The sequence below is a fragment of the Elizabethkingia bruuniana genome, from assembly GCF_002024805.1.
In the GTDB taxonomy this organism is placed as follows: Bacteria; Bacteroidota; Bacteroidia; order Flavobacteriales; family Weeksellaceae; genus Elizabethkingia; species Elizabethkingia bruuniana.
Genome location: NZ_CP014337.1, coordinates 1441788 through 1903160, shown reverse-complemented (window position 1 = coordinate 1903160; position 461373 = coordinate 1441788). Strand labels below are relative to the sequence as shown.

General features: G+C 35.6%; 430 protein-coding genes, 3 tRNA genes, 1 pseudogene and 1 riboswitch (2 of these 435 running past the window's edge). Of the genes and pseudogenes, 264 read left to right on the top strand and 170 right to left on the bottom strand.

Translation table 11 applies throughout. The features are described from left to right. Together AYC65_RS08900 and AYC65_RS08895 are read right to left on the bottom strand one after the other, a co-directional pair. Nucleotides 1-88, bottom strand: partial view of a PepSY-associated TM helix domain-containing protein gene (locus AYC65_RS08900; protein ID WP_034867488.1) — the 5' end (the start) only. The gene continues 1082 nt to the left of window position 1, outside the view; 88 of the gene's 1170 nt are visible here — the first part of the coding sequence; the start codon lies at nucleotides 86-88; the stop codon falls past the left edge of the window. Between the two features lie 5 nt (nucleotides 89-93). Beyond that, nucleotides 94-2478 (bottom strand): TonB-dependent receptor, encoded by a 2385-nt coding sequence (locus AYC65_RS08895; protein WP_034867487.1) that lies wholly within the window; start codon nucleotides 2476-2478, stop codon nucleotides 94-96. A gap of 97 nt (nucleotides 2479-2575) precedes the next feature. Here AYC65_RS08895 and AYC65_RS08890 point away from each other — a divergent pair, with 97 nt between their 5' ends. Continuing rightward, a complete protein-coding gene (locus tag AYC65_RS08890) occupies nucleotides 2576-3562 on the top strand; it encodes a helix-turn-helix domain-containing protein (RefSeq protein ID WP_034867485.1) in 987 nt (328 codons plus the stop codon). Nucleotides 3563-3580: 18 nt separating this feature from the next. On the opposite strand, the gene AYC65_RS08885 is transcribed toward AYC65_RS08890, so the two are convergent. Then, nucleotides 3581-4558, bottom strand: coding sequence for a helix-turn-helix transcriptional regulator (locus AYC65_RS08885; RefSeq protein ID WP_034867483.1), 978 nt, complete (start codon nucleotides 4556-4558; stop codon nucleotides 3581-3583). Between the two features lie 407 nt (nucleotides 4559-4965). On the opposite strand from AYC65_RS08885, the gene AYC65_RS08880 reads away from it, so the two are divergent. The 12 genes from AYC65_RS08880 to AYC65_RS08825 all read left to right on the top strand — a co-directional run bounded on the left by AYC65_RS08880 (nucleotide 4966) and on the right by AYC65_RS08825 (nucleotide 16447). Then, nucleotides 4966-5787, top strand: a complete 822-nt coding sequence (locus tag AYC65_RS08880; RefSeq protein WP_052114616.1) for a siderophore-interacting protein — start codon at nucleotides 4966-4968, stop codon at nucleotides 5785-5787. Between the two features lie 6 nt (nucleotides 5788-5793). Then, nucleotides 5794-7146 carry an MATE family efflux transporter gene (locus AYC65_RS08875; protein ID WP_034867481.1) on the top strand — a complete coding sequence of 451 codons (1353 nt, stop codon included), beginning with the start codon at nucleotides 5794-5796 and terminating at the stop codon, nucleotides 7144-7146. Nucleotides 7147-7198: 52 nt separating this feature from the next. After that, complete coding sequence (locus AYC65_RS08870; protein WP_034867479.1) at nucleotides 7199-9319, top strand: TonB-dependent siderophore receptor; 2121 nt, start codon at nucleotides 7199-7201, stop codon at nucleotides 9317-9319. A gap of 55 nt (nucleotides 9320-9374) precedes the next feature. Further along, nucleotides 9375-10565: a PepSY-associated TM helix domain-containing protein gene (locus tag AYC65_RS08865; protein ID WP_034867572.1), complete on the top strand. Its 1191-nt coding sequence runs from the start codon at nucleotides 9375-9377 to the stop codon at nucleotides 10563-10565. 108 nt (nucleotides 10566-10673) lie between these two features. After that, complete coding sequence (locus AYC65_RS08860) at nucleotides 10674-11519, top strand: helix-turn-helix domain-containing protein (RefSeq protein WP_034867477.1); 846 nt, start codon at nucleotides 10674-10676, stop codon at nucleotides 11517-11519. A gap of 16 nt (nucleotides 11520-11535) precedes the next feature. Further along, nucleotides 11536-12129, top strand: coding sequence for an LOG family protein (locus AYC65_RS08855; protein ID WP_034867475.1), 594 nt, complete (start codon nucleotides 11536-11538; stop codon nucleotides 12127-12129). A 102-nt stretch (nucleotides 12130-12231) separates the two neighbouring features. Beyond that, the gene (locus AYC65_RS08850; RefSeq protein ID WP_034867474.1) at nucleotides 12232-13098 is read left to right on the top strand and encodes a helix-turn-helix domain-containing protein; all 867 of its coding nucleotides are present in this window, start codon (nucleotides 12232-12234) and stop codon (nucleotides 13096-13098) included. Nucleotides 13099-13170: 72 nt separating this feature from the next. Next, entirely contained in the window at nucleotides 13171-13659 is a 489-nt protein-coding gene (locus AYC65_RS08845; RefSeq protein WP_034867473.1) for a GNAT family N-acetyltransferase, read from the top strand. Nucleotides 13660-13662: 3 nt separating this feature from the next. Further along, nucleotides 13663-14142, top strand: a complete 480-nt coding sequence (locus AYC65_RS08840; protein WP_021346797.1) for a MarR family winged helix-turn-helix transcriptional regulator — start codon at nucleotides 13663-13665, stop codon at nucleotides 14140-14142. A gap of 380 nt (nucleotides 14143-14522) precedes the next feature. Further along, nucleotides 14523-15089 carry a DUF4256 domain-containing protein gene (locus AYC65_RS08835; RefSeq protein ID WP_034867472.1) on the top strand — a complete coding sequence of 189 codons (567 nt, stop codon included), beginning with the start codon at nucleotides 14523-14525 and terminating at the stop codon, nucleotides 15087-15089. A gap of 113 nt (nucleotides 15090-15202) precedes the next feature. Further along, nucleotides 15203-15649, top strand: coding sequence for a GNAT family N-acetyltransferase (locus AYC65_RS08830; RefSeq protein WP_021346799.1), 447 nt, complete (start codon nucleotides 15203-15205; stop codon nucleotides 15647-15649). Nucleotides 15650-15712: 63 nt separating this feature from the next. Next, a complete protein-coding gene (locus tag AYC65_RS08825; RefSeq protein WP_034867471.1) occupies nucleotides 15713-16447 on the top strand; it encodes a YggS family pyridoxal phosphate-dependent enzyme in 735 nt (244 codons plus the stop codon). Nucleotides 16448-16537: 90 nt separating this feature from the next. Here AYC65_RS08825 and AYC65_RS08820 read toward each other — a convergent pair whose 3' ends face one another. The 3 genes from AYC65_RS08820 to AYC65_RS08810 form a co-directional block, all read right to left on the bottom strand. Next, nucleotides 16538-17548 (bottom strand): NAD-dependent epimerase/dehydratase family protein, encoded by a 1011-nt coding sequence (locus tag AYC65_RS08820; RefSeq protein WP_034867470.1) that lies wholly within the window; start codon nucleotides 17546-17548, stop codon nucleotides 16538-16540. Between the two features lie 65 nt (nucleotides 17549-17613). Next, nucleotides 17614-18189: a Crp/Fnr family transcriptional regulator gene (locus AYC65_RS08815; protein WP_034867468.1), complete on the bottom strand. Its 576-nt coding sequence runs from the start codon at nucleotides 18187-18189 to the stop codon at nucleotides 17614-17616. Nucleotides 18190-18309: 120 nt separating this feature from the next. Further along, entirely contained in the window at nucleotides 18310-19071 is a 762-nt protein-coding gene (locus tag AYC65_RS08810) for an MBL fold metallo-hydrolase (RefSeq protein ID WP_034867466.1), read from the bottom strand. A gap of 142 nt (nucleotides 19072-19213) precedes the next feature. Here AYC65_RS08810 and AYC65_RS08805 point away from each other — a divergent pair, with 142 nt between their 5' ends. Continuing rightward, complete coding sequence (locus AYC65_RS08805; RefSeq protein ID WP_234300273.1) at nucleotides 19214-19492, top strand: winged helix-turn-helix transcriptional regulator; 279 nt, start codon at nucleotides 19214-19216, stop codon at nucleotides 19490-19492. 29 nt (nucleotides 19493-19521) lie between these two features. Beyond that, complete coding sequence (locus AYC65_RS08800; RefSeq protein ID WP_234300271.1) at nucleotides 19522-21090, top strand: hypothetical protein; 1569 nt, start codon at nucleotides 19522-19524, stop codon at nucleotides 21088-21090. Between the two features lie 165 nt (nucleotides 21091-21255). Here the strand turns inward: AYC65_RS08800 and AYC65_RS08795 are convergent, their stop codons facing one another. Then, nucleotides 21256-21948, bottom strand: a complete 693-nt coding sequence (locus tag AYC65_RS08795) for an HAD family hydrolase (RefSeq protein WP_034867462.1) — start codon at nucleotides 21946-21948, stop codon at nucleotides 21256-21258. Nucleotides 21949-22023: 75 nt separating this feature from the next. Here AYC65_RS08795 and AYC65_RS08790 point away from each other — a divergent pair, with 75 nt between their 5' ends. Then, a complete protein-coding gene (locus AYC65_RS08790; RefSeq protein ID WP_034867460.1) occupies nucleotides 22024-22599 on the top strand; it encodes a Crp/Fnr family transcriptional regulator in 576 nt (191 codons plus the stop codon). Nucleotides 22600-22603: 4 nt separating this feature from the next. Here AYC65_RS08790 and AYC65_RS08785 read toward each other — a convergent pair whose 3' ends face one another. Then, the gene (locus tag AYC65_RS08785) at nucleotides 22604-23575 is read right to left on the bottom strand and encodes a DUF6624 domain-containing protein (protein ID WP_034867458.1); all 972 of its coding nucleotides are present in this window, start codon (nucleotides 23573-23575) and stop codon (nucleotides 22604-22606) included. A gap of 282 nt (nucleotides 23576-23857) precedes the next feature. On the opposite strand from AYC65_RS08785, the gene AYC65_RS08780 reads away from it, so the two are divergent. The 7 genes from AYC65_RS08780 to AYC65_RS08750 all read left to right on the top strand — a co-directional run bounded on the left by AYC65_RS08780 (nucleotide 23858) and on the right by AYC65_RS08750 (nucleotide 28495). After that, complete coding sequence (locus AYC65_RS08780; protein ID WP_034867457.1) at nucleotides 23858-24775, top strand: alpha/beta hydrolase; 918 nt, start codon at nucleotides 23858-23860, stop codon at nucleotides 24773-24775. A 74-nt stretch (nucleotides 24776-24849) separates the two neighbouring features. Next, a complete protein-coding gene (locus AYC65_RS08775; protein ID WP_034867455.1) occupies nucleotides 24850-25776 on the top strand; it encodes an alpha/beta hydrolase in 927 nt (308 codons plus the stop codon). 1 nt (nucleotide 25777) lies between these two features. Further along, entirely contained in the window at nucleotides 25778-26188 is a 411-nt protein-coding gene (locus AYC65_RS08770; protein WP_052114615.1) for a cupin domain-containing protein, read from the top strand. A gap of 68 nt (nucleotides 26189-26256) precedes the next feature. Then, nucleotides 26257-26883 carry an NAD(P)H-binding protein gene (locus AYC65_RS08765; RefSeq protein WP_034867454.1) on the top strand — a complete coding sequence of 209 codons (627 nt, stop codon included), beginning with the start codon at nucleotides 26257-26259 and terminating at the stop codon, nucleotides 26881-26883. A gap of 87 nt (nucleotides 26884-26970) precedes the next feature. Continuing rightward, a complete protein-coding gene (locus AYC65_RS08760; protein WP_034867452.1) occupies nucleotides 26971-27447 on the top strand; it encodes a hypothetical protein in 477 nt (158 codons plus the stop codon). Between the two features lie 26 nt (nucleotides 27448-27473). Continuing rightward, the gene (locus AYC65_RS08755) at nucleotides 27474-27983 is read left to right on the top strand and encodes a ClbS/DfsB family four-helix bundle protein (protein ID WP_034867450.1); all 510 of its coding nucleotides are present in this window, start codon (nucleotides 27474-27476) and stop codon (nucleotides 27981-27983) included. After that, nucleotides 27980-28495, top strand: a complete 516-nt coding sequence (locus tag AYC65_RS08750; RefSeq protein WP_034867566.1) for a GNAT family N-acetyltransferase — start codon at nucleotides 27980-27982, stop codon at nucleotides 28493-28495. Before AYC65_RS08755 ends, AYC65_RS08750 begins: the two co-directional genes overlap by 4 nt. Before the next feature lie 156 nt (nucleotides 28496-28651). On the opposite strand, the gene AYC65_RS08745 is transcribed toward AYC65_RS08750, so the two are convergent. The 3 genes from AYC65_RS08745 to AYC65_RS08735 are packed head-to-tail and all read right to left on the bottom strand — an operon-like array spanning nucleotide 28652 to nucleotide 29891. Then, nucleotides 28652-29020 carry a DUF1304 domain-containing protein gene (locus AYC65_RS08745; protein ID WP_034867448.1) on the bottom strand — a complete coding sequence of 123 codons (369 nt, stop codon included), beginning with the start codon at nucleotides 29018-29020 and terminating at the stop codon, nucleotides 28652-28654. 10 nt (nucleotides 29021-29030) lie between these two features. Continuing rightward, nucleotides 29031-29453, bottom strand: coding sequence for an organic hydroperoxide resistance protein (locus tag AYC65_RS08740; RefSeq protein WP_009084380.1), 423 nt, complete (start codon nucleotides 29451-29453; stop codon nucleotides 29031-29033). Nucleotides 29454-29456: 3 nt separating this feature from the next. Beyond that, nucleotides 29457-29891 carry a MarR family winged helix-turn-helix transcriptional regulator gene (locus tag AYC65_RS08735; protein WP_034867447.1) on the bottom strand — a complete coding sequence of 145 codons (435 nt, stop codon included), beginning with the start codon at nucleotides 29889-29891 and terminating at the stop codon, nucleotides 29457-29459. A 288-nt stretch (nucleotides 29892-30179) separates the two neighbouring features. On the opposite strand from AYC65_RS08735, the gene AYC65_RS08730 reads away from it, so the two are divergent. The 5 genes from AYC65_RS08730 (at nucleotide 30180) to AYC65_RS08710 (ending at nucleotide 35682) form a co-directional block, all read left to right on the top strand. Then, nucleotides 30180-30842 (top strand): NAD-dependent epimerase/dehydratase family protein, encoded by a 663-nt coding sequence (locus AYC65_RS08730; protein WP_034867446.1) that lies wholly within the window; start codon nucleotides 30180-30182, stop codon nucleotides 30840-30842. Between the two features lie 27 nt (nucleotides 30843-30869). Next, complete coding sequence (locus AYC65_RS08725) at nucleotides 30870-31820, top strand: hypothetical protein (RefSeq protein ID WP_034867444.1); 951 nt, start codon at nucleotides 30870-30872, stop codon at nucleotides 31818-31820. A gap of 62 nt (nucleotides 31821-31882) precedes the next feature. Next, nucleotides 31883-32890, top strand: a complete 1008-nt coding sequence (locus AYC65_RS08720) for a bestrophin family protein (protein ID WP_034867442.1) — start codon at nucleotides 31883-31885, stop codon at nucleotides 32888-32890. A 31-nt stretch (nucleotides 32891-32921) separates the two neighbouring features. After that, the gene (locus AYC65_RS08715) at nucleotides 32922-34505 is read left to right on the top strand and encodes a Na+/H+ antiporter (protein WP_034867440.1); all 1584 of its coding nucleotides are present in this window, start codon (nucleotides 32922-32924) and stop codon (nucleotides 34503-34505) included. A gap of 130 nt (nucleotides 34506-34635) precedes the next feature. Continuing rightward, a complete protein-coding gene (locus AYC65_RS08710) occupies nucleotides 34636-35682 on the top strand; it encodes an MBL fold metallo-hydrolase (protein WP_034867439.1) in 1047 nt (348 codons plus the stop codon). 91 nt (nucleotides 35683-35773) lie between these two features. On the opposite strand, the gene AYC65_RS08705 is transcribed toward AYC65_RS08710, so the two are convergent. Next, complete coding sequence (locus AYC65_RS08705) at nucleotides 35774-36217, bottom strand: carboxymuconolactone decarboxylase family protein (RefSeq protein WP_034867437.1); 444 nt, start codon at nucleotides 36215-36217, stop codon at nucleotides 35774-35776. Nucleotides 36218-36286: 69 nt separating this feature from the next. After that, the gene (locus tag AYC65_RS08700) at nucleotides 36287-36862 is read right to left on the bottom strand and encodes a Crp/Fnr family transcriptional regulator (protein ID WP_034867436.1); all 576 of its coding nucleotides are present in this window, start codon (nucleotides 36860-36862) and stop codon (nucleotides 36287-36289) included. A 216-nt stretch (nucleotides 36863-37078) separates the two neighbouring features. On the opposite strand from AYC65_RS08700, the gene AYC65_RS08695 reads away from it, so the two are divergent. Further along, nucleotides 37079-38110 (top strand): L,D-transpeptidase, encoded by a 1032-nt coding sequence (locus AYC65_RS08695; RefSeq protein ID WP_034867434.1) that lies wholly within the window; start codon nucleotides 37079-37081, stop codon nucleotides 38108-38110. 339 nt (nucleotides 38111-38449) lie between these two features. On the opposite strand, the gene AYC65_RS08690 is transcribed toward AYC65_RS08695, so the two are convergent. The 4 genes from AYC65_RS08690 to ahcY form a co-directional block, all read right to left on the bottom strand. Then, nucleotides 38450-38980 (bottom strand): hypothetical protein, encoded by a 531-nt coding sequence (locus tag AYC65_RS08690; protein ID WP_034867433.1) that lies wholly within the window; start codon nucleotides 38978-38980, stop codon nucleotides 38450-38452. A gap of 4 nt (nucleotides 38981-38984) precedes the next feature. Further along, nucleotides 38985-40319 carry a PDZ domain-containing protein gene (locus AYC65_RS08685; protein WP_034867432.1) on the bottom strand — a complete coding sequence of 445 codons (1335 nt, stop codon included), beginning with the start codon at nucleotides 40317-40319 and terminating at the stop codon, nucleotides 38985-38987. A gap of 56 nt (nucleotides 40320-40375) precedes the next feature. After that, entirely contained in the window at nucleotides 40376-40960 is a 585-nt protein-coding gene (locus AYC65_RS08680; protein WP_034867431.1) for a TMEM175 family protein, read from the bottom strand. 112 nt (nucleotides 40961-41072) lie between these two features. After that, nucleotides 41073-42386 (bottom strand): adenosylhomocysteinase, encoded by a 1314-nt coding sequence (ahcY, locus tag AYC65_RS08675; RefSeq protein WP_009084409.1) that lies wholly within the window; start codon nucleotides 42384-42386, stop codon nucleotides 41073-41075. A gap of 56 nt (nucleotides 42387-42442) precedes the next feature. On the opposite strand from ahcY, the gene AYC65_RS08670 reads away from it, so the two are divergent. Beyond that, nucleotides 42443-43060 (top strand): 4'-phosphopantetheinyl transferase family protein, encoded by a 618-nt coding sequence (locus tag AYC65_RS08670; protein ID WP_034867430.1) that lies wholly within the window; start codon nucleotides 42443-42445, stop codon nucleotides 43058-43060. On the opposite strand, the gene AYC65_RS08665 is transcribed toward AYC65_RS08670, so the two are convergent. Then, entirely contained in the window at nucleotides 42997-45306 is a 2310-nt protein-coding gene (locus AYC65_RS08665; RefSeq protein ID WP_034867429.1) for an FUSC family protein, read from the bottom strand. The genes AYC65_RS08670 and AYC65_RS08665 overlap by 64 nt on opposite strands. Nucleotides 45307-45387: 81 nt before the next feature. Next, nucleotides 45388-45759, bottom strand: coding sequence for a winged helix-turn-helix transcriptional regulator (locus AYC65_RS08660; RefSeq protein ID WP_034867428.1), 372 nt, complete (start codon nucleotides 45757-45759; stop codon nucleotides 45388-45390). A gap of 95 nt (nucleotides 45760-45854) precedes the next feature. Here AYC65_RS08660 and AYC65_RS08655 point away from each other — a divergent pair, with 95 nt between their 5' ends. Continuing rightward, entirely contained in the window at nucleotides 45855-46397 is a 543-nt protein-coding gene (locus AYC65_RS08655) for an NAD(P)H-dependent oxidoreductase (protein WP_059333757.1), read from the top strand. Nucleotides 46398-46464: 67 nt separating this feature from the next. Continuing rightward, entirely contained in the window at nucleotides 46465-47736 is a 1272-nt protein-coding gene (locus AYC65_RS08650; RefSeq protein ID WP_034867565.1) for a UDP-N-acetylmuramoyl-tripeptide--D-alanyl-D-alanine ligase, read from the top strand. Nucleotides 47737-47801: 65 nt separating this feature from the next. Here the strand turns inward: AYC65_RS08650 and AYC65_RS08645 are convergent, their stop codons facing one another. Further along, on the bottom strand, nucleotides 47802-48407 hold the full coding sequence (locus AYC65_RS08645; RefSeq protein WP_034867427.1) for an NUDIX hydrolase: 606 nt from the start codon (nucleotides 48405-48407) through the stop codon (nucleotides 47802-47804). 39 nt (nucleotides 48408-48446) lie between these two features. Here AYC65_RS08645 and AYC65_RS08640 point away from each other — a divergent pair, with 39 nt between their 5' ends. Further along, entirely contained in the window at nucleotides 48447-48833 is a 387-nt protein-coding gene (locus tag AYC65_RS08640) for an SRPBCC family protein (RefSeq protein WP_034867564.1), read from the top strand. 198 nt (nucleotides 48834-49031) lie between these two features. On the opposite strand, the gene AYC65_RS08635 is transcribed toward AYC65_RS08640, so the two are convergent. Genes AYC65_RS08635 through AYC65_RS08625 form a run of 3 tightly spaced genes read right to left on the bottom strand, consistent with a single transcriptional unit; the run spans nucleotide 49032 to nucleotide 51942 of the window. Beyond that, complete coding sequence (locus AYC65_RS08635; protein ID WP_034867426.1) at nucleotides 49032-50078, bottom strand: anhydro-N-acetylmuramic acid kinase; 1047 nt, start codon at nucleotides 50076-50078, stop codon at nucleotides 49032-49034. Beyond that, nucleotides 50079-50669: an LPS export ABC transporter periplasmic protein LptC gene (lptC, locus tag AYC65_RS08630; protein ID WP_034867562.1), complete on the bottom strand. Its 591-nt coding sequence runs from the start codon at nucleotides 50667-50669 to the stop codon at nucleotides 50079-50081. It lies immediately after the preceding gene. Between the two features lies 1 nt (nucleotide 50670). After that, nucleotides 50671-51942: a membrane protein gene (locus AYC65_RS08625; protein WP_034867425.1), complete on the bottom strand. Its 1272-nt coding sequence runs from the start codon at nucleotides 51940-51942 to the stop codon at nucleotides 50671-50673. A 217-nt stretch (nucleotides 51943-52159) separates the two neighbouring features. Between AYC65_RS08625 and AYC65_RS08620 the strand changes: the two genes are divergently transcribed. Next, nucleotides 52160-53281: a DNA polymerase III subunit gene (locus AYC65_RS08620; RefSeq protein ID WP_034867423.1), complete on the top strand. Its 1122-nt coding sequence runs from the start codon at nucleotides 52160-52162 to the stop codon at nucleotides 53279-53281. 191 nt (nucleotides 53282-53472) lie between these two features. Here the strand turns inward: AYC65_RS08620 and AYC65_RS08615 are convergent, their stop codons facing one another. Next, entirely contained in the window at nucleotides 53473-54378 is a 906-nt protein-coding gene (locus tag AYC65_RS08615; protein ID WP_034867421.1) for a magnesium transporter CorA family protein, read from the bottom strand. Nucleotides 54379-54600: 222 nt separating this feature from the next. Here AYC65_RS08615 and AYC65_RS08610 point away from each other — a divergent pair, with 222 nt between their 5' ends. The 3 genes from AYC65_RS08610 (at nucleotide 54601) to AYC65_RS08600 (ending at nucleotide 58851) form a co-directional block, all read left to right on the top strand. Beyond that, nucleotides 54601-55623, top strand: a complete 1023-nt coding sequence (locus AYC65_RS08610; protein WP_034867420.1) for a 3-oxoacyl-ACP synthase III family protein — start codon at nucleotides 54601-54603, stop codon at nucleotides 55621-55623. Between the two features lie 358 nt (nucleotides 55624-55981). Continuing rightward, on the top strand, nucleotides 55982-56524 hold the full coding sequence (locus tag AYC65_RS08605; protein WP_234300270.1) for a GLPGLI family protein: 543 nt from the start codon (nucleotides 55982-55984) through the stop codon (nucleotides 56522-56524). 89 nt (nucleotides 56525-56613) lie between these two features. Beyond that, nucleotides 56614-58851 (top strand): GH92 family glycosyl hydrolase, encoded by a 2238-nt coding sequence (locus AYC65_RS08600; RefSeq protein ID WP_034867418.1) that lies wholly within the window; start codon nucleotides 56614-56616, stop codon nucleotides 58849-58851. Nucleotides 58852-58927: 76 nt separating this feature from the next. On the opposite strand, the gene AYC65_RS08595 is transcribed toward AYC65_RS08600, so the two are convergent. Continuing rightward, complete coding sequence (locus tag AYC65_RS08595; RefSeq protein WP_034867416.1) at nucleotides 58928-59845, bottom strand: LysR family transcriptional regulator; 918 nt, start codon at nucleotides 59843-59845, stop codon at nucleotides 58928-58930. 97 nt (nucleotides 59846-59942) lie between these two features. Here AYC65_RS08595 and AYC65_RS08590 point away from each other — a divergent pair, with 97 nt between their 5' ends. From AYC65_RS08590 to AYC65_RS08575, 4 genes are all read left to right on the top strand, one after another. Beyond that, a complete protein-coding gene (locus AYC65_RS08590; protein ID WP_034867414.1) occupies nucleotides 59943-61133 on the top strand; it encodes an MFS transporter in 1191 nt (396 codons plus the stop codon). An 85-nt stretch (nucleotides 61134-61218) separates the two neighbouring features. Continuing rightward, a complete protein-coding gene (locus AYC65_RS08585) occupies nucleotides 61219-62202 on the top strand; it encodes an aldo/keto reductase (protein WP_034867412.1) in 984 nt (327 codons plus the stop codon). An 87-nt stretch (nucleotides 62203-62289) separates the two neighbouring features. After that, complete coding sequence (locus tag AYC65_RS08580) at nucleotides 62290-63264, top strand: cyclase family protein (protein WP_034867411.1); 975 nt, start codon at nucleotides 62290-62292, stop codon at nucleotides 63262-63264. A 65-nt stretch (nucleotides 63265-63329) separates the two neighbouring features. Next, on the top strand, nucleotides 63330-63818 hold the full coding sequence (locus AYC65_RS08575; RefSeq protein ID WP_034867410.1) for a VOC family protein: 489 nt from the start codon (nucleotides 63330-63332) through the stop codon (nucleotides 63816-63818). Nucleotides 63819-63884: 66 nt separating this feature from the next. Here AYC65_RS08575 and AYC65_RS08570 read toward each other — a convergent pair whose 3' ends face one another. The 5 genes from AYC65_RS08570 to AYC65_RS08550 form a co-directional block, all read right to left on the bottom strand. Continuing rightward, on the bottom strand, nucleotides 63885-64352 hold the full coding sequence (locus AYC65_RS08570; RefSeq protein ID WP_034867408.1) for a hypothetical protein: 468 nt from the start codon (nucleotides 64350-64352) through the stop codon (nucleotides 63885-63887). Then, nucleotides 64352-64897: a hypothetical protein gene (locus AYC65_RS08565; RefSeq protein ID WP_078677856.1), complete on the bottom strand. Its 546-nt coding sequence runs from the start codon at nucleotides 64895-64897 to the stop codon at nucleotides 64352-64354. The genes AYC65_RS08570 and AYC65_RS08565 overlap by 1 nt, the downstream gene beginning before the upstream one ends. A gap of 48 nt (nucleotides 64898-64945) precedes the next feature. Continuing rightward, nucleotides 64946-65902, bottom strand: a complete 957-nt coding sequence (locus AYC65_RS08560; protein WP_034867404.1) for a nitrilase family protein — start codon at nucleotides 65900-65902, stop codon at nucleotides 64946-64948. A 67-nt stretch (nucleotides 65903-65969) separates the two neighbouring features. Next, a complete protein-coding gene (locus AYC65_RS08555) occupies nucleotides 65970-66776 on the bottom strand; it encodes a helix-turn-helix transcriptional regulator (RefSeq protein WP_034867402.1) in 807 nt (268 codons plus the stop codon). A gap of 56 nt (nucleotides 66777-66832) precedes the next feature. Further along, on the bottom strand, nucleotides 66833-68254 hold the full coding sequence (locus tag AYC65_RS08550; RefSeq protein ID WP_034867400.1) for a glycoside hydrolase family 125 protein: 1422 nt from the start codon (nucleotides 68252-68254) through the stop codon (nucleotides 66833-66835). A 262-nt stretch (nucleotides 68255-68516) separates the two neighbouring features. Between AYC65_RS08550 and glgB the strand changes: the two genes are divergently transcribed. The 7 genes from glgB (at nucleotide 68517) to apaG (ending at nucleotide 78929) form a co-directional block, all read left to right on the top strand. After that, the gene (gene glgB / locus AYC65_RS08545) at nucleotides 68517-70421 is read left to right on the top strand and encodes a 1,4-alpha-glucan branching protein GlgB (RefSeq protein WP_034867398.1); all 1905 of its coding nucleotides are present in this window, start codon (nucleotides 68517-68519) and stop codon (nucleotides 70419-70421) included. An 8-nt stretch (nucleotides 70422-70429) separates the two neighbouring features. Continuing rightward, nucleotides 70430-71851 (top strand): glycogen synthase, encoded by a 1422-nt coding sequence (locus tag AYC65_RS08540; RefSeq protein ID WP_034867559.1) that lies wholly within the window; start codon nucleotides 70430-70432, stop codon nucleotides 71849-71851. 48 nt (nucleotides 71852-71899) lie between these two features. Next, nucleotides 71900-73153, top strand: a complete 1254-nt coding sequence (locus AYC65_RS08535) for a glucose-1-phosphate adenylyltransferase (RefSeq protein WP_034867396.1) — start codon at nucleotides 71900-71902, stop codon at nucleotides 73151-73153. A 45-nt stretch (nucleotides 73154-73198) separates the two neighbouring features. Continuing rightward, a complete protein-coding gene (locus tag AYC65_RS08530) occupies nucleotides 73199-74239 on the top strand; it encodes an SRPBCC family protein (RefSeq protein WP_034867395.1) in 1041 nt (346 codons plus the stop codon). Nucleotides 74240-74351: 112 nt separating this feature from the next. Next, on the top strand, nucleotides 74352-77159 hold the full coding sequence (locus AYC65_RS08525; RefSeq protein WP_034867394.1) for a 2-oxoglutarate dehydrogenase E1 component: 2808 nt from the start codon (nucleotides 74352-74354) through the stop codon (nucleotides 77157-77159). A 58-nt stretch (nucleotides 77160-77217) separates the two neighbouring features. After that, nucleotides 77218-78456 carry a 2-oxoglutarate dehydrogenase complex dihydrolipoyllysine-residue succinyltransferase gene (gene odhB / locus AYC65_RS08520; RefSeq protein ID WP_034867392.1) on the top strand — a complete coding sequence of 413 codons (1239 nt, stop codon included), beginning with the start codon at nucleotides 77218-77220 and terminating at the stop codon, nucleotides 78454-78456. Between the two features lie 86 nt (nucleotides 78457-78542). Continuing rightward, a complete protein-coding gene (apaG, locus tag AYC65_RS08515) occupies nucleotides 78543-78929 on the top strand; it encodes a Co2+/Mg2+ efflux protein ApaG (protein WP_009084476.1) in 387 nt (128 codons plus the stop codon). Between the two features lie 59 nt (nucleotides 78930-78988). Here apaG and AYC65_RS08510 read toward each other — a convergent pair whose 3' ends face one another. The 5 genes from AYC65_RS08510 to AYC65_RS08490 all read right to left on the bottom strand — a co-directional run bounded on the left by AYC65_RS08510 (nucleotide 78989) and on the right by AYC65_RS08490 (nucleotide 83111). Further along, complete coding sequence (locus AYC65_RS08510) at nucleotides 78989-79990, bottom strand: EamA family transporter (protein ID WP_034867390.1); 1002 nt, start codon at nucleotides 79988-79990, stop codon at nucleotides 78989-78991. Nucleotides 79991-80006: 16 nt separating this feature from the next. After that, nucleotides 80007-80468 carry an Lrp/AsnC family transcriptional regulator gene (locus AYC65_RS08505; protein WP_034867389.1) on the bottom strand — a complete coding sequence of 154 codons (462 nt, stop codon included), beginning with the start codon at nucleotides 80466-80468 and terminating at the stop codon, nucleotides 80007-80009. 124 nt (nucleotides 80469-80592) lie between these two features. Further along, a complete protein-coding gene (locus AYC65_RS08500; RefSeq protein ID WP_034867387.1) occupies nucleotides 80593-81147 on the bottom strand; it encodes a 3'-5' exonuclease in 555 nt (184 codons plus the stop codon). A gap of 111 nt (nucleotides 81148-81258) precedes the next feature. Beyond that, complete coding sequence (locus tag AYC65_RS08495) at nucleotides 81259-82230, bottom strand: glycosyltransferase family 2 protein (RefSeq protein ID WP_034867557.1); 972 nt, start codon at nucleotides 82228-82230, stop codon at nucleotides 81259-81261. Continuing rightward, a complete protein-coding gene (locus AYC65_RS08490; RefSeq protein ID WP_034867384.1) occupies nucleotides 82227-83111 on the bottom strand; it encodes a lysophospholipid acyltransferase family protein in 885 nt (294 codons plus the stop codon). Before AYC65_RS08490 ends, AYC65_RS08495 begins: the two co-directional genes overlap by 4 nt. Nucleotides 83112-83201: 90 nt before the next feature. On the opposite strand from AYC65_RS08490, the gene AYC65_RS08485 reads away from it, so the two are divergent. The 13 genes from AYC65_RS08485 (at nucleotide 83202) to AYC65_RS08425 (ending at nucleotide 104228) form a co-directional block, all read left to right on the top strand. After that, nucleotides 83202-83786 carry a thioredoxin family protein gene (locus AYC65_RS08485; protein ID WP_034867382.1) on the top strand — a complete coding sequence of 195 codons (585 nt, stop codon included), beginning with the start codon at nucleotides 83202-83204 and terminating at the stop codon, nucleotides 83784-83786. A gap of 94 nt (nucleotides 83787-83880) precedes the next feature. Beyond that, a complete protein-coding gene (locus AYC65_RS08480) occupies nucleotides 83881-84285 on the top strand; it encodes a hypothetical protein (RefSeq protein WP_034867380.1) in 405 nt (134 codons plus the stop codon). An 85-nt stretch (nucleotides 84286-84370) separates the two neighbouring features. Beyond that, nucleotides 84371-85576 (top strand): PQQ-dependent sugar dehydrogenase, encoded by a 1206-nt coding sequence (locus AYC65_RS08475; protein ID WP_034867378.1) that lies wholly within the window; start codon nucleotides 84371-84373, stop codon nucleotides 85574-85576. Between the two features lie 67 nt (nucleotides 85577-85643). Beyond that, nucleotides 85644-87071, top strand: a complete 1428-nt coding sequence (gene purB, locus AYC65_RS08470) for an adenylosuccinate lyase (RefSeq protein WP_034867376.1) — start codon at nucleotides 85644-85646, stop codon at nucleotides 87069-87071. 116 nt (nucleotides 87072-87187) lie between these two features. Then, nucleotides 87188-90880 (top strand): phosphoribosylformylglycinamidine synthase, encoded by a 3693-nt coding sequence (locus AYC65_RS08465; protein ID WP_034867375.1) that lies wholly within the window; start codon nucleotides 87188-87190, stop codon nucleotides 90878-90880. A gap of 85 nt (nucleotides 90881-90965) precedes the next feature. Next, nucleotides 90966-91940, top strand: coding sequence for a phosphatase PAP2 family protein (locus AYC65_RS08460; protein WP_234300269.1), 975 nt, complete (start codon nucleotides 90966-90968; stop codon nucleotides 91938-91940). Between the two features lie 70 nt (nucleotides 91941-92010). Continuing rightward, complete coding sequence (gene purC, locus AYC65_RS08455; RefSeq protein ID WP_021346863.1) at nucleotides 92011-92733, top strand: phosphoribosylaminoimidazolesuccinocarboxamide synthase; 723 nt, start codon at nucleotides 92011-92013, stop codon at nucleotides 92731-92733. Nucleotides 92734-92772: 39 nt separating this feature from the next. Then, nucleotides 92773-94269, top strand: a complete 1497-nt coding sequence (gene purF, locus AYC65_RS08450; protein WP_034867373.1) for an amidophosphoribosyltransferase — start codon at nucleotides 92773-92775, stop codon at nucleotides 94267-94269. A gap of 319 nt (nucleotides 94270-94588) precedes the next feature. Next, a complete protein-coding gene (locus AYC65_RS08445; RefSeq protein ID WP_034867372.1) occupies nucleotides 94589-97333 on the top strand; it encodes a SusC/RagA family TonB-linked outer membrane protein in 2745 nt (914 codons plus the stop codon). A 10-nt stretch (nucleotides 97334-97343) separates the two neighbouring features. After that, nucleotides 97344-98945 carry a RagB/SusD family nutrient uptake outer membrane protein gene (locus AYC65_RS08440; protein ID WP_078674541.1) on the top strand — a complete coding sequence of 534 codons (1602 nt, stop codon included), beginning with the start codon at nucleotides 97344-97346 and terminating at the stop codon, nucleotides 98943-98945. 16 nt (nucleotides 98946-98961) lie between these two features. Continuing rightward, on the top strand, nucleotides 98962-99975 hold the full coding sequence (locus tag AYC65_RS08435) for a SusE domain-containing protein (protein ID WP_034867371.1): 1014 nt from the start codon (nucleotides 98962-98964) through the stop codon (nucleotides 99973-99975). Between the two features lie 85 nt (nucleotides 99976-100060). After that, complete coding sequence (locus AYC65_RS08430) at nucleotides 100061-102007, top strand: MGH1-like glycoside hydrolase domain-containing protein (RefSeq protein WP_034867369.1); 1947 nt, start codon at nucleotides 100061-100063, stop codon at nucleotides 102005-102007. A 58-nt stretch (nucleotides 102008-102065) separates the two neighbouring features. Continuing rightward, entirely contained in the window at nucleotides 102066-104228 is a 2163-nt protein-coding gene (locus tag AYC65_RS08425) for a glycoside hydrolase family 97 protein (RefSeq protein WP_108721282.1), read from the top strand. A 164-nt stretch (nucleotides 104229-104392) separates the two neighbouring features. On the opposite strand, the gene AYC65_RS08420 is transcribed toward AYC65_RS08425, so the two are convergent. Next, entirely contained in the window at nucleotides 104393-105196 is an 804-nt protein-coding gene (locus AYC65_RS08420) for a DUF3667 domain-containing protein (RefSeq protein ID WP_034867367.1), read from the bottom strand. 222 nt (nucleotides 105197-105418) lie between these two features. Between AYC65_RS08420 and AYC65_RS08415 the strand changes: the two genes are divergently transcribed. From AYC65_RS08415 to guaA, 8 genes are all read left to right on the top strand, one after another. Continuing rightward, complete coding sequence (locus AYC65_RS08415) at nucleotides 105419-106147, top strand: pirin family protein (protein ID WP_034867366.1); 729 nt, start codon at nucleotides 105419-105421, stop codon at nucleotides 106145-106147. A 107-nt stretch (nucleotides 106148-106254) separates the two neighbouring features. Next, nucleotides 106255-106806, top strand: coding sequence for an NADPH-dependent FMN reductase (locus tag AYC65_RS08410; protein WP_034867365.1), 552 nt, complete (start codon nucleotides 106255-106257; stop codon nucleotides 106804-106806). 275 nt (nucleotides 106807-107081) lie between these two features. Beyond that, complete coding sequence (gene purM, locus AYC65_RS08405) at nucleotides 107082-108068, top strand: phosphoribosylformylglycinamidine cyclo-ligase (RefSeq protein ID WP_034867363.1); 987 nt, start codon at nucleotides 107082-107084, stop codon at nucleotides 108066-108068. A gap of 78 nt (nucleotides 108069-108146) precedes the next feature. Then, nucleotides 108147-108710: a phosphoribosylglycinamide formyltransferase gene (gene purN, locus AYC65_RS08400; protein WP_034867361.1), complete on the top strand. Its 564-nt coding sequence runs from the start codon at nucleotides 108147-108149 to the stop codon at nucleotides 108708-108710. A 10-nt stretch (nucleotides 108711-108720) separates the two neighbouring features. Further along, a complete protein-coding gene (locus AYC65_RS08395; RefSeq protein ID WP_034867359.1) occupies nucleotides 108721-109608 on the top strand; it encodes a tetratricopeptide repeat protein in 888 nt (295 codons plus the stop codon). Between the two features lie 200 nt (nucleotides 109609-109808). Continuing rightward, the gene (purH, locus tag AYC65_RS08390; RefSeq protein ID WP_034867358.1) at nucleotides 109809-111323 is read left to right on the top strand and encodes a bifunctional phosphoribosylaminoimidazolecarboxamide formyltransferase/IMP cyclohydrolase; all 1515 of its coding nucleotides are present in this window, start codon (nucleotides 109809-109811) and stop codon (nucleotides 111321-111323) included. Nucleotides 111324-111447: 124 nt separating this feature from the next. Continuing rightward, the gene (purD, locus tag AYC65_RS08385) at nucleotides 111448-112695 is read left to right on the top strand and encodes a phosphoribosylamine--glycine ligase (RefSeq protein WP_034867356.1); all 1248 of its coding nucleotides are present in this window, start codon (nucleotides 111448-111450) and stop codon (nucleotides 112693-112695) included. A 127-nt stretch (nucleotides 112696-112822) separates the two neighbouring features. Beyond that, nucleotides 112823-114352, top strand: a complete 1530-nt coding sequence (gene guaA, locus AYC65_RS08380) for a glutamine-hydrolyzing GMP synthase (RefSeq protein ID WP_034867354.1) — start codon at nucleotides 112823-112825, stop codon at nucleotides 114350-114352. A gap of 19 nt (nucleotides 114353-114371) precedes the next feature. Here the strand turns inward: guaA and AYC65_RS08375 are convergent, their stop codons facing one another. Further along, nucleotides 114372-115802, bottom strand: a complete 1431-nt coding sequence (locus AYC65_RS08375) for an MFS transporter (protein ID WP_234300268.1) — start codon at nucleotides 115800-115802, stop codon at nucleotides 114372-114374. Between the two features lie 84 nt (nucleotides 115803-115886). Beyond that, complete coding sequence (locus AYC65_RS08370; RefSeq protein WP_172953179.1) at nucleotides 115887-116696, bottom strand: helix-turn-helix domain-containing protein; 810 nt, start codon at nucleotides 116694-116696, stop codon at nucleotides 115887-115889. A gap of 154 nt (nucleotides 116697-116850) precedes the next feature. Between AYC65_RS08370 and AYC65_RS08365 the strand changes: the two genes are divergently transcribed. The 3 genes from AYC65_RS08365 to AYC65_RS08355 all read left to right on the top strand — a co-directional run bounded on the left by AYC65_RS08365 (nucleotide 116851) and on the right by AYC65_RS08355 (nucleotide 122256). After that, the gene (locus AYC65_RS08365) at nucleotides 116851-118497 is read left to right on the top strand and encodes an ABC1 kinase family protein (protein ID WP_034867351.1); all 1647 of its coding nucleotides are present in this window, start codon (nucleotides 116851-116853) and stop codon (nucleotides 118495-118497) included. 159 nt (nucleotides 118498-118656) lie between these two features. Next, nucleotides 118657-120798: a TonB-dependent receptor gene (locus AYC65_RS08360; protein WP_034867350.1), complete on the top strand. Its 2142-nt coding sequence runs from the start codon at nucleotides 118657-118659 to the stop codon at nucleotides 120796-120798. Between the two features lie 111 nt (nucleotides 120799-120909). Next, nucleotides 120910-122256, top strand: a complete 1347-nt coding sequence (locus AYC65_RS08355) for a DEAD/DEAH box helicase (RefSeq protein ID WP_034867348.1) — start codon at nucleotides 120910-120912, stop codon at nucleotides 122254-122256. Nucleotides 122257-122348: 92 nt separating this feature from the next. On the opposite strand, the gene AYC65_RS08350 is transcribed toward AYC65_RS08355, so the two are convergent. The 6 genes from AYC65_RS08350 to AYC65_RS08325 all read right to left on the bottom strand — a co-directional run bounded on the left by AYC65_RS08350 (nucleotide 122349) and on the right by AYC65_RS08325 (nucleotide 127184). After that, the gene (locus AYC65_RS08350) at nucleotides 122349-123155 is read right to left on the bottom strand and encodes a patatin-like phospholipase family protein (protein WP_034867346.1); all 807 of its coding nucleotides are present in this window, start codon (nucleotides 123153-123155) and stop codon (nucleotides 122349-122351) included. A 41-nt stretch (nucleotides 123156-123196) separates the two neighbouring features. Continuing rightward, nucleotides 123197-124045, bottom strand: coding sequence for a hypothetical protein (locus AYC65_RS08345; protein WP_034867345.1), 849 nt, complete (start codon nucleotides 124043-124045; stop codon nucleotides 123197-123199). Nucleotides 124046-124099: 54 nt separating this feature from the next. Continuing rightward, complete coding sequence (locus tag AYC65_RS08340) at nucleotides 124100-124759, bottom strand: GDSL-type esterase/lipase family protein (protein ID WP_034867343.1); 660 nt, start codon at nucleotides 124757-124759, stop codon at nucleotides 124100-124102. Between the two features lie 5 nt (nucleotides 124760-124764). Further along, complete coding sequence (locus tag AYC65_RS08335) at nucleotides 124765-125928, bottom strand: iron-containing alcohol dehydrogenase (RefSeq protein ID WP_034867342.1); 1164 nt, start codon at nucleotides 125926-125928, stop codon at nucleotides 124765-124767. 180 nt (nucleotides 125929-126108) lie between these two features. Beyond that, on the bottom strand, nucleotides 126109-126546 hold the full coding sequence (locus AYC65_RS08330) for a DUF6326 family protein (protein WP_034867340.1): 438 nt from the start codon (nucleotides 126544-126546) through the stop codon (nucleotides 126109-126111). A gap of 104 nt (nucleotides 126547-126650) precedes the next feature. Continuing rightward, entirely contained in the window at nucleotides 126651-127184 is a 534-nt protein-coding gene (locus AYC65_RS08325; protein WP_034867338.1) for a GNAT family N-acetyltransferase, read from the bottom strand. A 371-nt stretch (nucleotides 127185-127555) separates the two neighbouring features. Here AYC65_RS08325 and AYC65_RS08320 point away from each other — a divergent pair, with 371 nt between their 5' ends. Both AYC65_RS08320 and AYC65_RS08315 read left to right on the top strand, forming a co-directional pair. Next, nucleotides 127556-130093: a phosphoenolpyruvate carboxylase gene (locus tag AYC65_RS08320; RefSeq protein WP_034867337.1), complete on the top strand. Its 2538-nt coding sequence runs from the start codon at nucleotides 127556-127558 to the stop codon at nucleotides 130091-130093. A 263-nt stretch (nucleotides 130094-130356) separates the two neighbouring features. Beyond that, complete coding sequence (locus AYC65_RS08315) at nucleotides 130357-131181, top strand: YXWGXW repeat-containing protein (protein WP_052114613.1); 825 nt, start codon at nucleotides 130357-130359, stop codon at nucleotides 131179-131181. 95 nt (nucleotides 131182-131276) lie between these two features. Here the strand turns inward: AYC65_RS08315 and AYC65_RS08310 are convergent, their stop codons facing one another. Together AYC65_RS08310 and AYC65_RS08305 are read right to left on the bottom strand one after the other, a co-directional pair. Continuing rightward, complete coding sequence (locus AYC65_RS08310) at nucleotides 131277-131969, bottom strand: hypothetical protein (protein ID WP_034867335.1); 693 nt, start codon at nucleotides 131967-131969, stop codon at nucleotides 131277-131279. 23 nt (nucleotides 131970-131992) lie between these two features. Next, nucleotides 131993-134077, bottom strand: a complete 2085-nt coding sequence (locus AYC65_RS08305; protein ID WP_034867333.1) for a TonB-dependent receptor domain-containing protein — start codon at nucleotides 134075-134077, stop codon at nucleotides 131993-131995. A 374-nt stretch (nucleotides 134078-134451) separates the two neighbouring features. Between AYC65_RS08305 and AYC65_RS08300 the strand changes: the two genes are divergently transcribed. The 17 genes from AYC65_RS08300 to rsgA all read left to right on the top strand — a co-directional run bounded on the left by AYC65_RS08300 (nucleotide 134452) and on the right by rsgA (nucleotide 155153). Then, on the top strand, nucleotides 134452-135576 hold the full coding sequence (locus tag AYC65_RS08300) for a DegT/DnrJ/EryC1/StrS family aminotransferase (RefSeq protein WP_034867332.1): 1125 nt from the start codon (nucleotides 134452-134454) through the stop codon (nucleotides 135574-135576). 17 nt (nucleotides 135577-135593) lie between these two features. Continuing rightward, on the top strand, nucleotides 135594-136610 hold the full coding sequence (gene galE, locus AYC65_RS08295; protein ID WP_034867331.1) for a UDP-glucose 4-epimerase GalE: 1017 nt from the start codon (nucleotides 135594-135596) through the stop codon (nucleotides 136608-136610). A gap of 160 nt (nucleotides 136611-136770) precedes the next feature. Further along, nucleotides 136771-137772, top strand: coding sequence for a pyruvate dehydrogenase (acetyl-transferring) E1 component subunit alpha (pdhA, locus tag AYC65_RS08290; RefSeq protein ID WP_034867329.1), 1002 nt, complete (start codon nucleotides 136771-136773; stop codon nucleotides 137770-137772). Nucleotides 137773-137853: 81 nt separating this feature from the next. Then, nucleotides 137854-139437: a 2-oxo acid dehydrogenase subunit E2 gene (locus AYC65_RS08285; RefSeq protein ID WP_034867328.1), complete on the top strand. Its 1584-nt coding sequence runs from the start codon at nucleotides 137854-137856 to the stop codon at nucleotides 139435-139437. 153 nt (nucleotides 139438-139590) lie between these two features. Continuing rightward, nucleotides 139591-143454 (top strand): TIM-barrel domain-containing protein, encoded by a 3864-nt coding sequence (locus tag AYC65_RS08280; RefSeq protein ID WP_034867326.1) that lies wholly within the window; start codon nucleotides 139591-139593, stop codon nucleotides 143452-143454. 271 nt (nucleotides 143455-143725) lie between these two features. After that, nucleotides 143726-144400, top strand: coding sequence for an ABC transporter ATP-binding protein (locus AYC65_RS08275; RefSeq protein ID WP_034867548.1), 675 nt, complete (start codon nucleotides 143726-143728; stop codon nucleotides 144398-144400). A gap of 2 nt (nucleotides 144401-144402) precedes the next feature. Then, nucleotides 144403-144996 (top strand): murein L,D-transpeptidase catalytic domain-containing protein, encoded by a 594-nt coding sequence (locus AYC65_RS08270; RefSeq protein WP_034867325.1) that lies wholly within the window; start codon nucleotides 144403-144405, stop codon nucleotides 144994-144996. Nucleotides 144997-145000: 4 nt separating this feature from the next. Next, a complete protein-coding gene (locus AYC65_RS08265; protein WP_034867323.1) occupies nucleotides 145001-145528 on the top strand; it encodes a DoxX family protein in 528 nt (175 codons plus the stop codon). A gap of 33 nt (nucleotides 145529-145561) precedes the next feature. Next, nucleotides 145562-146401, top strand: a complete 840-nt coding sequence (locus AYC65_RS08260; RefSeq protein WP_034867321.1) for a helix-turn-helix domain-containing protein — start codon at nucleotides 145562-145564, stop codon at nucleotides 146399-146401. A 69-nt stretch (nucleotides 146402-146470) separates the two neighbouring features. Further along, on the top strand, nucleotides 146471-147898 hold the full coding sequence (locus AYC65_RS21055) for a S41 family peptidase (RefSeq protein WP_234300267.1): 1428 nt from the start codon (nucleotides 146471-146473) through the stop codon (nucleotides 147896-147898). 113 nt (nucleotides 147899-148011) lie between these two features. After that, complete coding sequence (radC, locus tag AYC65_RS08250) at nucleotides 148012-148689, top strand: RadC family protein (RefSeq protein WP_034867319.1); 678 nt, start codon at nucleotides 148012-148014, stop codon at nucleotides 148687-148689. A 90-nt stretch (nucleotides 148690-148779) separates the two neighbouring features. Further along, the gene (locus AYC65_RS08245) at nucleotides 148780-150522 is read left to right on the top strand and encodes an amidohydrolase family protein (protein WP_034867317.1); all 1743 of its coding nucleotides are present in this window, start codon (nucleotides 148780-148782) and stop codon (nucleotides 150520-150522) included. A 156-nt stretch (nucleotides 150523-150678) separates the two neighbouring features. Then, nucleotides 150679-151290 carry an inorganic pyrophosphatase gene (locus tag AYC65_RS08240; RefSeq protein ID WP_009084574.1) on the top strand — a complete coding sequence of 204 codons (612 nt, stop codon included), beginning with the start codon at nucleotides 150679-150681 and terminating at the stop codon, nucleotides 151288-151290. A 153-nt stretch (nucleotides 151291-151443) separates the two neighbouring features. Further along, on the top strand, nucleotides 151444-152532 hold the full coding sequence (gene dnaX / locus AYC65_RS08235; protein ID WP_034867315.1) for a DNA polymerase III subunit gamma/tau: 1089 nt from the start codon (nucleotides 151444-151446) through the stop codon (nucleotides 152530-152532). A gap of 257 nt (nucleotides 152533-152789) precedes the next feature. After that, nucleotides 152790-153125 (top strand): hypothetical protein, encoded by a 336-nt coding sequence (locus AYC65_RS08230; RefSeq protein ID WP_034867313.1) that lies wholly within the window; start codon nucleotides 152790-152792, stop codon nucleotides 153123-153125. A gap of 15 nt (nucleotides 153126-153140) precedes the next feature. Next, complete coding sequence (locus AYC65_RS08225) at nucleotides 153141-154220, top strand: chorismate mutase (RefSeq protein WP_034867312.1); 1080 nt, start codon at nucleotides 153141-153143, stop codon at nucleotides 154218-154220. Nucleotides 154221-154229: 9 nt separating this feature from the next. After that, nucleotides 154230-155153, top strand: a complete 924-nt coding sequence (gene rsgA / locus AYC65_RS08220; RefSeq protein WP_034867311.1) for a ribosome small subunit-dependent GTPase A — start codon at nucleotides 154230-154232, stop codon at nucleotides 155151-155153. A gap of 8 nt (nucleotides 155154-155161) precedes the next feature. On the opposite strand, the gene AYC65_RS08215 is transcribed toward rsgA, so the two are convergent. Continuing rightward, nucleotides 155162-155797, bottom strand: coding sequence for an ATP-binding cassette domain-containing protein (locus AYC65_RS08215; protein ID WP_034867309.1), 636 nt, complete (start codon nucleotides 155795-155797; stop codon nucleotides 155162-155164). Next, complete coding sequence (locus tag AYC65_RS08210; RefSeq protein WP_034867307.1) at nucleotides 155784-156695, bottom strand: hypothetical protein; 912 nt, start codon at nucleotides 156693-156695, stop codon at nucleotides 155784-155786. Before AYC65_RS08210 ends, AYC65_RS08215 begins: the two co-directional genes overlap by 14 nt. 324 nt (nucleotides 156696-157019) lie before the next feature. Here AYC65_RS08210 and AYC65_RS08205 point away from each other — a divergent pair, with 324 nt between their 5' ends. From AYC65_RS08205 to AYC65_RS08190, 4 genes are all read left to right on the top strand, one after another. Beyond that, nucleotides 157020-157952, top strand: coding sequence for a mevalonate kinase family protein (locus tag AYC65_RS08205; protein WP_034867305.1), 933 nt, complete (start codon nucleotides 157020-157022; stop codon nucleotides 157950-157952). 27 nt (nucleotides 157953-157979) lie between these two features. Continuing rightward, entirely contained in the window at nucleotides 157980-158876 is an 897-nt protein-coding gene (locus tag AYC65_RS08200) for a UbiA family prenyltransferase (RefSeq protein ID WP_052114612.1), read from the top strand. 42 nt (nucleotides 158877-158918) lie between these two features. Beyond that, a complete protein-coding gene (locus AYC65_RS08195) occupies nucleotides 158919-159905 on the top strand; it encodes a pseudouridine synthase (RefSeq protein WP_034867303.1) in 987 nt (328 codons plus the stop codon). A gap of 117 nt (nucleotides 159906-160022) precedes the next feature. Beyond that, nucleotides 160023-161264 carry a DUF3472 domain-containing protein gene (locus AYC65_RS08190; RefSeq protein ID WP_034867301.1) on the top strand — a complete coding sequence of 414 codons (1242 nt, stop codon included), beginning with the start codon at nucleotides 160023-160025 and terminating at the stop codon, nucleotides 161262-161264. Between the two features lie 97 nt (nucleotides 161265-161361). Here AYC65_RS08190 and AYC65_RS08185 read toward each other — a convergent pair whose 3' ends face one another. Next, nucleotides 161362-161919, bottom strand: a complete 558-nt coding sequence (locus AYC65_RS08185; RefSeq protein ID WP_034867299.1) for a hypothetical protein — start codon at nucleotides 161917-161919, stop codon at nucleotides 161362-161364. A 107-nt stretch (nucleotides 161920-162026) separates the two neighbouring features. Beyond that, nucleotides 162027-162632, bottom strand: coding sequence for a bifunctional nicotinamidase/pyrazinamidase (gene pncA / locus AYC65_RS08180; protein WP_034867298.1), 606 nt, complete (start codon nucleotides 162630-162632; stop codon nucleotides 162027-162029). Between the two features lie 53 nt (nucleotides 162633-162685). Between pncA and AYC65_RS08175 the strand changes: the two genes are divergently transcribed. From AYC65_RS08175 to AYC65_RS08150, 6 genes are read left to right on the top strand one after another with little or no spacing between them, the layout of a single operon-like run. Next, a complete protein-coding gene (locus tag AYC65_RS08175) occupies nucleotides 162686-163210 on the top strand; it encodes a YfiT family bacillithiol transferase (RefSeq protein ID WP_034867296.1) in 525 nt (174 codons plus the stop codon). Nucleotide 163211: 1 nt separating this feature from the next. Further along, the gene (gene ytxJ / locus AYC65_RS08170) at nucleotides 163212-163583 is read left to right on the top strand and encodes a bacillithiol system redox-active protein YtxJ (protein WP_034867295.1); all 372 of its coding nucleotides are present in this window, start codon (nucleotides 163212-163214) and stop codon (nucleotides 163581-163583) included. Nucleotides 163584-163587: 4 nt separating this feature from the next. Next, nucleotides 163588-164184, top strand: a complete 597-nt coding sequence (locus tag AYC65_RS08165; protein WP_034867293.1) for a Crp/Fnr family transcriptional regulator — start codon at nucleotides 163588-163590, stop codon at nucleotides 164182-164184. A gap of 35 nt (nucleotides 164185-164219) precedes the next feature. Then, on the top strand, nucleotides 164220-164837 hold the full coding sequence (locus AYC65_RS08160) for a peptide deformylase (protein WP_052114611.1): 618 nt from the start codon (nucleotides 164220-164222) through the stop codon (nucleotides 164835-164837). A 22-nt stretch (nucleotides 164838-164859) separates the two neighbouring features. After that, the gene (locus AYC65_RS08155; RefSeq protein ID WP_034867291.1) at nucleotides 164860-165141 is read left to right on the top strand and encodes a GNAT family N-acetyltransferase; all 282 of its coding nucleotides are present in this window, start codon (nucleotides 164860-164862) and stop codon (nucleotides 165139-165141) included. Between the two features lie 5 nt (nucleotides 165142-165146). Continuing rightward, complete coding sequence (locus tag AYC65_RS08150; protein WP_034867289.1) at nucleotides 165147-166004, top strand: hypothetical protein; 858 nt, start codon at nucleotides 165147-165149, stop codon at nucleotides 166002-166004. A 12-nt stretch (nucleotides 166005-166016) separates the two neighbouring features. Here AYC65_RS08150 and AYC65_RS08145 read toward each other — a convergent pair whose 3' ends face one another. From AYC65_RS08145 to AYC65_RS08135, 3 genes are all read right to left on the bottom strand, one after another. Further along, on the bottom strand, nucleotides 166017-166673 hold the full coding sequence (locus AYC65_RS08145; protein ID WP_034867287.1) for a CoA transferase subunit B: 657 nt from the start codon (nucleotides 166671-166673) through the stop codon (nucleotides 166017-166019). A 72-nt stretch (nucleotides 166674-166745) separates the two neighbouring features. After that, complete coding sequence (locus tag AYC65_RS08140; protein WP_034867286.1) at nucleotides 166746-167444, bottom strand: CoA transferase subunit A; 699 nt, start codon at nucleotides 167442-167444, stop codon at nucleotides 166746-166748. Nucleotides 167445-167469: 25 nt separating this feature from the next. Further along, a complete protein-coding gene (locus AYC65_RS08135) occupies nucleotides 167470-168543 on the bottom strand; it encodes a M28 family peptidase (protein WP_034867283.1) in 1074 nt (357 codons plus the stop codon). 44 nt (nucleotides 168544-168587) lie between these two features. Here AYC65_RS08135 and AYC65_RS08130 point away from each other — a divergent pair, with 44 nt between their 5' ends. Together AYC65_RS08130 and AYC65_RS08125 are read left to right on the top strand one after the other, a co-directional pair. Continuing rightward, nucleotides 168588-169310 carry a DUF4294 domain-containing protein gene (locus AYC65_RS08130; RefSeq protein ID WP_034867279.1) on the top strand — a complete coding sequence of 241 codons (723 nt, stop codon included), beginning with the start codon at nucleotides 168588-168590 and terminating at the stop codon, nucleotides 169308-169310. Between the two features lie 75 nt (nucleotides 169311-169385). Further along, nucleotides 169386-170177 carry a S1/P1 nuclease gene (locus AYC65_RS08125; protein ID WP_009084621.1) on the top strand — a complete coding sequence of 264 codons (792 nt, stop codon included), beginning with the start codon at nucleotides 169386-169388 and terminating at the stop codon, nucleotides 170175-170177. Here AYC65_RS08125 and AYC65_RS08120 read toward each other — a convergent pair. Further along, nucleotides 170169-170591, bottom strand: a complete 423-nt coding sequence (locus AYC65_RS08120) for an NUDIX domain-containing protein (RefSeq protein WP_034867275.1) — start codon at nucleotides 170589-170591, stop codon at nucleotides 170169-170171. The two genes, AYC65_RS08125 and AYC65_RS08120, sit on opposite strands and share 9 nt — an antisense overlap. Further along, nucleotides 170579-171253, bottom strand: a complete 675-nt coding sequence (mnmC2, locus tag AYC65_RS08115; RefSeq protein ID WP_045179618.1) for a tRNA (5-methylaminomethyl-2-thiouridine)(34)-methyltransferase MnmC2 — start codon at nucleotides 171251-171253, stop codon at nucleotides 170579-170581. The genes AYC65_RS08120 and mnmC2 overlap by 13 nt, the downstream gene beginning before the upstream one ends. An 84-nt stretch (nucleotides 171254-171337) precedes the next feature. On the opposite strand from mnmC2, the gene AYC65_RS08110 reads away from it, so the two are divergent. Then, nucleotides 171338-172411 carry a branched-chain amino acid aminotransferase gene (locus AYC65_RS08110; RefSeq protein ID WP_034867271.1) on the top strand — a complete coding sequence of 358 codons (1074 nt, stop codon included), beginning with the start codon at nucleotides 171338-171340 and terminating at the stop codon, nucleotides 172409-172411. Between the two features lie 73 nt (nucleotides 172412-172484). Here the strand turns inward: AYC65_RS08110 and AYC65_RS08105 are convergent, their stop codons facing one another. Then, complete coding sequence (locus tag AYC65_RS08105; RefSeq protein WP_059333759.1) at nucleotides 172485-172907, bottom strand: DoxX family protein; 423 nt, start codon at nucleotides 172905-172907, stop codon at nucleotides 172485-172487. A gap of 281 nt (nucleotides 172908-173188) precedes the next feature. On the opposite strand from AYC65_RS08105, the gene AYC65_RS08100 reads away from it, so the two are divergent. Both AYC65_RS08100 and AYC65_RS08095 read left to right on the top strand, forming a co-directional pair. Continuing rightward, nucleotides 173189-174214 carry a hypothetical protein gene (locus AYC65_RS08100; RefSeq protein WP_034867541.1) on the top strand — a complete coding sequence of 342 codons (1026 nt, stop codon included), beginning with the start codon at nucleotides 173189-173191 and terminating at the stop codon, nucleotides 174212-174214. Nucleotides 174215-174416: 202 nt separating this feature from the next. Beyond that, on the top strand, nucleotides 174417-175031 hold the full coding sequence (locus AYC65_RS08095; RefSeq protein ID WP_034867270.1) for a hypothetical protein: 615 nt from the start codon (nucleotides 174417-174419) through the stop codon (nucleotides 175029-175031). Between the two features lie 82 nt (nucleotides 175032-175113). Here AYC65_RS08095 and prmC read toward each other — a convergent pair whose 3' ends face one another. The 3 genes from prmC to AYC65_RS08080 are packed head-to-tail and all read right to left on the bottom strand — an operon-like array spanning nucleotide 175114 to nucleotide 177341. Continuing rightward, entirely contained in the window at nucleotides 175114-175953 is an 840-nt protein-coding gene (prmC, locus tag AYC65_RS08090; RefSeq protein ID WP_034867268.1) for a peptide chain release factor N(5)-glutamine methyltransferase, read from the bottom strand. A 3-nt stretch (nucleotides 175954-175956) separates the two neighbouring features. Then, a complete protein-coding gene (yaaA, locus tag AYC65_RS08085) occupies nucleotides 175957-176715 on the bottom strand; it encodes a peroxide stress protein YaaA (protein WP_034867267.1) in 759 nt (252 codons plus the stop codon). 8 nt (nucleotides 176716-176723) lie between these two features. Next, a complete protein-coding gene (locus AYC65_RS08080; protein ID WP_034867265.1) occupies nucleotides 176724-177341 on the bottom strand; it encodes an L-threonylcarbamoyladenylate synthase in 618 nt (205 codons plus the stop codon). Between the two features lie 149 nt (nucleotides 177342-177490). Here AYC65_RS08080 and AYC65_RS08075 point away from each other — a divergent pair, with 149 nt between their 5' ends. The 3 genes from AYC65_RS08075 (at nucleotide 177491) to AYC65_RS08065 (ending at nucleotide 181573) form a co-directional block, all read left to right on the top strand. Next, the gene (locus AYC65_RS08075; RefSeq protein ID WP_034867263.1) at nucleotides 177491-180364 is read left to right on the top strand and encodes an alpha/beta hydrolase family protein; all 2874 of its coding nucleotides are present in this window, start codon (nucleotides 177491-177493) and stop codon (nucleotides 180362-180364) included. Between the two features lie 140 nt (nucleotides 180365-180504). After that, nucleotides 180505-180684, top strand: a complete 180-nt coding sequence (locus AYC65_RS08070; protein WP_034867262.1) for a hypothetical protein — start codon at nucleotides 180505-180507, stop codon at nucleotides 180682-180684. A gap of 70 nt (nucleotides 180685-180754) precedes the next feature. Beyond that, entirely contained in the window at nucleotides 180755-181573 is an 819-nt protein-coding gene (locus AYC65_RS08065; RefSeq protein WP_059333760.1) for a GLPGLI family protein, read from the top strand. A 77-nt stretch (nucleotides 181574-181650) separates the two neighbouring features. On the opposite strand, the gene AYC65_RS08060 is transcribed toward AYC65_RS08065, so the two are convergent. Both AYC65_RS08060 and AYC65_RS08055 read right to left on the bottom strand, forming a co-directional pair. Beyond that, nucleotides 181651-181723, bottom strand: a tRNA-Met gene (locus tag AYC65_RS08060). Between the two features lie 57 nt (nucleotides 181724-181780). Then, entirely contained in the window at nucleotides 181781-182248 is a 468-nt protein-coding gene (locus AYC65_RS08055; protein WP_021346919.1) for an acyl-CoA thioesterase, read from the bottom strand. A gap of 136 nt (nucleotides 182249-182384) precedes the next feature. Here AYC65_RS08055 and AYC65_RS08050 point away from each other — a divergent pair, with 136 nt between their 5' ends. Further along, nucleotides 182385-183386, top strand: a complete 1002-nt coding sequence (locus tag AYC65_RS08050; RefSeq protein ID WP_034867258.1) for a S41 family peptidase — start codon at nucleotides 182385-182387, stop codon at nucleotides 183384-183386. Nucleotides 183387-183464: 78 nt separating this feature from the next. Continuing rightward, complete coding sequence (locus AYC65_RS08045) at nucleotides 183465-183815, top strand: arsenate reductase family protein (RefSeq protein ID WP_034867256.1); 351 nt, start codon at nucleotides 183465-183467, stop codon at nucleotides 183813-183815. Nucleotides 183816-183912: 97 nt separating this feature from the next. Here the strand turns inward: AYC65_RS08045 and AYC65_RS08040 are convergent, their stop codons facing one another. Both AYC65_RS08040 and AYC65_RS08035 read right to left on the bottom strand, forming a co-directional pair. Next, nucleotides 183913-185664 carry a PL29 family lyase N-terminal domain-containing protein gene (locus AYC65_RS08040; protein ID WP_034867255.1) on the bottom strand — a complete coding sequence of 584 codons (1752 nt, stop codon included), beginning with the start codon at nucleotides 185662-185664 and terminating at the stop codon, nucleotides 183913-183915. A gap of 11 nt (nucleotides 185665-185675) precedes the next feature. Continuing rightward, on the bottom strand, nucleotides 185676-186419 hold the full coding sequence (locus tag AYC65_RS08035; RefSeq protein WP_034867252.1) for a porin family protein: 744 nt from the start codon (nucleotides 186417-186419) through the stop codon (nucleotides 185676-185678). A gap of 174 nt (nucleotides 186420-186593) precedes the next feature. Between AYC65_RS08035 and AYC65_RS08030 the strand changes: the two genes are divergently transcribed. Continuing rightward, entirely contained in the window at nucleotides 186594-188498 is a 1905-nt protein-coding gene (locus AYC65_RS08030) for a sensor histidine kinase (protein ID WP_234300266.1), read from the top strand. After that, nucleotides 188498-189136, top strand: a complete 639-nt coding sequence (locus AYC65_RS08025) for a response regulator transcription factor (protein ID WP_234300265.1) — start codon at nucleotides 188498-188500, stop codon at nucleotides 189134-189136. The genes AYC65_RS08030 and AYC65_RS08025 overlap by 1 nt, the downstream gene beginning before the upstream one ends. A 73-nt stretch (nucleotides 189137-189209) precedes the next feature. Here AYC65_RS08025 and gcvT read toward each other — a convergent pair whose 3' ends face one another. Both gcvT and idi read right to left on the bottom strand, forming a co-directional pair. Continuing rightward, complete coding sequence (gcvT, locus tag AYC65_RS08020) at nucleotides 189210-190286, bottom strand: glycine cleavage system aminomethyltransferase GcvT (protein WP_034867248.1); 1077 nt, start codon at nucleotides 190284-190286, stop codon at nucleotides 189210-189212. A 42-nt stretch (nucleotides 190287-190328) separates the two neighbouring features. Further along, complete coding sequence (idi, locus tag AYC65_RS08015) at nucleotides 190329-190838, bottom strand: isopentenyl-diphosphate Delta-isomerase (protein ID WP_034867245.1); 510 nt, start codon at nucleotides 190836-190838, stop codon at nucleotides 190329-190331. Nucleotides 190839-190952: 114 nt separating this feature from the next. Between idi and AYC65_RS08010 the strand changes: the two genes are divergently transcribed. Genes AYC65_RS08010 through AYC65_RS07990 form a run of 5 tightly spaced genes read left to right on the top strand, consistent with a single transcriptional unit; the run spans nucleotide 190953 to nucleotide 198117 of the window. Beyond that, a complete protein-coding gene (locus tag AYC65_RS08010) occupies nucleotides 190953-192125 on the top strand; it encodes an efflux RND transporter periplasmic adaptor subunit (protein WP_034867244.1) in 1173 nt (390 codons plus the stop codon). Nucleotides 192126-192167: 42 nt separating this feature from the next. Further along, nucleotides 192168-195320, top strand: coding sequence for an efflux RND transporter permease subunit (locus tag AYC65_RS08005; protein WP_034867242.1), 3153 nt, complete (start codon nucleotides 192168-192170; stop codon nucleotides 195318-195320). Nucleotides 195321-195323: 3 nt separating this feature from the next. Next, entirely contained in the window at nucleotides 195324-196733 is a 1410-nt protein-coding gene (locus AYC65_RS08000; RefSeq protein WP_034867240.1) for a TolC family protein, read from the top strand. A 27-nt stretch (nucleotides 196734-196760) separates the two neighbouring features. Beyond that, nucleotides 196761-197162: an LNS2 domain-containing protein gene (locus tag AYC65_RS07995; protein ID WP_034867239.1), complete on the top strand. Its 402-nt coding sequence runs from the start codon at nucleotides 196761-196763 to the stop codon at nucleotides 197160-197162. A gap of 1 nt (nucleotide 197163) precedes the next feature. Beyond that, the gene (locus AYC65_RS07990) at nucleotides 197164-198117 is read left to right on the top strand and encodes a D-2-hydroxyacid dehydrogenase (RefSeq protein ID WP_034867238.1); all 954 of its coding nucleotides are present in this window, start codon (nucleotides 197164-197166) and stop codon (nucleotides 198115-198117) included. 164 nt (nucleotides 198118-198281) lie between these two features. Here the strand turns inward: AYC65_RS07990 and mscL are convergent, their stop codons facing one another. The 3 genes from mscL to yidD form a co-directional block, all read right to left on the bottom strand. After that, complete coding sequence (gene mscL / locus AYC65_RS07985; protein ID WP_034868209.1) at nucleotides 198282-198719, bottom strand: large conductance mechanosensitive channel protein MscL; 438 nt, start codon at nucleotides 198717-198719, stop codon at nucleotides 198282-198284. Nucleotides 198720-198760: 41 nt separating this feature from the next. Next, a complete protein-coding gene (gene lgt / locus AYC65_RS07980; protein WP_034868492.1) occupies nucleotides 198761-199606 on the bottom strand; it encodes a prolipoprotein diacylglyceryl transferase in 846 nt (281 codons plus the stop codon). A 407-nt stretch (nucleotides 199607-200013) separates the two neighbouring features. Beyond that, entirely contained in the window at nucleotides 200014-200253 is a 240-nt protein-coding gene (yidD, locus tag AYC65_RS07975) for a membrane protein insertion efficiency factor YidD (protein WP_034868211.1), read from the bottom strand. Nucleotides 200254-200342: 89 nt separating this feature from the next. Here yidD and AYC65_RS07970 point away from each other — a divergent pair, with 89 nt between their 5' ends. Further along, nucleotides 200343-201623 (top strand): replication-associated recombination protein A, encoded by a 1281-nt coding sequence (locus AYC65_RS07970; protein ID WP_034868213.1) that lies wholly within the window; start codon nucleotides 200343-200345, stop codon nucleotides 201621-201623. An 86-nt stretch (nucleotides 201624-201709) separates the two neighbouring features. Here AYC65_RS07970 and pheA read toward each other — a convergent pair whose 3' ends face one another. From pheA to acs, 5 genes are all read right to left on the bottom strand, one after another. Beyond that, complete coding sequence (pheA, locus tag AYC65_RS07965) at nucleotides 201710-202558, bottom strand: prephenate dehydratase (protein ID WP_034868215.1); 849 nt, start codon at nucleotides 202556-202558, stop codon at nucleotides 201710-201712. 91 nt (nucleotides 202559-202649) lie between these two features. Then, nucleotides 202650-203720 (bottom strand): endonuclease/exonuclease/phosphatase family protein, encoded by a 1071-nt coding sequence (locus tag AYC65_RS07960; RefSeq protein ID WP_059333761.1) that lies wholly within the window; start codon nucleotides 203718-203720, stop codon nucleotides 202650-202652. Nucleotides 203721-203723: 3 nt separating this feature from the next. Beyond that, nucleotides 203724-205481, bottom strand: coding sequence for a discoidin domain-containing protein (locus tag AYC65_RS07955; RefSeq protein WP_034868219.1), 1758 nt, complete (start codon nucleotides 205479-205481; stop codon nucleotides 203724-203726). Between the two features lie 154 nt (nucleotides 205482-205635). Then, nucleotides 205636-206001 carry a hypothetical protein gene (locus tag AYC65_RS07950; RefSeq protein ID WP_034868220.1) on the bottom strand — a complete coding sequence of 122 codons (366 nt, stop codon included), beginning with the start codon at nucleotides 205999-206001 and terminating at the stop codon, nucleotides 205636-205638. Nucleotides 206002-206064: 63 nt separating this feature from the next. Beyond that, nucleotides 206065-207981: an acetate--CoA ligase gene (gene acs / locus AYC65_RS07945; protein ID WP_034868222.1), complete on the bottom strand. Its 1917-nt coding sequence runs from the start codon at nucleotides 207979-207981 to the stop codon at nucleotides 206065-206067. Nucleotides 207982-208307: 326 nt separating this feature from the next. Between acs and AYC65_RS07940 the strand changes: the two genes are divergently transcribed. From AYC65_RS07940 to carB, 4 genes are all read left to right on the top strand, one after another. Then, nucleotides 208308-209204: an aspartate carbamoyltransferase catalytic subunit gene (locus tag AYC65_RS07940; RefSeq protein WP_034868224.1), complete on the top strand. Its 897-nt coding sequence runs from the start codon at nucleotides 208308-208310 to the stop codon at nucleotides 209202-209204. Nucleotides 209205-209283: 79 nt separating this feature from the next. Continuing rightward, nucleotides 209284-210366: a carbamoyl phosphate synthase small subunit gene (locus AYC65_RS07935; protein ID WP_034868226.1), complete on the top strand. Its 1083-nt coding sequence runs from the start codon at nucleotides 209284-209286 to the stop codon at nucleotides 210364-210366. 11 nt (nucleotides 210367-210377) lie between these two features. Further along, nucleotides 210378-210740, top strand: coding sequence for a four helix bundle protein (locus AYC65_RS07930; protein WP_034868228.1), 363 nt, complete (start codon nucleotides 210378-210380; stop codon nucleotides 210738-210740). A 45-nt stretch (nucleotides 210741-210785) separates the two neighbouring features. Then, complete coding sequence (gene carB / locus AYC65_RS07925) at nucleotides 210786-213968, top strand: carbamoyl-phosphate synthase large subunit (RefSeq protein ID WP_034868230.1); 3183 nt, start codon at nucleotides 210786-210788, stop codon at nucleotides 213966-213968. Nucleotides 213969-214017: 49 nt separating this feature from the next. On the opposite strand, the gene AYC65_RS07920 is transcribed toward carB, so the two are convergent. The 3 genes from AYC65_RS07920 to AYC65_RS07910 form a co-directional block, all read right to left on the bottom strand. Continuing rightward, a complete protein-coding gene (locus AYC65_RS07920) occupies nucleotides 214018-214818 on the bottom strand; it encodes a GLPGLI family protein (RefSeq protein WP_034868232.1) in 801 nt (266 codons plus the stop codon). A gap of 51 nt (nucleotides 214819-214869) precedes the next feature. After that, nucleotides 214870-215100: a hypothetical protein gene (locus AYC65_RS07915; protein WP_034868234.1), complete on the bottom strand. Its 231-nt coding sequence runs from the start codon at nucleotides 215098-215100 to the stop codon at nucleotides 214870-214872. Nucleotides 215101-215285: 185 nt separating this feature from the next. After that, complete coding sequence (locus tag AYC65_RS07910) at nucleotides 215286-215807, bottom strand: GNAT family N-acetyltransferase (RefSeq protein WP_034868236.1); 522 nt, start codon at nucleotides 215805-215807, stop codon at nucleotides 215286-215288. 175 nt (nucleotides 215808-215982) lie between these two features. Here AYC65_RS07910 and AYC65_RS07905 point away from each other — a divergent pair, with 175 nt between their 5' ends. From AYC65_RS07905 to AYC65_RS07890, 4 genes are all read left to right on the top strand, one after another. Continuing rightward, nucleotides 215983-216591 carry a DUF2911 domain-containing protein gene (locus AYC65_RS07905; RefSeq protein ID WP_034868238.1) on the top strand — a complete coding sequence of 203 codons (609 nt, stop codon included), beginning with the start codon at nucleotides 215983-215985 and terminating at the stop codon, nucleotides 216589-216591. Nucleotides 216592-216633: 42 nt separating this feature from the next. Further along, entirely contained in the window at nucleotides 216634-217179 is a 546-nt protein-coding gene (locus AYC65_RS07900; protein WP_052114642.1) for a GNAT family N-acetyltransferase, read from the top strand. A gap of 31 nt (nucleotides 217180-217210) precedes the next feature. Next, on the top strand, nucleotides 217211-218104 hold the full coding sequence (locus tag AYC65_RS07895) for a LysR family transcriptional regulator (RefSeq protein ID WP_034868240.1): 894 nt from the start codon (nucleotides 217211-217213) through the stop codon (nucleotides 218102-218104). A gap of 68 nt (nucleotides 218105-218172) precedes the next feature. Then, entirely contained in the window at nucleotides 218173-219105 is a 933-nt protein-coding gene (locus tag AYC65_RS07890) for a YeiH family protein (RefSeq protein ID WP_034868495.1), read from the top strand. A 13-nt stretch (nucleotides 219106-219118) separates the two neighbouring features. Here AYC65_RS07890 and AYC65_RS20930 read toward each other — a convergent pair whose 3' ends face one another. Further along, nucleotides 219119-219271, bottom strand: coding sequence for a hypothetical protein (locus AYC65_RS20930; protein ID WP_009084707.1), 153 nt, complete (start codon nucleotides 219269-219271; stop codon nucleotides 219119-219121). 206 nt (nucleotides 219272-219477) lie between these two features. Here AYC65_RS20930 and AYC65_RS07885 point away from each other — a divergent pair, with 206 nt between their 5' ends. From AYC65_RS07885 to AYC65_RS07820, 13 genes are all read left to right on the top strand, one after another. Further along, nucleotides 219478-220959 carry a hypothetical protein gene (locus AYC65_RS07885; RefSeq protein ID WP_034868242.1) on the top strand — a complete coding sequence of 494 codons (1482 nt, stop codon included), beginning with the start codon at nucleotides 219478-219480 and terminating at the stop codon, nucleotides 220957-220959. Between the two features lie 33 nt (nucleotides 220960-220992). Further along, nucleotides 220993-221208, top strand: a complete 216-nt coding sequence (locus AYC65_RS07880) for a hypothetical protein (protein WP_034868244.1) — start codon at nucleotides 220993-220995, stop codon at nucleotides 221206-221208. A gap of 113 nt (nucleotides 221209-221321) precedes the next feature. Next, nucleotides 221322-221951, top strand: a complete 630-nt coding sequence (locus AYC65_RS07875; protein WP_034868245.1) for a hypothetical protein — start codon at nucleotides 221322-221324, stop codon at nucleotides 221949-221951. Nucleotides 221952-222055: 104 nt separating this feature from the next. Then, the gene (locus AYC65_RS07870; RefSeq protein ID WP_234300264.1) at nucleotides 222056-222586 is read left to right on the top strand and encodes a hypothetical protein; all 531 of its coding nucleotides are present in this window, start codon (nucleotides 222056-222058) and stop codon (nucleotides 222584-222586) included. A 316-nt stretch (nucleotides 222587-222902) separates the two neighbouring features. Then, the gene (locus AYC65_RS07865) at nucleotides 222903-223160 is read left to right on the top strand and encodes a DUF7660 family protein (protein WP_034868249.1); all 258 of its coding nucleotides are present in this window, start codon (nucleotides 222903-222905) and stop codon (nucleotides 223158-223160) included. A gap of 107 nt (nucleotides 223161-223267) precedes the next feature. Further along, nucleotides 223268-223972, top strand: coding sequence for an SMI1/KNR4 family protein (locus tag AYC65_RS07860; RefSeq protein ID WP_034868496.1), 705 nt, complete (start codon nucleotides 223268-223270; stop codon nucleotides 223970-223972). A 34-nt stretch (nucleotides 223973-224006) separates the two neighbouring features. Further along, a complete protein-coding gene (locus AYC65_RS07855; protein ID WP_234300263.1) occupies nucleotides 224007-224459 on the top strand; it encodes an SPRY domain-containing protein in 453 nt (150 codons plus the stop codon). A gap of 1 nt (nucleotide 224460) precedes the next feature. Beyond that, nucleotides 224461-225225: a hypothetical protein gene (locus tag AYC65_RS07850; RefSeq protein ID WP_034868252.1), complete on the top strand. Its 765-nt coding sequence runs from the start codon at nucleotides 224461-224463 to the stop codon at nucleotides 225223-225225. 46 nt (nucleotides 225226-225271) lie between these two features. After that, nucleotides 225272-226489 carry a hypothetical protein gene (locus tag AYC65_RS07845; protein ID WP_034868255.1) on the top strand — a complete coding sequence of 406 codons (1218 nt, stop codon included), beginning with the start codon at nucleotides 225272-225274 and terminating at the stop codon, nucleotides 226487-226489. Between the two features lie 381 nt (nucleotides 226490-226870). After that, nucleotides 226871-227035, top strand: coding sequence for a hypothetical protein (locus tag AYC65_RS21050; protein ID WP_234300262.1), 165 nt, complete (start codon nucleotides 226871-226873; stop codon nucleotides 227033-227035). Nucleotides 227036-227242: 207 nt separating this feature from the next. Next, a complete protein-coding gene (locus tag AYC65_RS07830) occupies nucleotides 227243-229708 on the top strand; it encodes a tetratricopeptide repeat protein (protein WP_034868257.1) in 2466 nt (821 codons plus the stop codon). Between the two features lie 62 nt (nucleotides 229709-229770). Next, complete coding sequence (locus AYC65_RS07825; protein ID WP_052114643.1) at nucleotides 229771-231978, top strand: tetratricopeptide repeat-containing sensor histidine kinase; 2208 nt, start codon at nucleotides 229771-229773, stop codon at nucleotides 231976-231978. A 4-nt stretch (nucleotides 231979-231982) separates the two neighbouring features. Then, nucleotides 231983-232612, top strand: a complete 630-nt coding sequence (locus tag AYC65_RS07820; protein WP_034868262.1) for a response regulator — start codon at nucleotides 231983-231985, stop codon at nucleotides 232610-232612. 81 nt (nucleotides 232613-232693) lie between these two features. Here AYC65_RS07820 and AYC65_RS07815 read toward each other — a convergent pair whose 3' ends face one another. Further along, a complete protein-coding gene (locus AYC65_RS07815) occupies nucleotides 232694-233260 on the bottom strand; it encodes a hypothetical protein (RefSeq protein WP_034868265.1) in 567 nt (188 codons plus the stop codon). Between the two features lie 319 nt (nucleotides 233261-233579). Then, nucleotides 233580-234656: a hypothetical protein gene (locus AYC65_RS07810; RefSeq protein ID WP_034868268.1), complete on the bottom strand. Its 1077-nt coding sequence runs from the start codon at nucleotides 234654-234656 to the stop codon at nucleotides 233580-233582. A gap of 332 nt (nucleotides 234657-234988) precedes the next feature. Here AYC65_RS07810 and amaB point away from each other — a divergent pair, with 332 nt between their 5' ends. The 6 genes from amaB (at nucleotide 234989) to AYC65_RS07780 (ending at nucleotide 241384) form a co-directional block, all read left to right on the top strand. Continuing rightward, complete coding sequence (gene amaB, locus AYC65_RS07805; RefSeq protein WP_034868271.1) at nucleotides 234989-236539, top strand: L-piperidine-6-carboxylate dehydrogenase; 1551 nt, start codon at nucleotides 234989-234991, stop codon at nucleotides 236537-236539. Nucleotides 236540-236614: 75 nt separating this feature from the next. Further along, nucleotides 236615-237937 (top strand): L-lysine 6-transaminase, encoded by a 1323-nt coding sequence (gene lat / locus AYC65_RS07800; RefSeq protein WP_034868273.1) that lies wholly within the window; start codon nucleotides 236615-236617, stop codon nucleotides 237935-237937. A 77-nt stretch (nucleotides 237938-238014) separates the two neighbouring features. Then, nucleotides 238015-238245 carry a putative signal transducing protein gene (locus AYC65_RS07795; RefSeq protein WP_034868501.1) on the top strand — a complete coding sequence of 77 codons (231 nt, stop codon included), beginning with the start codon at nucleotides 238015-238017 and terminating at the stop codon, nucleotides 238243-238245. A gap of 166 nt (nucleotides 238246-238411) precedes the next feature. Further along, a complete protein-coding gene (locus AYC65_RS07790; RefSeq protein WP_034868276.1) occupies nucleotides 238412-238618 on the top strand; it encodes a bacteriocin-like protein in 207 nt (68 codons plus the stop codon). Between the two features lie 688 nt (nucleotides 238619-239306). Then, nucleotides 239307-240797: a serine hydrolase gene (locus AYC65_RS07785; RefSeq protein WP_034868279.1), complete on the top strand. Its 1491-nt coding sequence runs from the start codon at nucleotides 239307-239309 to the stop codon at nucleotides 240795-240797. A 401-nt stretch (nucleotides 240798-241198) separates the two neighbouring features. Next, nucleotides 241199-241384, top strand: a complete 186-nt coding sequence (locus AYC65_RS07780) for a hypothetical protein (RefSeq protein WP_034868281.1) — start codon at nucleotides 241199-241201, stop codon at nucleotides 241382-241384. Between the two features lie 127 nt (nucleotides 241385-241511). Here the strand turns inward: AYC65_RS07780 and AYC65_RS20745 are convergent, their stop codons facing one another. Continuing rightward, nucleotides 241512-241673: a hypothetical protein gene (locus AYC65_RS20745; protein ID WP_157757787.1), complete on the bottom strand. Its 162-nt coding sequence runs from the start codon at nucleotides 241671-241673 to the stop codon at nucleotides 241512-241514. A gap of 232 nt (nucleotides 241674-241905) precedes the next feature. On the opposite strand from AYC65_RS20745, the gene AYC65_RS07775 reads away from it, so the two are divergent. The 4 genes from AYC65_RS07775 to AYC65_RS07760 all read left to right on the top strand — a co-directional run bounded on the left by AYC65_RS07775 (nucleotide 241906) and on the right by AYC65_RS07760 (nucleotide 244845). Then, on the top strand, nucleotides 241906-242499 hold the full coding sequence (locus tag AYC65_RS07775; RefSeq protein WP_034868284.1) for a DUF4840 domain-containing protein: 594 nt from the start codon (nucleotides 241906-241908) through the stop codon (nucleotides 242497-242499). A 119-nt stretch (nucleotides 242500-242618) separates the two neighbouring features. After that, nucleotides 242619-243155, top strand: coding sequence for an RNA polymerase sigma factor (locus AYC65_RS07770; protein WP_234300261.1), 537 nt, complete (start codon nucleotides 242619-242621; stop codon nucleotides 243153-243155). Beyond that, a complete protein-coding gene (locus tag AYC65_RS07765; RefSeq protein WP_034868290.1) occupies nucleotides 243152-244465 on the top strand; it encodes an outer membrane beta-barrel protein in 1314 nt (437 codons plus the stop codon). Before AYC65_RS07770 ends, AYC65_RS07765 begins: the two co-directional genes overlap by 4 nt. 149 nt (nucleotides 244466-244614) lie before the next feature. Beyond that, nucleotides 244615-244845 carry a hypothetical protein gene (locus tag AYC65_RS07760; RefSeq protein ID WP_034868293.1) on the top strand — a complete coding sequence of 77 codons (231 nt, stop codon included), beginning with the start codon at nucleotides 244615-244617 and terminating at the stop codon, nucleotides 244843-244845. Nucleotides 244846-245293: 448 nt separating this feature from the next. Here the strand turns inward: AYC65_RS07760 and AYC65_RS20740 are convergent, their stop codons facing one another. The 4 genes from AYC65_RS20740 to AYC65_RS07750 form a co-directional block, all read right to left on the bottom strand. Then, a complete protein-coding gene (locus tag AYC65_RS20740) occupies nucleotides 245294-245464 on the bottom strand; it encodes a hypothetical protein (protein WP_157893260.1) in 171 nt (56 codons plus the stop codon). A gap of 224 nt (nucleotides 245465-245688) precedes the next feature. Then, nucleotides 245689-245877 carry a hypothetical protein gene (locus AYC65_RS07755; protein ID WP_034868294.1) on the bottom strand — a complete coding sequence of 63 codons (189 nt, stop codon included), beginning with the start codon at nucleotides 245875-245877 and terminating at the stop codon, nucleotides 245689-245691. A 368-nt stretch (nucleotides 245878-246245) separates the two neighbouring features. Further along, a complete protein-coding gene (locus AYC65_RS20735) occupies nucleotides 246246-246392 on the bottom strand; it encodes a bacteriocin-like protein (protein ID WP_157877507.1) in 147 nt (48 codons plus the stop codon). A gap of 78 nt (nucleotides 246393-246470) precedes the next feature. Next, nucleotides 246471-247283, bottom strand: coding sequence for a helix-turn-helix domain-containing protein (locus AYC65_RS07750; RefSeq protein WP_059333762.1), 813 nt, complete (start codon nucleotides 247281-247283; stop codon nucleotides 246471-246473). Nucleotides 247284-247547: 264 nt separating this feature from the next. On the opposite strand from AYC65_RS07750, the gene AYC65_RS07745 reads away from it, so the two are divergent. Beyond that, the gene (locus tag AYC65_RS07745) at nucleotides 247548-247778 is read left to right on the top strand and encodes a hypothetical protein (protein WP_133147564.1); all 231 of its coding nucleotides are present in this window, start codon (nucleotides 247548-247550) and stop codon (nucleotides 247776-247778) included. Nucleotides 247779-248047: 269 nt separating this feature from the next. Here AYC65_RS07745 and AYC65_RS07740 read toward each other — a convergent pair. Continuing rightward, nucleotides 248048-248121: transfer RNA gene (locus AYC65_RS07740), tRNA-Ala, on the bottom strand. A gap of 104 nt (nucleotides 248122-248225) precedes the next feature. Here AYC65_RS07740 and AYC65_RS07735 point away from each other — a divergent pair. Genes AYC65_RS07735 through AYC65_RS07710 form a run of 6 tightly spaced genes read left to right on the top strand, consistent with a single transcriptional unit; the run spans nucleotide 248226 to nucleotide 253627 of the window. After that, entirely contained in the window at nucleotides 248226-248762 is a 537-nt protein-coding gene (locus tag AYC65_RS07735; protein ID WP_034868297.1) for a C40 family peptidase, read from the top strand. 48 nt (nucleotides 248763-248810) lie between these two features. After that, the gene (locus AYC65_RS07730) at nucleotides 248811-249623 is read left to right on the top strand and encodes a 2,3,4,5-tetrahydropyridine-2,6-dicarboxylate N-succinyltransferase (protein WP_034868298.1); all 813 of its coding nucleotides are present in this window, start codon (nucleotides 248811-248813) and stop codon (nucleotides 249621-249623) included. Nucleotides 249624-249634: 11 nt separating this feature from the next. Further along, on the top strand, nucleotides 249635-250828 hold the full coding sequence (locus AYC65_RS07725; protein WP_034868299.1) for a glycosyltransferase family 87 protein: 1194 nt from the start codon (nucleotides 249635-249637) through the stop codon (nucleotides 250826-250828). 1 nt (nucleotide 250829) lies between these two features. Beyond that, nucleotides 250830-251756 (top strand): glycosyltransferase family 2 protein, encoded by a 927-nt coding sequence (locus tag AYC65_RS07720; protein ID WP_034868300.1) that lies wholly within the window; start codon nucleotides 250830-250832, stop codon nucleotides 251754-251756. Further along, complete coding sequence (locus AYC65_RS07715; RefSeq protein ID WP_034868301.1) at nucleotides 251757-252530, top strand: polysaccharide deacetylase family protein; 774 nt, start codon at nucleotides 251757-251759, stop codon at nucleotides 252528-252530. Beyond that, complete coding sequence (locus AYC65_RS07710; RefSeq protein WP_034868302.1) at nucleotides 252527-253627, top strand: glycosyltransferase family 4 protein; 1101 nt, start codon at nucleotides 252527-252529, stop codon at nucleotides 253625-253627. The genes AYC65_RS07715 and AYC65_RS07710 overlap by 4 nt, the downstream gene beginning before the upstream one ends. 12 nt (nucleotides 253628-253639) lie before the next feature. Here the strand turns inward: AYC65_RS07710 and AYC65_RS07705 are convergent, their stop codons facing one another. From AYC65_RS07705 to AYC65_RS07650, 12 genes are all read right to left on the bottom strand, one after another. After that, entirely contained in the window at nucleotides 253640-253951 is a 312-nt protein-coding gene (locus tag AYC65_RS07705; protein WP_034868303.1) for an Mpo1-like protein, read from the bottom strand. Nucleotides 253952-254072: 121 nt separating this feature from the next. After that, nucleotides 254073-254801 (bottom strand): tryptophan synthase subunit alpha, encoded by a 729-nt coding sequence (gene trpA / locus AYC65_RS07700; RefSeq protein ID WP_059333763.1) that lies wholly within the window; start codon nucleotides 254799-254801, stop codon nucleotides 254073-254075. 17 nt (nucleotides 254802-254818) lie between these two features. Then, nucleotides 254819-256000 carry a tryptophan synthase subunit beta gene (gene trpB, locus AYC65_RS07695; protein ID WP_034868305.1) on the bottom strand — a complete coding sequence of 394 codons (1182 nt, stop codon included), beginning with the start codon at nucleotides 255998-256000 and terminating at the stop codon, nucleotides 254819-254821. 9 nt (nucleotides 256001-256009) lie between these two features. Then, on the bottom strand, nucleotides 256010-256669 hold the full coding sequence (locus AYC65_RS07690) for a phosphoribosylanthranilate isomerase (protein ID WP_034868307.1): 660 nt from the start codon (nucleotides 256667-256669) through the stop codon (nucleotides 256010-256012). 15 nt (nucleotides 256670-256684) lie between these two features. Next, nucleotides 256685-257467: an indole-3-glycerol phosphate synthase TrpC gene (trpC, locus tag AYC65_RS07685; RefSeq protein WP_034868309.1), complete on the bottom strand. Its 783-nt coding sequence runs from the start codon at nucleotides 257465-257467 to the stop codon at nucleotides 256685-256687. Between the two features lie 207 nt (nucleotides 257468-257674). Beyond that, nucleotides 257675-258664, bottom strand: coding sequence for an anthranilate phosphoribosyltransferase (trpD, locus tag AYC65_RS07680; RefSeq protein ID WP_034868310.1), 990 nt, complete (start codon nucleotides 258662-258664; stop codon nucleotides 257675-257677). Nucleotides 258665-258670: 6 nt separating this feature from the next. Next, entirely contained in the window at nucleotides 258671-259240 is a 570-nt protein-coding gene (locus AYC65_RS07675; RefSeq protein WP_034868311.1) for an anthranilate synthase component II, read from the bottom strand. 19 nt (nucleotides 259241-259259) lie between these two features. Next, nucleotides 259260-259628 (bottom strand): four helix bundle protein, encoded by a 369-nt coding sequence (locus AYC65_RS07670; protein WP_034868313.1) that lies wholly within the window; start codon nucleotides 259626-259628, stop codon nucleotides 259260-259262. Between the two features lie 6 nt (nucleotides 259629-259634). Continuing rightward, nucleotides 259635-261062, bottom strand: a complete 1428-nt coding sequence (locus tag AYC65_RS07665) for an anthranilate synthase component I family protein (RefSeq protein ID WP_034868314.1) — start codon at nucleotides 261060-261062, stop codon at nucleotides 259635-259637. 253 nt (nucleotides 261063-261315) lie between these two features. Further along, nucleotides 261316-261726: a DUF695 domain-containing protein gene (locus AYC65_RS07660; RefSeq protein ID WP_034868316.1), complete on the bottom strand. Its 411-nt coding sequence runs from the start codon at nucleotides 261724-261726 to the stop codon at nucleotides 261316-261318. Continuing rightward, a complete protein-coding gene (locus tag AYC65_RS07655) occupies nucleotides 261710-263389 on the bottom strand; it encodes an amino acid permease (protein WP_034868318.1) in 1680 nt (559 codons plus the stop codon). The genes AYC65_RS07660 and AYC65_RS07655 overlap by 17 nt, the downstream gene beginning before the upstream one ends. A 162-nt stretch (nucleotides 263390-263551) precedes the next feature. Then, nucleotides 263552-264022, bottom strand: a complete 471-nt coding sequence (locus AYC65_RS07650; RefSeq protein ID WP_034868320.1) for a DinB family protein — start codon at nucleotides 264020-264022, stop codon at nucleotides 263552-263554. Between the two features lie 215 nt (nucleotides 264023-264237). Here AYC65_RS07650 and AYC65_RS07645 point away from each other — a divergent pair, with 215 nt between their 5' ends. The 3 genes from AYC65_RS07645 to AYC65_RS07635 all read left to right on the top strand — a co-directional run bounded on the left by AYC65_RS07645 (nucleotide 264238) and on the right by AYC65_RS07635 (nucleotide 269166). Then, nucleotides 264238-267207: a tetratricopeptide repeat protein gene (locus tag AYC65_RS07645; protein ID WP_034868322.1), complete on the top strand. Its 2970-nt coding sequence runs from the start codon at nucleotides 264238-264240 to the stop codon at nucleotides 267205-267207. Nucleotides 267208-267262: 55 nt separating this feature from the next. Next, entirely contained in the window at nucleotides 267263-269038 is a 1776-nt protein-coding gene (locus AYC65_RS07640) for a porin family protein (protein ID WP_034868324.1), read from the top strand. 56 nt (nucleotides 269039-269094) lie between these two features. Continuing rightward, nucleotides 269095-269166, top strand: a tRNA-Arg gene (locus AYC65_RS07635). A gap of 264 nt (nucleotides 269167-269430) precedes the next feature. On the opposite strand, the gene AYC65_RS07630 is transcribed toward AYC65_RS07635, so the two are convergent. Together AYC65_RS07630 and AYC65_RS07625 are read right to left on the bottom strand one after the other, a co-directional pair. Next, nucleotides 269431-269757 carry a hypothetical protein gene (locus AYC65_RS07630; RefSeq protein WP_234300260.1) on the bottom strand — a complete coding sequence of 109 codons (327 nt, stop codon included), beginning with the start codon at nucleotides 269755-269757 and terminating at the stop codon, nucleotides 269431-269433. Between the two features lie 101 nt (nucleotides 269758-269858). Next, nucleotides 269859-271295: a hypothetical protein gene (locus AYC65_RS07625; protein ID WP_034868327.1), complete on the bottom strand. Its 1437-nt coding sequence runs from the start codon at nucleotides 271293-271295 to the stop codon at nucleotides 269859-269861. A 280-nt stretch (nucleotides 271296-271575) separates the two neighbouring features. Between AYC65_RS07625 and AYC65_RS07615 the strand changes: the two genes are divergently transcribed. Beyond that, nucleotides 271576-272664, top strand: a complete 1089-nt coding sequence (locus tag AYC65_RS07615) for an alpha/beta fold hydrolase (protein WP_034868328.1) — start codon at nucleotides 271576-271578, stop codon at nucleotides 272662-272664. Continuing rightward, nucleotides 272661-274082, top strand: a complete 1422-nt coding sequence (locus tag AYC65_RS07610) for a S41 family peptidase (protein ID WP_234300259.1) — start codon at nucleotides 272661-272663, stop codon at nucleotides 274080-274082. Before AYC65_RS07615 ends, AYC65_RS07610 begins: the two co-directional genes overlap by 4 nt. Nucleotides 274083-274189: 107 nt before the next feature. On the opposite strand, the gene AYC65_RS07605 is transcribed toward AYC65_RS07610, so the two are convergent. Next, nucleotides 274190-274699, bottom strand: coding sequence for a hypothetical protein (locus tag AYC65_RS07605; protein ID WP_059333764.1), 510 nt, complete (start codon nucleotides 274697-274699; stop codon nucleotides 274190-274192). A gap of 190 nt (nucleotides 274700-274889) precedes the next feature. On the opposite strand from AYC65_RS07605, the gene AYC65_RS07600 reads away from it, so the two are divergent. From AYC65_RS07600 to AYC65_RS07550, 12 genes and pseudogenes are all read left to right on the top strand, one after another. Then, nucleotides 274890-275918: a S41 family peptidase gene (locus AYC65_RS07600; protein WP_034868332.1), complete on the top strand. Its 1029-nt coding sequence runs from the start codon at nucleotides 274890-274892 to the stop codon at nucleotides 275916-275918. 311 nt (nucleotides 275919-276229) lie between these two features. Beyond that, complete coding sequence (locus AYC65_RS07595) at nucleotides 276230-277126, top strand: hypothetical protein (protein ID WP_034868335.1); 897 nt, start codon at nucleotides 276230-276232, stop codon at nucleotides 277124-277126. 256 nt (nucleotides 277127-277382) lie between these two features. Next, a complete protein-coding gene (locus AYC65_RS07590) occupies nucleotides 277383-278132 on the top strand; it encodes a sulfite exporter TauE/SafE family protein (protein ID WP_034868337.1) in 750 nt (249 codons plus the stop codon). 1 nt (nucleotide 278133) lies between these two features. Next, nucleotides 278134-278376: a MoaD/ThiS family protein gene (locus AYC65_RS07585; RefSeq protein ID WP_034868340.1), complete on the top strand. Its 243-nt coding sequence runs from the start codon at nucleotides 278134-278136 to the stop codon at nucleotides 278374-278376. Between the two features lie 5 nt (nucleotides 278377-278381). Continuing rightward, on the top strand, nucleotides 278382-278798 hold the full coding sequence (locus AYC65_RS07580; RefSeq protein ID WP_034868342.1) for a molybdenum cofactor biosynthesis protein MoaE: 417 nt from the start codon (nucleotides 278382-278384) through the stop codon (nucleotides 278796-278798). Between the two features lie 50 nt (nucleotides 278799-278848). Then, nucleotides 278849-279724, top strand: a complete 876-nt coding sequence (fdhD, locus tag AYC65_RS07575) for a formate dehydrogenase accessory sulfurtransferase FdhD (RefSeq protein ID WP_034868344.1) — start codon at nucleotides 278849-278851, stop codon at nucleotides 279722-279724. Next, on the top strand, nucleotides 279721-280071 hold the full coding sequence (locus tag AYC65_RS07570) for a DUF7009 family protein (RefSeq protein ID WP_034868346.1): 351 nt from the start codon (nucleotides 279721-279723) through the stop codon (nucleotides 280069-280071). The genes fdhD and AYC65_RS07570 overlap by 4 nt, the downstream gene beginning before the upstream one ends. Nucleotides 280072-280092: 21 nt before the next feature. Next, nucleotides 280093-280323, top strand: a complete 231-nt coding sequence (locus AYC65_RS21045) for a hypothetical protein (protein ID WP_236887509.1) — start codon at nucleotides 280093-280095, stop codon at nucleotides 280321-280323. 12 nt (nucleotides 280324-280335) lie between these two features. Then, a pseudogene (locus AYC65_RS07565) lies at nucleotides 280336-282486 on the top strand (FdhF/YdeP family oxidoreductase); the annotation flags it as partial. A gap of 25 nt (nucleotides 282487-282511) precedes the next feature. Then, entirely contained in the window at nucleotides 282512-282997 is a 486-nt protein-coding gene (locus AYC65_RS07560) for a molybdopterin-dependent oxidoreductase (protein WP_034868350.1), read from the top strand. A gap of 18 nt (nucleotides 282998-283015) precedes the next feature. Next, nucleotides 283016-283927, top strand: a complete 912-nt coding sequence (locus tag AYC65_RS07555; RefSeq protein ID WP_034868353.1) for a bestrophin family protein — start codon at nucleotides 283016-283018, stop codon at nucleotides 283925-283927. Between the two features lie 600 nt (nucleotides 283928-284527). Then, a complete protein-coding gene (locus AYC65_RS07550) occupies nucleotides 284528-284935 on the top strand; it encodes a VOC family protein (RefSeq protein WP_034868355.1) in 408 nt (135 codons plus the stop codon). 10 nt (nucleotides 284936-284945) lie between these two features. On the opposite strand, the gene AYC65_RS07545 is transcribed toward AYC65_RS07550, so the two are convergent. From AYC65_RS07545 to moaA, 6 genes are read right to left on the bottom strand one after another with little or no spacing between them, the layout of a single operon-like run. Then, nucleotides 284946-285989 carry a HesA/MoeB/ThiF family protein gene (locus tag AYC65_RS07545; RefSeq protein ID WP_034868358.1) on the bottom strand — a complete coding sequence of 348 codons (1044 nt, stop codon included), beginning with the start codon at nucleotides 285987-285989 and terminating at the stop codon, nucleotides 284946-284948. Nucleotide 285990: 1 nt separating this feature from the next. Next, nucleotides 285991-286605 (bottom strand): NTP transferase domain-containing protein, encoded by a 615-nt coding sequence (locus tag AYC65_RS07540; RefSeq protein ID WP_034868360.1) that lies wholly within the window; start codon nucleotides 286603-286605, stop codon nucleotides 285991-285993. Then, nucleotides 286583-287062, bottom strand: coding sequence for a cyclic pyranopterin monophosphate synthase MoaC (moaC, locus tag AYC65_RS07535; RefSeq protein WP_034868363.1), 480 nt, complete (start codon nucleotides 287060-287062; stop codon nucleotides 286583-286585). Before moaC ends, AYC65_RS07540 begins: the two co-directional genes overlap by 23 nt. A gap of 11 nt (nucleotides 287063-287073) precedes the next feature. Next, a complete protein-coding gene (locus tag AYC65_RS07530; protein WP_034868365.1) occupies nucleotides 287074-288093 on the bottom strand; it encodes a PDDEXK nuclease domain-containing protein in 1020 nt (339 codons plus the stop codon). 41 nt (nucleotides 288094-288134) lie between these two features. Then, a complete protein-coding gene (locus tag AYC65_RS07525) occupies nucleotides 288135-289346 on the bottom strand; it encodes a molybdopterin molybdotransferase MoeA (protein ID WP_052114645.1) in 1212 nt (403 codons plus the stop codon). A gap of 2 nt (nucleotides 289347-289348) precedes the next feature. After that, a complete protein-coding gene (gene moaA / locus AYC65_RS07520) occupies nucleotides 289349-290335 on the bottom strand; it encodes a GTP 3',8-cyclase MoaA (protein WP_034868370.1) in 987 nt (328 codons plus the stop codon). A gap of 211 nt (nucleotides 290336-290546) precedes the next feature. On the opposite strand from moaA, the gene AYC65_RS07515 reads away from it, so the two are divergent. Together AYC65_RS07515 and AYC65_RS07510 are read left to right on the top strand one after the other, a co-directional pair. Then, nucleotides 290547-291428: a helix-turn-helix domain-containing protein gene (locus AYC65_RS07515; protein WP_034868372.1), complete on the top strand. Its 882-nt coding sequence runs from the start codon at nucleotides 290547-290549 to the stop codon at nucleotides 291426-291428. Between the two features lie 82 nt (nucleotides 291429-291510). Beyond that, complete coding sequence (locus AYC65_RS07510) at nucleotides 291511-291690, top strand: hypothetical protein (protein WP_034868377.1); 180 nt, start codon at nucleotides 291511-291513, stop codon at nucleotides 291688-291690. Nucleotides 291691-291731: 41 nt separating this feature from the next. Here AYC65_RS07510 and AYC65_RS07505 read toward each other — a convergent pair whose 3' ends face one another. The 6 genes from AYC65_RS07505 to AYC65_RS07480 all read right to left on the bottom strand — a co-directional run bounded on the left by AYC65_RS07505 (nucleotide 291732) and on the right by AYC65_RS07480 (nucleotide 296358). Next, nucleotides 291732-292601: a helix-turn-helix domain-containing protein gene (locus tag AYC65_RS07505; RefSeq protein ID WP_034868380.1), complete on the bottom strand. Its 870-nt coding sequence runs from the start codon at nucleotides 292599-292601 to the stop codon at nucleotides 291732-291734. Nucleotides 292602-292963: 362 nt separating this feature from the next. Beyond that, a complete protein-coding gene (locus AYC65_RS07500) occupies nucleotides 292964-293461 on the bottom strand; it encodes a GNAT family N-acetyltransferase (RefSeq protein ID WP_034868384.1) in 498 nt (165 codons plus the stop codon). A 97-nt stretch (nucleotides 293462-293558) separates the two neighbouring features. Continuing rightward, nucleotides 293559-294539: an alpha/beta hydrolase gene (locus AYC65_RS07495; protein WP_034868388.1), complete on the bottom strand. Its 981-nt coding sequence runs from the start codon at nucleotides 294537-294539 to the stop codon at nucleotides 293559-293561. A 31-nt stretch (nucleotides 294540-294570) separates the two neighbouring features. Then, a complete protein-coding gene (locus AYC65_RS07490; RefSeq protein ID WP_034868392.1) occupies nucleotides 294571-295257 on the bottom strand; it encodes a type 1 glutamine amidotransferase domain-containing protein in 687 nt (228 codons plus the stop codon). 173 nt (nucleotides 295258-295430) lie between these two features. Then, nucleotides 295431-295790: a DUF7716 domain-containing protein gene (locus AYC65_RS07485; RefSeq protein WP_034868506.1), complete on the bottom strand. Its 360-nt coding sequence runs from the start codon at nucleotides 295788-295790 to the stop codon at nucleotides 295431-295433. A gap of 250 nt (nucleotides 295791-296040) precedes the next feature. Continuing rightward, on the bottom strand, nucleotides 296041-296358 hold the full coding sequence (locus AYC65_RS07480; protein ID WP_034868396.1) for a hypothetical protein: 318 nt from the start codon (nucleotides 296356-296358) through the stop codon (nucleotides 296041-296043). Nucleotides 296359-296590: 232 nt separating this feature from the next. Between AYC65_RS07480 and AYC65_RS07475 the strand changes: the two genes are divergently transcribed. Further along, nucleotides 296591-297061, top strand: a complete 471-nt coding sequence (locus AYC65_RS07475; RefSeq protein WP_034868398.1) for a GNAT family N-acetyltransferase — start codon at nucleotides 296591-296593, stop codon at nucleotides 297059-297061. Between the two features lie 220 nt (nucleotides 297062-297281). Here AYC65_RS07475 and AYC65_RS07470 read toward each other — a convergent pair whose 3' ends face one another. Next, nucleotides 297282-298376, bottom strand: coding sequence for a hypothetical protein (locus AYC65_RS07470; RefSeq protein WP_034868399.1), 1095 nt, complete (start codon nucleotides 298374-298376; stop codon nucleotides 297282-297284). A 155-nt stretch (nucleotides 298377-298531) separates the two neighbouring features. Between AYC65_RS07470 and AYC65_RS07465 the strand changes: the two genes are divergently transcribed. The 8 genes from AYC65_RS07465 (at nucleotide 298532) to AYC65_RS07430 (ending at nucleotide 307571) form a co-directional block, all read left to right on the top strand. Then, the gene (locus tag AYC65_RS07465) at nucleotides 298532-300373 is read left to right on the top strand and encodes an alpha-L-fucosidase (RefSeq protein ID WP_034868401.1); all 1842 of its coding nucleotides are present in this window, start codon (nucleotides 298532-298534) and stop codon (nucleotides 300371-300373) included. A 127-nt stretch (nucleotides 300374-300500) separates the two neighbouring features. After that, nucleotides 300501-300752, top strand: coding sequence for a hypothetical protein (locus AYC65_RS07460; RefSeq protein ID WP_034868405.1), 252 nt, complete (start codon nucleotides 300501-300503; stop codon nucleotides 300750-300752). A gap of 258 nt (nucleotides 300753-301010) precedes the next feature. After that, a complete protein-coding gene (gene typA, locus AYC65_RS07455) occupies nucleotides 301011-302816 on the top strand; it encodes a translational GTPase TypA (protein WP_034868407.1) in 1806 nt (601 codons plus the stop codon). A 227-nt stretch (nucleotides 302817-303043) separates the two neighbouring features. Continuing rightward, on the top strand, nucleotides 303044-303484 hold the full coding sequence (locus AYC65_RS07450; protein ID WP_034868410.1) for a PepSY-like domain-containing protein: 441 nt from the start codon (nucleotides 303044-303046) through the stop codon (nucleotides 303482-303484). A 116-nt stretch (nucleotides 303485-303600) separates the two neighbouring features. Continuing rightward, nucleotides 303601-304977, top strand: coding sequence for an APC family permease (locus AYC65_RS07445; protein WP_034868413.1), 1377 nt, complete (start codon nucleotides 303601-303603; stop codon nucleotides 304975-304977). Between the two features lie 147 nt (nucleotides 304978-305124). Next, nucleotides 305125-305346 carry a putative signal transducing protein gene (locus AYC65_RS07440; protein ID WP_034868416.1) on the top strand — a complete coding sequence of 74 codons (222 nt, stop codon included), beginning with the start codon at nucleotides 305125-305127 and terminating at the stop codon, nucleotides 305344-305346. A 56-nt stretch (nucleotides 305347-305402) separates the two neighbouring features. Continuing rightward, complete coding sequence (hemN, locus tag AYC65_RS07435; RefSeq protein ID WP_034868419.1) at nucleotides 305403-306761, top strand: oxygen-independent coproporphyrinogen III oxidase; 1359 nt, start codon at nucleotides 305403-305405, stop codon at nucleotides 306759-306761. A 75-nt stretch (nucleotides 306762-306836) separates the two neighbouring features. Next, entirely contained in the window at nucleotides 306837-307571 is a 735-nt protein-coding gene (locus AYC65_RS07430) for a DUF3667 domain-containing protein (RefSeq protein ID WP_034868422.1), read from the top strand. Between the two features lie 38 nt (nucleotides 307572-307609). On the opposite strand, the gene AYC65_RS07425 is transcribed toward AYC65_RS07430, so the two are convergent. Beyond that, a complete protein-coding gene (locus AYC65_RS07425; RefSeq protein ID WP_234300258.1) occupies nucleotides 307610-308242 on the bottom strand; it encodes a murein L,D-transpeptidase catalytic domain-containing protein in 633 nt (210 codons plus the stop codon). A 232-nt stretch (nucleotides 308243-308474) separates the two neighbouring features. On the opposite strand from AYC65_RS07425, the gene AYC65_RS07420 reads away from it, so the two are divergent. The 4 genes from AYC65_RS07420 (at nucleotide 308475) to AYC65_RS07405 (ending at nucleotide 313722) form a co-directional block, all read left to right on the top strand. Continuing rightward, nucleotides 308475-311369, top strand: a complete 2895-nt coding sequence (locus AYC65_RS07420) for a protein translocase subunit SecDF (protein WP_034868427.1) — start codon at nucleotides 308475-308477, stop codon at nucleotides 311367-311369. A 97-nt stretch (nucleotides 311370-311466) separates the two neighbouring features. Further along, entirely contained in the window at nucleotides 311467-312678 is a 1212-nt protein-coding gene (locus AYC65_RS07415; protein WP_034868430.1) for a TCR/Tet family MFS transporter, read from the top strand. A gap of 60 nt (nucleotides 312679-312738) precedes the next feature. Next, on the top strand, nucleotides 312739-313164 hold the full coding sequence (tatA, locus tag AYC65_RS07410; protein WP_034868432.1) for a Sec-independent protein translocase subunit TatA/TatB: 426 nt from the start codon (nucleotides 312739-312741) through the stop codon (nucleotides 313162-313164). A 3-nt stretch (nucleotides 313165-313167) separates the two neighbouring features. Beyond that, nucleotides 313168-313722: a phosphatase PAP2 family protein gene (locus AYC65_RS07405; RefSeq protein WP_034868434.1), complete on the top strand. Its 555-nt coding sequence runs from the start codon at nucleotides 313168-313170 to the stop codon at nucleotides 313720-313722. A 57-nt stretch (nucleotides 313723-313779) separates the two neighbouring features. Here the strand turns inward: AYC65_RS07405 and rlmH are convergent, their stop codons facing one another. Next, nucleotides 313780-314253, bottom strand: a complete 474-nt coding sequence (rlmH, locus tag AYC65_RS07400) for a 23S rRNA (pseudouridine(1915)-N(3))-methyltransferase RlmH (protein ID WP_034868437.1) — start codon at nucleotides 314251-314253, stop codon at nucleotides 313780-313782. 32 nt (nucleotides 314254-314285) lie between these two features. Here rlmH and AYC65_RS07395 point away from each other — a divergent pair, with 32 nt between their 5' ends. Further along, nucleotides 314286-315281, top strand: coding sequence for a YihY/virulence factor BrkB family protein (locus AYC65_RS07395; RefSeq protein WP_034868439.1), 996 nt, complete (start codon nucleotides 314286-314288; stop codon nucleotides 315279-315281). 59 nt (nucleotides 315282-315340) lie between these two features. On the opposite strand, the gene AYC65_RS07390 is transcribed toward AYC65_RS07395, so the two are convergent. Beyond that, nucleotides 315341-317251 carry a TonB-dependent receptor plug domain-containing protein gene (locus AYC65_RS07390; RefSeq protein ID WP_078674543.1) on the bottom strand — a complete coding sequence of 637 codons (1911 nt, stop codon included), beginning with the start codon at nucleotides 317249-317251 and terminating at the stop codon, nucleotides 315341-315343. 102 nt (nucleotides 317252-317353) lie between these two features. Beyond that, nucleotides 317354-317527, bottom strand: a riboswitch (cobalamin riboswitch). 7 nt (nucleotides 317528-317534) lie between these two features. Further along, nucleotides 317535-318020, bottom strand: coding sequence for a cytidine deaminase (cdd, locus tag AYC65_RS07385; RefSeq protein WP_034868445.1), 486 nt, complete (start codon nucleotides 318018-318020; stop codon nucleotides 317535-317537). 331 nt (nucleotides 318021-318351) lie between these two features. On the opposite strand from cdd, the gene AYC65_RS07380 reads away from it, so the two are divergent. The 8 genes from AYC65_RS07380 to AYC65_RS07340 all read left to right on the top strand — a co-directional run bounded on the left by AYC65_RS07380 (nucleotide 318352) and on the right by AYC65_RS07340 (nucleotide 329538). After that, on the top strand, nucleotides 318352-321327 hold the full coding sequence (locus AYC65_RS07380; RefSeq protein WP_034868448.1) for a SusC/RagA family TonB-linked outer membrane protein: 2976 nt from the start codon (nucleotides 318352-318354) through the stop codon (nucleotides 321325-321327). 6 nt (nucleotides 321328-321333) lie between these two features. Next, on the top strand, nucleotides 321334-322815 hold the full coding sequence (locus AYC65_RS07375) for a SusD/RagB family nutrient-binding outer membrane lipoprotein (RefSeq protein ID WP_034868451.1): 1482 nt from the start codon (nucleotides 321334-321336) through the stop codon (nucleotides 322813-322815). 595 nt (nucleotides 322816-323410) lie between these two features. Then, nucleotides 323411-323776: a BlaI/MecI/CopY family transcriptional regulator gene (locus tag AYC65_RS07365; protein ID WP_034868453.1), complete on the top strand. Its 366-nt coding sequence runs from the start codon at nucleotides 323411-323413 to the stop codon at nucleotides 323774-323776. Further along, nucleotides 323776-326040, top strand: a complete 2265-nt coding sequence (locus tag AYC65_RS07360) for a M56 family metallopeptidase (protein ID WP_034868456.1) — start codon at nucleotides 323776-323778, stop codon at nucleotides 326038-326040. The genes AYC65_RS07365 and AYC65_RS07360 overlap by 1 nt, the downstream gene beginning before the upstream one ends. 40 nt (nucleotides 326041-326080) lie before the next feature. After that, the gene (locus AYC65_RS07355) at nucleotides 326081-326902 is read left to right on the top strand and encodes a GLPGLI family protein (RefSeq protein ID WP_034868459.1); all 822 of its coding nucleotides are present in this window, start codon (nucleotides 326081-326083) and stop codon (nucleotides 326900-326902) included. Between the two features lies 1 nt (nucleotide 326903). Further along, on the top strand, nucleotides 326904-327752 hold the full coding sequence (locus tag AYC65_RS07350) for a GLPGLI family protein (protein WP_034868463.1): 849 nt from the start codon (nucleotides 326904-326906) through the stop codon (nucleotides 327750-327752). Between the two features lie 2 nt (nucleotides 327753-327754). Next, nucleotides 327755-328642: a GLPGLI family protein gene (locus tag AYC65_RS07345; RefSeq protein WP_034868465.1), complete on the top strand. Its 888-nt coding sequence runs from the start codon at nucleotides 327755-327757 to the stop codon at nucleotides 328640-328642. An 11-nt stretch (nucleotides 328643-328653) separates the two neighbouring features. Continuing rightward, entirely contained in the window at nucleotides 328654-329538 is an 885-nt protein-coding gene (locus tag AYC65_RS07340) for a GLPGLI family protein (RefSeq protein ID WP_034868468.1), read from the top strand. Between the two features lie 121 nt (nucleotides 329539-329659). On the opposite strand, the gene AYC65_RS07335 is transcribed toward AYC65_RS07340, so the two are convergent. From AYC65_RS07335 to AYC65_RS07310, 6 genes are all read right to left on the bottom strand, one after another. Further along, nucleotides 329660-330658 carry a CE1 family esterase gene (locus tag AYC65_RS07335; RefSeq protein WP_059333766.1) on the bottom strand — a complete coding sequence of 333 codons (999 nt, stop codon included), beginning with the start codon at nucleotides 330656-330658 and terminating at the stop codon, nucleotides 329660-329662. Between the two features lie 31 nt (nucleotides 330659-330689). Further along, nucleotides 330690-331955 (bottom strand): NAD(P)/FAD-dependent oxidoreductase, encoded by a 1266-nt coding sequence (locus AYC65_RS07330; protein WP_034868474.1) that lies wholly within the window; start codon nucleotides 331953-331955, stop codon nucleotides 330690-330692. Nucleotides 331956-331963: 8 nt separating this feature from the next. Beyond that, nucleotides 331964-332962: a 4-hydroxyproline epimerase gene (locus AYC65_RS07325; protein ID WP_034868477.1), complete on the bottom strand. Its 999-nt coding sequence runs from the start codon at nucleotides 332960-332962 to the stop codon at nucleotides 331964-331966. Between the two features lie 4 nt (nucleotides 332963-332966). Next, a complete protein-coding gene (locus AYC65_RS07320; RefSeq protein WP_034868479.1) occupies nucleotides 332967-334448 on the bottom strand; it encodes an aldehyde dehydrogenase (NADP(+)) in 1482 nt (493 codons plus the stop codon). A 16-nt stretch (nucleotides 334449-334464) separates the two neighbouring features. Beyond that, a complete protein-coding gene (locus AYC65_RS07315; protein ID WP_034868482.1) occupies nucleotides 334465-335370 on the bottom strand; it encodes a dihydrodipicolinate synthase family protein in 906 nt (301 codons plus the stop codon). Between the two features lie 95 nt (nucleotides 335371-335465). Continuing rightward, complete coding sequence (locus AYC65_RS07310) at nucleotides 335466-336344, bottom strand: AraC family transcriptional regulator (RefSeq protein WP_034868484.1); 879 nt, start codon at nucleotides 336342-336344, stop codon at nucleotides 335466-335468. Nucleotides 336345-336520: 176 nt separating this feature from the next. Here AYC65_RS07310 and AYC65_RS07305 point away from each other — a divergent pair, with 176 nt between their 5' ends. Both AYC65_RS07305 and AYC65_RS07300 read left to right on the top strand, forming a co-directional pair. Further along, nucleotides 336521-337915, top strand: a complete 1395-nt coding sequence (locus tag AYC65_RS07305) for an aminopeptidase P family protein (RefSeq protein ID WP_034868487.1) — start codon at nucleotides 336521-336523, stop codon at nucleotides 337913-337915. Between the two features lie 13 nt (nucleotides 337916-337928). Continuing rightward, entirely contained in the window at nucleotides 337929-340100 is a 2172-nt protein-coding gene (locus AYC65_RS07300) for a S9 family peptidase (protein ID WP_052114646.1), read from the top strand. A 245-nt stretch (nucleotides 340101-340345) separates the two neighbouring features. Here the strand turns inward: AYC65_RS07300 and AYC65_RS07295 are convergent, their stop codons facing one another. From AYC65_RS07295 to fsa, 5 genes are all read right to left on the bottom strand, one after another. After that, nucleotides 340346-341095: a GLPGLI family protein gene (locus AYC65_RS07295; RefSeq protein WP_034868489.1), complete on the bottom strand. Its 750-nt coding sequence runs from the start codon at nucleotides 341093-341095 to the stop codon at nucleotides 340346-340348. A 28-nt stretch (nucleotides 341096-341123) separates the two neighbouring features. Further along, nucleotides 341124-341420 (bottom strand): hypothetical protein, encoded by a 297-nt coding sequence (locus AYC65_RS20925; RefSeq protein ID WP_059333767.1) that lies wholly within the window; start codon nucleotides 341418-341420, stop codon nucleotides 341124-341126. 303 nt (nucleotides 341421-341723) lie between these two features. After that, on the bottom strand, nucleotides 341724-341915 hold the full coding sequence (locus AYC65_RS07285; RefSeq protein WP_059333768.1) for a hypothetical protein: 192 nt from the start codon (nucleotides 341913-341915) through the stop codon (nucleotides 341724-341726). A gap of 917 nt (nucleotides 341916-342832) precedes the next feature. Beyond that, nucleotides 342833-343132 (bottom strand): hypothetical protein, encoded by a 300-nt coding sequence (locus AYC65_RS07280; RefSeq protein ID WP_034866914.1) that lies wholly within the window; start codon nucleotides 343130-343132, stop codon nucleotides 342833-342835. A gap of 313 nt (nucleotides 343133-343445) precedes the next feature. After that, nucleotides 343446-344099 carry a fructose-6-phosphate aldolase gene (fsa, locus tag AYC65_RS07275; protein ID WP_034866916.1) on the bottom strand — a complete coding sequence of 218 codons (654 nt, stop codon included), beginning with the start codon at nucleotides 344097-344099 and terminating at the stop codon, nucleotides 343446-343448. Between the two features lie 127 nt (nucleotides 344100-344226). Between fsa and pepE the strand changes: the two genes are divergently transcribed. Then, entirely contained in the window at nucleotides 344227-344925 is a 699-nt protein-coding gene (gene pepE / locus AYC65_RS07270) for a dipeptidase PepE (RefSeq protein ID WP_034866918.1), read from the top strand. Nucleotides 344926-345079: 154 nt separating this feature from the next. Here the strand turns inward: pepE and AYC65_RS07265 are convergent, their stop codons facing one another. Continuing rightward, complete coding sequence (locus tag AYC65_RS07265; RefSeq protein WP_034866919.1) at nucleotides 345080-345484, bottom strand: acyl-CoA thioesterase; 405 nt, start codon at nucleotides 345482-345484, stop codon at nucleotides 345080-345082. A 128-nt stretch (nucleotides 345485-345612) separates the two neighbouring features. On the opposite strand from AYC65_RS07265, the gene dnaA reads away from it, so the two are divergent. The 6 genes from dnaA to AYC65_RS07235 all read left to right on the top strand — a co-directional run bounded on the left by dnaA (nucleotide 345613) and on the right by AYC65_RS07235 (nucleotide 350756). Next, a complete protein-coding gene (dnaA, locus tag AYC65_RS07260; RefSeq protein WP_034866921.1) occupies nucleotides 345613-347067 on the top strand; it encodes a chromosomal replication initiator protein DnaA in 1455 nt (484 codons plus the stop codon). A 65-nt stretch (nucleotides 347068-347132) separates the two neighbouring features. Then, nucleotides 347133-347582 carry a low molecular weight protein-tyrosine-phosphatase gene (locus AYC65_RS07255; RefSeq protein ID WP_034866923.1) on the top strand — a complete coding sequence of 150 codons (450 nt, stop codon included), beginning with the start codon at nucleotides 347133-347135 and terminating at the stop codon, nucleotides 347580-347582. A gap of 11 nt (nucleotides 347583-347593) precedes the next feature. Continuing rightward, nucleotides 347594-348292, top strand: a complete 699-nt coding sequence (locus AYC65_RS07250; protein WP_034866924.1) for an SAM-dependent methyltransferase — start codon at nucleotides 347594-347596, stop codon at nucleotides 348290-348292. Nucleotides 348293-348339: 47 nt separating this feature from the next. Next, the gene (locus AYC65_RS07245) at nucleotides 348340-349464 is read left to right on the top strand and encodes an AI-2E family transporter (protein WP_034866925.1); all 1125 of its coding nucleotides are present in this window, start codon (nucleotides 348340-348342) and stop codon (nucleotides 349462-349464) included. A gap of 11 nt (nucleotides 349465-349475) precedes the next feature. Continuing rightward, nucleotides 349476-350048 carry a hypothetical protein gene (locus tag AYC65_RS07240; RefSeq protein WP_034866927.1) on the top strand — a complete coding sequence of 191 codons (573 nt, stop codon included), beginning with the start codon at nucleotides 349476-349478 and terminating at the stop codon, nucleotides 350046-350048. Nucleotides 350049-350375: 327 nt separating this feature from the next. Continuing rightward, the gene (locus tag AYC65_RS07235) at nucleotides 350376-350756 is read left to right on the top strand and encodes a GreA/GreB family elongation factor (RefSeq protein ID WP_034866928.1); all 381 of its coding nucleotides are present in this window, start codon (nucleotides 350376-350378) and stop codon (nucleotides 350754-350756) included. Nucleotides 350757-350791: 35 nt separating this feature from the next. Here the strand turns inward: AYC65_RS07235 and AYC65_RS07230 are convergent, their stop codons facing one another. Next, nucleotides 350792-352390 carry a peptide chain release factor 3 gene (locus tag AYC65_RS07230; protein ID WP_034866929.1) on the bottom strand — a complete coding sequence of 533 codons (1599 nt, stop codon included), beginning with the start codon at nucleotides 352388-352390 and terminating at the stop codon, nucleotides 350792-350794. A gap of 223 nt (nucleotides 352391-352613) precedes the next feature. Between AYC65_RS07230 and AYC65_RS07225 the strand changes: the two genes are divergently transcribed. The 4 genes from AYC65_RS07225 to AYC65_RS07210 are packed head-to-tail and all read left to right on the top strand — an operon-like array spanning nucleotide 352614 to nucleotide 355733. After that, nucleotides 352614-353444 carry a CPBP family intramembrane glutamic endopeptidase gene (locus AYC65_RS07225; RefSeq protein WP_034866931.1) on the top strand — a complete coding sequence of 277 codons (831 nt, stop codon included), beginning with the start codon at nucleotides 352614-352616 and terminating at the stop codon, nucleotides 353442-353444. Between the two features lie 5 nt (nucleotides 353445-353449). Continuing rightward, nucleotides 353450-354016: an RdgB/HAM1 family non-canonical purine NTP pyrophosphatase gene (gene rdgB, locus AYC65_RS07220; protein ID WP_034866932.1), complete on the top strand. Its 567-nt coding sequence runs from the start codon at nucleotides 353450-353452 to the stop codon at nucleotides 354014-354016. 33 nt (nucleotides 354017-354049) lie between these two features. Further along, nucleotides 354050-354964 carry a ribonuclease Z gene (locus tag AYC65_RS07215; protein WP_059333769.1) on the top strand — a complete coding sequence of 305 codons (915 nt, stop codon included), beginning with the start codon at nucleotides 354050-354052 and terminating at the stop codon, nucleotides 354962-354964. Nucleotide 354965: 1 nt separating this feature from the next. Further along, on the top strand, nucleotides 354966-355733 hold the full coding sequence (locus AYC65_RS07210; protein WP_034866937.1) for a TIGR02757 family protein: 768 nt from the start codon (nucleotides 354966-354968) through the stop codon (nucleotides 355731-355733). Between the two features lie 138 nt (nucleotides 355734-355871). Here the strand turns inward: AYC65_RS07210 and cuyB are convergent, their stop codons facing one another. From cuyB to AYC65_RS07190, 4 genes are all read right to left on the bottom strand, one after another. After that, nucleotides 355872-357302, bottom strand: a complete 1431-nt coding sequence (gene cuyB / locus AYC65_RS07205; protein ID WP_052114602.1) for a cysteate racemase — start codon at nucleotides 357300-357302, stop codon at nucleotides 355872-355874. 123 nt (nucleotides 357303-357425) lie between these two features. Then, nucleotides 357426-359078 carry a SusD/RagB family nutrient-binding outer membrane lipoprotein gene (locus AYC65_RS07200; protein WP_034866945.1) on the bottom strand — a complete coding sequence of 551 codons (1653 nt, stop codon included), beginning with the start codon at nucleotides 359076-359078 and terminating at the stop codon, nucleotides 357426-357428. 11 nt (nucleotides 359079-359089) lie between these two features. Beyond that, nucleotides 359090-362056 carry a SusC/RagA family TonB-linked outer membrane protein gene (locus AYC65_RS07195; RefSeq protein ID WP_034866948.1) on the bottom strand — a complete coding sequence of 989 codons (2967 nt, stop codon included), beginning with the start codon at nucleotides 362054-362056 and terminating at the stop codon, nucleotides 359090-359092. 425 nt (nucleotides 362057-362481) lie between these two features. Then, nucleotides 362482-363207, bottom strand: a complete 726-nt coding sequence (locus tag AYC65_RS07190; RefSeq protein ID WP_034866953.1) for a Bax inhibitor-1/YccA family protein — start codon at nucleotides 363205-363207, stop codon at nucleotides 362482-362484. A 235-nt stretch (nucleotides 363208-363442) separates the two neighbouring features. On the opposite strand from AYC65_RS07190, the gene AYC65_RS07185 reads away from it, so the two are divergent. Continuing rightward, on the top strand, nucleotides 363443-365335 hold the full coding sequence (locus AYC65_RS07185; protein ID WP_034866958.1) for a DUF3857 domain-containing protein: 1893 nt from the start codon (nucleotides 363443-363445) through the stop codon (nucleotides 365333-365335). A 6-nt stretch (nucleotides 365336-365341) separates the two neighbouring features. Beyond that, on the top strand, nucleotides 365342-367279 hold the full coding sequence (locus AYC65_RS07180) for a DUF3857 domain-containing protein (protein WP_034866962.1): 1938 nt from the start codon (nucleotides 365342-365344) through the stop codon (nucleotides 367277-367279). A gap of 85 nt (nucleotides 367280-367364) precedes the next feature. Here the strand turns inward: AYC65_RS07180 and AYC65_RS07175 are convergent, their stop codons facing one another. The 3 genes from AYC65_RS07175 to rsmA all read right to left on the bottom strand — a co-directional run bounded on the left by AYC65_RS07175 (nucleotide 367365) and on the right by rsmA (nucleotide 370553). Continuing rightward, entirely contained in the window at nucleotides 367365-368333 is a 969-nt protein-coding gene (locus AYC65_RS07175; RefSeq protein ID WP_034866967.1) for a glycoside hydrolase family 130 protein, read from the bottom strand. 15 nt (nucleotides 368334-368348) lie between these two features. Further along, nucleotides 368349-369641, bottom strand: coding sequence for an MFS transporter (locus AYC65_RS07170; RefSeq protein ID WP_034866971.1), 1293 nt, complete (start codon nucleotides 369639-369641; stop codon nucleotides 368349-368351). A gap of 144 nt (nucleotides 369642-369785) precedes the next feature. Further along, the gene (gene rsmA, locus AYC65_RS07165; protein WP_034866973.1) at nucleotides 369786-370553 is read right to left on the bottom strand and encodes a 16S rRNA (adenine(1518)-N(6)/adenine(1519)-N(6))-dimethyltransferase RsmA; all 768 of its coding nucleotides are present in this window, start codon (nucleotides 370551-370553) and stop codon (nucleotides 369786-369788) included. A 92-nt stretch (nucleotides 370554-370645) separates the two neighbouring features. Here rsmA and AYC65_RS07160 point away from each other — a divergent pair, with 92 nt between their 5' ends. The 4 genes from AYC65_RS07160 (at nucleotide 370646) to truB (ending at nucleotide 373434) form a co-directional block, all read left to right on the top strand. Beyond that, complete coding sequence (locus AYC65_RS07160) at nucleotides 370646-371545, top strand: cell division protein FtsX (RefSeq protein WP_034866975.1); 900 nt, start codon at nucleotides 370646-370648, stop codon at nucleotides 371543-371545. A gap of 2 nt (nucleotides 371546-371547) precedes the next feature. Next, on the top strand, nucleotides 371548-371835 hold the full coding sequence (locus AYC65_RS07155; protein ID WP_034866977.1) for a DUF3098 domain-containing protein: 288 nt from the start codon (nucleotides 371548-371550) through the stop codon (nucleotides 371833-371835). After that, nucleotides 371835-372653 carry an undecaprenyl-diphosphate phosphatase gene (locus tag AYC65_RS07150; RefSeq protein WP_034866979.1) on the top strand — a complete coding sequence of 273 codons (819 nt, stop codon included), beginning with the start codon at nucleotides 371835-371837 and terminating at the stop codon, nucleotides 372651-372653. Before AYC65_RS07155 ends, AYC65_RS07150 begins: the two co-directional genes overlap by 1 nt. Nucleotides 372654-372726: 73 nt before the next feature. Continuing rightward, nucleotides 372727-373434 (top strand): tRNA pseudouridine(55) synthase TruB, encoded by a 708-nt coding sequence (gene truB, locus AYC65_RS07145; RefSeq protein WP_034866981.1) that lies wholly within the window; start codon nucleotides 372727-372729, stop codon nucleotides 373432-373434. Nucleotides 373435-373561: 127 nt separating this feature from the next. On the opposite strand, the gene AYC65_RS07140 is transcribed toward truB, so the two are convergent. The 14 genes from AYC65_RS07140 to AYC65_RS07075 all read right to left on the bottom strand — a co-directional run bounded on the left by AYC65_RS07140 (nucleotide 373562) and on the right by AYC65_RS07075 (nucleotide 388668). Continuing rightward, on the bottom strand, nucleotides 373562-375607 hold the full coding sequence (locus AYC65_RS07140; RefSeq protein WP_034866984.1) for a M48 family metallopeptidase: 2046 nt from the start codon (nucleotides 375605-375607) through the stop codon (nucleotides 373562-373564). 224 nt (nucleotides 375608-375831) lie between these two features. After that, the gene (locus tag AYC65_RS07135) at nucleotides 375832-376794 is read right to left on the bottom strand and encodes a bifunctional helix-turn-helix transcriptional regulator/GNAT family N-acetyltransferase (protein WP_034866986.1); all 963 of its coding nucleotides are present in this window, start codon (nucleotides 376792-376794) and stop codon (nucleotides 375832-375834) included. A 231-nt stretch (nucleotides 376795-377025) separates the two neighbouring features. Next, a complete protein-coding gene (locus tag AYC65_RS07130; protein ID WP_034866989.1) occupies nucleotides 377026-377466 on the bottom strand; it encodes an HD domain-containing protein in 441 nt (146 codons plus the stop codon). Nucleotides 377467-377527: 61 nt separating this feature from the next. Then, nucleotides 377528-377821: a hypothetical protein gene (locus AYC65_RS07125; RefSeq protein ID WP_034867217.1), complete on the bottom strand. Its 294-nt coding sequence runs from the start codon at nucleotides 377819-377821 to the stop codon at nucleotides 377528-377530. Between the two features lie 76 nt (nucleotides 377822-377897). After that, complete coding sequence (locus tag AYC65_RS07120; RefSeq protein WP_052114603.1) at nucleotides 377898-379133, bottom strand: YdcF family protein; 1236 nt, start codon at nucleotides 379131-379133, stop codon at nucleotides 377898-377900. A gap of 197 nt (nucleotides 379134-379330) precedes the next feature. After that, nucleotides 379331-381106 carry an acyl-CoA dehydrogenase family protein gene (locus tag AYC65_RS07115; RefSeq protein ID WP_034866990.1) on the bottom strand — a complete coding sequence of 592 codons (1776 nt, stop codon included), beginning with the start codon at nucleotides 381104-381106 and terminating at the stop codon, nucleotides 379331-379333. 51 nt (nucleotides 381107-381157) lie between these two features. Continuing rightward, nucleotides 381158-381514 (bottom strand): four helix bundle protein, encoded by a 357-nt coding sequence (locus tag AYC65_RS07110; protein ID WP_034866993.1) that lies wholly within the window; start codon nucleotides 381512-381514, stop codon nucleotides 381158-381160. Nucleotides 381515-381548: 34 nt separating this feature from the next. Continuing rightward, complete coding sequence (locus AYC65_RS07105) at nucleotides 381549-382727, bottom strand: acetyl-CoA C-acyltransferase (RefSeq protein ID WP_034866994.1); 1179 nt, start codon at nucleotides 382725-382727, stop codon at nucleotides 381549-381551. Between the two features lie 36 nt (nucleotides 382728-382763). Continuing rightward, nucleotides 382764-383126, bottom strand: coding sequence for a four helix bundle protein (locus tag AYC65_RS07100; protein ID WP_034866997.1), 363 nt, complete (start codon nucleotides 383124-383126; stop codon nucleotides 382764-382766). Between the two features lie 28 nt (nucleotides 383127-383154). Beyond that, on the bottom strand, nucleotides 383155-385557 hold the full coding sequence (locus AYC65_RS07095; RefSeq protein WP_034866999.1) for a 3-hydroxyacyl-CoA dehydrogenase/enoyl-CoA hydratase family protein: 2403 nt from the start codon (nucleotides 385555-385557) through the stop codon (nucleotides 383155-383157). Between the two features lie 14 nt (nucleotides 385558-385571). Further along, complete coding sequence (locus AYC65_RS07090; RefSeq protein WP_009093306.1) at nucleotides 385572-386021, bottom strand: MarR family winged helix-turn-helix transcriptional regulator; 450 nt, start codon at nucleotides 386019-386021, stop codon at nucleotides 385572-385574. Between the two features lie 169 nt (nucleotides 386022-386190). Continuing rightward, the gene (locus AYC65_RS07085; protein WP_034867001.1) at nucleotides 386191-387123 is read right to left on the bottom strand and encodes an ABC transporter ATP-binding protein; all 933 of its coding nucleotides are present in this window, start codon (nucleotides 387121-387123) and stop codon (nucleotides 386191-386193) included. After that, nucleotides 387113-388093, bottom strand: a complete 981-nt coding sequence (locus AYC65_RS07080) for a FecCD family ABC transporter permease (protein ID WP_034867004.1) — start codon at nucleotides 388091-388093, stop codon at nucleotides 387113-387115. The genes AYC65_RS07085 and AYC65_RS07080 overlap by 11 nt, the downstream gene beginning before the upstream one ends. 8 nt (nucleotides 388094-388101) lie before the next feature. After that, nucleotides 388102-388668: a TlpA family protein disulfide reductase gene (locus AYC65_RS07075; protein ID WP_034867005.1), complete on the bottom strand. Its 567-nt coding sequence runs from the start codon at nucleotides 388666-388668 to the stop codon at nucleotides 388102-388104. Between the two features lie 93 nt (nucleotides 388669-388761). On the opposite strand from AYC65_RS07075, the gene AYC65_RS07070 reads away from it, so the two are divergent. Further along, a complete protein-coding gene (locus tag AYC65_RS07070) occupies nucleotides 388762-389805 on the top strand; it encodes a 2Fe-2S iron-sulfur cluster-binding protein (RefSeq protein ID WP_078674570.1) in 1044 nt (347 codons plus the stop codon). 62 nt (nucleotides 389806-389867) lie between these two features. Further along, nucleotides 389868-390449 (top strand): SanA/YdcF family protein, encoded by a 582-nt coding sequence (locus tag AYC65_RS07065; RefSeq protein WP_034867009.1) that lies wholly within the window; start codon nucleotides 389868-389870, stop codon nucleotides 390447-390449. 12 nt (nucleotides 390450-390461) lie between these two features. Here AYC65_RS07065 and AYC65_RS07060 read toward each other — a convergent pair whose 3' ends face one another. After that, the gene (locus AYC65_RS07060; protein WP_034867011.1) at nucleotides 390462-390776 is read right to left on the bottom strand and encodes a helix-turn-helix domain-containing protein; all 315 of its coding nucleotides are present in this window, start codon (nucleotides 390774-390776) and stop codon (nucleotides 390462-390464) included. Between the two features lie 173 nt (nucleotides 390777-390949). Between AYC65_RS07060 and AYC65_RS20730 the strand changes: the two genes are divergently transcribed. From AYC65_RS20730 to AYC65_RS06950, 24 genes are all read left to right on the top strand, one after another. Then, a complete protein-coding gene (locus AYC65_RS20730) occupies nucleotides 390950-391126 on the top strand; it encodes a bacteriocin-like protein (RefSeq protein WP_157877508.1) in 177 nt (58 codons plus the stop codon). A 66-nt stretch (nucleotides 391127-391192) separates the two neighbouring features. Next, on the top strand, nucleotides 391193-392017 hold the full coding sequence (locus AYC65_RS07055; RefSeq protein ID WP_034867014.1) for a GLPGLI family protein: 825 nt from the start codon (nucleotides 391193-391195) through the stop codon (nucleotides 392015-392017). A gap of 210 nt (nucleotides 392018-392227) precedes the next feature. Beyond that, nucleotides 392228-392404, top strand: a complete 177-nt coding sequence (locus AYC65_RS20725; RefSeq protein ID WP_157877509.1) for a bacteriocin-like protein — start codon at nucleotides 392228-392230, stop codon at nucleotides 392402-392404. A 64-nt stretch (nucleotides 392405-392468) separates the two neighbouring features. Continuing rightward, nucleotides 392469-393302, top strand: coding sequence for a GLPGLI family protein (locus AYC65_RS07050; protein WP_059333770.1), 834 nt, complete (start codon nucleotides 392469-392471; stop codon nucleotides 393300-393302). A 43-nt stretch (nucleotides 393303-393345) separates the two neighbouring features. Further along, on the top strand, nucleotides 393346-394185 hold the full coding sequence (locus AYC65_RS07045; protein WP_078674545.1) for a GLPGLI family protein: 840 nt from the start codon (nucleotides 393346-393348) through the stop codon (nucleotides 394183-394185). Between the two features lie 62 nt (nucleotides 394186-394247). Further along, complete coding sequence (gene udk / locus AYC65_RS07040; protein WP_009088536.1) at nucleotides 394248-394868, top strand: uridine kinase; 621 nt, start codon at nucleotides 394248-394250, stop codon at nucleotides 394866-394868. 2 nt (nucleotides 394869-394870) lie between these two features. Next, a complete protein-coding gene (locus tag AYC65_RS07035) occupies nucleotides 394871-395221 on the top strand; it encodes an FtsB family cell division protein (protein ID WP_034867016.1) in 351 nt (116 codons plus the stop codon). Between the two features lie 3 nt (nucleotides 395222-395224). Then, a complete protein-coding gene (locus tag AYC65_RS07030) occupies nucleotides 395225-396400 on the top strand; it encodes a methylmalonyl-CoA mutase family protein (RefSeq protein WP_034867017.1) in 1176 nt (391 codons plus the stop codon). Further along, nucleotides 396390-397544 (top strand): class I SAM-dependent methyltransferase, encoded by a 1155-nt coding sequence (locus tag AYC65_RS07025; RefSeq protein WP_034867018.1) that lies wholly within the window; start codon nucleotides 396390-396392, stop codon nucleotides 397542-397544. The genes AYC65_RS07030 and AYC65_RS07025 overlap by 11 nt, the downstream gene beginning before the upstream one ends. 118 nt (nucleotides 397545-397662) lie before the next feature. Next, nucleotides 397663-397932, top strand: a complete 270-nt coding sequence (locus tag AYC65_RS07020) for a hypothetical protein (RefSeq protein WP_034867020.1) — start codon at nucleotides 397663-397665, stop codon at nucleotides 397930-397932. A 77-nt stretch (nucleotides 397933-398009) separates the two neighbouring features. Then, on the top strand, nucleotides 398010-399398 hold the full coding sequence (locus AYC65_RS07015; RefSeq protein WP_034867022.1) for a dipeptidase: 1389 nt from the start codon (nucleotides 398010-398012) through the stop codon (nucleotides 399396-399398). Nucleotides 399399-399406: 8 nt separating this feature from the next. Then, nucleotides 399407-400111, top strand: a complete 705-nt coding sequence (locus AYC65_RS07010; protein ID WP_034867024.1) for an SDR family oxidoreductase — start codon at nucleotides 399407-399409, stop codon at nucleotides 400109-400111. Between the two features lie 201 nt (nucleotides 400112-400312). Further along, nucleotides 400313-401059, top strand: a complete 747-nt coding sequence (locus AYC65_RS07005; RefSeq protein WP_034867026.1) for an electron transfer flavoprotein subunit beta/FixA family protein — start codon at nucleotides 400313-400315, stop codon at nucleotides 401057-401059. 35 nt (nucleotides 401060-401094) lie between these two features. Beyond that, entirely contained in the window at nucleotides 401095-402042 is a 948-nt protein-coding gene (locus AYC65_RS07000; RefSeq protein ID WP_034867029.1) for an electron transfer flavoprotein subunit alpha/FixB family protein, read from the top strand. Nucleotides 402043-402117: 75 nt separating this feature from the next. Beyond that, a complete protein-coding gene (locus tag AYC65_RS06995; protein WP_034867031.1) occupies nucleotides 402118-402723 on the top strand; it encodes a bifunctional nuclease family protein in 606 nt (201 codons plus the stop codon). A 29-nt stretch (nucleotides 402724-402752) separates the two neighbouring features. Beyond that, nucleotides 402753-404033, top strand: coding sequence for an MFS transporter (locus AYC65_RS06990; protein ID WP_034867034.1), 1281 nt, complete (start codon nucleotides 402753-402755; stop codon nucleotides 404031-404033). Nucleotides 404034-404431: 398 nt separating this feature from the next. Then, nucleotides 404432-406882 (top strand): bifunctional aspartate kinase/homoserine dehydrogenase I, encoded by a 2451-nt coding sequence (thrA, locus tag AYC65_RS06985; protein ID WP_034867037.1) that lies wholly within the window; start codon nucleotides 404432-404434, stop codon nucleotides 406880-406882. Nucleotides 406883-407033: 151 nt separating this feature from the next. Then, nucleotides 407034-407960 (top strand): homoserine kinase, encoded by a 927-nt coding sequence (locus AYC65_RS06980; protein ID WP_034867040.1) that lies wholly within the window; start codon nucleotides 407034-407036, stop codon nucleotides 407958-407960. 18 nt (nucleotides 407961-407978) lie between these two features. Next, nucleotides 407979-409268 (top strand): threonine synthase, encoded by a 1290-nt coding sequence (gene thrC, locus AYC65_RS06975; RefSeq protein WP_034867042.1) that lies wholly within the window; start codon nucleotides 407979-407981, stop codon nucleotides 409266-409268. Between the two features lie 265 nt (nucleotides 409269-409533). Next, nucleotides 409534-409932, top strand: a complete 399-nt coding sequence (locus tag AYC65_RS06970) for a hypothetical protein (protein WP_034867222.1) — start codon at nucleotides 409534-409536, stop codon at nucleotides 409930-409932. A gap of 20 nt (nucleotides 409933-409952) precedes the next feature. Beyond that, nucleotides 409953-411131, top strand: coding sequence for an acetyl-CoA C-acyltransferase (locus AYC65_RS06965; RefSeq protein WP_034867043.1), 1179 nt, complete (start codon nucleotides 409953-409955; stop codon nucleotides 411129-411131). Nucleotides 411132-411155: 24 nt separating this feature from the next. Continuing rightward, nucleotides 411156-412613, top strand: coding sequence for an MFS transporter (locus tag AYC65_RS06960; protein WP_034867047.1), 1458 nt, complete (start codon nucleotides 411156-411158; stop codon nucleotides 412611-412613). A gap of 268 nt (nucleotides 412614-412881) precedes the next feature. Continuing rightward, nucleotides 412882-413301 carry a nucleoside-diphosphate kinase gene (locus AYC65_RS06955; protein ID WP_034867050.1) on the top strand — a complete coding sequence of 140 codons (420 nt, stop codon included), beginning with the start codon at nucleotides 412882-412884 and terminating at the stop codon, nucleotides 413299-413301. A 162-nt stretch (nucleotides 413302-413463) separates the two neighbouring features. Beyond that, complete coding sequence (locus AYC65_RS06950; protein ID WP_034867052.1) at nucleotides 413464-413928, top strand: PepSY-like domain-containing protein; 465 nt, start codon at nucleotides 413464-413466, stop codon at nucleotides 413926-413928. Between the two features lie 82 nt (nucleotides 413929-414010). Here AYC65_RS06950 and rpe read toward each other — a convergent pair whose 3' ends face one another. Together rpe and AYC65_RS06940 are read right to left on the bottom strand one after the other, a co-directional pair. Beyond that, nucleotides 414011-414661: a ribulose-phosphate 3-epimerase gene (rpe, locus tag AYC65_RS06945; RefSeq protein ID WP_034867054.1), complete on the bottom strand. Its 651-nt coding sequence runs from the start codon at nucleotides 414659-414661 to the stop codon at nucleotides 414011-414013. A 105-nt stretch (nucleotides 414662-414766) separates the two neighbouring features. Next, entirely contained in the window at nucleotides 414767-415633 is an 867-nt protein-coding gene (locus AYC65_RS06940) for a sigma-70 family RNA polymerase sigma factor (RefSeq protein ID WP_009088483.1), read from the bottom strand. 163 nt (nucleotides 415634-415796) lie between these two features. Between AYC65_RS06940 and AYC65_RS06935 the strand changes: the two genes are divergently transcribed. The 5 genes from AYC65_RS06935 to AYC65_RS06915 all read left to right on the top strand — a co-directional run bounded on the left by AYC65_RS06935 (nucleotide 415797) and on the right by AYC65_RS06915 (nucleotide 421162). Continuing rightward, nucleotides 415797-416726 carry a DUF6845 domain-containing protein gene (locus tag AYC65_RS06935; RefSeq protein WP_034867057.1) on the top strand — a complete coding sequence of 310 codons (930 nt, stop codon included), beginning with the start codon at nucleotides 415797-415799 and terminating at the stop codon, nucleotides 416724-416726. Nucleotides 416727-416833: 107 nt separating this feature from the next. Next, nucleotides 416834-419659: an excinuclease ABC subunit UvrA gene (uvrA, locus tag AYC65_RS06930; protein WP_034867059.1), complete on the top strand. Its 2826-nt coding sequence runs from the start codon at nucleotides 416834-416836 to the stop codon at nucleotides 419657-419659. An 8-nt stretch (nucleotides 419660-419667) separates the two neighbouring features. Further along, the gene (locus AYC65_RS06925) at nucleotides 419668-420162 is read left to right on the top strand and encodes a GNAT family N-acetyltransferase (protein ID WP_034867060.1); all 495 of its coding nucleotides are present in this window, start codon (nucleotides 419668-419670) and stop codon (nucleotides 420160-420162) included. Nucleotides 420163-420257: 95 nt separating this feature from the next. After that, nucleotides 420258-420584 carry a LytR/AlgR family response regulator transcription factor gene (locus AYC65_RS06920; protein WP_034867061.1) on the top strand — a complete coding sequence of 109 codons (327 nt, stop codon included), beginning with the start codon at nucleotides 420258-420260 and terminating at the stop codon, nucleotides 420582-420584. 101 nt (nucleotides 420585-420685) lie between these two features. Beyond that, complete coding sequence (locus tag AYC65_RS06915) at nucleotides 420686-421162, top strand: hypothetical protein (protein ID WP_034867063.1); 477 nt, start codon at nucleotides 420686-420688, stop codon at nucleotides 421160-421162. A gap of 29 nt (nucleotides 421163-421191) precedes the next feature. Here AYC65_RS06915 and AYC65_RS06910 read toward each other — a convergent pair whose 3' ends face one another. The 6 genes from AYC65_RS06910 to AYC65_RS06885 all read right to left on the bottom strand — a co-directional run bounded on the left by AYC65_RS06910 (nucleotide 421192) and on the right by AYC65_RS06885 (nucleotide 427383). Beyond that, nucleotides 421192-421653 (bottom strand): methylglyoxal synthase, encoded by a 462-nt coding sequence (locus AYC65_RS06910; RefSeq protein ID WP_034867066.1) that lies wholly within the window; start codon nucleotides 421651-421653, stop codon nucleotides 421192-421194. A gap of 153 nt (nucleotides 421654-421806) precedes the next feature. After that, nucleotides 421807-422055, bottom strand: a complete 249-nt coding sequence (locus tag AYC65_RS06905; protein WP_034867068.1) for a DUF6952 family protein — start codon at nucleotides 422053-422055, stop codon at nucleotides 421807-421809. 2 nt (nucleotides 422056-422057) lie between these two features. Further along, nucleotides 422058-422369 (bottom strand): thioredoxin family protein, encoded by a 312-nt coding sequence (locus AYC65_RS06900; RefSeq protein WP_034867070.1) that lies wholly within the window; start codon nucleotides 422367-422369, stop codon nucleotides 422058-422060. A 95-nt stretch (nucleotides 422370-422464) separates the two neighbouring features. After that, a complete protein-coding gene (locus AYC65_RS06895) occupies nucleotides 422465-423100 on the bottom strand; it encodes a peroxiredoxin (RefSeq protein ID WP_034867072.1) in 636 nt (211 codons plus the stop codon). 146 nt (nucleotides 423101-423246) lie between these two features. Continuing rightward, a complete protein-coding gene (locus AYC65_RS06890; protein ID WP_034867074.1) occupies nucleotides 423247-426189 on the bottom strand; it encodes a M16 family metallopeptidase in 2943 nt (980 codons plus the stop codon). Nucleotides 426190-426192: 3 nt separating this feature from the next. Further along, nucleotides 426193-427383 (bottom strand): pyridoxal phosphate-dependent aminotransferase, encoded by a 1191-nt coding sequence (locus AYC65_RS06885; RefSeq protein WP_034867076.1) that lies wholly within the window; start codon nucleotides 427381-427383, stop codon nucleotides 426193-426195. A gap of 89 nt (nucleotides 427384-427472) precedes the next feature. Here AYC65_RS06885 and rsmG point away from each other — a divergent pair, with 89 nt between their 5' ends. Then, complete coding sequence (rsmG, locus tag AYC65_RS06880) at nucleotides 427473-428102, top strand: 16S rRNA (guanine(527)-N(7))-methyltransferase RsmG (RefSeq protein WP_034867087.1); 630 nt, start codon at nucleotides 427473-427475, stop codon at nucleotides 428100-428102. Nucleotides 428103-428146: 44 nt separating this feature from the next. Here the strand turns inward: rsmG and AYC65_RS06875 are convergent, their stop codons facing one another. Next, nucleotides 428147-428641 (bottom strand): DoxX family protein, encoded by a 495-nt coding sequence (locus AYC65_RS06875; protein WP_034867090.1) that lies wholly within the window; start codon nucleotides 428639-428641, stop codon nucleotides 428147-428149. A gap of 206 nt (nucleotides 428642-428847) precedes the next feature. On the opposite strand from AYC65_RS06875, the gene AYC65_RS06870 reads away from it, so the two are divergent. The 3 genes from AYC65_RS06870 to ychF all read left to right on the top strand — a co-directional run bounded on the left by AYC65_RS06870 (nucleotide 428848) and on the right by ychF (nucleotide 431113). Next, the gene (locus AYC65_RS06870) at nucleotides 428848-429525 is read left to right on the top strand and encodes a DUF4197 family protein (protein WP_034867093.1); all 678 of its coding nucleotides are present in this window, start codon (nucleotides 428848-428850) and stop codon (nucleotides 429523-429525) included. Between the two features lie 63 nt (nucleotides 429526-429588). Continuing rightward, nucleotides 429589-429897, top strand: a complete 309-nt coding sequence (locus tag AYC65_RS06865) for a YbeD family protein (protein ID WP_034867096.1) — start codon at nucleotides 429589-429591, stop codon at nucleotides 429895-429897. A gap of 34 nt (nucleotides 429898-429931) precedes the next feature. Next, complete coding sequence (gene ychF, locus AYC65_RS06860; protein ID WP_375600824.1) at nucleotides 429932-431113, top strand: redox-regulated ATPase YchF; 1182 nt, start codon at nucleotides 429932-429934, stop codon at nucleotides 431111-431113. A gap of 106 nt (nucleotides 431114-431219) precedes the next feature. Here the strand turns inward: ychF and AYC65_RS06855 are convergent, their stop codons facing one another. Beyond that, nucleotides 431220-432380, bottom strand: coding sequence for a methionine aminotransferase (locus AYC65_RS06855; RefSeq protein WP_034867098.1), 1161 nt, complete (start codon nucleotides 432378-432380; stop codon nucleotides 431220-431222). A gap of 99 nt (nucleotides 432381-432479) precedes the next feature. Here AYC65_RS06855 and AYC65_RS06850 point away from each other — a divergent pair, with 99 nt between their 5' ends. The 6 genes from AYC65_RS06850 (at nucleotide 432480) to AYC65_RS06825 (ending at nucleotide 443279) form a co-directional block, all read left to right on the top strand. Next, nucleotides 432480-434375, top strand: coding sequence for a DNA topoisomerase IV subunit B (locus AYC65_RS06850; RefSeq protein WP_034867100.1), 1896 nt, complete (start codon nucleotides 432480-432482; stop codon nucleotides 434373-434375). Between the two features lie 122 nt (nucleotides 434376-434497). Beyond that, nucleotides 434498-437074, top strand: coding sequence for a DNA gyrase/topoisomerase IV subunit A (locus AYC65_RS06845; RefSeq protein WP_034867102.1), 2577 nt, complete (start codon nucleotides 434498-434500; stop codon nucleotides 437072-437074). Between the two features lie 128 nt (nucleotides 437075-437202). Beyond that, the gene (locus AYC65_RS06840) at nucleotides 437203-437634 is read left to right on the top strand and encodes a DUF4268 domain-containing protein (RefSeq protein ID WP_009088440.1); all 432 of its coding nucleotides are present in this window, start codon (nucleotides 437203-437205) and stop codon (nucleotides 437632-437634) included. After that, complete coding sequence (locus tag AYC65_RS06835) at nucleotides 437627-440362, top strand: PD-(D/E)XK nuclease family protein (protein ID WP_034867105.1); 2736 nt, start codon at nucleotides 437627-437629, stop codon at nucleotides 440360-440362. The genes AYC65_RS06840 and AYC65_RS06835 overlap by 8 nt, the downstream gene beginning before the upstream one ends. Before the next feature lie 26 nt (nucleotides 440363-440388). Next, entirely contained in the window at nucleotides 440389-441024 is a 636-nt protein-coding gene (locus AYC65_RS06830) for a LysE family translocator (protein WP_034867107.1), read from the top strand. A 113-nt stretch (nucleotides 441025-441137) separates the two neighbouring features. Next, complete coding sequence (locus AYC65_RS06825) at nucleotides 441138-443279, top strand: outer membrane beta-barrel family protein (protein ID WP_034867108.1); 2142 nt, start codon at nucleotides 441138-441140, stop codon at nucleotides 443277-443279. A 113-nt stretch (nucleotides 443280-443392) separates the two neighbouring features. Here AYC65_RS06825 and AYC65_RS06820 read toward each other — a convergent pair whose 3' ends face one another. Continuing rightward, nucleotides 443393-443770, bottom strand: a complete 378-nt coding sequence (locus tag AYC65_RS06820; protein WP_034867110.1) for a YchJ family protein — start codon at nucleotides 443768-443770, stop codon at nucleotides 443393-443395. 102 nt (nucleotides 443771-443872) lie between these two features. Beyond that, on the bottom strand, nucleotides 443873-444676 hold the full coding sequence (locus AYC65_RS06815; RefSeq protein WP_052114604.1) for a hypothetical protein: 804 nt from the start codon (nucleotides 444674-444676) through the stop codon (nucleotides 443873-443875). Nucleotides 444677-444854: 178 nt separating this feature from the next. Between AYC65_RS06815 and AYC65_RS06810 the strand changes: the two genes are divergently transcribed. Both AYC65_RS06810 and AYC65_RS06805 read left to right on the top strand, forming a co-directional pair. Continuing rightward, complete coding sequence (locus AYC65_RS06810) at nucleotides 444855-446753, top strand: sensor histidine kinase (protein WP_034867112.1); 1899 nt, start codon at nucleotides 444855-444857, stop codon at nucleotides 446751-446753. After that, a complete protein-coding gene (locus AYC65_RS06805; RefSeq protein WP_034867114.1) occupies nucleotides 446722-447348 on the top strand; it encodes a response regulator transcription factor in 627 nt (208 codons plus the stop codon). Before AYC65_RS06810 ends, AYC65_RS06805 begins: the two co-directional genes overlap by 32 nt. A 52-nt stretch (nucleotides 447349-447400) precedes the next feature. On the opposite strand, the gene AYC65_RS06800 is transcribed toward AYC65_RS06805, so the two are convergent. The 6 genes from AYC65_RS06800 to AYC65_RS06775 form a co-directional block, all read right to left on the bottom strand. After that, nucleotides 447401-449776 carry an outer membrane beta-barrel family protein gene (locus AYC65_RS06800; protein WP_034867117.1) on the bottom strand — a complete coding sequence of 792 codons (2376 nt, stop codon included), beginning with the start codon at nucleotides 449774-449776 and terminating at the stop codon, nucleotides 447401-447403. A gap of 248 nt (nucleotides 449777-450024) precedes the next feature. Beyond that, nucleotides 450025-450768, bottom strand: a complete 744-nt coding sequence (locus AYC65_RS06795) for a hypothetical protein (RefSeq protein WP_034867120.1) — start codon at nucleotides 450766-450768, stop codon at nucleotides 450025-450027. Then, the gene (locus AYC65_RS06790) at nucleotides 450758-451048 is read right to left on the bottom strand and encodes a hypothetical protein (RefSeq protein ID WP_034867123.1); all 291 of its coding nucleotides are present in this window, start codon (nucleotides 451046-451048) and stop codon (nucleotides 450758-450760) included. The genes AYC65_RS06795 and AYC65_RS06790 overlap by 11 nt, the downstream gene beginning before the upstream one ends. 3 nt (nucleotides 451049-451051) lie before the next feature. After that, a complete protein-coding gene (locus tag AYC65_RS06785) occupies nucleotides 451052-452230 on the bottom strand; it encodes an acyl-CoA dehydrogenase family protein (protein WP_034867125.1) in 1179 nt (392 codons plus the stop codon). Nucleotides 452231-452283: 53 nt separating this feature from the next. Continuing rightward, on the bottom strand, nucleotides 452284-454539 hold the full coding sequence (locus tag AYC65_RS06780) for a tetratricopeptide repeat protein (RefSeq protein ID WP_034867127.1): 2256 nt from the start codon (nucleotides 454537-454539) through the stop codon (nucleotides 452284-452286). A 117-nt stretch (nucleotides 454540-454656) separates the two neighbouring features. Next, nucleotides 454657-455553: a helix-turn-helix transcriptional regulator gene (locus AYC65_RS06775; RefSeq protein WP_200289556.1), complete on the bottom strand. Its 897-nt coding sequence runs from the start codon at nucleotides 455551-455553 to the stop codon at nucleotides 454657-454659. A 195-nt stretch (nucleotides 455554-455748) separates the two neighbouring features. Here AYC65_RS06775 and AYC65_RS06770 point away from each other — a divergent pair, with 195 nt between their 5' ends. From AYC65_RS06770 to AYC65_RS06755, 4 genes are all read left to right on the top strand, one after another. Continuing rightward, nucleotides 455749-457128 carry an MFS transporter gene (locus tag AYC65_RS06770; protein WP_034867128.1) on the top strand — a complete coding sequence of 460 codons (1380 nt, stop codon included), beginning with the start codon at nucleotides 455749-455751 and terminating at the stop codon, nucleotides 457126-457128. A 25-nt stretch (nucleotides 457129-457153) separates the two neighbouring features. Beyond that, nucleotides 457154-458335 (top strand): glycoside hydrolase family 130 protein, encoded by a 1182-nt coding sequence (locus AYC65_RS06765; RefSeq protein ID WP_034867130.1) that lies wholly within the window; start codon nucleotides 457154-457156, stop codon nucleotides 458333-458335. Between the two features lie 192 nt (nucleotides 458336-458527). Continuing rightward, nucleotides 458528-460060, top strand: a complete 1533-nt coding sequence (locus AYC65_RS06760) for a pyridoxal phosphate-dependent decarboxylase family protein (protein WP_034867131.1) — start codon at nucleotides 458528-458530, stop codon at nucleotides 460058-460060. Between the two features lie 14 nt (nucleotides 460061-460074). Continuing rightward, nucleotides 460075-461373, top strand: the 5' portion of a protein-coding gene (locus AYC65_RS06755) for a lysine N(6)-hydroxylase/L-ornithine N(5)-oxygenase family protein (RefSeq protein WP_034867133.1). Its footprint extends 36 nt past the window's final position; only the first 1299 of its 1335 coding nucleotides appear in the window; it begins with the start codon at nucleotides 460075-460077; the stop codon falls past the right edge of the window.

The following is a 461373-nucleotide window of genomic DNA, read 5'->3' as shown; positions in this document are numbered from 1 at the left end:
GGCCCAGCCACAAATGTAGCCAGGCCGAAATTCTGTAGAATAAGCTTCTGTTATGTTTCTTTTTGGGCTTAGTCTTTCCTGTATTCATTCAGATTAGAAATTATAAGAAAGATTCAGTCTGAAATTTATAGGATTAGTTGCTCTCCATCCGTAATGCGTATAACCCCATGCTCCCGGAAAGAACCCTACATAATTGTAGCGGTCTGTAATGTTATTAACAAGGAAAGAAAGCTGGTAGTTATCTCTTTTATAGGATACACCAAGGTCTAAAGTAAAATAATCATCTGGAAGGTAAGGTTTGCCTAATACAACCGGCCATGCTGCTCTTTTTGCCTGATATTCATAACCAAATGAGAAACCTAATCCCTGCAGATCTCCTTCAGCAATAGTATATTTTATCCATGCATTGGTAATATGTTTTGCAGTTCCGTATAACATGCTGCCAATTTTTTTGGCATCATTATCTTCAGTTATCTTAGCATCTGTATAAGCATAGTTGAATAAGATACTCCAGTTTTTTCCAATATTTCCGTTTAAATCAAACTCAATACCTTTTGATGTGGCTTTTCCGGTTTGTTCGGAAAGTCCCGGAAACTGTATACCTGCAGCAGTTAATATATTGGTTTTTGTCAGGTGATAGAAGGTAAGGTTGGTCATTAACTGTCCGCCAAACCAGGTCTTTTTCAAGCCAATCTCTTTGTTTTTTCCATAAGAAGGATCTGCGGAACCTCCGTTTACGAGTTTTCCGGTCTGTTCCTGGAAATTCTCATCATACAAAGCATATACAGTGAAAGTAGGCGTTAAAAGGCCTGTTACACTGAAACGTGGTGTAACCGCTGAATTCTTAACCTCAGCTCCTTTTTCTGCAGCACTCGTTTTTACGGTAGAAGTATAACGGAAACCGGCAGCAACCCGGAGTTTGTTTTCTAAAAATCGGGCTTCATCCTGAAGGTGGAAGGAGGTATAAGAGTAATCATTCAGATAATTGGCGCCACGTTCACGAAGTGATTTGGAGCGGTCGTAAACCGGAAGATCAGATTTCTTCAGATTACCATAAACCGGATTGTAGATATTGAATACCGGACCTACATTTTGTGGTAATACAGACCAGTCGGCTACATAAAACTTTTTACCCATATCAATCCCTGCCAGTATGTTGTGGTTGATATTTCCGGTATCGAATTTACCTCTTGTAAATACCTGGCCTATAGTTGAGGTATTCAGGGCGTCATTGATACTGATTCCGCGGTTTGTATCTCCTTTTTTTCTTCCGGTTTTAGGATCATCCGCCAGTGTGATGTCATTGTAATTCGCATACAGCGATTCACCTTGCATCTGGGAACGGATATACCCAAACTGACCGGTAATAAGCCAGTTATCGTTAAAGTTGTGATTAATGGTTCCATAGATATTATGTTCCCATGCACGGGTAGGATCAATAATAGGATCCGAGAATGTGAATGATCTCTTCACATCTTTAAATCCGTCTATGCCGTATGCATATTTTGCAAAACCACCCTGGAAGTTATTCTGGGAAAGAATATATTCAAATGTGACGTTGGTGTTGTCTGAAATGAGATATTTAAAGGACGGATTAATGACATATTGTTCATGTTCCACATATTGCTGGAACGATCCGTTCTTAGATCCCATCAGGTTTAGTCTTCCCCAGAACCTTCCGTCTTTGCTTAGTTTTTTTTCTATATCTGCTGCTGCTCTGTAAAGATTAAAGCTTCCTAAAGTCAGCTGAACATTTCCTTTCTCACGGCCAACAGGCTTTTTGGTTACAATATTGTAAAAGCCGCCAGGCTGTGTATTACCCATCATAAATCCTGCAGGACCTTTTACAAATTCTACACGGTCTACAAAAGACATATCTTCTCTTAGCGGGCCAAAGCTTCCGCTTACATCCATACCGTTACGCAGGTTAGAGGCAGAGAAACCACGCACAGCAATACCTACGCTGCCTTCCTCCTGGTGGGTAATGGTACGCACGCCACTTACATTACGGCTTAATCCTTCGGCGGTAGTTAATATCTGCTGATCGTTGAGTAGTCGCTGGTCTATGACCTGTATATTCTGTGGAGTTACCAGAAGGTTTTCTCCCAGTCTTAATGTAGACGAAGGTATTGTTTTGCGGTTGGCCACTACATTTACAGTCTGGATCTGGTATGCACTGCTGGTTTGTACAAAGTTATAAGTCAATTGCTCATTTTCCTTCAGTGTAAATGAATACGTTTTTGTTACTTCCGGATCATCTACTTTCAGCGTATAATTGCCGGCAGGTATATTATTAAAATGATAAATACCATTTTCATCAGTAACGGTTTCGGCTTCACCATTATTCAAAATCACTTTCAGGGACGGTACCGGTTTCTTATCCGAATTAACCACTTTCCCTGTAATCTGTGCACTATTTTGCGCCCATATAATGGCTGGGAAAAACAGTGCGGATAAAAGGATCTTCTTCTTATGCATAGTTGTTATTTAGAATTAGTTTAATTAAATTTACAGCGGCAAAATTAGTTGTTGATACTCTGAAAAACTTTTGAGTATAGGATAAATACATTTTATTTTGGGAGAAGGAGAACAGGAAGATATAATAGCAAGGCAGATTTTGGATTTCTTCGCAGAAGATAATGCAGGGCACAGGCATGAAGTTTTCATAAATGATATTGGAAATTTTGAATCACTTACTTTATATAACGGAGACGAATTTTTGATAAAAGAATATGTTTCTTCCTACAACACCGACTATACAATGAAATTCCGTATAGAAAAAGCGAAGTACATAGAACTGGCTTTTTTCTTAGAAGGTGCAGAGATGATAAAAGATAAAGTAAACGGAAATCCAGGAACTTATAAATTACTGCATCATTACATTTACTTTACACCGGGGTATGCTGATATCGAGATTTATTTTAAAAAAGATATCTGTTACAAACATTTGGATATTTATGTATCACGGGATTATTTTCATAAACTGGCAGAAAGTAACAATGTCCTCCAAAAGTTTATAGAGAAAATAGATATGGAAGTATCTGCAAGCCTCTTTCCGGAAGGGCTTCCTATTACACCACAAATGATGAGCATTTTATTGGAAATAAAAAGATGTGATCTGGAAGGATTTTACAGAGATTATTACATAAAAAGCAGAATCCTGAGTCTGCTGCTTCTTATTTTCGAATTTGCTAAAAATCAGCCGGAGGAAGATACCGGGAACAATAAATATAATATTAGTCAAAGTGAGACCCAGAAGTTATTAGAAATAAAAGCATTTATAGAAGATAATCTGAAATCATTTTATACCATCGAACAACTTTCCCTAAGATTTGGTATTAATGAGTTTAAGTTAAAGAATGGTTTTAAAGAGCTATTCGGGGATGGTGTTTTTCATTATGCCTCTAAACTCAGAATGAAGGAAGCACTGCATTTACTTAAAAATTCAGAATTGTCAATCAAAGAAATTGCCTACCATTTAGGATACGGATCACCGTCTTCTTTTAGTGTAGCTTTTAAAAATGAAGTGGGAGTAGGGCCTAGTTATTACCGAAGGAACTAATTTACTTCAGAAGCAGCCTTATCTTTTCATAAAGTTTTTCAGTTCGGTAGGTGTCTGGCCAAAGTGTTTTTTGAAAGCTGTAGAAAAATGCCTTGGGTTTTTGTAGCCTACAGTCATTGCTATTTCGTTTATATGGAGAGATTCTTCCAGAATCAGTTTTTTTGCATTCTGCATTTTAAGACTGCTCCAATAGTTGAAAACAGTAGTGTTAAAAACTTCTTTGAATCCTTTCTTTAGTGCATATTCATTTGTCCCAAATCTGTGGGCAAGGTCTATAAGTGAATGAGTTTCCGCAATATGCTGCTCGATAAAATCCCGTATAGCATACATTTTTTCACAATCAGATTTAGAAAGGCTAATCTGGTCATCCGGTGTATTGATCTGTTCCAGCTGTAAAAGCAAAAGCTCAATAGTTCTGGCTTCCAGAAACATTTTTTTATAAATTCCTGTGCGTTTGCAACTTAATATTTCCCGAATGGTATAATGCATTTCCGGGGTTATCATAAAATGCTGTGGCAGCATAAGCTGCATATTTCCTTTATCCATCATTGCTCTGAAACGTTCAAATAATGTTGAATCGTCCGGAAGATATTTCTTGAAGAATGAGGGTAAAAAGTTTATTTCAAAGATCTGAATATTGCCCTTATCCCATAAGAAATGCCCTTTCATCTGATTGGCATACATAATATTATGATGATAAGGTGCAAAGCTGATGTCTTCACTCTCTCCTTTTATAGATGCTGTACTATTTCCCTGCAGTGCAAAATGAAGCTCTACGCTTTCCGTCTCCGCTTCAAAGCGTATAAGAGCTGGCCGTCCCAGTTGAAGATCTCCATATCCAATATGTATTCCGTCAAAGGAAATTTCTCGATATGATCCGCGGATAAAAGAATGGTTTATATAGCTGATGTTTTCACTCAGTGTTGTTCCTGTGGAATTAAACTCCTTTTTTATGGAAAGATCTGGTAAGTCCCTATGGTGAAGTAGTGTTCTCATATTATCTGCAATTCTGGTGTAAAACTCCTTTTTGCGGAGTTTTTACTCCGTTATTGAAACATCCTGCGAAAAGGAAAGCTTTAGTTTTGCAAAGTTATTTATAATTAATCTAAATAAAAACAGAAAAGGAAAGATTATTATCATAAACTCAGTTCGGTATAGATAAGTTCTTCATATCAGATTGTCAGTCTGGGTGATTTTGGAGACAAAATCGTACCGAAAACTAAGCTATGAAATAAAATTGACAATGTTTCAACTTTTTTCTTTCGGAAAAGCTCAGCATGACATCAATTTTATTATTCAAAACTTAGGAATAGCTGAAAAATAAAACTTGTGTTTTCTGTAACAAAGTCAATAAAAAACAGAATATATAGCTCCGATTTTTTAACACAATTAAAAAATGTACAATGAAGAAACAAGAGTTCAAAACGATTAGAGAACAACTAAGGGTAAGCAGAAAGGAGTATATCACACCGCACTACATAAGAGTATATCTTACGGGTGATAATATAAACGCATTTACAAATACCACTATTGGTGTCAACAACAAAATTCTTATTCCACCTGCAGGGCTTCGGGAAATTCACTTTCCGGAATATGACTATGAAGCCATGAAATGGAAGCCTCAGCCAGATGATATACGTCCTTTTATCCGCACTTATACCCACAGAGGGATTGATACACAAAACCAGGAAATCTGGATAGATTTTGTGGCGCATGGTGACGAAGGTCCGGCATCTGCATGGGCAGCAAAAGCGGAAAAAGGAGATGTATTAGGGGTACTGATGCATGATGGAAAAACAGAGCTGTATGTGCAGGCCGACTGGTACCTTTTGGCTGGAGATGCAACAGCAATACCAGTACTGAGTACTATTCTGGAAGATTTGCCTGAAAGTGCTAAAGGTGTTTGTATTATTGAAGTTCACGGAAAGGAAGATGAGCATAAAATAGATACTCGTGCAGATATAGAATTTATCTGGATATATAACAAAAATCCACAGAAAGGCAGTTTACTGCCGGAAGTTGTAAAACAACAGGATTTTCAGGAAGGTCAGCATTTCGGATATGTAGCTGCTGAATTCAGCTCAGTAAAAGAAATACGAACCTATCTTAGAAAAGAAAGGCAATGGAAACAACAGCAGCTTTATGCCTATTCCTACTGGAAATCGGGTGTAGCTGAAGACAAAAGCGCTATAGAGAGACATAAGGAGAAAGATTCAATACAATAAATTACAATGAATCAGCAAAGGTCTATCATATTGCATTCCAAGCTGCCCTCTGTAATGTGGCAGATGTCATGGCCGGCAGTAATCGCTATGGTATTGTATGGGCTCAATAATTTTCTGGACGGAATTTTTGTAGGACATCTTATCAGCAATACTGCATTAGCTGCTGTTGGGATTGCTTATCCACTTTCACAGTTTGCACAGGGATTCGGAACTCTTATTGGTACGGGAATAGGATCTGCGATTAGTATTTGGATAGGAGCCGGAGATCAGGATAGGCTGAATAAATCCTTAGGGACTGTTAATTTTCTGGCTATTTTATTCTCTGTATTGGTAACAATTCCCTGTTATATTTTCGCTAAAGATCTGGTGTATATGATGGGCGGCAGAGGCGAGATAGGAGTCCTGGCAGCAGAATATTTTAGGGCGACTATTCTGGGAACTTTTTTCTGGATTTACGGATTAGCTCTAAATATGATTATTCGTGCCGAAGGCCGTATGAAAACCGCTGCTTGGATGATTGCCGTTGGTCTGGTGGTAGACGTTATACTGAAACCTGTTTTTATAGATACATTGGGGTGGGGTGTAGCTGGTGCAGCATGGGCAACTAATATATCCATGATTATCTATTCCGTTCTAGGAGTCTGGTATTATGCCGGAAATAAAGCCTCTTTCAGTTCCAGATTCTGGTCGTGGACACCGGACAAAGCGATTATTAAAGAAACAATGTCCCTGGGAATGCCTGGCTTTATTATGATGGTGATGATTGTGGTTCAGAATATTGTCATCTTCAATGTATTTGCAAAATACGGCACAGACGAAGACATCACCTTCTTTACAGCCGTCAACAGATTTTATATACTGCTTAATACTCCGTTATGGGGACTTATGCGGGCATTGCAGCCCGTTGCGGGGATGAATTACGGAGCCGGTAAATACAAACGTACAATTTCCTCTTACCGTTTGTTTTCAGTCACGGGATTATGTATTCTGATTCCGTTCTGGCTTTTTATTATGTTTTTCCCGGCAGATGTACTATCAGTAATGCTCCCTTCGATGAAGCTTACTGCTGTACAGCTTACAGATTTCAGAATTTATATGAGCGTCCTTCTTGTATTGCCATTTACTTTTATGGCGCTTGTATGGTTTCCTTCAATAGAAAATGCAAAACCAGCCACGCAGATCAGCATATTGCGTCAGCTTGTCTTTTATATCCCGGTTTTACTTATTGTTCCGCGTTTCTTCGGGGTCAGAAGCATCTATGTTGCTTGTGCAGGAATCGACTGGCTGGTATTTTTTATGATTCTTTTTGCTGTTTATAAAAGTTCAAAAAGATTGAAAATGAATTTAAGAGCAGCCTGACCACAGGTCTCATAACACTACAACTATTATTTTTTAAAGAAACAGATATATTATGATTAAGAGAATTACCCATTTGTCGGTGTTGGTAGCGCCATTGTTCTTCTATGCCCAGCATACGAAAACCGATACGACAAGTGTAGGAACGATTCAGGAAGTGAGTCTTCAGGGAACAAAAAGCTTTAGAACCAAAAAATCCGAAACTGTTGCAAGGCTCCCTTTGGAGAACCTGGAGAACCCAACGGTTTATAGTGTGGTACCGAAGGAACTGATTAGTGAGACTACAGCAATAGACTTCAATACCGCAGTAGCGACTGTTCCGGGAGTGGTAGTTAATAACGGAGTTAATGATAGCGGAAACGATATTTTCCTAAGAGGATTTACAAGTAATGCCAGTTTTAGGAATGGTCTTGCCATAAACCCAAGAACACAAACAGAAATTAGCAATATTGAAAGAATAGAAGTGGTAAAAGGACCTTCCGGAACTTTGTTCGGAGGAACCATGGCCAAGTATGGCGGGGTAGTAAATATCATTACCAAAAAGCCACAGGAAAGATTCGGAGGATTGATAACCTATACCACAGGTAGCTGGGGAATGAACAGGGTGACTGCTGATGTAAATACTCCTCTGAATAAAGAAAAAACAGCTTTGGCCAGATTTAACTTTGCAACCTTCTCTCAGGATTCTTTTCAGGATGCAGGATTTAGCAAAGGAACCTTCTTTGCAGGAAGCGTTGTATATAAAGTATCAGATCGTTTGAAGATAAGCTTTGATGCCGATTATTACGCTCCTTATAAAACGATGAATGCATTTGTAAGAAACTCCGGCGTTCTTACTATAAAATCGCTTAAAGATCTTACCAGTGTACATGACCGCTCGTTTACAAGTAACGATATCGGATCCCGGAGAAATGTCTTCAATACCATGGCAGAGGTCGAATATAAGATCAATGATCAATGGACTTCCAGAACTTCATTCCAAAGGGGAGAATCTGTAGAAAATGAATCTATTTTCCTGGTATTGACTTATCTGGATAATAATACGGTAAGAAGAGGGATCAGACCCTTCGATATGTATAAAATTACTACCAATAATATCCAGCAGAACTTTGTTGGTGATTTCAAGATCGGAAAGCTAAGAAACAGAATGGTTGTCGGAATTGACTATTTTCTACAGGATTCCAAAAATCAATACCCGATGTTCAAGAATAACGTATTCGCGGTTTATGATCAGGTAAAATTAGACGATACAACTGCATGGCAGGGAATTTCCAGAAGTGGAGTCAATAAACTAGAGAGAACAGCTACTAATAACCAAACTGATACTTTTAGTACGATTAGTGGATATGTATCCGATGTACTGGATGTTACTCCAAACTTACATGTAATGGGAAGTTTGAGATGGGATTATTATAATAGTGATCCAAGCCTGGAAAATGGAGTGAAGAATACCAAAACCGAATTTTCAAAATCAGCATTTTCTCCAAAGTTTGGTGTGGTGTATGAAGTCGTTAAAGATAAAATTTCAGCATTTGCCAACTATGTAAACGGATTCACTTACAATGCACCTTCACTAAACCAGAATGGTGTCATGGAAAAGTGGGCTCCTGAAAAGGGGAACCAGTTTGAGTTCGGGGCTAAATTCGATGTACTAAATAAAAAGCTTTTGGCAACAATCAGTTACTATGATCTTAGAGTTACGAACAGGCTTATTGCTACTCCGGATGGTATCGGAAGTTATCAGGACGGAAAAACCATGAGCCGTGGTATAGATGCTGAGGTAATTGTGAATCCTGTTGCCGGGCTTAATATTATTGCCGGATATGGTTACAATGATAACAAATTACAGGACAGAAGTGCAAATGATGGTAAAAGACTAATATGGACCCCTAAGCATGTCGGAAACCTTTGGGCAAGTTATAAGTTCCAGAGTGGTGCTGTGGAAGGTTTAGGATTGGGTATAGGTGCCAATTTTGTAGATAAAACCAAATTGGATTATGTATCGGGATATTTAGTTCCTTCCTATGTTAATCTAGGAGCTACAATATTCTATGACAGGTCCAGATACAGAGTTGGGTTGAAGCTGAATAATGTAAGCAATACCACCTATTGGAATTTCTATGGACAACCCCAGAAGCCAAGGGAGATACTGGCTAACTTTTCTTTTAAATTTTAAATTTTACTTTTCCGAAGCCTGTTGATTGCCAATAGGTTTCGGTTTTTATTTCAGTATGGACAAAGACTTACATAAACTACAAACGAAACATCACAAAAAAAGAGGAAAAACATTAGTAAAAAAAATTACAGGATGGCTGCATTTATGGCTGGGGCTGATATCCGGTTTAATTGTTTTTGTTGTTGTACTCTCAGGAACTTTATTTGTTTTCTGTGACGAGATTATCGATCTGGTTGCTGGCAGCGATAAATATATAGAGTACAGAGAAGGGCAGCAGAAAATAGATGCCGATGTATTAATCGCACAGTTTAATACAAGACATAAAGAAGAAGGAAGAAAAGCTTTCTATATTGATGAATATAAGGACCCTGAAAGAAGTTTCCGGATTGCTTCCGGAATTAAAAGAGGCGGATTTTCCTATACTTATGTTAATCCTTATAACGGAAAGGAAATAGGAAGTACGACGGCATACCGTTTCTTTTATGTTGTCGCTCATATCCATAGCCAATTGCTGCTGGGTGGATTTGGAAAAACAGTAGTAGGAATCGCTTCTATTATATTTTTTATTCAGCTTGTAGGCGGTCTTATTCTTTGGTGGCCACAGAAATGGACTAAAGCAACAAGAACTTCATCATTCAAATTTAAAAGAGGTGTAAAGTGGAAGCGACGCAATTACGATTTACATAATGTGCTAGGCTTCTATGTTGTTATTCCGGCCATATTTGTTACCATTACGGGACTTATTATGGCTTACGAAGTATTGGAAAGCTTTACACAGAAAACCTTTGGTGGTGTACCTGCCGTTGAAGCCCGAAAGCTGTCTAAAAAATATGAACCTGCCTTTGTGGAAGGAAAAGATTTTATAACAATGCAGGACGCTATAGATATTACAAGGGTAAGGCATCCGGAAAACAACCAGGTAAGGGTGAGTTTCTTCGGTGGTGATGATTCTACAACTTATTCTATTTTGGTCGGAAAGTTTATAGGGCTGAAAAGTGCAGTTGACGCACATGATATTAATCTGAACAGGTATACCGGAAATGAAATAGAAATGCCTGAAATATTAGAAAACCATGAAAAAATAGAACATACCAATTTCGACCTGCATGTAGGGTATTGGGGTGGTTATATCGGGAAGACAATAACTTTTATTGTAGGAATTATCTGTTCCAGCTTACCTATTACAGGTGTTCTTATATGGTGGGGGAGACGGAATAAGAAAAAGCCCGTTGCTGTTGTTAAATAATTGATCAGTTTTTCAGAATTAAATGCCATATTAAAACCACTTAATACAGTTCTGGCCGGGAGAAATTTCTCCCGGCTTTTTTGTAAATTGCAAAGAAGATATTTATAAATGAGCATCAAGTATAATATTCCTGCATTCTTACAATACATCAATCTGGAGAAACCTAAAAATGATAAGGTTCATGTTGCCAGTTATGTACATGGAAATCAAGTCTTGCGCAAGTCAAATCCGATAGAAGTAGATTTTTATATGCTGGCAATTAAGATAAATCCAAATGATGTTCAGCCGGAAGAAATGTCGGATGCGTTTGCTTATTTTGACCGCCCTGATAATGCGTTGGAGTGGGACTTCGAAATTTCTTTTACAGGATATGGAATCTTTGTATGCAAAGAGCTTTTGGACAAATATGCAAAGGAATATAACTTTATGAATTATAATAATCATGAGGCTTTATTTCTGACATGGGAAGAGAAACAGATTCTTATGGATCTATTTGAAAAAGCATATCAGGAATATGAAAAAGAAAATTATGCCCAGGGAATCATTGTTTCTTATGCCTCACTTGTACTTTCTTATGTGGAAAGCTTTTATAAAAGGCAATTTGAATCCCGCAAAACAGCTTATAATAAAGTAGTTGATGATTTTTATTTACGCCTGAATGCCTACTTTAATGAGAATCAGGATACAATTACATTACCGTCTGTTACCTATTTTGCTGAAAAAGCGAATTTATCAGCTAATTATTTCGGAGATGTCATCAAGCATTTTACCGGAATTTCTCCTCAGGATCATATCCGGGACAATATTATACAGACTGCAAAAAATAAATTAAGCCAAACCAGCCTTTCGGTGAGCGAAATTGCCTATAGTTTGGGTTTTGATTATCCGACTTATTTTACCCGTTTTTTCAGAAAGGAAACAGGGTTTACCCCTTCAGTATACAGAAACCAATAATTACACAAACGATATAATGAATAAAGAAATAAAAAGAATAACAGTGTTTTGTGGCTCAAGCTTCGGAACAGAATCGGTATATGAAGAGCAGGCTTATGAGCTTGGAAAAATATTGGCACAGAATACTATATGCTTAGTATATGGTGGCGCTAATGTAGGATTGATGGGAGCTGTAGCCAATGGTGTTATCGAAAATGGAGGAGAAGCAATAGGAGTTCTTCCGCATTTTTTGAAGGGAAAAGAAATTGCTCATGAAAACCTTACTGAGTTGATTTTGGTTGATACAATGCATGAGCGTAAAACTAAAATGAATGAATTATCCGATGGAGTAATCACTCTTCCCGGAGGCTATGGAACTTTAGAAGAGTTCTTCGAGATGCTTACATGGGCACAATTGGGATTACATCAGAAGCCGATAGGAATACTAAATATCAATGGATTTTATGATGAACTGCTGGCATTTGTCCAAACAATGGTAAATAAAGGTTTTCTTAAATCTGTCAATCAGGACATGCTATTAGTAGATGACTCTATAGCAGGGCTGATCAATAAGATGAGAAATTATAAAGCACCGGAAGTAAGCAAATGGATTAAGAAAGAAGAATTATAAAGTTTAAACATTAATATTTATCTGTAATTAGTTTCAGTATTTCGGGAGTTTGTTTCATTATCAGGGTAAAGCATTAATCTAATTTTGTATGCATAATAGCATATGAAATTGAAAAATCTTTTTAATATTCCAGAATTTGCCCGATACATCAATATACACGGGCTAAAAAATGATACACTTCATATTTGTAAATACAATGAAGAAAGTAAGCTGCGCAACCAGTCACCTCCGGTAGGAATAGATTTTTATTTTCTTTCCATAAAATCCACAAAAGACATCATCATAGAGAATCCTGTAAAGGGAGAATTTACTTCAGATTCATATCTTTATCTGGATTGCCCGTATAATACAATGGAGTGGAATCTTACACCACCTGTCTCAGGATACAGTATCATGGTCAGCACAGATTATTTGACTAAACATGTGAAAGATTATAATTTTATGCATTATAATAACCATGAAGCTCTTTTTCTGACTAGGGAAGAAGAAGTACTCTTATGGGATTTATTTGATAAGGCTTACCACGAATTCTGTAAAGAAGATTTTCAAAGGAACATTCTTATCTCTTATATTGTTCTTATCCTTACTTATACTCAGCATTTTTATAATCGGCAGTTTGATTCCAGAAGCCGTATTTATCACAAAGTAGTCAACAGATTTCAAAAAGACCTGGAAGCTTATTTCAATAACAGGGAAGGAATATCGGGTTTGCCTTCTGTGGCATATTTTGCTCAGAAAACACATTTGTCAGCAAATTATTTTGGTGATCTTATCAAGCATTTTACCGGGAAATCACCATTAGATCATATTCATTATTACATTACTGAAAGAGCAAAACAAATGCTGAAAACCTCAGAAATGACGGTTAACGAGATTTCTTATCAATTGGGTTTTGATTATCCTACGTACTTTACCAGATTTTTCAGAAAGAGAACAGGCATGGCCCCAAAGGTTTTTCGGGAGCTGTAATATTCCCGGATTAAATTTTATTTGCATATATGTATTTAACTACGTAGTTTTGTACTTTAAAAATAAATTACGATGAAATCAGATATCCGTTCCATAGGAAATTCTTATTCTGAACCGCTTATTAACCTTATTCTGACCATTCAGCAGAAAGAGTTTAATATACCTGTCGGCATAGAAGATCAACCGGATCTTATTGAAATAGAAAACTTTTACCAGGCTTCTGGAGGAAATTTCTGGGGTGCATTTATTGATGGAGAATTGGTGGGGTCTATTGCTGTGGTAAAGTTTGACGAAGGAGCAGGAGCGGTACGGAAGATGTTTGTAAAAAAAGAATTCAGAGGCAGAGAGTATAATATTGCTCAGAATTTACTTAAGACTTTAATATCATATTGCAAGGTGAATGAAATCGATGATATATATTTGGGGACAGTATCAGTACTAAAAGCAGCACAGCGCTTCTATGAACGAAATCATTTTGCAAAAACCCAAAAAGAGAAACTTCCGGTACATTTTCCGTTAATGAGTGCGGATGATGTTTTCTATCATTTAAAAATCAACTAAAGTATGAATGTAATCAATGAAGCAGGAATTCTTGCAATATCCACGAGACTCCACCGCCTGAGTGAACAGCTCAGAAAAGATGGTGCCATGATTTATCAGACTTTCGGAATAGACTTCGAGCTCAAATGGTTTCCGGTTATTTTTACCATTTACAAAAAGGAAGTAGCTGGTGTTGTGGAGATTGCTAACGAAATAGGTTATACCCACCCTTCTACAATAAACCTGCTAAAGGAGCTTGAAAAGAAAAAGCTTATACAATGGGAAAAGGATAAACAGGATGAACGCAAAAGATTATTTATGCTTACCTCTGAAGGTAAAGAGCTTATTGAGAAAATGCAGCCGGTATGGGAGCTTATGTCAAAAATTCTGGGTGATATTGCAGATAATGAAAACAACCTGCTGAAAGCCATTGACGAAGCTGAAGAGAAAATTGCAAACCAGTCTTTCTATCAGCGGGCATTGCAGCTTAAAAATTCAAAATAAAAAATACAATACGTGGCTTTAAATTGAAAGTCACCAGTAAGTTTGATCAAAGTGCATAGTGTGAAATATTTACAACAATATTTTGCATTGAAAAAATCAGTTTTTTTTTAGAGCCCTGTCATAGTATAAAGCTATGGCGGGGTTTTTATATCAAAAATAGATAGTGCAGAATTACTTTGGACGAGATAACCTTGATATGGTTTAGCAAAGATGATTAAACACTTTGATACCTAAATGCTGAAAATAATTTTATCGTAAGATTAAATCTTTGTGCTCTGAAAAACAGTACAATACTAACATAACTTTTGTGGCTTTTATGGTTATAAGCTTTCCAAATAATTATATTTGTATTATTGTAACCATCACAAAATAAAACTTATATGAGCACCCGTAAAAATGTATTATCAGCAGAGCAAAAAGAAGCATTATTAAAAAATCTTAAAACCCGTTTCGAGAAAAATACTTCACGCCATAAAGGTCTGGACTGGAATAAAGTTCAGGAAAGATTGGAAGCTAACCCTGCTAAACTTTGGTCGTTGAATGAAATGGAAAGAACAGAAGGAGAACCTGATGTTGTAGATTACAATGCTAAGACAGGCGAATACATTTTTTATGATTGCTCGGCAGAAAGCCCTAAAGGCCGAAGAAGTCTTTGCTATGACCGTGAAGCATGGGAAGCCAGAAAACAATACAAACCAGAGAATACAGCTATAGACATTGCTCAGGAAATGGGTGTTGAATTATTAACTGAAGAAGAGTACAGATCATTACAGGAATTGGGAAAGTTTGATCTGAAGACTTCAAGCTGGATAAAAACACCTGCCAGTATTCGTGAACTTGGTGGAGCTGTTTTTTGTGATCGCCGCTACAATACAGTGTTTCTTTACCATAACGGAGCCGATTCCTATTATGCTGCCCGAGGATTTCGCGGGGTATTAAAAGTGTAATTTTCGGCGGATAAATAATTTGTGAATTTACTGGATCAGATATTATATTAATTCTGGACCAGTTTGGTAGTCCTGTTAACTGATATTTTTGCATCAGAATAAAATATTTAACTATGGATTACAAAATTACAAAAGCGAGTCTTGAGGACTTAAATGAAACAGCTGAATTATTTAATCTTTACCGAGTTTTCTACAGACAGGAGTCTGATGTAGAGAAAGGAAAAGCTTTTCTGAAAGAAAGATTCCTGAACAGCGAATCCGATATCTTTTTAGCGATAGTAGATGGTAAAGCAGTTGGATTTGTTCAGCTTTACAAGCTTTTTCACTATACAAAACTGCAAAAGCAATGGTTACTAAGCGATTTGTTTGTTCACCCGGATTACAGAGGTAAAGGACTTTCGGTTGCATTAATAGACCGAAGCAAGCAATGGTGTGAAGAAACCGGGGCTTGTGGACTGATGCTGGAAACAGAGAAAACAAATGATATAGGCAATACACTATATCCACGATGTGGTTTTGAATATGACGGATTACACAACTATTATCACTGGTGGAAATAAAAAGTAAATGGCGGATTGTTAAAGTCCGCCATATTTTGTTTAAACTAAAATACTTAATATAAAATGCAGGATCAGATCATTAGTAATTTGCAAAACATTCTTCAGCGGATAGAAGCAGCCTGTATCTGTAGTAACAGGAGTCCGGATGAAGTACGGTTATTACTGGCAACAAAAACAGTTCCTGCAAATCGTATCAAGCAGGCACTTGAAGCAGGCAGTACACTCATTGCTGAAAATAAAGTTCAGGAACTAAAAGAGAAATATGATGATTTAAAAGAAATATCCCATACCAATCATTTTATAGGACACCTGCAAACCAATAAAATAAAAGATATCCTGAAGTATGATGTAAGCTGTATCCAGTCACTTGATCGCATTGATCTGGCAGAAAAGCTGCAGCAGCGGTTAGAGGCTGAAGGTCGGACAATTGAAGTATTCATTCAGGTAAATACGTCCGGTGAAGAAAGTAAATTTGGTGTTCACCCTGAAAAGGTATTAGAATTGATTAAACGGGTTTCAGAATTAAATGCTTTAAAAATAAAAGGATTGATGACTATAGGCTTGTTTAGTGCAGAAACAGAGAAAGTGAGAACATGTTTTCGTTTGTTAAAAGAGCTGCAACAACAGATTATATCTCATAATATTCCGAGAGTAGAAATGAATGAACTGTCTATGGGTATGAGCGGAGATCTGGAAACAGCAGTAGAGGAGGGCGCAACTATAGTGAGGGTAGGTACTGCCATTTTTGGTCAGCGTATTTATCCTGATAGTTATTACTGGAACGAAGATAAGGTTTGACAGGAAATTTAATGTAAATAAAAAAATAATAAAATCATCAGTCAGAATAGATAACTCTTATCTGACTGACGCATCGTATATAGTCTGTGTTTATAAAAGCTCTTTATGCTCCATCAGGTAAGCAAATGACTCTTTCAGAATTTGTTCTGGTTTTTTAGGATTAAAGCCCAATTCGTTTCTGGCTTTGGAAATATCAAAATTCTGCTGCAAACCAGAGAACATTGCAATATCTTTTATAGTAAGGAGAGGAGGTTTGCTATTAAGTTTTGCCGAGAATTGCATAATCCCTGCAAGAGTGTATAACATAAATTTTGGAACGGCAGCAGGCTTCTTTAACTGAAGTTCCGGATATAGTTTACCCGCCAGTACAGTGGTATCCGTAATAGTCATACACTGTTCATTTGCCAGGATATAGCGCTCCCCCGAGCGTCCCTTTTCAGATGCCTGAAAACAACCCTCAGCTACATCTTTTACATCCACCCAGTTTAATGTAATCCTTGTATCCATAGGGATTTCTTTATTCAATATAAGTTTTAGTATACCGTATGAAACATTTAGCGGAAAAAATGCTTCACTGCCAATCATTGCTCCTGGCATTACCGAGACTAATTCTATTCCCAGCTCCTTGGCCATCTTAAAAGCCAGTTTTTCACCATCATTTTTAGAATTGTAATACATATCCCGTCTGTCAGGATTATAACCATTGCTTTCTTTGGTTGGGAGTTTTGTATAATCCAATGCAGCAATAGAACTTACATATACAATACGTTTTACACCTGCCTCTGCAGCCGCTTCTATAGTATTACGGGTTCCTTCTATGTTTACATCATAGATTTCTTTTTCGGGATTTTTAGCCCATAATTTGAAAGATGCTCCGACAGCATAGAAAGTTTCAACGCCCTGTAAGGCTTTTACGAAAGATGCTTTATCTGTAATATCGGCCTGAACGACTTCACAGTTCAGCCCTTCAAAAGGTTCTTTATTTTTAATATTTCGGACTGAGGCGCGTACCGGAATACCTTTCTTTAGTAATAAACGCACCAGATTATTTCCCAAATGTCCGTTGGCACCGGAAACCAGTGCCAGATTATGATTACTCATGTGTAGCTGATTTTAATTGATACTGCAAAGTTCTGCGCTGCAGATTCAAAATCACTTCACAAATGTTACCTAATCACCTGCTTGCGGATTCGGCTTAAGCTCTTTGGGTTCATCCCCAGAAATGAAGCTATATATTGTAACGGGACATTCTGGAGAATATACGGATATTCTTTTATCAGTTTCAGATAACGTTGTTCTGCGGTAAGTGTTGCGAGCTCTCTGGAACGATTTTCATTGTATGAAATGGATTCCTGGAATACCGAAATACTGAAATCTTTAAAAGCAGCACTTTTGTCAATTAACTCTTCAAGGTTGGTTTTGGTAATTCTTAGCAGTTGGCAATCTGTTATAGATTCCAGATTTTCATCTGAAGGAACCTGATTGATATAATTGAAATAAGAAGTGATAAAGCCCGGCGGACAATTGATATGTGTTGTTATTTCTTCACCTTTTTCATTAAGGTGAAAAATCCGGAGATAGCCGGAAACAATAAAATAGAGGTACTCGGGAACTTTTCCTGCTTTTTCTATTATTGTGTTTTTTGTAATACTTACAGGCTCGAAACTGGCAGCACACCATTCTCTTTCCTGTGTGGAAAGGTTTACCCGTTGTGTAATAAGATGGATGAGCTGAATATGCATGATTGATGCAAAAATAGGATTTAATAAGTAAAGACTAATCTGATAATTTATTTAATTTTTAATGAAAATATATTATAAACTTCAGTATAAAAGCCGACTAATACTGGTCGGCTTTTATAATTAATTAAATATTACAGCTCCGTCATCAGGTACAATAATATTCTGAGTAACCTCATGCAGGCTGAAAAACTTCTTTAAATATTTTCTGTCTTCTCTGGCCGGACTTACAGCATCCAGATGTACAACTGCTATATAAGCTGAGCCTGTATATGCAGACATGGTTTTTATATCCTCACCATTCATGGTAACATGTTCACCAATATTAAACCGGGCACCGCCACCATTTGCAATAATATATTCCGGATTGTGTGTATTCAGAGCATTAGAGACATCTTCGCACCAGATTGTATCGCCAGTAATATAGATGCTTTCATTTTTTGTTTTCAGGATATAACCGGATACTTCACCCATAAGTTCACCTATCTTACCCACGCCATGTTTTCCTCCGGTTCTTATAATTGAGACATCTTTATAAGTGATTTCGTTTGTAACCGGAATCACACGGGTAAATCCGGAAGTTCTGACCAGTTCCTCATCCATAGGCTGACAATAGATAAGCATATCCTTGGGTAATAGTTTTTGGGCAGCCTCATCCCAATGATCCGGATGCAGATGTGTGAGTAGTACGAAATCTGTATTCTGAATAATCTTCGACAATTCTTCAGAATCAAATGGGAGATCGCTTAGAGGATTGGCACGATTATCCTCTGTCCATGGGAATGGCCCAAGGCTGCCCTTTTGCCCAAGCATAGGATCAACGAGTACCTTAATCCCTTTAATTTCTATCCATAATGTAGCGTTTCTGATGAGTCTTGCTTTCATAATATTTTCTTTAAGTTTGTATTGGGCAAAGATCATCCGATTGTTTCGGCTTTTCAAGAAATGAACTTTCAGGTAAACTGTTCACAATTTTGTAACCACTATGAATTATAAGGAATTTGAAAACTGTGCTTTTAACAGATTTATGAAATTATTTTCCGGAAAATGGAAACCTCTGATTCTATTTCATTTTTTTGAATCTGGTGATATACGGTTTACCGATTTATGGCGTATTATGCCTGTTGTTTCTAAAAAAGTATTGCTGGAACAGCTAAAAGAACTTGAAGAGGATGGTATTGTCCATAGAAAGCAGATAAACACATTTCCGCCGGAAGTTTATTATGGACTTACAGATAAAGGGCGTAGCTTAGCTCCTTTGATGCAGGAAATAGAACAATGGACAATGTCTTTGCAAAATAATTGAAACACCAATAAATAATTATAAGTCAGGCTATGATGAAGCTAGTAAAATATCAGGATATCAGACATCTTCTTCCGGAGGATACCCATTATAAAAATGAGAGGTATTACGACCCTCAGGAAGCATACGTTTTACATTATCAGGGAGATCTGGAATTGGACAGACCGTTGGATCTCGATAATCCTCATTCTTATTTTTTCGATGGAGAAGAACCTGAAGATACCAGTTATTTTATTTTCGTAGAAGGAAATGTGAAAGCGGGTAATATTTATAATAACGAAACCGACGGATCTACAGGACTTGTGGTGATAGGAAATCTTACGGCTGATAATATAGTTGTCGGTGGTCAGGAAATTTTTGTTGGTGGCAATCTGACTGTAAATGAACTTTTCTGGGGTGACTATAATCACGGTGATCTACAGGTAAAAGGTTCTATTCAGGCAAAGGTTTTTATTAATACAGATTATGGAGTAGACTATAAACGTTTTGAAGAGCGCAGAAATATTTTTATAGATCACTTACTATGGGATGATGTTGAAGATGATTATGAAGACGATGAACATATCCGCCAGTTATTACGTCCCGAGTATATGCTGCCTGTAGAAGACTTAATAGAAGAAGAAATTTATTCATGGAAAGACTGGTTGTTTGTTTCTGGGTTAATGAAGGCTATGGAACAAAATCTTCCTGTTTTGCAGGACAATATAAAACCATATAAAAGACCGGAAGAAGATTTTACTTTCTTTTTTGCAGATAATATCCCCAGTGAACAAAATCTGAAACGTTTTCTGGATAGTGATATCCTTGTAGGGAAAGCACCTGTAGAGGGGAATAGCTTTGCTTTGGAATATTGGGATGGACCTGTATTCCGCAGGGTTTATACAATTATTGGCACCCCCGAAACAACCGCTGTATACTTTCAGTATGAAGAAAAGTTTGCCTGTATGGTTTATTTTACAGAACACCAGAACATGCTGGGTAAATTAACCGGAAGAAAAGAATACCGTGTGGAACAGGCTTATAAGGTTTTCCCTGAAGACAAATGGCTGGTTCTGGATAAAAATGCGCCCCAGGAGCTTCAGGATTTTATGAACACCCAGTGGAATGTATTTTTATGGCAGTATTCAGAAATGGTACATCTGAAAAATTTGTTCCGGGAGACTGTTACCCGCGAAAAAATAGAAAGAATACTCAACCTGCCATTGGTACAGGAAAAGAGTAAGCAATATTATACCGATGATGCTTCACTGGATTTAGGCTCTCTGCATTTACAATTCCGACAAAGGAATTCTGAAGAAGATTATTGCAGCCGTATAAGTGTAATCCGTCAGGAATATAGTGAAGGTGATGAAGAGATTTTTGATTTCTGGCATTTTGATCTTGTTGAAACTGTAGATGGAAGAATAGCTCCGGTATTATTTAGTCAGGAAGGCAACGATTACGAATCCAGGCTTTATGAGGTATCTGTTACAGCTGTAGATAAGTATAAGAATGCAATCCGCTACTGGAACAGACTGGAACGGAATATTGACAGTCTGAATGAAGCTTATCTCCGTGGAGAATTAAGCCTTGTAAGTGACGAAGAATCAGAAGAATCTTAAAAATATAGCCCTGTCAGAATCCTCTACAGGGCTTTTTAGTATTCATGCACAAGATTTTATCATTTAGGTATTAAGATAATTATACAAGAGAGACCTTAATAATCCTAATTTCTTAATATTTTACATTGCAGTATAGTTGGGGGGAAAGCTTATGCTCTTTAAATGTTAATCCAAATACTCCAATACCTGATCTATTCTTTCCAATTCCATGAAATTTTTGTGCTGCAGAGTAGATTCGTGCTGTTCATGTGTCCATGTAATATGATATGGAATATGTGCTGCATAGCCACCCAAATCCAGTACAGGCAATATATCCGATTTTATGGAATTCCCCAGCATCAGAAAATTTTCCGGCTGGCAGTCTAGGTGTTTCAGTAGTTTTGTATAATCACTGATCTGCTTATCACTCATAATTTCTATATGATGAAAATAATCCTGTAATCCCGAATTTTTAAGCTTGCGTTCCTGATCCAGAAGATCTCCCTTTGTTGCCACTACCAACCTGTATTTACCATTAAGACTTTCCAGGGTATGCTGTACACCTTCCAGTAACTGAATAGGCTTTTGTAATAATTCCTGTCCCAGTTCAATGGTTTTATTTACAAGGCTTATTGGAGCTTTATTTCCGGATATTCTGCCGATGGTTTCTATCATACACAACATAAATCCTTTTACACCATAACCATATAAGTGGAGGTTTTTCATTTCCGTTTTGAACAATTCCTGGGATACAGTATGATGTGGCAAATAATCCTGAAGCATATCACAAAACTGTTTTTCAGCTTCCTGAAAGTAAGGTTCGTTTATCCAAAGTGTATCATCGGCATCAAAGGCAATGGTTTTTATCTTATTTTTCATTTTAATTCGTAATTTTCAGGTTCAAAATTCGGAAACAAAATCCATACAGAAAAGGACATTTGTCCTGACAAAAATATGTTACGTACCCATCAGTCATTTTTAGCTTATATGGCACAGCTTTACGAAGAACAGCAGCGTAAAGAAGACATTATTGTAAAAACATTTAAAAAAGGAAGTAAACTACTGGAACAGGGGAGTAGTATTACCAAAGTAATGCTGATAAAAGAAGGGATTACCAAATGTTTTGTAAAGGAAGAAAATGACAAAGATTTTATTCTGGAATTCCTTGGGAAAGGAGAAATTATTGGAGAGATAGAGCTGTTGCAGCATATTCCGTGTTTGTGTAATATCGAGGCAATGACGGACGTTACTGTTTATGCACTTTCAGTTCCATATTTCAGAAGTTTACTCACCAAAGACCTTGGATTCAATAATCTATTACTCGAAGTCTTTTCAAAACGTATTGTCAATACTTCCAGCAGAGCTTCTTATCAGCAGTTATACACAACAGAACACAGCCTGTCCCGTTTGCTTACGCTGCAAGATCAATTGGGGACACCAATGAGCAAAGAAGATATGGCTGCCTATTTAGGGATTACTATAAGAAGTCTGAACAGGGCTCTAAAGCAATTGGAAGATCTTAAGAAATAAACAATTAGCCTTTATTAATCAGGAGTTTTTCAACCCTTTCTTTATAGAGCTTTTCTATTCTGGGTAAATCTTTTTTATAATCTTCAAGATTCCAGGAAAGTCCATCTTCCTGCAGATCATCATTTAATGGATCCAGACCAATTTCTTTTCTTAGTTCATCCACTTTTTCAGGATTTTCCAAAGGAATGATATAGGAAGTTTCAGGTTTTTTCGTGATAATTTTCTGTGTTCCGTAAATCTGCTTTTTACCCTGATTCATTAAAACTCGGTCTGTTAAAAATGCCAAATGCCATGGCTCAGCATTTCCTTTTTTTACAGCATCTTTAATAGCCGGCAGATATTTGGATTGAACAACCAAATCGTCTATATGTTGTATTCCCAGAAACAGAGTTTCATTAGCTTCTTTTCCGATCTTATCTTTTCCAAGCCAACCATATTTGTCAATTATTTTTGCAACAATATCCACACTTTCAAGATCAATTTTTTTCATTTTTTCACTTGCAGATTTTACCAGATCACTATCGTCTGTATAAGTTTTTTTCAATTCCTGATAAATCAATCTGATACTTTGATCTTTGCTCTGTACATCAAGTAATTTTAAACGGACATCGTTATTGTATTTTGATTTTTTAGCTTTAATCTGATTGGTGAATTTTTTCCAGCCTTCCATATGATGTAATGCCGAGAAATTTTTATCAGCCAGAATCGTATCGATAAAATAGTCTTCGGAAATTATACTGTCAAGATTTTTGAATACATCCGGATACTGCTTTTTCTTTATATTTTCAATGGCGTTATTATAAGATGGTATATTTTCTTTCAGAAAGGCAGCCCATACTTTGTCTCTGGTCTGATCAAATTTTAAATTATCTTTATTCTTTAGATAAACAATTGATTGATCTATTAATTGTTTTGAATTTTGGCCATAAATAAGGCTGGAAAGAAGGAATGAAATAATTAAAATCCAGATTTTCATTTAATGTTATTAGAATTACAAATATAGAGTTTATATCTTAATTCTCTTTGATGTGATTTTTTATTTGTGAATATTTATAGCGATAATCAGGCTCTACAAAAGAAACTTGGCTCTTTCATTTTGCTATAAGACTTTATTGAAAGGTATTTTAAACAGTCACAGTAATTTGTTTCATCATTCCCGTAATTTGTTTTCATTCTTCCTTCCATAGCTGATATAACTTTGCTTCAGAAATTAGAAACAGATAATTCATTAAAAGTTTAATATTAAAAAACAGAAGTCATGTCACAAGAAAAAATCAACATTGAAAACAAAAATGGACAGGGAATTACCTTATCAGCAATTATCAATTTCCCTGAAGGATTCGACAAAAATAAAAAATATCCTGCAGTAGTTGTCTCTCATCCTGGTGGTGGAGTCAAGGAACAAACAGCTGGTTTGTATGCCCGTAAATTAGCCGAAAACGGATTTGTTACTATAGCCTATGATGCTTCTTATCAGGGTGAAAGTACCGGAGAACCACGCCAGCTCGAAAATCCATATATTCGGACAGAAGATGTAAGTGCAGTGATTGATTATTTAACAACACTTCCTTATATAGATACAGAAAAAATCGGTGCTATGGGAATCTGTGCCGGAGCAGGTTATACTGCTAATGCCGCGATTAATGATCATCGTATTAAAGCTGTAGGAATGGTAAGTGCTGTAAATATTGGTTCTATGTTCCGCAACGGATGGGAAAATAATGTAAAAGATGCCGATGCACTTCCTTATTTAATCGCAGGATCCAATGCAAGAACTGCAGATGCAAAAGAAGGAATTCAGACGCTTCCTTTAGCACCAATGCGTGAAGAAGATGCACCAAATGAAGAATTAAGAGAAGCATGGGAGTATTACCATACCGATCGTTGCCAGTATCCAACAGCGCCAGGTTTTGCCACGGCAAGGAGCTTAACTCAAATTATTTCTTACGATGCATATAACAAAGCTGAAGCTTTCTTTACCCAGCCATTATTAGCTGTAGTAGGTAGTGTAGCCGGAAGTGCATGGATGAGTGATGACTTGCTGAATATTGCAGCATCCACTGATAAAAGAAAATATATTGTAGAGGGAGCCAATCATATGTCATTATATGACAGAGAAAACTATGTAAATGAAGCGGTTGGGCAATTGGCACCATTCTTTGCAGAAAAACTTTAATCCAGTAAAGCCATGTCAGAGTTTCAGGCCTCGGCATGGCTTTATATAAAATAATATTCTTAAGAATAGATGTAATGAATACACAAGCAATAACATTCAGTAATATAGCATGGGAAAATGCAGGAACTCTTTATTTTCCTGAAAATTTTGACCAGAACAAAAAATACCCAACAATTGTTACAATGCACCCAATTGGCAGCTGCAAAGAGCAGACAGCGGGAAATGTATACGGAAAAGCTTTAGGAGAAGCAGGATTTGTAGTACTGGCATTCGATGCTTCTTTTCAGGGGGAAAGCGGTGGTGTGCCAAGGTATATTGAAAATCCATATCAGCGTACAGATGATGTCCGTTATGCTGTCGATTATTTGATCAACCTTCCTTATGTCGATGAAGAGAGAATAGGGATTTTAGGTGTTTGTGGAGGTGGAGCTTATGCATTGAACATTGCCATGACTGAGAGACGCATTAAAGCTGTAGTATCTATTACAGGCGTTAATTTTGGACGCCTACTGCGTGATGGTTTTGCAGGAGGCAGCCCTATGGAGGTGCTTAACAATGTAGCACAGCAGCGGTCAAATGAAGCTAAAGGCGGAGATCTATTAACGATCAATATGTTACCAGATTCTGTTGAAGCAGGAAAACAATCCGGAATTGAAGATATCGATGTATTGGAGGCTACAGATTATTATAAAACATCCAGAGGACAGACTCCGGGAGGAGCAACCAGTGCCGTGTATTCCAGAATGGATATTGGAATGGGCTGGGATGCTTTCCACCTGTGTGAAACTTTGCTGACACAGCCTATATTGGTTGTTGTCGGAGATAAGCCGGGTGGTTTTGGAGCATACAGAGACGGCTTTGAAGTTGTTCGCCGTGCAGCGTCTGAGAAGAAAGAACTTTTAATTGTGAAGGGATATTCCCATTATGATCTTTATGATCAGCCTGAACCAGTAAGGCAGGCGTTGGAAAGAGCGATACCTTTCTTTAAAGAAAATTTGTAAAATGAAAAAGTATACAGAACAGGAAATAAAAGACATGGGCTTTGTTCCGGCACAGCAGGAATACTTTACCGGAAGGGCATGGTTAAAAACATACGTTTTTCCTGATGATACAACAGATGCTTATGTTGGTGAAGTGCTATTTGAGCCGGGTACCAGAAATAACTGGCATAAACATGGCAGCAATCAGATTTTACTGATCCGTGAAGGAGTGTGTTTCTATCAGGAAGAAGGCCAGCCTGTACAGAAAATTTCAGCCGGAGGTTATGTGAATATTATGCCTGGTATCAGACATTGGCATGGTGCTTCTCCCGACGGTGTTATGATTCATACTGCTATTGGTATCAATGCAGAAAAAGGGCTGGTTAATTGGGAAGAGCCTGTAGCCGACGAAGATTATAACAGTGCCGGTTAGATTGAGAGATTAAGGAATATAATTCACGTCTGTGAATGATTGAGAATATTTACTCAAAACCAAACATTATGAAGACTAAAGTATTAATATTGGGTGCCAATGGCGCCATCGCACAACATGTTGTCAGTTTTCTTAAGGACAACAGCAATATAGAATTAACATTATTTGCCAGAAATACTAACGGATTAAATGAAGATGCACAAATAATAAAAGGTGATGTATTAAATCCCGCTGATCTGGAGGAAGCCATAAAAGGTCAGGATATTGTATACGCCAATCTTTCCGGACCCATGAATCACTTTGCTCAGGCAATTGTAAAAACAATGGATAATGAAGCTGTAAAGCGTCTGATCTTTGTAACCTCTCTGGGAATTTATAAAGAAATACCCGGGAAATTCGGAGAATGGAATGAAGCCATTATCGGAGCCGATCTTGTCCGTTACCGTCAGGCAGCAGACATTATAGAAAACTCGGATCTCGATTATACGATAGTACGTCCATCGTGGCTAACGGATAAAGAAGAAACGGACTATGAAACAACACAAAAGGGTGAAGACTTCACCGGAACTGAAGTTTCCAGAAAAGCTGTAGCCAGCTACATTACAAACATTATTCTGAATCCTGAAAAGGATATGAAAGCCAGTGTAGGTGTTCAGAAACCAGGCTCTGAAGGTGATAAACCTGCTTTTATGTAAACAATTTTAACCTTAAATATCTTCTGAACAAGTCTCTCTACAGGGACTTGTTTTTGTTTGTTAATATTATGAATATCTTTGAGGGTAATGAAATTGCACCAAAAGAAATTTAATTTAATCAAGAACCTTCTGATCTCAAAGCTTGGAGAGCGGGTAAATTTTTCTGAAGAATATGATAATAAAACTCTGGAAATAGAAGATTCAGAATTTTGGCTTACAGCAAACAAAACGGAACTGATTGTTGGATATGGAATAAATCATAGCCATTATAGTGAGGATTATGATAATCTGGATTCGGGTATTGAGGAAGTTTTTAATTTGCTCACTTGTAAAATACGGATTACCAGAGAAATCAGAGGAAGTTATATGACGAAAATAACTGTAGATATGGAACTCCCTGATGGTACTTTTAGTCCACTGAGTAGCTCACGACCACTATTATATCCTTTCTGGAAAAAGCCAACCACAGAAATTACTTTTATTGAAAAAATAATTAACAGAGAAGAGATTGAGGAAGATGTATTTGACGAAATTTGTAAATCTGAGAAAACTTCCATTATCTAATTCTTACATCTAAAACTTATTATATAATGCCTGTTCCTGCAAATAAAGAAGAATTGTTAAAAGCTATAGAAACAAATTACAGCAAACTAAAAAAAGAGCTGGAAACTATTTCTGTTGAGGAAACGGCAGTAAAAGAATTAGATGGTCATGCTAAAGGTACATTGATGAGCATTGATAATCTTTTGGCTTACCTTGTTGGATGGGGTGAACTAGTGTTAAAATGGAATAAAAGCAGGGCTGAAAATAAGCCTGTAGATTTTCCGGAAACGGGTTATAAATGGAATGAGCTGGGTAAACTGGCACAAAAGTTTTATGCAGATTATCAGAACGATGACTTTAATACGCTGATTCGAAAGCTTGATGATACGGTGAAGAAAATTACGGCTCTTATTGAAAGTAAAACCAATGATGAATTATATGGAGTTGGATGGTATGAGAAATGGACTTTGGGCAGAATGATACAGTTTAACACAGCTTCACCTTATAACAATGCCCGAGGAAGAATCAGAAAATGGAAGAAAGAAAAGAACTTATGAAACCAATATTAGAAACAGAAAGACTGTTGCTCAGAGAACTCAATCCTGATGATGCTAGGAATTTTTTTAATCTGAATGAAAATCCAAATGTTATAAAATATACCGGAGATAAAGCGTTTCAGAATATCGAAGAAGCCAGAAAATTTCTGGAAAATTACCAGGATTATAGACTCAGTGGATATGGACGTTGGGCTGTAATGAGTAAAGAAAATAATGAATTTCTGGGCTGGTGCGGATTAAAATATAACAGCAGTAAAGATGAAACAGATGTTGGATTTCGTTTTTTTGAACATTACTGGAATAAAGGTTTTGCAACTGAAAGTGCCAGAGCATGTATAGATTACGGCTTTAAAAAACTTAACCTGAATACTGTTGTAGGAAGAGCAATGCAGGATAATACAGCTTCTGTAAAGGTTCTGGAAAAATTGGGAATGAATTATTTAAGAGATTTTGACTTTGATGGGTATAAAGGAGTGATTTATAAAATAGAGAATAGAAACCTTCAGTACTAGAAATTCTTGATAGAGAACCCTATTTTATTTTATCATTTAATTCTTTAGAGAATTAAGTAAACAACACAAAGAGTGACCTAATAATTGAAAATACCATAAGAAAAGCCTTGTCAAAGTTTCAAACTTTGACAAGGCTAAATAGTATAATGAACAATTTTATCTCGAAAGCAGAACAAATGCAAGCGCCAGTATTGCCGGCAATGCCTGTACAAAAAAGATCTTTTTACTGGCTGTTATTGCACCAAATATTCCGGCAACAACAACGCATCCAAGAAAGAATATACGTACATTAATGCTCCATTCCGGATTTTCAATTAAAAATGACCAGACTAAACCCGCAGCCAAAAAGCCATTGTAAAGCCCCTGATTAGCTGCCAACCCTTTGGTAGGCTTAAATAAGTCATGAGGCAAAGCCCGTCCAAATGCTTTTTTACCAGCAGTTTCCCATGCAAACATTTCCATCCACAGAATATATAAATGTTCTATTGCTACAATAGTTGTCAGGATAATAGCGATGATCTGCATTACTTTGGTATTAATTGTTAGATACTGTAAGTTTTACCTCAATATTTCCTCTTGTGGCATTTGAGTAAGGACATACCTGATGTGCTTTTTCAATCAGATCCTGAGCCTCTTCTATTGTAACTCCGGGAATATTGGCATGAAGTTCAACTTCTAAACCGAATCCACCGTTTTCAATCTGTCCAATTCCGACTTTAGCTGTAACCGTTGTTTCACCGGTTTGAATTTTAGCAGATTTAATAACTAAATTCAAAGCGCTGTCAAAACATGCAGAATAACCGGCCGCAAATAACATTTCAGGGTTTGCATAGTCATCATTAGCGCCGCCTAATCCTTTTGGATAGCGTACTTCAAGTTCCAAAACGCCATTATCACTTTTTACATGTCCGTTTCTTCCGCCGGTAGCTGTAGCACCTATGGTATACAATGTTTTCATTTTTTACTGATTTAAAGTTGTTAATATTTTTTCTATTGTTGTTTTCAGTTGTTTAAGCTCTTCTTCAGGTACTTTCATATCTTCAAAAAGCTGTTTCGGAATACTAGCTGCTTTTTTCTGCAGGCTTTGGCCTTCAGACGTTAGCTTTATTTTCACGATTCGCTCATCTTCTTTACTTCTGGATCGGGTAACCATTTTTTTTTGTTCCAGACGTTTTAGTAGCGGTGTAAGGGTACCGCTGTCTAAATATAATTTTTCTCCAAGCTGAGAAACAGACTGTTCCTGATGTTCCCAAAGAATAAGCAAAACAAGATACTGGGGATAGGTAATATCCAATTGATCGAGAAGCGGGCGATAGCGGCTCACAATTTCTCTGGATAATGCATACACCGGAAAGCATATCTGATTCTCTAGTTTTAGCTGCTGCAGGTTTTTCATTTCTTAATTTCTTATACAAATTTATCAAAATTAAATTGTGCACAATTTAATTTTGATAAATTAATATTATTTTCCCGATTGATATTCTGTATATACTTTGTAAAGCCCTACCATCAGAGGGTAGAACCAGCTGTAAAAAGTTTCAGCTTTCAGGTAATCTGTTTCTGAAATAAAAACAATGATTGATTTATTTTTGCTGTTATTTAATAAAGTATACTGCTATTTATATAATAGATACGGAAAATTAGATGAGAATAATTAAATTTGATTAAATAACAAAAATACGATATGAAACTAAAGGTTATTATAACCGGAGCCACTGGTATGGTAGGTGAGGGTGTACTGCAGGAAAGCATCAGTAATCCGAATGTAGAGAAAATTCTTTTAATAAACCGAAAGCCCAGCGGTTATACCCATCCTAAAATCGAAGAAATACTGCATAGCGATTTCAGTAATATATCGGCACTCACCAGTCAGGTCACAGGATATGATGCTTGCTTTTTCTGTCTTGGCGTATCTTCTATAGGGATGAATGAAGAGCAATATACCAAAGTTACTTATGATCTGACACTAGGGTTTGCCAAAACCCTGGCAGAAGTAAATCCACAAATGACTTTCTGTTATGTTTCCGGAGCCAGTACCGACAGTACTGAAAAGGGAAAACAAATGTGGGCACGGGTAAAAGGAAAAACAGAAAATGACCTGATGAAGCTTTCTTTCAAAGGAGTTTACAATTTCCGTCCCGGCTTTATGAAACCTACGAAAGGGGCTAAAAATATAAAAGGTTTCTTCAAATTTATTAATGCGATTTACCCACTTTTAAGAGCTATAAATTCCACCTATTTCCTTACGCTGGAAGAAGTTGGAAAGGCCATGATTAATGCGACATTACATGGCTACCCAAAACATGTACTGGAAATAGGAGATATCAAGAAACTCTCAATCGGATAATTTTATAGTATAGTTTACCAAATAAGTATGAGGAAAATATATTTATGGAGTATTAGCTTATTCACTGCTTTTGTCAGTGCACAGGAACGCTATGAAGCTTTTGGAGTTAATAATAAATATGGTATTGTAGATATACAGAATCAAAAAGAATATATAGCACCGGATTACAGCGATATCAATTTATCTGTTACAGATTACCTGGCACTCCAAAATGGGAATCAGGTAAGCTTTTATTCCAAAGAAAGTGGAGAAAAAATAGTGCTGGACAGGGTAAAATGGCAGAATGTTTATTTGAATGATAAGAAATATGAACATTTTCAGGATGCCAATAATAGTTACCTGATTGCTGACCGATTTAAAGAAAAAATAATCTTACCCCGTAAATATTCGGCTGTGGGCAATCAGTTTTTTAAAGAAGGACGAAAATATTTTGTCGGCGTACACGACCATAAACTGGATATTTATAAGAGCTCTGATATAACAAAACCTTTGATAAAGGATATGCAAGCGTCTGAATATTTCACAGATTTTTATACAAAGACCGGAACTACTGAAGTAAATCAACTGCATATATTTTACGGTGAAGGAATGGTAAATGTATATAATGATCATCTAAAACTGATTAAAAGCTACAAAGGAAATGCTTCCGGATTGGGAGATCTTAACGATATAATGGCAAAGGATTACAAACAGGTATTGCGACCTCCAAGTGTCAGCAATGTTTTTGCGGGCGAGTTTTGGTGGAAAGGAAAATCCACAGGTGGAAAAACAAAGATTTGGAACCGAAAAAACCTTAGTAAAAGCTTTGTAATAAATGGTGATTATGGCATCTGGGATGTAAAGTATAATAATCAGTGGATAGATCTTAGAAATGAAGACAGAACAAAACTATATAAATTTCGGGTAGATATGGAGAACAAAAAAATAATTCTTCCTCAAAAGTATCAGGAAGAACTGTCACCTGTATTTTCAGATTAAATATGATGAGAAACAATTAATAGAAATAAACTAAAAACACTAACAAAAAACAAAAACACACGATGCACACCGGAAAACGTTACACCCCTTTTGAATTTGCAAAATGGACAAAGAGAGATACTTTATTAATGCTGCTTATTGCCACTATTCCGACTGTTTTATACGTTATAGGCTGGAAATTTATAGGATTGCCCTGGCAGCCTGTCGCCATTGTCGGAACAGCAGTAGCTTTTATAGTTGGGTTTAAAAATAATGCCAGCTACAACAGGATTTGGGAAGCCCGGCAGATTTACGGAGCTATTATTAATGATAGCCGAAGTTTTGCTTATTCTGTAAGAGATGCGCTGGGCGGAAAAGAATCAACAACCGTAAAACGAATATTCTACCGTCATTTTGCCTGGCTTACAGCACTCAGATTTCAATTGCGGGAACCTCGTACATGGGAAAATATGAGTCAGAAAAGTAATTCTGTTTACCGTAACAGCAGATATAAAATTCCGGAACTCAATTCCAATCTGGAAGAAGAACTAAAATCTTATCTTTCTGGTGAAGAATTACAATATATTCTTTCTAAAAAAAATAAGGCAACACAGCTTACAGCATTACAATCAGAAGAATTGATCCAATTAAAAAAGGCCGGAGAAATCAACGATTTTGAATGGACATTGCTCCAGCAATCTATTATAAAGTTTACCGATGATCAGGGAAAAGCAGAGCGTATCAAAAACTTTCCTTACCCTCGGAATTTTGCTTCTATTGCCACCTATCTGCTTTTTATTTTTGTAATACTGGCGCCTTTCGGTTTGGTAAAAGAGATGGATAAACTGGGTGAAGGAACCTTTCTGCAAGGCTATACGGTATGGTTCAATATTCCTTTTTCTGCAATTATTGCCTGGGCTTTCCATACACTGGATACGGTGGGAGAAAGTTCTGTAAATCCTTTTGAAGGAAGTGCCAATGATGTTCCGATAACCCAGATTAGCCGGACTATAGAAATTGATATGCGGGATATGCTGGATGAAACCAATCTTCCACAGCCTATAGCTCCAAAGAATAATATTGTATTATAATCAAATCACTTTAAATATTTTATAAATCCATATGGTTGAAAATTTTGTATTTTATCTGGGACTGGTAATGGTTATCCTGTTAGCGATTATGCTGGCAAATAAATTAAGAATTGCCTATCCTATACTTTTAGTTGTTGCCGGACTGGCAATTAGCTTTATTCCCGGTATTCCCAAAATAAAAATAGATCCTGAATTAATCTTTATAATTTTCCTGCCTCCGTTGCTTTATGAAGCTGCCTTTTCCGTTTCGTGGAAAGAAATATGGCGTATGAGGCGTATTATTACCAGCTTTGCCTTCATCGTGGTTTTCCTTACCGCTTTGTCAGTGGCTTTTGTAGCCAACTCTTATATCCCCGGATTTTCACTGGCCTTAGGCTTTGTACTGGGAGGGATTGTCTCACCTCCGGATGCTGTGAGTGCCGGTGCTATTCTGAAGTTTGTGAAAGTACCCAAAAACTTCTCTACAGTACTGGAAGGTGAAAGCTTATTTAATGATGCTTCCTCACTTATTATCTTCCGTTTTGCAATGGTAGCCGTAGCTACAGGGCAATTGATCTGGCAGGATGCCGCCACAAGCTTTGGCTGGATGATTATTGGTGGAATTGGAATAGGAGTTTTACTCGCTTTTATCTTTTTAAAAGTTCATAAAATATTTCCCTCCGATGTCAATATGGATACTATTCTAAGTCTTGTAACTCCTTACGTAATGTATATTGCGGCTGAAGAGGTTCATTCTTCCGGTGTACTGGCAGTAGTAAGCGGTGGTCTGTATCTTTCTGTGAGAAGGCATGAATTCCTTCGTACCTCCGAATCGCGCCTCAGAGGACTGAATGTATGGGAGAGTTTTGCTTTTCTCATCAATGGTATTGTGTTCCTAATTATTGGATTGGATTTGCCGGAAATACAGGAGGGATTACACAATGAAGGAGTAGGGCTTTCTGAAGCTGTAGGTTATGGCTTACTGATTACGTTGACTCTTATTATTGTACGCTTCATTGCGGCTTTTGGTGCAGTTATTGTAACCCTTATTGCGCGTAATTTTATTAATGTAGCTGACAGAAATCCGGGATTTAAAGCTCCAATACTTTTTGGGTGGACTGGTATGCGCGGAGTGGTTTCGCTTGCAGCAGCATTATCTATTCCTGTGCAAATGGATAATGGTGAATTGTTTCCGCACCGGAATCTGATACTTTTTATTACGTTTATTGTAATTCTGGTGACGTTGATTTTGCAGGGATTAACCTTACCGGGACTGATTAATGTTTTAAATATTACAGAAAGAGAAGGTGATTATTTATCAAAAGATGAGACAGAGGAATTCTTAAGAAGAGGAATGAGACATGCAGCTTTTACTTATCTGAATGAAAATTACAGTCATAGGAAAAGCGATAATGCATATTTCCGCAAAATGATGGATCAGTGGGAAAAAGAAGACAAAGAAGAAGCTTCCCATAAAATTTCAGATGAGACGAGAGAAATGTATTTAAATGCTCTGGAAGAGCAGCGGATGTGGCTAAGAGCAGAGAATAGAAATAATCCAAAAATCGATGAAGAGTTTGTAAGACATTACCTTATAAAGCTTGATTTGGAAGAAGAAAGATTAAAAATAGGGTAAATTTAAGCAGGCACTTAAAGTATTTTAAAAGTTTAATCGTCTTACTATAATATAAGGCTATTCACAGTCTGTATTAAAATATAGAATATAAATTTCAAAGGCTGCACTATAAGCAGTTTAAAATGACAAAATGAGTTTGATAAAACAAATGGGGCAATTCCCTGATAATGAGCGTAGAATGTTCTTTGAGACATTACCTAACTATAAAAACGGGCAGTTTCATAACCTGGTTCCCACTCCGGCGCTGGCTGAAGGTGAGAAAATGGGTAAAGTATTATGGACTTTTCTGAAAACAAAATACCCGGATACAAGACCTAGAAAGGCTATTCCGTATGTGGATACAGACTTGAAGAATCTTAGTCCGGAAGAAAATGTTATGGTATGGTTTGGGCACAGCTCTTATTTTATTCAGTTAGATGGGAAAAGATTCTTAGTGGATCCTGTATTCAGCGGCAACGCTTCGCCTGTACCAGGCTCTGTAAAAGCATTTGAAGGATCCAATCATTATCAGCCGGAAGATATGCCAGTGATAGATGTTTTATTAATCTCCCATGACCATTGGGATCATTTAGATTATAAAACAGTACAGGCTTTAAAATCTAAAGTTAAAACGGTAATCTGCGGACTTGGAGTAGCTCAGCATTTTGAATACTGGGGCTGGGACAGAAACAGAATTATTGAAAAGAACTGGTATGACAGTATAGATCTTGGAGATGGTTTCAATGTGACCCTGACACCAGCAAGACACTTCTCCGGAAGACTGACTAAACGTAATATTTCTTTATGGACTTCTTTTGTATTACAGACTCCTGCAATGAAATTATTTTTGGGAGGCGACAGTGGCTATGGACCACATTTTAAAGATATTGGTGAGAAATTCGGACCTTTTGATCTTGCTATACTGGAATGTGGACAATACGGAGATAAATGGCCATATATTCATACACTTATGGATGAGATGATGACCGAAGTAAAAGAACTGAAAGCAAAAAGCTTTATTCCGGTACACAATTCCAAGTTTAAACTGGCACAGCACCCATGGTATGAACCACTGGAAAAGGTAACTGCTGCTGCAGAAGCTGAAAGTATTCCAGTGGCAACTCCCAGAATAGGAGAGAAGCTGAACCTGAATGAGCTCAATAAAAAATGGGATAAATGGTGGCAGGAGATTATGTAACCAGCAGCTTTATAAATATAATCACGAAGGCACAAGTATCATACTTGTGCCTTCGTGATTTCTAAATCTTACTGAGCTTGTTTACAATAGGTTATTCGCCAATATGTAAATGAGTACTGACAGCTATTCTGTTCCATGCGTTGATAGTAATAATTGCCATAATAATTTGTGCTACTTCATTTTTAGTAAAATGTTTTAATGCTTTTTGATAAGTATCTTCGGATACTCCGGTGTTGCTTATTAATGTAACTTCTTCAGTCATAGCCAGTACAGCCTGTTCTTCTTCTGTAAACAGGTATGTAGCTTCCCGCCATGCACTTAGTACAAATATGCGTTGTTGGGTTTCACCATTTTTGATAGCATCTTTAGTATGCATATCCAGGCAATATGCACAATTATTAATTTGTGAGGCGCGGATTTTTATTAACTCTTTTAAAGTTTTTGATAATTCCGTTTTGGCAGTCGCTGCTTCCAGACCGTACATAGCTTTGTACAATTGTGGCTCTGTCTGAGCAATGTTGATGCGTTTTTCCATTGTTTCCAAGTATTTTGATATTGATGTTACAAAGTTGAAAAATCTGCATCTGAAAAAACTTAAGCTGGTTTAAGAAATCTTTTTAGCCCTTATTTCACTTAAGTATTCAGGTGTAAGCCCCAGAAAAGAGGCGATCAGATATTGTGGTATCCGCTGTACAAACTGAGGTTGCTGCTCCAGAAAATGAAGATACATTTCCTCTTTGGAAAATGTATAGATATATCTTACCCGCATTTGCGCAGCTGCATAAGAACGCTGATAAACATATCTGAAATAACGCTCCATTACAGGATGTTCTCTTAACAGGCGTTCTTGATCCTGATATTCAATCACCAAAACCTCTGAATTTTCAACCGCCTGAATACTGAAATCAGTCCTTAACTGATGCTCATAGGCCATATTATCAGTAATCCACCAGGTTTCAATGGCAAATTCTGTGGTCTGTTCAGAACCCTTCGAGGTAATGTAAAACTTTCTGAGACATCCTTCCAGAACAAAAAAATGATATCTGCAGATTTCACCTGCAGTAATCAGGTCTTCCTTTTTTCGGAATTTTTTAATCCGGAAAAAAGAAGTCACTTTCTCAAACTCCTCACCGTCTATTTCAATAAATTTGTCCACATGGGCTCTGAAGATCTGAAACATTTTCCGAATAGATTATAAATGAAAATTCATATTAATGGAACTAAGATACTAAAAAGCAAAGATATCTGAAGTTGATTACAAAATGATTTTTGTCGGTTTTATAATATAAATTTTACATATTTTATCACTTTATAGGGAATTAATATTTTATTTTTTCGTAATTTTTACATCTTGGTATCATTATTGTTTTAACAAAACTTTAACAACTATCAGTTCATGAAAAAAAGTTTTAAACTTGCTGGTTTAGTGATGATAAGTGCTATCGTATTGCAGTGTAAAAAGCAAAACGAAACAGTTTCATCTACACCCGATCACACCGACACTACATCTACAGTAGTAGAAGATCCTAAACAGGAAAAAGATTCTGTAGAGGTTCCGAAAAAAGACACAATTGTAAAAGTTGAAAGACCTACAGTTAGCATTAAAAGCAATTCTGATTATAGTGCGTGGCCTATGAAAGGAAATGATTCGCTGAGAAAAGTCTTTCTGAACAGCTATAAAGGAGAAGATCTTCACAATATCCTGGCGCTGAACCGCCTGGATAGAAAAAATATGGGACAGGCAGATACGCTTATTGTACCGAATAAACTGGAATCTAATTTCCTGGCTTATTCTCCATTCCCGGAATATGTTGAGGCCATGGCTTCAATACCAAAAATTGCTTTCTTCTCTTACCCTATCCAGGCTTATGCTTTATACGAAAACGGAAAACTGGTGAAGTGGGGACCTACAAGTATGGGATCCAAAGCTCATCAAACAACCAGAGGACTGCATTTTACTAACTGGAAAGGTAAAGAGGTTATTAGTACTGTAAGCGATGAATGGAAGCTGAAATGGAACTTTAATATTGCTAATCAGGAAGGTATAGGTTGGCACCAGTATTCAATGCCTGGCTATCCGGCATCGCATTCGTGTCTGAGACTTCTGGAAGAAGATGCTAAATGGATGTATGACTGGGGCGATCAATGGGTTCTGAATAAAGGCGGAGCAACAGTACGTGCAAAAGGAAATCCGGTTATTGTATATGGTGATTATCCGTGGGGGCAAAGAAGACCATGGAAAAAACTAATGGACGATCCTAAAGCCAATGATATTTCTGAAGAACAATTGACAGAAATAGTAACACCATTTCTTGCAGAAATAAAAAAACAGCAGGACAATAGGGTAAAAGTTCTTGAAGAAGTTAAAAAAGAAAAGGAACAAGCAAAACAACAGCAGGACACTGCAAAGCCTAAAGCTACAATATAACTAGAAAAACCGGAGTTTACTCCGGTTTTTTTTATGTTCAATAGAATAGTTAGAGCCTGTTTAAATTTTGATTAAAAAAATATTAGACTTCGACAGGCTCAGCCTGACACTCCTAAAAGGAAGATATATTGGACGAGCAATGTCACTCTGAGCCTGTCGAAGAGTATTAACAATAAAATTTAAAAAGGCTCTTAATATTTGGGAAGATGGTATATGATATCATCATTTGTAAAACTTTTGTTTCTTTTATACTGAATAAGCAAATGGGTACTAATTGCTGAACTTCCTGCTTCGAAACTCTAACTCCTAACTTCGTACTTCTAACTTCGTACTTAGACCTTATTCCTCCTTTTTAACTTCTATACTGTCCGAAGTTTCTTCAGCAAACTTTCTCAGAATTTCCATTTCTTTTTTTGCCAGCTTTTGCCCGAATTGTGAAGCCATCCAGGTTAACAGGATTAGTACAATACAGGCTATACTGGCATGAATAGCCCATGGGTAGTTTTCGGTTTTAATCTGAATCTCAACATAGTATAGTGAAATAAAGACCATAAAGAATATCCCGAAAAGAAAATATAAAAACATAAAGAATGTCCACACAGCAGAACTAGGACCAAATATACCTCTTATCTCAGTATGGTCCTCCTGTTCACTGCTTTTCTCTATTCTAATGGCTAAATAAGGCTTCCAGTAATTATCGATGTTATTATTCACCCATATACTGGCAACCTCTCTGTTTATTTTCCCATGAATAAGAGGATTTGCCCGTATCATTTCCAGTAGATGCTGCTCATATTCAACCGGAGAGAGTTTTGTACTGAATTTGAACCGGGGTCTGTTTCGTATGCTATTGAGTGTTGCTTCTTCCATAATTCTAATTTTCCTGATAGGGTATCGGATCTTCCAATGCAAAACTGAAATTAAAGGTCTCACTGTTTCTGGTAACTGTTATTTTAATAACCTTAAATTCTTCAGATTTGAATAACTCGTTGAGTTGTTCCAGTGTATAACTGCCGGCAGGCTTCCCGTTTACTGTTACTAATTTATCATTTTTTCTTAATCCGGCCTTATAAGCAGGGGAATCTTCTCTGCATCCGGCAATAGAATAAGATGGTTTGAGCACAAATTTGTATTGAAAGCTATCACCAAGGTTAACTTCCACTCCTTCTCGTGGAGATTCTTTACTTTTAGTGGTAGGTATAGAAACCAGATCTTTATCCCATATCATACCGTCATGACGAAGATCCAGACCACTCATATTAAAATGAAACGGATCGTTATAATTTCTGTTTTTCTTTAGGTATATTTTAGAATTGGGATAGTCGAAGAAAACAGTAAACCTTCTTAGTATCTCTCCGCCTATGGAACCTTTTCTATCCGGAACAAGTTTCAGATGCTGAATTGAAAATTCGTCCGGCATAGCAGTTAAAGGCTTTTCAAAACTAAATTCGCCTATAGAAAATCTTCTGATTCGGCTTCTTTTTCCAAAAATGTCACCATTAAAACCTCGGCCTAAATAGTCATCGATGTTAGGTCGATTGTAAACAAAGTTTTTAATCAGACTCGGAAATATCCATACAGGATCACCATTTCCCAGATCAATGAGAAGTTTGGAAGGTTTAGGTGCTGTAGTCATCTGGATATCGGCCATTATATAAGGTTTATCACCTTCCAGAGTAATGCCGAACGGAGCAGCTTTTCTTACAGCTCTTTCAAATTCTTTCTGATTGGAGTAAATAGTAATTTTCTTTTTGACATAATCAATTTTAACAGGGTAGTCTTTAAAAAATTCATATCCGATAATACCATTAACCGGGATCCCTATATGAGAAGAAAAATTAAATTCTTCATTGAGAATCAGGTATATTGTGTGTTCTTTGTCTATGAGGTCTTTTCCGAAACTAAGAATGTTTTTCTGGGAAAGAACTCCCTCTATTTCCGCAGAGCCACCCAATCCCGTAAATTTCATTTTTGAAACATCATTAAGGCTAAGATCTTTATCCTGGGTGCTGAATATAATAGTATTGCCAACACCTGAATCGAGAAGGAAAGTGAGGCTAACACCATTAAGCTGTACAGGGATAAAAATAAGGCTATTGATTAACTGAAACGGTATAACAGCTTTTGTTCCTTTTTCTAATTCCATTTTATTCTGGCCTTTGAAAAAAGTTGTTATGGTAATTAGTAATATAATAATAAAGCGTTTCATGTTATGTGAAGTTAATAAAAAAATGCTTTGCTTGTGCAAAACATTTTTCTGTTACTTTACAAATCTTTGTGATTTACATTTTTCTCTAATCTGCGGTCTGGTATTATCCATATAATGGCGACAACATAAAAGAAGAAAAGCGCCAGATATGACTGATAAAACGAGCTGGCAATTCCTAAAATATATAATATTATGGATGCTTTTTCTTTATAACTGCTACCAATGGCTTTGGCATACGGAGAGTCTTTTCCTTCCTGATTCAGTATTTGATAGGAGAGTATGGTATAGCCTATAGCCACAAATATCAGGAGTATACCATAGGTAATGGTTGTATTTTTATCAAAGTGATGTTCCCCCATCCAGGCTGTAGCAAATGGCATCAGAGAAAGCCAGAATAAGAAAAACAGGTTACTCCACATAATTCTGCCATTAACACTGGTGCAGTAATGCAGCATATGGTGGTGATTGTTCCAGTAGATACCAACATAAATAAAGCTGAGGATATAACAAATAAATTTAGGCAACAAACTGTACAAAGCAGACCAGCTAGTGGTATCAGGAACTTTTAGCTCCAATACCATAATCGTTATAATAATGGCAATAACGCCGTCACTAAACGCTTCTAAACGAGATGTTTTCATAATCCTGATTATAGTTTTTATATATTATTATTTTTTTCAGAACAGAATAATAAAAGTAAAAAACTCCCGGAATATTCCGGGAGTTTTTTTATAAGTTTTAGTATACTATATCTTAGTATCTGTAGTAGTCTGGTTTGAAAGGACCATCTACAGTTACACCGATATATTTAGCCTGCTCTTCAGAAAGTGTTTCAAGCTCTACACCTAATTTCTTAAGGTGAAGTGCAGCTACCTTTTCATCTAAGTGCTTAGGTAAAGTATATACTTTGTTTTCATATTTGTCAGAATGTACCCAAAGTTCAATCTGAGCTAATGTCTGGTTGGAGAAAGAGTTAGACATTACAAATGAAGGGTGGCCAGTAGCACAACCAAGGTTTACCAAACGTCCTTCAGCAAGGATAATGATATCATTGCCATTAACGTTGTATTTATCAACCTGAGGTTTGATTTCTACTTTAGTAGCACCATGGTTTTTGTTTAACCATGCCATATCGATTTCGTTATCGAAGTGACCGATGTTACATACGATAGTCTTGTCTTTCATTTTTTCGAAATGCTCACCTCTTACAATACCGAAGTTACCAGTAGTTGTAATAATGATATCTGCGTTGTCTACAACTGTATCCAGTTGTTTTACTTCATAACCTTCCATTGCAGCCTGTAATGCACAGATTGGATCAATTTCAGTTACAGTAACGATAGAACCTGCTCCTCTGAAAGAAGCTGCAGTACCTTTACCTACATCTCCAAAACCACAAACTACAACACGCTTACCAGCAAGCATAACGTCTGTAGCCCTTCTGATAGCATCTACTGCAGACTCACGACACCCATATTTGTTGTCGAATTTAGACTTAGTAACTGAATCGTTTACGTTGATTGCAGGCATTACTAATGTACCATTCTGCATTCTTTCGTATAATCTGTGAACTCCTGTAGTTGTTTCTTCAGAAAGACCTTTGATATCTTTTGTTAATTCAGGGTATTTGTCGAAAACCATATTGGTAAGGTCACCACCATCATCAAGGATCATGTTTAGTGGCTGTCTGTCTTCTCCGAAGAAAAGTGTCTGCTCGATACACCAGTCAAATTCCTCCTCGTTCATACCTTTCCATGCATACACAGGAATTCCGGCAGCAGCAATAGCAGCAGCGGCATGATCCTGAGTAGAGAAGATGTTACAAGAAGACCATGTAACGTCAGCTCCAAGAGCAACTAAAGTTTCGATAAGAACAGCTGTCTGGATTGTCATGTGAAGACATCCTGCGATGCGTGCTCCTTTCAACGGTTGTTGTGGACCGTACTCCTCACGGATAGCCATAAGACCAGGCATCTCAGCCTCAGCCAGTTCTATCTCTTTTCTTCCCCATTCAGCCAGAGAAATATCCTTAACTTTGTAAGGAACGTATTGTGTTTTAGTTTCCATTAATTTGAATTAATATATTTTTGCAAATTTACAATCTATAATCCTATTAGCAAAATATGCCGTTATACCAGAATTTCTCCGATAATAAAGCCGTTGTATGGGTATGGAAGTATGATGAGAGTGAAGAACTGAACCCACAAGAACTTCTGGAACCTGAAAATTATGAAAAGGTTACCCATTATCATCCCAAAAAACTATCAGAAGTATTGATGGTTCGCAAAATGCTGAAACAGCTTTTGCCGGAGCATAAAATACTGTATAAAGAAAACGGAGAGCCTTATCTGATGCCTGCGGATAAAGAAATCTCAATAAGCCATTCTTTTCCTCTTGCAGCTATCGCTATTTCTGATAAAAAAGTAGGTATAGACCTGGAAATGGTAAAGGATAAAATTGTAAAAATAAAACACAAATTTACCCTTAAGGAGTCTTCATTTATAGTACCCGAAGAAGAAAAGGAATACCTTACAGCTATATGGTGTGTAAAGGAATCTCTTTACAAACTGCATCATTCCAAATTCTGGTCACTGAAAAAGAATTACGAAGTTGAAGCTTTTCAGTTACACCATCTGGATAATGTAAGATGCAAGGTATATGATGATACTTTTTCCGATTATTTCTGGGCCCAGCTAAAGAGATTTGATGATTTCTTTTTCTCCATAGTTGTAGAATCCTGATTTCTGAGGAATCTTTCAATTACTTTCACCTGTTCTTCGGTTACGTTATTGATAAGAGCGAGAAGTTCGTTCATGCTTTTTAGCTCCGTCAGCCTGCTGATTTTTTCCGGATTGGAAATAAAAGGTACTTCTTTTTCCATAATCTCACGGCGGCGTTTTTCCAGTAAGGTTTCTATTTTGTCAGAAGGCTCCTGATAGTCTTCGAATTCTTTCAGGCTTTCCTCAGTAATACCTTCTACACCTAGTAAAAGCTGCATTTTGGTAAACTCCAGCATAATCTTTTTTCTCCAGTTTTTTAAATCTACTTCAGAGAAAGTATCATTTTTCTGAGCATACATAGAAAGCGAGGCGATATAAGCGGTAAGAAGATGACTGGTATTGACAAACTGGTGAATACGTTTAATTCTTAAATGCTGTTGGAATTTAGGGTCAGATAACATCCTCTGGAAGTTATCCGAGAGATTAGCCAATGCAATAATGGCATCTTTTCTGGTCTCTTTGAAATCCTGAGTGATGTTTACATCTTTCTCTGTAATCATTTCACAGACAATCTTAAAGTAGGCTTTGTTACCATTAATGGCGTCAATAACGTAGGATTTATTCTGTGTCCTTTCCCATACCGGAAATACAAAATAAGAAACCAAAAAGCTGATAGCACCACCGATAAGCGTATCAATAATACGGTCTGCAAAGATTACCTGAAAGTTTCCTGGTGAAAGGAAATTAAAGGACATAAATACATAGATTGTCATAAAGAAAATAGCAGTCATGTATTTCTTTTTAAGGAAAGTATAGCACAATACCATACTAACCAAAAGGATAATAAAGAGTACAGTTGTATTACTGATATAGTATAAAATAGCAAAGCTGAGCGTGGCACCTGCCAGTGTTCCGCCAAGTCTTAGGAGATTTCTGGATTTGGTAATGCTAAATGCTGGTTTCTGTATTGCCAGTATCGTGATCAGAATCCAGTAAGAATGTCCAATTTGTACGAATGTGACCAACGAAACAATATAACCGATGAGCAATGCAATGGTTATACGCAAGGCGTGTCTGAAGTGGGCTGATTTTAAAGACAAGTTAAATTTCAGCAGTTTCAGATTGATTTTTTCAGTTTTTGGAGCGAATTTTTCAAAGTCCAGACCGAAAGATAAACTTTTGGCAAGCTTCTCATCGTAACCAGATGCACGATAAACAGTTTTTACTTTTTTGGTAATTTCACTAAGGTTCATCAGGATCTGACGAAGCATCATAAAGTCCTGGAAGTTCTCATGATTCATTTCTGTATTACGAAGGTCATAATACAGCTGATAACATTTCATCAGTTCCTTGTCGAGATTGGCAATTGGAAAAGCTTTCTGATTGGCTTGTACTGCTATACCAATATTGATAAGTTCAGATGAAATAATCTCAATATAACGATGAATAGAAGGGAGAATATTTTTATCGTCAAATTTCTCATGCATGGTTTTATAATCCTGCTGAGAAGTAAGAATTTGTTCGAAAAGATCTATACTCTCCAGAAACATCAGCATAATAATACGGCTGGTAGTAGTAGATTCATTAACGTACGTCCGGGTAGTAAAAAGTATTTCACGCAGATCTTCATGATGCTCCTTCAGCTTAATCTGTGAAGACATCATCTCATGAAAAAGTGCATCAAAATCAGGTTTGGTTCTGTAAAATTTAGATTTTATCCGGATAAAGTTTCCAAGCTCTATAAAGTTTTCTCCCAGAATCTGTTTTACCAGTATGTAGGGCTGAATCTTAGACAATATAAAAAACAGAAGAAAAGCCCATAAACCGCCTAAAGTAAGTGTAACAGAGGTCTGGATAACTTTTCCGCCACCAAAGTGCCCATCGATAAGAATAGCAAATACAACAAGGGTTAATGATCCCATTGCAGAAAGTCGGGTACCATAAATACCGATAAGAGAAAAGAACATTCCGAACAGAATAATCTCTGCTGCAACAATAATGGGGTATTGGTAGGTAAGTCCAATGGCCAGAGATACAATGAAAAAGCAGATAATTCCAATGATAAAAGTATTCCGGCGTCTTATGAAGGGGCCGGGTTGGTCCATATTCGTCATAAGCATGGTACCAAGAGGAAAAGCAAAGTATTCAGCCAGAACACCATAATAGGCCATAATAATGCAGGGGACTACTACTGCAAAGGTCATTCTGAGGCCATAATAAATATATTGGCTGGTCATGAATTTCTTCAATTCGGCGATTCGGTTCATTTTGCAAATTTAGCAAAGCTAATATAAGAATGAAAGCCTTTATAACTGGGAAATATGATTTTTTTGTTAAATCAATATTAATTAAGCTTCCTGTTTTTTGGTTAATTCTTTATGCTCATTACCCCATTTTCCCAATTCAGTTATTATGTTATGAAGTTTATAACCTATTGAAGTCAGTTCGTATTCTACACGGGCAGGCACTTCTGCATATACAAACTTTTGAATTATTTTATACTCAACCAGCTTTTTCAATTCCAGTGCCAGCATTCTTTCTGTAATATTGGGAAGGCATTGTTTTAGCTCACTAAAACGTAATTTTCCGTTTATGAGATAACAGCAAATGGCGAGTGTCCACTGTCCGCCAATAATATTAACTGCGTATACTTCCTGACATTCTTCAGTCAGGGCTTTTTTATTGGCAAAATTTGTTGAAGTGTCTTTAATTTTTGTCATCACTTACATTTTTTATAGGAGCTTACAATGGGTGTACAATATAGTGAATTAAGGGTTTTGTAAATAATTTTGTCCAATATAATTCTAGTTTGAATATGAAAAAAGAAGAAAAAATATTAGTCATTCTGGTTCATCCTGATATCGAAAAATCAGTAATTAATAAGCGCTGGATAGAAGAGCTGCAAAAATATCCGGACCAATATTATATACATAACTTATATAAAGCTTATCCGGAAGAGAAGTTAAATATTGAAAAAGAACAAATGCTTATAGAAGCCTATGATAAAATTGTTTTTCAATTTCCATTTTACTGGTTCAGTGCTCCGCCTTTACTAAAAAAATGGCTGGACGAGGTACTGGTATACGGTTGGGCATACGGCAGTAAAAGTGGATATAAATTTGCAGAGAAGAAGGTTGCCTTGGTAATCAGTGTAGGAATTGATGAAGAAGAATACTCTAAAGAGGGTGTCTACAATTATACGCTTAAGGAACTGACAACACCTTTTGAACTCACTTTTAAATATATTAAAGCCGATTATAAACCTTTATATGCATATTTTGGGATTGAGCGGAATGCTTCATCGGAATGGATTGAAAAAAGTATTCCGGCTTATATTGAATTTTTAGAAAAAATGTAGACTTTTACAAGCAATACTTTTGCTTTGGTTGTACAATATTTTATTTCTTTTTTATAATTTTGAAGCCATGAATATTGAACAGTTATACGCTATTTATAAAACCTGCAATAAGGTCGTAATAGATTCCAGAAAGATTGAAAAAGGAGATTTGTTTTTTGCTTTTTCGGGTGAAAGTTTTGATGCGGCAACACAGGCTGAGGAGGCTATAAATAAAGGTGCTATAGCTGTAGTAATTGAGAATCCTGATTTTAATAATCCGGAAAATAATATTTTCTGCTTTCCATCCACACTTCAGACATTACAAGATCTGGCAAAAGAGCACCGTAAAAATCTAAATATTCCAATTATAGGATTAACGGGGAGTAACGGTAAGACAACAACAAAAGAGCTTATTCACGCTGTTTTGATTCAGAAATACAATGTTCAGTATACACAGGGAAATCTTAATAATCATATTGGAGTTCCTTTAACGCTTTTATCTATCCAGCCAGGACATGAAATGGCTGTAGTAGAAATGGGAGCCAATCATCAAAAAGAAATTGAACTGCTTTGCAGTATTGCTCAACCTGATTATGGTTATATCACCAACTTTGGTAAAGCGCATTTAGAAGGTTTTGGAGGTTTTGAAGGCGTAATTAAAGGGAAATCGGAGTTATACGATTATCTAAAAGCCAATGATAAAAATATTCTGGTTAATCAGGCAGATGCTATACAAGAAGAAAAAACAGCTGCTTACAGTAAAAAAATAACTTTTGGTACTTCTGCTTCCGATTATCAGTATGGAATGTTTACTGAAAATAACAGAATCGGGATTCTGTTTAACGATCAGAAGGCACTTTCTCAATTAACAGGAGAGTATAACTTCAATAATATCTGCGCAGCAATTTCTTTAGGCAAATATTTCGGAGTAGAAGAGACAGCTATAAAAACAGCCATAGAGACTTATACACCGACGAATATGCGTTCCCAGATCGTAGAAAGAGAAGGGAAAACATTGGTATTAGATACTTATAATGCCAACCCGAGTAGTATGGAAGTTTCTCTCAAAAATTTCAGCCAGTATAAAGGATCCAAAACTATTATTATAGGAGATATGCTGGAGCTTGGCGATGAAAGCAGGGGAGAACACAAAAGAATTCTGGCGCTGGCGGAAAGTTTAAATTTTGACAGTATTATCACCGTTGGTCCCAAGTTTAAAGAAGTCAATGCTTCCGAGCTGGCTTTTGAAAGTACAGCTCTTACCGGCGATTATCTGAAACAAAAACCTGTTCTTACTCAGAATATATTGCTTAAAGGTTCCCGCGGGATAGCTTTGGAAAAATTAATTGAGCTTCTGTAAAAAGGAGTTATAGATAATAAATAAAGGGCAATGAATATTCATTGCCCTTTATTTATTACTTATTGTTATTCCAAATCCAGTGCTTCATTCAATATCAAACGAATATTTTGGAAGGTATTTGGGAAAACTTCTGTTTTAATATCACTTTGTGGTTTCCATTCTGCTTTGGTAATACCTTCTATTTCCTGTGGTAATGGCTGCTGATTGCCATGGTGACGCATTTTGTACCAGTGTGTGATCTTTAAAATCTTGCTGCCATCTCTTTCCGTATACATATGATAGGTAGAACTTAGGAATTCTTCCAGAGAAAGATCCGTGATAGAACATTCCTCTTCAACCTCACGCAGAGCTGTTAAATCTTTAGATTCTCCTTTTTCCATTTTTCCTTTCGGAAGATCCCATCTGGACATACGGTAGATAAAAAGAACTTCATCATTTGTATTCAGTACAACACCGCCGGCAGCTTCAATATTTCTGAATGAGGCAGAAAAAGTATTCCATACCTCTTCTACATTTTCGGCATAAATATTAACAGACGGCGTTGAAGTGTTCTCTAACAGGTCTATAGCAATACTAAATGTATTGACATCCACAAATTCTAAATTTTTATCAATTTGCTGAATAGCATTTGTGAAGGATAATTTTCGCTCATTGATAAAAACTTTATACATTTGTTAGGGTTTATAATTAAGTACAAAAATATAAAAATAATGAATTTAGAAGGTAGAAAAGTTGTCGTAAATAAATCGGTTGCTGAATTAAAAGAAATGTTGCAAAAGCCGGAGGACTATAAAGCACTAATGCCGGACAGCCTTAAGACTTTTGAAGTAAAGGAAGGTGGTTTTAACTTTGAATTAAGCGGTCTTCCTAAGATTGGTCTTAAAATTCAGGAGGTTACAGACCAGGGAGTGGTATTAGCTTCAGCAAGTTCTTCTTTGGATTTTGCACTAAGAGGGGTTATGAATCCGGTAAGTGATACCCAAACTGAAGTTCAATTATTATTCGAAGGGAAATTCAATCCGTTTCTTAAAATGATGGTTGAAAAACCGCTTCAGAACTTCATCAACTCATTAACCGACAAGATCGAAAGCTTATAAATATAGATGATGTAGCGGATTTGTAATCCATTATAATCATGAAATAAAGACTGGAAGAGCAATTCTCCGGTCTTTTTATTATTTAATATCTGGCCTTGCCAAGGTTTCAAACCTTGGCAAGGCTATTTAATCCAAAAAAAAGATGTTTCGGATTACAAGTCCAAAGCTAAATTTGGGATTTAAAAATAAAAGAAAGTACTAAGCAATAATTCCGCTGGAATGGTCCTTTGCTGCTCCTGTCGCAGATGCAAGAACATTGTTTTCTCCCAATATCCTTAAAAGCCCCATAAAAGCAAATATAAGCGCTTCTTTGAATTCTATGGTCTGTTGGTCCGGAATGATTAATTGAGTTGAAGTTAAAGCTTGTAAAGACTCTATAAAGAAACGATTGTAAACACCACCACCTGTGACCAAAATGTTTTTGAACTGTTTTTGGTTTAATACAGCTGCTACTTGTTCCGCAGAATGATGGGTTAATGTGGCCAGAGCAGTTTCAACAGATACATTTTGCAGCAAAGGTGTAATTTCAGCATTTACCCATTCTATGCCTAGTGATTTTGGTGCAGGCTGTTTATAAAATGATAAGGCATTAAGCTTTTGAAGAAGAATATTATCAATAGCTGTGTTTCTGGCGATATCTCCGTTCTGATCATATTCCTGTCCCAGTTTATTGCACAACGTATTTAAAACAATGTTAAGCGGAGAAATATCAAACGCTATTCTCTTACCTGCTTCATCGTAAGAAATATTGGTGAACCCACCTAGATTCAGACATGCAGAATACTTTGAAAATAATAAATGATCACCAATCGGAACTAATGGAGCGCCATTTCCACCCATCATTACATCCTGAGAACGAAAATCGTATACCGTAGTTTTATTGGTGTTGTATTTTATAGCTCTTGCATCGCCAATCTGAAGCGTGAAATGCCGATGTGGTTGATGGAAAATTGTATGCCCGTGGGAAGCAATTACATCCAGCTTCTCTATTTTATGTTCCCGGATAAAGTTTTGTGTACATTCGGCTAAATAAAAGCCATATTCAGAATGCAGCGCCAGAAGATCTTCTGATGATAAATCTACAGCAGATCTTAGCTTTTCTTTCCACTTAGAAGAGTAGGGTAATGTATAGCTTTTAAGTATTTTGAAGTCCCACTGTGGGCCTTTAGTAAACTGAACATAACAGATGTCCAGTCCGTCCAGACTGGTCCCGGACATAAGACCTATGCAGTGGTAATCCCTCATTTATTTTTTCATATCCGGCATAGTTTCGGAGTTTGCTTCTCCGAAGCTGCTGTATAAGCTGTATTGACTAAAGTCGTCTTTAGCCTTCATACCGTGAGAACCAATCAGTATGTTTCCTTCTTTATCGGTAATGAATACAGTATCTTTAGTATACATTTTTTTATTTTTCTTATCCCAGTAGATACTCTGCATTTTGAAAGTCTGACCCTCCGGATTGATGATTTTTACATCACCTTTTGCAAGATAAAAATCCTTTTTCTCTATCATTTTGGCATATTTCGCCCATAGCTTGCCAGGTGTTTTAGGATTCTTCTGATCTACAAACTCTATATAAAGACCTTTTCGGGTTTCTACATACGGCGTATCAAGATATTCATACTTTTCGATAAGTGGAGCGTTAAACCTCATAGAAATACGACCGGAATCACGCTGAATGATTTTGGCGTTGTAAAAAACCTGCGAAGGGAAATTAGTTTTCTTTTTTCCGCCGGCTTTACTCTGGTCTTCCTCACAAGATACAAGCAGAAAAAAAATAGCCAAAGGAAATACTCCGGCTAATTTTTTAGAAAATATCTTATGTAAGATGTTCATCTTAGTTGTATAAGTTTTTAATGAACCAACGGTCTGCAAAATTAAATCCAATTTTGAAGTTGATAAATCCTTGCTGTACAAGATTATTTTGAACAGTTCCTTTCTTACCAAATTCTACAGCAAAATCAATGCTGCTGAATGAATTAATAGAAGGTTTGATAGGGAAATTAGCTCCAAGGCTTAATCCGTAACCATTGATATCTTTACCATTGATGTTAAGTCCTCCTTTTTCATAGAACGCTCCATATCTGTAAATCACACGAGAGAAATAACTTCTGAAGTCATTTGCGTTCGGGATAAACCATCCACCGGCAGACACTTTATAACCATCTTTGTATTCGAATGGATTTCCAAGGAAATTAATGGTTCTTCCTTTTGTGTAATCTACCTGAGCAGAAGCAAACCATCTTGCATCTCTACCATAACCGATACCAGCTGTAAATATCTGAGGAATTAGGTTTTTAGACTTACTTACGTTCTGGTCTATAACATTTACATTCTGTCTGTTTTCACCAGTGTAGAAATAAGTACTGTTGGTATATGTAGATTCCATTGTACCTCCGTTACCGAACTGATAAGTCGCACCGGCTGTAATTTTATGGTCTGTACTTGTTTTATGCTGATAAGCGGCACCTAAAGTGAAGTTGAAACTTTTTACTTTATTGGTGGTCTGATAACCATTAATAAGTTCGGCATTTTTAAAAGTAACTTCTTCGATATCGGATACCTTACCGAAATAGAAGTTAGTTCTTAAACCTAAACCTAAACCAGGTATAACCTGATAAGATAAAGCCGCCTCTACTGTACTGATTGTTCCTTCACCTTTAAAGAAATTAGCCTGCTGATTACCTTCATCTCCTATATTTTTAGTTGTTAAGATATTGTAGGTTTTGGAGCTGTATGGCTGATATCCTAAACCAAATTTAACTTTGGAAGATAACGGAACTGCTATCGATATATTAGAAAGATAGTTAGAATGTTTAGTCTTACTATAATTATTATAATCGGATTTATAGAAACTGTTCTCATTAGTAACCTGACCTCTTAAAGAAGTAAGCTCTAAATTGAAGTTGGCTGCCGGGTTGCCGAAGTTAAATGAATTGGTGAAATCTGAGATATATGCTGCAGAAATACCACCCATAGCAGATATATTGAGGTCATTATTGTATTTAACATCTCCAAGCCCAAATACTGCATACGGAGAATTTCCGATAGACTGAGCACTAAGAGTTGTTCCTAATGCGACTAAAGCGAAAACAAAGATTTTGTTCATGTACGATTTGCTTAACAAAGCGCAAATATCATAATAAATAATGAAAGCTAAAAATTATTTACCCCTTAAAATAAGTTAAATAATGTGAAAGAGCTAAAGACTTATGCTTGTTTCTACTTCAATTTATTGCTTTTACAATGTAATTTAATACTCCGTTTGTTGCTTTTGCTTTTCATTTAGGTTTGTGTTTTGTTATTACGGTGCTTATCTTTGTGCTATGCACTGGAATGAAATTGTCGGGCAGAATGCCATAAAGAAAATGCTTCAGGATTCGGTAACAGAAGGCCGTATCAGTCATGCCCAATTATTTGTCGGGAAAGAAGGGTACGGAGGATTGCCACTGGTTTTAGCTTATGTTAAAGAGATTCTTGCCAAAGAGAATTCATCTGCCAGGCATAAGGTTGAAAACCTTAACCATATCGATCTTCATTTTAGTTTTCCAAGTTATACAGAAGGTGGAAAGGCTCTTAGTAAGAATTTTCTGCAGGAATGGAGAAATATGATTTTGGAAAATCCTTATTCAAGTGACGATGACTGGATCATGCGCTTAGATTCCGAAAAAAAGCAAATGATCATTTCAGTTCATGAAGTTGAAGAAATTATAGATAAGTTCAAACTTAAAAGTTTTGAAGGCGGCTATAAAGTCTTAGTCATGACCAAGATTGAAAAAATGAATGATCAGGCAGCCAACAAGTTTCTGAAATTTTTGGAAGAACCACCTGAGAAAACTATTATTCTGCTTTTGGCAGAAAGTATAGATTTCGTTTTGCCTACAATCTTATCACGTTGCCAGTTGGTGAATATTCCCAAACTACCACCTGCTGATTTAGAAAATGCTTTGACAGAGCAGTTTAATATTTCTGTAGATAATGCCCGAGCTTTGGCTTTTCAGGCACAGGGAGACTGGAATCTCGCTATGAAATTAATGTCTGATAATGCTGCAAATGAAGAATTTGAGGCGCTTTTTATCCAATGGGTTCGAAATGCTTTTCAGGCTAAAACAAAACCAGGTGTTATAAAAGATCTTATTTTATGGGCCCGTGAGATTTCTTCATGGAGCAGAGAGAAACAGAAAAAGTTCCTGGACTATTGTGCAGAGATTTTCCGTTTGGCACTATTACATAACTATGCGGCCGATGATCTGGTATACAAATCATTAAACAAAAATGGTTTTAAATGGGAAGGTTTTTCCCGCTTTATCCATGGTGCTAACATTGAATCTATTCTGGAAGAATTATCCGAAGCAAATCTTCACCTGTACCGAAACGGAAATGCCAAAATTATATGGACCGATATGGGAATCAAACTGACCCGTTATATCCATAGATCGGCAAATTAACTGTTATATAAGACCGATTAGCCTGTTTAAGTTTTAAATAGAAAATACTTCGGGTACTGGAGATTATTAATCTAAAGTGTTCTCACGTGAGCTATTATAATGTCTTACTGAGCTGGATTTATAATGAGCCTGACGAAGTCTAATATTATTTTGAATTAAAATTTAAGCAGGCTCTAAGAAATACAGATGTATTACATCCTTTTTCTTCTCATATAAATAAAGGTAATAATAACAACCATTGCCATAACACCCAGTGTTACATAATAGCCGCTTTTATGGTGAAGCTCTGGCATAACGTCGAAGTTCATTCCGTATACGCCGGCAATAAAAGTAATGGGTAAGAAATAGATAGAGTACATAGACAATATCTTCATGGCTTCATTGTTTTTCTGATCACTGATCGCCAGGAACATACCAATAAGATTGGTTACCTGTTGATTCAGATGTTCAAAGTCGGCAATAGCATCCTTCTGTTTGTCTACAAGGTCCATTACTTCTACATGTTCCAGCGGAAGTTTATTGAAATTCTGAACCCAGTCAGATGAGATATTCAGAATACGAAGGTTTAGTCCTGTTTTACGCTTTAGTTTATACAGACGCTTAATCTGATTGGTGTGAGATGTTTTCTTTAAAAATATTTCAGACTCAATTTTGTCAAGCAATTCCAGAAGATTTTCACTTTCTGCATCAAAAGTTTTAATGACCTTATGAGCCAGCCTTAGCGCAATTCTTTCTACAGTAATAAGATCCGGAGTTTTACTGTTGTCCAGTTCATTTTTAGTTTTTATTACACTACTGGTACCAAGTCTGTGGACTGTAATGATGGTCTGGCCTATAATAAATATTCCCAGTTTGGTACTCACATCACTAATGGAATTTAGATTTATCCGCTCCAGTTCTGTATTCTCCCTTGTCAGAAAGAATTTAACGTTATCCGCCTCTTCATATTTAGGAAGGTGATTCGGATCTACAGTATCCTGGAGTAAAAGTTTATTAATTTCATACCTGTTTTGCAGGAAGTCCAGGTCTTCCTCCGTAGGTGCTTCAACATCTATCCATTCGCAGTTATGATTGTGAAATAAAGTTTTGATAGGCATGAGGCAAATGTAATATAAAATTTCTTTCGATGTACTACTATCAGTGATTTTATGTATGAAATTTACCATCGTAACGAGCATGTCTACAGATATTTAAAACTAAATATTACTATGTAAAGAATAAAGTGCTATTTTTGCCGAACTTTTTAAGTGAATGCAATTTTTTAGACAGGATATTTGTCTTGTAATTGTATAAAACTCTGTTAAAATAAAAAAAGAAACATGAAGAAAAGTGTCATAAAAGGCTTTGGTTATTATGTGCCGGAAAAAGTTGTGACAAACGACGATCTGGCCAAATTAATGAGCACAAACGACGAGTGGATTACCGAAAGAACTGGTATCAAACAACGTCATTACCGTAAAAATATAAACGATGCTGAAGAGACTACAGCCTATTTAGGTTTGCAGGCTTCAAAAAAAGCAATCGAAAGTGCAGGCCTCACGGCAAAAGATATTGATTACATCGTATTTGCAACCCTTTCTCCGGATTATTATTTTCCGGGATGCGGAGTTCTGTTACAGGATATGCTGGGATGTGATACAATAGGTGCATTAGATGTCAGGAATCAATGTTCTGGTTTTGTATATGCAATGAGTGTTGCCGATGCTTTCATCAAGGTAGGTCAGTATAAAAATATTCTGGTTGTAGGTGCAGAAATTCATTCATTTGGATTAGATTTTACCGACCGTGGAAGAGGCGTATCTGTAATCTTTGGTGATGGAGCAGGTGCTATTGTACTATCTGCATCTGATGATGATAATGTACAAGGGATTCTTGCAACGAATATGCACTCAGAAGGACAATATGCTGATGAACTTTGTACAAAATTCCCCGGAACAAAATACGGGAGGAGTGTACGTTTGAAAAACGAACCTGATGCTATTCCGGATGAAGAAATTTACCCGCACATGAACGGTAATTTTGTATTTAAGCATGCTGTTACACGTTTCCCGGAAACTATTCATGAAGCACTAGAGAAAGCTGGTAAAAAAGTAGAAGACCTTGATCTTCTTATCCCACACCAAGCGAATAAACGTATTGCACAATATGTACAGCAGCAGCTTGGATTACCGGATGAAAAAGTAATGGTGAATATCGAGAAATACGGAAACACAACTGCAGCTTCTATTCCTATCGCATTAAGTGAAGCCATTGAAGAAGGAAGAATGAAAAGAGGTGACCTTGTATGTCTTTCCGCTTTTGGTAGTGGGTTTACATGGGGTAGTGTTTTATTCGAATACTAAGCTTACAGAAAATATAAAGTATATAAGAACTCTGCCATTAAAAATGTCAGAGTTTTTTATATTCTGAAAATCTGTTATTTTCGTTTCAGAAACTAATGACATATGACTAAAACTATTACTCACTTTTTTCTTGTAATTCTATCTTTATCGGGATTAAGTTTACAAGCTCAGAAAAGAATATTATACAATCTTCAGGTAACTTATCCCGATGGCTTAAAAAAAGAACTCCACTGTATACCTGGATATTAATAATGATAAAGTTAATTTTTATGAGGCCAAGTTTATAACACCAGGACAAAAGCCTTCTGGTCTGGTACAGGCTATAGAAAGAAAAAGTGGTACATCTGAAAACACAATTTTGGTACAGGATTTTAAACTTAATAACTTCAAAATCAAAACAACCGATATTTTGGATTGGAAACTGATGAATGATTATAAAACTGTTGAGAAATACAAATTACAGAAAGCAACGGCGTCATTCGGAGGGAGAAATTGGGAGGTTTGGTTTTGCAATGAAATTCCGCTTGCAGAAGGACCTTATAAATTTAACGGATTACCAGGGTTGGTTTTCGAAGCAGAAGATACGAACGGAGTATTTAAATATTCATTGATGAAAATTGAAAATCTATCCAAATCCTCGGTACAACCGGCATTAAATGTTAAAAATGCCGTTAGTATTACCTGGGAAAAGTATAATAAATTATTATCTGACTTCTATGAAAATCCTTACCAAAAAGAAAGGGAATCTACTCAAAAAGGTAATGAGATCGTTTATGAAGATAAAGAAATGAAAGTACAGGATTTTACTAAAATGACCAAAGATTTTCAGGCAATGATCCGAAAGAACCTGCCACCTTATGTTGAAGCCGATAAAAATTTTCTGCTTAATAAAACTAATTAAGGCCGAAAAGCTTAAAAAGCTTATCATTTTTAGATACAGAGTTTTTTTTCATTTAAAAATCCAGTATTTTAGTCGTTTAAAATCTGAGAATGAAAAGTAAAACTAAGAAACCGATACTCATTTTATTAACGTCGTTAGCCATTGCTAACTTTTCTGCACAGGAAAAATTAACCCAATATATTGATCCATTGATAGGAACTGGAGGGCACGGTCATACGTATCCGGGAGCATCACTTCCTTTTTCCATGGTACAGCTAAGTCCTGATAACGGGCGTGGTGATTGGGATTGGGTGAGTGGTTATCATTACACATCCGATTATATTGCAGGGTTCAGTCATATGCATCTTTCCGGAACCGGAATTGGTGACTGGCTGGATATAGCTGTAATGCCTTTATTAAAACCTGTAGAGCAGTCGGTAGTAGATACACGTACATTTTATTCACATAAAAACGAAAAAGCTGCAGCCGGATTATATCAGGTAAAGCTGGATAACGGAATAACAGCAAAACTGACATCTACAGAAAGAGTAGGGTATCACCAATATACTTTCCCGGCAGGGACAACCGAACCAACTATCCGCCTGGATCTGCACCATGCATTTAACTGGGATAAACCAACAGATACTAAGTTAACTATTGTCGATAATAATACCATTATTGGACAACGATTCTCTAAAGGCTGGGCACAAAACCAGAGAGTATTTTTTGCTTTAAAAACTTCTAAACCGATCAAAGAAATTTTGCTAAACGGTAAGAAATCCAAAGACAAAGAAATTTCATCTAAGGAAACTGGTGTAAATGCACAATTGGTTTTTAATCCTTCGGATGCAGTAGAAATAAAAGTTGCTCTTTCTACAACCAGTGCTGATAAAGCTTTGGCTGCATTAGGTGAAATTCCGAACTGGAATTTTGACCAGGTAGCTGCTAATGCAGATAAAGTATGGGAAAATGAAGTTTCCAAAATTAAAATCGAAGCTAAAAGCAAATCTCTGAAACGTATTTTCTATTCAGCTTTGTATCATACTGCTCTGACGCCGACTTTGTATTCGGATAAGGATGGAGAATATGGCAATTACAAAAATGAAATAAAGAAAATGCCGAACGGTGAACAGCGCTATACATTGTACTCTTTATGGGATACTTTCCGTGCTGAACATCCTTTGTTAACTATTACACAACCAGAAAAATATACCTCTCTTATCAATAGCATGCTTGCTTTCTATGATGAATATGGTCTGCTTCCGGTGTGGGATCTTAGTACAAACGAAACCAATACAATGACGGGATATCACGCTATTCCTGTATTGGCAGATGCGATACTGAAAGACATTCCGGGGATTGATAAAGAAAAAGCATACAAAGCAATGCTGGCGAGTGCGTTTCAGAAAGTAAGAGAAGTGCCAGCATATAATGAATATGGTTATGTTCCTCAGGATATAGGAGGTGGTAGCGTAACTAAAACATTGGAATATACCTTCGATGATTATGCAATTTCTTTGGTAGCCAAGAAATTAGGTAAAACAAAAGACTTTGAAACTTTTAGTAAAAGAGCAAAAAATTACCAGAAGCTTTTCGATCCTAAAACCGGATTTATGAGAGCAAGATACAAGGATGGTAAGTTTGTAGAGCCTTTTGATCCTTTTTATTCCGAACACGAATTCGATAAGAGCCAATATATTGAAGGTACTGCATGGCAGCATTCCTTCTTTGTGCCTCATGATGTAAGAGGGCTTGCAAAGTTATTCCCGGCTAAAAACGGACTGAGCAAAATGCTGGATGCTCTTTTTGTAGCACCTTCTGTAATGCATGGAGATTTTACCTCTCCGGATGCCAGTGGATTTATCGGGCAATATGCCCATGGTAACGAACCAAGCCACCACATAGCTTATATGTACAGCTATATTGGTGAAGCATGGAAAACACAGGAACGTATCCGACAGATTATAGATACCATGTACAGTGATAAACCGGATGGATATGCAGGTAACGAAGATGCAGGACAAATGAGTGCCTGGGCAGTATGGTCTATTATGGGATTGTATCCTGCAAATCCGGTAACCGGGGAATATGTTTTTGGAAGTCCTTCGTTAGATAAAGCTGAAATCAAAATGCCTAACGGTAAAGCCTTTACAATTGAAGCTAAAAATAATTCGCAGACAAATATCTATATCCAGTCGGTAACCTTAAATGGTAAACCATACGATAAAGTATACATTACTCATGACGAAATGCTGAAAGGAGGTAACCTAACCTTTAATATGGGAGCAACACCTAATAAGAACTTTGGAAAGGATCCTAAGAGCTGGCCGAAGTCTATGGAAAACTAGAAGACAAGAACTTGCATAATAAAGAATGCAGCCCTAAAGGGCTGCATTCTTTATTTATAATGGACAGAAATTAATTTTACAGAATCTCTTCAATCATTTCCCATTTTTCCTTTAATAGCTTTTCAAGCTGATTAATTTCCTCCTGATACATTGTTTTTTTTCTGGTACCGAAGTACAAAGTATTTTCTACAGGATGCGTTCCTTCCCAGACCATTTTTATTTTTCCGGAATTAAGAACATCAGCACAAAGAAAATCCGGCACTACAGAAAAACCCTTACTATCACTAAGACAGCGGATAATTGAGCTTATATTCGGAACAATATAGTTAGGACTAAAATCCGGATGTTCGCCAAAATGCTTCAACCAGAAATTTTTCAGATGTTCCATATCAGCAGCGGTACTATACCATAATTGTTGCTTTAGTAAATTGGCTGCATCTTTGATTTTTCCCTCATGCAATAATTCTTCCAAGCCAGTTGTATCCGTTTCGTTCCCGGCAATCAGAACAATTCTTTCTTTAGAAAAAGGTTGGTACTGAAGATTGGGCTGAGATCCTTTTTGTGGAGTAATGATCAGGTCCAGCATACCACTATCCAGATCATGCTGCATTTGTGGATACTCCCCAAATTTAATAATCAGATTAAAAGGAAGTTCGGAGATGTGCTCCTCCAGTGTATATTGAAAGGTTTCAAAACACATTCCTACACTAATTGTAGGCCGTTCATTTTGTGTGCGTTTATGAAAATGCTGTTCTCCTTCCTCCAGCTTTTTCATGGAATCCAATATATAATTATAGAGGATCTTTCCTTTTTCTGTAGGGACCATCTTTCGTGCAAGCCGGTCAAATAATTTGTTTCCGGTAAATGCTTCCAGAGAGTTAAGGTGCAGACTAACTCCTGGCTGTGATATAAATAACTCCTGAGCAGCTGCAGACAGGGTTCCTGTTTCGTATATAGCTTTGAAAGTACGAAGCCATTCCAAATTCCAACGCATAACTATAATTTTTATGATACAAATGTACAATTTAAATTATTTGCATTATAATAATTTCTGATAGAAATTTGCACTATCAATTATTAAAATTATATAAATGAAAAAGAGTCTGCTGTCTCTCGCATTAGGAGGACTTGGAATCGGGATTACAGAATTTACCATTATGGGAATGTTACCCGACGTAGCAAGAGACCTTAGTATTTCTATACCACAGGCAGGTTATCTTATAACAGCCTATGCACTTGGAGTAGTAGTAGGAGCCCCACTTTTGGTGGTAGGAATGAATAAGTTTTCTCCTACCAAAACTTTGATTCTGTTAATGATTTTATTTACGGTATTTAATGGTTTATCTATCATAGCACCGGATTATGAACTTTTAATGGTATCAAGATTTATTTCAGGATTACCACATGGAGCATTTTTCGGAGTAGGATCTGTTGTTGCCAGCCGTTTGGCTGATAAAGGAAAAGAAGCACAGGCTGTAGCTACAATGTTTTCCGGATTAACAGTGGCTAATCTTTTAGGAGTTCCACTGGGAACTTATATAGGACATCATTTTTCATGGCGTTATACTTTCCTGCTTATTGCGATTATAGGATTACTCACAATACTGGCTCTAAAGTTATGGATGCCAAAAACAGAAGCAAGAGAAAGCAAACAAAGTCCATGGAAAGACTTCTCCATTTTCCGCAGCAGTAATGTATGGTTTATGGTACTTATATTTTCCGTTGCTCCGGGAGCACTTTTTGCTTGGATAAGCTATATAGCTCCATTAATGAGCGATGTTTCCGGAATTGCAGAGAAACATCTTCCATATATTATGGTCTTGGCCGGACTTGGAATGTTTGTAGGCAACCTTATAGGCGGAAAACTGACAGATGCCTTTTCACCTTCAGTTATTGTTATTGCAGTGCTTGTATTTCAGATTGTGTGTATGATGACTATTTATTACACAGCCGCCAAAGTCTGGGCATCACTTGTAATGACTTTCCTTACCGGAGTTACCACTTTTGCACTTGTACCTTCACTTACATTATTATTACTGAACTCAGTAAAAAGCGATGCAGAAATGCTGGTAGCATCCCTGGGACCAGCCTGTTTCAATATAGCAAATGCCTTAGGTGCTTTTCTTGGAGGCATTCCTATTGAAAAAGGTTATGGATACACTTCTCCTGTATTAGTGGGAGCAACGATGGCAGCAGCCGGAATTGTAATATCTCTGCTATATCTAAGGAAAAATAGAAAACAAAAATATGTGGCTGAATCTTGTCAGCTATCCAATTACTAATTGTCTCAAATATTTAGACTGTATACAGTATCTAAAGAAAATGAATCAGAATCAAAATAATAATTATATACTTAAAATATAAAAAATGGAATACAGAAAATTAGGAAATACAGATTTAGAATTATCAGCAATTACTTATGGAGCATTCGCTATTGGTGGTAACATGTGGGGAGGTAACGAAAAAAAAGACTCAATAGCATCTGTAAGAGCATCAATTGACAATGGTGTAACAACTTTAGATACAGCTCCTTTTTATGGTTTTGGACTTAGTGAAGAAATGATAGGTGAAGCTATTAAAGGTTATGACAGAAGCAAAATTCAGTTATTGACTAAATTCGGATTGGTATGGGATGGCAGCAATCAGGGAAAAGGAGAGTTCTTCTTCGATGCTGAAGAAGCGGGAAAAACAATTCCTGTATACAAATATGCTTCTAAAGCTAGTGTAATTAAAGAAGTAGAGGATAGTTTAAAGCGCCTGCAGACCGATTATATCGATTTGTTACAGATTCACTGGCCAGATGCTACAACTCCGATCTCAGAAACAATGGAAGCTTTAGAAATCTTATTACAACAAGGTAAAATACGTGCTGCCGGAGTCAGTAACTATAGTGTAGAACAGGTTGCAGAAGCTCGTAAAAGTCTGAATATTGCCAGCAACCAGATTGGTTACAGTATGCTGAATCGTGGTGTTGAAAATGACCTGGTACCATATACATTGGAAAATGACCTTGGAATTATTGTTTACAGTCCAATGGAAAGAGGATTGTTGACAGGGAAGTATTTTAAAGATGGTAAACTAAAAGATAATGACCACAGAAACGGTTACTTCCAACAGTTTGATCTTGAAAAAGTGAAAACATTCCTGGAAACTATTACCCCGATTGCTGAAGATAAAAATGCAACACTTTCTCAGCTGGTATTGCGTTGGACAAGTCTACAACCTGCAATTACAGTAGTCCTGGCAGGAGCAAGAAATGCTGAGCAAGCTGCAGCAAATGCTAAAGCAATGGATATTAATCTTACTGCTGAAGAATTAGCATTTATAAATACTGAACTTTCTAAAATCTAAAAAAGATGGACATAGCATATACGCTAGAACTCCGATAAAGAGAAGTATATGCTAAGTTCCTTTTATTAGAAACATAAAAATATACAAATGAAAAAAAATATAATTAGCAAATTATTGCTATCCGGAATGCTTGTATCAGGAGTTTCCGGTATATATGCTCAGAACAAAACATTAATAGATCCTAAAGATACCAGTTGGTATACTTCGCCTTATGGAAAAGGAGATGAAATAGGAGCCGCTAATCTGATGACGCCAGAATTGGTTTTACAATCAGTAAAGCTGGTGAAGAAAGGTAAAACACTTTCTTTAGCAGTTCCGGTTGACAAACATTTACCAGCTTTCCGCCACCGTAGTTTTAATCTTTATAATATTCAGCCCGGAGAGCAGGGAGGGAAGACATTGGGTACAAATAAGTTTAGCTTTAATGATGAACTTGTAAATGCCTGGACTGGTGTTGGGACACAGCTAAATGGTATTGGCCATATTGGTATTGATAACGTCTATTACAACGGAAACAAAGCGACAGACTTTGTAACCGTAGAAGGTGTTAGAAAATTGGGTGTAGAAAAAGTTCCACCAATGGTTACCCGTGCTTTAGTACTGGACATGACGGCATATTATGGAAAAGAAATTGTTCCGGGTGGGACTGAATTTACGGTAGCTGATATTCAGAATGTTCTTAAAAAAGAAGGATTAAGCCTTAGAAAAGGAGATGTTGTGTTATTTAACACCGGATGGTTGGAGCTGATCGGAAAAGATAACAATCAATTTCTGGAAACAGAACCCGGGATAGGAATGGAGGCTGCACAATGGCTGGCTGACCAAGGAATTATTGCCTTTGGAGGTGATACATGGGCATCCGAAGTTTATCCAAATCCCAAGAGTAAAGAAGAGTTTCCTATTAACCAGTTTATGCTGGCTAAAAGAGGAATTTATAATCTTGAACTAATAGATACAAGACCTTTGGTTAAGGAAAGAGTATGGGAATTTTTGTTTGTATTAGGACAACCTTTATATGTGGGGTCTACCCAGGTAAATGTTAATCCGGTTGCTATTTACTAATGAAAACTTTCTTAAATTAGGAATATAATCAAACAAATTACAGAATCACTAAAAAACAAAAACAAATGTCAAACAAACTAACAGGATTTTCACGCGCTAATCACGTTGGAATCACAGTAAGTAATCTGGAAAAATCTATTGCTTTTTATGAAGCATTAACAGGGATCAAAGTCTCCAATATCGATGAAATTGGAGGTGAAAGAATGGCTAAAACTCAAGGGTTGGAAGATACCCGGATTAAATATGCCAATCTGCATCTGGATAACCTGAACATTGATATTTTGGAGTATGTGTTGCCCGCTCCTGAAAAAACATCTTATCAGAACAATCAGATTAGTGCAATGCACTTATGTTTTGAAGTAGATGATATTGATGCTGCTATGGAACGTTTGAAAGAGATTGGTATAGAACCGGAAGGTGAACCTATAGTATTTCAGGAAGAAGATGGATTGAAATCCGGATTTGGTACTGCTGTAGCTTATTTTCGTGATCCGGACGGAACAAATTTAGAGATTATTGCTCCTCAGGGGCCGTTTAAACGTAAAAGTAACTAAAAGAACAAATCCCTCACTGAAAAGTGAGGGATTTGTTTATCTATGGAGGTTTACCAGTAAAATTTGTTATTTGAAAGCCTCTTTTAATTTTCTATGTCTGTTTCTTTTCATCGCTTCTACTTTTACATGCCTAAAAGGTTTGATGACTTTCTTTGTTGCTTTTAATGAGCGAAGGTATATACTTATTAATAATGAAATACATGCTGCTGTACCTAGTGCTCCACCAAAGCCGTTGAACTCTTTACTGATGTTGTAATAAATAATAGTGAAGACGATTGGAGCAATAAACAGATTGAAATTTTTATAGTGTTTTCTGGAAGTAATCATTCCAATGAAAGTAGATCCTATTACCAGAAAAGGAATATCCCGTGGTAAGTCATAATGCAAGAAACTTTCATTAATCTGATATATTCCGCCAATAATAAGAGCTAAAAGACTGGAAGATTTTACAGCCCCGAGTTTCAGATAGCGATTCAGATAAAAGGTAAGCCAGCTGCCTGATATAACGATAAGGATATGAAGAATAAGCAGCATTACATGAAAAATTTAAAAATAATATAAGAGTACATTACACCCATAAAAGCCAGAGTGCCCAACTTTCCGCCAATTCCATGAAAGAGGTGCTGTGTGAATGCGTAAAAAACAGCCGTGAAGAAAGTAGCGGTAAACAAGTAATAATAACCAAATTCCAGTTTACTCATTCCGACGAATGCACCACAATAAATAGCGATGGGCCAGTTTTTAGAAGATCTGAATTTCTTGATTTTCGGAAGCATACTTCCGGTAAAACCCACAAGTCCGGCTGAAAATACGGTGTTGAATCCGATATTATGCTGAAGAAAGTAAGTGGTAAAGCTGCCAGCTAAAAAGAAAAGAAAAAGCTCATAATGGAGCTCTTTCTCATGTTCTATATGTAGTCGCTGTGGCTTTCGGTATGCGAAAAACAAAATCACAGCCATCAGGATAAATACCACTACAAACCATGTATTAATATTCTTTTCTTTTACAATAGCAATGACAAAATATAATTGCGCCAGAATGAAAAGGAATAGTAAAATACGGGGTATAAGTTTGTACAAATCTTTTTTTTGCAAAATTACCACGCAAAAAACAAAAATAAAAATTTGTTACTCAGAATCTTTATGAAGCCAGATAACTTTCTGCTCCGGCTGGTGTGTCTGCCCGATAATATCGCGGTACAGACCCGGTCTCCTTGCTTTCCGGTAACGATAACCACCTGCCAATTGCAGCTTTTCTCTTGTGAGCACTGAAGAGACAAAGCTGTCTTCAAAATTTTGACATTCATTCAAAATATCGCCAAAAGGGTCAATAATCATGGAGCAGCCATTTTTAAGCTGGTCATCGTCCATGCCGATAGGATTAGAGAAAACGACATAAATTCCATTATCATAAGCACGTGCTGGAAGCCATTTCATTAACCAGTCTCTTCCTTTCATTCCGTTAAATTCTAGTCGGAGTGATGTTGGATCGCTCTCCCTGTTTTTCCATAGTTCGGGATCAACAAAACCAGCGCCTGGTCGGGATGACGGTGTACACATGGTTACATGTGGCATAAAGATAATTTCAGCACCCAGCAGGGCAGTAGCCCTTACATTTTCAATAATATTATTATCATAACAAATCAGTATGCCGCATTTCCATCCTTTTATTTCAAAAATGCAATATTCATTTCCCGGAGTCAGATAAGGATTGATAAACGGATGTAGTTTTCTGTACTTCGCTACGAGGCCGTTTTTGTCTACACATATATAAGCCTTGTGAAGATTGTCATGCTCATCTTTTTCAAAAAGGCCCGCCAGGATTACGATATTATTTTCTGCTGCTATCTGTTGTAATTTATGTATACTTTCTCCCTGAGGAATTCTTTCTGCAAGTTCCAGCATTTGTTCTTTAGTGAGCTTTCGGGCAAAGGTATAACCCGTAATAGAGCATTCGTGAAATGCAATGATATCTGATCCTTCCTTAGCCGCTTCTTTGGCTAGTTTTTCAATAACCGAAAGGTTGTACTCTTTATCACCACTTTTATGTTCAAACTGAGCTGTAGATACTTTTATTTTGTCCATTTTATCTTTGATTTAACGGGAACAAAATTATAAGCTTCTGAAATTCAGAAATTGTATAAAACCGACATTAAGGTTTATTGATATTCAGAAAATTGGTGGCTAGTTTCTGTGTTTTATCCATATATTGTTTAGGAGTGATTCCGGTATACTTTTTAAATTCACGGATCAGATGCGACTGATCGAAATAATTGGCAGTATATCCCAGGGAAGTCATGGAATCTGACTCATTTGGATGGCTTAGAAGTCTTAAAAAGCGGTGTAATCGTATAATACTAGAAAAAGCTTTTGGAGAAATACCGATATGCTCTTTGAATATTCTTTCAATATGTCGCTCCGAATAACCGGAGCGCTTTACAAGATTGCTAATAGTTCCGGAGTCTTTGTCTTTGTACAGAATATCCATAAGACTTATAGGCGTGCTAATATCTTTTGCTCTGCCGGCGGTATATGTTTTTAAAAAAAATAAATTCAGAAGTTGTATTTGCTTCTCGTAATTATTAGATTCAAATAACTCTTCGGTAAGAAAGCTAATATTCGGAAACAGATGATTTGCATCAGTAATCTGATTTTTCATTTCATATGCCGGAATACCTGTCAGCTGTTTCATGCCTAAAGGACTAAATACAACAATAATAAAAGAAAATCCGGAGTTGGTGTACAGATCCCGGAAATCACTAATCTGACCGTATAAAAAAGATCCTGGAAGCTGAGTTTTATGACTGAGATCAGTCGCCAGACTTCCCTGAAGTGAAAATACAACTCCTGTACTGCCGTCGGTAAACAAACGCAGTATTCCCGTTAACTGTTGAGTACTCTCCAGAAATAGATAGTGTCGGATAAAAGGTTGCAGGTATTGATCCGGAAGGAATTGCATAATACAAATTTAAAAAAGGAGGTATAAAAACCTCCTTTTATTATATTAATCAGACTTTAGCTTAACAAATGAGGTTTCTCATTATAGGTCTTCCAGATGAACTCACCAAATAATGTATTTGCCCAGGCAAACCATTTACGGGTAAAGTTCGTAGGATCATCTTTATGGAAAGATTCATGCATGAATCCTGTTCCACCATGTGTTTTTACGAGCATCTGAACGCATTCTCTAATCTCAGCATCGTTATTGGAAGTTAACCCTCTCATAGTAATAGCAATTGGCCAGATATAGTCGCGTCCAATGTGTGGACCGCCAATACCTTCTCCGGCTTTACCTTTGAAGAAGAATGGGTTGTCTGAGGAAAGAATATACTTTCTTGTTCTTTGGTAGACTTCATCATTTACATCTACAGCTTCAAGATACGGAAGAGCAAGTAAGCTTGGTACATTAGCATCATCCATCATCAAATAACTTCCGAAACCATCTACTTCATAAGCATATACTTTACCAAACTTAGGGTGATTTACAATTCCATGTTCTTTAACAGCTTGCTCCACTTCATCAGCTAAAGCTAAAAATTTCTGAGCCAGGTCATTTTCTTTTTTTACCTCTCTCAGTATTTCTGCAGAGTGTCTAAGGCTTACTACAGCAAAAAGGTTTGCAGGAATAAGGAATGAGAAAATAGTGGAGTCATCAGAAGGACGGAAGCTTGAACAGATAAGTCCTACCGGCTTTACTGGGTAACCGTAACCGTCAACTTGCAAAGTATCGGATCCTCTCGGCGTGGTTCTCATAAATTTATATGGACCAAGATCGTTTTTACGTTGTTGCTCAGTAAATGTTTTATAAATATTTTTTTGCGCCTGTACCCATTCATCATTAAACGGAGTAGTATCACCAGATATTTTCCAATAGTGATAGGAAAGTCTTATAGGATAACAAAGAGAATCTATTTCCCATTTACGCTCGTGGATGCCGGGCTTCATATCAGTATGATCGCTAAACCATTCTCCCTTTTTAGTTGGATCATTATAGAAGGCATTAGCATATGGATCTATATTAATACATTTACTTTGTTTACGGATAAGTCCCTGTATCAGTTCCTGAAGTTTTTTATCACCTTTCATCAGTTTCAGATATGGCCATACCTGTGCGCTACTGTCACGAAGCCACATAGCGTCGATATCTCCGGTAATAACATAAGTAAGGTTTTGCCCGTTTTCCTGATAAGGGAATACTGTTGTGTCTAATGTATTAGGGAAACAGTTATTGAACATCCATGCCAATTCCTTATTCTTCACCTTTTTACCAAAAGTATCAATAGCCTTCTCAATCGCAGGGCTTGTAAATTTTCTGCTGGCTTGTGGAGTTCTCACTACAGGGAAATCATAAAAAAAGTCAGCTGCAAGCACTGTTTTAGGTGTTAATAAACCGATACCAGCCAATGATGCATTTTTAATAAAATCTCTTCTATCCATTTAGTATTTAGTTTTTTTTATTCTGAATAACTCCAAATATACTGATTTTATTAAGAATAATTCTCTTTTAATATAATGCAGTTGTACCAATAGTAGTATAAAAATAAAACCCTCTCAAAAAGGGAACTTTATAAGTATTATAGATTTATAGGTTTACATTTTATCAGGAGTGTTAAATAAAGAAAATTCTTCGTTATTATTTATTAAAATTATATTCCATATCAAAGAAAGATTGTAAATTGGAAGAATAAAACACCGTATGATGTCTACACCTCCTACATTGTCGTTTTCTTTGCTTACAGATTATGATATTGATCTGTTCAGAAAAGGAAAACACTACCGTCTTTATGAAAAGATGGGAGCACATCTGGTGGAAGTTAACGGCTACAAAGGCGTTTATTTTGCTGTATGGGCCCCAAATGCAAAACAGGTTTCGGTTGTTGGTGATTTTAATAACTGGAAAGGAGTTATTCACGAACTGAAATACAGATGGGATGATTCCGGAATATGGGAAGGCTTTATTCCAAATATAGGCTTGGGCAATATCTATAAATATGAAATAGAAACCCATACTGGTGATGTCTTTTTGAAAGCAGACCCCTTTGGTAATATTGCCGAAATACCACCACAGACAGCATCTATAGTTTCTACTACCTGGTACGAGTGGAAAGATACAATGTGGATGGAGGAACAGCACCACAAAAATTCTTTTCAGGTTCCAATATCTATTTATGAAATTCATCTGCCTTCATGGAAGAAAGATAAAAACGGAAATGTAAATTTCAGGAGTATAGCACCAGACTTGGTTGCGTATATAAAAGAAACAGGATTTACACATGTAGAATTTATGCCGGTTACATCATATCCTTATGAACCTTCGTGGGGATATCAGGTTACAGGATATTATGCTGTAGACAGCAGGCTGGGAAGTCCACAGGATCTGATGTTTCTTATTGAGGAATTCCATCGGAATGATATAGGTGTTATTATGGACTGGGTTCCGGCTCATTTTCCTTCAGATGCTCATGGTTTATATCGTTTTGATGGTAGCTTTTTATACGAACATGAAGATGAGAGACAGGGATATCATCCGGAGTGGAATACCCGAATTTTTAATTACGGCAGAAACGAGGTAAAGTCTTTTTTGATCAGTAACGCTTTCTTCTGGTTGGAGCGTTTTCATATAGACGCCTTGCGGGTAGATGCAGTTACTTCTATGCTGTATCTGGATTATGCAAGAAAAGATGGTGAATGGATTGCCAATAAAGATGGTGGTAACATCAATCTGGAAGCATTGGAATTTCTGAAAGAATTTAATACAGCTGTAAATAAGCATTATCCGAATGTAAAAACTATTGCAGAAGAATCGACTTCCTATCCAAAACTTACACATGCTGTAAAAGATGGTGGAGTAGGTTTCGGAATGAAATGGATGATGGGCTGGATGCACGATACAATTCGATATTTTAAAAAAGATTTTTTAGTAAGACATAGTTCACATCACGATATTACTTTTAGTATATCCTATGCTTTTGATGAAAAATATGTGCTTCCTCTTTCGCATGATGAGGTTGTACATGGTAAATCTCCTATGCTTTATAAAATGTTTGGAGATGAATGGCAAAAGCATGCTAACCTAAGAGCTTTATATCTATGGATGTATACACATCCCGGAGCAAAATTACTTTTTATGGGAGACGAATTTGCACAGACTTTGGAATGGGACTTTAGTGCGTCTCTGAACTGGCATTTGCTGGAATATGAAGCTCATCATAAAATGAAAGATTTTGTAACCAGACTCAATAAAGTTTACAGAGAAGAAAAAGCATTATATGAACTAAATTATGAAAGTGCCGGTATGGAGTGGCTTCATGCAGATGATAGCAGAAACTCGGTATATGTGTATCTTAGAAAAGGTAAAAGCAGAGAAGATCAGTTATTAGTCATTTTAAATTTGTCCTCGGTTCCATATAAAAATTTCAGGATAGCTTTACCGGATATGTCAGGTTGGGAGCCTGTTGTTAATTCGGATGATAAAGAATATTGGGGGAGTGGAAAAACTATAAAGAGCTTTAAAACTAAAAATGTACCGCATTATGGAAAAGAATATTCGGCAGATATAGATTTGCCGCCATTATGCGGAATAATATTCAGAAGAAAAAAATAATAATCATTATGTACGATCAGTTAGATATCTATCACATCAGTATGGAGTGCTATCCGGTAGCCAAAGTTGGCGGACTGGCAGATGTTGTTGGTGCTTTGCCTAAGTATCAAAATATGATGGGGGCGAAGGCTAAAGTTGTGATGCCATGGTACAACAAACCATTTGTACATCAGAATAAATTTGAGATTATTTTTGAGAATACTGTGTATCTTGACGGAAATCCTTTTTATTTTGAAATACTACAAGAAGAAAGTGATATTTTGGGATTTGAACTTTATCTTGTAAAAATACATGGGCTTACGGATCGGGATGAAGTATATGGCTACAGAGATGAAAGTATGCAGTTTATTGCCTTTCAGCGGGCTGTGCTGCAATGGTTATGCTGGGAACAACGAAGACCAGATATCTTGCATTGCCATGACTATCATGCCGGGCTTATTCCCTTTTTTACAGAATACTGTCATGAATATTCATTCCTTAAGGGAGTGAAAACTATTGGAACTATACACAACGGACAATACCAGGGACATATGTCCTGGGAAATGGCTCGTTTCTTTCCGGAGTTCGACCAATGGAAATGGGGGCTTCTGGATTGGGATAAATGTATCAATCCACTTGCAGTAATGATTAAGAATACGCATGCTTTTAACGCTGTTTCCGAAGGTTATCTGGAAGAATTACTTGCAGAAGCCAACGGCCTGGATGAATTAATCCGGCAGGAAAGGGCTAAAGCGTATGGAATTATCAATGGAATTGACACTGAAGTCTGGGATCCGAAATCAGATCCGATGATGGATAATAATTATACCTTAAAAACTTTTGCAAGGAAAAGAGAGTTGAATAAGGCCAAGTTGTGTGAGACTTATGAACTGAATCCTGAGCTTCCGCTTTATGCATTCATCGGAAGGTTTGCAAAAGAAAAAGGTGCAGATGTACTTCCTGATTTAATCAGCAGATGTATATGGGAGAATGAGGGGAAACTTAATTTTATTGTTTTAGGTTCCGGAGATAAAGGGCTGGAAGACAGATTCAGATACCTGAAAAATGTGTTTTATGTAAATCTTGCAGTAGATTTAGGATATAAAGAACAATTGTCGCACCAGATTTATTCTTCTGCAGATTTTCTGTTAATGCCTTCCAGAGTAGAACCTTGCGGGCTCAATCAGATGTACTCCATGCGATATGGAACAATGCCTATCGTAAGATTAACAGGTGGATTAAAAGATACCGTAAAAGATATTGGAGATGATGGTTATGGGATAACTTTCCGTAATTTCAATATGGAAGACATGCTTCATGCCGTTAATAGATCGCTATATTTATACTATAACCTGCCTTCTGACATGAAGGATTACCAGAAGAAAATGATGAAGATTGATTTTTCATGGGAAAAATCAGCAGAAAAATATTTAAATTTATATACGGTATAATAAAAAATATACCTATTTTAAACACACTAAATAAATAAAATATTAACCATGGGAAAAAAAGTAATCTCAATTGTTTTAGGAGGGGGAAGAGGCTCCAGATTATTTCCTTTAACAGATCAAAGGTCTAAACCGGCTGTGCCGATTGCGGGAAAATACAGACTGGTTGATATTCCAATCTCCAACTGTGTAAACTCCGGATTTAATCAGATCATGGTTTTAACTCAGTTTAATTCAGCGTCTCTTAATCAGCATATAAAGAATACGTACAACTTTGATGTTTTTAGCCGAGGCTTTGTGGATATCATTGCTGCAGAGCAAAGTGTAGATAACGATAAATGGTTTCAGGGAACAGCAGATGCTGTAAGGCAGTCTATGCCGCATTTACGCAAGTATGATTACGATTACATACTGATTCTTTCCGGAGACCAGTTATACCAAATGGATTTCAGGGAAATGCTGAATTTCCATATCGAAAACGAAGGTGATATTACAATTGCAACAATACCGGTTAATGAAAAAGATGCTCCCGGATTTGGGATTTTGAAATCTGATGAACAGAATAATATTACCGCTTTTATTGAGAAGCCCGGAAAAGATATACTGCCACAATGGAGTTCGGATGTTGATGAGGTAAGTAAAGCGCAAGGGAAGAATTATCTTGCTTCCATGGGTATATACATTTTTACAAAAAGCATTTTAACCAAGATATTTGATGAAAACAAAGGGGACGACTTTGGTAAGGAAGTAATCCCGGCATCAATTGGCAATTACAATACATTAAGCTATCAATACAATGGTTATTGGACAGACATCGGGACTATAGAATCCTTCTTTGAAGCCAATATGGATCTTACACAGGATTTACCTCAGTTCAACATGTTCAGTTCTTCACCAATCTTTACAAGATCCAGAATGCTGCCGCCAACTAAGATCAACGGAAGCTATATGGAAAAAGTAGTAGTAGGGGACGGTGCTATTATTATGGGGGATCGCCTGGAAAAATGTGTCATCGGTAACCGTGCAAGAATTGGCAGAGGAAGTGTTGTTAAAAACACCTATATGATGGGAGCAGATTTCTATCAAAATGATGAAATTAATGATTTAGTACCTCTTTTCGGTGTTGGAGAAAATTGTTATATCGAAAATGCTATTATAGACAAGAACTGTATGATCGGGAATAATGTCCGGATTATCGGTGGAAAACATATGCCGGATGCCGACTATGAATCTTATTCTGTACGCGATGGTATTATTGTGATAAAAAAAGAAGCTATAATTCCTAACGGAACTATAATACAATAGGCCAGTATGAGGAAGAGTATTATCTTTGTTGCTTAATTTCAGTGAATGAAGTGGGTTAAGTTAATTATTACTTTTCTGGTACTAATATTTGGTATTTATGCGGTTTCCATGATTTTCGTGGAGAAGACAAAGAGTTTTTCTGTAAAAAAGGAAATCAATTTTCCGTTGGAAAAAGTTTTTCCTCAGTTTAACAATCTGTACAATTTCTCGCAATGGAATGAATTTATACAGGAGAATGATCATCTAGGTTTCTCTTATTATACGCCATATGACGGAGTTGGAAGCTCCATGCATTTTGTAAATAAAAGAGATTCTGCCGAAAATGGAGATGTGTTTATCCGTTATGTTATACCAAACAGAGGGATTAAATATCAGTTGTTCAAAAATAGTGACAGCAATCCTTATCTCATAGATGTTAGTTTCAAAAAGCTTGGTGCGGAAAAAACCGAAGTTACCTGGTATGTACGGACACCAGCCAGACCTTTTTTAAAACGCTCCCTTAATTTAATCTATGAAGAGAATTTCGTTTCGGGTATAGATAAGAGTATTATAGCATTGGCTAATCATCTGGGTAATAAAGTAGATCGTGAAGCTAAGCTTAATACCATAAAGTATGATACTATTGTAGAGGAAAACCACGAAGAAGCCATTCTTTTAGGGCTAAATGTAAGTGCATCTAACCGTAAAAAGGGGGATTTCTTCAATTCTGTGGTGATGAACTATAATAAACTCTACAGTTTTATGACGAAGGATCTTGGAAAGAAAAACGACGAATTTGGAGAACCACAGCTGGTAATGCGCTCCAATAATGTCAACGATAAAGAGATTTCGTACTTCTATGGAGCTACGGTTAGTAAGAAATTTGATGTCACCGATAATAATTTTAACTTCCGTGACGTTAAAGCTTCAAAGACTCTCGTTGCCTATTATAAGGGGAATTATGAGGGTAGAAAGAAGGCAATAGCCAATTTAGTTGCAGAGGCCAAGAGAAGAGAAATGTCTGTAGGTGAGCTCACTGAGGTATTTGTGGAGCCTCCTATAGAAAATCAGGACGTAATCCTGAAAATTGCTCTTCAGATTTATTAAATTGACGGATATACAAAATCAATCGGTTATATTTTATCAAATCCTTGGGCAGATTGGCTATTATTTGTAATTTTGTTGAATTATATAAAATTTTAATAGATAGAAGGTAATAATGGACAGATTTTCATTCTTAAATGCGGTACATTCTCAGTTTATAGAGGACATGTACCAGCAGTATTTGAAATATCCTGACAGTCTCGAACCATCATGGAAAGCTTTTTTTCAGGGGTTTGATTTCGCTTTGGAAAACTACAGTGATGAAGAAGCAGTACAAGAAATTAAATCTTTTGCATCACAGGCAGAGAACAGCAATGTCAATATTTCAGAAATTTCAGAAGACATTCGCAGAGAATTCAAAGTAATTAATCTTATCGAGGCATACCGTGTTCGTGGTCACCTTTTCACTAAAACCAATCCGGTTAGAGAGAGAAGACACTTCGAGCCAACCTTGGATATTGAAAATTTTGGACTTACTTCTGCTGATTTAAATAGAAAATTCAACAGCGCTACAGAAACCGGAATGCCAGGGCCTGCAACGCTTAGTGAAATCATAAGACATCTTCAGAATATCTACTGCGATTCTATCGGAGTAGAATATATGTACATTAAAAATGTTGAAGAAAGAGATTTCATTCGTCAGTGGCTTCAGGCAAATGAAAACCACGCAAAACTTTCTCCTGAAGAGAAAAAGCATGTTTTACAAAGACTTAATCAGGCAGTGGCTTTCGAGAACTACCTGCATACAAAATTCGTAGGACAGAAGCGTTTCTCATTAGAAGGTCTGGAATCTTTAATCCCTGCGTTGGATCAGGTTATTACTAAGTCTTCACAATTAGGTGTAGATGAAGTAGTATTAGGTATGGCGCACAGAGGAAGACTGAATGTATTAACAAATATTTTCCAAAAGCCTTATAAGCAAATTTTCAGTGAATTCGAAGGTAAAGAATTTGAAGAAGATGTATTCTCAGGTGATGTTAAATATCACTTAGGAGCATCTAAAGTTATTCAGACAACTGCCGGAGAAACGGTGAAAATTAATCTTACACCGAATCCTTCTCACCTGGAAACAGTTGCTTCATTAGTAGAAGGTATCAGCCGTGCTAAAGTAGACAACAGCTACAACGGAGATTATAATAAGATTTTACCAATCGTTATTCATGGTGATGCTGCAATTGCCGGACAGGGAATTGTATACGAAATTGCACAAATGATGACGCTGGACGGATACAAAACAGGAGGTACAATCCACATCGTTACCAATAACCAGGTAGGATTTACAACCAATTATTTAGATGCACGTTCATCTACTTACTGTACAGATGTAGCGAAAGTAACTGATTCTCCGGTAATGCATATTAATGCAGACGATGTAGAAGCAGTTGTTCATGCAATGCATTTTGCTGCAGATTTCCGTAACAGATTTGGTAAAGATGTTTACATCGACCTTTTAGGATACAGAAAATATGGCCACAACGAAGGTGATGAACCTAAGTTTACACAGCCTAAATTATACAACATCATTGCAAAACACCCTAACCCAAGAGAGATTTATAAAGATAAATTGATCAAGGAAGGTATTGTTTCTGACGAAGTGATGAAGCAAATGGAAGTTGAGTTCAAAAAATTATTGGATGAAAACTTCGACGAATCTAAAGAGATTAAAAAAAATACAATGGACATCTTTATGGCAGACGACTGGAAGAAATTCCCTTTCGGTTCCAGAGGATCAGTTCTTAATCCAGTAGATACTAAATTCCCGTTAGATAAACTAAAAGATTTAGCAAGACAGATTTCTACACTGCCTACAGACAAGAAATTTATCAAAAAAATCACAAGATTATTCGAGCAGAGACTTAATATGGTTGAGAACGATAATCTTGACTGGGCAATGGGAGAGCTTTTAGCTTATGCTACATTGCTAAGTGAAGAATTTGGTATCAGAATTTCTGGTGAAGATGTAGAAAGAGGTACTTTCTCTCACCGTCATGCAGTTGTAAAAACTGAAGATACGGAAGAAGAATATGTACCATTAAAATCTGTTACTACTAAAGATAATCAGTTCCAGATCTATAACTCATTACTTTCTGAGTATGCGGTTTTAGGATTCGATTACGGATATGCAATGGTGTCTCCGGATACCCTTACAATCTGGGAAGCTCAGTTTGGTGATTTCGCTAACGGAGCGCAGATTATTATCGACCAATATCTTGTAGCTGCTGAAGAAAAATGGAAACTGCAAAACGGATTGGTAATGTTATTGCCTCATGGATCTGAAGGACAGGGTGCTGAACACTCTTCTGCAAGATTAGAGCGTTTCCTTACACTTTGCGCAAACCAGAATATTATTGTGGCTAATGTTACTACACCAGCTAACTACTTCCACTTGTTGAGAAGACAAATGAAAGCTGATTTCAGAAAGCCATTAGTAGTAATGACTCCAAAATCATTATTGCGTCATCCAAGAGCTGTTTCTAAAGTTGAGGAATTGGCAAACGGAGCATTCCAGCCAATAATTGATGATGCTACTGCTAAAGCGGATAAAGTAGAAAGATTAGTATTATGTTCTGGTAAATTGTATTATGAACTATTAGCTAAAAAAGAAGAACTGAATGATGAGAAAGTTGCTTTGGTAAGACTAGAGCAGTTATATCCTCTTCAAATGGATCAGTTGGATGCTATATTCGAAAAGTATTCTAATGCTAAAGAATTCATCTGGGCACAGGAAGAGCCTGAAAACATGGGCGCATGGAGCTATATACTGAGAAACTTAAGAGACAGAAATCCTCAAGTAATTTCTCCGGTAGCAAGTGGAGCACCTGCACCAGGATCTCATAAAAAATTCGAGATCAACCAGAATGCAATTATCAATCAGGTATTCCAATGTGAAGGAACTCCTGCAAAAAGACCAGTAACAGCTTAATAATAAACTAACTACAAAAGCAGTATAGAAGAACTGCACAACAAAAAAAATTATTCCTATGTCAATATTAGAAATGAAAGTCCCTTCGCCAGGGGAATCTATAACCGAAGTAGAAATCGCAACGTGGTTGGTAAAGGATGGTGACTACGTAGAAAAAGATCAGGCTATTGCCGAAGTTGATTCAGATAAAGCAACTCTTGAATTACCGGCAGAAGCAAGTGGTATCATCACATTAAAAGCTGAAGAAGGAGATACTGTACAAGTAGGACAGGTAGTCGTATTAATCGATACTACTGCTGCAAAACCAGAAGGTGCTGCACCTGCTAAAGAAGAAGTTAAAGCTGAGGCTCCTAAAGAAGAACCAAAGAAAGAAGTAGTTGCTGAAGCTCCTAAAGCTGCACCTGCTACTTATGCTACAAATACACCATCACCTGCTGCTAAAAAAATCCTTGATGAGAAAGGTATTGAACCTGCTCAGGTAAACGGTACAGGAGTTGGAGGAAGAATTACAAAAGAAGATGCTGTTCAGGCTAAAGGAGCACCTGCATTAGGTGGTTCTAACGAAAGCGGATCCAGAGCTATGAAGATTACTAAACTGAGTATGCTTCGTAGAAAGATTGCTGCAAGATTAGTTTCTGTAAAGAATGAAACAGCAATGCTTACTACTTTCAATGAAGTGGATATGTCAGAAATTTTCAGAATCCGTAAGCAATACAAAGAAGAATTTGCTGCTAAACACGGAATCGGTTTAGGATTTATGTCTTTCTTTACTAAGGCAGTTGTAAGAGCACTTCAGATGTATCCGGATGTTAACGCATCTATCGATGGTGATCAGAAGATCAGCTACGATTTCTGTGATATTTCTATCGCTGTATCAGGACCAAAAGGTCTAATGGTACCAGTTCTTCGTAACGCAGAAAATATGTCTTTCAGAAATGTTGAAGCTGGAATTAAAGATTTAGCTATTAAAGTAAGAGACGGTAAAATTACTGTTGATGAAATGACTGGAGGTACATTTACTATTACTAATGGTGGCACTTTTGGTTCTATGCTTTCTACGCCAATTATTAACCCGCCACAAAGTGCAATCTTAGGTATGCATAATATCATCGAGCGCCCTGTAGCAGTTAACAAACAAGTAGAGATCAGACCAATGATGTATGTGGCAATGTCTTATGACCACAGAATTATTGATGGTAAAGAGTCTGTAGGCTTCTTAGTAGCGGTAAAAGAAGCGATCGACAACCCTGTAGAATTCCTAATGGGTGGAGACGAAAGAAGAGCTTTAGAGCTTTAAAATATTAAATAATTATTAAAAATATTCCCGCTTAATCAATTTAGGCGGGATTTTTGTTATATTAACTACAAGAAAAACCAAAAGTGATGTACTCAGCAATTACCCACAGTATTCAGATTATTGTTGAACCATTTTATGATGTTAAAAACAGTTCACCAATACAGGAACGTTATATCTTCACGTACCATATCACTATTAAGAACAACGGAAGTGTCCCAATAAAACTCCTGAAAAGGAAATGGCAGATTTATGATGTTGGTTTTGGGGTAAGAGAAGTTTCCGGAGATGGTGTAATCGGTATGACACCGGAAATCTATCCGGGAGAAGAATTTAACTACTTTTCCAATGTGTCTCTTCGTTCCGGAGTCGGTGCGATGCAGGGAAACTATTTGTTGATGAATCTCGATTCGAAAGACACTTTTGAAGTAGAAATACCCAAGTTTTCTCTCATTACAGAAGTCGTATATAACTAAATAAAAACGGAGACTAAATTTAGCCTCCGTTTTCTTTTTCTCATCATTTGTTATTTGGGTTATGCTGCAATTTGTCTTCTGCGCCACATGTAGTACCACCTGATCTGTGCTACTCTGAAGAATTTAGCATTCTTATAAAGATCCCAGTTCATTAACAGGACACTTATCAGAATAACAACTAAACCTCCTATTTGTAAGCTTGTAATAATATCATCTGTAAAGAAATAACTTAAGGCTACAGCTACAACAGGATTTACATAGGCATAAGTGCTTACCTCTGTTGTAGGACGTGACTGTATAAGCCATATATAAGCTCCAAATGCCATTATGGATCCGAAGAAAATCAAATAGCCAATAGAAATCCAGCCAGATGTGGAGATTTCTTGAGGATGGAAAGCACTGTATTCTCCATTGAATATTGCAACGAGTGTAAACATTACACCTGCAGTAATCATCTGCCATGAAGTTTTTACCATTACATGAAGATCTTCACCATTTTCCTGTTCTATATTTTTGCTGTTGGCATATTTAGAATATAATGAACCTGCAGTCCATGCAATAGCACCGAGGATTAAAAGAACCATACAAACGAGATTCAAAAGTCGTTGAGATGAATCTCCGGCAATATTAATTTGCTCAGCAAACAGCATAACAACACCGATGAAACCGGCAATTAATCCCAAAATAATATTTTTGTTGGAGAAGTTATTCTTCCATTCTTTTTTATCCAGAATAATAAACCATAGGGCTGCTGCTGCTGCCATAATCGCTGCAATTCCGCTGGATACATGCTGTTCTGCCCATATCAAAGCTCCCATATCCAGGAATAGTAAAAGGAAACCTACAACAGCGGCCTGCTTTACAACCTGAAAATTGAACAATTTATAGCCTTTGATCTTACAATAGGTAAGTAGTAAAAGGCTGGCTGTAAGGAACCTGAGCGATCCCAGAACAAATGGACTGAAATCACTTAATGCTTTATGTATAAAAAAGAATGTAGAGCCCCATACAAAGTATACGATAATATAGGCTGTAATAACCGTTGCTTTTGACTGCTTCATAATTTTGCCTCTTTTTTTATGTTATAATAAGTTGATTGTCTTCTTTAACCGTTTGTAATACAATGATAGTTCGGGTTGATATAATACCGGGAATGGAAGATAATGATCTCTTCATAAGATTCATCAGCGTTATAGTATCGGAAGTTCTTACTTTTATAATATAACCATCGTCTCCGGCGATATCATGTACTTCCAGTACTTCAGGAATCTGAGCAAGTAATTTACCTGTCTCTTCATCACCTATAATTTCATTCGCTTTGATGAAGATGAATGATAGAAGATTCTGATTAACAGCACTTGGGTTTACTTTAGCATGATAAGAAATTAAAACTTCTTTTTGTTCCAGCTTTTTTACTCTTTCCAATACAGCAGAAGGAGCCATACCTAATATACGTGCTAACTCAGCATTGTTGATTCTTGCATTTTCCTGCATGAGTCTGACAATCTTTAAATCTATTTCATCCAGCTTATATTCCATGAACTATTTTTTCGGCGTGCAAATATACGAATAGTCAGAATATAATTCAAGTAAGTCTTATATTAAATGTTGTTAATTCTGAATTTTTAGTATCATCAGAATTTTAGTCGGTGATGTTTTTGTTTTACAGAATTTTTATGTTTTTAAAGAAGACTTGTTCTAATTCTGTATTCTCAGTAAGGAATAATCTTTCGAATGCAAGAAGGGATAATTGTGCACAAACTGCGGCATCATCACCGGCACGGTGGTGGTTGAATTCAAGATGATGCTGGTTTCCAAGGTTCTTTAATCCATAGCTCTTCAGACCCGGCCATGCTTTTTTAGAGAGTTGTATGCTGCACAAGTAATTGGCTTTAGGTTTGAATATTCCGTAATAATCGAGACAGCCACGAAGTACGCCGGCATCAAAAGAAGCATTATGGGCGATAATAAGATTATGGTAAAGAAGTTCTTCAACCTCATGCCATATTTCTTCAAAAGTAGGAGCGTCGGCTACATCTTTAGGATGTATGCCGTGGACAGCAATATTATGCTTATTAAAATATGGGAAGCTTGGCGGTTTGATGAGCCATGTTTTTGTAGACTGAATTTTACTGTTTTCTACAATACATATTCCCAGCTCACAAGCTGAATTCCGTTCATGAGTAGCCGTTTCAAAGTCCAGTGCTATAAAGTCCATCTTTTAAAATATGAATTATGAAGTTAGAAATAAATAGGATATTGGTTACCGGTTGTCAGTTATCAGTTATTGGTTGTCAGTTGTCAGTTGTCAGTTGTCAACCATCAACCATCAACTATTTCCCTTTAGAAAATGATTAAAAATTAGCCATTTAGACTGATAATAATCTTTAATTTGATTTTGTTGTCTTAGCTTTAGAGTCCCTGGAAGTTGAGCATAAAAGCCAAAGTGAGCTTTTATAACGGCCCATGTATGGGAAAAGCCATGCTTAAACATAAAATAAATTCCGGCTACACCATCCAAACACAATCTTATAAATATAAGGTATAGTTTATCTGATGGTAGATTTTTTAGCATCATGCTCAGGTTATTTCTAATGTTTAGATAGGTCTTCCGTGGATTTTGTTTTTGAAGAGTTCCGCCACCTACATGGTATATCGTAGATTTTCCGGTGTAATAAATCTTTCTTCCGGAGTTTTTAAGTCTCCAGCAAAGATCTATTTCCTCTTGGTGTGCAAAAAAGCGTGCATCAAAACCATTTTGTTTCCAAAAATCTTCAGAGCGGATAAACAAACAGCAACCGGAAGCCCAGAAAATTTCCGTTTCGTCATTATATTGCCCCTTATCCTCTTCAACGTTTTCGAAAACACGGCCACGGCAATAAGGGTAGCCTAAATTATCGATAAGTCCACCGCCGGCACCAGCAAATTCAAAGAAGTTCTTTCTGTTGTAATCCAATACTTTAGGCTGAATAGCTGCTATATCCGGATTCTTTTCAAAAAGAGCGGCCACAGGAACCAGCCATTCCTGTGTAACCTCTACATCGGAGTTAAGTAAACAATATATATCGGCATGTATTTGCTTTAAGCCCTCGTTGTAACCACCTGCAAAACCATGGTTCTGCTGATTGATAACAATTTTCACAGACGGAAAATGAGTGGAGATATAAGCAACGGAATCATCTGTTGAAGCATTATCTATTACATATACTTCTGCAGACTGAGAATTTGCAATAACATTGGGTAAGAATTTTTCTAACCAAGATTTTCCGTTCCAGTTCAGTATAGCTATAGCAATCTTCATTTCAGTGCATCTTTGTATTTCCATCTTCTATGCGACCAAAGCCAGTTATCAGGCCTTTTTCTTATCGTGTTTTCCAGTAGTTTATGAAACTTATTTACAACTTCATATTGTACAAACTTTTCACCATCCGGATATATTCTGTAGTAGTTAACCTGATAAAATCCTCTTTTTACCTTTTTCATATCACAGTAGATAAAAGCAAGGTCTTTTTTGGTAGACAGCTTATCATATCCTATGAAGGCAGGTGTTTTCTGATTCAAAAATTCAAGACCGTAATGTATTTCTTTAACATGAGGTGTTTGATCGGCAACAAACATATAGGCCGAATTTCCGTTGTCCTTATCCTGTAAGATGCTTCGTATAACTTCTTTGGTTTCCAAAGCTTTATTTCCGAAACGGTTTCTTACAAATTTTATCTTTTCTTCCCAAAATGTACTTTGTACTTTCCTGTATACAGGGTGGCATGACTTCTGAGGGATAACCGTAGCCAGTGCATTGATCCATTCCCAGTTGAATACATGGCCGGCAAGAAATATAATATCTTTCTTTTCGTCGTAACATTCCTGAAATACATCCAGATTAAGGTGCTGCATTCTTACCCTCAATTCTGTCTCACTAATGGTAAAAGCTTTTAGCATTTCGAATATATAATCGAAAAAATTACGGAAGAACTGTCTCCGAATCTGCGCAATTTCCTTATCGCTTTTCTCAGGGAAAGAGTTCTTTAGATTTTCAGTAACGACGTTTCTTCTATAGCCTACTACATAACGGTTGGCATAATATAGTATATCCGAAAGACCATATAAAAACCACAGTGGTAATCGGGAAAATAATAAGATAATCTGAAATAAGAGTTTGTTCAAAAAAATAGAATTAAACAACAAATTTAAGCATTACCAACGTTATGGAACGATTTTTCCTTTTAGGAATCTTCGGAAAAGTATAATTTTGTATAATAACAAATTAGGAATATGAATAAAATGATAAGAACATTAGGGGTTTCTTTAGTGCTGGTTTCGATTGTAGCCTGCGGACAAAAGAGTAAAGAAACAAAGATTTCTGAAGTAAAAAATACACAAACAGCAGTTGTTGATAGTGCGAAGATAAAGGAAGAAGCTAAAAAAGCAGCAATAGCTGAAAAGAATGCTTTGCCAAAACCTTATCATCCTGAAGAAAATGCAGAGGCTAAAATTGCAGAACTGACAGCGCAGGCTAAAAAAGAGAATAAAAATATAATGATACAAGCTGGTGGTAACTGGTGTATATGGTGTCTGCGTTTTAACAATTATGTACAGACAACACCTGAATTAAAGAAATTGGTAGATGATAATTATATCTATTATCACTTGAACTATTCTCCGGATAATAAAAATGAAAAGGTCTTTGCTAAATATGGTAATCCCGGAGATAAATACGGGTACCCGGTATTCATTGTTCTAGACAAAGACGGAAAACAAATTCATACTCAGGACAGTTCTGTTTTGGAAGAAGGCAAGGGATATAGTTTGGATAAAGTGAAGAAATTTTTTGAAGACTGGAAGCCTAAGGCAATGTAATTTTATTATTTTAAAGAAAGTTTAGAGATAATAGTTTATTGAATGTGATTTTGGCACGATAATTATTATACAAGAAATACTAAAACTTTAAAAAATGAAAAAAACAATTTTATTCTGTGGCGCCCTGTTAATGGGAGGTCTAGCGTTTGGTCAAAAAACAGATGCTACTCCTGTCTTAGGAGGTGATAAAGATGCACATGGCTGTAAAGCTTCTGCAGGTTATACCTTTTCTTACATCAAAAATGACTGCGTAAGAACATTCGAACAAAAGTTGCAATTAAAAGAACAAAATCCTAAGGGGTCTTATACAACTAATGCTGCTGTTATCTTCAGTAAGGATATGAAGAAAGCAGAAATTTTTGTTCCGGAAAGCGCTTCAGGAGTTATTCTGAACAAAGTTGGAAAGAAATCTGTTTGGAAAAGAGGAGATTATGAATTGACTCAAAACCAGAAAGTATACAGTTTGAAAAAAGGAAATGTTGTCGCTTACAAGCAATAATTAACAACAAAGATATTTTTTAAGAACCGCCATTTGGCGGTTTTTTTATTTTGTATCTTTATGGAATCCAAACCTATATATTATTATGAAAGCAATAATTTTAGCATCAGTATTGTCCGTTACGGCAGGATGCCAGGAAAAGCTACACGATACGGTGGCTCCTGGTAAAAGTGTGGAGACTGAAGCTCCCAATACAAATTATAAACCTGCCTTTGAAGGGCAAACAAGAATTCAGGGAATAACAACCTCCACACCTATTAATGTTGAAGAAATTGCAAAAGGTTTGTCAAAGCCTTGGGGTATAATTGTGCTAAAAGACGGCAGATTATTAATTACAGAAAAGACTGGAACATTACGAATTATTGACCGCGATAATAAATTGAGCCAGCCAATTACCGGCCTTCCGGAGGTTAACTCCAACGGCCAGGGAGGTTTGCTCGATATTGTAGCTGACCCTGAATTTGAGCAAAACAGAATGCTGTATTGGGTGTTTTCTGAGAGAAAAGACGGGAAAAATGCTACAGTTGTAGCTAAGGGAAGACTCGCCAATGATGAGAAAACAGTTGAAAATGCACAGGTCATTTACAGGGCAGAACCAGCTTATGATGGTATATTACATTATGGCGGCAGAATCATATTTGATAAAGACGGAAATTTATTTGTAAGTACCGGAGAACGTTCGGATATGGTAACACGCCCACAGGCTCAGCAGCTGAATTCAGCTTTAGGGAAAGTACTTAAAATCACCAAAGACGGGAAGCCTGCTCCCGGGAATCCATACCTGGGTCAGCAGAATGTGCGTCCCGAAATATATTCCTACGGGCACAGAAATGTACAGGGATTGGCCTTGCACCCGGAGACAGGAGATCTGTGGGAAGGAGAGTTTGGTCCGCGTGGAGGAGATGAGATTAATCTGATCAAACCTGCTAAAAATTATGGCTGGCCGATTATTACTTACGGAATAGAATATGACGGAAAAACCATAGGAGAAGGAATTACTCAAAAAGAAGGAATGGAACAACCTGTGTATTATTGGGATCCTGTAGTGTCACCAAGTGGAATGATTTTCTATTCCGGAAATGTTATTCCTGAGTGGAAAAATAACCTTTTAATTGGGTGTCTTAGCGGACAACATATTGTAAGATTAGATATAAAAAATAATAAAGTGGTTGGCGAGGAGCGACTTTTGGGAGGTAAAAATGAGCGTTTCAGAGACCTGGCACAAGGATTAAATGGTGAAATTTATGCTGTAACCGACTCTGGTAAGGTTTTCCGGATTTCGAAAAAATAAACGCCTGTAGCTCTTTTAGATTGCGAAAGATATTCGTATTTTTGTTGCTCTAATTTAAAAGTAAAGAATGAATACCTACAAGAACCCGCTGGAAGAACGTTATTCTAGTGCGGAAATGCTCTTTAATTTTTCCCATGATAACAAATTTCAGAACTGGAGAAAGCTTTGGATAGCCCTTGCAGAAATTGAAAAAAATCTTGGTCTGGAAATTACCGATGAGCAGATCGCAGAGCTAAAAGCAAATGAAACCAATATCGATTACACCAAAGCAGCAGAGTACGAAAAGAAATTTCGTCATGATGTAATGGCCCACGTTCATGCATATGGAGATGTGGCGCCTTCTGCAAAAGGTATTATTCATTTAGGAGCAACTTCAGCGTTTGTAGGAGATAATACCGATCTTATTCAGATGCGTGATGGTTTAATCATCCTTCGTCAGAAATTGGTAAACGTAGTAAAAGGACTTTCGGACTTTGCTATCAAATACAAAGATGTACCAACTTTAGGATTTACACATTTCCAGCCTGCACAGTTAACAACAGTAGGGAAGAGAGCTACACTTTGGCTTCAGAGTTTAATTCTTGATTTTGAAGAATTAGAATTCTTTTTAGAAACACTTCGTTTCCGTGGTGTAAAAGGAACAACAGGTACAGCGGCAAGCTTCCTGGAACTTTTCAACGGAGATTATGAAAAAGTAAAAACGCTGGATAAAGAATTGTCCAAACGTTTTGGTTTTGACAAAGTTTTCGGAGTTTCCGGACAAACATATGACAGAAAAATAGATGCTAAAGTAGTTTCTCTATTATCTAACATTGCTCAGTCAGCACATAAATTTACAAACGACCTTAGATTATTGCAGAACCTTAAAGAGGTAGAGGAACCATTTGAAAAAGATCAGATTGGCTCTTCAGCGATGGCTTACAAGAGAAATCCAATGCGTTCTGAAAGAATCGGAGCACTGGCGAAGTATGTAATGTCATTAAGCAGCAGCTCTGCGATGGTTGCAGCAACTCAATGGTTTGAAAGAACATTGGATGACTCTGCAAATAAGAGATTAACAATTCCACAGGCGTTTTTAGCTATTGATGCGATTTTGCTTATCTGGAATAATATTCTTAATGGTATGGTAGTATACGAAAACCGTATCAACAAACATATTATGGAAGAACTTCCTTTCATGGCTACTGAATACATTATTATGGAAGAAGTAAAAGCCGGAGGAGACAGACAGGAAATCCATGAGATTATCCGTCAGCATTCCATGGAAGCTTCCAAGAAAGTGAAGATGGAAGGTAAGGAAAATGATCTGATTGAACGGATTATGAATGACGACAGGCTAAGGCTTGATAAGTCAAAACTGGCAGAAGTGTTAGATCCGAAGAACTTCATCGGATTCGCTCCGATCCAGACTTCTGAATTCATCCAGAACGAAGCACAGCCTATCCTGGATAAATACTCCGACCTTATCGGTTTAGAAGCTGAACTTAAAGTTTAAATAAAATTGCGGCACTGTGCTGCAATTTTTTGTTTATATAATATTAAAAAGTGACAAGCTCTCAAAAGAGCAATTTAATTATAACACGGAGTAAGATCCGTGAAAAATGAACAACTATGAATTACAGAATTTTTGTTGAGAAAAAAGGAATCTTTGATGTTGAAAGTCCTAAAATCTTTGACGAAATAAAAGAGATACTTCCACAGATAGCATCTGTAAAAGTCTACAATGTTTATGACATCTTCGGACTGGAAGAAAAAGACCTGAATAAAGTTGCCAATAGTACGTTTGTAGATCCGGTAACCGATATTCTTCATTTAGAAAATCCGGTACAGAATATTTTTCTGGCTACCGAATTTTTGCCTGGCCAGTATGATCAGAGAGCTGACTCAGCGGAGCAGTGTATCTCTATCCTTACAGATGCAGAAAATGCAACTGTAAGAAGTGGTAAAATTATTGAAATGGAAGGTGTTACTGAAGCAGATCTGCCTAAGATTAAAGACCTTTTAATTAATAAAGTAGAATCCAGAGAAAAAGATCTCTCTAAATTGGAAATTCCTACACAGGCTGAGCCTAAAGCGGTTCCTGTTTATAATGGATTCATCAGCTTTGATGCTGAGCAGTTAGCAGTTTTCTATAAAGAACATGGGTTTGCTTTTGGCCTGGATGATCTGGAATTTATTCAGAACTACTTCAAAACAGAACAAAGAGATCCAACTGAAACGGAGCTTAAAGTTCTGGATACTTACTGGAGTGACCACTGTCGTCATACAACTTTCGAAACAGCACTCACAGATATTAAATTCGAAGATGAGTTTAAAGAAACATTAGAGAGTATTTTCAATGATTACTTAGCAAAAAGGAAAGAACTAAACCGCGAACATAAACCAATCTCTTTAATGGATTTAGGTACGGTTTGCGCTAAATATTTCAAGAAGACAGGGAATCTTGAAAATCTGGTTATTTCTGATGAGATCAATGCCTGTACAATAGAAATTGAAGCAGAATTTGATGGCAAAAAAGAACCATGGTATTTATTATTCAAAAACGAAACACATAATCACCCGACAGAGATCGAACCATTTGGTGGGGCATCTACTTGTTTAGGAGGTGCTATACGCGACCCTTTATCCGGACGTTCATTTGTTTACCAGGCAATGCGTCTTTCAGGTGCAGCCGATGTTTTGGAACCTGTAGAGAAAACTCTTCCAGGGAAACTTCCTCAAAAGACTATTTCTAAGCAGGCAGCAAATGGATACTCTTCTTATGGTAACCAGATTGGTTTAGCAACCACTATGGTTAACGAGATATATGATGAAGGCTATAAAGCCAAGAGAATGGAAGTTGGTTTTGTGGTTGGAGCGGTTCCTACAGATTGGGTACGCCGTGAGAAACCTCAGAACGGAGATTTCGTTATTATTTTAGGCGGAGCAACGGGACGTGATGGTGTTGGTGGAGCAACAGGTTCTTCTAAAGAACAAGATGAAACCAGTATCCACACCCTAAGTACTGAAGTACAGAAAGGTAACGCCGTAGAGGAGCGTAAAATTCAAAGATTGTTCAGAAAACCAGAAGTTACAAAACTGATTAAAAAGTCAAATGACTTTGGAGCAGGTGGTGTTTCTGTAGCAATTGGAGAGATTGCAGATTCATTAGAAGTTAATCTGGATGTTTTACCATTGAAATATGATGGTCTTAACGGGACTGAGTTAGCAATCTCCGAATCTCAGGAGAGAATGGCCGTTGTTATCTCACCAGAAGATAAAGATAAATTTATTGGACTTTGTGAAGCAGAGAACATAAAAGCTGTACACGTTGCTACTGTAACAGATAGTGGCAGAATGCAGATTTTCTGGAAAGGAGACAAGATTGTAGACCTTAGCAGAGAGTTTTTAGATACCAATGGCTGTGCAAAGTCTCAGAATATTGTGGTTAACCACCTGAGAAAAGTTGAAAACAAAGTACAGGCGTTTAATGAAGAAAACTTCCTAGCAGCTTTAAAAGATAAAAATGTAGCTTCACAAAAAGGATTATTGGAAATGTTTGATTCTTCGGTAGGTGGTACTACTGTAGCTATGCCATTGGGAGGTAAGCATCAGTTAACTCCAATGGAAGGTAGTGTACAGACATTACCAATTGAGGAAGCAAGGGATGTGGAAACGGTATCTTTAGCTTCATGGGGCTTTGATGCTGAAACCTCAGTACAGAATTCCCTGATCGGAGCAGCTTATGCTGTTGTAGAATCTGTAGGGAAGATTGTAGCAATGGGAGGTGATTATAAAAATATCAGATTAAGCTTCCAGGAATACTTCGAAAAACTAGGAGATAAAGCAGACAAATGGGGAAAACCATTTGCTTCACTTTTAGGAGCTTACAATGCTCAGATCAATTTAGGTTTGGCAGCTATCGGAGGTAAAGACAGTATGTCCGGAACTTATCTGGATCTGAATGTTCCGCCAACTCTTATTTCTTTTGCTTGTGCAAACGGAAATAAGAAAGACATTATTTCTCCTGAATTTAAGAAAGCCGGAAATAAGCTTTATTTCTACGAGCATAAGCCATTAGAAAATGGTCTGCCAAACTATGAAGAATTAAAGAATATTTACGACTTCATTTATGCAGAGATTAAGAAAGGAAACATCGTTTCTGTTAAGACAGTTAAAGACGGAGGTCTGGCAGTTGCTTTAGCAAAAATGAGTTTTGGTAACCATTTAGGTGCTGAAATTTCTGCAGATGATAAAGTTCTTTTAGAGAAAAATCTGGCAAGCCTTGTTATAGAGTCTACAGGGAATATAGAAAATATATTGATTAAAGAAATTGGAGCGGTTAATTCTTCGAACACTTTAAATATAAATGGTTTAGAGTATTCTATTGATAGTTTACTTGAAGTATGGACAGGGACTTTCAAAAAACTTTTCCCTACTGAAGAAAGAAAGGCTGAAGTTGTTACTTTCGATGAAAGTCTGAACGGAACTAATAAATCTTCAATTGAAATTATTTCTCATAAAATAGCAAAGCCAAAAGTGTTTATTCCACTATTCCCAGGAACAAACTGTGAATATGAAACACTGAATGCTTTCAGAAAAGAAGGAGCAGATGTAAACAGTATTCCGCTGATTAATCTGAATAATGATAAACTGAATGAAAGTCTTGATGCATGGGTTAACGAAATTGACTCTGCTCAGATCTTAACCTTCGCCGGAGGTTTCAGTGCTGGTGATGAGCCGGACGGTTCTGCGAAGTTTATTGTAAACGTTCTGAAAAATGAAAAAATAAGGTCTGCAGTACACAGATTGTTGGAAAGAGATGGTCTTGTATTGGGAATCTGTAATGGCTTCCAGGCTTTAGTAAAATCAGGACTTCTGCCTTATGGTGAGATCAGAGATTTGGATGAAACGTCTCCAACATTAACTTTCAATGCTATCGGAAGACACATTTCTCAGATGGTTAATGTAAAAGTACTGAATGATGATAGTCCTTGGCTAAAAGGAATGAAAGGTCAAACCTTTACTGTTCCGATTTCGCATGGTGAGGGAAGATTTTATGCATCTGAAGAAGAGCTAGAAAATCTATATAAAAACGGTCAGATCGCAACACAATATGTAGATCTGGATGGAAATATTGCTTATGGAATGCCGCATAATCCAAATGCTTCACTTTTCGGTATAGAAGGTATTACGAGTAAGTCCGGAAAAATATATGGTAGAATGGGACATACAGAGCGTTTTGCAAACGGTCTTATGAAGAACATCCCGGATGCTAATTACCATAACATATTTAAAAACGGAGTTGATTATTTTAAAAATTAAATATTAAAAGTCCCCTGAAATAGTGGTAACTTTATTTCAGGGAGCTTTTTAAAACTATAAAAAGTTATTGTTGCTGTAGAATTATATGAGAATAAAATTATTGGGGGTTTGTACGTTGATGTCTTTAGGAGTTCAGTGTTATGGACAAGAGCAGGATAGTATAAAGAAAGAGGAGCCGGCAGTTAAAGTACAGCAGGTAATCCTTAAAAATGGTGAGGTTAGAGAATATCCAAGACCTAAATGGCATGAGCCAATTACAAATCTTCCAAAAGATTTTATGACCACTAATCGTAGTTTTATTGAGAATGGAAATGCATGGTATCTGGGAGGTGCAGTAGCCGCTACAGCATTACTGGTTCCGTTCGATCAGCAGATTGTAGATGGCAGCCGAAAACTGGCAGATAATCTGGGAATGAGTCCGGAAAACAAATATGCTAAGTTCGGGCCTATTCCGAAAAGTGTAGGAGCAGGGCTTTACATGATTGGTAACGGGACAACGGTATTATTACTGGGAGCAGGTTTCCTTACCTATGGACTAATGAAGAATGATTATCGTGCTTATGCCACTGCTAGTGGATTATTGGAAAGCTTGGCATTAAGCGGAATTTATGTTCAGGTGCTGAAGAGGTCTACAGGTAGAGAAAGCCCGTTTATCGCAAGAGAAAACGGAAATTCCGGAGGTGCATGGAATCCTTTCCCTAGTTTTAGTGCTTATGGAAAGAATACCCCTCATTACGATGCAATGCCCTCAGGACATTTAGCTACGATTATGGCAGGTTTTACAGTCATTACAACAAACTATCCGGATGTTAAATGGTTAAAACCGGTAGGGTATACTCTAATAGGAGGTCTTTGTTTTCAGATGATGCAGAGTGAAGTACATTGGGCTTCAGATTACCCGCTGGCACTTTTAATCGGATACTTTTCCGGAAGGTCCATTGCCCGCAGACACTTTAAGAAAGTAAAAAGTGGCGAAGATGGGAAACCTCAGTATTCTCTTGATGTTATCGGAGGGAATGCATATGGAATTAACACTATTGGTGTTAAAATGAGTTTTTAAAAAATAAAGTTTAATAAGAAGTTAAAAATGGGAACCGCGTTATTCGGATTCCTTAAAAAAGAAAAAAACTATGAGTCAGAAGAAAGAAATGCTTTATGAAGGAAAAGCAAAGCAGGTTTTTGCAACTGAAAACCCTGCAGAAGTTGTAGTACGTTACAAAGACGATGCAACTGCTTTTAATAACCAGAAAAAAGGTCAGGTGGATAAGAAAGGAGAGTTGAATAACGAGATTTCGACTCTTATCTTCGAATATTTAAATGATAAAGGTATTCCAACCCATTTCATAAGCAAACTTAACGACCGTGAGCAGCTGGTTAAGAAAGTAGATATTATTCCGTTAGAAGTAATCGTAAGAAACTATGTTGCTGGTAGTATGGCACAGCGTTTAGGATTAGAAGAAGGAATGAAATCTCCGGTAACAATCTTCGATATCTGCTATAAGAAAGACGAATTAGGAGATCCGTTAATCAATGATCACCATGCTGTTTGCTTAGGTGCTGCTACTTATGACGAGCTGAAAGAAATGTATGCTCTTACAGGACAGATTAACGAACTTCTTGGAGAATTGTTTGACAAAATGAATATTATCCTTGTTGACTTTAAAATTGAGTTAGGTAAAACAATGGATGGTAAGATTGTCTTGGCAGACGAAATAAGCCCGGATACTTGCAGACTTTGGGATAAAGATACTATGAAAAAACTGGATAAAGACCGTTTCAGAAGAGACTTGGGTGAAGTTACCGAAGCTTACGAAGAAATCTACAACCGTCTGAAAACAGCTTTGAATAAATAATTAAATATCTCTGATTGATCAGTAAATGATCTGCTAAAAATGAAAGATTTAGAACTTCAAAAACAAAATTATTTAAGCCAATTTAAAAAGAGAGCTTATCAGAGAAATATCTGGAAAAAATCCGATGATTCTATGCTTGATGAGCCTACAGAAGAATGTGGTATTATGGGGATGTATTCCTATCATGATATAGATACTTTTTCTCTTTCTCAGTTTGGTTTATTTGCACTGCAGCACAGAGGTCAGGAGGCTTGTGGTATTTCGGTGCTAAAGGATGGTAGAATACATTCTTATAAGGATGAAGGTTTGGTACTGGATGTCTTTAAGAGTATTGAAAATCCGGAAACTTATATGGGGAATTCCGTTATTGGGCATACCCGTTATACAACTGCCGGCGATAAAAAGAAATATAACTATCAGCCATTCTTTGCAAAGAATGAATATGATCAGATTATTTTGTCTATTGCACACAACGGTAACCTGACCAACGCCAGAATACTGAAAAAAGAACTGGAAGAAGAAGGTGTTGTTTTCAAAGCAACCTCTGATTCTGAAGTTATTCTTCGTCTTATTCAAAAGAACCTGGATCTTGGGCTTCGTGGCGCTATAAAAGCAACAATGGAGCGTATTGAAGGTGCTTATTCCGTAGTAGGAATGACCCGTAACAAATTCTTTGCTTTCAGAGATTTCAACGGTATCAGACCTTTGGTATTAGGTGCTATTGATGAGCAGACTTATGTAGCAGCATCAGAAACCTGTGCATTAGATGCAATGGGGGCACAGTATGTAAGAGACATCCTGCCTGGTGAAGTTGTTTTCACTACGGAAAATGACGGATTACAGTCTTACATGGTAAAAGATGATTGCGTAAACAAAATCTGTGCATTCGAATATATTTACTTTGCACGTCCTGATACTACTCTGGAAAACATTAATGTTCACGAAATTCGTGAAAGATCCGGAGAGAAGATATGGGAGCAAGCTCCTGTAGAAGCAGATTTGGTAATCGGAGTTCCAGATTCTGGTGTTCCTGCAGCAATTGGATTTTCTAAGGCGTCAGGCATTCCTTTCAGACCGGTTTTGATTAAAAACCGTTACATCGGAAGGTCATTCATTATTCCGACACAGGAAATGCGTGAGAGAATTGTGAATCTAAAACTAAACCCTATTATTTCTGAGATTAAAGGAAAGAGGGTAGTGATTATAGACGATTCTATTGTAAGAGGAACAACTTCCAAGCGTCTGGTAAAGATCCTTAAAGATGCCGGAGTAAAAGAAATTCATTTCAGAAGTGTTTCTCCGCCAATTGTTGCTCCATGTTTCCTTGGGATTGATACACCTGTAAAAGATGATCTTATTTCAGCTAATATGTCTAAAGACGAGTTGAGAGATTATCTGGGAGTAGATTCTTTAGAATTCCTTAGTATGGATAATCTGAAAGATATCTTAGGAAGTTCAGACCATTGCTTTGGTTGCTTCACAGAGAAATATCCTGTAGAAAATACAGATGGTCTTCAGGATTATGTAGATCAATAAAAAGTCTTAATCAAGATAATTTAAAGCACCTCATTTGAGGTGCTTTTTTTATGAAATATTGCGAAATCTGTTTTTCGCAAACGTTTTCGGGAGCATAATAATTACTAAAACATAGAACTGTATAGTGAATTATTACGAAAAACTACACAGTTTTCGTAAATTATAATATTGATAACCATACTGTTATATTGCTTTATGTGCTTATGTTAAGTAAATGTTAAATTTATATTAAAAAATAATAATATTTTAAAAGGCTTAATTGAAGCGAAAGTAAAGTTGAAATTTAAAAACATAATTTGTGAAAAGTAATCTTGTATTTATGAAGGTTGCACCTGCATTCTTATTGGCCGGTGCAATGTTGAATGCACAACAGAAAGATTCAACAAAAACGAAAGAAATAGAGCAGGTTGTACTGATCGGTTACGGAAAGCAAAAAAAATCAGACCTTACAGGATCTGTAACAGCGCTTACCGCAAAGGATTTCAATCAGGGTGCAATAGGCTCCCCTGAGCAGTTAATTCAGGGTAAAGCTGCCGGTGTACAAATTGTAACTGCGGGCGGAGCACCAGGATCCGGATCTACGATCAGAATCCGTGGGGGAGCTTCTCTTAATGCGAGTAATGACCCATTATTGGTTATAGACGGAGTTCCTGTGGATAATAGTACTATCAATGGAGCTTCTAATGGATTGGCATTGATTGACCCGAATGATATTGAAAGTTTCAGTATCCTGAAAGATGCATCTGCTACAGCAATTTATGGTTCCAGAGCATCCAATGGTGTCATAATTATTACAACTAAAAAAGGAACTTCCGGTAAACTAAAAGTAAGTTACAACAGTAATACTTCTATTTATACCAAAATGGGAACTATTGGTGTGCTTAACGGAGATCAGTTCCGTTCTGTAGTAAACCAGTATGCAACTGATGAATATAAAAAGCTTTTGGGCAATAGTAATACAGATTGGCAAAAGCAAATTTATCAGACTGCTTTAGGGTTTGATAATAGTGTGGCTATTTCCGGAGGAATTAAAGGACTGCCTTACCGTTTATCATTAGGCTACCTTAAACAGGATGGTATTCTTAAAACCAGCAATTTTGAGCGTTCCAATGTCGGAATCAATCTAAGCCCTAAATTTTTTGATAAACATTTATCTGTAGATATTAACTACAAAGGTATTTACTCCGAAAACAGATTTGCAGATGTAGGTGCTATAGGAGCCGCTGCGGCTTTCGATCCGACACAATCTGTTTATAATCCTGCAAATACAGCTTTAGGAGGTTACTGGGAATGGCTGAATGCTACAACAGGTTTACCTAATACGAATGCTACAAAGAATCCGCTTTCTATGCTGAATCAGAAGATAGATGTATCGTATGTCACCAGAAGTTTGGGGAATATTCAGTTAGATTATAAATTCCATTTCCTTCCGGAGTTGCGGGTAAATGTTAATGCTGGTATAGATTATACGGATTCCAAAGGGAATACCAGAGTATTGCCTACTTCAGCTTCAGCTTTTTATAGTAGTGGAACTTACAAAAGATATACCCAGAGCAGAAAAAATAAACTATTTGATGTTTATCTAAACTATAACAAAAAAGTAGAATCACTGAACTCTACATTCGATGTTACAGCAGGTTATTCTTATCAGGATTTTTACAGAAGCGAGCCTTTAGCTATGACCATTAAAGGAGATCCGGCTTTACAACCTGACATTGTTAATGCTTTTGAAACAGAGTCTACTATTCTCTCTTACTTTGGGCGTTTTAACTATAATTTCGGTGATAAATATTTATTGACAGCCACAGTGCGTAATGACCGTTCATCACGTTTTAGTAAGGAGAACAGAAGTAGTATTTTTCCGGCAGTAGGTTTAGCATGGAGAATAGATAAAGAAAACTTCATGAAAAACCAAAATGTAGTATCCTCTTTAAAGCTGAGAGCAGGTTGGGGAGAAACAGGACAGCAAGGAGTCATTGGGAATGATTATCCATTCCTTGCAAGATATGTGATTAGTGATAACGGAACAAAGTATCAGATAGGTGACCAATTCTATAATACACTTCGGGCACAGGGATATGATAAAAACCTGAAATGGGAAACTACGATTACCAAAAACATAGGTTTGGATTTTGGATTTCTGAATGACAGAATTACCGGATCCGTAGAAGTATATGAGAAAAAAACTAAAGATCTTTTGAGTATTGTACCAGTACCGGCAGGTGCTAACCTGACCAATCTCTTACTGATAAATGTAGGGGATATGCAGAATAAAGGTATAGAAGCCAATATCAATGTAAAAGCAATTCAGAAAGAAAATTTCAGCTGGGAATTTAGTGCTAATGCAACACATTACACCTCCAAGGTTACAAAACTATCTGCACAAAATAACCCTAATGAGAAAGTATTAATAGGTGGTATAGAAGGAGGAACAGGGACAACAGTCCAAGTACATCAGGTAGGCTATACGCCATTCTCATTCTATGTTTATCAGCAGGTATACGGACAGGACGGAAAACCGCTTGAAGGAGTTTATGTTGACCGTAATGGTGATGGTGTGATTAACGAGCAGGACTTATACCAGTACAAATCGCCGATTCCTGATGTTTTACTAGGTTTCTCTTCAAGGTTTACGTATAAGAACTGGGATCTGGGCTTTTCTTTAAGAGCTAGTATCGGAAACTATGTGTACAACAATATGGCATCTAAAGCCGGATCATTGCAAAATATCTCTAATAATGATTATTTATCCAATATCTCAACTAGCTATCTGGATACAGGTTTTAAAAGAGCACAATATCTTTCCGACTATTATGTAGAGAATGGTTCATTCCTAAGAATGGATAATCTTAATATAGGCTATAATTTCCCACATTTTATCAATGATAAGTATAAACTAAGAGTTTCTCTATCAGCTCAGAATGTATTTTTAATTACAAAATACAGCGGACTGGATCCTGAATTGTTGACGACAGAACTTAACGGAACAACAAAATCAGGAATTGATAATAATGCTTACCAGCGACCAAGAATTTATTCTCTAGGTTTTAACTTCCAATTCTAAAAACACAGCAATGAAATTTTTTAATTCTATAAATCGTAAACTTTTAGTTGCAGGAGTAGTAATGTTATTCGGTGTAACTTCTTGTGAAAAAGATCTTGACAGATTACCTATAACAGATATTAGTTCCGCATCGGTTTATGCAGATTTTTCCAATTACAAAGGTGTATTGGCTAAATGTTATGCCGGGCTTGCACTTACGGGGCAAAAAAGCGGAGATAGTACCGATGGTGCCGATATAGGTGGTATAGATACGGGAACTTCAAGTTATCTGAGACAATATTTCCAGTTACAGGAGCTTCCGACAGATGAGGCTGTAGTAGCATGGAATGATGCTTTTCTTCCGGATCTTCATAATATGAACTGGGGATCTACAAATAGCTTTATTACAGCATTGTACTATCGTATTTTCTATCAGGTAGCACTATGTAATGAGTTTATCCGTGAAACGACAGATGAAAAACTGGCATCCCGAAATATTACCGGAGCACAGGCTGAAGAAGCGAGATTATACAGAAATGAAGCGCGTTTCCTTAGAGCTTTAAGCTACTATCATGCTATTGATATGTTTGGGAATGTACCGTTTGTGACTGAGAAAGATGAAGTAGGTGTAAAGCCTCCAAAGAGAATTACACGTGAAGAGCTTTTTGCTTATGTAGAAAGTGAGCTGAAAGATCTTGAAGGACTACTAAAAGATCCACGTACTAATGAATACGGACGTGCAGATAAAGCGGCTGTATGGATGGTAATGGCTAAATTATACCTGAATGCTGAAGTGTATACCGGAACTAAAAAATATACTGAGGCCAGAACATATGCAGAAAAAGTAATTAATGGAGGTTACAGCCTTAAGCCTAAATATGCAGATCTTTTCCTTGCCGATAATAATGTTGCTAATAACGAGGTTATTTTCTCTATCAACTACGATGGACTTAATACCAAAACTTACGGTGGTACTACTTATTTGATCCATGCAGCAGTGGGTGGAAGTATGAAACCTTCAGATTTTGGAATTAATAGTGGTTGGGGAGGACTTAGAACAACCAAAAGTTTGGTTCAGTTATTCCCGGATGCAAATGGCTCCCGTGATAAAAGAGGAGTATTCTATACCAATGGCCAAAATCTTGAAATAGATAATGTAACGACATTTACAGATGGTTACCCACTAGTAAAATTCAAGAATATTACATCTGCTGGCAAGCAAGGATCTGATGCCTCTGGAGATTTTGTGGATACCGACTTCCCAATGTTCCGTTTAGCAGATGCCTATCTGATGTATGCTGAAGCAGTACTAAGAGGTGGTGGTGGCAGCAATGCCCAGGCACTTACTTATGTGAACCAGCTTAGAACAAGAGCCTATGGTGATAATTCTGGTAATGTGAATTCTCTGAGCTTAGATTTTATTCTTGATGAAAGAGCACGAGAGTTATCCTGGGAAGCGACAAGAAGAACGGACCTGATCCGTTTTGGAAAGTTTACAGGAAGCAGCTATTTATGGCCATGGAAAGGAGGTGTGAAGGATGGAAGAGGTGTAGAAGACTTCAGAACCCTTTATCCGATTCCTTCCAGCGATTTGATTGCCAATCCAAACCTTAAACAAAATACGGGTTACTAATTTTTGAATTTGTATTATGAAAAATATATTTAAAATAGTATTTGCAGCTATTGTTGGTTTTTTATTGATCTCCTGTGAAAAGGATGAAGATAGAGCTGTGTTAGGGAATCCTTCTCCGTCAGCTTTAACAGCTTCGGCAACTACTTTTGTCTTATTAAAAGATGACGCTGCTAAAGATGCTGTAAGGTTCTCATGGCAGGCACCTTCTTTTGGAAACAATATTGTAATTAATAATGTATTACAGTTTGCTGTAAAGGGAACTAATTTTGCAAAACCTAAAGAAGTAATTTTAGGTGCAGGAACAACTTCTGTTAGTTTCAAAGTTCAGGATTTTAATGGAATATTACTGGGTGCAGGTGCTCCCATTGGGAGTCAGTCTCAGGTTGAAGTAAGACTGAAATCTACTACAGAAAGTTCTGCTGTAGCACCAGTTTACTCTTCAGTAATACCATTAACTGTAACACCATATGCACTTATTTCATATGTATATGCACCGGGTGCTTATCAGGGATGGAATCCAGCAACAGCTACAGCATTAGTATCCGAGAATAGTAATGGAATCTACACAGGATATATTAATTTCCCTACCGATGGCTTGGAATTTAAGATAACACCAAACCGTAGTTGGGATGGTGCTTATGGATCAGATAACGGAACTACATTGAGTACAAGTGCCGGAAATATTAAAGCTCCTGGTGTTGGTTCTTATAAGTTGGTTGTAGATTTGAATAAATCTATCATTGCAATGACACCATTTAGGTTTGGAATAGTTGGTTCAGCAACTCCTAATGGATGGGCAACACCAGATACCAAAATGACATTAAATAATGCTACCGGAATTTGGGAAGCTACCTTAGCCTTAATTGCCGGAGAAATGAAGTTTAGAGCAAATGATGCCTGGGATATTAATTATGGAGGTTCAGGAGGAAATGCAGTAGCGGGTGGTGATAATATTCAGATATCAGCTGCTGGAATTTATAATGTTACACTGGATACTAACAATATGAAGTATACTTTGGTAAAGCAATAACTTATTAAAATAAGTGTAGTAAAAAAGTGTTGTTTTACAGCAACACTTTTTTATTTAAGAATAAAAGATAAATTGAACAATAACCATGAAAAAAACAATTTCGGTATTATTCTTAATTCTGTTTTCGGCATCCAATGCTCAACAATTGCACCGTGAAAACTATGCTGATGTTCTCGATCTGAAAACAGTGGTATCAAATTCTAAAAATATTACAACCAATCTTTTTAGCGATATGGGAGCGTGGCATGCCTATGCTTTACCGGAAAAGACAGAAGATTACGGATCTTTTATCGGTCCTGTTATTATGGATCTCGATGGACAATGGCTGGCAAATACGATTTCCAAAATCAGAATTAATGAAAACGGGACAGCTCTGGATTTGCAAAAATCAAAAGCTATTCAGCATTATTATCCGGGATTATTAAAGCAGAATTTTATAATTGATAATCTGGAGATTGAGCAGCAATTAATTTTTATATCAGGGCGTGAAGCGAAAATAAAAACAAGTATTTACAATCGGTCAAAAACTCAGCGTGAACTCGCCGTATCTTTTGAAGGAAAACTTCTGTCTGATGTACTTCTTACAAAAGATAATAGAGAGATAAGGGCTCAGTTAAAGGCTAAAGAAAATACATTTAAGTTAGTTTTCGATCAACCTGTAAACATTGATATCACTACAGATTCTTATACAGCATCAGTAGGAAAGATAAAAATACCAGCAGGTGGTAAAGCCGATTTTACACAGTCCCAGTATTATTTTCTTCAGTCAAAAGAAGATAGAGTTAAAAAGTCCACTTCAGATTTTGCAGTTCAGTTAAAGCTAAATGAAAAACGCTGGAATAATTATTTACAACAATATTTTTCTCACACATCCAGGCTGGATGAAAAGAAGCAGAGACTTGCTGTAAAAGCTATTGTTACTTTAATGACGAACTGGAGAACTGCGGCCAAAGACCTGTTACATGATGGCGTTTTCCCATCGGTTTCTTACCAGGGATTTTATGGTTTCTGGAGCTGGGACAGTTGGAAGCAAGCGGTGGGATTAAGTTACTTTAATACTTCGCTGGCTAAAGATAATATCCGCAGCATGTTCGATTATATGGACGAGTATGGAATGGTTGCAGACTGTGTATATATCGATAAAAAAGAGAATAATTGGCGTGATACCAAGCCACCTTTGGCTGCCTGGGCGGTTTGGAAAGTTTATGAGCAGACTAAAGATGCAGCATTTGTAAAAGAGATGTATCCGAAGTTGGTGAAATACCATCAGTGGTGGTATGAAAACAGAGACCATGACAAGAACAGGTTGTGTGAATATGGTTCTACAGACGGGACAAGAATTGCTGCGGCATGGGAAAGCGGGATGGATAATGCGGTACGTTTTGATGAAGCAGTCTTAATGAAAAATAATGATAAGGCCTGGTCGCTTAATCAGGAAAGTGTAGACCTGAATGCTTATCTGTATGCAGAAAAAAAATATTTATCTCAGCTGGCTTCGGTAGTAGGAAATAAGAAAGAAGCTTTAGATTGGAATAACTCTGTTAGCGGATTAGCAGATAAAATCAATCAGAGGTTTTATGACAATACTAAAGGTTATTATTATGATAAACTTTTAGGTAAACAAGAACCTATTGCAGTAGAAGGACCAGAGGGATGGATTCCGTTGTGGGCGGGTATTGCAACACAAGAGCAGGCAAGTGCTGTAACAAAGATTATGATGAATGTACACAAATTCAATACGAAAGTACCTTTACCTACGCTTACAGCTGACCATCCGAAATTTGACCCGTTAAAAGGTTACTGGAGAGGACCAGTATGGATAGATCAATTCTATTTCGGGGTTACCGGATTAAAAAAATATGGTTATCAGCAAGAGGCTGATGAACTGATTAATAAATTTATGAATAATGCCGAAGGTCTTCTAGAAGATAAACCCATTCATGAAACCTATCATCCTGTAACAGGAAAAGGTTTGAATGCAATTAATTTTAGCTGGTCTTCTGCACATGTTTTAATGCTTTTAGCAAAATAAATGATTGTGAGATCGTCTCACTTTTATAACTTTAGATATTACAAATAAAATAACAATTATGAACTTGAAGAAAGTAAGTTTGGCAGTTGCATTTTTTGGTTTGACATTAGGAGGTTTGTACGGACAAACCCTGAAATCTCCTGATGGAAAGTTTCAGATGGATTTCAGTCTGAAAAACGGAACACCATATTATCAGCTGAAGTACAATGGAAAAGTTGTGGTGGAGGAATCTAAACTGGGACTTCGTTTATTTAAAGATAACAATATACAGTTTGCTTCCGAGATTAATAAGACAGAAGGAAACGAAAATGATCTGAACCAGGGATTCTCCAAGGTATCTGAAAAAAGAGATACTAAAAATGAAAGCTGGCAGCCGGTAATGGGAGAGAAGAAAAGCTATATTAACAATTATAATGAGCTTACCGTAAATCTTCATCAGGACAAACAGGATCGTACAATAGCAATAAAGTTTAGATTATTCAATGATGGTTTAGGTTTCCGTTACGAGTTTCCGCAACAGAAAAACCTTAACTATTTTGTAATTAAAGAAGAGGATTCAGAAATAGATCTTCCATCTGATATGAAAGCCTGGTGGATTGTAGGAGACTACGACACACAAGAATATCAGTACCAAACTTCTAAAATTTCAGAGATTGCTGCAAAATGGGCTGGAGCTGTAGAACAAAATGCATCGCAGTTTCCAATTAAAAATACAGTACAAACGCCTTTAATTCTTAAAAAAGAAGGTAAAGAACCATTATATGTAGATTTAGGTGAAGCAGCACTGATTAATTACCCTGCATCACATCTTGAAGTAGACAGTCAGAATTATAAATTCAAAACACACCTTACCCCAGATGCACAAGGAGCAAAAGGTTATATTCAGACACCTTTTAATACACCATGGAGAACAATTATTGTATCGCCTACAGCTGCAGGAATCCTGGATTCTAAAATGATATTCAATCTGAATGAACCTACAGAATATAAAGATACTTCCTGGATAAAACCAACCAAATATATGGGTGTATGGTGGGAAATGATTATTGGAAAATCTCAGTGGGCTTATTCTACAGAAGATAATGTACATTTAGGAAAAACAGATTTTAGCAAGCTTACACCTAATGGAAAGCATGCAGCCAATAATACCAAGGTAAGAGAATACATAGACTTCGCAGCCAAAAATGGTTTCGACGGACTCCTTATTGAAGGCTGGAATGTAGGTTGGGAAGATTGGTTCGGACATTCTAAAGAAGATGTCTTCGATTTTGTAACGCCATATCCGGATTTCGATATTGCAGCGCTTAATGACTATGCACATAGTAAAGGTATTAAACTGATTATGCACCATGAGACATCGGGATCAACAGTTAACTATGAAAGATGGCTGGATCCTGCTTTCAAACTGATGAATAAGTATGGTTATGATGCTGTAAAAACTGGTTATGTAGGAAATATTATTCCACGTGGTGAGCATCACTATAGTCAATGGACTAATAACCATTACCTGCATGTTGCTAAAAAAGCGGCAGACTATAAGATTATGGTAAATTCTCATGAATCTGTACGTCCTACAGGACTTAACCGTACTTATCCAAACTGGATTGCTGCAGAAGCTGCACGGGGTACGGAGTACGATGCTTTTGGCGGAAACAATGCAGATCATACAACGATTCTTCCGTTTACCAGACAAATGGGCGGTCCAATGGATTATACACCAGGTATTTTCCAGACTAAGATGGATTACTACTTCCCCGGAGACAAGCGTATGGTAAAGACTACATTAGCAAAACAGTTAGCATTATATGTAACCATGTATTCACCATTACAAATGGCAGCAGATTTACCGGAGAACTATGCTAAGCACATGGATGCATTCCAGTTTATCAAAGATGTAGCTGTGGATTGGGATGATACCAAAATCCTGGATGCTGAGCCTGGAGATTATCTGCATATTGCCAGAAAAGCAAAAGGTAAAGATGAATGGTATGTAGGTGGTATTACTGATGAAAACAAAAGAGAGTTTACAGTAGATTTATCATTCTTAGATAAAGGTAAAAAGTATGAAGCTGTTATCTATGAAGATGGTAAAGATGCAGATTATGATACCAACCCGCAAAGCTATCATATCTATAAGAAAACTGTCACCAGTGCTACCAAGATTCCTGTGAAACTGGCAAGAAGTGGTGGATATGCTATTTCTCTGAAAGCTGTAAAATAAATTAGCCTGAGTCTTCGATACGATTTTTGAAACAAAAATCACTCAGACTGACGAGGTGGAATATATAAATTACTTTACTTCGGTCTCAGATTAAAATAAAAGACCTATGATATTTCAAATATCATAGGTCTTTATTTTATTGGGTGTTTAGAAGTAATAGAACTCTATTTCTTTATCATTCCCTGTATCAATTCAGGGTTAAATTTACCAATAAGGAAACCTATTAAAAGCAATCCGATAAAGATGACAATTATAGCTGCAATCTGTAGCAGGTAAAAAATAAATAAACGGCCAATAATACTTTTTGTACTTTTCTCTGAATAAAAGCCCTTATAGAACCAAAAAAGTAATATTGGAACAATTAAATACGATAAAGTAGAGATTTTACTAATTGTTATCGGGTCATTCTGTAAGAAATAAAAAATAGGATCAAAAATAATAATGAGCGCAATGGTATAAAAACACTGGAAATAGGCATTCATGACCAGGTGCTCGTAATAATTTTGTCCCCATTTTCTAAACGCTATCCTGGTAAGAAGAGAAAAGAATGGTATTAAAGCCAGCATAATAAAGGAGAAATAGGAGAGGAACCCGGTGGAATATGCATCAACAAATCTATCGGATACATTTTGATTAGAAGCCTTTATTGCATTCTCCATGATGTCCTTTATATTAAGGAAGCTGGATAATAATATCGAAATACCACTGAGTACCATGGTAAGAGCGAAAGGTTTGTAATGGTGTATTCTGTCGCCCTCCAGAAATTTTCTGGCCGTCTTTCCGGGGTTTAATATGATATTTTTAACGGAATAGAAAAATCCTTTTTCGGTATAGTAGGCAAAACTTTTAACTTCATCAAACACATAAGTGTGGTCAATTCTTTTGAATTTTTTCTGTCCACATTCAGTACAATAGTTTCCGTTAACAGCTGTACCGCAACTGCTGCAGTTTTCTAGAATACTCTCCATCTTTTACTGAATTTTTTGTTTATATCTGCCGAAACATTTTGATTTCACAGTAAAAGATGTAATTAATAGAGGTTTTATCATATTATTATTCGATTTAGTTATATAATCCTAATTTCTCACGAATATATGAAATATATTGATTCGCTTATTTACTTATCTTACATCAATTCATTCATCTTGGTAGTAGCGTAAATTTGCATAAGAAAAAATAAACATAAACATATGAAAACAGTATATCACAGTGCAAACAGCAGAGGATTCGCAGATCACGGTTGGTTAAAAAGTGCACACAGTTTTAGTTTTGCAGGTTACTTTAACCCTGAAAGAGTAAATTTTGGAACGCTGAGAGTTTTAAACGATGACTATGTGGAAGGTGGTATGGGCTTTGGTAAGCACCCGCATAACAATATGGAGATTATTTCTATTCCGTTAGAAGGAGACTTGAAGCATGGAGATAATATGGGAAGTGCAGGAATCATAAAAAAAGGAGATATTCAGGTAATGTCTGCCGGTACTGGTGTAATGCATAGTGAAATGAATGCTAACGCAGATAAAGCAGTAAAATTTCTGCAGATATGGATTTTTCCTAACAAAGAAAATGTAACACCACGTTATGATCAGGTTGATGTTTCCGAAGGTTATAAGAAAAATGATTTTCAACAGATTTTGTCCCCTAACGCAGATGACGAAGGTGTATGGATTCATCAGGATGCATGGTTCAATTTAGCAAACTTTGACAAAGGATTCAGTAAAGAATATCCTATCCACAGAGAAGGAAATGGTGCTTATGTGTTTGTATTAAACGGTCAGGTGAAAATTGGAGATCAGGTATTGAACACCCGTGATGCATTTGGAATTTGGGATACAGATAAATTCAATATAGAAGCAACAGAAAATTCTGAACTTTTGATTATAGATGTTCCTATGAATTTGCCTAATTTTGCACATTAATTTAAACTCAATAAAGATAAGATATAAATGAGCCGGAAATCATATTGCTATAAAAGAAGTGACCATGGCTCGTTTTCAACAACAACTAAAAATAATATTAGAAATAAATGAAAATAGTAGCTTTTGCAGGAACCAATTCTCCGGCATCAATTAATAAGGTATTGGTAGAGTACGTTACAAAACAATTTGATAGTAATGACGTAGAGCTTTTAGATCTTAATGATTATGAAATGCCTATCTATGGAGTTCATAGAGAACAACAATCCGGAGTTCCTCAGGAAGCAAAGAATTTTGCTGAGAAAATTGATAGCGCAGATTTAGTAATCATGTCTTTGGCAGAGCATAACAGCAGCTATTCTGTAGCTTTCAAGAATGTTTTCGACTGGGTATCCCGTATTCCGGGAAGACCACACTGGGGAGATAAAGATGTCTTCTTAATGGCTACAGCACCTGGACCTAAAGGTGGTGCGAACGTATTGGCTGCAGCAACTGCGCGTTTTCCGCATAGTGGAGCAAACATTGTAGAGACTTTCTCATTGCCTAAATTCAAAGATAATTTCGATGCTGAGAAAGGTATTCTGGATGCTGAAAAAGCTAAGGAATTAGAGCATAAGATTGCTAAAATAAAAGAGGAATTCGCTGCAAAAGTAAATGCATAAATTCTAATAGGATTTTAAAGTAAATTTTATTAAATTTGCAAATCAAAATTCAGAAGTGAAGATCATAAAGCAATTTAAAGAAAAGCATCAGTCATCCCGGACAATAGGAAAAGACAACTCGGTGTGCCCTTTAAATTTGAGATAAATAATGGCCGACAGACTCCAAAAGTTTGTCGGCTTTTTTATTTACGTTTTTTGATAAAACAAATTGAGAATCAAAACTTCAGATCAATTTTAAAATTGTAATTTTATTCACTAAATAATAAAAACTAAAAATGAATACCTACAAATCCGCAGGAGTTGACAAAGAAGAAGGGTACAAAACGGTGGACAAGATAAAAAAGGCCGTTAGTGAAACACATAACCCGAACGTGCTGAACAATCTTGGAAGCTTTGGTGCTTTTTATGAAATTGGTGGTTACAAAAACCCGGTACTGGTAAGTGGTACAGATGGAGTTGGTACCAAACTGAAAATAGCATTGGATACCAAACAATACGGTTCTATAGGAATCGATTGTTTCGCGATGTGTGCTAATGATATAGTATGCCACGGTGCAAAACCTTTATTCTTCTTAGACTACTTAGCTTGTGGAAAATTAGATGCCGATGTAGCAGCTGAAATCGTACTGGGAATGGTGGAAGCTTGTAAAGACAATCAATGTGCCCTTATTGGTGGTGAAACTGCTGAAATGCCGGGAATGTATAATCCTGGAGATTATGATGTAGCAGGTTTCTGTGTAGGTATTGTAGAGAAAGATCAGGTTATTGACGGTTCTAAAATCAAAGCCGGAGACAAAATTATTGCTTTACCAAGTTCAGGATTCCACTCTAATGGTTTCTCTCTGGTAAGAAAAGTATTCCCTGACTTCAATGAAGATTTCGAAGGAAAGCCTATTCACGAAACATTATTGGTACCTACAAGATTATATTACCAAAGCATTCAGAAACTGATGAATGAAATGGAGATCCATGGTATTGCTCACATTACTGGTGGAGGATTGTACGAAAATATTCCAAGAATTATTCCTGAAGGACTTTGTGCAAGTGTTGAAACAAAAGAAATCAGAATTCCGTCTATTATGTTGGAACTTGAAAAAAGAGGAAACATAGCACGTGAAGAAATGTATGGAACATTCAACATGGGAGTAGGTATGGTGGTTGTCCTTACAGAAGCTGATGCACAGAAAGCTTTAGCGCTTTTACCTGATGCTTACCTTGTAGGTGAAATTACAGAGAACGCTGAGAAAATCCAATTAATCTAAAAATAATTTACCAATATAATAATGTGACAATATACCAATAAAGGACATTGTTGCATTACTACATTGCTACATTTGAAAATGAAAAAAATAGTAATACTGGTATCAGGCTCAGGAACTAATTTGCAAAGGATTATAAAAGCTATTGCTGATAAAGAAATCCAGAATGCAGAAATAAGCCTTGTAGTAGCTGACCGTGATTGTTACGGACTAAAAAGAGCTGAAGATGCCGGAATCCCTTTTCAATTAATTAAAAGAGGAAAGGATTTTTGCCAGAAACTAGATACTGTAATTCCTGAAGATACATCACTTATTGTACTGGCTGGATTTTTATCCGTTCTTACACAGGAGTTTTGTGAAAAGTGGGAAGGCAAAATGATTAATGTTCACCCATCTTTGCTTCCAAAATTCGGAGGAAAAGGAATGTGGGGTATGCATGTGCACAATGCTGTTAAAGAAGCAGGAGAAACAGAATCCGGAGCTACTGTACATTTTGTAACCACAGGAGTAGATGAAGGAGAAGTTATTCTGCAGGGAAAGATTACTGTTGAAGAAAATGATACGCCGGAAGATATCGCTGGTAAAGTTCACCAGATAGAATATGATATTTTTCCTTTAGCTATTGAGAAAGTATTGAATAAATAAATCTATTCATATGATTAAGAATATTATCTTTTTCGCCACTCTTATAGGAGTAAGTCTTACTGGGCAGATAAAGCTACCCGAAGATATTATCTTTAATAAAAATGCCGTTGATGCAGAAAATCATTGGGTTATAATAAAACCTAAAGATACAGATAAAGATAAACCTTTTACATTAGGATTTGTTTACTATGATGAAAGTGGAGGAGGATATTCTTTTAGATATGGAGGAGAGTTAAGTTATTCAAATAATGAATTTCAATTATCATCTCTTGATAATAAAGGATCTATGATGATAACAAGGATTGGAAATTTTTCACCTTTTTTAGCTATACTGTCTGATAAGAGATTGAATGATTTAAAAATAGATGTTGTACCATCCTGGCTGAAAGGTTATTCTATGAATCTTTCTGAAAATGAAGCAAAATTGCGAAGAGCAAGTAGTCTGAATGGGGCTAATAGACCAGATATGGCGCTAGAAATTTTACAAAAATTATACAATAATAACTATCGTACAAAAGATGTTTATTTTGAATTAATGTTCTCCTATAATGCATTAAAACAATATCCTGATGCGGCTAGAATTGGAAAAGAGGCTATAGCTAAAGGATTTGATACTAATGAATTAATAGTTAAAGAAGCTGCTTATACAGCAGTTCATACAGAGGATTGGAAAACGGCAGAAGAACTTGCCAAACTAGCATTTGATTTTAAAAATCAAAAAAATAAAAACGAAATTCTTTACAATCTTGTATATATGTATTTCTCCAAAGGGAAATATGACGAAGCAAGTAAATGGATCGAAATTTCTAAAAATAAAATGGGGGGAGATACAGAGAAAGCCTTCCGTAATTTAGATGCTATCCAGGCTGAAATAATAAAGAAAAAGGAAAGTAAATAAAATCCGGAACTGAAAGACCCGGTAAATGCAGTTGTGAAATAGCTGTAAAAAGTAAAATGAATGGAGGCATAGCTTCAAATTAAAAGTTAAAAAATGAAAACGGGAACGTTTGTAACAATTATTTGGGAAAGGAAATAATTGTTGCAGATTTTCCAAATGCTAATCCTTAAGTAAGATTAGTACAAAAAGTAAAGAAAGAAATGAAAAAAAGAGCATTAATTAGTGTTTCTGACAAAAGCGGTCTAATCGATTTTGCCAGGTTTTTGGAAAAAAACAATTATGAGCTGATCTCAACAGGAGGAACCTTTAAGCATCTGAAAGATGCAGGACTTAGCCCTGTTCAGATTGATGAAGTAACTAACTTTCCGGAGATGCTGGACGGAAGAGTAAAAACGCTGCACCCAAAAGTACACGGAGGTATTTTAGCAATTCGTTCTAACGAAGAGCACATGAAAACTGTTCAGGAGCACGGAATTGGCTTAATCGATATGGTAATTGTTAACCTATATCCGTTTTTTGAAAATGCTGATAAAGAAATTTCTTTAGAAGAAAAAGTAGAATTTATCGATATAGGCGGACCCTCTATGTTGCGTTCTGCAGCTAAAGGATTCTTTGATGTTACTGTAATTACCGATGCCGGTGATTATTCAAAAATTCAGGAAGAAATTGAAACTTCCGGAAATACTCAACTGGAAACGCGTAAGATGTTAGCAGGGAAGGTATTCAACCTTACTGCGGCGTATGATGCAGCAATTTCCAAAATGCTTTTGGATGAAGAATATCCTAACTATCTGAATGCTTCATTCAAAAAAGTAGCGAACCTTCGTTACGGTGAAAATCCACATCAATCTGCGGCCTACTATGTTTCTACAGTAGAGAAAGGAGCGATGAAAGATTTCGAACAGTTAGGCGGAAAAGAGCTTTCTTTCAATAACCTGAGAGATATGGATCTTTGCTGGAAAGTGGTAAATGAATTCAAAGAAGAAATGGCTTGTTGCGCTGTGAAGCATTCTACACCTTGTGGAGTAGCTGTAGGCACAACACCAGAAGAAACATACAGAAAAACATTTGAGTGTGATCCTGTTTCCATTTTTGGTGGAATCGTAGGGATGAACTTTAAAGTAGATGCTGCTACAGCGACTGCATTAAACGAAACTTTCTTAGAGATTGTTATGGCACCGGATTTTGATGCTGATGCTTTAGAAATCCTTAACAAAAAGAAAAATCTTCGTGTTATCAAAATCAAACATCCGGTTTCTGATAAGCAGGTTTGGGTGAAAATTGATGGTGGTATGCTGGTACAGAATGCTGATGATGAGTTTTCTGAAGACATCAATGTTGTAACTGAAAAACAACCTACAGATGAGCAGAGAAAAGCATTGATCTTCTCACAGAGAGTTGTGAAATATGTAAAATCTAACGCAATAGTTGTTTCCAATGGTCAGCAGGCTTTAGGAATTGGTGGCGGACAGGTTAACCGTATCTGGGCTACACAACATGCAGTAGAAAGAGCAAAAGCAAAATTCGGTGGCGAATTGGTGTTGGCTTCAGATGCTTTCTTCCCGTTCAGAGACGTTGTAGATTTCTGTGCTGCAGAGGGGATCAAAGCTATCATTCAGCCAGGTGGATCTATGCGTGATGAAGAAAGTATTCAGGCTGCAAATGAGCATGAAATCCCAATGTTATTTACCGGGATGCGTCACTTTTTCCATTAATTCAATTAACAGGAATTAACTTTCTATTTTTTTGAAAAAAATAGTTTTTATGCTATCTTTGACACTTGCTACAAAGTAAAGCACAAATTTTTAAGATTTAAATAAAAAAACATATAGCTAAAATATGCGAGTATTAGTCGTTGGTACCGGAGGTCGTGAGGCTGCAATTGGATGGAAACTTAAACAAGATCCGAAAGTTAAAAAAATATTCTTTGCAAGAGGAAACGCTTCAACCGAAGAATATGGTGAGAATATATATGAAGATTCTATCCCGGAACTGGTAGAATTTGCAACAAGAGAAAAAGTTGATTTAACAATTGTTGGTCCTGAAGCACCTTTAGTGGAAGGAATCGTAGATGAGTTTAAAGCAGCAGGTCTTAAAATTTTTGGACCAAATGCTAAAGCGGCTTCATTAGAAGGTTCTAAAGCTTTCTCTAAGAGATTTATGCAGGATCATGGTATTAAAACTGCAAAGGCTCAGGTTTTTGAAGTATACCAGGATGCTTTAGATTATGTTAAAGATCACAAATTTCCGTTAGTAATAAAGGCTAGCGGTTTAGCAGGTGGTAAAGGAGTAGTAATCTGTGAAACTCTTGAAGAAGCAGATGCTGTTATTCATGATTTCATGATCAGAAGAATTCACGGTGATGCCGGGATTAAGCTGGTTATTGAAGAATTTTTACAAGGATTTGAAGCTTCTATTATCTGTTTCTCTAACGGTGAAGAGTTATTCCCTTGTATTCCTGTAAAAGATTACAAGAAAGTAGGAGAAGGTGATGAAGGTATGAATACCGGTGGTATGGGTACTGTAGCACCAAGTCCTGAATTCAACGGGATGCACTATGCAGATTTCGAAAGAAATATTATGCTGCCAACGCTGAAAGGTCTTAAGCAGGAGAACCTTAGTTTCAAAGGATTTATTTTCTTCGGATTAATGGTTACTGCAGAAGGAAGTTACCTTTTGGAATACAACATGCGTTTAGGAGATCCTGAAACTCAGGTTATTTTGCCTCTAATGGAAAACAGCCTTGTGGATGTTATCAATGACTGTATGGAAGGAAAACCGGTAGAACTAAAATTTGCTGATAAAAAAGCGGTATGTGTGGTAATGGTTTCCGGAGGATATCCAAGAAATATCGAAACTGGTCTTGAAATAAAAGGAACTGATAAAGTTGATACACTTTGTCTTCTTGCAGGTGCCAGAAAAGGCGGAAACAGCTATTATACAACAGGCGGCAGAGTTGTAAATGTTGTAGGATTTGGAGAAACTTATGATGATGCCAGAAAGCAGGCTTATGACAACATTAAAAAGGTTTCTTTCGACTACGGCTTCTACAGACACGATATAGGCTTGTTCGAGCAAAAGAAATAAAACAAACATAACCCCTGAGCGAAAGTTTAGGGGCTTTTAATAAATATCAACGAATTTATCAATGTACCAGTTTACCAATAATTGATTGTTATATGATGTACATTGCTAAATTGTTACCTTAATTTTTATGGAAAGAGGAATTATTATTTTAGACTTCGGTTCACAATACAACCAGTTAATCGGAAGAAGAGTAAGAGAGATGGGAGTGTATTCTGAAATCATCCCTTACTACACGCCATTGGAAGAAATTAAAGAAAGAAATCCTTTCGGTATTATTCTTTCAGGAGGACCTTCTTCTGTAAATGCAGAAGATGCACATTTGGTTTCAAAAGAAATTTTCGAATTAGGAATTCCTGTTTTAGGGATTTGCTATGGAATGCAGTTAACAGCTCACCTTTTAGGAGGTAAAGTTGCTAAAGGTGTAAAAGGAGAATATGGAAAAGCTGAATTGGAGATTGTAAAAGCATGTTCTTTATTCGACGGAGTAAAAGAAAGATCTATAGCATGGATGAGCCATTTTGACGAAGTAGAAACTGCTCCTCAAGGATTCGATATCGTTGCTAAATCCGGTGTTATTGCCGGAATGGCAAATGAAGATAAAAAAATCTTTACTGTTCAGTTCCACCCTGAAGTTTCTCACACAGAGGAAGGAAGCAAGATGCTGGAGAACTTTGTTCTGAACATCTGCCAATCTGAAAGAAGCTGGAAACTGACTAATTATATTGAAAGAACAGTTGCTGAGATTAAAGAAAAAGTAGGCAGCCAGAAAGTAATCCTTGGACTTTCAGGAGGTGTAGATTCTTCTGTAGCAGCAGTACTTATCCATAAAGCTATCGGGGATCAGTTGACTTGTATTTTTGTAGATACAGGGCTTCTGAGAAAAGATGAGGCGAAGAAAGTAATGGAAAACTACGGACAGCATTTCCACATGAACATTAAACTGGTAGATGCTGCAGACAGATTCTTGTCTAAGCTGGCTGGTGTTGATGATCCTGAACAAAAAAGAAAGATTATCGGAAACGAGTTTATCGCTGTTTTCGATGAAGAATCTCATAAAATTGAAGGTGCAAAATTCTTAGCACAGGGAACTATCTATCCTGATGTTATCGAATCTCAGTCTGTAAAAGGACCTTCTGCAGTAATCAAGTCTCACCACAATGTTGGTGGTCTTCCAGAGGAAATGGATTTCGAATTACTAGAACCGCTAAGAGAGCTATTCAAAGACGAAGTAAGAAGAGTAGGAGAGGAACTAGGTATTCCTCACCACTTGGTATACAGACACCCGTTTCCAGGTCCTGGATTAGGTATCCGTGTTCTTGGAGCAGTAGATGTAGAGAAAGTAAGAATCCTTCAGGAAGCTGATGATATCTTCATCGAGGAATTGTACAAAAATGATCTGTACGAAAAAGTATCTCAGGCTTTCGTAGTATTACTTCCTGTAAAATCTGTAGGAGTAATGGGTGATGAGAGAACTTATGAATATACAGCTGTTGTACGTTCTGCTAATACAATAGACTTTATGACGGCTACATGGAGCAAGCTTCCTTATGAATTCCTGGAAACTGTTTCCAACAGAATTATCAATGAGGTAAGAGGCATTAACCGTGTTGCTTACGATATTTCAAGCAAACCACCTGCAACAATCGAGTGGGAATAATATAAAGAAAAGGACAGGTTTAGAATCTGTCCTTTTCTTTTTTTGAAAAATAAAGTATAAAGAGCGCTATCAATGGCGTTATGGAAAAGAATCCATAAAGATAAATAGATGCACTCTCTGCTCCGATAATACCTCCAGGACTTGAGATTCCTCCGATATTGGTTACCAACCCTGCCAGTGCAGCTCCAAATGTTGTAGCCATTAACTGTACTGTTGTTACAGATGCTGATGTAAGATCCTCTTCACCAACCGGAGATAAAGAGAATACACCAGTTAACAGATGTGGCCATCCCATTCCTATACCCATTCCGATGGCTAATAAAAAGATACAGTTAAGACTTATATTTATAACAGGTGATAGGGCACTGTTTAATGAGTTGTAGCAAAGGCCAAATAGGCCGATAAACATTATAAAGGAGCCTGTATATATAAGTCTGTTAACAGAATGTCCTTTGTATCCGGAGAATATTATTGATGATAAAGTCCATCCAGCAGCGACTAAGACAGTTAGGTATCCAGATTCTAAAGGTGTAAATTTGTATATAATTTGTGCAAAATAAGGTACATAAATCTCAATAGCAGTTGCAATAGTTAAAAGAGCCATGATAGCGTATTTTGAACCGAGAGGAAAAGATATTTTATATCCTCCGGAGGGAAGCAAGCGTGTCTTTTGCTTGCTTTCTGCTATAACGAGTAAGATTAGAAATAATACAGAAATCGTGACACCAGCAATATTTGCATAGACATTTTTAGGAACACTTCCTATAGATACAGCTAATGCAGCCAAACAAAGCAATAGTAATTTGGTATAAGGAACCAGTGGAATATTTTTAGCATTCTTTTCTTTCGGCAAAACAATACTTGCAACGATGAATATGAAAAGACAAATAATTAATAAAGAACCAAAAGCCCATCTCCAACTTTTATATTCGGCAAAGATACCTCCAAGAAAAGGTCCTGAAAAAGCAGCAACACCCCACATTCCTGAAACAAGAGCCATAGCACGAGGCCACAGATTTTTATTGAATATGAGTCTAATCATGGCATAAGACAGAGCGAATAGCAAACCTCCACCAAGGCCTTGCACAAATCTGCCAAATATAAGAATATGCATTGCGGGTGCCAGAGAACAAATTAAGGTTCCGATAGAAAAAATAATAATACCCGTCTGATAGGCTTTTAGTGGTCCTAACTTTGCAATTTTATTTGCCGAAATAACAGAACCAATAACAGATGCAACAACGAATATAGTAGTATTCCAAGCGTAATATTCTAATCCTCCAATTTCTTTTATAATAGAGGGCATAATCGTAGTTGCTAAATAAACATTTGTAGCATGAAGCATTACACCTAATGCCAGAACAGTTGCTTTTAATCCGTTTCCGTTAGAAAAGAGAGCTCCCCAACCAGCATTTTGAATGTCCATATTTTCGTTGTTTGAATTATTCATTTCGATCTTGTTAAATTTATTATGCAAAGATGAAAATGAATGAAAAGGACATCAATATCAAAATCTCGGTAAAAAGTTCAAATTTTACGGACTATGTCTGTAATCAGCAGGTGAGCACATCATATGATTTTTGAAAAAACGAGAAAAATAAGATGCAGTATCGAATCCCAGAATATAGGCGCATTCTTTTATGGAGAGGGTGGTATGTTTCAAAAGATATTGACTTTCCAGTAAAAGCCTTTCATGAATAATTTGCAGAGCTGTATTTCCAGTTTCTTCTTTTATGACTTCACTGAGATGTTTAGCTGAAATTCCTATGTGTGAAGCATAGGCACTGACTGAGTTCCATTGAGTGAAATGCTCATCAACCAGTTTTTTAAATTCATAAGTTAGCTGGTAGTTTCTATTCATATTTTTCTCAAATCCTAAAAGACAATATTCACAGGCTCTGTTATATTCATACAATATTTCTGTAAGAATAAGTCTGACCATATCCTGGTGATATGCATGCTTAGACTCCAACTCATTTTTTATTTGCGTAAATTTTGTAGCTACCGATTCAGAATGATCATTTAAATCATATACTGGTGGGTATTTTGGGTTTAAAGAAAGGAGTTCATTGATGATATCTTCTTTAAAAAACATTTTCTGAAGAAAGTTTTTCTTGAAAAATATTTGCTGAACCTTTAGATCAGCGGATAGATTCTGTATTGAGAATATCAGATCTGGTTCCAAAATTGCAATAGCGCCTGGATTTAATTCAAATTCATGATACCCAATTTGTACATGTGCAAAGCCTTTGCAACAGATAAGTATAGTGTAATAATTATTTTTTACAGGTGAAGCGGTTCGTAAATTATCATTTTCCTCTGAATATTTTATCTCGCAATCCATAATTTCAACTTCAGCTATTTGCTTTTAGTAAGACACAGCAAACTTACAAAATATACAGAATGTAATATGATGTTTTAGAATTTCCAGACTGTATTTATTTTATATGAGAGTTGAAGAGGAATAATTTTTGATTAACTAGAACAAAATTATTGTAATGCTAAACAAACAACAGAGAAAGCTAAAACGCACAAGCCGCCTTATCTCGGTTCTTGCTAAATACGGTTTTAAAGATATTGTGTCCAGAATTGGAGGGCAGAATGATCAGAAAACAAATTTCTCTGATGAGTCGAATACACAGAATACTGTATACGAACGTATTCGTATGGCATTAGAAGAATTAGGCCCCTCCTTTGTTAAAATAGGTCAGGCTTTCAGTAACCGGGAAGATATGCTTCCTAAAGAAATGATTGCTGAACTACAAAACCTACAAGACAGGGTAGAAGTACAGGATCTTGATCTTGATTCCGTACTGGAAGAACAGCTGAGTATTAATATTTTAGATATATTCCAGTCTTTAGACAGGAAACCTATTGCTTCTGCTTCAATTGCGCAGGTTTATAAAGGTATATTGAAAGATGGAAGTCCTGTAGTATTAAAAGTAAAGAGACAGGGAATTCAGGAAGTTATTGAAGATGATTTATTACTCATGAAAGATCTGGCAAAAATTCTCAATACTTATTTTGAATTTGCTCAGCATCTGGATCTGAATAAAGCAATTGCTACGTTTGAAAAATCATTGCTTACTGAACTTTCCTTGGTACAGGAAAAAGAGAATATCCAGAAGTTTGCTTTTAACTTTAAAAATAATAAGAACACTTATGTTCCCAAAGTTTATGAAGAACTGAGTAATAACGAGGTACTTTGTATGGAATTCATAGACGGGGTAAAAGTTACAGATCTGGAAGGATTAAAGAGCTATGAGCTGAACCCTGAGATTATTGCTGACAGAGGGCTTCAGTTATTTCTTGCTCAAATTCTGGATTATGGCTTCTTTCATGCAGATCCGCATGCTGGGAATATTTTAGTAAAGCCGGATGGGAGAGTTGTTTTTATAGATCTTGGAGCAACAGGAACTATTTTTCCTCAGGATAAGGAATTATTAGAAAATTTTATCATCAATTTCATTTCGAAAAGACCTAGAAAACTTATTGAAGTCATAAAAAAAATGGCTGTTGAAATAGATATTAAAGATGAACGTAAGCTGGAAAATGATCTTCAGGAGGTATTAGATTTTGTACATAGTGCATCTCTGGAAAATATTGATGCAGGCTTTATTCTGAATAAGCTGCGCGCTATTCTGATGGAAAACAAAGTCAATATGCCCGAATATTTTTATCTTCTGGTACGTGGGATAAGTCTTATAGAAAGTGTAGGGCGAAAAATAAATCCCAATATGGATTTAGTAAAAAGTATAGAGCCTTATGTAAAGAAGATTATGTTGAAGCGCATCAGCCCTGGCTATCTTTATAACAAGGGAATAAAAAGAGTAGAAGAGATTACTGAGCATATTGACGTATTACCCCGCGAAATTAGTAGTGTTTTATTGAAAGCGAATGAAGGAAGCCTTATCTTAAATACAGAAGTTAAAAACCTTCCTAAGACCAATAATATTATACAAAGAGGGTTTCAAGATCTTATTCTTGCACTTATCCTTTGTGCCAATATGGTTGCTACAGCTATTTTGTGGGTAGGGAAGGCAGAGCCATTGGTTGGTAATATTTCAGTATTGGGTATTATTGGTATTGTGATTAATATCATTATCATTTTTATTCTGGTCCTAAGAATATTAAGAAAAAGATAATTACAGAAGGTTAATTTCTGTTATATTTTATTTTATTCTGAATTTTTTCAATACTCTTTATTATAGAAAATCTTCTGTTGATGCTTCCAAAGCAGGGTTTTATTTGAAAAGTGTTAAATTTGTTTATTCTAAATAAAAATAATTACACACTACTACTAAATGAAAAAAACACTACTATGCTTAGGGAGTGTATTCCTTGTATCGGGAATTGTAAAAGCTCAGAAAAATGTTATTAAAGTAAATGATTCTGTTAAACAAGGAAGGCTTGATGAAGTCATTATAACAGCAACCAGAACACCAGAGATAATAAAAAAAACAGCATCAACAGTACACATTATCAACCGTAAAGAAATTGAAGAACAAGCTGCAATTTCTCCGGACCTTAGTAATATCCTTGCTTATCAGGTTCCCGGATTAGCATTTGGAAATAATCTGGTCGGAAACAGAGGACAAACATTGCGGGGGAGAAATGTATTGATAATGATAGACGGAATTCCACAATCCAGCCCACTCCGGAATAACGACAGAGAGATCAGAAGTATAGATCCTTCTGTACTTGAGAGAATTGAAGTTGTTAAAGGAGCTACATCTATTTATGGAAATGGTGCAGAAGGAGGGATTATTAATTATATAACTCAAAAAGATAATTCAAAAAAGCCAATATCTGGAAAAACTGTCTTGGGATTTACGGGGCATGAATTATTCAATAACAAGATGTTTAAATCCGAAGGAGGAGCTGGATATAGAGTGTCACAGAGTTTTTATGGAAAGCTGGGCAAATTTGATTATCTGGTAAATGGAACTTTCACAGAGAATGGCGTTAAGATAGATGGAGAAGGTTTAGTCCAAAACCCCAGATATGGACTTGGTGAAACAAAAGTGAATAACGCCTTTGCAAAATTGGGTTATTCCTTCAATGATAAAAGCAGAATAGAATTGATGTATAACTACTATTCCAGTTTGCAGGATTCCAAATATATCCTGGACAAAGGAAAGTATGGTGAAAGACCATCAACGGGTAAAATAGGAGAGGGTCTTGGTGTAAAAGAAGGAACTAAATATAATCATAACGCTTATTTGAAATATACCAATACTTCTATATTTCGTAATACATCATTCAATGCATCCGTTTATTTTCAAGACTTTTATACAATTTACGACTACAGAGAAGCACCTCGTTGGAAAACAGGTGGCCAATCTGCAATTCTGGAAAAGAAATATGGCTTTCGTACCGACTTTAATACAGAATTCAGAAAAGACGGTATATTAAAAGCTTCTCTTACTTATGGTATTGATTTACTGAATGAACATACTACACAGCCATTAGTAGATGGCAGAGTATGGGTTCCTGAGTTGAATATGATGGCGTTTGCACCTTTTATACAAAGTAAACTATATCTTACAGAAGATTTAACAGTAAAAATGGGAAGCCGCTGGGATTTAATGAATATAAAAGTTCCGGATTATACAACGCTTCCTTCCGGAAAAGACAGTGCTTTTAATGTACAGGGAGGAAGTCTGAAGTATAAAAATTTCTCATACAATGCCGGACTTAGTTATACTGCCTTTAGCTATTTCCAGCCTTTCACTTCTTATTCCAGAGGATTTAATATTTATGATCTTGGGCGTGTATTAAGAGATGCTAAAAGCAATGTGCTAAACGAAATTAATACAGAACCCGTTGAAGTAGACAGCTATGAAATAGGTTTCAATAGTAAAATAGGGAAAATTATAGACTTTTCTGCAAGTTATTTTTATAATTACTCTAAGCTTGGAGCTGATTTAGTTTCTGTGAATGGTTTTTGGACACCATTGCGGGCACCACAATATATTAGCGGAGTAGATCTTGTCATGAATATTTATCCGACAAAAGGATTGAATATAGGGGTGAATTATACTTATCAGGAAGGTAAAGTAGATGTAAATAATGATAATACCTATCAAAAGTATCTGAGTGGATTAAGGATTGCTCCGCCAAGACTAAATTCTTATGTTAAATGGATATCAGATGATAAAAAATTGAATTTGGGTGTATATCATATGCACTCATTCAAAAGGGATCGGTTTTCTCCAGATAAATCCGGGAAATATGAAGAAGGTGAAGGACCTGTGGAATCTTTCAATCTGTTCAATTTTCAGGGAAGTTATAAATTTAATCAGTTTATAATGTTAGGGTTGGGAGTAGAAAACCTGTTTGATAAAACTTATTTTACCCCTACATCCATGTACACTGCAAGAGATGCTGAATATGTCAGAGGTAACGGAAGATATTATACATTGACACTGAGTTTCAGATATTAAATTGATTAATAAAAGCTGATATTGCAATCAGTATATGGGCGTAGAAATAGTGAAACGAGAAACTTAGTGCTAAAATTTCGGTTTTCATATACTGATTCATATCTTTGCAGGATGATAACATTTGAGGATTTCGAATTACCGAAAAATCTTTTTTCGGCATTAGAGCAAAACGGAATAACTGTACCAACTCCTATTCAGCTGAAGAGCTTTAAACCTATTTTGTCGGGACGCGACGTTATGGGGATTGCACAAACTGGTACAGGTAAAACCCTGGCTTATTTGTTACCAGTTCTCAAAATGTGGAAATATTCCAAAGCCGACAACCCGACAGTATTGGTTTTAGTACCTACTCGTGAGCTTGTTGTACAGGTTACGGAAATACTTGAAAACTTAACCGAAAACATGACAGCTCGTGTTATAGGTATTTATGGTGGTAAAAATATCAATACACAGAAATTATTGTTTGATAATGGCTGTGATATTTTGGTAGGAACACCAGGCCGGGTATTGGATTTAGCAATAGATAATGCAATAAGCCTAAAAGATGTACGCCATCTTGTTATTGATGAGTTCGATGAAATGCTGAACTTAGGATTCCGCCCACAGTTAACTCATATCTTTGAAGTTATGCGTCAGAAGAGACAAAATATACTATTCTCTGCAACGATGACGGAAGCTGTTGATACGATGCTGGATGAATATTTTAATGGTCCTGAAGAAATAAGCTTAGCAAAATCCGGGACTCCGCTAGAAAAAATTACTCAGCAGGGATATAAGGTCGAAAACTTCAATACTAAAATCAACTTGTTAAAGCATCTTTTGGAAAGTGATGAAAGCATGTCTAAAGTTTTGGTTTTTGCTAATAATAAGAAGCATGCAGATTATCTTTTCAATACATTAGACGAGTTGTATCCGGATCAGTTTGATGTAATCCACTCTAATAAATCTCAAAACTACAGGCTAAGAGCCATGCGTAAATTTGAAGATGCCGAAGTGCGAGGTCTTATTACAACAGACGTAATGGCACGTGGTCTAGATATTTCAGATATTACCCATGTATTCAATTTCGAAGTTCCAGAGGTTCCGGAACAATATATTCACCGTATAGGTCGTACAGGTCGTGCTGATAAGGATGGTACAGCAATTTCCTTCATTACTAAAAAAGAAGAAGCTTTGCTATTGGAGATCGAAGTTTTAATGAACAAAGAGCTTCAATTTATCGATTTCCCTGAGGAAGTAACGATTAATCCTAAAAAGATCGAATCTGAGAAGGAAGAGGTCAAAATGAAGAACCCTACAAAGGCACCGGATATTACGCAGGGTGGTGGAGCTTTTCATGAGAAGAAGGATAAGAATAAAAAGATTAACCTTGGTGGACCTACTAAAAGAAAACCACCTAAAACAAAGCCTGCTAACAGAAATCAGCAGAAACAAAAAGCCAAAAGAAATAAGAGATAATAACAGCTCAAATAAAAACCGTGTAAGAAATTTACACGGTTTTTATATTTGGAGATTCGGGAATATATTAACTGAAAATCTCTGATGTTTCTTTAGTGCTGCGAAAAATAATTTTTCAGCTGCTCCCGAGCACATTTTCTGCCATATTCAATTTGGCTCTGAGCCTTATAGAATTCATATAATTCGCAGGAATAACGGGAAATATTAATCATAAAATCAGGAGCATGTTCTTTAAGATTAAAGTTACCAATGGTTTCAATCATTAAAGATATAGTCCGGTTCGTCAGTCTCAGCATTCCCAGCTTAGATGACGGCGTAGGAAGTGCTTTTCCTTCAAAAGGAATTCTGGCATTAACGTTTACCGCAAGAATTTTATCTTCCGGATTCGTTTTTATTGCATAATCAATCGGAATATTATTCAGAACACCACCGTCTACCAAAACCATATTATCTCTTATAACCGGCGTAAAAACAGAGGGTATAGCTATAGAAGCCCTTATAGCATCATAGATATTACCTGAATTAATATAAACAGGTTGATGTGCCTGTATGTCTGTCGCTAGACATGCAAACGGAATTTTAAGGTCTTCAATATTTTCTCCGGGTATGGCTAGACTTAGGATATTTAAGATTTTTTCACCTTTAATAAAGCCTCCGTTCTTGAATGAAAAATCTATAAGTCTCAGAAAGCTATAGCGGTTAAGCTTTACTATCCATTCTTTAAACTCCTGAAGTTTGCCCATGGCATATATTCCTCCAACTAAAGCTCCCATAGAAGTACCAACAATACTGTTTATTTTAAAGTTTTGTCTCTCCAGTTCTTCGATAACACCTATATGGGCTAGGCCTCTGGCGCCACCACCGGAAAGGACTAAAGATATATTTTTGTTGACTTCCATAACTTTGATTTTATAATGCTTCTGTATATTGCATTAAAATATTATTCCAGAATTAAATTGCCACTAGAATCATAAGGGTAATTCCATGTGTTTTCTGATCCTTTATATGGGTTGCCCTCTATATTATAACTGATTTCTGTTCTTGATCTGAAATTGTTTTTAGACAAACTCCTTTCAAAATAGTCATTGAGAATACCCAGCTTTGTAAATGGGTTTTTACTGGTATCATAATTCCCAAAAGTTATTTCTTTAATCTTATCTACTGAATTTATGCTTCCGGTTTTGTGGCTGGTTGTTACTATTTTCTGAAGATTACTGTTTGAATCATATATATAATCTTCAACAATAGTTTCAATGTATTCCCAAGGTTCCAAAGTATTAAATAATTTGTTAGGGTATGTTGTTTCTCTTTTTATTAGAGTTTTATTATTATAAAAATACTTTATTCTTTTATCATATTTGGAATTATGATTCAGACTGGGAATATTTTTTTCTATAATCTGGTTATTATTGTTAAATAGAATATTTTCTTCAATATCAATTATAGTAGAATTAGGATCTTTTATATCAATTTTTTTTATAGAGGCAGATGAGTTATTGTATTTTATAATTATAGCTATCCTATCGGTAAACACATAACTGTATGTAGATAGCTGTAAAACTGACCCAATTCTTTTTGTTATTCTGTTCTTTGAGTCATATTCAAATTCAAAATAACTGTTTACTCCCGGACCGGAGGCTGATATATTATATCCCTCAGGGGAAAATATCGGATTAAGTCTCTTAACAAGGAATTCCTGCTCATTCTTAATATCAGATTCATTGTCACTGTTACGGCAGGAAAATAATAAGATGAAAATTGGAATAAGATAAAATAGATTTTTAGTCATATAAATTTTTCGCAAAAATATAAATAAAAATGCTCCTGACAGGAGCATTTGTAATTATTTTAAGTAGGGCGCTATCGCTTTTTCCCATATAGCATAACCCGAAGGTTTCATATGGAGCATGTCATCCAGAAATATATCCTTTCTAATAACACCATTTTTATCATTCATTACTTTGGTAATATCAATGTATGATGTGTTTTTCTGACTTTTTAAGAAAGCTTTTATTTCCTTATTAGCCTGCTGCATTTGTGGCCAGTAGTCTTCTCTGGAAGGCGAGTGCTTAATGGAAATGTAAGACACATTAATTTTAGGATAATACTGTCTTATTTTACCGTAGAAAGTTTTAAATCTTGCAACCACTATATCTACAGAAGGCTTGTCCTCCGATACGAAATCATTATCTCCACAATAAACAACAATTTGCTTAGGGTGATATGGCTTCAGAAGATCATCTGCAAAGTAATTCAGATCAGAAAGTCTTGAACCTCCAAAACCTCTGTTAATAATGGTCTTCTGAGGGAAGTATTTAGCAATATCTGTCCACTTGGTGAAAGTAGAGCTTCCGATAAATAATATAGCATTTTGAGGAATTCCGTTTACGCTATCCCTTTTTTTGAATTCCTGAATGTCGTGCCAGAACATTCTTTTTTCCTGTGCTTGTAGTGTTATTGATAGTAGTACTACAAACGCAAATATCATTCTTAATTTCTTCATATTTCCTAATAGCTCATTTCAACAATTTTCTTAGCATCGGAAGGTGTTAATTTTTTGTGTTCTCCGATACCATTTAGGTTTCTGCTGATAAATGCGCTTTCAACTTTTTCTGCAGTTCCATTATATACCTCTGTATATTCTGAAAGTTTGGTTAATATTCCCAAGGAGTGGAAGAATTCCTCCATTCTTTCAATAGCTTTTAATGCTTTCTCTTCCGTTGTTCCCTCCGTGATATTCCATACTCTTTCTCCGTATTGAGCTAACTTTTCTTTTTTAGACTCCAGATTATAACGGTAATGGCTAGGTGCAATAATAGCTAATGTACGTGCATGATCTATACCGTAGTATGCTGTAAGTTCGTGTCCCATAGCGTGTACAGCCCAATCTGAAGGAACACCTTGCTGGATCAGCCCATTAAGTGCCATAGTACAGCTCCACATAAAATCACCTGCAGCTGTATAATCAAATTCTTCCTGCATAACCTTAGGCGCAATTTCTTGTAAAGACTGCAAAATACTTTCTGCAAATCTATCCTGTAATGTAGCCCCAATAGGGTAGGTCATGTATTGTTCCATTACATGAGTGTATGCATCGGTAATACCATTGGCAATCTGATTTTTCGGAATAGAGCGAATAACCTCAGGGTCAAGAACAGAAACCTGCGGGAATAATCCTGGTCCACCAGAAGATAATTTTTCCTGAGTAGCTCTTCTTGAAATAACATAGCCGGAATTCATTTCCGAACCTGTAGCAGGTAAAGTTAATACCGTAGCGAAAGGTAAAGCCTGTCCTTCCATAGTTCTTACCGAATTTCTAAGAATATCCCAAGGCTCTCCATTGTATTTTGCAGCAGCAGCAAGATATTTGGTTCCGTCAATAACAGATCCGCCACCAACAGCAAGAAGGTAAGTAATATTCTTTTCTTTAATAACTTGCAAAGCTTCCATCAGTACCTCATATTCCGGATTAGCAGGAATACCTCCGAATTCTTCTACCTGATGATTTACCAGAGTATCTTTTACCTGTTGATATACGCCATTCTTTTTAATACTGCCACCTCCGTATAACAGAAGAATTTTAGCATCTGAAGGAATCTCTTTTCCAAGTGAAGCGATTTCACCCTTTCCAAAAATAATTTTGGTTGGATTTTTATATTTAAAATTTAGCATAGGATTGATTTTACCTAACAAATGTAGGGCTTTATTTTAACGCAGTAAATCAGATTATGTTGAATTTTGCGAATATTCAGACTTATAAAATCTATATAAATAATGAAAAAAGGAGGAGTTCTAAAAATAGAATATTCCATAAATTTATATTCGTTATACTAAATAAATTGTTCTCCTTGCTTAACTTAATTTCTGCTTAGGCCATTTCCATGCATATAAAACAATCAGAATCGTAATAGCGCTTTCTGTTAATGCCAGAAATACATAAAACATTCTCCATGAATCCAAAGAAGTAATGGCAATAAGCAGCATAATCAAGGTGAAAAGTGTTCCGAAAATAAGATTAAATAATCTGTTGAGTTTTGGTTTCAAAATAACAGATAATCCGACCATAACAGCCGGAATAGCTAATAATAGACTAGCTCCGAATAATTTCTGAGGATCATTGAGAAGATTGTGCCCATCAATAAGTTCTTTAACTTTTCCGGGAATGTAGAGTTCAAAGTAATCTCCATATAAATAACATAATGTAACAGAAGTCCATAATGCAGCCAGTTTAATCTTTACATCAATCTTTGAATCTTCCAAATTGGTTTTGCGAGGTGTGTGAGTATTCATACTAAGCTTTTTAGTAAGACAGCTATTGGTTTATTTGGTTACAGTTGCATCATAAAAAAAGCCAATGCAAAAGCACTGGCAGTATCATAAATTAAGATGTTTTATTATTCGAAAAAAGCCTTAGGATAAACAACTGTTCCTTCAACTCCCTCTAAAGAGCCTTTTATAAGCTCTATAGCCATACAGTTTTCATCAGGTACATCAAAAGGTAATTTAATTCCATATTTTTTTGCCATCTCATAACCGAATCGGGGATAGTAATTCTCATGACCTAATAAAATTACAGATCCGAAACCTAACTCCTTAGCTTTTTTATGGGCGGTTTCTATTAGCTTTCCGCCAATACCTTTACCCTGATATTCTGGTAGTACCGAGACTGGAGCTAATGCCAGGGACTCAGATTGCTTGTTTTCGTTATTTACGACTTTAATCCGGGTGAGTAAGATATGTCCTATAATATTTTGATTTATCTCCGCAACAATAGAAAGTTCCGGAATAAAAGCCTCGGAATTTCTTAGTCTTTCTACTAAGTATTGCTCGCTGTGATCACTCATTTCTTCTTTTTCAAATGCTCTTTGAATCACATGAAATACAGCTGTATAGTCGTCTTTATTTTCTTGTCTAAAAAGGATATTCATTTTGATTTTTAAAATTTTAAAATCATTTACCAGTCAATTAAAAGTTAACAGGTTAAATGTTTGTTAAGATATAATAATTAGAAATCTTCAGACTGGGAAGTCTGAAAAACAGAAATTGCCATAACCCCGACAGAAATGTCAGAAGTTATGTATTATGCGGATATCTTCTTAGCGCTAGACATGCTACAAAGGTAATTATTTTCTTTGTAAAGAATTAAATGTTGCCTAAATTTGGTAGGCTTAAATATTTTGCCAGGAATTATATAATTCTATTTTTTGGATAAATAAATTTATAATAAGAAGATTTAGCAAATATTTAAACTATAAAATCTAATAAAAGCCTTAACTTTTAACCAAAATTAATAACGTTAATGAAGACCAATGAACAAGTAGAAAAATTCAGACAAATTGTAAAAAACAAATTTCAGATCTATAATAGCCTTTTCATGAGCCTTCCATACGATAAAATGACCAATATCGGAATGCTCTTGCCTTTTCTCCATGAAGAGAGTAAAGAAGGCTATGAAAACGGAAAATCTCCAATGGAGGTAATGAAACATTTCTTCGACAGTCATACAGACCTGAAAACTGAAGAGGAACGAATAGATCTTCTGTTCCGTATTATCCAGTATGTAGAAAGACAGGTAGTATTATTTGACAGTATTGAAGATTCGGCATTTTCTACACTAAATGCCAATACTGATCCCGGAACTGTCCGTAATTTGTACGAAGTTGCATCCCAGCAAGGAAAACTGAATATTATTAAAGAGAAAATGGAGCAGTTTGGTGTTAAAGTTGTGTTTACAGCACACCCGACACAATTTTATTCTAATTCCGTACAATCCATTCTCCATGATCTGAATCAGGCTATAAAAACAGATTCGGTTACCAATATCGATATGCTCCTGCAGCAGTTGGGAATGACGTCATTTATCAATCAGGAAAAGCCAACACCTTATGACGAGGCTCAGAGTATTATCTATTATCTGCGCTATGTTTATTATGATACTCTGGGAGAGTTGTACCGGGATACCAAACGGATTTTTGACGATGCACACATAAATCCGCATTTATTCCAGTTAGGCTTTTGGCCGGGAGGGGACAGAGACGGGAATCCTTTTGTAACCGCAGAAATTACTCAACGTGTATCTTCAGAATTAAGGCTTGCTATTCTTAAATGTTATTATGAACATCTGAAGAAACTCCGCAAGAGAATTACTTTCCCGAAAGTTACCGAAATGCTGAGACAGATTAGTGAAAGGGTATATCAGAATATTTTCGAAAACAAATACGACCTTACTGCCGGAGAATTCAAAAAAGCTTTACAGGATATAAGACATGAAGTAAAAGAAAATAATAACGGATTGTTTATTGATAAAATTGATGATCTGATAGGACGTATAGATTTATTTGGGATCTATTTCGCTTCGCTGGACATTCGCCAGAACAGTAAAATCCATTACAAAGCGCTGGAACAGATTTTTGAAAAAGAGTTTGGTAAAGATTACCATGCATTGAATGAAGACGAAAAATTGAATCTGCTTCTCAACACTACTTTACAGGTTAATCCTGAAAATTATAGTGATGATATAGTAAAGGATACATTGAAAAACATCTATCAGGTAAAAGATATTCAGGAGCTAAATGGAGAGAAAAGTATTCACCGTTATATTATTTCGGACAGTTCTTCTATTTATGATGTTCTGAATGTTTATGCCTTATTTAAATATTGTGGTTATGCCGATAAGGATATAAAAATAGATATTGTTCCGTTGTTCGAAACCATAGAAGGCTTTGAAAATGCAGAGGCAACAATGAACAGGCTTTATAACCTTGCTCAATATAAAGAACATCTGAATCGCCGTAATGGCAGACAATTTATTATGCTTGGATTTTCAGACGGAACAAAAGATGCCGGGTATATAAAAGCAAACTGGGATATTTATACAACCAAAGAAGTACTGTCAAAGGTTTCGGATGAAAACGATATCAAAGTTATATTCTTTGATGGTAGAGGCGGGCCTCCTGCACGTGGTGGTGGGAAAACACACCAGTTTTATGCGGCGCAGGGGAAAAGTATTGCCAACCACCAGATAGAATTAACAATTCAGGGGCAAACAATTACCAGCGTTTTTGGAACGAAAGATCAGGCAACTTTCAACTTTGAGCAGTTGCTTACAGCAGGATTAGAAAATGAAATTTTTCCTCAGGACAAAATAAATCTGAAAGATTGGGAAAGAGCTTTGCTAAATGAGCTTGCCGGAATTAGCTACCAGAAATATAAAGCACTGAAAGATCATCCTCTTTTTGTGCCTTATCTGGAAGAGGTTAGTACACTGAAATATTATGGACGTACCAATATCGGAAGCCGTCCGAGTAAGAGAAATGACGGTCAGCTGGTATTCGAAGATCTGAGAGCAATCCCGTTTGTAGGATCATGGAGTTTGCTAAAACAAAATGTACCCGGATACTTCGGAGTGGGTACGGCTTTACAAAGATTAAAAGAAGAGGGAAGACTGGAAGATTTGAAAAAACTATACAGAGAATCTATGTTCTTCAAGACCCTTATTCAGAATAGTATGATGTCTATGAGCAAGACTTACTTTCCACTGACCTATTATCTGCGTAATGACAAAGTATTTGGTGAATTTTGGCAGATCCTGCACAATGAATACCTGCTGACTCATGAAATGTTATTGGAAATAGCCAATTACAAATCTCTGATGGAGGAAGAACCATTGTCTAAGAGTTCTATTAAAATGAGAGAAAATATTGTGCTGCCGTTGCTAACGATTCAGCAATATGCTTTACAAAAGATTAAAGAAGAGAATCCGCATAAAGAAACCTATGAAAAAATTGTCACAAGGGCATTATTCGGAAATATTAATGCGAGTCGTAATTCAGCATAGATATTGATATAATAACAAAAGATAAGCTTACTTCGGTAGGCTTATTTTTTTATAAGCAGGTTTCAGTATTAAAAACGAAGTTTTTTATGTCGTTAAAGATAAAGAAATAAGTGTAAAATGTTATTGACAAAAGGTTTTAACATAATTTTTAAGAACTTAAAAATGAAGAGAATCCATTAATATGTGTTAAATGCATTTAAAGTTAACATAACTGATTATCATGGTACTTTATTTGAAAAATATGAGATATAAAATTCAGTATCATGAAAGCAAAACGTTTAGCCTATATATTGTCAATCGTATCATTATTGACACTAGGCACACAAGCAAAAGCACAGCTTTCCGTTAGTATAAACATTGCACCTCCGCCAATACCTGTATACACACAACCAATGCCTCCGGCAGACGGTTATATATGGATTCCCGGTTATTGGGCATACGATCAGTATTCAGGATATTACTGGGTACCTGGTTACTGGACTTTACCTCCTTCTATAGGAATGCTTTGGACTCCGGGCTACTGGGGATTTAATAACGGTATGTATGCGTGGCATCGCGGCTATTGGGGACCTCGTGTAGGTTTCTATGGCGGAATTAATTACGGCTTCGGTTATTTCGGAACAGGTTTCTCAGGTGGTATGTGGCGTGGTAATACTTATATATATAATACAGCAGTTACACGGGTAAATACAAACATACATAATACATATATAGACAACCATTACGTAAATAACGCTAACCGGATAAGCTATAACGGAAGAGGCGGAGTAAATATGACTCCTGATCATAATGATCGGCAGTATATGAGAGAACAACGTAACAATTCTGTTCCTACAGATGATCAACGAAACCATAATCAGGCAGCCAGAAATAATCCGGACATGCGTTTTGAGAGAAATAATGGAGCAATTAATCAGGATATGCTCAACAGACATAATGATCAGATGAAAGATTTCAGAAATCAGCAAAATCATAACATGCAAATGCCACGAGCTGACAGAAATAACTTCAGAGGACCCGGTATGGGAGGAGGAATGCATCAGCCTCACATGCAGAGAGATGGTGGAGAAGGTGGTAGAAGAAGATAATTTTTTTCATAAATTATATTTTAGGTTATTAAATGGAGATACCCCTCATTATGAGGGGTATCTTACTAAAGAATTAGTATGAATTGAATGTAAGTTTAAAATGTAGTAAGGTCGAATTGTGCTTCCTTGCCGCCAAGACGGCTAAGGTTTTTAATATTGCTTCGTTTAAGGGTGTTGTTCAGACCTTCGATAGGTTGGATAGCATCATTAACCATAATGTACTTGTCCTTAGATCCCAGTTTAAAATAATTGAAATTGGTTACCAGATATTTCTCACCGTTGATGGTTAAAATAAGATTATCATTACCTTTTTTAGCAGAGTTAACAATCCCATCTGCTTTCCGGTTTTCTTTTATATGCTCCACGCTAGCTTTTGCGTAGGTATAAGTCAAATTTCTACCCAGGATTTTAGAGAATGCTTCACCTTCTTCATTGTTTTTTTTCATTCCAAAGCAAAAGCTCCCTGAAGGATTGTCGTAGTTTCCCCAATGGTCATTCTGGATAAAGCTTTCGTAACCTTTTTTCTCAAGTTTTATTTTAAAAAGAACCTCTCCGGTTTTATTCACGGGAAATTTTATTCTGAAATATCCGTTAGCATTGGTTTCTCCGATTTTTTTATTGTTGTTGTCCAGGATTGAAACTTTTTCTATTGGAGACAAACTGTGAGAGTCAACAACAACTCCGGCAAGCTCCATATCTCTATACTGAACAGTTTTTTCGGCTGCATAAATTTTAAAAGCAAATAATGTTGCCAAAATACTAATGAGAATGTAGATTAATTTGTTCATAGCAGAATGTATTTAAGTTAGTTTTAGAATGTAGCAGGCGGTGCCGTATCGTTATTTAGTTTTTTCTGAATTTCATTTTTTCTTCCCTTTGCAAAGTCATAACCAATACCCAGAATAAACATGGATTTGTTATTGAAAATTTGTGTGTGCCCGGTATAGCTTACAAGGCTCTCTGGTAAAGTTTTAGATTTGTATTCCGAAGGCATTCCCCACCAATACATTCCGGTACTGAAGCTCCAGTTATTATGTTTATAATTAACAAAAATATGGTTAGCATTCTCATTGGTACTCAAAAACGCACCGTTCAGTGTGTAATATGGAATCGTATATTGATACTGAATATTGAAAGACTTATATTCTGAAGAAATTACAAAAGAGTTTCCTATGTAATTATTTTTAAGAACGGCTCCGGAACCGGTCTTGAATAGTTCAGATGCCGGAGCAAAAACAACTTTTACTACAAATAGATTATTTCCAAAAGGCTTTACCGAACCAGTTAATTGCATTCCATATTGTTGAGAATATTGTGCATTTTCATAGGTTAGCATATAGCCTCCAAAGGTTGGATCTGCAACATACATCTGGTTAATGGCACGATCTCTGTGCCAAAAAAACAAATTAGCATTAATATCGAAATACTTATTGTTCATAGAATATATAAGATTATTACCCCATGAACGTTGCGTTTTCAGATAAGGATTTCCGCTTCTTATAATGTTTGGAACCACCTGTACCACATTGCTGCTTAAAGCAGAACTCGAAGGGCTTCTAGGAACGTAGCTACTTGTAAATCTTAAGCTCTGATTTTTTGTTAACTGATAACCCAGAATTAATTTCGGAGTAATGGTCCACTCGTTATTCGTTATTTCAGCACTCTGGTTATGAATATTAGTTAAACCCAGGCCTACTCTGTACATTAATTTGTTTTTCTTCCCCGAGAATTCCGTATAGAAATATTGTTCCAGGTAATTCACTTCATAATAAGAGTTACCTTGCAAATTTTGTAGATTATTGGATATTGCATTATTGGAAATCCTGTAACCAGAACTTAGTTTCCCAATACTAAAATCATGTGTGTGTGCTATTTCTCCAACAAGGCTTGTTTGCTTTGCTTTAAGGTTCATATCATTGTCAAATACACTCTGATTATTGGCTAGAATCCATTCTTTTGATAATTCAGCAGAATTAGTGGTGTATTTAGAGCCAACGAGATTAATGCTTAACTCATCTTTTTTACCCAGATTCTTAGAGAAATATAAGTCTATAGTTGGTTTGTTATAGTCTGAAGAGGTATTTCTTAAAGTTCCATGTTGTTCAGTTGATGTATCTTTTGTAAAAGCATTAAGTCCGTTAGCTTTTGAGAAGCTTGTTGAAAGATCAAGATTTAGTTTTGCCTGAAAAGCATAATTTCCAGTTAAAACGTTGTTATAGCGTAGGGTAATTCCCTGAGAGGTATAACCAAAATGATCCTTTCTGTTTTCTTCTGAGCTATAATGGCTACCGTTTAACATATAATCATATGTATTTCTAAACTGTCGGTTATCATAATCTCTTAGGTTAATGGTATAATCCATTCCCAGGTTATTTCGCCCTTTGGTATAATTGGCATAAGCCGATCCGTTTACAAATCCTGTGTTGAGAGCTGAACTTGCTTCTAATCCAAATACATAACCTGTTTCCGGATTTCTTGTAAGGATATTGACAACTGTGTCAGCACGCGTAGCCCATCGGGTTGGTGGATTGTCGTAATATTCTACTTTAATTACATCTTCAGGCTTTACGGTACGCACTTGCATCTCGGTAGCCTCAACGCCATTAATCAATAATAGTATTTTACCTCCTTTTATACTTGCAACCGAATTAGAAATAGGATCGTACTGGAGTTCGGGTAAGGTTTTCAGGAGATCGTTTGCATAACGGGCTCTTTTTAAAGCTTCTTCACTGAATGTATATACTGCTTTGTCTACAAATTGTTTTTTGCGTTGTGATTTAAGGATTACTTCCTGTATTTCTTTGCTCTGTTGTAGCGTGTCTTTTGTGGTTTTCGTCTCCTGCGCCGTAATCAGTAATCCGGTTAATGCTGCAGCTAGCGTTATTAGTTTTTTCATATCAGTTATTTACCTAATGTTTTAGGTATACAATTTTATAACTAAAATTTTAGTTATGCAAATTTTCCAATTAAATTTTTAAAAATGTAAAACCCAATGTTTGGTAATTATTTTTTCTTATCCGTATTAATGTTAAAAGAATACCAAAAAATAAATGATATTGTTATTTGCTGTAAATCAGTAAATTGTATTTTTAGGAGAAAGTCGATAGTGTTCATTTTCGTACACTGGTTGTCCATTTTTGAACATATTTACTGAAGAGGTAAATGTCTGTAAAGCTTTTCTGGTAATAGTTGTGGTTAATGAATGATATAACTCATTTTTATAACAGGTTCTGAAAATAAAATAATAAATTTGTACGATAATAGTCTTACATGAAAAAAATACAGATGGTTGACCTGCAAGGTCAATATCAAAAAATAAAAAACGAAGCAGATGCAGCAGTGTTAAAGGTAATGGAATCAGCAGCCTTTATCAACGGACCAGAAGTAAAAGAATTCACGACAGAACTACAAAACTACCTTGACGTAAAACACGTTATTCCTTGTGCCAACGGTACCGATGCTTTACAGATTGCATTAATGGCATTAGACCTTCAGGAAGGAGACGAAGTAATAACAGCAGATTTCACCTTTGCCGCTACGGTAGAGGTGATTCATTTATTAAAGCTAAAGTCAGTTTTGGTAGATGTAGATTATAATACCTTTACAATAGATATTGAAAAGCTGAAAGCTGCAATCACGCCAAAAACTAAAGCTATTATTCCTGTTCATTTATTCGGACAATGTTCCAATATGGAAGAAATACTAAAAGTAGCTAAAGAACATAATCTCTATGTAATAGAAGACAATGCGCAAGCTATTGGTGCCGATTATACATTCTCCGACGGAACTAAAAAGAAATCCGGAACGATGGGTACTTTAGGTACTACATCTTTCTTCCCATCTAAAAACCTTGGATGCTACGGAGACGGTGGTGCTATATTTACTAATGATGATGAGTTGGAATACAAAATCCGCGGTATTGTAAACCATGGGATGTACCGTAGATATTATCATGATGAGGTAGGCGTTAATTCCCGTTTAGATAGTGTGCAGGCAGCCGTTCTTAGAATAAAACTAAGACTTCTTGATGAATATGCAAAAGCAAGAAACGAAGCTGCAGCTTATTATGATAATGCATTTGCAAATCACCCGGACATCTTAGTCCCAGAGAGAGCAACAGATTCTACACACGTTTTCCACCAGTATACATTAAGAATCCTAAATGGTAAGAGAAATGAACTTCAGGAGTTTTTAACTTCTAAAGAAATCCCTGCCATGATCTATTATCCGGTAGCTTTAAGAAAGCAGAAGGCTTACTTCCAGGATGGCAATGACGCAGACTTTGTAAACACGGATAAGTTATTAGATCAGGTAATCTCTTTGCCGATGCATACCGAATTAGATGAAGAGCAGTTGAAGTATATTACCGATGCTGTTTTAGAGTTCATGAAATAAAAACCAAAACTATAACTATGGCAATATTAGTAACAGGAGGACTGGGATATATAGGTTCGCATACAGTAGTAGAGCTTATCCAGAACAACTTTGATGTTGTGATTATCGATGATCTTTCCAATACCGAGAAAAGAGTTCTGGACGGTATTGAGAAAATTACAGGGGTAAGACCAACATTCTATCCTTTTGATTTAAAAAGAAGAGAGCTATTAACTCAGGTTTTAGAAGCTCATAAAATTGAAGGCTGTATTCATTTTGCAGCTTATAAAGCAGTAGGAGAAAGTCAGGAAAAGCCAGTTGATTACTATGAAAATAATCTTTTTTCTCTGATTAATATTCTTCAGGAATTTAAAGAGAAAAATATTTCTAACTTTATTTTCAGCTCATCATGCACCGTATACGGACAAGCAGATGAAATGCCTATTAATGAAGAAACAGAACTGAAATTACCTGAATCTTCTTATGGGAAAACCAAGCAGATGGGAGAGGAGATCATCAAAGATTTCGCTATTGCCCATCATAAGAAAGTAAGTTTACTAAGATATTTCAATCCTATTGGTGCTCATCCAAGTGCTTTAATCGGAGAGTTGCCTCTTGGTATTCCAAACAATCTTATTCCTTATGTTAGCCAGACAGCGGCAGGTGTCCGCGAGTATTTAAGCATTTTCGGCAACGATTATCCGACACCAGACGGAACAGCTGTTCGTGATTATATCTATGTAGTCGACTTAGCAAAAGCACACGTTGCTTCTCTTAAAAAACTAATCGCTGCAGATACTGATACCGTTGTAGATATTTATAACCTTGGAACAGGTAAAGGATCATCTGTATTGGAAGTTGTTAAAAGCTTTGAAACGGCTAATGATGTAGAAGTAAAATATGAGTTTAAACCACGTCGTGACGGCGATATTACAATAGCTTATGCAAATGCATCAAAAGCAGAGGCAGAGCTAGGCTGGAAGGCTGATACAAGTCTTACTGAAGCCCTGAAAACAACATGGCAGTGGCAAAAACATTTGGAAAGCAGAGATTAATAATAAAACAATTTTAGAATCTGTTCACAGAAATATAATCAGACTTCATAATCTTATGCAGAAAATAAAGAAGTTTTTTAGTATTTTTGTGCTCTCGATTCAATAATCATAAAACCTTAATGGTTATTTGTGATTATTAAATAAATAACAATAGTTACACATGAAAGAATTTTCTAAAGAAGTCTACCTGAAATGGTACGAGGATATGACGATGTGGAGACGCTTCGAAGATAAGTGTCGTTCTCTTTATTTGAAGCAGAAAATCAGAGGTTTCTTACACCTTTACAACGGTCAGGAGGCAATCCCTGCAGGTTTTACACATGCAATGGATTTAACCAAAGACAGTATGATTACTGCTTACAGATGTCATATCCATCCAATGGCAATGGGGGTTGATCCTAAAAGAATTATGGCGGAATTATGTGGTAAAGTTACCGGTACTTCACATGGTATGGGTGGTTCTATGCACATTTTTAGCAAAGAACACCGTTTTTACGGAGGTCACGGCATTGTAGGTGGCCAGATTCCATTAGGAGCAGGTATCGCTTTTGGAGATAAATATTTCAAAACTGGTGGTGTAAACATCTGTTTCTTCGGAGATGGTGCTGCACGTCAGGGATCTCTTCACGAGACTTTCAACATGGCAATGAACTGGAAACTTCCGGTAGTATTTGTTGTGGAGAACAACCAGTATGCAATGGGTACTTCTGTAAAAAGAACTTCAAACCACGAAGATATCTACAAATTAGGTTTAGGATATGAAATGCCTTGTATGCCTGTAGATGCAATGGATCCTGAAAAAGTTGCTGAGGCTGCTTTCGAAGCTATCGAAAGAGCAAGACGAGGAGAAGGACCAACATTCTTAGAAGCTAGAACTTACCGTTACAGAGGTCACTCTATGTCTGATGCTGAGCCATACAGAACTAAAGAAGAAGTAGGGATGATGAAGAATGAAGATCCTATCGAGTTAGTGAAGAGCAGAATTCTTGAAAACAACTGGGCTACTGAATCTGAATTAGAAGCTATCGACGAAAAGTCTAAAGAATTTGTTGAAGAGTGTGTAGAATTCATGGAAAACTCTGCATATCCAGATTTATCTCAGGTTTATGACTTTGTATACTCAGAGCCAGACTATCCATTCATTGATAAACTAGAAAACTAATAACGATATTAATTTAGAATTTGAGTATAAAGTATTTTTAATCTCAATTCTCAAATTTCAAATTTTTAAATAAAGAAAATTATGGCAGAAGTAATCACAATGCCGCGTCTTTCGGATACTATGACGGAAGGTAAGGTTTCAAAATGGCATAAAAATGTAGGTGATACGGTTAAAGAAGGAGATCTTCTTGCTGAAATCGAAACTGATAAAGCGGTACAGGACTTTGAATCTGAAATCAACGGAACATTACTTTATCAGGGTGTTGCTGAAGGTGGTCAAGCTCCTGTAGATACTGTTTTATGTATTATTGGTAAAGAAGGCGAAGATATTTCAGCATTAATCGGTGGCGCACCTGCAAAAGAAGAAGCTCCTGCACAGGCAGCAGCAGAGCCTGCAGCAGCTGAATCTACTGCTTCAGCAGAAGTACCTGCTGGTGTAGAAATTATCACAATGCCTCGTCTTTCTGATACAATGACAGAAGGGAAAGTTGCTAAATGGCACAAGAATGTTGGTGATGCAGTAAAAGAAGGAGATATTCTAGCAGAAATTGAAACCGACAAAGCGGTACAGGATTTCGAATCTGAATTCAACGGAACATTACTTTATCAAGGGGTAGCTGAATCTGGTGCAGCATTAGTTGACACGGTTTTAGCAATTATTGGCCCTGCAGGAACAGATGTTTCCGGATTAACTTCAGGAAAACCTGCAGCTAAATCTGATGCAGCTCCGGCGGTATCTGAAAAGCCAGTTGCAACTCAGCCAAAAGAAGAAGTTGTTGCAGCTTCATCTACAGGTGACAGAGTAGCAATTTCTCCTTTAGCACGTAAAATTGCTTCAGATAAAGGAATCGACATTTCAGCTGTAAAAGGTTCTGGTGATGGTGGTAGAATTGTAAAGAAGGATGTTGAAAATTATCAGCCTTCTGCACAGGCTGCTACAGCTGTAACAGCAGCTCCAGCTAAAGCTGTAGTTAACTTTGTAGCTGGTGAAGATACTGAAACTCCAAACTCTCAGGTTCGTAATGTGATCGCGAAAAGACTTTCTGAAAGTAAATTCACGGCACCTCACTACTACCTGATGGTGGAAATCAATATGGATAAAGCTATTGCAGCAAGAAAAGAGATCAACAGCTTGCCAGATACTAAAGTATCTTTCAACGATATGATCATTAAAGCTACTGCAATTGCTTTAAGAAAACATCCACAAGTAAACAGCTCATGGGCAGGAGATAAGATCATCCACCGTGGAAACATTAATATTGGTGTAGCTGTAGCGATTCCAGACGGATTAGTAGTTCCTGTATTGAAGAATACAGACCATATGTCTTACTCTGAAATTTCGGCTTCAGTAAAAGATATGGCTGCAAGAGCTAAAAACAAAGGTCTTAAAGCTAACGAAATGGAAGGAAGTACTTTCTCTATTTCTAACCTTGGAATGTTCGGTATCGAAACATTTACAAGTATTATCAACCAGCCAAATGCTGCTATTCTTTCAGTAGGTGCTATCATCGAGAAGCCTGTTGTTAAAGATGGTCAGATTGTAGTTGGTAATACGATGAAGCTTTCATTAGCTTGTGACCACAGAGTGGTTGATGGTGCTACAGGGGCTCAGTTCTTACAAACTTTAAGAACTTACCTTGAAAATCCATTGAGCTTATTGATATAAAAGTTCAACAAAATAATAGAAAAAAGCCTTCTTCTTCATTGAGGAGGGCTTTTTTCGTATACATTGGTAATATTTTTATACATATAATGCCTTAAATACAATTATGCTTGTTACATTTGTAAGATTCTTATTAACCAGGAAAATTTAAATATTATGAAGAGAAAATTCTGGGGTATTAAACCTACTGCCGGAGTATTATTTGCATTTGCTTCCTCAACATTTCTAACAAACTATGTACAGGCACAACAAACTGTTGCTGCTAAAGTAGAGAATGTTACTCAGCAACAACTGAAAATAACAGATGCAAAAAAAATTAATGCTACAACCATCGAGATTACATTCTCGAACCAACAAAAAGCTTTACTGGATTTCTACGGAGACAATATCTTCAGATTATTCCAGGATAACAGTGGAAAAGGAATGCGTGATCCAGAGGCAAAGCCTGAGGCTAAAATATTAGTCAGCAATCCAAGAAAAGCTGTAACCAAGCTTAATATTGCTCAGGATAATAACCAACTGAGTATTACAACAGATAAGGTGCAGGTAGTTTTTGATAAAAACACCTCTCTTTTTAAACTTATCAATCTGCAGACAAAAGCTGTAGTTGTTGAAGAAGTAGAACCATTAAGTTTTGAAAAAAATAAAACAAGTCTTACACTAAAGGAAAACCCACAAGAATATTTCTATGGCGGCGGCGTTCAGAACGGACGTTTTTCTCATAAAGGAAAGGCTATCGCTATTGAAAACCAGAACAGCTGGACAGATGGTGGAGTAGCTTCTCCAACACCTTTCTATTGGTCTTCTAAAGGCTATGGAATGATGTGGTATACCTTCAAGAAAGGGAAATACGATTTCGGGGCAAAGGAGAAGGGTAAAGTTTCTCTGTCTCATGATGATAACTATCTGGATTTATTCTTTATGGTAAACGATGGTCCGGTTGCTTTGCTTAACGATTTCTATCAGCTTACTGGTAATCCGGTTTTATTACCAAAGTTTGGGTTCTATGAAGGGCACCTTAATGCTTATAACAGAGATTACTGGAAAGAGGATGAAAAAGGAATTCTTTTTGAAGACGGAAAACGTTATAAAGAAAGCCAGAAAGAAAATGGCGGTATTAAAGAATCCTTGAATGGTGAAAAAAACAATTATCAGTTCTCAGCACGTGCTGTTGTAGACCGCTACAAGAATAATGATATGCCATTAGGATGGGTGCTGCCTAATGATGGCTACGGTGCCGGCTATGGACAAACAGAAACTCTGGATGGTAACATTAAGAACCTGAAGGATTTTGGAGATTACGCTCGTAAAAATGGTGTTGAAATAGGTCTGTGGACGCAATCCGATCTTCACCCTAAAGAAGGAATAAGTGCATTATTACAAAGGGATATCATTAAAGAGGTAAGAGATGCCGGAGTACGTGTTCTGAAGACGGACGTAGCATGGGTCGGAGATGGTTACTCGTTTGGACTGAATGGTGTTTCAGACGTGGGTAATATTATGCCTAAATATGGTAATGATGCCAGACCATTTATTATATCATTAGATGGTTGGGCAGGAACCCAGCGTTATGCAGGAATCTGGTCCGGAGATCAGACCGGTGGTGTTTGGGAATATATACGTTTTCATATTCCGACTTATATCGGATCCGGATTATCCGGACAGCCGAATATTACGTCTGATATGGATGGTATTTTCGGAGGAAAGAAGCCTATTATTAATACCAGAGATTTCCAGTGGAAAGCATTCACTCCAATGCAGCTGAATATGGATGGCTGGGGTTCTAATGAGAAATATCCGCATGCTTTAGGAGAAACAGCAACTTCCATTAACCGTAATTATCTGAAATTAAAGTCAGAGCTTCTTCCATATTCTTACAGTATTGCAAAAGAAGCTGTAAATGGTTTACCTATGATCAGAGCAATGTTCCTGGAAGAACAAAATGCATATACTCAGGGAAAGATGACACAGTACCAGTTTATGTACGGACCAAATTTCCTTGTAGCCCCTATTTACCAAGAAACCAAAACCGACGATAAAGGCAATGATATACGTAACGGAATTTACCTTCCAAAAGGACAATGGGTAGATTACCTTACCGGAGAGCAATATGACGGTGGAGAGATCATTAATAGCATCGATAGTCCGATTTGGAAGCTTCCGGTATTTGTAAAACGTGGAGCAATCATTCCGTTGGCTAATCCGAATAATAATGTATCAGAGATCAATAAAAATCTTCGTATTTATGAAGTATATCCTTTGGGTAAAACTTCATTTACAGAATATGATGACGATGGAGTATCCGAACAGTATAAAGCTGGTAAAGGAGCGTCAACAATTATTGAATCTAATCTGGTTAAAGATAAAGCTGTTGTAACTGTATTTCCTGCAAAAGGAAATTTTGACGGACAAACAAAAGATAAAGCGACTGAATTTAGAATCAGCGTTACTGCAAAGCCTGGAAATATTATAGCTAAAGTTGGAAATAAAAAGGCGAAACTTAAAGAAGTTACTTCATTAGCAGAGTTTGAAGCACAGGAAAATGTATACTATTACAACGAAAAGCCTAATTTCAATAGATTCTCAACCAAAGGGACTGAGTTCGAAAAGATTCAGATTGTAAAAAATCCACAGGTTTGGGTAAAAACGGCTAAAGCAGATATCACAAGTCAAAAAGTATCTTTAGAACTTGAAGGTTACAAATTCGAGCCTAAAAATCATCTGAAAATAACATCTGGAGCACTTACAGCTCCGAAAAACGTACAGATTACTGACAAAAACCTGGAAGCTTATACCGTAAAGCCTACTTGGGATAAAGTTCCGAATGCAGATTACTACGAAATAGACTTCAATGGATTGAAATATTCTACAATAAAAGATACAGAACTTCTGTTTGAAGGTCTGACTGCCGAAACAAATTATACATTCAAAGTAAGAGCGGTAAATAAAGACGGAGCTTCTGACTGGACTTCGTTTGCTGCCAAAACAAAATCTAATCCTTTAGAATTTGCTATTAAAGGAATATCCGGAACGACATCTGTAGATGCACAGGAAGGCTTTGAAGTTTATAAGTTATTCGATGAGGAAGAAGGTAATATGTGGCATACTAAATATAGAGTTAAAGCTGTTCCTTTCGATCTTGTTGTAGATCTTAAATCGATTAATCAGTTAGATAAATTCCAGTTATTGCCACGTAACGATGGACGAAACGGGCTGATTAAGAAAGGTAAAGTTTCTTACAGTATGGATAAACAAACCTGGACAGATGCCGGAACATTTGAATGGAAAGATGATTTCGATCCTAAAGAGTTTAGCTTTACATCTCATCCGACAGCAAGATATGTGAAGATTTCTGTGGAACAAGCTGTAGGCGATTATGGAACGGGCCGTGAGTTATATGTATTCAAAGTACCTGGAACAGAAAGCTATTTGCCAGGAGATATCAATAACGATAAGCTAATTGACCGAAATGACCTTACTTCTTACACCAACTATACGGGATTAAGAAAAGGAGATGCAGACTTCGAAGGTTATGTAAGTAATGGTGATGTCAATAAGAATAACCTTATCGATGCTTACGATATTTCTGTTGTTGCAACTCAATTAGATGGTGGTGTAGATGAAGCAAAGATTGAAAAGGTAGCCGGGAAATTGGAAATAACAACACCTAAGCAGAATTATAACAAAGACGAAATCATTGAAGTGACTGTAAAAGGAACTAATCTGAAATCTGTAAATGCACTAAGTTTTGCATTGCCTTATAATGCTCAGGATTATGAATTCGTTGGAATCCAGACGCTAGATACCAAGAAAATGGAGAACCTTACAAATGACAGGTTGCACTCCAACAGAGAGAAGGTATTGTATCCTACCTTTGTTAATCTAGGAAAGCAAGAAGCTCTTAATGGTAGCAATAATTTGTTCATCATTAAGTTCAAAGCGAAAAAGAACCTGAAGTTTAATCTAAAACCACAACAGGGAATCCTTGTAGATAAAGATCTGAATTCAGTAAACTTTTAAAGATCACTGATAAATATCTAAATAAATGGCCGGAAGAAATTCTGGCCATTTTTTTGGACAAGCAATATCACTCTGAGTCCAAACTGTAGAGAGCCAGTTTATAGAGGGATTGACGAACGAGAGTATAACAATGAAATTTCAGCAGGTTTTAAGCTTAAATAAAATGTGATTAAAGAGTTCTTTGTAATCTTTGAAATCATTTTAAAAATTATATACAACTATACAAATTCATACTTTATAAATCATAACTAATTAGTATTTTTGACGAATGATGATTAAAGCGAAAAATATATATAAATCTTACGGTTCATTAGATGTATTAAAAGGAGTGAATATCGAAATTCCGGATGCAGAAATTGTCTCTATTGTAGGGGAATCTGGTGCAGGTAAATCTACTTTGTTACAAATTCTGGGGACATTGGATTCTCCATCTAATACATCTGTTAATGATACTGAGATATTACTGAATGGCAAATCTTTTCTGGAAATGTCAGATAAAGAATTATCCAGATTCCGTAACAGAAATATAGGTTTTGTATTCCAGTTTCATCAACTTCTGCCCGAATTTACAGCATTGGAAAATGTACTTTTGCCGGTAAGAATTTCGGACAAACCCAATCCGAATGCTTTAGAAAAGGCACATGAGCTTTTTGATGAGCTGAAAATTGCGCATAGAATTCATCATAAACCAAAAGAACTTTCCGGAGGAGAAGCACAACGTGTTGCTGTAGCAAGAGCGCTAATTAATGATCCGAAAATTATCTTTGCAGATGAACCTACAGGAAATCTGGATTCTAAAAATGCAGACAGCCTTCATCAGTTATTCTTTGATCTTAGAGATAAATACAATCAGACCTTCGTTATTGTAACCCACAACCAAGGACTTGCAGAAAGTACTGACCGTAAATTAGTGATGAAAGACGGCCAGATTGTGGACGGTTTCTAAGAATGAAGAAATATATATTTCTTTCTCTTTTGGGCATTTTTGCTATCGTGCTGGCATCGAATATCAGCTTTAGTAATTCCACAGTCAGGAGCAATAACCTGAACGATAGAACAGAAGAGATAAGAAAATTTGCTTCAGAAAACGGCTACAGTGAAAAGTTAGCTTTCTTCATTGATTTCTCTATCTCTTCCAATAAGTACAGATTTTTTGTGATTGATTTAAAATCAGGAAAAATTCTGGAAAAAGCTATGGTCGCACATGGCTCCGGATCTGAAAAAGGAAAAATTAACGGAAAGCTTAAGTTTAGTAATACCGATGGTTCATACTGCTCTTCTATAGGGAAATATGTTGTAAAGAATAGCTATAACGGAGATTTTGGCAAAGCATACAGGCTTATTGGTCTGGACAATACAAACAGTAATGCATTTAGCCGTGCTATTGTACTGCATAAATATTCAAAAGTTCCCGATAATGAAACCACCAATCCTATTGTGCTTAGTTTGGGATGTCCGATGGTATCACCTGCTTTTTTTAGTACTTTAGAGAAATATATAGATTCTTCAGAAAAGAATATAGTTTTGTATATATACGACTAAGCCTATGAATAAAAAAATACTGATTAAGGCTACAGAATGGGGCCTTGTAATATTTGTTTCGTTTTATATGGCAACATATGGTGCTTCGAAATATGTTCAGTTTGATACTATAGAACATTATAACGGAAAAGTTTCCGAAATGTCCGGGCACCAGATTATGTGGGCTTTTTATGGTTATACAGTAGCCTATCCTTTAATTATTGGTTTTTTCGAAATATTAGGAGCTGCTTGTTTATTGTTTTACAGGACAAGAATCTTTGGAGCAATTCTTTTATCAATTCTCCTTTTTAATATTATCCTTCAGGATTATTTCTATGGGATAGTAGCATTAGGTACTGCTATATTTCTTCAGCTTATTATTTTTATTATTCTTTATATAAATAAACAGCGCGTACTTACTATGGTTAAAAATATGTTCTCTGGTATTCAGGATAAGACAGAATATTCTAAAAGAGATAAAATTAGCATATTAGCAGGTATTGTTGTTATAGCTGGTCTGCTTTTCTTTATGAAGACATTGCTTCATGTATAATCAAAGATTCGGCGATTTAATAACTAGAATATCATGAAGACCAGCATCCTAAAAGCCATACATCCTAAATTAGAAGATGTTATACAGTATTTTATTTTCTTTAGATCTGAAGGTAAAGAGATGGTTAATTATACAACCTTCCCTAATACAAATCTTTGCTTATCCATCTACAAAAAGAATAAGGTAATTGTTGAGCAGAGGAGTAATGCAAAGTATATATCTACATTAGAGGGTGATGAAACGTATGTAAGCTTTCTTTCCGGATTTCACGAATCAAGCCTGCATGTAGATATTAATGCTAAACTTGATGAAATTTGTATTATTTTCCATCCGGCAGCACTCCGTAAGTTTACAAAAGTCTCTTATAATGAGCTGTTGAGTAGTAATAAAGTATTTGAATTGCTATTTCAAAATTGTGATCCCTGTTTTTTGGAAAAGCTGTTTGAAAATGAAGACAATTACGCGAGACAATATATGCTCGAGAGCTTGTTGCTGAAGAGTATACGTGATATTTCTAAAACCAATCGGATGGAAGAAGCATTATTTCATATAAATAACAATGAAGAGATTAGAATAAGAGAGCTCTCTAAAAAGTTATTTGTAAATGAATCTACTTTGTATCGTTTATTCATAGACCAGGTAGGACAAAGTCCTAAAACATTTTTAAGAACCATGAGATTTAGAAATGTACTGGATAAACTGCTTGACTACAATTGTAATAAATTTTCTGAGCTTGCATACAATTATAATTATGCAGATCAATCACATTTTATAAAAGATTTTAAAGACATTACCGGTGAAACCCCGGGGCAGTTGAAGAAGAAAACTAAACTTCAACAGGAAGAATTAGCCTGGATTTATACTGAAGGCTAAATTGCACGATTTTTACAATTTTAAAGCTATAGTTTTAATTTTATTTGTTGTGTGAAATAACCATACAAAATGAAACTGAAAATTATTCTCGCAGTTACTGCTTTCCTTATTGCAAACCTCTTTTATGCTCAAAATAATTGCCACTGCAGTGACGCCCTGGATAAATTAATCACCAAGATTGAGAATGAATATCCGGGCTTTGAGCAAAAAACAAAAGATAAAGTCCTCTATGATGGTTTCAAAAAGCAACTATTTGATAATGCAAACAATACTACATCTGAAAACTGCATAGAAATTCTAAGAAAATATACTTCTTTTTTTAGAGACGGACATATTTGGATAAACTCTTCAATTGGTAAGAAAGAACAACAAATTAACGGATCAGATTTTGTAAAAATTGATATTTCTAAATTTCAGAAATCAATAAAGCCAACAACTAAAGGTCTTGAAGGAATATGGAAAAGTAAGTTCGTCGAGACAGGAGGTCTTATTTATGATATAGGAATCACTAAGAAAAATAGTACTGAGTATACAGGATTTATTACTGCCTCAAGCTCTAAGTTTTGGAAACCTAAAGAAGTTAAATTCAGATTATTTCCTGACGGCAAATATGAATATTACGCTTTGGATAAAAGTCTGAAAACCGGGAATTATGATGTTTACAACAATAGCATTATATACTTCAGAGAAATGAGAGCTTTTTTTGTAAAAGAGACTCCGAAAGCCGAATTGTCGGAAGAGCAATTGAAAATGAAAGTGGGCGAGCTTCGCGGCTTTGGTATAAAACAGCTTACAGATAAAACAGCTATCATAAAACTGCCTTCTTTTGATTACCCCTATGTTGAAATGATAGAAGATCTTATTAATAAGAACCGTTCATTACTTGAGAATAGTAAAAATCTTATTGTTGATTTAAGAGGGAATTCAGGAGGAACCGATACTGCTTATTATACATTGTTACCCTATATTATGACCGGGTCAACCAGAAGTTTGGGAGTTGAATATTTATCGACAAAGACATTAATAGACGGATTATCCAAATATATAGAATCTGTGAAAAACAGAGAGGATAAAAAAGAGGAAATTGAGATGTTGAATAAGGATATTGCTCTTCTTAAAAATAATATGGGAAAATTTGTTAATCTTAGTGGTAAGCCTTTTTCCATAAATAAGGTTGATATTTCTAATAAAGGTCCTGAACATATAGCTGTTTTAGTAGATAAAAGGGTAGGAAGTGCTGCCGAAAACTTTGTAATGGCTACCAGACAAAGTAAGAAAGTGAAGATAATTGGTACAGTGTCTTCCGGTGGATTAGATTATGCTGCAGCCCGTTTTTTCGATTTTGGCTGTCCGGAGTATCAGTTACAACTGCCAACTTTCAGATCTTTAAGGTTACCAGATTATCCTGTCGATAATATTGGACTTCAGCCGGATCTTTATCTGGATAAAAATGTTGAAGATTGGATACAATATACAGTAGATTATTTGGAACATTAGAATAATATTTTATATATTATTAATTATTTAATTTATTATAATGTATATTTTTAACTAAAGTATTGAGTAAGTAATTTTTATTTCTTATCTTTAACAGCAACAGGATCTTAAGTATGAAAATAAAATCCCTTGCTGAAGATGATCGGCCCCGTGAAAAATTTTTACTGAAAGGCAAAGAGGCACTTTCGGATGCCGATTTACTGGCTATTATTATAGGATCTGGTAATATAGGGGAAAGCGTAGTAGAGCTTGGAAGAAGAATATTACGATCTGTAAACAACAATTGGCATCAGCTGAGTTTGCTAACCGTTAAAGACCTGATGAAGTATAAAGGGATAGGAGAGGTAAAAGCAATAACTATTGCAACTGCCTTGGAGATAGGAAGGAGAAAAGCCTTGCAGGAAGTTTCTAAAAATCCTGTAATCAGCAATAGCAAAGATGCTTTCAATATATTACACCCGTATTTAGGGGATTTGCATCATGAAGAATTCTGGTGTCTGTTTCTCAACCAGAGTAACATGATTATCCATAAAGAAAAACTTACCCACGGCGGTATCGACCAATCTATTGTAGATGCCAGAATATTATTTAGTATTGCTTTAGATCATCTTGCAACAGCCATTGTTGTTGCACACAATCATCCATCCGGAAATTTAAAACCAAGTCGACAGGATATACAGATTACGGAAAGTCTTAAAAATGGGGGAGAGCTTTTGAATATAAAACTTTTGGATCACCTCATTATTTCCCAGGATTCTTTTTTTAGTTTCAGCGACGAGGGTATTCTTTAAATATTAATTAATGATTTTTTCTGCATAGAAAAAGATTCCTGAAAATTGAGTTACTTCAATTAACTTTGTTTTTACACCAAATCAGGAATTATGAAAAAACTTCTGTCTATATTTTTTGCTGCAGGATTATGTTCTGTTAGCCTATATTCTCAGACATTTATCAAGAACGTGACAATTGTTGATGTTGTCAACAAGAAATTAATACCAGCGCAAACAGTTGCTATTAATAAAGAAGTTATTGCAGATGTACAAAAAGCCGGAAAAAAAACATTTCCTTCTAATGCTATAATCATAGATGGTACAGGGAAATACCTAATGCCCGGTATGACTGATGCTCACGTACATTTCTTCCAAAGTGGAGGGCTTTATACAAGACCAGATGCTTTAGACCTTAGGAAGTATGTTCCTTATAATAAAGAGATAGAGATGGGGCACCAAAATATGGAAGCTCTATTGAAGAGGTACTTAATGGCCGGTATAACAAGTGTTATAGATGTAGGGGCAACTTATAATTTTTTGAAATTAAGAGATTCACTTTCCGGAAACAGATTATTGCCATCAGTTTATATGACAGGACCTTTGCTTACTACATACGAGCCTCAGGTATTTATGGGGCTTAAAAATGATGAGCCTTTCAGATTGGTGTCAACAATTGAAGACGCCAAAAAAGCAATCAATGAGCAATTACCGTATCGTCCGGATTTTATTAAAATATGGTACATTGTTTCTTTGGGAAAAGAAGGAGTTGAAGCAGCAGCCAGAAAATACGAGCCGTTGATTAAAGAAGTTATTCAGGAAGCTCATAAGAACAAATTAAAAGTTGCTGTACACGCTACAGAAAGAATTGCAGCACAAATAGCTGTACAAAATGGTTGTGATTTTCTGGTTCACAATATAGAGGATGAAGTTGTTTCCGATAGTTTTGTTCAGATATTGAAGTCAGGAAAAGTTATTTTATCACCTACGCTCACAGTTATGGACAATTATTATAATACGTTTGGGCAGAAGATTGATTATGATACATATGACCTAAAAAGCTCAGATCCTGTGGCAATCGGCTCAATATATGATATAAAGCATTTGTCAAATGCAGTAATTCCTGTACTTAAGCAAAGGTTTGATCAGCCACAGATGAAGGCTCGCATATCTCGTACTGATTCGATCCGTAAAGTTAATCTGAAAAAGTTAGCTGATGGAGGAGTTACGATTGCTGCCGGAACAGATGCCGGAAATATCGGAACACAGCATGCGTCATCTTTTCAAAATGAACTGAAAGCAATGCAGGAAAGTGGGTTATCGATTTGGCAGGTATTGCAATCTGCGATTATCAATCCAGTTAAAATATTAGATAAAGAAATGGTATCCGGGAATATTGCAAAAGGTAAAATTGCAGATATGATTCTGTTGAATGCGGATCCGACTAAATCTCTTGAAAATCTTACTACCGTAAATAAGATTTTCAAGAATGGCAATGTATTAGATCCTGAAAGCTTAATTCCAATAACCCCTGAATTGCTTGTACAGCAACAGCTCAATGCATATAACGCCAGAAATATCGAAGCTTTTCTGGAGCCATATTCTGATGATGTTGAGATTTATACTTTTCCAAATACTTTGATAAGTAAAGGAAAAGATGAGATGAGAAAATCTTATACTCAGATGTTTGCTAAGATGCCAAACCTGCATTGTGAACTAAAAGGAAGAATTATCCAGGGAAATATTGTGATAGACAGAGAAAGTGTATCAGGAATGATAAGTAATACGAAAGTTGAGGCTACTGCAGTTTATGAGATAAAAAATCACAAAATCTTAAAGGTATACTTTATCAGGTAGGCTTTTAAAAGTAACTGAAAATAAAATTAATTTAAAAATTGAAAATTTAAAACCATTTATTTCAAATAATTTGTAATTTTGCACCCTGTTTTCGTATTCGAAATTGTTAATTTCATATTACGGAGCAATTGTAAAACTTAAAATATAAACAATTATATGAACCCTAAATTCAAAGCCCATCCTTGGCATGGTATCAGTGTTGGAGAGAAAGCTCCGGAAATTGTAAATGTTTTCGTAGAGATCGTACCTTCTGATACTATTAAATATGAAGTAGATAAAGAAACTGGTTACCTGAAAGTAGACAGACCACAGAAGTTTTCTAATATCATTCCTGCTTTATATGGTTTCGTTCCACAGACTTACTGTGAGGATGCTGTAAAGGATTTGGCTGTTGCGAATGGTTCTGTAGACGTTAAAGAAGGAGATCACGATCCATTGGATATTTGTGTTCTTAGCAGCCACAACATCAATGGCGGAGGTATGATTTTAGAAGCTATTCCAATCGGAGGCTTTAAAATGATTGATAAAGGAGAGGCTGATGACAAAATCATCGCTGTATTAGTAGATGACCAGGTTTATGGTCACATGAGAGATATCTCCGATCTTCCGGTAGCTGAAGTGAACCGTTTGAAGCATTATTTCCTTTCGTATAAAAACTTACCAACTGAACCAGCTGTAGTAAGAATCGATGACGTATATGGGGCTGAGCACGCAAAAAAAGTTATAGAAGCATCTATTAAAGATTATAACCAACATTACGGAGAATAATCTTAAGATAATAAAAAAGATAAAAGCGCTTCTATTTACTTAGAGGCGCTTTTTTTGTTTAACAGTATAAAATAATATTAACAAAGGAAAAATTAGAATCAAAGAATCCTGAAAAACTTTTGATTTCGTCTAGCTTTTTTTTATTTTTGAGGTATGGAAAACTTTATAGTATCTGCACGTAAATATCGCCCACTAGAATTTGATACCGTTGTTGGGCAATCCCACATTACAGATACTCTGGAGCATGCTATAGATAACAATCAGTTAGCACAGGCACTTCTTTTCTGCGGGCCGCGTGGTGTAGGTAAAACTACATGCGCACGTATTCTTGCCAGAAAAATTAATGAAAAATCAGGAGCTTCGGATGATACAGGATTTGCATTTAATATTTACGAATTAGATGCAGCATCAAATAATTCTGTTGACGATATCCGGGAACTGATCGATCAGGTTCGTTTTGCCCCTCAGGTTGGAAAATATAAAGTATATATTATCGACGAGGTGCACATGCTGTCCACTGCAGCATTCAATGCTTTTCTTAAAACATTGGAAGAACCGCCTGCGCATGCTATTTTTATCTTGGCAACTACCGAAAAGCATAAGATAATTCCGACGATTTTATCAAGATGTCAGATTTATGATTTTAAAAGAATTCAGATAGAAGATATCCAGAATCATCTACGCAAGATAGCAGAGAAAGAAGATATTCAGTATGAAGACGATGCTCTGTTTCTGGTAGCCCAAAAGGCAGATGGCGCTTTACGTGATGCTCTTTCCATTTTCGACCGCCTTACAACTTTTACACAAAGGAATATAACACTTGCCAAGGCGGCAGAAACACTGAATATATTAGATTACGATTACTATCTGCAAATTGCAGATTTTGCAAAATCTAATGATATTCCGGGAATTCTTTCCAAACTTAATGAGATTGTAAATAAAGGATTTGATCCACATATTTTTATCGGAGGACTGGGAAGCCACTTCCGTGATCTGATGATGGCGCAGAACCCTAATACAATTAATCTTATAGAAGTAGGAGAGAAAACAAAAGCTAAATATGTAGAGCAAAGCCAGAAATGGACCGCACAGGAACTTATCGATGCTTTGGAAATCTGCAATCAGGCAGATATTAACTATAAGAATTCTAAAAATCAACGTCTCACTGTTGAAATCGCTCTTATGCAATTAGCTTCACTTTCCGTAAGTGATGCCACGAAAAAAAAAAGTTTAGAATCTTAGCGCCGCTTTTAAAAGCAGGCGCTAAAGCGAATCAGGAACAAACTCAGGTTACCCAGAATCAGAAACCGGTTTCTACGGAAATAACGGCTAATCCATCTTTATTAGATAATCCAAATAAGCCAAAAGAAGTAAAACCATTAGAAGATATTTCTTCTTTTAGTATTACCGGATGGCTGAATAAAAAAGAGGAAGTAAAGACGGAAAAGGTAGAAGTAAAAGATAATTTACCTGCAAATCATTTTTCTGAAGTAGATTTATTGCATGAATGGAAGCAATTTCTAGATAATCTTCAAGATGATGATCCGGTGAAGTTTTCAGCCATAAAAGTCTGTAAATTACAGAAGAAGGATGAAAATAAAATTCTTATAAAAGTACCTTCTGAAGCTGCTAAATCCGAGTTTGAGACCGTAAGAAAAGATTTTTTATCTGTATTTCAGCGTAAAGTCAATAATTTTCATATTAAAAGTAAATACGTGGAGGATGAAACTTTGCAAAAAGAAATCATTACCAAACGAAAATTATTTGATAAATTTGCAGAAAAGAATCCAATTCTTAAGGAGCTGGACGATTTAATGAAGTTTGATTTTTCCTAAATTCTCAAATTAAATATGAATCTAAACGAAGTAAAGTCTGATTGGATATCAGAACTAGGATCACCGCTAGTAGTTGCGGGACCATGTAGCGCGGAAAGCGAGTCACAAATGCTGGAAGCAGCCAGAAGAATTAAAGAGAGCAACGCCAATGTTTCTGTATTTCGTGCAGGAATCTGGAAACCTCGTACTAAGCCAAATGGTTTTGAAGGAGTAGGGGTTATTGGTCTTAACTGGCTAAAAAAAGTTAAAGAAGAGTACGGTTTTAAAACAGCAACTGAGGTAGCGAATGCAAATCACGTATTTGCAGCATTAGAAGCTGATGTAGATATCTTATGGATCGGAGCACGTTCTACTGTAAATCCTTTTACAGTTCAGGAAATCGCACAGGCACTAAGAGGTACCAACAAGCCTGTACTTGTTAAAAACCCGGTTAACCCGGATCTTGCATTATGGATCGGGGCTATGGAGAGATTATTAGGACAAGATGTTAAAAACCTTGGTGTAATCCACAGAGGTTTCTCTAATTACCAGAAAACTAAATACCGTAACGTTCCAAACTGGACAATTGCACTTGATTTCAAAAAGCAATTTCCAAATATTCCAATGATTGTAGACCCTTCTCACATTTGTGGAAACAGAACAGGTTTAGCTGCTATCTCTCAGGAAGCTCTAAACTGTGGCTATGAAGGTCTTATGATCGAAACTCACCCGAATCCGGATGAAGCATGGAGTGATGCTGCACAACAAATTACTCCGGAAGTTTTAGCTGAGCTACTGTCTAATCTGAAAACAAGAAATCAGGATATCTCAGGATACGAAGATGAAATGGGTAAACACAGAACATTAATCAGCGATATCGACTTCCAGCTTATCAGCCTTCTTAATCAAAGAATGAAGGTGTCTGAGAAAATCGGTACATTGAAAAAAGAAAATAACATTGCGATCTTCCAACCGGACAGATGGAAAGTTATTGCTGAATATGCAGCACAAAAAGCTGATGAAACCGGAATGTCAAGAGAATTTATCGAGAAAGTATTCAATGCTATTCACGAAGAATCTATTGATGTTCAGAATAACATTATGATTAACAAATAATTATTGCTTATGAGGGGTATTATCATAAAATCTACCGGAAGCTGGTATCAGGTTTTAGATCAAGAATCCGGAAAAATTTATGAAGCCCGAATCAGAGGCAAATTTAAATTAATAAAAACCCGACTGACCAATCCTTTGGCAGTCGGGGATTTTGTTGAGTTCTCGCTAGAACAGGATGATATTGCATGGATTACAAAGATAGAACCGCGAAAGAACTATCTGATCCGTAAGGCTGTAAACCTGTCCAAAGAAGCTCACATTATAGCTTCCAATATTGATATTGGCTGCATTCTTTTCACACTGAAAATGCCGGAAACTTCCTTAGGTTTTTTAGACCGTTTTCTGGTATGTTGCGAGGCTTATGATATAAAGCCTTTAATCCTTTTCAATAAAGCCGATTTGCTGGACCAGGAAGAACTGGAATATGCTGAAGACATTGCTACTGTATACCAATCTATAGGTTATGATTCTCTTTTTGTTTCCTCTGTATCCGAACTGAATATGGAAGGTCTCAGAGAGATTCTAAAAGATAAAACTTCTGTATTTTTCGGACACTCAGGAAGTGGGAAATCTACTTTAGTAAATGCTTTAAATCCTGAAGTAAATCTAAAGACAGGAGATATATCAGATATTCACCTGAAGGGTAAGCACACTACGACATTTGCACAAATGCATTTCTGGCCTTTTGGCGGTCAGGTAATTGATACTCCCGGAGTTCGTGAATTTGCGATGATTGATGTTGAAAAAGAAGAAATCCAGCATTATTTTCCGGAGATTTTTAGTATTTCCGAGAATTGCAAATTCAATAATTGCCTGCATATAAACGAACCAAAATGCGCTGTTTTGAATGCATTGGAGCATGAAGAAATTCTGGAATCCCGTTATGCTACTTACATTAAATTAATGGAGGAAGCAGAAGAGCAGAACCAATAATTCTTTTCTCAGAATTTGAAGTTGTGTAGCTGGTGATAATCAGCTTTGTCAATAACCCTGTCAATACTCCCGTTTTGTAGTATGGCGATTTTGTCACAGGTATGAAATAAGGTTTCTATGATATGAGAACTTATCAGAACAGCTTTGTTTTCAGATTTTAGATCCCGGATAATGTCGTATAAAACATGTACACCTTCAAAGTCGACACCATTAAATGGTTCGTCCAGAATATTAACAGGTTTGTCCAATAATAACATCCCTATAAGGGCTAGCTTCTTTTTCATTCCACTGGAATAGTCCTGAGCAAATTTTTCTAATGGAAGTCCGAAATTTTCGGTTAGCAAGTTGTATTTCGATTCTTTATCTTTCGAAAAATAACCAAGGTATTCTTTTCCGGTAATGTACGGATAGAAATAGTTTTCGGTTTCTAAGTAAGATATATTTTCTCTTTTTAGAGATTCGTTGTGCCATTTAATAGTTCCACTGTATTTCACATTTTGATACAGGGATTCGAACAAGGTTGTTTTTCCGGCTCCATTCTTTCCGAGAATACCGATAACAATACCTTCCTCTATATTCAGATTAAGGTTATTAAGAACATTCTGAGCTTTAAAGCTTACATTCAGATTTTTAATTTCCAACATATTGGCTGATATTTTCTTTTGCAGATTTAATGTTATCGACAATAATTACAACGGCAGGGATAATAGTTATAGTATAGATAAAATAGGATAAATATATTCCCATATCAAAATAATTACTCCTCACTTTATAGTGATAGACTTTATACTTTCTGGTTAATGCCAGTATAAGAAACAAATTCATAAACAGAATATAGTATAGTAACAGCAGGCTATTTTCTCTATTCAGAATTAAAAAAACTATATAGACAGGCAAGAATACGAGATTGAATAATTTCATATTCTTACGGATCTTATCTTCCAGAGTATATTTTCTGAAATACATTTCCAGCATTTCTTTATTTTCATTATCAGAGTACAGCCTCGGAAACAAGTCCAGAACGAATAACCCGCAGAAAATTAATGTGGAAATATGATAGGCAGACGCTATAACAACCAGATAGATGATAATAGCTGCAACTGTATTTTTTCTCAGTAAACATTTCCATTCAAAAAGTTCATTAGGAATAAAATCCCATTTAGAAGTAACACTAATTTTTGTCTTAGGATAAAAAAATGAAAAGCTTGTAATCAGAAGTAATCCTGCAAAGCCTATTATATCGTACTTATGGTATATGTTTCCAAGAAGTAAAAACAAATAGATGAATGTAGATTCAAGGAAGATAATAATGCGCCAGTTCTTTATAAAAGCTTTTTTTAGAAAAGGAATATCTTTTCTTCTAAAATGAAATGACAGGGCTATCAAAAAGAAGAGTAGAGGATATAAGCGGTTGTCAGGAAGTTTAAGCGCGATTAAAACTCCTGCAATAATTAAAAAAGGTAAAGCAGTCTTACCCTGAAAGCTGAAAATTCGAAAGCACTGACTAATTCTGAAAATAAAATGATGGAAAATTGCTTTCAAATTCTATGGTTATTGGATGGATAGGCTGTATTAACAATATTACTACATCCCAAATTTATAAAAAATCACTTTCCATTGAATAATTTTAATAAACTTTATAATTTATAGCCCATTGCTCACTCTATATGATAATTTATAGGATTTAATATGAATTGAAATTAGAGAGGAATCCTATATTGGGAAGCTGTATAAGATTTTCTGGCCGGAAATTTGCTTAATGTTACCCGAATTTATAGATCCTTTGTAATGTTATAGAATATATTTTTAATAAAAATAACATTCGGAAAATAGAAATTTTGTAATTTTGTAGCATATAAAAGACACATGGCGAATCCTTTATTTTATGCAAAAATAATTTTGTTCGGAGAATACGGAATGATTGAAGATTCTCAGGGGCTCGTTGTACCTTATAGTTTCTATAAAGGAACTTTAAAGTTTTCAGAAGCTGACTCCGATTCTGAATTCGAGATAAACTCCAACAAACATTTGCAAAAATATTCAGACTTTCTTTCAGACCTGAATCTTTCTGATGATTTCAGACTGGATATCGAAAGCTTTAAAAAGGATATTTCTAATGGTCTTTTCTTCGACTCTAATATTCCGCAAGGCTATGGAGTAGGAAGCTCAGGAGCTTTAGTAGCTGCTATATTCGAACGCTATTCAGTTAACAAACATAATCCGGAAAATATATCGAAAGATAATCTGAAACACCTTAAAGCTGTTTTCGGAGAAATGGAAAGTTACTTCCATGGTAAAAGTTCCGGTATGGATCCGTTAATCTGCTATATGAATCTGCCAATCCTTATTGAAAACAAAGAAAACCTGGACAGAGTTGCTTTACCCGAGGGTGAGCATGGTAAAGGAGCTGTTTTCTTAATAGATTCCGGGCAGATAGGGGAAACCGGACCAATGATTCAGATTTTCTTCGAGAAACTGAAGAATGAAGGTTTCCGCAAAACATTAAAAGACGAATTTATCCGATACAATAATGCCTGCATTGATGCGTTTCTAAAAAAAGATATGAACCCTTTCTTCAGAAACCTTAAAAAACTCTCACATTGGGCATATGAGCATTTCAGACCAATGATTCCGGAAAATATTTTCAATGCATGGAAGAGAGGTCTGGATACCAATGCATACTATCTGAAACTTTGCGGTAGCGGAGGAGGTGGTTATATTCTTGGTTTTACCAAGGATTACGATAAAGCCGACAAGATGTTAGAAGGTTTCCAAAAGGAAGTTATCTATCGTTTCTAATAATTAAATTTTAAAATTTCAACAAGTGTGAAGAATCGTTTGCTCTCCAGATTATCTGTATTTATAGGATTTTTGCTGGGAGCAAGAGCTTTTGTCACATTTCTGCTGATTTTCGCATTATACGTTTCAACATTCTTTTTATTTAATCAGGAAGAAAGCCTTAAGAGCTTTGTTTTCGATTATAAAGTACACGGAATTATATTTTGTAGTTTCCTCAGTATAATGGCTGGCGGCATTATCAACCAGTTTTATGACCGCGAAAAAGATAAAATAACCAAACCTTTCCGTAGTAAATTTCAAAGCTTTCTGGGACAGAAGTATTATTTGTATGTTTATCTTACACTTAATATACTCTCTTTAGGCATTGCAGCATTTATTTCCGAAAGGGTATTTGTTTTCTTTCTAATCTATCAGTTCCTGATGTGGTTCTACAGTCATAAACTAAGCAAAATTCTGGTTGTAAATAATCTCACATTTGTAGGACTTAGTCTTTACCCTTTCTTTGGTATGCTAATCTATTACCAGACATATTCGCCACATCTGATGATGATGTCGGTATTTCTGTTTCTGATACTGCTTACTATAGATATTGTCAAAGACCTTCTAACCAGTAATGCCGACCGTATTTTTGGATATGATACGATCGCTAATAAGTTTGGTATAAAAACAGCTAAAATTGTTGCTATTATATTGCTTATTCTTAATATTGTTGTCTCTGCACTTATTATAAAAGGAAATGCTGTACATTATCTGATGTCTTACTATTTCTGTGTGGGTATGTTTATTCAGGTAATTGTTGTGTATTTATTACTCAACAGGACCAAATTTCATAGTTTCTCAGCTCTAAATCTATTACGTCTGTGGGTGTTTATTGGAATTTTATGCATGTTATCTGACGGAATTCTTACCTATCTTCACTACTAGCTTTTATTTTTCGTAACTTTGCCGAAAATATAGAATATAGAAATGAGCAGAGAACGTAAAAATTTTTCAGACAGACAGAAAAACGGAAAACCAGGAGAGAGAAAAACTTCTTTTGACAAAACTTCCCGCTCTGCATCCGACTCAAAGAGAGGTGGTGGTAAAACTTTCGATTCCAGAGATAAATACGAAAAAGGTGATCGCAAATTTGGCGGACCTAAATCATTCAAAAGACCTTTTGACAGGAAAGCTGAGCATGATGAGAAAATCAAAGGTTATATCCTGAAGAGAAAGTTTGATAAGCTAGCCAATAAGCCTGAAAAAGAAACCATACGTCTTAATAAATATATTGCAAATTCAGGAATTTGCAGCCGTCGTGAAGCAGATGATCTTATTACACAAGGTTTGGTAGAAGTAAATGGTAAAGTAGTTACTGAAATGGGTTACCAGGTTCAGAAAACAGACAGAGTTGTTTTCGACGGACAGGGTATTACTCCGGAAAAACCAGTATATGTATTACTAAATAAGCCAAAAGGTTATCTTTCTACAACGAAAGATGAGAAAGCACGTAAGACAGTAATGGATCTGGTAGCGAATGCATCTCCATACAGACTATTCCCTGTGGGGCGTTTGGACAGACAAACGACTGGTGTTATCTTGTTAACCAATGACGGACACATGACTAAAAAACTTACGCACCCATCATTCGGGATGAAGAAGATATATCATGTTGTATTGGACAGAAAACTTTCTATTGAAGATCTTCAGGCAATTCGTGAAGGTATTCGTCTTGAGGAAGGTGTTGCAGAGGTAGATAATATTTCTTTTATTGAAGGAAAACCTAAAACAGAAGTTGGTATAGAAATCCACATCGGATGGAACAGGGTTGTACGTCGTATCTTCCAAAGATTGGGCTACGAAGTTGAAAGCTTGGACAGAGTAATGTTTGCAGGTCTTACCAAGAAGAATGTAAAAAGAGGGCATTGGAGAATCCTTACAGAACAGGAGGTTAATAATCTAAAAATGCTTTAATCAATAATATAAGAGTTTCTTTATGAAACTCTTTTTTTTTGTATTATCAATTTTCTGATATTTTATTTTTAACTTTATCTGATTACCAAATCGTATAATTTTAAAAACTAATTTATTATGAAAAAATCAATTTCATTATCATCCCTTGCGGTGATTATGCTTCTGGCTTCATGCAACAGAGATTCGCCGTCAGAAAATTCACTTCAGAATACCAACGCAGAAAATTCAGCAAAAGGTATTGTCACCAATCTTACTGAACAAGATCTGCCAAACATTCAACTTACAGGGAGCAATGCCGCTCCTTCCCAACATTTAACTTATTACTTTCCCGCAGATGCTGTTTTGCAAATGAATAAGGTTAAGATTACCAGATCGGCTCTAACTGAATATTTCTCGGTAATTAATTATAATGGTGGTTATGCAGGATTACAACAAACACCAGACAAAAGCTTTGGAACGCCTAATATTCTGATTGCTTCTTTATGGGATAAAAATACTGCCGGTGGCAGTTATGCAGGATATAGTTACCTTGGATCCAAAACTGTAGCCAGCAGATTTGGTGGAGAAGGAGATGGGCAGAAAACAATTAATCCATATCAATGGAAACTAAACAACTGGTATAATGTAGTACTACGTTCTTGGAAAGAGAATGGGAAAATCTATATTGCCAATTTTATACAGGATTTGGCAACCGGAAAATGGTTCCTTACTTCAACTATTTACAGAGATGCATCGACAGGAAATCTGGGAACTTATATCGATACATTTCTTGAAAACTGGGTAGGAGATAATCCAAAATATGATGGCAGATATGTGCGTAAGGCTTACCTTAAAGATGCGTGGAGCTTAGATGCCAGCAACGCATGGCAAAAGTCAACAAGCAGAAACTTTAGTGCCAATAGCGGGGATCAGGGAAGAAATGGATATTTCGACCGTGCATTCAATTCGGGATATGATGCAGGTGAAGATGCATACTTTATGGTTCATGGCGGTACTACAGTACCTGATACTGCATTTGGAACAGGAAGAACCTTACAATTGCCGACTCAGACTAATCAGGGAGCAGCTCCGGTAATCCAGAATCTGGAAAGAACTTCTGCAACAGCACAGTATGGAAGTAATAAAGTTACAGTCTCATGGGCTATTAATGATACCAAAGCACCACAATTATCTTATAATATACAGGTGCTAAACAGTAGCGGGGCAGTTGTACAGACTGTTCAGAAAATAAAACCTGAACAGCGTACAGAAACTATCACTACAACTTTGGCAAAAGGTAATTATACTGTAAAGCTTACGCTGACAGATATTTTTAATAATGACACAGCACCTGTGGAAATTCCTATAACGGTAAATTAGATTATCAAAATGATGTGTAAAACCCAATAAAAAAACATCACAGGTTTCTGAAACCTGTGATGTTTGTATTTTAAAAGAGATAAGATACCAATACTTTTTAGAAAATATAGGAGACACCAGCATTTACAAAACCTCTTGTTCCAATATTAGGTTCTATGAAAACACCAAAATCTTTTCCGTATCTAAGGCCTATAGGCATGATGTTGAAACCAAAAGTTGTAAGATTATCTTTCTCTTCAGCTTTAGAAGTTTTGTCAATATATTTAGCATTTTTAAATAAAACTCCTGCAGACACTCCGGAATAGAGCCTTAATTTTCTATCAGCCCCTGACCAAAAATAATCGACTCTTGGCAGAACCGAAACAAGAGACTGACTAGTAAAACCAGTTCCTTTTTCATCGAAAGATTCCATGTTGAATTCCAGGCCATAGCGCCATTTCATATCACGATTGTACATCATAACATTAAGGCTTAGAACACCATTGCTGTTAGATGTTTCTTCTAAATTCCCCGTAATAGCATTTCCTACAAAATCATAAAGCGAGCTGCTAACCCCAAAGATAGAAGGTGTTCCGTATGCTGCCGAAATTTCAATTTTTTGTGCTTGTAATAAGGATGCAGAAATCAGAGGTATAAATAATAAAAGTTTCTTCATAGTTTTTATATTGATTAAACCTGGCAAAGGTATATAAAAAAGGCAGCTTCCATTTTAAAAGAAACTGCCTTTATTATTAGATTTTTCTAATCTTTAGATGGCTTTAGTTATGCCAAAACACTTACTTTATTTTCGATTAGCTCATAGATCGTATCTTTTCCGCTGTCTGGCTTTACATTTACTGCACGAGTACCATTGAAGTGAAGACAGGTTATAAATCCTTCTTTTACGGCATCCAGGCAAGTGGCTCTTACACAGTAATCTAATGCAAGTCCTGCTATTTCTACCAATTCAATATCATGATATTTTAGAAAATCAGTAAGGCCTGTTTTCATAAAGTGATTGTTGTCCTGGAATGCACTATAACTATCAATTTCAGGGTTTTTACCTTTCTGAATAATATGTGTTGCTTTGTCACGATTTAATGCAGGATGAAACTCTACACCAGGTGTTCCCTGTACACAGTGATCGGGCCACATAAACTGAGGAATACCATTCAATATAATTGTTTCACCTACATTTCTGCTATTATTAGAAGCAAAGCTTTTATGATTGGCTGGATGAAAATCTTGTGTTAATATAATTTGATCGTACTGATCGCTGTCCATAAGGCCATTGATGTACGGAATAATTTCGCTTGCTCCTGGTACAGCTAAAGAGCCTCCTTCACAGAAATCATTTTGTACATCTACTATAATTAATGCTTTTTTCATTTTGACGATTTAATTAACAAATTTATGGTAAATTTGATAGATAAACGAATTGCATGGATTTAGAGCAGAAAAAATATCCCATCGGAAGATTTCAGAAACCTGCGGAATTTGATGAAGGCAAAATAAAAGACTGGATTACAGTTATAAAGGAATTTCCTAATAAAGTAAAAGAACTGACACAGAATATGTCCGATGAACAATTGGATACTCCATATAGAGAAAATGGCTGGACAGTACGGCAAGTAGTGCACCATTGTGCAGATTCTCATATAAATTCCTTTACAAGATTCAAGTTGGCGCTTACCGAGGATAAACCAGTTATAAAACCTTATATGGAAAATTTGTGGGCAGAATTAGGTGACACAAAGCACCTGCCTATAGATTCATCATTATCCATATTGGAAGGATTGCACCATCGTTGGACGGTTTTGTTGGAAAGTATGACTTCTGAGGATTATCACAGAATATTTGTGCACCCTGAGCATAATAATGAAATTTCGCTCTATACAGCACTGGCTACCTATGATTGGCATTGTAACCATCATTTAGGACATATACAATTAACACTACAAAAGTAAAATGGGAATATTTGATTTATTTAAAAGCAAAGAGGAGTTGAAGAACAGTCCGTGGCTTACTATAGAGTCAACTGAAAATTTGGATAAGGTTGTTGAGGAGTCCAAGCATACTAAAGTAGCTATTTTTAAGCACTCTACGAGCTGCTTTATCAGTAAAATGGTTCTGAAAAATTTTGAAACAGATCTTAATAAACATGCTCCGGAAGGATACAAGTTCTATTATCTGGACCTGTTGCGTTTCAGACCTATTTCCAATCAGATTGCTGAACAATTTATGATAAGACATGAAAGCCCGCAGATTATTGTGTTGGAAAATGGAGTTGCGATTTACAAGGCTTCGCATGAAAATATAAACCTGGAATTACTACCTTAGAAGAATGATAACAGAAAATTTCTCAAAATATATTCAGCAGCTTTTTGGCATTCAGGATCAGCAGGTTTCGGTTTGTGAGAATCTCATAAAACTTAAAACCATTCCAAAAGGAAGAGTACTTGTAAGAGCAGGTGAAATAAATAAAGAACTTTATTTTGTAGAGCAGGGACTTCTCCGTCAGTTTTTTACAGATAAAAACGGAAAAGAGCATGTATTATACTTTGCTCCGGAAAATTGGCTGCTAGGGGATAGAAACAGCTCCTATTTTGGCCTTCCTACGGATTTTACAATAGAGGCTGTGGAAGATACTGTTGTTGTAATCCTTGAACCGGAATTTTTTATTAATCTGAGTAAGGAGTATAAAGATGCGATTGAAAAATCTGAATTCTTGCTGCACCGTCATATCCGCCAGCTTCAGAAAAGAGTATCACAGTTATTAGGGGCTACTGCAGAAGAGCGATATCTGGACTTTATTACTACCTATCCAAATCTTATGATGAGAGTTCCTCAGTGGATGATTGCTTCATATCTGGGAATAACCCCGGAAAGCCTTAGCCGTGTCCGCAGAGAACTGGCAAAGAAGAACTTTCTTCCCGGATAATTAGGAGCTTAAATTAATATTTAGTATCACAAAAAATGAAAAAAATAACGCTTCTGTTAGTTGTATGTGTAGGTTTGCTCAGTGCTCAGAAACTAACTTCAAATGAAATATCTATTATAAAACAGGGAGATATTCATTCTGCATTACCTGTTTATAATGTAAGTGAGCCTGAACAGAGTAAAACACTGCTTGGTATGTCCGCAGATATTGATCCAAAAGATCCCAATACAGCTATTCTGGTTGAACGGATGAAACTGTCCCTGCTTTCAACAGGCAGTGGAGTTGGTATTGCCGCACCTCAGGTAGGAATTAACCGAAGAATAATTTGGGTTCAGCGTTTTGATAAAGAAGGGAAGCCATTTGAATATTTTCTGAATCCTGTAATTCTGTGGAAATCACAATTGCAAAACCTTGGACCAGAAGGGGATCTTTCTATCACAGATTTTAGAGATCAGTTTTATAGAAGCAAAGTCATACAATTGGAGTATTCGGATTTGAAAGGTAAAAAACATACCGAAATAGTAGAAGGTTTTACTGCGGTTATTTTTCAGCATGAAATAGATCATCTTTCAGGTATTTTGATATCTGATAAAAAAGAAAAAGAAAAAAATGATCTTTATGAGAGAGCTGATGCTTTTATTAAAATTAAATAATAACATTTAAATTGATTATAAAATGGAAATAAAACACAAAAGAGAAGGTTCAAAAGGAGTATTTGAAGCTATTGAATATGACAGAGTTGTTGGGTTAATGACATATTCGGTAGCCGGAGAAGACAAAATTATTATTGATCATACAGAAGTAGATGAAGCTTTCGGAGGAAGGGGAATAGGAAAGCAGTTGGTGAATGCAGGAGTAGATTACGCACGCGAGAATAACATTAAAATAATACCATTGTGTCCTTATGCAAACAGAGTTCTGCATAGTTCCGATGAATATAAAGATATTTTAGCATAGATTAAATGGATTTTTACTATCAGGAGAAAGCGGTTAAGGGCTTTAGCATGCAGCTGGAAGTCATAGAACTTTCCTGGTGGTTCTACCTTATTACAGGGCTGGTTTCTATTGGACTGGCCCATAATTTTTTAAGACAATCTCAGAAAGAAGTAACCAGACTTAATTATTTTTTTTCATTGTCTTATGCATCAGCAGTCAGCTATATTGTGATTTTATTTACAGTTATACTGACAGGAGCTGTTGTAAAGCAGATAAGTCATGAATTCTCTCTTCCGAAATATTCTGCTAAAGTAATTGATCCATCTTATAGGGTAGGTGTACGTGAAAAGAACCTGGGAGTCTCTGAATACAGACCTTTGGTAGGTTTTGCAGATCAGAATAATCACATCATTAATATTCCTTTGAATATGGCTTCTGAAGAACGCTTTTCTGAAGGAAGTTTTGTGAAAGTGGGCTATAAAGAAGGAATGAATTATGCTTATGCTTTCAATCCGAAGCGGTATATCATTTATTTTGGTGAGTTGGTATTTCTTGCCGTTTTTTATTCTGGTTTACTTTTTATCCTTGGGTATGGCCTCCGGAATGAATACCTGAAAGATAAGGCGGTATTGTTTACAACAATCATTTTCGGATATCTTGTCATTCCGGGAATGATGCTCTTTATGGCATTACTAATGACAAAAGCCTTACTGGGTAAGTTAGCAGGCAATTCGGATCTCAGTTGGGGCGGATTCTTCATCTGTTTGTTTTTTGTTATTGTACTGGTTTTTAGTATTTATGGCTACTTCATGTTTATCTTTAAATCAACTCCTGCAGATTTATCCGGAAAAGTAAATAGCAAAAAAAAGCCAGCTAAAAGCTGACTGTTATTTTGTTTAAAATACCATTTCTGGTACATTATCATCTGCGTAAAGCTTTCCGGCCGTAGCGGCTTTTATTTCTTCAAGGCTTACTCCGGGAGCTCTTTCCAGAACTTTAAATCCACCTTCAGGAAGTACTTCGTAAACGCCTAATTCAGTAACAATCTTTTTAATACATTTTACTCCGGTTAATGGTAAAGTACATTCCGGCAATAGTTTGCTCTCGCCACTTTTATTTACCTGCTGCATTGCTACGATAATATTTTTCGCAGAAGCTACAAGATCCATAGCGCCACCCATACCTTTTACCATCTTTCCTGGAATTTTCCAGTTGGCTATATCTCCGTTCTCAGAAACTTCCATAGCACCAAGAATTGTAAGATCTACTTTTTGTGCTCTGATCATTCCGAAACTTAATGCAGAATCAAAAATAGCAGATCCGGGAAGAGTAGTGATGGTTTGTTTACCGGCATTAATAAGATCCGGATCTTCTTCACCTTCAAAAGGAAAAGGCCCCATACCTAGTAATCCATTTTCAGATTGTAATACAACATTTACACCCTCCGGAATATAGTTGGCAACCAGTGTAGGAATCCCAATACCCAGATTAACATAACTATTATTTTTTATTTCTCTTGCAATACGTTGTGCAATTTGTTCTTTTGTTAACATGTTTAATAATTTGAAAATTTGGCAATTTGAAAATTTGAAAATATATGTTTTCAAATTTTCAAATCATTATTACTATTTCTTTCTTACCGTTCTCTGTTCAATTCTTTTTTCATAATGATCACCCTGGAATATTCTATGAACATAGATTCCGGGAGTATGAATTTCATCGGGGTTAAGCTCTCCGACTTCAACCAATTCTTCAACTTCAGCAATGGTTATTTTACCTGCCATAGCCATTACCGGATTAAAGTTTCTGGAAGTAGAACGGAAAATAAGATTTCCGGCAGTATCGCCTTTCCAGGCCTTTACAATTGCAAAATCTGCGTCGAAAGCATATTCCAGTAAATAGTCTTTACCATCGAAGTTGCGCACTTCTTTGCCTTCCGCAACCTCAGTACCTACACCTGCAGGAGTATAGACAGCCGGCATTCCGTAGCCAGCAGCCATACAACGGGTTGCTAATGTCCCTTGCGGGATCAGTTCCACTTCCAGTTCGCCGCTAAGAAGCTGTCGTTCGAATTCCGCATTCTCACCTACATAAGAAGATATCATCTTCTTAATTTGTCTTTTATGAAGAAGTAAACCTAGTCCAAAATCATCGACTCCGGCATTGTTAGAAATACAAGTAAGGTCTTTCACTTCCTTTTTTACCAATTCTGCAATACAATTTTCAGGAATTCCGCAAAGACCGAAACCTCCAAGCATAATCGTCATGCCATCCTGAATTCCGTCACAGGCCTCCTGTACATTTTTAACAGTTTTATTAATCATTATTAGATTTATTTTTAGGGTTGATTTAGTAATACTTAAGGTTCATATCAGGTTTTATCTTCAGCAATGTTTCATAAATAAGCTGAATAACATTCCCGACATCTTCTTTACTTACCATTTCTACAGTGGTATGCATGTATCGTAAAGGTAATGAAATTAATGCAGAAGGAACACCGCCGTTAGAATGAGCAAAAGCATCTGTATCTGTACCTGTTGCACGGCTGGCCGCAGCTCTCTGGAATGGTATTTTTTTCTTTTTCGCCGTATCAATAATCAATTCACGGATGGTGTGATGCACACTCGGAGCAAAGAAAACTACAGGTCCGTTACCACACTTTTGGTCACCTTCCTTTTTCTTTTCTATCATTGGTGTTGTTGTATCATGAGTTACATCGGTAACGATAGCTATATTAGGTTTTATAGTATCTGCAATCATTTCTGCACCATATAAACCTACTTCTTCCTGTACAGAGTTGGTAATGTACAATCCAAATGGCAGTTTCTTTTTGTTTTCCTGAAGAAGTCTCGCTACTTCTGCAATCATAAATCCCCCAATACGATTGTCCAGAGCTCTGCATACAAAATATCTGTCATTAAGCTCGAAGAAAGTGTCCGGATAGGTGATCATACAGCCTACAAATATTCCAAGGTCTTCTACTTCCTGTTTAGTAGTGGCACCACAATCGATAAAGATATTGTCCAGCTTTGGTGTTGGCTCATTCTGATTAGCACGGGTGTGAATAGCCGGCCATCCGAATACACCTTTTACCACACCTTTCTCACCATGGATATCTACTACCTTGGACGGTGCAATTACCTGATCAGAGCCTCCGTTGCGGATTACATAGATAAAGCCATCATCCGTAATATAGTTTACATACCACGAGATTTCATCAGCGTGGGCTTCTATAACTACTTTAAATTCAGCTTCAGGATTGATAATACCGTATGCAGTACCATAGTTATCAACTTCAATTTTGTCTACATAGGGTTTAATATATTCAGTCCAGGCTTTTTGTCCATTGTGTTCGAAACCTGTTGGAGATGAAGTATTTAGATAATTTTCTAAAAATTTAATAGAGGTCTTGTTGAATTTCATGTATTAAGGTATGATTTTTGTTATACGTCATTACTCGTAAAATTATGAAAAAATATAGAATTTTTAGTCTGATTTGTTTCTTTATGGCAATTTTGGCATATAGTCAGAAGGTTGACACTATAGCAACTATAGGTGAATTGAAAGATGAGAAAAACGTCAAGATGCAAGTCGATAAAGACGGTCGCAAATACTATTGGGACGATAAATTACAAGCAAAAATATATACAGAAGACAATGGTGATAAGCTCATCGAAATGGATGAGATAAAGCTACTTAACAAGCCTCATTTCAATAATCAGTTAGATAGGAATTATTTTGATTTTCTAAATAAAAAACTTTTCAGAGTTTACCCATTATTTGTAAATGCTCTGGAGCAATATAGAAGTCTCCAAACTGATCTTGAAAAAGTAAATGAAGATGACAGAAGGTCTTATGCCAGAAAAAGACAAAATGAATTGGCAGACCGTTATGAAGCAAAGTTAAGAGACCTTACCACAACCGAAGGTCAGGTTTTTGCTAAATTAATGAACAGAGCAACGGGTAAAACGGTATTTACAATTATCAGAGACTTAAGAGGAGGATGGAGTGCTTTCTGGTGGAATCTGAAAGGTAAAGCTGCAGATATTGAGCTGAAAAAAGAATACAACCCTTATTTGAACAGGGATGACGAATTTATTGAATCTCTGTTGCAATCCAACTGGAACTACGGATATTTAACTCCTTATCCGGGGTATAAAGATTTTAAAGTAAAAAAGTCAGTTGACTAAACTTATACAAGCCTTTCATTTTTGAAAGGCTTTTCTTTTATATCTTTGCCAGCATAAATAATAATAGATAATTGTATGAAACGAATTTTAACAAGGCTGCTTTTTTGTGCATTTGCACTAAGCTCAATGCAGGCATTTGCATGGGGACTTACAGGGCACCGTATTATTGCTGAGATTGCCGAGAATCATCTTAATGGTAAAGCGAGAAGACATCTTAAGCATATCTTTGGAAAAGAAAGACTGGCATACTGGGCAAACTGGCCGGATTTCATTAAGTCCGATACTACAGGCGTTTGGAAATCTACATCTACATGGCATTATGTAAATATCGATCCTCAGCCGGACTTTAAAGCATTCAAAGAAAATCTTGAAGCACAGGCAGGGCCTACAATGTACACTCAGATTAAAACACTTTCTGAGCAGATTAAAAATAAAAATACATCTGACAAAGACAGAAAGATCGCTTTAATGTTCCTTATTCATATTGTTGGTGATATGGCACAACCAATGCATACAGGAAGAGCAGGAGATCTTGGAGGTAACAAAATTGATGTTACATACTTTGGTAAAAAGACCAATCTTCACAGTGTGTGGGATAGTGATTTGATCGATTCACAAAAATACAGTTATACTGAATTTGCTAAACTTATAGACATTAAATCAAAGGATGAAGTAAAAAAGGTACAAAGCGGAACTTTGGCTGACTGGATTTATGAAACGCACAAACTAGCCAATAATATCTATGCTAATACACCATCCGGATCTAATCTTAGCTACGGATATGGTTATAAATATGATGGACTTTTAGAACAACAGCTGGTAAACGGAGGTCTTAGACTTGCGAAGTTACTGAACGACTTATTTTAAAAATTTCGTCTGAAGCTTTTCAAAAACCAAATGGTCTATGGGAAGCGGAAAAGGATTAGAGGCCGAAATGGGTAACCATTCGGCTTTTTCTATTTCTGTATCTATAATGCGGAAATTTTCAGGATCTTTAATCTTTACAATGTAATAAACAGTAAGAAGCTGTTCGTTTTCTCTGAATCGGGATTGCATAAAGCCCTCCTGAGTATAGAAATGTTCTACAACCTCTATCTTTACATTTAATTCTTCCATAAATTCACGGTGAAGACAATCTATTACACCCTCTCCAAATTCCAGACCTCCTCCGGGAAGTTTTATCAGTTTCTCACCTGCATAACTTTCGAAAAGAGTTAGTATTTTCTGGTCTTCTATGCATAAAGCATAAACACGTACGTTGAATTTTTCTATTTTTTCCATGCGTTAATCATTTCGCGTTTACCTTTTGGTCCCTCTAATTTTTCAACTTCAAAGTTAAGTCCTTTTAGGATACGTTGTAAACTTCCTTTGGAAGAATAGGTGGTGAATAAACCTCCCGGTGTCATTTTTTCAGCAACCATTTTTACCAAAGGCTCTTCCCAAAGATCAGGTTGTACACGTGCACCAAAGCAATCGAAGTACACCAAGTCTATTGGCGGCATTTCAATATCTTTAATATTATAGAAGTCTTCTTCAATTTTCTGAAGAAAGAAATCTTTTTCAATATTTTCTGATTTCCCCCAATCCGTGCTGTGAATTTTAGTAAAAGCATTCTTTACAAATTCATTTTCAAAGAATTTATCGTACTCCAGGCTGCTAGCCTCTTCTAATTTCAGGGGATATTTTTCTAAAGAGTAGTAATTAATTTTATGACAAATGTCAGTTTTTAAATATTCATCTAATGTTACCAAAACATTAAGTCCTGTTCCAAAACCAAGCTCTAGAATATTAATTTCATATTTTTTTAATCTATTTATTCCGTTTTTAATAAACACGTGTTTGGCTTCCTGTAATGCGCCGTGATGAGAGTGGTAAGTTTCGTCTAAGCTGCTTACATGTAGTGTTTTACTTCCGTCTTGCGTGGTTTTTAGACTTCTGAGCATGAATATTTTTTACCAAAGATAATTAAATTTTGGCTATTTGAAAAAATTGTTATATTTGTAATAATAATCTTTAAAAAATTAAAAATGATAATTCAGAAAACTTCAGCATCAAGAATCGATACTTTCGATAAAGACAATTTTTCATTCGGAACAACTTTCACAGACCATATGGTTGTATGTGAATACGAGGATGGAAAATGGGGAGATGTAAGAGTTATGCCTTATGGTCCGTTTCCTTTTACTCCAGCTATGATGGGGGTAAACTATGGACAGGCTTGCTTTGAAGGAATGAAAGCCTACAAGGACAAAGACGGAGATGTTTTCCTTTTCCGCCCGGAGAAAAACTTTGAAAGAATTAACAAATCTGCTAAGCGTTTAGCAATGCCGGAAGTTACTGAGGAAATGTTCCTTAAAGGGCTTGAAACTCTTATGGACATTGACAGAGAATGGATTCCTCAGGGAGATGGATTTTCATTATACATCAGACCGCTTATTTTCGCTACAGAAGAGGCATTAAAGGCACGTAAGTCTGAAAAATATATGTTCGCAATTATAGCAACTCCTGCTAAAGCTTATTATACAGCTCCGGTATCTGTATTAATTTCAGATTTCTATTCAAGAGCTGCTAATGGAGGGGTAGGATCTGCAAAGGCTGCAGGTAACTATGCAGGTGCTTTTTATCCTACAGACCTGGCGAATGAGCAAGGATATGAGCAGATTATCTGGACAGATGATGCTACACACAGCTATTTTGAAGAAAGTGGTACGATGAACGTTTTTGTACGTGTAGGAGATACAATCTATACGCCACCTACATCAGAAAGAATTCTGGATGGCGTAACACGTGACAGTTTTATTCAATTAGCGAAGAAAAGAGGAATTGAAGTTGTTGTAGATAAAGTACCTGTAGACTTTGTAATCAATGCTCACAAAGAAGGTACATTAAAAGAAATATGGGGTGTAGGTACTGCTGTAGTAACCAGCCAGTTTGAAGCTATTGGTTACCACGGTGAAAAGCTAATGTTGCCTGTACTTTCTGAAGAGGAAAGTTATGCTGCAAGCCTTAAAAATGAATTAGTAGGAATCCAGTCTAACTTACTTGAAGATCCTTTCGGATGGAGAGTATTAGTTGGTGAAGGAGTAGCTGAAAAAGCATAATAATACTTTTTATAAATATTATAAAGTCTTCCGAAACCGGAAGACTTTTTTTGTAATCCTGATCTGATCAGGATTATTTTTTTCTAATCATATAATCTATACTATATTGATATTCTTGTTGTGCAGCCAATAAAAAAGCTCCCGCACATCCCACCCATACAGAATAATCCAGCGGTGCTTTGATTCCTAATACTATTGCCATAGACAGAGCAAAAACAAGCAAAAGCATTCCGGATCCATAAGAAGCAATTCTTGTTTTGTAGCCAAGTATCAACATTACAGGAAATAATATTTCCAGAAAAGTAGCTATGTATGCAGAAAATATGCTCATGATTTCGGGGAGGAAGAAAGTGAGCTTTTGGGTGTAAACTTCAAAATTTTTCCAGTTCCCCCATGAAGAGTTATCTCCCCAGAAACCGAATCTGTCTGCCACAGCGGACAACATTGTTACTGAAATTGCTATCCTTAGAAATAATTGCTGAAACTGATTTTTCATAGTTCTTATTTTCTTTGTTTTATGATAAGACAAAGTTCTGTTTTACATTTCGTAACCTTCTTAAACCAGTTTAAGAAGATGGTATAAATAATATTTTAACTAAATGTATTTTATTTAGTATCAATTTAATATTAAAGCAATAAGATAATAAATGTTTTAGCCTTATTTTTCATTTACTTTGCGTTTTTTATTATTTATAGTATATTTTATGTTATAAAATTTATAGTATAAATATATATGAATGCTTTTTTCCAAATTGGAAGATTACAAATTAAATGAATATGATAAAACAACAATTATTTGGAGCGGGACGTATTATTGGAATGTCTGTCCTTGCTCTGTGGCTTACATCATGTAGAAGTGCCGAAACAGAAAGCAATATTACTGGCGGAACTGCTTCTGTAAAAATTAATCTCCAGGGAAGTACATACGAAAATGATTCTGAAGTAAAGCCATTTGCTTCTGCTGATCATAAAAATACAACTGTACTGCCAGATACCCAGGTACAGGAAATACCCTTCAGTGATAGATACAGTCTGCTGGCGACTTTTACAAAAGATCCTGCATCACAGGCTGCCTATTTTCAGGCTTCTTCCGGGAAGGATAATTTAATGGCTGTAACTGAGCCCAAATCTCAACAACTGGCGGATAATATAATGTACAAAATTGTGGTATATGATGCGAGTGGAAGATATGTAACGGATCGTAATTACATTAGAGGAAAAGAAGATGATATTACTGTTACTCCTGTTCTTAATCTTAATGGGGGACAGAATTATACTTTTATAGCATATTCAGTGAATAGCACCAAGAATGTTCCGGATATATCAACCAGTGCAAGATTATCGGGAGCTTTTCTGCTTGTTATGGATATTGAAGACTTTATGTATTTTAGAAAAGATGCTTCCGTCTCTGGTGAGGGGACAAATTATCTTAATGTTGTTTTAAAACATAAAACAAGTCAGATTACATTAACACTGGACTCTTCATTAACTGGAAATAGTATATCCGATATTTCTGCTTATTTTTCTTCTCACTATCCTAATACAGGTATATTGTTGTCCAATGGCAGTTTACAGTATCCTCCGGGGACACAGGTTAATAAAAATGTTTCGTTTTCGGGATTGGGAACCAATATAATTAGCGGTGGGATATCAAAGTTAAGTGCTGATACTACAACTGCCGAGCTTACTATTGCTTCAATTACCATAGCTGGAGTAACACAAACAAATCTGAAAATTCCAAATATTAAAATTATTCCGGGTTTAAGGTATAATCTGAATATTCAGGTAAAGCCTAGATTGTAATTGTTAGAAAACACCTTAGAAAATATAAGTAGCCGATAATTCTTCCGGCCATTTTTATGTATTTATACAGATGCAAAGAATGTGAAAGGATATAATTGCAATATAAAAAGACTTACTATGTGTTTTTTTATTAATTTAAGATGATTCAAAAGTAGTATTATAATCAGCGTTGTTTAAATAAAAAAGATACAATACAATAATAATGAAAAATCCACCAGATGATATTTTTCCTTTATCTGTTAAAGAGGCTCTTATCGGGTTTTACAAATTTAACCGCCTAAATCTGTCCAATGATTTTTCCTCACATTGTGTGAGGGTTTATATAGGTTGTATTCTGGCGCCTGTCCCGAATATAAAAGCAAGGCGAAAGTATTTGAAATTTCACGATATACATCATATTATAACAGGATATGGTATAGATAGAATTGGAGAAAGTGAAGTTAGTGCATGGGAACTAGGATCGAGAAGTTGTCGGAAGCCTATAGTTTCTGTAATGAATCTTTTCGCTCTGTCTACTGGCTTTATTTTGAGTCCGACTAAAGTTACTAATGCTTTTTATAGAGGATGTAGAAGTAGAAACCTTTATTACATGGCGGAGTCAGTATCTGAAGCTGAAATCGACGCTATAGATTTTACTGATATAAAATCTGGGCATCTTGAAATAAAACAAAATATTGAATATAAATTTCTAAGACAGGCTGAATTCGCAGGGTATTTATTTATATCCATGATAATCCATGTCTTTATGCTAATTGCTGGTAAAGCATTGCTAATAGTGGAGAGTATCAAAAAGAGAATACAAAAACGAAAGAAATAATTTTTGTATTTCTAAAGCTTATTTATTAAAAAACCTCATAGGATTTAGAAGCCTATGAGGTTTTAGTATTCGGTATTTAATTTTATTTTCTTCCCCAAATCATCCTGTTATTTCCTGAAATATCTTTTAGCAGGTATGCTTCGGATAATTTATCTTTATATAATTCCAGTGTTTCTGGTCCCAGTTTTTGATTTATTTCCAAAAAAACAAAACCTTCATCTGAAAGGCTGGTTTCTGTATCATTGGCAATCTTTCGGTAAAAAGCCAATACATCATTTTCTGGTGCAAACAATGCCATCATAGGCTCAAAATCCTTTACACTGTTCTCTATGTCAATTTCTTCTTCAGTTCCGATATAAGGAGGATTACTGATGATAACATCGAAAACCTCTGGTAGATGACTATTCAGATAATCTTGTTGAATAAAATGAATCTCAGTGTGATGCAATACTGCATTTTTATTTGCCATTTCCAGTGCTTTTTCGGAATAATCCAATGTGTAGACATTTGCTTGTTTAAGATGCTTGGCAATGGTTATAGCAATACAGCCGGAACCTGTTCCAATATCCAGAATTTTCAACTCTTTATCGGAAGGTAATTTCTCTAAAATAAGTTCGATAAGCTCTTCTGTTTCCGGACGCGGAATCAGAACATTTTCATTAACGAAAAATTCTTCACCAAAAAAATACGCTTTACCAAGTATATGTTGATAGGGTTTTCCTAATTTTAGCTCTTCCAATGCCTGAATAAACTGTAAATTCTGAGCTTCTTCAACTTCCTGATCGGCGTACATCTTTAGCTGAATACTATTGTACTGTAGATATTCTTCAGCTAAATAAGTAAACAGTTTCTGGATTTCACTTTCCGAATATAGTAATGTCAGCTCTTTTGAATAAAGCTGTTGTAATTCCTGAATCTTCAATGTCTATCGGGTAAAAATAAAATGATGTTCGGTAGACAGCTTATCATTGAAAAGATAACCTTCCAAATTAAATGCCTTTACATCATCCAGTTTTTCAATGCTGTTCAGAGCGCAGAATCTGGAAACAAGTCCTCGTGCGTGTTTGGTATAAACAACAATGTTTTTATTCTTTCCGTCTCTTTCTTCATAGAAATCGAATTCTATAACCGGAGCTTTTAATTTCTTTTTGTTTACAACCTTTGAGTATTCATTGCTGGCAAGATTTAGAACAAAATCTTTAGCCTTTAACTGATGGTTTATTTCATCGGTTACTTTATCTGCCCAGAAGTCATAAAGGTTTTTATAGTTCTCAAAGCTGAAACCACAACCCATTTCCAGTCTGTACAGCATTATTTTGTTCGAAGGTTTCAATAAGCCGTAAAGCCCGGATAGCATTCTTAAATTCTTTTGCAGAAAATCAACAGCATTTTTATCCAGGGTTTTTACATCTAAACCGCGGTATACTTCACCTGCAAATGCAAACATAGCAGAGGTTGAGTTTTTGGTAGTTGGTTTTGTTGTCCAGTTTTGGTTTCTTTCCCAGTTTTCGTTGGCTAGCTTATCGGAAATATGCATAAGATCCTTAATGAATTTAGGATCCTTTTCTTTTAAATATTTTTGAATGTGAGCTGCCTCTTCTATAAATTTGGGAGTGCTGGCTTTCAGCATATCAGTTTTATTACCGATATTCATCAGCTTAGCCGGAGAAATAAGTATCTTCATGTTTGTCTTTAATCTTCAAAATTTCCTTTTCCTTCTCTTACAACTTCAGGGATACCCTGTGTAAGGTCTACTATTGTAGATGCTTTGTTGTCACCATATCCTGAATCTATAACAATGTCTACAAGATGATCATACTTTTCAGCTATCAGCTCCGGATCAGTGGTATATTCTATAACATCATCGTCATCTTTAATAGAAGTAGAAGCGATAGGATGTCCCAATTTGGAAACAATAAGTTGTGGAATAGGATGATCCGGAACCCGGATTCCTATGGTCTTTTGTCCTTTATAGGCTAAAGGTAAGGTTTTATTGGCTTCTAGAATAAATGTGAAAGGACCAGGAAGGTAATGTTTTAATAATCTGAATGTAGCAGTATCTATAGGTCTGGTAAATTCAGACAAATGGCTAAGGTCATTACAGATAATAGAAAAATGAGCCTTTTCTAATTTAACTCCTTTTATCTGTGCTAGCTTTTCCATAGCTTTTATATCAAAGATATTACAGCCCAAAGCATAAACAGTATCTGAAGGATAAATGATAAGACCACCTTTATCCAGAGTTTTTACAACTTCCTGAATAAGATTTTCCTGTGGATTTTCTGGATAAATTCTTAAAATTTTTGCCATGTAACAAAGTTAAGCATTTTTATTACTGAATAAGATAGGTCTTTTATTAAGAATATGTATTATTTCCTGTGTTTTCATCAATCAGAGTGCCTATTTTTATGGGGAATTTCCTAATTTTAGCACTTTGTTAAAACTAATAGTGTTATAATATGAAATTAAAATTCATTCTCTCATCTGTATTGGTGGCGGGATCGGTCTGTGTATTTGCACAGAAGAAACCATTAGACCATTCGGTATATGATGGCTGGCAGTCAGTAGGAAGCCGGAAGATTTCTAATGACGGAAAATGGGTTGGGTACAATATTGACCCGCAGGAAGGAAATTCAAAATTGTATCTATCTTCCCCAAAATCTAAAAGCTCACTTGAATTTCCAAGAGGCAGTAAGCTATCTTTCACCAGCGATTCTAAATTTGCTTTATTTTCTATCAAACCTTTCTTTAAAGACATTAAAGCTGTAAAAGACAAAAAGCTGAAGAAAGATAAACTGGCAAAAGATACATTGGGTATTGTCAATCTTTTTACTCAGAAAATTGAGAAGATACCGAATGTACAATCTTTTAAATCTCCGGAAAAGGGAGGTGCTTGGATGGCTTACCTGATGGAGAATATGAAAGATAAAACGGCTACACCTGATGCTAAAGATGATGATGCAGATGATAAGAAAGACGATGATGCGAGTACAAAGCCATCTGATCTTATTCTTGTAAATCTTTTGACGGGAAAGAAAACTACGTATGAAAATGTAGTCCGTTATCAGTTTAGTGAAAACGGGAAACAATTGATCTTTGTAACTCAGAAACCTGAAGATAAAGACAAGGATAAAAAAGACAATAAGAAGCCTGAGAAGAAAGATAAGTCTGCTCCGGTTAAATATGCTTTGCAAACAGTAAATTGGGTAGATATTGAGAAGGGAACGGTAAACAAGCTGACAGAAGGCGAAGGTAATTTCTCTCAACTTACGTTTGATGAACTAGGGAATAAGCTGGCTTTCATTGGAACCTTATCTGCTAAGAATGATCTGGTAAAGGATTATCAGCTGTACTATTTCTCTCAGAATGCTAAGAATACAGTCGTAAATAATAAGCATACTAATTTGCCTAAAGGTTGGGTTGTTTCTGAAAACAGAGCACCAATATTTAGTAAAAACGGTAAACAGCTTTATTTCGGGATAGCACCGAAGCCAATTGCAAAGGATACCACATTAATAGCTAATGATCATGCCATAGTGGATGTATGGAATTATAAAGATGATTACATACAGACAACCCAGTTGAAAAATATGGGTAAAGATCTGAAAAAATCTTTCGGAGCAGTATTTCAAACCGACAAACCAGAGGTATTCCGCAGTTTAGGTGATGACAATACAGACACAATAAGGCTGATTAATGAAGGTAATTCTTCTTATGTTTTAGGTTCTTCCAATAAAGGATCAAGAATTCAGTCACAATGGGAGGGATCAGATAGAAAGACCTATTATCTTATAGATAACATCAACGGAAATACTACAGAGGTTGTAAAAGAACTGAATGGTAGTGCAGTAGCCTCTCCTCTGGGAAGGTATATTGTTTATTTTGATAGAGAGAAAGGGAACTGGTACAGTTATAGTGTGGCAACAAAAACCACAACTCAGCTAAATAAGAACCTGAGTGTTTCTTTCACAGATGAAGAATTTGATATGCCGGATAAACCATATGCATACGGAATAGCTTCATGGACAGACAATGATGAATCTGTGATTATCAAAGATCGTTATGACCTTTGGGAATTCTTCTTAAACGGTAAGAAAGCACCAAGGAATATTACTAATTCTTATGGAAGAGCACATAAGATTACTTTTGATACTTATAATCTTGATAAGGATATAAAAAGCATGAACAGGAGGAAGTCAATGTATATTTCGGCTTTTAACAATGTTACAAAAGCAGATGGTATTTACGAAACTTCAATAGTATCCGGTAAAGATCCTAAAGAAGTATACATGGGTGATATCTGGGGCTTTAAAACATTAATGAAGGCTAAAAATGCAGACGAGTATATCTTTACTAAAGAATCTTATGTAAAGTCTCCTAACTTGTTTGCTACTTCAGATTTTAAAGAGCAAACTCAGCTTTCTGATACAAACCCTCAACAAGCCCAATATAACTGGGGAACAGATGAACTTGTTAACTGGACAACACCAAAAGGCTATCAATCTACAGGTGTTTTGTTTAAGCCGGAAAATTTTGATCCGAATAAGAAATATCCTATGATTGTTTATTTCTACGAGAAATTGTCTGAGAATCTGAACAGATATGTAGCTCCGGCTCCAACACCGTCTCGTCTGAATATTTCTTATTTTGTAAGTAACGGATATTTAGTTTTCACACCGGATATTTCCTATAATGAAGATGGTCATCCGGGAAGATTCGCTGTGGAATATATCAATTCCGGAGTAGAGTACCTAAAGAAAAATCCTTGGGTAGATGGAAACCACATCGGAATACAAGGCCAAAGCTGGGGTGGTTATCAGGTAACTCATCTTATTACGCAAACCGATATGTATGCTGCTGCATGGGCTGGTGCTCCAGTGGCCAATATGACTTCGGCTTATGGTGGAATTCGTTGGGGATCTGGTATGAACAGACAGTTCCAATATGAGAAATCTCAAAGTAGAATAGGGAAGACCTTATGGGAAGCAAGAGATTTATATATCGAAAACTCTCCATTATTCCATTTTGATAAAGTAAATACACCTGTAGTGGTAATGGCCAATGACAAAGATGGAGCAGTGCCATGGTATCAGGGAATCGAAATGTTTACAGCATTAAGAAGATTAGGGAAACCGGTATGGATGCTTAACTATAATGGTGATGATCATAACCTGATCAAACGTCAGAACAGAAAAGATATTCAGATTAGAGAACAGCAGTTCTTTGATTATTACCTGAAGGGAGCCAAAGCTCCAGCATGGATGACCAAAGGTATTCCGGCAACAATGAAAGGTAAAGACTGGGGATTTGATCTGACAGATGAAAAACCCTAATTAAGGATTAAATAACATAAGAAAAGCTCCGACTGTGTCGGGGCTTTTTTTGTTTTAACAGGCTTTGTTATTGAAAATATATTATGTTAATCAATTTATTTAGATTAAATATTTATATTTAAGATATTAATTATTAAAATATGAAAAATCTAAAAAGATTATCCATAACAGATTTAAAAAATCTAAAAAGAGGGCAGGCTCCTGAAAGTATGTGTGTACCAGGGAAAAATGACACGTGTGGGCAGTATGGCTTAGAATGTGGGATTTTTCATGGAAAAGATTATGCTAATGGAGATTGGTCTGCATGGAGATGTCTCTAAATTTTTTAAATTAAAGAAAGTTTAACTGCCTCTAAGATATCCTAGAGACAGTTTATAAATTTAGAATATTATGTACATCAAAATAAACATATTAATAATGTTTTTTGTGTCTTCTTTTTTTGGGGCGCAAAACACATCAATAATATATGAACTTACGTATAAACCATCAACAAGCAGTGATTATATTAAAACAAAAACTTTTTTTTTAGATATAATTGGTAGTGAATCTGTTTTTAGAGATGATTTCCGAAGACATTCTGATTCGATAATAAATTATAGAGGAAGCTATGGATTAGCATATAGCAATAATTATAGCGATCAGATCTATATAAAAAAGGATCTAAAGAAAAATAAAATTACGAAGTATATTGTTTCTCCAGTTAGTTTAGATAAATTTTACATCGATATTGATGCAAAATTAAATTGGAGGCTTTTATCAGATATTCAAAAAATAGGTAGTCTAGAATGTCAAAAAGCTGAAACAGATTATGGAGGAAGACATTGGGTTGCTTGGTTTACGCAAGAAATTCAACTTTCAGAGGGGCCTTATATTTTTCATGGTTTACCTGGGTTAATAATTCAAATTGAGGATTCAAATCACGAGTATGTATTTAAATTAACAAAAACTCGAAAATTTAATTCTGATACCAATTTTTCAGTACAGGGAGCAAAGGAAATAAACTGGGATACATTTATAAAAATTCAGCAAGATTTTTATATTGATCCTTATGCATTTGTAAAAGCAGGAGGTTATAAAGCTGTTCAAGATGATGGTAGTGGCGGGGTTAAAAAACTGGATTTTAGAGAAGCTACACTTTCTACTCAGGGATTCATAAAGAAAAATGATAATCAAGTAGAGAAAAATAGAATAATAAAATATTCTAAATAAGAACTTTAGAAAGTTAATTTTGCTCTAAAGATATAAATATAAAAAAAGAGAACTCAATTGAGTTCTCTTTGATTTAGTAGCGGGGACACGACTCGAACGTGCGACCTTCGGGTTATGAGCCCGACGAGCTACCTACTGCTCCACCCCGCGATATTGTACTGCAAATATATAACGTTTTTTTCGAACTGGCAAGTATTAATCGATGTTTTATAGAAAAGCTTTCATTTCATCCTCAATACCAGTACGTAACGCCATTAATTTTTTTGCATAATCTTCTAATTGAAGCTCATGTTCTGTCTCCGGCTTCCATTGTGGAACCTTTATTTTGTTGCCGTTTTCGTCTACAGCAACAAAAACAATGATACAATGGGTCTTCTTTTCATACTTTTTAGAGGTGACCGCTTTAGAAAAAACATCAATCATAATATGCATACTAGAAGAACCTGTATAAATAACCTTTGCATTAATCTTGATGAGTTCACCAATCTTTATAGGTTTCAGAAAGCGAATTCCTCCAACATATACCGTTACAGCATAACTTCCGCACCAATTACTGGCACAGGCATAGCCAACCTGGTCTATCCATTTCATAACACTGCCGCCGTGTACTTTGCCGCCGAAATTAACATCTGTAGGTTCTGAAATAAACTGAAAAGTTGTTGGTGTATTGTGCATGATTTAATAAGATTTATAAAGTAATAAAAATAGGTATATTTACGCTCATTTGGACATAATGAATGATAGAAAGTTCAAATGCACTCAATTAATATTAAAACAAATCCAAATACACTAAATAAAAACTAAATAACATATGAAACCTACATTTCTTACATTGATTGGGATTTTTTATGCTGGTATAACTTTTTCTCAAGTTAAAAGTACTGAATCAGTAAGTAAAACTGAAGCAGTTGCTGATAAACCAGCAGAGCCTTTTATAAAAGAGATCAGAGATATTGTAAAGACAAATTCTCTTTTTAGAGACAAGCTCAACTGGAATGAGATTGATGGAAATATCAAAACACTTTCGGTTGGAATGAAAACAACAAACGATACAAAGCCAGTAATAGATTATATAATATCTGAACTTAGAAAAGTAGGAGACAAACATTCTTTTTTTATGTCTGTAGCTGCTACAACAAATTATTCCAGTCCGACAAAAAAACTTGAAGGAGCAACCAGTAAATTATTGCCAGGTGATATTGGTTATATTAATGTTCCGCAATTCGGTTCTGTAAATGATTCTGCAATGACTGTCTATGCACAGAATATCCAGAATCTGATCAAAGACCTGGATACTAAAAACAACATAAAAGGCTGGATTATTGACTTAAGAAAAAATACGGGAGGTAATATGTATCCAATGATTACAGGATTGGGGCCGCTTTTAGATAAGGGAACACTTGGCTATTTTGTCAGTAATAATAAAAAGAACCCATGGAAGCTTATGGAAAAAGGAGAGAAGATGTGGAGCAACAATGCTTATGTTCCCAATGCATACAAACTAAAGAAAAGACCTGAGAGAATTGCTTTACTCATAGGAGGAAGAACTGCAAGTAGCGGAGAGTTTACCCTCGTATCTTTCATCGGTCAGGATAATACCAGATTATTCGGACAGCCTACTGCCGGATATACTACAGGAAACAGAACTTATGTATTATCAAATGGCTCATCTTTGATGCTGTCTACTAGTAACGCAGCGGATCGTGATAAAAAAGATCATCTAGGTGCAATCAATCCGGATGTGTTAGTAGAACAGTCTACAAATAAAGATGCAGACATAGAAATTGCCAGTAAATGGATTCTGGGATTTTAATAAATAATTATTTGTAATCCCGACTTTTATTTCTCTCTTAAAGATGGTATTTTTGAATATTATATAAGAAATATACAAATGAAAAAAGTCTTCTACCTGAAAACATGTGGTACGTGTAAGAAAATTATGGCTGAATTCAATCTGGATGGTTGGGAACTTAGAGAAATAAAATCAGCTCCTGTTACGGAATCGGAATTGGCAGAAATGTATAAACTGACTAATTCATATGAAGCACTATTCAGTAAGAAATCGACTCAGATTAAAGCCAGAGAAATAGATGTTAAAAACCTTAAAGAAGAAGACTTTAAAGGATTAATTCTGGACCATTATAGTTTTCTGAAAAGACCAGTATTTATTACGGGTAAAGAAATTTTTGCTGGCAGTGATAAGTCTAATCTGGAGAAGCTGCGCCAGTTCTTTTTGGCTTAGAATATAACTATACTTAGTGTTCAAAAAATTATTAAACCTCACAGATTTTTATTGTCTGTGAGGCTTTTAGTTGTTAAATACCTTAATTTTATTGTTGTTACGGCATATTTACTTTAGTAAAACTTGTAATATTAGAACCTGTGGTACCTAGACCCAATTGTCCGGAATCATTATATCCGGCAGCCCAGAAACTGCCATCTGTTTTCATGATAACAGAGTGTTGTGCGCCTGCATTTATTAAGGCTACTTTATCGGTAACCTGAGAGAATTGATTACTATTAATTGTACTTCCTATGCCCAGTTGGCCATAGATATTAGATCCTGTGATCCATAAAGTATTATTTGTTTTGAGTATCATAGTGTGGCTTGTACCCAGACTTATAGCTTTTACCTGATCAGCAACCTGTACAAACTGATTTAGCGGAGTATTGTTTCCTGTACCCAATTGACCAACCAGGTTAGCTCCTGTTGCCCAAACAGTGTTGTCTTTTTTTAGAATTACAGAGTAGGTTTGGTAACCTGCAGCAACAGCCTTTACGTTGCCTGTAATAAAAGCAGGAGTAAGCTGATTACTGGTGTCACTTAATCCTAACTGATAGCTGCTATTGGCTCCTGTTCCATAAACCGAACCATCGGCTTTTAGAATAAGCGTATGACCGTAAGTAGCGGAAACAGCAGCCACATTATTGGTAACCATGGTCATAACATTTCGGTATTGTTGATTTCCAATTCCCAGTTGCCCAAACTGATTATTGCCAGTTGCCCATAAAGACCCATCATTCTTAATAGCATAAGAAGAATTGATACCTGCAGCTATGGCTTTGACGTTATTTGTTATGAGAGCGGGTGTATTTAGATTAGTATTATTCCCAGTACCCAATTGGCCATCATAATTATAACCTGTAGCCCACAATGTGCCATCTCTTTTTAGTATTAAGGAATGTAAACCGTTTGCAGCTACTGCCTGTACATTATTCATTATAAATACAGGAGTACTTCGATTATTGTTGTCGCCGAGTCCTAATTGTCCATAGCTATTTTGGCCCGTACCATACAGATTACCTTCCGGACTTACGAATAAGGTATGCCAGTTTCCAGAGGAAATTTGCCATTGTGCTTTTACCAATGTATAGCTGTTTCCCAGATAGGTAACCGTTATTATACCATCACCTTCTTCAATACTGAAGCCTGGTATGCCCGATGGACCTTGTGGGCCTGTCGGACCAGTCGGACCGGATGGTCCGGTTGCAGGAACCGGATTTCCTGAAGCATCTCGAACAATTTGCCAGCTGTTTCCATTGTCGTAACTTATCATCCATTGATTGGCTGTAGTATTCACTTGTAATAAAGGTGTTATGCCATTGGAACCGTTTTGTCCGTCTTTACCGGTTACAGGTAATTTATTGCCGTTTTGTATTATAAAATTTCCGCCCAAAGTCCAGTAGTACAAGCCGTCAGTATCTTGTTTTACCCCAATAGCAGGAGCGTTAACGCCATCTTTTCCATTTGTACCATTCGTACCGTTGGTTCCATTGCTTCCGTCTTTCCCATTACTTAGGTTAATTGTGGTACCATTACTCATGGTAAGTGTGTACCCTGTAGAGGTAGCTTTATAGGATACAATACTTATGTTTTGCTGTAACGCGGAGGTGATTGCTTTTAATGCCGTAATATCAGTATTCATTAGTTTTACTGCAGCTTCCAAAGCTGCTATACGTGCCGCCTGGCTATCTAATTGATCTTGTTGTTGCTGTTGTTTCCGCATGATCTCATCAAAATCAGTCCGCTGGCAGGCAGTAACTGATAGCAATAGAAATATCCATATAGAGAAAATAAATTTAGTGTTCATAGTCGGAAGTATTATTCGTTAGAAATTGTCTTATTATTGTCCTTTTTGCTGGTATTTATATCGAAGCTAACACCGATAGTGGTATAAAGCATTAAATTTTCTTTCCAAGCCGGATAAGTGATGACACCATCATATTTATCATCGTTTAGCCAACTAAATGACGAACGTAAGAAAAGCTTTGTCTGTTTATTAATTCTGTATGAAAATCCAAGATCTCCGCCCATAGAGTAGCTTAATGATTTAGGTTTGGTACCGTCCATTAGCTTTTGATTAGTTTTTATATTATAAATTCCTGTTGAAAAATCATTGAAAAAGAGATGAGGTGCAATTTCTAGATTAAATTTTCCTTCACTTCTGAATATTTTCAAAACCTGAACAGGTAAACGTAATCCATATCTTGAAAGCCGGATTTTACTGTAAATATCTCCCAATTTATAGCTTCCTTGTGTATAGCGGATTACACCTTGATTATCTATTAAATCATTAGTCTGCCATTTGGAAGCTCCAATATTACCGGTAATATAATCTGTATTGACCTCAACGGCCAGCCAGTTTGTAAGTCTGTAACCGATAAACAAACCGCCGCCATAACCGGGACGAAATTTTTCTCCTGTGGATGATAGATCTCCCCAAAATAATGGAGAACCGGCTTGCACTCCTACATAGAGAGAAGATTCGGGAGAAGGTTTCTTTTGAGCATACAATACTGCGGAGCCAGTAAATATTAAAAACAGTAATGAATATATTTTGATCATAGCAGGAGGATATCTGCTAACAAAATTAATTTGGCACGCAAGGAAGACCAATACCCAAAAACAGGTATAAGTTAGCTTTCCAATTTTGTATATTTAGAAGTAATTTTATAAGCATGTTCACTACCTGTTTTTGGGTAATAGATATAATCTGGAATTTTATCAGCTTTACAAAATATGAAGTTGTTGCTATATCATAAATATTTAGGTGCTGTTCTTCTGCTTTTATGCTTCTGTGGCATAAATCAGTTAGCTTATGCTTCATCTGCGCATGATACCTTAGATATAACAGAAATGGATAGGTATCCAGTAAATAATGATTTGTATTGGCTACAGACAAAAGAAAAATTATCGGCGGACAAGGCTTACCAGTTGCTAAAAAACGGAAATGGACGAAAGCTTGCTCCTGATGTCAGTATAAATTCCGGAGTAGCTGGGAACTATTACTGGCTGACGTTTATAATAAAAAATACATCTGGATCACAAAAAGATCTTTTTTATAAATTCAATTATCCTTTTCTTAATAATGTAGAAGCATACAGATTTACTTCATCAGGTTTTAAAAGGTTTATGAAAACTGGCGCCGAATCAGTATTTGATACACGGGATTACCCATATCATGATTTTGTTTTTCCTATTAGGTTAGAAGTCGGAGAATCTGCTGTTTTTTTAATTATGGCGGAAAGGATAGGAGAGCGGTTCAGTACAACTCCGGAGCTAATCAGTAATAAACTTTTTAAAGAAGAAGAGCAGCGGTTGTATATTATTATAGGTGTAATTGTAGGTATTATGTTTTTTAATACGATAATCAATTTGTGCCTTGGTATTTCTCTGAGGGACAGAATACATTATTTGTATGCCGCTTATGTAATGGCCGCATTGTTTTGGGTACTTAGTAGCGTCGGAGTGGATTATCAGTTTCTTTTTCCTCATTATCCTGTAATATTTAGTTTATCTCAGTTTTCTGCGGGTGCAGTAACTATGATTTTGATGGTACAATTAGGTATTGCTTTTTTGGAGCTGAAAAGTAACAGCATTAAGACCTATTATGTACTGAATTTCTTTAAATGGCTCTTGATTTTTTCACTGATTTCAAAAATTGGATTGGACTTGTTATTTTTTGAACAGCGACAAGTGATCAAAATTGCAGGTAACTTATATCTGATAGCAATTGCCGGAATTGCTATCTCTATAATATGGGCAGCTATTTTACGGGTAAGACAAGGATTCAAGCCAGGATGGTTTTATCTGGCTGCAGTATGTTTTCTGGCAGGCAGCATTTTCAAAACCTGTTATGTTATTCTTACCACTAATGATTTATCCGTTTTAGTCTCTCCACCGACAAGTATTCAGATAGGTTTAATTATAGAATCACTGATTATTTTTGCAGGTATTATTTACCGATATTCTGTTCTTAAAAAAGAGAAAAAGGAGCTGGCAATAAAATTGACAAGTCAGAAACTTGAGATGACACAAAATATAATTGCTGCTCAGGAAGAAGAACGTAAAAGACTAGCGCAGGATTTACATGATGATTTAGGAGCTACCCTTAGTACTTTATTGCTCCATATTACCAATCGGCATGATATAATAAATAATCCCTATAATGAACGGAGTATTGAAATTACACAGAAAGCATTGGCTGACCTCAGGAATATTTCTCATGATTTATTACCCAAAGATTTTTCGACAATTGGTCTTTTCCAGACTTTAAAGAACAGAACGGATGAACTTAATAGTTTTGCTCTTACACGATTCTGGCTTAATACAGACGGAGAAGATGAACAGTTGAATGAAATACAGTCTGTCATATTGTACAGGATAATAAATGAATTAATTAACAATACAATTAAGCATGCAAAAGCCTCTCAGGCTAATATAGATCTGATAATTGCAGATGAAAATGTAACACTTATTTTTGAAGATAACGGAATAGGCTTTAACGATCACAATAATCTTAAAGGGATTGGATTGAAAAATATACACTCACGTGTAGCTTTTCTGGGAGGAAAAATAAATACCGATCACAACAAACAAGGAACAACCGTAATTATTGTTGTTCCGTTGAAAAACACACAATAATGAATATTACAAATGTTATAATAGCAGATGATCATGTTCTTTTTGCCGACGGACTAGAACAGCTTGTGCACTCTCTGGAGGGATTCAGGGTTACGGGGAAAGTGACCGATGGTAAAATGCTTATGCAGAAGCTAAATACAGTTTCTGCAGATATTATTCTGATGGATATTAATATGCCTTATCTCAACGGAATAGAAGCCGCACAAAAAGTTCTGTCTTTGTATCCGAAAATCAAGATTGTATTTATCAGTATGTATTATAATCTTCAGTTGATGAATCAGGCAAAAGAAACCGGAGCTACAGGATATATTATGAAAGATGTTACAGCTGTAGTGTTGAAAGAAGCTATTATAAATGCCAAGAATGGGATTCAGACTTTTTTACCGCCTGTGGCTAAGGACACTTTGCTAAATGATATGATGAAGGATCAGGATCCCTTTGTGTTACATCATAAACTGTCTCCAAGAGAAATGGATATTATACATTTGATAAAAGAAGGAAATTCAACCAAGCAAGTAGCAGCATTGCTTGAATTAAGTGTCTTCACTGTAGAAACCCATAGAAAAAATATTAACAGGAAACTAAAAGTCCAGAGTACAGCCGAACTTGTTGCACTCATGCATAAGTTTAATCTTTAATTTTCTGATAAAAAAATACCCGGATATTTCCGGGTATTCTTATTTGTGACCTTTTCAGGTTATTTGTATTCCATTATACAAAAGGAAGTTTTACAACTTTTGCAGGGATATCTTTATTACGAATTCTGATGAAAATATCAGATCCTAATTTGAAGTGAGGCTTTGCAACATAAGCTAATCCAACTCCAATTTTTTTCATTGGGGACATTGTTCCGGAAGTTACTTTACCAATAACATTACCTTCAGCATCTACTACTTCATAATCATGTCTTGGAATGGCTTTCTCTTGCATTTCGAAGCCAACAAGCTTTCTGGTGATACCTTCTTCTTTTTGTTTTGCAAAAACTTCTTTAGATACAAAATCTTTATCGAATTTAGTAATCCAGCCAAGGCCAGCTTCGATAGGAGAGGTTGTGTCATCGATATCATTACCATACAGACAGAATCCTTTTTCCAGTCTTAATGTATCTCTGGAAGCTAATCCGCAAGGAATCATTCCAAATTCTTCTCCGGATTCAGTTAATGCATCCCATAATTTCACAGCATTTTCGTTTTTAAAATAAATTTCAAAACCTCCTGATCCTGTATAACCTGTATTGGAAATAATTACATCCTGAACACCTGCTACAGCACCAATAGTGAAGTTGTAGTAAGGGATGTCTGCTAACTGAGTATCTGTTATTTTCTGTAAAATTTCAGTGGCTTTAGGTCCCTGAATAGCAATAAGAGACATATCATCCGATGCATTTGTCATCTTAGCACCAAAAGTGTTGTATTTAGAAATGTGATCCCAATCTTTATCAATATTGGAAGCATTTACTACAACAAAATATTTCTCATCAGCAATCTTGTATACAATAAGATCATCTACAATTCCTCCATTTTCATTCGGAAGACAAGAATATTGTGCTTTACCATCTTCTAATGCATCTACATTATTAGTGGTAACTTTTTGAAGAAGTTCCTTACTTCCCGGTCCTTCAATAAAAAATTGTCCCATGTGGCTTACATCAAACATTCCGGCTTTTTCACGTACCGCAAAATGTTCTTCAGTAACTCCGGAATACTGTACGGGCATTTCGAAGCCAGCAAAAGGAACTATCTTGGCACCAAGAGAAACATGCTTGTCAAAAAGTGCTGTTCTTTTCATTTTTTAAATATTATTTCGATTTATAATTTTGTTGATTGTCTGTTATAGGTGATGTCTATATTCGTCCCAGATAATTTTAAACCATTCTGTAAAAAGTTCCGGCTTATTGGCGATCTGTTCATCCAATTCTTCCATGGTAACGAAACGTATAGCAGAAACTTCATCAGGGTTTAACTGGTATTCACCATTATAAGTTCCGATGAAAACATGGTCCAGTTCATGTTCCCATAAACCTTGTCCTACATCTGCCTTATAAATAAAATGGAATTTTTCTTCCAGTTCACAGGTGATACCTAATTCTTCATGAATTCTTCTTTTAGCACCGTCTAAATAAGTCTCATTTTCACGAGGGTGCGAGCAACAGGCATTGGTCCATTTGTTTGGAGAGTGGTATTTGGTTGCACTTCTTTGCTGTAACAGCATTTTGCCTTCCTGATTAAACAAGAACACTGAAAAGGCCCTGTGTAATAGCCCGTTCTGATGGGCTTGCATCTTTTCCATTACACCCAGTACATCATCGTTTGGGTTTACAAGTACAACTTTCTCTTCCATTTAGGAGCAAAAATAGCTATAATCAATTGATTTTCCTAATCAAAATATTCGTTAAACTTATAATTTTTGGATGTTTTTTTAATAAATTTGTTTGCTTGAAAACTAATATTTATTATGACGATAAAGAAAAATACACTTATCGCAGCATCAGGTTTGTTTTTGTTAACCCTGAATGTTTCTTGCGGTAAAGGAGACCCAAAAGCGGCTGCGGCACAGCAGCAACAAAAACCTCAACCATACCAGTTCATAACAGTGGAGCAAGGGCCAGCGACAGTCTATGAAGAGTTTCCTGCGCGTTTGCAAGGGAAACAAAATATCGAAATACGTCCGAAAATTGACGGATTTATAGAAGATATTTACATAGATGAAGGTGCGTATGTGAAGCAGGGACAGGCCCTCTTCAGAATCCGAAATCCACAGTATGAGCAGCAGGTAAGGGTTGCAGAGGCTGCCATAAGAAGTGCGCAGGCAGATGTTGCTACAGCTCAGATGCAGGTAACGAAGACAAAACCATTGGTAGATAAGGATATCATTTCCAAGTACGAACTTCAGGCTGCTCAGTTGGCATTACAGGCAAAGCAGGCTAACCTTGCACAGGCACAGGCTAATTTAACAAATGCCAAAGTGAATGAAGGTTATACAATGATTTCCAGCCCGGTAACAGGTTATGTCGGAACATTGCCATATCGTCATGGTAGTTATGTAAACAGTGCTACACAGGAGCCGTTAACGACGGTATCTAATATTGGAAGTATTTATGCTTATTTCTCGGCTAACGAAAAAGAAGTATTAGAATTTCTGAAACATGCAACAGGAGGAAGTATTACAGAGAAGCTGAAAAATGCACCTAATGTTAGTTTAGTTTTATCAGATGGTAGTGAATACAAAGAAAAAGGAAAAATCGAATCTATGAGCGGTCAGGTGGATCCTCAGACAGGATCATTTATGATGCGTGCGACTTTTCCAAACGAAAACGGACTTATCCGAAGTGGATACAGTGCTACGCTTAAGCTCCCTACCTATCTGGAAAAAGTAATTATTATTCCACAAAAAGCTACTTACGAAATGCAGGGTAAAACCTTTGCTTATATAGTAGGAGCGGACAACAAAGTAAAATCAACAGAAGTAAAAGTAGTCCGTCTTCCGGATGGTGTAAGCTATGCCGTAGAATCAGGACTTAAGGCTGGTGATAAAGTTGTTGTGGAAGGAGTTGGTATACTGAAAGACGGAACTGAAATTGTTCCTAAACAAACCAGTCTTACCGCTATTACTCCAAAAGCTAACTAATATTAATCATAAGGAGGAATCCTTATAATCTCATTTAAAATTATGTTTAGAAAATATATAGAAAGACCGGTACTTTCTACCGTAATATCTATTATCATTGTGATATTAGGTATTTTAGGTATTGTGAGCCTGCCGGTATCTCAATATCCTGACATTGCTCCGCCCACAGTAGTCGTAAATGCCAACTACATGGGAGCCAATGCGGATGTAGTACTAAAGAGTGTTATCATACCGCTGGAAGAGCAGATTAATGGTGTGGAAGGTATGACCTACATGTCTTCTTCTGCAACCAACGAAGGATCAGCATCTGTTTCTGTATTCTTCAAGCAAGGGGTAAATCCTGATATTGCCGCGGTAAACGTACAAAACAGGGTTTCCCGTGCCAACAGTTTACTACCCCGTGAAGTAACACAAGCCGGGGTAACGGTTGTAAAAAGACAGAGTTCCAACGTATTAATTTATACACTGAAGAGTGATAATCCGCAATACGATCAGGTATTCTTACAGAACTACATCAACATCAACATCATTCCAAGAATGAAAAGGGTAAACGGAGTTGGTGATGTAACCGTATTCGGAACAAAAGATTACTCTATCAGAATCTGGCTGGATCCTGATAAAATGGCTGCTTATGGTTTGGTTCCAAGTGACATTGGTGCAGTCCTTAATGAGCAAAATATTGAAGCTGCCCCAGGTAAAATGGGAGAGCAGGGAAAGCAAAGTTTTGAATATACCCTGAAATATAAAGGTCGTCTTACCAGCACAGCTGAGTTTGAGGATATCGTATTAAAAGGAAATATCGGCGGACAAGTATTAAGACTTAAAGATGTTGCCAAAATAGAATTAGGTGCTCAGGATTATTCAGGAAATACCTTTACAGATGGACAGGCAGCGATCGGGGTTGCTGTTGCACAGACAGCAGGCTCCAATGCTCAGGAAGTAATCAACGGTTGTGTGGCGGTATTAGACAATGCTTCAACATCTTTTCCTAAAGGGATTACCTATACAACAATGGTAAATGCCAATGAATTCCTGGATGCCTCAATTGAAAAAGTACTTCATACTTTATTTGAAGCCTTTATCCTTGTATTCATTGTTGTATTTATATTCCTTCAGGACTGGAGATCTACATTGATTCCAGCGATAGCTGTACCAGTAGCGATTATCGGTACTTTCTTCTTCCTGAATCTTTTCGGATTTACGATCAACCTACTTACCTTATTCGCATTAATTCTTGCGGTAGGTATTGTTGTGGATGATGCTATCGTCGTCGTTGAAGCCGTTCACTCCAAGTTAGAACAAGGTGAAAAATCGCCTAGGCGTGCGGCTATTTCTGCGATGAATGACATCTCCGGAGCTATCATCAGTATTACACTTGTAATGTCTGCAGTATTCGTACCGGTAAGTTTTATTAGTGGTTCTGCCGGGGTTTTCTATAAACAGTTTGGTTTAACACTTGCAATTTCTATTGTACTATCGGCAGTAAATGCATTGACGCTGAGTCCTGCGCTTTGTGCGATATTCCTTAAGCCACATGCAGATCATGGTGAGGAGCATAAGAAAAATATTATGCAGCGTTTCTTCTCCAACTTCAATACTGCATTTACGGCGACTACAATGAAGTATACTCATGGTGTTAGTTTCCTTCTTAGAAGGAAGTGGCTTACATTAATTGCTTTATTAGGTTTTGCAGGGTTATTTGGCTGGTTGATGGTATCTACACCTAAAGCTTTCGTACCAAGTGAAGATATGGGAGGGATATTCTCGGATATTGCTTTGCCATTAGGCGCTTCACAGGAGAGAACTGAAGAGGTATTGTCACAGATTGAGAAAGTAGTATCTAAAATGCCAGAAGTAGACCACATTATGAAAATCTCCGGAAGGGGGATGATCAGTGGTACAGGTAGTAATTACGGGATGGTCATTGTAAAATTGAAACCATGGGCACAGAGAACAGGTAAAGGTGAATCTCAGGATGCTGTACTTGGAAAACTATATGCGCAAACTGCAGGTATTAAAGATGCACGTATTATTTTCTTCGGAAGACCAACTCTTCAGGGGTTTGGTAATGCTGCAGGTTTTGAAATGCAGCTTCAGGATCAGAAGGGAGGTACAATTGATGATCTGAATAAAGTAACCAATGACTTTATTGATGCTCTAAAGAAAAGACCAGAAATACAAAATGCTTATACATCATTTAACCCGAACTTCCCACAGTATCTTATCGATGTGGATGTTGCATCTATTAAGAATGCAGGTTATTCGGTGTCAGATGTACTAAGTGTTATTCAGGGATATTTTGGTGGGGTATACGCTTCCAATATTAACTTGTTTGGTAAGCAGTACCGCGTTATTTATCAGGCTCCGCCTAATCAGAGAGCAAACGTAGAAAGCTTTGATGTAATGAAAGTAAGAAGCAGTACAGGTGCTATGGCGCCGGTAAGCAGATTCGTTACACTGAAGAGAGTATACGGACCACAGAGTATCAGCCGTTTCAACTTGTTTACAGCTGTTACGGTAAATGGTACACCAAATCCGGGATACAGTTCGGGTGATGCTATCCAGGCTGTTCAGGAAGTTGCAGCACAGGTAATACCATCTGGTTATGGATATGAGTTTTCCGGGTTAACAAGAGAAGAAATGAGTGCAGGTAGCCAGACGGTTATCATCTTTGCACTATGTTGTATCTTCGTATACTTCCTTCTTTGTGCACAGTACGAAAGTTATATGCTTCCGTTTGCTGTAATGCTTTCATTACCATTCGGTCTTGCAGGTGCATTATTCTTTACCTGGATTACCGGAACATCGAATAACATCTATACCCAGATTTCCCTGATTATGCTTATCGGGCTATTGGCGAAGAATGCGATTCTTATTGTCGAGTTTGCCCATGCAGCAAGATTAAAAGGTTTATCTATTGGTAAAGCTGCGCTAAGAGGAGCACAGCAAAGATTGCGTCCGATCCTTATGACATCCTTCGCCTTTATATTTGGTCTTATACCGTTGGCTATTGCTGCCGGGGCCGGAGCAGTTGGTAACAACGCTATTGGTATTGCAGCGATCGGAGGGATGCTTTTCGGAACAATTTTCGGAGTATTCTTTATACCAGTATTATTTGTCGTGTTCCAGTTCTTACACGAGAAGATTTCTATTAAGAACGAAGAAAGTGCGGATGTACCAAAACTAACAGATTAAAACATGAAAAGAATAAATAATATATGGCTTTTTGCAGGCGCTGCGTCGATGCTGGTTGTTTCATGTAAAGTAACCGATCCGTACCATAAACCTGAAATTTCAAATGAAAAGCTAAACCGATTATATGGTAAAGAAATCAATGCTCAGGATAGTTTGTCTACTGCAAACGTATCCTGGGATAAGATTTTCTCTGATACCAATCTGCAGAATATCATTAGAAAAACCGTGCAGAATAATCTGGATCTAAGAATTGCAATTTCCAGAATTCAGCAGTCAGATGCTTATTTCAAACAAAGTCAGATGGCCTTTTTGCCAACTATAAATGGAGGTCCTACAGCTACGATTTCTAAAAATAGTCCGGCAGCGCAGGTTAACCCACTTTTCCCAACACACCATATCGAAAATTTCCAATTGGGTATTAATACCGGTTGGGAAATAGATGTCTGGGGTAAACTAGCTTCTGCTAAAAGAGCCGCTTATGCAACGCTTTTATCCAGTGATGCTTCCAAAAGAGCTGTTCAGACACAATTGGTAGCGCAGGCAGCGACACTTTATTATCAGTTGCTGGCTTTTGACAAGCAGCTTGAAATAACCAATCAGACTATTGATATCAGAAAGAAGCAACTTGAAACCATTAAAGCATTAAAAGAAGGTGCAATCTTAACGGGAGCAGATGTTGCCCAAAGTGAGGCCAATTTATATGCTGCCCAGGTTTCGGTTCCGGATATTGAACTGAATATTAAAACTACCGAAAATGCACTTTCATTGCTAATGGGGGAACCTCCTTTAACAATAGAGCGTAGTAATTTAGACGGACAGGCAGTTTATTCAGATCTGAAAACAGGAGTTCCTTTACAGATGGTAAGAAACAGACCGGATGTTCAGATGGCAGAGTATAACTATCAACAGGCATTTGAAGCTTTAAATGTGGCTAAAGCAGATGTTTTTCCTGCGCTTAATATTACAGCCGCATTTGGATTATCTTCTCTAAAGATAAAAGATTTGTTCAGAGATTCATTTATGTATTCAGCCAGCGGAGCGCTTAGCCAGGTTATTTTGGGCAAAGGAACCAAGAGAACTCAGGTTAAGGTTTCTGAAACTCAGAAAGAACAGGCATACCTTACTTATGAGAAAAGTGTGATTACAGCCGGAACTGAAGTATCGAATGCTTTGTATTCATACCAAATGGCTGTAGCTAAAGAAAACACCAGAAAGCAACAGATTGAAACATTGGCTAAGGCTGTTGATTTCAATATGGAGTTGCTAAAATATACTTCTAAAACTAATTATACTGATGTATTAACGTCTGAGCAGAATTTACTGGCAGCACAACTTGCCGGAGTAAATGATAAACTGCAACAGTTGGTGGCTTCTGCTAATTTTTACAGAGCTGTAGGAGGAGGACAATTTTAAGCGATATATGAACGTTAAACTAAAACTATGGAACTAGAATTCAAAGACCATCTCAGCCCAATGCTGAAAGATGGAGTAATCAATTATCTTATTGATATCGACGGAACGATTACGGACGATGTCCCGAATGAAGAACCGGAAAGGATGAAAACATGTAAGCCGTTTCCGGATGCGCTTGCAACCATCAACAGATGGTACGACGAAGGGCACCAGATTTGTTTTTTTACATCCAGAACCGAGGACTTACGGGAAATTACCGAGATATGGCTGAGAGATAATGGATTTAAGTTTCATAGTGTTCTTTTGGGCAAGCCAAGAGGTGGTAATTACCATTGGATAGATAATCACCTCGTAAAGGCTACACGCTATAAAGGAAAGTTTACAGATATGATAGAAAAGAAAGTGAAAATAAAAGTTTTTAAAGATTAATATGAAAAAGATTTTAGCCAACGATGGGCTTTCAGGGAGTGGAATAAAAAAACTAATTAATTATGGCTTTCAGGTCATCACAGATAAGGTTCCGCAGGAGGAGCTAATTTCCTATATTAATACCAATCAGATCGATGTTTTGTTAGTGCGTAGTGCAACAAAAGTACGTAAGGATATTATAGACAATTGTCCTTCTCTAAAGATTATCGGAAGAGGAGGAGTTGGTATGGATAATATTGATGTAGAATATGCCAGAGAAAAAGGACTTAAAGTAATTAATACGCCAGCCGCTTCATCAGAATCTGTTGCCGAGCTTGTATTTGCGCATTTATATTCTGGTATTCGCTTTCTTTATGATTCCAATAGACAAATGCCTTCATCAGGAAATACTGAGTTTGAAAAGCTTAAAAAAGCTTATGCTGGCGGTATAGAGTTACGTGGTAAGACAATAGGGATTATAGGCATGGGCAGAATTGGCATCGAAGTAGCAAGAATAGCACTTGGACTTCGTATGAAGGTGATTGCCGCTGATACGTTTGTAGGAAAAGCAAATATTGAAGTGGACTTCTATAATGGTCAGTCTATCAATGTAGATATTATTACAGAACCGATTGAACAAATATTGAAAGAAGCTGATATTATCACGCTCCATGTTCCTGCACAAAAAGGTTTTGTAATCGGGAAAGAGCAACTTAACATGATGAAAGATGGTGTAATGCTGATTAATTGTGCCAGAGGAGGTGTTATAGATGAAGAAGCTCTACTTGAAGCTCTGGACTCAGGAAAAGTACGTTTTGCTGGCCTGGATGTATTTGAAAATGAGCCGGCTCCTTCAGACAAGATATTAGCGCATTCTAAGATTTCTTTATCTCCACATATCGGAGCAGCAACATTAGAAGCTCAGGATCGTATTGGAGAAGAATTAGCGGATCAGATCAACGAAATTCTATCATAAACACATTACGTATAAAATATATGGCCGGAGGTTTTCTTCCGGCCATTTTTTGTTTTAAAAATTAAAAATATTAGAAAGGATTTATAATATTTGCAGTTAGTAGAACTATATAAAAAAATGCCGGAATACATTCCGGCATTTTTTTATATGATAAGAAGAATTAATTAGTTCTTCTTCAATTGATCGCGAATTTCCATCAATAATTTATCAGTAGAAGATGGTTCTGCTGCAGGCTCGTCTGCTTGTTTCTTTTTCATTTTGTTAATACTCTTAACCATTAAGAATACTACAAAAGCTAATAGTAAGAAGTTGATAGCAACAGTAATAAAGTTACCATAAGCAAAAATTGCTGCATCCGGAGCTAGTTCTTTAGCCTTAGCCAAAGTAGCGCCTGCTGGGATAAGCTCGGAGCCTTTTCCCATTGCAAAATAAATACTGCTGAAATCAGGTTTTCCTGCAATAGCAGCAACAATTGGCATTACAAGGTCATCGATTACACTGGTAACAATTTTACCAAATGCTCCACCAATAATTACCCCTACTGCCAGATCAAAGGCATTACCTTTAATAGCAAATTCTTTAAATTCTTTTATAAATCCCATAGTGCTTTGTTTATTATTTGTACAACAAAAGTAATGAAAAATTATTTTTCCAGTTTATTTTTTTTAGAATAAAGCATAATAGCAAAACCTGCAAGCATAAACGGAATACTTAAAACTTGTCCGGTATTAAGGCCTGCAAACTGGATAAATTCGTCTCCCTGAGGTTCTTTCAAGAATTCTACAAAGAATCTAATTGCCCAAAGAATTATGAAAAATAAGCCAAATAGCCATCCTTGCTGATATTTCTTATCAGTCTTACGGTAAAGATACCAAAGAAGGATAAACAAAAGAACGTAGCCTATAGCCTCAAATAACTGGCTAGGGTAGCGTGGTACTGTAATACCATACTCGCTGCTCTGCTGAGGGAATAGTATAGCGAAAGGAGAATTTGGATCTACCTGTTTTCCGATAATTTCAGAATTGAAGAAATTACCCATTCTTACAAAAGCACCACCTAAAGCGACTACAATACCAAGTCTGTCATAAACCCAGAAAGGATTCTTTTTGATAATTTTATAGGAATAATAAAGTGTTGTTAGGATTAGAGCTATTGTAGCACCATGACTTGCGAGTCCTGAGAATCCGGTAAATTTGAATTCAGGTTTTGTCTGGATAGGTAAAAATACAGACCAGAAGTCTTGTTTGAATAATTCAGGTTGATAGAAAATAACATGCCCTAAACGAGCTCCTAGTATAGTACCAATTAAAGTCCAGGTAAAAAGAGGATCCAGGTATTTCTGGTCTACACCATCTATCTTGAATATTCTCTTCATCAGGATATAACCAAATCCAAATGCAAAAACGAACATTAAGCTGTAGAAATGTAATGTAATAGGTCCTAACTTAAATCCTACAGAGGGATCCCATATTTTGTAAGGAGTTTCCAGTTCAGCTTTCGCGCCTTCCTCTATATCATTTTGTGGATTCAAAGGCTTATAAAAATATTTGTAATCTTTTGGATTACTGGTGTCTGCCGGTTGGAATTTTTTATTCAAAAGCTTATAGCCTTTAATCTTATATTCCTCGAAAACCGGAGTGGAAGCATACTCGTTTATAGAGCTGTTCAGAATAATCAGAATGTTATTGTTTTGGGGTTTCTGAGCGAAACTTCCGAAATCTCTGCCGGATGTAGTGGCAAAAATCTTCACAGGGATTTTTTTCTCTTTATTTACAATCAAAGTTCCGTCGGATAATCCCTCAGTATGATTCTGAGAGAATAACCCCTGAGCGAACAACGCAAAAACGAATAAGTAGATTCTTAGAAGAATATTGTTCATTTATAGATAGTTTATTATTAACATTTATGTTTCCTGGGAACAGGGTCGTAACCACTGCCGCCCCATGGATGGCAACTTAGTATTCTTTTAGCACCCAGATAACCGCCTTTAAACAGACCGTGTATCTTTAATGCTTCAAGTGTATATTGCGAGCATGTGGGTGTATATCTGCAATTTTTTCCCAGCCATGGTGATATAGCATACTGATAAAATCTTATCAGCATAACGAAAGGGAAAATCAATATTTTATTTAACATTCTCGACTTTAATACTCACAAAAATAGGCGAAATTTCTGTAAATTTGGAAACTTAAAGCATTAAATATTATGCTTTCTATTCTGATTTCATGAGCACAATTATCCCTTTAGCAGAAAAACTGCGACCAAAGAATTTAGATGAAGTTATCGGGCAGGAACATTTAACCGGTCCAAATGGCCCTATACGTAAAATGGTAGAGCATGATACACTGAACTCTATTATATTCTGGGGCCCTCCGGGAACTGGGAAGACAACACTTTCAGAGATTATTTCAGAGAATTCCGGAAGAAAATTTTTCAAACTCAGTGCCGTGTCCTCGGGTGTTAAAGATGTACGTGAGGTTATAGATCAGGCCAAGCAGCAGAATCTTTTCTCAGGCAAAAGTCCAATTCTGTTTATCGACGAGATCCACAGATTCAATAAGAGTCAGCAGGACAGTTTGTTGCATGCTGTAGAAAAAGGCTGGATTGTTCTAATCGGAGCAACGACCGAAAACCCGAGCTTTGAAGTAGTATCAGCACTGCTGTCAAGAAGCCAGGTTTATGTTTTAAAAGCTTTAGACTACGAAAAGCTTGAAGACCTTGCAGATGTTGCTGTTGAAAGATACAATAAGGATTCCGGAACAAAATTCAGTTTAAAAGATAAAGCTGCATTTATCCAGTATTCTGGTGGTGATGCCAGGAAGCTTATTAATTCTGTTGAAATTGTACTGAATCAGTTTCTTCATAGTAAAAAAACAGAAATTGAGAATGAAGATGTACTAAGTGTTCTTCAGGAAAATATGGCACTCTATGATAAAAATGGAGAGCAGCATTATGATATTATCTCTGCCTTTATAAAATCCATAAGAGGTTCAGATCCTAACGGGGCTGTCTATTGGCTGGCCAGAATGCTGGTAGGAGGGGAAGATATTAAATTTATTGCCCGCAGGATGCTTATTTCTGCTTCAGAAGATATTGGATTGGCAAACCCTAATGCTCTTATTATGGCTAATAATTGTTTTCAGGCAATTAATGTCATCGGTAATCCGGAAGCAAGAATTCTTCTAAGCGAATGTGCGGTATATCTGGCAGTATCACCGAAGAGTAATTCGGCTTATATGGCGATTAATGATGCTATGAGTTTGGTAAAGCAAACTGGAAATCTTCCTGTGCCGCTGCATTTGAGAAATGCACCTACCAAATTAATGAAAGAAATGGATTACGGAAAAGAATACAAATACGCTCATAGCTATGAGGGTAGTTTTGTAGATCAGGAATTTTTACCTGATGAGATTTCCGGAACAAAATTCTATAATCCGGGGAATAACTCTACCGAGAAGAAAATAGACGCAGAACAGGAAAAGAAATGGAAAGGAAAATATAAATAAAATTAGAAGTTAGAAGTTAGAAGTACGAAGTCAAGAATATTCTTATTTCTAAATTCGTACTTCTAACTTTGTATTTCGTACTTAAACTAGCTTTCCAGCATATATTCTGAATAGTGACCTAAAGGTTTTATATTAGCACCAATACTTTCCAGTTCTTCAAATGAATTTTTAATCAATACTTCTTTCCAGGGGCCATCGATATTGATGAAGAAGAAGTAATTTCCTAAACCAGTCTTAAGGGTTCTGGATTCTATCTTACTAAGGTTTAGTTTTCTCCATGCAAAAACAGACAATACCTGATGCAAACCTCCGGCATGATCTTCAGGAAGTGTTACCAAAAGACTTGTCTTTTCGGTTACTTTTGGCAGTTCGGTTATCCAATCAGCCTTTTTCTTAGAAATAACGATAAAACGGGTATGGTTTTGTTCAAAATCCTGAATATTACTATTGATGATTTTTAACCCATATAGCTTAGCAGCAAACGAATTGGCTACCGCTGCAATTTTGCGTTCAGGAGTTTCTGAAACTTTTTTAGCTGCCGCAGCTGTTGAAGCAAATTCCTGTTTTACTACTTCAGGATAATTCTTATTCAGAAAGTGGTAAGACTGCGCAAGTGCCTGTGGATGCGAATAAATCTTCTCAATTTCTTCACTGTTATCATGAGAAGGATGAATCATCAACTGATGTGAAATAGGCATTACAGCTTCGGCTTCTATAATAATATTACTGGTGTCATACAAGTAATCTAGAGTCATAGAGACAGTCCCTTCAATAGAGTTTTCCAAAGGAACTACAGCTTTGTCTACCAAGTCATTTTTAACCGCCAGAAAACAGTCCAGAATACTGGATTGTGGAATTAGTTCTTCATTTGGAAAAATTTGGGTAGCGGTTAACTGAGTGAATGAGGCTTGAGGCCCGAGGAATGCTATTTTCATAAGACAAATGTATGGATTTATCTGTTTTTTCAGAAAGCTTTAGGGTAATTTATTTACCTGTTGACTTATAAGTAAATCAAAATGTTTGTTTTTAATTACTTGCATCTCCTTTTTCCAAACCTTCTTCAATTTTTTCCTGTGCCTCAACATGATCTTCAGTATTAGCATCAAATTTTTCACTTTTATCCTGTGATCTTATAACTAAAGAGAGACTAATAGGGAAGTGATCGGAGTCAACAGACTTTTCAACTTTCATATTGACTAAACGGAAGTGCGGACTTATAAAAAAATGATCAAGAGGCCATCTCAGAAACCAGTATTTTGCATGAAAAGTATTGTACATTCCACGACCTCTGCGGGCATCTAATAATCCGCTTGTTTTTAGAAATAATTTTGTAGTGTGCGACCAGGCAACGTCATTCAAATCGCCAAAAACAATAGCTGGTTTTGCATACTCTTTTGCCTGTTTACCTACCAGAAGAATTTCGGCGTCTCTTTCAGTACTTTCTTCATTTTCCTGCGGAACCGGAGGAGTAGGATGTATACCATAAAGTCGTACCACATTATCATTATATTCTACATCTGCGATGATCGAAGGAATTTCTTTACTGACCATATATCTGACTTCTGAATGTAATAATTTTAACTTCGAGTAAAACAATAAACCATAAGTGTTATCTAACGGTACTTCAATTTTATAGGTGTATTTATCTGTAGCTTTTTTTAGGCCGTTTTTCCAGTGGTTATCTGTTTCCAGAAGAAATACAATATCCGGATCTTTGGATTCGATTAGCTGACAAAGTTTTGTGTGATTAGTGTTGTCCTGATAGACATTACAAACCAATAAATTCAATGCTTTCTCTCCAGTCTTCGGAACTGTTCTGTCAATCATTTTCTTGCCTAAAAAGGTATAGGGAAGAATGAGATAAGTGAGATAAAGAATACATAAAATCTGGAGTCCTAAAAGAACTTTCTGAAAGTTGTTAGGTTCTTGAAATATGAAAAACCAAGCTATTGAAAGGATAATAAGGATAACGAATTTTTGAAACCTTGGGTAATCAAAAATCCGAAATGTCCAGTAGTCGTTTTTAATAAAAGGAATCAGCACGCTTGCAATTGCCAGTACCGACAAAATTTCAAAAATTATCTGTAGTATAGCCATTGTCTATTCCGATTTCATTACCGGAGTTCTTTCCGAAATACCATTAGAATTAAAAGCTTCAATCTGGAAGTAATAAGCATCACTCTTATCGGCTCCGGTAAAGTAATATTCATTCTTACCATACACCATAATACTTCCATATAATTTGTCCGGAGATTTGCCAAAATAGATAACATAACCATCCGCCAGATCATTCTGTTTCCATTTAAACCATACACTTCTTCTATCAGCATTTTTTCTTGATTCCGCTCGGAGTGCAACAAAATTTTCTACTGCCGATGGTTTTTCTCCAGCCCCCTTACCAAATACACGGAATCCGCTTAAAGCAAACTTTCCGGTAGGCATTTTCAGGTTTTCCATTTTCAGAAAACGTGCTTTCACCGGAGTTTCCAACTCAACATAATCGTGCGGTACATCTTTTTGGTTTTTGCTTTTGTCTACAATTGTTTTCCAGGATTTTCCGTCATTAGAAGCATAAATTTTATACTGGTGCATTTTGTTTAGTGTTTTGCCTAAAAACTCTGCGTCCTGATCGGCATAATTAATCTGTATGGCGTTGACAGTAGAGATATCGCCTAAATCTGTCTGATACCATTCTCCGGCATTTCCGGTTTTAGCACTCCAGTAGGTTTTAATGTCTTCATCTACTGCCAGGTTTGGCTGGAATCCGCCTAAAGTAGAGGAAACCTGAACGGGTTTCTGATAATTGAGCAGCATCCATCCGGCAAAAAGTCCTTTGCTAAAGTCTTTTCCCTGTGCATATTGTGGGAGGTAAGTAGGGTAGTCACCATAAGCTGTATTGGTGTACATAACATCATCTTTGTCGAATCCGGCAGGCCAGATACCCATTCTTCTTTCAAAGTTATTTTTAGTTGATATAACTATGGTAGAAATATGCCACCAGTTTTTGTAATTATCTTCAAATGTAGCACCGTGTCCGGCTCCTCGGGCAAATCCGCCGGGTTTGTAAGAAAAAGGATTGTGGCTCTGGTAGGTAAAGCCCTCCAAAGGTTTGTCACTTACATAGACGCCATCTCCGTAGCCACTGAATTCTGTTCCCGGAGCGCCATATTGCAGGTAATATTTGCCATTATGCTTGGTCATCCATGCCCCTTCTATAAAAGGCGGCAAAAAGGTATTATCATTATACTCTCCAAATCTTTCCCAGCCATGCTCTGAAGGCTCTAATCCTAAAAGAGGTTTTACATAACCTTCAGATTGTAAAGTTTTGGTATTAATCTCTGTTCCCAAAATAGGATAGGCATTACTGGAGCCCCAGTATAAATAAAGCTTGTCTGTATCTTCATCATAATGGAAGGCGGGATCCCATGCACCTACTTTAAACTCTTTTACAGCAATTTCCCAGTTGTCTTTGGTTGGATCTGTACTTTTCCAAATCGGGAAATCAGGATTGTGGGTAGAACCAATAACATACATAGCATCTTTCATTACAAAGACAGCCGGTGCACACAATTCGTCATATACTTTATGTTGTGGAAGAAGGAATTTACGGGACACAAATTTCCAGTTTAGCATGTCATCGCTCCACCAGTAACCCCACTGGTTTGTAGAAAACATGAAATATTTTCCTTTGAAAGTTACAATTACCGGATCGGCAGTAGCCCTGTGCTTTCCCTGTGTTGCAAAATTAGGAATAGGCGTGTAGCCGTAATCTACATTTACAGGATTGGCATATGTTTTTTGCTGGGCATTGGCTATAAATACTGAAAGTATTGCTGCTCCGAAAAGAATCTTCTTCATAAACTAGTATATACAATCAAAGATAAAGGAAATCAAATGAATGGAGCGTATTAAAAAGCTAATACGTGCAATTTAGTTGCTAAATAAGAAGAGCGAAAATAAAAAACCGCAGGAAAAATCCTGCGGAGTAGTTCATTAAGAGTAGTAAAAAAAATTAAGATTTAACTTCAGATCCCATTCCTTCACTTGAAGACTTAAACTTAAGATCTGGAAAGCTATGAATCTGATATTTATTCCTTACATCGATTTCTTTTTTCAGATTTTCATAACTTTTAGCATCGTCAATGGTCATATTTTCAAACCAATAAACTTTTAGCACATTATTCTGATCGAAAACCAGTTTAGCTTTTTCAGCTTCACTATCAGTTTTGATCACAACGCTGGCCATATAATTAGCATTCACATCTTCGTTCAGATATACAATATAATCTGAATTACTAAATCCGGAGTTTTCCAGGTCGGTCTCCAGTTTTTTGTAGTCGCGTTGATTATTAAATAATCCGGTTATGATATTAGACATGGCAAAGATTTTTTTAATCCTCTATAAAGTTATTAAAAAATATTATATAATGATAACAAAATATTATTCGATACGTTCATTCTTTATTTCTTCTACAATCTCAGGGTTTAATAGTGTTGAGATATCCCCGAAATTGCTGAAGTCTCCTTCGGCTATCTTTCTTAAAATCCGTCTCATAATTTTTCCTGAACGCGTTTTAGGAAGTGCAGATACAAACTGAATTTTGTCCAATTTGGCAATTGGACCAATACTATCAGCAATCAGGAGGTTGATTTCTTTTTTAAGATTATCTTTATCACGGTTTTCACCAGTTTCTTTAAGGATTACATAACCATATAATGCATTTCCTTTAATATCGTGAGGGTAACCTACAATTGCAGATTCTGCAACAGCAGGGTGAAGGTTGATGCTGTCTTCAATTGGTGCAGTGCCCAGATTGTGACCTGATACAATAATAACATCATCTACACGTCCTGTAATACGGTAATAGCCAACCTCATCTCTTAATGCACCATCACCTGTGAAATACTTGCCAGGGAAAGCTGAGAAATAAGTTTCTTTATAACGTTGATGGTCTCCCCATATCGTACGAGCGATTCCGGGCCACGGGAAGCGGATACAAAGGTTTCCGGTAACCTGGTTACCTGTTATCTCATTGCGTTTATCATCCATTAATACTGGCTGGACTCCCGGTAAAGGTAAGGTTGCATAGGTAGGTTTAGTAGGTGTAACAAATGGGATAGGGGATATAAGGATACCACCTGTCTCTGTTTGCCACCAGGTATCTACAATCGGGCATTTTTTATTTCCTACGTGGTCATTATACCAGTGCCATGCTTCATCGTTTATAGGTTCACCTACAGAGCCAATAACTCTTAAACTGCTAAGATCATGCTTGTCCACCCATTCAGAATTTTCTTTAGCCAGAGAACGGATAGCTGTTGGCGCAGTATAGAATTGGGTTACTTTATGTTTCTCAACTACCTGCCAGAAGCGATCTGCTTCAGGATAACTAGGGACGCCTTCGAAAATAATAGTAGTGGCACCATTACATAATGGACCATATAATATATAAGAGTGTCCAGTAATCCAGCCTATATCTGCCGTACACCAGTAAATATCATTTTCCTGATAATCGAATACATTTTTAAAAGTATAAGCGGTATATACCATATAGCCGGCGCATGTGTGCAACATACCTTTTGGCTTACCAGTAGAACCGGATGTGTAAAGTATAAATAAAGGATCTTCCGCATCCATTACTTTGGTAACAAAATCAGAAGAAGCTTTTTCATAATAATCATCTAACCAGAAATCTCTTCCTTCTTTCATTTTAACTTCAGTATTGGTACGTTTTACCACCAATACTTTTTCAATACCTGTATTATGGTTGTCCAAAGCCTCATCTACAATACCTTTAAGGTCAAGTGCCTTGTTTCCTCTATAGCTGCCGTCAGAACATACAATTACTTTTGCACCACAATCCTGTGCTCTGGAAGCTATTGCAGAAGAAGAGAAGCCAGCGAAAATAACAGAATGTACAGCTCCCATTTTGGCACAAGCCAACATTGTTACTGCCAGTTCCGGAATCATAGGTAAATATATACATACACGATCGCCTTTTTCTACTCCCATTTCAGTTAGTACATTGGCCATTTTGCATACTCTTTCATGCAAATCTTTATACGTAATATGCTGTGCCTCTTCTTTAGGATCATTAGGTTCCCAGATTATAGCTGTTTTATCTCCTCTTTCATTAAGATGCCTGTCCAGACAATTTTTGGTAATATTTAGTTTTGCGTTTTTAAACCATTTGATGTTGGCTTCCTCCATATCGTATTCCAGAACCTTGCTCCATCTTTGGTACCATACGAAGTTTTCATCTGCAATTTTGTCCCAGAATTTTTTAGGGTTTTTAATGGATTTTTTATACTGTTTAAAATAATCAGGAAGGTTGTGCACCTTATAGTTGTTACTCATGGATTATAGATTTTTGTTTTTAATCAATTCAAAGAAGAAAGTTAGTGATTTTTCAGGAATTGCAGATATAACTTTTCTGTTAATATGCCTTTTAAGCGGATAAATCTTTTATAATTAAGATTGAACATAAAATTTAACCTTTTTTAAGGAGGATTATTTGTTTAGCAATATAATTTTGTTGTATATTTGCACCCAATGGAAACATTGCACCCTACTATACAAGTACAAGACGTGAAATTTGATGGCTTACCAGCCATAAAGATATTTATTTTTTAAAACGAAGGCTTTTTGGTCTTCGTTTTTTTTATGCTTAAACTATAGATAATATGCTAACAATAACCGAACTAAGTACAGAAAAGATTGAAAAAATTCTCGAAGAAGCTGCTGAATTTGCTAATGGTAAACAAGCTAAAATTGTAGGTGATTGCTTTTGCGCAAACATGTTCTTCGAAGACAGCACCCGTACCAAAACAAGTTTTGATATGGCTGAAAGAAAACTCGGACTACAAGTCGTGCCTTTTGAAGCAATGACCAGTTCGGTTAACAAAGGAGAAAGCTTATATGATACTGTAAAAACAATAGAATCTATAGGTGTAAATATTGTTGTCATTCGTCATAAAGAAGATCATTACTTTGATCAGCTGGACAATATTAATATTCCGATTATCAACGGTGGTGATGGTAAAGGAAACCATCCAAGTCAGTCAATGTTGGATTTGTTGACAATAAAACAAGAGTTTGGAAGCTTTGAGGGACTAAAGGTCGGTATCGTAGGCGATGTGAAGCATAGCCGTGTTGCCAACTCAAATGCTCAGGCTTTAAGAAAACTGGGTGCAAGAGTTAGCTTCTCCGGTCCATCCAAATGGTTTGATGAAGGCGCTATTATCAATGGTACTTATCAACCCCTGGATGAGCTTATAAAAGATGTAGATGTACTAATGCTTCTGAGGATTCAGCATGAAAGGCATGATGATAAGATGAGCTATACAGATGCTGAATACCATAAGAGGTACGGGTTGACATTAGAGCGTGAAAAAACAATGAAACCCAATGCTATTATTATGCATCCGGCTCCAATAAACAGAGGTGTCGAAATAGATGATACTCTGGTAGAATGTAAGCGCTCAAGAATCTTCACTCAGATGAAGAACGGTGTTTTTGCGAGAATGGCTATCCTAAAAGACGAGCTGGAAGCAAAAGGCTACACATTCAAAACTCTATAAGTAACAAAAGAATAAAGCAAATAATTTAATATAAAAATATAGTGTACAACATGGATTGTACATTGTACAGGAAAATAAAATGAAGAAAAAGCTAATATTAGAAAGCGGCGAAGTTTTCCACGGGGTGGGATTCGGTGCCAACGTAGACACAGAAGGAGAAGTAGTTTTCAATACCGGTATGTCCGGCTATCAGGAACTTATTTCAGACCCTTCGTATTGTGGTCAGATCGTATGTATGACATATCCGTTAATTGGGAATTACGGTATCAACAGAGACGATTATGAGTCTATCGAACCTGCTATGAAAGGATTAATTGTGAAAGAAGTTTGTGATTTCCCTTCTAATTTCCGCAGCCAAATGGATCTGGATGAATTCTTTAAACACAAAAACTTAAGTGGAATTTCCGGAATCGATACCAGAAAGCTAACGAGACTTATCCGTAGCAAAGGGGTTGTCAAAGGAAAAATCGTTGACGAAAATGCTGATGAACAAGCTGTTGTTGAAAAACTAAAAGCAACAACATTCCCAACTAACCAGATTGAAGCTGTATCTACGAAAACCAATTATGCAAGCCCGGGACGTGGGTTAAAAGTAGTTTTAGTAGACTTTGGTGCAAAACTGGGAATCCTTAGAGAACTGACTCAGAGAGATTGTGATGTAACAGTCGTATCTCAAGATATCACAGCTGAAGAAATCATGATGATTAACCCGGACGGGATTATGTTGTCTAATGGTCCTGGTGATCCGGAGGACGTACCACATGCTCTTGAAATGATCAGAGGTCTTTTAGGAAAAGTTCCAATCTTCGGAATCTGTATGGGGCACCAGCTGATAAGCTTAGCTTGCGGAGCGAAGACATTCAAATTGAAATTTGGCCACAGAGGAGGAAATCACCCTGTATTAGACCTTAAAACAAATAAAGTAAGCATTACCTCTCAAAACCATGGTTATGCTGTAGATCAGGAATCTTTAAAGAATACTGATCTTGAAGAAACTCACATAGCACTAAATGACAGAACCAACGAAGGTGTAAAACACAAAATACACCCTTGCTTCTCAGTTCAGTATCACCCGGAAGCTAGTCCAGGTCCTGAAGATGCAAACTATCTATTTGATGAGTTTATTAGTATGATGTACCAATTTAAAAATGTATCAGTTTAACAATAATTAAAATGATTAATTTCGAAAACAATCCTTTAATTGAAAAGACAGTTAAATTCTCTTTAGATATTATAGTGTTCTGTGAGTTATTGGAAAGTAAAAAGAAATTTGTTATTGCTAAACAATTATTACGTTCTGGAACAAGCATCGGTGCAAATTCTTTCGAAGCACAAAATCCATATAGTAAAAAAGATTTTGTCAATAAAGTGAAATTAGCAGCCAAAGAGCTTGAAGAAACAAAATATTGGCTATATCTGTGTAAACATTCTGAAAATTATCCATTCAATGATAATTTGGAAACACAGATTATAGAAATTGGAAAAATTATTTATAAAATTTTAAGCACAAGTTTATCAAAAGAAAACGGTGAATAAATATTGTTACACTGTTAGATTGATAAATTGTTACATTTTAAACCTATGAAAAGAAACGATATAAAAACTATTTTGGTAATTGGTTCCGGACCTATTATCATCGGACAGGCTGCAGAATTTGACTATGCAGGAACGCAGGCTTGTTTGGCACTAAAAGAAGAGGGATACCGAGTAATATTGGTAAACTCTAACCCTGCAACAATTATGACAGATGTAGAGATTGCAGATAAAGTATATATCGAGCCTATCTCTCTGGAATTTGTAAGCAGAATTATCCGTAAAGAAAGACCAGATGCTTTACTTCCCACTTTAGGAGGTCAGACGGGTCTTAACATGGCAGTGGAACTTGAAAATTCTGGAATCTTAGAAGAATGCAAAGTAGAAGTTTTAGGAACTAAACTTTCAGCAATTAATCAGGCTGAAGACCGCGACTTGTTCCGCGAACTAATGAGAGAATTGAAAGAACCAGTTCCTGAATCTGAAATTGTAACAACAATACAAGGAGCATTAGAATTTGCTCAGAATATAGGCTATCCGGTAATTGTAAGACCGGCCTTTACACTTGGTGGAACAGGTGGTGGTATTGCATCTAACGCGACAGAGCTAAAAGAAATTACAGCTAATGGTCTTAAATACAGCCCGGTTACACAGTGTCTTATCGAGAAATCTATTGCCGGATTCAAGGAAATAGAATACGAGGTAATGCGTGATGCAAACGACAATGCCATCGTAGTGTGTAACATGGAGAATATAGATCCGGTAGGTATCCACACCGGAGACTCTATCGTAGTTGCACCATCTCAGACATTATCCGACAGAGAATATCAGCTTCTTAGAAATGCTTCTCTGAAAATTATCCGTGCCCTGGGAATTGAGGGAGGATGTAATGTACAATTAGCTTTAGACCCGCATTCATTCGATTACTATATTATCGAGGTTAATCCAAGAGTTAGCCGTTCATCTGCCTTAGCTTCAAAAGCAACAGGATATCCTATCGCTAAGTTGGCTGCAAAAATCGCAGTTGGTCTTACACTGGATGAGATGATGAATCCGGTTACTGGTAAAACTTATGCTTGCTTCGAGCCTGCATTAGACTACGTGGTAACAAAGATTCCTCGTTTCCCGTTCGATAAATTCGAAACAGCAGACAGAAAGCTTTCTACACAGATGAAAGCGACAGGAGAGGTAATGGCTATCGGAAGAAACTTCGAAGAGTCTATTATGAAGGCTATCCGCTCTCTGGAAACGGGTATTCAACACTTAGGCCTGAAAACTAAAGCAGCAGAAGCTTTAACTCCGGCTGATATCGAAAGAAGAATTCGTGTAGCTGACGACGAGAGAATGTTCATTATAGGAGATGCTTTAAGAAGAGGTTACTCTTGGGAGCAAATCGTAGAATGGAGTAAGATAGACAAGTTCTTTGTATGGAAATTCAAAAAGCTTGTAGACTTTGAAAAGACGATTGCTGAGAATCTTAAAAATGCTGAAGTTCTGAGAGAGGCTAAGAAACTTGGATTCTCTGATGTAAACATCGCTCACCTTTGGAATGTGACTCAGGATGAAGTTTACAAATTCCGTAAGGAAAACGGAATCATCCCGGTATATAAAATGGTTGACACTTGTGCAGCAGAGTTCGAATCTGAAACACCATACTTCTACGGAACTTATGAAGAGGAAAACGAAAGTGTTGTAACAGATAAGGAAAAGATTATAGTATTAGGTTCAGGACCTATCCGTATCGGACAAGGAGTTGAATTCGACTACGCAACGGTACACTCTGTATGGGCGATTAAAGAGATGGGTTACGAAGCTATCATTATCAACAACAACCCGGAAACAGTTTCTACAGACTTCTCTATCTCGGACAAATTATACTTCGAACCATTAACAGAGGAAGATGTAATGAGTATTATCGACCTTGAGAAGCCTAAAGGAGTTGTAGTACAGTTTGGAGGTCAGACAGCAATTAACCTTGCTGATAAATTAGCTAAACATGGTGTTCAGATTCTGGGAACTTCATTAGAAGATCTTGACAGAGCTGAAAACAGAGATAAATTCGAGCAGGCACTTCAGGAACTTGGAATTCCTCAGCCACTAGGAAAAACATGTTTCTCTAAAGAAGATGCAGTTGTAATTGCCAATGAAATTGGATATCCCGTTTTAGTACGTCCAAGCTACGTATTAGGAGGACGTGCAATGGAAATTGTATACAAGCAAAGTGAACTGGAACATTACATGGAATTTGCTGTAGAAGCAAGCCCGGAACAGCCGGTACTAATCGACCGTTATCTAACAGGTAAAGAGGTTGAAGTAGATGCTATCTGTGATGGAGAAACAGTGGTAATTCCAGGGATTATGGAACATATTGAAAGAGCCGGAGTTCACTCCGGAGACTCTATCGCAGTTTATCCGCCACAAAATATCTGCCAGGAAAATCTTAATGATTTGGTAGACTACACCATCCGCCTTGCAAAAGGACTTAAAGTAGTTGGATTAATGAATATTCAGTATGTACTAAGCGAAGGAAATGTATATGTAATCGAGGTTAATCCAAGATCCAGCCGTACAGTACCATTCTTAAGTAAAATTACCGAAGTACCGATGGCAAATATCGCTACAAAAGCAATCCTTGGTAAGAGTCTTAAAGAACAAGGTTATGAAAATGGTCTGGTACCAAACAAAGAAGGAATCTTTGTAAAAGTACCGGTATTCTCTTTCAGCAAGCTTCACAAAGTAGATATTACCTTAGGACCTGAGATGAAGTCTACAGGTGAGGTAATGGGGAAAGATATTACACTGGAAAAAGCACTATATAAAGGTTTGATCGCTGCAGGAAGAAAAGTGCCATTACACGGAGCAGTATTGTTCACTGTAGCTGACAAACATAAGCCTGAAGCATTTGACTTGGCCTCCAGATTTGCAAATATTGGCTACAAGATTTATGCAACAAACGGAACAGCTAAATATTTCGAAGAAAACGGAGTTCGTGCTGAAGTAGTAAACAAAGTAGATGACTCTGCTGAAGAAGATTTAATCGACCTGATCCAGAAAGGAGGAATCCAGTTTGTGGTAAATACGATGACTAAAGGAAAAGAGATCGAAAGAGACGGTTTCCGAATCCGTAGAGCAAGCGTTGAAAACGGTGTGCCATGTCTAACATCCATGGATACTGTAGAAGCTCTGGTAAAAGTAATAGAGTCTATGACTTTCCAAATGCAGGAAATGTAATCAACAGATAGACAATAAATAAAAAATAATAGCCCCGAAAGGGGCTATTTTAATTGTATATGTTTTTATATTTTAATTCAATTGGATTACTCCCTTTTTCCTTAATATATTTTTGAGCCATATCGTTCATTTCTTTTTTTGTAATCTTTTGTGGATTTCCATTCTCATCTTCTTTTGCCATTGGCATATTTCTAGCTGCTGCTTCTGAAAAAGGATCATTATAATAATTCATAGAAAACTTTTGAAAAGTTGGGAAATCCATAATAATTCCTTTTTTCATCTGAAATAAATTGCCATCAAAGTTTTTTACTTCATTTAAAGAAAAAGCATAATCGTTCTTATCGTCAGTTACCTGAACTATGAGACCCGGGAGACCATTAAATATATATGGGCCTTCCGGAATTGGAATCTCTGTTGTAAACCAAGCGACCCAATGTCTACCTCCATAATCTGTTTCCGCTTTTTGGACAGTATAACTCCCTATTTTGCTATTTTCCGAAAGGATCTTCCAATTTAATTTTTCATCTATTTTAATCAAGTAGCGTCCAAAAAAATTTCTGACTTGTTTTAGTATTTTGTTTTCTTTTAAATCTTTATTGATATAAAATTGCTCTTCAAAACAATAACTACTTCCAAAGCCATATTTTCCATTTGATAATAAGGAATCTGATTTCCTTTCTGAAATAGATCTGAAAATAGATTTGTTATCGGAAACATCTAAAACATAATTTCTTTCTACGGAATCTTTTCCTGTACCGTCATTGTATTTTAAATGGTATACAAATGTTTTTTTCTGCGCTGAGAGCTGTACAGACATTAGTATTATTGTAAGTATATATATTATTTTCATAATTCAGTATAAATTTAAAAAAGCAATAAGGATAATCCTCATTGCTTTGTCTTAAACTGAAAGACATCTGGAGCAAGTCTCTCCGGGTCTTCCAAAAGCGCCACATGCCGTTCCGGGAGGACAATCACTGCTTCCACTACACATATCACCACCACCACAGTACTTATCATTTGGGTCATGTTCTAATCCCTCAGGTTGTTGATAAATTCCTCCAAATACGTTCTTTAATTGTGCTCTGAACAATTTCTTTCCATTAGAAGCACCAAAATTGATTTTTTTCATTTCTAAAAAAAATATGGTTTGGCTTTCTAAAATAATAAATATTTTTTACTAATAAATTAGAAAGTGTTAATTTAAATATAATATTAGGTATTTTATATTTAAATAATTCTTTGGTGTTAAATGGAAGGCCGCTCTTGAATGGGAGCGGCCTTTTTCTTATTCTATAGATTTTTTGATATTACTTATTATTTCAGTGACCAATAAAACAATTCTTCGTCCATTTCTATTTCTACGAAGTTTAATTTTGTAAGTAATAATGCAGAAGCATAATTATCAATATAGCTTCGTGCAGTTATTTCTTTAATAATTCCGGTTGAGAATGCCCATTGGATGAGCATGCTAACAGCTTCTTCTGCATAACCCTGTCTTCTTTCCTCTTTTTTTATCCCGTAACCTATATCTGCATTTTGTTCTGCACTATTGTAGCCTTTAAAACCCACATCACCAATTACTTCTCTGGTATCTTTTCTTACAATCATCCAGGATTCAAATCCTGTAGGCCCATCCACTAAAGATAAATTATTCTGAATTCGTGGAAGTGTTTCCAGAAAATCTGTATCGGGCCAGTTTATTCCTCTCTTTATATTTAATGTATCCAAATCACAATAGTTATGATTCAATATATTTTCACACATTTCTTTTGTAAATGGAATAAGGATTAGCCTTTCAGTTATAAGATGTTCAATTTGTAATTTTTCCGCTTTCATAAATAATTAAAAGATTCAATAATCTCGCGCAAAACTACTGATTTCATTTTAAGGACAATAACGAAACTATATAAAACATATATGCTACAGAATATTGTAATATTTGAGTAAAAGAAAATCCTTTTTTATTCGGGCATTTGCAAAATGTTTTTTACTTTTAAATAAAAATTTCCTAATGAAAAAACTCGCCTTTAGTTTAGCCTTATTTGCAAGTGTTCTGGCTTATTCACAGTATACTTTACCTGTTGCCAGCCCAAGAGCCGCTACAGAGCAACAATTCTCAGTTTCTAAAATCAAAATTGATTACGGAAGACCTTTTCTTAACGGAAGAAAAATTTTTGGTGGTTTAGAACCTTATGACAAAGTATGGCGTTTAGGAGCTAATTCTGCAACCTTAATTTCATTCGGGCAGGATATTTTATTTGGTGACAAATATATAAAGGCAGGGACTTATGCATTTTATGCTATTCCTAAAGCTAAAGAATGGGTTCTTATTCTGAATAAAGGTGTCGGAAACTGGGGTGCATACGATTATAAAGAAAGCGATGATGTTGCAAGAGTAACGGTTCCGGTTAAAACACTTACGAGTAAAACAGAAGTTTTTACAATTAACCTTACACCGGTTAATGCTTCGCAAACAGATATAGAGATTTCATGGGACAATGTTCAGGTAAAGCTACCTGTAAAAGTGGCGAATGAATCGGCTGTTAATCTTATTGCTGAACAGCTGAAGAGCATTAAGAAAATCGACAGTGATGCAAGAAAAACAGCAGAGAAAAAATAAAACATACAGGCGGGCGAAAGCCCGCTTTTAACTTTAAAAATAATGACAAACCAAATGACAACCGTACCTATTCCTGAAGTTTTGGAAAATGATGATGTAAAACTTGTTCTGGTTAAAGAATCAGATTTTGAAAAGATTTATGAAATTGGCTCTGATCCTAAGGTATGGGAACAGCATCCGAATCCTACGCGATATCAGAAAGATATATTCACAACCTTTTTTCAGGGAGCTTTAGAAAGTCATGCTGCTTATCTTATCTATGATAAAAAGTCCGGAGAATTGGCAGGAAGCACTCGCTTTTATGATTATAATGAAGTTGATAACAGTATTTTTATAGGTTATACTTTTTATGCAACTAAATTCTGGGGAACCGGTATCAATCCAAAAGTAAAACATTTGATGATGGATTACATTTTTCAGTATGTCGACAAAATCAACTTCCACGTAGGGGAAGATAATAAACGTTCACGTATTGCTATAGAAAGATTGGGTGCAAAGCTCAAAGAAATTATAAGAGTTGCCTATTTTGGAGAACCAGACCGCATTAATGCATGGTATGTAATAGACAAACCTGAGACTGGTAACTAAATATTTATTTCTGTAATTACTATTTTTTAAAGTGGATTTTCGTTTAAAGATATTCTGTTCAGCAGCAGAACATAAAAGTTTTACCAAAGCAGCACAACTCAACTTTATCACTCAGCCTGCTGTTACCAAAAACATAAAAGAATTAGAAGGGGAGCTTGGAGTTAGCCTTTTCGAACGTAAGAATGCAAGGGTTGAATTAACTCAGGCCGGAAAAGTATACTATGAATATGCACAGCAACTGCTGAAAGTATATGAAGAGGCCCAATTTAAAGTAAATGAGCTGAAAGGAAGCTTTAATGGAAGGCTGAATATAGGAGCAAGTACTACAATCGGGCAGTATATACTTCCGAGGGTCTTGGCTGAGTTCAAGCAGAAACATCCTCAGATTATCATCCAGATGCTGAATGCCAATACAGAGGAAATTGAAAAAGAATTACAGGAAAGTAAAATTGATCTGGGCTTTATCGAGGGACATTCCGGAAAATCCAGTTTAAAATATGAGCCCGTAATGGATGATGAGATCGTTGCTGTTGTACACCGGAATCATCCTTTATTTGCTCAGGAAGAAATTAGTATTAACGAGCTTAAAGAACAGGATTTTGTTCTTCGTGAAAACGGCTCTGGTAGTCTCGATGTTATAGCAGATATTTTTAATAAAAATCAAATACGTTTAAAAGATCTTAAAGTTCAGGCTCAGTTAGGAAGTACAGAGAGTATCAAAACATTTTTAGAATATAGTAATTGTATTGGTTTCCTCTCGATTCATTCTCTTAAAAACGAGTTGCTATCTGGTAAGTTTAAAGTACTGGAGATAGAGAATTTTAGTATCAAAAGACAATTCAATGCTGTCTACATGCATGGCAACTTTGATGGTATACCCAAACTGTTTTTAGATTTCTTTTATATGTATAACAAAAAGTTATAGATTATAATATTTTTTGATTAGTTTTTGGAATGTTTAATTCCGAGCTTTGCTTCATGAAATTTAAAATTATGAAACAAGCAACACTACTTCAGAAAATACTATTCTTTGTATTGCTTATCTTTTGTGTTACACCATTTGTGGAACCACCATTAGCTTTAATATTAGGATTCGTGGTAAGCTTTTTTATCGGTCATCCTTATATAAAGCATAATTCTGTTGCTGCTAAGTATCTTTTGCAATTTTCAGTTGTAGGGCTTGGTTTCGGAATGAACCTTACAGAAGCTATAAAAGTAGGGAAGGAGGGATTGATATTTACTGTAGCATCAATCTTTTTCACCTTAATCGTTGGCCTTATTATAGGGCGATATCTGAAAATTAATAAATCTACGAGTACATTAATTTCCGGAGGTACTGCCATTTGTGGTGGTAGTGCTATTGCAGCGCTGGCTCCGGTTATCAATGCCAAAGATGAAGATATTTCTGTCGCTATGGCTTGTATTTTTATTCTGAACGCCTTGGCGTTACTTATTTTTCCGGTTATCGGCCATCAGCTGAATATGAGTCAGGATCAGTTTGGATTATGGTCTGCTATTGCGATACATGATACGAGTTCAGTTATTGGATCTGCTCAGAAATATGGAGAGGAAGCGCTGAAAATAGCTACTACTGTAAAACTGGAACGTGCTTTATGGATTATTCCGGTTTCGATTTTATTGTCAGTACTGAATAAAGGTTCTGTGAAAAAAATCAAAATACCATACTTTATTCTGGGATTTATTGGTGCTATTTTATTGGCATATTATTTCCCACAGATTAAACCTTTTGGTGAAATAATGGTTTTTACAGCTAAAAAAGCATTGAATATAACATTATTCCTAATCGCATCTGGACTAAGCATGAGCTCAATAAAAAAAGTTGGTGTAAAACCTTTAGTACAGGGTGTACTACTTTGGGTATTTATCTCAGTAGGCTCCTTGTTGGTAATAATGGAAGTGGCGTAGGTTACTGATGGGATTATTTAAAGCACCCTTTCAGTGCATCGGCACCAAAGTAGAAAACTACCAGCCATACCAGCCCCTTCACTGTAAAGAAGATTAAACCTGCCCAGCCAACTCTCTTAAACCATTTTTTAAACTTCGATTGATTCTCTTGTGGTAAATTCTCCATGTTAATAATACATTGAGAACAAAAATAAGCAAATATTATAATATTTGCTTATCTTATTTGTATTAATTCTAATTAAGATTCTGATAGAGTATAATCGTTGACAAACTGAGCGATTGTATGCATTAAAAATATAGCTGATAATCGGGATTGTATCATTTTCCATTTCTCTTTAATATTGACTCGTACGATGAATAAAATTTTGGATTATGAAAACAATAGTATTTAGAAGTTTTTTTATGTTGACTTCCTTCATCGCCTGTGCACAGGAAAAAAAAGATAATCCAACATTAATTTCCTCAAAAATGAAAAGTATAAGTAGCGTTCCGTTTTTAACAAAGCAGAATGATTTTGTCTATGTAGAGAAAACAAACCTAAAACCTGTTATCGAACAGAAATTCAAAGCTGCATCATTATTTACACCTACAGGTTTTGCAATTGTAGGAAATGAAAAAAAGGAATCTGCAGTTATAGACGAAAAAGGAAAAATAGTTTTGGATTTTTCGGCCGATGAGATCAATGTAGATGTTATCAACGGTCTTACATTTTATAAAAGAGAAATTGAGTACGAAAAGAAAATGCCAGCCTGGAAATGGGATTGGAATATTATGAGAAGTGGTATTAAGAAAGAGCAAACCTATCATAAAATTGAGATTGGCATTTTAGAAACCAATCAAGTTTTGCTTAGTAAAGATGTTCCATATCTGGAAGATGAGTATTCTCTGAATTTTGTTTCTGTAGATGAAAACCATGTTTTTTGGAATGGAAGTCTTTATGAAATCAGGAATAGGCGATTAAATAAGATTGAGGATAATATTACTGAATTATTAGAAGATAAACGCTTTATTAAAGCTTCAAATTCAAATTTTTCGATATACGAATTGAATCAGAAAAAAGCAATTCATAATAGTTTGAAAGGAACCGAAACCCTTTCAATCAGATTTGGAAATGAAACTTTAACATTAATAGAAGTAAACAAAGAACGCTTCGATCCGGAAATTCCTAAACTCTTAACAGATAGTAAAACCAATGATGTGTATCCATTCCCTCAATATGAAAAGGTATTTCCGAAAGAAATAACAAAGGCAACAGCTTCACAGATTGATTTCATCAAAAGAGCTTCTTTAGTTTATTCCATAACCAATTCTCCTTACTTCCTATTAGGGGTTTTTAATTACGATCATGATGTCTGGGCATATGACTGGCTTTATATCGATACCGAAGGAAATGTTTCAGATTCTATTGGTACCTATAATTTTAAAGTTATGGATCAGATCGGGAATATAGTCTGGCCAGACAGAAAAATGATTTTACCAGATCAGTTCATCGACAAAAACTGGAAGTTTGGAAAAATAAAGTCTTATCGGGGAATGAATGATGCATACCTTATTAGTATTGAAGATGGAAAAAAACAAAGAACCATGGGACTATGGAACAGTAGGACAAAATCTTGGGAGATAAAACCTGAATGCTATAGTATTTCCGTTTTGGATACCGAACAACAGATTTATACTCTTCAAGAAGAGAAAGATGGTTTGTATATACTATATGATAATAAGAATAAGAAAAGTATCGGATTAAAAGCTTATAAGTCCGTTAATTCCGATGGGTTGGTGAATGTTAAAACGGATTTGGGACAAAATATTTATTACTACATCGATATTTATTCCGGACAGGAATACAAAGAATAATCATGTAGTTTAATCTCAATATTTAATTTAAGTATGTTATCATCCGCAGATTTACACCTGGAAAGAGCTTTGATTATTACCGCTTTGGCTCTGTTCTTCGGGGCAGGACTTTCTTATACGCTCATTATTTTCATCATTAATTCTATACGGAAAAAACATCAAAAAGTGCTTTATTACGTTCTTTCATTTCTGATTTCCGGAATTATTGTAGTAGTTTTAACAGCATTATATTTCTATAATATCAATTGAATATCCTGAATCCTGAAGCGGTTGCTAAAAGTGAGATAAACCAGAATATATAAAACTGGTTTTGGATAAGAATACAAACAGAATTAAACAATACACTCAAAATAATATACACTATGATTTTCAGAAAACTATTACCTGTTGCTGCCTTTATGATAAGTATATCATCTTTTGCACAAATAAGAACAGGAGTATATTTTTCTTCAGATAAAAAATACAAAGAGATTATTGAAGAACTTGGAAATCCATTAGAAGGAAATCCAGTGATGATTGCAACTTCCTTTGTTCCTAACCATGGAAGTTATGTTTGGTATCTTAATGAAAAAAAAGTTGAAAAAGGCACTTATTTCAATGGTATTCCCAAAGATTTACACTCAGGAATTTTTCTGGAAGACCATGGTGGATTAATTCCGCAAATAACCTTTAAAGACTTTGCAAAAGACCTGGGACAACCGATGTACCTCATTAACTATTGTGAAGTCGGTGATGCAGACAAAGATGGTTTTCCAGAGTTTTACCTGACTTATTTTGGAGAATCAGACGGATTAGATGCCAAGCCATTGAAAGTTATTGTCTATACCAAAAGAGGTCAAAAAACACTTTCAAAATCAAAAATTACCGGATGGATTCCATATCAGGAAGAGGATCAGTATCACGAAGAAAGGGATGCCAATTTCAATTTATTACCCAAAGCAATAAGACTGAAAGCTGAAAAAATATTGAAAGACGCCAAAAAAGGAATATAATAGAGTATGATCATTGGTGAAATTTTATAAAAACCACTATTATCAGGGATGTTTTCATACAACAGCTTTGGCTATCTTTAAATCAAAGATTTATTAAAAATAAAATGGTGAAACAACTCATGATTTTAGCTTCATTTTTGACTTTGTTTAGCTGTGAAACCAATGCTCAGAAACTGAATATTACGACTATTTACTCAGAACCCAATCGGGTTACAAGAGAAGTTCCGGAGACAGGCGGGAAACACACTTATACAACTCGTAAAGAAGCTACGGAGCGTCTTAATCCTATGATTTTTATGATTTCCAAAAATGCTGAAATACTAAAGTTTCGTATACAGGGAAATATCAGTTCAGGTGGACTTAACATTAATAAGATTAGGAAAATTCGTTTTGAAAAAGGAGAGCATAAAGGCAATAGCATAACGCTGAGATACTATGCAGAAGTCAAAAAGATTCCAGGTAAAGAAGGCTCTGATGTAGTGGGTTATAATTATACAAAAGATGAAACCTATAAAATCCCGGGTGACATTAAAATAATTAAAATTGAGTTGTACGAAGACCGAATCAAGGATACATTTGGTACAACCCCAAAGCTTATTGCTGAAAAAACCTTTAATTTCTTTGCAAAAATATAATCACTTGAAAATTAGGGTATTGCAATATTGATCCCCGCTTGCGCGAGCGTCTCGCTCGTGCAGGGAAAGAAATTCAAGTAAAAAATTATCAATTATGGCAACAAAATAATAAACCAATTGAAACATAGTCTTTAAAAGTATTTGAACAAAAACCAGACTATATACATCAAAACCCTGGGAGTGGAAGTATAGCAGTTCAAGAAATTATTGCGATGATTTTGGACAAATTTTGAAAATCGATGTTAATAGATAATGTGGATACGAGCAGGGAGAATGCTGATCAAACGTAAAACTCGAAAATATTATAGCCAATTATATGAATGATACACTTAACAACTTTAAAGTTACAGACAGGCAAAGCTTCATTAGGTTTCTTGACTTATTACGAAAGGACCTCTTAGACGATCCTGAAAATTGGGAAAACAAAACATTGCCCGACTTTCTGGAAGCATTAAGTGCATACACAGAAGACGTTCAGGGTTATTATGACAATATGAAACTCGGTATAAATGCTGACAAGCCAGACTGGTCAACCTTTGCAGATATTTTTAAAGGTGCGAAGGTTTACGAGTAAAGATGTCACCATGCTAACAAGCTGTGTTCTAATATTTTTGATCAAAAATACACCGTTATAGTCTGGGAAATACCAGAAATATTTAGAGAAACTGTTTAAACATGCTTATGAATACTTTAGAAGAATTAGAAAGAGAATTTAATTTTACTTATCCGGAGCTTTATAAGCAATTATATGCTGATAAAATGCTCGATTGGTGTTCTGATGGAAACGGTTGGTACACTAATGTTTTTCCAACGTTAAAAGAAAATCCGCCTTTACTTTTGTTTGGAAGTGATATCGAAATATGGGATCCGATCGTTTATCGCAATGGAATCAGGGAAATTATTAACCATGAAGTATACGATATCAATCCTAAATACCGAATGGTTCCTCTGGCAAAAAACGGAGCCGGAGATTTGTATGTTTTCCAATTGGATATGGAGAATAATGGTGAAATTCCCATTACTTTTTTCGGTCATGATTCAGATGCTGAAATTTTAGCCAAAAATCTGCAGGATTTTATCTTTAGACAGCTTTTGGAATCTTTAACCGAAATAGATGAATATTCTATGGCTTATGAGGATTCTGAAGAAGAAATCAAACAGAATCTGCATAATCAGCTGAAGACACACCGTAAATATTTAAAACCTGAACAAGTCGAAATTCTGGAGGATCTTTACAAGCTTGATATTTTTGAATATACCTACAAAACACCCAATGGCGGTGAATTTGAGGCAAAAGGTCTGTTGACTTTTGACGAGCTTGAAAAGCTTATTAAGCAGAAAATGGCTTTTGATAAATTGAATACAAAATTTGATTATTGGAAATAGAGTAATTGACTCAATAATTATAAAAAACACAATGATGAAAAAGAATTTTGCTTTCCTGTTTTTAAGCGTCCTGTTGATTATAATCTTCAGTTGCAAAGAGCCGGAAAGAAAAAAAGCGAACTTCCCGAATTATCTGAAAAACACCCACTGGATTGTTAATGAAGGAGGACTTATAGCTCCGGATGGTGGGAAAACTTATTATATGTCTCCAAGAATTGACACTGCAGTTATTTTCAACTTTCATGCTGTCAACTTTTTAGATGCAGAAAAATTCAGAAGCTATGATGCATGGGAATGTGGGAATGATTGCTTTACTGAGGTGCACGGCAGGTATTATTTTACGGAAGCTAACCAGATAAAAATGGAAGTTGACAGCATTAGCAAGTCCGATTTCTGTGACGCACCAATACAAATTTTCAAACCATCTAAAGAAATGGTTTTCGATCTTGTAAAAGAAGGAGAACAGTTAAAACTCACAAGAAAATAAAATGACAGATTTAATAAAAATTTTTCCGGAGTATGAAGATGTGTTTTATGATGATATGGAGAATTATAAAAAATATTTTCTTCCGATTTGTTCAATTAATTTAAAACTTATTGATCCAGCAGAAGATCAATGGCTGCACATTGTTTCTGTAAAGGAAATTTACGATGGCTGTGTCGGAGAGGATACACCAGAATACCATACAGAATATACCAAAGCAGATATGTTTGGTTTCGATGTAATTGATGGTAAATACAAATTTGATGCAGATTGGAATTATTTCTCAGCACATACCGTGATTTCCCCAGAAAATTATGGAAGCAGTTATTCAGATTTAGAAATTGAATACAACATGAATGAGGCCATGTATCAATTAAAAAAGGAATATTATCAAAAACACAATAAGCTTTATGAAAAAGATTTCAATCGGCCAGGCTTAGAGGTGGATGACATTCGCCGCTTAGAGCGTTTACGTAAGCTTACAGTTGAAGATCTGGAGAAAGATAATTACTCAGAATATGCAGAGGAACGTTTACAAAATAAGATTTTTGGTATTTTTGAAGAACTTAATACCAATGCGCTCCCCTTAGAAGAATGCAATTTCGGAGGTGAAAACCTCATTGAGAAACCCTTTAAACCTGACGGAACCCTGATGGATTATATTGCATGTTTGGAGGGCTATGATTTTCAACAAAATTCGGCAGACCAAGTATTTTTATTTTATGACAAAGGGCTTAAAAAAGCTGTCATTTGTTTAGAATACACTTAATCTGATAGAAAACTCAACTTTACAAAATATATAAGAGAAACCGTAAATGGATAATAAAGGAACCTGGATAGAGGGAGATACACTTTTTTATAAAGATCATAGTAATATTGAAAATGCAAATATTCAGTCACTACAATATGCATATGTACAGATTTTAGGAGATGTACCCTTTCTGTTTGTTTTCGCAGATCACCAACACTATATATCTACCGAGCTGAAAGGTTTTGCAGAAGTATATCAAGAATTGTCAGATCGGTTTGGTTTTGATGACGAAACCTTTTTTGCAGTATGTAAAGCCGGAAATGAAGATGATAAAGTAAAAATTTGGGCAAAAAAAATGCCTCGGAATTATCAGATTCTTGACGAATATCCGGATGATGTCGATTTTGGCTACGAAGTATATGCACAGCCCCGGCAGATGATGTCTTGGGATACTACTTACGAACAACTGGAAGCATCGGGTTGTGTAGAAGCTTATTTTACCGATTTTGGTGCCAGATATTTAAGATTCAGATATCCTGTTAGAATAGAAGGCATCCTTATCGATCAATTAGAAATATATGCTGACAACATCAGTACTAATCGCCCTGTGCAAGAGTTTTTCGTGAACCTGTATGACGAAACCAATACTGATAAAAGCTATCAGCAATTGAGAGGACTTTGGATTGATGACGATATTGATATTAATCAATACGGCTATGAAAGAGAAGACCAATGTTATCTGCAATTTGTTTTGGCAAATGGTATAAATGCTTCTATATGCTATACCTACGATAAAGAATATGCCTATGATGATGGCAGCACATCGCTTCATTTCTATAACAAAAGAGAATACAGGTATTTTTTAGAGAATAAAGAATACGAAGAAATGATGGAAATATCCAGACTAATATCCTTCCATAACAGATTAGATATGAAAGTCAGTTATATCGATCACGACGGCATTAAACACATTCCGCTAAAGGTAAAAGAACTACTGGGAGGAAAAAGTGGTATCTGGATAGATAATACCAATCATAAAATCGGATTTGCAGGAATAGATACTGCATTGATTTTAGATCTTGAAAAAATTAAATATTTTACACTTCAGAATGTTCTTCCGGCAAAAGGAGCAGGGTACGCAGATCTTATTGTGCATCTTAGTACCGGAAATTATCTGTACGTCTTTATAGAAGACACTTATTTCTTCGATCAGTTTGCTCAGCAATTGGAGCAAATGACGAAAAAGCAGGTTGAGATCCCCGAAGCGTATTATAACTGTTAAATCATGCCCCCGCTTGCGCGAGCGTCTCGCTCGTGCAGGGAAAGAAACTCAAATGTGAAAAATTGTCAATTATGGCAACAAAATAATAAACCAATTGAAACATGGTCTCTAAAAGTATTTGAACAAAAACCAGGTATGTACATCAAAACCCTGGGAATGGAAGTATAGCAGTTCAAGAAATTATTGCGATGATTTTGAAGAAATTTTGAAAATCGATGTTAATTTAGGTAATGTGGGTACGAGCAGGATGCTCGCACCAGCAGGGGAGATTTCAATAATTTAAAAGAACTGGATCTAAGTCTTTGCAAAGATGTTGAAGCCATTACAGAAGCTATTTCAACGGTCAAAACTCTTAAATACCTCCATCTCTTTCAGAGTGGTGTGATAGAATCCCTACAAAGTTTAGCCAATCTTACCAGTCTGGAAGAGCTCTCTATTGAAAATAAAAGTAAATTAATGGATAAAAACATTTCTTTTCTAGATAAAATTCCCAATCTGGAATACAGTATCGAAATCGGAAGTTTTGGTGCGGGAAGCGATAAATAACTAACAGCTTTTGAAAGTTTGCATTTTTGATTTTTTAAACTTTTAAAACGGCCTTGGCAAAGTTTTAAACCTTGCCAAGCTTAGCAGGATAACACTAAAATAAAGGTGTTAAGTATGAAGAATGTCACTCTAAGCAAATAATACAAATCTGCAAAATCACTGTAAACAGGGATGTTTTAAGATTACCGGATTTGGTAATTTTAGCGAATGGCACACCGTATTTATTTATACAACTACGATCAGAAAACAAATCAATCATTCGATACCTATTTGGGCGAATGGAACTATGAAATTCCTTTATTGTTATACCCTCTCATTGCAGAAGATATCAGAGTAGAAGGTGTTGAGTTTTTCTCCAACAAAGAGCAGGGAATTGTACAGTTGCGTTACTTTTTCAATCTACTGGCCGATACCTATCAGCTACATTATAAAAAAGCCTACTACGAACCTGTTAACAAAATGTTTGAGTTTCTGGAAGCATTGCCTTTTGACTCCTTTGTACTGAATGCAACAGATGTATTCAATATGAGTGAAGAAAAACATAAAACACAGGCAAAGGAATGGTTGGTGGAGATTCAGCAGAAAAGTAAACTGTATAAAAAAGCAGTAGAAACTCAGAATCTTAGCTTATTAGATTCCTTGTTTTCACAATACGGATACTCGTCATTTCTTGATATTTTACAAACAGATTGGATCAATTACGGATTGGGATATTTTGAAGAACTTGCTTACAAGAAAGTTGCTTCTTCTATATTCGAAGAAAATGGAAAATTTGGTCTGAAGAATTCAAAAGGTAGTATTCTGGCTCCGGCTATTTATGATGATATTTTTGAAGCAGATTATTACTACGGTATATCAGTGATTCAGAAAGATGGTCTGTTCGGTTATCTGCAGAGTAACGGTAAGGAATTGGTTCCTCCGATTTATGAAGATGCCTTTGATATATTCGATTTTGAATCGGAACCTTTGGGCGAAATAAAAATGAATGGGAAGACAGGAATTCTAAAAGTCCATTCAAATACTTGGATACTTCCTCCTGATTATGACTCAACTGAAGTAATTACTTATGGATTTTTATGTGTGGAAACAGGCAGTAAATATGGAGTTTCTAATTTTGCAGAGATGATTATTCCTGTTGAAAGTGAAAATCCATATGAATATGATTATTTTCCGGAACTTTTTTTTACCAAACAAAAAGGAACCAGCAAACGCAGATATTATACAAAAGAAGGAAATTATCTGGGTGATTTTGTTGAAGAGAGCATTGTAAAAGCGGGTGCTTGTTTCTGGGTTAAACCAAATAAGTTTGATAAAAAAGGCAAGCTGATAGATGAAAAAGGTAATCCTGTAATAGAGGAGGCAGATCAGTTGATGCTATTAGAACGTTTTGATTGTTTGGCGGTTTGTAAAGATAAAAACTGGAAGATCTATAACACCCTGAAGCATCAGTTTCTTTTAAAGAACGAATACATTACTAAAATAAAAGGGAAACCAGATATCGCATATAAACACAATGTCTTTACGTTGGAAACTCAAAACGGATTAGGCCTTTTTGATGCTGACAATGATATTTGGTTAATCACTCCTCATTCCGAAATTAAACAGATTCATTATCTGGAACATGGGTTCTTATCAGTTCAGAAAAAGGAAGGTTATCAACTGTTTGATTTCGAAAATGGTTTGTCCGAAAAGCTGTACGAGTATATTTCTAATCCTTTAAATTATAGTACAGAAGAAGGTTTGCTGTTTCTGTATCTGGGCGAGAATATGTTTAGGATGAATGAAGATAAAAGCATTCAGCAGGTTGAGATTCCAGAGTATGGATCTATTTATCTGGATCGGTATTCATTTCGGGGCAAAGATTTAGAATACTTTATTTCCTTTTACAACGGTTGGAAAGACCGGTCAGGCAGTAATCCCGAACAATTCATGGACATAGAAACCATTAAAAAGATGGCTTTTGATGCGAAGAAAGATCAAAATTATAAGGAAGCGCTTCGCTTGTTTGAATTATCCGCTCAAAGAAATGACCTGGATAGTTGGGTAGAAATAGGTTTGTTACTCACCGATCCCGAAATTGAAGAATTATTTAATCCCCAAAAAGGGATTGCATATTATGAGAAAGCAGCACAACAAAACCATCCCGTAGCTTGGAACAATATTGGCGCTTTGTATCACAATGGTACAGGTTATTCCTTTAATATCAAAAAAGCGATTAAAGCCTACGAAAAAGGAGCGGAGCTTGGTGACGGAATGGCTCTTACCAATTTGGGTGACTTATATTATTTTGGTGAACATGTAAAGCAGGATTATGATAAAGCTTTGGATTTTTATCAAAAGGCTGAGAAAAAGTACTACTATAACTACGATAAAATATCAGAAATCTATTATCAGCTAAGTGATTATAAAAACCTACTGGATTACCTGAAGAAGGATTATGATCAATCCTATTCCGGTATTTATTATGGTATTCTCTATGAACAAGGCTTGGGTGTAAAAACAGATTTAAAGAAGGCTATTAAGTACTATGAACAAGCTAATGCTTACAGTGCATATATATATGCTACACAACGTTTGGTTTATTATTATGGTGAAAGTTTGGAATTTAAAAACGAAAAGAAATTCCAGAAATGGAAATCTTTCGCTGAACAACATGATTTCGAAATTGATTAGAAAGTATTTTATCTATATTTACGCTCCTTAATATAATAAGTCTTAATAGAGAGAAGGGTTTGATGTACAGGTTATTATTTATATTCATTTTATTTATTTGTCCGTTTTTTGCTCAGGCACAAGATGCTTTGAGCAAATTGGAAAAGGAGTATAATAATGCTTCAGACAATACAACCGAGCAGTTAAATATCGCCCCAAAATATGCAAAAGCATTATTTCTTCAGAATTATAAGGACAAATCTTACCACATTTTAAAAACGGTTATTCCTATTGCAGAAAGACAAGCAGATGGGAAATACGCTACCATTTTGTATGCTGTTCAGGCTATGAATTACAGGCTGGACAATAAACAAGCTGAGTCTTTAAAAAGCTTGGATATGGCCAATATGTACAGCTTAAAAACAAGTAGTAATGAAGCAAAAGGCTATCTGCAATATGCAAAAGGTTGGATTCTGGCACGCAATAATAAAACTACCGATGCTGTTGCTGCTTACCTGAAAGCAATTAATTATTACGAAAATTCACCAACGACTTCTACATTATACGGAAGATTTGCTACCGTAGTCAAAGAGCTGTCTGCAGTTTATTCTAACCTCAATGAATACCAGCTGGAAGAAAAATACAGTAAGCAGTTTTTGTTGTTGGCATCTAAACAGAATGATCCTAATCTGATCTTTGATGCCTATATGCGTATGGGGTATGTGTATGAACAAAAATATGCTCAGAATCTGTCAGATTTGGATTTGAAAAACAAAGCAGAACATTACTACTTACTGGCTATTACAACTTTCAACAAAAGAAAAGATGCTATGCTCAACAAGAGTAATCTCTCTTATGCAGCCATCAACTTAGCCAACTTGTACATTGATTTTGACAGAAATAAGGCTATGCAATATGCTCAATTAGCCAATAAAGTAAGTCTGGAAACGGGTAATGCTATTCATATTGCCTCTTCATTCGGAATTTTGGCAGAGCTGGCGATTAAAAATAACGACTATGATTTAGCGAAGTCCTACTTTCTGAAAGCTTCTATGGAAATAGGGAAGAGCCCGGTCAGAGATCAGAACATAGAACTCTCTATTTTGGAATCTCTGTCCCGAATTAGCGAAGAACAGGGTAATTATAAAGAGGCACTTGTTTATTATAAAAGTTATGTTGATAAATACAAAAGTGTTTATGATCAGGAAAAACTGGATATTACAAAAAGGCTGGAATCACAGTTTGAGAAAGAACGACAGGAACAAAAGTATATAAAGCTGCAGCTGGAAAGCGATAAAAAAGCGCAACAAATTAAGCTAATAAATATACTTCGTGCTCAGCGTGAACAGGTGTATAATAACTTAAAACTAACAGAAGAAAATCAGCGTGAACGATTAAAGTTTTCTGAACTTGAATCCGAAAAAAGAGCACAACAGCTTCGTTTGGCAAAGCTAGAGACCGAACAGAAGAACAATGACATTAAGAATTATAAAGAACTGCTGGCATTCAAGGAAAAGATTAATACCTATTATTTTGTTTTTATTGTCATTTTCGTCGTTTTGATTATTTTATTGCTTTATGCCTATAAACAGCGTATAAAGTCTATGAAGCAAAGAGATCAATTGCATGCTCTGGCCATGGAAAAAGAGAAGCAGAATTCCAAAATATCTACACTTACAGCATTGCTGGAAGGGCAGGAACAGGAGCGTGGCCGCTTAGCCCGGGATCTTCATGACGGATTGGGAGGCTTGCTCTCCGGAACCAAACTTCAGCTGTCTTATTTAGACCCTCATCAATCTGAAACTATAGAAGATGGAATTTCAAAATCGATTAAGCAAATTGATGGTGCTGTAGAAGAGCTAAGGCGTGTAGCGCACAATTTAATGCCTGATTTATTAGTGAAATACGGTTTGGAAGTAGCTATCCAGGAGTTTGCTTCCCGCATATCCAATAGCGCTTTAGATATCCATACCGAATTTATCAACTACCGCAATTCCTTATCTGAAGAAAAGCAATTGATAATCTACAGAATCATTCAGGAATTGGTAAACAACGCCATAAAACATGCCGATGCTTCCGAAATTATTATTCAGATAAGTCAGGAAGAAAACGTACTCAATCTTACAGTGGAGGACAACGGTAAAGGTTTTGACCACAAAGGCTTAAATGTGAAAAAAACGGCTGGTTTTCATAATATAGAATCAAGAGTCCAATTTTTAAAAGGAACCATGAATATCATATCCGAATTGAATATTGGCACCAGTATAGAACTTCAAATACCTATTCATTAAAAACATGATAAAAGTAGCTATAACAGACGATCATCCACTTCTATTAGAAGGATTGAAGAATATTTTGGGAAATAGCAATACAATAGATGTTGTAGATTGTTTCCGAAACGTTTCTGAAATGAATGCAGGTCTTGCAAAACAAGCTATCGATATATTATTGCTGGACATCAATCTGGTAGACACCAACAGTATCGAACTCATAAAACCGCTAAAGAAAAAGTACGGAAATCTCCAGATTATTATATTGAGTGTTCACAATGAGTTACCTGTAATTAATAGTACTTTGGCTGAGGGTGCATTAGGATACATCCAGAAAAATGCTTCAGTTTCCGAAATCCTGGAAGGGATTAATACTGTATATGCGGGAAAACAATTTTTGTGTTCTCAAACTAATTCTGTCCTGGAAAAGAAATCGCTGGATGGACTAAATCAGGTTCCGAAACTAACGCGAAGAGAAAAAGAAATTTTAGCTGAAGCTGCAAAAGGGCTTACAACCAATCAAATGGCAGAAAAGCTTTTCATCAGCCCGCACACTGTAGAAAGTCACCGAAAAAATCTTATCGAAAAATTTCAAACTTCCAATCTTAGCTCAGCGATTAAATTGGCTATAGAATATGGTTTGATTATTGAATAAAATATTCATCCTGTAAAAAAGCCTGCTTACATTATGTAAACAGGCTTTTTATATAATCAAGTTAATTCGGTGCGTGATAATTTAGTCTTTGAATTTCAGTGCCCCCTGAAACAGGTTTTTCTTTCCTATTAAATCATATTCGTCATTGTATACAGGCTGATACATGAACAGATAGACTCTTCCGTCAAAATCTTTTAAACCGATAGGCTGATCCACCATAATATCATAAAACCTGGTAATAGTACGGGTCGCTGTCCATTGTTTTAAGTTCCCTTTAGGATTTTTATCGAATCGGTGATCTTTTGCATCGGTATAATACCAGTAGGAAGGCGCCTGATCCATCAGAAAAAGTTCTTTGTCTTTGTTGTACAATTCCTCCGCCATACCTGTACTCTGAAACCATGGAACTTCTGTATTGAAAAGCCCCAGAGCTCCTGCATAAATATCTTTATTGGTAGTGGCTCCCACTAAAAAGCCTTCAAGGTTGGTCGCTGTGAACTCAAATATAAAAGGGGACTTTTTAAGATCATAAACATCATTTACAGGTTCAATTACTTTTCCATCTTGTTTAATAATTACTTTTAAAGACTGTGCAAAAGTGATAAGGCTTAGTAAAGAAAAAAGAATTGATAAACTTATTTTTTTCATTGTATATCTTTAATTAACTACAGCAAAGATATTCGACTTTAGTTTCATAAACACTGGCTGATTTCAGGGGTTTTTAGCTTATTCTTATCATGTTTTTCTTTAAGCACCAGTAATGAAAAGCATTTTTTGATACTGTTAAAATTTTATATAATAACACTTAAGGCACTTTAGAGTAAAACTTTTAACTTACAAGAAGAAGTTCACTTAAGATTAAAATCAAAGATTTTTAAAAACTTACATGCTCTCACATGAACTATTATAATCTCATACTGAGTCTGGTGAACCAGCTAAAGTGTCAAAAAAATGGGCTGGCTCTTAGCTAGAATAAATTAGATTTCAACTGAATTTTTATAAAAGCAGTCTTTGCTTTTTTACCTTTGGCTGATGCTGAATTAAGCGGATAGACTTCTGCATAGAAAGTATCATTATCTGTCCAAAATGCCCTTTTCTCATCTGCTATTTTGAAGTTGGTAAAATTCACATATAAAAGATTGTCTTGTTTTTTTGTTTGTGGAAAGTATTTACTGATCACAAAATTGCTTCCTACATCATTATTGGATGAGACAAAGGAAACCCAGTTCTTAACAGGAAGAATTTGTGGATAGCCACTTGTAGCCAAGTCGAACATCACTGCATATTTTACATTGAAAAAAGAATAGTAAGGATCTGTAACTTCGTTAGAATTTTCTTTAAAAACCTCCATGTTTAAGGCTGAAGATCGTCCTATATATTCATTAGCAAGAGGTCCGGTCTCTGTAGATATATCTTTATGCTGTGTAATGATTTCTTTTTTACCATTTTCCGTATATATCCAGTTGTTATCTTGTATTTCTATATGGGGATTTTTCACCAATACTTCATCGATCCGTTTTTTCGATGCTGTTATAAATTCCTGTTCCGAAACTTCATCAATTGTCCCATATTTATTAAAAGATTTATTCTTAAAGTCGTCAGAGTCTTTAAACGTACTGCTTCTTATTTCATAAAGATTCACTCCTTTTAAAGTCAGTTCAAATGCTGCTTTAAATTCCGATTTCAAAACAAAAGCTTCAATGCTGTTCGAAATATTATTATCGATACTGAAATGAATAGAGTAGAAGCCATCAAATTCTTCAAATCCATAATAATTATCGAGTTTGTTGTTAGCTTTTTTAAGATGAGCAGCATTTTTATCCGGAGATACAAAAAACTGTACAGAATCCAGTTTGGTAAATAATTGAAATGGTACATCCTGTATATTATCTACACCTTTTATCTTTTTAAAATCGGCAAATGTTATGGCTTTTTGTGTAATCTGAATTTCGGACTTGTTCGTTTCAGAAGTTTTATTTTTTGAATTACATCCGACAAGAGCAACCAGCGTAGAGGATATGAAAAGTTGATAGAGAATCTTCATTTTATATTTTTGAACAAATGTATCAGTCTCCGAACCAGTAGCCAACAAAAACACCTGATATAAGGCATAAATGGCTGAAATCAGGGATGTTTTAGATGATAGATTTCAGAGAATTTTACTAAGAATAGAAATTGGGTGTAGTATATATTCTCAAATCTATAGTGAATTAGATCTTTATTATAAAATGTGATAAAGGGAATTATAATACGGGCTTGTTTTAGGCTGTATTAGTCACAATTAAGATGTTAAATTTAGTATAATAATCAGCAAACAACCGTTAGGAATCGCCAAAAATAGTTATATTAGTGAACGAACACTGAATTATAATTAAAATGGCAAAAACCAATCAAAGTTTTAAAATCGAAAAATCTCTTCAGCATCTTGGAATCTCTAAAGACAATAAAGGTGCTTCTTCCGGAACCAAATTTTTTGCAACCGGGAAATCTATTGACTCTTATTCACCGGTAGATGGTAAACTAATCGCAAGCGTGAAAACAGCTTCTGAAAAGGATTATGAGAAGATTATCAAACTTGCACAGCAGGCTTCTTCTGAGTTCAGGTTAATGCCTGCACCCAAAAGAGGAGAAATCATCAGACAATTCGGATTAAAGCTGAGAGAATATAAAGAGGATCTTGGTAAGCTGGTTTCTTATGAAATGGGGAAATCTCTTCAGGAAGGCTGGGGAGAGGTGCAGGAAATGATTGATATCTGTGATTTCGCAGTCGGATTATCCCGTCAGTTACACGGATTTACTATGCATTCGGAACGTTCGCAACACAGAATGTATGAACAATATCATCCACTTGGAATCGTAGGAATTATATCAGCTTTTAATTTCCCGGTAGCGGTATGGAGCTGGAATGCAGCATTGGCCCTAATATGTGGAAATGCTATTATATGGAAGCCTTCAGAAAAAACACCACTTTGTGCTGTAGCTTGTCAGAATATTATGGCCGAAGTTCTGAAAGAGAATAAGCTGCCGGAAGGAATTTCCAATCTTGTAATCAGCGATCATGTAATAGGACAGAAGATGGTCGAAAGTAAAGATGTCCAGTTGATATCATTTACAGGTTCTACGGCTGTAGGAAGAGAAGTTGCTTCCAAAGTTGCCGGACGTTTCGGTAAATCTATCTTAGAATTAGGCGGTAACAACGCTATTATCATCACTGAAAATGCGGATCTGGAAATGTCTATTATCGGTGCAGTATTTGGTGCGGTCGGAACAGCAGGGCAGAGATGTACTTCTACAAGACGATTGATTATCCACGAAAGTGTATATGATAAAGTTAAGACTAAGCTTGTAAAAGCTTATGGTCAGCTGAAAATAGGAAATCCATTAGATGTGGAAAATCATGTAGGTCCACTAATCGATGATCATGCAGTAAAACAATACGAAAATTCCATTGCTAAGTGCAAAAAAGAAGGCGGGAAATTTATTGTTGAAGGGGGTCTGCTAAAAGGGAAAGAATATGCTTCAGGCTGTTACGTAAAGCCTTGTATCGCTGAAGTGAAAAATTCATACGAAATTGTACAGCATGAAACTTTTGCCCCTATTCTTTATATTATGAAATATAAGACGCTTGAAGAAGCTATTGCTATGCAAAATGATGTTCCGCAGGGACTTTCTTCAGCAATTATGACTCAAAACCTGAGAGAAGCGGAGTTATTCCTGTCTCACGCAGGATCTGATTGCGGAATTGCAAATGTAAATATCGGGACATCCGGAGCGGAGATTGGCGGAGCATTCGGTGGAGAAAAGGAAACTGGCGGTGGAAGAGAATCAGGATCGGATGCATGGAAATATTACATGAGAAGACAGACTAATACAATTAATTATGGTAAGGATTTACCATTAGCTCAGGGAATCAAATTTAATATTTAACCCTGACATTATAATCACAACATTACAGATAAAAACTAATATGTAATTAATTAACGAAAAAATAACCCAAATCAAATGAACAATATTGTAGATAATAATCAGGTAAAAGAAACTTTAGGCAGACATATTCTTGCAGACGGACTGGATATGGTAATGGATTTCGAAAAGTCACACGGCTCTGTAATTGTAGATAATCTTTCAGGTAAAGAATATCTGGATATGTTTTCTATGTTTGCTTCGGCAGCTGTAGGCTACAACCATCCATATATTTTAAAACATCAGGACTGGCTGGGAAAACATGCTACTTATAAGCCTACACTTAGTGATGTTTACCTTCAGGAATATGCTGATTTTTTAGAAGTATTCGAAAGAGTGGTTATCCCGGAGGAATTGCAATATTGTTTCTTTGTAGAAGGTGGTGCATTAGCAGTAGAAAATGCGCTTAAAACGGCTTTTGACTGGAAAACAAGAAAGAACTGGCTGCAGGGAAGCAAGACCGAAGCTTCAATGGTCATTCATTTCCAACAGGCATTTCACGGACGTTCGGGATATACACTGTCATTAACCAATACAGCGGATCCAAGAAAGCATCAGTATTTTCCGAAATTTGACTGGCCAAGAATCATCAACCCGAAATTAACTTTTCCGGTAACAGAAGAAAATCTGGCTTATACGATTGAACAGGAAGGAAAGGCTTTGCTGCATATACAGGAAGCTATTCTGGCCAATCCTTATAAAGTTGCCTGTATAATTATAGAACCTATCCAGGCTGAAGGCGGAGACAATCATTTCCGTCCTGAGTTTTTCCAGGAACTAAGACGTATCTGCGATGAAAATGAAATCTTGTTAATTTTTGACGAAGTGCAAACCGGAATCGGAATTACAGGAAAGATGTTTATGTTCCAGCATATAGGAGTTGTTCCGGATATTGTTAGCTTTGGTAAGAAGACTCAGGTTTGTGGCATTTTGGCCAGTAAAGAAAAACTGGATGAAGTAGAACATCATGTATTCAAAGAATCTTCAAGAATCAACTCTACATTCGGCGGAAACTTTGTCGATATGCTTCGCCTGAAACTGATGCTGGAAATTATTGAAAACGAAAACTTGTTGGAAAATGTTCGGAAGCAAGGGCTTTTTCTGATGGAAGGTTTAATACAATTACAAAATCGTTATCCGGATTATCTGTCCAATGCAAGGGGAGTAGGGATTATGTGTGCAATAGATTTTCCTACGAAAGAACTAAGAAACAAAATTCAGCAACAGTTGTTTGCAGAAGAGGATATTCTGATTTTGCCATGTGGTGAAAAGTCATTACGCTTCCGTCCACATCTTAATGTTCAGCAATCGGATTTAGATAAAGTATTATCTGCTATAAATTCTATTATTTCAAAAATTTAATATTATTTTTTTTACAAATCATTTGCATTTTTGAAATGATTTTACTAATTTTAAACCGATTTAATAATGAAATTGATATGGATTTGAATACAAAGGTGTCGGTTTTTGAAGGAGACAAACCACAAGAAGTACAGTTAATAAAATCTAAACTGGAAGAAGCAGGAATAGAAGCAGAAATTGATAACTCATATATGTCATTTCTCTCTACGCCAACTGCAACAAACCTAAAAGTAAAAGTGTATCTGAAAGACGAAAAAAAAGCTTTCGATGTTATAGACGGCTATTTAAAAGAATTTAATAACAATTAAAACCCCTTATTCATAATTTTAAATTTTACTTTTTTGAGGCCTCTGGAATTTTTTCCAGAGGTTTTTTTTATTGTACGAATTTAATTTAATCACAAAAAAGTGAAATAATTATTTTTTATTCGAATTGTATTACTTAAATTTATCCTAACCAAATAAATATAAGTATATGAGAAATTTAAAAAAGCTTTCAAGAGAAAGTCTAAAAGGTATTAATGGTGGATATAGAATGTGTCCCGAAGATGGAAATTGTGGTGATGGATTTTGTTGTGGACCGGGAGGCTGTAGAAGTATAGCTGGAGCAGGACCTGACACCTATTTATGTAGCCCTCCAACAAGTGGCCCAAAAATAGAGCCTTTTCCAATTGAATGGTAGTTACATAGGGTAAATTCAGTTATAATTTGTTATAAAAAACAGCAACTACTTCAGGAAAGTGAGTTGCTGTTTTATTTATGTTATAAATACTTTCACATGAGTATTTAAAAGCTATTATATGGGATTACAAAAAAGTGAAATAAATATTATTTATTTTCATTCGATTATGTAACTTTATCAGAACCAAATAAATATATAAAATATGAAAAATTTAAAGAAACTTTCAAGAGAGAATTTAAAAGGAATTAATGGCGGATTCAGAATGTGTCCTGAAGATGGGAATTGTGGAAACAATTATTGTTGTTCAACAGCAGGAGGGTGCAGACCAATATCAGGTGCGGGCCCAAATACCTATTATTGTATAGCCTTTCCAGTTAGTTAATATCCTATATTAAAGAGTCTAAGATTAATATAATTTTTTTTAGAAAAAGGCAACTACTTCAGGCAAGTGAGTTGCTTTTTTTATTACTACCATGGTGCATAATGATTTAAATATTAAAGTGGTTTAATGAAAAAGTCCCGATTGCTCGGGACTCACCAAATCACATTTATTATATTATGAAAAATATAACTCTGTACTAAAGTTACAATATTTATTTATACAAAATAATGTTTATTAAATTATTTTCACTGTATATATCTATAATTATAGATTAAATTTAAATGTCTATTTATTAAATAAAAAAATATGAAACAAAGATTATATTTATTTAGTTTTTTGGTATTTGGTTTAATACTATATCAAGGACAAACAGAAAATCTGAAAGGAGTTGATCAGGAAATTCAAAAGATTATTGAAGATTATAAAGGTGTTGGTTTGTCTGTGGCTATCGTTAGAAATGATAAAGTCATTTACTCTAAGGGTTTTGGTTATCGTGATCTTGAACATAAATTACCAGTGACAACCAATACATTATTTGGAATAGGGAGTAATACTAAAGCTTTTACCTCTGCATTAATCGGAATATCAAATACAGAAAAGAAGCTATCTGTTAAAGATAAGCCTTCAAAATATATTCCGCATCTGGAATTTCCTACAGACAGGATGAATGACCTGATAACTATTGAAGATTTGTTAGACCATAGGAGTGGGTTAGGATCTGTAGATGGTTCGTATATTTTTTTTCCCTCGGACAAAAGAATTGACCTTCTGAATAAACTACCATATCTAAAAGCAAACGGAGAGCCTAAAAACAGCTGGATATATAGTAATTTCGGGTATATTATTCTGGGAGTGGTTGCAGAGCAGCTATATAATAGTACATGGGAAAAACTTATAAATGAGAAAATATTCAGTCCGTTAAAAATGAATAATAGTAATATATCGGCTGATGAATTAATAAAGCATGAAGATTTCTCATATCCCTATGGTATTTATAAGGGAAGAGCTGAAAGAGTTCTGTTTCAGAAAACTGGAAATGATAATCCCGGAGCAGGAATTAACAGTTCTGCAAATGATATGGCTAACTGGCTGAAACTTTGGTTGAATTACGGAAGTTTTGATGGAAAACAGATTGTCTCGAAAAATTATGTGAAAAATGCAATGAGTACTAAGGCTGTAATTGATGGGAATCCGCCAGCAAAGAAAGATCAGGCTAACTATTTATTTGGATATGGATATGGTTGGAATACAAATATTTTCCATGGTCATTACAGAGTATATCATGGGGGACTTGTTTCAGGGTTTTCATCCAATGTTGTTTTATTTCCAGCAGATGGTTTTGGTATTGTGGTTCTAAGTAATCAGCATAACACTGATTTGCCATATACTATTGCCAGCATGCTTGCTCTCAGGATGTTAGGGTTAGATCATAACAAGCCTTATAGTTATGAGAAAGAAATACATGATATTTTAAAACCGGATAATTTCATTAAACCTGTTAATGAAATTAAAAAGCCAACACATGATCTGGATTCATATTGCGGCGAATATGAGAATAAAGGTTACGGAATAATTAAGATAGTTAAAGAAGATAATAAGCTTTATGCTGTTTTTCCTGCATTCAAATTTTTATTGGAACATTCGCATTATGATTATTTCAGGTTAAAATTTACAGAAGAATTTCCACAACAAATGAATCCTGATCTTAATTTTGGCTTTAGATTAAATAGCAAAGGAGAAGTTTCTGAATTAGAGATGGATATCCAGCGTGGAACAATTTTCAAGAAGATAAAATAGCTGTCTTTTAAAATGCAAAGAATTTTTTAATAAAAAGTGCCTTGTATAAAATACAAAGCACTCTGAATTTGGTGTTTTAATCTTGTATGTAATTTAAAGTAAATCCGGGAAAATAAATAAACAAAAAGGAAACATCTATTCTTTGTCAAAATGGACCTTGCTTCCGGATACTCAATTTTTCATATCAAAGTGTTTAATCGGATTGCTTTGCAAATATATAAATAAATCCCATTTAAGTGAAATTTATTTGTCGCAAAAATTCAAAATACTGATGTTTAAAGAATATTTGTCTGTTTTTAATAAAATAAAGGAAGTACCAAAGTAAATATAATTTAAAATAAAAGACCAATTGTAGGAGTATTTAAATTAAAAGAACTAACTTGATTATCAATAAATTATATATGGCAAAGAAAAAGTCTAAAATTGGTAATATTTCTGATCGGTTAGGGAACTTGACTAAAAATTCGGAGTTACAAAAAGCCAGAGATATACTGGAAAAAGCAAAGGCTATTAACAGAACGGTGAGACTCGCACCGTCGACGGATAATGAATTTCGGAGAGAAAAAGATAAAAAGAAAGATCAGTAGCCATCAACTTTTCATAATGAAATTTAATAAGCTTATCCCTAGAAATACTTTTAATAAGCTTTTAGAAAACAAAGCTTATGCTGAATATAAAAAAATAAAAGCCCTCAATTAAGAGGGCTTAATTATTTTATCCATTTGGACAACATATTGGATATGGATCTGTTCCCCTTGGCAGACATATGCTGGTAGGACCATTACCATCATTGCAAACTGGACAGAACATTCTGATACATCCGGTGCCGCTACCTCCATTGATTTTTTTCAGTTCAGCTTTTGTAATTTTTCTCATAATACTAATATTTATTTGGTTAAATATAAAGATAATCATAATTCTAATAGTTGTGATATGTTTTTAATAAAAAATTTAAATACTAACGTTTTCAGATACTTATCATTATGGGATGAGTATATATTAATGGTTTTGAAATATTTTTATTAAATGTCAGGCAAGGATTTAAAATTGTTGCATTTATATAAATGAGTACTCAAAGTAGAAATTTTTTAATCAACAATTAATTCAAATGAAAAAGTTCATAAATCTGAAAGCTTTTTTACAGCTTGTCATTTTATTAAGTATTCCTTTTATTCTTTCAAATTGCAGAAGCGATAATGATAAAAGACCAAATCCTGTTCCCGGAGATCCAAAGGTTGAAGACGTTAATGGTAGTTATGCCGGAAAGTTAGGAATATCACAAGGTACTACTAAGAGTGAAATTAATGTTTCCTTTACGGCTCAAAAAAATGTTGTTTCGTTTACCGAATTCCCGATGAAAGAGATTATTAGTTCAATAATTTCTGATCCTACTAAAGCTAATCAGGCTTTAGCTTCAATTGGTAAAGTTAAATATGAAGTTAGTTATACGGCAGTTTTGAGTAAATCAAAAAAGGAAGTAGAGCTTACCTTCTCACCTAAAGATCTTACTTTTCAAGTTCCAATAGATGGGGTAAATAAAAAAGTAACAGTTACATTTGCCCAGATCAAACAAGGAATATTTGCTAAAACTAATACACAAAATCTTAATCTGGAATTAGGAGCCCCTAAAATAACTGTTGAAAGCACTGCAGTTACTCCTTTTAATCAGATCATATATAATTTTGCAATGCTGAAGAAATAAGATAAATAAGATTTGTCCGGGTGTACTTATACTAGTGTTAGTGTATGTACACCCTTTTTACTCATTTAAATTTGAGAATACTATAAATGCCTCAAGAAGATAACCCAGAAATAAGGCTGGTGAAACGATTAGTTATAAAAGAACAAACAGCCTGGAAGGAATTATACAATTCTTATTCAAGGGAGCTTACATCTGTATGCAGGAGATACCTGAAAGGGCAGGATGATATACACGATGTACTGCAAAATGGCTTTATAAAAATGTTTCATAGTATAGATTCTTTTAAATACATGGGACCAGGCTCTTTGAAAGCCTGGATAATGCGTATAATTATTAATGAGGTTTTACAATACATAAGAAAATTTTCAAAGATGGAATTTTCAGTAGCTGATGAAGAGCTTACAATCTTGGATAATGATGAAGAACCAGAGTTAACTGATTTTTCTATGGAAGATTTGCTCACAATGATAAGATCATTACCTGATGGTTACAGAATTGTTTTTAATCTGTATGTGTTTGAAAGTAAGTCACACAGGGAAATTGCAGAGTTACTTTCGATAAGTGAAGGCTCATCGGCTTCTCAGTTACATAAAGCAAAAAGAAAGCTTGTGCATCAAATTAATACATGCAAACAATTAAAAAATAAAGGGCTATGAAAGACAAATGGTTAATAGACCTGAAGAATAAAATTGAAGGTCATGAAAACAATCCGCCGGAAGGATTATGGGAGAGTATTGAAAATGAAATATTCCCGGAAAATACAAATGATTATCATAAGCAGAAAGTAAGATTCAAATTAAGCCATATAATAAATACGATAGGTATTGCAGCGACAATTGCACTAGTGGTTTCTCTAATATTCTTCTATGATGAAAAAGAAGTAATCAATAATGAAACTTTTGATAAACATATAAGTAGTAAATCTGCAGAGTATGATTTATCAGTCCATCCTGTGAATGAAGGAATAAAGAAAAATATACAAGATGTTAATTATAAAGCTGATGATAGCAATATTTCGCATACTATTGCCAACAGTGTAATAAATAATCAGATTACAATAAGTTTAAGAACACAAAATAAAAGTATAGAATCAATTTATAAAAACGAACATAAGCTTAATGAGATTAAGAAAGATGTTGTAAATAAACCAGAAGAATTGGCTTTGGCCTTTGCAATGAAGAATAAGAATGAGATGACTTCATCAATAGCCGGGCTGCCTTCGGGTGGAGATTTTGTCAGGATTGAGAATGATGATCTAAAAAGTAAATCTATTCTCGATAGTAAATGGACATTAAACTTTACTTCCCGACAAACAGCATCCAATTCTTCGACTCAAAAAGGTTATACTCTGATGAATGGGCCACTTGAGACATTGCCAAATGATGGAGTAGAGACTTCCGGAAGCCCAGTATCCGAAATATTATCCGAGAACATGAATCAGGATGTTAATACTAATATAAAACACCGACTTCCGATAAGAATTGGCTTGTCAGTTTCTTATCGGTTGAATGATAAGTGGTCTGTTACAACCGGACTTACATATACAAAACTTACTTCAGATCTTCTATCCGGGACTGATGCAAACTTAATTAAAAGTGAACAGGTTATAAAGTACATTGGAGTTCCTGTGCAGGTTAATTATAATATTTGGCAGAAAGGAAACTTAGCTGCTTATGCTGGTGCTGGTGTACAAATTGAAAAATCAATATCCGGAATCATAAATACAAATTATATCGTTCATCACCAGACAAAGGAAAGTACATCATCAAAAATTAGAATAAATTCGCTGCAAACCTCATTAAATGTTGGATTGGGTGTGCAATACAAAGTTTATAAAAATTTTGGTTTCTACTTAGAACCTGGCTTACGTTATTATTTTAATGATGGTAGTGATGTTAGAACTCTATATAAAGACAGACCACTGAATATGAATCTGGAATTTGGTATGAGATATTATATTCATTAACTATATATTAAATATGCATAATAAGCAGTATTGAGCGGGATTAATAGAACATTTACAAAGATTATTTAAAAAGTAATAACAATAATTATTATTAAATGTAAATTATATAATAGGAATTAGTATTTTTACGTCCGATCAAAATATATGACATGAAAATAAAACTACTAATTTTTTCAGTTTTTGTACTAAGCACGACTATTGCTTGTACAACTGACAGAGACCAGGATTCAGTTAATGCTGATGCTTCTGTATCAATTAAGAACATTTCCAATAAAATTAAGCTGAAAAAAACGCAACCAGCTAAAACTGCAGAGGCAAAAACCGTTTTGTTAAACCCATCAGAAACAATAGATCCAACAAAATCGGATAGACCTAAATAAAAAATTAAGCCCTAGGAATAGGGCTTTTTTTATTATCCATATGGACAACATATTTCGAATGGTCTTGCACCTATTGGGATACATGCATAATATGGTCCATCGTTATTACTGCATTGCGGACAAAGTGCCATATAACAAGCTTGACCACCATTGATTTTTCTTAAATCAGATTTCTGAATTTTTTTCATAATAATATTTATTTGGTTAGATTGTAAATGTAATTCTACATATAGTGATATATTATTGTAAATTAAATAATAATAAAAACGTCATAATCACATAAATATGTATTATTAGTTTTAATTGAATAGCTCTATTAATAAGCTTTTCTTGAAATAAGAGGAGGAGTATAGTTGTAATAAAAACAGTAAAATTCGTAAAATAAATAAACAGCTGTAACTGATTTATTTATTTATAGCTTTTTGGGCTTATGGCTTTAAATGTTTTCTTAGCTTGGGCAATTTCCACTAGGAGCCTCTACGCACTCATAAACTAAGTTGTGGCGTTTAACAATCGGACAACAATTATATCCTTTATTGCATCCAGTAGTTCTACAATCTCCAACGTTAACAGCTGCTCCAATAATATTTTTTTTGTCTTTTCTTGTTAGTTTTTTCATTTTGAGATTTATTTAATTGGTTAACAAGTAAATATAATTAAATTCACAATAAAGTGATTTAATATAGTATGGATAATTAAAATTATATAAAATACCTATTGTAAAAATACATAGACTGGTTAAGAAGCTGCCATGGTAGCAATTAAAAAGCTGTTGAAATTTACAATGAGAGGAAAATAATTAAGGAGATAGAATTCTATCTCCTTAATTAATTAAATAAATGACTAGCAAGAAGCTAAACACTCTTTAGCTCCAGCTTCATCTGCTGTAACAAATTTTACGAATCCAAAAGGTCCGGTTCCACAATTACAAGCAACATAAGTATCTCTTGGAATTTGATATCCTCCATTAATGGTTTTCAACTGACTTCTGTTTAGTGCGTTATTAGCATTTAATTTCTTGAACTTTTTCATTATTTGAAATTTTGTTGGTTAAGTTGTAAATATAGATAATATTCACAATACTGTGATTTAACATAAAAAAATAATTGAAATTAGATAAATAATCTAGTAAATAAGTGCGGAAACCCGCAAGGAGATTCGGAAACAATAAAATATTACAACAATGAAAATATTCAAAAACCTATCACTTGAAGATAAACTGGAGCCTGAGGTTTATAATCCTTCTTTTTGTCATCGGTATTGTCGTAGTCACCGCCTAGTGGAGCGATATATTTAATGTTCAAAGTTTAGCACTAAGATTTGTGTGAAAAAAAATATTAAAAAGCTGTGGGAATATGTCATAATAGGAAATAAAAACCCCTCAATAAAGAGGGGGTGATTTAACCTGGACAATTAATACTTTTTCTTCCGTTCATACAAACACCTAAACAATAAACATATCTAGGTGGGCATATTAATTCAATTTCTGTTTCACCGCCATTAATTTTTTTTAAATCTTCTCTTTTTAGTTTTTTTAACTTTTTCATGTTTTTAATATTTAATTATACAGGTTCAAAAGTAAACAAGGCAATAAATAAAAAATTGTAAAAATGGAACATCAGAAATTAAGGTTTCAAATGCCAGAATGTGTCTTCTTTCCCCAAAATAGTTCCTCTTGCAAAAAAAGATTTTGGAGAATTTGCAGTTAGGTTTTTATATGTTTTGTTGAAATGAGATTGATCATTGAAATTAAACTCATAGGCCAATTGGGTGAAACTTCCATTAGACTTTTCAAAAAGTTTTTTATTTATAGTTTGCCTGAAAAGTACTATTTCGTGAAGCTTTTTTACGGAAACACCTAAATGTTGCTGAAAAAGCCGATTTAGATGTTGCCTGCTGATTTGGAGCTCATTTGACAGTTCTGTAACTGAAAATTCTTCATAATAGCGGAATATATATTCTATGGATTTGTCAAGGATTATGTTTTCAAATTTCTCAAATCTCTCCTCTAAAAAGCTATCCAATAAACTGGTAAGTACATCTGTTGCATATAGTGAGAAAATTTTTCTAAGTTCAGTTTGAGTGAAAAATTCATAATCTGTGATATACTCTGAAAAATCTAAATTCTTATAAAATTGCTGGATTCCAAGAGGGTGAAAGATAATGACGATTCTCTCAACTTTTCCCAGTTGTTTTACATTCAGAACTGTTGTTCGAATTGGTGTGAAAATCTGAAATGGTGGCGCTGTTTGCTCAAAAACCATTTCTCCGCCCCCTAATCGGGTATGGGATTTATAGATCGATATTGTATTGTTAAAATGAGGAAAGCATTGAAATTCATTGATTTCATTGTCAGGTTTTATATCCAGGTAGTAATAGTTAACATACTTTTTGATAATGGGATTTTCCGGCTTGAATGTTTCAAATATTTTCTTCATCTATTAGTAGCATTATTTTCTAAAATAGGTTATAATATAAATAGTTAAAAATACAAAAAATGCAATTTAGTGGACATTGACTTCTTCTTGTCCTATTCTGAAATAGCTTAATGTAAAGCTTATTATGGAAAACTTGAAGCAGAAGGAAAAATATATTTCCGCATTGGAGTAGCTGGAAGGCTTATTTTTTGTAAATAATTTGTGAAATATTTTGATTAACAGAATATTATCGTTATTTTAGAGATAGTTCGAAAATTGATGAAGATGATTAAGTATTTTATTTACAAAATGGAGTGTGATAATTTTCCACCAACACAAGAATTTATGCTTGTAAAACCTAAAGAATTGGACTTGTACTTAAAACAAGATTGGAAAATTATATCAGTTGAGTATTTTATAATATCCTCTTTAAAAGATAAGTGGATGTTATTATCAGATGAATGGAAGATATTCTGGATAGGTTCGCTAATAGCAATATTTCTTTCACTTGTTTAAAAATTAAAAGGGGCAATTAAGCCCCTTGTTTTTGGAAATTCTTATCAACTTTCTGAAATTTGTTGATGAACTTGAATTTGATTTTCTGCTGATCTGTATCATATATGTATACAGATCAGACTTGTTTTAGATCATTTGTGAGTAAATACCCAATTCTAAATTGTCTTTCATTTATCACATTAATTGTGAACACTAGGGTAAGTGAGAAAAATAGTTTTACTATTATTTACTAGAGTAAAATATTGTAAATCAATTTTTTATAGGAGTAGTGGAGAATACGGGATTCGAACCCGTGACCTTTTGACTGCCAGTCAAACGCGCTAGCCAACTGCGCCAATCCCCCGATGCAGTTGCAATAGTAAATATTTTTTTGGACGTGTACAAAATTTTTTACAAAAAAATGCGTTATAATCCTATGTAATCTATATTTTTCTTAATTTTAGGTCTATGATAAAAAAGATATTCTTACTCAGTATTTTTTCTTTATTCATTATTTCATGTTCTTCTTCCAAAGTAGTTACCAAGAGACCTACGGGCGGGAAAAACTATGGTAAGAACTATGCCTTAAGAAATCTTAATTCTAATTTCAGCGGAAGCAATTCCCGCAAAGTAGACAAGCTTTTACGTACTGCAGAGGATTATATGGGGACACCCTATAAATTTGGTGGTGTAACAAGATCTGGTATGGACTGCTCCGGATTTATTACCACGGTATATGACAGTCAGGATGTGAATCTTCCACGAAGATCCGAAGACCAGTCTCGTGAAGGCAGAGAAATTTCTATAAAAAATGTAATTCCCGGAGATCTTTTATTTTTTGCAACATCCGGAGGCTCACGTGTTTCCCATGTCGGAATTGTCCATACAATTAGAGATGGAGAAGTCAATTTCATTCATGCCTCTACAAGCAAAGGGGTGATGATCTCCTCGCTGAATGAAAAATATTGGAATAAAGCCTATCTAAGTGCCAGAAGAGTCTTATAAATTTATTAAATTTGTCACTTAAAATTCACTAAAACTATACTAAGCATTATGAGTTTGCAAGAGACAATTGAGAAAATCTGGGATAACAGAGATTTACTACAAGATAAAGAAAATCAGGAAATCATTCGTGAGGTAATTATGCAGTTGGATTTAGGAGAGCTACGTGTAGCTGAACCTACTGAAAACGGATGGCAGGTAAACGAATGGGTGAAGAAAGCTGTGGTAATGTATTTCCCTATTCAGAAGATGACAACTATCGAGGTTGGTCCTTTTGAATTCCATGATAAAATCCCGTTAAAGAAAAACTACGCAGATAAAGGTGTAAGAGTTGTTCCTCATGCTATTGCAAGACACGGAAGCTTTGTTGCTCCAGGTGTTATTATGATGCCTTCTTACGTAAATATCGGTGCTTATGTAGACAGTGGTACAATGGTAGATACATGGGCAACAGTAGGAAGCTGTGCACAGATCGGTAAAAATGTTCACCTGAGTGGTGGTGTTGGTATCGGTGGTGTACTAGAGCCATTACAAGCAGCTCCGGTAATTATTGAAGACGATTGTTTCGTAGGTTCACGTTGTATTGTTGTAGAAGGAGTTCATGTAGAAAAAGAAGCTGTATTAGGTGCTAATGTTGTACTAACAGCATCTACCAAGATTATCGATGTAACCGGTGACGAGCCTGTAGAAATTAAAGGTCGTGTTCCGGCAAGAAGTGTAGTTATTCCGGGAAGTTATACAAAGAAATTTCCGGCTGGGGAATTCCAGGTTCCTTGTGCCCTTATCATAGGTAAAAGAAAAGAATCTACAGATCTTAAAACGTCATTGAACGACGCTTTAAGAGAGCATAATGTAGCTGTATAGATTTCTTTTACATGATACGAAATACTGTTTTTAGACTTTGGTCTAAATACGGAAAATTCATAGAGCAACCGAAATATATTTTTAGTATTTATATTTTGGTTGCTGTATTTTCTGCTATTGCCAAATACAGAGGAGGTCCGTCTAAATACAACAACTATCTGATCTTTAAAAATGTTTTCAGAAACACCCTCCTTCAACAAAATCTTTATGTAGAATATCCACTTCTGCACTTCGATAAAAATCATTACGGAATAATATTCAGTGTACTTATTGCTCCGTTTACAATTTTACCGGACTGGTTAGGAATGATTTTATGGAATATTGCCAATGTAGGTTTGTTTATCTACGCTGTAAAGCAATTACCATTCTCCGAAAAAATGAAATCTTTTTTTGCATGGTTATGCTTTCAGGAGCTTATTACGGCTATGGTAAGTTTCCAGTTTAATGTTGCATTAACAGGACTTATTATACTGTCTGCATGTTTTATTTACCAGAGAAAAGAAAGCCAGTCGGCTATTGCGATTCTTTTAGGAACTTTTGTCAAAATATATGGTATAGTAGGGCTTAGCTCATTCTTCTTTGTTCAGAATAAAAAGAAATTTATTGCAACGTTAATTATCGGTGCAGTTGTATTTTTGGCTATTCCTATGCTTTATTCATCCGTACATTTTGGACTGCAGTCCTATACAGACTGGTATGTAGAACTGGTGAAAAAGAATAATGATAACCAGGTTCTGGGAAATATGCAGGATATATCTTTGATGGGAATTGTAAGAAGAGTTTTGGGAGATGCCAATATATCCAATTTATGGTTTATAGCTGTTGGATTGCCATTATTTGCTTTACCGTATCTTCGGATTAAACAGTATAAGAATCAGGCCTTTCAGTTGATGATCTTAGCTTCTACTTTACTGTTTACAGTGTTATTTAGCTCTGGATCTGAATCTCCAACATATATTATTGCAGTTGCCGGAGTTATGATCTGGTATCTTATTCAGAAAGATAAAAGCAAACTTGTTAATGGTCTTATGTTGTTTGTGCTGATTCTGACTTGTTTCGGTATGTCGGATTTATTCCCTAAATATGTGAAGCAAAACTATATCATAAAATACTCGTTAAAGGCATTGCCTTGCTGTATTGTATGGTTTAGAATCACTTATGAACTGCTGACAAAGGATTTTAATAAAAACTATCAATTGCAATAAAATGAAGAAAATTAATATTGTAATACCAGCCCATAATGAGGAAAAGAATGTTCCTATAATGAGGGAGCGTATCGCTGCTGTATTTTCTTCATTAAAAGATTATACTTATGAGATTATCTTTGTTAACGATGGCAGTCGAGATACTACGCAGCAGGTTCTAGAAGATCTTGCAACCCAATATCCTGAAGTTAGATATATAGAGCTTTCCCGCAATTTTGGACATCAGGCAGCTTTGAAGGCCGGGCTGGATAATGCTGATGGAAATGCTGTGATTTCTATGGACGGTGACCTGCAACATCCACCTGAACTAATTCCACAGCTTATTAAAGAGTGGGAGAACGGACACGATATAGTATATACCATTAGAAGATATAGTGAGAATATTTCTTTAAGCAAAAAACTAACTTCAGATATCTATTATAAAATAATTTCCTCGATGTCCGATTTTACTATAGAAAAAGGGGCAGGTGCAGATTTTAGATTACTGGATGCAAAAGTTATAGAAGAAATAAGACAAAATCATGAGTCTGATCTTTTTATACGTGGATTAGTAAAATGGGTGGGCTACAAACAGAAAGGAATAAAATTTGTCGCCGCTGACCGTGAAAACGGAATCAGCCAATATACCATAAACAAAATGTTTAAGCTGGCATTAACGGGTGTAACATCTTTTAGTGTAAAGCCATTGTATTTTGCTGCATACCTGGGCTTTTTCTTTTCGGCTTTATCACTACTATATGTACCTTATGTTATCTATTCATTTATGAACGGGAGTGAAATATCCGGATGGGCTTCTCTGATCATGACAATAGTTTTCTTCGGGGGATTGCAATTGGTAATGCTCGGTATTATAGGCATTTATTTGGGTAAGGTATTCAAACAGGTTAAAGATAGACCTCTATTTATTATAAGATCTAAAAATTTTTAAATGATTCTATTAAGTTTTGACATAGAAGAATTTGATATGCCTCTGGAATATGAAGGAACAATTCCGTTTGAAGAGCAATTACAAGTTTCCAGAAACGGTTTACAGAATATATTAGCCATTCTAAAAAAACATAATGCAAAAGCAACTTTCTTTTCGACAGTTGTTTTTGCAGAAAATAATAAAGACCTGATTGAGCAACTGCTTTCAGACGGTCATGAACTGGCATCGCATACTTGGTATCATTCAGAGTTTTCAATTGAAGATTTGAAGAAATCCAGAGAAAAACTTCAGGAAGTCTTCGATACTGATATTGTCGGACTTAGAATGCCAAGGATGATGGAAGTAGATGCTGCAGAAGTAGAGAAAGCTGGTTATACTTATAATTCGTCAGTTAATCCTACATGGCTTCCGGGAAGGTATAATAACCTGAAAGTTAGCAGAAGATATTTTCCACAGGGAAATGTACTTCAAATTCCGGCTTCGGTTTCGCCATGGAGAGTACCTTTGTTCTGGCTGTCATTTCATAATTTTCCTGTAAATATTTACAGATACTTAGCAAAGCGTGCTATAAAAAAGGATGGATATCTTAATATTTATTTCCACCCTTGGGAATTTATGGATATTACTAAGAAAGCCTATGCTTTACCTTCTTATACATGTGTAAATACAGGTGATAAAATGGTACAACGATTTGATGAATTTGTACAATGGCTGAAGCAAAATCAATATACATTTGGTACTTTTAAAGACTTCTTAGAAACAACAAAAAAATGAAGATAGGCTACGACGCGAAACGCTTCTTTCATAATACATCGGGACTTGGGAATTACTCACGTGATTTAGTACGTACACTAGCTGAGTATTTCCCGGAAAACGAATATTTATTGTTTGCCAAAAATACTTCTGAAAGAACCAAAGGCCTTTTGGAAAAGGGTAATATTATTTTCAAAAAAATAACCAAAGGCAATCTTGCCCGCCAGATGAAAATGGGAAAAGATGCCCAAAATGAAGGATGCGATATTTTTCATGGTTTATCCGGTGAATTACCATTAAAATGGAATGATAAAAAGATAAAAAAGGTTGTAACAATTCACGATCTTATTTTTCTGAAGTATCCCCAGTTTTATTCTTTTTTTGACCGCAAAATACATACATGGAAGTTTAAGAGAGCAACAAAAGATTCAGATCTTATTATTGCAATTAGTGAACAAACCAAGAAGGATATTATGGAGTATTTTAAAACTCCCGAATCCAAAATAAAAGTAATTTACCAGACCTGTCACGAAGCTTTTAAGCAGAGCTTTTCAGAAGAAGAATTTACCACTGTAAAGGCTAAATTTAATCTGCCGGAACGCTTTATTCTGAATGTCGGAACAATAGAAGAACGTAAAAACCTATTTTCAGTTGTCAAAGCAATAAAAGGAACTGATATTCCATTGGTTGTTGTTGGAAGAGAAACTAAATATAGCCAAAGAATTAGGAAATTTATGGTGCAGAATAATATGGAAAAACAAGTTTTTTTCCTTACCGATGTCAACATGACTGAACTAGCACAGATCTATCAACTGGCAGATATATTTATTTATCCTAGTTTGTATGAAGGTTTTGGTATTCCGGTTATAGAAGCTCTTTTTTCTAAAACACCGGTTATTACAAGTAATGTAAGCTGTCTCCCTGAAGCAGGAGGACCGGATAGCCTTTATGTAAATCCAACCAATACAGAAGATATTAAATCTAAAGTGTTACACTTATGGGAAAATCCCGATGAAGGAAAAAGAAGAGCAGAAAATTCTTTTCAGTTTGTTCAGAAATTTAATGAAAAAGAAATTGCAGAAGAGGTAATGCAGAGCTATACAAATCTTTTAAAGTAATTGTGTCTACTTTTATATTTTAAACTTTTGTTTACCAGTTAATAATTCAAAGAAGAGTTTGAAATCTGAAATCATGCTCCATAGAGGATAGGTAAATGTTGCCGGCTTGTTCTTTTCAAAAAATGCATGACCAACCCAGGCGAAGCCATATCCAACAACCGGAACAAACCAAAGAAGATAATATTTCTCCGAAAAGAACGCATAAAATAGCAAGAGAAATACTAATGCTGTGCCTGTAAAGTGCAATACTCTGCAGGTATAATCTTTATGTTCGGTAAGGTAAAATTTATAAAAATCTTTGTAGTTATCTATTTTCTGTTCCATAATAATAGAATTTAATACTAAGTTAATTAAAACCAGATGATTATAATAAATAAAATTTCAGCCAATTCTTAAAATAAGAAGTGGCTGAAATATATTTTATGTGTTTTTGAGATGTATTTTTTTATTTAACAGATCTTATAAATTCTGCAGCTTTGCTTTCCCATTCCTGGTTTTCTAAAAGAATTTTCACAAAAGCTGAACCTATGATTGCACCATCTGCATGTTGTGTTACTTTTTCAAAGTCAGTTTTGTTTTTAATACTAAAACCAATAAGAACCTGATTTTTCAGATTTAGGGATTTCAGACGTTTGAAATAAGCATCGTTGTCAATTTCCTGATTGGTACCGGTAGTGGAAGAGCTACTTACAGCATAGAGAAATCCTGAACTTAAGCTGTCCAGATACTGAATTCTTTCATCAGAAGTTTCCGGAGTCACCAAAAAAGTAAAATTGATACCATATTGCTCCAAAATCTTTTGATATTTCTTTTCAAATTCTATGGGAGGTAAATCGGGAAGTATTAACCCAGAGACTCCAGAAGTCTTGCACTCCTGACAGAATTTTTCGAAACCGAATTTTAAAACAGGATTCAGGTATCCCATAAGAATTACCGGAATATTGATTTCATCTTTTACTGTCTTTAATTGTTCAAAAAGCTTAGCAATGGTCATTCCGTTTTGTAAAGCCAGTTCATCGGATTTCTGAATAACAGGACCATCTGCAACAGGATCACTATATGGGATTCCCACTTCTATCATATCGGCACCAGCAGACTGAATGGTCTTCATTATTTGCGTTGTATCATTCAGTTGAGGAACTCCGGCAGTAAAATATATATTGAGTTTTTTCATTGTTTAGAGATTAAAAGTTAAGCTAAATGCTTCAAATAAGTTTCCATATCCTTATCACCACGTCCACTAAGGCATATTACAACAACATCCTCTTTATCGAATTTTTTCTGATCCAATACTGCTAAAGCATGTGCAGATTCCAATGCCGGAATAATGCCTTCAAGTCTGGTAAGTTCAAAAGCGGATTTCAATGCTTCATCATCATTTATACTGAAAAACTCTGCTCTTTTATCTTGGAATAAATGCGCATGAAATGGCCCAATACCCGGATAATCCAGCCCTGCGGAAATACTGTAAGGTTCTATAACCTGTCCGTCTTCTGTCTGCATTACAAGACTCTGGCTGCCGTGTAAAATACCTAATGTTCCCAAAAAGGTAGTTGCAGCGCTCTCACCGGAATCTTTACCCAAACCACCAGCTTCTGCGGCAATAATACCAACACCAGGTTCATCTACAAAATGATAAAAGGTTCCTGCAGCATTACTTCCACCACCTACACAAGCAATAACATAATCGGGATTCTCGCGTCCGATATGTTCTTTCAGTTGGAATCTTATTTCTTCACTTATAATACTCTGGAATCTTGCCACCATATCCGGAAAAGGGTGAGGACCTACAACGCTGCCAATGATATAATGGGTTGTAGAGGCATTGTTAATCCAGTCTCTTAAAGCTTCGTTTACAGCATCTTTTAGTGTTTTGCTTCCGGAAGTAGCTGGTATTACAGTTGCGCCAAGCATTTTCATTCGGGCTACATTTGGAGCCTGGCGGGCAATGTCTATCTCGCCCATATAAACAATACATTCCAGTCCCAATAGGGCACAAGCCGTTGCGGTAGCCACACCATGCTGACCAGCTCCGGTTTCTGCAATAATTCTGTTTTTGCCCAAGCGCTTTGCCAGCAGAGCTTGTCCTAGTGCGTTATTAATCTTATGAGCACCTGTATGATTAAGATCCTCTCTTTTCAGATATATATTTGTCTGGTATTTATAGCTGAGATTCTTAGCAAAATAGAGTGGAGTAGCCCTCCCTACATAATCTTTAAGCAGAGCATTATATTCTTTTTTGAAATTATCACTATTGATAATATCCAGATAATTGTCTTCTAACTCTTTTACATTTGGATAAAGCATTTCAGGGATAAATGCTCCGCCGAAATCTCCATAATATCCGTATTGATCAGGATTTTTGTATTTCATTTTTAGTTTTTATAAATGTTGGATATGTTGTATAAATTCTTGTATTTTATCTAAGTTCTTGTCTCCCGGACTATTTTCAAATTTGGAGTTGATGTCCAAAGCAAAAGGTTTTGTTTTTAAGCTTTCTATTGAGGCTATATTTTCAGAAGAAATTCCTCCGCTTAGCAAATATGGCTTCTGTAAATCTAATTGATCCAGAACTGACCAGTTAAATGTTTCTCCGGTTCCGCCATAAGCTTTTGAGTCGGTATCAAAGAGAAGTAAATCTGCACAAGTCTCAAATTCTGAAATCTTGGATTTAAGTACTTCGGAATTTACCTCCTGACCAATCCGAAATACTTTAATAATCTGTGTTTCCGGAATAAGCTTTTTGAGATTGAGTATATATTCTATATTTTCGTCGCCATGAAGCTGTATGTAATTCAAATGTGCCTGTTTAGCAATATCAGAGACTATAGCAACATCTTCATTTACAAAAACACCAACTTTTCCCAAATGCTTTATTTCTGATATTTGTTTCAAATTCAAATGGTTCATGACATAACGTGGCGATTTGGGGTAGAATATAAATCCAAGAAAATCAACTCCGGACTTCTGTAATTCCTGAATCTGACCGCGGTGTGCTAATCCACATACTTTAAGTTTCGGTTGATAGTTTTGCTTTCCCATAGTTACACTGTTATATTATTTCATAGTTACATTGGATAAAAATTCTTTGAATTTTTGGCCCGGATTTTCTCCTTTCATAAAATATTCTCCCATCAGGAAAGCATCGAAACCTTTCTCCTTTAAGAATAAAAAGTCTTCAGTATTGTAAATTCCGCTTTCTGCAACGGATAATGTTCCTGTTGGAAGAAGGTTTTTAAGATTAACAGAATGTTGTAAATCTACTTTAAAGTCTTTTAGATTACGATTATTAATACCAACAAGATCAATATCAGAATTGAAATGTTTTAATTCTTCTTCAGTATGAATTTCTAATAGAACTTCCAGGTTTAATGAATGCGCCAATGCTGTAAATTCAGAAACCTGCTCCGGAGACAGACAAGCTGCAATAAGAAGCACTACATCTGCACCCATAGCTTTAGCTTCATAGAACTGATAAGCGTCAATCATGAAATCTTTACGGAGAATAGGGATGTTGATATTTTCTCTTACAGCTAATATATCTTCTTTTGATCCACCGAAGAATTCTGTATCTGTAAGAATAGAAATACCACTTGCCCCATATTGTTCATAAGAAGAAACAACAGAAAGAGGATTTTGGACATCATTGATAATGCCTTTAGAAGGAGATTTCCTTTTAAATTCAGCAATAATGCCACTTTTGTTTTTTACACTTTCTTTTAATGAAAAAGTCTTACGTGAAAAGAAAGCGTTGTCTTTTAATTCTTCTATTGAAATAAGTTTCTTAGATGCTGCTACTTCCAGCTGTTTTTGAGCAACAATTTTATCAAGTATATTCATCTTTTTAGTTGTCAGTTATTGGTTGTTAGTAATCGGTTATCAGTTATCAGTTATCAGTTGAATTATTAACCATTGATAATTGACCATTAACAATTAGTTATCAAATTCTATTAAAGACTCAGAGTGACAATTCTAGTACTGCATTTAATTTCTAGGCTCACTACAATACGGTGCCACATTGAGCGAAGTCGAAATGTTCAACTTAAATTAGCTCTTAACCAACAACTGTAAACTTTTAAATGCTTTCCCACTTTCCAAGCTTTCTCTGCTTAATGTCAAACAAGAATCGTAATCTCCGTACTTACCTGTATTCTTTAAAGCCATTGCAGCATTGGCTAATACAACAGCATTCTGCTCGTAAGAACCATTACCTTTTAGTATGTTCAGGAAGATTTCTGCTGCTTCCTGCTTACTTACACCACCGAATATACTATCTGCTGTAATAGTTTTAAAATGTAAATCTTCAGCAGAATAAATTTCTTCCCCTTTCTCGGAATAGATTTTAGTATCCTGTGTAAGGCTAATCTCGTCATATCCATCTAAAGCATGTACCAGCATAAACTTCTCTTTTTGTTTTTGAAGTAAATATTGGTATATACGTGCAATTTCTGGATTGTAAACACCAATCATGGAGTATTTTGGTTTTGCAGGATTTACCAATGGTCCCAGTATATTGAAAAAGGTGCGAAGTCCTAACCCCTTACGTAAAGGTCCTACGGCCTTTAATGCAGGATGGAAGAGTGGAGCATGGATAAAGCATATATTAGCCTTTTCCAGGTCTTTTTTCAGGTCCTCTGCATTATCTTTAAACTGATAACCTAATTCTTCCAGTACATTCGAAGCTCCACTTGTAGAAGAAACTCCATAGTTACCATGTTTAGCTACTTTTTGTCCTGCTCCGGCAACAATAAAGCTGGCCAATGTAGATATATTGAAAGTGTTTTTTCCATCGCCGCCTGTACCTACGATATCAACAAGATCATTAGTACCTAAATCTGCAGAAACAGCTAATTGTAATAATGCTTCCTGAAAACCTTCTAGTTCAGCAAGTGTAATGTTTCTCATGAGAAATACGGATACAAAAGCAGTAACCTCATTTTCATTGTACTTATTTTGCGCAATTTCACTAAGTATAGCTTTCGCTTCAGCCCGTGAAAGTGTATGGTGATCGAAAAGGTATTGTAATATCTGTTTCATGGATTATTAAGCATTTAAAAAGTTTCTAAGAATAGTTTCACCTTGTGGTGTAAGGATACTTTCGGGGTGAAACTGTACAGCGTGAACATTGTAGTTTTTGTGTTGCAGCGCCATTATCATCCCTTTGTCGTCCACGGCAGTTATTTCCAATTCTTCAGGAAAGTTTTCGTTAGCTACAGCCCAGCTGTGGTATCTTCCGGCTTCAAAGTTTTCAGGTAAATCTTTAAACAGCAATGTATTGTCTTTTATAACCTGTACGTCAGTGGCCACACCATGGTATATTTCTGAAAGGTTAATAAGGCTTCCGCCAAATGCTTCCGCAATAGCTTGCTGACCAAGACATACACCAAAGATTTCTTTTTTTGGAGCATATTCTCTTATCAAATCCAGAAGTATACCTGCTTCAGAAGGAACCCCCGGTCCTGGTGAAAGAATGATTTTGTCATACTGATCTACTTCAGCAAGTGTGATTTGATTATTCCTGATTACGTCTACAGAATGTCCGACTATTCTTTCAATGATCTGTACAAGGTTATATGTAAAACTATCGTAATTGTCAAAAACTAATATCTTCATAATTGTTAATTCTCAATGGTTAATTGTTAATGTTATTTTTTGTGGTTTTAATAATGCTTGTTATCAATTTTATGATCTCAACAGCATCCTCATTAATACTTTCAAATTCTTGGACTGAAAGATAATCAGTAGCCTGAAATAATTCCAGCCAGTAAATCGTTTCATTAATTTCTTTTTGGGCGATAGATAGCTTATGTATGAAGTCTGACTTACTTTGTGCATGTTCACTTTCTCTTATCATTGCACCTACACTGGTTCCACTTCGCAATATCTGTTTGCTTAAAATAAACTCTTTTTTATCGCTTGATAAATACTGATAAAGCTTTATGATCCGAACCGCAAAATCAAAACTTTTCTGTTTAATGATGTTATCCTCTTTCATAAGCATTAACAATTAATAATTAACCATTTTACTGGCTTTCTTTAATGCAGATTTTAATGCATTTAATTTGTTTTTTACTTCCTGCACTTCACTTTGAGTATCGGATTTTGCTACAACTCCGGCTCCGGCCTGGTAATAAAGTGTATTGTTCTTACTAAGGAATGTCCGGATCATAATAGCCTGATTACAGCTTCCGTCGAATCCTACAAATCCGATACAGCCACCATAGTAACCTCTGGAAGTTTTTTCATATTTATCAATAAGTTCCATCGCCATATATTTGGGAGCACCACTTAGTGTTCCTTGTGGGAATGTAGTAGCAATCATTTCAAAAGGATTTGTTCCTACAGCAACGTCTGCGGTAACCTCGCTTACCATATGAATAACATGAGAAAAGAAGTGGATTTCTTTTAGCTTGGAAACTTTTGTGTTTTTACCCATTATGCTAAGGTCATTTCTTGCAAGATCCACAAGCATTGTATGCTCAGCATTTTCTTTTGGATCTTTTTTTAGTGCTTCTGCCGAAGCCAGATCCGTTTCTACATTTCCGGTACGCTTAAATGTTCCGGCGATTGGATGGATGATTGCTTTCTGATCTTTTATAATCAACTGGCTTTCCGGGCTGGAACCAAAGATTTTGTAACTTCCATAATCGAAATAAAACAGGTAAGGGGATGGGTTGATATTTCGCAACGCTCTGTAGACATTGAATTCATCTCCTGAAAACTGTTGCTCGAATCTGCGACTGAGTACCATCTGGAAAGTATCGCCTCTCATCGCATGCTTTTTAGCCATTTCTACTAATTCAGCCATTTCTTCATCAGTAAGGTTGGACTTCTCCTCATCTTTTGTTTCAAAAGGAAATACAGGCGCATTTTTTTGATTGATAAAGGTTTCCAGAGTAGAGAAATCAGATTCCAGCCCTTTGATTTTATTCTCGAAAATTGTCATTTCGTCATTGAAATGATTAATGGCAATTACGTATTGATATAACCTGTAACGCATTAGCGGAATATCGGTTTCCGGAGAAGCTGGCTTGAATTTTACAGTATCGAAGAACTGAACAGCATCGTAGCTTGTGTATCCGTATAATCCCTGCGCCAGATTTGCCAATGGATGTTCAGATTTTCCCGGAACAAAACAATTGGAAAACTCCTGTAAAACCTGTGTGAGTTTTTCACTTCCTAGCTGGTATTTTTCAGGTGCCTGATTAGGGAATTTAACTTCTATTTCTGTAAGGCTTTTAATCTCAATACCGGAAATTGCATTTACACAGATAAAAGAGTAATTGTTACTTGTATTTTGGTTTCCGGCACTCTCTAACAGAATAGTATCACGGTAACGGTCGCGAAGACGAAGATAGATTCCTATAGGTGTATACAGGTCACTCAGATAATTTTTATGTTTGGTTGTAATGTTAATGTTCTGGTTAAAATTCATGGTTCAATATTGTAAGTATGGTTAAAAAAAAGACTTCGACACAATATGCCGAAGTCTTAAACTCTTTTCTAATATTATTTATCCTAATTATAATACATAGAGGAAGCGCCTAGATCCGACATAGATTTGGAAAGCCACCACCAGTTAGTATTATTAGTATTAAATTTCATATGTATTATTTATCTGCTTTGAAGCAGTTAATATTTTATCGGAGCAAATGTAAATATTTTTTTGATATAAAAAATACTTTCTGTTATTTTTTTGAATAAAAATTTTTATAAAACTCCCAATTCTCATCTGTATCATGTATGATATCCAGCTCTGTTTCTACATTCGCGGCCATATTAATGGCAACAATTGCACTGTGTACATCGGAAGTGTATACGTACCATACTCTTCTGTTTTTACCAGTAAAGGATAGGGCTAAAATAGCTTTGCCTTCTTTCGCAAATTCCTTTTCAAATTTATGCTCAAGATTATCCAGTTTACCCAGCATAGTTTCGTCCGGTAGATTTGTCTTATCATTTCCTCTAAAACGATAAGCAATCTCCAATCGCTGAGAATATTTTCCGGAAGCAATATGTTCATCGATGTTTTCTTTACCGCGAAGGAATACAACATTTCCTTCTTCATCGTGAAACCTGTAGTTAAACCAACTGCTCATATTTTTTATTCAGTTTACTGTTTTTGTATCCATAAGTAAAGTAGATAACCAATCCTATTGCTAACCAGATAAGGAACATCGTCCAGTTAGATAAGCCTAGCTCCGTCATTAGATATAGGTTGAATAAAATACCAAGTATAGGGATTAATGAAAATTTATATTTAAGAGCAGCTATAGCAAGACCTGCCCATACAGCTATAAAAACAACAAGCAAGGGCTTCTCTGCAATAGATTCTTTAATCAGGGCAATGCCAAACTTATTATATACGATGATACCTGTTGCTATCAATAAGATTCCTATCAGATATTTACCATTAATGTATGGGATCTTGAATTTAGCAGTTTTGCTGTATCCTTTGTAATCCAGATATAGGATTCCGGAACATACCATAATAAAGGCAAAGAATGTACCTACACTGGTTAAGTCTACTACAAACTGCATATCCAGAAACATAGCCGGAAGTCCAACCAGAATACCGGTGATAATAGTAGAGTAGCTTGGTGTTTTGTACTTAGGGTGAATTTTACCGAATTTCTTACCTAAAAGACCATCACGGCTCATTGTCATCCAGATTCTTGGCTGTCCGATCTGATATACAAGAAGCGCACTGGTAATTGCAATAACGGCACTTACAGAGATTACACCTGCAATAAAATTCATTCCTACTTTCCCGAAAACAAAGGCTAACGGATCATCTACACGTAGTTCTTTATAGTTTACCATTCCCGTAAGAACAAGAGAGATAATGATATATAAAACAGTACAAACTACCAATGAATAGATCATAGCTCTTGGCATATCCCGCTGTGGATTTTTACATTCTTCGGCAGTAGTGGATATAGAGTCGAAACCAATAAAGGCAAAAAAAACAGCTGCTACACCTTTTAGAATTCCGCCTACACCATTTGGCGCAAAAGGAGACCAATTTTCAGGCTTTACAAAGAAGGCACCTGCAACTATAACCAAGGCAATAATACCTAGTTTTAGGATTACAAGGCCATTACTTACATTTTTAGATTCTTTAATCCCTACAAATACCAATGCAGTAATTAATACGGTAATTAAACCTGCAGGCAAATCGAAAAGAATATGGAGATTCCCTATAACAGGAGCTGTTTCGTATGTTTTGGCTGCCGCAATAATATTACTAGGCAAGTGTTCTCCGACTTTAGCATGCAAAACCTGTTCGTAGGCACGTGATGCAGAACCTGCATCTATTGCCAGCCAATCGGGCCACTTTATACCAAATCCCTGAAGCATAGAGGTGAAATATTCGGACCAGGAAATAGCAACAACCATGTTTGATACAGCATATTCCAGAATAAGCGCCCAGCCAATAATCCAGGCAAATATTTCTCCCAGAGAAGCATAAGCATAGGTGTAAGCACTTCCACTTACAGGGATCATAGAGGAGAATTGTGCATAACACAGTGCTGTAAAAATACAGGCTACAGCAACCATTAGAAATAGTAAGCTTACTGCGGGACCACCATCATAAGAGGCTCTGCCTATGGTACTGAATATTCCGGCACCAATAATGGCTGCAATCCCGAAAAACGTTAAGTCCCTTACACTAAGGATTCTTTTTAAACCAGATGGGTCTTCGCCATCTTTTTTCGACGCTAAGTCGATTATATTTTTCCTTCTGAAAAGTTGCTTCATAAGTTGGACTTTAATAGTTGAGAAGCACAAAAGTAAAATAAAATATAATAAAGCTTTAATAAAAATTAACATAATGTTAATTCCCGGAAAGAAAATATCTGGAAATCAATGGCAGAGTAGCAGATGCTATTTTAAATAAAGATTAAATCAGAAAAAGCTGAACTATATGTTTGCAATAAGCTTTCTGATAAGAGAAATTTGTCCCAAATGGTAATAGCAGTGTTCAATCATTCCTTCAACATTTCTAAGGTTAGTACCATACTTTTCATCTATAAAAGCTTCCTGTAATTGTTCATCAGATATTTCTTCTACTTTAGCAGCAAACATTTCTGCATTTCTCAAAAAATTATCTGTAAGCTTCTGCCAGTCTGCTTCATTTTCTATAGGAGGAAGATCAAAACTATACTGATCTTTTATTTCAAGTTTACCTGTATTAAAAGCGTGCAAAACTCCTGAAAGATAGTAGTTAAGATGAAAGGTGAGTGCTGAAATGGTATTTAGATTTCCAACCTTATGGATAGCCTGCCGCCAGGTAACCAGTTGTAACTGTTCTTTACAATTAGTATTGGCTATCCAATGTCCGTTGAGTAGTACTTCGCGTAATCGATTTGCAATGGTGGTACTTTGTTTCATGACACTATATTTTATTACAGTTAATTTTCACATATTGCTAAAATTACAAATTATTCAGGCTCAATTCTGTAAAGTTAATTTATGCTTTTTTTAACAACTACGGTTTATGGCAATCACTAAGTTTTTAGTACTTTTACCCGAAATATACCATTACTACAATAAATCTTATTGGTTTATCGTTGTAGAAGAAGACGTTTAACACCTACTTTTTATTAATGAGTCCTAAAAACATTCTCATTTACGCCGGGCTTTTTGGTGCAGTAACTCCTGCATTCGCCCAACAATCGGCCTTCTTTAAGAATAGAGAAGAGTACAGAACATCCTTAGCAGAGAAGCTTTACCAGAATAAAATCTATAAAGCAGCACAATACGAATTTGCACGCCAATATTTTTATCAGAATCCGGAGGGAGCCAGGAAAGAGGCATCCCTTTTCTATGATAATATTATAGGCGTAATCCTGAATCAGAATCACTCTGAAGAAGGATTGGAAGCTTTTACAAAAAAGTATCCGAAGAGTGCTTATTTTGCTTTGGCGAATGGTCCTTTAGCAGATTATTATCTGGCAAAAAAGGATTTTCCAAAAGCTTTGGAGAGCCTGAAGAAAGTAAATCAGTATAACCTGAGCAAAGAGGAAAATACACAGTATATCCTGAAGTTGGGTTATGCCAAATTTATGACAGGTGATACCAAGGGAGCTATTGAGGCATTGGATGAAGCTTATGCCAATGCTAATGAAGATGGTAAAAAGGATGTAGCTTATATGCTTGGACATTTACAATATGCAGAAGGCAATACTGAAAAAGCATTCCAGTATTTCGATACTATAAAGGATAACCCTAAGTATGCACAAACCATCCGCCCTTACTATGTACAGTTATATTTCAATCAGAAGAATTATGACAAGGCTATAGAAGAAGGGAAATCATTACTGAATGAAAATATCTCCAAAGATTATACTGCAGAAGTAAACAAAATTATTGGAGAGTCTTACTTTATGAAAAAGGATTATGCTGCTGCATATCCTTATCTAAAAACATATCTGAACAGTAAAAGCGTTCCTTCAGAAAGTGATCTTTACGAAATGGGATTCGTAGCGGCACAGATGAAGCGTTATGATGAAGCGGTTAGCTATTACAATCAGTTAATCAGCTCTCAGTCTGCTTTGGCACAAAATGCATATTACCAGCTAGGAAATGCATATCTGGAAGTAGGAAAGAAACGTGAGGCATTATCGGCATTCCGCTCGGCTTCACAAATGAACTATGATTCCAGAGTTCAACAATTGGCTTATGAGCAATATGCTAAACTGGGTTATGATATCGGTAACCCGTTTGAATCCAATTCTCAGGTTATTCAGAATTATTTAGCTAAATATCCGAATGCAGGAAATTCTCAGGAGATGAAAGGTCTTTTGGTAAAGTCTTACCTGTATTCCGGCAACTATAAAGAGACACTTTCTGCGATTAAAAAGTTGGGAAGCCAGTCTGCAGAAACTGCTAAAATTGAGCAGGAAGCAGCTTTCTTATTAGGTACTGAAGAATTTAATAAAGGAAACTTTACTGAAGCTGAAACGCTTTTTGAATATTCACTGAAGTACAACTACAACAAAGACTTCAATGCCCGTGCACAATACTGGATGGGGCAGAGTCAATACCAAATGGGGGATTATGGTTCGGCAACAGAAACTTTGCAGAAGCTATATAACTCTGGTGTAAACTTCGAAGAAAAACAACAATTGCCATACGATCTGGCATATGCATACTTTAAGAACAAAAAGTTCGAGGATGCTCAGAAATACTTTAAGTTATATCTGCAAGATCCTAAAGCTGAGTTTAAAAATGATGCCGAGCTTCGTTTAGCGGACACGCATTATGCAAACAACGAGCTGAATGATGCTATTGCTATCTATGATCAAAATGCAGATGGCACAGATTATACCCAATTCCAAAAGGCAATGTCTTTAGGATTTAAAGGGGACTCTGAAGCTAAAATTACTGCTCTGAAGAAACTTATTTCCACTTATAAGAATAGTGAGTATACAGACGATGCTCAGTATGAAATCGGTGTAGCTTACGCATCTGACGAAAGGTATGCTGAGGCGAATGATTACTTTAATCAGGTAATTAAAACTTCTCCGGATAAAGATTTGGTTGCAAATGCTTCCATCTACAGAGCGCAGAATTATGCAGATCTGGGGCAGGCAGATAAAGCTATTGCTGAATTTAAAAGTTTAGGAAATACTTACAAAGGGACAGCTTATGCTGACAAAGTAGTAGCTGCAGCTAAGACTGTATATCTTAAAAACGGAGATACAGCAGGCTACCAAAGTTTTGCTTCATCTCTGGGTGTTAAAATAAGCAGTGGTGAGCTAGATGAGATTAACCTTTCTACAGCACAGAAGCTTTATGCTAATAAAGACTACAAAGGAGCAATTACTTATTACGAAAAATACCTGACCCAACGTCCAACAGGCGAGAAGCTGTATCAGGCACAATACGAATTAGGGGAAAGCTACTACCAGACTAAGAATAATACAAAAGCTGCTGTTGTTCTTAATGAAGTAGCAAATACTCAAAACGAATATCAGGAAGATGCACAGGTAAGGTTGGCTCAATTGTACATTGCACAAAATAATCCTGCCGAAGCTAAGAAATATCTTCAAAATCTTGTGAATTCATCCAATGCCGGTATAAAGAATTATGCTGTTACAGAAATGATGAAGATTGCTGTAGATGCAGAAGACTTTAGCCAGGCAGAAAAATATGCAGATCAGGTTTTAGCCAATACTAAAAATTCTCCTTCAGTAAAAGAGCAGGCTCAGATTATCAAAGCCAGAAGTTCTATGAAGCGTGGTAATGATTCTGAAGCTAAAAAAGCTTATACAGCTCTTGAAAAATCTGCTAATCCGGAGGTTGCTGCAGAAGCGCTATATGCCAAAGCTTATTATCAGAACAAAGGAAAAGCATTTAAGTCTTCTAATGAAACGATCTTTAAGCTTTCCGACAACTATGCTTCTGAAGAGTACTGGGGAGCTAAATCCCTGGTATTAATGGCTAAGAATTATCTTGCATTAGGAGATAAATATCAGGCATCTTATACAGTAGATCAGATTATTGCTAATTATAAAGATTTCCCGGATGTAGTAACAGAAGCTAAGCAGGTGAAATCTCAAATCAAAAAGTAAGTTTTTAAATTAATGCAGCGATGATCCGCTAAATGCGGAAAATAAAAATATACGAATGAAAAAACATATTCAATATATAGCAGTTATCGGTGTTTTAGGAGTAGCAGGAGTACAAACTGCCCATGCACAGATTAAAGAAGAAAAACTGGTTCTTAATCGTAAGCGTGAGCCTGAAGTAAAGAAAATTGAGAAAAAGAAAACTTCTGTACCTACAGAAAAAAACTTCCCGCCAAAAGGGAAGGACTCTCTGAAATATCAGGTAACTAATATTCCTTTGATTTCAGATTTCAAAACTTCTACTATTAAAGGTGAAGATATCTCTCCTAAATTCAATACAGGTTATAACCGTAACTATTTCCAATTGGGATATGGTAACTATGGTAAGTTTCTGGTAGACGGAAATGTTTCCGGAGAAATACAACCTAATCTGGAGGTTGGTGCAGATGTACACCATATCTCTACAAGCGGATTAAAAAAGTACTATAACTGGGATTCTAAACAGCAGAATACTGAAGCAAACGTATTTTTAAATTCATACGGTGAAGTAGGAAAGTTGAATGTAGATGCAGGAATCGAACTAAACAACTACAATTACTACGGAAATTATCAGGATGTTATCCAACCAGCTAACAATGCAGACCTTAAGCAAAGCTATACCAAATTTGGCGTTAATGCTTATTACGATTTTTATGCTAATAATTACCTGAATGATATCCGTGTAAAAACAGCATTTACCAAAGACCATTTTAATGCTAAAGAGAATTTCTATGATGCATTAGTGAATTTTGCAAAACACGATCTTACCATCAGTTCATCTGACGGTATTACCATGAATGCCGATTTAGGCGTCGGGATACAAGGTGTAAATACACAGTTTGATATTCTGAATAAAAATGAGTCAACTCATTTTGTGGCAAACTTTACACCTGAAGTTACTTTCTTTAAAGGGAATCACTATTTGAAAATCGGATCGCGTTTTACATCGCTTACATCCAAATATCAGACTGCAACAACGGATAGAACCAGAAATAATAAATTCTATTGGTTCCCGACTGCTGAGATCTTAATTGCACCAAAAGATGAAGTTAAGTTTTATGCTGGGGTAGATGGTGGTATTAAACTAAATACTTATACAGATTTGTTACATGACAATCCATTCCTGGTATCAGATCTTCAGCTTCGTCCGACAGAGACCAAATACCATATTTATTTCGGTATTAAGGGTGATATTGAGCAGAACTTTAAATATGACATTAACGCAGGCTACAGCAAGCTGAATGATATGTTATTCTACAAATCGAATAACTTGTTCTCTACAGATCCTTCCGCTCAAAGAAATGCTTACGATTATCTGAATACTTTTAACACTGTATATGATAACGGAAATCTAAGTGAAGTTACCATCAATGCTCAGTATTTCCCATTGGAAAACCTAAACTTTACAGGGGAATTAAAATACATGAGTTACTCACTGAAAAACTTTAACAATGCATTTTATAAGCCTGTTGTACAAACAACTTTAGGGGCGAAGTATTCTATGCTGAACAAAAAGTTAAACCTTGGTTTTAAAGGTATTTTTGTAACTGACAGAAAAGCGAATGCTTTCGATGTACAGCCATTAGGTACCAATAACCAGTATACAACTACTGAAACAAATGACAGAAAGGTATCCGGATATGTAGATCTTAATCTTTCTGCGGAATACAAATTACACAAGAACATCAGCGTTTTTGTAATGGGGAATAACCTAACCGGAACATCTTATCAGAACTATTTAGGCTACAAAGTAATGGGAGCTCAGGTACTTGGCGGAATCAAGCTGGAATTTTAAGGAAAATAATTGCAAATTCCCGTAATAAGTACTTATTTTGCAATCCGAATAAGGGAGGCCCCATAGTTTAATGGATAGAATTAAAGATTCCGGTTCTTTAGGTTGAGGTTCGATTCCTCATGGGGCTACAAACCGTCTTGTTAACAAGACGGTTTTTCATTTTTACCCCCGAAAATATTATTTATAATCTATTTTTAAATAAAAAAGGCCCCGATTTCTCAGAACCAACCAAATCACATTCCCATACAATAACCTTCTGGGAATTTATAATACTATCCAAGAAGTAAATAGAAACATTTTTGAAGTTTTACGGGAAACCCGTATGGAAAAGAAAAAACCCGAGGTTAATCGGGGTTAAATATGAATTAAAGTTTAGTTTTAATATTTGCAAGTTACTCAATAGTACCAGGAGTAGTTTCTAAAATATCATCAATTTTCTTAGTTTTAATATTATAGTATACCTCAAGAACTTTTGTATCCAAAGGAATATTCCATAAATAAAGTTTCTTTTTATCCTCGTTAGATACTATCTGTTTGGGAATAAGTGATACTTTTAAGTATTTGGGAGAAGTATATTCAATAAATCTATAATCTCTATAATAATTAGGATACCCTTTATTTATTTTACTGAAACTTTTTTCAAATTCTTGCAATAATTGCATATATTTTGTTTCGCTACCCAAGAATTTAAAATCTGTAGCATCAATTTTACCTTCCATATTACCAATTTTTACATATTTAAATCTGGAGGGAGTATTTTTTTTACTTTGACTATAGTAAAAACAACTTGCTCCAAATAGAAAAATTAGTGCCAATATTTTTATTTTCCACATGGTGATTTACTATTAAAGGTGTTATTTGCTTCTGTTATTTTATCTTTTTTAGCCTGAGAAAGAGCTCTATATGCATCAGTCTGTTGAAGACCAGTCCAAACCAAATTTTCATAATCAGCTTTACTATGATTATACCCATCAAATTGCCCCAAAGCCGCTACTATTTTAGGAATATAATATTCACTTATAAATCTATGCTGAGCATCTTCTCCTTGATAATATTCCTTCCTATATGCTTCCAATAATGTTGGAAGATTTTCAGAATTTATTTCTTTTATACTTTTAGCTCCATCCCACCCTGCGTTTACTAAATCATGAATCATTTTGGCATGCACCATTTCATGAATAAAAGTTGTGGCAATTCCAAGTGGAGAAGAACCCATTGCTTCTGTATTCATATCTATACTAATATAGCCATTTTTTATCATATCTGCACTTACAAGAGTTTGTCCCATTATAAGTGCTCCTGGTTTCGAAGAAATAGGTTTTACATTAAAGCTTAAATTAAGTATAGAACTACTTCCTTTAAAGTCTCCCAATAAGTTATTAAATAATCCTGCTCGACTTTTTAAGGTTTGATAAACATCATTAGCACATTTGTTATTTTTTAGGTTTCTATCATCTATATGTTGTTTTACCCATTCGTCAACTGGCGTACTTGGAGCACCATAATCAGTACAATCTTGATATTCAGGACACTTTCCTTTAGGCGGTTCGGTTGGATTCCATCCCGGATTAGGTGGAATTGGAAGAGGAGGTGTACCACCTCCATCATCTGGTTTAGCAGGAACATTGATCTCGACTTCTTCAATATCTTTGCAGGGTTGCTCTTCACTACAGCCTGTACCATCACCTTTAAAAGCCATAGGCTTTATACTCGCATTTAAAGCTATAGAACCTTTTCTTTTCTGATATGTTTTAAATGCTTCATCAAACAATGATATATTACTGGTATAATACTTATCATTAGTATCTATATTGTAAAAAGTTAAGTAGGTTTCATTCTTTGACAGAACTCCTACAACTAAGTCTTTAACTACACCTTTTTCGATCTTAGGAAAAATCACCCACTTATCATCATTAGCACCTCTAATTACTTGTGATCTTATATTGAATTCCACATAAGATTCACTTGCTTGTAAAATAGCAGCATTTTTGTTGATACTAGCACTAAGATTTCTTATTGCAGGATTGTTATTATTAACTCCAGACAAATTTGTTTTGTGCAAGTTATCATATCGCTGTACTAGATATGCAAAGCCATTAGCATAATTAACTACTTTCTCTTCTTTCGGAACAAAGACCGCAAATCTTTTGTCCTCTAATTGTTTTTGAGTTATTGCTCCATCTTCCGTACGACAGGAAGATAATAGAGATAAAATTAGAATTCCCCATAATGCAGGATAAAATAAATGTTTTTTCATATATGTTAATTTTTGTTTTCGGTTCGTTAAACTTATAAATAATTTTTCACATATTTATTTAACATAATTTATTTTCTTTTACGGTAAACCGTAATGACGTGTAAAAAATTTATTGTAATAGAAAATCCCAACAATTCGTACGGTATTATCATAGTTATATCTTATGATTGAGCTAAAATATTAGTTTTTGTCGATTTATTCTTTAATATTTAATTGTGATATATCTCTTTATTGAGAATTATAAATATATTTGCGTCCACCCATTTAAATATTAATATAAATGAAAAAAATACTCACTCTTTTTTTTCTCACCATCCCGTTTATGGGATTATTGCAAGCTCAGACTTCTGTCAAAGGAGATTCTATAATCCAATCTAATCTTTATAAACAATACAAATCAGAATTTGAGCAATATGAAAAGCGGCATGGAAAGTATATCCAAACCAACAATACAAAAATGCATTATCTGGAATGGGGAAGTACTATAAATCCCACTCTTATTTGGATTCACGGAACATATAGTAATGCTTACGAACTTTACGAAATCATAGAGCAGCTTGTTCAGCTTAACTTACATGTTATAGCTGTTGATTATTATGGACATGGATTTACTTCAATCCCTCAAAAGGATGTATCTATATATGATGTAGCGGATGATATTAAGTTTTTGTTAGATAAATTGAAGATAAAAAAAGCAATTATTGGTGGTTGGTCAAGAGGAGGAAGTATAAGTACAGCTTTTTATAGTGCTTACCCGGAGATGGTCCAGGCGCTTGTTCTGGAAGATGGTGGTTCAGTAGCCTGGGATTTTGGTGTGAAAGCTTCAGATATTGAGAAAGATATTGCAGAAACAAAACAATATTATAAAAATAAAAAGACATTGGTATTTGATACCGAATTTGATGCATACTGGTATATGTACAATAATTGGGGAATAAAAGGGAAACAGGGTGAAAAACTGAAGAAAGAAATTTTCACATCATATGCAAGGATTAAGAAAAATGAAGCCGGGAAGTATGAAATAAATCCCGGCGCGGAAGAACTGACTGGAGAAAATTCTGCGGAAGAAAACATTGCTATTATTTATACACCATTTACAGCAAAAAAAGCTTTTGGAGCTTCTACACATCAGCTCAATCCTAAAATTATCTACCGTAATCTAAACAAGCCAATGCTCATTTTCGACCCTGTTAGTAAAAATGACTGGTTTGATTTTAAGGACGAAAATACTGCGCTCACAAATGCTCATCAGCAATACATTATCCATAAGATTTATAAGGATACCTGGCATGGTGTGAAAGATGAAAGACCAACTGAAGTGATAGAGGATATCAAGACGTTTTTAATTCAAAACAAACTTATCAAGTGAGATTTTTACTAGTTACTATTCTGGTTTGTAATTTTTGCATCGCACAGAAAAAAGATTTATTATTAGATAAAACTTTAAAGAAAGATAGCATAAAGGCTGAGTTTGCAGAGCTTTATAATTTAACCAATACCATCCATCCCGGACAGTTTATGTTTTGTTCGAAAGCCAATTTTGACAAAACATATATAGATTTAAAAAAATCAATCAAAACAGATTTGTCAATTGTTGATTATTACAAATTAACAGCCACTTTAATGGCGAAAATAAAAGACGGGCATACTGCAGCTGACAGAACGCAAATCAGCAATTTATTGAAAAACAGAGCAGTTTTTCCTTTCAGCATTTATAAAATTAAAGACCAATATTATTTAGATAAATCAACCCCGGAAAATAAAGACTATGCAGGTTTAAGAATTTTAAAAATAAATGGAAAAGAAATCAGTTCAATCGTAACTGAAATCCAAAAATACATTCACCTCGAAGGCCAAAATGAGACCGGATTAAATGCGCGGTTTAGAAATTTTCCCTTTTACTATTTCATATATAATCAGGTTAATAAATTTGAAATTGAGTATCTGGATCAAAAAAAACAGAAGCAAAAAATTGACTTAAATGGAGTGTCATATGAGACTTACACAAAGGAGATTAAAGAAAACATTGAACCATTAACTACCGAATTTAAGACAGACAATTTAGCTATTCTGAAATTCCACTCTTTTGAGAATGGCTATAATGAAGCTGACAGAAAAATTGCGGAAAAGAAATTGGACGTTTTCTTTAACCGCCTTGATAGTCTGAAAACCGAAAACCTAATCATTGATTTGCGGGATAATGGAGGTGGCTCTGCTGATATTGCAAACTACTTATTTTCTTATTTGACTAATAAACCTTATTACTACTTTGATTATGTCGGAGCAAAGTATAATACAACAAAGCAATGGAAACATTATGCCCAATATCCTAATAATATTGAGGAAATTATTATAGCCGAAACCAAACGCAAAAATGGACTGAATTGTTATACCGAAACCGACGCAGAAGACTATTGGTGGTTTGAAAAGCAGCAAAACAAACCCAATTATTATAAAGGAAAAATCAAAGTTTTGATTAATGGTGGATGCTTTTCAACCACGGGGCATTTACTGGCTTTGATGCGGGAATATAAGATTGGCAAATTTTATGGAGAATATTCCCAGGGAAGCAACTACAGCAATGCTGGTGGACAAGCATTTGTGCTGCCTTATTCTAAAACATTGGTTTGGATACCTACTTCTCAGTATAAAATGAGAACTCCAAGTTTCCAATACGACCCAAAAGGAATCAAGCCGGATATAGAAATACAAATTGAACCAAATGATTTGAAGACTGGGTTTGACAGGCAAATGGATTTTGTAGTAAAGCAGATAGGAGTTGATTGATCCGGGAAATCCAAGCCAAATAATTAAAGGCTGAAATATAAATTCAGCAATAGATATTCATACTTAATGTTTACGAAAAATTATATTTAATGTAACTCTAATTCAGTTTATTGAACATTATATTTCAAGTAATTAGTATCAATATAAATTGACATTGTGGCTTTGGAGCTTACTTTCATACCATAGTAGGAGGCGGGTGACCAGTTTTGAAAGGTATCCTTTCTTAATGTATTTTTCAATATTTTGCCAACTCTTTTATCAGATTCTTTAATCATTTCAAATGATCCGATTCTGCCATTTTTCTTTATTATAAATGTAAAAGTATTTTCGCCAAAATTGATATTGTCAGGAAACCGTAAATATTGGCTCAGTAATAATCGAAACAGATAAGCTCCTCCTTCTTTAAAATAGACATCTCTTTTTGCTCCGCAGCATAGTATTTCTATATTTTTATCTTTACTCTCTGGGCATTTGGATAGTTTATCAACTTTCTTTTGTACTCTGTTGGATAGTATATCTGTTGCATGGAAATACCCTATAACTGGTTTTATATAATTTTGGGAATAGCAAAATACCCCGAAAAGAAAAAGTATAATGTAAAGTAGCTTTTTTTTCATATTAGTGTGATAGTGAGTGCTAAAATAATAATATAATATTGTTTTTAAATTTAGAATGTCCCATATATCCTGTAATTAAACAATTTTTAACTTGAATCTTTTATTTTTAATTATTAAAGATATTTAGTGAATAGATAAATTAATTATTTTTGGTAATTAACTATAATCACTAAATAACAGATTCTAAAAAATGAAAAAGACATTTATATTAATTCTCCTTTTAAACTTATGTGTTCAATTTTATGCTCAAAATAAATTATCATCTAAAGATAGTATCGATACATTCTACAATCAATTATTTAAAAATTTAAAGACAAGTTATTTATATAAAAACGATGTAAACTGGAAAGGAGTTATTACTGAAACGAATCAAAATCTGTCTAAATATGATAATTTCAATTCTTCTTTAAGTGAGATTGAACCATTATTTAACAAAATTGGTGCCACGCATTGTAACATTTATTATAAAGACAAGGTTTATAGTTCAAGTATAAAATCGATAAATGAAAAACTAAGTGATGAATGGGAAAAAGCATATGCGTCAAAACCGAGTTTTAAAACAAAAATAATTAATAATGAATTTGGCTATATACTGATTCCAAAAATTATCTTTTCAGATATTAGTGAGAAAAATGTCCATAGAATTGCACAACCGCTCTATGATGAAATAGCAGATTTAAAATCCAAAAATAATTTAAAAGGTTGGATTATCGATTTGAGGTTTAATACAGGCGGAAACTCTTGGCCAATGTTACTTGCTTTATATGATTTTTTAGGAAATAATGATATCAATGGCTCTCTAAATATAGACAAAAAACAAATCAATAAAATAAAATTAGATAAAGGAGTATATTACAACAATTCCAAGAAAGTATCTTACATAACCCCCCATGGTCAACTATTAGATCAGGCAAAAGTTGCTGTCATAACAAGTGCTGCAACCGGAAGTTCAGGAGAAATTGTTGCATTGTCATTTAAAGGGAGAGCGAATACTATCTTTATAGGACAAGAAACTTTTGGTGCGACTACAGGAAATATAAAATCTTCATTGCCTTTTGGCAGCTATATGGCTTTAACAACATCTTATGACTGCGATAGGAACGGGAATTATTATAAAACTATCTCCCCGGATATTGTAATTTTAAAGGAAGATAATTTCGAAAACTTATTATTGGATAAAAATATTCAGGAAGCTATTAAATATATTACAAGAGTATAATTAAAGAAGGAAAAAAGTTATACTATATTTTAATGCTCTTTTCGTCAAAAGGTTTGAAATAGTCTATTTTAATGGTTTTGATATACTTAGAATTTATAATAAACTATTGTTTGTTGATGACCTTATTAGCTGGAATTTTTGTTTGTCAAGATGTTTATCGTCGCTGGTACAATTTTACAATATAACAAAATCAGATTCTTAAATAAATTGTATATGTTATTGATATAGTATTATATAAATGAGCTTTTAAGTATCTGTAAATATATTTATATTTGAATAACTCTTATAACTCTCCTCCATACAAATAAAAAATGATATTAAATAGAAATGCCGGAATTGGACTTTTTAAAAAAAATACACATAATGAAGAAGGTCTCTTTCTTTTTGATTTTAATGCCCAGGAAAGAATCTATTTAAAAGCATATTCGGAGTGGAAACCCGAAAGTGTTTCACCTGATGGGAATAAAATTGCAATCACAAATTACCCGTCAACAAAAACAAAGTATTCTAAAACAGATCTGATAGTAATGGATCGTAATAGTCAGAATGTATTACTTGATACTCATAAATATTTTGTTCTTGATACAGCATTTGACGTGGCAGGAAGCAAACTATTGGTTACTGCACATAAAATGAAAACCTTCTGTCTTGATATATTTAAAAATGAAATAATTGCTGAACTTCCTAAAGAATTGAGACTCTACAAGGGAGATTTGGATTCGGAACATAATAGTTTTATAATGCCTTGTGAAAAGGCAAAAGATACTTGCTATACATTTGACTTTACAACAGGTAAAGCAGGAATTCAAAAATTTGGAATCAGAGAAAAGATTTGCAGAATTAAGTATTCTATTGATTCATCTCTTATTTATGTTATTTCAGAAGCTAATATTTTGTATTGTTTTGACAGAAATTATAAAATTAAGTGGAATAAAGATTTTAATGATATAGGACGTATTAATTCCTCAGACATATACATAACTGATAATAATATTTTTATTGCAGTGGAAGCACAGGATGTAAAAGCAAATGACTGGGGAACTGATTTTGTAATTGAATCTAAGAATGGGGAAATTGTAAACCAAATTGAGGGGTATCAGTATCGCGGAAGATTCGCAACGAATTATTTTGAAAATAGAATTTTACTTCATACATTCAAGACAATAGACCTGATAACCGGAGATATCTCAGAAGAAAAAGTAATTTAAAATATATTTCGCAGAAGCATAAAGCACTTTCATAAGGGAGTGTTTTTTTGTGCAATTCATCTATGTATTTGAATCCATTCAGAGTTTATCCTCGGTTAAAGAACAATATAATCTATAGATTTACCGATTTCGGTAAGATAAACAATGCATGATATTCTTTTCACAAATTATAACACATTCTTTTACATTCAATTAATCAGGTTAGTACCAAAAATCAGTATTATTGTAAGAGTAAAATTAATACTCCGGAAAGACTATGGGATATTGGGAGCTTCTGTTATTCTTTTTAATTATTGCCTTTGTTTATTCATCCGTTGGCTTTGGTGGTGGATCCAGTTATCTTGCTGTCCTTGCCATGTACAGCCTGCCATACCAGGAAATGCGCTTAACAGCCTTAATTTGTAATATAATTGTTGTTACAGGCGGAGTTTATATTTATATCAAAAATAATCAGGTTAATTGGCGGAAAATACTACCCATTACATTAGTCAGCGTTCCTATGGCTTATATAGGTGCTGTATTAAAAATAAGTCAGGAAACATTTTTTCTGATTTTAGGGATTACATTAATCATTGCGGCGGTATTATTATGGATGAAAACCGAAACAAAAAGTGAAGAAACAATTTCGGAAGAATCAAAATCTTCTGTTGCCGGAAATAGCCTTTTAGGTGGTGGTATTGGTTTCTTATCCGGATTGGTAGGTATTGGTGGCGGAATTTTTCTTTCACCATTATTAAACCTTATGAAGTGGGATACACCACGGAAAATAGCAGCAACATCCAGTATTTTTATATTGGTGAATTCCATATCCGGAATTGTAGGACAATTAACAAAATTACCATCCGAAATAGATTTCATAAGAATTCTGAGTTTATGTCTGGCTGTATTCATAGGCGGACAAATAGGATCCAGAATGTCATTAAAATGGAATCCTTTGATTATAAAGAGAATGACAGCTATTCTTGTTTTGATAGCAGGGATCAATGTATTAATAAAATACTGGTAAAATGAAACTTAAAATATTAGCATTCGGAATTGCAAAAGATATTCTGGGCGGAACAGAAAAAGAAATTGATCTTGCAGAAGGCACAACAGTACAGAGTCTAAAAGTTAAACTTGAAAATGAATTTCCTGAACTAAAGCGTCTAAGATCTTATTTTATCGCTGTAGACAATGAATATGCAGAAAATGATCAGGTTATAATCAGTACAAACGAAATCGCAATAATACCACCTGTAAGCGGGGGATAGGCTATATGATTGATATAAAAATAACAGAACAGAAACTGGATATTACAGAATGCCTTGCTATTGCTCACGATTTAGGGAGTGGTGGTATTGCAAACTTTATAGGAACAGTCCGCAATAAAACCAAAGACAAACCTGTCGTTCGGCTGGAATATGAATGTTACCTGTCCATGGCTATTAAAGAAATCCGGAAAATAGCTGATAAAGCAATATTGCAGTTTTCAGTGCGGAATATTGTAGTTCATCACCGGACAGGAGTTCTGTTTCCGGGAGAAGAAGCTGTAATTATTGTTGTAAGTGACGGCCACAGAGACGCTGTTTTTGATGCTTGCCGTTATATTATAGATACTATAAAACAAACGGTGCCTATCTGGAAGAAAGAAATTTTTGAGGATGGAGAAGAGTGGGTTTCTGCTCATCCGTGATTTTTGAGGAATAAAAATTTGTATATTTACTATATAAGTCTCTTTTAGATATGAAAGCTAATATGCTGGAAAGCAATTCCGTAAAAAAAGCAGAGATTATCAAAGTTAAGGACAACCTGGGTTTTTCTTATACAGATGATATTGCTGTGGAGGAACCTTTGGAAATAAGAGTGACTTATGGTCCCAAAGAACAAAAACAGAGCAAAAATATATCTGTTACTATGCGGACACCGGGATATGATGAAGAACTTGCTGCAGGTTTTTTGTTCACAGAAGGTATTATTTCCGGCGATCAGCAAATTATAAAAGTAACACATCCTCAAGCCGAATGTTCCAGAAATCAGGAGAATATTATAATAGTTGAGTTGGTCGATGACTTTATCCCTCAACTAATGAAGACAGATCGGAATTTTTATACAACCTCTAGTTGTGGAGTATGTGGAAAAGGATCTATAGAATCTATAAGAACAGTAAGCCCTTTTAACAACAATGATAAAGAAGATTATAATCTGTCTCTGGAAATCTTGTATCAGTTATCAGATAAGCTTCGTTCATTTCAGAGTAATTTTAGCTCTACCGGCGGAATACATGCGTCGGGAATGTTTGATTCAAACGGAAACTTATTGGCTTTACGGGAGGATGTAGGAAGGCATAATGCTTTGGATAAACTTATTGGTCATGCTTTGTTTACAAAACAGTTACCCCTTAAAGATAAAATATTGGTATTAAGCGGGCGGGCAAGTTTTGAACTTATTCAGAAAGCAGCAATGGCAGGGATTCCTGTTGTTGTAGCAATAGGAGCTCCTTCCAGTCTTGCTGTTGATCTTGCAAAAGAATTCGATATCACCTTATTAGGTTTTCTCAGGGATAACCGATTCAATATTTACCATACAGGCAGTAATTTTAAAATCGACAACTTATTATGAAAATAAGAATTAAAGATAATTCAGTAAGATTTCGTCTTACTCAGTCAGAAGTTCACGAGCTAGGAGAAAATGGGATTGTTTCCAGTTTAACTCAGTTTGCAGATCGTCCGTTTATTTATATGGTAAAAAGAACGAATGATACAGAACTTTCTGCAGATTTTGTTGAAAACAGAATCGTAATGAAAATGCCGGAAGCCATGGTTGAGGAGCTCGTAATGACAGACATAGTTGGTTTTGACGGAGAATCCGGGATTGTAAAGCTTCTGATAGAAAAGGACTTTGTTTGTATAGACAATACCGTGGAAGATCAGAGCGACAATTATCCGAATCCTAATATTAAATGCTAATCGTCCTTAAATAAAAAGGCTATGGAAGGAATTGATAAAAACAAAATTGAAGAAGAGATTCACAATGAGCCTAGTGCCGAGAATCCTTTTACTTTACTTGACCTTAAGCTTACCCATGTAGAAAATAAAGCTGCAGGTGTGCCTGCTGTAATGGCTGCATTTAGTGATTTGTTTGAAGAAAAAACTCCCGTCCGCGGAATGAGGGCATTGTTCAAAATGAATCAGATGGGCGGATTCGACTGTCCGAGCTGAGCATGGCCTGATCCGGATGATGAACGTTCAGCTCTTGGTGAATATTGTGAAAATGGCGCAAAGGCTTTAGCCGAAGAAGCTACAACGAAAACGGTTACTCCGGAATTTTTTAAGCAAAATTCACTGTCAGATCTTGCTAAATTAGACGATTATCAGATTGGTAAAATGGGAAGGCTTACCGACCCTGTGTATTTACCAGAAGGCGGTACACATTACGAGCCAATTAGCTGGGATCACGCTTTCAAAAAAATTGCGGAACATCTCAACGCGTTAGAGTCTCCGGATGAAGCCGCTTTTTATACTTCCGGAAGAACCAGTAATGAAGCTTCATTTGTATACCAATTGTTTGCAAAGGAGTTTGGAACCAATAACATGCCGGACTGTTCCAATATGTGTCATGAAACATCAGGATCTGCATTACGGCCTACTATAGGAATTGGCAAAGGAACAGTAACTTTAGAAGACTTTCATGATTCCGAAGTTATTGTCATTATAGGTCAGAATCCGGGAACTAATGCACCAAGGATGATGAGTGCTCTGGCAAAAGCGAAAAAGAACGGTGCTAAAATTATAGCGGTAAATCCGTTACCGGAAGCAGGGTTAATGGGATTTATCAATCCGCAAAGCGTTAAAGAAATTATTACCGGAGGTGTTCAGCTGGCTGATTTATATCTGCCTGTAAAGATAAATGGCGATATGGCTCTTCTGAAAGCGCTTGAACTTTTACTAATCGAATTTGAGAAGAATAATCCGGGTAAGGTTTTCGATAATCAGTTTATAGAAGAGAAAACCACAGGTTATGAAGAATTCTTAAAACAGTTTGATCATTATAAACTTGAAGAGTTAGCCGAACTTTCAGGAGTTTCTAAAGAAGCATTATGCCAGGCTGCTGAAATGATTGCTTTTAAAAAGCGGATTATCATCAGCTGGGGAATGGGGCTTACCCAACAGCCAAATGGTGTAGATATGCTACGTGAAATTCTGAATATTATATTGCTTAAAGGAAGTATCGGAATACAGGGAGGCGGACTTTGTCCGGTTCGTGGACACAGTAATGTTCAGGGGAACAGAACGATGATGATTGATGAGAAACCTACCGACGAACAGCTTGACCGTCTTGAGAATTTCTTTGGTTTCAAGGTACCAAGGAAACATGGTTACGATGTTGTTCGGGCAATAAAAGCCATCCATGAAGAAAAGATAAAAGTGATGTTTTGCATGGGGGGTAACTTTCTCTCCGCAACACCAGATACCACTTATACAGCTCATGCACTAAGAAAGCTAAATTTGTTGGTATGTGTTTCTACGAAACTAAACAGAGGGCATTTGGTTCATGGTAAAGAAGCACTGATTTTACCAACCTACGGACGAAGTGATAAAGATATTGTAAACGGAGAAATACAAATTGTATCAACTGAAAATTCTATGGGTGTTGTTCAGGATTCTAAAGGAATGCTGGATGCTGTTTCCGATAATCTGGTAAATGAAACTCAGATAGTCTGTCGTATGGCAATGGCTACTTTAGGTGAAAAGGCAGTTGTCAACTGGCAGCGTTATCATGATAGTTATGATGCTGTTCGTGATGATATAGAACAATGCATACCTGGTTTTGAAGATTATAATATCCGCGTTCGTCAAAAAGGAGGTTTTTACCTGCCAAATGCTGCACGGGATGAACAATATTTCTCTAAAGAGCTAGGTGGGCGTGCTCCATTTACATTAACAGAGATTCCTGATAACACACTTGCTGCTGATGAATACATGATGGCTACTACCAGAACCCATGATCAGTTTAATACAACCATCTACGGATTGGATGACCGTTACAGGGGGATTAAAAATGAACGCCGGGTTATTTTTATGAATCAAAAAGATATTGACAAAGCCGGATTAAAAGCTGGAGACAAAGTCGACTTATACAATTATGATGATAATATCGAAAGGGTAGCACCTTTATTCATTATTGTTTCTTATAAAATTCCGGAGAAAAATACCGTAACCTATTTCCCGGAAACCAATGTATTGGTGTCGGTAAATAATGTGGTTAAGGAAAGCAATATGCCGGCTTCCAAATATGTGAAGATTAAAATAAAAAAACATGACCCCGAAGTTTATAAAAAGGTAGACGAAATGCTTTATCGGGGTGCAATTCAAAGGCCTTAAATTCTCTATTACAATCTATTTATATATGAATAAAATACAGCTTTTAATATTTCTGCTTGTTTTCAGTTGGGCATTCAGCCAATCGGATTTTAAACTCAAAGTGAATGGTGATGTTTTACATCCGCTGGAACTTTCATTATCCGATTTATCAAGCATGCCGCATAAAAATGCTTCTTTAAAAGACAAAGATGGCAATACCCATATTTATTCGGGAGTTGCTTTGCAGGACATTCTATTAAAAGCAGGAGTACCTTCCGGCAAGGAATTGCATGGTGAGAATCTTTCAAAATACTTACTTGTAAAATGTACAGATGGCTATCAGGTATTATTTTCTCTTGCGGAATTGGACCCTTCTATAGCTGATAAAAATATAATTATTGCTGATAAAGTAGATGGAAAGCCTTTACCGGAAGCAAAAGGTCCGATTCGGATTATTGCTGAAGGGGAGAAGAAGCCGGCACGAAGCTCTTATCAGGTAGCGGCTTTGGTCATCGGAAAAATTAGCAAATAGCATTCAGTTAAAAGCATTATGATCATACGTAAGAAAGAAAATTGGTTCAGGATGCTCTTTATCTGGCATGGCTCTGTGCTGCCGGCACTATTACCACGACTATTAATTTTATTTGCTTTATCATTATTAGTAGCCTATTTTCACGGAACTGTATTTTCATTCAAGATTCCGCTTAATACAGCTCCATTAACATTATTTGGTTTTGTACTGGCGCTTTTTCTGGGATTCCGTAATAATGTTAGCTACGAGCGTTTCTGGGAAGGTAGAAAACTCTGGGGTGCTTTATTGAATACCTCACGTTCGCTGGTACGACAGGCACTTACTTTAGGAGATACAGATAAAGCTTCTGTATCGGAATTTGTTCAGCTCGTCAGCGCCTTTGTTTATGCACTCAAGCATCAGTTAAGAGGCACAGATCCAAAAGAAGATTTGCAGATCAGACTAACGGCAGAACAGTTCAGGGTAGCTGAAGAATCCAAATACAAACCTGCTATACTTATGAAGCTGATGGCAGATTGGGTAAAACAGGCGAGATCAGAAAACAGAATAGATTCTATACAGCAGTCCCGCTTTGATGAAAATTTTGATAAACTGGCGGATGTTGTAGGGGGCTGCGAACGGATTGTCTCCACACCAATTCCGTATAGTTATCAGGTTTTATTACATCGCACCGTCTATATTTATTGCTTCTTATTACCTTTTGCTTTAGTAGATTCTTTAGGCTGGTTTATGCCTTTTATTGTTGTTTTTATTGCTTACACCTTTGTAGCCTTCGAAGCTATTGCCGACGAGATAGAAGAACCTTTCGGCACTGATGCCAATGATCTGGCACTAAACAGTATGTGTATAATGATTGATGAAACAATTCATGAAATGTTAGGAGAACATGTAGATGTTTTGCAGAAAACGGCGCAAACAATTATTGACTAGCATTTTGGGTGATTTAAGTTTATAACAGGCTGCATTATTAACGCCATACTAAATATCAAATTAAAACCATTAAGAAATTGAGGTTATTAAGCACATTTGATCCGATGTCTAAATCCTCTAAATTCCTAAATGTTAAGTTTATAGCAGAATGTCTGGGGGTTGCATTATTATAAATAGTACAATGCTATGATTATGCTAAATATCAAATTAAAACCATTAAGAGATTAAGCTTATTAAGTGTATTCGATCCGATGGCTAAATCTTCTAAATTTCTAAATGTTTTAAATAATCTTAGAACCTGTTTAAATTTTGATTAAAAAAATATTAGACTTCGACAGGCTCAGCCTGACACTCCTAAAAGGAAGCTATTTTGGACAAGCAATGTCACTCTGAGCCTGTCGAAGAGCATTAACAATAAAATTTAAACAGGCTCTTACTACTAGATGAAATCTCCGTGCTCTAAGAATAGTAGTATGCTAATACAACTTTATGTATTTAGTAGCTATTCTGAATATTAAATAATCTAAGACAAAACCTGCTGACAAACTGCTGTCATAATACCAGTTTATTTTTGTAGAGTAATTTAAAAACTCTAAAGAAATGAATTTAGTATCAGTACGTATTATTACGGCAAATATTGAAAATTTAATCAGCTTCTATGAAAATGTAACAGGAATTGAAGCTGTAAGATATACACCAGATTTTGCTGAACTACGGACAGCAACAGCAACATTGGCTATCGGAAGTACCAAAACATTGCAGTTTTTCGGTGGCGAAACCATTGCTCAGCCAGCAAAGAATCAAACAGCGATAATAGAATTCTTCACAGAGGATGTTGACAAGGAATATGTACGGTTAAAGGAATTTCTGGTTTCCTGCATTGTACAGGAACCTACAACAATGCCGTGGGGAAATAAATCATTATTATTCAGAGATCCTGACGGTAATCTGATTAATTTTTTCACACCAGTTAGCAAAGAGTCTTTTGAAAAATTTGGTTCTGTATAATACAGGAATATTACCACGGTATATTATTAATGCCGTCTTTTAGGGAGAATACTTCTTTGTTGGGGAAAGCTTTTTTTATCTTTTCTGCAGCTTCCATACTGCGTTTTCCAGACTGGCAATACAAAAGAATAGGCTGCAGGACAGAAGATATATTATTCAACTGATCCTGTAGTTTTTCTACAGGAATATTCTTTCCGCCAATATTAAATGTATGATGCTCTTTTTCCGTACGCACATCTATAATTTCAAAATAATCTTTTCTTTCCCGAAGTTGTTCAAAAGTAATTAAAGGAATTGTCTGTACTAAATCTGTAATTTGAAAAGCGGTTGATTTCTTCAGCTTAATTACCTGAGTTTTTCCGGTTATTACATTAAGCATCCATAGTTTTCCCGCTAAAAGATCTTCTGATCCTGTTATATACTTTATAGCTTCATTAGCCTGCATACAGCCTGTAATACCCGCCAATGTAGGAATTACGCCACCTTCTCTGCAATTAGGAATCTGAGAAGTTTCTACATCCGGAAATACATCCCGGTAATTAGGGCTGTACATGCCATCATTTTGTAAAACATTCCATATACTAACCTGACCTTCATATTGGTAAATAGCCCCGTAAATCAAAGGTTTTCCGGTTAATACACAGGCATCATTCAATAGGTATTTTGTTTCAAAATTGTCTGTTCCTTCTATAATCAGATCATATTCCGAGATGAGGTTTATTATATTTTCAGAGGTTACCCGCAGATTGTACGGAATAATATTTACAGAAGGGTTTTGTTGTTGCAATCTTCTGGCAGCTACTTCTACTTTAGGAAGACCTGTGTCCTCCGGGGTATATAAAATCTGACGGTGAAGATTGCTTAGCGATACAGTATCATCGTCTGCAATACCGATTGTTCCTATGCCGGAAGATACAAGATACTGAGCCGAGGGACAGCCAAGTCCACCCATTCCGACAATCAGAACACGTGCATTTTCTAATAATTGCTGAGAAGAAATGCCAAATCCGGGTAAAGTAATCTGACACTGATAGCGTTCAAAATTATCTTCCATATTAGTCTTTTGAGTTGTTTAAAACCTGTTGTGCTTTTGCCGCATCGTCAGGAGTATTTACATTCATCAAAGCGTCCGGATTCTGTGGTTTTAAAATGAGTGTATCACTATTGATTAAAACCTTTCTGGGGCAGGTATTTCCGATTCCCAAAAAATTAAGTAATAAAGGATAGCTTTTAGGCTCCCAAATGGTGATTAAAGGTTCAGGCAACCTATCAAACGGACTTTCATAGGTTGTTGCTGTTTTCTCAGGATCTCGTGATTCTGTAAGAAACTGTAATGATTTCTTATCCAGTAAGGGGAGGTCGCAGGCTACAACCAGCCAGGCTTTGTCTCTTTGAGAACGCAGAGCAGAAAGTATTCCGCCAAATGGTCCCATATTCAGAAAGGTATCTGTGAGTGCATTATAGCTGGTATCGAAATTTTCTAACTGATCTTGTCTGCAGGAAATAAAAACCTCATCACAAAACGGAGCCATTAAGTCTGCAGCATAATAACGCTGCTCTTTTCCATGCCAGTTCAGTAGGTCTTTAGATGTTCCCATTCTTGTGCTTTTTCCGCCAGCAAGAACAAGCCCGTTGATAGAAGGAATTCTATTCTGTTCTTCTGAAATCATTTTTGCCGCCAGTTTTTTCTATTAATTTAATTTCCTTAATACAAATATCATGACTTAAAGCCTTGCACATATCATATATAGTTAATGCTGCTACGGAGGCACCTGTAAGAGCTTCCATTTCTATTCCTGTTTTAGCTTCAACTTCCGCTGTACAGTAAATCTCAATTTCGTTTCGATCATTAATATCTATGCTTACCTCACAATTCTCAAGTCCTATAGGATGGCAAAGCGGTATAAGTTCTCCTGTTTTCTTTGCTGCCATAATACCTGCTATAATTGCAGTTTGAAATACCGAACCTTTTGGGGTTTTAAAGTCACCTTCTTTTAGCTTCTGTAATATATGTTCAGGAATATCAACTGTTGCTTTTGCAATAGCTTTTCTTCTTGTAACAGCTTTTCCGCTTACATTTACAATTGCAGGTTCCAGTTTATGATTGAGGTGTGAAAAGTCTGTCATTTCTGATTGTTTTATTTAGTTTTACCCAGCTTTTGTTTTAAAAATAATTTTTCTCTTTTTATTTCTGCAGCAAGCTCTTCTTCAGTAGGAAGATACGGTAAATATTTAGTGGCAAAAAGTTGCTTGTGTTCATTGAGGATCGAATATTTTACTACCGTCTCATCTTTCTCTGTACAAAGTATAATTCCAATAGTAGGATTATCTTCAGGCTGCTTTTTTAAATCATCAAACATTCTGATGTACATGTCCATTTGGCCGGCATCCTGATGTGTGAGTTTGGCTATTTTAAGATCAAATAATACAAAGCATTTCAAGATGTAATTATAGAATACAAGATCAATATAAAAATGAGATGTTTCAGTACTTATTCTGAACTGCCGGCCTATAAAAGAAAATCCTTTGCCCAGTTCCAGCAAAAACTGCTGTAAGTTTCCAATCAGGGCTGCTTCAATATCATTCTCAGTTGCGCTTATTGGCTCCGGAATATTCAGAAACTCAAATACGTAAGGATCTTTTATAAAATCTCTTGTTAAATCATTATTTTGTCCGGTACTATACTGAGCGGTTTCTTCTTTATTTTGTGTAGAGAGCAAGCGTTCGTAATAGAAAGTGTTAATATGACGCTCCAGTACTCTCACACTCCAGTTTTGTTCCGAAGCTTCTTTCAAATAGTAATTGCGTGCAGCATTACTGTCAATTCTCATAATGAGCCTGTTATGGCTCCATGTTAATTTGTTACACAGTGTGTAGCAAATCTCCGGATCCGAATAAGTAAGATAGAATTGTCGGAAATTCCGCAGATTGGAAGAGGAGAATCCTTTGCCAAATTCTTTGGTGAGTGCAACAGAGAGATTCTTAAGTAAAGCTTCACCATATTCCGCACGTTCTTTTCCGTTTTGCTCTTCTTCTACAATACGTTTCCCAATATGCCAATAAGCTTCAACCATTGCAGAATTTACAGACTGATAAGCTTTCATCCTTGCCTGTGCAAGAATATTCCTTATTTCACTTATGTATGTCAGATCTGCCATTGCTGATTATTCATAATTGATTAATTCCGGTATTGGGCCTCTTACAAATTTAAGAAACTATATTGCCATACTTTATATACTTCTCCTTTTCTGAATGTATTTTGTTCTAAGGGCAGTTCCACAAAAGCATTTGTTTCCGCAAGATGAGAAAAATCTCCGGAACCGTTAGTGTCAACAATATTTGCAATAAGTTGCCCCTGCTTATTTATCTGAAGTTTTGTCTGTGCAAAATATTGCAAAGAGAATGGGAATTCAATGTCGTTTTCAAGTATGGCATACAGGGGAGAACTCTGGGGGATTTCCAAAGATCTTTCCAGCCAGGGAATAAAATACCGATGCAGACACATAAATACAGAAACCGGATTGCCAGGGAATGCAAACACAAGCTTTTGATTCTGGCTTTTACCAAACCAAAATGGTTTTCCCGGTCTTTGCTTTATTTTATGGAATAGTTTTTTTATACCCAGTTCCTCACATACTTGTGGAAGATAATCGAATTTCCCCATCGAAACACCTCCACTCATAAGAAGTATATCATAGGTATCTATATAGTTTGAAAGTTCTTTTTTAATCTCCTCATAATCATCATTAAGATGGATAAGATCTGCTTTAATCTTATATTTCTCAAGGACAGAGCTTATTGTAACTCCATTAGAACGTCTTAGCTGAAAAGCAGTAGGAGTTAGTTCAGGGCTTATCATTTCATCTCCGGTAGATATAATAGCAATTTTAGGAAGCTTTTTAACCCATAAAGAGGTTTTCCCAACGGATGCAGCAATACCAATTATGGCAGGAGTTATAACCTGATTGGCATTAACCAGTATCTCTCCTGCTTTTTTATCTTTTCCTTTAAGATGGATATTCTGACCTTTTTTGATATTGATATTAATAGTTGCAATTCCATTGTCGACAGTTATATCCTCGTATCGGATAACAGTATCCACGGTGCTATCCAATGCAGCACCTGTCATTATTTCAATACACTGGTCTTCCGAATCTATAGCTACAGAGGTTTCACCTGCAGACTGAATAGTTTTTATATTAAACGAACGAAAGCCTTCTTCGTAAGAGGTAAAACGTATAGCAATGCCATCTACAGTAGGTCTGTCAAAAGGAGGCAAATCCCGATCTGCAAGAATGTCCTCTGCTAAAACTCTGCCTATGACCAAATCATAAGAAATACTTTCTTTCCCATAATCCTGATATTGAGAAAGAACGATCTCTTCTGCCTGTTGTACACTAATCATTTCCATATTTATCCACCTATTGTAGCCATAGACTGATGTACTTGTGAAGAAGTAAGATTCATCTTTTCAGCTTCCCATCCGTCTTTTGGCTTGTGTTGTATGCTATTGATAATAATTTCTTTTAGTTCCTGATCGGTTTTGCCTGAGCGCAAAGCTTCTTTCAGGTTAATTCCTTTCTCTTCATACAGACAGGTACGGAGTTCTCCAGTAGGCGTAATTCGTATTCTGTTGCAGTCTCCGCAGAAGGAGCGGGTATATGCTGCAATAATTCCGATATTGCCTGCAAATCCCGGAATTTTATAATTATATGATGTAGAACTTTTCGGATCTTTTGTTTTTATGATGTCAGGAAAGTAAGCCTTAATGTGTTCGTATATCTGTTTATAATTCCACTTCAGAGATACTGCTACATCGGTCCCATTGAAAGGCATTTCTTCTATAAACCGTACATCGACAGGAAGTTTTTTAGTAAGTAGTACCAACGGAATAATATCTTCAATATTCTGATCTTCCATTACGACAGTATTAATCTTTACTGTTATCTTGTGCTTTAGTAAACTGTCTAAAGTTTTCATTACTTTATCAAAACTTCTTCGCCGTGTTATACTAAAGAATCGTTCGGGATCTAAAGTATCAAGACTCAGATTAACAGACTTTATTCCGGAAGCTTTAAGCTGCGGAATATATTGTTGGGTAAGAAGTCCGTTTGTTGTAATGCTGATATCATCCAAACCTTGTAATTGGGATAACTGCTCAATAAGGCTTATACAGTTTTTTCTTACAAAGGGTTCACCACCAGTTATTCGGATTTTGTTAATGCCTAGTTCAGTAAAAACAGAACATATTCTGATCATTTCTTCATCTGTCATCAGCTCCTGTTGCTTTATCCAGGAAAGACCGTTTTCCGGCATACAATAGGTACAGCGAAGGTTACACCGATCTACTACAGCCAGTCTCAAATAATTAATAGCTCTTCCGAATTTATCTTTCAGCATTGAATAAAACTATACAAACAAATATACTGATTGTTTTGCTTGAGGTGTATCAAACTTCATATTCATGTTTAAATTATGATACGATTATCACAATGCATGATATTTATAATCGAATGTTTTAAGTGTAATAATGATTATTATTGCCGGATTGAATCAGCCAGTAGTTATAGTATAATATTTGGTTGTAAATTAGTATTTGTAATAATTCAGAATGAAAGGAGACAAGGTATCATATGAAAATAATACAGCAACAAATAATTCAAAGTTTGCAGATCTGCATAATCCGGGGAATGTAAATGTAATATATCAGGACAGTATTACCTCATCCGAGCTCAACAACTTTCCGGATCATTCTTTTACAATCATTATTATTGATGAATGTGAGGATGGCGAATGTATTACCGATATTAACAGCTATGCACTGAAATCAAAGCAACTGTTTATTCATCTTCCGGGGAAAGTTTACAACTGGAAGTTATCTCCCAATACAATGGGAAGGAGGTTAATTGTAAATGATATCATTCTTGAAACATTTTCGCCAACGCTGAAACATACCTTTTCTCCACTAAACAGATATGAAATGATTCATCCGGATGATGAAACCTATCAAAAACTTAGTGCTGAATTTGGCGCTATACGTAAGGAAATAGATTCTGAACCAGCTTTTCCTAAACTTATAGATGCCAGAGTAAGACTTCTGACACTCATGATCAACCTCTGGATGGAGCATATCTATGGCGATGCGGCTTTGGTGAATACCAATAATCTTGCTTTCAGGTTTCATATGCTGGTTGATAAATATTATAAAAGCCAGAAAAATATCGCTTTTTATGCAGACGAATTATGCATTACGTCCAATTATCTGGGTGTATTGTGCAGGAAACAGTATAAGAAATCGCCTTCAGCATTCATTAAAGAAAGAGTTCTGTTGGAGGCCAAGCAATTGTTACACAGTTCGGATAAATCGATTAAAGAAATTGCTTTTGAATTAGGCTTTAGAAATTTTTCTCACTTTTCTTATTTCTTCAGAACAGAGGCGGGGACAACCCCTAAAAGCTACAGACAGACAATGAGCAAAGCAAATGTGAGTTAATAGGAAGTATTTTTATTGTGTTAAATCACTTTTTGGTGAACATTTATTATATTTACATACTAACCAAAATAAATATTATATTATGAAAAAGTTAACCAGAAAAGAATTGAAGAATACAACCGGAAACGGAGGTCCACAAAAGCCTAATGATTCTATTTATCCATGTCAAAATGATTGTTATGGATCAATTGAAGGTGCAATTTGTCCAGGCGGAGGAGTATGCAGATCCTATTTAGATTGCATGGTTTGTTATTATTATTAAAAACTATTGGGATGCAATAGCATCCCTTTTTTATATCCTTGCTACCAGTAAGATAGCTCTCTGAATTGTGTAGGGGTAAGTCCGGTTTTGGACTTAAAAAACTTAGTGAAATTGGTCACTTCATTAAATCCTAAATTATAAGCTATAGAGCTTATTCCGATTTCTTTATAAATCAGATTTCTCTTAATTTCCAGAATCATTCTGTCAATAAGCCATTGTTTAGGTGTTTGCTTTTCCGTAAGCTGAAATGCATTTTGGAGTGTTCTGAGACCAATATTTAATTTCTCAGCATAATAATCCAGATTATATTGCCAGTTCAGATTGGCATTGACAATAGACTTAAATTTAGATACCAAAAGCTTTTCATCATTTACTACCAGCTTAATATCTTTTCTTTCGCAAAGGCTTTCAACAATCAGAAGTATATTGAATAAGTAATTGTTGAGTATGGTTGTCTGGACTTCATTATAGGGTCTGCTCAGTTCTGTACTTATAAAATTAAATAAAGAAACTACTTCTTCGTATCTGTCTCCTAAATCAAAATAGGGAAGCAGCAGAGGATCATTGAATAAATGTGTCTGACCAAAGAATTGTGTCTGAAATACATTCTTTCCGAAAAAGGCCTCAGTGAAAATCAGAATCTTACTTTTATAATTAACGGGATTATGGAGCTGACTAATCTGATTCTGAGTAATAAATAAAATATGTTTTTCCTCTATATCGAATGTATTAAAATCAACGGTTAGCCTGCCTTTTCCTCCAGTGAAAAGGTGGACAATATTAAACATAGTCTTATGTGGCTGAAAGAGTTCTATAGGCCTGATCTGCAAAAGCTCATCAATGTCCTTCGTATTGATATACTGTTGGCTGTTATCGGCATGTAAAAATGACTCTGTCAAAAAATTCTCCATAATCTATTTATGATTATTTATATTAGCCAATAATTGGATAAATATAAAAATATACTGAATATACTAAACAGTTTTTTACAATATTTATTATATCAAGTACAGATATTATTTGACGAGTAAATAAAAAGAGAATAGGGAGTGCGCTATAAAAGAAAGAACCGCGTCTTCTGATGCGGTCCCAAAACACAAATGATGAAAAAAAATTTTATAGCATTATTTGCTTTTTGGAAAAGCCTGATATGCTATTGCAATTAATTGATCAATGCAAAGGTACGATCCTGTTTAGCATTCGTTTTGATAAAAATGCGTAAAATAATGGTAAAAATGCGAAAGCATTATTTTTATATACCTCCCTTAGCATATTAGGCTTTAGATTTCTTTATTAGAATCAGGCTTTCCGTAAGCATACCATCTATGGTTTCGGTCTTATAGCTTCTGAAACCGGATTTTTCCAATAGTCTTTTTGAGGCTATATTCTCCGGATCAATATTTCCGATTATATTCATATCAGGTTCGTTTTTTTCTGCCAGTGCAAGTAACTCCTTACATATTAAAGAGCCGTAGCCTTTACCCCAGAATTCTTTCTTCAGGATGTAGCCTATTTCCAGAAGAGAGTTATCGTGTCTGTATTTTTCAAGCTTACAATCACCTATAAATATATTCTCGTTATTGTAAATTTTAAAATAGCCCAGAGAATCCTGTGTACTATTCACAAGGAGAATTGAGGCAAATTTAGCTTTTGCCTTTTCTTCAGAGAGCCCCATACCGGAAACATATTTCATCACCTCATCATCATCTGTTAAAGACCGGAATACATTAAAATCATCCTGATTATACTTGTGCATCGTAATTAAAGTCATTATCTTTTATTGTCTATAACAAAGTTATTATTTTAATATTTTGCTTTAGGATTATATGAACAAAAAACACCTGCAAAATGCAGGTGTTTTAATTTTATCAAGAAAACAGCGCTTTCCGCAGTCCAAGAGCTGCCTGCTCCGAAGAAAATTTTACGGCTTCAATGTGATCCAAAGGATTGAGTAAACCATAATCGTGGATAAATCCATTATAGGTCTGAATTGTTACAGGAACACCAGCCTCATCCAATTTACGAGCGTAGGCCAGTCCCTCATCGTGCAAAATATCATTTTCTGCCAGTTGTACTAATGCCGGAGGTAAGCCTTTTAATTTTTCCAGAGAAGCTTTTAACGGTGAAGCATAATATTCGTTTCGCTTTTCTGTATCAGGTGCATAATTATCCCACATCCATTTCATCATATTTGTAGTAAGAAATCTTCCTTCTGCATATTTTTCATAAGATTCACGGCTAAAATCAGAATCAGCTACAGGCCATAACAACAACTGGAATTTTATTTCAGGTCCGCCCTTGTCTTTTGCCATCAGGCAGGTTACAGCAGTCATATTTCCACCAACACTGTTTCCGGCAATAGCCATATTTTTACCATCTACACCTATTTCGGATCCGTTTTCAGCTACCCATTTTGTTGCAGCATAAATCTGATTAATGGCGACAGGGTAGTGGGCGTCCGGTGATGGGGTATAATCTACAAAAACAGCAGCAGCACCGCTATTTACAACCAGATCTCTTACCAGCCTTTTGTGTGTAGGATAGTCTCCTAATACCCAGCCGCCGCCATGAATAAACATAAAGACAGGGAGTACCTGATCCTTAGAATGTTCTGGTTTTATGATATGAATATTAACGTCAATACCATCCTGAGTAATTTCTCTTTCTGTTTCGGCAATACCTGAAGTGTCTACTTCTACAGATTTTTGAGCATCTATAAGAACTTGTCTTGCTTCTTGTGGGGTCATGGTCTCCATAGGTTTACCACCACTGTTATTTAATGCATTCAGGAATTCTCTGATTTCTGAAAGAACTTGTGGGTCTTTTTCACCCGGAATTGTGTGTTTCATAATTTTTATTGTTTGTGATAATGATAGATTCTTATTTACTCAATTGCTCTGTAACAACTCTTGCCATTTCTTTGGAGCTGAATGGATTCTGCCCTGTAATCAGGTTTCCGGTTACAACAACATTTGATGTCATCGGGATACAGGCTTTTTTCAGATCAGCACCTCTTTCTTTAAGAGCGGCTTCTAAATTAAACGGAACTTCTCTCTTTCTTCTGGCAAGAGTTTCTTCAAACCAATCGAAGCCGGTAAGAGATTTTCCTTTGATCAGATATTCACCATTGGAAAGTTTTATATTCAATAGTCCCCCAACGCCATGGCAAATAGCGGCAACTATTTTATTTTGCTCGTACTGATCACGGATTAGGTGCTGCAATGTAACATTATCCGGAAAGTCATACATAGTTGCATGGCCGCCAGCCAGATAAATACAATCAAAAGATTCTTCGGATACCTCAGACAGACTTTTGGTATGTTCCAATGCTGTCATAAATATTTTGTTCTCGTAATATTCTTTTGATATTTTATCGAGTACTAGAGGTTTCAGGCTCTCCGGGTCAATAGGAGTGTGGCCGCCTAGCGGGCTGGCGATGGTTATTTCCCATTCTCGCTCTTTTGCACTATGATAAATATGTGTAAGCTCGCTCAGCCATAATCCGGTCTTTAGCCTGCCGCTTTCGTACATTCCTATATTGGTTACAACTAATAAAAGCTTTTTCATATCCTTTAGTTTTCTGAGACAAAATTCGGTATAGAAATATAGTCCGGGGTAACTAAATTAAGGATTGTTGTAACGATATCTCTGTTAAAAAAGTATAAATATTTTCAAATTATTCTATTGAGATAATCGGGCATAAAAAAAGCCCTTTCATTATTAAAGAGCTTTTATTTTGATTAAAAATCCAGAAAATCGTCGCTTTCCAGATAATGATTCAGTGCTTCTATAAGTTGTTCATCCGTTACTGCTGGCTGCTGGCGTAGAGCAAGATCTACCACATCCTGAATATCTTCATCAGAACACATGTACAACAAACCGTTTTCGTATACAACATCCGGAAATACATCATCATCATCATCACCATCTATATCTGCAGGAGCACCAATATAAACTGTTATTCCTGGTTCGAAGATATCCTGTTCTGAATAGACAGCATAAGCAAAATCCGGATCATAGTCCTCGGAACGTTCTTGTTTATTTCTTACCAATGTGAGAAAATCTTCTATTTTGTAATATTGATCTTTAAAACTGTTCATATCTAATTCTAAATTATATAATATTAGGCTACAGGAAAGTTGCAGAATATTCTCTGTATCTACTTTCAATGCTGCAAAGATAAGGAGATAATATCAATAAGATTTTAGATAAAATGAAATGTTAAGTTACAGCAATATATTTTTATTGTTCGGAATATTAAGTATTATTCGTGTGCTTTTTATTGTAATGCTGCTTTTTAATTATTAATATAAAAAAAGCAAACTAAAAAGTCTGCTTTAAAAAGTTGATTTATTTTTCGGCCAGGTATTTCCTGAGTTTATCTATAGCCTGTTCTATTTTGGAATTTTCTGCTTCCCCTTCTATTTTTCGGATAGCATTTTCCAGCATGATTAGAGAATTTGTCCAGTCTCCGGTGCTGTTTTTAAAAATTAATTCATCTACAATAACTTCAAAAACAACCTTTTCTTTTGTTTTGTAAAGTCGGAAACTTACCTGATCGTCTCCGCCAGAAACCACACCATCGATGCTTTTCAGATCATAATTCTTTGGGTTAGCATAGATCTTTTTTAAAAGCAATTGGGCATCCTGCATTTTCAATTCCGGCATATTATAAAGTTTGACAGTTTACAGAAGCGATAGTTTTTTTTCATAGAATGCATTTATTTAATGCTTGTGTAAAATTAAATATTTTTATTTAAATCTATTATTAACAATTTATAGATTTTGTTCTCCTTTATGAATAATATATCTGCACAATTAGTTTTAAACAGCAAAAAGAGTGGTTTCTGGTCGGGGAATCAGTATATTTAGCATTGCAAAAAAGATATGGAAACAGAGTATGAGGATTGAATATCGAAATATTTTACCAAATGAAAGTGGGGCATACAGAATGATCCGTTTGGAAAGTCTTAAAGAATTTCCGGAGGCATTTAGTGCCAGTTATGAAGAGTCTGTAAAAATGGAAAAACTCTGGCTGGAAGAAGATATTGAAAATCAAATGCCGAAAAGATTTGTAACAGGAGTATTCATAGATAACGAATTATCGGGGATATGTGCTTTTGTAAATGTTGGAAACAATACAGGCAATATTTTACAAATGTATGTGAGAAAAGGTTTTCAGGGTAATAATATTGGAATGGGACTTATACTAGCGGTTATTCAGGAAGCAAGGTGCAGATTTCATAATATAGAGATAGAACTGGAAGTAAAACCTGACAATATCAAAGCTTTTAATCTGTATAAAAAAGCAGGCTTTGAAGAAATAACTAATGATTCAGATATTATTGTAATGAGATATACTCAGAATTAATGATTTCTTCAAAAATTTATACTATATCTTTTTTATAACACACCGAAATCATCGGCCTGAAAGGCTTTAAGAGCGTTTTATTCGAGGCTTGTTCGAGGATCCTTCGGGCAAGCTTCGGAAAAAAGGCACTTTTCTCGAACAACTCTCGAAGAAGAGTCGAACAATACCCGAAGAAAATAGTTTTGGTTTACAAGCTTTGTATACTAAAATACAATTACCGTCATTTTTTTGCAGGTACAGGCAGCATTGGAGGTGACGGAATAGTCGTCAGAGGCATTTTTTCGTATTGGGCTTCTAATCCTGATTTTGGCAGGCCTTTGTAACGATAGCTTTTACCGGAAGCATCATTGCACTTACTGAAAAATACTGTAGAGGGCAGAATTTCCTTTTCTGCTATTCTGCTATAGGATCTCGATTCAGGTTGTATTTTCGAGAACTTTCGGACATAACGGGCATCATTAAATGGGTTATCATTATAATATTCTGCATTTTCTTCTATATTCTTACCGATGTATTGGTTAGAACCGGAATCATAATTATAAACTGACATATCCGGGTTTGGGATTACATTGTAATGTTTGTTGGCAATGATAAAGTCTTCTTTTTCCTCTTTGTATCTTGAATAGCTGTTTTTCATATCCAGAAGTTCTTTCCATTGGCTTTGTTTTCCCTCATATTTTTGATAGCCATTTTCTCCGCCGAAGTTAGATAACTTTAATGCTGTCCCTTTTTCATTAGTATCCATTATACCACTAAAATTTTCATACTCGGGTCTTGGCTGGTTATAGACAAAAATAAAGTCATTATAGCCTTTATCATTCTTATACTTCCATGCGTTATATGGTCTTATCATATCGCTAAATTCCTTATCAGCAAGACTGTAAAGTGCAAATTCTTTTACATTTTTCTGCATTTCGGATACAAAAGGTCCGGAGAAGCAATTCGGATTGTCATTAAAGATATTTTGTACAGTATTAGCATTGTTAAACCGGATTAATGTTTTGCTTCCTCTTTCGAATCCGGCATAGTTAATCCTGATATCAGAACCTAAAGATTTATTCTGTGTAGCATATACCTCAAACAATTCTCGTTTTTCCGGAAAGAAAAGCAATACATCTTTGTCAAAATTATATTCACCAAATACAGCTGTGGCATATCCGTATAAAATAAAAGTGCCATCATCAAAAAGATATACACCGTCATTACTGCCATATCCTCCAGCATATTGTATATACCTTGGATCTTTTTTGTTCTCCTGGGCAAAAATATTTAGAGCATATAATAAGGAAAGTATTAATATGATTCGGTATCTCATTTATTTATTCGTTTGTATTACTACAAATATACTCTATATCACGTTATTGTGAAATTGGAAATAAGATTAGTAAAGTTCTTTTAATGATCTTGTTTCAGGTAATTTTTTTGTAAACCCTTTATTTTGCGTATTTTTAGGCGGAAAAAAGCAAAACCATGAAGAACAGAATTACCAGCTTACTGCTATTAAGCCTCAGTATAGGCAGTATAGCAGCACAGGAAAAGAAGATTAACGATGAAGCAAAAATGCAATGGTTCCGGGATGCCAAACTAGGGGTATTCATCCATTGGGGAATCTATTCTGTAAACGGAATATCAGAATCCTGGTCTTTTTTTAACAATTACATCAATCATGACAATTATATGAAGCAGCTGGGAGGATTTAATGCTTCCCGTTATAATCCTGATGAATGGACAAAACTGATTAAAGAATCCGGTGCCAAATATTCAGTCATTACCACAAGACACCATGACGGAATTTCTCTATGGGATTCGAAATCGGATAAAGCCATTACCAGTTTTAAAGATGCTTCAGCTAAAGAAGATCTGATCGCTCCTTTTGTGGCTGACCTAAAGAAAGCAGGATTGAAAACCGGACTTTATTATTCGCTTCCGGATTGGAGTCATCCTTATTATGACGTTAATACACGTACAAAGAAGCGCTATGATATAGCAAAGGATCCTGTACGCTGGCAGAATTTTATTAAATATTATCAGGGACAGCTAAACGAATTGTCAACACAGTTCAAACCTGATTTAATATGGTTTGATGGAGATTGGGAACATACTTCAGCAGAATGGCAGGCACCACAAACATTGGCTAACCTCAGAAAATATAATCCGAATATTATTATTAATTCTCGTCTGAACAACCATGGCGATTATGAAACTCCGGAGCAGGGGATACCTGTAGTCGCTCCTCAGAGTAAATATTGGGAATTGTGCTATACAATGAATGATTCCTGGGGATATCAGCCTTTCGACAGAAATTACAAATCACCAAACATGATTGTAAGAACGCTTGCTGATGTCATCAGTATGGGTGGAAATCTCCTTATCGATATAGGACCAAAGGCTGATGGAAGTATTCCTGCAGAACAGGTTAAAATCCTTGAAAATCTTGGAAGATGGACGAAGAAGAATTCAGATGCAATATATACAACCCGTCAGGGTTTACCTTTTGCTAATTACAGAGGGAAATCTTCTTTGTCTGTTGATGGCAAAAAGCTATTCCTGTATCTGGAAGAAGCTAAAGACTTTGCGAAAATTTATGGACTAACTTCAACTCCTGTTTCTGCACAGGTCATCGGGGATAGCAACGCTAAAGTAAATTATAACCAGGATCAGAGCGGAAATCTTACACTTTCATTTGCAAATACACAGTTTGATAAAGATGTAACTGTTGTACAGCTTAACTTTAACGAAGCCGTAAAAGTAACAAACAAAATAACAGATCCTGTACCTGCACTACAAAGCTTACTTGAAAATACAGACACAAAGAAATCGGCTTACGAAATAGCCAATCAATTGCATAAAGGCACTAATCTCCTCGACAATGCCGGAGTTACACAAGACGGGATGGATATGAAAATAAAGAAAACATCCAAAACAAATCCTGAAGTATTGAACTGGATTAGTAAAAATGCTGAAGCCTTGTATGAAACAGGAGCAGGTCTTCCGGACGGACATTATTCCGGGATGAGTGCATTGTCGAAAGACAAACAAACACTTTACTTATTTGTGGAAGGAACACCAACTGGACCGATAGCATTGAAGGGACTAAAGAATAATATTTCCAGAATAAGAATTGCCGGAGAAGGATCTATCATTCCACACCGTATTTATAACAAATTATATTGGAGTGCGGTTCCAGGTATTGTTTATATTGATGTTCCAAAAGAAAGACTGGACAAAAGTCTTACCGTAATTGCTGTTCTTTTAGAAAAACCCGTTGACTTGTATCGTGAAAAGATAGGTGCTGTGGAAAGTAATTTATAATATTACTTATATAAAGTTTTACTAAGCACTCTGAATTATACAGAGTGCTTTTTTAATTTAAAAAATTAATAGCACTTACATTTATTATAGTTAAGTTTATATTTAGTTGAAATCAAAAAATCGAACCATGAAAAATGAAAACTTTAGTGACCTGAGTACGGAAGACTTACTAAAAAGACAAAAAACAATAAAGCCTTTAACAATACTATTTATCGGGACATTAGTAGTTTTATTAGTGTTATCCATATTTATTACCATTAAAAAAGGATTTACAGCTTTATTAGTTGTTCCTTTCGCATTGTCACCTATTGCTATTCTTAATTTGAATAATCTGAAAAGCATCCAGAAAGAAATTAATTCGAGAAAGAACCAAAACTAATCACTAAATGGAATTGTGGTCTCATTAGTACTACTTAATAGATTTTACCAAAGGATATTTCGCAGAATGATTGATAAACAGGAGGAGGATTTCTTCTTAAAATGGTTTATGTCATGCAGGCGAAAAGCATGTAAATGACTATTCAACCGGCTGATAATAAAATATTTAATATTTTATTTCATCTCTGAAAAATAAATTTCATTCATACTAAAAATAAAAAATAGAAAAATCGTAACTTTGCGACCGTAAAAATCCTTTATGCAGCAAATTAGAAATATTGCAATTATTGCGCACGTTGACCACGGTAAAACAACCCTGGTTGATAAAATTATCCACGCAACCCACATTTTCAGAGAAAACCAGGAAAGCGGAGAGCTTATCATGGACAACAATGACCTGGAAAGAGAACGTGGTATTACCATCTTATCAAAGAACATCTCTGTTACTTACAAAGATGTAAAGATAAACGTTATCGATACTCCTGGTCACGCCGATTTTGGTGGTGAAGTAGAGCGTGTATTGAAAATGGCGGATGGTGTTGTACTATTGGTTGATGCTTTCGAAGGAGCGATGCCACAAACACGTTTCGTACTTCAAAAAGCTCTTGAGCTTGGATTGAAGCCAATGGTGGTTATCAATAAAGTAGACAAACCAAACTGTCGTCCTGAAGAAGTTCATGACCAGGTATTCGATTTATTCTTCAACCTTGATGCTACTGAAGAGCAACTAGATTTCCCTACATTCTACGGATCATCTAAACAAGGTTGGTTCAATAGCTCTTTGGAGCAAACTGACAGCATTTTACCATTATTAGATGGTATTCTAGAATATGTTCCGGAACCTAAAGTAGAAGAAGGTAACCTGCAAATGCAGATTGTATCTTTGGATTACTCTTCATTCTTAGGTAGAATTGCAATTGGTAAAGTTGTAAGAGGAAGTCTTAAAGAAGGTCAATGGATTGGTCTTGCACAGGAAGGCGACAAAATTGTAAAAGGAAAAGTTAAAGAATTATACGTATTCGAAGGATTAGGTAAAAAGAAAGTAAGCGAAGTACAAGCAGGTGATATCTGTGCTGTAGTTGGTTTCGACGCTTTCCAGATTGGTGATTCTTTCGTAGATCTTGAAAATCCTGAACCATTACCAAGAACATCTATCGATGAGCCTACACTAAACATGACATTCTCTATTAACAATTCTCCTTTCTTTGGTAAAGATGGTAAATATGTTACCTCTAACCACCTTAGAGAAAGATTAGAAAAAGAATTAGAGAAAAACTTAGCACTAAGAGTTCAGCAGACAGGTGACGCTAATACATTCCTTGTATTTGGTAGAGGTATTCTTCACTTATCAGTTCTTATTGAAACGATGAGAAGAGAAGGTTATGAAATGACAATTGGTCAGCCTCAGGTTATCCTTAGAGAAATTGATGGTGTACAATGCGAGCCTTATGAATCTTTAGTAGTAGATGTACCTGAAGAATTTGCTTCAAGAGTTATCGACCTTGCTACACAAAGAAAAGGAGACCTTCACATCATGGAAACTAAAGGTGAAATGCAGCATATGGAGTTCGAAATTCCTTCAAGAGGTCTTATCGGATTACGTTCTCAAATGCTTACAGCAACTGCAGGTGAAGCTATTATGGCACACCGTTTCACTGAGTACAAGCCTTTCAAAGGTGCTATTCCGGGAAGAAACAACGGTGTATTAGTAAGTAAGACACAAGGGCCTGCAACAGCATATTCTATTGAAAAACTACAAGACAGAGGTAAGTTCTTCGTAGATCCGGGTGAGGAAATCTACGCAGGTATGATCGTAGGAGAACAAAATAAGCCAGGAGATCTTGTTGTAAATATTGTTGAAGCTAAGCAGCTAAACAACATGCGTGCTTCCGGAAAAGATAAAGATGGTGGTATTGCTCCAAAAATCTTGTTCTCACTAGAAGAATGTATGGAATATATCCAACATGATGAGTGTATCGAGGTAACGCCTAACTTCATTCGTATGAGAAAGAAAATTCTTAGCGAAGAAGAAAGAAAACGTGCAGAAAGAATGGCTAAAGATTAATTTTAAATCTTAAAGCTTCATATATAAAGCTCCTTTCGAGGGGCTTTTTTATTTACAACAAATCGAAGAATAGTATGGACTAGTATAGCTGAAAAGCCATTCATTTTTTCTATTATATCCGTTATGGTTTAAAATTTGTTACTTATTACACAGTTTGAGTTTAGACAGCCTTAGTGTTTAGAAAAAAAAGGCTATCTTTATTTTTAAGATTAAAACATAATAGTATTATGAAAATGATTTATCTGAAAAGGTTAATGGTAGTAGCAGGTATAGTTGTTGTGGGTATGGTAGCTGCACAAAAACAAACCATTACCAAAGCGCAACTTCCGTCCAATGCTCAGGATTTCCTGAATAAATACATCAGTGGTAAGCCATTTATTTATATTAAAAATGCAGAAAACCCTAATGATGTAGATTTTACTGTAAAATATAGTAACGGAGTAGAAGTGGAATTTCACAATGATGGTGAATGGGAAGAAGTAGATGGTAAAGGAAATGCAATTTCCACAGGTTTTCTTCCGGGATCTTTAACCAATTACACAAACTCTAATTACAAAGGAGATCCTATTGTATGGGTAAGCCGTGAAAAAGGGAAGTATGATGTAAAACTAAAAAGTGGCCTTAAATTGGAATTTGAGCTGAACGGAACATTTTCTAAAATTAATTAAGGTTACCATAATTATTAACCGATATTTTTAAACTTATAACATAAAGCTGCAAGATTTTGCAGCTTTTTCATTTTTCAATTTACATTATTTATATATTTGGGATCAAATTATAAACTATGCAAAAACTCAAACTATGGGATGCCACTATGATCGTTATGGGATCTATGATCGGTAGCGGAATTTTTATTGTTTCATCCGATATTATGAGGCAGCTCGGATCCGGATGGTGGCTATTGGTTGTCTGGCTTATCACAGGAGTTATTACAGTATCGGCAGCATTATGCTACGGCGAATTATCTGCTATCTTTCCAAAAGCCGGAGGGCAATACACTTATCTGACAGAAGTTTTTGGTAAACTTACAGGCTTTTTATACGGATGGGGGCTATTTACGGTTATACAAACCGGAACTATTGCTGCAGTCGCTGTTGCATTCAGTAAGTTTACAGCCTATCTTATTCCGCAGCTCAATGATGCCGCGCCCTTATTTCAGCAGGGTAGTTTTAAAATTACCTGGCTCCAGATTTTAGGTATTGGTATTATCCTGTTGCTTACCTATATTAATACCAGAGGAATCAAAAGCGGGAAAATAATACAGTCTGTTTTTACGGCTTCTAAAATTATAGCACTTTTAGGACTTATTGTTCTGGGGCTTGTTTTTATTAAAGATTCACACCTAAGCGAAAATTTAAATATTGGTACTAAAGCTTTTCAAAATCTGAAAGGAGAAGGGTGGATGCCTATTAGCGGTAAGGCTATTTTGGGCGGAATTGCAGCAGCAATGGTAGGTTCTGTCTTCAGTAGCGTTGCATGGGAGAGTGTAACTTTTGTTTCCGGGGAGATCGAAAATCCTAAAAGGAATGTAGTCCGTGCAATGGTTATTGGTACAGCATCTGTTATTATACTTTATTTTCTTTGTAATGTGGTTTATCTAAGCGCATTATCCCGTGATGAAATCGCTTTTGCAGCCAATGATCGTGTTGCGGTAGCTGCTGCAGAAAAGATTATGGGAAATACCGGAACTATTATCATGGCCGTTCTTGTCATGATTTCTACTTTTGGATGTATCAATGGACTTGTTTTATCAGGAGCCCGAGTATTTCAGACAATGGCTAAAGACGGATTATTTTTTAGCTCAGCTATTAAAAACAACAAAAATAATGTTCCGGAGAAATCTTTATGGCTACAAGGGATATGGGCTTCATTACTGTGCCTTAGCGGGCAATATGGAGACATCCTGGATATGATTTCCTTTGTTATCGTATTATTTTATATGCTTACCGTTTTTGCCGTAATCTGGCTGAGATTCAAAAAGCCTTTTATTCCTAGATCTTACAAAACTTTTTTATATCCTGTAACACCTTTACTTTATCTCGTTATTGGAATTATGTTCTGTGTTCTGCTTATTATTTACAAACCCAACTATACATGGCCGGGATTTATTCTGCTTCTTTTAGGATTACCAGTATACTTCCTAATCAGAAAGAAAGTGTAGTTTTATGCAATCCGGTATACTAAACTTTAAATAAAATATTTAAATTAAATTTATATCTTGACTATGGAATGTTTTAACAAAAATAAGCAGTCCATAGTCAAGGTTTTTATTCTTAAATTTAGTTTAGATAACTTTATATAATTATTTATGGGAGAATTTATTAGGATATATCAGTCAAACATATTATTTCAGGTCGAGATTGTTAAAGGTAAACTTGCTGCTAATGGTATTGAAAGCTTCGTGAAAAACGAATTTGTAAACAACCTTTCTGTAATGCCAATTAATCAGGATTATATACTCTATGTTGCAGAAGAGGATGCTGCAGAAGCAGATAGAATTATTAATGAAACCGGAGATACAGAAACCTGATTTTAATTTGGTTAAAATTCCGTGCAAAAGCCTGTTATATTTTGTAATTTTGCAGTATGAATTCATTAGTAGATAAATACAATATACCTGGCCCGCGCTATACATCTTATCCAACCGTTCCTTACTGGGATCTTGAAAGTTTTTCTGTAGAGGGTTGGAAGGAGTCGGTGATACGTTCTTTTAAAGAATCTAATGCGGAAGAAGGGATCAGTATATATATTCATCTTCCTTTTTGTGAAGCTTTGTGTACTTTTTGTGCATGCCATAAAAGAATTACAAAACAACATTCTGTAGAAGAACCATATTTGGAAACCGTTCTGAAAGAATGGCAGCTTTATCTGAATCTTTTCGACGAAAAACCGAAGCTAAAAGAACTTCATTTAGGAGGAGGAACTCCTACATTCTTTTCTCCGGAAAACCTTAAGAAACTTCTCAGCGGAATTTTTGAAACTGTAGAAATTGCGGAACATCCTGAATTTAGTTTTGAAGGACATCCGAATAATACAACATATGACCACCTTAAAACACTTTATGATCTAGGCTTCAGAAGAGTAAGCTTTGGTGTACAGGATTATAATGAAAAGGTGCAGAAAGCCATCAACAGAATACAGCCTTTCGAAAATGTAAAAAACGTAACAGAATGGGCTCGTGAAATTGGCTATACGGGAATCAGCCACGATCTGGTATTTGGTTTACCTTTCCAAAACTGGGAGTGTATGGAAAATACCATTCGTAAAACACTGGAACTAAAACCAGACAGATTAGCATTCTATTCTTACGCACACGTTCCGTGGATAAAAGGTGTAGGGCAGAGAGGCTTTGATGAAAACGATTTGCCTTCCGGTGATGAGAAACGCAGATTATATGAAGATGGTAAAAGCTTACTGGAAGAATTAGGTTATTTCGAAATAGGTATGGACCATTTCGCATTACCGCATGACGATCTTTATCAGTCTATGAAGAAAGGTAAACTTCACCGTAACTTTATGGGATATACGTCTTCTAAAACTCAGCTAATGGTAGGCTTAGGGATGTCCGGAATATCCGACAGCTGGTATGCATTTGCACAAAATGAAAAAACAGTGGAAGGGTATGAGCAAATGGTAAACAACGGTGAATTCCCGGTAGTAAAAGGGCATATTCTGAATGAAGAAGATCTTATTATCCGTAAACATATTCTGAATCTGATGTGCAGACTGGAAACATCATGGGATACAGAAACTGCTTTCCCTGAGTTTGAAAATGCAATGGACAAATTACAGGAGATGCAAAAAGACGGCTTGGTTGAACTCTCTGAAAATGGTATAAAAATAACTGAAGAGGGAAGAGCCTTTACCCGAAATGTTACCATGACATTTGATCTGAGAATGTTAAGAAAACAACCGGGAACAAGGATATTCTCCATGACAATATAAAATATTCAAAAAAAGCTTCTTAGCGATAATGATATCGCGAATACAACATACATAGATCCAAACACCAAAAAACTAATGACAAATAACTGTTTAAACTGTAATGAAGAGATTGCAGGAAAATTTTGTAGTAATTGTAGCCAGCCAACATCAACACATAGATTTTCCTTGTCTCACGTATTTAAACATGATTTTGTTCACGGTATATTTCATTTTGACAAGGGCTTTTTCTTTACAATAAAAGAACTATTTACAAGACCAGGTCACAGTATCCGAGAATATGTACAAGGAAAAAGGGTAAAGCATTTTAATTATTTTGCAACAGTACTTCTTTTGTTAGCCATTATATATTTTGTTAAAAAATGGACGAAAATTGAATCTTCTGATCTGTTTGATAATAATGTAAAAGGGCTTTTAAAGGTTCAAAAAGACTATTCAAAAATCACAGTTTTTTTAAATATTCCAATTATTGCTTTTATTAGCTTTTTGTTGTTTAAAAGAAGTAAACAAAATTATACAGAAAATCTGGTTCTAAACATGTACTTGTTATGTGGATTAACAGCAATCAGTTTGGTTCTGCCAATTTGCATGATTTTCACTGACAATAAAGAATTTCTCTTTGTTGTCAATTATTTTGTGACAGTACTGGTATTTCTGTATATCATAATTTTTTATTACCAATTTTTTTCGGTTTTTAATTACAAAAAGTATGACTTAATCATTCGGGTTATTCTTATTTCAATACTGTATATGGCAATTAAGCAGCTGATAAATACTATTTTGAATAATGTTGGATTAAAATATTTTCATTAATATAATATATCCGAAAATGGATTTGGAATTCTGCAGAACTATTTATAAATCCACATTAATACAGGTTTTGCAGAATTTTTTAATTTAAGATCAATAATTTTCATTGCATTATTAGATACCGTAGGGCATCCCCAACCTTCGGGACTGCCTTTAGGGAAAACTTCTTCATCACTCATTTTATCCCACGAGTGAAATACAATAACACGTTTCAAGGCGTTGCTGTTTGTTTCCTCCAGGCCATGCATAAGATATTTTACATTAATTCCCCAATTGCTATATCCACGGGCACCAATTTTATATTTGCCCAGGGAGGATAGGTGGCTTCCGTCTTCATTACTGAATTCAGCTTTTCCTGCAGATTCATCAGAAGACCAGCTATTGGCACCACAGCCATGTCCTACAAGATATTCTTCGGTAATTTTATTTTCCCTGAAATCCCATATAAAAAAACGGTTAACACCAGAATGTATACTCATGTCTATCAGGATACAGAAGTCGGTATTAAATTTATTTTGTTTGTTATATAATAATGCTTCTTCCGCTTTTTGTTTCAGCTTTTTAATATCTGTTTCCTGCTTTACAATCTGCTTTTCATCATTCTTTATAATAACTGGTGTATGTGAAGGCTTTTTCTCTTCTTTTTCCTGACAATTGGTGACTAAAAAAGCCATAAAAAAGAATAAAAATATTTTTTTGGGCATCATTGGTTTTGTATTAATGGCAAAAATAAAGATAATTAAGACAGAATTATTATTACTCTTATAATTTCAGATGTATATTACTGTCAAATTTATATTCTTACCGCACTTAGGAGCAGTTAAAAAGAAAATTGTTAAAATTTACTAAAAATCATTATATTTGCGCCTTATAATCAATGAAAAATAGTCGTTAAATCATAAAAAAATGCAAGGAAAAGGACTCATTACCACTATTGCAATCATCCTCGGATTGATATGCATTAATGAACTCCTGCCGAGTTTCTATGCGAATAGAATTGAGAAAGAGGCACAAGCTCTTTCCGGAGGCAATGAAGTTAAGTACAAAAAGGAATTAGAAAAGTTATCCAAAGACACACTTAATCTAGGGTTTACTAAACTGGATTATTGGTCTGCCAAGGGAAAAGAAATGAAACTTGGTCTGGATTTGAAAGGAGGGATCAACGTTTTGTTGGAAATTAATCAAAGAGACCTGGTTAATGATTTAACGAATTATTCCACAAACCCTGTTTTAGTAGAAGCTCTGAACAGAACAGATGCTGCACAAAAGTTCTCTACAAAGACATACATCGATAACTTTTTTGTTCAGTTTGATGCTGTAAACAAAGAAAAAGGAACAAATGTAAAACTTTCTAATCCAGAAGTTTTCGGTACTCAGAAATTAAGTGATTTGATTAAATTCAACACACCTGATGACGAAGTAAAAAAGATTATTTCTAAGAAGATTGATGCCTCTGTAGGTTCAGCTTTCGAAGTAATCCGTACACGTATCGATAAGCTAGGGGTAACACAACCAAACGTACAGAGAGTACCTGGAACAGGTCGTATTTTGGTTGAAATGCCTGGTATCAAGGATATTGACAGAGTAAAGAAATTACTACAGACTTCAGCAAGATTACAGTTCTGGGAAGTACAGACTGCTGGTGAAGTTGCTCCATATTTCCAACAACTTACTTCTGTTGTAATGACAAAAGGAGATTCTATTGGTATTAATAAGAATATGAATCTTATCAATACTCTGGATATGCAGAATGGTGCAAGACAGAATGGAGTAGGTAATGTTAAGCTTTCGGATACAGCTACTGTAAACAAATTATTAAACAGTGCACAGGCTATTAAAGCACGTCCTGCTAACCTTAGATTTACTAAGTTTATGTGGGCTGCAAAACCTGAATCTAATGCTCCGGATAATTTGACATTATATGCAATCCGTGGAACAGCAAACAACAAAGCTCCGCTTGATGGTGCTGTAAAAGATGCACGTGTTAACTACGACCAAATCGGAAGAATTGAGATCGGAATGCAGATGGACTCTGATGGTACTAAAGTATGGAAAACACTTACTGAGAAAAACATCGGAAGACCAATCGCTGTAACTCTGGATGATAATGTATATACTGCTCCTAATGTAAATACAGCTATTCCTAACGGACAATCTGTAATTACTGGTAACTTCAGTCAGGATGAAGCTAAAGACTTAGTAGATGTACTAAACTCAGGTAAGCTTCCTGCTACTGCAAAAATTGTTCAGGCAGATGTTGTTGGACCTTCATTAGGTGCTGAATCTATCAACGCAGGTGTTATGTCATTCATTATTGCGTTTGCCCTTATCATGGTATATATCATTTTCTACTATGGTATGGCTGGTGTTTATGCAGTAATTGCGATGATTATTAACTTATTCTACGTGTTTGGTATTATGGACTCTATAGATGCTACACTTACCTTACCAGGTATTGCAGGTATCGTATTATCCATGGCCATGGCAGTAGATACGAACGTAATCATCTACGAGAGAACTAAAGAAGAATTATTTGCAGGAAAAGGAATCCGTGAAGCATACAATGATGGTTTCAAGCACGCTTTATCTGCGATTATTGACGGACACGCAACAACATTACTAACAGCTGTTGTATTATATATTTTCGGTACAGGACCTATCCAAGGATTTGCTGTAACCTTAATTATTGGTATTCTGATGACGTTCTTTACTTCTGTACTATTGTCGAGAGTAATGATCTTCAGCAGACTTGGAAAGGGTAAAGAGATTTCAGTATGGACATCTTTCTCAAAAAATCTTTTCAGAAATATCTGGATCGACTTTATCGGGAAAAGAAAGTGGTCTTATATCTTCTCTACAATATTGATGATCATCTGTATCGCATCTATCGTTACAAAAGGCTTCAAATTTGGGGTTGACTTCAAAGGAGGAAGAAGTTATGTTGTAAGATTTGACAAGCCGGTTGTCGCTTCTGATATTCAGGAAGAGTTGGCTCCGTTATTTAAAACTCAAGATGGTAAAAACGAAGCTGTAGATGTTAAAACATTTGGTAACTCTAATCAGCTTAGAATAACAACTGACTACAAAATTGATGACGTTAACACAACTGTTGACTCTGAAATTGAACATAAATTATATGACGGATTAAAGAAACACCTTCCGGCTAACGAAACATTCGATGCTTTCAAAAGTTCTGATGTTGGACATGCAGGAATCGTTTCTTCTACGAAAGTAGGACCTACAGTAGCAGATGACATTCAGGTTCACGGTACATTAGCAGTTCTTGCTGCTTTAGCGGGGATCTTCATCTATATCTTATTAAGATTTAGAAAATGGCAATTCTCTCTTGGTGCTGTTGTGGCATTGTTCCACGATGCGGTAGTAATTTTAGGGGTATTCTCCTTATTCTACACAGTAGCGCCATTCAATATGGAGATCAACCAGGATTTCATTGCAGCTGTACTAACAGTATTAGGATATTCCATTAACGATACGGTAATTGTATTTGACCGTATCCGTGAATACCTTAGAGAAAGAAAATCTATCAGCCTTGCAGGTCTGTTTGATGATTCCATCAGCAGCACGTTAGGTAGAACATTCAACACTTCATTCACTACGATCTTGGTTATCCTAGCGATCTTCATCTTCGGAGGTGATAATATGAAGGGCTTCATGTTTGCATTATTAATCGGTATTGGTTTCGGTACTTATTCATCCATCTTCATCGCATCAGCAATTGCTTATGACTGTTTGAAAGGACGAAAAAAAGACGCCCCGCCAGTCCATGAGATAAACAAATAATAAAAAGCCCCGAAATTCGGGGCTTTTTTTATTATTAATTTTAAAATAAACAATAATACAGTAACAATTCATTATTTTTGTTGCGCTTTTTTAAATTATGGAAAATAAAAAGACGAACACCGCGATAGGCTTTATATTCATCACAATGCTTATCGATATAACAGGATGGGGGATTATTATCCCGGTTATACCCAAGCTAATAGAAGAACTTATTCATGGCGATATCAGCGAAGCTGCAAAATATGGAGGCTGGCTAAGTTTTGCCTATGCATTTACCCAGTTTATATTTGCTCCTCTGGTTGGTAACCTTAGTGATAAATACGGTAGACGTCCCATTATCCTGATATCTTTATTGGGTTTTGCAATAGACTATGTATTTCTGGCATTATCTCCAAATATTATATGGTTATTCATAGGCCGTGTTATAGCGGGTATGACTGGAGCAAGTATTACAACGGCGAGTGCTTATATCGCCGATATTAGTACAGAAGAAAACCGTGCAAAGAATTTCGGGCTTATCGGAGCGGCTTTTGGTATGGGATTCATTATCGGACCTGTATTAGGTGGACTTTTAGGTCAGTTTGGTTCCAGAGTTCCTTTTTACGCCGCAGCTGTACTTTGCTTAATTAACTTTATATACGGTTACTTTATTCTTCCGGAATCTCTGGATAAAGATCACAGGAGGGAATTTGAATGGAAAAGAGCTAATCCTATTGGATCGTTATTTATGCTGAAAAAACACCCTAAAATATCGGGACTGATATTAGTACTTGTCCTGGTATATATTGGTGCACATGCGGTACAAAGTAACTGGTCTTATTTCACCATGTATATGTTTGGGTGGAAAGAAAAAGAAGTTGGGTTATCTCTGGGACTTATCGGATTATTGGTTGGACTGGTGCAGGGAGTACTTATACGCTGGATAAACCCTAAAATCGGAAATGAAAGAAGTATCTATTACGGCCTCGGATTATATGCAATAGGAATGTTACTATTTGCTTTTGCTACTGAAAGCTGGATGATGTTTGCCTTTTTAGTACCTTATTGTTTAGGTGGTATCTGTGGTCCTGCATTACAATCTGTAATTACCGGAAACGTATCCAAACAGGAACAAGGTGAGTTACAGGGAGCATTAACCAGTCTTATGAGTGCAACTGCTATTGTAGGACCACCATTAATGACAAACCTGTTTTTCTACTTTACACATGATCAGGCACCTTTTCAGTTTCCGGGAGCTCCGTTTTTCTTGGCGTTTATAATGTTGGGAATGGGGGCATTGATTGCGTACTTTAACTTTAAAAAGAAATAAAATTGCTGAAATTAAACTTAAAAACAGCAAGGTTAAGAATATCTTTTGTAATTTTGATTCATGGAACTTAGCATAGGAGAAATGTTAGTGGTGGCATTAGTCATCGTAGTATTATTTGGACCGGATAAAATACCGAGTATTGCACGCGAATTAGGACAAGGTGTCCGTAAAATGAAAGGTGCAATGGAGGATATTAAAACGGAGATTATGAAGGAGGCTGATAATCCGATTTCAGACATTAAAAAAGAGATTGATAAAGTAAAGCAAACCGTTACTGATATTAATCCGCTTAATGATGTACAAAAGCAAATAGAGGATATGAAAAACTCTGTAAATCCGATGGATCAGCATACAGCTGATACTTCTTCTCCGGCTCCGGAAAAAACTACAGAGACAATAGCCCATACAGAAACCGAACAAATAGCTTCAGCCGAGAAAAAAGTTGATCCTTTAAGCGATGAACATGTTGGTCCGGTAAGCCGATAGAATATGGAAGAAATTATTCATTCGGATAAAGAGCTGTTACTATACCTAAATGGTCTTGGATCACCAGGGTTTGATTCTTTTTGGATCTATATGACCAAACCATTAGTTTGGATACCTCTGTATCTTTTATTAATGTTTCTGGTTTATAAGAAATACTCTGTAAAGAATTTTTTATTTATACTTCTTTTTATAGCTGTCGGAATTACAGCAAGCGATCAGATCGCCAATATTTTTAAATACGGTTTCCTGAGACTAAGACCTTGTCACGATCCGGAACTTATTAATCATATGCGTTTGGTTACCTGTGGCGGAAAATATGGATTTTACTCTGCACATGCAAGTACTACATTTTTCCTGGCTACATTTCTAAGTTTCCTTATCGGGAAAAATTATAAGTCCCTGCCTTACTTGCTTTTTTTATGGGCAGTAGTAGTTTCTTACAGCAGAATCTATTTAGGAGTTCATTTTCCGGGAGATGTCGCTGTTGGGGCTTTAATGGGCTTCTTATTAGGAGGTTTATTCTCTACGCTGGCACTGAGATACGTGAGCAAAAAATAATATAAAAAAGGTTCTTCATTTTGAAGAACCTTTTTAGTTTATATATCCTACAGGTTGTTAATCATTATGATAAGGTTTTCCTTGCAGAATTGTAGAAGCACGATAAATCTGTTCTACAAAGAACAAACGAATCATTTGATGGGTAAATGTCATTTTTGACAATGAAATTTTTTCCTGAGCCCTGATGTAGATTTCTTCAGAAAATCCATAAGCACCTCCTACAAGGAAGGCAAGATGCCGGGTAGACATATTCATCCAGTTATCTATTTTGGATGCAAATTCACGGGATGTAAACTGTTTTCCCTTTTCATCCAATAATACAACAGTATCTGTATTATCCAGATAGTTAAGAAATAACTTAGCTTCTTCTTTCTTTAACTGAATATCAGTAAGGTTTTTGGCATTTTTAACGTCAGGAATTTCAATGAATTCAAAATTGAAATGTTTCGGAAGACGCGGAATGTAATAAGCAATGAGTTTCTTAATTTCAGCATCATCCGTTTTGCCAATACATATTAAACTTATACGCATTTTAGTATCTTTGCTTTTGCAAATATAGATGAATGCCTTTAAAAACGCCTCAATTAATCATTAGATTTCGTGATTTTCTCGATAGCATACACCTGCCTATGTTGGGCATTTCGCTGTTGAAAATGTTTGAAATCTATGGGGAAGGAATTTTTAAAAATCCTGTTATCAGGCAAGCTGCAGCAATATCATGGGCTTTTTTTCTAAGTCTTTTTCCTTTTTTATTATTTCTGCTTTCAATTCTTCCATATCTGCCACATTACGATAAGCTCCAGTTTTATATATTCGATGTGATGTTGGCCAATATATTACCGGCTGATATAAAAGTTTATGTTACAGAATATCTCCAAGACACACTTATTCCTAACCTTAAAGGTATCAGTAACTTTGTAACCATTATACTAGCTTTAATATTTGGCACAAACGGAACACATGCGCTGATTATGGGTTTTAATCTGAATACAGATGTAAAGCGTACTTTTTTCAGAAACTATGGAATTGCACTGCTTATTACAATTGCTTTTGTAAGTATTACCGTTTTGTCTCTTCTGGGAATTTATTACGCAGAGGTTGTAATGAAGCTTTTTAATCCGGTAAACAGTATTTCCTGGTTGGTCAATAATCTAACTAAGATCATCAGTTTTATTTCCTTTCCTCTGTTTTATTTTATCTTGCTGGCTTTATTTTACTGGGTAGGCTGCCTTAAAATTAAAAGATTCAGAGAAGCAATTCCTGGTGCTATTTTCAGCACTTTGCTATTTGGCTTTATTACTTATGTCTTTGCCTTTTATGTACGGGATATCGCCCGTTATAACTTCTTATATGGTTCTATTGGTTCCATAATCTTGGTCATGATCTGGGTAAACCTTAACATCATTCTTATTTTGTTTGGTAACGAGCTTAATCTGGCAATTAAAAAAGTGAAAATGGACAAAAAGATAGGAGACGAGCTGGCGGCACAAATAGAACAGCAACAGTTTCTGCAAACTTCATCTGCTCCTAATAATAACGATCACAATATACAGTTATAAAAAGGGCCGTGATAAGCGAACTTATACACGGCCGAGGATAGATGATTTGGTATCTTTTATTAGAATCTATAAGAGACTCCTAACGTATAATTTCTGTTCTTGGTTGTATAACCGATTACATCTACATAATCTTTATTGAAAATATTACCGATGTTAAGATAAGCATCAATATTACGTACGATCTTCTGATTGATATTCAGGTTGAACAAATTAAAATCTGCTACTTTAACATTTTTGGTACTAAATGAGACAGAATCATAGTATGCATCATTTCTCTTACCTACAAACTGGTGAGAAACTGTAATTCTTGTTGATGCAAAAGGCTTCACCTCTACATAAGAGTTAACCCTTTGTTTTGGCTGGCGTAGCATTGTTGCTTCTTTATCTTTTTCTACAAAGCTATAGTTCCCTCCAAATTTAACCATATCAATGATCTGATAGTCGAATCCAATTTCAAATCCTTTTACTTTATTCTCGTCTATATTCTGGAAGCTTCCCGTATAATCAGGATTAGATACATAAGCGAAAGCATCTTTTTCTTTTCTCTGGAATAGGCTTACATTAAAGTTTAAACTTCTGTCTTTTTTACCAAAACTTAAATCAATTTCATGAGACTGGTTTCTTTCTGGTTTTAGATCAGGGTTTGGTAAAGTCCAAGGAAGTGATCCGTAATTTTGATATAGGGTAGGTGCAATAAATGCTGTAGCGAAGGAATAACCAATCTTAAAATAAGTATCGCTGAATTCTTTTATGTAATAAGGATTTACACTATAAACCCAGTGATTTCCAAATTTAGAGTTATCAGTCATTCTGGCGCCTGCATCCAAGTTAAAACCTTTATAGTTTGCATTAAAGTTGGCATAGGCATCAAAACTATGAAGCTTCGTATCACCACTTTTCAGTACTTCCTCCATGTTTTCTTTACCAAATGGAAGAGATTTTGAACTCATCTTCTGGTCTTCATACTGTACTCCAACTGTAAAGTTGAAATAATCATTTACTTTATAATTATTATAAAGTTCTGCAATAAAGTTTTTACCATTGTAAGAGAACTGATCCTGATAAGAAGAGCCTTTCATACTTTGTCCTAATCTGTCTACATCTGTATAACGGGTATTGAATACAATCTTACCATTGTTATATCTGTAATTAGCATTACCTCCTACATAGAACTGTTTATCATTTCCACGGTTTTGGCCATCAGCAAAAGCTCCTGTATCGTATAAATAAAGATTGTGATTCCAGCCACTATTGATGTTAACATCAAAATTATTCCCTGAGTAACCTACACCAGCAGAAAGATTTTGCTTTTCCCAACCATCTTTATCAAAAGTACTATCGCCTTTAGCAGAAGATAATCCTTGAGATTTTTCATTGAAGGCATTAACCTGATAATTAAATTTATCAATCTTTCCTCTTAATGCTGCATCCTGTGCATATGTATCATAAGAACCTGCTCTTGCAGTAAGAGCTCCTTCAATAGCTTTTTGTGATGCTTTCTTTGTTTTTACATTGATTACCGATACAGTAGCATTAGATCCATATAATACAGAAGAAGCGCCATTCAGGACCTCAATACTTTCAACACTTTCCAGAGCCAGTAAACGAAGATCTGCTGCAGTATAATCATTCCCTGTAACATCTCTTAACGGAACACCATCTAATAATATAACTACATTAGCACTTTTCCCGCCTCTAATCTTCATTAGTTTAGGTTCAGTAGCATTGTTGAAATTACCTGTAATCTGGAAACCGGCAACCTGGTCCAATACATCACTGAGGTTTTGTCCTTTATACTTTTCCAGGTCTTTAGCTGAAATAAGGGTGACATTTTTGCCCGTTTTATAAAGTTTTTGCGGGGTTTTAGAAGCAATAGTTACTTCTTCAATCTGACCACTTTTTTCTTCCTGAGCGTATAATCCGGAACCAACAATAAGGAGTGCTCCGATTACAAATAGTTTTTTATTCATGAATAAAATTTAGCTAATACTGTATCCGGAGAAATAAGAATAAACAACCCTGAGTATCTAGGGCAGATTATAATTCAAGCTTTTCCTCCGAAAGTTGTTAATTAATAATTATAGTTTCAGGCAGGTCTCCTGGCTTTCACATTTCTGTGCCTTCCCGTAATTACAGTGGCTTTGTACAGAAATACTTCAGTGATCTACAGTTGCGGGGACAGCTCTGGTGTTGCACCAGATTCCCTTTTCATCGGACAATGCCGAACCTGAAATTTTTGCAAATATAAGAAAGTTATAGATAGTTTTTGTCGAAGGAAAAAGGAAGTAAATCTTTTACACTGTAGCATTTAACAGTTTTTCCCTGTGTAGACGCAAAATAAATTTCAATAGGGGAGCTTTGTTTACTCTCATATTCTAATATAGATTGTCTGCATGAACCACATGGTGGAATTGGAATATTATTATCAGCTGCCTCATTTTTTGGGCCGCCAACTACAAATATTTTTTTAATTTCAAGTCCGGGATGGTTTGCTGCCAGCCAGTATATAGCAGTTCTTTCCGCACATAATCCTGAAGGATAAGCTGCATTTTCCTGATTATTACCAACAATAATTTCGCCGTTTTCAAGAAGGATTGCACATCCTACAAAAAACTCCGAGTAGGGAGCATAAGCTGTTTTACGGATTTCAGAAGCTGTTTCGAATAGCTTCTTTTCGATATCGTCTAATTCCGATATGTTTTTATAAACTTCAAAGTGAATGTTTAAATCTTGTTTCATTCGTTACAAATAAAGGGAGGTAAAATTACTCATAAATATCGAAATACAAACTATTATAATAAAGCCTGCATTTTTAATCAGCACATAGAAAGGAAATCAGGCATTTGCAAATCCAGAAAAAAGATAATTATAGTATTATTATGATTCTTTCGTCTCCGAAAATTAGATCAATTGATACTGTTTTAATGAAATTTAATATATAGAGAGTAGGATATTTTATATTTTATAAACCTTTGTTTTTGCACTATTTTCCAAATATAAAGTTAATGAAATGCTAAACAGGTGTTAATATTAACTTAAAATACGAGGGATACTTTTGCAAAAAAACTGAATGAAACGAGTATTATTATCTGCTTCAGTTGTATTATTACCTTTTCTGCCTTACGCACAGGAAGTTAGTAAAAAAGATACACTGAAACAGAAAGAGAAGAACATTGATGGAGTTGTAATTACCGCCTTGGGAATTGGTAAAAAAGCAAAGAAAATTGGTTATTCCACTCAGGAAATCAATACCAAACAATTCGAAACTGTAACCACACCAAGCGTAGGAAATCTTTTTGCAGGACAGGTTGCCGGGCTTAATGTCTCCAACCCTCCGGGAATGCAGCAAAAACCAACTTTTACATTGCGCGGAAACTCTAACGTTATTATTGTAATAGATGGCGTTATTGTAGACGACAAAACATTCCAGGCACTGGATCCTTCTAACATCGAGAACATTAACGTACTAAAAGGAGCTACGGCATCTGCATTATACGGCTCCAGAGGTAGATATGGTGCCATTCTGGTAACCACCAAAAGCGCTAAGAAAAGTGGATTTACAGTTGAATTTGGTCAGAACACTATGTTTACAGCTGGTTTTACAAACCTTCCAAAAACACAAACAGAATACGGAAACGGTTCTCACGGTAAATATGAGTTCTGGGATGGTGCCGATGGGGGTATCAATGACGGAGATATGATCTGGGGACCAAAATTTGTTCCCGGAAGAAAGCTTGCTCAGTGGAACAGCCCAATACTGGATAAACAAACTGGCCAGGTAATTCCGTGGTATGGTAATGTAACCAATACTCCGTATAATGATAAATCAAGATACGAAAGAGTACCTACAGACTGGACTTACCATGATAACCTGAATACATTTTTGACGCCTTCGTTTATTAATAATACAAACTTCGCAGTTAATTATAAACATAATAAAGACACTTACAGACTTTCCGGAAACTTCATGAATTTTGATGACAGAATTCCTGAGTCTTATCTTAGAAAATACGGAGCTAACTTCTCCAGTAATACATACATCACAGATAAGTTAAGTTTTAATACAAAATTGGCTTATAACAGAACAACTACACCAAGTATGCCTAACTATAACTATGACCCGAGCGGGCATATGTATACTATACTTATCTGGATGGGCGGTGACGTAGATGGTAGAGACCTGAAAAATAACCTTTGGGTAAAAGGAAGAGAGGGTTATCAACAAGCAAACTGGAACTACGCATGGTATAATAACCCTTGGTTTGGTGCTAAAAACTTTAAAAACAGTGTTGCTACTGATGTCTATAGCGCCCAGACAGGATTGACCTATGAAGCATCTGATGAATTCACAGTGAAAGGTAAAATTTCCTATGTAGAAAATGATACTAAAAACGAATTAAAGAGTCCATATTCTTATTTTAATTATGATGCTCCAAGAAATGGCCGTTACAGAGTAACAAATTCTAAAACTATAAACCTGAACTACGATGTCCTTGCTACCTATAACAAGGCTATTACAGACAATATTAACTTAACAGTTAATGCCGGAGGATCAGGATTCTACTATAAGTATAAAGATGACATAACATCTGTAGACGGATTAAAAGTTCCCGGAATATATTCTTTCGATAACTCGATAAAGCCTTTAACCCGTGACTATAATATCAACGAGAAATTAATTTATAGTGCTTATGGTACTGTGGATTTAGAGTTCTATAAAACTTTATTTGTGAATGTTTCAGGAAGAAATGACTGGTCTTCTACATTACCAAAAAGCAACAGATCTTATTTCTATCCGTCTGCATCCTTCAGTTTGCTGCTGAATAATATAATCCCAATGCCAAAAGCATTCGATATTGTAAAACTTTATGGTTCTTGGGCACAGATTGCATATGATTTTGATCCTTATGCTATTCGTAATTATTACCTTAACAATGGTGGTAATACCTTTAATGGAAATCCTTACTACACTTATCCATCAGTACTAAACAAAGAAGGAAACATAGGTCCTGAGAAAACAAGATCTTATGAAGCTGGTTTAAATATCGGTATGCTGAATAACAGAATTAGTTTGGATGTAGCTTATTACAATACACTGGATTATAATAATATTCTGAGATTCCCGGGCTCACAGACATCTGGTTTTGCTACAGAAGTGGTAAACGGAAATAAATATACCACAAATGGTGTAGATATATCCCTAAACCTTGTACCTATTAAGAATAGAAATTTCCAGTGGAAGTCTTTACTTAACTGGAGCAAGTCGGTTCAGAAGATCACTGAAATCTATCAGGGACGAGACAATTATAATAATATAAAACTTAACGAACGTACTGATAGTTTCTATGGTTATACCTGGAAAAAGAATGCAAACGGAGCGCTTATTTTAGATGCCAATACAGGTCTTCCTACAAGAGCAGATGCTCCTTCTTATCTTGGACATTTTAATCCGGACTGGACATTTGGTTTCACCAACACCTTCAGATATAAGAATCTTAGCTTAACTGTAGGTATTGATGGTAGCTTTGGTGGGGTAATGGAATCTGTAGTTGTTGAGAAAATGTGGTGGGGTGGTAAGCATCCAAACTCTGTACAATACAGAGATGCAGAATACGACCAGGGTAAATACACATTTGTACCAAACGGAGTTAATTACAATCCGACAACTAATACTTATACACCACATACAAAAGCAATAAGCTTCCAGGATTGGGCACAGAACTATCCATACCGTGCAATGGTAACTGAAAGCGAGAGCAAGGAATATGCGAACGTCTTCGACAGATCATTCATAAAACTTCGCTCTGTAGTGTTAGAATATGATTTCACCTCCATACTAAATCCTAAAGGCTTTGTAAAAGGACTTACAGTAAACTTATCCGGATACAATCTGGCGATGTGGAAGAAATCTAAAAACCTTTATTCAGACCCTGATTATAAAATTGGAGGAACTGGTATTGGTTCAGGCCGAAATGCAAATTCATCTAATGACATTCAGGATCCTTCCAGCAGATGGTTTGGTGTTGGGTTTAACTTAAAATTCTAGTAAAAAATGAAAAAATATATTATATCAGTTCTTGCAGTACCTTTCTTATTACTGAGTTCTTGTGAACCTGACTTAACAAAAATTAATGAGAACCCTAAGGATCCTGCAAATGTAGATCCAAGTGTGTTACTTACCAATGTAGCGAGACAATCTTTCCCGGTAGATAACAGCTCTAACTCAGCATTAAGAATGCTTGTAAATACAGGAGAAGAGAACGATTATCAGTACTTGAAATGGAATAATGCTTCTTTCGATGCTTACAAAAATATTTTGCTGAATGATGTGAAAATGATGGAGGAAGCTGCGAAAAGCAATAATAAAAACTATCAGGCTATTGGTAAATTTTTCCGCGCACTTCATTTCTATAATCTTAGCATGAGGGTAGGAGATATTCCATATTCTGAGGCATTAAAAGGAGAGACTGACAACATAAGATTACCGAAGTATGACAAGCAGGAAGATGTTTTCGCGGGAATTCTTACTGAATTGAAAGAAGCCAATTCATTAATCAATACTAATGATAAAATTGGTGGAGATATCGTTTACAACGGAAATATCGAAAGATGGAAAAAGTTGATCAACTCATTCCGTTTAAAAATCCTTATTACGCTTTCTAAGAAAACTAAAGCCGGAAATATTGATATTAAAAATGAATTTGCGAGTATTGTAAATTCTGAAAGATTAATGGAATCAAATAGTGATAATGGGCAATTAACCTTCTTTGATTTGGCCAACAGCCGTTATCCAACTTTCAACAGCAGTTCTTATGGTTCCAGCTTATATATGTCCGATACATTTATTCAGTATTTCAAGGACAGAAAGGATCCGAGAATCTTCACTTTTGCAGAACAGACTACTTCAGCAAAAGAAAAGAATCTTGCGCTGACAGATTATAATGCATACCAGGGCGGAAACCCTATTTCACCTTATTCAGATAATGCAAAACTAATAGATCAGAAGATTATCTCGAAAGTAAAAACACGTTTCTACCTGGATCCGGTGAATGAGCCAAGTAATATCCTAAGCTACTCGGAACTAAACTTTATTCTGGCTGAAGCAGCTGTGAGAGGGTGGATTAATCAAAGTGGAGCAAAACAATACTATGATACTGCAGTTAAGGCCAGCTTCGATTTTTATAAAGCCAATGTGAAAGATTCGGATAAATTATTTGCAGGTTTTGATATTACCAATTATTTAAACAGTGCACCTGTTGCCTATAATACAGGTGAAAGCACTGATAAACAAATGGAAAGAATTCTTACTCAGAAATATATGACAATGTTCCATCAGAGTCAGTGGACTGGTTATTATGATGCTCTTCGTACAGGATATCCAAAATTACCAATCGTTAATGGTGGAGTATTCCCTAAAAGGTTTAGATATCCTCAGGACGAATACAATACTAATTCGCAAAATCTGAATGCGGCTATTAGCTCTCAGTATGGAGGGAAAGATGATATCTTCCAGACGCCATGGTGGTTACAATAACTTTTTCTTCATAATTACACTTTATTTTTAACAAAAGGCAGGGTTTTATATCCTGCCTTTTATATTATGTACTGACAAAGGTTTTACTATATAATCTGTATATGCCAAGTCATTCACCATTATCAGTTAAGATAAGTGAATTGAAACAAAGTAATTAAAAGTTAGGAATAAACGAAATTACAGAGCTCCATAATGAATTAAGAAGCCTGCACTGTTTTAATACTAAAATAAGATATTACTATTTAGATTTAGCTTGTACCTTAATAGCTTTTATTACGGAGTATAAAACATTAAGCATAAGCAAAACAGGAATTATTCCGCCTATGATCATATTCATTCTGATCGTTTTAGAGAATCCCAAAGCTAAACCCGAGGTAAGTAAAATCATTAGTAGCCCAGAGATAAATAAAGTATTCTTCAATTGATTTGGATTTGAATTGACGAAATTAACAAAATATTAAATATTCTTTATAGATATATTAACTATAATATGTTAAAAAATCATAAATTTTAAATACTACTAAAATTTTAGTTGAATGAATCGTTTTTTTGTTTACATTTGTTATACTAAGTTTTTAGTTATAAAATAATTCCTATGAAAAATAAAAGTCTTACCAAAGCAGAAGAACAGATTATGCAGTATATGTGGCAATTGGAAAAAGCATTCCTGAAGGATATTCTGGATTTATTTCCGGAACCGAAGCCACATACAAACACTGTTTCTACGCTTATTAAAATTCTTATAGAGAAAGGATTTGTAAACTATACTTTACATGGCCGCCAGCACGAATACTTTCCGGTTGTTTCTAAAGAAGCCTATAGCGGAAAATCTCTGAAAGGACTTATGAAAAATTATTTTGACGGTTCTTACCGTAATGTTGTTTCATTTTTGGTAGAAAAAAATGAAATGAGTGTAGAGGATCTTGAAATGCTTTTACAGGAACTTAAAGATAAGGAATAATGGAAACACTACTATACTTTGGGAAAATGCTGCTATGCTCCGCTATTATGTGGGGATATTACCTGCTTTTTTTAAAAGATAAAACCTTCCATCATTACAATAGGTTTTACCTTTTGGCAACAATAGTGATAAGTCTACTTTTACCATTATTAAAAGTAGAGTACTTTACTTTAGAAACTGATAACAGATTATTTCTTCTTTTACAAAATTTCAGCATACAGACCGTAAGCCAGGAAACGCATGGTACTGACTGGAGAAACATTGCTCTTTCTGCTTTATTAGTGGTATCGCTGATTCTTTTCGTAAGATTATTGATAGGTATTTATAAAATCTACCAGATGAAAAATCAGTATCAAGGGAAAGAACTAAAAGGAGTTCGTTTTTATATAACAGATTTGCATGATGCTCCGTTTTCATTTTTCAAAAATCTTTTCTGGAAAAAATCAATTGAAATCGATTCAGATCTTGGAAAGCAGATTCTGAAGCATGAAATGGTACATATAGAACAGAAACACAGTTGGGACAAAATTTTCATAGAGTTTGTACAAGCCGTATTCTGGTTCAACCCAATATTTTACTGGATTAAGAAAGAGCTATTCTTAATTCACGAATATCTTGCCGATAAAAAGGCTGTAAAACAGAATGACACAAAGGCATTTGCGCAGATGCTTTTAGCAAGTAAATTTTCCGGAACACATTTACCTGCAACAAGTCCATTCTTATCTTCTAACCTCAAAAAAAGATTACAAATGCTTACTAAACCACATTACACCAAATTTAGTTATGCGCGCAGGGTAATGGCTCTTCCGGTTTTATTCGGGATTTCTTTCACCTATTTAGTTACGGCTAAAAATAAAGAAATTGCCAAAACCAATCGCGAAATAGCAGTCGCTATTAAAGCACTACAACAAGACACTATCGGATCAGAGAATAATAAAAATGTCCGCATTCAGATTAAAGAAAATAACAACAGAGGTTCTCTTCTGTCGAAAATAGAACAGGCATCTGACAATTCTATTTTCAAAATCAATGGTAAAGCTGTTACTAAATCCGAATTTACTGAATTCTATCAACAAAACAAAAATGCCCGTTATGCTTACAATCATTCTGGAAATTCTGCTTCAGGTATTACAATTTTTGATGCTTATGATCTAAACTCAAAAGACCTCTCTGCAGATGATAAAAGAAAATTTGCTGAAAGCGACAGACGTTTTGTAGAGTCTTCAAAACGTTTTGAGAAAAATAACAAAAGATTCCAAAATAATCAGCGTAGTATTATTTACAACGGCAATTATGTTCGTTATGAAGATATGACAGCTGAACAGAAAAAGGATTTTGACAAAGCCATGAAAGAGGCTCAGAAAGCAAGAGATTATATCAACTCATCTGAGTACAAAAAAATATTAGCAGATGCTAAAAAAGCTGGTGAGGAAGGAAGAAAAGCAGCAGAGAAAGCACGAGCTTATCTTAATTCTGACGAGTACAAGAAGATAATGGAAGATTCCCGTAAAGCTGCTGATATAGGAAGGAAAGAAGCTGAAAAAGCAAGAGCCTATCTTAACTCTGCTGAATATAAGCAGATAATGGAAAATGCCAGAAAAGAATCGGAAAAGGCTAGAAATTACATGAACTCACCCGAGTATAAGCAAATAATGGAGAATGCTAAAAAAGCGGCTGAAGATGGAAGAAAGCAGGCAGAGAAAGCACGGGAATACCTTAACTCTCCGGAATATAAAAAAATGATGGAAGAAAGCAGATTAGCTGCTCAAAACTGGAGTAATAAGTTTAAAGACAGTTTTAAAAAAATCGACTTTTCCGGAACTTTTATGTCGAAAGAAAAACAAAATAAAGTTTTAGAAGAGCTGAAAAACAGTCTGAAAGATAAAAACATGAAGGATGAAGACATTCAGAAGATTCTTGAAAATGTAAAGAAAAACTTTAGCAATTCTTCGAAGGTTGGTACTGCCATAAATATCTCCGCAAAAACAGATTCTCCTTTTGTTATGGCTGTAGCTAGTAACGAACCTAAAACATATAGTTTTTCTTCAACATACAGTACTAATACAACCACCAGTACCGGAAACGATGTGAAGAAATCTCTTTTCAGAATATCTGGTGCAAAAGGAGATACAGAAGTTTATGTGGATGGTGTGAAAATAGATAGTGATAGTATGAATGATATTAATCCTAAGGATATAGAAAGCGTGAGTATTACGAAAAGCACCGGAAAGAAAACCATTATAAAAATTCAGAAAAAATCTTAATAAAAGGCTGCGAGAGCAGCCTTTTTCAAACACCAAACCCATGAAATTCACAATTACCTTTTTTTTGTGTATCAGTTCTCTGATGTATTCACAAACTAATAGATATATCTATCAACTAACCTTTACCGATAACATTATTAAAAATACCAAACGGAATGTTAATATGGTACTGGACATTAACCCTAAGGATGTAAAATTCTATGAATATGGATTTCTGGAAACAGATTCCTTAAATAAACTTCCGGATGCAATAAGACATTATAGAGGCAGTGAAACGAAACAATTATTAAAGAGAGATCTGAATTCTTTTAATAATACTAACTTTTACAGAGTTAGTGACTATTTTGCTTTTCCTTCAGAAGATCCTATTAAATGGACTTTATCTAATGAAACTAAACAAATAGATACTTATAAAGTTCAGAAAGCTACAACTGATTTTGGTGGAAGAAAATGGACCGCGTGGTTTGCACCGGATATTCAGATTAATGAAGGTCCTTATAAATTCAGAGGCTTACCCGGATTAATTTTCGAAATATCAGACAATGAAGGACATTTTCATTATAAATTAGTGAAAAATAAAAATTATAACAAAACACAGTCTACTGAGAATTTTTTAGAAACCTATTATGGTAAATCGCCCACTAATATATCTATGGTCATGTATAAAAAATTGTTTTTAGACTATTACAATGATCCTTTTGCATGGGCTAGAGGAGCACCTGAAGGCAGATGGAGTATAAAAATCGGAGACAAAGAGTATAAGACAAAAGCAGACTTAAAAGAAGCAACCGAAAATTCACAAAAAGAAATGCGTGATAGTTACAATCCAATTGAAAAGAATAACGCAGTAACATTAAAATAATATGAAGAAAATCCTCTATTTATTCCTTGCCGGATACGGCATATTATATGCACAAAATCAAAAATTTGTATATGAATACAAGTTTGTTCCGGATTCAACGAATACAAGCAATATTAAATCTGAAATTACCCATCTGGAAGTTACTCCAAAAGGCTCGGTATTTTATAGTTATGAAGTTTATAAAAGTGATTCTTTGGCAAAAGCAGATCTGGAAAAACAGCTCAAAGCTACAGGTGCTATTAATGTTAAGTCAGGCATGCGAAAAGGATTATTCAGAGATAAAATACTAAAAACCTATCCTGATTTTAAAATTACTCAGGAAAGCTCAACAACAGGAAAAGCTTTAAAAATTGTTGATGATCGTAAACTCAATTGGAATATACTACCGGACAAACAAAAAATAGGAAACTATGATACACAGAAAGCCGAGACATATTTTGCAGGAAGGAAATGGACAGCATGGTTTACCACTGAAGTTCCTATTCAGGATGGTCCCTATAAGTTTCATGGACTTCCTGGTTTCATTGTAAAAATTGAAGATGCAGCTAAGTCTCATACTTTCGAACTAAAAGGTGTAAGTAAGCTCGTGACTTCCTATAATGAGGAAATGACTTTACATCAGAAAGCTGTAGAAGTACCTTATCCTCAGTATGTAAAGATTTACAAAATGTACCGCAAAGATCCTTTGGCAGAGTTTAGACAGAGAATGGCTACTATTTCTAATCAAACGATAAGAGACGCCAGTGGAAATCCAATTGACATGAATAAAATGCTGAAAGATCGTGAGCTACAGGAACTGGAAAGACTGAAAAAAGATAATAATATTTTAGAACTGGATTTAATAAAATAATTATGAAAAGTACGATATCATTTATTTGCTTACTCTTTGTATTGACATTACAGGGGCAGGTTCAGCGTTTTATTTATGAATATAAATTTACAAACGATTCGTTGAAAAAAGATTCTCTGAAATCGGAATATATGTTTCTGGATGTCCAAAAGGCAGGTTCAAAATATTATAGTAAAAAACAATTTGATTCTGATTCTATCCAGACAATTGCCGTTATTAAACAAATGAAAATGAATCCTGGTAGTATTTCCATAAACAAAAGTTTTGGTGAAGGAGGTATAGATTATATTATAGAGAAAAGCTATCCGGATTTCAGAATTGATTTCAGCACTTCTGTAGGCGTAGGCTTTGGTAATACAGATTATAAGGTTTTAGACGATCGTAAACTTAGCTGGAAAATATTGCCGGATAAACAAAAAATAGGAGAGTTTGAGGCACAAAAAGCGGAAACTTCATTTGCCGGAAGAAAATGGATTGCATGGTTTACAACTGAAATTCCTTTTCAGGACGGTCCCTATAAGTTCCATGGACTTCCGGGGCTTATTGTAAAAATTGAAGATGCTAAACATACGCATATTATGGAGCTAAAAGCTGTAAAGAAAATTCCTGAGCGCCAGCTGACTAAAGATGAAATAGATGCGGTTGCTTATAAAGAAAAAATGGGTAAGAGATTATCTGTGAATCAGAATCAGTATAAAAGACTTATAGAGCAATATAAAAACGATCCTGTACAAGGCTACCGCGAAATGATGAATAAACCGAATACGAAAGTTAGCATTAATATTGACGGGCGTATTATTAGTGATAATGCTGAGATTCTGAAGCAAATGGATAAAACAGCACGGGAGCAGATAAAACGTGAAAATAATCTTATAGAACAGCAATTATAATAAAAGACACTATGAAAAAATTAGTATTTCTTCTTTTCATATTTTGTATTGCTTTGCAGACATCAATAGCAGCACAAAGATTTACTTATGAGTATAAATATGCTATAGATTCTACACGAAAGGATTCTTTAAACACGGAGCATATGATTTTAGATATCAGTAAATCGGGTTCTAAATTCTATAGTAAAGCCAAATATGAAAGCGACAGCCTTATAAAAGCTGAAGTAGAAAAGCAAATGAAAATGGGTTCCTCTAACATTCAGATGAAATCAGGATATAAAGGAAGCATTAATTTCTCTGTGGAGAAAACTTACCCGGACTTCAAAACCTATTTACTAACTAACGTCGGAGCTATAGGTGGTGTATCTAAATATAAAGTTTTGGATGACAGAAAAATGGAGTGGAAGATTCTGAAAGAGCAACAAAAAATAGGAGAGTTTAATGCTCAGAAAGCCGAGACTAATTTTGCCGGAAGAAAATGGACAGCATGGTTTACTACTGATATTCCTTTTCAGGATGGACCATATAAATTCCATGGACTTCCCGGTTTAATCGTAAAAATTGAAAGCGCGGATAAAACACATAGCATGGAACTGAAAGGCGTAAAAAAAATAACAGAAGAGCAGCTTACAGCAAGCAATTCATCTGAATTATCCATCTTGAGAAATAAACCACTGGATATTTCCCAAAATCAGTATACCAAACTAGTAGATCAGTACAAAAAAGATCCCGGACAAAGCATGCGTGAACTCCTCAACAGGCCCGGGATGAAAATGAAATTCAATGTAAACGGGAAGGAAGTTACAGATCCTAATGATATGATTCGTCAGATTGAAAAAACGGCGAAAGACAAATTAAAGAAAGAAAATAATCCTATAGAGCTAAAACTCGATTAAAAGATAAAATCCAACTTACTTATAAGTTGGATTTTTCATTAAAAAAGGTTCCGAAAAATCCGGAACCTGATATCACAAAATATTGTTTTGTGATGAAACACACATAGATATTATTAATATTTTAAAACTTATTGAACCAGTCTGCAACAGCTTTGAAGTAATAATCTGGCGGCTGATGGCCTCTTGCACTTCCGCCACCGGAATATTGGCCATAATCATATAAAGTAAGCTTTACCTGCGAGGTTCCAGGGTAAGTTAGTGTAACATCTCCTTTATTTCCAATTTGTTTTGATGTATAGTTATCAATATTTCCACCGTTTTCATAAACCCAAAAATCTGCCTGCTGCTTTCCAAAATCTCCGTCAATACTATCATCTTTAAAATAATCATCCTTAAGCCCGAAGAATACCCATACAGCTGTATTCGCACGATAATTTGGATCATGGATGAATGCCCCGTTATTTTCGAACCAATAAGGTTTATTGGCTGCAATTGGTGCTACAGCTCTAAAGATTCCTTTTAGAAAGTAAGCAGTAACGTTGGTCATATCTCCGCCCCAGGAATGTCCTGTTGCAAAAATACGGTTACTGTCAATTGAATAATTCTTTTGAATCAGTTCCAAAAGTTCTTTGGTAAACTGAATATCGTGCCTACCGTTAAATGGAGCTGCATAATCGCCGAGTGCCCATCCTTTTATATCTTTGCCTTCATTATCCTGCCATATATATTTCTGGTCCGGATAAACAAAAATAGTGTTATCCATGAGCTTTTCCAGACCTGAAACTTTAGCATTCCATCCCTGACCCATCCAGTCATACATAGACTCACCAGTTGAATTAGTGCCCGCAAAAACAAATAAAAGCTTATACTTCTTGTCTTTGTTATAACTTTCAGGGATAGAGATATAATAACTTCTTTGGCCACCGGCTGCTTGTGAGAAAGTGTAAGTTTTCTGCCCGCTCTCCAGGTTATCAGCAGAAAGAACGGATGAGGCATTTACTTTTGTCTGTAATTCTTCTACTGTCCCGAGTTCTTTGCTCTCACAAGAAAAAAATAACATAAAGCTTACAGAAAAAGCTATTTTTAACATATAATCTGTAAATATTTTTTTTGCTTTCATATATTAAGTAATTTGGATTTCTCAGAATAAACTAGTTAAATCTTTCAGGTCTGAAAATATCAATGTCAACAGAGAGCTTTTCTCCATTAGCAATTTCAGAAACAGTTCTCCCGAAAACCGGACCAAGACTTAACCCCATCATACCACCACCACCTGCAATTATTAGGTTTTTCAGTTTAGAAGAAGCTCCGAGATAGGGAAGTCCGTCCGGAGCACAAGGTCTGTAACCATACCAGATTTCAGATTCTTTTGGAAGAGTTACCCGAAAATCCGGCATATACTTCGGTATAGATGCAACAATACCTTCGACCCGGTTCATATTAATTTTATGCTGATGCTGAGCAAGTTCCATTGTACCGCCAAACCTTATCTGCCCGCTCATAGGTGTTACAGCAACTCTTGCTTCCAGTAGTAATGCAGCATGTTCGAGTTTATATGCAGAGTTTTCTGGCGTGTACATAAAAGAGTAGCCCTTACCCGGCATTAACTGTATTTTTATACCTGCTTTTTGTGCTAATTCAGGGAGAAAAGAACCTCCTGTCATAATGTACTGATCTGCTGTAAATTTCTTTCCGTTGGCAATAACTGCATTAATTCTGCTTTCCGAAGTCTCAAAGCCTGAAACACGATGCTGAGTATAAAAAGTAACACCATTATTCTTGAGATAAGAAATCATTTGAGTCATTAATTTTCTGGGATCTAGATGACCATCGCATTTGTAATTGATACCACCAATCACATCCAGATTAATACTCGGTTCCAGATCCTGAATTCCTTTCCGATCCAGAACATCAACATCTAATCCTAATTCTTTAGCAATATGGGCTAACTCTATTTCTTCTTCAGCAACTTTTTCTGTTTTATACAACATCAGAATACCATTCTGATTAAGCTCAAAATTGAAATCTTCAGTTTTTGCCAACTCATTATATAGCTTGCTGCTGGCTAAATTAAGATCTCTTATTGCAGATGCGGAAGCATCAACATGCTTCTGATTAGAATGCTTTAAGAATTGTAATCCCCAGGAAATTAGTTTGGTACTTAAAGAGGGTTTTACATAAAACGGACTCTTGCTGCTGAACATCCATCGGAACCCCTGTGCTACGACACCAGGTGCAGCCAAGGGTGTAAAGTGACTGGGTACAATCATTCCGGCATTTCCATACGAACAGTTATTGGACAAATCATTTTGTTCCAGTATCTCTACCTGCCAACCTTTTTTTAACAGATAATATGCGGAGCTTAGTCCTGCGATTCCTGCACCTATAACAAGTGCTTTTCCTTTATTCTGTGTCATATATGTGTTTACATAACCTGAAATCCCAACCAATAAGGATCTTCATCGTCGATAATAATATGATTATAACCTGTAATTCTGGCCCATCCTTCGACTGAAGGGATGATAGCGGGTCTTCCGTCGATTGTTGTTTCAGCCTCAATTCTGCCAATAAATTGAGAGCCTATATAGCTTTCGTGAATAAATTCTTCACCTTCTTTTAGTTTTCCTTTCGCATACCACTGAGCCATCCTTGCAGAAGTTCCCGTTCCACAAGGGGATCGATCCAATGCATTTTCTCCTACTAATACAGCATTGCGGCCACTTGCTTTAGGATCCACAGGATTTCCTGTCCACTGAATATGGCTTAGCCCGTTAATGTTTTCATCTTCAGGATGTATAAAACTGTATTTTTCATTTAGTAATTTCCTGATCATCTTTCCGTAATGAATGAGCTGGCTTGCTGTGAAATCTGAAATATCTCTAAAGTTTTCCTGTGGATCTATAATCCCGTAAAAATTACCACCATAGGCTACATCAACTTTTATCAGACCCAAATCCGGACAGTCGACTTCTAAATCTTCTGCGTACAGAAAAGACTTTACATTTGTCAGCTTTACAGATGTCACCTTTTTGCCCTCTTGTGCATAATCGATAAGAACCAAACCTGCAGGAGTTTCTAATCTTAGTTTACCTGGGATTTTCGGAACCACCAAACCTTCTTCTATAGCAATAGTTACAGTGCCAATAGTTCCGTGTCCACACATAGGCAGGCAGCCACTGGTTTCGATATAAAGTACCCCTGTATCATTTGCTTCATCAATAGGAGGGTAGAGGATACTGCCACTCATCATATCATGTCCTCTGGGTTCGAACATCAATCCTTTACGAATCCAATCATATTCTTTCATAAAATGGAGTCTGCGCTCCATCATTGTATTTCCTTTTAAAACAGGACCGCCACCCGCAACAAGACGTACAGGGCAACCGCAGGTATGAGAATCTATACAAAAAAAAGTTCTGTTCATCGTTTTAATTTTTTAATGATCCTGAATGTATTTCTCCATCAACAATCCGGCTAATTTGCAGTGTATTCTCGTTCTTGAGTTCCTCCGGTAAAAATTCATCCGGCCAATTCTGAAAAGCTATTGGGCGAACAAATCTTTTAACGGCATCTGGTCCTACAGATGTGAAACGGGCATCGGTAGTCGAAGGATAAGGACCGCCATGCTGCATTCCGTAAACAACTTCTACACCCGTTGGCATTCCGTTGAATAAAAGTCTTCCGCACTTGTCTTTTACAATATTCATTATATCAATATTCAGGTGCACATCTTCATTAGTTGCAGCAATAGTAATAGTCAATTGCCCTTGTAACTGTTGCGCAATCTGGAGCATTTCATCTTTGGAATTGCATTTTACAATGATTCCAAATGGACCGAAAACCTCTTCACTTAAAATATTGTTTTTAATAAAATTAGCTGCCGTTGTCTCTATAACAATAGCACGTCCTTCCCATTCCGAAATATCTGAATTAACTTCTGAAATAGTAGAAACATCAGGCTGAGAGCAAATCAGTTTTTTATATTTTTCAAAGTTTTCAAAAATTCCTTTATGTAACATATTCACAGGTATTATATTCAAAATTTCATTCTGAAGTGCTGCTATGAAACGTTCAAAACTATCACCAGCTTCAGCAATGAATATTCCGGGGTTAGTACAAAACTGTCCGACACCTAAAGTTAATGATGCAGCATATTCTTTAGCCAGTTGTTCTGCCTTAACAGTTAACTGATTCTGAAAGGCAAAAACGGGATTTATACTTCCCATCTCTGCAAATACGGGGATAGGCTCTTTACGCTGATTCCCTAAATCAAACAATGCCTTTCCTCCTGCAAAGGAACCTGTAAATGCCGCTGCTTTTATTTCATTATGTTGGATTAAATATGCACCAATATCATTAGACTTTCCGGTAATATGACTGAATATACCTTCCGGCCATCCAAATTCTTTTACAGCCTCTGCTATTGCATCTGCCATTATCTGTGATGTTTCAGGATGTGCAGGATGTGCTTTTACAATAACAGGACAGCCTGCCCCAATAGCACTGGCAGTATCGCCGCCAGCTGTAGAAAATGCAAACGGAAAATTACTGGCTCCAAAAACAGCAACAGGACCCAAGCCAACATTGTATTTACGCAAATCTGCTTTTGCTTGGGAAGCTTGAGGAAGATCTATTCTGGCTTCTGTATAGATTCCGGTAGTCACAGCTTTAGCATAACTTCTCCATTGGCCTATAGTTCTTGCTTTTTCTCCCGTCAATCGGGCTAATGGCAAAGATGTTTCTGCATGTGCAGTAGTAAGCAAATTTCCACCTAATGCTTCAATTTTGTCCGCAACAGCATTCATAAATGCTGCACGTTCTTTTATTGTTGTATTTTTCAGAAACTGGTAAGCATTAGCAGCCTGTCGGGCTTTCTGATCAATTACCTGAAAAGATGTTTCTTCAATCATAAATAGATGTTTAGTGTTAGTCTAATACAGGACGATTAGCAATACCATCAGTAATTATTTTATTAATTCTGTCAGCTTCTTCGCCATGCAACTCCAATCTTGGTGCTCTTACATAAGGATTGCTTATTCCTTCGGCAGACGCAGCCAGTTTTATATACTGAATAAGTTTCGGGTGTATATCCAATTCCAGCAAAGGCATAAACCAACGGTAGATAGCCACAGCTTTATCATAGTCTCCGGACTTAACGTAATTATACATTGCCATTGTTTCATTTGGGAAAGCATCTACAAGTCCCGCGACTAAACCATCTGCACCTAGCATTAGAGTTTCCAGACAAATTGTATCTACACCACCCAGTATTTTAATTCTTTTACCAAAGCGGTTAATCATTCTGGTAACGTTTGCAAGGTCTCTTGTAGATTCTTTAACAGCCTGAATAGTAGGATAGGTTATTAATTCATCAAACATTTCCAGAGTTACATGAATTCCATAATCTACAGGATTATTATAAATAAGAATAGGAAGATCTGTTGCTGAAGCTACAGCTTTGAAATATTCTACAACCTCACAATTATCTGCTTTATAACGCATTGGCGGAAGCAGCATAAGTCCGTCAGCTCCTAATTCTTTTGCCTTCTTAGCATAATTAACTGCATTCCTGGTTGTATTTTCTGAAAGATTAAGAATAACCGGGATTCTGCCGCCTGTGATGGTTTTAGCAAACTTAAGAAGCTCAAATTTTTCTTCTGTTTCCAAAGCACTTGCTTCTCCTAATGTACCGGCAAGGATAATACCATGCACACCTGCTTTAATCTGGGCTTCGGTGTTTTTTGCAAACATTTCAAAATCTATTTCTCCATCCTTTGTAAAAGGAGTTAACACAGCCGGGTAAATTCCTTCCCAGTTAAGTTTTGTACTCATATCAAATATTTATTTTTCCAAAACTAACAGAATTTTAAATCCGTAAATGTTAATATTTTAATAGATTCTAACCGTATTTTAACACCTGTTAAATTTTAATCCATTATAGTCTCTTTATACCGCTTTAAATATTCTTTGGGTGAATATTTCATAATTGTACGAAATACACGATTGAAATTAGTCAAGCTATTAAAACCACTATTGAAAGCAACAGAAGAAATACTGTTCATTCCCGAAGATGTAAGCAGTTTACATGCTCGCTGCACACGCAGTTCATTGAGATACTGAATATAAGTAATGCCCGTCCGTTTTTTGAATGATCTGCAAAATGCCTGTGGTGTAAGGCAAGCCTGTTCTGCAATATCATCCAATGTAAGTTTTTGTTGGGCAAAGTTTTTCCTGATATAACTTTGGGCATCTATAATCCTTTTATCGTTGTCGGAAATGTGATTAGATGTATTCTTTCCGGCAGACAGGGGAATATGTAATGTTTTATTTTGCATAAGATCGTTAAGAATCTTTATAAAGCAAATAATCTGTTCTATACCCTTTAGCTGTTGTAGTTGTTTTATTTTACTGCTGACGTCTGCTTTCAATTCCTGTGATACCTGAAAGCCAACTTCAGAGTCGGATATAAAATCTTTCAGTTCTTCAAATTCAGGTAAATCAAAGACTCCGGAAATCTTTTTCCTGGGATCAAAGAAAATAGATATTGCATGAACCTTGTGCTTTTCATTTTTTTTAAAATCTGCTTTGAAAACGTGAGCCTGATTAGCACCAAGATAAAAAATATCTCCATCACTGAAGTTTAAAAGGTTTTGCTCTATTGCCAATGTTCCGTGTCCTTTCACAATCCACATAATCTGTGTTTCGTCGTGACGGTGGAAATAAGGATAAAAATGAGTCATAATGTCTTCCTGAATACTAATACTTTTATTAGTATTGGCAGGAACAGAAAACTGAAGACTTTTCATGTTAGTTAAACTACTTTAGACTAAGTGTTAAAATACTGCCGAATTTAAGCAAAATATAAACACTAGATCTCATATTAAAATCCAATCTTTACATCCTGCTTATTTTTCATAACCAACCCCTTTGTAAACATTATAAAATCGTAACTTTAAACCTTTAAATAACCAATATTCATAATATGTTTTCATCACAAACTTATCAAGATAGGAGAGCCGTATTAAAGGACAATGTGGCTAATGGAATTTTACTATTCCTGGGAAATATAGAAAACCCGGTAAATTTTGAACACAATCCGTATTATTTCCGCCAGGACAGTACATTTTTATATTACTTCGGAATTCAGGAACCAAGAATTGCAGCCATTATTGATATAGACGAAAATAAAACTATTATCTTCGGAGATGAGCTTAGTATAGATGATATTGTCTGGATGGGCAGACAGGAAACATTGAAGGAGAAAAGTCTAAAAGCGGGTGTACAGGAAACTTTACCATATGCAGAACTTTATAAATATATTCGGAAAATCCAATCAGCAGGACGAAAAGTACATTATCTTCCTCCATATCAGCCTTCCAATAAGATTTTGCTGGGAGATCTTCTTGAAACCAAAATCACAGAATTACAGCCATCTGTTGAATTTATTAAAGCAATTGTAAAACAACGCTCTATAAAAGAGGCACAAGAGATTGTACAAATAGAAAAAGCGATAAATGTATCCAATGAAATGCATTTACTGGCTATGCGTATTGCCAGACCAGGGGTTAAAGAATATCAGATTGCCAATGCAATCCAACATCTTGCAGCAGATAAAGAATGTCAGATGTCTTATCCCCCAATTGTAACGATTAACGGAGGTATCCTCCACAACCATTACCGACTGAATACGCTAAAAAGTGGTGATCTTTTCCTGAATGACTCCGGAGCAGAAACAGCAATGGGGTATGCGGGTGATCTTACAAGAACTTTTCCTGTAGACAATACTTTTACAACTAAACAGAAAGAGATGTATGAAATAGTTCTGAATGCTTTTAATAATGCACAGCAATTATTAAAACCCGGAGTTAAATTTAAAGATATTCACCTGAGAGCTTCACAATACCTGGTAGAAGGACTTATAGATTTAGGATTAATGAAAGGCAATCCGGAAGAAGCTGTAAAAAACCATGCTTATACTTTATTCTTTCAATGCGGATTAGGGCACATGATGGGACTTGATGTACACGATATGGAAGATTTGGGTGAACAATATATAGGTTATACAGAAGAAGAACCAAAAGATACAAAGACATTCGGGCTTAAATCTTTACGTTTAGGTAAAACTCTGGAAGCCGGATTCGTATTAACAGTTGAACCTGGTATCTATATTATACCAGAATTAATCGATATATGGCAGTCTGAAAACAAAAATGCTGAATTTATTAATTACGATAAAGTAAATGAATACCGAAACTTTGGCGGTGTACGTGTTGAGGATGACTTCTTAATTACCAACGATGGATACCGACTTTTAGGAAACGGCCTCATTAATACTGTAGATGAAATTGAAAGCTACAGAACCCAACATTTAGCTTAATTAAATACCCGATATGAAGAACATAAAAAAACTAATTAACATTGCATTATGTTCCTTGTTTCTGTCGCCTTTGGCTGCGCAGAAAACACAGTGGACACCTGATGGAAATGCTTACTATTCGTTTACCAAAAACGGAATTGAAGTTGTGGATTTAGTAGATCCCGGAAAAAATCAAACTTTTATAGGCAATAGTGAATTAATTCCTTCTGGAAAATCTGCAGCACTGAATGTACAGAGCTTTCAGGTTTCTCCTGACGGTAAAAGTTTATTACTTTTTGCCAATACTCAGAAAGTATGGCGGGATAATACACGTGGAGATTACTGGATTTTTGACAAAAATAGTAAAAAGCTTACCCAACTGGGGAAGGGCTTGCCAACAGCTTCATTAATGTTTGCTAAATTCTCTCCTGACGGGAAGAAGGTAGCCTATGTATCTAAACACAATATTTATATTGAAGATCTAGCTAATAATCAGTTAAATAAAATTACCAATGATGGTACTGACAGGATGATTAACGGGACTTTCGACTGGGCTTATGAAGAAGAATTCGGTACCCAGGACGGTTTCAGATGGTCTCCGGATGCAAGTAAAATCGCCTATTGGAAGCTAAATGCTAATGGTACCAAAAACTTTCTGATGATTAATAATACAGATAGTTTGTATTCGTTTACGATACCTGTAGAGTATCCAAAAGTAGGAGAGAATCCATCAGGCTGCAGTATATGGTTTTATGATCTGGCTACTAAATCATCAAAAAAAGCTAATATAGCAGGGGATGAAGTACAGCACTATATTCCGAGAATGGAGTGGGTATTGGATTCTAAGTCTGTTATACTACAACAGTTGAACAGGAAGCAGAATCAAAGTAAAATTATTGTTGCAGATGCCAATTCTGGTGTAAGTAAAACAATTCATACCGAAACAGATCCTGCCTGGATTGATATAAAGTCTCGTTGGAATGACAATGATCCTAGCGGCTGGGATTGGATTAATAATGGTAAAGAATTCTTATGGCTGTCTGAAAAAGACGGCTGGAGACATATTTATAAAATAGATATGATCGGAAAAGAAACACTAATTACTAAAGATGGCTTTGATGTTATAAAGCCTGAGTTTTTTGATGTTCCAAATAAGCTGATTTACTTCTCGGCTTCACCGGCTAATGCAACACAGGAATACCTGTACAAAGTAAGCATGAATGGTGGAAAAGCAGAAAGAATTACCCCGGATGCTTATCCCGGATCTAATAAATATACCATTTCACCTAACGGTAAACTGGCTATATTTAATAACAGCAGTGTAGATGCTCGTTCTGCAGGAGCAATAATATCTCTTCCGGATCATAAAGAGCTTGTTGCCGCTAAAAGAACAAGTAAGGCAGATCCTGCTAAATCTAAAACTGAGTTCTTCCAGATTACAACACAGGATGGTGTCACCTTAGACGGATGGGTGGTAAAGCCTAAAAATTTTGATCCAAATAAAAAATATCCAATCGTATTTATGGTATACGGAGAGCCTGGATCCCAGACTGTAACAGATAACTTCTATACAGGATGGAACGGGTTGTATGTTGGTGATATGGCAGCAGATGGTTATATATATGTTTCACTTGAAAACCGTGGTACACCAGCTCCGAAAGGACGTGAGTGGAGAAAATCTGTTTACCGTAAAATCGGGCAGCTTAATATTCGTGACCAGGCCATGGGCGCTAAAGCTTTATTTGCAAAATGGCCATATATAGATACTTCCAGAGTCGCTGTATGGGGCTGGAGTGGCGGTGGATCTTCCACGCTAAATCTTTTAGGGCAATATCCGGAAATTTACCAGACAGGTATTGCGATTGCACCTGTAGCCAATCAGTTATTCTATGATAATATTTATCAGGAAAGATATATGGGACTTCCACAGGAAAACAGAGAAGACTTTGTAAAAGGCTCTCCATTGGCCTATGCTAAAAATCTGAAAGGAAATCTTTTATTGGTTCATGGAACGGGTGATGACAATGTACATTATCAGAATACTGAAGTCTATATTAATGAGTTGGTAAAATACAATAAGCAATTCCAGTTGATGTCTTATCCTAACAGAACACACTCCATTAGCGAAGGAGAAGGAACATCACTTCACCTCGCAACGATGTTTACTAAATATCTAAAAGAACATTGTCCTCCGGGCGGAAGGTAATAAATACATAAAATGTTATAGCCAGTAGCTTTGCTGCTGGCTTTTTTATAATATAAATTGTGGAGAGAAGTGACTATGGAAATAATTAGATTTTATATAGTTAACTTCTGTAATTTTAAAATTATAAATGATAAGAATTCGCGATTGTTTTATAATATTAATAAAAAAATAATCATATTAAAAAATGGGGAACAAAAAATAAGCCTGTCTTTAAACAGGCTGCTAATAAATGATTTTAATAAATCTTATTTTTCCCATTCAAATATTTTTTCGATACCTAACCTTTCAGGTATAGCATCAACTTTAACTCCAGCGGGTAAATTTTTAGTAGTGGCATTGAAAAAATACTTTCTATCTGCATCTTTCAACTCAATATAGGTTCTGATATCTACATTTTTATAGTCTGGAAATCTTGGATGATAATTAACCTTTGTTTTATCATCTAAATTAACCTCTATAGCTTTCCAAATATCATAAGATTTATTATTTTCCCTAACATCTAAAATAGCCCCAGGAAGACCAAAAAATTTAAATGGACCTATTGAGTAAGGAATACTACGAGTAAAATAAGCAGTAATTTTAGAACCTCTAAATACAGTGGTTGCTTTTATACAGTTGTAACCCAATACTTTCTTTTTAGAACTTTCATCTATCACCCATTTAAATGCTGGTACACTATCATTTACAAAAAATTCTTTATCAGATTGGTATCCAATAAAACCTGTAAATTGGATTTTTCTACTGGAATTTTCATTATTAAGTTTTGAAATAAAATAAACATCATGTCCCCTTTTTTTTAAGTTTGTATTATTCGGACTTGTTGAAATTATTTTACCATCTTGTATTGAAATTACATCAATACCGTTAGTATAAAGCTCTTCATATACGTTAGCAATTACAGACCTGACATTTAAATATTTTATATGTATCTGTTTCTGTGAATATAAAGAGTTATAAAATAGAAATGAAGCTACTAAAAGAAAAATTCTACTCATTTGTTATTGTGATTATAAGAATTAATTATTAGTTGACAGAGTCATCAGGGTTTGCCTGTCGATCCATAACACGAACATCATATCCTTGTTTTTGTAGATCTTGAATAACACCTGCCTGATAAGATTGACAATCAGCTAAAGTTGGTTGGTCAGATGTAAACCATCTTTGATCATAAGGCTGTCCTTCATTATTAAAATAAGTTACAATAACACCGCATAATTGATAGGAATCCTTTTTTTTAAACTTGTTTTTTGATAATGTTTCTGCATTTACAAATGCTGATAATAGTACTGTAGATAAAGCACAAAGTAGTAGTTTTTTCATAAAAATATTTTTTTAATTGGTTATGTGTCAAATCTAAATATTTATTATATAAGTATATTTAACATAACTTATTTTTATTAAATTTTAACATTATGATGAAAAATATTCTTCATATTACAGAAGAGAGGAAGACAAGATCTTTAATCAATTCTATCTGTTTAGTCAAGAGAAAAGAATATGAACCATTAACATAAAATACCCCTAAAAAGTTAAACTTTCTAGGGGTATTTTATATAAGTTATTTATGTATTAACTATCCAAGTTTTTTAGCATCAGCAACAAACTGAGCTAAACCAAGATCTGTTAATGAGCTAAATTAAAAAACTTCGCTCTTTCTTTTAAATCAGGCTCAACATCTTGAATTATAACTGAGAACAAAAAGCCATCAATATCAGGAGTAATTCTTATTACTTTATCAAAATATTCATAAATCTTTTGTTCTTTTTCTTTACCCGTATAATACTCAACATCTTGAATTATAGTAGATTCAATCATAACGAAAAAAAGAATTTAAATTATTGTGGTTTTCGAAATCAAATAATGATTTTATTATAACAAATTTACAATTATCTTTTTTTTGTAAGAAGTATGATAACTAAGTCAAAACTTTTTTTATTGTAAAAACTAATATTTATATTTGTTAACGAACGATATGTGAATTATGTTCACAGGCAACAATGCTGAGAGAGTATAATAAAAAAAGCAACCCAATATTGGAGTATTGAGTTGCTTAAAAAAATGATTAATTCCAAACCCTCGACAAGTTATGGAACCATTATTTCAACAATTTTGGAGAACTTACAAAAAAGATATTGTAAGAACCATATTAGAAGGAACAATAAAAGCTTTTTTCCTTCTTTTAGTAAATTATCTATCTTCTCATTAGAAGTAAAATAATTCTTTATAACAGGCTCTCTATAAGCAGAGAGCTTTTATTTTACATAATTTGCTAACAATGATTTTCAATTTGTCAACATAAATATGTATTCGTTTTGTTAACACAAATATAAAAAATGTTATATATTCTACAACCTTTTTTTACATGAAAAGTAAATTAAATTACTTTAAACGTAAATAAAATACCCTCCCAAATAAAATAGGAGGATAAAATTATAAGAAAATTACTTTTAATAAAATCTGTATTTAATTAGCTTTCTACATCAAAAACTTAAAAAGTAAAGTAATTTAAAAAATTATCTTTTTTTACTTATAAAAATTAAGACAAATAAGGGACCTAAAATAGGTATTACCAGTAAAGTAAATATCAATGCAAATCTTAGTAATGGTTTTAAACTATTATCACGAATGATTCTTATTGAAAAGTAAATAAGAAAGATAATATAAAAGACTAACAGAAACAATAAAACAATTTCAATTGTAGAGTAACTCATTTTAAATAAATTTTAATAAGTTTACCAACCTCCACCACCTCCTCCAAGATCAGTACCTGGACAAGCAGGGCCTGAGCATTGGATAGTAACAGTTGCTACACACGCATGGCCACCCCCTGTTGCACAAGAAGTATCAGTTCCTCTTATAAAACATCCTTTATTTTGGGAAACATAAGCTTGAGCATCTTCATTTGCTCTAGTTGAAGCTGCGGTAGCAGTAAGACCAATAGCACTTTCAAATTTCGCACAACTACCTCCCGAAAATAACCTTAAATCTTCTCTTGAAAGAATTTTTGCTTTTTTTAATAAAAGTTTTTCCATATTTAATATTTTTATATTTTGTACTTCTAAAATAAAAATATATTTCTAAATAATATAAAAAAATATTAAAATTATGTACAATTGTAGTTATAATCTGATTTTATCGAGGATAATGAGGGATAAACATATCATGAGTGAAAGCTCCTACATAATTCCCAGAACGTCTATTAAAGTCCAGATAATAATAGAAGGTTAAAGACTAACTTAATATTAACATTCCTATAATGATATTATCAACGTAAATGAATTTAGAAAGGATACAATAAAAAATGCTTCCGGAACTCCGGAAGCATTCTATATATTGCTTCATTAACTATCCAAGTTTTTTAGCATCAGCAACAAACTGAGCTAAACCAAGATCTGTTAATGGGTGCTTTAACAAACTTAGGATAGAAGATAACGGAGATGTAATGACATCCGCACCAATCTTAGCACAGTTAATAATGTGCATAGGACTACGGATAGACGCCGCTAAAATCTCAGTATCGTACATATAGTTGTTATAGATTGTTCTGATTTCCTCTATCAGATTAAGACCGTCAGTAGAAATATCATCAAGACGTCCTAAGAAAGGAGAAACATAAGTAGCTCCAGCTTTAGCAGCTAAAAGCGCCTGTCCTGCAGAGAAAATTAATGTACAGTTCGTTTTAATTCCTTTATCAGAAAAATATTTCAACGCCTTTACACCATCTTTAATCATAGGAATCTTTACTACGATATTTGGGTGGATCGCAGCTAATTCTTCTCCTTCTTTAATCATTTCCTCATAAGTAGTAGAAAGAACTTCAGCAGAAATATCACCATCTACAATCTCACAGATTGTTTTATAATGCTGCTTAATAGCCTCAGCTCCGCTAATACCTTCCTTCGCCATCAAAGACGGGTTAGTCGTTACACCATCAAGAATTCCTAAATCTTGTGCTTCTTTAATCTGCTCTAAGTTGGCTGTGTCGATAAAAAATTTCATTTCTCTTTTAGATTTATAAACTTTCACAAAGATACGATTTGCTTTCGCATTCCGAAAAAATAATATGAGTTCTTCCTTTTACTATCCGTAAAAGCTTTATTTTTGTTTGTCTATACAACATATATATATGAACATACTCTTAGCGTCCACTTCTACATTATTTGGCGGACAATATTTAGAATACATTCGGGAAGAAATTATAAAACTATTCAACGGAGCAGACGAAATTATCTTTGTACCATTCGCCCGCCCGGGAGGCATCTCTCACGATGAGTATACAGATAAAGCAAGAAGTTTTTTTTCTACAATCAATATAAAGGTAAAAGGATTACATGAATTCGATAATCCTATAGAAGCATTAAACGAAGCTAAAGGTTACTTTACTGGAGGTGGTAATACTTTCCTTTTGGTAAAGACCTTACATGAACAGGGATTACTTTCTGTACTGAAACAAAACGTAGAAAGTGGTAAGCCTTATATGGGAGCGAGTGCCGGATCTAATATCGGAGGACTTAATATGAGAACGACCAATGATATGCCTATTGTATATCCGCCAAGTTTTGAATGTATGGGCTTAGTACCTTTTAATCTGAATCCGCATTATCTTGATCCTAATCCGGAATTACACCATAATGGTGAAACCAGAGAAACCCGTATTCTGGAATTCTTAACCCAGAATGAAACTCCGGTTGTAGGATTGCGTGAAGGAAACTGGATCCGAAGAATTGGTGATAAAATAACAACTGAAGGTTCCGAACTAACCAGAATTTTTGAAAGGGGTAAAGAACCTTATGAAATAGAAGCCGGGAGCGAACTGAAATTTTAAAATAAAAAAGGTTGTCTCAAAACCAAAAGTATTATTCTTTGTCATCCTGAGCCTGTCGAAGGATCTTTTGACTAATTAGTGCTTTATTAATGAAAGTGTTTCGACTAAGCTCAACATAACATCTTTTGAGACAACCTCTTTTTTTATTTGGTAGCTAAAAGTGTTTATCTATAAGTTCCATTAACCAGTCCGGACACTTTACAACTTTATTTTTTTTTGCATCCAAAAAGAAAAGAGTAGTGGATGCCTCTGTCAACTTTTCACCCTCTTCATTATATATTTCATAATCGAAAATAATCCTCACTCCCGGGCGCTCTTTTACCTTTACTTCAATCCTAAGTTCCTGATCATAAAGAGCTGGCTTCAGATATTTAATATTATACTCTGAAACAGGAAGCCAAATTCCTCGTTTTTCAATCTCATCATATGACATTCCAATACCCCGAAAAAGTTCCACACGAGCCACCTCAAAATAGGTAGCATAATTACCATAGTATACATATTTCATGGGGTCAGTTTCAGCGTATCTAACTCTTAATCTGCAAGTTGTACTAATCATTTTAAGTCTTTATCTATACTTACAAATATATTTTTTAATAAGCAAGAGTCAAATATTTTTTTTTACTAATTTTAATTTTCATATTTGTCATCCTGTTATTTTCAAGACGCAAAAACTACTATCTTTCTATGGAGCAGAACATTACTTTGATTTGGGACAATTGCCTCAGCTTTATGAGGGATAATCTCAATTCTATTGAGGAAAAAGAAGGTGTTAATAAATTAGACGATTCCTTCGATTTACTCTTTTCAAAAGTAAAGCCTGTTTCTTTATTAGAAAAGAACCTTACATTACAGGTTCCAAGTGATTTCTATCGTGAATATATTGAAGATAATTACCTATCTCTTCTTTCAGCAGCTTTAAAGAAAAACATCGGTAAAGGTGTAAAGCTTTGGTATTCTGTAATGGAGAACAAACCGGTAGGAAAAGTTCCGCCAGTAACTATACAGATGAAAGGTCAGTCTATCCAGACACCAAGGCCTCAGGAAGTAAGAAACCCTGCTTACGCTCAGAATGTAGTAAATCCATTTGTAGTTCCGGGAATTAAGAAAGTTAATATAGACAGCCAGCTGAATCCTTCATTATCTTTTGATAACTTTATAGAAGGAGAGAGCAATAAATTCGCTTCTACAGTAGCAAGAACTATTGCTAAAAGACCAGGAGCAACATCCTTTAACCCTTTATTCCTTCACGGTGGTGTTGGGGTAGGAAAAACCCACATTGCACATGCAATCGGACTGGAGGTTAAGAATCTTTATCCGGAAAAAGTGGTACTATATGTATCTTCCGAAAAGTTTATTCAGCAGTTCGTATCCGCAGCAAAAGCTCAGAACAAAACAGACTTTGCCAACTTCTATCAGATGATAGATGTATGGATTATCGACGATGTTCAGTTCTTATCAAGCAAAGTTGCAACACAGGATATGTTCTTCCATATTTTCGATCATCTTCACCAAAATGGTAAGCAGATTATCCTAACATCGGATAAAGCACCTGCTGACATTCAGGATATTCAGGAAAGAATTGTTTCCCGATTCAAGTGGGGATTATCTGCAGAGATCAAATCGCCGGATTACGATACCAGAAAGAAAATCGTTGTAAACAAATTACACCGTGATGGTATTGTACTGGACAATGAGCTTATAGACTACCTTGCAACAGAAGTTAATTCTAATGTAAGAGAGCTTATTGGTATTATCAATTCGGTTATAGCACACTCAATGATTGTTAAGTCTGAACTGACAATCGGATTGTTGAAAGATACAATTAGTAAGATTGCTGCTAATCAGAAAAAGACAATAAATATCGCTTATATTCAGGATGTAGTATGTAAATATTTTGGTCTTCAAAAAGACAGACTACTATCCAAAACCAGAAAACGTGAGGTAGCATTACCTCGTCAGCTGGCTATGTATTTTGCTAAAGAATATACCAATGCTACTTTTACAAAGATCGGTGAAGAGATGGGTGGCAAAGACCATTCAACTGTAATGTATGCTTGTGATACAATCCGTGACGTTGCAAAAGTGGATAAGGAAATGAAGAAATTCATTAAAGAAATCAAGGATAAGATATTTGAATAATAGCTATTAACTGACAGTTTACTTTTACGGTAAACTGTATATTTTCTTCTGTAAACTATACTAGCATGAAAATTCTAATGGTCTGCCTGGGCAATATTTGCCGGTCTCCTTTAGCTGAAGGAATTCTAAAATCTAAACTTCCGGATCATTATATAGTAGACAGCGCCGGAACAATAGCTATGCATGAAGGCAATCATCCTGATAAACGTTCTGTGAAAACTGCGGCTTTACACAATATAGATATTTCCAAACAGCGTTCCCGTCTCATTCAGCCCAAAGATTTAGAGTCTTTTGATAGAATATATTGTATGGACCGTAATAATCTAAAAGACGTATCTTCCATGGCTAAAAATGAAGAGCAAAGACAAAAAATATCTTTGATACTCGATGTTCTTCATGATAACAACAAAACCGAAGTTCCCGATCCATATTGGGGAAATCAGCAGGATTTTGAAGATGTATTTCAGTTACTGAACAAAGCCTGTGATATTATAAAATCTCAACTCTCAGAATAAAAACAGAACTAATGCTTTTCTTACTACCTGCATATCTTTCGGAAAATACACCTGTAGAACATTTTGGCTCAGCAATCAAAGAATATATCCTGCAAACCGATTATTTCTTTGTAGAAAATGAAAAAACAGCCCGTAAGGTCATTAAATTCTTTGCACCTGAAAAAAAGCAGTCTGACTTAAAACTGTTTTTACTTGATAAATACTCTGAAACTGCAGACCTAAAGGAAGCTCAGGAACTTATGAAGAAAGGACAGGACTTTTGCCTGTTATCTGAAGCTGGTTTGCCTTGCATTGCGGATCCCGGAAATATAATGGTAGCATGGGCACATCGTAATAATATAAAAGTAGTCCCTGTAAACGGGCCAAGTTCTATTATACTAGCCTTAATTTCTAGTGGATTTAATGGACAGCAATTTACTTTCCATGGTTATTTACCTATAGATAAAGGAGAGAAAAGAAAGCAAATCCTTCATTTGGAATCACTTGTTCAGAAGACAGGTTATACTCAGATTTTCATGGAAACTCCATACCGTAACAACCAGCTACTAGAAGAACTTACCAAAACTCTAAATGGTAAAACACTACTTTCTGTAGCTGCCAATATTAATGACCCGGAAGGAGAGTTTATTAAAACCCAGAGTATTAACGATTGGAAAAACGCTAAAACCGATCTGCATAAGATTCCCGCTATTTTTGTTTTAGGAAAATAGGCCGTTTCAGCTAAACTTTTTTTACCTTTAGTCATTATTTTCTGTGTATGAAGGCATTTTTATCATGGCCGTTTTATCTAAAACTGGCTTCAGTACTTATTAGCATAATGATCTTGGGGTACCTGGCTATTCAGGGGCAAGATTTAATCATTCCTATGATTATGGGATTGTTATTTGCAATATTACTTGTACCTGTATGCAACTTTCTGGAGAAAAAACTACGATTTAACCGTTCTATATCCGCCATTGTAGTAAGTGTATTAGGATTAGCCCTGATAGGACTTATACTATATCTTATAGGTGTACAAACTACTAGTTTTTCAGAGGATTGGCCTGCTTTTCAGAAACAGATTACGGTAGCTTTTGATAGTATCCAGGATTGGATTGCTCATAAATTTGGAGTACAAAAGCACAAGCAGCTTACATATATCAATGATCTTGCACAAAAATCATTAAGTACCGGGACAGTTATTGTTGAAAAAATGCTAAAGTCAATCACCTATATTCTGATGTTGATTGGTCTTACATTCTTGTTTACTTTATTTATTCTGATATACCGGAGACAAATGGTCCGCTTTATCATTATGTGTTTTGCAGACAAGCACAAAGCTGTAGTAATGGATGTTGTAAACAGTATCCAGTATATGGTGAAAAAATACCTGATAGGCCTTATTATACAAATGGTTCTGGTAACTATTTTATCTTTTATAGCTTATACTATTATCGGAATAAAGTATAATTTTCTTTTGGCTATTATCACCGGAATATTCAATGTATTACCATATCTGGGGATTTTGATAGCTACTGTACTAGGTATTTTCGTGACTTTTGCAACTTCCTCAGCTGCCAATGTATTATGGGTTTTAGTAGGTATGGTTGCCGTACATGCAGTAGACGGAAACATTATCATGCCTAAAATTGTAGGATCACAGGTTAAGCTAAATTCACTTATTGTAATTATTGGACTCATAGTAGGGGAAAGCATATGGGGCGTTATGGGAATGTTCCTAACAATTCCGATTATGGCGATTGCAAAAATTATTTTCGACAGAGTAGAGGACCTGAAACCTTGGGGCTATCTAATGGGGGATGATGACGATGCAAAAGAATATGGAAAAGAAGAGCTTTTGCCAATTGAAGAAGATGAGACAGAAATGGAAATAGAAAAATAAATGAAACTTCTATGTACAGCAAATTTGTTATACATCTATTCTTTATTTTTTTTGCCGGAATTTTATATAGCCAGCAAAAAACAGTTATCCATCAAACTGTAAAAGGCGATCTTAATAAAGATGGTATTCCTGATTTGGCCATTGTAAAGGCTGGAAAGAATGGTGACGTAACCAATTATATTCTTGAAATTTACTTTCTGGATAAAGAGGGTAACAAAAAGCTTATAGTAAGCACAGAAAATGCTATTGAGGCTTCACAGCACGGAACCGGAGATAATCTGGAAAAGATTGAGATTATAAAAGGAACAGTACATATCAATTACAGTTTCCTTAGAGGACAATCTAAACATATTTTCAGGTATCAGAATAATGGATTCGAATTAATTGGCTTCAGCTATGGTGTATCCGACGGACAAGGGCATATTACTGATGTAGAGTTCAATCTTTCTACCGGCAGATATATTAGTAAATTGTCCAATTACGAAACCGGGCAAACAGAAAGTGAAGAGGATAAAATTGTTAAAATAAGACCTCTTCCTAATCTTAGAAATTTTGAGCCTTACAGAAGCAATTATTTTTATTAGTAACATCATATTTGGATATCATATTTAAAAGCCATAACTTAGTCTTTGATATCGAAGAATATTGAAATGAACTTTTCTAATCAGCTTCAGAGTTGTTTTGGTATTGTAATCCTTACATATCTTCACGACGACAAATTCTTACAAAACTCCAAGGAGTTTATTCATTAATCCCTGCCGAAGTTCGGAGCAGGGCTATCTCTTTATTTTTACAATTCAATTCTATTTTGGTGTATTTCTACACCGGATAAATTACAGCATACAATTTATCCGGATTCCGGGCTATAACAAAGTATACACCACCAATTAAACCTATTAATTTTAAGAAAAATGTCAGAACATATTATTGTAACAACCGGAATATACGATGTAATCAAGGATCAATTAAGAAGAAAAAGAGTAACACCAGAGCAGGAGATAAGATTAGCAAATGAACTAAAAACCGCTAAACAAGTACTTAGAAGAGATCTCCCGAAGGAAGTTGTAACAGTTAACAGAAGAGTTGTTATAAAAGATCATACTGCAGATACAGAAAAAGAATACATTTTTGTGCCTTCCACAAAAGCGAAACCTCAAAAGAATAAATATTCTATACTTTCGGATATTGCTTTAGCTACAGTGGGGTATAAGGTAGGAGATATTATAGAATGGCCGTTTGTAGACGGTGAAAGGAAAATAGAAATTCTGAAAGTTGAACCTTTCGAAAACTAAAATAAATAAGGCTGGCAATTTGCCAGCCTTTATACTTAATCCTCATTTCTAAATTCACTGATAAAGTGAAGTTTGATATTTGGGAATTTTTCCTGATTCATTGTAATAGTAAATGACGAGTCAGCTAAGAATACCAGCTGATCATACTTATCTCTGGCTAAGAAACGTTGTCTCAGTCTTGCAAATTCTTTAAACTCATCAGATTTCTCATCAGCTTCCACCCAACATGCTTTATGAATATTGATTGGTTCATATGAGCATTTAGCACCATATTCATGCTCCAGACGGTATTGAATAACTTCATACTGTAATGCACCTACAGTACCAATAATCTTACGCCCGTTCATTTCCATTGTAAACAGCTGCGCAACACCTTCATCCATTAACTGGTCTATACCTTTTGCTAACTGCTTTGCTTTTAACGGATCATCGTTGTTAATAAAACGGAAATGTTCCGGCGAGAAAGAAGGAATACCACGGAAACTCATTACCTCTCCGGCTGTTAGTGTATCTCCGATACGGAAGTTTCCGGTATCATGCAGACCAACAATATCCCCCGGGAAACTCTCGTCTACAATCTCTTTTTTATCTGCAAAGAATGCATTCGGAGATGCAAACTTCATTTTTTTATTTTCTCTTACCAACAGGTAATTTTCATTTCTTTTGAAAGTCCCCGATACAATCTTTACGAAAGCAAGTCTGTCACGGTGCTTAGGATCCATATTCGCGTGAATCTTAAATACAAAACCACTGAATTTTTCTTCTTCAGGCTCTACAATTCTTTTATCACTTTCTTTAGGCTGTGGCATTGGTGCAATTTCTATAAATGCATCCAGAAGTTCTCTTACCCCAAAGTTATTCAATGCAGAACCAAAAAATACTGGCTGAAGATCTCCTTTCATATACGCCTCGCGGTCGAACTCAGGATATACAGAAGTAGTTAATTCAATTTCTTCACGAAGTGCACTTGCAGCTTTTTCACCAACTAATTCGTCTACTGTTGAATCATTAACATCTTCTATTTTTATAGCTTCACCAACTTTTTGTTTTTTATCCTCTAAGAATAACTGAATATTATTTTCCCAGATATTATAGATTCCCTGGAACTCGGCACCCATACCAATTGGCCATGAAAGAGGTGTTACGTGAAGTCCTAATTTTTGTTCTACTTCATCCAGCAAATCGAATGCGTCTTTACCTTCACGGTCTAATTTATTAATGAAAACCAGCATTGGGATATTACGCATACGGCAAACCTTAACTAGTTTCTCAGTTTGCTCCTCAACCCCTTTAGCAACGTCTATTACTACAATTACACTATCTACTGCAGTAAGTGTACGGTACGTATCTTCAGCAAAATCCTTGTGTCCGGGAGTATCCAGGATATTAATCTTATGATCTTTGTATTCAAATGCCAGAACAGAAGTTGCAACGGAAATCCCTCTCTGACGTTCAATTTCCATAAAGTCAGAAGTAGCCCCTTTTTTAATTTTATTGCTTTTTACAGCTCCTGCTTCCTGGATAGCACCTCCAAAAAGTAAGAGTTTTTCGGTCAATGTTGTTTTCCCGGCATCGGGGTGGGAGATAATCCCGAAGGTTTTACGTTTTTGTATTTCTTGTAATAAGTTCGACATATTGAATTTTAATGAGTGCAAAAATCGGGATTTTTTACGAGCAAATCAAATGATCTTGTTATATTATAAAACTTACTATTATAAATAGGAGTACTATAATCCTATTTATAACAAAAACCGATATAAGAGAATCACAATAACTCTGCATTTCTGTGGTAAATAAAGACTGTGACATTAGCAAAAAAGAAGCGCAAACATTATCTTTGTTGTTCAAATCATTTTAATGGATAAAGATTTACATCCCGGAAGAAATTATCAGGTGGGCTGGAAAGAAGGTATACTTTTGGCTGTTACTTTTTTGTTTATGCAATTTGTTGTTGCCGCATGGATACAAATACAAACAATAGTTTTTCATAGTAACCCTATAAATGAAAATTTTTTCACACTATTTTTTTATATATTGGTATTCCTGGGTTGCATATTTGCATTCGATCAGCTTATTGTAAAACCTACAGGAAGCAGGCTTAGTTTTAATATGCGTACTTCGCCTTTTTCTACCTATTTGCTTATTTTCCCATTAATAACAGGAGGAATATTTATTGCCGAATATACAACCACACTATTACCAACAACAGGAAGTTTTTGGGGAACATGGTATAAACAATTTACTGAAATTTTTGAAAAATTATCATTAGACCCAACCACAATGATAATTTCCACTTGCTTTTTCGCTCCGATACTCGAAGAGATACTTTTCAGAGGTATTATACAGAAAGGACTCATTAACAAAGGTATTTCCCCGGTTAAAGCTATTATTATCTCCGCTATAGTTTTCGGCGTTGTTCACGGAAATCCATGGCAGTTTATGGGAGCAGCAATTTTAGGTAGTATCCTTGGTTTAGTTTATTATAAAACCAAAACATTATTACTTCCAATTATGTTACATGCTTTTAATAATTTGATGTCATCATTGCTTATGATATATACAAAAGAGGAGTCTTATTCAGGTTTTTTTTGTATTTCCGAAACTAATCTGTTATTAATTGGTATAGTACTAACAGCAATTTTTGGCTACCTTTTTATTTATAAAAATAAAATTCATTATAACGATTAACGAAGATGGAAATTCTAGTTGCAACACACAATCAACACAAGAAAGAAGAAATTCAGCAAATTTTACCCGATTACAATATCACAAGTCTTACCGATTATGATCTTTTTGAAGAGATCATTGAAGATGGCGACAGTTTTGAAGCAAATGCAAAAATAAAAGCTAAATATTGTTTTGAGAAAACCGGACAACCAAGTCTGGGAGACGATAGCGGGCTTGTAGTCCCTGCACTAGACGGAAGACCAGGAATTTACTCTGCAAGATATGCGGGCGATCATGATTTTAAAGCAAATATTGTAAAGGTTCTGGGCGAAATGGAGGACAGTACAGATCGTGAAGCGTACTTTATTACCGTTCTTTGTCTTATTTCCGAAGGAAAAGAAGAATACTTTGAAGGCAGAGTGTATGGAACTTTAACATACAAACCAAGCGGAGAGAAAGGTTTCGGTTATGATCCGATTTTTATTCCTAAGGATCACAGCATTACATTTGCTGAAATGCCTGCAGAAGAAAAAAATAAAATCAGCCATAGAGCCAATGCTTTGAAGAAGTTTTTAGATTATTTAAAAGCATAAAACGTATATTTGTTATAAAATTAAGTATAAATTTTGGGGGCATATCTCACTATTTTAGGTTATAATTCAGCAATACCAACCGTTAAATCTTCACCTACAGCACAATTCCTGGAAATGGATGAACGCTGTTTTCTTATCGACTGTGGTGAAGGAACACAGGTACAACTGAGAAAAGCTAAAGCAAAGTTTTCTAAGATCAATCATATTTTCATCTCTCATCTTCATGGAGATCATTGTTTCGGGCTGCCCGGACTTATTGCTTCATTCCGACTTTTAGGAAGAGACCAGGAATTGCATATCTATGGGCCGAAAGGAATCAAGAAGATGTTGGAAACTATATTTGAAATTACCGAAACCCATCGCGGTTTTCCAATTATTTATCATGAACTGGAAGGAGATCAATCTCAAAAAGTCTATGAAGATGATAAACTGGAGGTATGGACCATACCTTTAGATCACCGAATTTACTGTAATGGATATCTTTTCAGAGAGAAGCCAAAAGACAGACGGTTGAATATGGTGGAGATTTCTAAATATTCTGAAATTGAAATCTGTGATTACCATAATCTGAAACGTGGTAAAGACTTTGTTTTATCTGATGGATATGTGTTGAAAAATGAGATATTAACTACGGATCCGGAACCTCCTGTATCTTATGCTTTCTGTTCTGATACCAGATTCAAAGAGGATATTATACCAATAATTGAAAATGTAGATTTGTTATACCATGAATCTACTTTCCTGCACGATCTAAAAGAAATGGCAGATTATACAGGACATACTACGGCAAAAGAGGCTGCAATTATTGCACAAAGAGCGGGTGTTAAGAAACTTATTTTAGGACATTTTTCTAATCGGTATGCAGACCTGACCGTCTTTACTGACGAAGCCCGTGAATACTTTCCAAATACTTTTTTACCAATAGCTTTAGAGCCTGTAAAAGTATAAAATGACTGAAAAAGAAATTTTTGCATTTCTGAATGAGAAAGCTGATGCTTTCAACCATCCGGAATATATTAATAGTGATCCGCTTCAGATTCCACATCGTTATTCTATGAAGCAGGATATCGAAATTTCTGGGTTCTTTGCAGCTACACTAGCCTGGGGAAACAGAAAAAGCATTATCACCAATGCTACTAAGATCATGAACTTCATGGGGAATTCTCCCTATGATTTTGTAATGAATGCCAAAGAATCGGATTTTAAAAGTATAGAAGATAAAGCTGTACACAGAACATTTAATGGGGAAGACCTGAAGCAATTTATTTTCAATCTGCAAAGACTCTATCAGGAGCAGGAATCTCTTGCTTATTTTTTCCAGCCAAAGGATGATGAACAAAATTTCTACCATGCTTTGGAGCGTTTCCGAACAGCATTCCTTAATGAAAATAATCACCGGTGCTATAAGCATGTAAGCAGTACCTATAAAAATTCTGCGGCCAAACGTCTGATTATGTACCTGAGATGGATGGTAAGAAAGGATAAAAGAGGAGTAGACCTGGGAATATGGTCGGGCTTAGATCAAAAAAAATTATCTTGTCCTCTGGATGTACATTCCGGAAATATTGCCAGACAATTGGGAATACTGAACAGAAAGCAGAATGACTGGAAAGCTGTAGAGGAACTGGATGTAAAGCTCAGAAAGTATAATTCCGAAGATCCTGCACTTTATGATTTTGCACTTTTCGGATTAGGAGTAACAAAAGAATTAGAATAGAGTAGCATAATAAGACTCTCTTCTGAAAATACAAACGCCATAGATTTTGAATCTATGGCTTTTTTTATTTAAAAATGTGCAGAAAGAATTCTACATTTTTTCATCGATAGCCTGTAGTGTCTTCATATTAAAAAAGTATTAAGAATCTGAAGTACCTACTGCTAAAGCAACTATCTTCTTAGCCAAAACTAATGTAGGATCAATCAGAGAAATCATATTGTCATCATATCTAATTTCTGATTCATTTGGAAATAACAGAGGAAGCTCTGTGCAGCCTAAGATAATAACTTCTGCACCCTGGCTAATGAGGTAACCTGCACTTTTCAGAATATTTTCTTTGCAAACACCTGTCTCATAACCTGCTTTCACACCATATTCTCCATAAATACTTTCCATTACGCATTTCTGATGTTCTTCATCCGGAATAACTACATTAAATCCATATTCATAAAGAACATCTGTGTATACTTTACTTTGTATCGTTCCGCTTGTAGCCAATAAACCAACTTTAATATTCTTACCAAATTTATTAAGAATATATTCTGTTGTAGAAGTGAGCATATTGAGTATTGGAATATTCAAATGTTCCTGAATGTTTTTTACAAATGCATGAGCAGTATTACAAGGGATAGCAATAGCATCTGCACCTTCTGCTTCTAAACGTTTGCAAGTAGAAAACATTGCAATAGTAGGATCCGTTTCATTCCAAACTATATTTGCTGTCCGGTCCGGAATCTGAGGATTTTGCTCTACCACCATTTTAATATGGTCCTGGTCTTTAGTCGCTGGCGTGTTCTGTATAATCTTGTTCATGAAATCAACTGTAGCCGAAGGACCAACACCACCCATTATTCCTAGTTTGAAAGGTTTTACCGGTTTATTAGTATCCGTTTTCAATGCGTAATCAGCATATACTTGATTGACATCTACTACCGGAAATCCTCTTTTCCAAAGCTGTTCAGTTATAACAGAAATCTCCGTAATACTCGGTAAAATCAATTCACACCCTTTCTGCATTAATTCATCGCATACCTCCGAAACATATTCTAGCGACAAACCTTCCATATAGCCATTTTTTATACCCAGATCCCCATAAATAGCATTCATTAAGGTGTCTTGATTCTCAGGAAAAATCAATTCATAATCCTGAAAATATTGATGAAGCATCTGAAGCTCTTTTACATAATTGGATGTTAAAATCCCAATTCTGGCTCCGGGATTATATCTTACTTTTAAATACTCCAGTACGGCGTCAAAGATGTTTATAATAGGAATGGGAATCTCTTTTTGCAATTCTTCTAAAAATGAATGACTTGCGAAACAAGGCAACAAGATTCCGGAAACATTTTTATTTTCAAAATTTTTACAAACAGTGTATGTGTAATATTTTCTCGATTTTATATCTTCCTCATTATACAATGGCAGATTCATCTGATTATATGGATACTGTTCAAAATAGAACTGATAATCTAACTGATTTTTTAAGACTTCTTTATTCTTTAATAATTTAAAAAATAAATCTCCGCCAGATAATGTACCAAGCCCTCCAATAACTGCAATTTTTTTCATTTTAGACTTTAAAACTATAATACAAAACTATGACAAAAAAGAGCAGGAATGGCTTATATAAAAATATAAATCCGTCTCAAATTTTATTATGAGACGGATACAAGTATGTAGTTAAAAGAAAATCTAATTTTTATCCCAGATAAGCTTTGTGTTTAATTTATCTCCTCCCGGACCAAGGTTTTTAACCCCTGAAGCATATCCATTAGGATTAAGTTTAGCTAGTGTTCCCGGATATGTTATTCTTGAAGGCATTTCCGTTAAAGTATAATCAGAGGGGGAAATTGGTGTGAAGGTATAAGTCGTAGCACCATCTACAGCAGGTACCACCAAATTATTTACATCACCAGGCTTAATTAAAAAATTAGGATATCCGGTTCTTCTCCACTCTGCATATGCTTCCTGAGGCTGCATGTACAATGCTACCCATTTTTGGTTTAGTACATTTGCTTTATTAGCTGCAGGCAGAGAACTTACAAAAGTATTGATACTACTTACAGGAACATTCCATTTTTCCATAGAAGCTCTAACTGCTGCCTTATAATTAGTATCGTTCCATCCATTAACTTCCGACAGAATAAACTGCACCTCCGAATACTCCATTAAAACTTCCCCAAAGTCAGCTTTAATTACATTATTACTCCACCATGAAGTTCCGGCAGCATCCTGACGGGCTACCATAGTTCTGGTTAGCCCATATGGCAAACCTACGTAATTATCAAGTTTATTACTATTACTATATTCAAATGCTGCAAGGTTGGGATCGATTGTAACTTTAATTTTGTTACCACTGGTATCAAGAATGTAATCGTCATTACTATCAACCCTGTAAACAGGTGCAGCATATTTAAACAATCTTGGATCCACACTAAACCCACCTAAAATCCCTTTAAGTGTATTGACCATTGTATTGGTAATTTTAAAGTCAGTCCTGTTTCGTACAAATACAGCATCAAACATTGGCGAGGGCAATAATTTATCATTCTGATATTTTTGTACAGCATTATCACCATTCGATGTCATAAGCCCTGAAGCTATTGCATCCTGTATATGGGCATTAGCACCTGGTATAGCGTCTTTTAACCGGTTTGCAATCCTTAGCCTCAGAGAGTTTGCAAATTTCCTCCATTTTAATACATCCCTGTTATAAATAACATCGCCTGCCAATCCTGGCTCACTTGTATTTAACTGTTGCGAGGCCTCTTTTAATTCTTTTAGAATATCTGTATATATTTTTTCCTGTGAAGCATACAAAGGCATCGGATATTTTTCCAGATTTAGACCCTGAAAATCGACATCTTTATTTCCGTAAGACCAATAGGGTACTGATCCGAATGTATCTGCGAGAATCGAAAAGCTATAAGCTAACATAATTCGGGCTGTTGCAATCTGATTCTGAGTATCTCCATATTGCTTCATCTCAACTATTCTGGATGGGTCGGTATTCAAATCAATTATTGATTTAAAATCCAGAATTACTTTATATAAGTTTGAATAAAGAGCCTGACTGGAAGTCTCTCTAAACTGAAACCTATCTTCCTCTGTATAAGCTACCTGCGCAGAATATTGAATCCATGGCAAAGACATTCTTCCTGACTCAAAACCATTTCTTGTAGCATCCATTAATTCCTTTGTGGCAGAATTCATTAAACCTGAACTAAAAACTTTCTCAGGATCATTAGGATTTCTGTTGATATCTTCTAAACTCTGATCCTGACAACTAGCAAGTATAAGTAAAGCTCCTAATGTTATTACTGGTAATATTTTTATTTTTTTCATTGCTGATTTAATTAAAATTTGAATTGAATATTAAGCCCATAAGTTCTTGTTGAAGGAAGAGAACCTCCCTCCAGTCCCTGAACATTTCCACTTGCATAGGATGCTGTTTCAGGATCTATATCCCAAGCCAGCCCCCATGTAAATAAATTTCTAGCAAATGCTGTAATACTTATATCCTGAATAGCATTATTTAGAAGTCCTTTTGGTAAAGTATAGGTTAAAGTAACTTCTCTTAACTTCCAGTAACTTGAATCAAATACATTTGCAGCATCCACCACATTGTAATGACTGATTGCGTATGTGTATGCATCGATATTTTTGGTATTCTGAATATATGATCCATCTGTTTGCTTTACTACACCAGGGAGAACAAGTCCTACTTCTCTCATATTATTGGCCGTAGTTTTTTCCAACATACCACTATACGTCCCAAACATATGTGTTGTAGAAAAATATTTACCACCTTTTTGACGGTCTATTAATGCACTAAGTGTGAAATTCTTGTATCTGATCGTATTTCTGAGCCCGGCATTATAATCAGGCAGGTAAGAACCTAAATAGACCGGAGTGGAAGTTGGAACATAATATCCATTGGCTCCAATAACCTTATTCCCCTTGTCATCATATGTATAATCGGTTCCATAAATCTGTCCGTATCTCATTCCTTCTACAGCATAAACGCCGACTCTGAAAGGCGCGTTTGCTAAGAGTAAGTTTTTAGCATCAGGAGAAAGCGTAACTAGTTTGTTATTGTTTTTTGAAAAATTTAAATTTACATCCCACGAGAAGTCTTTCGATTTCAATATTTTCCCATTAAGTGTTAATTCAACACCTTTATTAGACATCTCACCAACGTTAATAACTTTGGTATCACGCCCTGTTCCTCCATCAACAGGCAATTCAATAATCTGGTCTTTTACTTTGGAATTATAATAAGTGACATCTATCCCAAATCTATTACTGAACATGTTTGCCTGCAATCCTATTTCAGAAGTAATTTTTCTTTCATTTAGTAAGTTTGGATTTTTACTGGCATTTGTATTACTAAATCTTGGTAGGTTTAAGAATGGTAAACCAACATCGTATACATTTACCAGCTGGTATGGATCTGCATCAGATGCAATATTAGCCCAGCCTCCTCTTAATTTAGCGAAGTTTAACCAATTTGCTTTAATCAGGTTGGAAAATACAAAGCTACCTGAAATAGAAGGGTAGTTATAACTTTGTGGAATTGTAGATGACCAATCTGTTCTATTTGTGGCATCGATAAAGAAAGTATCTTTATAGCCCAATGACACAGACTCATATAATGAATAAACTCTTCTGTCTGCAAAACTTTGTAAAACAGTAGAAACTCCGTATCCATTCTTTAGATTATAAAAATTTGGAATTACAAGCCCTCCGTTTGTTTTTCCATAGAGCATATCCGATTTAGACTGTCTCATATTAGTTCCAACAAATGAATTGATACTAAAATCTCCAAATCTATGGTCGAAATGTAATCTTAATTCATAATTATATTCTGAAAAATTTCTTTTTGTTATAAAATAGCCTGACTGTGCCTGAGAACCTATAGCAACTCTTCCGTCATTACTAAATGAATAAATGTCACCATACATATTTCCAACAGCATAAAGACTTTTTCCTATAAGGTTATATGTTAATGTAGCATTACCATATACACGCTGTCTCTTGTCTGTTGTATAATTTTCAAAAACTGTCCAATATGGATTGTCTGAATATTTAGGATTGGCATTATCCCAAGCTATCCGGTTCCAGGTTCTCTGTTTACCATTTTCCAGTTTATAATCTCTTGCTTTAGCAAAATCTAATGAGCGGGGACCAAACTGAAAAAATTTCTGTGCAACAGAATTGTTTCCGTAGCCTTGCTCCGGCCTATTAAATCCTTCTGTCAAATTATAGGTAATCCCTGCATCTAATTTTAGTCTGTCACTCAACTGACTTGTGATATTAATATTCATTGAGTTCTTCTTTAGACTGGAATTTGGAAATATACCCTCTGTTTTGATATTTCCATAAGAGAACCGAATTCCTGTTTTTTCAAATGCTCTTGAAATAGAAATATTATTATTATAAGTAACACCCGTTTTAAAAAATGAATCTACATCATGACGAGGAGCAATCCATGGAACTTCCTTCATGTAGTCATCTTTAAATTCAGGGTCGAAAGCATACCAAGGCAGATACTTTATGTTTGGATTGTATTTTGGTCCCCATGATTCATCTACAGTATATTCTGCAATATTATAGGTTTTCCCGTTGATTACCTGAGTAGGCAGAGCACTTTGCTCAGAACCCTGCCCATATTCCTTTTGCAACCTAGGCATCTTATATATGCTTTCGAAAGAGATTCCCGAATTCAGTACAACTTGCGTTTTCCCTCCTTTACCTTTTTTTGTTGTATATACTATAGCACCATTAATGGCTCTTGCTCCGTAAAGAGCAGCTGCAGGTCCGCCCTTCAATACAACTACCGACTCTATATCATCCGGATTAATATCGGATGATGCGTCACCATAATCTACACCTCCGGCACCTCTGGCTGTTGTTCCGGAATTATTGAGAGTAGAGCCGGTATTGAAATTCGCATTGTTAAAAGGTATACCATCTACAACTATTAGAGGCCTGTTTTCCCCGTTTATAGAACCTATTCCTCTTAAAACAATTCTTGCCGACCCTCCCATAGAAGCAGACGATGTTGTAACCTGAACTCCAGCGACATTCCCTGATAAAGCTCCTACAGCACTAGTCTGACGGGAAGTAGTAATAAGATCGCCTTTAATCTCCTGAGCTGCATAACCTATGGCTTTTTGGTCTCTTTTTATTCCCAGAGCAGTTACAACAACTCCTTCAATTTCTTTGGTTGTAGCTGTATCCTGATTCTTCTTTTGTGCTGATATTATTACAAAAGAAGAAGACAAAACTACAGCCAAAATACTGTTAGTTAGTTTATTCATATCACATTAATTTTTTTAACTGTTTCAAATATGTAGTTTTTAAACTAAATAAAAAAATATATTTTGAATTAAATTCAATAAATGAAGTTAAAAAAGAATAATTATGCATTAAAAAATACAAATAATATGAATATTTATTACATAAAAAGTATTTATATGTGATTTTATTTATTTAATTTTATAAAAATATAATATATTATAATTCTATAATTAGTGTAAATAATTAAATTATTATTAGATTTTTAATAATTTTTATCCGTTTTGGTATAAATAAATGATTAAATACATAATACTTTAAATTAATTATACATTATGGTTTTTATTTATTCAATAAATTTTTAATTATTAATAAAAAAATAATATAAACATAAAAAAAACCGGAAGAATAATCTTCCGGCCTTTAGTTTTTATATTTTGACTATGTCTTAGTCGTTGCTTCTTCCGCCTCCAAATAATCTTAGAAGGAATAAGAACAGGTTGATAAAGTCTAAGTATAGTGTTAAAGCTCCCATAATAGCCATTCTTCCCATTAAAGATTCATCTCCGTTTAGCTCAAGGAAATAATTCTTAATTTTCTGAGTGTCATAAGCTATAAGTCCTACAAAAACTGCAACACCTACGTAAGTTGTAATCCAGTAAATCATTGGGCTCTTTAAGAATAGGTTCACTAAAGAAGCAATGATTATACCTACCAACAGCATCATCATGATTTTACCAATCTTTGTTAAATCTGTTTTGGTAACATATCCGTAAACACTCATTACAGCAAATGTACCAGCTGTAACAAAGAATGTTAATGCAATAGAAGAGAAGGTATAGATTAGGAATATTAATGATAATGTTAAACCATTTAATATGGCATAACCCATAAATGCAGCAATTGCGGTAGTCGTAGACATTTTAGCAATTCTGGTAGACAACCAGATTACCAACCCAAACTCAGCAATGATTAATCCATAAAAAAGAAGTTTATTAGCCATAATTGCAGTAATAAGAGTTTCGCTCCCTGCAACCAAATAAGCAATTAAACCAGTTACCACTAAAGCCAGTGACATCCATCCATAAACTTTCGACATGTACTTCGCCTGACTTGCTTTCAGCTCTTCAGGAACTACCTGAATTGTCCTTGGTTCGTAAGTGTTTTGTTCCATTTCGTTATTTTGATTAAATACAAATATAATTATTTCAATTGATTAAATCAACTTCTATACCATGGATTAGGCTAAGACAATATGACACTAAAATTTAAATTACAAAATAGATAAATTTTATAAAATGATTCTGTAAATAAGCACATTAAATCCGGGGTAAAATTATCTCACATGATATTGATAAATTTTAACCATTCAATTTATTTATTTTTTTATTTTTATCGAAATTGATTTTATGCCGAAAAATTATTTTATCCCCTTTACAATCCTTTGTATTTCTGCCTTTTATGGACAAGAATATGCTGTAGGTAATATAAAAGATGAATTAAAAAAGAAAGCTAATGCTGTTATCAGGAAGAATCAGCAGGACATTATAATAAAGTCCATCGACCAGATGGAAATAAAATATTCAAAAGCCATAACAGTTCTTAACCAAAGCGGAGCAGAGCTTGCTTATGTAAGTATTCCTTATGATAAAGTATCCCGCCCAAGTCAGATAAAAGTTACTGTATTAGATGAAAACGGAAAACAAATTAAGTCTTATTCAAAATCTGATTTTAAAGATTATAGTCATGGTCAGAATTCTGTATTGTATACCGATGATAGGATATTGTTCTTGAGTGCTGAGGCACCTTCATATCCATACACAGTAGTTGCTGAATATACAGTGAATACCGGAAATACCATATTCTTCCCAAATTTCATTCCGTTTTATTCTTACAAAACATCTTTGGAAAAGGCCGGAATTAGTATTAAAAATACTTCCGGGATTAATTTAAGAACCAAAATATACCCTAGCTTTATAGCAACTCCTTCAGAACAAAAAGCTAGTGACATCATTAGCTATACCTATACAAATATTCCTGCGGTTGAAAATGAAGTAAAGTCTCCGGATTTAGATCAGATGCTGCCAAAAGTACAATTTTCATTAGATCAGTTCAGTCTTGAAGGCAAGAAAGGTGACTTTAAGGACTGGAATAATTTTGGGAAATGGTATTACAGCAACCTTCTTCAACCATCATCTGTTCTTACAGAAGATCTAAAAAAAGAAATTGCAGCACTCAATCTTCAAGGAAGTACTGAGGACAAGGTAAGAACACTTTACCAGTACATGCAGAATAAAACCCGTTATATATTCGTTGCTATCGGAATCGGTGGCTGGCAGCCTATGCCTGCAGATGATGTACGTAAAAAAAGTTATGGCGACTGTAAGGCATTATCCAATTATATGAAAACACTTTTGGATGCTGCCGGAATAAAATCTTATTACGCTATTATAAACAGTGATGACAGCGTTATTAATTTTGATGAAGATTTTCCAAAAATGGGTGGCAATCATGCTATTCTAATGATTCCTACGGAAAAAGACAACATCTGGCTGGAAAATACTTCACAGAAAATGGCATTTAATCATTTGTCATATTCCACTACTGCCAGAAACGTTTTAGCAGTAGATGAGAACGGAATAAAAATTATAAAGACTCCTGTTTATGATGCCGGAAAAAACAAGAGCATCATGAAAGCTGAAATAACGATTAACAGTGAAGGTGGTGTTAGCGGTAAATCTAATTTTAGTCTTACAGGATGGCAATATGACATGTATCTTTCATTAGATGGTTTGAGCAGTAAAGAGGCTTCTGATGCATTAAAGAGTAGATTTAGTGAGTTGAATTATGAAACAGCAAATATCAGCAATTTCAAAAACAACCGTAATGATGCTGTTATGTCATTTGAATTCGATTACCAGGCAAAAAATTACTCAAAAAAGATCGGTCAGGATTTACTTTTCCGGGCAATTCCGTTCAATGAGTTAACATCTATTAATAATACAGAAGAACGAAAATTACCTTTTGAGAATGCATTTGCTTATGCCGATGATTATGAAATCATATACAACATTCCTGCCGGATACAAAATATCGGAAATACCACAACCACAATCTATAAGCTCTGCTTATGGCAATTATTCCTTGAAGGCATTTACTAATGATAAAAACCAGATTATTATTAAACGACAAATTACAATTAACAGAGGAAGTTACCCAAAAGAACAATTTTCAGATTACCTCGCATTCCGCAAAAAGATTGTGAGTGCCGACAATTCTAAAATGCTAATTACTAAAAACTAGATATTAATGAATAAACTAATTTTACTTGCTTGTTCAGGGATTTTCACAATGAGCTATGCTCAAAAAGATAAGTTTCTGAATTATCCTAAAGTATCTGAGAATGATATAAAAAAAGAAAAATCGGCCATTGATCCGAATGCCGGTGCTGAAATTTTATATCGATCTGTACATTACTTCATAGACCCGAGTAGCAACATGTTGAACCAGGAGGTCTACAGCCAGGTAAAGATCTATGATAAAAACAAAGCAAAAGACTATCTTACAGTTGAACTGAATCTATATAAGTCTACAAAATCTTCCGACGCAGAAGTTCTTACCTCTCTAAAGGGAACTACTTATAATTTTGTCAACGGAAAAGTTGAGGCTGACAAAGTAGAAAAAGAAGATAAATTTAAATCTAAAGAGAGTAAAAACTATGAAGTTTCCAAGTTTACATTTCCTAATGTAAAAAATGGTTCTGTACTGGAATTTAAATACAAAAGAATATCTCCTTTTTTCTGGTATGTACCGACAACAACTATTGAGAAAGACATTCCTGTAGTCTATACGGAGTATGTGTTCGACATGCCGAAGTACTTTGGTTATAACATCAATTACACAGGTAGCTTAACTCCAAAGAACCGACACATTGCAGAGGAGTTTTTGTATGGAGTAGAAGGAAGAACATACCGTTTTGGGTTTGAAAATCTTAAACCATTTGAGGAGGAAGAATATGTACTAAACGGTGATAACTACAAAACTAAAGTTTCTGCTGAGCTAAATTCTGTAGCCTACAGAAGCGGAGAAGTCAAAAACTACGCAATGAGCTGGGAAGACATCCGAAAACAACTATATGAGCGTGATGATTTTGGCAAAGAACTGAAAAGGAAGCTCCCTTCAGGCTTTATTCCTGCTGACATACTGGCTGAGAAAGATCAGATGGAAAAAGCAAAAAAAGTACTTGCTCTTGCTCAAAAAAGCTTTAAGTGGGACCGCGTACATGACTTTACATCAGATAATGGAAGCAATAATCTCATTAAAACAAAAACCGGAAACGTCGGGGATATTAATCTGACTCTTATAAAGATGCTTCGTGAAGCTGGTATAGCAACTAATCCATTAGTATTGTCTACAATCAACAATGGTTTTATAAGCTATAATCCTTCTATCAACAGCCTTAATTATGTTATTGCATGTGCAGAAATCGATGGAAAACTTTACATTATGGATGCCTCCAACAAACAATCCCTCATCAATGTTTTACCTCCTAAAATATACAATTACAGAGGGTTTATCATGAAAGATAAAGAGGTAAAAGAAGTAAATCTGGAGAATGAAAACAGCAGTAAGACATTTTTAACGGTAAATGCGACACTTAATCCGGACGGGACAATTAAAGGCAGCTTTTCGGATAAAGACACTTCTTTGTATTCTATGGTTAACAATGAACGTTATGAAGATGACAAGGAGGATTATCAGAAATCATACTATAAAGATCGTTATAAATTTCCGTTTACTGATATCAAAACAGAACTTTTACCTAATAATGATTTTGAAACAACATTCAATTTTACAGCAGATAATATGGTGGATGCAGTGGGGAATAAGTTTATCATTAACCCCTTATTATTCTTAAACACTGAAAAGAATCCATTTGATCAGAAAGGAGAAAGAACAATGCCTATAGAGCTTTTAACAGGTTACGAAAAGATAAAAAATGTTTCTCTTACTATTCCCGACGGCTATGTTGTAGAAAACCTCCCAAAATCCAAAAGAATAGTCACTGAAGACAAAGAAATCTCATATACGTATGAAGTTACTCAGGATAAAAATAAGATTAATATAAAAACTTCAACCATCGTAGCAAGCAGCAATTATCCAAAAGAATATTACGTTGCTTTTAAACAAATATGGGATACCATGCTGAAAAAAGAAGGTGAACTTATTACTGTTGTGAAAAAATAGAAGAACACTTATCTAAAAATAAAAAATAGAGGCTAAAAGCCTCTATTTTTTATTAATTGTATTTTAAACTTATATTTTACAAATATTATAAGCTGTTTTTCTTAATTGATTCAACAATCTCATCGATATATCCAAAAGCTACAGATACAACAGTATCTGCTGCTCCGTAATACACACATACTTTTTCACCATCCTGCAATGCAGCACATGGAAAAACTACATTTGGAACATCGCCTGCCAATTCATAGCCTGCAGCAGGAGCCAGGAGGTAATCTTTACTACGATACAGAACCTTATCCGGATTGTCCTTGTCTAAAATAGCCGCCCCCATAGAATAACGGAAACCATTACAAGTATTGATTACACCGTGATAAAACATTAACCAGCCTTCTTTGGTCAAAAACGGTACTGTACCGGCACCAATTTTTGTACACTGCCATGCACTATCCTGAAAAGGAGCTACTTTCATTACATTACGGTGCTCTCCCCAGTATTTCATATCCGGACTGAAACTTATATAGATATCTCCGAATGGTGTATGTCCGTTATCGCTCGGTCTGCTGAGCATAGCATATCTGCCGTTAATTTTTTCCGGAAAAAGCACACCATTTCTGTTAAATGGAAGAAAGGCATTTTCACATTGGAAAAACTCTTTAAAGTCAAAAGTATATGCAATTCCTATTGTTGGTCCATGATAACCATTACACCAGGTAATCCAGTAGCGATCTTCAATAAAAGTTACTCTTGGGTCATATTTGTAGTCAGATTCTATCATCTGCGTATTGCCAGCCTGCATTACAATTGGATCATGATCAATATCCCAGTTAATACCATCCTTGCTAAAACCCGCAAATATATTCATCTGCACAGCCTTGTTATCACATCTGAATACTCCGGCAAAACCATCTTCGAATGGTACCACTGCACTGTTAAAAATACTGTTTGAACTGGGAATATGATAACGTCCTATAATAGGATTATTACTATATCTCCACATTACATCTGTGCAGTTTTCAGGTCTTTCCTGCCACGGAATTTCTATTTTTGTCGACATATAATTATCTGTATTTTAATTTGTTATATTTTTAGGATTTTCATCATAAGTAAAAGGCACGAAATAAGTAATCAGTAGTGCCGGTATTGTAGCAATCAGTACAAAAATAAAGAAATGCTTATATCCAACCATATCACTGATATAGCCACTCAGCATTCCTGGCAGCATTACTCCAAGGTTCATAATCCCAGTACCAAAAGCATAATTAGCCATTTTATATTTTTCCGGAGCAATTTGCTGCATCATAAACAGCATAATGCCCACAAATCCGAATCCGTAACCAAAATATTCAACCACAATTCCCAATGTAATCAGGTAAACATTTTCAGGTTGCCAGCAGGCTAAAAATACATAAACAATATAGGGGAAATTGAAAACACAACATAAGGTAAATAGGGACTTTTTGAGCCCTCTTTTAGACACGTACAAACCGGAAATGAGAGATCCGGCAATAAATGCTATAGCTCCTGCAGTCCCATATACAAGGCCTATTTCTTTTGTGGAAAGCCCTAATCCGCCTTCACTTCGATTTGCTTTTAAAAAAAGCGGGACAATTTTTACGGCAAAGCCTTCTGCAAAGCGGTACAAAATAATAAAACAGATATAGTAGAATATATGCTTCTTTGTAAAGAAGTTTTTAAAGATAAATAAGAGTTCCTTAAAACGGTCTTTCAGTGTAACATCTGTAAACTCGCGGACCTTTCCGGAAGGAAGCTGTCTTATATTAAACAGACCAATAAGAAGCATAATTCCGCCATAAATAAGCATAATAACAGTCCATCCCGGGGTTACACCCATTGTTTTTTCCAGAACACCTGCTAAATAAATAATAAGTCCGCTGGTAAAAACCTTTGCCACATTATAAGCGGCACCCTGCCAACCGATATAGCGGGATTGTTTCACAGAATCCAATGTGTCCATATAAAGTCCGTCACCTGCAATATCGTGTGTGGCGCCACTGAAAGCCATTAAGGAGAATATAGCTATAGAATAGGCAAAATAATGGGGTAGTGATAAAGAAATACAGACCAATCCAAAACAAACAGCTGTAAATATTTCTGTAAAGACGACAAAATACTTTTTGGTTTTAAACATTTCCAATACAGGGCTCCAGAGTGGCTTTATCGTCCAGGGAAGCATAATAAGAGAAGTCCAGAAAGCGATGCTTTTATCAGGGATCCCCATACTCTTGTACATTATAGACGATGCTACCGAAATAGCAACAAAGGGCAGCCCCATAGCGAAATATAAACTTGTTATCCAAAAAGCAGGATTACTACGTTTCTCCTTATTTATCATTACATCCATTAAAGAATTAACAAAGATTAAAGATAAAAGTTTTATTTCAATTATTAACCTATGCCTGTAATAAAAAACTCTGGTAAATTTAAAATTCTACCAGAGTTCTATTTTATTAAATGATAAATACAGATAAAATACCTGCTTCAAAAATTACTTATTTTCTTTCCAAAGCTTTGTAATATAGATAAAATCCTGTACACTAAGTTCTTCAGCACGTTTACTCATGAATTCGTGATCTGCCAAAGCTTCAGGAATTCCCAAAGCTTTCCAGGAATTACGAAGTGTCTTTCGGCGCTGATTGAATCCTGCTTTTACGATCTGCTTAAACAAAACTTCGTTTCCTTCCAGTCCTTCTTTAGGATTTCTGACAAGACTTATAACTCCGGACTTTACCTTTGGTGGGGGATTAAAGACATTTTCATGTACAGTAAAAAGATATTTCACATCATAATATGCCTGAACCATTACGGATAATATTCCGTAATCTTTAGTTCGGGGTACAGCAGCAGTACGTTCTGCAACTTCTTTCTGGAACATTCCTGTCATTTCCGGAATACGCTCGTAGTTGTCAATAATCTTGAACAGAATCTGAGAAGAGATATTGTACGGGAAATTTCCGATCACAGCAACCTGACCTTCAAAATGCTGCGGAATATCAAGTTTCAGAAAATCATTCAGGATATGATTTTCAAGTTTTGGATAATGAAGCTTCAGATAGGCTACCGATTCCTGATCAATTTCGGCAACAAAAGTTTCCTGTTCCTTATCTAGTAAATATTTGGTCAGTACTCCCATACCCGGACCAACTTCCAGAACGGCATCGTATCCGTCTCCGGATAAACCATTTGCAATTTTGGATGCGATGTTTTCATCGGTTAAGAAATGCTGTCCAAGGTGTTTTTTAGCGGTTACTTTCAATTGAGTTTTAGGATTTAATTAACATTCATTTTTCCTCTGTCAGGTGCAAATTTCGGAAGTTTTTTTCTATTTTAGCAGAAAATTAATCTTGAATGGCAAAAAGTGTAGACGATTTTAATAAGAAAAGACTCAGATCCAGCAACATAACTGTTGTAATTAGTATTGCGCTGGTTTTATTTTTAATTGGTCTTTTTGGTTTAATTTTAATTAATGCCCAGAAATACTCTGACTATATTAAAGAGCAATTAGTAGTAAATGCTTATTTCGACGAGCATCTGGATGTTAAAGACAGTACTAAAATTGCAAAATTAAATCAGGAAACTTTTGAAGCCGTTCAGAAGTTACCATTTGTAAAGAAAGCTACATTTATTACTCAGGATCAGGCAGCGAAAGAAGCCAAGAAAAGTTTGGGGATCGACAGTGATGCTCTTTTTGAAGAGAATATTTTTCCTGCATCTATAGAAGTAGCATTAAAGCCTGAATTTGTAGATCCTGCTAAAATTAATGGGGTTGTCCAGCAACTATCTCAGGTACAGGGAATAAAAGAAGTTAAGAATGACAGCAGCCTTACCATTGATGTTTACAACAACCTGAACAGAATCTTAACATGGATTCTTGCTTTCTCTATTATTTTCTTAGTCGTTGCAATTGTTCTTATTAATAACTCTATCCGTCTGAAAATATTCTCCAAGAGATTTACTATTAAAACCATGCAGCTGGTAGGTGCACAGCGTCGCTTTATCCTGATGCCTTTTATTAAGGAAGCTATTATCCTTGGACTTATAGGTGCTGTAATTGGTTTAACTGTTCTTTTCGCAGGATGGTATTATTTCACTACTGAGATTGGATCTGTATTTATTACCGATCAGACCAAATTCGTTTATCTTGTTATCTTAGTTTTGGGAGTAGGAGTATTAATTACTGTTTTAAGTACTATTTTTGCAACCTGGAGATTCCTAAGAAGTAGAATCGACACTTTATATTATTCTTAAGAATGAGCAAAAAAAATCAAAATATCGCATCAACTGAGTCAACACAAGAGAACACTTTTTACTTTGGTAAGAAAAATTTCAAATTTATGCTTATCGGGTTGGCTTGTATTATTGTAGGTTTCTTTTTGATGATGGGACCAGATGCCAATACAACACCTGATGGTAAATACGACCCTAATTACTGGAATGAGGGAATCAATTCAATTCGCAGAATCAGAATTGCACCATTCCTTGTTATTGCAGGTTTTGTTATTGAAATTTATGCCATCTTAATTCGTAAAAAAGACTAATGGATACTATTCAGGCGATTATTTTAGCTATTGTAGAAGGACTTACCGAATTTTTACCGATTTCATCTACAGCACACATGGGGTTTGCTGCAAACCTTATGGGAATGGAGGAAACCGAATTCCTTAAAATGTTTCAGGTTTCAATTCAGTTCGGTGCTATTTTAGCCGTTGTTGTAGCTTACTGGAAAAAGTTTTTTGACTTCAAGAACCTTAACTTTTATATTAAACTGGCCATTGCCGTTATCCCGGCGCTAATATTAGGCAAGTTATTCGATGATAAAATTGAAGCTGTTTTAGGCAATCAGATTGCTATATCAACTGTATTGGTATTGGGCGGGGTGGTATTGCTTTTTGTAGATAACTGGTTCAAAAATCCTACAGTATTGGATGAGAAAGAAGTAACTATTAAAAAAGCTTTAACCATTGGCTTTTGGCAGTGTCTGGCTATGATGCCTGGAACCAGCCGTAGTGCTGCGTCTATTATCGGAGGTATGACACAAGGCCTTTCCAGAAAAGCAGCTGCTGAGTTTTCTTTTTTCTTAGCTGTACCAACGATGCTTGCTGTAACAGTTTACTCTATTTTTGTGAAAACATGGGGAGAGGGGACTGCGCAGGCAACTAAAGGATACGAAATGCTGTTAAGCTCTCATGATAACCTTATTCTTTTCCTTATTGGAAATGTTATCGCTTTCATTACAGCGCTTATCGCTATCAAATCTTTTATAGCATTACTGAATAAATATGGATTCAGATTCTGGGGTATTTACCGTATTGTAATTGGTGTTGCTTTACTGATCTATTTTTACTCCGTAAAATAATTACTATTTTTGCAAACATTATATTAAAAGGAAAATGTCAATTTTCCTTTTATTTTTTATATTATTCTAACAAATGAAATTTACAGCAGAAGACATACAGGCAGGACAGATATTATTAGTAGACAAACCATTGGACTGGACGTCCTTTAATGCTGTGAATAAAATAAAATGGAAGCTAAAGCGTGAATTTAACCTGAAAAAGGTAAAAATTGGACATGCAGGTACTCTTGATCCAAGAGCAACCGGATTATTGGTTATATGTACCGGAAAAGCAACAAAACAGATTCCGCAAATCCAGGATGCTTCTAAAGAGTATTGGGCTGAAATAAAGATTGGTGTACAAACGGAATCTTACGATACTGAGAAACCGGAAATTCTGCCTCAAGACATTTCGGGAATCACAGAAGCAAATATCCATGATGCTTTAAAAAAATTCCTTGGTGAAATCGATCAGAAACCACCTATTTTCTCAGCTTTGAAAGTTGATGGTAAAAGAGCCTATGATCTTGCACGTGCGGGTCAGGAAGTAGATATAAAGGTCAGAAAAACCACTATTCATTATATAGACAGAGTAGAGATCAATTTGCCTTATATTTCTTTTTATGTTGGATGTTCCAAAGGTACTTATATTCGTTCTTTGGCGCATGATATAGGGCAGGAGCTTGGTGTTGGTGCATATTTAACACAGCTTCGCAGAACTAAAATAGGTGAATATACTATAGAAAATGCTACTGTTGATTATTTAGAAAACGAATACAGATTTGGAGATACTGAGGAGTAGTTGCTTCTGAATTTACCTTTATAATAGAAACACCTCATAGGCTTTGAATCTATGAGGTGTTTTATTGAAATACCAATAGAAGAAAATTTTATTTTATACAGAGGAAATGTTTGTACACAATTCCTGACTAAGCTTCTATTGTTTCCTGTAAATCGAGTAATGTCTTTTTAATCTTAAAATAACCATCATATAAGCTGTTGTAATAAGCGTCTATTGCAGCATTAAGTTGTGTAATATGATCAGACTGATAAGTATTGAACTCAAAGTAAGTCTGGTTATTATCATTAAACTTAGTCAAAGCTTCCAGGTCTTTATCTTCAACATATTTACTAAATACAGATTCCACTTTTAGTTCTTGTATCTTTTCTTTGAAGGTTTTCTGAACTTCTAATAATTTTGAACAATGCACTTTAATAACATCTACTTCTAATGTCTGTGACATGAAATGTATAAATGGCAGGAACTCATTAAGACTTTTTATATATTGATCAAACTGTTCCTCAGCTATCAGCAAATCTTTATAGGAATGAGTATACTGATCCTGCTTACTTTCATCATTAGCCCTGTTATAGAAATATTGATAAACAGACTGATCATTTTCTTTAATAGAATCACTAATTTCTCTAAGCCTGCCTTCAAGGCGCGGTATAAAGTTTTTAGCTTCCTTTCTTTCATATTTCTGTCCATCGTAATCGAAGAGTTTTACTTTAATAGTTTTATCTGCGATTGATTTCAGTGTATTTATATCTTTCTCCAGAGCCATTTTTTCATATACCAAGGCAACTTTCTTATCACTAAATAAATCTTCAATTGTAGTATTAATTTTGGCATTGATATCATCAATATTAATAGCTATCGGATTATGGTTAGTATAGTAACCATTAAACATTTTAGGAAAGCTGTAGTTTTGGTGTTCTTTTTGGAATAGCTCCAGAAAGCCTTCTGCACTAATCTTTTCTGCTTTCTTGTCCATACCATTAATGCTGTATAATTTATTGGTAAGGGCTTCAGCATAATTATCAAAATTGATTAATAATGTTTTTGCCAGATTATTATTGACATTTATCGATGGTATATTCTCTTTTTCTATGGCCAATACTCTGTCTTTTATAGAAGGGTGGGAAGACCATTTATCTTCTATTTCCAGCTTGGATAAATTATATTTTTCAGATTCGTCTAATGTAACTAGTGGTAATTGATTTACAACTTTATGACTGTATTCCTCAGCATAGAATTCCATTAGTAATGCCTGATCTGCATATAGATTATCTGTATAATAAGTTTTATTATGAGCATAAAAGAAGTTAAGCGGTTTCGAGAATGCCATTTCGGATAAGCTAAGCCTTAATAATGATTCTGCTGAAACTCTGGAACCAACAACATGAGCAGCAATAGCATCGGCATTAAATTCCATCTGACGGCTTAATGACAGATGCTTCGAGAAGAGAAAATCAAATAATCTGGCCAACAGCCATTGTATACCACGAATAAAGTAAACCGCAATCATTACAAATAGATAAAAAATAGCATGTACCCCAGCAAACCCACTTATATTTTTGAAAAATTTTTCATTGTTATAGAGCATATCGTATAACATCTTCTGTGCCTGATTGGTATAACTGCCTACCTTCATACTCCTTTGAGAGAAATGGCCGAATTCATGTGCCAGAATAGATTTAAGCTCACTAACTGTTGTTGAATTTATAAGTCCTAATCCTATTGTAAGATTCTTCTTAACCGGCAAAAACATACTCCAGAAACTAGAATCGTAACTTACAAAAGCATTAACATCTGTAGTAAGAAAAATATGCTTGGGCGCTGGTGCTCCAACTTGTTGATAAGTTTCTTCAATAAGTTGAAATAATGCAGGCTCTTTTTCCTTTGTAATCCTGATTTTCTCATAATTATCTTTGGAGACAGAGAATAAAAACTTGATCAGGAATACAAAAATAATTCCCCCCATACCAATCATAGCTCCGGCAATAAGAATAGTCCAGAATCCAATTTTAAAACTTTTTAGAAATGAAATGGCTAAAGAAATGACAGCTAATAAGATAGCCAAAGAAACCAGGATCAGGATAAAATAAACGGTGAAAAATAGAATAATGGATAACACTGATTTCCGGACTTCTTTTTTATAGGTGTCCGAAATAGGTGGTAATGATTGCATCATACATTTAACTTTTCTGTTAAGATAATAATAATTTTAAAAAATCAAAAAGTAACTATCTAAAAAATAGACAATTGAATAGCAATATACTATATGTTAGTATATTATTCAAACATTGTTGATATATTTTTAAAATTAGCCATAAAAAAACTGCATCAATATTTTTGATGCAGTTTTTTCTGATAAGATTATTTATAAACAGAGCAGAAGTGCCCTTTTAAAATTTCTTATTTTGAAATGTTTTCAAGATCTAATGACATCTGAATATTTGCCCGTTCATAGGGACTGGGACGTCCAACAATTCTCTCAAAGCCTAATTTCTCGTACAAAGTAATAGCAGGTTTTAGGATTGTATTGCTTTCAAGATACAGACTCTTAGCACCTTCCCCAATTGCTGCATTTATAATGGCCTTTCCAAGTAATAGTCCGATATGTTTGCCCTGAGCTTTTGGAGATACAGCCATTTTAGCCATTTCATAATCATATTCGTCATCAAACATTTTGATAAGGGCACAAACACCTACAGGCTCTCCCTTATATAGCGCAACAAATATCTTTCCGCCTTTATCCAGTATATATTCTTCAGGATTATCCAACGCTTTATAATCTGCTTCTTCCATTACAAAATAATTGGAAATCCATTCCTCATTCAAAGCTCTAAATACTGTTTTGTACTTCTTTTCATAAGGAACAACTTGTACATCTTTTTGTTCTCTGGCTTTCTTTTGATCTAATACCCTTTGTAACAAAGTTCTTTTTTCCAACAGATATTCCCATTCCTTTACAGCTTCCCAAAGATTATAATTGGCCTCATTAATCATATTTTCCACAGCTGCATCTATATCTGCATACTGATCCTGAAGCTGAAGAGAAAGAGCTTTACCTTTGCCAGTAAGTCCAACTAAGTTTCTGCGCTTGTCTTCGGTCTTTAGGTTTTCACACAGACCAGCTTTCATCATTTCTTTAATTGTCTTAGTTGCGGAAGGCTGGGAGTGGCCTATGTATTCTGCAATCTCTGTTATTGTCAGCGGACCTTCTTCTATCAAAGTATAAAAGGCAGGTAGCCATTTTGCAGAAAAATCATTTTTATAAATTTCATAGATTTTGTCGGCATCATCTGCCATTCTTGCAGTTAAAAGACGCAATCTGCTCCCTAAAGCCATCTTTCCTGTTTTCTCAAATATTTTCATTTTATTAAAGTATTAAAATAACTAATTATATAACCAGTTATGCAAATGTAAAAAATATTCAAATACTAAAAAAAATATTTTGTAAAAAAATTCTACTATGAAATAATAGGAGAGTGATATAAAGAAAAAATCTATTCAGTAATTATCATTCTGGATTTACAAACAATAAAAAGAGGCTATTAAATAACCTCTTTCATATTAGTTTGAAAATATTTTTCAGTAATGTAAATATTAATATTTATCCGTTAAATAACGATAGTATTTAATGTATTTATTGAACCTTTTCAGGTCTCTCTCTGTAAGCAGTCTTGGCATCCTTTTCAGATCCATATTATCTGTCAGATCATTAATCTTTACAGCTATCGCAAGAGGACTTGTCTCTATGCGCTGAATCAAAATATCATAATCTTCTTCATCATCAGTCTTGGTAATGCATCTAACAGCCTCAACAATATGAGGGGGAAAACCTTCATATGCTAAGTCTGCCAATGTAAAATCCGAATCTTCGATAACATCGTGTAAGGCTCCTACAATTTTTTCATCCAGTGTTTTACCCAGATTAGAAACTCTTAAAACATGATCGATATATGGAGCATCGTACTTATCTTTCTGCCCTTTATGAGCTTTTACAGCAATTTTAATAGCACGATGTAACTGTTCCTCTTTTGTCATAAATTATTTAGAAAGTAGAGGGCAAATGTAATAAATCGGCCTTTTTTTTGAAAATGAATTTTTATTTATTTTCTTTTTTTTCAGGCTGTGGCAATAATCGCGTTTGTGGTGTAGGAGTAAACTTATAAGCTGGCTTTTCTTCTTTTTTCAGAATATGATATTTATTCTGTTCTTTAGGTTTAGAGTTCAGAATTTTATATTTACTGGCAGATGCAGAATCTACATTCTTATAAAAGCTTTTTGATTCCTTTGTGGAGGATGTTTTATTTTTTGAAGGAAGAGAGTCGTTCTTTTTTGTCTGAGAAAAAACTAAACCTGCAAATAAGATGGCTGTTGTAATAAGTACCCTTTTCATAACTTTTGTTTTAACCAAAATTATAAAAAACAGCATTGACTATCTGCACTTTAACTAAGATTAACTTTTACCAAAATTATGGATCCAGAGGTTCGGCCGGATTAATTATAAAAGCTTCTGGTGTAGGCTTGTATTCCAATAGCAGGTCGTTGATACGTTTACCTACGACATAAGGAACGGTACCCAACTCTTTCAAGCTGCGTTTGTCCATTGCTTTTTCAACATAATCAATATGGGTTTTACTGCTGGAGACCAGAGACCATTTATCTTTTGGAAAGCCATAATCCATAATCATGCGTCCTGCATTTCTTACATTAGTTGTTGTATGCCTTGCAAAAGGGTCAATAATAATTGCAGAGGCTGGAATTCCTAAAACATCAATCATATAACGCTTCATTTCCACAGCCTCTATATATTGTGTTTTGAATGGATGAACACGACCTCCGGAAACTATAATAAATGGTATTAATCCTTTTTGATATGCTCTCAATGCCTGTCTGGATCTAAGCATTCCCAATGGACTTATCTTTTGTCCATGGATTTGCGGACCTGCTCCCAAAATAAGTAAAGATGCATAAGGATATTTGGAGAAATCGGTTTTCTTTATCTTCTCGTAGGCTTCTCTATTTTCGGTTTTATTCAAAGGTTCTAACTGAGCTGCATCCCAACGTTCATTTACTTCCAGCAAACGGATAGCAGATAGCAATGTCTGGTCGAAAGTATGCTTCTCCGTATCAGCAGCTACATCGAACCGAACATTTCTCAGTAGTTCAATATAGTTTTTGTCCTTTACATTGAAAGAAATAGAATCTATATCCGGATAATCAGGTTTTTTACCCGCTCCATAAATATCAATAACATTATTCATCGCTGTTAAGTCCTGTAATAAAGCCTTTTGGAGCATTTCTTTCGGGTCCTGAGATTCCTGCTTTTTGTATCTATTTGATCTGAATAGAGTATTTTCTATAAAATTCAGAAAGTTTTTATTCTTCACATAAAGATCTTGAAATTTGTTATTAAGAACTGTAATTTCAGATTCTCTCCATTTTAGAGCATCAATAAGACAATCTGTAGTAAGACAATCTTTTCCATCGTCGAATCTCTTATTTCTATCATTTAGCATTGTTTGTACAGCAGAATCTTTATATAACTCCTGTACCAAAGAAGGATTATTCCGGAATGCATATGTCAAATAATAATTCTTATAAATTTCCCATTCCTGTTGGGATTGAGGTTGCTTTTCCTGAGCAGAAAATGTCTGTAGGGTGATGGTTATACTCAATGCTGCAACAGTCCGGATTTTTGAAATCATAAAAACTAAAATTTGTATCCAAAGATAGTTATTTGATCAGGATTTTATAAATCTAAATATGGGTTTTGAAAAAGATGTATTGTTAAATTAATATTGGAAATGACTCATCTCGATAGAGACATATAATATATTTTAACAGACAAAAAAACGCCTCACTAAAGTGAGGCGCTAAAAAAACTATTTGTGATTATTAAATCCTAGTAAGATCCTTTATTAACGAAGTGTGCAGCAACTTCTTCAGTTAACTTCACTACGTTTGGATGGTTTGTATACTTTGTAAATCTTCTCAGACCTGAAAGCATCATACGCTGTTCATCACCTTCTGCAAAAGAAATAATACCTTCTTTAGCAGCAACGTTGATCTTTTCTACAGCCTTGTATAGGTTTAGTCTTGCCATTGCAGCTTCTACACTACCTTCAGCAAAATGTTTCTCAGCTCTTAGGATTGCTGATTCTGCCATATAAATCTGGTTCAGAATTTCAGAAGCATTTAGTAATAAGTGCTGTTGCTTCTCTATCTCAGTCATGTATTTCTGAAGCGCAGATCCAGAAACCATTAAGAATACTTTCTTAAGATTATGGATGATTGCCTTTTCTTCAGACATATAAGCTGAATAATCTGGCGTTTCAAATGAAGGAATTCCCATCAATTCTTTTCCTACAGCCATTGCAGGAGAAAGCAAATCTAATTCACCTTTCATAGCACGCTTAATAAGCATTCCTACAGAAAGAAGACGGTTGATTTCGTTAGTTCCTTCATAGATTCTGGAAATTCTGGAATCTCTCCATGCTGCTTCCATTGGTGTATCTTCAGAGAAGCCCATACCTCCATAAACCTGAATACCTTCATCTGCAGTATGCTGAGCAAGATCAGATACATAAGTTTTAAGTATAGAGCATTCTACAGCAAATTCTTCTACACCTTTTAATTCTGCTTGTTGGTGATCCAATCCGCCAGCTACTAATTCTTCAACTTTATCTTCAATGTCTTTAGCTGCACGGTAAGTACCAGCCTCACTTACGAAAGTACCAGTTGCCATTTCAGCAATCTTCTTTCTGATTGCTCCAAAAGTAGATATCGAAACACCGAACTGCTTTCTTTCGTTAGCATAGTTAACTGAATGATTCATTATACGTCTTTGTGCATCAAGACACGCAGCCGCAAGCTTAATACGCCCAACGTTCAATGCGTTTAAGGCGATCTTGAATCCGTTATTTCTTTCTCCTAATAAGTTCTCTACAGGAACTTTCATATCATTGAAGAATACCTGACGAGTAGAAGAGGCGCGAATACCTAATTTGTGCTCTTCTTCACCAAAGGTTAAGCTATCCGGATTTTCTAATTCAGATTTGTTAATAACAAAACCTGTAATATTTTTGTCATCGTCTATTTTTGCAAATAATGTGAAGGTCTCAGCAAATCCCGCATTAGAAATCCACATTTTCTGTCCGTTGATGATGTAATGCTTACCATCTTCAGAAAGTTTTGCTTTAGTTTTCCCTGAGTTAGCATCTGAACCAGCATCTGGCTCAGTAAGGCAGTAAGCACCAAAGTGATTACCCGTTGCCAGATCCGGAAGATATTTTTGTTTTTGCGCTTCGGTTCCGTAAAGAACTACTGGCAATGTACCAATACCAGTGTGTGCACCATAAGCTGTAGCCAATGAACCTGTAGCTCCTGAAAGATAGTCACAAGCCATTACTGTTGTTACAAAGCCCATTCCGATACCACCATAAGCTTCAGGGACAGCAATTCCTAAAAAGCCCATCTCACCAATCTTACGCATTACTTCTTCAGTATATGCATAATCTTTTTTCTCGAAACGTTCTCTGTTTGGAACTACTTCACGATCGATAAATTCCTTAGCGGAATCACGCATCATCTTTTGATCCTCATTTAATTCTTCGATACTGAAAATATCTTTTGCTTCAATATCTTTTATTAGGAATTCTCCTCCTTTAGTATTTGCCATGTGTTTGATTAATTTTAAATTATAGATTTTATATTTTAAGTGAGATTTTGTTTATAAATTTTCAGATGATGTTTTAATAATCTTAGTTAAAATATTAATAATGCTTTCAATTTCTTTTAAATAAAAATCTAAGTTAAACTGAACCAGATTTGAAGACTCATAAAGCCTTAACCAGTATCTTGTTTCTCGAGCTTCTTTATTCGCAATAGAAAGCTTAGAGATAAAATCTTTTTTACTTTGAGCCGCTATCGCTTCTTCTACATTAGCACCAATGGAAGTTCCACAACGAAGAATTTGCTTTGCCAGAATAAATTCATTTTGAGATTTACAAATTTCATAAAACTTAATAATCTCTAATGCAAATTCAAATGTTTTATTCTGAATTAAGTTATCTTCTTTGAAACTCATTTCAACTAAAATTTAGAATTTAAAATCTAAAATTTTATAATAATTCAAAAACTGAGGCAGCTCCTTGTCCTGTACCTACACACATAGAAACTAAACCATATTTATTACCTCTTTTTTTCATTTCATCCAAAAGCTGTACTGTCAGTTTTGTCCCTGTACAACCTAGCGGGTGTCCTAGTGCAATAGCACCTCCGTTTACATTAAGAATATCAGGATTCAGTCCTAATTCTTTCTTAATAGCTACAGACTGCGAAGCAAAAGCTTCATTCAGTTCTATCAAATCTATATCATTAAGAGAAAGTCCCGCTTGTTTCAATGCTTTAGGAATAGCATAGATAGGTCCGATTCCCATAATTCTTGGTGGTACACCTGCTGCTGCATAAGATGCTAATCTCGCAATTGGAGTGAGATTGAATTCTTTCAGGAACTCTTCTGATACTACCAAAACAAAAGCAGCACCATCTGACATCTGTGAAGAGTTACCTGCAGTAACAGATCCTCCATTAGCAAAAACAGGTCTTAGTTTTGCCAGACCTTCCAAAGAGGTATCTTTTCTTGGTCCTTCATCTACAGAGAAATCAAATTTCTTAGTCTGCGTCTTTTGGTTTTCATCCAGGAAAGTATACTCTACAGGAATGGAAGCTATTTGATTTGCAAATCTGCCTTCAGCAATTGCTTTTAAAGCTTTTTGATGAGATTCGAATGCAAACTGATCTTGTTCTTCTCTGGAAACATTGTATTCTTTCGCTACAGCTTCTGCAGTATAGCCCATTCCCCAATAGTAATCAGGATGATCTTTTGCCATATGAGATTCCGGAACCGGCTTATACCCACCCATAGGAATATAACTCATAGATTCAGTACCTCCAGCAATAATACAATCTGCCATACCGGTCTGGATTTTTGCCGATGCTAATGCAATAGCTTCAGATCCTGATGCACAATATCTGTTTACGGTAACACCCGGTACTTTGTCAGTATTAAGTCCCATAAGGGAAATAAGACGCGCTACGTTAAGTCCTTGTTCTGCCTCCGGCATTGCATTACCAACGATAAGGTCATCTATTCTGTCTTTATCTAATTGTGGGAAATCACCCACTAATTTTTCAATAACTGTTGCAGCCATTACATCTGGTCTTGTAAAGCGAAGTGAACCTTTCGGAGCTTTACCTACCGCTGTTCTGTATCCTGCAACTATATATGCTTGTTTCATAATTTAGAAATTAGAATTTAGAGGTTAGAAATGAGTCTAACCATCGATTAAATTTGTTTTAAACTTATAGATCATCTTCTGAATTTCAGTTAGGTTCTGTAGAAGCGGTAAAATTTTAATTTCTTCCATAAAATTTAATTCAACTAAAAGAATCAACTGTGTTTCAAGTTCGTAACTTGATCCTTGAGCTATTCCTAAAAATTGATAAAATTCTTTTGAATTATTTCTCCCGGCTCCTTCAGCGATATTTGAAGGGATAGATACTGCACATCTTTTTATTTGAGAGACAAGACCATATTTTTCATCAGCTGGCAGCTTCTCTGTTAAGAGATAAACTTCCTTAACCAATAAAATAGATTTTTGCCAAATCTGTAGATCTTGTAACCTATGAGCTTTCATCTAACTTCTAATATCTAACTTCTAACTTCTAATTACGAAGAGGTTTTCCGTTTTGTAACATATACTGAATTCTTTCCAGAGTTTTTCTTTCACCACAAAGCGATAAGAAAGCTTCTCTTTCAAGATTCAGTAAGTATTGTTCGGATACATCTGTAGCTTCAGAAAGATTACCTCCGGCCATTACAAAACCTAGCTTATCAGCTATTTTTTTATCGTGTTCAGAAATATATCTTCCGGCAAGCATCTGGTCAGTTCCTACATAGAACATACCCAAAGCATCCTGTCCAAGTACTTTTACTTTCTCTTTGATTGGTTGTGTATACCCTTGTTCAGCCAATTGTAAAGCAACTTGTTTTGCTTCAGCAATCTGACGGTTTTTATTTACAACAACGATGTCTTTGTGTTTCTGTAAAATACCCATATCATAAGCCTCGTATGCAGAAGTTGCTACTTTAGCCATGGCGATATTCATAAAGGCATCACGCAATCTGTTTGTTTTAACATCATCCGCAATTACTTCTTTCATTGTTCTTACAGTAAGTTCTTTGGAACCACCGCCTCCAGGGATTACACCAACACCAAACTCAACAAGTCCGATATAAGTTTCTGCAGCTGCCACAACTCTGTCTGCATGCATGGTCATTTCGCAACCACCACCCAAAGTCATACCATGAGGAGCCACAACAACCGGAATAGAAGAGTAACGTACTCTCATCATAGATTGTTGGAAATAGTTAATCGCCATATTCAGATCATCCCAATCCTGGTCTACAGCCATCATAAGGATCATAGCAAGGTTAGCTCCAACCGAGAAGTTAGCAGCCTGGTTACCGATTACTAATCCATCGTATTCTTTTTCAGCTAAATCAATTGCTCTGTTTAACCCGTCTAATACTTCACCTCCAAGAGAGTTCATTTTGGAACGAATCTCGAAGTTGATGATACCATCTCCCAGATCCTCAATTGCAGAACCGGAATTACTCCAAAGCGTTTTATTCTTTCTGATATTATCTAAGATAATGAAGGCGTCTTGCCCAGGGATATTAGCGTACTGGTTGGCTTTCTCGTTGAAGAAAGTCTTTTGCCCTTCGTCATTGATTTTATAAAAGCTTGTACCTTCAGCCATATTTTTCACCCAGTCAGATACTTCATATCCGGCTTCTTTCGCCAGCTCTATACCTTTCTGAACGCCTACTGCATCCCAGATTTCGAAAGGTCCATTTTCCCAGCCGAATCCTGCGCGTAGAGCATCATCAATTTTATAGATTTCATCAGAAATTTCTGGTACTTTATTAGAAGCATAAGCAAATAAAGCCCCAAGCATCTGTCTGTAGAATTCACCAGCCTTATCTTTTCCGCCAATTAGTACTTTGAAACGATCGATAGGACGGTCAATAGTCTTTGTTAATTCCAGAGTAGGGAAGCTTGCTTTTCCTTGTGGTTCGTATTGCAGAGTCTCAAGATTAAGGCCTAAGATTTCTGACTTACCATCAGCATTTTTTACTTTTTTAAAGAAACCAGCATCGGTTTTAGATCCCAATAGCTTGTTGTCAATCATGTATTGTACAAAATCAGGTAGAACAAATTGATCTTTGAAAGTATCTGATTCTGCACCGCTACCATAGATTCCGTTGGCTACGTGTACTAATGTATCCAGACCTACTACATCCGCAGTACGGAATGTTGCAGACTTTGGACGGCCGATAACTGGTCCTGTTAGTTTATCAATTTCACCAACTGTTAAGCCAAGCTTTTTTACAGAATGGAATAAATTCATAATACCAAAAGTACCAATTCTGTTAGCGATAAACGCTGGAGTATCTTTTGCTAAAACTGTAGTTTTACCCAGGAATTTAGCACCGTATTCCATATAGAAATTTACAATCTCAGGATCAGTTTCCGGAGTAGGAATAATTTCTAAAAGTGGTAAATATCTTACCGGATTAAAGAAGTGTGTTCCTGCGAAGTATTTTTTAAAATCATCGCTTCTTCCTTCAATAAGGAAATGAATAGGAATACCAGAAGTATTAGAAGATACTAAAGTTCCCGGTTTTCTGTATTTCTCAATCTTTTCGTATACAGACTTCTTGATGTCAAGGCGTTCTACAACAACCTCTATAATCCAGTCAGTATTCTTGATTTTCTCTAAATCGTCATCGAAGTTTCCTGCAGTAATTCTGCTTACAAACTTTGGAGAATAGAGTAGTGCAGGACTTGCTTTAGGAAGTTTTTGTAAACTTTCGGAAGCAATTCTGTTACGAACCGCTTTGTCTTCTAATGTAAGACCTTTAGCTGTTTCCGCATCAGTAAGCTGGTTAGGTACAATATCCAGAAGCAACACTTCTACACCAATGTTGGCAAAATGTGCAGCAATACCGGATCCCATAATCCCAGAACCAAGAACGGTAACATGTTTTATTCTTCTTTTCATAAAGATTTGGAATTTTATTTCTTGTTATTTAAATCGTTTGCTATATTCAAAATATCACGCATTACTTCCTTGAAAGTTTCCAATTTTTCAGGGTTAATGGTTTCGATTACTCTTTTGTTGAAATTAACAACTACTTCTTTCGAAAGGTTTCGCGAATTAAGCCCTTTATCGGTAAGCTTTATTATAACCTCTCTCTTATCTGTAGTTGTTTTTTCTTTGTAGATATAACCGTTGTCTTCAAGAAGTTTTATGATTCTTGTAAGTGATGTTGGCTCGATAGCCATCTTTGGTCCAAGGTTAGTGCTCCTTGTTCCTTCTTTAGGATCGATCTTTAAAAGTGTTAAAGCCTGAACAGCTGTTGAATCATATTCCTGAGCACGCTCCGAATACATTTTGGAAACGGCCAGCCAGGTCTGCTTCAGAATAAGATCAATGTTATCAACTCTTCCTTTGTTATTATCCATATCAATATTAAATTCTGGTCTTCTCAAATTTAATAATTATTATGCATGCATAACATCATTGCAAAGTTAATTTTTGTTAAAATATTCGAAACCAATGCTTTAAAAACTATGAAAAGCATAATACTATGCATGCATAATATTAATTTAAAGCTTCCGAACTGTCAGATTATTAAAGGTTTCTGATTAATTGAATGATTTCTTCAAAACTTTTAGCTTTTTTTTGAAATGTATCTGAAGAAATATCCCAAATACCATCCTGAAAGATAAAATTGAATTGAGAAAGGTCTTTTTTGAAGTTTTTTTGAAGCACTGAGAATAGCATTTCTTTCTGTAACTGAGGTGCTTCAATATGAGGAGTTACAAATGCATCATTGAAATGAAAAAGGGCAGGAGTAGTAAGCTCCGGATGGGCAGACAGTATATCCTCGGCAATACCAGAATATAATCCTCCATCTTTAATATACCATATCTTATCTGAAAATTCTTTTGCCAGTCTCCAGTCATGAGAAGAGAACAGAATTGTTTTATGGTATTCTTTCGCCAGCATACGAAGTGTGGCAAGAACAATAGTTTTGTTCTTCTCATCCAAATGCGTTGTAGGTTCATCAAGAATAATAACAGAGGTATTTTGCACTAATGCACGGCCTATAAAAGCTTTTTGCAGATTTCCGTCTGACAGCTGCTGAAGGGGCATATCTGTATATTCCTGCAATCCAATCTTATTAATAATATCGATAACCTCTTCTTCATCTTTTTTGTTAAGAGAAAAATAATATGGATAATGTATATATTTTCCTAAACTTACCAGATCTTTCACTGTAAATCCATTCGGAATAGTTGCTTTGGAAAAGACGACTGAAATCTTTTTAGCAATTTGGAGCGCAGATAAGGTGTTTATTGACTGTCCAGCCAGTATAATATCACCGTTTAGCAATTTGTTTTCACCAAGGATATTTTTGATAAGCGTTGTTTTCCCCTGTCCATTATTTCCCATCAATAGACAAACTTCTCCCGGCTTTAGTTCCGCACAGATATCTTTTACCAAAGCTTTCTGGTAACCAATATCAAGATGTTCTAATTTTAAAATAACTTCAGACTGCACGGCGGTTCATTTTAACAAGCATAGTCAGAATAACGGGAACTCCAAACAAAGAAGATATAATATTAATAGGCCAATGAGCCAATTCCGAGATAATGGAAAACAACTCTAGCAAGCAGGCACCAAATAATATATTGAGAATCCATTGCTGCCATAACTGCGCAGGATTCCATAGCATTCTGCAAAAATGAGGAACGACAATTCCTATAAACAAAACAGGTCCCAAAAATGCTGTAATACTTGCTGATAACAGAGAAGAGCAAATAATAACAAGGTATTTTAACCTTTCCAGATTTACTCCAAAAGATTTAGCATAGCTTTCCCCCAATGCATTTCCCATTAAAGGTTTTATTGATCTGAAACATAAAAACATTCCGACTGTGACCAAAGCACCTACAATAGCTATCTGAGAAAGTGTTACCTGATTATTAGCACCAAATGACCATAAAACATAACTCTTTAAAGATTCGCTTTGTGCATATACCTGCATAAGACTTACAATGGCACTGGCTAAGGCTGATATAAGAAAGCCAAAGATAATAAGATAGGTTTTATCGGTAAAGGCTTTGGAATATGCCAGTAATATAAGCATTAACAAAAGACTGCCTGCAAATGCAGCCATGCTGATAAGGCCACTTTGCAAAAATTCGGGTAATGTAAAATCTTTAGTAAGAAAAATATAACTGGCAACAGCCAGAGAGGCCACAGAGGTTATTCCTAAAACTTCAGGTCCCGCCAATGGATTCTGAAAATACTCCTGCATAAGAAAGCCGCTTGTAGGAATAGATATTCCTGCCAGAAATATTATAATAACTCTGTTGATACGTAACTGAGCTATTAATGAGGTGCTTTCATCAGAAGAAAAGAAATCAGTAAAATTCAAATCAGTAAAGCCTATATTCAGATTGATAAAGGCTAAGATAAAGAATAGGGCCAGAAGCCCTATACTTATATTTCTAAATTTCACTGACATTCAGTCGGTTATTTAAACTCGTTAAGTTTACTCTGCATTTCCTCTTCGGAAAGTGTACCAACTTTCTCGAATACTTTATTTCCTTTAGACATTCTGGTAAATGGTATAGCACCACCATCCCATGTATTGGTATTGCTTTTAGCAAATCCAGGAGCTGCATTTACCATATCAAATAATACTATATTACTACTTAGTCCCTGGATATTTCCAAATTCTTTAACCTTAGTATTCCAGTCTTCCGGCTGGTCTACACTTACAAAAGTGAATTTAACTTTCTCACCTTTTAGTTTTTCCATTTCAGTTTTAAAATATGGAATTTCGATCATACAAGGTCCACACCATGTTGCAAAGAAATTAGTAACATACAGTGTATCATTATCTTTAGTCTTTAAAAGCTCTGCTACTTTATCCTCTCCAAGGATCTGCAATGCTTTTCCGGAATCTTTAACTTCCCCTTCCGGATTCGGAACCATTTCAGTTCTGTCGTTGTTTTTATTTCCTGTTACAGGGGAATCTGTTTTTTTACAAGCAACAATTGCTGACAGTATTGTAATCCCAAAGAATAGCTTTTTCATCTTTTTTTATATATTTTTGTGTTAATGTTAGAAAACGTTACCATAAGAAACACAGTTCAATTTCATTGGCTAAAAATAGTCAAAAAAAAGCGATTGACAAAAACGAGCTTTTCCCTGACCTTCGAAATTCCGGAACATTTAAAAGAAAAATTCCAATATGAATCAGGACAATATTCTGCTATAAAACTAGGAAACAGACAGAATGATTATTCTTATACCTCGGCACCTTATGAAAATGAGTTAAGCTTTGGAATTAAATATAGTAGCGAAGAGAGCTTTGCATATCACCTTTATAAGAGTCTGGAACCTGGAGATGTTGTTGAAATTTCGGAACCACAAGGGCGTTTTACGATAAGATCCAGACCAAATGAGAAAAGAACTATTCTTTGTTTTGCTTCAGGAATAGGAATCACACCTATTCTTAGTCACATGAAGAACATTCTTCATAATGAAGCCAATACAAGATTATTCCTGTTTTATGGAAATAGAGATAAAGAAAATATTGCATATATAGACGAACTGTCCGATTTGCAAACACAATATCCGGACAGATTTCATTCATTTTTCTTTTTTTCCAGAGAAAAAGCTCAAAATCTGATGTTCCAGGGAAGACTGGATGCAAAAAAGGTAAGTCTTATTATCAACCAAATTCTTGATCAGGATGAGGAAGATGAAGAATCTACAATATGGGATGCTACCGATGAAGTCCTTATATGCGGTCCCGGCGAAATGATTAAATCTATTGCCAATGCCTGTTATCATCATGGTATAAGAAAACAAAATATTCATTTTGAACTTTTTGATGAGTTTAATGAAGATATATATGAAATAGAAGAGGAATTACCTGTAGTAAAAGATATTGAGGTAAAATTCACTCTTTTTGGTAAAAAATATGAACATCATATCCCTTCTAATGAAACCAGAATACTGAGCGCTCTGTTAGAAGCAGGATTTGACATTCCATATTCCTGTAAGTCCGGATTATGCGGGTCGTGTAGATGTCATTTGGAAGAAGGAGAAGTCTACATGGTAGAAAATGAATATTTAACAGAAAAAGAAACACAATCTGGTTTGATTTTACCTTGTGTTGGTGTAGCTTTATCCAGAGAAATTAATTTAAACTTCGATAATATCTGAGAAGAAAGATTTACATATTAATAAAGGCGGTTATCCGCAGTTCAGAAATCCTTATTTTGCTAATGTTTTTAGCCAACATATGGGTTGTTGCGCTTACTGACGGGCGTACCTTTACAAAACTGAGCAAAATTCCAGCCCAGAAATGTGCATTAGTACTCGGAACTTCTCCAAAAACTGTAGGCGGCAGGGCAAATCCATACTTTATAACACGTATGGATGCTGTTACAGCTTTGTATAATATCGGAAAAGTAAAACGCATTATTGTAAGCGGAGAAAAAAGTAAGAATTACGACGAGCCTAAAGCCATGAGAAACTATCTCATCTTTAATGGTGGAATACCACAATCGGCAATTATTGAAGACCCTAAAGGTTTTAATACTCAGGCCAGTATTTTCAGATGTAAGTATATCTATCAGGAAAACAATGTTATCATTGTATCACAGGGCTTCCATAACTTAAGAGCTTTATTTATGGCAAGAAACGAAGGAATGAATGCTTATGCATTCGATGCCCAGGATGTAAATAGCAATGAAAGCTTTTATAGGAATCATGCCCGTGAGTTTTTAGCACGTGTAAAAGCCGTGGTTCTTTATGTGTTTAATATCTCTCCTGAGATTTCAGGAGAAAAGGTGAAAATAGATTAGTTTTCAAATAATTTACTTTCCCTGGTCTTTTAACATTTTCCTTAAAAAATCTATTTCTTCTTTCAAAGATTCAATATGCTTTTCATTTTCATTGGAAGCATTAAAACCCTCGTTTACAACATTACTAATTTCTTCACCAAACAATAAAGCTACAGAAACTCCTAATACTCCAGCAATCTTTTGAATTTTAGGAACAGTAAGTCTGCTGTCCTGTTTTTCTAATCTTCCATAATTACTCTGAGAAATATCGAGTTCATAGGCCATATATTCTTGTTTAATTCCTTTTTCTTCACGGATTCTTTTTATCCTGGATCCAACAATATTCATATTCTAGATATTTTTATGCATATTTTTAATTATTTTATTCAAATTAAAGTAATTTATACTAAAATAGGTATTTAATTTTAAACTACTTACAAAACTCAATTCACAAATAGCATTTATGTAAGTAGCGGAATCCGAAAAGCTTATAGAGTAGGAGAATCTAAAATAATTTCAATATGAAAACTTTAAAAAAGCTTTCAAGAGCAGATTTGAAAAATGCATTAGGCGGAAGAAGAGAAGAAAAGGCAATGTGTACTACAGGAGCTAATGATGACTGTAAAGCAATGGGACTTGAATGTGGTCTATATGTTACAAAAGAATGGTATGCGATGAGATGTGTAAAACCAAATTAAATACTATAAATCCCATCTAAAACTATAACAGATAATTTTAGATGGGGTTTTTCAGTTAAACATCCTATGAATATCTCTATAAAAAAATTGATGACTCAGGTTTTATTATTACTAATATTCATTACATATGGACAAGGCCATTCCATTGAGTATATAATGACTTATAAACCTTCATTAAAAAATGATAAAAAAGTTTCTCAGCTATATTTTTTGGATATTCTGAATAATGAATCATTATTTCGGTCTGAAAAATCAAGAGACTCTGATTCAATACAAAATAAAACAGGCTACAGTGGCAGCGGATCAACAATTTTTAATGATTATTTATACATAAAGAAAAATCTGGATAATAATTCAGTTTATAAGTTTATATCTGTGCCTTTAAGTACCGATAAATTTAATATTAAAATGACTGAGCCATTGAATTGGAAACTTTCTTCTGATATAAAAGTAATTGAAAAGTTCCGATGTCAGAAAGCTGAAGTTGAATATGGAGGAAGGCGATGGATTGCTTGGTTCACTGAAGAAATTAGCATATCTGAAGGACCGTATATATTCAATAACCTACCCGGATTAATAATTCAGATTTCTGACAAAAATAAAGAATATGTATTTCAACTGGTCAAAATCGGAAAATATCCCCACAAAGAATTATATACAACCAGAATGGGAAAAGAAATAACCCAGAATGAATATAAAAAAATACAAATTGATTATTACAATGATCCTTTTGCTTTTGTTAAATCTCAAAATTTAAAAACTGTAACTGATGACGGAATGGGAGGAACTAAAAAATTAGATTTTAGAGAAATGACCCAAGCCATTAGAGAAAGAATGAGAGAAAATAATAATCCTGTTGAAATCAGCCAAAATATAGAGTATAGACCATAAATAAGATATTTAACTTTCAATATATTAACAATATTCATATTCTAGATATTTTTATGCATATTTCTAATCATTTTATTCAAATTAAAGTAATTTATACTAAAATAGATATTTAATTTTAAACTATTTACAAAACTCAATTCATAAATAGCATTATGTAAGTAGCGGAATCCGAAAAGCTTATAGAGTAGGAGAATCTAAAATAATTTTAAGATGAAAACTTTAAAAAAGCTTTCAAGAGCAGAAATGAAAAACCTGAAAGGTAGTGCTTATGAAAATATGTGCACAGCAGGAAAAAATGACGATTGTCATCAATATGGGTTGAGATGTGGTGTCTTTGTAGGATACGATAATGCAGTTGGAGAATGGGCAGCATTGAGGTGCATATAATTTCTATTTTAAAAACTTTTAAAGACTAGCTCATATCATGGGCTAGTCTAAATAATTATGAATAATGAAATATACCAATCAAAATTTCATTGTATTCATTTTTATTCTGATATCAATATTTTTATCAGGACAGAATACCACAATAGTATACGAACTTACTTATCGTCCATCAACAAATAATAAGGATAGTTTAGTAAAATCCAGATTGTATTATCTGGATATTCTAAACCAAGAATCAGTATTTCGTTCAGAATTTAGAAGAATTTCTGATTCTTTAATTTTTTTTAAAAGTAGCTATGGTTACGGTTATAATTTGAATTTTAATGATCAGATCTACCTTAAAAAAGATATAAAGACCAATAAAGCTGTAAAATATATAGTTTCACCAATTAGCAAGGATAAATTTTATGTTAATATCACCGAGATATTAAACTGGAAGCTTTTTCCTGAAAGTAAAATAATCGAAAATATTAAATGCCAAAGAGCGGAGGTAAATTATGGAGGAAGGCATTGGATAGCATATTTTACTCAGGATATTCAATTATCAGAAGGTCCGCATGTCTTTCATGGTTTACCTGGTCTCATAATTCAGATATCAGACAGCAATCAGAATTATATATTCAAGCTGGTCAGAATCAAAAAGTTTAATCACAATAATTTATTTTCATTCAATGAAGGAAATAAGCTCAGCTGGGAAATGTTCAATAAAATCCAAATAGATTATTATAATGATCCCTATTCATTTGCGAAAGTATATAATATGAAGGTCGCTACTGATGATGGTATGGGTGGAATAAAAAAAGTTGACATCAGGGAAGATACTTTTAGAATACAAAAGTATATTAGAAAAAATGACAATATTATAGAACTTAATCAAAAAATAGAATATAAGCCATAGACTACATTATTCAGAATTGTTTTTTTTTAAATCTACATAAATTATGAAAAATATTCCTCTTATTATATTGATCTGTATTTACTGTACCTCAGATGCACAGGTAAAACGCTTTATATATGAATATACTACGATTTCGGATTCTACAAATAGCATAAACAAAGAAATTAATATAATGTATTTAGATATTACCCAAAAGGGTTCCGGATTTTTCGACGGACAAAAGTACATATCTGACTCCACATTAATAAGCATGGCTAAAAAAAATCAGTTTATTATGCCTCCAAGAGACTCTAAATTTATTGATTACAGAATAACAAAAGAATATCCTTCTTACAAACTAAGCTTTCTTATTAATACTTATAACAAGAAACTTTCTGTCACTGATCTCAGGAAGCAGACATGGCATATAGAAACAGTCACAGATAAATATAAGGGATTTTCTGTGCAAAAAGCAGTCACTGATTTTGCCGGTCGAAAATGGATTGCATGGTTCACTGCCGACATACCGATTCCAGATGGCCCTTATAAGTTTCATGGTTTGCCCGGGCTTATATTAAAGCTTGAAGATACTACCGGTAGTCATAAATTTAACTTAACAGGGATTAAGAATAATATTACTGACTACAATAATTATCCGGTAGTAAATACAAGAAGTCCCCAAATAGAGATATCACAGGAAAAATATATTGAGATTTATAAAGAATATCGAAGAGATCCTGCAAAGGACTACAGAATAGAGGTAATGAAAGGAAATATATTCGACAGTCTGGATGACAACGGGAATATTAAAACCCCACAACAAAAATTAAAGGAGCTTGACGCTTTGTTAAAAACTAAGCTAAAAAAGGACAATAATATTATCGAGCTAGATTTACTAAAATGATTTCACACATATTACTTTCATCGTAATTGACATTTTTTCTATCTTTGCCAAAATCAAAGTAAATGCTCGTAATAGGTATCGCAGGTGGTACAGGCTCAGGAAAAACAACTGTAGTCAACAAAATCCTTCAGCAGCTTAATATTGAAGGTGTAAATGTTCTTTCTCAGGACAATTATTATCTAGACAATCAACATCTTAATTTAGCGGAAAGAGAAAAACTTAACTATGATCATCCAAAGTCTATAGATTTTGACTTACTTTTAGATCATGTAAAGAAGTTAAAAAATCATGAGGAGATAGATCAGCCGGTTTATTCTTTTGTAACTCATTCCAGAACAGGAGATCATATTCTTATAGAACCAAAAAATGTTCTTATTGTAGAAGGTATTCTGGTTCTTACGAATAAGGAATTATTAAAGGAATTCGACCTTAAGGTATTTGTTCATGCAGATTCAGATGAGAGATTAATCAGAAGAATTAAGCGTGACACCCAGGAGAGGGGCCGCGATCTGGAAGAGGTACTACATCGTTATCAGACAACTCTGAAACCTATGCACAATGAGTTTATAGAGCCATCTAAAAACGAAGCAGACCTTATCGTACCAAATATGCGACACAATACTGTTGCAATTGATTTTTTAACAACTGTTATCAATAACTCGTTAAAGAAACAAAGTGTATAAAAATGGATAATCTTATTAAAGATATCAAAAAACCATCTTCAGGATTCAGATTTCTCCGAAAATATGTCCTGAACAAATATGTCATTACTATAACTGTATTTCTGGTATGGATGACTTTTTTCGACAGTACATCTTTTTTAGTTATTAATGAACTAAATGGAGAGATCAAGAAATATGAAGAACAATTAGACTATTATAAAAAGGAATATCAGAAAAATGATAATTTTTATAAGAAGCTAATGTTCAACAAATCTGAACGTGAAAAATTTGCCCGCGAGAACTATTTCATGAAGAAAAAGAATGAAGAAATCTTTATTTTGGTAGTTGACAGCGCTAACAGTGTAAAAAAATAAAATATGTCTTTTGCAAAAACGAATCTTCAGGATTGGGAAAAACTGGTTGCTAAACAGTTAAAAACTGAAGATATCTATAAAGTACTGGAAAAAGAAAATATTGAAGGCTTGGAAATCAAGCCTTTTTATACTTTAGAGAATATCGTACCTGTAAAACTTCCCCGTCTGGAAGAAAACATGCATTTGGTTGCACCTTACAATGATTATTTATTGGAAGATGCTTATGCATTTCTCATCAAAGAAGAACCTTTACAATTACAGGACAAGGCATTCTTTTATGAAGATTCTGCTTTAAATACAGCTGCTGCAAAAGATAAAAACAATAATTATTTCTGCCTTCAGGATATCTTTAAAAGGATAGAACATGGAGAGACTTTTAACCCTGAAACAGGAAAAGAACTCTTAAATACTGAGGCAAAAAGAAAGATAGGAGTAGACATTTCAATTTATCAGAATGCTGGCGCTTCTATAGTTCAGCAGTTAGCTATTGCATTATTAAAAATTAAAGAGCTTACAGAACTATATGGAGAGGAAGTATTTGAACAAGTAATATTCAGAGTGGCGATTGGAAGTCAGTATTTTCTGGAAATTGCAAAGATTCGCGCCCTGAAAATTTTAATCAGTCAGCTATCCAAAGAATATAGTAAAGAGGCTATTCCCTATATTTTTGCAGAAACATCCTTGCGAAATAAAAGTCTTAATGATCCCGAGAACAATCTTATCCGGAGTACATTAGAATTGGCTTCGGCAATGATTGGTGGGGCAGATGCTGTTTATGCAAACGATTACAAGCTTTCGGAAACAAGCTCAGTCTCTGAAGAAATATCTTTCAAACAACAGATTGTACTGGCCTATGAAAGTATTATCAATGTTTTTGAAGATGCAACTGCCGGCAGCTTCTTTGTAGAAGATGCTACAAAAGATATAGCTGAAAGAGCATGGGAACTTTTCCTTGAACTTGAAAGAAATGGTGGCTACATAAGCAATTTAGAATCCGGAAACATTCAGAAGCTGGTATACGATCAGGCAATTAAAGAGCAAAACTGGTTAGATGAAGGTAAGATAAAGCTTTTAGGCGTTAATCTTTACCCGGCTTTAGAAGCCAAAATAGCAACAGAAGAACTCTATACTGAATCCGCTATAAGACCTGTCCGGTTAGCCGAACGTTATGGAGTTTAGTAATATTCTTCGTCCTGAAGTACAACAATTCATAAAAGACAACAGTCGACAAGATCTCACAAAATTATTACTGTCCGGCTCGCCTTTCAGTGATGTTAGTATTCAGGAAATAGCCCAACAGATAAAGGGCAGACAAGCTGCAGAAAAGAAATTTCCATTCTTATTACAGGACGGGATTATTTTCCCGCCGCAATTAAACCTGGAGCAAGCCTCCTCCGAGACAACTGCAGCCTTCAAAGCAAATTTATTTTCTGGCGAAAGCTTATTAGACCTTACCAGTGGTTATGGTATAGATGCCTACTATCTTTCAGCAAATTTCAGTCAAACAACTCTTGTAGAACAGAATAAAAATTTACTTGAAATAGTATCACATAACTGGTTGATATTAAATAAAATTAATACACTTTATTTAAACTTAGATTTAGGTGATTTTTTAGAAAAAAATGATCAAAAATTTTCTCTAATCTATTTGGACCCAGCCAGAAGAGATACATACAATCGAAAGAAATTTCTACTGGAAGATCTGTCTCCCGATATTCTTGAAATCCGAAATAAATTATTTGAGTTCACAGATAAAGTAGTGGTAAAACTATCGCCGCTTATGGATATTTCTATGCTTGTATCTCAGGTATCGGGCATTTCAGAAATCTATATTATAGCCGTAAAGAACGAAGTTAAAGAACTTTTAATTGTTATTGAGAAAGACTTTAACCAGAGTCCCACAGTAAAAATTCATAATCTGGAAAGCAATGAACCATCATTGGACGTTGCTTTCAGCACTATTCAGCAATCAAAACCTATTTTTGGTGAAACATCTGAATATTTATACATTCCAAATAATGCTGTATTAAAATCCGGAGCATTTAACTTTATCTCGGAATACTATAATCTGGAAAAACTTCACCCTAACACCCACCTTTACACGTCAACAGATTTTATTGAAGATTTTCCGGGCCGGGTATTAAAAGTAGTACCTGTAGAAGCAAAGAAAATAGAAAAAGGGGAGCGTTTTAATATAATTTCTAAAAACTATCCATTAACTCCGGATGAAATTAAGAAGAAATACAAAATAAAAGATGGTGGAAATCAGTATCTAATCTTCACACAGAGCCAAAAAGGAAAAATTATTTTAAAATCAATTTAAATTGCTTCATTATTTGGCTTAGAAATGTAGAATTATTAATTTTGACACCGGTTAATAAAAGAACATAAAATCAGCTATGCTGATTCCATAACGATAAAGAATAATAAAAAATAGATATATGAAAAAATATATTTTATCTGCAGTAGCAGTTGTTGCAATAGCATCTTGTAACTCTCCACAAGGAGGAAACAAGAATACAGTAAAGTTAACTAGTGATGTTGAGCGTTATTCAGATCATATGGAACCTTCTGAAACAGAACCAAACTTTGCACCTTCACAAGCTGAAAAGCCAGCAATGACTGACAGTACTAAAGTTTCTAAAACTGCAGAAGTAAAGGCAGTGAAAGACTCTGCTAAAGCTAAGCCGGCAGCAGAAGCTAAAAAATAATCAGATAACATTTATCATATTAAAATGTCTTGCGCTTCGCAGGACATTTTTTATATTTACCTAAATTAAAAATTATTATGTCAGAAACCCAAAATTACATTCAGGAGAATAAACAACGCTTTCTGGATGAGCTTTGTGATTTATTAAAAATAGCTTCTATCAGCGCCGACCCTGCATACAGTAAAGATGTTCTTAATTGTGCAGATGCTGTAGCCAAACATTTAAAAGAAGCAGGAGCAGATCAGGTTGAAGTTTGCGAAACCAAAGGTTATCCTATCGTTTATGGTGAAAAGATTATTGATCCTAAACTTCCGACTGTATTAGTATATGGTCATTACGATGTACAACCACCAGATCCGTTAGAGCTATGGGAAAGCGGTCCATTCGAACCAGTTATAAAAACCACACCTTTACACCCTGAAGGAGCTGTATTTGCAAGAGGTTCTGCGGACGACAAAGGTCAGTTCTTTATGCATGTAAAAGCTTTTGAAGCTATGATGAAGACTAATTCTTTACCTTGTAATGTGAAATTCATTATCGAAGGAGAAGAAGAAGTAGGATCTGAAAGCCTTGGAGACTGGATTTCAGAGAATAAAGAGAAGCTGAAAAATGATGTAATCTTAATTTCAGATACGCATATATATTCAAACGAACAGCCAACTGTAACTACAGGACTAAGAGGCCTTAGCTATGTAGAGGTTGAAGTAGAAGGACCTAACAGAGATTTGCATTCCGGACTTTATGGTGGTGCAGTACCAAATCCTATCCATGTTCTTTCAAGAATGGTTGCTCAACTGATCGACGAAGACGGAAGAATTACAATAGACGGATTCTACGACAATGTAGAAGAAGTTTCTTTGGAGGAAAGAGCAGAAATGAATAAACTGAAAGATGATCCGGAAGGTTTCAAAAAATCTATCGGTTTAAATGGAGTAGAAGGCGAGAAAGGTTATACAACTTTAGAAAGAACATCTATCAGACCAACTTTGGATGCAAACGGAATCTGGGGAGGCTATACAGGTGAAGGTGCTAAAACAGTTATCCCTTCAAAAGCATTTGCTAAAATCTCTATGCGTCTGGTTCCATATCAGACACCTGAGGAGATTACTGAGAAATTTACTAAGTATTTCCATAAAATTGCTCCTGAAAACGTAAAAGTAAAAGTTACTCCTCATCACGGTGGTATGCCATATGTTTTACCAAGTGATTCAGAAGAATTCCAGGCAGCTAAAAAAGCAATGGAAAAAGCTTTCGGAAAAGAAGTCTTACCTTACAGAAGCGGTGGTAGTATTCCTATCACAGCGTTATTCGAACAGGTATTGGGAAGTAAATCCGTACTAATGGGCTTTGGACTGGATTCAGATGCGATCCACTCTCCAAACGAGCACTACGGATTATTTAACTTCTACAAAGGCATTGAGTCTATTCCATATTTCTTTGAATACTATACGGATTTAAAAAAATAATAAAATTTATGCTAAACAATAAAGTAGCATACATCACTGGCGGTACCAAAGGCATAGGCTTGGGTATCGCCAGTGTTTTGTTAAATGCAGGAATGAGAGTGGCCATTAGTGGCAGAAATCTGGATGATGCAAAAGCTGCGGCGCTGCAACTTTCCAGTGATCCTTCAAAAGTTTTAGCGATACAATCCAATGTACGCAACTTTGAAGATGAAGACAAAGCACTTCAGGAAGTTAAAAATCATTTTGGACAAGTAGACCTTGTAGTGGCAAATGCCGGCTTAGGTCATTTCGCTCCTGTAGATGAACTTTCTGTCGAAGCATGGCAGGATATGATAGATACAAATCTTACAGGTGTTTTTTACACCCTGAAAGCATCTGTAGAAGCGCTGAAAAAATCTGAAGGTTATTTTATTTCTATTGCCAGCCTGGCGGGGACCAATTTCTTTGCTAATGGGGCAGGATATAACGCTTCCAAATTTGGTGTCGTAGGCTTTACACAAGCAGCAATGTTGGACCTTAGAAAATACAATGTAAAAGTTTCTACCATTATGCCGGGGTCTGTAAAATCACATTTTAATAATCACGAACCAGGTGATAATGACGAATGGAAGATCCAGCCGGAAGATATCGGAGAATTAATCGTGGATATGATGAAAATGAACCCGAGAACATTACCATCTAAAATCGAAATCAGACCTACACTTCCAAAGTAATTGCAGAGCCTGAGTAGGGATTACAAAAACTACACATTAAAAGCTGTAAAACGCAATATTAATCATTAATTAAAAGTAAGTCATTGTAATCTGTGAACTACATGGTAATTAATATGCTATGTATATATTTTGATAAATTTAGTATGCATGCATAACATTTTTTTATTAACTTAGCCAAAATTCAATACACAATTTCTAATTATGAAAATATTAGTATGTATCAGCAGTGTACCAGATACAACTGCAAAAATAAACTTCACAGCAGATAAATCTGCATTCGATAAAAACGGAATTCAGTGGGTAATTAATCCACTTGATGAATTTGCTTTAACAAAAGCTATAAAATTACAAGAATCTCAGGGCGCTACAGTTACTGTGATCAATGTAGGAGATGCAGGGACAGAACCTGTTATAAGAAAAGCATTAGCTATCGGAGCTAATGATGCAGTAAGAGTAAACATCGAAGCTAAAGATAGTTACTCTACAGCAAAAGAAATTGCTAAGATTGCTCAGGATGGTGGTTACGATTTGGTTATCGCTGGTAAAGAGTCTATCGACTATAATGGTGGAGCAGTACCAGGAATGGTTGCACAAATCCTTAACCAGCCATTTGTTAACGCTTGCGTAGGTCTTGAAGTTAATGGTGGTGAAGCTACTGCTGTAAGAGAAATTGAAGGTGGTAAAGAAACTATCTCTGTAAAACTTCCTGCGGTTATTGCCGGACAAAAAGGAATGGTGGAAGAGAAAGACCTTATTATCCCGAATATGAGAGGTATTATGTCTGCAAGAACAAAGCCTTTGCAAGTTGTTGAACCTACTTCTACAGAAGTTAAGGTTGAAGCTGTTTCATTTGACAGTGTTCCGCCAAGAGCTGCTGTAAAATTAGTTTCTCCGGACAACTTAGATGAACTGGTAAGATTACTTCACGAAGAAGCAAAAGTTATCTAAATCTTTCAATTTTTTAATCTTTAAATCAAGAAAAAATGGCAATATTCGTATATGCAGAAAATATAAATGGCGTTTACAAGAAAGCAGCTTTCGAAGCAGTTTCTTACGCTAAAGCGGTTGCAGATAAGGCTGGTGACAGCGTAACTGTTATTGCAATTAACCCTACAGATGCTTCTGATGTTCTTTACAAGTACGGAGCAGATAAAGTAATCAATGTAAAAGATGAAGGACTTAAAAACTTCAGCGCTAAAGCTTATGCACAAGCTGTTGGTGAAGTTTTGGATGGTAACGTTATTGTTTTCCCTCACACTACAGATGCTTCTTCAGTTGCACCAATGCTGGCGATTTCTAAAGGCGCTTCATTAATTACCAATGTAATTGCAGCACCAGAATCTATTTCTCCTTTCCAGGTAAAAAGAAAAGCTTTCTCCGGTAAAGGTTATATGCATGCAAAAGCAGATGCTTCAAATGTTGTAATTACTGTTTCTCAGAATGCATTCGGTATAAAAGAAAATCCTGTTTCAGGTTCTGAAGAAGTTAAAAACCTTTCAGTAGCTAATGAGGATACTAAAGTAATTAACCACGAACAATCTTCAGGTAAACTAGACCTTAAAGAAGCTGAAATTGTTGTTTCTGCAGGTCGTGGTATGAAAGGACCAGAAAACTGGGGAATGATTGAAGATCTTGCTAATGTTCTTGGAGCTGCTACTGCAAGTTCTAAACCTGTAGCAGATATTGGCTGGAGACCTCACGCTGAGCACGTTGGACAAACGGGTAAGGCAATTTCTCCAAATCTTTACATCGCTGTAGGTATCTCTGGTGCAATCCAGCATTTAGCGGGTGTTAATGGTTCCAAAACAATTGTAGTTATTAACAACGATCCTGAAGCGCCTTTCTTCAAAGCTGCTGATTACGGGGTAGTTGGAGATGCGTTCCAGATTGTTCCTGCTTTAACTGAAAAGTTAAAAGCTTTCAAAGGATAATAATTTTGAGGTAAAAATTTCAAAATCATATAAAACATCGTGGCTTATTGCTACGATGTTTTTATATTTGTAGCTATGGATTATAAGAAACTAATCATAAGAGGCATTTCATACAGCCAAACCCAAATGGGAGCTTATGCACTGATCCTGGAACAGGAAGAAACAGGAATAAAACTGCCTGTTGTTATAGGTAATTATGAAGCACAATCTATTTCTCTGGGTCTGGAAAAAGACATTCAGCCACCGAGACCTTTAACCCATGATCTCTTTTCAAAATTTATCACCACTGTAGGTTATGCATTGGAAAGTATTATCATTTATCAGATCATAGACGGAGTATTCTTCTCCAATTTAATCCTTAAAAACGATCAGAACGAAAAACTGATTTTGGATGCGCGTACATCCGATGCAGTTGCTATGGCAGTTCGTTTTGATGCGCCTATTTATACCACAGACGAAGTTCTTACAGAAGCTGGTATTATGCTGGAATTATCCGATAACGATGATAAGACAGAATATAAAGCCGAAGAGGAAGAAGAAACACCTGAAATAAAAGGTTATGAAGTATACACGCTTGAAGAAATTCAGGAAATGCTTGATAAAGCAGTTCAGGACGAAGACTTTGACACAGCTCTGGAACTTCAGCAGGAAATAAAGAAACGAAAAAAGAATATTGATTAATTTCGATATTCTGCCCTATTAATAAACTTATGAATATAAAATTACGATTAACAGTATTAAATTTTTTACAATTTGCTGTTTGGGGTGCTTATCTCACCTCTATGGGAAATTATTTAAGTTCAGTAGGCCTTGGCCCTAAAATTGGACTTTTTTATGCTATGCAAGGGATTGTATCTATTTTTATGCCTGCAATAATGGGAATCATTGCAGATAGATGGATTCCTGCTCAGAAGTTATTAGGATATTGCCATGCAATAGCTGCAGGGTTCTTAATCATTGCAGGGTTTTATGGGATGGGAGCCGGAAATAATATAGAATTTTACAAATTATTTTCGTTGTATTCTCTCAGTGTAGCATTTTATATGCCTACAATTGCATTATCTAATTCGGTAGCCTATACAATACTAATCAATAATAATTATGATACTATAAAAGCTTTTCCTCCAATCAGAACCTTTGGAACTATTGGTTTTATTTGCGCAATGCTTTTAGTTGATTTTACTGGTTTTCAAGCTAATTATTATCAATTTATTATTTCTGGAATTTTAGGAATCTTATTGTTCTTATATTCATTTACATTACCCAATTGTCCAACGAATCATTCTGATGAAAAGAAAAGTCTTTCCGATGCTCTTGGTCTTAAGGCATTTGCCTTATTCAAAGATAAGAAAATGGCCATTTTCTTTATCTTTTCAATGTTACTTGGAGTTTCTCTTCAAATAACCAATGGTTATGCCAACCCTTTTATAACAAGCTTTAAAGATTTTCCGGCATATGCAGATACCTGGGGAGCAAATCACGCAAATGCATTAATATCATTGTCCCAAGTATCAGAAACATTATGTATTTTATTAATTCCTTTCTTTTTGAAAAAGTTTGGAATAAAAAAAGTAATGTTAATGTCAATGTTTGCATGGGTTCTTAGATTTGGCCTTTTTGGCCTGGGAAATCCAGGATCTGGAGTATGGATGTTCATATTATCTATGATTGTTTATGGTATCGCATTTGACTTTTTCAATGTATCGGGATCCTTATATGTAGATAGAGAAACTGATAAAAGTATTCGATCAAGTGCTCAGGGAGTATTTATGATGATGACAAATGGTTTTGGCGCCACAATAGGAATGCTAGGTGCACAAGAAGTAGTAAACCATTTTGTATACTCCGTTAATGGATCTACAACTCAGCTTAGGGGCTGGGAAACATCTTGGTATATATTCGCATTATACTCACTTATTGTAGCTATTTTCTTTACCTTTATTTTCAAATACAAGCATAATCCTGAAGAAATAAAAGATGCAGGACATTAATTTATAACAAACATTAAAAATAATAAAAGCCTTTCTGAGATTCAGAAAGGCTTTTTTAGATACTTGTTACATATAATTTAATAATGGATAATTTTTAAACTCATTCAGAACCTCGGATATAACTAATATTGAGCTATATACTGAAAAATTTAAAATATTAAATTTTCATTTTTTTCAGATAAATATTTTGTGGAATCATTTTTTGTCTATACTTTTACACTGTTTTTAGAGAACAAATGAGAGTAAATACTATTATTACATCCACTTCCACAACGACAATTATTCAATTGCCGCAGAAGGGTTGTATTAGTATTTGACGACAAAAAATATAAATTACACAAGGCCTTTCTGAGATTCAGAAAGGCCTTTTTTTATTCCTGATAACCATAGATATTGATATGAAAGTTTTAAAATTTGGAGGTACTTCAGTCGGAAGTACAGAAGCCGTAAAAAACCTCAGGCTTATTGTTGAAAGAGAAAAGGAAAATGATAAACCTTTGTTTGTCGTATGCTCAGCATTCTCAGGAATTACCAATTCCTTACTGGAAGCAACTGAAGAAGCATTATACAACCGTGACTATCAAAGTATTCTGGATGGTATAGAGCAGCGTCATTATGACATGATAAAAGAAACGCTGCCTGTATCAGTTCAAAATCCTTTACTTATGCTCGTTAAAGGCAATTTTAATATTCTGGAAGACTTACTTTCCAGTGTTGCACATTTAGGTGAGCTTTCCGACAGAACAAAAGCAAAAATTGTTTCATTGGGCGAGCAGCTATCCTGTCCAATTATAGCAGCATACCTCAATACCTCCATGCCTGCAGAATTTAAAGATGCAAGAGACTTAATCAATACCAATTCCAACTATCTGAAAGCTGAGGTTAATTTTGATGCAACCAATCGGAATATTCAGCAATGGGCACAAAATCTGGAAAACAAAGTATATGTTGTCACTGGTTTTATAGCCACTGATAAAGATAAAGTAACGACTACACTGGGAAGAGGAGGTTCAGATTATACTGCGGCTATTCTTGGTGCAGCACTTAATGTTCAGGAGGTACAGATATGGACAGATGTCAATGGTTTTATGACCGCCGATCCGAGACTGGTAAAAAATGCATACTCTCTGGAATACTTAAGCTATCAGGAAGCTATGGAACTTTCATATTTTGGTGCTAAAGTAATTTATCCGCCTTCATTAGTTCCCGTCATCTCCAAAGAAATTCCAATATGGATTAAAAACACTTTCGAGCCAGAGCATCAGGGTACTATGATTCATGTAGAAAGAGAGGCTCATGACAAGGCCCTGATTACCGGAATCTCTTCTATCAATAACGTAGCTCTTGTTAACGTTGTAGGAACCATGATACGGCTGAAAGGTTTCAGTGCAAGGTTATTTGGTACTTTATCCCGTCATGATATTAATATTATCCTGATTACTCAGGCTAGTTCTGAACATAGTATTTCGTTTGTGGTTGCATCAGAAGATGTTGCTAAAGCCCGATTGGCTATAGAAGAAGAGTTCCACTCCGAAATAACTACTGAGAAGCTGCAGCATCCGGAAATCGATACCAATATCAGTATTGTAGCTATTGTAGGGGAGCGTATGAAGAAAACAAAAGGTATTAGTGGCAAGTTATTCAGTACTCTTGGGAAAAACAGCATCAATATTATAGCAATAGCACAAGGTTCTTCGGAGCTTAATATATCTACAGTCATTTCTAAAGATGATCTTACAAAAGCGCTGAACGTTATTCACGATGCATTTTTACTATCACCTGTTAAAACTTACCACGTCTTCTGTGCGGGTACAGGGAATATTGGCCAGGAATTTCTGGGACAAATCTTTCAGGAAGCAGATAATCTGATTGAAAAGCATAAAATAGAAATCAAAGTATTGGGAATAGCCAATACCCGAAAAATGCTCTTAGCGAATGGCAGTCCAGTTAATATTGCCGGATGGAAAGACCAACTTGAAAAAAAAGGATTACAAGCCGATTTAAAAACATTTATACAGGAAGTAAAAAAATATGAATTACCCAATACCGTATTTATAGATAATACTTCCAGCAAGTTTGTAGTAGAAGAATACGAAAATCTTTTTAGGAATAATATATCGGTGGTTACCTGTAACAAGATCAGTAATTCCGAAAGCTATGCGCAGTATCTAAATCTGAAACATCTGGCCGCTAAAAATGGTGTCAGCTTTTTATATGAAACCAATGTGGGAGCAGGGTTACCTATTATAAAAACACTTAATGATCTTGTGATAAGCGGAGATGAGGTTGTCAAAATAGAGGCTATACTTTCCGGAACGATATCTTATATCTTCAATAATTATACGGGAGATCGGACTTTTGAAGAGGTTGTACGGGAAGCACAGGAATTAGGTTACACAGAACCTGATCCAAGAGATGATCTTAATGGGTTAGACTTTTCCAGAAAAATGCTGATCCTGGCCAGAGAAAATGGATTACCATTAGAACTTTCCGATGTCAATATCAGCAATTTTCTTCCAGAGGCTTGTCTAAAAGCAGATTCTGTAGAAGACTTTTATAAAGAGCTTAAAAACAGCGAACCTCATTTTGCATCATACAAAGAGCAGGCTGCTAAAGAGAATAAAAAACTAAGACTAATTGGTATTTTGGAAAATAATGAAATAAAAGTTGAAGTCATGCTCGTTGACAATACGCATCCATTCTTCAATCTTTCCGGTAGTGACAATATTATATCGTTTACAACTGCCAGATACCAGAATACTCCTTTAGTAGTTAAAGGTCCGGGAGCCGGAGCTTCGGTTACAGCGGCTGGTGTTTTTGCAGATTTAGTAAGGGTTACCACATTATAAGCATATAGAAAATATAACAAAATACTCTGCATAGGAAATAAGATGATATAGATAAAACATAGGCAGTAGAAAACCTATATGATACTCTTGTCAACTCTAAAAAAAACAAAATCTTTATCCCTATGTGGTTTAAATAAAACAGACTATTCAAATGAAAAAAATAAAATGTTATGCCCCAGCAACAGTAGCCAATGTAGTATGTGGCTACGATGTATTAGGCTTTGCTATAGATAATCCGGGAGATGAAGTTGTTGTATCATTCAATAACAATAATAAAACGGTAATTACAAAAATAGAGGGTGACCAGGGAAAGTTACCGCTTGATGCTGAAAAAAATGTGGTTGGGCACGTGGTGAATCTATTTTTAGAAAAGATAAACTCCAATCAGGGTATTGATATAGAACTCTACAAAAAGATGCCTCTGAACAGTGGTCTTGGTTCCAGCGCTGCCAGTAGTGTAGGAGCATTAGTAGCCGTGAACGAACTATTTGACAATCCTTTATCCCGACACGAGCTTCTGCCGTTGGCTATGGAAGGAGAGCGGCTTGCTTCAGGAAATGCTCATGCAGACAATGTTGCTCCTTCTTTATTAGGAGGTTTGGTTCTTATTCGCAGTTATGATCCTCTGGATGTTGTAAAACTTCCTGTCGAAATGGATCTGCATGTTGTGTCTGTACATCCGCATGTAGATGTACCAACAGGAGAAGCCAGAAAAATTATTCGTCAGCAGGTTCCTTTGAAGAAAGCTGTGGAACAGTGGGGGAATGTAGCAGGTCTTGTGGCAGGTTTTTGCACAAATGATACTGATCTCATCGGCCGCAGCATGAAAGATGTAATTATAGAGCCGATTCGTTCTATGCTGATTCCCTATTTTGCTGAAATGAAGCAAACAGCACTTAATCATAAAGCCATTGGATTTGGAATTTCAGGTTCAGGGCCTTCCGTATTTGCTTTATGCAAAAATAAAGATGAAGCCGAAAAAATTGCTATTGAACTTCACAAACTTCTTTCGGCTCAGAATATCAGCTGTGAATCTCTGGTTACTAAAATCAATAATGAAGGAGCAGTAATACTATAACCACCAAACTAAATAACAATGAAATATTATTCCACAAGAGGAAAACACAGTGTCAATATACAAGAAGCCGTACTCAATGGCTTAGCAGATGATGGCGGGCTCTATATGCCTGCATATATCCCGCAATTACCTGCATCTTTTTTTGAAAACATCGAGAATAAATCATTACCGGAAATTGGTTTTGAAGTAGCAAAGCTATTTTTAGAAGATTCTGTTCCTGATAAGGTTTTAAAGGAAATGATCGATGAGGTTCTCAACTTTGATATTCCGGTAGTGCCGGTTCATAATAACATTTACAGTTTAGAGCTTTTCCATGGTCCTACACTGGCATTTAAAGATGTGGGGGCAAGGTTTATGGGGCGACTTATGTCCTATTATGCAGATGGAAACGCTATGAAGGTAATTGCAGCAACCTCCGGAGATACAGGTAGTGCTGTTGCAGCAGGTTTTTATAATGTACCAGGAATTAATGTCTATATTCTGTATCCTAAAGGTAAAGTGAGTCCCTTACAGGAAAAGCAGCTTACAACATGGGGAGGCAATATAAAAGCATTGGAAATTGAAGGAACTTTCGACGATTGCCAGGCACTTGCTAAACAACTTTTAGCTGACGAAGGGTTACAGAAACACCAGGTAACTTCTGCCAATAGTATTAATATTGCAAGGCTTATTCCACAAAGCTTTTATTATTTCTGGGCTTATGCACAACTAAAAAAAGAGCATAAAAAGATTGTCTTTAGTATACCAAGCGGAAACTTCGGGAATCTTACAGCAGGATTACTCGCTTATAAAATGGGATTGCCAGTGAATCGCTTTATAGCTTCTACCAATATCAACAATGTTGTGCCTCAGTATCTGGAGAGTGGTACATACGAAGCCAGACCATCTCTTTCTACTGTTAGCAATGCTATGGATGTAGGGAATCCGAGCAATTTTGAAAGAATGAATGATTTGTTTCAGGAAGATGTTGCTAAATTCAGAGAGATTATATCAGGCTATTACTTTACCGATGAAGAGACAAAAGCTACCGTTCAGAAAGTATATAAAGAATCCGGTTATCTTTTAGATCCACACGGCGCTGTTGCTTATATGGGATTAGTACAATACCAAAAAGAACAACAGGAAGATTTTAATGGCGTTTTACTCGAAACTGCTCATCCTGCAAAATTTATAGAAACTGTGGAAGAAAGCATTTTGGAAAAGATTGAAGTTCCGGAAAAACTCTCAGCTTTTGGAAAGAAAGAGAAAGTAGCAACACTTTTCCCTGTGGATTTTCAGCAGGTAAAAGCATTTATCAAACAACATTAGAATAAAGAGATTACTACTTCCAAAGACACAAAGTCAAAATATTTGATTTTTCTATAGATAACTATTCAGTAGCGTGATGATTAATATTTGGTGTTTTTGTGTAAACTCTGATTCATTCAAAATAAAATTTAAGTTTAATTTATCTACCACGGAAAGCATTGTGCAATAGCGCAATGCTTTCTTTATACCACACCATTTAATGCAGGCGGAAACACTATACCTTACAAATAAGTATTTTTTGTATTTTAGTGGGATAAATTTAGCTATGAAGAATGTGCCTTTAGTAGGTTGTTTATTAGTATTTGCAGGTAGTTTTCTTCCCTTGGTTCATATCCCTCTCGTAGGCAACTGGGGTTACTGGAAGTTGGATCACACCATGGCCATTATGGTATGGTCTGTATCATCTGTTGCACTTGCAAGTATAATATTCGATAAGGTAAAAATTACCCGCATTCTGGCAATAATTTTATTATTTCTTTTCGCTATCACATTATTTGCTATAAAAGCCAAATCACTGAATTTTTTCAGCTTTATTCCTTTTAAAGGACTCCAAAACACCATGGCAGGAATTGTAAAATTGTCATGGGGATGGCTTTTTGAATTCTCAGGAGCCTTACTCATGCTTTTAGCGAAAAACAACAAGACAGAAAATCAAAATTTATAAACCCTAAAAATAAAATAGTAATGAAAGAAGTATTCATCGTATCTGCAGTAAGAACTCCTATGGGAAGTTTTATGGGGAGCCTTTCAGGTGTTCCTGCTACTCAGTTAGGAGCAGTAGCCATAAAAGGTGCTTTAGATAAAATAAATTTAAATCCTGCAGAAATTCAGGATGTATACATGGGAAATGTATTACAGGCAGGAGAGGGACAGGCTCCTGCAAAACAGGCTGCATTAGGAGCAGGTCTTCCGAATACAACTCCAACTACAGCAGTAAACAAAGTTTGTGCTTCTGGTATGAAAGCGGTTATGATGGCTGCGCAGGCTGTAAAAGCTGGAGATGTTGAGGCTATCGTGGCAGGAGGTATGGAGAATATGTCTCAGGTTCCTCATTATATCGACGGAAGAAATGGTGTAAAACTGGGAGATATCAAATTACAGGATGGCCTTCTGAAAGATGGCCTTACTGATGTATACAGCAAACAACACATGGGTAACTGTGCCGAATTGTGTGCTAAAGAATACAATATTACCCGTGAAGAACAGGATGCTTTTGCTATTCAGTCTTACGAGCGTTCTGCAAAAGCATGGTCAGAAGGGAAGTTCAAAGAAGAAGTTGTTCCGGTTAGTATTCCTCAAAGAAAAGGAGAACCTGTAATCTTCGCTGAAGATGAAGAATATAAAAATGTAAAATTTGACAGAATTCCTACATTACCAACTGTATTCCAAAAAGAAAACGGCACCGTTACAGCAGCTAATGCTTCTACGTTAAATGATGGTGCTTCAGCTTTAGTATTAATGTCCAAAGAAAAAATGGAAAGCTTAGGCCTAAAGCCATTGGCAAAAATAGTTTCTTATGCTGATGCTGCGCAAGCTCCTGAATGGTTTACAACAGCGCCGGCAAAAGCTTTACCAATCGCATTAGCTAAAGCAGACTTAACAATTAATGATATCGATTTCTTCGAATTCAATGAGGCATTTTCTGTTGTAGGTCTGGCTAATAATAAAATCTTAGGTCTGGATGCTGCTAAAGTAAACGTAAATGGTGGAGCAGTAGCACTAGGACACCCGCTGGGAAGTTCAGGTTCCAGAATTATTGTAACCCTTATCAATGTCCTTAAACAAAACAATGCTAAGTATGGAGCTGCTGCTATTTGCAACGGTGGAGGCGGAGCATCTGCTATTGTTATAGAGAACATCTAAAATTATCAAATTATAAACTATTCCATGATAACAGAGAATACCAAAAACAACAAAAAGGTAATGAAGGCCTGGGCCTTCTATGATTGGGCAAATTCAGTATATTCATTAGTTATAACATCAACTATTTTTCCCATTTATTATGCTATTCTTACAACAGCATATGAGAAAAATGAATATGTTGCAGCAAGTCATAAATGGATAAAAGTTCCGGTAAGGAATACCATTAAACTTTTCGGCAATGAATACCACCCGGATGCTGTTTACGGCTATTCTCTTACCATATCATTTCTGATCGTGGTATTGTTATCGCCTATTTTATCAGCTTTAGCCGATACTATAGGGAATAAAAAATCTTTCCTGCAGTTCTTCTGCTATCTGGGTGCTACTTCCTGTATGGGCTTAGCTTTGTTTACCAGTATGCACACTGTTTTTCTTGGATTATTATTCAGTATTACAGCCAGTGTAGGTTTCTGGGGAAGTTTGGTGTTTTATAATTCGTTCTTACCGGATATTGCAACGCCTGATCAGCAGGATGCACTTTCCGCTAAAGGATATATCTATGGCTATATAGGTTCAGTAATCCTTGTTGTCATCTGTTTATTACTAATCATGGTAGTAGCACAGACACCAAAGCAAGCGATGATTCTTACCCGTATCAGTTTCCTTCTAACCGGAGCATGGTGGTTTGGCTTCTCTCAATACACTTTTAAGCATCTTCCGAAATTTGGAAAACTGACAGACAAACTGCCAAAAGATATAGTATTATTGAATATTAAAAACTTCTTTAAAACCCATAAGGATAACGGGGGTTATGCTCATGTTGTAAAGGAAAATATTCTTTTCTATAAGGAAATTACAAAAGAAAGCTTCAGAGAATTGTTCAGAGCAGGGAATAAACTGTTCACAACACCCAATCTGAAATACTTCCTTATAAGTTTCTTCTTTTATAGTGTAGGGATGCAGACAATCTTCTTAATGGCAACACTATTTGGTAAAAGTGAAATTAACCTTTCTCAGGAGAAATTAATCCTTACCCTTATTGTTATCCAAATTGAAGCAATTATAGGAGCTATATTTTTCTCATGGCTGTCCAGAAAAATAGGAAACAAGAATGTAATCAGTATTGCTGTTATATTATGGATGGTGGCATGTTTATCTGCTTATTACCTGAACAAAGAAAATCCCAATGTGGAATATCAGTTCTATGGTGTTGCCGGAATTGTAGGGCTTGTAATGGGAGGTCTGCAGGCAATGTCCCGTTCTACATTCAGTAAGCTATTGCCACAGGATAGTATGGAGAATACAACTTACTTCAGTTTTTATGATGTACTGGAAAAAGTAGCAATCATTTTAGGTACTTTTATATTTGCTACGCTTATAGAAAAGTACAATAATATGAGATTTGCAGCTCTTTCTATGACAATCTTCTTTGGAATTGGGTTAATATTTATCCGTTTTCTGAAGCTAAAAACAAAGAAATAAGAAAAATATAAAGATAAAACAATAAGAGAGAGCCTTTAAAAGGCTCTTTTTTAATGCCTTATAAAAACAAAAAACCCTGGCCGAAGCCAGGGTAAAAACTAATAACCATGAAAACTCAAATTAAACATGAGAATCGAGTACAAATTAACAAAATTTGTGCCAATAAAAAAATAATTTTCAAAAAATTTATTATTCTTTCCCTAATAGAATTTTATTGGCTAAAAAATAAATGATTTTTGTATTTTTGCCCTGTAAAATTTAATACACAATGTCAGGACAAATTACCTTTACGATGATCAAGCCAGATGCAGTAGCGGACGGTCACATCGGAGCAATTTTAGGAAAAATTACAGAAGCAGGATTTAAGATCAAAGCAATGAAGTTAACTCAACTTACTATTGCTGATGCTAAAAAATTCTATGAAGTACACGCAGAAAGACCTTTTTACGGAGAATTAGTAGACTTCATGTCTTCTGGACCTATCGTTGCTGCTGTTCTTGAAAAAGAAAACGCTGTAGAAGACTTCAGAAAACTTATCGGTGCTACAAACCCAGCTGAAGCTGCTGAAGGAACAATCAGAAAAATGTTTGCAAGATCAGTTGGTGAAAATGCAGTACACGGATCAGATTCTGATGAGAATGCTTTAATTGAAGCTTCTTTCCACTTTGCTGGAAGAGAAATTTTCTAATTAATTTCTTTCAGAAAAAATAAAATAACGATCTCATTATGAGGTCGTTTTTTTTATTTCTTTAATTTTTTGCTATTTATTTTAGTTCTTTTTCAATACTCTGCACAATAAAAGGCATTAAATAATGTTATATCTGTATAAAAAAGCATTAAAATTAGAATTATGAAAAAAGTATTTTTGACCCTTTTAAGCGTTTTTACACTAAGTACAGCATTTATTTCCTGCAATGATGGTGGAGATATTGCAATTGAGACTCAGGAAGTAAAATCAACTGATTTACCTGCAAAGGCTCAGGCGCTTATCAGAACATCGTATGCAGATGTTCAGGTTAAAGAAGTAAGAAGAGCTGATTTGGGGGATAACAAGTTTTTCTATGCCGTTGAATTAGCTGATGGCAGCAAACTAGACTTCGATACAAACGGAGATTGGGTAACAATTGATAGTAAGGTAAAAGCAGTTCCTGCAGCTGCGGTACCTGCAAATATTTCTTCTTATGTAAAAACAAACTATCCTTCCAAGGAGATTTTGTACATTAACAAAAATGTAAAAGGTTACTTTGTTAAACTTACAACCAACATCAAGTTAAGCTTCGATGCTAACGGAAACTTTGTAAGCAACGACTGGTAGTATTTAAATTAATATAAAAAACCGGAAGAAATGTTCTCTCCCGGTTTTTTTATGCCATAAAGACATATTATGCTGTCAGAAATTACTTCTTCAGTTCTTCAATCATAGCTGCAGGATTCTCCGCAGAGAATACAGCATTACCGGCAACCAATACATCAGCTCCGGCTTCAAAAAGCTTAGCTGCATTATGCTGGTTTACGCCGCCATCAATTTCAATTAAAGCATTAGAATTGTATTTCTCAATCAATGCTTTTGTCTGATGGATCTTTTTGTAAGTATTTTCTATAAACTTTTGTCCTCCGAAACCAGGATTTACACTCATTAAAAGTACTAAGTCTACATCCACAATAATATCTTCTAAAACAGACACCGGAGTAGCAGGGTTTAGTACAACACCAGCTTTTGCTCCTAAATCTTTAATCTGGTGAATTACTCTGTGCAGGTGAGTGCACGCCTCATAATGAACAGTAACCAAATTTGCACCTTCTTTTACAAACTCTTCTACATACTTTTCAGGCTCTACGATCATTAAATGCACATCGATAAACTTCTTAGCATGTTTTTTAATAGCCTTCATTACAGGAAAACCAAAAGAAATGTTAGGTACAAAACGTCCGTCCATTACATCCACATGAAACCAGTCTGCCTCGCTGTTGTTAATCATTTCAATATCTCTCTGCAGATTTCCGAAGTCTGCCGAAAGTACCGACGGAGCAATTAGTTTGTTTTTCATTTTTACTTTTTACTTATTTATATTCTTAGATAAAAAAGAGGACAAAGCTTATTAAAAACTTTGTCCCATATTAAATTTACAATCTTGTCATTGTTTCAGTCAGAATTACTTTCCTAAATAAGATTTAAGAATTTTACTTCTGCTGTTATGCTTTAATCTCTTAATAGCTTTTTCTTTAATCTGACGTACACGTTCTCTGGTCAGATCAAATGTTTCTCCGATCTCTTCAAGAGTCATAGGGTGTTTCCCGTTTAACCCGAAGTACAATCTTACTAAATCAGCTTCTCTTGGTGTTAAAGTATTCAATGCTCTTTCTATTTCAATCTGTAGAGATTCAAGCATCAAATCTTTATCCGGAGAAGGAGATTCACCTGAGCGAAGAACGTCATAAAGGTTAGAATCTTCACCTTCAACTAATGGAGCATCCATAGAAAGGTGACGACCTGAGTTCTTCATGGATTCTTTAATATCCTCTTCACTCATATCCAGTACTTCTGCTAATTCTTCTGGTGAAGGCGGTCTTTCATTTTCTTGCTCTAAGTGAGCGTAGGCCTTATTAATTTTATTAATAGAACCAATCTTGTTTAAAGGAAGACGAACAATTCTTGACTGTTCTGCCAATGCCTGAAGAATAGACTGACGAATCCACCATACTGCATAAGAAATAAACTTAAACCCTCTGGTCTCGTCATAACGTTTCGCAGCTTTCATTAAACCAAGATTCCCTTCGTTAATCAAATCGGGAAGAGAAAGTCCCTGATTCTGGTATTGCTTAGATACAGAAACCACGAAACGAAGGTTAGCTTTAATTAGTTTTTCTAAAGCTACTCTGTCTCCTGCGCGAATTTTCTGTGCTAAATCTACCTCTTCATCAGCTGTAATCAATTCTACTTTTCCGATTTCCTGAAGGTACTTGTCCAACGATGCAGTTTCCCTATTGGTAACCTGCTTGGTAATTTTAAGTTGTCTCATAGTATAAATACTCACCCACGAATTATGGGCTACAATTATATATACGTATGGAATAACAAAAAGGTTACAACTTTTTTATTTTATTTTCATTTTTCTTTATTTCTGTAAATTTTCTTTTGACGAAGTTTTTTTGTAGATTGGCTCTCACAAAACAAATTCCATTATGAAAAAGACCATAACCATAGCTGTTTTAGCTGCATTACCTTTGTTTATGACAAGTTGTAAAAAAGACGCTACGGGCTCTAAAAATAGTACGGTTGAAGTAAAAGAGGATGATGCCAATGCTGTGATAGACTTTAATAATAAGTTTCTTAAGCAATACAAAAGCCGTACAAGTAACATAGAAAGTATTATAAAATATGCTAATGATGCTGTTAAAAAATCCGGTGGTGGAGATGTATTAATCATGTCTATGGTATCTCCATCATTCGAAAGTGCAATGGATAAGATAGATGCTGTTCCGGCAGGCTTTGGTAAAGTGAAAGGTGATATCGAAAAAGATTTTAAAATTTTCAGTGACACCAGTACAGCCATCAAAGCTAAATATGAAGAATTAAAGTCTTATATGTCTGCTGAAGATTATAAAGACGACAAAGGCGCTAAAGCAAAAAAGCTTCAGACAGAGATAGAAGCAGGTGCAAAAGATTTTGTTGATGCTGCTGAAAGAATTCTGGTTAAAATAAAACCTGCTGCAGATGCTGCCGAGGAAATCACATTAAAAGATCATCCACTGAAAAAATATATTCTGTCTTCCAAATCAATGCTTAACAGTATCGACAATTCTTATGAAGCCTTTAATAAGCAGTTTACAGATGGGAAGTATAACGAGGCTGAAAGTCAGAAAGCATATGATGAAGTAAACAAATTATGGGAAGCTAATAAGGCTCTAAAATTTGAAACCAGTGATGCACAAAGCAAATATAAAGGTACAAGCTATGATAACCTGAATAAGAATGTCGGAAATTATATGGACAATCTGAGAAAGCTAATGAGAGATGCTAAAGGTTCCGGAAAAATATCCGATAGCGATATGAGAACACTGGACAATTACTATGACTCTATTATCTCCAGTTACAATACATTTGTTAATTAATAACATATCTATAGTTAAAATAAAAATCCCGGACTTGCCGGGATTTTTATTTTTAAAAGCATATCTATCCCTGAAATTTCACAAATCATCATTATCTTTGTAACCTTATGGAAAACACAGATTTCATTGAAGTGTATGGTGCCCGCGAGCACAACCTGAAAGACATTAACGTAAAAATTCCACGTAATGAATTAGTCGTTATTACAGGGCTTTCTGGTAGCGGAAAATCATCACTGGCTTTTGATACAATATTTGCAGAAGGTCAAAGAAGATATATCGAAACTTTTTCGGCTTATGCCCGACAGTTTTTAGGTGGATTGGAAAGACCTGATGTTGACAAAATAGAAGGCTTATCTCCGGTTATTGCTATCGAGCAGAAAACAACTTCTAAAAACCCACGTTCTACAGTAGGTACAGTTACCGAACTGTATGATTATCTCCGCTTGCTTTTCGCAAGAGTTTCGGATGCTTATTCGGCAGATTCAGGAGATAAAATGATTGGTTACTCAGAAGAACAAATTCTGGAAGCTATCCGTGAAAGCTACAGCGGTCAAAAAATACTATTACTATCTCCGGTTGTAAGATCCAGAAAAGGACATTACCGTGAGCTTTTTGCTCAATATTCCAAAAAAGGGTATTTACAGGCCAGAGTAGATGGTGAATTAATCGATATAGAACCTGATCTGAAACTGGACAGATACAAAACTCACGATATAGAAATTGTAGTAGACCGCCTGATTATAGGAGAGGCTGCTTCTGAAGCAAGAATTCAGAAATCTTTGTCTACAGCATTGCACTTGGGAGAAGGGATTGTAATGATACAAAAGTTTGGAGAAGATAATTTCAGGTACTTTAGTAAAAACCTGATGGATGCAGTAACAGGAGATTCTATACCTTTACCGGAGCCCAATACTTTTTCTTTTAACTCTCCTAAAGGTAGCTGCCCAACTTGTAAAGGACTGGGAAACATTAAAAAGATTAATACAGACTTTTTTGTAGAAAACCCTAAGCTTTCTATTAATCAAGGTGCTTTATTGCCGCTTGAAGATATTAAGAACAATAAATGGCTGCTTACTCAGATCAAATCAATTTTAGAGCTTTATGATCTGGATTTGTCCACGCCTTTTAATAAAATTCCTGAGGAAGCACTTGGGCTTATATACAATGGCTGTCACCAGGATATTGTAAAAGATCTGAAGCATGCCGGAATCAGTAAGAAGATTAAAATAAACTTCGAAGGGCTTATTCCTTTCCTGGAACAGGTTGTAGAAGATAAAGAAAACTATGAAGCTACATTAATAGAAAGGCATTTTACTACCGATGAAGTCTGCCCGGACTGCCATGGAGCAAGATTACAGCCTTCCAGCTTACAGTTTAAAATCGACGGTAAAAATATTTCAGAGGTTAGTGCTCTTTCTCTTTCTGAACTTAAGGAATGGCTGGAAGAAATTAAAGATAAATTCTCTGAAAAGAATAAAATCATTGCTCACGAAATTCTGAAAGAAATTCAGAGCCGTTTAGGTTTCCTTCTGGATGTAGGATTAGATTATTTAAGTCTTAGCCGTGCAACCCGTACGCTTTCCGGAGGAGAATCCCAGCGTATCCGTCTGGCAACTCAGATCGGATCTCAGCTAGTAAACGTCCTTTATATTCTGGATGAGCCATCTATCGGTCTCCACCAGCGTGATAACGAAAGACTTATCAACTCCCTAAAGAATCTTAGAGATATTGGTAACTCCGTTATTGTGGTAGAACACGATAAAGATATGATTCTGGAAGCAGATCACGTACTGGATATTGGCCCTAAAGCAGGAAAGTTCGGTGGAGAAATCCTATGGCAGGGAAAACCAGATGACTTGATAAAAGCAGATACCATAACAGCTGACTATATTACCGGTAAGAGAAAAATAGAAATTCCTGTAGAAAGAAGAAAAGGAAACGGTAAATCAATCGTCTTAAAAGGGGCAAAAGGGAACAATCTTAAAAATGTAAATCTTGAAGTGCCATTAGGACAATTGGTTGTGGTAACCGGGATCTCCGGAAGCGGAAAATCCTCTCTGATTAATGGAACGCTGTATCCGATTCTTAACAGACATTTCTACAGAAGTGTACAGGAGCCTTTACCATATAAGAGTATTGAGGGAATAGATAATATCGACAAAATTGTAGATGTAGATCAGTCCCCAATCGGAAGAACACCGCGTTCCAATCCTGCAACTTATACAGGAGTATTTACAGATATACGAAACTTGTTTGCGGAACTTCCTGAAGCCAAAATACGTGGCTACAAACCGGGAAGATTCTCTTTTAACGTGAAAGGAGGAAGGTGCGAGACCTGTCAGGGTGCCGGACTAAAGCTTATTGAAATGCATTTCCTTCCGGATGTTTATGTACACTGCGAAACCTGTAACGGGAAGCGCTTCAACAGAGAAACATTGGAGGTTCGTTATAAAGGAAAATCTATTTCCGATGTGCTGGATATGACCATTAATGAGGCTGTGGAATTCTTCCAGCCAATACCAAAGATTTTTGCAAAGGTTAAAACTTTGCAGGATGTTGGTTTAGGCTACATTACCTTAGGTCAGCAATCTACAACACTTTCGGGTGGAGAGGCTCAGCGTATAAAGCTAGCTACGGAACTGGCTAAAAAACAAACCGGAAATACACTTTATATATTAGACGAACCTACTACCGGACTTCATTTTGAGGATGTAAAGGTCCTGCTAGATGCAATAGAGCAGTTGGTAGATATGGGGAACTCTTTCATCATTATAGAGCACAATATGGATGTAATAAAAATGGCAGATCATATTATAGATATAGGACCGGAAGGGGGTAAACATGGCGGTAAGATTGTTGCAGAAGGAACTCCTGAACAGATTATTAAGAACAAAAACAGCCTTACAGCTAAATTTTTGAAAAAAGAATTGTAATTTGGATTATGGATAATTTTGAAATCAGAAACATGCAGGAAACCGACGGTCAGTTGGTACTGGATATTTTCAAAGAAGGAATTGACGGAAATAATGCGACATTTGAAGAAAATGTTCCGACCTGGGAAGCCTGGAAAATTAATCACTACGAGAACTGCAGACTTGTAATAACTGATGAAAACAGCACTGTTATAGGGTGGGCAGCTTTATCTCCTGTAAGTAAAAGACCTTGTTTCAGTGGTGTTGCAGAAGTAAGTATTTATCTTGCTAATGATGTAAAAGGGCAGGGACTTGGTACACTGCTTCTTCGCAGACTTGTTAATGAAAGCGAGGAGAATGGTTTTTGGACTTTGCAATCCGGTATTTTCCCCGAGAACAAAGCAAGCCTGAATACTCATCAGAAATGTGGTTTCAAAGTTGTCGGTACCCGTGAGAAAATAGGCAAGATGCCTGATGGAACCTGGAGAGATATTATATTGGTTGAAAAAAGAAAAGAAGATTAATACTATCTAGCTTCTGATTCATCCTAAACTATATACAGGCACAGACTTTGCGTTTGTGCCTTATTTATAAACATCATTGGAATAGAATTTATAATATGTCTGAAAAGCAATATACCTTTATTAAGTCCGGAAAAAGGTTAATCAAATTAAATTTTGACGAAATATCTATCATTAAGGGACTTGGCAATTATGTGGAAATTATTACAACAGGCAATAAAAAACTGGTGTATTATAAATCATTAAAAGATCTTATAGAAAAGCTTCCGGAAGAATTTATGAGGGTTCATAACTCGTTTATCATCAATCTCAGAAATGTAGATTATTTCGAGGACAATCATTTGATTATAAATGATCAGAAAATTTCTGTTGCAAAAAGCTACAAAGATTGTCTGCTGAATAGTATAGAGAAATTACTCCTCTAAATAACAAAACCCTGCAGCTGAATAAAAAAATACAGTAGGTAAATAATAACTTTTCATAGCATCCGAAGGCATACTAGTTTTGTTGAAAAATAAAACAAATTATGTCCTCACAATCAAGTTTAGAAAACAATTCTTTTATAGCAGATGTCCTGTCTATTGACTCAATAATTAAAGCCTCATACGAAGTTGTATCCGGTGAAAAGGGAGCCGAAAGGCAATGGAGAAGAGACAAATTTCTGCATCATCCTAAAGCGGTTTATTCTTTCACAAACCGATCTGATGAAAAACAGGAACAAGTCGTTATGTCAATCGGAGAATTTCAGAATGAAACAGACGAAATGGTCCTAGAAACTGCTTTCTATGAAAAGGAGATCAACCGAGAGGTAAGACTTTTCGGAAATATCGCCCACGTATGGAGCACATACGAAACCCAGTTAGAAAAAGATGGTCCTGTCGTAAGAAGGGGAATCAATAGCGTACAACTTTTCTTTGAAAATAACCGTTGGTATATTATATCCTGGATTTTTGATAAAGAACTGGACAACAACAGAATTCCTAAAACTTTTGACAGGAACTGATATGATACCTTGTTTATTTGAAGTACTGCTTATGCTTCTGGAATATTTCTTCTCAGATAACCTTCATAATCTGGTATTTCTGCCTGATATTCAGTTTCCATAAAAGGAGAGGAGAGTATAAAATCTGCGGTAGCACTATCACATGCCATTGGTGTATTCCATACCACACAAAGTCTTATAAAGGCTTTTACATCACTGTCGTGTGGTTGTGCTTCCATAGGATCCCAAAAGAAGATTACAATATCTATCTGACGCTGTGCAATCATAGATCCAAGCTGTTGGTCTCCTCCCAGCGGACCGCTCATTACTCTTTTAACCTCTACACCCAAATGTTCCTCAATAAGTTTCCCCGTTGTTCCGGTAGCTATAAGATTATGTTTGGTCAACTTATCAGCATGTTTCTGCACCCATCTTAGCAGATCATCCTTTTTATGATCATGTGCTACGAGGGCAATAGTTTTTCTTTCAGGCAGAGTTCTTATACTTTTCATGTTTTATTTTCTATGTGGTTACTTTTAAGTTTCTGGTCTTAATATAATTATAGCACTAGCCAATAGTTATATTGTGATTAGTTTTTCTTACAAAGTTAATTTTTAGACACAAAAAAAGCAACCGTTCAGGCTGCTTTTATATAGATATTGGGTTTATCTGTCGATACTTCCCATTACTTTCTGGGCAAAGCCATTTAAGGCATCTTTTTCTGAGGCTCCGGCCTTTACCTGAGCGTGCACTTCCTGTGCCCCGCAAATATTGGTAATAAGCTCTCCGGCAACATCCATATCTTCATCGGAAACACCTCTGAATTCAGTGAATTTTTCCAGAACTTCCAGAGTAGCATCTAATTGCTCTTCTGTACAGTTTTGGTATAGCTGTCTGATAATTGGTAATTTCATGTCTAAGCTTTAATTTCGTTGAACAATTCGTTTAAAACTTCAGCTTTATTCGTCTGAACCTGATTTTTTAACTGACCTCCTTCAAAAGCAGCAAAAGTAGGTAAGTTGTCTACATTCGCTAATTTTCTGGATTCAGGAAGTTTTTCTGCATCTACATAGTAGAATGGAACATCTTCATTTTCAGAAGCCAGTTTTTTAAATTTAGGCTTCATAATTCTGCAATTACCACACCATGACGCACCATATTGTACCATCACTTTAGCATTGCTGTTTATAATTTCTTGTAATTTATCTTCTGTTAATTCTAAAAACATCGTTGTATTTTTTGTTAAAATTTGGGTATAAAAAATGTGATAATCAGCAAAAGCTAACTTAACCAATTATCACATTATATTTTATTTTTTACGGATTAGTGCTTGCTAAGGTATTCAGCTACACCTTTTCTGTCTGCATTCATTGCATCTTTACCTTCTTCCCAGTTTGCAGGACAAACTTCTCCGTGCTTTTGTACGTGTGTATAAGCATCGATTAGTCTCATGTACTCCTGTACATTTCTTCCTAATGGCATATCGTTTACACTTTCATGGAAAATTTTCCCTGTTTCATCGATTAAGTAAGTTGCTCTGTAAGTAACATTACCTCCTGAGTAAACTTCTTCACCTGTTTCATCATCATAATCTACATCCTGATCTAAAATACCTAAGATAGAAGAAAGATGTCTGTGTGTATCTGCTAATATTGGATAAGTTACCCCTTCAATACCACCGTTATCTTTTGCAGTGTTTAACCATGCAAAGTGAACTTCGTTAGTATCACAAGATGCACCGATTACGATAGTGTTTCTTTTTGCAAATTCTTCAGTAGCATCCTGGAATGCGTGAAGTTCCGTAGGACATACAAAAGTGAAATCTTTTGGATACCAGAATAATAATACTTTAGTCTGCTTATTTACAGCTTCTTCAAGAATATTAATTCTTAAGTTATCACCCATATCGGAGATTGCGTCTACTGTTACATTTGGGAATTTCTTTCCTACTAATGCCATAATTCTTCTGTTTTTTTATTAATTAATAATTATTGATTATCTAATTTTGCGACACAAAGATATAATATAAATTCTATTGATAAAATATTTTTCAATAAATAAAATCTATCAAAATAATTTTAAGAAATCTCTTATATCTTTACTTATTAATAACCAAATATTTCAGCCAGTGTAAGCTTTTTAAACTCACCAAGCTTCTTCATATCTTCTTCTTTTACTTTATTTTCACTAGCTACTATACAGTAAGTATAATTCTTACCACTAAGCTCCTTGGAATGGAAGTTTTTAATATCATTAAAACTCATCGTCTGTGTTTGCTCATATATATTCTTACGAATATCAAAATTGTTCCCTAATTTCTGAGCTTTAATATAATTGAAAATAATTCCGTCCTGAGAAACTCTTTCCGATGCCAATGTTTTCTTTAATCCGTCTTTAGCCGTAACAAATAGTTTTTCAGATTGCGGCAGAGTAGTAAGCAATTCGTTCATAGCGGCTGTTGCCTCATTGAATTTATCTGCCTGCGTTCCTACGTAAGCTGAGATAACATCTCTGTCACCTTTTTTACCGGGAGTAGAATAGTATGATGAAGTAGAATAAGCCAAAGCTTTAGATTCTCTTATCGTCTGGAATACAATTGATCCCATTCCGCCACCAAAATAATTATTGAATAAGCTAATTGTCGGAACTTCTTTAGCATTATAGAAATCAGAATTTCTGGACCATGCTACCTCAGACTGAACCATATCATAATCAGCAAAAAGCACTTTATTCTTATCCGAAGTAGTTTGGGTAAATGTTTTGCTCTGAGTAAAGTTTTTGAATGCAGATGGAGACATATGAAGAGGTTTCAGTGTTGCAACAAGCTCTGCTCCGGCTTTTGGTCCGTAATAAAGAACCTCATGTTTGTAGTTGAACAAATCATGTAATATTGCAACAAGATCCTCAGCTTTCAATGCATCTAATTCAGCATCTGTAAGTACATTATTAAATGGATTCTGAGCACCATACTGAGCATAGCTTCTTAATCCGGCCATAATAGCACCTTTATTCTGCTTAGCATTTTGTCTTCCTTTTTTCAGCCTTGCTTTGAATGCTTGTAAAGCTTCTTCATCCGGCTGGCAGTTTTTAAGAAGATCTTCAAAAAGACTTATAGTCTGCGCAAAATTTGAATTAAGACCATCTAATGTAATATAGGTTTCTTCATTACCTGCACTTACATTAAAGCTTGCTGCCAACTTATAGAAATCTTTACTTATATCTTCCGAAGATTTATTTTTAGTCCCCAGGAATTCCAAATAACTTGCTGCTAAAGGCAATAGTTTATTATTCCATTTTCCTACACCAAAATAATAGTGCAGACGGAACAGATCATTATCTGTATTTTTTACAGAAAGAATATTTAATTCGCCCAGTTTAGATTTCTGAATATCCTTATTATAATCCAGCCATACTGGTTTTATAGGCGATTCTGGCATATTATTAACCTTTACCAGGAAAGGGGATTGTGCATCGCGATTAACTTCTACCGGAGTGATAGGTGGTTTTTCAACTTTTACTACATTTTTGTCTGCACCTTTTCTCTTGTAAACAGCCACATAATTATTATCATTAAAATATTTATTGGCAAAGTTTACAATATCCTGTTTGGTAAGAGCAGAAATCTCACCGATATAATCCAATGTAGATTTATGATCCACACCGGATGTAAATTCATTCATCAGATTACCTGCTCGGGAAGTGTAGCTCTCGTCACCCTGAATTGTATTTTTCTTTACGTTATTTACAATAGAAGGGATTAGATCATCCGGGAAATCTCCTTTTTTAAGTTTGTTAATTTCCTGTAGCAATAATTCTCTAACCTGATCCAAAGTCTGTCCTTCAACAGGATTCCCTTGTAAAAGCATTACTGAATAATCTTTCAAAGGATATGCAAATGCTGATGCTCCAAGAAGTTTTTGTTTTTTAATCAGATCCAGATCTATAAGTCCGGCCTGTCCATTCGTCAACATTTCACCTACTAAAGAAAGTAAACGAGCATCTTTAGTAGAAGCACCAGGGAAACGGAATCCTATCATAATATTCTCTGGATTAGGTCCCCATACTTCTTTTACCACAGGTGCAGAAATAGGATTCTCCTTTCCAGGATTATATTCAGGGATTTGTTTCGTCTGCATATAAGAGAACGCCTTATCTATTTTAGCTATAAGCTCGTCCGGATTAAAATCTCCCGACATAATAACCCCCATATTGTTAGGTACATAATAAGTGTTATAATATTCGCGGATTGCTTTTAAAGAAGGATTCTTCAAATGTTCGATAGTACCAATGGTAGTCTGCTTACCATAATTATTCTCCGGGAAAAGTCCTGCAAACATAGTTTCAAAAACTTTACGTCTGTCATCATCCAATCCACGATTTTTCTCCTCATAAACAGCTTCCAGTTCGGTATGGAAAATACGCAATACCGGAGCGCGGAAACGTTCGGACTGCAATGCTAAAAACTTATCCATAGCGTTAGCCGGGATATCCTCAGTATAAACAGTCTGCTCAAAAGAAGTAAATGCATTGGTTCCTTGTCCGCCCATAGCACCCATCATTTTGTCATACTCATTAGCGATTGCAAACTTTGCAGCTTCTCCAGACGCCTGGTCTATTTGTTTGTAAATAGCTTTACGCTTTTCTACATCAGTAGTTTTATTATACTCTTCGTATAATCCATCTATTTTATCCAAAAGCGGCTTTTCCTTAGACCAATCTTTTGTACCAAATTTATCCGTTCCTTTAAAAAGCATATGCTCCAGATAGTGGGCCAATCCGGTATGATCCGCAGGATCGGTTTTACTACCAGCTTTTGTAGCAATATATGCCTGAATACGGGGTTCTTTTTTAGTTGGACTTAAAATAACAGTTAACCCATTCTTCAGCGTATAATATCTTGCTGAAGTAGGATCGTTCGTTACATATTTATAAGTATATCCGGCTGAAGTAGCCTCTTTCCAGTCGTGTTGCTGGTTTTGCGCAAAGTACATATTGCTGAATGTTGCAGCAATAGTAGTTGCAATAGTAATTTTCTTAAAAAAATTCATATATTAATATTTGGATAGGGTTTCTTTCATCCTTTTAGCAGCTTCTATAAGGTCTGCTTCGGAAGATGCATATGAGAAACGTATACATTCCGGAGCACCAAACGAAACACCGCCTACACAGGCAACTTTAGATTCGTCTAATAAGAACATTGCAAAGTCGTCTGAATCTTTAATCTCTTTCCCGTTTAGTGTTTTTCCAATATAGTGGGAAATTTCAGGGAAGATATAGAAAGCACTCTTAGGCTTGTTTACTTTAAAACCAGGAATTTCTTTCATCAGATCGTATACAAGATCTCTTCTTTTCTGGAAAGAATTGATCATAGACTGATAATGTTCTTTTCCTGCGTCCAATGCTATAATAGAAGCTCTTTGAGCCATTGTATTGGCACCAGAAGTCATCTGCCCTTGTACTTTATCACAAGCTGAAGCCAGCCATGTTGGTGCAGCACAGTAACCGATTCTCCATCCTGTCATAGCGAAAGCTTTAGACATTCCGTTGATTACCGCTGTTTGCTCATATACCTGGGGAAACTCTGCAATACTTGTATGCTCTCCTTCATAGTTAAGATATTCATAGATCTCATCAGAGATAATGGTAATATGAGGATATTTAGCTACAACATTTGCGATTGCTTCCAATTCTTCACGGGTATAGTAACTACCGGAAGGATTACAAGGTGAACTATATAGAATTGCTTTTGTTTTTGGAGTAATTGCTGCTTCCAGCTGCTCTGCAGTCATTTTGAATTCAGTGTCTATAGAAGTTTCAATAAAAACACTTGTTCCACCGACTACTTTTACCATTTCATCGTAGCTTACCCAATAAGGAGTAGGCAGGATAACTTCATCTCCATCATTAATAATAGCAAAAAGTACATTAACAATAGATTGTTTTGCACCATTAGATACCACTATCTGATTTGCTTTATAATCCAGATTGTTGTCTCTTTTCAGCTTTCTGGAAATCGCCTCACGCAATTCCAAAAATCCCGGAACAGGAGAGTAGTGGCTGTAGTTTTCATTGATAGCATCGAATGCTGCTTGTTTTATATTATCCGGAATATCGAAGTCTGGTTCTCCCAAAGTTAAACCTATTACATTAACCCCTTGTGCACGCATTTCTCTTACTTTGTTAGACATTACAAATGTCTGAGAATAACTTAATCTGTTCAGTCGATCCGAATATTTTTCCATAGTTTTTAATTTTTATTGCTAACAAAGGTAACGGATTATCCGAAATTTTTCGTGGAATTATCATTATTTTTGTGCTCTAAAAACAAAGTATGTCAGCAGACCTAATCTTAAAGTATTTCCCCGATATAACTGAAAAACAGAAAGAACAGTTCGAAAAACTGGAAAACCTGTATGCAGAATGGAACCAAAAAATAAATGTAATTTCCAGAAAAGATATGGATGCTTTATACGAAAAGCATATTTTACACTCATTGGGAATTGCTAAAGTAATGCCTTTTGCAGAAAATACTAAAGTGCTGGATATTGGTACTGGCGGAGGCTTTCCGGGTATTCCGTTAGCTATTTTATTTCCGGATACTCATTTTACATTAGTGGATAGTATCGGAAAAAAAATTACTGTAGTAAATGCTGTTGCCGAGGGTCTTGAATTACAAAATGTAAAAACATACCATGCCAGAGCTGAACAGATTAATGAAAAGTTTCACTTTGTTGTCAGCCGTGCAGTTACCCAGATGCCTGTTTTCCTTACATGGCTGAAAGGTAAATTCGAAAAAGAGAATTTCAACCCTAAACACAATGGTGTTTTATATCTTAAAGGAGGAGAATTGGCCGAGGAATTAGCAGGAATTAAAGCAGAAGTCTTTAATCTGAAAAATTATTTCGAGGGGGAATTTTTCGATACTAAAAAAGTAGTGTATATTTCTAAAGGACACGTTTAATTATACAGAGACCTTAGATTTATTAAAATAGCAGCATATTCTTTTTACCATGAAGAATATGCTTTTTTCTTTTTCAGGAAATAATCCAGTCCGAAAACTTTGTATCCGTAAAATGAAAATATACCTAAAAGCATAATATATAAGACTTGCGGAAGAAAAAAGAAATAGGTCAGCCACGTAAAATTATCCATTGGACGGACACCTATCTTAGGATCAACCGGAATCAGTTCTGTTGGAATTGAATGAATATCTTTGGTGGTAAGTGCTACGATCATAATAATGATAAGTGAAAAAGAACTAAGTCTTGTCAGTAAGCCCAACAAGAGAAGTAATCCCCATAAGGCTTCATTAAATGCTACAAAATGTGCCATAAGCTGAGGATCCGAAAATCCAATTTTAATCATCGTATTCAGCATGTACCCCTGAAAAACGGGATGGAACAATTTATTGAGGCCTGTAATAAAAAAGAATAAGCCTATACTCATCCGGCATATCACGTAAAATACATTTCCTGCTTTATTTAAATTTTCTGGTTTCATTTCTATACATTTTAATCTGTTATCTCCTTCTTAAAAGACAAAAGAGCCGGATACCAATTATCACAAATAACCCGAGACCAGGCACCTAACAAATATAACTAAAAACAAGTACTAATTTTGTTTAATAATCGTTAAAAGCTATATAAAACTTTATACAGATGTAGAGTTTGGAATACTATTTGTCACAAACAGAAACAAAAGTAATTATGAAAAAAACAGTTTTTGTACTCACTACGGGAGTATTAGCAGCAGGAAGTCTTGCGTCGTGTGGTTCAAATTTAGGCGGGACAATGGGGGTTGGTGCATTACAAAATCTTCTTTTCAATGCCAGTAGCCAGGGATTCAATATATTGGGAAATCCACAGGAATTTATGACCAATGCATTAATTGAGTCCGCAATGCCGGAAGAGCTCCGCAAAGTAAACAATACTTTGGAGTCTGTAGGATTAGGCAATCTTGTAAAAAAAGAAAAACAATATATTGCTGAAGCAGCAAAGCTTACCGTTAATACTTCTAAACCAATTGTAACTCAGGCTATCAGAGAAATGACCGTTACAGATGCGATTAACATTGCTTCCGGCGGAAAAGGAGCCGCTACAGCTTATCTGAAAAATAAAACAAGAGAAAAGTTAATCAGCGCAATTCAGCCGCAGGTAGATGCAAAACTTAACGAATACGGAATTGTAAAAAGTGTGAATACAGCTCTAAGTGGAAGCAGCATCAGTGGTATCTTAGGTACAATTCTGGGTACAGATAAGAAAAATAATGTAAATGCGGCATCTCCAATCACCAGATTAGCTTCCGAGCAGATGGTAAACGGACTATTCTATGTAATTGAAAATTACGAAGTAAACAACGTTACCAATCCTAATGCATGGAAATAATCTAAGTTTTATTAAATTGCAGCATTATTTCACTAACCTTTTATAAGGTTTTACATAAAGATCATGAACAAGGAAAACAATATTAACAAAGCACCTAACCCTGAAGAATTTTACAAAAAGCTGCATACACAGCTGGAAGAGCATCATAATTTTCCAGAGGACTATACTTTCAAATTCATTATCGAAAACAATCCAAGTCTGCTGACTGATATTTATAAAGTTTTCGATGAAACCAAAAATACGTTTTCAACGCGGGAAAGCAGTAATGGAAAATACATGAGTTGTACCATCGTAGCATTTGTTCTGGATGCAGAACATGTAATAAGGCTATATAAAGAAACAGCTAAGATAGAAGGGGTTATTATGTTATAAACCTGAACTTTAAAAATATTTAAATCCCGACTTTATGTTGGGATTTTTTATTCTCAATGTATTCCTGAAAACCAGATTTTCAAATAAACAGTTTAAACCTTATCTTTGCACAAATTATTTTTTAATGAAATGTGGTATCGTAGGTTTACCCAACGTAGGTAAATCAACTCTTTTTAACTGTTTAAGTAACGCTAAAGCTCAGAGCGCTAACTATCCATTCTGTACTATAGAACCAAACGTAGGGACTGTTTCTGTTCCGGATCAGCGTTTATTCGAACTGGAAAAGCTTGTAAAACCAGAGAGAGTTTTACCTGCAGTTGTAGAAATTGTAGATATCGCAGGACTTGTAAAAGGAGCGAGTAAAGGTGAAGGTTTAGGAAACCAGTTCCTGGCTAACATCCGTGAATGTGAAGCAATTATTCACGTATTAAGATGTTTTGAAAACGACAACATTACTCACGTAGAAGGTACTGTTGATCCGTTAAGAGATAAAGATATCATCGATATCGAACTACAGCTTAAGGACTTAGAAGCCGTATCTAAAGCAGTAGATAAAGCTAAGAAATTAACAAAATCTGGTAAAAGAGATGATGTTTTAGCTTACGAAACTTTAGTAAAACTTTCAGAATTTATTGAAAGTGGAAGAAATGCCAGAGAATTTCCTGCAGATGATTTCCAAACCGGAATTATTTCTGAAATCCAATTGCTAACAAACAAGCCGGTTCTTTACGTTTGTAACGTAGACGAGAATTCTGTGAAAAACGGTAATCCTTGGATTGAAAAGATTGAAGCTATGGCAAAATCTGAAAATGCCGAAACTATTGTTTTAGCTGCTCAAATTGAGGCAGATATCAACGAACTGGAAACATTTGAAGAAAGACAAATCTTCCTTGAAGAACTTGGATTAGAAGAACCAGGTGTAAACCGTCTTATTCGTACTGCATATACCTTATTAGACCTTCAGACATACTTTACTGCGGGAGTAAAAGAAGTAAGAGCTTGGACTATCGGAAAAGGATGGACGGCTCCACAAGCTGCCGGTGTCATCCATACTGACTTTGAAAAAGGATTTATCCGTGCTGAAGTAATTAAGTATAACGACTATATCCAATATGGTACTGAAGCTAAAATTAAAGAAGCTGGCAAACTTGGAGTAGAAGGAAAGGAATATATCGTACAGGATGGCGATATTATGCATTTCAGATTTAATGTGTAAATAATCAATCATCAAAATATACAATAAAAGCTTCCCATGGGAAGCTTTTATTGTATTACGGAGCCGTATCAAGGTTCGAACCTTGACACGGCTAATTAAGCAAGATTTATAAAAATCGTGGCGCCAGCTTCTGTAAATTTTCCAGTGCATGTTCTATTGTTTCATTCTTTTTGGCAAAACAGAAGCGTATTACACTTTCATCCGTGCCATCTTCATAGAAAGAAGAGAACGGAATTGTAGCTACTTTGTGTTCCTTGGTCAGCCATTGAGCAAATTCCAAATCTCCCAAATCTGAAAACTTTTTATAAGAAGCAGACAGAAAATAAGTAGCCTCAGGAATTAAAACTTCAAATCCAATTTCTGACAAACCTTTTGCCAGCAGATCTCTTTTTTCCTGAAAGAATCCCGGTAATCCTGTATAACTATCCGGGTTTTGCAAAAGCTCTGCTATAGTATACTGAGCAGGCGTATTTACACTAAATACATTGTACTGATGCACTTTTTTCACCTCCTGCATAATAGATTCCGGAGCCAGCACATACCCCAGCTTCCAGCCTGTAATATGGTACAGCTTCCCAAAAGAAGCCACAATAATACTTCTATCTTTCAATTGAGACTGACTGAGACTTAGGTGCTTTTTACCATCAAACACAATATTTTCATACACATCATCACTTAGAATAACGATGTTGGTATTTTCAACCAAAGCTGTCAATTGGGAAATATCTTCTGCATCCAAAATATTCCCAGCCGGATTATTCGGATTATTAATGATAATCATCTTTGTTTTATCCGTTATCAGTTGCTTTACAACCGACCAGTCAATCTTATAATCGGGATAATGAAGTTTCATCGTTTTAGGAATTCCTCCAAAAAGTCTGATCACCGGAATGTAAGAATCATAGGCAGGTTCAAAGACAATAACTTCATCTCCTGCATTCACCAACGCAGCAATAGAACAGAAGAGAGCCTCTGTTGCACCTGCTGTAACCATTACTTCAGATTCCGGGCTATAATCTATACTATAACAATACTTTACTTTTTCAGAAATCGCATTACGTAATGGTTCTACACCCATCATTGGAGCATACTGATTAAAACCTTTTACAGCATATTTACCAATACTCTCTAACAATTTTTCATCCGGATAAAAATCGGGAAAACCCTGTGAAAGATTTACAGCATTTTCCTGCTGAGACAACATAGACATCCTTGTAAAAATAGTCGTTTGAACCTCAGGAAGTTTTGAATTTAAAAGCAACGGCATTATATTTTTTTTGACAAACAAAAATACTTATAAAGCATTACTCTAAGGCATAAAAACTCACAAAAAATCACTATTTTTGTAGATATTACAATTTCAAGAATGTCTGAAAACACTACTGTTAACTATTCCGAAGATAATATACGATCCCTCGAGTGGCAGGAGCATGTAAGATTGCGTCCCGGCATGTACATCGGAAAATTGGGAGATGGTTCTTCCGCCGATGATGGTATCTATATTCTCTTAAAAGAAATCATCGATAACTCGATTGATGAATTTGCCATGAACTCTGGTAAAAGAATCGAAATAAAACTGGATGAAGGAAAGGCCATTATCCGGGATTATGGTCGTGGTATTCCTTTGGGTAAAGTTGTAGATGCGGTATCCAAAATGAATACCGGTGGTAAATACGATTCCAAAGCCTTCAAAAAATCTGTAGGTCTGAACGGAGTAGGTTCCAAGGCTGTAAATGCCCTTTCTAACTTTTTCAAAGTAAAATCAGTTCGTGAAGGAAGAGCCAAAGTAGCTGAATTTAGTCAGGGGGTTATTGTACAGGATTTTCCGGAAGCAGATACTACCGAAAGAAATGGTACCGAAATTACTTTTGTACCAGATGATACAATCTTCACCAACTATCGTTTCAGAAAAGAGTACATCGAGAAGATGCTTAAAAATTACTCTTATCTGAATCCAGGGCTGAAAATTGTATTCAACGGACAGGTATTTGTTTCAGAGAACGGTCTTAAAGACCTCCTTCAGGATGAAATTGATGGTGAAATCCTTTACCCAATCATTCACCTGAAAGACAATGATATTGAAGTTGCTATTACGCACTCGGACAAATCTCAGTCCGAAACGTATTTTTCATTTGTTAACGGGCAGAATACAACACAAGGGGGAACACACCTCAATGCTTTCCGTGAAGCATTTGTAAAAACTGTTCGAGAATTTTATAATAAAAGTTATGAAGCTGCCGATGTAAGAAAATCTATTATCGCTGCTATTTCCATAAAAGTAGAAGAACCTGTTTTCGAATCTCAGACCAAAACCAAACTGGGAAGTAACGAAATGGGGCCGGGGCAAGTTACTGTACGTACTTTCGTAAATGACTTCCTTAAAAACAAACTTGATAATTTCCTTCATAAAGAACCAGAAACATCGGAAGCTTTATTAAAGAAAATTATCGTTTCCGAAAGAGAAAGAAAAGAGCTTTCCGGTATTCAGAAACTGGCTCGTGAGCGTGCAAAGAAAGTATCGCTTCACAATAAAAAACTTAGAGACTGCCGTCAGCATTACAACGACCAGAAAGCCGATCGTAAATCGGAAACTATGATCTTTATTACCGAGGGAGATTCCGCATCAGGATCTATCACGAAAAGCCGTGATGTAGAGACACAGGCGGTATTCAGTTTAAAAGGTAAACCCTTAAACTGCTACGGGCTGACCAAGAAGGTAGTTTACGAAAATGAAGAATTCAACCTGCTTCAGGCAGCTCTTAATATTGAGGAGAGTTTGGAAGATCTTCGTTATAATCAGGTTATTATCGCCACCGATGCCGATGTCGATGGTATGCACATCCGATTACTAATGATTACTTTCTTCTTGCAATTCTTCCCGGATGTTATCAAGAACGGACATTTATATATCCTTCAGACACCTTTGTTCAGGGTTAGAAATAAAAAAGAAACCCGCTACTGTTACAGCGAGGCTGAAAGAGTAAAGGCATTGAATGAGCTAGGGAAAAATCCCGAAATCACGCGATTCAAGGGACTTGGTGAAATCTCTCCGGATGAATTCAAACACTTTATCGGGAAGGATATTCGTCTTGAACCTGTTGTTATGGGTAAAGATACTACTATAGACCAACTACTGGAATTCTATATGGGTAAAAATACACCAGACAGACAAAACTTCATTCTGGAGAATCTTGTTGTAGAAGATACAGACATCGAGAAAAAAGAACTGAAAGAAGAGGTCGTAACAGAAACAGAAGGATAATCAAATACTTCGACAAACTCAGTATGACAACGCTAAAACTTAGTTAATCAACATTATAGCAGTAACCTCTGAATATGTCGATTTCTTATTCTTATAAATAATATACAGCGCTACCAATATAAATGGAAGAAAACAATTTAAACCACGCAGAAGAATCATTAAAGAAAGTTTCCGGGCTTTACCAGGACTGGTTTCTGGATTATGCCTCTTATGTAATTCTTGACCGTGCAATTCCGTCCGTATATGACGGACTGAAACCCGTACAGCGAAGAATTATGCATTCTATGCGTGAGCTGGAAGACGGACGTTATAACAAAGTTGCCAATATCGTAGGTAACACGATGAAATATCACCCACATGGTGATGCGTCTATTACCGACGCGATGGTACAAATCGGACAGAAAGAATTATTGATAGATACACAGGGAAACTGGGGAAATATATTCACGGGAGATAGTGCAGCTGCAGCCCGTTATATAGAAGCCAGGCTAACTCCTTTCGCTCTGGAAGTAGTCTTCAATCCGAAAACTACCGAATGGTCTAAATCTTATGACGGAAGAAATAACGAACCTATTGATCTTCCTGTAAAGTTCCCTTTGCTTCTGGCACAGGGAGTAGAAGGGATTGGTGTAGGTCTTTCTACCAAAATCTTACCACACAACTTTAACGAATTAGTCAACGCATCTGTTGCTTACCTGAAAAAGAAACCTTTCCAGGTATTTCCTGACTTTCTTACAGAAGGTCTGCTGGATGTTTCTGAATACAATGACGGACAACGTGGTGGTAAGGTAAGAGCAAGAGCAAGAATTACCCAAAAAGATAAGCATACGCTTATTGTAACAGAACTTCCATTTTCCAAAACGACTGGGGACCTTATTGATAGTATCATCAAGGCGAATGAGAAAGGGAAGATTAAAATCAAGAAAATTGAAGATAATACTTCGGATAAGGTAGAAATTTTAATTCACCTTCATCCGGATGTATCACCAGATAAAACAATTGATGCATTATATGCATTTACCGACTGCCAGGTAACTATTTCACCAAATGCCTGTGTTATTGTAGGGGATAAACCAATGTTCCTGAATGTTTCTGACATTCTGAAAATGAATACAGATCATACTGTATCATTACTGAAACTGGAATTAGAGATAGAACTTGGAGAGCTTGAAGAGAAATGGCATTTTGCATCTCTTGAAAAAATCTTCATAGAAAATGAGATCTATCAGGAGATTAAAAACAGAGCTTCCAAAGAGGAGGTGTACGGTGCAATTGATCTGGCTCTAAATCCATTTACCAAGCACCTGATGCGCGAAGTTACTGTTGAGGATATCATCAGACTAACGGAACTTCCTTTCATGAGAATATCCCGTTATGATCAGGATAAAGCTCTGGAAAATATTGCAGCACTGGAAGGAAAAATAGAGCAGGTGAAACATCATCTGGCGAATCTTATTACCTATGCAATAGATTACTTCCTGAATATCCAGAAAAAATATGGAAAGAATAAAGAGAGAAGAACTGAACTAAGAATTTTCGATACTATCGACGCAACTAAGGTAGCTGTAGCGAATGAGAAATTCTATGCTAACTTCGATGAAGGCTTTATCGGTACTTCACTGAAAAAAGACCAGTTCCTTTTTGAATGTTCGGATATTGACGATATTATTATCTTCCGTAAAGATGGTACCATGCTCGTTACCAAGGTAGAGTCTAAAACTTTTGTTGGCAAAAATATACTGCACGTTGGCATCTGGAAGAAAAATGATAAGCGTACGGTTTATAACATGATCTATCGCGAAGGCAAAGAAGGACCTTATTACATGAAGCGTTTCTTTGTTACCGGTGTTATCAGAAGCAATGAATACAACCTGGCATCGGATAAGAAAGGCTCGGAAGTACTTTACTTCTCTGCCAACGCCAATGGTGAAGCTGAAGTTGTAAACGTATTACTGAAACCAAGTGCCCGTATCCGTAAAAACAAACTGGATATAGACTTCTCTGAATTGGCGATAAAGGGTAGAGACTCTAAAGGTAATCTGGTAACCAAATATCCGATTAAAAAGATCGAAATGAAGGAGGAAGGTGTTTCTACACTGGCTCCTCGTAAAATATGGTTTGATGAAGCTGTAAGAAGGCTGAATGCTGATGCAAGAGGTACTTTCCTGGGAACTTTTAAAGGTGAAGACAAAATCTTATTGGTTACACCAAAAGGAGAGGCTCGCCTTGTAAGCTTTGATCTTTCTAACCGTTTCGATGATGAATATATTATCCTTGAAAAATGGAAGCCGGAACAGTCAATAGGCTGTATCTACTATGATGGTGAGAAAGAACGTTATTTTGTAAAGCGTTTCTTATTGGAAAGCACAAACAATCCACAGCTATTCTTCCCGTCGGAACACCCTAAATCTTTTGTAGAGTGGGTAAGTACCGGTAAAAATGCATCAGCTGAACTGATCTTCAGTAAAGAAAAAGGAAAAGATAAAGATCCGGAAACTATACTGATAGATGAATTTATTACTGTAAAAGGTATTAAAGCATTAGGAAATCAGCTGTCAAAAGATAAAATACGAACCATCAACATTACAATTCCTGAACCTGAAGAGGAGGAAGTAATTGAAGAAATTCCGGATATCTCTGAGGATTTTGATGATGATGGTACAATAGGAAATCTGTTTGAGGAAGGAGACGATAACTAAAACAGTTTGACTTCACACAGAATAGTATAAAACAAACCTCATAGGCATAGAAACCTGTGAGGTTTAATATAAAATAGCCAGACAAATGGCTGGCATTAAACAAAACAAATAAAAGGTTCACACTCAATATGTTCTCCAAACAAGAAGCGGCACAACTGAAGACAGAATTTTGGACAGCTTTCGGGAAATCATTTCCCCGGAAGTGGCTTTTATATGATACAAAAATCAAAGATTTTTCTTTCAAATTTTACGCAGATAATAAGAAAGCAGAAGTTTCTTTAGATATAGAAATGAAAGATGAGCTTTTCAGAAATGCCTATTATGAGAAAATTGAATCGCTGGAAAATTTATTACGAGAAGATTATCTTCCGGATGCTATTATGGAGGAGCATTACTTTCTGGAAAGCGGAAAAGAAATAAGCCGTATTTGGGTACAGAAAGAAAATGTAAGTATCTTCAATAAAAATTCGTGGCAGGAAACTTTCGAATTTTTTGTAGAAAAAATGACTGCCTTCGAAAACTTTTATCAGGACTTTGAAGATTTTATAAAAGATGTCTGAAACTACCCAACATAGTTTTCTAAACAAAATTGTTGACAGTCTCCTTCAGCAGGACAAACCTCTTCATGCCTATACTTTTATACTTCCGGGTAAACGTCCGGCAGTTTTTATCAAAAAGATTCTGGCAGAGAAACAATACGAAGGAATACTGCCGAAATTTCAGACTATTGACGAGCTCATTACAGAAATATCCGGACTACAGCAGATCTCGGGTATTCCTTTATGGCTTTTCGCTTACAAAACCTACGGTAAAATAGACCCGAAAGAGGATATACAGTCTTTCCTGAAATGGTTCCCAACACTTTTAAAGGATTGGGATGATATGCTGAAGTTTTCTAAAAGTGATACTCCGGTTCTGGAATTTATGCTTTCAGACGAACGTATCAAGAACTGGGGCGAACTGCTTGGTGAAGATAAACCACACCGACGCAACCTGAACTTCTGGCAGAAAATGAATTCTTTTCTTCCGCTGCTGAAAAAAGAATTGCTTCAGGAAAATCTGGCAACTCCCGGAATTATTCACGAAAAGGTAAAAGAAACTGTAAGCCACTTTGCTGAAACTACAAAACTACAGTTGGTATTCTGTGGCTTTAATGCTTTTACGCCTGTAGAAGAAAAGTTGGTCAGAAATCTCCTGCAATGGGATAAAGCATTATGTTTTTTCCAGGCAGACGAATATTATATCAAAGACAGACGCCAGGAAGCCGGAAAATTTCTGCGCGAACATCAGCATTGGAAAGAGTTTAATGAATACAGACCTTTCAGCTGGATAGAAAATCATTTTTCGGAAAATAAAAACATTCAGGTATTCGAAGTTTCCGGAAATATTGCACAGACAAAACTTCTTCCGCATATTCTCGATGATCTTCGGAAACAAAACCCTGAACTAAATAATACTGCAGTTGTTCTTCTGGACGAAAACCTGCTGCCACCAACGCTGGAAAGTCTCCAGCATCTGGTGAAAAGTCTGAACATTACAATGGGGTTCCCACTGAAGAATTTATCATTCAGTGTGGCCATGAAAAAGCTTTTTTATCTGCAAAAACAGTTGGATAAAAACAGTTCGTCTTATTATTACGCAGATCTTGTTCCCTTGTTAGAGGAACTACCATACAAGAAAGAAGATGAACCTATTATTAAAGGTTTTCTGGAACAGCTGGAAGAAAGGAATCTGGTCTATATTTCCAGAAAACTGTTTAATGAGCTTTTAGGAAGTATATCATATATTAATTTACTTACCAAACCAAATGATCCAAAAGTATATCTGGATACACTTATCGACTTCTGCGTCTCATGTAAGTTTGAAAAGATAAACGATATAGATTATGAAAATATATCGAGCTTCGAGAAAGCGTTTATAAGTCTTAAAAATCAGTTACAACAATATGATTTCCTTGTAGACATCATTACTCTGGAAGTATTGGTTAACCAACTCGTAAGTACCGAAACCATAGATTTTGAAGGGGAGCCTCTTTCGGGATTACAGCTTATGGGACTTTTGGAAACCCGTTTGCTGAATTTTGAAAATGTCATTATGCTTTCTATAAACGAAGGTAAACTACCATTAGGGAGAACCCAGAATACTTACCTGCCTTTCGATGTCCGTCGTAATTTCGGAATGAACACTTTTCTGGAAAACGATTCTATCTATGCATATCATTTTTACCGACTTATTCAGGAAGCTAAAAATGTATACATGCTCTTTAACGGGCTTACAAGTGGGGTAAATATCGGTGAGAAAAGCCGTTTCATCACTCAGATCGAAATGGAAAGTCAGCATCAGATACAAAATTATGTTGTAGACAGCTCTTCTGAACCTGTGAATCAGGAACCGATACGCATCAGGAAAACATCATTGGTGCTGGAAAAACTGGAGCTTTGGAAACAGAAAGTTTCACCTTCTCATCTCAATGCTTATCTCTATAATCCATTGGATTTCTATCTGAATCAGATTCTGAACACAAGACTTCCGGATGAACTGGAAGAAGAGATATCGGTTCGTAACTTTGGTAACCTTGTACACTATACACTGGATTATCTTTACCAGAGCTTACTAAACAGAAAACTGACAACAGCAGATCTTAAACAAGCTCAGAACAAAGTAGAGGAGGCGTTGGACTATATTATTATAGAAAAACTAAAACATTCCCCGGATTATTATAAACGCGGAATGAATTACATTCATAAATCGGTTGCTAAAAGGACACTTCAGAATATCATTCAGAAAGATCTGGACGATGTAGAGCTAGGAAACTCATTGGAAATTCTGGCTCTGGAGCATAATATTCATGCTGATTTTTATCTGGATGACCAGCAGCAGGATAAAATAAGTTTTAATGGCTTTGCCGACAGAATAGACCGCTTCAACGGAACACTCCGCATTATCGACTATAAAAGTGCTAAAGCGGGTGACCTTAATGTAAAGTCTAATCCTAAAAAGGATGAAGACACGCAGTTATTTGATAAAAAATACAAACAGGAAGTGCAGCTATCTATCTATGCACATTGCGCGCTGACTTCCGGTGCTTTTCCGGATCAGGAAGTACAATGTGGTATATGGAGCTTTGTAGCACCTGATGAGGGACCTAAAATGCTAAATATATCCGGAGACAGCTATATTAGTAAATCTGACCTTGAACTACCAATGAAATCGGTAAAGTCTATTATACTGGATATTCTGAATCCGGAGAAGGACTTTGTTGAAGAGGACAGTACAGGGTGGGGCTAAACAGTTTTTAAAAATATATTAATAAAATGATACCAATTCACGATCTTATCTTTTTTATTATAGCAGCTTTTATCTTAGTAATCAGTCCTGGCCCTAATATGATCTATCTGATCTCCAGAACCATAACACAGGGAAGAAAAGCAGGTCTTACATCGCTTGCAGGTGTTGTTTGTGGATTCCTGTTTCATATCGTAATGGTCTCTTTTGGGCTGACAGCAGTACTCTTTGCTGTACCATATGCCTATGTTGTACTAAAGACTTTAGGAACAGTTTACCTTTTGTATTTAGCCTATCAGGCAATAAAGCCTAACAGCAAAAATATATTTGAAGTAGATCAGAATATTTCTATTGACCGCCCCCGGAAATTATTTACCGTAGGTTTTCTTACGAATGTACTCAATCCTAAAGTAGCTGTTTTCTATCTGTCCTTCTTTCCACAGTTTATCAAACCTCAATATGGCTCCATTTTCACTCAGAGTCTGGAACTGGGAGTTATACAGGTATTTGTAAGTTTTAGTATCAACTTTACCATTGTACTAACTGCTGCACAAGCCGCACGTTTCTTTGCAAAGAACCCAACATGGATAAAAGCTCAGAAATGGTTTATGGCAAGTGTAATAGGTTTTCTTGCCATAAAAATGGCACTTTCAAAAGCGAAATAGAAAATAAAATTACAGATAGGGAAGCAAACGAATAGCTCAAAATAATTTTATTTTTTTGAATCTGGTGTAACAATCTTCATAGATTGTTGTCTTATTAATAAAATATCATTTGAATGAAAATAACTATATCTTCAATTGCGTTATTAATGGGATCATTAGTTATTGCTCAAGCCAAAAATGATACTATCAGAGAGAAAAAAAGTCAGATAGAAGGCGTTATTCTTACAGCAAGAAAGCCCACTGTGGAATCAAAAGTAGACAGAACTATTTTTAATGTATCCAACAGCTCTATTCTGGCAGGAAATACCACTTGGGATGTTTTGAGAATGACCCCTTTGGTAAACATTGATAATAATGATGTTATAAAAGCAGAAGGAGAATCGGTAACGGTCTACATTAACGACAGAAAATCTGTATTTACAGGAAAAGAATTAAAAGAGTACCTGAAAACCATTCCTGCAGATAATCTTTTAAAAATTGAGATAATTACAAGCCCTTCATCCCGTTATGAAACAACCGGATCAGTTATCAATATTGTATTAAAGAAAAGAGATGATGAGGGAATTAAAGGAAGTGTAACCTTCAATAACAGGCAAAATTCCAAAAATTCACAGTATACCAATTTCAACCTCAATTATCATAAGAAAAATTTCACCCAGACCTTGATCGGGAGTTATGGTAATAATAATAACTTTCAGAAAAACACCAATGCCAACACTTTATATAAAGACAATGATGTTACCAATATTGTCAATGAAATTCTAAGTTCAAATAAAAGCCCTTCTATATCGTCCACTTCTGAATATGAGTTGAACGATAAAAACAGCATAGGCCTTATTCTGGAGTATTATCAAAGTAAAAATGTATCAACTTCTGATGCTGACTTTAACAGAACCAAAAACGGGGTTCCATTTGATACCTACCATCAGGATCAGGATGTAAACGGCCGTTACCTTACAGTAGGAGTCAATCTCTTTTATAAATATTATGATAAGAATAAAAATAAGATTTTGAATATCGATTTAGGATCTAATTACAATTCTCAGAAAAATCAGAATGAATTTTTAAAAAACTATAGTACTTCATCAGATATCAACCAACTTGGAATTAGTTCTCATGAACAAATGCGTAATTATTATATTAAGATAGATTATACGCAACCTTTAGGAAAAAATGGAAGTATTGAGGTAGGTGGAAAAATGGATTTCAATAATAATGTCGTCCCTAACAATATTTACGGAAATAATATAGATAGGCTCCATACCAATGATATCTTTCATTATGAAGAAAATATCAATTCTCTATACATAAACTATAGTAAAACCTTCTTTAAAAAACTCGAAACAAGAATCGGGTTCCGTTATGAAAACATTGTTTATAAAATGAGGGAGGATGTTTCAGCTACTTCAAGAAAAGATTCTTATGGTACGTTGCTTCCTAATTTATTGCTTAAATATTCTTTCTCAGAAAACTATGATTTGAGCCTTACTTATAATCGTAATCTATGGCGCCCATGGTACACCGAATTCAATCCTTTCCTTGTTCCTACCAACGAAGGAACATTCTCACGCGGAAATATGGATTTGGAACCGAACCCGAGTCACAGGCTTTATATGAAGTTCGGATTTAAGAAAAAGTATTTTCTTTCAGCAAGATATATGTATACTGACCGGGATTATTGGACTACTTTTATAGAAGAAAATGGTAAAATTATTACTCTTCCAGCCAATCTGAATGGAAAAGTGAAAAAATATTATCTTTTTGCAAATACCAATCAGACTTTTTTGAAGAATAAACTCAATATCAATATAGGAGCAGGGTGGTATTATATTGATAATCATGATTTTAATGAGAGAAATAATCTCAGAAGTAAAAATTATATCAGTTATATAGGAGCTTCAGCCAATATCTCGTATACTAATATTTTTAACAAAAACATTAACCTGAGTGCATGGGTGGAACTCTCTAACCCCAACAATGGAAACTCTCTGACCAATAAAACAAATATCTTCCATAATATCTCTGCTACAAAAATATTCCCAAAAACACAAATGGAGGTAAGTTTGCAATTGATGAATATCTTCAACAGACCAGTTTTCGATAATACCACCTATAGCCCGGATGGTACCTTCAGATCTGTTATGAGGTCAGATTGGTATGGATTTTCACTTTCATTCGTAAAACGTTTTGGAAATAGTAAAGTAAAAGGAAATACCAAAACAGATGTAGAGAAAAACAGCGGTGGCCAAAAGTAAGTTTCAGCATAAATTTAATTATGGCACTAAGTTTTTCTATAAAATCCAACATAAAAATAAACCATGGTAAGATATCTTACCATGGTTTATTTTTGAACTTTTGTTGAGTCTGATTACTCCATAAAATCCCCTGATACATAATACCAACGGTTGTGCATCTTCTGAAAGTAGGAAAACTCATGATGAATTTGTTCCTGACCTTCTGAGTTGATGAAATAGGCTTTGAATTCCACATGATTTAATGCCGGAGTTCTTACAATTTCCAGCTTTGTCCATTGGTTCATTTCTCCCCATTCCTGCATATCTGCTTTGTCATGGAATTTACGTTTTCCGGGATGGGTAGTTTCCATCAGATATTCTCCGTTAGGAATCGCATAGGCTGAATATCGGGAACGCATAAGGGCTTCAGCAGTAAGTGCATGTTTTTCTTTTCTGTGAAAAGGTGCACAACATTCTTCATAGGTTTTACCCGAACAGCAAGGACAATTCATCTGATTTCTTTTTTTTTGCAAAGATAGGGGAATTACGTAACTATACTCAGTAAACCCCACAGGTTTTAAAAATCTGTGGGGTAATTTTGGAGAACCGGAAATTTACTTTATTGTTTTTACTATTTCTTTTAAAAGTTTATCCAAATCTTCTTTAGATAAGTTTCCTTCAACTTTTTGCAAAGCAGTCATTATTATTTGATTTTTTAAAATTTCTGCCTTTGCTTCTTCCTGTTTTGTTTTTTCAGATTCTAGATCTACTTTAGCCTCTTCTTTAGCTATTTCCTCAGTACTGCCTATTATAGAGGTAAATAATTTTGTGATTTCACTACTCGCCAAAGTTGTTTGAAACATTGAAAGTTCATTAATGTTTGCCTTTTCTCCTTCCATTTGAATATTTATACTCGCATTTTTATTACTTAAATTCTGAATGAATTGTTGAATATCTTTTTTCTCATCTGCAGTTGCATAATATAATTCATTTAATCTATAAAGAGCATCACGTAACATATTAACTGCTGCCGTACGTTTCCCGAGTTCGGCAATACTTTTTTGTGCCTTAAATGCAGCTTCAGCCTCACCTATATCGCCTTTTAAACCTTTTACTTTTGCAGTAATTTCTGTTATAGTTTGTAAAGCTGCATCTGGTGGATTTTCAGAAAGCATTCGAATTCGTTGGTTCTTATCAACATAAAGCATGGAACCCCTTCTCGTTGTATCATATTGTGCCCAAAATAATGTAGGCTGAATAAATGTAGAATCCTTTTCAATCTTTACACCAGCTTTTTCTGTTCTGACTTTTTCTGTTCTGGTAAATAAATTTAATTGCTTAATCGAGGCTTTTCTATTTTGTCCCCAAGCTGTAGCTACCCAACCGAGCAGCACTAATACTAATAATTTTGTTTTCATAATATTTTTTTTAAAAGATTTATTGTTTTTATTTCGAAGTTAGCCTCGTTATTAGCAGGATACAATACCGTAAATCGGGTATTTTTAATTAATATTTTAAATATCAAAACTAATAAGTGTAAAAAATACCATATTAAAGGTATTTTCAATATGATATAATTCTGGTAAATTTGATGAAATGCCGTTCAGAAATTTATATACCAGAATTTTTCTTCTTACAGTTGTAATATGCTGTTCTGTACGGCTATTGGCAAATAGTAAGGATACTCTTAAGTTATCGGGTGCCAACAGTATTAATATTATTCCTTACCTCCGATATTATAAAGACTGCGATAAGTTATCGGAAAAAGCAATATGGAATAAATATCTGGCAGGTAGTTTTCGGCAGCATAACGATGAACATGTTATCAATAACGGTTTTACAACATGTTCATATTGGTATACACTTACAATAAGCAATATATCTGACCGGGAAGAACTCTATTACTGGAATTTTTATAATGATGGCATTCTCTTTACTCTGTACGAAACGGATGGTCTGTACCAGTTAAAAAAAGCAGGAAGTCTTAACAACAGGTTATCTCTTTCAGAAAGAAAGATACCAATAAGAAGCCTGACATTTCCTGTTAATTTTAAGCTCGGGGAAACGAAGCATTTTTTTTTAAAAACACAGGCTATAGGGCATGCCAATCTTTATTTTCCAACGGACATCTCTACAGAAAAGGATATTTTAATCTATGAAGTGGATTTTGCTTTTCTTATGGGACGTTATTATGGTTTCTTCCTTTTCTCAGCCCTGTTTAATCTGTTATTATTTATTATTATCCGGCGCCGGTTATACGGATATATGTTTGGTTACACCTCTTTTCTGCTAATGTTTGCCCTTTCAGAGTATCTATATGATCCGTATTTTTATCCTGAACAAGTGTATATATGGATAAGCATCTGTCCGAAAATGTTTTATATACTCTGTGCTTTATTTTTTTATACAAAAGTCTTTCAGAAATTCACCAACCATAGCAGCTTTCTTCCGGAATGGAATCGGATACTGAATTACTCAAACTCATTTTTATTAGTAATTGCTATCCTGTTTTTTATTTTGAAAATAATTTTTCGCACGGATAATGGTTTTTCATCTTCTTTTTATCTTATCATCAGCACCATTATAGGTACACATCTTATCTTACTCTTTACCAATATATTTTATTCTGCCGGGAAAGGAAATAAGTATACCTGCTATTATCTCTTATGTAATATCATCTTCATTGCTTCCATAATAATCTATATATTAAATACTCTGGATCTGACTTCTGTAAGAGTAATGCTACAGCCAGGTTATATGATTATAGGAATGGCGTTCGAACTGATTACATTATCTATTGTTTTCATTATAAAATACCGGAACGATTTCATCGGACTGAACCGTAAGCTCCAAAAAGAAAAAGAACAGCAGGTATTTCTGGCATCCGAATTAATAAAATCTCAGGAAACCGAACGACAGGCTATTGCCGACAATCTTCATGACGGACTTGGCAATACGCTTAATGCTTTAAAACTAACATTAGCAAGTACCGGAAATTTTGAAAATGATAATATTCAGAAAATTTTCACTCTGGCTAACCAGCAATTTCGTGAGCTTATCTATCAGATTGCTCCAAAAGAAATAGGAGAGTATGGATTATACAGAGCAACAGAGCAATCCTTAAATGTGTTTAAAGCTTCCCGGATTCAGTTTAGTATCAATTTTATGGGTAATGAAAATCTTCTTCATGAAGATCTGAAGATAAATATCTATCGAATATTTCAGGAACTCATTAATAATATTATCAGACATTCTGATGCCGCTTTTGTTGATATAACAATGGATACGAATGAAAAGGAGTTTATCCTGCAGATTGAAGATAACGGAAAGGGAGTAGTACAGAATACTGCGGAAGGTATGGGCGTTAAAAGTATTAAAAACCGTACAGCATATTATAACGGAACCTATCATCAGGAGAATTTAAATCCCGGAATGATTAGCATCATACAAATACCACTGAATAATGAAAACAACAAAAATTATTATTCTGGATGACCACAGATTGTTCTGTGAAGGTCTTCAGTATATTCTGAAAAATACAGAAGAGTTTGAAGTTATCCGTCATTTTCAGACGGGAGAAGAGTTAATAGCTTCTAAAGAAATTCATCAGGCAGATCTGCTTATTCTGGATATTAATCTTCATGGAAAATCCGGTATCGAAATTGCCCGGGAAATAAGACCATATTTTCGCCATCTGAAAATTGTATGCCTCTCTATGTTATATGACACTTATACACTAAATAAACTACAAAATATCGGAGTATCCGGATTTTTTCCGAAAGAAATAGATGCCTGTGAACTGATTAGCTATCTCAAAAAAATTATTGCTGATAACAGTTTTCATACTAAACCTGCCTGTCTGCAGTCTGAAAATGTAAAGGTCTGGAACAAAGACTATAATTTATCAGATAAAGAAATTGAAATTATAACTTTATTATATCTGGGAAAAACAAATAAAGAAATTGCAGTTCTGCTCAGCAGGAGTACTTATACTATAGAAACCCACCGCAAGAATATAGCCCGTAAAACAAATACCCATAATCTTGCTGAACTTATAAAGCTGGCAAAAGAAAAATGCTGGCTAGATTAAACGTTGAATCACCACCAGCATTTGCTAAACTATAATTACTGATCAGAATTTATTAAGATCCGCCATTACCACCCGCTCTGTTTTGTTCTTCAAATTTAACTTGCTTGGTAGCACCTTTCACATTATTATTCCCGAATTTATAAGTCACGGAAAGGTTTACGTTTCGCGTAATGCCTTTGTAATAATACTCTGAGTTGAAATCCTGATAGTATTCGGTACCTTTTGAGCGATTGGTATTGAAAATATCATTCACCGTTAAATTAAATAATAAATTCTTTTCCAGAAAGCTTGCTTTCAGCCCTATATATGCAGAAAAATTTCCGTTGAAGTAAGTATTACCACTACGTTCCGGTATATTACTCCATAACCCAAGTACAAATGTGAGGCTTTTATCTTTTTTCAGGAAAAAATTATTATCCAGATTAAAGTTGGCTCCGTAACCTGACATACCTGAAATTACCTGCGGTATATAGGATTTCGATTTGGCATAATATCCGTTTATGAAAATATTAGATTCCAGCCATTTCAGCTTATTATAATTGTAACTGATATTAATTCCCGCACTATTCTGATTATAAAAATTAAGCGTTGTACTATACTTTAATCCGTCTTCTATCATCTGAACTCTATCCCAGTTAGCTTTGGTATAATTGTAATAAGCTGTTATATTCAGGTTATTTTTCAATACATAACCAAACTCTAAATTATCCGTAAACGTTGGCTGCAAATAAGGATTTCCTGTACTGTATTCAAAATCCGAAGTATAATATTTAAACGGATTCAGGTTTCCAAAATAGGGACGGCTGATTCTCCGGGAGTAGTTCACAGAAAATGAATGATTATCATTCGGTTTATAGCTTACATAAGCTGTAGGAAAGAACTTTCCGTATTTATTGGTAGATGTGAGATTTTCGTTTGGTGAATAGCCTTTCAGATGGGTATATTCATAACGCAATCCTGCCTTAGCATCCCATTTATCATTGATTTTAAAACTCGTTGAAATATAAGCGGCATAATTCTCTTCATTATAAAAGAAATTATTACTTCTTTTTGTATTGAATACATTCTGACCATTCAGGATATCATAAAAATTAAATTCTGAATCATTTTTAATCTTCGTAAACTTAATTCCGGATTCTGTTTTTATTTTGGAAAAGTTCTTCTCCAAATCTGCCTGACCCGAATAGATTTTATATTGGCTGACAGGATTAACGAAAGTGGAAGTTTTTGTATTGGTTATCGTATTATAATAGTTATTCGCATTAGAGTTATTAATCATCATATTGGCCGAGATACTCAGCTTACTACCCAATGAATCCAGTTTCAAGTCGTAGAAAGCAGTAGCATTGTGCACATTTCTTTTATTCCTGTTGTTTGAATCTGATGCAAATGACCGATCACCCTTTTCATCTCTTATGCTGGTAGAATTCTGGGCTTGTTCCAATGGATTGCTAAATGAATAGTTATAACTAACACCTATCAGATTTTTATCATTTATCTTGTATTCTGTTTTTACATTACCACTTTTATAACGGTAATTAGAAGAGGTTTTCTCATCAGTATTCCAGTAGTTATTATTTCCATTACCCGAATTATAAGTATAAGCTTTTCCCTGCCAGTAATTGTCACCAGTAGACAGATTCGTAGATACTGAAAGTTTCTTCCCCTGGTAATTGAAACTTAAACCACTTCTGCTGGAAACGGTTGGTCTGCCGAAATAGTAGTTTCCGGAAGATTGTAAGGACGCATTCCAGCCCAGATTGGTATTTTTCTTCAGGATAATATTGATCAGTCCACTTTTACCTTCCGCCTCATAACGTGCCGGTGGAGTAGTGATTACTTCAATTCTTGCAATATCATCTGATCTTAACGTCTTTAGATAATTGATCAATTCCTGACCAGAAAGATTAAGCAGCTTATCATTCACCATTACGGCAACATTACTTTTACCTGCAATTGATATTGCTTCGTCTGTTGTACGCACCATAGGTGTTTTGGCTAGTGCTTCTACTAAATCCAACCCTTGTGATGCTACCGAGTTCTCAACATTGAAAACCAGACGATCTACTTTTCTTTCAATTAGCTTTTTCTTTCCTGTTACCGTAACACCTTCAACTTTGGTTTCTGTAGTCTTGGGTAACGGAATCAAAAAATTCCTGTTTATATTACCCTCTATGGCTATATTTTCGGATAGGAGTTTTTCACCTTCCCTAAAGATTTCAATCTGATAAGTTCCGTTTTCTTTCAGTTTTATATTAAAGATTCCTTCAGCATCACTGATACCGGATATTTTTTCTGTACCCTTAGATAATATAATTTCAGAATCCGGAACTTGTTTTTTGTTTTCATAACTCAGCTTTCCCTGTATGCTTTGTGCAAACGAAAAAACAGATGTGATAAGCCCTATTAATATGTAATTTTTTTTCATAATTTTTTACTTTTAATCATAACACAACAGAAGGCAAAGTTCTGTTACATCAAGCATACAACTTTTTGTATATCAGCTATATAACCGAAATAATACCAATTAAAAACAAACACATTAATAATTGAGAATCAATTAATTACATTTTTAATATCTTTAAAATGTGTCTAAAAATGAACACTATTGTTCGTTTTCGGACAAAATAAAAGCTCTGCAATTGCAGAGCTTTTTATATGATAAAGAATTAAAATTTAATTAAAAGGGACCAGTTTGTCATTCGGAAGGTCATATTCATATAAATCTCCGTTACGCTGGTCAATATAGAGCCACTGCGCTACACTGAAACGGTTCTCAAATTCAATTCCCAACCCTAAAACAATATAATCTTTGCCTTGTTCATTTCGCTCTTCAATAGAGTAGGTGAGCTCTTCATTATTCTTCAGATGAAGTAACAACAGTTTGTTCCTGGTATTTGCCAGATAATACTGCACATTATTGTAAATATCATCTCTTTCTTCGTTTGACAAATCAAGATCTTGACCAAATGTATATTTTACAGGTTTTGTATAACGTTGCTTAAACAGAGACAATGCACCATCCTTAATCTTCTTTACAGAAACCAGCATTTTGCGGTCTTCTTTCCGGTCGTTGTCTCCGGCAATCTCAATATGACCTTTTTTCCATTTAACTTCTACTAGGTCTCCACGGTTAAGATCTTTATCTACAGCCTGAGCTACAAAACTTTCAGTTTTTCCGTTATCCTTAATCAGAAGATAAAGATAATCTCCAATTTCCTCATAGCCATAGAAGTCTGCTGTAATCATCTGTCCCGTACTCTTTGGATGATCAACCTTTATTGAATCAGAAGCCATAACAGCAGAAGAATCTGGTTTAGCAGTTTCTGAAGGTACTGAACCTTCATTTTTCTTACATGAAACTATAAGTAAAGCCGCTACAAGCGGAAGTGTTTTTAAATTCATAAAACTAGTCCTCATTTGCCGAGGATTTTAATTTCAGATACTTTCGCTCGTAAAGCATCCACATTAAGTAATAATACAGAACAAAACCTGCTGCTAACAACACAACTACATTAATTGCTATTGACAGCCAAAGGTTTTGAGGATCTGTGGTCTCTAATACAAAATACTGAAAAAGAATAACAAAAACTACTGTAAACAAAGACCATCTTAGTCCGTCATACAATGCATATTTAGTTCTTCCTTTTTGTCTTTTCTGTTCCCAGAAAGTTATAAAATCTTTATCCGAATCTTTCAATTTTTAAAAAGCATTTATTCCGGTAATATCATTTCCGGTAATGAGTAAGTGTACATCATGAGTTCCCTCATAGGTAATCACTGACTCCAGGTTAGCAGCATGACGCATCATAGGGAATTCCCCCATAATTCCCATTCCCCCAAGAATCTGTCTGGATTCTCTGGCAATATCAATCGCCATTTTCACATTATTTCTTTTCGCCAGAGATATTTGTGCAGGTGTAGCTCTGTGTTCATTTTTCAGTGTTCCAAGACGCCAGCATAGCAACTGTGCTTTGGTAATCTCCGTAAGGAATTCTGCCAGTTTCTTTTGCTGAAGCTGGTAAGAAGCAATAGGCTTCCCAAACTGAATTCGTTCTTTAGAGTATTGTACAGCCGTACAATAACAATCTATTGCTGCACCAATAACACCCCAGGAAATACCATAACGGGCAGAGTTAAGACAAGAGAGCGGACCTTTAAGTCCAATTACATTTGGCAATATATTTTCTTTAGGGACCTTTACATCTCTGAATACCAATTCTCCGGTTTTAGATGCACGCAAAGACCATTTATTAATTGTTTCAGGTGTTGTAAAGCCTTCCATTCCACGCTCTACAATAAAGCCCCTTACCTTGCCATCTTCACCTTTAGCCCAGACTACAGCAATATTACATAATGGAGCATTGGTAATCCACATCTTTGCACCGTTTAACAGGTAGTGGTCTCCCATATCTTTGAAATGAGTTTCCATACTTCCCGGATCGGATCCATGGTTGGGTTCTGTCAGCCCAAAAGCACCAATCATCTCGCCACTAGCCAAATGAGGAAGGTATTTCTTTTTTTGTTCCTCCGAGCCAAACTCGTTTATAGGGAACATAACCAATGACGATTGTACTGATGCTGCCGAACGAACTGCAGAATCGCCACGTTCCAGCTCCTGCATAATCAGTCCGTAAGAAATCTGATCCAATCCTGCACCACCGTATTCTTCCGGAATATAGGGACCTAAAGCTCCAATTTTCCCAAGTTCCTTCATAAGATCCGGAATGTCTTTATGATGCTGTGCTGCATCATCAATTTTTGGCATTACAAAGCTATCTACCCATTCGCGGACAGACTGTCGGATCAGTTTGTGTTCCTCTGTTAATAAATCGTCTATAAAGTAATAATCGGGGATGGTGTGAATTGGGTAATATGACATATTAATATTTTTAGCCTAAGATAACAATTATATCTGATACACGGAATGCCGGATCAGAACCATTTTGAAAAGAATCCGCCTTTTTTATTCAGTTCTTTCTGAAGAACTAAAGCACGCTCATCATCCGGGAAAAACGAAAGTATTTTCTGTACATTTTCTAAAGCTTCTTCTCGTTTCTTTTGGTTCATCAGCTGCTGAGATTTCAGTACTTCTATCATGGCCCAGTCTTCATCGCGGTCATATCCGAATTTATCATAAGAAGCTTCATGCTCTTCTGCCCATTTAATCGTTTCATCGGCGCTTCTCGCATGCTGGCTGCTCTGTACCAGATAAAACAAAAGTGTTCCTTCTGAATCCTGCATAAATTCGTTTTCCCTCAAAACTGGTAATATTTCTGATAAATAGTTACAAGCCTTTTGGTGATCATTGATAAAGGATGCGTTTTTACCAATCTGGTAATAAGCTTTTATTCTATCTGTTTCATATAACCACTCCGGGTTCTTTAGCTCCAGAAAACGTTCTCCGCTTTCGACAGCTTCTTTATATCTTCCTTCTTCATTATAAGCCTGCATCAGCATATAATAAGGGTTGGAATTCTGCGGAAATTCAGATGTAAACTGATTCCAGAATTCAATCTTTTCAACATTAGAATAATCTTGTACCAAATGTGAAACTCCTAAATCCAAGGCATTAGACAGGTTATAAAGTTCAACAGAGTTTTCTTCATTTACTCCATTTCTGCTAACATAATCTTCATAATTTTTCAGACGTTCTTTCAGAACTTCCATCGGATTTTCCAGTTCGCCTAATATTGTCGCATACTTTATTCTTTTAGCTTCATAATGCAGGTATCTGAATTCATCAAAACATTCAGGTCCGTATTCATAAGTTAATATTCCATACTGATTTCTGGCGCCTTCAAAATTATCTAACTTTTCATATATCGTTGCCAAAGTATCGTGCAGTTCATAGAATTCTGAAAGCTCTAGTCCTTTCGCTGCAGCAACTTCTGCTTTCTCCAAATCTCCGGTTCCGATATAAGCTATAGCAAGGTTATTACAGCACATCGCCCAAAGATGCGGAGTTGTATAAGGATGGCTTTCATAGCGGTTTTCATAGAAATAATCTTCTAATCCTTTGTAAGCGTTCAGGTAGAATAATTCTAGTATTTCTGATGCTTCCTGACGTCCCGAAAGTTTATGTTCGTCTAAAAATTCCGATATACATACACCGTTGTTATACCACTCATTTGGAATATCGTTTACAGCATAAGTTTGTTCCGGAAGTATACCATTCACAAGATAGTAGGAGATTATCCATCTGTACAACGCCGTGGAACTGCCTCCTAACTGCAAAGTTTCATTGAAGTAAGTAAGAGCCTCTTCATACCTTTGTTCATTGAACTTCATAGTCCCTGCAAAGTGGAATGGCCATTTAGAGTTAGGATACTCTGCAATATAAAACTGGCAGTTTTCCAGATGATCTGCTTCAGTAATATCATTAAGTTCTCCGTAATTCTTCTGAATAAGCAGAACAAAATACATAAGTTTTTCATCCTCAAATCCATTTCTAAGGATTTTATCTATACGTCTTTCCCATAGTGCAAGCTCGTTATGGACTTCTTCATCTGTATTTTCTAATTCTGTAACCTTACATAATAGTTTCCCCAACAAATGATAATCTGAATTCTCGTATATAAAATCCGCTAATTCAAAATACTGGAATTCATTAAAAAGCAAAATATTATGCATGTTCTTGCTGATCAGCTGCAAAATATCAACAACAGGAGCATTATGATATTTCAGATATCTGAATTTATGAAACAGATATTTGGACATTTCAGCATCCTGAAGCTCTCTGGAATCCTGTGTCCATTTTTTATAATTCTCCAACCCGTAATCGATCCACTGAATAAGGTCTTCATGCTTTTCGTTCACATCGTTATAATAAATAAAAAGGTCTGTTGCCTGAGCCTCATATACAGGATCATTTTTCAGATCATTCAGATAGCGCAATACATCTTCTTCCGGAATAACAGGATTCTGGAAATCAAGATAGGACAAAAGCTGAGACTTCATAGAATTGTCATTCTCCAGCTGTATTAATTTTTGAATATAGGGTATTATGTTATCCTGAATATAATTTGCTTCAGGTTGATTCTCCATTACCCATGCCCATTCGGTTTGAATAAACACATGTAGAATCTCTGTATCGTTAGGGTTTTCTTTGTATAATTCGTGAATTGCAATTTTAGCCTGTTCAATATCTCCGTCAGCAAGCAGCTGTTCAATTTCTGATAATGTTTTCATTAAATGATTATATATTGCGAATATTAATTAAAGTCCTAAAAATACCAAAAAATCTGAAATACCCAATCAACAGGGAGAAATAGAAAGATTTAATTTACTTAAATGCCATAAAAAGAGTCAGATAAATTTACGGTTTCCATAAAAATTGTAATCATGCCGGAACTCTTTCGGGGTACAGCCTTTTCTTTTTTTGAATAGCCTGTTAAAGTTGGAAATATTATTAAAACCACAGTGATAAGCAATTTCTGAAACAGACTGAGTTGTATCAATCAGCATTCTGCACGCATTTCCCAACCTGCATTCTAATAACGAGTCCATAAATGTAACACCTGTGCGTCTTTTGAAAAAGCGGCTAAAAGACATCTCCGTCATATTCACAAGTTTAGCAACTTCACCTAAAGAAATATTCTGATGAAAGTGATGGTTAACATATTCCATTACCCTCTGAATTCGTCTGCTGTTATAAGATTCTTGATTGAAGAAGATATTATCAGACAGTGTCTGCATATTTTTGGATGTAGAAAGATCGTGCAACACCGATAACAATTCCAAAACAGAATTAAATCCCTGTTTCTGATCCAGGTTTAGTAAGCGCAGCATTATTTTCTGGGTTGCTTCTTTAGAAAATAATATTCCTCTGGACGATAATTCTATCATCTTTCGCATACAGCTCATCTGATTTCGGTTCAGGAATCTTTCGTCCAGAAAATCCTTATGAAACTGGATTGTTACCTCCATCATCTCTTTGCCCTCAAACTCATAAGTTTCCCACATATGCGGCAGGTTGGGACCAATCATTACAAGCTCGTAATCATCTATTACCGAAATATGATCTCCAATAATCCTTCTTGCACCTTTGCCATTATGAATAAAGTTTAGCTCTATTTCTTCATGACTATGGAGTGGAAAATCGAAGTCCGACTTTACACGGGTAAAAATTGTAAAGCAGTCACCTGGTGTTAAAGGTATTATTTCCCGGAGCAGATTATTAAGCATACCAAATTCTCTAGTCATTAATTAAAGGTCATAAAAGTATCAATAATTATAAAACAGTTTGTTAACTTAAAATTATAAATAATTTAATTTTCATGCGCATTCACAATGCACATTATTTATACATTGATTATTTTGTATTATTTAATGTCAAAAAAGTATTATGTTCGTATTCCGTCTGGTACTATTTTTATCATCCCGATAACAGCCTAATTCATGAATGAAAAAATAAGAGTGAAAGAAAAGATTGCCTATGGATTAGGCGATGCAGCATCATCTATGTTCTGGAAGATTTTCAGCATGTACTTATTATTCTTTTATACCGATGTATTTGGCATCACTGCAGCAACTGCCGGCACCATGTTTCTGGTTACCAAAGTATGGGATGCTTTTTTCGATCCTGTAGTTGGACTTATTTCAGACCGTGTGTCCACCAAGTGGGGAAAATTTCGCCCTTTTCTGGTATGGATGGTTCTGCCGTTTGCAGTAATGGGTGTTTTTACATTTTTCAGACCAGACTTTAGTGAAAACGGCAGGCTCATTTATGCCTATATTACTTATTCGGTAATGATGATGGTCTATTCCCTTATCAATGTACCATACGCATCATTACTCGGAGTTATATCTTCAGCCCCTAAAGAACGTACAGCTCTTGCTTCTTACAGAATGGTTTTTGCATTTATAGGTAGTCTTGTTGCATTGTGGCTGATAGAACCTTTAGTAAAAATATTCGGAGACGGAACTCTTACATTTGCAATGGGCTGGGTGTATGCTATGGTAGTTTTTGGTATTATAGCCTCAATCTTATTTTTATTGTGCTTTGCAGGGACCAAAGAACGTATAATCCCTGTAAAAGAAAATAATTCTACACTAAAAAATGATCTGAAAGATCTTTTCGCCAACAAGCCTTGGTGGATATTATTGGGAGCTGGTGTTTCTACTTTATTATTTAACACTGTGAGAGATGGCGTTGCCATTTATTACTTCAAGTATTACTTAAATAAAACAGATGCAGATATTCTTTCTTTTGTCGGAGTGCAAATCTCTCTAACAACAGTATACCTTGTGCTGGGACAGGCTGCAAACATTATAGGTGTTATTGCTGCAACTCCTGTAGCCAATAAAATAGGCAAGAAGAAAACATTTTTCTTTGCTATGCTTTTCGCTGCTATTTTCAGTATACTTTTTTACTTTTTAGGAAAGAATAGTATCGCCGGAGTATTGGTTCTCCAGCTTATCATCAGTATATGTGCCGGTAGTATATTTCCTTTATTGTGGTCTATGTATGCAGATACTGCTGATTACTCCGAATGGAAACAAGGCAGAAGAGCTACAGGTCTTATATTTTCAGCATCTTCAATGTCTCAGAAATTAGGATGGGCTATTGGCGGATGGGCGAGCGGCGCCTTATTAGCATTCTTCGGATTTCAGGCAAATGTTCTGCAAACAGCCTTTGCACAAACAGGCATTAAACTTATGTTAAGTCTATTACCTGCCGCTGCTGCAATTATCTCGATGGTTTTCATTCTTTTTTATCCGTTACACGAAAAACAAATGAAGATTATAGAACAGGATCTTGAACAAAAACGAAACTAAAAAATAATAACCTACACTTAATTCTATGAGTTTATATTTCGAGACAAGAAAAAAGGCGCTTAACGAGGCCTATGAAAAACTTATCTTAAAAGAAAACATAAAACAACAAACCCTCGGCAATGGTATCTACGACAGATACGAAAACCCTGTTCTTACAGCAGAACATGCTCCGGTTCTCTGGAAATATGATCTGAATGAAAAAACTAATCCTTATCTGATGGAACGTTTCGGAATAAATGCTGTATTTAATGCCGGAGCCATAAAACAAAATGATAAATATCTGGTGATTGCAAGGGTAGAAGGAAACGACAGAAAATCCTTTTTCGCTGTGGCAGAAAGTAATAATGGCACAGAAGGTTTTCGGTTCAGAGATTATCCGATTACAATCCCCGAAACAGATATACCGGATACTAATATCTATGACATGCGTATTGTACAGCATGAAGATGGCTGGATCTACGGATTATTTTGTACAGAGCGAAGAGACCCGGAAGCTGTTCCAGGCGATCAGTCTGCTGCTATAGCACAGTGCGGTATTGTACGGACTAAAGATTTAAAAGACTGGGAGCGATTGCCGGATTTAAAAACAAAGTCGACTCAACAACGCAATGTTGTTCTGCATCCTGAATTTATAAATGGGCAGTATGCATTCTATACACGTCCGCAAGATAGCTTTATAGAAGCCGGAACTGGTGGCGGAATAGGACTGGGACTAAGCAAAAGTATGGAGAATGCTGAAGTTACCGAAGAAGTATTGATTGATCAGAAAAAGTATCATACTGTTTACGAAGCTAAAAACGGATTAGGTCCGGCACCTATAAAAACAGAGAAAGGGTGGCTGCATCTGGCTCATGGTGTGCGCAATACAGCTGCAGGCCTTCGTTATGTTCTCTATATGTTTATGACCAGTCTGGATGATATTACACAGGTCATTCATAAGCCTGCAGGTTACTTTATGGCCCCGGAAGCTGAAGAACGTATAGGTGATGTCTCTAACGTTGTGTTTTCTAACGGCTGGGTTTCCGATAATGATGGTACTCTATTTATTTATTATGCCTCATCAGATACCCGCCTGCATGTTGCCACTTCGACCATTGATAAACTAATGGATTATGTAGTCAATACTCCGGAAGATGGCTTCAGATCAGCAACATCCGTTGAAACACTCAATACTATTATCAAAAACAATTTATCTGCTAAAAGCTAAAACTGAATCACATAATTTACTTACTTTTCATTCATATTCCTAGTTAGAGGCCTCTTTTCAGAGGCCTTTAATTCTATACTTATTGATATATTTTAATTAGTGGAGTGACAAAAATCATAACATTATATTAATTTAGATTAAATAAAAATAACATACATTTGGTCTAATAAATTTTATACCAAATCAGACATTATGGAAACAAAAATCGAAACAATACCTTATCGAAAGGTATTGAAAGGGGGCAGCTCCGAATACATGGATATCTTCCATGGGACACCCGAAAATATAAACTATTACCAGAAAACAGTACAAGACACACTGGAGGTAATCACCAATTTTTTGCAAACCCGACAAACACCATTAGGAGATACTTCTGTTCAGCGGAATAAAAGCAAAATGAATCTTGTAGATATTAACAGCGGTGAAACAATATCTGTAAGAGAATGTCTTTCCGAATTATGCGATATCTATATTAATGATGCAACAGCATTTCATCACAGTTCTTATGTTGCACATCTTAACTGTCCAATATTAATCCCGACGCTGGCAGCAGAAATGATTATCAGTTCCATCAACAGTTCCATGGATACCTGGGATCAGAGTCTTGGCGCTACGACAATAGAACTTCGCCTTATTGAATGGATGGGAAAAAAAATGAAGTATCCTGAGGGCTTCGACGGAGTCTTTACCAGCGGAGGAACACAGTCCAACTTAATGGCATTATTAATAGCAAGAGATGCCTATATCAAGAAAAATTATAATATCATACCTGATCAGCATGGTCTTCCTGCAGAAGCAAAAAAATTCAGAATATTCTGCTCAGAAAAAAGTCACTTTAGCTTAAACAAAGGAGCCAGCATACTGGGACTTGGTAAAGATGCGATTATCAGTGTCCCGGTAGATCAGGATTATAAAATGGATATCCGAAAACTAGAAGAACTCTTGTATGAAGAGCGAGAAAAAGGCAACTTACCTATTGCCATTGTAGGTACAGCCGGAACAACTGATTTTGGTTCTATTGATCCGCTTCCTGAAATCAGCAGAATTGCTCAGGAAAACGGAATGTGGTTCCATGTAGATGCAGCATATGGCGGAGGTTTGTTACTCAGCAATCAGCACCGCAGCAAACTAGCTGGTCTGGAAAATGCTGACTCTTGTACTATTGACCTGCACAAAACCTTCTTTCAGCCAATAAGTGCCAGCATGTTTTTAATGCGTGATCATAACAATGTTAGTTTCATTCAGTACTACGCAGACTACCTAAATCCAAAAGATCAGGAAACTTCCGGTGTTCCGAATCTGGTAAAAAAATCACTGCAGACTACAAGAAGATTCGATGCACTGAAATTCTGGTTTACCTTGAGAACCGTTGGAGAAGAAAAGCTAGGCAGTTATATAGACGAGATTATTGATCTGACAAAAGAAGTTTATTATCTGCTAAATGAATATGAAAATTTCGAAACTCTGAACAGCCCCGAAATCAGCGCTCTGGTTTTCCGATATGCTCCGGCGGGTTTTCCTGAAGACAGATTAACAGAACTAAATCAGAAAATAAAGCAGGCAGTCTTCGACAGTGGTAAAGCGATGGTAGCCGGAACTAAGGTCAACAAACAATTCTACCTGAAGTTTACACTTCTCAATCCCATGACCACAATTGATGAAATACAAAAAATAATAAATCTGATCCAGGAAATAGGAGAGGAACAATCTAAAAACCCTATATAAAATACCACCAAATCATGACCCAGGAAAAAATATATGACATAATAGGAATAGGAATAGGACCATTCAACCTTAGTATGGCTTGTCTTGCAAATCCTGTAAAAGATCTCAATACTTTATTTTTCGACCGCAGTGACCGTTTCAACTGGCATCCAGGTATGATGATGCAGGATACAACTCTGCAGATACCATTCATGGCCGACCTCGTAACAATGGCTGATCCTACGAGCGAATTTACCTTCCTCAATTATATAAAGGAAAAAGGAAGAATCTATTCTTTCTATATCCGTGAGAACTTCTACCTCCTAAGGAATGAATACAATCAGTATTGTCAGTGGGCAATAGAAAAATTGGATAACCTTCGATTCAGTCATAATGTAGAAGATATTATGTATGATGAGGAACAAGGAAATTATCTGGTAAAAGTATATAACAAAACAGAAGATACCGTAGAGAGTTACAGAACAAGAAAAATCGTTTTAGGCACCGGAACAACTCCGTATATGCCTTCATTTTTTCATCCGATAAAAGATCTCGCAGCACATTCATCTGAATATCTTTATAAAAAGAAAGAACTCCAGTCACGAAAAGCAATTACCATTATAGGAAGTGGTCAGAGTGCTGCCGAAATATATTATGATCTGTTACAGGAAATAGATATTTACGGATATGAACTCAACTGGATTACACGCTCTACTCATTTCTTCCAGATGGAATATAACAAACTTACTCTGGAGCTGACCTCTCCTGAATATGTTGATTATTTCTACAGTCTTCCTGCCGAAAAAAGAAGAGCTTTATTAAAAAATCAAAATTCCCTTTACAAAGGGATTAACGAAAGTCTGATCAATGATATTTTTGATCTGCTCTATACCAAAAGACTTACTGCTGATTTCAAAACCAATCTTTTAACCAATTCAGAATGTGTTGGTGCCAAATACACCAAGCAAGGGATTATTGATTTAGAATTCTATCATTCCGAGCAGGAGGAAAGCTTCCACCTTGAAACCGACGGACTGGTACTGTGCACAGGTTACAAATACCGACTGCCAGCTTTCTTAGACGGTATTAATGATCGAATAGACTGGAAATCCTCTGAAAAATTCAATGTACAGCGTAACTACAGCATTGACAAAAATGCCAATGAGATCTTTGTTCAGAATGCAGAGTTGGAAACTCATGGCTTTGTAACACCAGATTTAGGCATGGGATGCTACAGAAATTCCTACATCCTGAGAGAAATTACCGGCAGGGATATTTATCATGTGGAGCAGCAGATTGCGTTCCAAAAATTCGGAGTATATGAAAACCTAACC

What these genes read in the sequence shown, in the direction of transcription:
- AYC65_RS06970 (WP_034867222.1), top strand. Translation starts at nt 409,534, where the DNA reads ATGAAGAATGTGCCTTTAGTAGGTTGTTTATTAGTATTTGCAGGTAGT.
- AYC65_RS07890 (WP_034868495.1), top strand. Translation starts at nt 218,173, where the DNA reads ATGAAACAAGCAACACTACTTCAGAAAATACTATTCTTTGTATTGCTT.
- AYC65_RS07415 (WP_034868430.1), top strand. Translation starts at nt 311,467, where the DNA reads ATGGAAAATAAAAAGACGAACACCGCGATAGGCTTTATATTCATCACA.
- AYC65_RS08720 (WP_034867442.1), top strand. Translation starts at nt 31,883, where the DNA reads ATGCACACCGGAAAACGTTACACCCCTTTTGAATTTGCAAAATGGACA.
- AYC65_RS08310 (WP_034867335.1), bottom strand. Translation starts at nt 131,969, where the DNA reads ATGAACAAATTAATCTACATTCTCATTAGTATTTTGGCAACATTATTT.
- AYC65_RS08830 (WP_021346799.1), top strand. Translation starts at nt 15,203, where the DNA reads ATGGATTACAAAATTACAAAAGCGAGTCTTGAGGACTTAAATGAAACA.
- AYC65_RS07330 (WP_034868474.1), bottom strand. Translation starts at nt 331,955, where the DNA reads ATGACACAGAATAAAGGAAAAGCACTTGTTATAGGTGCAGGAATCGCA.
- AYC65_RS20735 (WP_157877507.1), bottom strand. Translation starts at nt 246,392, where the DNA reads ATGAAAAAGTTAAAAAAACTAAAAAGAGAAGATTTAAAAAAAATTAAT.
- AYC65_RS07445 (WP_034868413.1), top strand. Translation starts at nt 303,601, where the DNA reads ATGCAAAAACTCAAACTATGGGATGCCACTATGATCGTTATGGGATCT.
- purM (WP_034867363.1), top strand. Translation starts at nt 107,082, where the DNA reads ATGAATACCTACAAATCCGCAGGAGTTGACAAAGAAGAAGGGTACAAA.
- AYC65_RS07670 (WP_034868313.1), bottom strand. Translation starts at nt 259,628, where the DNA reads ATGCTTATGAAAGAGGATAACATCATTAAACAGAAAAGTTTTGATTTT.
- udk (WP_009088536.1), top strand. Translation starts at nt 394,248, where the DNA reads ATGCTCGTAATAGGTATCGCAGGTGGTACAGGCTCAGGAAAAACAACT.
- AYC65_RS07280 (WP_034866914.1), bottom strand. Translation starts at nt 343,132, where the DNA reads ATGGAAAAACTTTTATTAAAAAAAGCAAAAATTCTTTCAAGAGAAGAT.
- AYC65_RS07555 (WP_034868353.1), top strand. Translation starts at nt 283,016, where the DNA reads ATGATCATACGTAAGAAAGAAAATTGGTTCAGGATGCTCTTTATCTGG.
- AYC65_RS08535 (WP_034867396.1), top strand. Translation starts at nt 71,900, where the DNA reads ATGGGAAAAAAAGTAATCTCAATTGTTTTAGGAGGGGGAAGAGGCTCC.
- AYC65_RS08705 (WP_034867437.1), bottom strand. Translation starts at nt 36,217, where the DNA reads ATGGAAAAACGCATCAACATTGCTCAGACAGAGCCACAATTGTACAAA.
- AYC65_RS07295 (WP_034868489.1), bottom strand. Translation starts at nt 341,095, where the DNA reads ATGAGTAGAATTTTTCTTTTAGTAGCTTCATTTCTATTTTATAACTCT.
- AYC65_RS07075 (WP_034867005.1), bottom strand. Translation starts at nt 388,668, where the DNA reads ATGAAAAAGCTATTCTTTGGGATTACAATACTGTCAGCAATTGTTGCT.
- AYC65_RS08495 (WP_034867557.1), bottom strand. Translation starts at nt 82,230, where the DNA reads ATGAAGATTGCTATAGCTATACTGAACTGGAACGGAAAATCTTGGTTA.
- AYC65_RS08750 (WP_034867566.1), top strand. Translation starts at nt 27,980, where the DNA reads ATGAAACCAATATTAGAAACAGAAAGACTGTTGCTCAGAGAACTCAAT.
- AYC65_RS06765 (WP_034867130.1), top strand. Translation starts at nt 457,154, where the DNA reads ATGAGTTTATATTTCGAGACAAGAAAAAAGGCGCTTAACGAGGCCTAT.
- ahcY (WP_009084409.1), bottom strand. Translation starts at nt 42,386, where the DNA reads ATGGAAACTAAAACACAATACGTTCCTTACAAAGTTAAGGATATTTCT.
- AYC65_RS07485 (WP_034868506.1), bottom strand. Translation starts at nt 295,790, where the DNA reads ATGAACAGTTTTAAAGATCAATATTACAAAATAGAAGATTTTCTCACA.
- AYC65_RS07825 (WP_052114643.1), top strand. Translation starts at nt 229,771, where the DNA reads ATGTACAGGTTATTATTTATATTCATTTTATTTATTTGTCCGTTTTTT.
- AYC65_RS07830 (WP_034868257.1), top strand. Translation starts at nt 227,243, where the DNA reads ATGGCACACCGTATTTATTTATACAACTACGATCAGAAAACAAATCAA.
- purF (WP_034867373.1), top strand. Translation starts at nt 92,773, where the DNA reads ATGAAAGATTTAGAACTTCAAAAACAAAATTATTTAAGCCAATTTAAA.
- AYC65_RS08835 (WP_034867472.1), top strand. Translation starts at nt 14,523, where the DNA reads ATGAGCACCCGTAAAAATGTATTATCAGCAGAGCAAAAAGAAGCATTA.
- apaG (WP_009084476.1), top strand. Translation starts at nt 78,543, where the DNA reads ATGTACTCAGCAATTACCCACAGTATTCAGATTATTGTTGAACCATTT.
- mnmC2 (WP_045179618.1), bottom strand. Translation starts at nt 171,253, where the DNA reads ATGCTCAGAAGTCTAAAAACCACGCAAGACGGAAGTAAAACACTACAT.
- AYC65_RS06965 (WP_034867043.1), top strand. Translation starts at nt 409,953, where the DNA reads ATGAAAGAAGTATTCATCGTATCTGCAGTAAGAACTCCTATGGGAAGT.
- AYC65_RS07160 (WP_034866975.1), top strand. Translation starts at nt 370,646, where the DNA reads ATGGCAAAAAGTGTAGACGATTTTAATAAGAAAAGACTCAGATCCAGC.
- AYC65_RS08850 (WP_034867474.1), top strand. Translation starts at nt 12,232, where the DNA reads ATGAAATTGAAAAATCTTTTTAATATTCCAGAATTTGCCCGATACATC.
- AYC65_RS08870 (WP_034867479.1), top strand. Translation starts at nt 7,199, where the DNA reads ATGATTAAGAGAATTACCCATTTGTCGGTGTTGGTAGCGCCATTGTTC.
- AYC65_RS08055 (WP_021346919.1), bottom strand. Translation starts at nt 182,248, where the DNA reads ATGCACAATACACCAACAACTTTTCAGTTTATTTCAGAACCTACAGAT.
- AYC65_RS08125 (WP_009084621.1), top strand. Translation starts at nt 169,386, where the DNA reads ATGAAACGAATTTTAACAAGGCTGCTTTTTTGTGCATTTGCACTAAGC.
- AYC65_RS07025 (WP_034867018.1), top strand. Translation starts at nt 396,390, where the DNA reads ATGGAGTTTAGTAATATTCTTCGTCCTGAAGTACAACAATTCATAAAA.
- amaB (WP_034868271.1), top strand. Translation starts at nt 234,989, where the DNA reads ATGGCAAAAACCAATCAAAGTTTTAAAATCGAAAAATCTCTTCAGCAT.
- AYC65_RS07130 (WP_034866989.1), bottom strand. Translation starts at nt 377,466, where the DNA reads ATGACAAAAGAGGAACAGTTACATCGTGCTATTAAAATTGCTGTAAAA.
- AYC65_RS07870 (WP_234300264.1), top strand. Translation starts at nt 222,056, where the DNA reads ATGGTGAAACAACTCATGATTTTAGCTTCATTTTTGACTTTGTTTAGC.
- AYC65_RS06840 (WP_009088440.1), top strand. Translation starts at nt 437,203, where the DNA reads ATGTTCTCCAAACAAGAAGCGGCACAACTGAAGACAGAATTTTGGACA.
- AYC65_RS08740 (WP_009084380.1), bottom strand. Translation starts at nt 29,453, where the DNA reads ATGAAAACATTGTATACCATAGGTGCTACAGCTACCGGCGGAAGAAAC.
- AYC65_RS07645 (WP_034868322.1), top strand. Translation starts at nt 264,238, where the DNA reads ATGAGTCCTAAAAACATTCTCATTTACGCCGGGCTTTTTGGTGCAGTA.
- AYC65_RS08765 (WP_034867454.1), top strand. Translation starts at nt 26,257, where the DNA reads ATGAAGACTAAAGTATTAATATTGGGTGCCAATGGCGCCATCGCACAA.
- typA (WP_034868407.1), top strand. Translation starts at nt 301,011, where the DNA reads ATGCAGCAAATTAGAAATATTGCAATTATTGCGCACGTTGACCACGGT.
- AYC65_RS07125 (WP_034867217.1), bottom strand. Translation starts at nt 377,821, where the DNA reads ATGAAAAGGGTACTTATTACAACAGCCATCTTATTTGCAGGTTTAGTT.
- AYC65_RS08660 (WP_034867428.1), bottom strand. Translation starts at nt 45,759, where the DNA reads ATGACAAAAATTAAAGACACTTCAACAAATTTTGCCAATAAAAAAGCC.
- purB (WP_034867376.1), top strand. Translation starts at nt 85,644, where the DNA reads ATGAATACCTACAAGAACCCGCTGGAAGAACGTTATTCTAGTGCGGAA.
- AYC65_RS07020 (WP_034867020.1), top strand. Translation starts at nt 397,663, where the DNA reads ATGAAAAAATATATTTTATCTGCAGTAGCAGTTGTTGCAATAGCATCT.
- AYC65_RS07950 (WP_034868220.1), bottom strand. Translation starts at nt 206,001, where the DNA reads ATGTCTAATATCATAACCGGATTATTTAATAATCAACGCGACTACAAA.
- AYC65_RS07885 (WP_034868242.1), top strand. Translation starts at nt 219,478, where the DNA reads ATGAAAACAATAGTATTTAGAAGTTTTTTTATGTTGACTTCCTTCATC.
- AYC65_RS08725 (WP_034867444.1), top strand. Translation starts at nt 30,870, where the DNA reads ATGAGGAAAATATATTTATGGAGTATTAGCTTATTCACTGCTTTTGTC.
- AYC65_RS08160 (WP_052114611.1), top strand. Translation starts at nt 164,220, where the DNA reads ATGAAAAAAATAACGCTTCTGTTAGTTGTATGTGTAGGTTTGCTCAGT.
- AYC65_RS07900 (WP_052114642.1), top strand. Translation starts at nt 216,634, where the DNA reads ATGACAAACCAAATGACAACCGTACCTATTCCTGAAGTTTTGGAAAAT.
- AYC65_RS20930 (WP_009084707.1), bottom strand. Translation starts at nt 219,271, where the DNA reads ATGGAGAATTTACCACAAGAGAATCAATCGAAGTTTAAAAAATGGTTT.
- AYC65_RS07820 (WP_034868262.1), top strand. Translation starts at nt 231,983, where the DNA reads ATGATAAAAGTAGCTATAACAGACGATCATCCACTTCTATTAGAAGGA.
- AYC65_RS07850 (WP_034868252.1), top strand. Translation starts at nt 224,461, where the DNA reads ATGACAGATTTAATAAAAATTTTTCCGGAGTATGAAGATGTGTTTTAT.
- AYC65_RS08805 (WP_234300273.1), top strand. Translation starts at nt 19,214, where the DNA reads ATGAAATTATTTTCCGGAAAATGGAAACCTCTGATTCTATTTCATTTT.
- guaA (WP_034867354.1), top strand. Translation starts at nt 112,823, where the DNA reads ATGGAAAGAGGAATTATTATTTTAGACTTCGGTTCACAATACAACCAG.
- AYC65_RS08620 (WP_034867423.1), top strand. Translation starts at nt 52,160, where the DNA reads ATGCACTGGAATGAAATTGTCGGGCAGAATGCCATAAAGAAAATGCTT.
- AYC65_RS06815 (WP_052114604.1), bottom strand. Translation starts at nt 444,676, where the DNA reads ATGAAAACAAAATTATTAGTATTAGTGCTGCTCGGTTGGGTAGCTACA.
- AYC65_RS07705 (WP_034868303.1), bottom strand. Translation starts at nt 253,951, where the DNA reads ATGGAACAGAAAATAGATAACTACAAAGATTTTTATAAATTTTACCTT.
- AYC65_RS08265 (WP_034867323.1), top strand. Translation starts at nt 145,001, where the DNA reads ATGAATAAAAAAATACTGATTAAGGCTACAGAATGGGGCCTTGTAATA.
- AYC65_RS07320 (WP_034868479.1), bottom strand. Translation starts at nt 334,448, where the DNA reads ATGATTGAAGAAACATCTTTTCAGGTAATTGATCAGAAAGCCCGACAG.
- AYC65_RS08655 (WP_059333757.1), top strand. Translation starts at nt 45,855, where the DNA reads ATGAAAAAAGAAGAAAAAATATTAGTCATTCTGGTTCATCCTGATATC.
- AYC65_RS08855 (WP_034867475.1), top strand. Translation starts at nt 11,536, where the DNA reads ATGAATAAAGAAATAAAAAGAATAACAGTGTTTTGTGGCTCAAGCTTC.
- AYC65_RS08410 (WP_034867365.1), top strand. Translation starts at nt 106,255, where the DNA reads ATGAAAATAGTAGCTTTTGCAGGAACCAATTCTCCGGCATCAATTAAT.
- AYC65_RS08105 (WP_059333759.1), bottom strand. Translation starts at nt 172,907, where the DNA reads ATGAAAAATCAGTTTCAGCAATTATTTCTAAGGATAGCAATTTCAGTA.
- AYC65_RS07995 (WP_034867239.1), top strand. Translation starts at nt 196,761, where the DNA reads ATGGAACTAGAATTCAAAGACCATCTCAGCCCAATGCTGAAAGATGGA.
- AYC65_RS07155 (WP_034866977.1), top strand. Translation starts at nt 371,548, where the DNA reads ATGAGCAAAAAAAATCAAAATATCGCATCAACTGAGTCAACACAAGAG.
- AYC65_RS07350 (WP_034868463.1), top strand. Translation starts at nt 326,904, where the DNA reads ATGAAGAAAATCCTCTATTTATTCCTTGCCGGATACGGCATATTATAT.
- pepE (WP_034866918.1), top strand. Translation starts at nt 344,227, where the DNA reads ATGAACATACTCTTAGCGTCCACTTCTACATTATTTGGCGGACAATAT.
- AYC65_RS07545 (WP_034868358.1), bottom strand. Translation starts at nt 285,989, where the DNA reads ATGGAAGATAATTTTGAACGCTATCAGTGTCAGATTACTTTACCCGGA.
- mscL (WP_034868209.1), bottom strand. Translation starts at nt 198,719, where the DNA reads ATGGGATTTATAAAAGAATTTAAAGAATTTGCTATTAAAGGTAATGCC.
- AYC65_RS08500 (WP_034867387.1), bottom strand. Translation starts at nt 81,147, where the DNA reads ATGGACTTTATAGCACTGGACTTTGAAACGGCTACTCATGAACGGAAT.
- AYC65_RS08570 (WP_034867408.1), bottom strand. Translation starts at nt 64,352, where the DNA reads ATGCTGCTTATTCTTCATATCCTTATCGTTATATCAGGCAGCTGGCTT.
- AYC65_RS07780 (WP_034868281.1), top strand. Translation starts at nt 241,199, where the DNA reads ATGGCAAAGAAAAAGTCTAAAATTGGTAATATTTCTGATCGGTTAGGG.
- AYC65_RS07005 (WP_034867026.1), top strand. Translation starts at nt 400,313, where the DNA reads ATGAAAATATTAGTATGTATCAGCAGTGTACCAGATACAACTGCAAAA.
- AYC65_RS08625 (WP_034867425.1), bottom strand. Translation starts at nt 51,942, where the DNA reads ATGAACAAAATCTTTGTTTTCGCTTTAGTCGCATTAGGAACAACTCTT.
- purD (WP_034867356.1), top strand. Translation starts at nt 111,448, where the DNA reads ATGCGAGTATTAGTCGTTGGTACCGGAGGTCGTGAGGCTGCAATTGGA.
- AYC65_RS07390 (WP_078674543.1), bottom strand. Translation starts at nt 317,251, where the DNA reads ATGAATAAAAAACTATTTGTAATCGGAGCACTCCTTATTGTTGGTTCC.
- AYC65_RS07080 (WP_034867004.1), bottom strand. Translation starts at nt 388,093, where the DNA reads ATGTCAGTGAAATTTAGAAATATAAGTATAGGGCTTCTGGCCCTATTC.
- AYC65_RS20745 (WP_157757787.1), bottom strand. Translation starts at nt 241,673, where the DNA reads ATGAGAAAAATTACAAAAGCTGAACTGAAAAAAATCAATGGAGGTAGC.
- AYC65_RS21045 (WP_236887509.1), top strand. Translation starts at nt 280,093, where the DNA reads ATGGAAGGAATTGATAAAAACAAAATTGAAGAAGAGATTCACAATGAG.
- trpC (WP_034868309.1), bottom strand. Translation starts at nt 257,467, where the DNA reads ATGAATATACTTGATAAAATTGTTGCTCAAAAACAGCTGGAAGTAGCA.
- AYC65_RS07560 (WP_034868350.1), top strand. Translation starts at nt 282,512, where the DNA reads ATGAATAAAATACAGCTTTTAATATTTCTGCTTGTTTTCAGTTGGGCA.
- AYC65_RS08770 (WP_052114615.1), top strand. Translation starts at nt 25,778, where the DNA reads ATGAAAAAGTATACAGAACAGGAAATAAAAGACATGGGCTTTGTTCCG.
- AYC65_RS07955 (WP_034868219.1), bottom strand. Translation starts at nt 205,481, where the DNA reads ATGAAGAAGATTCTTTTCGGAGCAGCAATACTTTCAGTATTTATAGCC.
- AYC65_RS07355 (WP_034868459.1), top strand. Translation starts at nt 326,081, where the DNA reads ATGAAATTCACAATTACCTTTTTTTTGTGTATCAGTTCTCTGATGTAT.
- AYC65_RS06865 (WP_034867096.1), top strand. Translation starts at nt 429,589, where the DNA reads ATGAACAAGGAAAACAATATTAACAAAGCACCTAACCCTGAAGAATTT.
- AYC65_RS07905 (WP_034868238.1), top strand. Translation starts at nt 215,983, where the DNA reads ATGAAAAAACTCGCCTTTAGTTTAGCCTTATTTGCAAGTGTTCTGGCT.
- AYC65_RS07675 (WP_034868311.1), bottom strand. Translation starts at nt 259,240, where the DNA reads ATGAAGATATTAGTTTTTGACAATTACGATAGTTTTACATATAACCTT.
- AYC65_RS08615 (WP_034867421.1), bottom strand. Translation starts at nt 54,378, where the DNA reads ATGCCTATCAAAACTTTATTTCACAATCATAACTGCGAATGGATAGAT.
- dnaX (WP_034867315.1), top strand. Translation starts at nt 151,444, where the DNA reads ATGGAAAACTTTATAGTATCTGCACGTAAATATCGCCCACTAGAATTT.
- gcvT (WP_034867248.1), bottom strand. Translation starts at nt 190,286, where the DNA reads ATGAAAAGAACAGCACTTTTTGACAAGCATGTTTCTCTTGGTGCCAAG.
- AYC65_RS08395 (WP_034867359.1), top strand. Translation starts at nt 108,721, where the DNA reads ATGATTAAGAATATTATCTTTTTCGCCACTCTTATAGGAGTAAGTCTT.
- AYC65_RS07360 (WP_034868456.1), top strand. Translation starts at nt 323,776, where the DNA reads ATGGAAACACTACTATACTTTGGGAAAATGCTGCTATGCTCCGCTATT.
- AYC65_RS08525 (WP_034867394.1), top strand. Translation starts at nt 74,352, where the DNA reads ATGGACAGATTTTCATTCTTAAATGCGGTACATTCTCAGTTTATAGAG.
- AYC65_RS07375 (WP_034868451.1), top strand. Translation starts at nt 321,334, where the DNA reads ATGAAAAAATATATTATATCAGTTCTTGCAGTACCTTTCTTATTACTG.
- AYC65_RS08270 (WP_034867325.1), top strand. Translation starts at nt 144,403, where the DNA reads ATGAAGAAATATATATTTCTTTCTCTTTTGGGCATTTTTGCTATCGTG.
- AYC65_RS08225 (WP_034867312.1), top strand. Translation starts at nt 153,141, where the DNA reads ATGAATCTAAACGAAGTAAAGTCTGATTGGATATCAGAACTAGGATCA.
- AYC65_RS08610 (WP_034867420.1), top strand. Translation starts at nt 54,601, where the DNA reads ATGAAGAAAAGTGTCATAAAAGGCTTTGGTTATTATGTGCCGGAAAAA.
- AYC65_RS07935 (WP_034868226.1), top strand. Translation starts at nt 209,284, where the DNA reads ATGAAGAAAAAGCTAATATTAGAAAGCGGCGAAGTTTTCCACGGGGTG.
- AYC65_RS07990 (WP_034867238.1), top strand. Translation starts at nt 197,164, where the DNA reads ATGAAAAAGATTTTAGCCAACGATGGGCTTTCAGGGAGTGGAATAAAA.
- AYC65_RS08095 (WP_034867270.1), top strand. Translation starts at nt 174,417, where the DNA reads ATGAAAAATCCACCAGATGATATTTTTCCTTTATCTGTTAAAGAGGCT.
- rdgB (WP_034866932.1), top strand. Translation starts at nt 353,450, where the DNA reads ATGGAAATTCTAGTTGCAACACACAATCAACACAAGAAAGAAGAAATT.
- AYC65_RS08555 (WP_034867402.1), bottom strand. Translation starts at nt 66,776, where the DNA reads ATGCAATTCCTTCCGGATCAATACCTGCAACCTTTTATCCGACACTAT.
- AYC65_RS08175 (WP_034867296.1), top strand. Translation starts at nt 162,686, where the DNA reads ATGGATTTAGAGCAGAAAAAATATCCCATCGGAAGATTTCAGAAACCT.
- AYC65_RS08430 (WP_034867369.1), top strand. Translation starts at nt 100,061, where the DNA reads ATGAAAAAAACAATTTCGGTATTATTCTTAATTCTGTTTTCGGCATCC.
- AYC65_RS08665 (WP_034867429.1), bottom strand. Translation starts at nt 45,306, where the DNA reads ATGAACCGAATCGCCGAATTGAAGAAATTCATGACCAGCCAATATATT.
- AYC65_RS07460 (WP_034868405.1), top strand. Translation starts at nt 300,501, where the DNA reads ATGAAAAATGAAAACTTTAGTGACCTGAGTACGGAAGACTTACTAAAA.
- AYC65_RS07775 (WP_034868284.1), top strand. Translation starts at nt 241,906, where the DNA reads ATGAAAAAGTTCATAAATCTGAAAGCTTTTTTACAGCTTGTCATTTTA.
- AYC65_RS06955 (WP_034867050.1), top strand. Translation starts at nt 412,882, where the DNA reads ATGTCAGGACAAATTACCTTTACGATGATCAAGCCAGATGCAGTAGCG.
- AYC65_RS07495 (WP_034868388.1), bottom strand. Translation starts at nt 294,539, where the DNA reads ATGAAACACACAATTCCGGGTGAAAAAGACCCACAAGTTCTTTCAGAA.
- trpD (WP_034868310.1), bottom strand. Translation starts at nt 258,664, where the DNA reads ATGAAACAGATATTACAATACCTTTTCGATCACCATACACTTTCACGG.
- AYC65_RS20725 (WP_157877509.1), top strand. Translation starts at nt 392,228, where the DNA reads ATGAAAACTTTAAAAAAGCTTTCAAGAGCAGAAATGAAAAACCTGAAA.
- AYC65_RS07250 (WP_034866924.1), top strand. Translation starts at nt 347,594, where the DNA reads ATGCTTTTCTTACTACCTGCATATCTTTCGGAAAATACACCTGTAGAA.
- AYC65_RS06890 (WP_034867074.1), bottom strand. Translation starts at nt 426,189, where the DNA reads ATGAATTTTTTTAAGAAAATTACTATTGCAACTACTATTGCTGCAACA.
- AYC65_RS06780 (WP_034867127.1), bottom strand. Translation starts at nt 454,539, where the DNA reads ATGAAAACATTATCAGAAATTGAACAGCTGCTTGCTGACGGAGATATT.
- AYC65_RS07530 (WP_034868365.1), bottom strand. Translation starts at nt 288,093, where the DNA reads ATGGCAGATCTGACATACATAAGTGAAATAAGGAATATTCTTGCACAG.
- AYC65_RS08300 (WP_034867332.1), top strand. Translation starts at nt 134,452, where the DNA reads ATGAAAAAAATACAGATGGTTGACCTGCAAGGTCAATATCAAAAAATA.
- AYC65_RS07940 (WP_034868224.1), top strand. Translation starts at nt 208,308, where the DNA reads ATGCTAACAATAACCGAACTAAGTACAGAAAAGATTGAAAAAATTCTC.
- AYC65_RS08065 (WP_059333760.1), top strand. Translation starts at nt 180,755, where the DNA reads ATGTACATCAAAATAAACATATTAATAATGTTTTTTGTGTCTTCTTTT.
- cuyB (WP_052114602.1), bottom strand. Translation starts at nt 357,302, where the DNA reads ATGAAAAAAATTGCAGTTATTGGAGGGCTTGGTACATTATCTGGCGGA.
- AYC65_RS08370 (WP_172953179.1), bottom strand. Translation starts at nt 116,696, where the DNA reads ATGGATTGCGAGATAAAATATTCAGAGGAAAATGATAATTTACGAACC.
- AYC65_RS07325 (WP_034868477.1), bottom strand. Translation starts at nt 332,962, where the DNA reads ATGAACAGAACTTTTTTTTGTATAGATTCTCATACCTGCGGTTGCCCT.
- rlmH (WP_034868437.1), bottom strand. Translation starts at nt 314,253, where the DNA reads ATGCGTATAAGTTTAATATGTATTGGCAAAACGGATGATGCTGAAATT.
- AYC65_RS06835 (WP_034867105.1), top strand. Translation starts at nt 437,627, where the DNA reads ATGTCTGAAACTACCCAACATAGTTTTCTAAACAAAATTGTTGACAGT.
- AYC65_RS07490 (WP_034868392.1), bottom strand. Translation starts at nt 295,257, where the DNA reads ATGAAAAAGCTTTTATTAGTTGTAACCAATATAGGAATGTACGAAAGC.
- AYC65_RS07185 (WP_034866958.1), top strand. Translation starts at nt 363,443, where the DNA reads ATGCCGAAAAATTATTTTATCCCCTTTACAATCCTTTGTATTTCTGCC.
- AYC65_RS07865 (WP_034868249.1), top strand. Translation starts at nt 222,903, where the DNA reads ATGAATGATACACTTAACAACTTTAAAGTTACAGACAGGCAAAGCTTC.
- truB (WP_034866981.1), top strand. Translation starts at nt 372,727, where the DNA reads ATGAAATTTACAGCAGAAGACATACAGGCAGGACAGATATTATTAGTA.
- AYC65_RS07340 (WP_034868468.1), top strand. Translation starts at nt 328,654, where the DNA reads ATGAAAAAATTAGTATTTCTTCTTTTCATATTTTGTATTGCTTTGCAG.
- AYC65_RS07625 (WP_034868327.1), bottom strand. Translation starts at nt 271,295, where the DNA reads ATGAAAAAACATTTATTTTATCCTGCATTATGGGGAATTCTAATTTTA.
- AYC65_RS07510 (WP_034868377.1), top strand. Translation starts at nt 291,511, where the DNA reads ATGAAAAAGTTAACCAGAAAAGAATTGAAGAATACAACCGGAAACGGA.
- AYC65_RS06990 (WP_034867034.1), top strand. Translation starts at nt 402,753, where the DNA reads ATGAATATAAAATTACGATTAACAGTATTAAATTTTTTACAATTTGCT.
- AYC65_RS06925 (WP_034867060.1), top strand. Translation starts at nt 419,668, where the DNA reads ATGGATAATTTTGAAATCAGAAACATGCAGGAAACCGACGGTCAGTTG.
- AYC65_RS07790 (WP_034868276.1), top strand. Translation starts at nt 238,412, where the DNA reads ATGAGAAATTTAAAAAAGCTTTCAAGAGAAAGTCTAAAAGGTATTAAT.
- hemN (WP_034868419.1), top strand. Translation starts at nt 305,403, where the DNA reads ATGAATTCATTAGTAGATAAATACAATATACCTGGCCCGCGCTATACA.
- AYC65_RS07380 (WP_034868448.1), top strand. Translation starts at nt 318,352, where the DNA reads ATGAAACGAGTATTATTATCTGCTTCAGTTGTATTATTACCTTTTCTG.
- AYC65_RS07590 (WP_034868337.1), top strand. Translation starts at nt 277,383, where the DNA reads ATGGGATATTGGGAGCTTCTGTTATTCTTTTTAATTATTGCCTTTGTT.
- purH (WP_034867358.1), top strand. Translation starts at nt 109,809, where the DNA reads ATGAAAAAAAGAGCATTAATTAGTGTTTCTGACAAAAGCGGTCTAATC.
- AYC65_RS07095 (WP_034866999.1), bottom strand. Translation starts at nt 385,557, where the DNA reads ATGAAAAGAAGAATAAAACATGTTACCGTTCTTGGTTCTGGGATTATG.
- AYC65_RS07690 (WP_034868307.1), bottom strand. Translation starts at nt 256,669, where the DNA reads ATGGGAAAGCAAAACTATCAACCGAAACTTAAAGTATGTGGATTAGCA.
- AYC65_RS07580 (WP_034868342.1), top strand. Translation starts at nt 278,382, where the DNA reads ATGATTGATATAAAAATAACAGAACAGAAACTGGATATTACAGAATGC.
- AYC65_RS07745 (WP_133147564.1), top strand. Translation starts at nt 247,548, where the DNA reads ATGATTAAGTATTTTATTTACAAAATGGAGTGTGATAATTTTCCACCA.
- AYC65_RS08695 (WP_034867434.1), top strand. Translation starts at nt 37,079, where the DNA reads ATGAAAAAAAGTTTTAAACTTGCTGGTTTAGTGATGATAAGTGCTATC.
- AYC65_RS07425 (WP_234300258.1), bottom strand. Translation starts at nt 308,242, where the DNA reads ATGGCTTTTTTAGTCACCAATTGTCAGGAAAAAGAAGAGAAAAAGCCT.
- AYC65_RS07515 (WP_034868372.1), top strand. Translation starts at nt 290,547, where the DNA reads ATGAAAGGAGACAAGGTATCATATGAAAATAATACAGCAACAAATAAT.
- AYC65_RS08080 (WP_034867265.1), bottom strand. Translation starts at nt 177,341, where the DNA reads ATGGCAAAAATTTTAAGAATTTATCCAGAAAATCCACAGGAAAATCTT.
- AYC65_RS08595 (WP_034867416.1), bottom strand. Translation starts at nt 59,845, where the DNA reads ATGCGTTGGAATTTGGAATGGCTTCGTACTTTCAAAGCTATATACGAA.
- yaaA (WP_034867267.1), bottom strand. Translation starts at nt 176,715, where the DNA reads ATGAAGATACTTATTTCTCCGGCTAAGCTGATGAATATCGGTAATAAA.
- AYC65_RS06870 (WP_034867093.1), top strand. Translation starts at nt 428,848, where the DNA reads ATGAAAAAAACAGTTTTTGTACTCACTACGGGAGTATTAGCAGCAGGA.
- AYC65_RS08865 (WP_034867572.1), top strand. Translation starts at nt 9,375, where the DNA reads ATGGACAAAGACTTACATAAACTACAAACGAAACATCACAAAAAAAGA.
- AYC65_RS08880 (WP_052114616.1), top strand. Translation starts at nt 4,966, where the DNA reads ATGAAGAAACAAGAGTTCAAAACGATTAGAGAACAACTAAGGGTAAGC.
- AYC65_RS08425 (WP_108721282.1), top strand. Translation starts at nt 102,066, where the DNA reads ATGAACTTGAAGAAAGTAAGTTTGGCAGTTGCATTTTTTGGTTTGACA.
- AYC65_RS07525 (WP_052114645.1), bottom strand. Translation starts at nt 289,346, where the DNA reads ATGGAAATGATTAGTGTACAACAGGCAGAAGAGATCGTTCTTTCTCAA.
- AYC65_RS08790 (WP_034867460.1), top strand. Translation starts at nt 22,024, where the DNA reads ATGTTACGTACCCATCAGTCATTTTTAGCTTATATGGCACAGCTTTAC.
- AYC65_RS07180 (WP_034866962.1), top strand. Translation starts at nt 365,342, where the DNA reads ATGAATAAACTAATTTTACTTGCTTGTTCAGGGATTTTCACAATGAGC.
- AYC65_RS07470 (WP_034868399.1), bottom strand. Translation starts at nt 298,376, where the DNA reads ATGAGATACCGAATCATATTAATACTTTCCTTATTATATGCTCTAAAT.
- AYC65_RS08635 (WP_034867426.1), bottom strand. Translation starts at nt 50,078, where the DNA reads ATGAGGGATTACCACTGCATAGGTCTTATGTCCGGGACCAGTCTGGAC.
- AYC65_RS07595 (WP_034868335.1), top strand. Translation starts at nt 276,230, where the DNA reads ATGATATTAAATAGAAATGCCGGAATTGGACTTTTTAAAAAAAATACA.
- AYC65_RS07225 (WP_034866931.1), top strand. Translation starts at nt 352,614, where the DNA reads ATGGATAAAGATTTACATCCCGGAAGAAATTATCAGGTGGGCTGGAAA.
- AYC65_RS07230 (WP_034866929.1), bottom strand. Translation starts at nt 352,390, where the DNA reads ATGTCGAACTTATTACAAGAAATACAAAAACGTAAAACCTTCGGGATT.
- AYC65_RS08440 (WP_078674541.1), top strand. Translation starts at nt 97,344, where the DNA reads ATGAAATTTTTTAATTCTATAAATCGTAAACTTTTAGTTGCAGGAGTA.
- AYC65_RS07200 (WP_034866945.1), bottom strand. Translation starts at nt 359,078, where the DNA reads ATGAAAAAAATAAAAATATTACCAGTAATAACATTAGGAGCTTTACTT.
- cdd (WP_034868445.1), bottom strand. Translation starts at nt 318,020, where the DNA reads ATGAAACAAGATTTAAACATTCACTTTGAAGTTTATAAAAACATATCG.
- AYC65_RS07465 (WP_034868401.1), top strand. Translation starts at nt 298,532, where the DNA reads ATGAAGAACAGAATTACCAGCTTACTGCTATTAAGCCTCAGTATAGGC.
- AYC65_RS06850 (WP_034867100.1), top strand. Translation starts at nt 432,480, where the DNA reads ATGTCTGAAAACACTACTGTTAACTATTCCGAAGATAATATACGATCC.
- AYC65_RS07480 (WP_034868396.1), bottom strand. Translation starts at nt 296,358, where the DNA reads ATGCCGGAATTGAAAATGCAGGATGCCCAATTGCTTTTAAAAAAGATC.
- AYC65_RS07100 (WP_034866997.1), bottom strand. Translation starts at nt 383,126, where the DNA reads ATGAAAGCTCATAGGTTACAAGATCTACAGATTTGGCAAAAATCTATT.
- AYC65_RS07600 (WP_034868332.1), top strand. Translation starts at nt 274,890, where the DNA reads ATGAAAAAGACATTTATATTAATTCTCCTTTTAAACTTATGTGTTCAA.
- AYC65_RS08435 (WP_034867371.1), top strand. Translation starts at nt 98,962, where the DNA reads ATGAAAAATATATTTAAAATAGTATTTGCAGCTATTGTTGGTTTTTTA.
- AYC65_RS20925 (WP_059333767.1), bottom strand. Translation starts at nt 341,420, where the DNA reads ATGAAAAAACTACTACTTTGTGCTTTATCTACAGTACTATTATCAGCA.
- AYC65_RS08795 (WP_034867462.1), bottom strand. Translation starts at nt 21,948, where the DNA reads ATGAAAAATAAGATAAAAACCATTGCCTTTGATGCCGATGATACACTT.
- AYC65_RS06935 (WP_034867057.1), top strand. Translation starts at nt 415,797, where the DNA reads ATGAAAAAGACCATAACCATAGCTGTTTTAGCTGCATTACCTTTGTTT.
- moaA (WP_034868370.1), bottom strand. Translation starts at nt 290,335, where the DNA reads ATGCTGAAAGATAAATTCGGAAGAGCTATTAATTATTTGAGACTGGCT.
- AYC65_RS06810 (WP_034867112.1), top strand. Translation starts at nt 444,855, where the DNA reads ATGCCGTTCAGAAATTTATATACCAGAATTTTTCTTCTTACAGTTGTA.
- AYC65_RS07760 (WP_034868293.1), top strand. Translation starts at nt 244,615, where the DNA reads ATGAAAATAAAACTACTAATTTTTTCAGTTTTTGTACTAAGCACGACT.
- AYC65_RS08580 (WP_034867411.1), top strand. Translation starts at nt 62,290, where the DNA reads ATGAAAAAAAATATAATTAGCAAATTATTGCTATCCGGAATGCTTGTA.
- AYC65_RS07060 (WP_034867011.1), bottom strand. Translation starts at nt 390,776, where the DNA reads ATGAATATTGTTGGATCCAGGATAAAAAGAATCCGTGAAGAAAAAGGA.
- AYC65_RS08375 (WP_234300268.1), bottom strand. Translation starts at nt 115,802, where the DNA reads ATGAATAATTCAAACAACGAAAATATGGACATTCAAAATGCTGGTTGG.
- AYC65_RS07315 (WP_034868482.1), bottom strand. Translation starts at nt 335,370, where the DNA reads ATGAGTACAAAACTTAACTGGGAAGGAATTTACCCGGCTGTGTTAACT.
- AYC65_RS08845 (WP_034867473.1), top strand. Translation starts at nt 13,171, where the DNA reads ATGAAATCAGATATCCGTTCCATAGGAAATTCTTATTCTGAACCGCTT.
- AYC65_RS07140 (WP_034866984.1), bottom strand. Translation starts at nt 375,607, where the DNA reads ATGATGCAATCATTACCACCTATTTCGGACACCTATAAAAAAGAAGTC.
- glgB (WP_034867398.1), top strand. Translation starts at nt 68,517, where the DNA reads ATGTCTACACCTCCTACATTGTCGTTTTCTTTGCTTACAGATTATGAT.
- AYC65_RS08460 (WP_234300269.1), top strand. Translation starts at nt 90,966, where the DNA reads ATGAGAATAAAATTATTGGGGGTTTGTACGTTGATGTCTTTAGGAGTT.
- carB (WP_034868230.1), top strand. Translation starts at nt 210,786, where the DNA reads ATGAAAAGAAACGATATAAAAACTATTTTGGTAATTGGTTCCGGACCT.
- AYC65_RS08320 (WP_034867337.1), top strand. Translation starts at nt 127,556, where the DNA reads ATGAAGACCAATGAACAAGTAGAAAAATTCAGACAAATTGTAAAAAAC.
- AYC65_RS08325 (WP_034867338.1), bottom strand. Translation starts at nt 127,184, where the DNA reads ATGAATATCCTTTTTAGACAAGAAAATAAAGACGACTATACAGCTGTA.
- AYC65_RS07860 (WP_034868496.1), top strand. Translation starts at nt 223,268, where the DNA reads ATGAATACTTTAGAAGAATTAGAAAGAGAATTTAATTTTACTTATCCG.
- AYC65_RS07605 (WP_059333764.1), bottom strand. Translation starts at nt 274,699, where the DNA reads ATGAAAAAAAAGCTACTTTACATTATACTTTTTCTTTTCGGGGTATTT.
- rsmG (WP_034867087.1), top strand. Translation starts at nt 427,473, where the DNA reads ATGTCAGCAGACCTAATCTTAAAGTATTTCCCCGATATAACTGAAAAA.
- fsa (WP_034866916.1), bottom strand. Translation starts at nt 344,099, where the DNA reads ATGAAATTTTTTATCGACACAGCCAACTTAGAGCAGATTAAAGAAGCA.
- AYC65_RS08215 (WP_034867309.1), bottom strand. Translation starts at nt 155,797, where the DNA reads ATGTTGGAAATTAAAAATCTGAATGTAAGCTTTAAAGCTCAGAATGTT.
- AYC65_RS06905 (WP_034867068.1), bottom strand. Translation starts at nt 422,055, where the DNA reads ATGAAATTACCAATTATCAGACAGCTATACCAAAACTGTACAGAAGAG.
- rpe (WP_034867054.1), bottom strand. Translation starts at nt 414,661, where the DNA reads ATGAAAAACAAACTAATTGCTCCGTCGGTACTTTCGGCAGACTTCGGA.
- AYC65_RS07845 (WP_034868255.1), top strand. Translation starts at nt 225,272, where the DNA reads ATGGATAATAAAGGAACCTGGATAGAGGGAGATACACTTTTTTATAAA.
- AYC65_RS08685 (WP_034867432.1), bottom strand. Translation starts at nt 40,319, where the DNA reads ATGAAACGCTTTATTATTATATTACTAATTACCATAACAACTTTTTTC.
- AYC65_RS07665 (WP_034868314.1), bottom strand. Translation starts at nt 261,062, where the DNA reads ATGAATTTTAACCAGAACATTAACATTACAACCAAACATAAAAATTAT.
- AYC65_RS07880 (WP_034868244.1), top strand. Translation starts at nt 220,993, where the DNA reads ATGTTATCATCCGCAGATTTACACCTGGAAAGAGCTTTGATTATTACC.
- trpA (WP_059333763.1), bottom strand. Translation starts at nt 254,801, where the DNA reads ATGAAAAAACTCAATATATATTTTACTGCCGGAGTTCCTCAACTGAAT.
- AYC65_RS08735 (WP_034867447.1), bottom strand. Translation starts at nt 29,891, where the DNA reads ATGAAAAACCTGCAGCAGCTAAAACTAGAGAATCAGATATGCTTTCCG.
- AYC65_RS07010 (WP_034867024.1), top strand. Translation starts at nt 399,407, where the DNA reads ATGCTAAACAATAAAGTAGCATACATCACTGGCGGTACCAAAGGCATA.
- AYC65_RS07395 (WP_034868439.1), top strand. Translation starts at nt 314,286, where the DNA reads ATGCCTTTAAAAACGCCTCAATTAATCATTAGATTTCGTGATTTTCTC.
- AYC65_RS07420 (WP_034868427.1), top strand. Translation starts at nt 308,475, where the DNA reads ATGCAAGGAAAAGGACTCATTACCACTATTGCAATCATCCTCGGATTG.
- AYC65_RS20740 (WP_157893260.1), bottom strand. Translation starts at nt 245,464, where the DNA reads ATGAAAAAACTAACAAGAAAAGACAAAAAAAATATTATTGGAGCAGCT.
- AYC65_RS07150 (WP_034866979.1), top strand. Translation starts at nt 371,835, where the DNA reads ATGGATACTATTCAGGCGATTATTTTAGCTATTGTAGAAGGACTTACC.
- AYC65_RS08140 (WP_034867286.1), bottom strand. Translation starts at nt 167,444, where the DNA reads ATGATTAATAAAACTGTTAAAAATGTACAGGAGGCCTGTGACGGAATT.
- AYC65_RS08690 (WP_034867433.1), bottom strand. Translation starts at nt 38,980, where the DNA reads ATGGAAGAAGCAACACTCAATAGCATACGAAACAGACCCCGGTTCAAA.
- AYC65_RS08785 (WP_034867458.1), bottom strand. Translation starts at nt 23,575, where the DNA reads ATGAAAATCTGGATTTTAATTATTTCATTCCTTCTTTCCAGCCTTATT.
- AYC65_RS07175 (WP_034866967.1), bottom strand. Translation starts at nt 368,333, where the DNA reads ATGTCGACAAAAATAGAAATTCCGTGGCAGGAAAGACCTGAAAACTGC.
- AYC65_RS07405 (WP_034868434.1), top strand. Translation starts at nt 313,168, where the DNA reads ATGGAAGAAATTATTCATTCGGATAAAGAGCTGTTACTATACCTAAAT.
- AYC65_RS07655 (WP_034868318.1), bottom strand. Translation starts at nt 263,389, where the DNA reads ATGAAGCAACTTTTCAGAAGGAAAAATATAATCGACTTAGCGTCGAAA.
- AYC65_RS08590 (WP_034867414.1), top strand. Translation starts at nt 59,943, where the DNA reads ATGAAAAAGAGTCTGCTGTCTCTCGCATTAGGAGGACTTGGAATCGGG.
- AYC65_RS08860 (WP_034867477.1), top strand. Translation starts at nt 10,674, where the DNA reads ATGAGCATCAAGTATAATATTCCTGCATTCTTACAATACATCAATCTG.
- AYC65_RS08815 (WP_034867468.1), bottom strand. Translation starts at nt 18,189, where the DNA reads ATGCATATTCAGCTCATCCATCTTATTACACAACGGGTAAACCTTTCC.
- purN (WP_034867361.1), top strand. Translation starts at nt 108,147, where the DNA reads ATGAAAAAAATAGTAATACTGGTATCAGGCTCAGGAACTAATTTGCAA.
- AYC65_RS08755 (WP_034867450.1), top strand. Translation starts at nt 27,474, where the DNA reads ATGCCTGTTCCTGCAAATAAAGAAGAATTGTTAAAAGCTATAGAAACA.
- AYC65_RS08800 (WP_234300271.1), top strand. Translation starts at nt 19,522, where the DNA reads ATGATGAAGCTAGTAAAATATCAGGATATCAGACATCTTCTTCCGGAG.
- AYC65_RS07055 (WP_034867014.1), top strand. Translation starts at nt 391,193, where the DNA reads ATGAATATCTCTATAAAAAAATTGATGACTCAGGTTTTATTATTACTA.
- lptC (WP_034867562.1), bottom strand. Translation starts at nt 50,669, where the DNA reads ATGAACATCTTACATAAGATATTTTCTAAAAAATTAGCCGGAGTATTT.
- AYC65_RS08025 (WP_234300265.1), top strand. Translation starts at nt 188,498, where the DNA reads ATGAATATTACAAATGTTATAATAGCAGATGATCATGTTCTTTTTGCC.
- AYC65_RS07475 (WP_034868398.1), top strand. Translation starts at nt 296,591, where the DNA reads ATGAGGATTGAATATCGAAATATTTTACCAAATGAAAGTGGGGCATAC.
- AYC65_RS06855 (WP_034867098.1), bottom strand. Translation starts at nt 432,380, where the DNA reads ATGCCGTTGCTTTTAAATTCAAAACTTCCTGAGGTTCAAACGACTATT.
- AYC65_RS08840 (WP_021346797.1), top strand. Translation starts at nt 13,663, where the DNA reads ATGAATGTAATCAATGAAGCAGGAATTCTTGCAATATCCACGAGACTC.
- AYC65_RS08480 (WP_034867380.1), top strand. Translation starts at nt 83,881, where the DNA reads ATGAAAAAAACAATTTTATTCTGTGGCGCCCTGTTAATGGGAGGTCTA.
- AYC65_RS07750 (WP_059333762.1), bottom strand. Translation starts at nt 247,283, where the DNA reads ATGAAGAAAATATTTGAAACATTCAAGCCGGAAAATCCCATTATCAAA.
- AYC65_RS07725 (WP_034868299.1), top strand. Translation starts at nt 249,635, where the DNA reads ATGATACGAAATACTGTTTTTAGACTTTGGTCTAAATACGGAAAATTC.
- AYC65_RS08600 (WP_034867418.1), top strand. Translation starts at nt 56,614, where the DNA reads ATGAAAAGTAAAACTAAGAAACCGATACTCATTTTATTAACGTCGTTA.
- AYC65_RS08035 (WP_034867252.1), bottom strand. Translation starts at nt 186,419, where the DNA reads ATGATCAAAATATATTCATTACTGTTTTTAATATTTACTGGCTCCGCA.
- AYC65_RS07030 (WP_034867017.1), top strand. Translation starts at nt 395,225, where the DNA reads ATGTCTTTTGCAAAAACGAATCTTCAGGATTGGGAAAAACTGGTTGCT.
- AYC65_RS08825 (WP_034867471.1), top strand. Translation starts at nt 15,713, where the DNA reads ATGCAGGATCAGATCATTAGTAATTTGCAAAACATTCTTCAGCGGATA.
- AYC65_RS08760 (WP_034867452.1), top strand. Translation starts at nt 26,971, where the DNA reads ATGAAATTGCACCAAAAGAAATTTAATTTAATCAAGAACCTTCTGATC.
- AYC65_RS07540 (WP_034868360.1), bottom strand. Translation starts at nt 286,605, where the DNA reads ATGATTTCAGAAGAACAGAATAGAATTCCTTCTATCAACGGGCTTGTT.
- AYC65_RS08315 (WP_052114613.1), top strand. Translation starts at nt 130,357, where the DNA reads ATGAAAGCAAAACGTTTAGCCTATATATTGTCAATCGTATCATTATTG.
- AYC65_RS06900 (WP_034867070.1), bottom strand. Translation starts at nt 422,369, where the DNA reads ATGTTTTTAGAATTAACAGAAGATAAATTACAAGAAATTATAAACAGC.
- AYC65_RS06770 (WP_034867128.1), top strand. Translation starts at nt 455,749, where the DNA reads ATGAATGAAAAAATAAGAGTGAAAGAAAAGATTGCCTATGGATTAGGC.
- AYC65_RS08075 (WP_034867263.1), top strand. Translation starts at nt 177,491, where the DNA reads ATGAAATTAAAATTCATTCTCTCATCTGTATTGGTGGCGGGATCGGTC.
- AYC65_RS08700 (WP_034867436.1), bottom strand. Translation starts at nt 36,862, where the DNA reads ATGTTTCAGATCTTCAGAGCCCATGTGGACAAATTTATTGAAATAGAC.
- AYC65_RS06980 (WP_034867040.1), top strand. Translation starts at nt 407,034, where the DNA reads ATGAAAAAAATAAAATGTTATGCCCCAGCAACAGTAGCCAATGTAGTA.
- AYC65_RS06845 (WP_034867102.1), top strand. Translation starts at nt 434,498, where the DNA reads ATGGAAGAAAACAATTTAAACCACGCAGAAGAATCATTAAAGAAAGTT.
- AYC65_RS08780 (WP_034867457.1), top strand. Translation starts at nt 23,858, where the DNA reads ATGTCACAAGAAAAAATCAACATTGAAAACAAAAATGGACAGGGAATT.
- AYC65_RS07305 (WP_034868487.1), top strand. Translation starts at nt 336,521, where the DNA reads ATGTTTTCATCACAAACTTATCAAGATAGGAGAGCCGTATTAAAGGAC.
- AYC65_RS07000 (WP_034867029.1), top strand. Translation starts at nt 401,095, where the DNA reads ATGGCAATATTCGTATATGCAGAAAATATAAATGGCGTTTACAAGAAA.
- tatA (WP_034868432.1), top strand. Translation starts at nt 312,739, where the DNA reads ATGGAACTTAGCATAGGAGAAATGTTAGTGGTGGCATTAGTCATCGTA.
- AYC65_RS06915 (WP_034867063.1), top strand. Translation starts at nt 420,686, where the DNA reads ATGTCCTCACAATCAAGTTTAGAAAACAATTCTTTTATAGCAGATGTC.
- AYC65_RS07815 (WP_034868265.1), bottom strand. Translation starts at nt 233,260, where the DNA reads ATGAAAAAAATAAGTTTATCAATTCTTTTTTCTTTACTAAGCCTTATC.
- AYC65_RS07335 (WP_059333766.1), bottom strand. Translation starts at nt 330,658, where the DNA reads ATGAAAGCAAAAAAAATATTTACAGATTATATGTTAAAAATAGCTTTT.
- AYC65_RS08195 (WP_034867303.1), top strand. Translation starts at nt 158,919, where the DNA reads ATGAGCAGAGAACGTAAAAATTTTTCAGACAGACAGAAAAACGGAAAA.
- AYC65_RS08130 (WP_034867279.1), top strand. Translation starts at nt 168,588, where the DNA reads ATGAAAAAATATAGAATTTTTAGTCTGATTTGTTTCTTTATGGCAATT.
- AYC65_RS07450 (WP_034868410.1), top strand. Translation starts at nt 303,044, where the DNA reads ATGAAAATGATTTATCTGAAAAGGTTAATGGTAGTAGCAGGTATAGTT.
- AYC65_RS08715 (WP_034867440.1), top strand. Translation starts at nt 32,922, where the DNA reads ATGGTTGAAAATTTTGTATTTTATCTGGGACTGGTAATGGTTATCCTG.
- AYC65_RS07755 (WP_034868294.1), bottom strand. Translation starts at nt 245,877, where the DNA reads ATGAAAAAGTTCAAGAAATTAAATGCTAATAACGCACTAAACAGAAGT.
- AYC65_RS07015 (WP_034867022.1), top strand. Translation starts at nt 398,010, where the DNA reads ATGTCAGAAACCCAAAATTACATTCAGGAGAATAAACAACGCTTTCTG.
- AYC65_RS07170 (WP_034866971.1), bottom strand. Translation starts at nt 369,641, where the DNA reads ATGGATGTAATGATAAATAAGGAGAAACGTAGTAATCCTGCTTTTTGG.
- pdhA (WP_034867329.1), top strand. Translation starts at nt 136,771, where the DNA reads ATGAAAGAATTTTCTAAAGAAGTCTACCTGAAATGGTACGAGGATATG.
- AYC65_RS08360 (WP_034867350.1), top strand. Translation starts at nt 118,657, where the DNA reads ATGAAAAAAACACTACTATGCTTAGGGAGTGTATTCCTTGTATCGGGA.
- AYC65_RS06805 (WP_034867114.1), top strand. Translation starts at nt 446,722, where the DNA reads ATGAAAACAACAAAAATTATTATTCTGGATGACCACAGATTGTTCTGT.
- AYC65_RS08165 (WP_034867293.1), top strand. Translation starts at nt 163,588, where the DNA reads ATGATAACAGAAAATTTCTCAAAATATATTCAGCAGCTTTTTGGCATT.
- AYC65_RS08710 (WP_034867439.1), top strand. Translation starts at nt 34,636, where the DNA reads ATGAGTTTGATAAAACAAATGGGGCAATTCCCTGATAATGAGCGTAGA.
- AYC65_RS08000 (WP_034867240.1), top strand. Translation starts at nt 195,324, where the DNA reads ATGAAAAGAATAAATAATATATGGCTTTTTGCAGGCGCTGCGTCGATG.
- AYC65_RS07720 (WP_034868300.1), top strand. Translation starts at nt 250,830, where the DNA reads ATGAAGAAAATTAATATTGTAATACCAGCCCATAATGAGGAAAAGAAT.
- AYC65_RS06800 (WP_034867117.1), bottom strand. Translation starts at nt 449,776, where the DNA reads ATGAAAAAAAATTACATATTAATAGGGCTTATCACATCTGTTTTTTCG.
- AYC65_RS08155 (WP_034867291.1), top strand. Translation starts at nt 164,860, where the DNA reads ATGGAAATAAAACACAAAAGAGAAGGTTCAAAAGGAGTATTTGAAGCT.
- AYC65_RS07960 (WP_059333761.1), bottom strand. Translation starts at nt 203,720, where the DNA reads ATGGCTATACTACAGATAATTTTTGAAATTTTGTCGGTACTGGCAATT.
- trpB (WP_034868305.1), bottom strand. Translation starts at nt 256,000, where the DNA reads ATGAAATACAAAAATCCTGATCAATACGGATATTATGGAGATTTCGGC.
- AYC65_RS08670 (WP_034867430.1), top strand. Translation starts at nt 42,443, where the DNA reads ATGCCGTTATACCAGAATTTCTCCGATAATAAAGCCGTTGTATGGGTA.
- AYC65_RS07265 (WP_034866919.1), bottom strand. Translation starts at nt 345,484, where the DNA reads ATGATTAGTACAACTTGCAGATTAAGAGTTAGATACGCTGAAACTGAC.
- AYC65_RS20730 (WP_157877508.1), top strand. Translation starts at nt 390,950, where the DNA reads ATGAAAACTTTAAAAAAGCTTTCAAGAGCAGATTTGAAAAATGCATTA.
- AYC65_RS08365 (WP_034867351.1), top strand. Translation starts at nt 116,851, where the DNA reads ATGCTAAACAAACAACAGAGAAAGCTAAAACGCACAAGCCGCCTTATC.
- AYC65_RS08680 (WP_034867431.1), bottom strand. Translation starts at nt 40,960, where the DNA reads ATGAAAACATCTCGTTTAGAAGCGTTTAGTGACGGCGTTATTGCCATT.
- AYC65_RS07240 (WP_034866927.1), top strand. Translation starts at nt 349,476, where the DNA reads ATGTACAGCAAATTTGTTATACATCTATTCTTTATTTTTTTTGCCGGA.
- AYC65_RS06875 (WP_034867090.1), bottom strand. Translation starts at nt 428,641, where the DNA reads ATGAAACCAGAAAATTTAAATAAAGCAGGAAATGTATTTTACGTGATA.
- acs (WP_034868222.1), bottom strand. Translation starts at nt 207,981, where the DNA reads ATGAGTAACAACTATAAGGTGCACAACCTTCCTGATTATTTTAAACAG.
- AYC65_RS07765 (WP_034868290.1), top strand. Translation starts at nt 243,152, where the DNA reads ATGAAAGACAAATGGTTAATAGACCTGAAGAATAAAATTGAAGGTCAT.
- AYC65_RS06885 (WP_034867076.1), bottom strand. Translation starts at nt 427,383, where the DNA reads ATGGAAAAATATTCGGATCGACTGAACAGATTAAGTTATTCTCAGACA.
- AYC65_RS07255 (WP_034866923.1), top strand. Translation starts at nt 347,133, where the DNA reads ATGAAAATTCTAATGGTCTGCCTGGGCAATATTTGCCGGTCTCCTTTA.
- AYC65_RS07345 (WP_034868465.1), top strand. Translation starts at nt 327,755, where the DNA reads ATGAAAAGTACGATATCATTTATTTGCTTACTCTTTGTATTGACATTA.
- AYC65_RS08875 (WP_034867481.1), top strand. Translation starts at nt 5,794, where the DNA reads ATGAATCAGCAAAGGTCTATCATATTGCATTCCAAGCTGCCCTCTGTA.
- AYC65_RS07065 (WP_034867009.1), top strand. Translation starts at nt 389,868, where the DNA reads ATGTTTTTAGCCAACATATGGGTTGTTGCGCTTACTGACGGGCGTACC.
- AYC65_RS08745 (WP_034867448.1), bottom strand. Translation starts at nt 29,020, where the DNA reads ATGCAGATCATCGCTATTATCCTGACAACTATTGTAGCAATAGAACAT.
- AYC65_RS07190 (WP_034866953.1), bottom strand. Translation starts at nt 363,207, where the DNA reads ATGGAACAAAACACTTACGAACCAAGGACAATTCAGGTAGTTCCTGAA.
- galE (WP_034867331.1), top strand. Translation starts at nt 135,594, where the DNA reads ATGGCAATATTAGTAACAGGAGGACTGGGATATATAGGTTCGCATACA.
- moaC (WP_034868363.1), bottom strand. Translation starts at nt 287,062, where the DNA reads ATGACAGACTTTTCACACCTCAATCATAAACTGGAACCTGCAATTGTA.
- AYC65_RS06825 (WP_034867108.1), top strand. Translation starts at nt 441,138, where the DNA reads ATGAAAATAACTATATCTTCAATTGCGTTATTAATGGGATCATTAGTT.
- AYC65_RS08485 (WP_034867382.1), top strand. Translation starts at nt 83,202, where the DNA reads ATGAATAAAATGATAAGAACATTAGGGGTTTCTTTAGTGCTGGTTTCG.
- AYC65_RS07920 (WP_034868232.1), bottom strand. Translation starts at nt 214,818, where the DNA reads ATGAAAATAATATATATACTTACAATAATACTAATGTCTGTACAGCTC.
- AYC65_RS07930 (WP_034868228.1), top strand. Translation starts at nt 210,378, where the DNA reads ATGATTAATTTCGAAAACAATCCTTTAATTGAAAAGACAGTTAAATTC.
- AYC65_RS08475 (WP_034867378.1), top strand. Translation starts at nt 84,371, where the DNA reads ATGAAAGCAATAATTTTAGCATCAGTATTGTCCGTTACGGCAGGATGC.
- AYC65_RS08240 (WP_009084574.1), top strand. Translation starts at nt 150,679, where the DNA reads ATGAACCCTAAATTCAAAGCCCATCCTTGGCATGGTATCAGTGTTGGA.
- AYC65_RS08540 (WP_034867559.1), top strand. Translation starts at nt 70,430, where the DNA reads ATGTACGATCAGTTAGATATCTATCACATCAGTATGGAGTGCTATCCG.
- AYC65_RS07715 (WP_034868301.1), top strand. Translation starts at nt 251,757, where the DNA reads ATGATTCTATTAAGTTTTGACATAGAAGAATTTGATATGCCTCTGGAA.
- AYC65_RS07500 (WP_034868384.1), bottom strand. Translation starts at nt 293,461, where the DNA reads ATGACTTTAATTACGATGCACAAGTATAATCAGGATGATTTTAATGTA.
- rsgA (WP_034867311.1), top strand. Translation starts at nt 154,230, where the DNA reads ATGAGGGGTATTATCATAAAATCTACCGGAAGCTGGTATCAGGTTTTA.
- AYC65_RS07195 (WP_034866948.1), bottom strand. Translation starts at nt 362,056, where the DNA reads ATGAATAAACTAACTAACAGTATTTTGGCTGTAGTTTTGTCTTCTTCT.
- AYC65_RS07570 (WP_034868346.1), top strand. Translation starts at nt 279,721, where the DNA reads ATGAAAATAAGAATTAAAGATAATTCAGTAAGATTTCGTCTTACTCAG.
- AYC65_RS07045 (WP_078674545.1), top strand. Translation starts at nt 393,346, where the DNA reads ATGAAAAATATTCCTCTTATTATATTGATCTGTATTTACTGTACCTCA.
- AYC65_RS08045 (WP_034867256.1), top strand. Translation starts at nt 183,465, where the DNA reads ATGAAAAAAGTCTTCTACCTGAAAACATGTGGTACGTGTAAGAAAATT.
- AYC65_RS07795 (WP_034868501.1), top strand. Translation starts at nt 238,015, where the DNA reads ATGGATTTGAATACAAAGGTGTCGGTTTTTGAAGGAGACAAACCACAA.
- AYC65_RS08820 (WP_034867470.1), bottom strand. Translation starts at nt 17,548, where the DNA reads ATGAGTAATCATAATCTGGCACTGGTTTCCGGTGCCAACGGACATTTG.
- AYC65_RS08505 (WP_034867389.1), bottom strand. Translation starts at nt 80,468, where the DNA reads ATGGAATATAAGCTGGATGAAATAGATTTAAAGATTGTCAGACTCATG.
- AYC65_RS07115 (WP_034866990.1), bottom strand. Translation starts at nt 381,106, where the DNA reads ATGGCAAATACTAAAGGAGGAGAATTCCTAATAAAAGATATTGAAGCA.
- AYC65_RS08775 (WP_034867455.1), top strand. Translation starts at nt 24,850, where the DNA reads ATGAATACACAAGCAATAACATTCAGTAATATAGCATGGGAAAATGCA.
- AYC65_RS06795 (WP_034867120.1), bottom strand. Translation starts at nt 450,768, where the DNA reads ATGAGGACTAGTTTTATGAATTTAAAAACACTTCCGCTTGTAGCGGCT.
- AYC65_RS08420 (WP_034867367.1), bottom strand. Translation starts at nt 105,196, where the DNA reads ATGGAGAGTATTCTAGAAAACTGCAGCAGTTGCGGTACAGCTGTTAAC.
- yidD (WP_034868211.1), bottom strand. Translation starts at nt 200,253, where the DNA reads ATGTTAAATAAAATATTGATTTTCCCTTTCGTTATGCTGATAAGATTT.
- AYC65_RS07650 (WP_034868320.1), bottom strand. Translation starts at nt 264,022, where the DNA reads ATGAAACAAAGTACCACCATTGCAAATCGATTACGCGAAGTACTACTC.
- AYC65_RS07300 (WP_052114646.1), top strand. Translation starts at nt 337,929, where the DNA reads ATGAAGAACATAAAAAAACTAATTAACATTGCATTATGTTCCTTGTTT.
- pncA (WP_034867298.1), bottom strand. Translation starts at nt 162,632, where the DNA reads ATGAAAAAAGCATTAATTATAGTAGATGTACAAAATGATTTCTGTGAA.
- radC (WP_034867319.1), top strand. Translation starts at nt 148,012, where the DNA reads ATGAAAATAAAATCCCTTGCTGAAGATGATCGGCCCCGTGAAAAATTT.
- lat (WP_034868273.1), top strand. Translation starts at nt 236,615, where the DNA reads ATGAACAATATTGTAGATAATAATCAGGTAAAAGAAACTTTAGGCAGA.
- AYC65_RS06920 (WP_034867061.1), top strand. Translation starts at nt 420,258, where the DNA reads ATGTCTGAAAAGCAATATACCTTTATTAAGTCCGGAAAAAGGTTAATC.
- AYC65_RS08340 (WP_034867343.1), bottom strand. Translation starts at nt 124,759, where the DNA reads ATGAAGAAATTAAGAATGATATTTGCGTTTGTAGTACTACTATCAATA.
- AYC65_RS06760 (WP_034867131.1), top strand. Translation starts at nt 458,528, where the DNA reads ATGGAAACAAAAATCGAAACAATACCTTATCGAAAGGTATTGAAAGGG.
- AYC65_RS08245 (WP_034867317.1), top strand. Translation starts at nt 148,780, where the DNA reads ATGAAAAAACTTCTGTCTATATTTTTTGCTGCAGGATTATGTTCTGTT.
- AYC65_RS07915 (WP_034868234.1), bottom strand. Translation starts at nt 215,100, where the DNA reads ATGAAAAAAATCAATTTTGGTGCTTCTAATGGAAAGAAATTGTTCAGA.
- AYC65_RS07365 (WP_034868453.1), top strand. Translation starts at nt 323,411, where the DNA reads ATGAAAAATAAAAGTCTTACCAAAGCAGAAGAACAGATTATGCAGTAT.
- AYC65_RS07505 (WP_034868380.1), bottom strand. Translation starts at nt 292,601, where the DNA reads ATGGAGAATTTTTTGACAGAGTCATTTTTACATGCCGATAACAGCCAA.
- AYC65_RS07875 (WP_034868245.1), top strand. Translation starts at nt 221,322, where the DNA reads ATGATTTTCAGAAAACTATTACCTGTTGCTGCCTTTATGATAAGTATA.
- AYC65_RS08050 (WP_034867258.1), top strand. Translation starts at nt 182,385, where the DNA reads ATGAAACCTACATTTCTTACATTGATTGGGATTTTTTATGCTGGTATA.
- AYC65_RS08190 (WP_034867301.1), top strand. Translation starts at nt 160,023, where the DNA reads ATGAAAAAATCAATTTCATTATCATCCCTTGCGGTGATTATGCTTCTG.
- thrC (WP_034867042.1), top strand. Translation starts at nt 407,979, where the DNA reads ATGAAATATTATTCCACAAGAGGAAAACACAGTGTCAATATACAAGAA.
- AYC65_RS08205 (WP_034867305.1), top strand. Translation starts at nt 157,020, where the DNA reads ATGGCGAATCCTTTATTTTATGCAAAAATAATTTTGTTCGGAGAATAC.
- AYC65_RS08810 (WP_034867466.1), bottom strand. Translation starts at nt 19,071, where the DNA reads ATGAAAGCAAGACTCATCAGAAACGCTACATTATGGATAGAAATTAAA.
- AYC65_RS07630 (WP_234300260.1), bottom strand. Translation starts at nt 269,757, where the DNA reads ATGGAAGGTAAAATTGATGCTACAGATTTTAAATTCTTGGGTAGCGAA.
- idi (WP_034867245.1), bottom strand. Translation starts at nt 190,838, where the DNA reads ATGGAAGAGAAAGTTGTACTTGTAAACCCAAACGATGATGTACTGGGT.
- AYC65_RS08550 (WP_034867400.1), bottom strand. Translation starts at nt 68,254, where the DNA reads ATGGATAGAAGAGATTTTATTAAAAATGCATCATTGGCTGGTATCGGT.
- AYC65_RS07440 (WP_034868416.1), top strand. Translation starts at nt 305,125, where the DNA reads ATGGGAGAATTTATTAGGATATATCAGTCAAACATATTATTTCAGGTC.
- AYC65_RS07090 (WP_009093306.1), bottom strand. Translation starts at nt 386,021, where the DNA reads ATGGATAATAACAAAGGAAGAGTTGATAACATTGATCTTATTCTGAAG.
- AYC65_RS08335 (WP_034867342.1), bottom strand. Translation starts at nt 125,928, where the DNA reads ATGCTAAATTTTAAATATAAAAATCCAACCAAAATTATTTTTGGAAAG.
- AYC65_RS07105 (WP_034866994.1), bottom strand. Translation starts at nt 382,727, where the DNA reads ATGAAACAAGCATATATAGTTGCAGGATACAGAACAGCGGTAGGTAAA.
- ychF (WP_375600824.1), top strand. Translation starts at nt 429,932, where the DNA reads ATGTTGGGATTTTTTATTCTCAATGTATTCCTGAAAACCAGATTTTCA.
- AYC65_RS08730 (WP_034867446.1), top strand. Translation starts at nt 30,180, where the DNA reads ATGAAACTAAAGGTTATTATAACCGGAGCCACTGGTATGGTAGGTGAG.
- AYC65_RS08100 (WP_034867541.1), top strand. Translation starts at nt 173,189, where the DNA reads ATGATAAAACAACAATTATTTGGAGCGGGACGTATTATTGGAATGTCT.
- AYC65_RS08530 (WP_034867395.1), top strand. Translation starts at nt 73,199, where the DNA reads ATGAAGTGGGTTAAGTTAATTATTACTTTTCTGGTACTAATATTTGGT.
- AYC65_RS07235 (WP_034866928.1), top strand. Translation starts at nt 350,376, where the DNA reads ATGTCAGAACATATTATTGTAACAACCGGAATATACGATGTAATCAAG.
- AYC65_RS07615 (WP_034868328.1), top strand. Translation starts at nt 271,576, where the DNA reads ATGAAAAAAATACTCACTCTTTTTTTTCTCACCATCCCGTTTATGGGA.
- AYC65_RS08585 (WP_034867412.1), top strand. Translation starts at nt 61,219, where the DNA reads ATGGAATACAGAAAATTAGGAAATACAGATTTAGAATTATCAGCAATT.
- AYC65_RS08070 (WP_034867262.1), top strand. Translation starts at nt 180,505, where the DNA reads ATGAAAAATCTAAAAAGATTATCCATAACAGATTTAAAAAATCTAAAA.
- AYC65_RS08415 (WP_034867366.1), top strand. Translation starts at nt 105,419, where the DNA reads ATGAAAACAGTATATCACAGTGCAAACAGCAGAGGATTCGCAGATCAC.
- AYC65_RS07660 (WP_034868316.1), bottom strand. Translation starts at nt 261,726, where the DNA reads ATGAGCAGTTGGTTTAACTACAGGTTTCACGATGAAGAAGGAAATGTT.
- AYC65_RS08445 (WP_034867372.1), top strand. Translation starts at nt 94,589, where the DNA reads ATGAAGGTTGCACCTGCATTCTTATTGGCCGGTGCAATGTTGAATGCA.
- AYC65_RS08305 (WP_034867333.1), bottom strand. Translation starts at nt 134,077, where the DNA reads ATGAAAAAACTAATAACGCTAGCTGCAGCATTAACCGGATTACTGATT.
- AYC65_RS08640 (WP_034867564.1), top strand. Translation starts at nt 48,447, where the DNA reads ATGAATTTAGAAGGTAGAAAAGTTGTCGTAAATAAATCGGTTGCTGAA.
- AYC65_RS06785 (WP_034867125.1), bottom strand. Translation starts at nt 452,230, where the DNA reads ATGTCATATTACCCAATTCACACCATCCCCGATTATTACTTTATAGAC.
- AYC65_RS06940 (WP_009088483.1), bottom strand. Translation starts at nt 415,633, where the DNA reads ATGAGACAACTTAAAATTACCAAGCAGGTTACCAATAGGGAAACTGCA.
- AYC65_RS07210 (WP_034866937.1), top strand. Translation starts at nt 354,966, where the DNA reads ATGACTGAAAAAGAAATTTTTGCATTTCTGAATGAGAAAGCTGATGCT.
- AYC65_RS08355 (WP_034867348.1), top strand. Translation starts at nt 120,910, where the DNA reads ATGATAACATTTGAGGATTTCGAATTACCGAAAAATCTTTTTTCGGCA.
- ytxJ (WP_034867295.1), top strand. Translation starts at nt 163,212, where the DNA reads ATGGGAATATTTGATTTATTTAAAAGCAAAGAGGAGTTGAAGAACAGT.
- AYC65_RS07735 (WP_034868297.1), top strand. Translation starts at nt 248,226, where the DNA reads ATGATAAAAAAGATATTCTTACTCAGTATTTTTTCTTTATTCATTATT.
- AYC65_RS08135 (WP_034867283.1), bottom strand. Translation starts at nt 168,543, where the DNA reads ATGAAATTCAACAAGACCTCTATTAAATTTTTAGAAAATTATCTAAAT.
- odhB (WP_034867392.1), top strand. Translation starts at nt 77,218, where the DNA reads ATGTCAATATTAGAAATGAAAGTCCCTTCGCCAGGGGAATCTATAACC.
- AYC65_RS07430 (WP_034868422.1), top strand. Translation starts at nt 306,837, where the DNA reads ATGACAAATAACTGTTTAAACTGTAATGAAGAGATTGCAGGAAAATTT.
- uvrA (WP_034867059.1), top strand. Translation starts at nt 416,834, where the DNA reads ATGGAAAACACAGATTTCATTGAAGTGTATGGTGCCCGCGAGCACAAC.
- dnaA (WP_034866921.1), top strand. Translation starts at nt 345,613, where the DNA reads ATGGAGCAGAACATTACTTTGATTTGGGACAATTGCCTCAGCTTTATG.
- AYC65_RS07550 (WP_034868355.1), top strand. Translation starts at nt 284,528, where the DNA reads ATGAATTTAGTATCAGTACGTATTATTACGGCAAATATTGAAAATTTA.
- AYC65_RS08145 (WP_034867287.1), bottom strand. Translation starts at nt 166,673, where the DNA reads ATGTTAACAAAAGAACAAATTGCACAACGTATTGCAAGAGAAATAAAA.
- AYC65_RS06950 (WP_034867052.1), top strand. Translation starts at nt 413,464, where the DNA reads ATGAAAAAAGTATTTTTGACCCTTTTAAGCGTTTTTACACTAAGTACA.
- fdhD (WP_034868344.1), top strand. Translation starts at nt 278,849, where the DNA reads ATGAAAGCTAATATGCTGGAAAGCAATTCCGTAAAAAAAGCAGAGATT.
- AYC65_RS06960 (WP_034867047.1), top strand. Translation starts at nt 411,156, where the DNA reads ATGATAACAGAGAATACCAAAAACAACAAAAAGGTAATGAAGGCCTGG.
- AYC65_RS06910 (WP_034867066.1), bottom strand. Translation starts at nt 421,653, where the DNA reads ATGAAAAGTATAAGAACTCTGCCTGAAAGAAAAACTATTGCCCTCGTA.
- AYC65_RS07585 (WP_034868340.1), top strand. Translation starts at nt 278,134, where the DNA reads ATGAAACTTAAAATATTAGCATTCGGAATTGCAAAAGATATTCTGGGC.
- AYC65_RS08010 (WP_034867244.1), top strand. Translation starts at nt 190,953, where the DNA reads ATGACGATAAAGAAAAATACACTTATCGCAGCATCAGGTTTGTTTTTG.
- AYC65_RS07710 (WP_034868302.1), top strand. Translation starts at nt 252,527, where the DNA reads ATGAAGATAGGCTACGACGCGAAACGCTTCTTTCATAATACATCGGGA.
- AYC65_RS07910 (WP_034868236.1), bottom strand. Translation starts at nt 215,807, where the DNA reads ATGAAAGCGGAAAAATTACAAATTGAACATCTTATAACTGAAAGGCTA.
- AYC65_RS08575 (WP_034867410.1), top strand. Translation starts at nt 63,330, where the DNA reads ATGTCAAACAAACTAACAGGATTTTCACGCGCTAATCACGTTGGAATC.
- AYC65_RS08895 (WP_034867487.1), bottom strand. Translation starts at nt 2,478, where the DNA reads ATGCATAAGAAGAAGATCCTTTTATCCGCACTGTTTTTCCCAGCCATT.
- AYC65_RS07970 (WP_034868213.1), top strand. Translation starts at nt 200,343, where the DNA reads ATGAGCACAATTATCCCTTTAGCAGAAAAACTGCGACCAAAGAATTTA.
- AYC65_RS08005 (WP_034867242.1), top strand. Translation starts at nt 192,168, where the DNA reads ATGTTTAGAAAATATATAGAAAGACCGGTACTTTCTACCGTAATATCT.
- AYC65_RS08040 (WP_034867255.1), bottom strand. Translation starts at nt 185,664, where the DNA reads ATGAACACTAAATTTATTTTCTCTATATGGATATTTCTATTGCTATCA.
- AYC65_RS08280 (WP_034867326.1), top strand. Translation starts at nt 139,591, where the DNA reads ATGAAGAGAAAATTCTGGGGTATTAAACCTACTGCCGGAGTATTATTT.
- AYC65_RS08285 (WP_034867328.1), top strand. Translation starts at nt 137,854, where the DNA reads ATGGCAGAAGTAATCACAATGCCGCGTCTTTCGGATACTATGACGGAA.
- AYC65_RS07855 (WP_234300263.1), top strand. Translation starts at nt 224,007, where the DNA reads ATGAAAAAGAATTTTGCTTTCCTGTTTTTAAGCGTCCTGTTGATTATA.
- AYC65_RS08650 (WP_034867565.1), top strand. Translation starts at nt 46,465, where the DNA reads ATGAATATTGAACAGTTATACGCTATTTATAAAACCTGCAATAAGGTC.
- AYC65_RS07120 (WP_052114603.1), bottom strand. Translation starts at nt 379,133, where the DNA reads ATGATTTCAAAAATCCGGACTGTTGCAGCATTGAGTATAACCATCACC.
- AYC65_RS06895 (WP_034867072.1), bottom strand. Translation starts at nt 423,100, where the DNA reads ATGGCATTAGTAGGAAAGAAATTCCCAAATGTAACAGTAGACGCAATC.
- AYC65_RS08350 (WP_034867346.1), bottom strand. Translation starts at nt 123,155, where the DNA reads ATGGAAGTCAACAAAAATATATCTTTAGTCCTTTCCGGTGGTGGCGCC.
- AYC65_RS07810 (WP_034868268.1), bottom strand. Translation starts at nt 234,656, where the DNA reads ATGAAGATTCTCTATCAACTTTTCATATCCTCTACGCTGGTTGCTCTT.
- AYC65_RS08275 (WP_034867548.1), top strand. Translation starts at nt 143,726, where the DNA reads ATGATTAAAGCGAAAAATATATATAAATCTTACGGTTCATTAGATGTA.
- AYC65_RS07310 (WP_034868484.1), bottom strand. Translation starts at nt 336,344, where the DNA reads ATGAAAAGTCTTCAGTTTTCTGTTCCTGCCAATACTAATAAAAGTATT.
- AYC65_RS08030 (WP_234300266.1), top strand. Translation starts at nt 186,594, where the DNA reads ATGAAGTTGTTGCTATATCATAAATATTTAGGTGCTGTTCTTCTGCTT.
- AYC65_RS06820 (WP_034867110.1), bottom strand. Translation starts at nt 443,770, where the DNA reads ATGAATTGTCCTTGCTGTTCGGGTAAAACCTATGAAGAATGTTGTGCA.
- AYC65_RS08330 (WP_034867340.1), bottom strand. Translation starts at nt 126,546, where the DNA reads ATGAATACTCACACACCTCGCAAAACCAATTTGGAAGATTCAAAGATT.
- AYC65_RS08645 (WP_034867427.1), bottom strand. Translation starts at nt 48,407, where the DNA reads ATGTATAAAGTTTTTATCAATGAGCGAAAATTATCCTTCACAAATGCT.
- AYC65_RS08345 (WP_034867345.1), bottom strand. Translation starts at nt 124,045, where the DNA reads ATGACTAAAAATCTATTTTATCTTATTCCAATTTTCATCTTATTATTT.
- thrA (WP_034867037.1), top strand. Translation starts at nt 404,432, where the DNA reads ATGAAAGTTTTAAAATTTGGAGGTACTTCAGTCGGAAGTACAGAAGCC.
- pheA (WP_034868215.1), bottom strand. Translation starts at nt 202,558, where the DNA reads ATGAAAATAGCATTCCTCGGGCCTCAAGCCTCATTCACTCAGTTAACC.
- AYC65_RS07245 (WP_034866925.1), top strand. Translation starts at nt 348,340, where the DNA reads ATGAAGGCATTTTTATCATGGCCGTTTTATCTAAAACTGGCTTCAGTA.
- AYC65_RS21055 (WP_234300267.1), top strand. Translation starts at nt 146,471, where the DNA reads ATGAAACTGAAAATTATTCTCGCAGTTACTGCTTTCCTTATTGCAAAC.
- AYC65_RS08150 (WP_034867289.1), top strand. Translation starts at nt 165,147, where the DNA reads ATGGATTTTTACTATCAGGAGAAAGCGGTTAAGGGCTTTAGCATGCAG.
- AYC65_RS07110 (WP_034866993.1), bottom strand. Translation starts at nt 381,514, where the DNA reads ATGAGTTTCAAAGAAGATAACTTAATTCAGAATAAAACATTTGAATTT.
- AYC65_RS08560 (WP_034867404.1), bottom strand. Translation starts at nt 65,902, where the DNA reads ATGGACAAAATAAAAGTATCTACAGCTCAGTTTGAACATAAAAGTGGT.
- AYC65_RS07730 (WP_034868298.1), top strand. Translation starts at nt 248,811, where the DNA reads ATGAGTTTGCAAGAGACAATTGAGAAAATCTGGGATAACAGAGATTTA.
- AYC65_RS06830 (WP_034867107.1), top strand. Translation starts at nt 440,389, where the DNA reads ATGATACCAATTCACGATCTTATCTTTTTTATTATAGCAGCTTTTATC.
- AYC65_RS07050 (WP_059333770.1), top strand. Translation starts at nt 392,469, where the DNA reads ATGAAATATACCAATCAAAATTTCATTGTATTCATTTTTATTCTGATA.
- AYC65_RS07135 (WP_034866986.1), bottom strand. Translation starts at nt 376,794, where the DNA reads ATGAAAATATTTGAGAAAACAGGAAAGATGGCTTTAGGGAGCAGATTG.
- AYC65_RS08885 (WP_034867483.1), bottom strand. Translation starts at nt 4,558, where the DNA reads ATGAGAACACTACTTCACCATAGGGACTTACCAGATCTTTCCATAAAA.
- AYC65_RS07035 (WP_034867016.1), top strand. Translation starts at nt 394,871, where the DNA reads ATGGATAATCTTATTAAAGATATCAAAAAACCATCTTCAGGATTCAGA.
- AYC65_RS08465 (WP_034867375.1), top strand. Translation starts at nt 87,188, where the DNA reads ATGAATTACAGAATTTTTGTTGAGAAAAAAGGAATCTTTGATGTTGAA.
- AYC65_RS07640 (WP_034868324.1), top strand. Translation starts at nt 267,263, where the DNA reads ATGAAAAAACATATTCAATATATAGCAGTTATCGGTGTTTTAGGAGTA.
- AYC65_RS08110 (WP_034867271.1), top strand. Translation starts at nt 171,338, where the DNA reads ATGATAATTCAGAAAACTTCAGCATCAAGAATCGATACTTTCGATAAA.
- AYC65_RS07785 (WP_034868279.1), top strand. Translation starts at nt 239,307, where the DNA reads ATGAAACAAAGATTATATTTATTTAGTTTTTTGGTATTTGGTTTAATA.
- AYC65_RS06995 (WP_034867031.1), top strand. Translation starts at nt 402,118, where the DNA reads ATGGATTATAAGAAACTAATCATAAGAGGCATTTCATACAGCCAAACC.
- AYC65_RS06775 (WP_200289556.1), bottom strand. Translation starts at nt 455,553, where the DNA reads ATGACTAGAGAATTTGGTATGCTTAATAATCTGCTCCGGGAAATAATA.
- AYC65_RS08185 (WP_034867299.1), bottom strand. Translation starts at nt 161,919, where the DNA reads ATGAAGAAACTTTTATTATTTATACCTCTGATTTCTGCATCCTTATTA.
- purC (WP_021346863.1), top strand. Translation starts at nt 92,011, where the DNA reads ATGAGTCAGAAGAAAGAAATGCTTTATGAAGGAAAAGCAAAGCAGGTT.
- AYC65_RS08510 (WP_034867390.1), bottom strand. Translation starts at nt 79,990, where the DNA reads ATGAAGCAGTCAAAAGCAACGGTTATTACAGCCTATATTATCGTATAC.
- AYC65_RS08260 (WP_034867321.1), top strand. Translation starts at nt 145,562, where the DNA reads ATGAAGACCAGCATCCTAAAAGCCATACATCCTAAATTAGAAGATGTT.
- AYC65_RS08120 (WP_034867275.1), bottom strand. Translation starts at nt 170,591, where the DNA reads ATGGAAAAAATAGAAAAATTCAACGTACGTGTTTATGCTTTATGCATA.
- AYC65_RS07285 (WP_059333768.1), bottom strand. Translation starts at nt 341,915, where the DNA reads ATGATTGAATCTACTATAATTCAAGATGTTGAGTATTATACGGGTAAA.